We start from the raw sequence: 461,373 nt of genomic DNA, 5'->3' as shown, positions 1-461,373 counted from the left end.
CATCTTCACTTTCATAGGAAAGAATGGGCAGTATAGGCCCAAAGATTTCACCTTGCATTAATTTACTATCTAATTGGGGATCATTCACTAAGGTGGGCGATATATAATTATCTTCCGGATCGGTTTCGCCCCCAAAGAGGATGTCCTCTCCTATAAGCATATCCTTCAAATTATTGAAATGGCTATTACTCACTGTTCGCGCATAATCTGTTGACTTTTTTATATCTTCTCCGTACGATACTTTGATCATTTTAATTAAAGTGGCTGTAAAATCTTCTTTTTTTGATTTATGGACTAAAATATAATCAGGAGCAATACACGTTTGTCCAGCGTTTAAAAATTTGCCCCAACATATTCTTTTTGCTGCAAGGTCTAATGAACTGCTCTCATCTACAATGCAAGGATTTTTTCCTCCTAGTTCTAATGTGACCGGAGTCAGATGTTTGGCTGCGCTTTCATAAACAATTTGTCCTACCCTTGTGCTTCCCGTAAAAAATATATAATCCCATCTCTCTTTCAAGAGTTCTTGTGATTCCTTAACGCCCCCTTCAATTACCGCCACATGTTCTATGGGGAATACAGCGTCTAGGATACTCTTAATTATTTTCGAGGTGTTCGGAGTTGCTTCAGAAGGCTTAACCACCACGGTATTTCCTGCAGCAACCGCTGCTACCAGAGGTAAAAGGGCCAGTTGGAATGGATAATTCCAAGGTGCAATGATCAGGATGGTGCCGAAAGGCTCTTTATATATTTTGTCAGTAGAAGGGAAATTCAGCCATGAAGAGGAGACACTTTTCGGTCGTGCCCAGGAAGATAGTTTTTTTAATACCAAATTTAATTCCGCTAACACAAACTGTGTTTCGGTAGCCAAAGTCTCAAAATGAGGTTTCTTAAAATCGGCATAAATAGCATCGCAAATGGCATCCTCACGAGCAATGATTTCCTTTCGGAGCTTTTCTAATGCCTTTTTTCTAAACGCTAGGTCTTTGGTTTCTTGTGTCAAAAAAAAATTGCGCTGTCCTTGGATGGTTTCAGAAATGGTCGTGTTCATATCAAAAAGTAATAAAAATATAGGGCTTTATTTCGAGTAGAAGGAAATAGCAGTACAAGCTAATCAAAAAATTCAATTTGAAGGAATTCAGAAATTACCTTTTACAAGTTTTTATGCTTTCTACCCTATTATTGAGCCTTAATTGAATACATTAAGAGATGTTTGCGTATTAATATAATTGTTGGATATGATACAAGTTGGGTGTTCAAAATACTGGCTATCAATAGTATAGATGCTTTATACCGTTATTGAATTTGAACCGTGGAGCTTTGTAAAAATTTGGTGGTATATGAAACATTTATCTTTGAATAGTAGAAGATTTATCTGAAAAATTAAGAATAGCAATAAAAAATTTAATGGAGCTCAACAAATACAGTAAGAACGTAACTCAAGATCCTACCCAACCAGCTGCCCAGGCCATGCTACACGCTATTGGTCTTACCGATGATGACCTAAAAAAACCACTTATAGGAATTGGAAGCACCGGCTATGAAGGCAATCCTTGTAACATGCATTTAAATGATTTATCCAAACATGTTAAAGAGGGTGTAAATGCTGGAGGTGCTGTTGGTTTAATATTCAACACTATTGGAGTAAGTGATGGTATTTCCATGGGAACCTATGGTATGCGTTATTCATTGCCTTCAAGGGATATTATTGCAGATTCTATGGAAACAGTAGTTCAGGCCATGAATTATGATGGTTTGGTAACTGTTGTGGGTTGTGATAAAAATATGCCTGGAGCCTTAATGGCCATGATAAGGCTAGATAGACCATCTATATTAGTCTATGGGGGCACCATAGCTTCAGGCTGTCTTAATGGCAAGAAGTTAGACGTGGTTTCTGCATTTGAAGCATGGGGGGAGAAGGTGGCAGGAACCATGAATGAAGAAGATTATAAAAGCGTTATCCATAATGCCTGCCCTGGAGCAGGAGCTTGTGGGGGTATGTATACTGCAAATACCATGGCCTCGGCCATTGAAGCTTTGGGCATGGCCATGCCCTACAACTCATCCAATCCAGCTACAGGAACTGAAAAGAAAGATGATTGTATCAATTCAGGGAAGGCGTTACAGAATTTATTGGAAAAGGACATCAAGCCTAGTGATATTATAACCAGAAAATCTTTTGAAAATGCCATTCGTTTGGTAACCGTACTAGGTGGATCAACTAATGCTGTACTACACTTTTTAGCTATCGCCAAGGCTGCAGATATCGTTTTTATGTTGGATGATTTTCAAAAAATTAGTGATACTACCCCATTTTTGGCTGATTTGAAGCCAAGTGGCAAGTATTTGATGGAAGATGTTCACCGCGTAGGTGGAATTCCTGCGGTAATGAAATTTATGCTAGAAAACGGAATGCTTCATGGCGATTGCTTAACGGTTACTGGAAAAACTATAGCAGAAAATCTAGCCGAAGTACCAAGCTTATCTGAAGGACAAGACGTTATAAGACCATTGGATAATCCCATAAAACCAACTGGACATATTAGGATATTATACGGTAACCTTGCGGAAGAGGGGTCCGTTGCCAAAATAACAGGAAAGGAAGGGTTGTATTTTTCCGGACCTGCTAAGGTATACGATGGTGAATTTTTGGCCAATGATGGAATTAGGAACGGTGAGGTAAGTAAAGGTGAAGTGGTAGTAATACGTTACGAAGGCCCAAAAGGTGGACCTGGTATGCCAGAGATGTTAAAACCAACAGCAGCGATTATGGGAGTTGGTCTTGGAAAGGATGTGGCATTGATCACAGATGGAAGATTTTCTGGAGGGACCCATGGATTTGTTGTGGGGCACGTTTCACCGGAAGCTCAAGACGGAGGAACAATAGGACTTTTAAAAGATGGTGATATCATTACCATTGATGCAGAAAAGAACAGTATTAGCGTAGATCTATCGGATGATGAAATTAAAGCTAGAAAGGCAAAATGGAAACAACCATCCTTAAAAGTAAGTAAAGGTAGTTTGTATAAATACGCAAAAACGGTTTCTTCTGCCTCCCAAGGTTGTGTTACCGATGAATTTTAAACTAGTGTTTAATTAAAATTTCCCTTAACACTTCAGTAGAAAAGAGGGATGGGTATAAGCCTATGGAAACAGTAAAAGAGAAAAAGATGCCGGCACAGAAGAAGGCTACCATTAAGATAAGCGGAGCTGAGGCCATAATTCATTGTTTGCTGGCGGAAGGTGTGGATTTGATTTATGGTTATCCAGGTGGGGCCATAATGCCCGTGTACGATGAATTATATAAGTTTCAAGATAAATTGACTCATATACTTACACGCCACGAGCAGGGGGCAACCCATGCCGCACAAGGATATGCAAGAGTATCTGGAAAAGTTGGGGTGGCTATAGCAACATCAGGTCCTGGAGCCACAAATTTAGTGACTGGTTTGGCAGATGCACAGATAGATTCTACTCCCATGGTTTGTATTACAGGTCAGGTAGCCCGACATTTATTGGGATCCGATGCTTTTCAGGAAACCGACATAATTGGGATTTCTACCCCAGTGACCAAATGGAATTATCAAGTGACCGAGGCTTCTGAAATCCCAGAAATATTAGCAAAAGCTTTTTATATCGCAAAATCGGGGCGTCCAGGGCCAGTGCTCATAGATATTACAAAAAATGCCCAGTTCGAGGAATTTGATTTCAGTTATGAACCTTGTAAAGCAGTAAGGAGCTACAATCCTTTTCCAAAACCAGATATGAAGGCTATAGAAGCTGCCTCTAAATTGATCAATGAAGCTAAAAAGCCTTATATCATATTTGGCCAAGGCGTCATTTTAGGCGAAGCGGAGGAGCAATTAAAGGCATTGGTTGAAAAATCAGGTATTCCTGCAGCATGGACCATTTTAGGACTTTCTGCAATGGATACAGACCATCCACTAAACGTGGGAATGGTAGGAATGCATGGTAATTATGGCCCCAATGTGTTGACAAATGAATGTGATTTGCTAATAGCCATTGGAATGCGTTTTGATGATAGGGTCACGGGAAATTTAGAGACCTATGCAAAACAGGCCAAAGTTATTCACTTTGAGATTGATCCATCGGAAATAAATAAGAATGTAAAGGCAGATGTAGGGGTATTGGGCAATGCAAGAGATAGTCTAGTGCTTTTACTGCCCTTGATCAAGAAAAACACACATGAATCTTGGCATCAGGAATTCAAGAAACTGTATCAAATAGAATTTGATACAGTTATCAATAAAGATATCCATCCCACAAAGACTGGGTTAACCATGGGTGAAGTTATTGAACAGATCAATATTGCTTCTAAACATAAGGCGGTTATTGTATCTGATGTGGGACAGCACCAAATGATTGCGTGTAGATACGCAAAATTCAATCAATCAAAGAGTAATATTACTTCCGGAGGACTTGGTACAATGGGATTTGCATTACCAGCTGCAATAGGTGCCAAAATGGGCGCTATGGATAGAGAAGTGGTTGCAATAATCGGGGATGGAGGATATCAAATGACAATTCAGGAATTGGGTACCATATTTCAGAACAAGACCCCTGTTAAAATAGTGGTTTTGAACAATGAACATTTGGGTATGGTACGCCAATGGCAGGAGTTGTTTTTTGAAAAGAGATATGCATCTACCGTAATGACCAACCCAGATTTTGTAAAGATTGCAGAGGGATACGATATCAAGGCAAAAAGAGTAACAGAACGCAAAGATCTTGCCGCTGTTGTTGCAGAAATGATAGCATCAAAAGACGCCTTTTTTTTAGAGGTAAAAGTGGAACAGGAGGATAATGTATTTCCTATGATTCCAACAGGAGCCTCGGTTTCAGATATCAGACTGAAATAGAGCAGGGGATCAATTAAATTAAAGTAGGTAGTTTATTTGAAGGATTAAGAAATAGCATATGGAAAAAGAATGGTTCACCATATCAGTATATTCAGAAAACAATGTTGGTTTATTGAATAGAATATCTGGAATATTTTTGAAGAGACATATTAATATAGAAAGTTTAAACGTTTCAAAATCAGAAATTGAAGGTATTTCAAAATTTACAATTGTGGTTTATACAACTCAGGAGTGGGTTCGTAAAATTGTAGGGCAGATTGAAAAGCAGATCGAAGTAATTAAGGCCTTTTATCACACCGATGAGGAAACCATATATCAAGAATCCGCCCTATTCAAAATTGCCTCACGGTTATTGTTCGATGAACGACATATACAAAATATCATTAAAGACAATAATGCTCAGATTGTAACCGTTTCTAGGGACTTTTTTGTCTTGGCAAAATCTGGCAGACGAGCAGAGGTAGACGAAATGTACAGTCAGTTAAAGCCTCATGGTATTATGCAGTTCGTGCGCTCTGGAAGAATTGCGGTGTCCAAAGCAGAAATGCAAATCTCTGCCCTGTTGGAGGAATTTCAAACAATAAATAAATAATCAATAAATATATATCCCCTATTTACAAAGGGATTAAAACGAATTTAGAAAATGGCAAATTATTTTAATACACTTTCTTTAAGAGATCAACTGACTCAATTGGGTAAATGTAGGTTCATGCAATCTGCAGAATTCTCTGAAGGTGTATCCGCATTAAAGGGTAAGAAGATTGTAATTGTAGGTTGTGGGGCCCAAGGGCTTAACCAAGGTTTGAACATGAGGGACTCTGGTTTGGCTATTTCCTACACGCTAAGGGCTGCAGCTATTAAAGAACAACGCCAATCCTATAAAAATGCGAAAGAAAATGGATTTAATGTTGGGACCTATGAAGAATTGGTTCCTACTGCCGATGTTGTGGTAAACCTTACTCCAGATAAACAACATACCAGTGTGGTATCTTCAATAATGCCCTTAATGAAAAAGGGGGCTACCTTATCTTATTCCCATGGTTTTAATATTGTAGAGGAAGGGATGCAGATTCGTGAGGATCTCACCGTTATCATGGTAGCACCTAAGTGCCCAGGATCTGAAGTTCGTGAAGAATACAAAAGAGGTTTTGGGGTGCCAACCCTTATTGCCGTGCACCCTAACAATGATCCAGAAGGAAAAGGATTGGTTCAAGCCAAGGCATATGCAGTATCAACTGGTGGACATAAGGCAGGAGTTTTAGAGTCTTCATTTGTTGCTGAGGTAAAATCCGACTTAATGGGGGAACAAACCATTTTATGTGGGTTGTTGCAAACTGGATCTATTCTTTGCTTTGACAAAATGGTAGAGAAAGGGATAGATAAGGGCTATGCATCTAAATTGATTCAATACGGTTGGGAAACAGTAACTGAGGGTTTAAAATACGGGGGAATCACCAATATGATGGACCGTTTGTCTAACCCTGCAAAAATAAAAGCCTTTGAACTTTCAGAGGAGTTAAAAGATATTATGCGTCCCTTGTTCAACAAGCACATGGATGATATTATGAGCGGACATTTTTCCAAAACCATGATGGAGGATTGGGCTAATGATGATAAAAATTTACACGCTTGGAGGGCTGCCACAGGAGAAACGGCATTTGAAAAGACCCCGGCTGGATCTGATAAAATTTCTGAACAGGATTTTTATGACCACGGTGTATTAATGATAGCTATGGTAAGGGCTGGGGTTGAATTAGCATTTGAGTCAATGACAGCTTCCGGAATCATTGCAGAATCTGCTTATTATGAATCCTTACATGAGACTCCTTTAATTGCCAATACCATTGCTAGAAAGAAGTTGTTTGAAATGAACAGAGTAATTTCAGATACTGCAGAGTACGGTTGCTATCTGTTCGATCATGCCTGTAAGCCTTTGTTGAAAGACTTTATGAAAAAAGTAGATACTGATGTTATAGGTAAAAATTATGGCGAAGGTAAGGGTAATGGAGTGGACAATGCAAAATTGATTGTAGTGAACAAGACTTTAAGAAACCACCCTGTTGAAGTAATAGGAAATCACTTGCGTGCTTCTATGACGGCGATGAAACGAATTGTATAGGTTGAGTTGAATTAGTTTATACGCCGTTTCGCAGTGGTGCACTTAATACATGTATTAAGAAAGCCCGACTGCGATTCATTTAAACCATATCCCTAGGCTATGGCAAACTTAAAAATATAGTAAACCCGTTTCCTATATTTTCTCAAAATTTTAGATATAAAAAAGACTTCCAAAACATTAAAGCAATTTGTGGCTGAAATATTAGGACAGGTTTACGACATGACCCATTTTGAATACTCTGAAAAATCGAGCAAAGAGAATACTACCGCTATCGTGGGGATTCAATTGAAAAGTCCTAAAGACTTGGAACCACTTATTTCAAGAATAAAGGGAAAAAACTTTTTTGGGGAGTATCTCAATGACAAATCAGATCTATTTCAATACCTAATATAGACACTGAATAAATATATATAATCAAATGAGATAACTTCAATCGATTTCGTAGTAGTTTAGGGAAAAGTATTGGATTGTATTCTAAAATTTAAAGATGTATTTTATTAACTTCGTTAGCCTGAAATATCCACTTTCAATCTAGATTTCCTTAAAAATTTAACAATTATGAGTAAAAAGTCCAGTATACCTGCAGAATTTGAAATTACAAATGTACTACATCACAATACCTATTTGATAGATGGGGAACTAAGGAAATGGGAAGGAAATTCTACTGAAGTTTTTTCCACGATATCATCCACTGAAATCTATAAACCAACTTTATTGGGAAGTATACCCGATATGGATGAAGAGGCTGCCCTTAATGCATTAGGAGGTGCTTTAAAAGCATATGATCAAGGACGAGGGGCTTGGCCAACCATGAGAATCGGCGAACGAATTGAATGCATGGAAAAATTCGTCAAAAAAATGGAGGCCAAAAGAAATGAGGTTGTGAAATTGTTGATGTGGGAAATTGGAAAATCGCTTCCAGATTCAGAAAAGGAATTTGATCGTACCGTGGATTATATTTATGATACTATTGAGGATTACAAGCAATTAGATAGGGATGCTGCAAAATTTAAAAAACAGGATGGTGTATATGCCCATATCAGAAGGGGACCATTGGGCGTAGTTCTTTGTTTAGGGCCTTACAATTATCCACTAAATGAGACCTTCGCTTTGTTGATCCCCGCCATTATCATGGGCAACACTACAATTTTTAAACCAGCTAAACATGGCGTATTGCTCATCACACCTTTATTGGAGGCCTTTAGATCCAGTTTTCCTAAGGGAGTGGTTAATATTATTTTTGGGCGAGGAAGAACGGTAGCAAGTCCCATTATGAAAACAGGAAAAGTAGATGTGCTTGCCTTGATTGGGAATAGTAAATCTGCTAATGCGCTCCAAGAACAACATCCAAAAAGTAACAGATTGAGATTGGTATTGGGACTTGAAGCAAAAAACCCAGCTATAATACTTCCTGATGCCGATATGGACCTTACCCTAGATGAATGTATCGCTGGGACACTATCGTTCAATGGACAGCGTTGTACAGCGTTAAAAGTGGTATATGTTCATGAGGATATAAGAGAAGAATTCAACAAACGTTTTGCCGAAAAGGTAGATGAATTAAAATTTGGAAATCCTTGGGAAAAAGGAGTTAAACTCACACCATTACCAGAGTCTGAAAAACCCGCCTATATACAAGAGTTGATAGATGATGCGCTTTCTAAAGGCGCAAAAATATTGAATAAAAAAGGAGGTCAGCATTCCGATAATTTTATTTGGCCAGCCGTGTTGTATCCGGTAACCAAGGACATGAGGGTTTATCAAGAAGAACAGTTTGGACCAGTTATTCCTATACTTTCCTTTAAAGACATCGAAGAACCTTTAGATGATATGGCTGCCTCTAATTATGGACAGCAGGTAAGTTTGTTTGGAAAAGATGTTTATGCTTTGGCTCCATTGATAGACACCTTGGTAAATTTGGTATGTAGGGTTAATTTAAACAGTTCATGTCAGCGTGGACCAGATGTCTACCCCTTTACAGGACGAAAGGATTCTGCCCAATCAACGTTGAGTGTACATGATGCTTTACGTTCCTTTTCTATACGAACTTTTGTTGCCAGTAAAGACAATGCATTGAACAATGAGATTCTTGAAAAGTTACTAGATTCTAAGCTTTCCAATTTTATAAGTACAGATTATATCCTTTAGTGATTAAAATAGACAATACACTAAAGGTCTATTGAAACATAGAGATAGCAATATGGAAATTGAAACCCTTGTAACCGATATTTCGGTCATAAGGGTTTTTTAATGAAGTACTTTAAAAAGTAAGGTCATTGGATTTTCATCGTCCAAGTAGTTTCATGTTCTTTTGATTTCCTACCTGTATGTTTTATTAACAATCTTTTTTTGTTGCTTCAAGGCAATGAGGATCAAACCCCAAATGTCATTTTAATTTCCAAGGGATACTCATTATTTCTTAACTATTCGAGACTTTTTCATCAATTTCATGAGATATAGCAAGGGTATTAAGTGACATATATAGGGTAAAAATGAATAGGAGAATAGATAAGGACGATTGTAATTTTGTAATGCAGAAAGAGTAGTGTTTTTTTGAAAATTGGATAAAAGAAATACGCTTGATTTTTAACCAGAGAAATAAAATATATGAATATAAAAACATCTAATAAAAAAGCCTTGATCGCCTTGGCAATTGGAGGTTTCGGCATAGGGATGACAGAGTTTGTCATCATAGGCATCTTACCCGATGTGGCAAATGCCCTTAGTATTACTATTCCACAAGCAGGTCATTTTATTGCGGCTTATGCTTTGGGCGTTGTGGTAGGCGCTCCCTTATTTACTAGTATTGGAGGAAAATGGCCTGCACATAAGGTATTATTAGTCTTAATGCTTTGGTTTACAGTATTTAACACGTTATCTGCATTTTCCGATAGTTATTCTATATTGCTGGTTTCTAGATTCTTATCCGGATTACCGCACGGGGCATTTTTTGGGATAGGTGCGGTTGTTGCGGGAAAGCTGGCCAAGCCAGGCAAAACAGCTTCTGCAATTGCAACGATGTTTGCTGGTCTGACCATCGCAAATGTCATAGGTGTTCCCATTGGGACATATTTTGGTCACCATTTTGATTGGAGTGTTTCCTTTTTGTTAGTAGGATTGGTTGGTATTTTGGCTATGTTGAGTGTATATTTTTGGATGCCAACGCTGTCCAAATCCTCCACTAGAGGATTTAAAAAGGATATAAAAGTCTTCAAACGTACGGAACTATGGATACTTATACTCCTTACTACTATTGGAACAGGAGGGTTTTTTGCATGGTACAGTTATATTGCACCCTTGATCACCAAAGTATCAGGTTACCCTGAGAGTATGGTAGGTTATGCCATGATCATTGCCGGTTTGGGGATGGTTGTAGGGAATTTTCTTGGAGCTAAATTAACAGAAAAACTAGCGCCTATGAAGGCTATTATTGTCAGTTTGTCTTTAATGGTATTAGTACTTATAGTGAATACTTTTGTTGCACAGAATCCTATCGCAATATTGGTGCTGACATTCTTTATAGGGATTATAGCTTTCAGTGTGGCCACGCCTTTGCAAATGGCTATTATAAAAGCGTCCAAAGGTTCTGAGATGTTGGGCTCGTCCATGAATCAAAGTGCCTTTAATATGGGAAATGCTTCGGGAGCTTATTTGGCAGGACTACCCATAGCTATGGGGTACGGTTTTACGTCTGCTAGTTTTGTAGGTGCTGGTTTGGCAGGATCGGGAATTATAATAGCCGTGGCTATTGTGTGGAGTAAAAGAGAACAACTAATTAAAGAAGAGAAACGTAAAATTGCCTTTAATAATTGAGGATATTATCCAAAATTTAAGTCAAATTAAAACCCTCGTGTCCTAATGTTTAGGTACGAGGATTTTTTTATTTATTAAGCTTGGGATTAGGTTGCACTATAGCCTTACTCGCTTATTCGTAAAGTCTACACGTTTTTAGCTAACCAATTCCCAACCTCACTAGTTTTGAAAGATTTCCCGCCATCTGCCAAATCTTCGGTTACATACCCTAGTTCCAAAGATTTGTTAACTGCATCACGAATGGCCTTAGCCTCTTCTGTGAGGTTGAAATCCTCGAACATCATAGCTGCCGATAATACTGTGGCCAAGGGATTGGCAATATCTTTCCCAGCCGCCTGTGGATAAGATCCGTGGATTGGTTCGTATAATTTTGTTTTGGTCCCAACGGAAGCCGAAGGCATTAAGCCCATAGAGCCTGAAATAACAGAGGCCTCATCGGTAAGAATGTCGCCAAAAAGATTTTCGGTAATCAAAACATCATAGGAGTTTGGCCATTGTACCAGGCGCATGGCTACGGCATCCACAAATTCATAGGATACGGTAACCTCTGGATAGTCCTTTTCCATCGCTTGGACGGTTTCCCTCCATAAACGTGAAGTTTCTAACACATTGGCCTTATCCACACAGCATAATTTTTTGGTACGCGTCATAGCCAATTCAAATCCTTTTTTGGCAAGGCGTTGCACCTCATGCCTTTTATAAGTACAGGTATCAAATGCAGTGTCGCCATTGTCCAATCTACCCCTTTCACCGAAATAGATACCACTGGTTAATTCCCTCAAGAAGATTAGATCAGTGCCTTCAATGCGTTCCCGTTTTAAGGGTGATTTATCAATTAGGGAAGGAAAGGTAAAAGTTGGCCTTACATTGGCAAATAAGCCCAATTTTTGTCGCATTTTAAGCAAACCTTGTTCTGGACGTACCTTTGCGGAAGGGTCGTTATCGAACCGTGGATGTCCTATGGCTCCAAAAAGAACTGCATCCGCAGCCAAACAGATCTCATGGGTTTCATCTGGATAGGGTTCGCCAACGGCATCAATAGCTGCTGCACCGGTAAGAGCAGGCGTCCAAATAATCTCATGGTTATACTTGTCGGCTATGGCATTACATACTTTTACGGCCTGGTCTATTACTTCTGGTCCAATTCCATCTCCTGCTAAAAGAGCGATATTTAATTTCATTTGATTGTATTTATAGTTTTTATTGCGCTAATAGGTGCCATTAGGCATTATATAATATTCAACATTTTTTCTGTGGCTTTTATAGCCGATACGGTTTGGTCGGAATCCAATCCTCTCGTGGTAAATTCTTTGTTGTTGTGTTCCCAGGTGATGAGGGTTTCACAAAGGGCATCGGAATTACTTCCCGGCGGAATTCTGACCGCATAATCTACCAAATTAGGCAGGCTAATTTTTTTTGTGCGATATACCTTTCTCAAGGCATTCATAAAAGCATCGAACTGCCCGTCTCCCTGGGCGTGTTCTTCAAAAGACTCTCCATTAATTTCTACAGCCAAGGACGTAGAAGGTTGTAGTCCTTTGGAATGGGTAAGGACATACGATTTTACAAATACTTTTTGCTGTAGTGATCCACTATCTAAAACATCGGAAATAATATATGGGAGATCCTCCTTGGTTACCCTTTCCTTTTTGTCACCTAATTCTATGATGCGTTGGGTCACTTTTTTTAGTTCCTCATCGTTCAAGGTCAACCCCAATTCTTGCAAATTCTTTTGGATATTGGCTTTCCCAGAGGTTTTACCCAGAGCATATTTGCGCTTTCTTCCAAAGCGTTCCGGGAGCAAATCATTGAAATACAGGTTTTTTTTACTATCCCCATCGGCATGGATTCCAGCAGTTTGTGTAAATACATTGTCTCCAACTATAGGTTTATTGGCAGGGATTCCAAAACCTGTAAAGGCAGACACCAATTTACTTACTTTAAAGAGGGATGGCTCTTTAATTGCTATTTCTATCTCTGGTAAAAAATCGTTAATCACGGCGACAACACTTGCCATTGGTGCATTTCCTGCTCGTTCACCCATACCGTTGACCGTAAGGTGTAATCCGTGGCACCCTGCCTTAATTGCTTCCATGACATTGGCAACACTTAAGTCATAATCGTTATGGCCATGAAAATCAAAATGTAGTTTTGGATATTTTTTAACAATCTGTTCTATGAAACTATAGGTTTCATAATGGGTCAATACCCCCAAGGTATCGGGAAGCATTATTCGTTTTACAGGTTGGGTGGATAAAAATTCCAGATATTGGAAAACATATTCCGGAGAATTCCTCATACCATTGCTCCAGTCCTCAAGATAAACGTTGGTTTCAATGCCTAGTTTTTTAGCTTTGGTTATAGTTTCAGATATTTCGGAAAAATGCTGCTCAGGTGATTTCTTGAGTTGATGAGTCAAATGGTTTAAAGAGCCTTTGGTTAATAGATTCTGCACTTTTGCGCCAGCAGATTCCATCCATTTTAAAGAGACCCCATGATCAACAAACGTCAGTACTTCAACCCGGTCCAAATAGCCTTTTTCAAGCGCCCAAAAGGTGATCTGCTGAACCGATTGTAGTTCTCCTTCAGACACCCTGGCTGAGGCCACTTCTATCCGATCTACTTGCAGTTCTTCCAATAAGAGTTTGGCCAAAGTAAGCTTTTCAGATACCGAAAATGAAACTCCGGAAGTCTGTTCCCCATCTCTTAAGGTGGTATCCATTATTTCAACCTTTCTCTTTTTCATCTAATGAGTGCTCAGCTATTTTAGTAAAGACCCAATCAAAAAAATAGTATTCTTCTTGATTGGGCCTGTGTTTTGTTGTTTTTAGTATGGATTTACAACGGAAGGTCCTGTGAAAATTCAGTAATCTCTTCTTTCATATTCAGGAGATAATCTATATCATCAAAGCCGTGCAGCATATTATCTTTCTTGTAGACATTAATATCAAAAGATTCCTTTTCATCAGTAGCAAGGATGGTTATAGACTGCTCTTTTAAATTGATTTCCAATTCGGATTTAGGATCTGCCTCTATAGAAATATATATTTTTTCTAAAAATTCAGCACTGACCTGTACGGGAAGAACTCCTACGTTCAAACAATTGTTCCTGAAAATATCAGCAAAAAAACTAGACACTACACAACGGAATCCATAATCATAGACGGACCATGCTGCATGTTCCCTTGAAGAACCAGAACCAAAGTTTTTGCCACCAACCAGAATTTTTCCACTGTATTTGGATTGATTAAGTACAAAATCTTCCTTAGGCGAACCATCTGTATTGTACCTCCAATCCCTAAAAAGATTTTCGCCAAAGCCCACGCGTTCCGTAGCCTTTAAAAATCGAGCAGGTATTATTTGATCGGTATCCACATTTTCTATAGGAAGGGGAACTGCACTACTTTTTAGTATTTCGAATTTATCGTATGCCATCTTTTATTCTTTTTTATTGACCGATTTGGTTCTAATTTTTTGTAAGAGTTAGACCGCTTCTACTTTTTCCATCAAAATTCGAGGATCTGTCACCTTACCAGTTACAGCGGCAGCAGCAGCGACCAAAGGACTAGCCAACAATGTTCTTGAGCCTGGACCTTGCCTTCCTTCAAAATTTCTATTTGAGGTACTTACGGCGTATTTACCTGCAGGAACTTTATCGTCATTCATAGCCAAGCAAGCAGAACATCCTGGTTCACGAAGTTCAAAGCCGGCTTCGGTTAGGATATCCAATATGCCCTCCTCTTTAATGGCCGATTCCACCATATGGGATCCAGGAACCAACCAAGCGGTGACATTCGGTGCTTTTTTCCTGCCTTTAACTATGGAGGCGAATGCCCTAAAATCTTCAATCCTTCCATTGGTGCAACTTCCTAAGAAAACAAAATCTATAGGCTTTCCAATCATGGAATCGCCCTCTCCAAAGGCCATATATTGTAAGGACTTTTTATAGGTGGCTACCCCTCCTTCAACAGCTTCGGCATTTGGAATATCATGGGAAATACCCATGCCCATTCCTGGGTTGGTACCATAGGTGATCATTGGTTCAATTTCGGAACCATTAAAAGTCGCCTCTTTATCAAAAGTCGCCTCCTCATCCGTTTTCAGCGTTTTCCAATATGCCATGGCTTTCTCCCATGCTGCACCTTCGGGGGTAAATTCGCGTCCCTTTACATAGTCAAAGGTTTTTTCATCTGGAGCGATCATTCCACCTCGGGCGCCCATTTCTATACTTAGGTTACAGACAGTCATCCGACCCTCCATACTCATATTTTTAAAAACATCCCCTGCGTATTCTACAAAGTAACCGGTAGCACCAGAAGTACTTAATTGGGAAATGATATAAAGTGCCACATCTTTTGGCGTCACACCAAAGTTCAAATCTCCTTTTACATTGATTCGCATGCTTTTGGGCTTGGTCTGCATAATGCATTGGGTCGCCAAAACCATTTCTACTTCCGAAGTTCCGATTCCAAATGCAATGGCACCAAAAGCGCCATGGGTAGAGGTGTGTGAATCTCCACAAACGATAGTCGCGCCAGGTTGGGTGATTCCGTATTCCGGACCAACAACGTGAACAATACCGTTTTTCGCATGCCCCAAGCCCCAATAGCTAATCCCGTATTCCTTGGAATTCTCTTCCAAAGCCCTTAGCTGATTGGCAGATAAGGGGTCCGCAACAGGCAAGTGTTGATTAATGGTTGGGGTATTATGGTCTGCGGTGGCAAAGGTGCGTTCTGGATGTTTTACCCCGATGCCCCTGCTTTTTAAGCCTAAAAAAGCAACTGGACTAGTAACTTCATGAATCATATGACGGTCTATGAACAATACATCTGGACCGTTTTCAATTTTACGTACTACATGGGAATCCCATACTTTGTCAAATAATGTCTTTTTCATTTTCTAAACTAAATTTTCAACTCTTCATTGGAAAAATTAGACATTAGAACTATACATAAATCCTTATGCCTTCCAAGAGAATTCAAATTTAACATATTGAGTTAACACTACCCCAATCACCCTTGGTTAGAAATACGATGTTCAACATCAAATTTTGTGCTTTTTTGGTTTATTTAAATTTCAAATGGACTAGTCAGATATTAGCCTATGCAGGTAAAAAAGGGAAGTATAGAGGCTTTTTAAACGCAGTTTACATCGGTGGCAGGAGTACCCGCTTTAACTAATATAATTCCAAATATTCTTGTATTTTATTAATTGGGCATAGGTATATCGTATGACATGATTTCCCTCTTTTTGTAGGGATGGATCCTCTTTTAATAATTGTAATACTTGGTGTCTAGCGGCCTTTAAAATATCATTGTCTTTTATGATGTCAGCAATCTTTAAATTGAGCACACCACTCTGTTGGGTGCCCATTAAATCTCCCGGACCCCTAAGTTTAAGATCCACCTCCGCTATTTCAAATCCATCATTGGTACTCACCATGGTATCTAATCTGGTTTTCGCTTCGGAGGATAATTTATGGCTTGTCATTAGAATACAAAAACTTTGATCAGCACCACGGCCAACCCTTCCTCTCAATTGATGTAATTGGGATAAACCAAAGCGCTCTGCACTTTCAATGATCATTACGGAGGCATTTGGGACATTTACGCCCACCTCAATAACCGTGGTGGCTACCATGATTTGGGTTTTTCCGGAGACAAAGCGTTCCATCTCATAGTCCTTATCTGCAGGCTTCAGTTGGCCATGAAGAATAGAAATTTGGTAGTTGGGTAGGGGAAAGTCTCTAGAAATACTAGCATGACCATCCATTAAATCTTTATAATCTAGTGCTTCAGATTCTTGAATTAAGGGATAAACGATATAGATCTGTCTTCCTTTTTTTATTTCATCCCTTATGAAGGCAAGAACTTTTAATCTATTGGAATCGTACCTGTGTACGGTTTTTATGGGTTTCCTACCTGGCGGAAGTTCATCTATGACCGAAATATCCAGATCGCCATAAAGGCTCATCGCCAAGGTGCGGGGGATGGGTGTGGCAGTCATCACCAAAATATGTGGGGGCATTTCGTTTTTATGCCATAATTTAGATCGTTGAGCCACTCCAAATCGATGTTGCTCATCAATAATGGCAAGCCCTAAATTCTTAAACTGTACCTTATCTTCTAATAATGCATGGGTACCTATCAGAATATGAAGTTCCCCGTTTTCCAATCGTTCATGGATTACACGTCGGGCCGATTTTTTCACAGAACCAGTCAAAAGGGCGACCTCTATACCTACACCGTTCAATAGTTCTTTAATTCCATTAAAATGCTGGTTAGCCAAAATTTCCGTAGGTGCCATTAAACACGCTTGAAATCCGTTATCTATAGCCAATAACATGGTCATTAGGGCTACAATGGTCTTACCTGATCCAACATCACCTTGTAAAAGCCTATTCATTTGGGCATTACTACCCAAATCGGTTCTAATTTCTTTGATCACCCTTTTTTGGGCATTGGTAAGCTCAAAAGGGAGATGGTTATTGTAAAAATCATTGAAAATGATGCCAACCTTATCAAAATTGTAGCCTTTTATCTTTTGTTTCCGCAATAGTTTTTTGGAAATCAATTGTAGTTGCACATAGAAAAGCTCCTCGAATTTTAACCTAAATTGCGCCTTGGCCAACAGTTCCGTACTCTTGGGGAAGTGAATATTGAACATAGCCTTACTTTTAGAAATCAAATGCAATTCCTTAAGTAAGGGCTCGGATAAAGTTTCCTTAAAATGTCCTTTTGTTTCTAGGAACAGTTGCTGTATCAGCTTATTGATCACTTTATTGGTGATGCCTTTGTTGCTAAGTTTCTCAGTAGAAGGGTATATGGGCTGCATGGCAATCTGGATTCCATTTTCATGGTCAGATTGAAGTTCCATTTCTGGATGTGGCATGGAAAATGTGCCATTGTAAAAATTGGTCCTACCAAAGATTACATAAGGGATGTTCAGCTTTATATTTTCCCTAATCCATTTTTGCCCTCTAAACCACACGAGCTCCATTTGTCCGGTTTCATCTGTAAAGGTCGCAACCAAGCGTTTTCCTTTTTTTTGTTCCACAGATTTTATATGTATAATTTTCCCCAATACCTGTACATCAGCACTATTGCGTTGTAATTGGTTTATTTTGTAATATTGGGTTTTATCTATATATCTATTTGGGAAAAGATTGATAAGATCCTGATAGGTATGTATTCCCAACTCCGATTGGAGTGTTTCGGCCCTATTGGGGCCTACTCCTTTCAGGTAAACGATAGGCGTTTGAAGGGAATTAGAATTCATGCGTCTAAAATAGTGGTTACTCCATAGACCTGCAACAAACCAAATTCCTTATTTTGGTACAGGTTTTGATAATGAGCCTTTTATGCTGAAAGTTTTAGTAAGTTTCTTTCTTTGCCTTTTCCAAATCTCCTTCGCCCAGCGCCAAGATAGGGTAGATTTCACTCATGCCAATGTTTCTATAAACATAGACCCGTATTCACAGGAAATAATGGGATCAGTGATCTATACTTTTGAAACCCTTGAAAAGGTGTCTTCCTTTTTTTTGGACGCCAAAGCAATGGAATTTTCAAAGGTACTCCTCAATAATAAAAAAGTGAATTATGAAAATGATGGAAACAAAATTATTCTTTTCAAAAAGCTAAACAATAACACGGTCCATACGTTGATGTTAACCTATACCGTGAAACCTTCTCAGGCGGTATATTTTATAGGTTGGGACAGAAAAGAATATAATCCTCAAATTTGGACCCAAGGCCAAGGGAAATACACTAGTAATTGGCTCCCCAGTTTTGATGATATGACCGAGAAGATCGAGTTTGATCTTGAGCTGACTTTTGATAAAAAATATGAGGTCATTGCCAATGGCATCCTTAAAAACACTGAAGTATCAGGAGAGCTAAAAACGTGGTATTATGATATGGTATCGCCAATGAGCAGTTATTTAGTGGCTTTTGCTATCGGCAACTACCATCAAAAAGAAGAAAGTTCAAACTCAGGAATTCCTTTGAAAATATATTATTACCCATCGGATAGTCTCAATGTTGAGCCTACCTACCGGTATTCTAGACAAATATTTGATTTTTTAGAAACAGAAATAGGAGTTCCCTATCCTTGGCAGAATTACAAACAGATTCCAGTGAGAGATTTTCTCTATGCGGGAATGGAAAATACCGGTACAACTATTTTTTCCGACGCTTATGTGATTGATTCTACAGCTTTTATTGATAAAAATTATGTAAATATCAATGCCCATGAATTGGCACACCAGTGGTTTGGCAATTTGGTAACAGAACAGGATGCCTCCCATCATTGGCTTCAGGAAGGGTTTGCCACCTATTATACCTATCTATCTGAAAAAGAAATGTTTGGTTATGATACTTTCTATTGGAAATTATATGAAACGGCCCAGCAATTAAAAGAATTGTCCAGTGAGGGTCAGGGTGAAGCCTTGACCAACCCTAAAGCTTCTAGCCTTACCTTCTATGAAAAAGGAGCTTGGGCGTTGTTTATGTTGAATGAGCATATGGGCGAGAAAGCCTATAAAAAGGGGATTTCTGAATACATCCAAAAATATCAATTTCAAGAGGTGACCCTTCCAAAATTTATAGAGATTATGGAAGTTACGAGTGATTTAGATTTGAGTGAGTTTGAAACGCTCTGGCTTAAGAATTCAGAATTTCCTTTTGATAGGGCTATGGAAAGTCTAAAAAAGCATTCCTCTTCAATAGCAGCTTTTTTTGAACTACAACGGGAATTAATGACCACCAAAGGCACTAATGAAACCATTATTCAAAGATTTTGGAATGAAACCCAATCAGATTTTTTCAAAATGGCTATCGTTAAAAAGTATAATACGTCTCTTTCAGAGCCTTATATGCTCAAAATTTTTAAAGAAAGTAGTGTTAAAGTGAGACAAGCTTTAGCCATCAGCTCCTCCAAGATACCCAAGGGTTTAAAATTAGAATTTGAATCCCTTTTGGATGATGCAAGCTATGTAACCAAAGAGAATGCCCTATATAAACTTTGGGTCTATTTTCCAGAGGATAGGGAAACGTATCTGAATAAAACAAAGGATTGTTTTGGTCTTCCCAATAAAAATGTTCGATTGTTGTGGCTCACTTTGGCGTTGATCACTAAAGATTATCAGCCAGAAAATAACGCGGTTTTATATGCAGAATTAAGTGGATACACCGCACCTAGTTATCCAATGGAAGTGCGTCAAGGTGCTTTTCAATACCTTTCGGACACAGTGGGATTGTCCGATCAAAATTTGTTGGATTTGATTAAAGCCTGTTTGCATCACTCTTGGCAATTTAAAAAGTTTTCAAGGGACTTGTTAGACCAGTTACTGAAGCGGGAAGAGTACAAAAAACGTATCAATGGTCTCAAAGGAAAACTAAACATAGAAGAATTGCGTTATATTAACAGTAAAATAACCTAATATGAGGGCAATGGTAATTTCAGGCGGTGGAAGTAAGGGAGCTTTTGCCGGTGGTGTGGCCCAATACCTGATGGAAGAACAAAAGCATAATTACGATCTTTTTTTGGGTACATCCACTGGAAGTTTATTGATTTCTCATCTGGCCCTAAAAAAGATTGAAAAGATAAGGGAGGTATATACCAATGTAAATCAAGATAACATTTTTAGTAATTGCCCCTTTGTCGTTAAAAAGAAATACGGCATTGAAACTATAGGAATTGATCATATTAATGTTTTAAAGAATTTTTTTAAGGGTAGTAAAACATTTGGTGAAAGTCATAGTCTTTTAAAGTTGATCAAAAATACATTAACAGTTCAAGAGTTTGAAGTGCTACAGAGTGGTTCAAAAGATATTGTTATTACGGTATCCAATCTTTCACTAAATCAAGTAGAATATAAGTCTATTATGGATTTCACCTATGATGAATTTTGTGAGTGGATTTGGATTTCTTGTAATTATACGCCATTTATGACCTTGGTAAAAAAGAATGGGTGTGAGTATGCAGATGGAGGTCTTGGAAGTATGGTTCCAATAGAAGAGGCTATTAAAAAAGGCGCTACCGTTGTAGATGCAATTATATTACAGACCGAAATTACCCATTTAAACCGTATGCCCTCAAAAAATGTATTTTCTTTATTAACGAGTATGTTCGCATTTATGCTGGACCGTATAGAGCATCAGAACATCCGTATAGGCAAATATGTAGCGAAACACAACGATGCTATTATCAATTTTTATTTCACTCCTACAGTTTTAACTACTAATTCTCTCATTTTTGATAAAGATAAAATGACGGCATGGTGGGAAAGTGGGTACAATTTTGCCAAACACAAGAATTTGGAACTTAATCAGATAGAACCCAAATGAGAGCATTGGTCATAAGCGGTGGCGGAAGTAAGGGTGCCTTTGCAGGAGGTGTGGCCCAATACCTTATGGAAGTAGAAAAACGGAAGTACGATATTTTTGTTGGCACTTCTACAGGGGGACTATTAATTCCTCATTTGGCTACTGATAATTTGGGCAAATTACACGATATATATACCAACGTTAATTCTCTATCCATTTTTAGTCTTAACCCTTTTATTGTCCGTAAAAAAGGAGATAGGAAATACGTGTCGATTAACTTTTTTACCACCTTTCTTCAGTTTTTAAAGGGGAAAAGAACCTTTGGGGAAAGCAAGGCATTGAGACGGACTATAAAAAGGAATTTCAATTTTGACGAATATCAACATATTCTAAAGACGCATAAAGATGTTGTGGTCACTGTATCGAATCTGTCTAAAAATAGAGTGGAATATAAATCTATAAGGGACTTTTCTTATGAGGAATTCTGTGAGTGGATTTGGATTTCTTGTAATTATATCCCTTTTATGTCCCTTGCCACAAAAGATGGTTTTGAATATGGTGATGGCGGATTGGGTTGTGTTGTACCTATACAGGAGGCTATCCGCAGAGGCGCCAAAGTTGTGGATGCTGTAATTTTGGAATCAGAAAATATGGATAGAAACAAAGTTCTTGGTAAAAATCCATTTTCTTTAATGCTGAGTATTTATGGATTTGTTTTGGACCAAATAGAGTTTCATGATATTTCTGAAGGTATTCTAGCTGCTAAGCACAATGGGGTGGAGTTAAACCTGTATTATACACCAACTAAGCTCACCGAAAATTCTTTGGTTTTTAATAAAAAACTAATGAAACAATGGTGGCTTCAGGGCTTTGAATATGCTCAAAATAAGGCGTATGATTCTAATAGAGATAAATAACCCCTACCAGAGCTCGCCAATTTCCTTTTTCACGTAGGATAGGGCAGTAGCTGATGGAGATTGCTTATCCATGGTTTCGTTAAGGATGTCCTCTCTTAGTTTGTCTGAAGTGTCTGATTGACTCATCGCTGCGCTTCTAATAGCTTTTATGGTTGCGTTCTTGGATGCTTTAATAACATTCCAACACTCATCGGAAAGATATATTTGTTGGGACAGATTGTGCTCAAATTCATTTTCAATGTTCTTGATCAAAAGATTTTCATAATCCATTTTGTTCGTAGATAGGGGCTTAACCCTAACCACAAGGCTTGTAATGGAAATACGTTCCAAAAATAAAGCCATTCGCTCATAGGCCTGTAGGCGAATTGGCAAGGTGTTTTTCTGGGATTCCTTGTGCAACAAATATCTTCTGCGTCCTTCTTCATTTTTAGTATGCAATCTAAAAAAATAAAAAGCTACGGCTCCTGTAACGACTGCGGGTAATAAATAGGCAAACATTTGATAAATTTGGTCTCCTGTCATAGTTGATTTTTTTGGCCCGAAAAATCGGAATACTTTTAGTTTCAGTTAAAGAACGGCGTATTATTTAAATTAGTATGTCCATACCTCTTTTTGAAAAACATAAGCATCTGTAATATTTTGGTCTTTTCTTACAGCAATAATAGTAAAGTCTATGGTCTATTTTGTGATTCAGATGCCTATTTAATTATTATTTTATTTAGTAAAAAGAAGAACATTACTTTAATGAAGCACGCTTTTATTTTTGCTTCATATCACTACGCACCATCAAATAAAAGGAATCAAAATAAGGGTGGATTTTGACAAAAAGAGTCTCTGCTGAACTAATTTTACCTATAGCACGTATTCTTTCTGGTACAATTTGATGTGTAGTGGTGAATACATCAACTAGTGCTCCTGCCCGTTGTGTGGCTAAATCCAAACGCGCACCTAAGTTGGTATTGCCTTCCACCGAGATAAACATAGATCTGTGAGCCTTAAGAACGGCAGCCAATTTTTTAATCATGGGAGTAGCGTCTATGGTAAGCTTGGTGTTAGAGACATTAGGTCCAAATAAAAGCACCTTGTCCAATAGTAAGGTTACAGCCCCGTTTTCCACAGTAATAGCGGCCTCTTCGCCTAAAGCCTTTTTTAAATCTGTCAAAAGAAGCAGTGCGGTGGAATCGTTCGCTTTTAGTGTTTCGTTAATGGTCATTAATTTTTCCTCTTTTTCCCTGAGACTTTCCAGTGCACGACCTATATTTTCAGTTTTCTGGGTAGAGGCCTCCATAAATGTACTCATGTTATTTAATAATTGAGCATTGGTAAGCTTAAGGTCCTCCATTTGCGTCTCGAAAGATTCAGCCCGTGCTAGACTTATATTTTCCTTTGTTCTTGATTCTGAAAGTGCCGACTGGGTAGTTGATAAGGTTTCTTGCAGACTTTCAATTTCTGCTCGAAGCTCCTTTTTGTTTTGTGCGGTAAGGGAATATGTTGTGGATAAAAAAATTAATAAGGCGATGTAGATTTTATTCATTTAGATAATTAATTTAAAAATAGGCGCTACAAAAGTAACGCCTATTTCCAATATTATAAATTTTATTTTGTAGCTGCATTAAGATAATCCAAACTCATTTGAGTAAGGGTCTTAACTCCTAAAAGCATTCCACTGTCATCTATTCTAAAGTCTGGTGTGTGGTGCGGAAAGGACTCAGTTGTGCCTGGTGTCATCCCGCCTAAAAAAAAGTAAAATCCAGGTACTTTTTCTTGGAAAAAGGAGAAATCTTCTGCTCCTGTGATCGCTTTTTGCGTAAGCACCTTCTCTGTACCGGCAACACGTTGCATGGTTGGTAACATTTGAACTACCAATTCAGGGTCATTATAAGTGATTGCTGTGCCGCTATCAATGGTAATCGTTGCTTCACCCTTAAATGCTTTGGCAATTGCGGGCACCATTTCTTTCATACGATCATTGATGATTTTTTGCATATCATAATCTAGGGTGCGGATAGTACCAATCATTTCTGCACTTTCCGGAATGATATTGAATCGCACTCCACTAGTGATCTTTCCCACAGTGATGACAGCAGCTTCATTGGTTAGGTTTACCTCTCTACTTATGATGGTTTGTAGACCATCGATAATTTTTGCACTGATCAATATAGGATCTACGCCAGACCATGGCTGCGAACCATGACTTTGTTTACCCTTTACATCAATAACAAAACGTTGGGATGCTGCCATAGTCCCACCAGATTTATAGCGGATAGTTCCTACCGGTGTTTGTGAATTAATATGTAATCCAAAAATAGCATCTACTTTAGGGTTTTCCAAAACCCCTTCTTTGATCATCAAGGCAGCGCCACCTTCTTCACCCTCTGGTGATCCCTCTTCTGCTGGTTGAAAAATAAACTTTACCGTACCTTTAATCTGATCTTTATTTTTGGAAAGTATTTCTGCCACCCCCATTAATATGGCGGTATGTGTGTCATGTCCGCAGGCATGCATAACACCTACTTTTTCTCCATCGTACTCCGTAATGACATTGGATTTAAAAGGTAAATCATTTCGTTCAGAAACTGGTAATGCATCAATATCTGCACGCAGAGCTACTACTTTTCCTGGAGAGTTTCCTCTTAAAATTCCCACAACTCCAGTATGGGCAACTCCAGTTTGCACTTCAATACCCAAAGATTTTAAATGTTTTGCTATTTTTTCTGCAGTTTTAAACTCACGATTTCCTAATTCTGGATGTTGATGGAAATCCCTTCTCCATTCGATTACCTTGTTTTCAACGGACTTGAACTGGGCGTCCAAATTAGGCCCTTGTGCGGAAGCAACTGCCCCAAGCAGGATAAGCCCTAAAAATGCTTTGTTTTTCATATGGTTATATTTATAATTTTAGAATTGTATAGCCTTCTCCGTTGAGCTGTATCAAGGCCGTCATAGCAGAAAGTGAAATTTGAACCTCAGGAATCAGTTCGGTTTTATCGAATCCTCTTGAAACAATAGATTGCCCACAAATAATGACCTGTACACCTTCATCCAATAGGGACTTTACCAATTTTGAATTTGGATTTTCTATTTGATATCTTTTTTGGTAAGCGCTATCATTTATAAGGTCTTTGGTCGCTTTGTTGTGAATTACTAGAGCCACTTTTAATTGATGGGGGGGAACCCCGGATTGAGCATGCATATTTAAAAATCTTGCAACCGTTTCTATGGCCAGATTAAGTTCGCCTAGGTCTTCAGGGCTAGAAGTTACTTCAAAGACTACTTTGAATTCCTTGTTAATATCTATCTTAACATCTGGATTTTCTACCCGAAAGACTTTGCCAAACTCCTCAATAATTGGTCCAGTGTTTTTAGTTTGGGCGAAGGTGTTGTGTGATATGAAAAGCATTATAAATAATGCTGAAACCAATATTTTTTTCATGGGAGGATCTTCAAAGCCTAAATATATTTAAAAATCAGAAAACACCTTGTTAATGTTCATAATAATTAAAGGATGATTTTAGGATAAAGTTATTTATGGTTAATTTCACAATTCCTTAGGATTTAAACCAAAACACATTGGAAAAATATTTAAAAGTTCTGAATGAGGCTCAAAAAGCGCCAGTTCTGCACAAGGATGGTGCATTAATGGTAATTGCTGGTGCCGGTTCTGGAAAAACAAGGGTATTAACATACCGTATCGCTTATTTAATGGATCAAGGAGTTGATGCCTTCAATATTTTAGCCTTGACTTTTACAAATAAAGCGGCACGCGAAATGAAAAAACGAATTGCTAAAATTGTAGGGAGTTCCGAGGCTAAAAATCTATGGATGGGAACGTTTCATTCCGTTTTTGCAAAGCTCTTGCGTTTTGAAGCTGATAAATTGGGATATCCAAGTAATTTTACGATATATGATACGCAAGATTCCCAACGACTAATCGCCTCCATTATTAAGGAAATGGGATTGGATAAAGATATATATAAATACAAACAAGTACAGAATAGGATATCTTCTTATAAGAATAGTCTGATTACCGTTAAGGCTTATTTCAACAATCCTGATTTGGTAGAGGCTGATGCCATGGCGAAACGTCCACGAACAGGGGAAATATATAAAAACTATGTTGATCGTTGCTTTAAGGCGGGGGCAATGGATTTTGATGACCTGTTGTTGAAGACAAATGAATTGCTTACCAGATTTCCCGAGGTCTTAATGAAGTATCAAAATAGGTTTAAATATATTTTGGTAGATGAGTACCAGGATACGAACCATTCTCAATACTTAATAGTAAAGGCTCTTTCGGATAGATTCCAGAATATTTGCGTGGTAGGGGACGATGCCCAGAGTATCTATTCTTTCCGAGGTGCTAATATTGACAACATCCTGAACTTTCAAAAAGATTATGAAAATGTGGCGATGTATCGGTTAGAGCAGAATTACCGCTCCACAAGGAATATCGTAAATGCAGCCAATTCTATCATTGCAAAAAACACCAAACAACTCGAAAAAGTTGTTTGGACGGCCAATGATGATGGATCCATGATAAAATTGCACCGAAGCACCACCGATGCGGAGGAAGGAAGGTTTGTTGCAGAATCCATCTTTGAACACCGCATGCAAGAACAGTTGCTAAATGGCAGCTTTGCCGTACTTTACAGGACTAATTCCCAATCTCGTTCCATAGAGGACGGGTTACGAAAACGTGATATTCCTTACAGGATTTATGGAGGACTTTCATTTTATCAACGTAAGGAGATTAAAGACGTGCTTTCTTATTTGAGGTTGGTTTTAAACCCAAAGGACGAAGAAGCTCTGAAACGGATCATTAATTTCCCAGCTAGGGGAATAGGCCAGAGCACCATGGATAAGTTATTAGTGGCCGCCAACCACTACGGTCGTTCTATTTTTGAGGTCATGGAAAACCTGGATAAAATTGATCTTAAGATCAATTCAGGAACCAGACGCAAATTGGAGGATTTTGTTATGATGATCAAGAGTTTTCAAATCACCAACGAGACTTACGATGCTTTTGCGATTGCCGAACACGTAAGCAAAAAGACTGGACTGCTGTTGGAGTTTAAAAAGGATGGTACACCAGAGGGTATTGCCAAAATGGAAAACATTGAGGAACTGCTTAACGGAATGAAGGATTTCGTGGAAGGTCAAAAAGAAATCGCCGACGCCATGGGAAACCTAGGGGAATTTATGGAAGATGTTGCTCTGGCAACAGATTTAGATAAGGACACCGCAGATGAAGATAGGGTAGCGCTGATGACCGTACATATGGCAAAAGGTTTGGAGTTTCCGTATGTTTATATTGTTGGAATGGAAGAGGACCTTTTTCCATCGGCCATGAGTATGAACACCAGAAGTGAACTAGAGGAAGAGAGGCGTTTGTTCTACGTAGCATTAACAAGAGCTGAGAAACAGGCCTACCTGACCTATACGCAAAGTAGATATCGGTGGGGAAAACTAGTAGACGCTGAACCTAGTAGGTTTTTGGAGGAGATAGATGAACAATATGTGGAGAACCTAACTCCCGTGGATAACTATCGGTATAAATCCTTTATCAATGCTGATATTTTTGGGGATGTGGACAAGAGCAAACTAAGACAGGTAAAACCACAATCTAGTACGCCCCCAACAAGTTATACGCCGAACGAGAACCAACTTAGGAAGTTGCGAAAACTAAAGCCAGAATTGGCCACACCCGTTGGCAACACCAATGAAGTAGATCCCAATTTGGCAGAAGGATCCTTGGTGAACCATTCTCGTTTTGGAAGGGGAACCGTTCTAAAAATAGAAGGCATGGGCAATGATAAAAAGGCAGAAATAAAATTTGATAAGGGAGATGTTAAGAAGCTTTTGCTCCGTTTTGCAAAATTGGAGATCCTGTCATAACATGAGAATATAGTACGATGGCAGAATTTATAAAAATTTATCCAGAAAATCCCAACCCCAAGGAAATCAAAAAAGTTGTTGATGTCCTTAGAAAAGGAGGCTTGGTCATTTACCCAACGGATACGGTTTATGGATTGGGTTGTGACATAACCAATACTAGGGCCCTAGAAAAAATAGCCAGAATCAAGGGCATTAAATTAGATAAAGCCAACTTCTCTTTTATTTGTGCCGACCTTAGTAACTTATCGGATTATGTGCGTCAAATAGACACGGCCACTTTTAAAATCTTAAAAAGGGCACTACCTGGGCCTTATACCTTTATCCTTCCGGGCAATAACAACCTTCCAAAGGAGTTTAAAAAGAAGAAGACTGTAGGAATCAGGGTGCCAGACAATTCCATAGCCAAAGCTTTGGTCGTGGAACTTGGCAATCCTATTGTATCTACTTCTATCCGTGATGAAGACGAGCTGTTAGAATATACTACAGATCCTGAATTGATTTTAGAAAAATGGGATAACTTGGTAGATATAGTTATTGATGGTGGTTATGGGGATAACGTAGCCTCTACTATTGTAGACTTGTCTGAAGGTGAACCTGTAGTAATAAGAGAAGGAAAGGGAAGCTTGGACATTCTATAAACTTCAAAATCAAGCTCATTTTATTTGATGATTTTAAGACATAAAGAAAAGCCGCAACTGTAAGTTGCGGCTTTTCTAATATGCATTAAATTAATTCTTAGTTGATCTTAGGATCTTTCATCCCTTCTTCGATCATACTATAGAATTGGTCAATTTTAGGAAGAACTACAATTCTTGTTCTTCTGTTTTTAGCCTTATCTGTAGAAGATACAGGAACATACTCACTTCTACCTGCTGCAGTCATACGTGCTGGATTAACACCAAAATCTTTTTGTAAGATACGAACAACAGCTGTTGCTCTCTTAACACTTAGATCCCAGTTGTCCAATAAAACTCCACCGCTGTAAGGCACTGTATCTGTGTGACCTTCAACCATAAATTCGAAATCTGGTTTGTTGTTCACTACTTTAGCAACTTTACCCAAAACTTCTTTAGCTCTAGAAGTTATGTTATAGCTACCACTGCTAAACAATAATTTATCAGAAATAGAAACAAAAACAACACCTTTTTCAACACTAATCTCAATATCCTCATCATCCAAGTTGCCAAGAACACCTTTTAAACTTTGTACTAGAGACAAGTTTACAGAATCTCTTCTTGTGATAGCGTCATTCAATTTTCTAATGGTAAGGTCTTTTTCTTTAAGACTTTCCAAAGATTTTTCTAAGTTATCGGCACCTTTGCTCGTTAATGTAGTAAGGTTACCCATGTTGTTAATTAAATCTTGGTTGTTTGCTTTAAGGAAAGCATTTTGGTCTTCCAACGTTTTCATCCTTGAAGTCGCAGAAGCTTTTTCCTCTAAACATCCATTTAATTTAACCGTAGCAGAGTTCAAAAGATCTTGAGTTTCTTTCTGCTTTGACTCTAAATCGGAGTACTTCTTTTGTGATACACATGAAGATAACAATAATGCTACCCCTAAAAATCCTACTAGTATTTTTCTCATAATTTTTACTTTATTTTTTTGTTTCGTTTTATTAATATTTTGTTCTCTTGAATTAGGTCAAAATTATATAAAAACCTAGCGCTTGGGTAGGGCATTTAGTTAATTTTTTACTAAAGTGTTAAATTTTCTTACTTGATATACGAAATGCGACCATACAATAGATCTCGTAGCGTAGTATTTATTAATAAAATTATTTTTTTCCCGCTTTTTATACATTTTACCAAATTGTCTATAAAAACTTAGATGTGCCCTTAAAATGGCCCAACAATGTTGAAATTTCAATTGAAAGATAAAACGAAAACCAGCTATACCGTCTAATAGTAGTCGAAAGAAGATAATTGGGATGGCCTTTTTTCTTGGCAAATTTTTGGTAATGGAGAATAAGGAATTTCTAAAATTTAAATAGGTCTTTTTAGGGTTCATATTACTCAAAGTAGATCCTCCCAAATGAAAAACATGGGACGTGCCCACATAATATACCTTATATCCTTTATTTTTTGCTCTCCAACAAAGGTCAACTTCCTCCTGATGAGCAAAATAATCCTCATCAAACCCACCTAATTCATGAAAAACCTTATTTTTTATGAACATACAGGCGCCTGTAGCCCAGAATATCTCCTTGATGTCATCATATTGATGTGTGTCTCTTTCCAATGCCTGAAAGATACGTCCCCTACAGAAAGGATATCCCAGTTGGTCTATAAAACCCCCAGCAGCTCCAGCATATTCAAAATAGTCCTTATTATTTAAGTCCAAAATTTTTGGCTGAATGATTGCAGCTTCGGGGAATTCTTCAAAGGTCTTTAGAATAGGTTCTAGCCAGTTTTGGGAAACTTCCACATCCGAATTAAGTAAACAAAGAATTTCAGAATCTATGAATTTTAAGGCATCATTATAACCCTTTGCGTAACCTCCGTTAGTATGGTTTTGGATTATTCTTATTTCTGGATAGTGTTCTTTGATAAAGGCAATGGAATTGTCTGTAGAGGCATTATCTGCTACATAAATATCCGCTCCTGCAGAAAATTGTGTAATAGAGGGGAGGAATTGATCCAATAAGGATTCTCCGTTCCAGTTAAGTATGACAATTGCTATTCTTGACATTCATGTCCATGCCGATCCTTTTGCGGCACCTTATTTATTTAAGTTATATGACAATCCAACAGATTGCCCACCAATTACTGGTACTTTCCAAAGCTCACAAATTAACGGCTAAAATCAGGAATATGCTGTAAAAAAGTATATTTTTCTTTTTCTAAGTCCATTTTGCAATAATAGTGGTCCTGTCCATTGGTAACCATCAAGTAATTGGCTTTCAACTCCATGTTATAGCGCGCAATTTGATCAAATGTTAGTTGTGAAATCTTTATTTCTGGCGCTTTACATTCTACTAAAATTTCAATGGAAGCATCAGAATTATAAACTACCACGTCGTATCTCTTAATCATATTGTTCAGTTTCACTTGCTTTTCTACGTTTATGAGACTTTTCGGGTAATTTTTGTCGGAGATAAGATGGTGCACCACATGTTGTCTTACCCATTCCTCGGGCTGTAATACCACAAATTTTTTGCGGATAACATCAAATATCTGAACTTTATTTTCGCTATTTTTGAAGCGAAAGTTGTATGCTGGAAAGTTCAGTGGTTGCATAGGGCAAATTTGATGAATTTTTTTGGATGAAGGAAGTAAAACAGATAGTCTCGGATATTAAAAGCGGAAATATAAAATCCATTTATTTTTTAATGGGGGAGGAGCCCTATTATATAGATAAGATAGCCGAGTATATTGAAAAAAACGTACTTACTGAGGAAGAAAGGGGGTTTAACCAAATGGTGCTGTATGGAAAAGAGGTAACTATAGAAGAGATTGTTGGTAATGCAAAACGATATCCTATGATGTCGGACAAGCAGGTGATCATTGTAAAAGAAGCCCAACACCTATCGCGCTCCATAGAAAGTCTAGTAAGTTATGCAGACAATCCACAGCCTTCTACGGTTTTAGTATTTTGTTACAAATACGGAAAACTAGACAAGCGAAAAAAAATATACAAAAGCATACAAAAAACCGGGGTTTTATTTGAAAGTAAAAAGCTGTATGACAACCAGGTTTCGGAGTGGATAAAAATGGTGCTTCAAGGAAAAGGGTATTCTATATCTCCCAAGGCTGCCATTTTATTAGTGGAATATTTAGGTACCGATTTAAGTAAAATAAACAATGAACTGGAGAAACTACAATTGGTCCTCCCAAAGAATGTTGAAATTACACCGGCAGCCATTGAGGAGCATATAGGGATAAGTAAAGATTTTAATAATTTTGAGCTTAAAAAGGCAATAGGAGAGCGAGATATTCTTAAAGCTACCCGCATTATCCATTATTTTGCGCAAAATCCCAAGGATAATCCATTTGTGGTCACCGTGACTTTATTGCATAATTTTTTCTCCCAATTACTACAATATCATGGGATGTCTGATCATTCTCCAAGAAGTGTAGCGAGTACTTTGGGGATCAACCCTTATTTTGTGCAGGAATATCAAATAGCAGCTAAAAACTACCCCATGAAAAAGGTAAGTCAGGTAATATCCTATTTGAGGGAAATGGATCTTAAGGGAAAAGGGGTTGGTGGTGCCAATCTTTCTCAGGCTGATCTCCTAAAAGAACTCTTAGTTAAAATAATATAATTATTTCCTATCTGCACTATATTTCCCAGGTCCCAATAACATTATTATTGCAAAAAAGCCCAGGTACATAATAGCCAATTCTTTTCTACCCAAAGCATCCGAAATATGAACAATAAAGGTGGCGACGAACATAGCGATTGCAGGTGGTAAGGCAGCCCACCTAGTTTTAAACCCTACGATAATAAGCACGGGGCAAATAAATTCAGCAATAACCGTTAAAAATAGAGAGGGAGCTACACCGAGGCCAATGGGGTCCGCGAACTCAAAATCACCACTCAACAATTTTTGAAATTTTGGATATCCATGAGTAAGCATCATCGCGGACGGCACAATACGCAAAAGCAACAATCCTAAATCTGTGGTAAGGGAACTTTTCATTTTAAATTAAGATTTGAGTTGTATAAAAGTATAGATTTATTTTTAAATGGTACTCCTAACAAAAAATGATTGTTCAGGCAATTGCAATTATAAGAACATTTTATGTTTTGAACACAATTCTATATTCAATTTTTAAGAAGAAAATTTGTCCTCTAAAATAGATTAGATATGCCAAACTAATTTAGTATCAGATAAGCTATCTCAATTTTGGAAAATCAGCGGGATTACTTTCATGCATGATGCTATAGATTTTTTCAAACATATCCTCGGCATTTGGTTTTGAAAAATAATCTCCATCTGTGGCATATGCTGGCCTATGTGCTTTTGATGTTATGGTTTGAGGAGCACTATCTAAAAATTGATAGGCACCTTGTTTTTCTACTATTTCCTGAATTAAATAGGCTGAGCAACCGCCTGGGACATCCTCATCGATTACCAATAATCGACTAGTTTTTTGAACGCTTTTAAGGACATCATGATGAATATCAAAAGGCAACAGACTTTGTGCATCTATTACTTCCACATCAATTCCCACCTCATTTAGCTCATTTGCAACTTGAAGTACAATTCTTAATGTAGAACCATATGAAACTATGGTCATGTCCGAACCTTCTTTAACAGTCTCTACAATGCCAATAGGGGTGCACAGTTCACCGAGATTATTTGGAATAGCTTCTTTTAAGCGGTATCCATTTAAACTCTCTATGATAAGACCAGGCTCATCACTTTTCATTAAGGTATTGTAAAAACCGGCTGCCTTAGTCATATTCCTAGGCACTAGAATGTACATACCCCTTAGTAGATGGATTAATGCGCCCATTTGTGAACCAGAATGCCAAATACCTTCCAATCTGTGTCCACGGGTTCTAACAATAAGTGGTGCTTTTTGTTTGCCAACAGTTCTGTAGTGCAGGGTAGCGAGATCATCGCTAAGCAATTGAAGTCCGTACAACAGATAATCCAAGTATTGAATTTCAGCAATTGGTCTCAACCCTCTCATGGCAAGCCCAATTCCTTGACCAATTATAGTGGCCTCACGAATACCCACATCGGCTACACGAAGTTCACCATATTTTTTTTGAAGGCCTTCTAAACCTTGGTTAACATCTCCAATGGCCCCGCTGTCTTCTCCAAAGATCAAAGCCTCTGGATACGCCTCGAACAACTTATCAAAATTGTCCCTAAGAATAACCCGACCGTCCACTTTTTCAGGTTGGGGACTATAGGTAGGCTTAATTTCTTTTACATTGATAGCATTATTAGGAAGTTCACTATATAGATGTGAACTGTAATTTGTCTGGGTGTTCTGTATGAATTTTTCAATCCATTGTAACAATTCTGTTTTGGGTGTAGAATTTTCCCCAATAAGATATCGCAGGGTCTTTCTAGCCTTTGAGGTTAAATCCTTTTTGGAAGGTTCTTCAATAGCTATAAGATCGTTAATAATTTTGGTGATAAAGGTTTTGTTAGGGCTGCTATGTGCAACGTTTTCCAATAAAGTTAAAAGTACTTTTTTTGTTTTTTTATGAGGAGCCAAAAATTCTTCCCACGCTTCTTTTTTGGCCGTTCGGACCTCTTTTATAGCAGATTTCTCAATGGCTAGCAATTCTTCCTCATTAGTAATATTATTTTCAAGGATCCATTCTCTAAAACGCTTGTTACAGTCATTTTCTGCTTCCCAAGCTAATCGGTCCTCACTTTTGTAACGTTCATGTGATCCAGAAGTTGAGTGACCCTGTGGTTGAGTTAGCTCTTTAACATGAATAAGAACGGGTACGTGTTCTTCTCTGGCTATGTCCGCAGCATTCTCATACGCATGTATTAGTGCTGTATAGTCCCAACCATTGACTTTTAAAATTTCGTATCCTTTGTTATCCTCATCTCTTTGAAAACCTTTAAGAATTTCGGAAATGTTTTCTTTTGTTGTCTGGTGCTTGGCAGGAACCGATATTCCATATTTATCGTCCCAAACACTTATTACCATGGGTACCTGCAAAACGCCCGCAGCATTGATGGTCTCAAAAAAGTGTCCTTCACTAGTACTGGCGTTACCTATAGTACCCCAAGCTACTTCATTCCCGTTTTTAGAAAAATTAGTAGTATCTATTCCTTTAACGTTTCTATAAATTTTTGAAGCTTGAGCCAACCCCAAAAGTCTAGGCATTTGAGCGGCTGTAGGCGATACGTCAGCACTACTATTTTTTTGTGCTGTTAGGTCTTTCCATGTGCCATCGGCATTTAAACTATGGGTTGTAAAATGTCCCCCCATCTGTCTTCCGGCACTCATGGGTTCTTTTTCAATATCTGTAGTGGCATAAAGGCCATGAAAAAATGCCTTAGGGGTTAAGAGATTCAAAGCCATCATGAACGTTTGATCCCTGTAATACCCACTTCTAAAATCACCATCCTCAAAGGAACGGGCCATGGCCAGTTGAGGGAGCTCCTTGCCATCCCCAAAGATTCCAAACTTGGCTTTGCCGGTCAAAACTTCCCTTCTTCCAAGAATACTGCATTCTCTACTAAGTACTGCTATTTGATAATCGTGTAAGATTTGATTCTTAAAATCTTCAAAAGAAATATCATTGCTAGTTTTTGAGTCTACTTTCATTACTGGGTTATGATTTTGCACAAAAATATCAAAATAGAGTGATTTTTGCAATTTAGGAGACAGCTTATTTATTAATAAGTTATTAAATATTCCGTAATTGTAAATTATAAAATTATGAATAATGCAATAAATAGAAAAAATAATGAGAATTTGCTAACAAATTAAAACCATTTTCTATTGAAAAGTCCTAGAAGGGTCTTAGGACTCAAGGTTACAATAAACCTAATTTTCTCTTCATAATTGGGTTGTGAGACCTCCCAACCATTATTGGAATACAAGGGGAAGTAAAGCTCAAAATAATCTGTAACCAAGTTTAGGCGAACTCCTGAGTCATAAACGAAGCGTTCTTTAAAACCTTTGCTCTTTAAGAAGCCAACGTCTCCATAAAGCTCTATCCAGCGCCAAAGATTAACACTTGCATTGGTCGTTGCCATCCAATCGTTGGAAAAAGGAATTTCCAATTTCGATTTAAATCCTCCTTCTGCTATTACGATCTGCTGACTGTAGATGCCAGTATCCTCTGAACGACCTAAATAACTATAATCAAATAGGTAATCTGTTGGTCTGTCCAATGCGAAACTAAAAAAGTCTGAATTGGTTTGGTTCCTTAAAAATTTTCCTGCAAAGAATCTTACGTTTAATTGACGGTTGTTTTCAAATAGCTTTCTGTATTCTAAGTTAAAAGCGACTTTTGAAAAATTGATGGAGTGTTGCGCATCAAAAAACCATGATACATAATCTATAACCCCATTGTTGGAATTGACATATCGGGCATTTATAACGCTGTAATCTGGATCTGTGGTCAGATTTTGATTTTCATCTACTACCCTAAAAACATTCACATATCTAAAGGTTAAATATTCTCTTTTATTGGAGATGAGATTATCGGGTCTCCATCCAAAACTGATAGAAGGAGTTATGGTGGTGTATCTAGAATTTTCTGCAAAGTGGAACGAAGAGCCGCCTATTGAATAATTGGCCACAAACATATTTTGGCCCTGATAGTATTTTCTATAGTTAAATTTTCCATATCCCACTAAAGCTTGTTCCTTTAGGGCATAGGAAGGTGCAAAATCAAAAATAAATGGTCGTTCTAAAAGGGTTTTATTGTGAATACGCATTCCAGGGGTAATGCCATCGTAAATATTAAAACCTAATACAGGTACATAGAATATCTGATTGTAATATGGATCTTCAGTATCCTTAAAAAATTGAAATTTTAATTTTTTATTACTAGAAAAAAAACCGTTCAAGGATTTCCAATTATCTCTTTGGTTGAACTCTGGAATTTTTTGGTCATAGTTAAGCACTAAGCGATCTTCGCCTTGTCTTGGAATGGTAAATGTTTTTTTTTCTGAAATATCTGAGAACCAATATTTGGAGACAACAGAATCCTTTCTAATTCCGAAAAGGGAAATAGGCACATTGGTTCCCCCTTTATTTTTTAAAGTAATAGCTAGGGAATCATCAGTTTTAAAAACGTTGCTAATGTTATAATCTATTCTTTTATTAGAGGATACATACTCTTTATTAAACCATTTAATATCCATAGTAGTAGAACCTTCCAAAATGGCAACAAAATCATCCTGTTGAACTGGTTTTAGCTTGTAATTCTCATAAAATTCTGAAATACTTTTGGCTACGTTTTCTTCCCCAATGTATTCTGATAAATATGCAAGTCCCAAGCCAGCCTTGTATCTATTGGCAATTTTTTGATTAAATTTTATTAGAGAATCGTTTGCAGTTACTAATGATTGGTCCAAGTTTTTTCTTGCGGTGAGCATATGCAGGAAAGAATATTGCTCATTAAAGTCCATTTGTGCAAGGTGAAAACTTCTCAATCCCCAAATAGTGGACAATTTTCCTAATAATTTTTGGTCTTCATAGTACTCATCCACGTATTTTATCATAAGATAATTGACCAAGGCATCGTAGACCCATCTGTCTTTTCTAATATCAAAAAAAAGTGTTTCCTTTAAAAAGCTGTTAAGAGCCGTTTTAAGAAATTCCATTTCAAATTGGAACTGATCTTCGTAAGGTCTAACAAAGGAGGGTAACTGATTTAGTCCATATAGTGGATTCTTTTGATTATCAATATTACTTACTAATAGATGCCCATGAGGATATCCTCCCAAATTGTCCGTAATAAATTGGGCGACTTTGTTAATGGATATGCCTTTGGATATTGGATCATATTTGGGGATTTCCAAATCTGTAAGGACGGTAAGGGTAGGGGTAACGTGTTTGGTAAATGTCCTTTCAGGGTTTATAATGATTTCAGCACTTTTACTATTAATACCCTCTAGGAACGATTGTTTTAAAAAAGAGGTGTTGTTAGTCCTGACTTCAGTAAAATTGCTTGCCAAAAACAAACCCTTGGGATACTTGAATGTTATTTTGGTGTTTGTTATCCCGGTGTAAAGATCTTCCAAATTCTTGTTGGAGTACAAAGACCATTTCCCATTGGAATAAACGGCAGGGGTTAAGTACCAGTCCTTTAAATAGTATTTGTTTTTGTTGTCATATCCAAAAGGGGTAAACTTATTCGGCGGAAGTTTTACTCTATAGGTAATGAATATTTTGATTGATTCCCTTGGTGCCAGTGGTGCGTTAAGCGAAATTTTAATAATATCCCTTTGGCGACTCCGCTCCCAAGTTAGACCACTATAGCGGTCATCTACCACACTTAAGATATTAGTGGATCCCCTTTCGTGGGATTTGGCCAAGTGAAGCCCTTTCTTAAATTCTTCAGCAAATCTTTGTGCTAGAGCCGTATTTTTATTGGAGTAGGCTTGTGGCCAGTCATTAAAGAATAATTCTGGTAAAGAGTCATTAGAATCATTTACATAAACAAACTGCTGTTGTATATAAATATCTTTTTTTGCTCCATCCAAAGTTGCAGTCAGCGTATTCAGGTGTTGGCCGTTAATGCTACCCATACCAAGGACAATGGCAATAGCGCATAAATAAATAACATTAAAATGTATAGGCTTGGGGAACATATCCTTTTAGAAGTTGGGGCTTAAGGTTCTTCCTCTATAGAAAGAATCAATTATTTCAACTACCTGCTCCTCAGTATCCACTAGTTGTATCAGGTCCATATCATTTATACTGATATTGCCTTTCTCTAGCATAATGTTTTTAATCCAGACAAATAGACCTTCCCAAAAATCTGTTCCTACTAATATAATTGGAAATTTTTCAATTTTATTGGTCTGTATGAGGGTAATCGCTTCAAAAAGTTCATCTAAGGTTCCAAAACCTCCTGGCATCACTACAAAGCCCTGTGAATATTTCACAAACATCACTTTCCGAACAAAGAAATAGTCAAAATCGAGACTTTTATCGGCATCAATATAAGGATTGTTATGTTGCTCAAATGGCAAATCTATATTGAGACCTACAGAGGTTCCTCCGGCCAAATGAGCTCCTCTATTTCCTGCTTCCATAATTCCTGGTCCTCCTCCGGTAATAATACCATAGCCAGCTTCAGAAATACGTTTAGCTATACTTGTTGCCAACTCATAATATGGATCACCTTCTTTTGTTCTAGCGGAACCAAAAATAGAAACACAAGGTCCAATGGCACTCATTTTTTCAAAACCGCTAACAAACTCCCCCATAATCTTGAAAATAGCCCAAGAATCATTGGTCTTTATCTCATTCCATCCTTTATGGTGTTGTTCTTTTCTCATGTACTCGTATTTAAAGCTTTTGATATAAAATTAAGCCATCAATTACCAATTCCTACAAGAATATAGCAGTTTTCTGTACTACAAACCTAATTCTTTTCTTAGAAATTTTGAGGTGTAACTCTTTTTATCTTTTGCTATTTCTTCAGGGGTACCTTTGGCAACCAGCTTACCACCACCGCGGCCTCCTTCATAACCAATATCAATAACATGGTCTACCATTTTAATGACATCCATGTTATGTTCTATGACCAAAATGGTATTTCCTTTGTCTACCAATTTGTTTAGTACGTCCATCAACACTCTAATATCTTCAAAGTGTAATCCGGTAGTGGGCTCGTCTAAAATATAGAAGGTATTTCCAGTATCTCTTTTAGATAGTTCTGTAGCCAGCTTTATACGTTGAGCTTCCCCTCCAGATAGCGTGGTAGACTGTTGCCCCAAAGAAATATATCCCAAGCCTACATCTTGAATAGTCTTTACCTTCCTTTGGATTTTTGGTATATTTTCAAAAAAGTCAACCGCTTCATTAATGGTCATTTCCAAAACATCTGCTATGGATTTACCTTTGTACCTTATTTCTAGAGTTTCCCTGTTAAAGCGTTTTCCAATGCAGGTCTCACATTCCACATAAACATCCGGCAGAAAATTCATTTCAATCACCCGTAATCCTCCACCTTGACATGTTTCACAGCGACCTCCTTTTACATTGAAACTAAAACGTCCTAATTTATAGCCCCTTATGGCCGCTTCCTGTGTTTTTGCAAAAAGCGATCTTATTTCACTGAAGACTCCAGTATAGGTAGCAGGATTAGATCTTGGTGTTCTCCCTATAGGGGATTGGTTAATATCTATGACCTTATCTATGTGTTCCAGACCTTTTATCTTTTTGTAGGGCATAGGTTTTTTAACACCATTAAAATAGTAGGCATTCATTATAGGATAGAGGGTTTCATTGATCAAAGTAGATTTTCCGCTTCCCGAAACTCCGGTAACCCCAATCATTTTACCTAAAGGAAATTCTACGGTAACGTTTTTTAAATTGTTGCCCGTACAACCAGATAGCACAATACTTTTTCCATTACCTTCTCTGCGGTGTTCGGGAACGGCTATTTTCTTAACCCCAGTAATGTAATCTGCTGTTAAGGTATGTTCATTTTTTAAATCCTCTGGCTTTCCTTGGGATATGATTTCTCCACCGTATTTGCCAGCTTTTGGACCAATATCAATAACATGGTCAGCCCTTTCAATCATGTCTCTATCGTGTTCTACCACAATGACTGAGTTGCCTAAATCGCGTAAAGCCTCCAAAGATTTAATTAATCGTTCGTTGTCTCTTTGATGCAGGCCTATGCTAGGTTCATCCAATATATAAAGAACACCGACTAGTTGGGACCCTATTTGTGTGGCCAATCTGATCCTTTGTGCTTCCCCTCCGGAAAGGGATTTAGAACTTCTGTTCAGGGATAGGTAATCCAAGCCTACATCTAAAAGAAATTGAAGTCTTGTTTTAATCTCTTTTATAATTTCTTCAGCGATGATCCTTTGGTTTCCATCCAATTTTTTTTCCAGACCATCAAAAAAGGCAGCAAGCTCCACTATGTCTAATTCTGAAAGCTCTGCAATGTTCTTTTCTTCAATTTTAAAATAGAGCGACTCAATTCTTAAACGCGATCCATTGCAGGTAGGACAATTTATTTTGTCCATGTATTCCTTAGCCCACCTTTTTATGGATGTAGATTCGGCTTCCTCAAATTGGTTCTTTAGAAAGTTAGAAATACCTTCATAATCTATCTTATAATGTCTTTTGACTCCCAATATTTTGGAGTCGACCTCAAAACTTTCTGCACCTCCGTGCAAGATGATATCCAAGGCTTCCTTTGGAATAGTATTAATAGGGTCTGTAAGTTCAAACTCATAGCGTTGGGCAATAGTTTCAATTTGCTTAAATGCCCATGATTTTTTGTATTCTCCCAAAGGGGCAATTCCTCCTCCTTTAATGGAAAGCTTTGGATTTGGAATAATTTTCTTGTCGTTTACTTCATGAACATTGCCCAAACCATTGCAGTAGGAGCACATACCTTTTGGCGAATTGAAGGAAAAAGTATTTGGTTCTGGTGATGGGTAAGAAATGCCTGTAGTAGGACACATAAGATCCCTACTGAAATAGCGGGGAACTATGGTGCCTTCCTCTAAGATCATCAATACATTTTCACCACTGTACATAGCGGTGTTGATAGTTTCAGAAAGTCTCTTATCCAAATCGGCCGACTGATTTACGTTTAATCGGTCTATCACAATCTCAATATCGTGGGTCTTATAGCGATCTACCTTCATCCCCTTTACAATATCCTTTATTTCGCCATCGACCCTGACTTTGATAAAGCCTTGTTTTGCAACCTGTTCAAAAAGCTCTCTATAATGACCTTTACGAGATTTTACAATGGGGGCTAAAACATTAATTTTTTTATCATTATAATCTTCCTTAATCAGCCCTTTGATCTGTTCATCGCTATAGCTTACCATTTTTTCGCCTGTGTTATAACTATAGGCATCACCTGCCCTAGCAAATAAAAGACGTAAGAAATCGTAGACCTCGGTAATGGTCCCTACAGTTGATCTTGGGGATTTTGAAGTAGTTTTCTGTTCTATGGCAATAACAGGGGATAGACCATCTATTTTATCTACATCAGGACGTTCTAACCCACCAAGAAATTGACGGGCATATGCAGAAAAAGTTTCTATATATCTGCGCTGTCCTTCAGCATAGATAGTATCAAAGGCAAGGGATGATTTTCCACTCCCTGAGAGTCCTGTAATTACTACTAGTTTTTCTCTAGGAATGGTTACATCAATGTTTTTAAGGTTATGGACCCTAGCGCCCTTAACCTCAATATTTTCCTCGTATTTTGTCATTTTCTATAGCAAAGTTGCAAAGTTACGATTTTGGTACCTAATAACGAAGTAGGGTCTATTTTGATTTTTGTTAATTAAAACCTTAGAATTAAATTAGCTGAGCCAATTTTAAAACTTATAAAATGCCGCTTTTAGGAATTGGATCAAGAATACAACATAGGGAATTTGGAAAATGAGTAGTGACCAATGTCACCTCCAAACACTATTGGGTCACATTTATCGATAACGGTTTGGAAACTATAGCTTTGGATGCCGAATTTGATATAATCGAATTGGTGGAAAAGGAGGTAGATACTATTAGTTTTTCTGAAGTAGAACAATCCCTCATTTCTATTTTAAGGAGGTGGAGTGATGCCAATCAGATTACCCCATTGCAGACAAGTGGAAGGGTGGAAGTTTGGTTTTGAAGCCTGTAGATGCCAATCTATCCGAAAAGGAAATACCGTTGGACACTTTCTTTCATTAAATTGTTATGGTAAGGGATAGAATGTGGGTGTTGGAGCAAAAAATAAATACCAGCACCAATTTAGAAGATAAAGAAAAGGTAGACTTACAACAGTACATTACTAGAGTCTACGGAAGTTTAACCACCTTTAATGTATTATTCCATAATAAAAGTGACCATTTTATTGAGGATAAATCCAAATAAACCTTTGAAAATCCCTTTTGAATGGATACTATATAATTCCTAAAATTAATTAGATAGGTGTTCTGACTACACGGCTGTCCTTTCACTGAAAAACGAACGATACTCCTTATTGAACAAAGTAGAAGAGTGTTTAGGCAGTATATGTGATTGAATCTCAATGTTTTTAAGATAGCTATTGCTGATATCTGAAACCCCACGGCCATCATTTTTTAATAAATTGGAGTAAAAGTCAGAGTTTTTGTAATATTCACCTAGGTCCAAGGATATGAGTTCAACCTTATAGCCTTCATAATAGATTCCATATCCTCTTTTGCTATCATAAACCATCCAGTGCTGGTCTCTATACTTGGATTTAAAATACTTTGAAATTAAAGGGAGTACATCATAATCTGGAGCAATAACTGCAAAGTAAACGGCATCTTTAGATGGATACATATTCACAAATGATTCCATATGTCTTTTTTCACTCCCTACCAATTTTGCCAATTGTTTTATCTTAGACAGATCCTCACCTTCAATGGACCAGGGACTTCCGATTGTTGGGAAAAATAATTGTTTGATATATCTAAATAAAAGAAATTCAATGCCTTTTGATTCACTTTGATAAGCAAAATAAATAGTTTTAATAGTCTCATGGCTCTTTTTTTCGATGCCGTCCCAAACCCTTTTTGCCAAGGCTATCTCAGTGGTTATTGTTTCTGTATCCGAAAAAAGTTCTCTTTGTTTCCCGTTGTTCTTTTGTATGTCTAAAACGATCCACTTTTCATTAAAAACCTTAAAAACTGTAGTTAGGAAACCGTTAAAACTTCCGTCGTAAATTAAAATTTTAGCATTTTCCATTAGAATTGGATTTAAATTGGGTGTTCACTTTTTTATAGAGAAGAAGATTACGTCAATCTCCTTCTTGTAATCATTCCAAAAATATGGAATTATTCCTAATTATGGAAATATTCCATAAATATTTTGGATATAATCCAAAAAGCGTATATTTGAGAATGGAAAATGATATAGCAATTGAGGTAAAGAGGTTCACAGATGTGAGAAGGGATTTGGGATATACCCAATCCGAATTCGCAAAACTTATCGGAATTTCCAATACAACAGCGGATATTGAGCGGGGGAGGACTAAATTGTCCGGGAAAGTTGTAGCCGAATTATTAAGGCAGTTCAAAATAAATCCTCTTTGGCTTTTCGGTGAAAGCATTAATAAGTATTTAGCAACCTCCAATGTAAGTGTCATTCCTAAAGTAGTGACCGTTGATGCTAATGAGAACGAAAATATGGTTCTGGTAAATGCAAAAGCGGCGGCAGGGTATCCTCAAAATATCCAAGATACCAGCTGGTATAGGCAATTACCAGCTTTTGATATACCCCTTCCAGAATTTAGAAATGCTACGTATAGGGGTTTTCAGGTAGAAGGAGACAGTATGTTACCCAATTTGCGACCAGGTGAGTGGGTGTTAGCAAAGGCTGTAGAGAGCATTCAAGATGTTAGTCCCAATAAAATGTATGTGGTTGTCCTTCACGATGCGGTGTTGGTAAAGAAATTGGAGAAGTCCCCTAATGGTCAAAATATGTCTTTAATTTCCCTGAATGAGACCTATCCTCCTTACGAAGTGGATGTTCAGCAAATACAGGAATTATGGCAAGTAAACAGTAAAATAACCTTCGGTTTGGATGCCACTACAGAAACGGGACTTTTGAGACAGCTACAAGAATCTATGGAAGAATTAAAAAGCCAATTACGTGCAGTTAAAAATTAAATCCCATTCACATTCAGTTTAAAACATTCAGAATAAGCAATAATATGGGGGAGTCGTTTTATTTATATTCTTACTAGAAGTTTCTTGAAAAAAATCCTTTTCTGAAAAATTAATCGTTGGATACATTGCCTTTGGATTTTTGGATAATTTCCTTTAAACGGGCCGCACGTTGTTCATTTTCCTCCCTAAGCTTATTTTTCTTTCGATTCATAAGTTTGGAATGTAGGGCCTTGTTTTTGGTATTTTTTTCTGTTCCTTTCTTTGCCATATATTTAATTGTATGCCTTAACCTCGCCCAAAGAAAGGGTGAAGGGTCCTATTTTGTGGCCGGTAGGCAAATAGGTGCCACTATCCATTTTTTGCCATCCTTCCCAAGTAGCTTTTAGCCCTCCAAAGGGAATTATAGAGACCCACATCTGGTAGCTCTCAGGAAATCCGCTCTGATTTAGTTTCCAAAGATAAGAATCACCCGGAGTATCTCCACCAGTTGTATAGGTGACCAATAAACCTTTTGAACCATCTTCCAATTGAACTATGTTTCTTTTAGTTCCTTTATCGAACAATTTAAAGGGTGCAACGAGCCAAAAAGAATCATTATTGAAATATTTGATAGCCTTATTAATAATTTTTTCTTTTTCACTCCCCTTAATCACAAGGTTGTTCTTAAAAACCTCACTTTGACCAGTATTCTTCAAGTCCAGGTTTACCAAAAAGTTATCCCATTTAACATTTACAATATGCTTTTGTTTGTCCCAAAAATAGGTGTTATTGCCATTTTGAAAAGACCATTCGATGAATTGTGATTTTTTAAATGAATTGTAATGTAGGGCCGTTTGTATTTTTTGGGCCATTGCATCTGCTTCTGGGCCAGAATCCTTAAGAGGTTCAGGTAATGGCTTATCGTAAATAAAAAAGAGAATAACAATAAGTATCATTAGAGTTGATAGAAGCAAAAGGGCTATTTTTAAAACTTTTTTGAGCATTTTATTGAATTATTTGAGCACTCTAAAATTTCGTGCTTGACGATTAAAATAAATGTCTATCCTAATTATACTTGCAATACTGCTATTGGTGAGTTACATTTTTTGCCTCTTTTTCCAAATGATCTAAATATAAAATACCGTTCAAATGGTCTACCTCATGCTGTACAATAACCGCCGTAAATGCCTCAACCATTTCAATAGCATGTGTATTATCCATTTTATCGTATTCGAATAATACTGCATAGGCTCTTGTTTTAGTCGTATCTCGTCTATTGGGAATAGAAAGGCAGCCTTCCAAACAATCTTGCATCATTTTAGAGTATTTGGTGATTTTAGGATTTAAGTACACTTCAAATGGAAGGTTTTCCTTATCAAAACGTTGTACCCATATGATGTTTTTTAAAATTCCCACTTGTGGCGCTGCTATACCTGCTCCCAAAGACATACTATCCCTAACGGTACTATAAAGTCTATCTACAAATCTTTGCAGTATAGGATCTTTAGGATCAACTTTCAGAGATTCGCTTTTGGTTCTAAGAAGAATGGAATCCTGCTCATTATTTATTTTAAAGACTCTCATCGGTTCATCTGCTTCCCCAGACATTATCATTTCTATTTGTTCCGCAGTAAAGTCGCTTTTATATGACTCGGAAACTATCTGTTTTGTATTAGAGCAACTGGCTATTAAACCAATGACTAGAAAAAGAAGAATATATTTTTTAAACATCACAATATAAATTATAGTATTAATTAATAGCCTACTGCAGTATCGTCCCCGCGTTTATCAGCACCGCCTTCTAATCTTCCGTCAGGCAATACCCTAATTGCATCTACCTTGCCTATTATAGGATTGCGTTCTTCATTAATGATATACCCTTTGGTTCTTAAAGCTGCTTTTAGTTCTGATGAGAAACCTTCTGGTTCAAATACAACGACATCTGGAAGCCATTGATGATGGAATCGAGGAGCATTAACGGCATCTTGCATGCTCATATTGAATTCATAGACATTAAGAATGGTTTGTGCTACTGCGGTTATAATGGTAGATCCACCAGGTGTACCTACTACCATGTAAAGGTTACCCTCTTTTTCCACAATGCTCGGTGTCATGCTGCTCAACATTCTTTTGCCAGGAGCGATACTATTAGCTTCGGCACCAATGAGTCCGAACATATTGGGAACTCCAATTTTAGAACTGAAATCGTCCATCTCATTGTTCAAGAAAAAGCCAAGCTTATCGCAATACAATTTTGAACCGTAAGCGCCATTAAGTGTAGTGGTGACAGAAATAGCATTTCCCTCACTATCTACAATGGAATAATGTGTTGTTTCATCACTTTCAACAATTTGTACCTTACCTCTTTCTATATCTGACGATTTGGTAGCTTTGTCAAAAGAAAAGTTTTCCATTCGTTCTTTTAAGTATTTTTGGCTTAACAGCACATCCAATGGAATATCCACAAAATCAGGATCCCCCAAGAAATAATTTCTATCAGCGTAAGCCCGTCTAGAGGCCTCGGTAAACAATTGAATTGTTTTTAGAGAATTATGGCCTAATTGGGCGACATCGTAAGGCTCCATCATTTTAAAGATCTGGTTCATCGTAACCCCACCGCTACTTGGTGGGCTCATAGAGATGATTTTAATATCCTTGTATTTAAATACGATGGGTTGCCTCCATTGTGCCTCATATCCGGCTAGATCTTCTTCCGTTACATATCCTCCTTTAGCCTGAATAAATTCGGCCAAGGCTTTGGCAGTTTCCCCTTTGTAAAATCCGTCTCGTCCTTCTTTGGCAATTTTCTTTAAGGTCTTGGCCAATACTGGGTATTTTACTGTATCCCCAGCTTTGTAAACTGCGGCAAACAAAGTGCTATCAGAATTTACATCAATAATTATTTTGCGGTAATCTTCTAATCGTTCTTCTTGTTTTTTGGTGACTACAACACCTTTTTCAGCAAGGGCTATGACAGGAGCTAAAACCTCTTCTAAGGTCAAGGACCCAAATTTCCTATGTACTTCAATTACGCCCGCAACTGTACCTGGTACGCCTACGGCCGTTGCCCCAAGTGTACTTTTATTTGGAATAACATTTTCTAATGAATCTAAATACATATCCTTATGAGCAGACAAAGGTGCTTTTTCTCTGTAATCCAAAGAGCCAACATCACCATTACTTTTACGGTATACCATAAAGCCACCTCCACCAATATTCCCTGCATAAGGATAGGTTACGGCTAAGGCTAGTTCAGTGGCTACCATAGCGTCAAAGGCATTACCTCCCTTTTTTAAAATCCCAGAACCTATAGCAGACGCTTCTTTACGGGCAGAAACCACCATGGCTTTTTCTGTAACTAGTCCAGTTGGAGTGGTCGGTTGATTGGTTTTGCATTGTATAAAAAGAATTATGGTTAATAGAAAAATTATTTTTCGCATATGGAGATGTATTTTTGTTTGGAATAGGTAATTAGTTCATCAAAAAAAATGGAAAATTCCTTTTCAAAGTCAACGTAATGAGTTTCGAGATCCAAGATAGCAAAATTCATCTTGCTCTTGTTTTTTGTTCTGCGGTTCATTCCACTCAATACCCTAGAGATTCCGTCCAAATTGGAGTAGTTATAGATCCAATTATCAGAGATCATGTAAGGCATCATATGTTTAATCCCATCCGGTAAAATGGTGTAATTTTCTTCCAACAGATCATAAAATTGTTCTACAAAAACATCCAAAGGGGTATCGGAATACTGTTCCCAATTTTTAGCCAAAAAATGATCATAAAAAATATCCACGATAACACCGCTGTAATGACTGTAGTTTTTATGTAATCGTTTGGTGCTCTTTCTAACGGTAGGATGTGCGTCCGTAAACGTGTCTATGGCTCGGTGGAGCATAATGCCTTTTTGGACATTTATAGGCAAGTGCTTGTGTTTATTTCCCCGAATACTGTCGGCTATAAAATTTCCTAAGGTGATTTCATCATTTCCAAAGGAGAGATAAATATGTGCTAAAAAATTCATGAAACGAATTCTGATGTCATAAGGTCGAATTTACAAATAACCATTATAGGAATAAACTGTAGAGGTGTATATTTGTCAAAACTTTTTTAGCATACATGACACTAATCAAATCAATATCAGGAATACGAGGTACCATTGGCGGAAAACCAGGTACAAATTTAACCCCAATAGATGCAGTAAAATTTGCGGCAGCCTATGGAATATGGCTAAAACAATACTCCAAAAAAGAAAAGCTTACGGTTGTTATTGGACGGGATGCCCGAATTTCAGGCGAAATGATACAAAATATAGTAGTATCTACTTTGATTGGATTAGGCATTGATATTATCGATCTAAATTTATCAACTACCCCAACGGTTGAGATTGCTGTTCCTATGGAAAAGGCCGATGGTGGAATTATCCTAACGGCCAGCCATAATCCTAAAGAATGGAACGCCCTTAAATTATTGAATGAAAAAGGAGAATTTTTGGATGCCGCCCAAGGAGCAAAGATTTTGGAGATTGCGGAACAGGAGAATTTTGATTTTGCCGAGGTAGACGATTTGGGTATCATTACAAGAAATGATGCTTATATAGATATTCATATAGATGAAGTGCTGGACTTGCCATTAGTAGATAAGGAAGTCATAAAAGCTGCCAAGTTCAAAGTTGTGGTGGATGGGGTAAACTCAACAGGGGGCATTGCCATTCCTCAATTATTGAAAGAATTAGGAGTTGAAGTTGTGAAGTTATACTGCGAACCTACAGGTCATTTCCCTCATAATCCAGAGCCGTTAAAGGAGCATTTGGGCGACATTTGCGCTTTGGTAGTTAAAGAAAAGGCTGATTTTGGAATTGTGGTAGATCCTGACGTGGACAGACTGGCCTTTATAAGTAATGACGGTGAAATGTTCGGGGAAGAGTATACCTTGGTAGCCTGTGCGGACTACGTTTTGGGTAAAACTAAAGGGAATACGGTTTCCAATCTTTCCTCATCAAGAGCATTAAGGGATATTACCGAAAAGCACGGAGGTACTTATGAAGCTGCGGCTGTTGGTGAAGTAAACGTTGTCACAAAAATGAAAGCAAATAACGCCATCATTGGTGGTGAAGGTAATGGTGGTATTATTTATCCTGAAAGTCATTACGGTCGAGATTCTTTGGTAGGTACGGCCTTGTTTTTAATGCTAATGGCTGAACGAGGTGGTACTGTTAAGGAATTAAGGGATAGCTATCCGAGCTATTTTATGAGTAAGAAGAAAATAGAGCTGACCCCAGAACTAGATGTTGATGCGCTTTTGGTGGGCATGGAGAATAAATACAAGGACGAACAAGTAACCAATATTGATGGGGTGAAGATCGATTTTCCTGAAAACTGGGTACATTTGAGAAAATCAAATACGGAGCCGATCATTAGGATTTATACCGAAGCAAAAAGTCAGGCTGAAGCAGATGGATTGGCAGATCGCATCATCTCCGAGATAAAAGAGATCGCAGGAATTTAAAGTAGTTCTTGAAAATAGCGTACTATGGCTTGGAAATGAATTGAAGCAATTCATTATTTCCTAGCTATTTTTTATTGAATCTCATTTGGGGCCTTATTATGGTGTTTCCACCTTCTGTGGGTCCACAAGTAGTGTTCTGGCCTTTCTCTTATTTGTTTTTCGGTTTCCCTTAAAAAGGTCTCTGTTATTTCGTTTTTTTCTGTTTGTTTACCTGCATTTGTAATTGGAATAAACTCTGCTTGATAGTACCCTCTCTTTACTTTAGACACTTTAAGAAAGACTACGGCCAAATCCAATTTCCTAGCCATTACCTCTGCCCCGTTGAAAATTGGGACTTTTACCCCCATAAATTCACTCCAGTACTGTGCCTTGGCAACCATAGGTGATTGATCGCTGACCATACCAAAGATACCTGTTATCCCAAGCTGTTCATTTCTAACCACCGTTTTTACAGTCTCATTTTGGGTGATGGGTGTGGTGTTCCATCTAGACCGTATATTTTTGATCAGTTGGTCAAAATATTTATTACCTATTTTTTGGTATACGGCATACCCTTTAGATTCTACGTAGTTATTCATACTTACGTTCCATTCCCAGTTAGCGTAATGGGAACATAACACAAGAATACTTTTTTTCTTTTCCAATTCTTGAAGCACTTCAATATTGAGAACGTTGTATCTTTTTTTGACCTCGTCCTTAGAGAGCCCCATGGTTTTCACCATTTCTAAAAACATATCACACATATGGTGATAAAAATCTTTTCTGATGGTGACCAATTCAGTCTTCGACTTTTCTGGAAAGACTAATTTTAAGTTTGCGTAGACCACTTCTTTACGATATCCTACTACATGATAAACCAAAAAGAAAATTAGGTCTGAAATAAAGTAAAACAACCTGAAAGGTAGTATGGAGATAAGCCATAAAAAGGGATAGGCCAAGATAAAAACTAGTAGCTGCATGCAAAAAAAGTATGCACAAATATAGCTATATTTGAATCCAAATCAAGGTATCCTATGAATATGCATATTGCCACCATTGTTATTATTGCCATCAATGTACTAGTCTCCCTAAAAGGTTTTAATGATATTAACTTTTTTGAACGTTACAAGTTCAATATTTCTGGCATAAAAGCTGGACAAAAAGACCGAATGTTAACTTCAGGTTTTCTACATGTAGATTTCTCTCATTTATTCTTTAATATGTTTACCCTTTATTTTTTCGCTAATGTGGTTATTTCCTGGTTGGGAGCACCTATATTTCTTCTCATTTATGCGGTAAGTTTGGGCGCAGGGAGTCTTTTGGCGCAATTTTTTCATAAAAACGAACCTATGTACAGTGCTGTAGGAGCCAGTGGAGCGGTTACAGGAATATTATATGCAGCCATATTATTGCAACCGGAAATGCAATTGGGGATCATGTTTATTCCCATCCCATTGCCCGCCTATGTAATAGGAATAGCTTATTTATTGTATTCTATTTATGGTATGAAAAATAGATTGGGTAATATAGGGCATACTGCTCATTTTGGTGGTGCTATTGGTGGTTACGCAATGACCTTAGTATTTATGCCAAGCCTTTTGGTTTCAGAAACCCTAATGGTACTGCTTTTGGCGCTGCCTATTGTTATTCTTTTTGCCCTAGCAAAGATGGGTAAAATTTAAAATATTTCAATTAAAAGTGACTTTTGCTAAAATAAAAAAGCCCGAAACATATACGTTTTGGGCTTTTTTAATATAAGTCTATTCAAGATTACTGCAACAATTCAGCAATTCTCTGCTCCAACGCAGGTCCTCGTAGATTTTTTGCAATGATAACTCCATTCTCATCTAATATGAAGGTAGCAGGAATAGCATCAACATTGTATAATTTAGCAATTTCATCAAAGTATTGAACGTTAGAAACGTGGTTCCAGGCAAGTCCATCGTCTGCAATGGCCTTTTTCCAATCCTCTGCTTTTCTGTCCAAGGAAACCCCTATAATGTTCAAGCCCTTTTCGTGATATTGGTTGTACACCTTAACCACATTAGGGTTTTCTGCTCTACAAGGCTTGCACCATGCAGCCCAAAAGTCTACAATAGTAACTTTTCCCATGGCATCGTTTAATGCCAATAGCTCCCCACTTGGTGTAGGTGCTGAGAAATTGGGCGCTTTGCTGCCAATAGATGTGCTCTTACTCTTGTTCAGTTTTTCTTCGATGTTTTTCCCTGGCTTGGTCTTTTTCATTTCTGGAGACAGGCTATCGTACAACGTTTTAACTTCCTCTTCCGTCATGGATTTTGTGTTCAATACCTTATCGATGATTAATACTGAAATCAAAGAGCTTGGGTTTTTCTTCACATAATCCAATTCAAAGTTTTTTGCCTCTTCCTGAAGTTCAAAGTATTCGTCCCTAAGGGAAACCATGGTAGGCTCATCATTATTGGCACTCGCTTTTCGCATATCCTCATTAATGGACATTTCTCTGCTAGACAAAGCTTTTGATCCTTTTATAAAGTCACTGAAAAACTCGTTTTGTGGGGTTCCTGTAATTTGTGCATTAGTTAAACTATCTTTTTGAAATGTAAGTTCTATCTCACCTTTTTCAACGATGAAAGGGATGTTCCCTCTTAGCTGATCTACATAGATATAATGTATTTCGGGTAAGCCAGCGGGTCCAGAGAAGTTAAATTTTCCGTTTTCAATGATGGTAGTATCCACATCCACCAGCTGATTTTCGGCATTTGCCACTTTAAGATAAACCTTGGTACCGTTTTCTAATTTCCCATTTACGGTACCATCAAGACTAAAACCGTCTGGCTTATTATTACAAGCAATTACAGCTGTTAAAGCGCAAACGGATACTAATATTTTCTTCATTATTTTTTATTTAGACGGTCAAAGGTAATTATATTCTTGAGTATAAAAAAAGCCCTTAACATTACGTAAGCGTTAAGGACTTTTTGATTGATATATGCATATCCTTAAAATTGGTACCGAATACCAAGGGCAATATCAAAATCGAAATTATCAGAAAACTCATCATATCCTGCAACGCCAATTTCTGGTCTAAAATCTAAAGAGAGCAATAATGGTATATTAAAATCGTACTCGATACCAATATTACCAGCTGCAAAAATGAAGAGACCATCATTGTAATCCCTGTCCTCATTTCTAACAAAATCTACACTTCCCAATCCACCACCTACACCGTAGTACCAGTTAAAATCTCCCTCAATAGGCCTAACCCATTGGTGAACAACAGCCAATTTAAAAGCGTCATAGTTCCTACTGTCTCTCCATCCAAGATCAAATTCCAATCTTGTACTTGAGGTTAAAGCGGTTTGGTAGGATATTTCCGCCCCAAAACCATCACTATCGCCTAAACGTAGTCCAAGTGCATTGTCTGATATTTGCTGTGCACTTAACGAAAAGGTGGCAAAGCAAAGTAGAAGTGTTAGTACTTTAATAATTTTCATAAGATTTGATTTAAGATTATTTAGAGTTCAAAATTAGAGCAATATTAACATGGCTAAGTTAATAAAAACTTAATTTAGCGCTAAAATTTTACCGAAGTGGATAATAATTTGCTCTTAAAACTAAAAAGCACTTTAGAGGGGGAAATGCAATGGGACACACTAACAACTGCGCTTTATTCTACGGATGCCTCAGTATACAGGAAAATACCCCTGGCCGTTATATTTCCAAAGACTGTAGAGGATATTAGAAAGGTCATCCATTTTGCCGATCAGCACAGGATTGGAATTATTCCAAGAACTGCAGGAACATCTTTAGCTGGACAATGTGTTGGTGATGGAATAGTGGTAGACGTATCCAAAAATTTCACAAATATTCTACATTTAGACGAAGCGAAAAGACAAGTCACTGTTGAACCAGGGGTAATTAGAGACGAATTGAACCTTTTCCTAGCGCCTTACGGCTTGTTCTTCGGTCCCAATACTTCCACTTCCAATAGGTGTATGATAGGAGGTATGGTAGGCAATAACTCCTCAGGGACAACATCCATACAACAAGGAGTCACTAGAGACAAGGTGGTTTCTATGAAGACTATTTTGGCAGATGGCTCCAATGCCGAATTCAGTGCTATCTCTAGAGAGAATTTTACCAAGAAAATGACATTAGACAGTTTGGAGGGTTCCGTTTATAGTAATCTATTTAGAGAGCTAAGCGATAGTGCTATACAAAAAGAAATATTGGAAGAGTTCCCAAAACCTTCAATTCATAGAAGAAATACTGGATATGCCGTTGATGAAATCCTAAAAAGTAATGTATTTACCGATGCAGATGAAGATATCAATCTATGTAAACTTTTAAGTGGTAGTGAAGGTACTTTGGCATTTACCACAGAAATAACTTTGGAATTGGATGTTTTGCCACCAAAAATAGCTGCTATGGTAATAACACATTATCGCACCTTGGAGGATTGTTTAAAGGACGTGGTTCCGGTTATGGGACACAATCTTCATTCCTGTGAAATGATGGATAAAGTAATTCTGGACTGCACCAAAAGTAATAGGGCACAATTGGCTAATAGATTCTTCATTGAAGGTGATCCTGCTGGGGTTTTGATGCTAGAACTTCGATCTGATACTGAGGAAGATTTGGACGCACAAGTTTCCAAGTTATTGGCCACAATTGAACTGTCTGGTTTGAGTTATTCCAATGCAATTCTTAGAGGAGGGGATACCAACAAAGCCGCAGAATTAAGAAAGGCAGGATTAGGGCTTTTGGGTAACATGGTCGGCGACCGTAAAGCGGTGGCTTGTATAGAGGATACGGCTGTGGCTTTGGAGGATTTGAAGAACTTCATAGGAGAATTTTCCCAAATTATGAAGGGGTATAAACAGAATGCTGTTTATTATGCACATGCAGGAGCCGGAGAACTACATTTAAGACCTATTCTAAACCTTAAGAAATCTGAAGACGTGTCATTGTTCAGGGCTATCACCACGGATGTGGCCAAGCTGACTAAAAAATATAAAGGTTCCTTTAGTGGAGAACATGGAGATGGTATTGTGAGGGCAGAATTTATTCCAATAATGATTGGTATGAATAACTATCAATTATTAAAACGTATAAAATCCTACTTCGATCCCAAAGGGATATTTAATCCTGGAAAAATTGTAGATGCTTATCCCATGGACGAGTCATTGCGCTATGAAATAGACAGGAAAGAACCTGAGATTAAAACCTTGCTCGATTTTTCTGATAGTGAGGGTATACTAAAGGCAGTAGAAAAATGTAACGGTAGCGGTGATTGCAGGAAGACCCACCATGTTGCAGGGGCCATGTGTCCTAGTTACCATGCCACTAAAAATGAAAAAGACACCACTAGGGGTCGCGCCAATGCTTTAAGAGAGTTTCTCACCAATCCCGGTGCGTCTAATCATTTTGATAGTGAAGAGCTTAAAGAGGTTTTTGACCTATGTCTCAGTTGCAAGGCGTGCTCTAGTGAATGCCCAAGTAACGTGGATATAGCCACCTTAAAAACAGAATTTTTATATCAATATCAAGAAACAAACGGATATCCATTAAGGGGCAAATTGTTTGCCTACAATACCCAGTTGAACAAATTGGGGAGTAAGATGGCCGGGTTGACCAACGCTGTATATGAATCTAAAATTTTGAGTTCATTTATTAAGAAAACAGCAGGAGTAGCCAAAGAAAGAAGTTTACCAAAAGTTTCAAGTTTTGATTTTAATAAATACTTGCAACATATTAAAAAAGAGATTTCTCCATCAAAATCTAAAGTAGTTCTGTATATCGATGAATTTACGAACTATTTAGATACGGAATTAGGGAGTGATGCTATTGAAGTGCTAATTTTATTGGGGTATGACGTAGAATTGTTTTTTGGGGAAAGTGGTCGTACATATATTTCCAAAGGATTCTTAAAACAAGCAAAAAAATTAGCTTTGGCCAATATTGAAAATTTGAAGGTTTTTGCTGACAGAGGTGTTCCAGTTTTAGGTTTGGAGCCTTCCGCTATTCTTACTTTTAGGGATGAATACAAGAGGTTTGGGGGCGATAAAAAAACCGTGGACGCCATAGGCGCAAATTCCTTTCTTATAGAGGAATTTCTAGCTATGGAAATTCAGAAAGGGGTGCTAACATCTGCTCAGTTTACCAAGGAGTCAAGGACCGTTAAAATCCATAACCATTGCCATCAAAAGGCACTGTCTAACCAAAAGGTAACCTTTGATATCTTAAATCTTCCGGAGAATTATACGGTGTCCATCATTAGTTCTGGCTGCTGTGGTATGGCAGGATCCTTTGGTTATGAAAAGGAACACTATGCAGTTAGTATGCAGATCGGGGAATTAAAACTCTTTCCAGCAGTAAGGAAGTCTAATGAGGATGTGATCATTGCTGCCAATGGTACCAGTTGTAGGCACCAGATTTATGATGGCACCAAGAGGACAGCATTACATCCCATAACTATATTAAAAGGCGCGTTGGTAAACTAAATTACTTTTTATGCCGATGGTGGATTGGTTTTTTGTATTGCAGAGGATATTAATTCTTGAAGGTTCATTTTTTTTATGTCTTCATCTGCAAAAAATGGTGATAATTTATCATGCTTGTAATGATAGATTTTCCATCTTTTAAAGTTGTATTCCAAAGCCGTTAAATTTTCCACCCAATCTCCTGAATTTAGATAAATACAGTTTCCTTTTTTGTTTTCAAAATATGTTTTTTTCGGTTGATGTATATGTCCGCACACTACGTAGTCAAATTCATTATCTATAGCTAGTTCTGCAGCGGTTTTTTCAAAGTCGCTTATAAATTTTATGGCTCCTTTTACATTGTTTTTAATCTTTTTAGAAAGGGAGAATTTTTCCTTCTTCATCTTGGTATTTACCCAATTGATCCCATTGTTCAAGAGAATAAGTAAACTATAGCCATAGCCTCCCAATTTAGCAAGCCATTTGGCCTTTTGAATGGAAACATCAAAAACATCACCATGAAAAAACCAAGCCTTTTTTCCGTCGAGTTCCAATGCCAATTTATTGACAATATGAATGTTTCCCAAAGTGGTTTCTGCAAATTTCCGTAGCATCTCGTCATGGTTTCCAGTAATGTAATATACTTCCACACCATTGGCCGCCATGCCTAAGATCTTTTTCAATACCTTTAAGTGAGAGGTTGGAAAATACCGTTTGCTAAATTGCCAAATATCGATAATATCCCCGTTCAAAATTAAAATCTTTGGTTGGATGCTGTTTAAATAAGCTATAAGTTCATCTGCATGACTACCATAGGTTCCAAGATGAACATCAGATATTACAGAAACTTCTATTTTTCTTTTTTTCACTAGTTGAAATTTTACACAAAAAAAACCTTTTAGTATAAACTTAAAATTACCAAGAGGTCAACAATTGTTATGCCTAACGTTAAGTTTAGTTTAATTCGTGTTAATTGAGGCAATTATGGAGATTAAGGTCCTACTTCATTTTTGTATTTCTGATTTAAGATTTACCTTTGAGAGAAACATAGGCACATGGCAGGCAACACATTCGGAACCCTTTTTAAAGTAATGACCTTTGGTGAATCGCACGGCGTTGCCATTGGTGGCGTTTTGGATGGATGTCCAGCAGGAATCAATTTGGACTTAGAGGCTATACAGTCTGATTTGGATAGGCGTAAACCTGGACAGTCTGCTATCGTTACCCAACGGAAGGAACCAGATTCCGTGGAATTTTATTCTGGAATATTCGAAGGAAAAACAACGGGTACACCTATAGGTTTTGCCATTCATAATACCAATCAAAAATCCCATGACTATTCCCACATTAAGGATTCATATAGGCCCTCCCATGCAGATTATGTTTACGACCAAAAATATGGATTTAGGGACTATAGAGGTGGTGGCAGGAGCTCTGCAAGGGAAACTGCCAGTAGGGTAGTAGCTGGTGCCATAGCGAAACAATTTCTTAAAGACATTAAAATAAACGCCTATGTTTCCCAAGTTGGGAACCTTTCTCTGACTACTAGTTATAAGGATTTAGATTTTTCACTTATTGAGTCCAATGCTGTACGCTGTCCCGATCCTGAAATGGCTTTGAAAATGGAAAACTACATCAAGGAAATTAGAAAGGAAGGGGATACGATAGGAGGCATTATAACCTGTGTGGTACAAAATGTACCTATTGGTTTGGGGGAACCGGCCTTTGATAAGCTCCATGCCGAACTAGGCAAGGCAATGCTCTCCATAAATGCTGTAAAAGGATTTGAATATGGAAGTGGTTTTGAAGGTGTAAAAATGAAGGGTAGTGCTCATAATGATCAATTCAATCCAGATGGAACTACCAAAACAAATCATAGTGGAGGTGTTCAGGGCGGAATTAGCAATGGCATGGATATTTATTTCAATATTGCCTTTAAGCCAGTGGCAACGGTGATCCAAGGCTATGAGACCATTGATAAGGAAGGTAACATGGTAGCCACCCAAGGCAAAGGTCGTCATGACCCCTGTGTTGTTCCAAGGGCCGTACCTATAGTGGAGGCCATGACCGCTTTGGTTTTGGCAGATTACACTTTATTAAACAGGACCATCAAATTATAATTTTCCTTTTTTTCGGCTTTTAGGAACAAAATAGTATCTTACTCCCCTAAGTTTAAAATTTATGAGGAAGCTGGAATTGCATTGGCGAATTCTTATTGGAATGTTTTTAGGGGTAGTATTTGCCTTTTTAATGGTTAAATTAGAATGGGGACCAAAATTTGTTTCGGATTGGATAAAGCCATTCGGTAATATATTTATCAACTCCTTAAAATTAATTGCAGTTCCGCTAATCTTAGGCTCCCTAATTAAAGGGGTCTCCGATTTAAAGGATATTTCCAAATTATCAAAAATGGGGGGTAGGACCATAGGAATTTATGTCCTAACCACTGTAATGGCAGTTACCATTGGACTTGGGGTTGTGAACATAATTAAACCAGGTTCTTCCATATCCGAAGAAACAAGAAATGAACTTGTTGAAAATTATAAAGGTGATGCAGATACTAAAATAGCGGAGGCAGCTAAGCAAAGAGATGCCGGACCATTAAAGGCGCTGGAAGATTTGGTGCCCGAGAATATTTTCCAAGCGGCCAGTGACAATGGCAATATGCTCCAGGTGATATTTTTTGCCATCCTGTTCGGGGTAGGACTTATCCTAATACCAGAAGAACAAGCATCCCCAGTAAAGAAATTTTTTGATGGTTTCAATGAAGTGATTCTCAAGTTGATCGATTTGATTATGCTGGCTGCACCATTTGGGGTATTTGCCCTTTTGGCTGCTTTAGTGGTAGAGTCTCCAAGTTTGGATTTATTCAAGGCGTTGGGTTGGTATGCTTTGTCCGTTTTGATTGGCTTGACTTTAATGATATGTGTCTATTTATTAATTGTTTGGATCGTTACTAAAACAACACCAGCATTCTTTTTAAAAGCTATCTCGCCTGCCCAATTATTGGCATTTTCAACAAGTTCTAGTGCTGCAACGCTTCCTGTTACTATGGAGCGCGTAGAAGAGCATTTGGGGGTAGAGGAAGAAGTCACCAGCTTTGTCTTGCCTATAGGAGCAACCATTAATATGGATGGTACTAGTCTGTATCAAGCAGTGGCAGCTGTTTTTATAGCTCAGGCCTTTGGTATGGATCTTAGTTTATCTGCCCAATTGGGAATTATTGTTACGGCAACTTTGGCATCTATTGGGAGTGCTGCTGTGCCAGGTGCTGGAATGGTAATGTTGGTGATTGTACTAGCACAAGCTGGTATTCCTGAAGCCGGTCTTGCTCTAATTTTTGCTGTAGATCGTCCCTTAGATATGTGCAGGACTGTAGTTAATGTAACCGGAGATGCAACCGTTTCCATGGTAGTAGCTAAATCTGTGGGTAAATTGGGAGAGCCTAAGGTGAAGGATTGGGATGATAATTACAAGAAGGGAAAGAAAATAATTTAGATTTTAGTAGATCTTTGGATGTATAGTTTTAGGGCCTAATTAGGGCCCTAAAATATTTTCATATGCCTTTGTAATTTCAATCGTTAGTTCTAATACATTAGCGCGTTCTTATTTGAAATTATGAAAAAAGTTGCTTTGCATTGGCAAATCCTAATCGGAATGTTGATAGGGTTGCTATTTGGATTTTTAATGCTACAAGTATCCGGAGGCAAGTGGTTTGTCGAAAACTGGATCAACCCACTTGGAGTGATATTTATTAATTTATTGAAGCTTATTGCGGTCCCTTTAATTTTGGCATCCTTAATAAAAGGGATTTCAGACTTAAAGGATATTTCCAAATTCAGGAATATTGGACTACGAACTATGGTCATTTTTATTTTGACCACTGTTATGGCAATAACTATTGGTTTGGTTTTGGTGAATATTTTTAAACCTGGAAATGGTATCTCTAGTGAAACCATTGAAAGGCTTACCTCTACCTATGCGAACAATAGTGGTCTCCAAGCGAAAATAGAAGAGGCGTCTTTACAGAAAGAAACTGGGCCCTTACAGTTTTTGGTAGATATGGTTCCTGATAATATTTTTTCGGCCATGAGTAATAATAAACTCATGCTTCAGGTGATATTTTTTACGGTTTTTTTAGGGATCTCCTTGCTTTTAATAGGGGAAGAACGGGCTAAACCTTTAAAAAGTCTTTTTGATTCCCTAAATGATGCCGTTTTAAAAATGGTGGATCTAATTATGCTTACAGCTCCAATCGCTGTTTTTGCTCTGTTGGCCAATGTGGTGGTCAGCTCCGGCGATCCAGATCTTTTATATGCCCTATTAAAATACGCTGGCGTGGTAGTTTTGGGCCTTATGATTATGATTGTTTTTTATTGCGTAGTAATATTACTAACAACTAGGATCAATCCCCTCTGGTTTCTAAAAAAAATGAGTCCGGCTCAACTTTTGGCATTTTCAACCAGCAGCAGCGCTGCTGTATTGCCAGTGAACATGAAGATAGTAGAAGAGGAAATTGGTGTGGATAAAGAAGTATCTAGCTTTGTGCTTCCCGTAGGAGCAACGGTCAATATGGACGGCACCAGCTTATATCAAGGAGTTGCGGCGGTTTTTATCTCTCAAGCCCTTGGATTTCATTTAGAACTTACAGATCAGCTTATGATTGTGCTAACGGCTTTGCTAGCTTCTATTGGTTCCGCAGCTGTACCTGGAGCTGGAATGGTGATGTTGGTTATTGTTTTGGAATCCATAGGTTTTCCTTCCGATAAATTGGCTATTGGTTTAGCGCTTATATTTGCTGTAGATCGACCCTTAGATATGTGTAGAACGGTAATCAACGTTACTGGAGATGCCATGGTAAGTATAATTGTAGCCAAATCTGTTGGTAAGATCGATTTCAAGAAAGCAAAAAGGATATACGTCTAGCCCATTGGTCCTCAAATGACTAAATTGCGACCAAATTTGTTGATGTAAATGTAGCTTATGAAGAATAGTGCCTTGGTAGATATTGAACATATGTATGCCGATTTATTTGAGATAGATATCAATTTAGACCGTTTGGTAAAAAAGATAGAACTGCTCAGTTATCTAAATCCTTTGAATATTGAAAAGGAGAAACAGCGTTTTTTTGCCTCTAAATATACCGAAGATCCTCTTTTTAAGTATTCTAAGATAAAGTTTGATCCCTACAAGCTGCATCGGTTGTTCTATTCCCAACGTTTGGAGCGTATTGAAGATGAAGAGATCAGGGAGATGTACCAAGAAATAATCTATTACTATTCCAATATGATCCAATGTATAGAGACCATTGGTGAAGGTAAGAAGTTCTACTATAATTCTTTGAGGGTATTTGGCACCCCTACGGAGAAAGATGTTCAGAATGCTAGATATATCCTTCATTTTGAAGATGAACCTATTCCCATTGAAATGGAAAAGGTGTACTCGGCAGAGGAGGCAAAGACATATTTTGAGAAGTTTGTAGAGCAATATGACTTTCCTTTAAATATAAGATTATCTACTAGTCTTGCCGCTGATGCCATGGTGAGCAATAGCACTCAGTCCTTGGTCATCAAAAAAAATGCTAAATTTTCTAAGAATAAATTATTGACCTTGGCTAATCACGAAATTGGGGTTCATTTGGTCACCACCTTCAATGGAATGGATCAGCCCCTTAAGATTTTTTCTAACGGATTTCCCAAAAATGTGGAAACGCAAGAAGGACTTGCCGTCTTCAGTGAATACATGAGTGGGGCCTTAACTTTAAAAAGACTTAAAGAATTGTCTTACAGGGTATTGGCATCTGATAGTTTAATAAAAGGTTCTAGCTTTTCAGATACCTTTGATATGATTCATAACCAATATAAATTAAATAAGAACGATGCTTTTACCATTACCATGCGGGCACACAGGGGAGGTGGATTTACCAAGGACCGTTTGTATTTAAGTGGCCTACGTAAAATATATAAGCGTTATAAAAAGGGAGTTACAATGGATCCCTTATTGACAGGCAAGGTGAACATGGAATACGAACAAGGAATTCAGCATCTGTTCGATCAGGGACTTGCCCAAAACATCACTCATAAAAATGTTGCTTTTTTGGAGAATAGAAATACCAATAAAACACTGGATTTTATTCTGAATAATTTAAAATAGAATCTGCTAATCTTCAGACTTAAAACTTCTTATTCTAAAAATTTAGCTTTTAGTTCAGGGGTGGGAATCATACAAGCCTCTTTTTTTCCAAACCAATTATACCTATTTTTTGCAATAAGGTCATAAATGAAATTGCTAATAGATTCAGGAATCCATTCTAAAATCTGTAATAGTTTCCAAGCACCACCAAAATCCTGACCAATCTTTAAAGCGGCAGCTGATTTGGTGTAATATGCTACACCTGGCTCTATGAGTATGATACTATCTATTATTGCGTTATCTATATTACGTTCTTGAAGAAATTTCCTTCCAATATTACTTTGGAGCGGGGCATATCTAAAGTTGTCACTTTTATCCTGTTTTATAATAAATTGAATGGCTCCATTGCAGAGATTACAAACCCCATCAAAAAGAATAATTTTTTTAGTTTCTTCCATAGGTTATCTTTTTGCCTCCACTAATTCCAGCTGTTCTACACTTACATTGGTAGTAAAAACCCCATAATTGACCACAGCCTTATTTTTTTCAAGGCTATGGATACTGCCAACGGCCTTCCCATCTTGTAAACGAACTCGGTCACCAATATTGAATATAGGTCTTGGTTTGTTTTTTTCTTTTACAACAGCCTTAATTTTTTCTTTCTTTTTCTCTTCCCTTACCTGAACAATTTTTTGCTCAAGTTCTTGAGCCACTTCAACCTTCTTCTCTTTTTCCTTTTTAACCTCCTTTACGCTCTTCTTTTTACGCTTGCTATTTTCAGTTTCCACTATACGTAACAACTCTGAGACCAAGGGCCTTTTCTTTTTATCCTGAAAATATTTCCCTGCGGCATCATTGAGTTTGTTTCCCAAATAAATCATCCTTTGGTTGTGATCATAAAGCTCCTGATAATTTTCTAACTTGGTTTTTATCTTGGAATTAAGGTCCTCCAAACGTTTAGCTTCTTCTCTTGCTTTTGATTCCTCTTCCTTTAATTGGCTGCCCGTTTTTTCCATTTTGCTTCTTTCTTTTTGAAGTTTAGCAATGGTGGCATCAAAACGAACCTTTCCACGTTCTATTTTCTTCTTAGACCTGTTGATTAAGCTGTAAGGAATGCCATTTTTTTGTGCCACCTCAAAGGTGAAGGAACTTCCCGCCTGCCCCAAAACTAATTGGTAGGTAGGCTCTAGAGTACTGGAATCGAACAACATGTTGGCATTGGTCATTTCTGGGAGTTCGTTGGCCAACATTTTAAGGTTGGAATAATGGGTGGTAATTACCCCATAGGCTCCGCGTTCGTAAAATACTTCTAAGAAGGTTTCAGCAAGTGCTCCGCCCAATTCTGGATCACTTCCTGTTCCAAATTCGTCAATTAAAAATAGAGTGCTTTCGTTACATTTTCTCAAGAAGCTGTTCATGTTTTTAAGACGGTAACTATAAGTACTCAAATGATTCTCAATGGATTGATTATCCCCAATATCTGTCAATATTTTATCGAATAGACATATGGTACTCCGCTCGTGAACCGGAATGAGCATTCCGCTTTGTACCATTAGCTGAAGTAAGCCAATAGTTTTTAAGGTGATGCTTTTCCCCCCGGCATTGGGTCCCGAGATTACAATAATCCTATTTTCAGGATAAAGTGAAATGGTTTGTGGATACGTCTTCTCGTTCTTTCGCTTATTGCTCAAATACAATAACGGATGAAAGGCATCCCTTAGGTACATTTTTTTATCTGTACTAATTTCAGGCATTACAGCATTCATTTCCATGGCATATTTAGCCTTGGAAGCCGTAATGTCCATATCGGTTAAATACTCTTGGTAAATGCGTAGTAAGGGAGCATAAGTTCTGATATGATCCGTTAAATATTTTAAGATTTTTTTTATTTCCTCAGTTTCATCAAATTCTAGATTGTTAAGTTCCCTACTATATTTTAAAGTAGCCTCTGGTTCTATGTAAACAATACTTCCAGTTTTTGAGGAGCCCATTACTGCCCCTTTCACCTTCTTACGGTACATGGCTTTTACGGCGAGAACCCTTCGATTTTCTACAACGGATTCCCGTATTTCATCTAAAAATTCAGAGGCATTATACGTATTTAAGGCAGAACCGAAACTTTGATTTATTTTTCCTTTGACAAAATTAATTTCTTGTCTAATGGTCCTTAGATCATCTGAGGCATTGTCCTTTATTTCTCCAAAACGGTCAATGACCATGTCGATTTGGGTAGGTATTTCCGAATTTAGCTCAATAGTGTCTGAAGCCCCATACAATAATGGATAGTAATCTTTAAATTTTTTAAAGAATTTTAGATGGGTAGTAACTGTAATGCAGATATTCCCAATTTTTCGGAAACCAGTGATTTCAAGACTAGTATTCTCAATTTTCAAGAGTTTCAATTCTTGGTGTATAGCATCGAAACCGTGGTTGGGAACCCTATTGTCATTTGTATAAGAAGACAAATATTCGGAGGTCTGTCCCAAACTATTTAAAATACTTTCCTTGCTATTTAAAGGAACAACCGTCAAAATTTTTTCCTTACCTAACTCTGTATTGCAGCGTAAAGATAGCTGGTCTAAAACGGTAAAAAATTCTAAATCTTGTAGTGTTTTTTGTTGAATGTTGTCCATAGCAATGTAAAGCCCTAAATTTGGCTCTACAAAAGTAGGCCTTTTTTATATGAACATCAATATACATCCTAGTTGGAGAGAACAGCTTTACGAAGAGTTTAACAAGTCCTATTTTTCTGATTTACTTTTATTTATAGGTCAAGAATATGAAAGCTTCATATGTTATCCCAAGAGTCAAGATATTTTTGCTGCTTTTGATCTTTGCCCCTTTCAAGAAACCAAAGTGGTCATCATAGGACAGGACCCTTATCATGGACCAAATCAGGCCCATGGATTATGTTTTTCAGTTCCAGAAGGTACAAGCCACCCACCCTCATTATCGAATATATTCAAAGAAATGGAATCGGATTTAGGGAAGCCTTACCCAATCAGCGGCAACCTAGACACCTGGGCAAAACAAGGTGTACTTCTGTTAAATGCCACATTAACAGTTCGTGCTAATCACGCTGGAAGCCATCAAAAAAAAGGGTGGGAAACCTTTACGGATAGAGTTATTCAAAAAATATCTGAAGAACGGGAAGGTCTCGTTTTTTTACTTTGGGGCGGGTTTGCCAAAAAAAAGATAAAACTAATAGACAGCACAAAGCACACTGTGCTTGTGTCGGGCCATCCATCGCCATTGAGCGCAAATAGGGGATATTGGTTTGGCAACTCGCATTTTAGTAAGTGTAATGAACTTCTTGTTAGCACAAAAAAAGAGCGTATTGCATGGTGATTTATCGAATATTCAAAAAAATACTTTTCCATTCTTCGGTAATTAGTTATCTTAGAGAGTATCTTCTTACAAGATTTTCGTGACTCAATTTTCAATTAAATCAGTTTTACTTGTTGATGATGATCCTGCTGCGACTTTCATTAATAAAGTTTTTATACGCAACTTGCCGTTAGAGGTAGATGTTTATTCTGCCTCTGATGGAAAGGACGCACTAGATCTATTGGATGAGATGAGTATTAGTCTGAATGGACAACAATCCTTCGTCCCATGCTTGTTGATATTGGATATAAAAATGCCTGTTATGGACGGATGGGAATTCTTGGACGCATATACGCATCGCTATTCCAAAGAAATCAAAAATAATATCACTATCGTAGTGACAACTATGAGTGAGGATGAACGCGATATCATAAAGGCCAGTGACAATCCTATGATCAAGGAATTTGTACAAAAGCCACTCTCAGATGAAAAACTATTAGAAATAGTAGAGAAGCACTTCATGGAAAAACAAAACTAGTATGTTGGTTGAAAGGCTATTTTGCTAAGTGCAGAATAACCTCTTTTGGCACTTGATTTTTAATTAACCCTAATGCCATTAATTGCGCTTGCACTCCTGATAGGGTTTTATCATCCAATTGAGACTGACTCCATTCTGTAATGGCTAGCCACTCTTTTATGTCCTCTAATTGTTGCTCATACGAATTAGATAGATTCCTATCTATACTAGGTATGTTTTTGAATTCTTCTGTATACAGGTTTATTACCTCTAGGATATGTCCCAAAGTACTTTTTTGTGTAGTTATAAAATGGTCTGTTGCTGCAATCACAAAACAAGGCCAAGGGGTTGGGCAATCGCCCAATCTTCTAAAGGTTTCATTGTCGACCAAGGGTTTCGTGGTAAAGTGTTCCCACATGAAATAATCTGCAGTTCCATCGGTCAAGGAGGTTACCGCTCCTTCTAGGTTGTTAATGACTTCAAAATCTAAAGTTTTGGTATTCCATTGGTTATTTTTGGCGTTTACATAGGCCATTAGATGACTACCGCTGCCATATCTGCTAATGGCCACCTTGGTATTTTCCAAATCTTCAATTTTTGTGTACTTGCTTTTTGCTCCAACGTGAATACCCCAAAGCAAGGGTGATTCTATATATATTTGTATAATTTTTACGGGATTACCTTCTACAATACTCTTTACAATACCTTCTGTAAGAATAATAGCAAGATCTGTTTCACCATCCTGCAGCATTTGGCACATTTTACCAGTCCCCTCTGGGATATTGGACCATTGAAGGTCTATTCCTCTTTCCTCAAAAGCACCCTCTTCTATGGCCATTTGCCATGGAAAATTAAAATGTTCGGGAACACCAATGATTTTAACTTGCTTCATCTATTTCGTAATCTTTTCTAGGGTATGCTGTATTAGCTTTTCTGTAGATGCTTTAGGGTCCTTGGAAAATTGTCCTGTGCTTCTATTTGCCAAAATACAATTCATGGAAACTGCACGATGCCCCAAAAGTTTTGCCAATCCATAAATTCCGGAGGTTTCCATTTCCAAATTGGTTATTTTAAGGTCGTTATATCTAAATGCTGCCAGTTTACCATTTAAATCATTGTCCTGAGTTTCTAATCGCAGCTTCCTACCCTGTGGGCCATAAAAACCTACATTGGTCGCTGTAAAACCTAAAAGTATGTTATTAGACATCAGCTTAGAACCTAGAGTTTTATCATAGGAAACTACATAGGGGGTAGATTTATGGTTATACCAACCAGTATGTGCCATAAAAGCCTCTTGTATCTCCGGGTGCTGCACATGGAGACTATTGTAAAACTGCAATAAGCTATCGAAGCCAATAGCATATTCGCTCATTAAAAAAGAATCAATAGGAATATCGGCATGGATGGCCCCTGAGGTGCCAATTCTAATTATGTCCAACGTGGTCAGCTTTGATTTTATTTTTCTGGTAGAAAAATCGATATTTACCAGTGCATCCAATTCATTTAGGACAATATCTATGTTATCTGTGCCAATCCCTGTAGATAGGACGGTAATCCGTTTTCCATTTAGGGTACCAGTATGGGTATGAAATTCCCGCTTACCTTTTTTGATTTCGATATGGTCAAAATATTTAGACACCTCAGGAACCCGATCGGGATCACCAACGGTAATGACGGTTTGGGCAATATCTTCTGGTAATAAGTTAAGGTGATAAATGCTATTGTCAGTATTTAAGATAAATTCAGATGGACTAAGTTGCATGCTATAATTTTAGAATTCTGTCTGTAGAAGAATTATATAAGAAGCTATATTTTAAGGCGCCACCGAGGTATTCATCATTTTCTTGAATTGTGGAATAATAACTTGTTTTTCCTTTCATGATACCCAATCCGCTAGTAGAGAGTTTAACAGGAGAAACCGTTGAAAATAAAGGTTTTAATTTTGTGATAATCCTTTCGTATTGAGTATCGCCAAACCCATAAACACTTTGGTTTTTTAAAATAAGAGACAACAATTCTTTTTTTGAATCAGGATGTTGTTCCAAAGCCACTTTCAACACTTGATTTTCCACTTCATTGAGTCCATTCCGTATACTCGGAAAGCGCTTTAGATGAGCGGCGATGGCGCTGGATAGATTATCGAATTGATAGTTTTTATAATCTTTTATGTTTTCTAAGCGAATTGGATTATTGCTACAATACAATTGCCAAATATAATCCGCGTATTCTATATCGTCCTGTGAAAGTATTTTTCGTGAACTATAAATACTCAGAAGTTCTTTGTTATCTAAATCGGAGAGACTTTTAGGCAATTCACCTTCTTTAATATTACCAGAGGAGACTAAAGAAATTTCTGCATGTCTTCTGTAGGTTTTCAACCAACTGATGACCGCTAACATATTTATTTGGCAAAATAGGTCATAATCAAACCACAAAATAATTTGGTCTTGTTGTTTGTGATTACAAAGGGACCTATATTCCTTTAGCGTTTGCTCTATAAATCTAGACTTTGATACTTTGTACGTCTTGTTCAAGAATTCAAACCGAGCTTTCCAAAAAGATTCGCTACCTACAGCTGTTAAGGTTTGCCCTTCACATAACATCTCCCTCCAAGTGATCATTTCACCCTTTAAATTGACCGAATTTAACCTTTTCGTAAGCAAATCGCCATTTGTTATGTGCAATTGAGAAGTCATTGGAAGTTTTTTTTTAGGTTTTACTTGTTCATACGGTAATCTATTAAAGGTAGCATTTAAAATAAAAACCTAAAAGCTAATTAACAGAATTTAACCTCCAACACGTTTCACTTTGAACCCTTTTTCCTTTAAGATAATCATGATTTTATCGCGATAATCACCTTGGATAATGATGGAATCATTTTTAAAACTACCGCCTACACTTAACCTTGTTTTTAATTCCTTAGCCAATATTTTAAAATCTTCGTCAGCCCCAGTGTATCCCTCAATGATAGTGATAGGCTTTCCTTTTCGTTTTTCATACTTACAAATCATTGGCGCCTCCTGCACCCAAATTCCATCCTCATTGGTAGTTGTTTCTTCTTCTGAAGAGGGGGCATGATCTGGAAATAAATTCTTTAGTTGGTCTTTTAAGTCCATCTTTGGTAGTATTATGTACGCTTTAAAACCTCCCTTGAATAGGGAGGTTTTGAGTTTTCTATTTTTTAATCAAGCCTAGGTCAATCAATCTTTCATGCAGAAAGTCGCCAGCAGTAATATCATCATATAGTTTGGGGTTCTCAGCACCCACGCAATTATCCAAACAGTTGAGTGGCATATCACTTACGGGATGCATAAAGTAAGGAATAGAATATCTAGAAGTACCCCAAAGTTCTCTAGGCGGGTTTACCACTTGGTGGATAGTAGATTTAAGTTTATTGTTGGTTAGTCTCGATAGCATGTCTCCAACATTAATCATAAGTTCATTGGGCTGTGCTATGGCGTCTACCCATTCTCCTTGATGATTTTTCACCTGAAGTCCTTTTCCTTGTGCTCCCATTAAAAGGGTGATCAAATTAATGTCTCCATGGGCCGCTGCCCTAATAGCATTCTTTGGCTCTGAAGTTATAGGAGGGTAGTGGATAGGTCTTAGAATAGAGTTCCCGTTTTTGATATAATCATCAAAATAGGTTTCTTCCAACCCTAGATGCAAGGCTAAGGCCCTTAGGACATATTTTGCCGTTTTTTCTAGCATCCTAAAGGTCTCCTGTCCAATCACATTAAAATTAGGCAGTTCTTTTACGATTACATTATCTGGATATTCCGCTTCCAATTTTGGATTGTCCTCCACATATTGACCAAAATGCCAGAACTCCTTTAAATCCCCTTCTTTTTTACCTTTGGCATGCTCCTTTCCAAAGGAGGTATACCCCCTTTGTCCACCAATTCCTATAATTTCATAAGAGTCTTTTACCTCTTGGGGTAAATTGAAATAGTTGCGAACTTCACTATAAAGATCTTTTACGAGCTCATCGGACAAAAAGTGACCACTCAAAGCAACGAAACCGATATCTTCAAAAGCGCTTCCTATCTCTTTAATAAATTTTTTATTTCTACTCTTATCTTCAGATAAAAAATCTTGAAGATTTACACTGGGAATTTCGCTCATGATCAAAAATTAAATTAGCATATCAAATTTAGTAAATTAATTAAGGTTATAGAATAAGAAAACATTCAATTTTGTTCCATCCTTTCGTTACATTTAACCCAATATTAGCCGGTAACGTTATATAATTATGAAATATCTACCTAATAACATAAGCAAGAACACCCAATTAAAACTTTACGAAAGGATGATGAAACCTCGGATGATCGAGGAAAAAATGCTGATCCTCTTAAGACAGGGAAAGGTTTCTAAATGGTTTAGCGGCATCGGACAAGAAGCAATTTCAGTAGGGGTAACATCTGCATTAAAGGAAGAAGAGTATATTTTGCCAATGCACCGTAATCTTGGGGTATTTACTTCCCGAAATATTCCTTTATATCGTTTGTTCACCCAATGGCAGGGTAAGAGTAGTGGTTTTACTAAAGGGAGAGATCGCAGTTTTCATTTTGGCACCCAAGAATTCAAGATCGTAGGAATGATTTCCCATTTGGGCCCTCAATTGGGTGTTGCAGACGGGATAGCCATGGCCAATACCTTAAAAAAAGAAAAATTAGTAACTGCTGTTTTTACAGGGGAAGGGGCTACCAGTGAAGGGGATTTTCACGAAGCGCTCAATATAGCCTCGGTGTGGAACCTTCCTGTGTTATTTTGTATAGAAAACAATGGATATGGTCTTTCTACGCCTACCAATGAGCAATATAAATGTGAGAACCTAGCGGACAAGGGCTTAGGCTATGGCATGGAATCTCACATTATTGATGGCAACAATGTATTAGAGGTGTATGAGCAAGTGGATGCCCTTTGTCAAAGTATGCGAATCAACCCTAGACCAGTGCTTTTGGAGTTTAAGACTTTTAGGATGAGGGGACATGAGGAGGCTAGTGGAACCAAGTATGTTCCTCAGGAGTTGATGGACGAATGGGCTAAAAAAGACCCGATTTCTAATTATGAAAAGTTTTTGGTTTCTGAAGGAGTTTTAAATGATGGTTCTATCGCCCAAATAAAAGAAAAGATCCAGTTAGAAATCGACGAACATCTTCAGAAGGCTTATGATGAAGAGGAGATTACACTAGATCCTACCATGGAGTTAAGTGATGTATACAAAAAGTTTGAATATCAAGAAGTTAAGCCAAACGAAAAGGTATCTAATATTCGACTTATAGATGCTATTTCGCAAGGGTTACGACAGTCCATGGAGCGCCACGACAATTTGGTGCTGATGGGCCAAGATATAGCCGATTATGGTGGGGTATTTAAGATTACTGAAGGATTTGTAGAGGTTTTTGGTAAAGAGAGGGTGAGAAATACCCCAATTTGCGAATCCGCCATTGTTTCCGCGGCCATGGGGCTATCTATCAATAAAATGAAGGTAATGGTAGAAATGCAGTTTGCAGATTTTGTTAGTTCTGGTTTTAACCCCATAGTAAATTATTTAGCAAAATCGCATTACAGATGGGGGGAGCATGCAGATGTGGTGGTTCGCATGCCCTGTGGGGCAGGAGTAGGAGCAGGACCGTTCCATTCGCAGACCAATGAGGCTTGGTTTACCAAGACACCTGGATTAAAAGTAGTCTACCCTGCTTTTCCTTATGATGCCAAGGGTTTGCTTGCAACCGCCATAAATGACCCCAATCCCGTACTTTTCTTTGAACACAAGGCTTTATATAGAAGCATGTACCAAGACGTGCCAGAGGATTATTACACCTTACCCATGGGTAAGGCTAGTATATTAAGAAATGGAAGTGATGTTACTGTAGTTACTTATGGGGCTGGAGTTCATTGGGCCTTGGAAATTTTGGATAGTCAACCAGAAATTAATGCCGAATTGTTAGATTTAAGAACCTTACAACCGTTGGATTTGGAAGCCATTTACGCTTCTGTAAAGAAAACGGGGAAACTTATCATCTTACAAGAGGACAGTCTTTTTGGGGGAGTGGCCAGTGACATATCGGCTTTGGTGATGGAAAATTGTTTTGAATATCTAGATGCACCAGTGAAGAGAGTAGCAAGTTTGGATACCCCTATCCCATTTGCTAAAAAATTGGAACAAAACTATCTTCCAAAAGAACGCTTTTTCGTTGCGCTCAAGGAGTTAATTGAATACTAGTATTTGTAATACAATTAGATGTTTTTTGTATTAATATTGTACGTTGAAATTGCGGACTTGTTCAAGGTTTTTAACATTCCAATAGTAATGAAACCTTTTTGAAGGTTTTCAACGTATATAAGTTAAATTAAATTTTAAATGATGAACAAAAAACTTGTTTTATTATTAGCTGTTACAGCATTAATCATGACATCCTGTTCTGTAACCAAAGAGGTCCGGGGTCAAAGAAATTTATTGAGTGGGACATGGTCCTTGAGCAATATCTCTTATGAGAACAACACGGGAACCTTCTCTTCCTTGCTTTTTAATGATGCCAAGGATATTTGCTTTAAGGGAAGTGAGTGGTTCTTTAGGGATAATAATAGCACAGGGCGCTATACTATTCCTAGTGGAAGCCTTTGTTCTGGTGGCGATCGTTATATTAAATGGTCCGTTGTAACTAGAGAAGGACTTTCCAATCAATTACAGTTTAAGGCAATTAATGCTAAAAACAAAGATGTTAGTGGTGGTTTTGGCTACCGTTTAGATATCGTCAATTTAACCCCCCAGGCTATGACATTAAAATCTGACGTTTCAGTAAATGGTTCGCCTGTGACCGTAGTTTATCAATTCACTAAAAAGTAAAATCGATTAAAATGAAAAATATAGTTTCAAAAAGTATCATGTTTGCAATGGCAATGACCATTATTGTTAGTTGTAGTACGGTTAAAAATGCCAACAAAACTCAAAAAGGCGCTGTAATCGGTGCCGCCGGTGGTGCAGCTATTGGAGGTGTTATCGGAAATAATGTAGGAAATGGAAATACTGCCTTAGGCGCTATTATTGGTGCTGTTGTTGGTGGTGCAGCTGGAGGATATATTGGAAATAGAATGGACAAGCAAGCGGAGCGAATAGAAACCGAGATTCCAGGAGCAGAAGTATCAAGGGTAGGTGAAGGGATCAATGTAACCTTTAATGAAGATGCTGGTGTGTATTTTGATACCAATAAATCTGCAGTACAGGGTGCATCTGCTGAGACCTTGAATAGGCTGGCAGGTGTATTAAAGGAATATCCTGACACCAATATTTTGGTAGAAGGTCATACAGACAGTGCAGGTAGTGCTGAGTACAATATGAGCCTATCTCAACAACGTGCGCAATCTGTAGCCAATTATCTAGCCTCTCAAGGTGTTGCTAGAGGTAGACTTACAGCTAAATGGTACGGTGAAAACCAACCAAAATCGGATAATTCAACCGCTGAAGGTAAAGCTAAGAACCGCAGGGTAGAAATGGTGATAGTGGCAAACGAACAATTAAAGCAAGAAGCTATCAATAAGACAAAAGGATAAAAATTCAAATGCTTTTATTTTTATTAAATCCCGTCATTTTAGACGGGATTTTTTATTTATAATAATTATCTTCCATCAATGGTAGAATACGATGTTATCATCATTGGGGGAGGCTTGGCAGGATTAACGGCAGCCTTGCATCTCAGAAAAAATGAACATAGCGTTTTAGTGCTGGAAAAACAGCAATACCCTAATCATAAGGTCTGCGGGGAATACGTGTCCAATGAAGTAGTACCCTATTTGGAATATTTAGGCATTTCTTTTTCCGAATTCCAAGTAGCACATATAGATACCTTGCAATTTTCATTGGTCAATGGGAGGGCCATCACTACAAAACTTCCACTAGGGGGAACAGGAATAAGTAGGTATGCCTTTGATGATCTTTTATACCGAAAGGCAATATCCCAAGGTATTGATTTCGTTTTTGAAAGTGTAGATAAGGTATCTTTTGAGAATGATAATTTTTGGGTGATGACCAATAGGGAGAATCGCTTTACCTCCCCAATCGTTCTGGGTGCGTATGGAAAGCGAGGCAACCTAGATATGAGCTTAAAGCGCAATTTTGTGCAACATAAATCTACATGGTTGGGTGTTAAGGCACATTATGAATTTCCAGATTTTCCTGATAATTTAGTGGCATTGCATAATTTTAGGGGAGGCTATGCCGGACTCTCCAAAACAGAAACTGGAGCTGTTAATTTTTGTTATCTTACCACCTATGAAAGTTTTAAAAAAGAAAAGGATATCGATAGTTTTAATGCAAATGTGGTCTCTAAAAACCCTTTTCTAGCACAATTTTTAGAGAAAGGGGAGCCTTTGTTCAAAACCCCATTGACTATCGCACAGATATCATTTGATAAAAAAAATGTCATTGAAAACCATATGTTGATGTGCGGCGATTCGGCCGGACTCATTCACCCACTTTGTGGTAACGGAATGGCCATGGCCATACATAGTGCTAAGTTGGTATCCGAACTGGTATCCAACTATTTTAAGGAAAAAACCTCTGGCAGAAAACAATTGGAAGAAGCGTATCAAGCTACATGGAACAATACCTTTCAACATCGATTGTGGATGGGAAGAAAGCTACAATCTTTACTATTAAATCCCAATGTATCCCAATGGGCATTGAGTACTGTTGGCAATTCTCAATGGATATTAAACAAGTTGATAAAAAGTACACATGGTAAACCGATTGACTTATGATCAACACCAAATTTAGAAATACGGATCCAGAGATGATGGATGACCCTAATGTCTCTCAAGCAGTCCTAATGGAAGTTTTGGAAGACATATCCCGAGTAAACAAATTGTTAAATGGCAATAGGATTACAGTAAGGGCTATATGCCAATTGATTAAGGAAACCACCCAGGAAAAATATACCATAGTGGATATGGGCTGTGGAGACGGACAAATATTGAGAGAGATAGCCGATTTCTATCGCAAAAAAGACATTCAGGTTCATTTGATAGGCATCGATTTGAGTGAAAAGGGAATTCAAATTGCTAAAGAACGCTCAAAAGAATATCCCGAAATACAGTTTCTAAGACAGGATATCCTAAAAATTAAGGCTGAAGCACTTCAATGTGATATTTTGCTTTGTACTCTGACCATGCATCATTTTAGCAATACCGAAATTCCTATATTCCTAGACCAATTTGTAAAATTGGCAAAAATAGGAGTTGTGATCAATGATTTGCAAAGAAGTAGACTGGCATTTTACCTTTTTAAATTGTTTAGTATTATTTTTATAAAAACCGATATTGGAAGATCAGACGGACTGACCTCTATAAAAAGCGGATTCAAGAAAGATGAATTACTTGGCTTTTCAATAGCAATTCCAAGTGTATACCATTCGGTACAATATAGATGGGCCTTTAGATATTTATGGCTCATAAGAACTAATAGACCCCCAATAAGAAAATGAATGAAGTAAGAATAACAACGGTTAGTAAGCAATTACCAGAATATAGTAGAGAAACCAAAGATATTTTACCACTTGTAGAGTTTTGGTTGGGTAGCCAAGAGGAGCGGTATAGACGAAAGGTGCTCAAGATATTTGAGGGAGCTGCAGTGGATAAACGGTATAGTATTATGGCGCCTGAAGAAGTCTTTACTGCAAGTTCCTTTGAAGATAAAAATGCCATTTATGCGAGGGAAGTGAAAAAACTGGGCTCAGGGGTCCTTCAAAAGGCTTTGATTGCAGTTGATTGGCGAACCGATAGTATTGATTTTCTCATTACGGTAAGTTGTACGGGCATTATGATTCCTTCTTTGGATGCGTATATCATTAACGATCTTGGACTGCGGCAAGATGTAATAAGGCTCCCCGTAACAGAGATGGGCTGCGCTGCCGGTGTATCTGGATTAATTTATGCATATAATTTTTTACGTTCCAATCCTGGAAAACGGGCTGCTTTAGTAGCAGTGGAGAGTCCAACTGCCACCTTTCAATTAAATGACTATTCTATGGCTAATATGGTCAGTGCAGCGATTTTTGGAGATGGGGCAGCCTGTGTGCTCTTGTCTTCGGAAGAGAACTCCACAGGGCCTAGGGTCATGGGAGGGGAGATGTATCATTTCAAAGATGCAACCCATATGATGGGGTTTGATCTTACAAATCACGGACTTAAAATGATATTGGATCCTGCGGTACCTGAAACCATAGCGTCTCATTTTTCAGAGATAGTACATCCATTTTTGGCACGCCATAACTCATCGATTGAAAAGGTAGACCACTTAATCTTTCATCCTGGGGGAAAAAAAATAGTACAAACTGTAGAAGACCTCTTTGGAGCTATGGGTAAAAATATAGATGACACTAGGGAAGTATTGCGATTGTATGGTAATATGAGTAGTGCCACAGTATTATATGTTCTGGAGCGCTTTTTGGAAAAGGAAATTGCTGAAGGAGAACAAGGTTTGATTCTGAGTTTCGGACCAGGATTTTCCGCCCAACGGGTATTGTTAGAATGGTAATATTTAGCACCGTATTTATATAAATATGGCGCTTTTATGTAGAAATGAAATAGACGGATAATAGGATTATGGACAAGAACGGGATGACAATAGAGGAGTGGGCCTTGATATTAGGGGGCAGTAGTGGCTTGGGCTTGGCTACTGCCAAAAAGCTTGCAAAGCACGGATTTAATATTTTAGTTGTGCATAGGGATAGAAGAATTGACTCCCAGGTAATTGAAAAAGAATTTAAAAGTATTACTTCAACTAAAATTAGGTTCAAATCATACCATATTGATGCCACCAATCCAGACCGAAGAATGGCAACTATAAGGGAAATCTATGAGGAATTAGGGCAAAATGGTCGTATAAAAGTTCTTGTGCATAGTATAGCAAAGGGCAATTTAAAACCTATGCAGTCGGATGATGGAAATACGTTAAACAACCAAGATTTTCACCTGACGTTAGATGCCATGGCCATTAGTTTGTATGATTGGACAAAAGCCTTAGTAGCAGCAAAGTTATTTTCGGAAGACGCTAGGATTATTTCTTTCACCAGCGAGGGGAATTCCAAAGCTTGGGAGAACTATGCGGCAGTTTCGGCAGCTAAGGCGGCATTAGAAGCGATCACTCGTAATATGGCGTTAGAATTCGCTCCAATGGGGATAAAGGCTAATTGTGTACAAGCGGGAATGACCTTAACGAACTCCTTCAGCATGATTCCAGGGAGCGAAAAGTTAAAGGAAAACGCGCTACAACGCAACCCTAGTGGTCGTATGACCACACCAGATGATGTTGCCAATGTTGCTTATCTTTTAACTACAGATGAGGCTAAATGGATTACAGGCACGGTGTTGAAGGTAGATGGAGGTGAGAGTTTGCGTTAATAGCTGCGTTTTATTTTATAAGCATAAAGCAAAAGGACCTAAAAATATGAAATGGGATTTAAAAACATAGTAGATCAATTACCTTATGGTTCAGAATTCCGCTTCGTGGATCAATTGCAGCATGTTGATGATGATGGGGTACAAGGGGATTTTACGTTTAAGGAAAGTCTTTATTTTTACAAAGGCCATTTTAAGGAACAGCCAGTAACTCCCGGAGTACTATTGACAGAGTGTTGTGCACAGATAGGATTGGTTTGTTTAGGGATACATTTGCTTAGTGAAAGTAATACTTCAATATTAAAAATAGGATTAACAAGTACCGAAATGGAGTTTTTACTGCCTGTTTTTCCTAATGAAAAAGTAATAGTGACCTCTAAAAAGATTTATTTTAGATTCAATAAACTAAAATGTGAAGTGCGTATGCACAATAGTAAAAACGAACTTGTCTGCAAGGGAGTTATTGCTGGAATGATAAAAATGGAAGGTGCATGAAAAATAGGGTAGTGGTGACCGGAATGGGGGTGTGTGCTCCCAACGGATTGGGATTGCAGGAATTTACCAAATCGTTACAAGAAGGCAAAAGCGGCATACGCTTTCATCAAGAACTTGAAGATTTAAAATTTTCATGTCAAATAGCTGGAAAGCCAAATATTAGCCAATATCATATAAACAAATACTTTAGTCCTTTGCAACAAAGGGGTTTAAATGCAAGTGGCATTGTTTACGGGGTTATAGCAGGCATGGATGCTTGGAAACATGCAGGGCTTGCGATAGCTTCCAAAGAAACTCCAGATTGGGATAGTGGTATTATTTTTGGTACTGGAATTTTAGGGGTAGATAAGTTTAGGGAGTCCATTCACCTCATAGATGAGGGTAATACCCGCAGACTAGGAAGCACTTCCGTGATGCAAACTATGGCTAGTGGTATAAGTGCTTATTTAGGGGGTATTTTAGGCTGCGGTAACCAGGTTACCACCAATTCCTCTGCCTGTACTACAGGGACAGAGGGCATTTTAATGGCCTATGAGCGTATTTTGGCAGGGAAGGCTAAAAGAATACTAACAGGAAGCTGCAGTGATAGTGGGCCTTATGTATGGGGCGGATTTGATGCGATGCGCATATTGCCCAGTGCGTATAACCAAGCTCCAGAGAATGCAAGCAGGCCCATGAGTGCCTCTGCAGCTGGATTTGTACCGGGCAGTGGGGCAGGGGCCTTGGTATTGGAATCCTTGGAAAGTGCCTTGGAGCGTGGCGCCCATATTTATGGAGAAGTGTTAGGCGGCGCAGTGAATAGCGGCGGACAAAGAGGCGAGGGCACCATGACGGCCCCAAATAGTGAAGCGGTACAACGCTGCATAGTAGCTGCAGTGCATAATGCCAAAATACAGAAAGGGGAGATCGATGTCATCAATGGACATCTAACGGCTACGGGAAAGGATGCCGTGGAAATCCAAAATTGGAGTGCTGCCTTGGGGTGTTCAGGAACGCAATTTCCTTATGTGAATTCTTTCAAAGGATTAATGGGCCACTGTTTGGCGGCGGCTGGCAGTTTGGAATGTGTTGCAGCCTTATTGCAATTTAAGAAAGGACAGGTTTTTGGAAATATCAATTGTGAAGATATACATCCCCAGATCTTGGAAGTGGTGGATGCCACCAAAATACCTAGGGCTACCATGGCACATCGCCCAGAAATTATAGCAAAGGCCAGTTTTGGTTTTGGGGATGTAAATGCTTGTGTTATTTTTAAGGCCTACAAAAACGAATAAGAACTATCAATTAAAAAAATATATGGAAGAGCGTTACGAGCAGTTAAAAGGAATCATTAAAATTTACCTGCCAGAAGATGTTACTGTTGAGGATATCACCCCGGAAAGTCATTTTATCAATGAGTTGAATATCAACTCGGCCAATTTGGTGGATATTGTATTGGATGTGGAAGATGCCTTTAACATAATAATGGAAAATGAGGATATGGACCAAATGAAAACGGTAAAAGACGCCTTGGTCATCATTGACACCAAGCTCAAAGCCTCCTAGATCATAAGATAAAGAGGGAAGAGCCAGCTTCTCTCTTTTAACTAGGCTTCTTTTTCTGAAAGCATCATAGATGCAGCCACTCCACCAATGAGGGCTATGGCAATTACACTTAATGATAGCCATTCAGGGAATTCTACATGGTGTGATAAAAGCATTTTTATACCCACAAAGGCTAGAATTACCACTAAGCTAAAGTTGATATACCTGAATTTTTGTAGCATTCTGGAAATTAAAAAGTACATAGATCTAAGACCCAGAATAGCCAATATGTTGGAGCTGAAGACAATAAAGGGATTTGTCGTTATTGCCAGGATGGCAGGAATACTATCTAAAGCGAAAAGTATATCCGTAAGCTCAATAACAACAAGTGCTACAAAAAGTGGCGTTGCGGCTCTAACTCCCATTTTTTTGATAAAAAAGTCATGACCATTCATTTTGGTAGAGATAGGGAATATCTTTTTTATCTGTTTGAAAATAAAAGAATTACGGGGGTCAAAATCTTCATTATCAGACTTTAGCATCTTAAACGCGGTGTACAATAAGAATACCCCAAAAACATAAATAATCCAATCAAACCTCGTGATTAGTGCCACCCCAAAGACAATCATAAATGCTCTAAAAACAATGGCTCCCAAAATTCCCCAGAACAAAACTCTATGCTGGTACAATGGAGGAATACTAAAAGATGAAAATATAACGGCAATTACGAACACATTGTCTACACTTAGGGAAAGTTCAATTAAATAACCAGTAATATATTTAATGACTGCTTTGTTTGGAGTAAGATTAGTTGGATTCGCAATATAGTTGGCGTCAAATAGCCAGTAGATAACTCCGCTAAATGCCAAGGCTACCGTTACCCAAATGGCGGTCCATATGGCGGCTTCCTTAGTTTTGATCACGTGTTCGTCTTTATGGAAAACACCAAGATCTAACGCAAGGAACACTAATATTAAAGCGATAAAAGCGATCCAAACAAACATAGCTATTTTTTAAGACCACAAAGCTAATCAACATTTGATATTATGGAACAAAAAAAAACAAATAAAATGGCTTATAAAAAATAGGGTTTTAGTGGAACCTATGCATGAAGAAAGTTCTGCAAAAGAATTAGCAATGCATCAATAAAACAAGCATTTTAGTTTTGTAAAATTAAAAATGGGTCTGCGGAAAACCGCAGACCCATTTTTAATAATTTTTTTGTTTTCTTTAGAAATATAAGGGATTAAGCCCTTAGTTTATGGGGTAAAGGCATTGATAGCCTTACAGCAATTAATGTGATTTAATTTTGTCTTTTCGCTTTTTTAATTGTCTTTCTAGATCATCCACCGTTTTGGCAATGGAAGCTTCGAAACTACCGTTGCTCGACTCAGCAAAAAGACGTGGTCCTGGTGAACTCAAACGTATGGCGCAGATCATTCCAGTATCAGGAGTCGTAGTATTCTCCGTTTTAAAGAAAACATCGGCACGAATTATGAAATCATATTTGTCAAATAACTTGTCTACTTTTTTAGCAGCAAATATTTCTAAACGTTCGCTAGCTTTTACACCATCATACTCAAAGTTTATATTCATAATAATTATAATTTTTGTTTAAGGTAAAGAGGGAATATAAAGAAAACAAATATTCTAATTAAGGTAGACATAAATTTCAGCTTGTCAAAACGGTTAAGGCGTAATTTGTGATAATTATATGATTTAGCAGAAAATAAAATGTTTCGTAGTATCAATCACGAATTCTACAAATTAGGTCAGTATCAAGGTTTAAAGTGACTTTAATTTAAGAAATGTGGCAGGCGAGTGGATTATTAGTACAATCAATCCGATTTTTATGGTAATACCCATTCTCATATATTCTATTTTACATAATATAAATTATAGAACAAATATGTCTATAGCGTAAAATGGTGTATAGCTGTGCTGTTTTATATAATTGTAGATATAGCAACACGCAAGTGTTCTATATCGTCAACAATTATGTCAAAGCCGTTTTCCTGGAAAGTTTGTTCGTATTCGTAAGCTTTAATTCTATTATGTGAATTATGTAAAAGGAAACCAACACACTATGCTTAAATAATTGTTCCCCATTTTGTTAGCTTTATTTGCATTATGTAAAATATCCCTGACATTTAATAATTTAAGAGAATTATGAGCAGGGTTATGAAACTAATAATCGGTTTGATTTGCCGTTATGTCAAATTACCTTTGCTCCCGAAGCGTCGGAACACGACTGCTCTTTTAACACAAATGCCTAGCATTCATGAGCTGCTTTAAATAGCACTAAAAATCAGCGAATAATTTACCACCGCTTGACATAGCTTATCCTTAGCTTGTCGAAGGGCCATATAAAAGATAGCCTTTTTGATTCATTCTAAATTCTTAAATTCGAGGGAAAACTAGGGTTGATGGTAAATTTTCTATGCTATCTTCTAGGTTTAATAATACAATCTAAAATCAAGTAATTTACAGAGATTGTAGTGTCTTTGATGTAACTCTTCTACAACATCTAACATAGTATCATCTTCTTTAAATAAGTTAAAGAATGCTTTATCAAGATTTGAGCTACTTATTCCATTAAATTCATTACCATAGCCAGAAACACCTTTTGCGCCAGTAATATCCAAAAAATATTGTGCTTCTTCTTCGTCTAAATCTAGGATTTTTGCATTTGAAAAATGTAAGATTTTGCCTTTTAACCTTCCTTCAAAAATTTCTGCAATTTCTTGCAAACTGTAGTAGTAGTCATTTAAACAAATACTATTTGCTTCACCTTTTATAACCAAATAGATGATTTCATAGTCTTTAAAATGATGATCATCCAAGACCAATGCATTTAAGCTAGCTTCTAGACCTTCAATGGTGTCGCATGTTTTATAAATACTAGCCACTCCATATTCCATTGCCAATTGTTCCAGATTTTCTTGTGCTTCGGTAACCTTGTCCGTTTCTATATCCTGAACCGCTTCTAAACAGTAAATGAATTTTTCTGAATCTATAAAGTGTTCTTGGGGTAATTGCTGTCTTTTCTCTAACAAGTTTCTGAAATTATGTAAAATACATGAACCACAAAATTAAGGTAACTATTTTATTCTTTTCAACCTTTAGACCTCTAAATTCCTCGTTAATGGTTATTTCTTTTATCACGTATGTAAAAGAAATCTTGCTTCTAAAAGCAATCATGCACTGGCTAATTTCACCAAAGTGATCTGTTAGCGCGCCATATAAGAGGTAAGTGCAGCGTCTCCTGTTTGGTAATACACCTGTCCGGTAATATCGTCCACTGCATATAAGGGCTCACGGTCCTTACCAAGGTTAATTTCACCCGCTACTTTACCCGTAGTTTTGCTGACTTTTAACAATACAATGTCTTTTTCTTGTTTTGACATAATGAACATAAAATCCCTACCTTGTTTAGTGGCTTTGAGTCGGGCATTCGCCTTTCTAAAGGCGGCACCTGCATAACTTGAGGCAGTATTGCCCAATTCTCCATATGCGTTGCCTATTTGAGAAACCAGTTCTCCCGTAACTTCGTCTTTTTGACGCACATCATTTTCGGCTGCGGCCATGGCACCTGAAACATAGTATGAGGTGGCACCAATATACGCGGCCCTTATGGACGAGGCATATAGCAAAGCACGTTTCCAACCTGCTTCCTTGGGTGCAGCATAATATTCCTGATAGACCAGAGATCCATCAAAATTAAATTTGGCAACATTCTGATCGGAGTGTATAAAAATACCATCCTCCAAAATTTCTAGATTCGATGGGGATTCCTTTCCCTCAAATCGAAGTTCTTCTTGTGAAAAATCACTGACTTGTCCGTCAGACTTATCCACAACTTTTAAAAGTCCGGAACTGTAATCAAAAGCATAGATTTTACCTTGATGCTCAGCGGTAAGTCTAGGGTTGGTTTGAATACTTTTATCCCACTTCAGCGTACCCGTATGATGGTCCAAAATGTTCATCGATTCGGTCGTAATATATAGGATTGAATTTGCCAGTGGCACAATCCCAACGACCGTACCATCTACTTTAACAGGTTTTTCAAAGGTAATGGCCCCAACGGTTGGGTCTAAATAATTGAGAAAATCTTTATTGGCCGTTCGCGATACCAGCAAAATACCATCACCGGAATCCAAATAATCATACACTCCGCCTTTGATAGCGATACCACGGCCCTTTTTCCCCCAAAGTCCTTCACGGGTCTTATAGTCAAATAGGTTTATTTTTGTTCGGTTACCATCATCGGGTAACACAAGCATTCCTTTATCTAAAAAATGAACCTGGCTGAGTGCTCCATTTACTTCTAATTCTTCGCTCCATACCAAACTACCGTCATTTATATTATACGCATTATAATGATTGGTATAGTTAATAGTTGTATTACCAGAGGATGTGGTCATTCCGCCTTGCCTCTCTTGTTGTGACGCCAAATAGAAGACATCACTGCCTTCGGGCTGGTAATAATGTAGCTGTATATCCATATCTTTAGATACATGCTCCGCGGCCTGTTTCAATAAGGCCCCAAATTTCCCCATTTTATCTATTTGCGCTGCTTCCTTGGAGTTCGTTTTCTTCCAAATTACATCTCCGGTATCTGTATTGAGTTTGTAGTTGTTGAACAAGGTTACGATAAGAAGTTCTTGATTATCAAGTTCATTGGCAGCAACGATACGGCCAAATTCTTCATTCATTGACCATGACAAACTAGCATCTGACATTTTTACGGAAACCATGAGGGGTTCTCCATTGTAATCCGTTCCGGAAACAAGAATCGCATCTGAGTTATACAATAAATGATAGCTAGTAACTTTCTGAAGTCCGGCATTTTCAGAATTAAAGACTTCGTTGCCGCTAAACTGATCGATGAGATGTAAGCTATTGCTTGTTGTTACCGAAAAAAACGGGCTATTAGGAAGTTCTTCAAAAGCAGCTCTCTCAAGATTGCCAAAGGCCCTTTTTCCCCAACTAATATCACCTGTTTCGGTATTTATACCAACCAATTCTTCTCTTGAACTAACGATAAGGTTGCCAAGTGAAGTAACTTCTTGCCATAAAATTTTAGTAGGCACCTCTTTGTTCCATTTAATCTCTACCTGTGAAAAGGATAGTAATGGAAACACTATCAGTAATAAAAAAAGTGGTTTTATCTGGCTCATATTCTGGTTTTTAGTCTTCTTAGAACGCAGTACCTCCCTATTTAGTACAATCTATTCAGTATTATTTGAACCAAGATTCCAATCCTAGTAGACCTAAATGCCCATACCATCGGAAAACGTAGTTGTACTTAAGATCTCAGTGATACCGAAATTAACTTGGATCCCTATCAAGTAATTGATGCCATTATTTTAAACCAAGGATACGCTTAAAAGTTCGTAGCTCGCAGGTATAAAACTTTTTAAAGATTTCCAGGATGTTCTTTTTGTTAGCTGTTTTATGCATGGTTGTAAAGGTTTTGCTAATCTTATTAGTCTACAATTCCTGAACATTGTCACACAAAACACAAATTAAATGAGTAGCAACACCAAAATATAGTGCTGTTCTGCGCTTTAGACAGGACCTGGGAGCATCGTTTTGAGCACTAATTATAGTTACTACCATTACAACCAGGAACTGCAAGACGTAGAACGCTGCCACTGTTTAAATTTTGTCATTCTAAAAAAAACGTACCTTACCCATTATTATGCATGCATCCTAACGTACCTAAAATCTAAAGAAGAAATGACCCCGTATAAACATATTTTTGAACCCTTGAATTTAGGATTTACAACCCTAAAAAACCGAATTATCATGGGTTCTATGCATACCGGATTGGAAGAGGAAAAAAATGGCTTGAAAAAAATAGCCACCTATTATGCAGAACGTGCCAAAGGCGGCGTTGGTTTGATTGTTTCTGGCGGGATTGCACCTAATGTGCAAGGCTGGACAGGACCTTTTTCTGCACGCATGAGTACCAAAAAACACGCAAAATACCATAAGGTAATTACAGATGCAGTGCATGCAGCAGGTGGTAAAATATGTATGCAAATCTTACACGCAGGACGTTACGGATATCATCCGTTTGCGGTGGCACCTTCTGCCCTAAAATCACCTATTAGTCCCTTTAAACCTTTTAAACTAAAGAAAGCCGGCATTGAACGTACCATTCGTGATTTTGTAAACGCTGCTAAACTATCAAAATTGGCAGGCTATGATGGTGTAGAGATTATGGGTTCTGAAGGGTATTTAATCAATCAATTTATTGCAGAACGAACAAATAAGCGTGCCGATGCTTATGGGGGAAGCTACGAAAATAGAATGCGTTTACCCATCGCATTGGTAAAGCAAACGCGTGAAGCGGTAGGAACTGATTTTATCATCATCTATCGTTTATCTATGTTGGATTTAGTGGAAAAAGGCAGCTCTTGGGAAGAAGTGGTAGCCTTAGGCAAAGCCATTGAAAAAGCGGGTGCTACGATTATAAATACCGGAATTGGGTGGCATGAAGCCCGTATACCCACCATTTCAACCTCAGTACCAAGGGCTGCATTTACTTGGGTTACCCAAAAAATGAAAGAAGAACTTTCGATCCCCTTAATTACTTCAAATAGAATAAATATGCCCGAAACAGCTGAAACTATTTTGGCAGAAGGTCATGCAGACCTGATTTCGATGGCACGCCCATTTTTAGCGGATCCGGAATGGGTACATAAAGCGGAAGTGAACAAAGCGGATGAAATTAATACCTGTATTGGTTGTAATCAAGCGTGTTTAGACCATGTTTTTGAACGAAAAGTAGCCAGTTGTTTGGTAAACCCAAGAGCGTGCCACGAAACGGAACTAAATTATCTTCCGACCAAAAAAAAGAAAAAAATCGCAGTGGTTGGCGCTGGTCCTGCAGGTTTAGCTGCGTCAACCGTTGCCGCACAACGCGGACATGACGTGACCCTTTTTGATGCTGATGCAGCAATAGGAGGGCAATTCAACATGGCAAAGCAAATTCCAGGGAAAGAAGAATTTCACGAAACCATTCGTTATTTTAATAAGCAAATAGAAATACACCGTGTAACTCTAAAATTAAATACGCAGGTAACTGTTGAAGATTTAAAAAATGGCCATTTTGATGAAGTTATCCTAGCTACAGGAATCAAACCAAGAATCCCAAAAATTGAAGGTATTGATCATCCTAAAGTTTTAAGCTATATTGATGTTTTAAAGTTAAAAAAGCCGGTTGGTAAACGTGTTGCCGTTATTGGTGCCGGAGGCATTGGTTTTGATGTATGTGAATATTTAGCACATGAAGGTAAAAGCACTTCATTAGATATTGACGCTTGGTTAAAAGAATGGGGTATTGATAAGACAATGGAGGCTAGAAGCGGAACAGAAGGTGTAACCGCAGAAGTTCACCCATCACCAAGAGAAATTTTCATGTTCAAGCGTAGCAAGGGTAAATTTGGAGGTAATTTAGGTAAAACTACGGGTTGGATTCATCGTTCTACCTTGAAAAAGAAAAAAGTACAGTTCATCAACGAGGTGCAGTACACCAAAATTGATGATGAGGGCTTGCATTATGTTCAAAATAAAGCTCAAAAAGTGTTGACTGTAGATACGATTGTCATTTGCTCAGGTCAAGTACCATTGGCAGAATTATTGGAGCCATTAGAAGCCATAGGTATAAAAGCACATGTAGTTGGAGGTGCAGCTGTCGCTGCTGAATTGGATGCAAAACGCGCCATAAACCAAGCCTGTAGATTAGCGGCCATAATTTAACGATCACAAATTAAATGTAATTATTGACCGCATAAATTACAATGCACAACTACTCTACCCTGCCCTGCTTCATTCTTTTATTAAAAGAATGTTTCTTCATTGTAGTCTGTTGTTTTTCATTAACCCCCCAAAGGAGCTAGGTGTCATCAGCTTTTTAGAAGCAAAAATTGAGTAGGTTTAGTGAACCCCCAGTGTTCTATACCTTTTTATTATTATGTTCTTGAATATCGGTAAGTAACAAATACATTATTATTTAAAATTGAAGGGAGGCACCAACATTTATCATACCCCTATAGCCAAAACCCAATTCTGCATAGGCCGCTAATTTTTTGCCCACCCGAAAGCCGAGTGCATTTACTTGAAAACTAAGATTGGTGTCATATTCATCACTCGTAAAATAGGCCAACCCTACTCCAGAATACATTTGAAAGCTAGGCTTTGAAACATAACGGTAATCGGTTTCTAGGGCAAAGGTGATATTCGTAAATTCACGTTCTTTGTCCTCGGCGCCAAAAAAAACTAAAACATCATTTGTGTTTCCTGTAAGCTCTTCATAACTAATAGCTGCACCAACCATAAAACGGTCATTAACCGCATATTTGTAATTTACACTAGCAATACCTTTACTCTCAACATCCTCAAAAACCATAGAGACATATTCATATAAGCTAAAAGCGCCATAACCTATACCAATTTGGCTTGTACCCTTGGTTTGGCCCTGTGCAAAATTCACAAAGAATGTGGTAAAAAGAAACCCTAAAACAATAATTTTTAAATTTTTCATAATGTATTTACGTGTTAAATATAGAGATTTATTTGTGATTGGATGGGTTTTAAAAAAGAGCCCTACCTTCTACGTTAGGGCTCTTAAGAATTACTATGAAAACTGTGCCTCCGAAAATTGACATACCAATTTAAAGGATAATTAATTGATTTGCTAACCCTTACCTCACCTAGTATAGCAATTAATTTACCACGAAGGGTCCTTCATATTCGTTGCTTTCTTCATTTTGAATCATCATTCTATCACCCGTTTCATTAAAATATAAATAGGATATACTATTTTCTGAAAAAGTTATCTTAACAGCGGCACCTACTCTGTCAAAATCCGTAGGAAATTTATCATTAAAAAATTCATCTATCGTAAATTTTCCATTCCAATTACTTTGATAGCTTAAACCATTGTATGGTAGGAGAGCACTTCTATATACGGATCCTGCGTTTCCATTTAATGAGAAATAAAATTGATGATTTCTATTATCAAGAAGACCAGCATCTCTCACCGCTACATGTGCTGTTGCAGCACCAATACCATCAGCTGAAAATGGGAATTCGGTTGTGGAATTCTCCGAATAGAAATCATTTGTCTGCTGTTCATTATCATCTCTTCGGCTATAATAATTGACATTTGAGCTATTAAGCCATCCCTCCTGAGCAAGATCTCCAGCCCACGAGCTACTAACAGATTTCATGCTAATGAATTTTAAACCTTTTTCCTTATCAAAAAATCGAATTTCATTTGCACGATATAATATGGCTGCACCTACTGGACCAAAAGAGGCGGGCAATCTAAATGGACCATCAGTAATGTCATAAATTTCAGCACCTTTCTTACCTAACCCAGCATCATATAATGCGTATTTATCACCTGTAATGTTATAGAGAATAAACTTTTCACCTGATACTTTTGTCGCTGCACCTATACCATTACCAGGTCCAGGACCAAAAATATCAACAAGCTCTTTGTAAACTGTAAGAGCCAAAAAACCTTTTACACTACAGGTGACAATATCGTACTCAGTAGCTAATTTTGTACCTACAATTTCATCTGGGCGTTCTACACTGCGTACTACATATGATACAGGCAAACCTGCTGTTATTAAAGTGCTTGCTCCAAGGTTAGCTGCTATTTCTTCAATTGATGTATCACCCAACAGTTTAAATGCACTTTTTGCTTCCCCACCATAGGCAATAACCTTAATTTTAACTTCTTTAAGTGATTTAAATGTTGCAACATCTATTTCCACTGCACCATCAACTGCAGGACTACTGTATGTTGCCTTTAAACTTGCCTGCATTTCTTCACGGCTTGAGGTGGATTCTATCAACATATAAAAAATACGCCCGTAAGTAACTGATGATATAAAAGTAGCTGGATTATCTGGTTGTACGTATTTAGCCAAATTTTCTGGGGTTACGTTTGCTCCAAAAATTTTATCATTGCTGGTGGGCAGGTCAAAACTCATGGTGTAATATGATTGGGATAGTTTAACCAAAGTTCGGTTATACTTTTTATCTGTACTAAAAGACATATTTCCTTCTACTTCTGTAGTAAACGTTTCCACTTTAATACCCATTTCCAAAGCCATTTGGCTTTCAGATTCAATTTGAATAATATCTATTTGAAAATCAGCTGGTACTACCCCAGTTCCTCTATCTATAATTCCATTTACAGCATCTTGAATAGAGCTTTTACTTACATTATCTACTGTAAAAGAAGAGCCTTCTTGTCCAGTATTAAGATTAGTAGAGATGGTTCCACCAGCTCTTTCCACTACAATGGGTTTTGGGGTAGCAGCTGATAAGGTTTTGCCTTGCAAAAGACTTCCTGGATAAATGACGTCTGCGCTGGTATTAAATAAGGGGAATTCTCCATTTCCATCTAATACGCTAACTGTTTTAGTAGTGCAACTAAATCGCTCAGTCCCACTAACTCCTTCATCATCTCTGTTCGCAGTAGTGGACTCTCCAACATCTTTTGTTGTTCTGGATTCAGGGAAAGACTCAAAGACATAACCACTTTTAAGTATTTCATCAAATGTAAGCTCCCCACTGTCTGCAATAGAGGAATCATCCTTACCGCAGGCCGTAAAAAAAAGAAGGACCAATAAGACTCCAAAAATTAAAACGGGCCTCACTTCCCAATTGGGTGTACATTTGTTACGTAAATTCGTTAACGTTTTCATATTTTTTTGGTTGAATTAATATTCTTGCTTGTTACTTTTAGTAACTGGTGCAAGGTATTTAACAACCGGCCATGCCAAAATACGTAGCATTACACAATTTTGCGTAGGGGTACGTAGAGGAAGACAAAAGACCTATAGATTGGAAAGAAACTCTTTGTATTCTTTGGTCCAAATGACTAGGGCATCTGTTTCTGGAGAAAGATCTAGCTTGGCAATAATGTTAGCACGGTGTTTTTCTACCGTTCTGCTGGAGATACTTAATAGCTCCCCTATCTCTTTTGAAGAGTTGCCCTGTGCTACCAAACGTACAATGGTCCGCTCTGATGGGGAAAGTAGTTTTATTTTCTGTAACTCTGGGGTAATTTCATTATCTATAACCTCATTAAAAACCGCACTAAAATAAGGCACCCCTTTACTTACACTCTGTATACACTGATGCAGCTCCATAAAAGGCTCGTCTTTTATCATATAGCCAGATATATTTAATAGTTTGGCCTTATGGATAAACCCTTTTTCCTTATGGGAGGTCAGGATAATAAATTTGGTATCGATTTGCTTTTCAATGCATTTTTTAATGACTTCAAAGCCTTCTAACATGGGCATCTCTACATCTAAAAGTGCTATGGTGGGGTTAAAAGCTATAATCTTCTCTAAAGCTTGGGCGCCATTTTCTGCTGTGGCTACTATAGTATAATTATACTCATTTAACTCATCAACCAGACCCTTTAATAACATGGGGTGGTCATCTGCAACTACAATCGTTATGTTTTCATTCATTTATACAGGAATTTTAACGAATAGGGTTGTTCCCTCTTCTTTTTCACTCTCTATGGACAAGCTGCCTTTTAGAATGCGTATCCGCTCTGCCATAGTTTTTAAACCAAGACTATTTTGTATGGTGGCTTTATCCGTCTGAAAACCTTGCCCATTATCTTTAATTAAAACTTCAATGGCCTTTTTATGTCTTACAATAGTAACCATTAATGTTTTGGCTAAGGAATGCTTAAGTACATTGTTTACCGATTCTTGAATAAACCGATAAAAATTAAGGGTTTCCGATTCATTAAAATCAGCATTGATATCCTCTATTTCTACTGAGAAAAACATATCTGTTTCTCCGTCTAAATCAAACAATAGCTGCTCAATACTAGCGGTAAGTCCCAACAGGTTTAGCGTTGCTGGGTATAGACCCCTAGATATACTCCTTACTTCTTCCAAAGCGGTATAGGCTAGTGCTGATAATTCTGGTTGATCTAAATTTTGGGCCTTCTTCTTAATAAAAGTCAGCTGCTGCCCCACACTGTCATGAAGGTCTTTGGATACCCGTGTTCGCTCGTTTTCTTGCGCTAAAATTAAGGTTTGAGAAAAAGATTCTTGAAGCTTTTGCTCTTTTTTTGCTAAGTTTCGTGATCTAAATACTAAAATAAAACCAAAAACTGAGAGTAGCCCTGCTCCTCCAAATAAAAGTCCATAGCTTTTCATCTTGTTCTGGTTGTCCAATAGGGCAATATCTTTTTTTTGTGTCTCTATTTGAAAATTGCGTTTTTCGGTTTTGTATTGTATCTGCAACTCATTGATCCGAGTTGCCTTTTGTACATTGAATATGCTATCGTTTAACCTATTATATATTTGAAAATTATCATAGGAACTTTTATACTCTTGAAGTGCATAATCACATTTAGATATTAAGTAATACCCCCAACTTTCTTGGTTTACGCTTTCGTCCTTAGCATATCTTACCGCTTCTAAGGCATACTCTTTTGCCTGGGCAAACTGGTTCATCTTTATAAACGTTTCAGCAATGTCATTACAGGTATGGGCGGTACTCCTATTTATATTGATTTCTTTTTTAAGTGCCAGGGCTTTAAAAAGATAGTCTAAAGATTCTTCAAAATCACCTTGAGCTCTTAGGGTAGATCCTATATTGCCCAATAAGATGGATTTATTATCAAGGATATTTAGCTTATCCACATCATTAGGCGCAAATTTTTCTACTAGAAGCAGGCCCGATTTGAAATAGGTCAGTGCTTCTTCATAATTTTCTCTCTTTTGGCTTAAAGCACCTAAATTTAAATACGTAAGTATTAAACCTTTGTCATCATTAATGCTCTCCTGAAGTTGTAACGCATTTTTGAAATTTAATTCTGCATTCTTGTAATCTCCGGTAACTAGATAAATAGCTCCTATTTGAGTAGAAACTCTTATAATTTCCTTTTCCTTCTTAAGGGTTTCATTAAGTCTTAAAGACTCAAATGAATAAAATAACCCTTTTTCAAAATCTGAGATTCTGTTATAACTCTTTCCTATTTTATAGTAGCACTTGGCAACATCAGCTTTTTTGTCAAGGTTTTGAAAACTGACCAATGCGGTATTAAAAAAGGTTAAAGCTTGGGTGATATCTTTTGTTTGAAGAAAATAGTCCCCCACATGGTAAGCTCCCAGAGCAGTTAAAGGTTCATTGTTTATTTCTATAGCTTTTTGAAGTCCAGAATTTAAATTTTCATAAGCATTTTCTAACTCCTTATTTTTTAGGAGAGTAGTTCCTATGGCATAATAGGCTTTTATGATTATGGTCTCATTAGCTGTGGCAAGCTGAACAATTTGCTCTGAACTATCCACTTTTTGATGGTTTTGTCCTCTTAAAAATGAAAAGAGGAGACAGCATACTACTAATAAGATATGTTTCAATGTGGTATGGTTATTTTAAAAGATATGCTTTAATATCAAAGCCGTTTTACTGGAATATTGAAAATATGTAGAAACTATAATTTAATTATAAAGGATAATTGATAGTCCACTTTTTTAATCCCCTTCTCATGTAGTTACCATCTCTTTTTTACCTAATAAACGTAGCATCTTGGTATGATCTATTATCGCACGGGCCATACTCTTTTTCACATGATAGGACATGCCAAAATCTTGAGCAGTATCTGCAACAATTTTAGTTAATTTTTTATAATGTATATGACATACATCTGGGAGTACATGATGTTCCACTTGGTAATTTAAACCACCTAACAGCCAAAATAACAACTTACTGTTTGGTGAAAAATTACTAGTGGTAGCAAATTGGTGCGCATACCAATCGTTTTTCATCATGCCTTTGGAATTTGGGAGTGGAAAGTCATTGACTGGCATAATATGCGCTATTTGAAAAACAATACTCACCAAAATCCCTGTAACAAAATGCATGCATAAAAATGCCAATAGAATTAACCACCAAGATTGGGATATCATTAGCATTGGTAATACAAGGGCATAGGAATAATAGAACAATTTCCAAGCAGTCATACCTACAAGCGCAGTTTTATATTCATTTTTTTTAGCTAAAAAGCCCATATCCCTATAGCGTTTTAGACGCACAAAATCCTTTGTCGTTATCCAAGATATGGTAGATATACTATAAAAAAACCAGATGTATATATGTTGATACTGGTGCACCCAATAGTGTTTGGCATGAGGTGAAAAACGCAAGAAAAAGGGGGCGTTAAGATCATCATCTGCCTCGTCAATATTCGTATAGGTGTGATGCAGTATATTATGCTGTATTTTCCAAACCGTGGCATTGGCTCCAATAAGATTAAAGGAATAGCCCAACAGCGTATTAATTCTTTTGTTTTTAGAATACGATCCGTGAATGGCATCGTGCATAACCCCCATTCCAATTCCGGCCATTCCAAAGCCACTTATAAGATAAAGTAAAAAAAGGAGCCAAACAGTTGTGACTGTTCCTGTAGCCAACACTATTAAGGGTACAAAAAATAAGGAAAGCATTATTATGGTCTTAACATACATGTTTGCATTGCCATTTCTACTCTCGTTATTGTTTTTAAAATAAAGATTTACTCGGCGCCTCAACGTTTTTGAGAAGTCGGAATTTACTGATCTTGAGAATTTTGGATTATCGATATATTTACATATTTAAATTAATAGACCACAAATATTTCATGTAATGCCCAACTATAAGCCTAATATTCAGTGTGCTGAAACCTCTGGATGAATACAACTTTTGAGAATGTACAAGGACTTTAATAAAATGGAGAAAATGAAGGATTGAGCATAAAGTTATAAAAATAGTCAACCTAAATAACCATCGTGCGTAAGGTAGTCTAAATAAACCGTGGTTTAAGAAACCTTTTGTTAAAGAATGGGTCTTTAAAATGTAATTACCGTCTTACCAATGGACTTTCCTGATTCCTGCATGTGATGCGCCTTTTTAAGATTTTCCACCGTGAAGCCTTCTAATGTAGTCGTTAAGGTTGGTTGAAGTGTACCTGCATCCAATAGATCCGCTATTTCATTTAGGATTTGATGTTGTTTCTCTATGTCCTCTGTGGTGTACATGGAACGGGTGTACATTAATTCCCAAGAAAAAGTAACACTTTTGTTTTTAAGTAAATTTAAGTTTAATGGGGCACTGCTCCCCGTAATGGAAACTATATGTCCCTGTGGTTTTATGATTTCTGTTGCGATTTTCCAATACCCTTCCAGATCCACAAAATCCAGAATATAATTTACTTGGCTGTGCCCTATCTTTTCCAATTCTTCTTTTAAGTGGTAGTGATTCACCACAAAATCTGCTCCTAACTTCATACACCATTTGCTGGAGTCTTCACGGGAACCCGTGGCAATTACGGTAAGATTCCCCAATTTTTTGGCTAACTGTATGGCAATAGAACCTACCCCGCCTGCCCCGGCAAGGATCAAAACAGATTTTCCCTTGTCTTTTTTCGGGTCAATCCTGATACGGTCAAAAAGCGCTTCATAGGCGGTTAAACTGGTTAATGGCATGGCAGCAGCTTCGGCAATGCTCATTGTTTTTGGTTTACGCCCTACTATACGTTCATCAATAATCTGGTATTCTGCATTGCAACCGCTTCTAGTGATATCACCGGCATAATAAACTTCATCACCAACTTTAAATTTAGAGGCCTCCTCTCCTACTGCTTCCACAATGCCAACAGCATCCCATCCAATGATTTTTGGAGTTTCCAATACCATATCCTTTGCCGCATTTTGTCTAATCTTATAATCAACAGGGTTCACGGATATTGCTGCTATTTTTACCAATAAATCATAACCCGAAGGAGTTGGTTTTTCAGTTTCAAACTCAATAAAGCTATCCTTTTCCGTGATGGGTAATGATTGTTTAAATCCTATTGCTTTCATAAAATATAAATTTCTTTAGCTTCCCATAAGACCTATTTGTGCTTTAAATATGGGTGCTTGTTTCATCAAATTTAAAAATAATGGGGAGAATGAACTCTTAACCTAAAACGAAAATTGATTCAATTACGAAGTCACTTTTTTAAAGGCCTCTTTAACTATGGCAATATCATTAAAGCCCCTAAATCCGCTGAATCCAATAGACAGTAAAGTACCATCGGCCAGTGTCAATGGCTGCCCCCCTACCCATCCAATAAGGTCAGGAAGTTCTATTGGGGCATCTTCGGGATCCATCCCTCCACCGAATACTATTTTTTCATAGTCACCGGTACTATGGCCTGTAATCCAAACTTGGCTTGCTTTTGTCCATGCCACTTTATAAAATTGTCGCTGCCTTATTTTGTCGGTACCAAAGAGCTTGCCGTAAATGGCACCCTCCTCAGTAATGATACACATAGCCACATTGCCCTCTGAAATATTCCAATCTTCAGGGCTGTTTTTATAGTTTGGGATTTGAACTTCTATTTCTTTAAAAACTGCTTGTATTATAAGATTGAGCTTACCTTGTTCCATTTTGAAATTATTTGAGGTGTTTGGTGTCAATAATTATTAAATGTATGAAATAGAAAGTAATACTCGTTCTGAAACGATATAATGTCTCATATATCTCTTGGATATAAAGGTTCCTTCTTCTTTGTACGTTATGGCGCCCCATGTATCATCAATAAGAAGCTGGCCTCCAACGTTAAGCATTTCTAGTTGTTCTGTGCCGCCATCAGGTGAAGGATATACCTTAATAGTAAATTCCAATTCATGATCATCTGGAAGACAGGTTATGGCAAATGGTCTCCTTTCATTTCTAAGTACGTCCTTGTCTATGGATATTTCTGTTGCTTGTTCTGGTGTAAACGTATAGTCCTTTGGCTGGTCCGTAGCAAGATATAATTCGTTGAGGGTGATGTGTTCTATTTTTTTCAATCATAAGTTTTTTGGTCAGTATTCTTCTGGATCAGTGTAAACAGATTTAGGTTAGCAATCACCATGTGCATTATAGCACCTATTTATGTAAATATAAATAAGGGTAATAGTGAGAATTACGCCTTATATGGGCATAACATTAATTATCTTTGTAAGCGAAATTCCTATGATTCAAAAATTTGGAACAGATTAAAGCATATTTAGATCAAGTAGCTGCCATTTCTAATCAAGATTGGGACTTTTTCACCTCAAAATTACAGCGTCGTAGTATACCGAAGAAGGATATTTTCTTAAAAGTTAATGAAATAGAAAATCACATTTCCTTTATAGAATCCGGTGTGGTGCGCTTATATATACCAAAGGAAAACCCCGAAAAGGAAATTACCTTTGGCTTTAGTTTTAAAGATCAGTTTGTTAGTGCCTATGATTCTTTCTTAACACAGACGCCTTCTGCTTATCAATTACAAGCATTAACAGATACTACTCTTTTGAGCATTACTTATGACGATTTACAATTGGTGTATAAAACAACCCAAATAGGAAATCTTATAGGAAGATTAACAGCAGAACGTCTCTTTTTAATAAAATCTAAACGCGAACAGAACTTATTAAATCTTACTGCAGAAGAACGTTACATTAACCTATTTAAAGAACGTCCAGAACTCTTAAAAGTAATTCCCTTAAAATACATCAGTTCCTATATTGGTGTTACTTCTCAAGCTTTAAGTAGGATTAGAAAACGTTTGTAATACCCGTTTAATTGATTTAGGTTCATTGTTTCTCTTATAACATCAAATTATCTTTGTAAAAAAAAGTTATGTTGATTGTTATTTTTGTTGCAGTGCTTTGGTATGGAGGCTTGTTTTTTCAATCTTTCTTTTTACATCGCTATGCGGCCCACCAGGTATTTACCATGTCAAAAACGATGGAACGTATTACGTTTGTTTTGACTTGGATTTTTCAAGGCCCAAGCTACCTAAGTGCCTATGGTTATGGTATTATGCATCGGATGCACCATGCCTACACAGATACTGAAAAGGATCCTCATTCTCCATCTCATGATGCTAATTTATTTGCGATGATGTGGAAAACCAAAACAATCTATCAAGATATTAATACACAACGTATAGAGATTGATCAACGTTTTACCAAAAATGTTCCTCAATGGAAGGGATTTGACCTCTTTGCGAGTTCTAGATTTTCTCGTTTGCTTTGGATTGCCGCTTACATATTATTCTTTGTATTTTTTGTGACATCTTGGTGGCAATGGTTATTATTACCTGTAACGTTTTTAATGGCTCCTATACATGGAGTAATCATTAACTGGTTTGGTCATATTTATGGCTATGCTAATTATACCATGAAAAACACAAGTAAAAATCTTTTTCGTTTTGATTTTTTAATGATGGGCGAAGGGTATCACAATAATCATCATAAACATGCAAGTAGCGCTAATTTTGGTGTAAAATGGTATGAGATTGATATTACTTATTTGATTATAAAATTATTGGATGCAACTGGTTTTATCCGGTTAAAACCAATCGCAATTAAATAATAATTCAACGCTATTTTTTTTGGGATGCTAACCCATACATATGGTTGGAAGATTATTTTAATGTTTAAAGGGCATTCACAAAATACATCTGCATCATCCCTCTGTTTTTAACTTGGATTTCACCTCTGGGTTCACAAACAAACTATATTTGTTGTAATGTGCTTGTATGCCCCTGGATGCCTGGAATACAACAATTACTGTTTCGATCAACAAAGTCCAAGCAACGATATTGTTGATGCTATTTTTCTTTCTTTTCGTATATGGATAGAACCTTATGAGATAGCCTACTGTCATGATGTAAATACCATCCGAAATCGAGAATTTAAGTGGTTTTATCCATACGTTTACACCCATTACTATTCTCTCATCTATAAAGAGCCCTGCCAAGCATCCGATGGCCAAGAATAAATGGATCAAAACAATGGTATAAAGAATAGGACTTTCTTCTTTTACAGTTTTGATAACCTTAGCTAAGTGATTCATGATTGCCTTTGTTTAATTCCCTTGATGATCATAAAGAGCAGAAAGCCCAATGGACCAAATATAAATGTTCCAATGAGACAAGGAAGCAATAGTAATTGGTGAATTCCTAATTTTTTATTTTCATCTAACATCCACATGCCTACCAGTAAATCAAAAGCCAGATAGTGCACCCACCCAGCCAGCACGGCATTTTCTTCCGTAAATAAGGCCATAATAGCAGAAAGACTTCCAAAATCCATCCCCCCTCCTATTTGCATCGCTTGAAAAATATAAATAGCATAGACTAGTGCCAGTGCCAAGGGAATTATCTTAAAATCAATTAAAAAACGAGTCACTTTCCATTTGGGCAGTACAATCATCAGGAGCTACATAGGCAAAACTGATGTGTTTACCACAGAAAAAACTTCGGGTGGAGTCATTACGCTAGGTTTAATAGGTTGGAACGATACAAGGTATTAAATTTCCCTTAAAACGTAAACAATATTTTGAAAGTAGTAAAAGATAAGTCGATACAATACACCATTTTAAAGGTATTTGCACGGCAAGGACACCTTAATTGCACGGTTTAGCACATATGGAACAAAAAAAGCAATCAATACCTCCAAGATTAAGTACTTATTCCTATTTATAAAGTAGGATAGGGATGTCTAGCCTACGTACCATTTCTTTTATGGCGGTGCTTGTGAATTAGTGTTATTTGGAATGCAAAATAGTTGTGTATCGGTACGCACAATATAGGAGGTTATCGCCTCTATCCCTTTAATTTCGCCTTGAGGAAAGATGCAGGATTTAGTATTTTTTTTGAGAAGCAGCATTGGTTTCTAATGAAGACATTTTACTTCGAATACCAAAATACCTTACAGAGCGAGTTGATTCGTTTAAGTGATTAATAATTTGAAAATCACTTTTTTCTATAGCTTCACCAAAAAATCCAAGAGATAAATCAGAAAAGTAATGTACTTCCCGATTACTGCTACATATTAAAACACTAGTATCACAATTGTCTATCACAAATTGGGTTACTTTATCCCCTATAAAATCTAAAAATTTAGATTTTCGTTTTCCGAGAATTATAAGATTCGGTTGTATTTCTTTCACTTTATCTAAAATGCAATTTTGGATATTTCCCAAATCCATAGTGAAGCTAAAAGCAACTCCTTCCTCCTCTTCTATGGTTGACGTTATCCTTTTGCCTTAGCAAGTGTTTCTTTATGATTTTCTCGTAAATTCCCATTGAGGGTAAGTGGATTTTGTTCTTGAGCAAAAGGTTTTACAGTTTCAACATAGTAGGTATGTATGTTACTATTGGTTACTTTCACCAACTTCGCGGCATTTCGTAACGCGATTATAGACGCTTTTGAAAAATCAGTCAAAACTAAAATAGTGTTGCTTGGGATAGTATTATTCATATCTAAACTCTATTAAGTATTAAACACCTAAAAAAATAGGAGCTCTATCCATGAGGTCCTTTATAGACTTAATGCTTATTGAAAGCTTAAAATAATATAATTCTTATTTATATTTAAAAATTTAACGATAGCTTAAAAAATTTGTCTCAATTTAAAAGAGTAACCTCTAAAATGAAATACAAAATTAATTTTTGGTCTTTTACTACAGTGGCTAAAATGTGAGTTAATTTGGTGCAACGTGAAGGTTAAAGGAAGGCAAAATGGGCATTATTTTTTTATAACAACTTATCATCCCTCTTTAAAAAAGAATTAGTTCTCTATTTTGGTTAATTTTATATTTTTAAAGTCCCATTAATTGTTTAAATTGTTGATAAAAGGGTTTTATGTATGTTCTAGCTTCAATTCTAATTGAATTCTTATTGATTGCTACCTTCATTCTTGTATTATTCAATCTTAGGGACAAAATAGGTTTAGCTCCAGTATACATACTTATTGGAAGTTTACAATATTTTCAAGTTAACCTAGAGAATCTGGTCAGTTTTAAATTTTTAGGCGAATATCCAGTGTATCCTGGATCTATTGTTTTGTTCAGTGCTGTTTTATTCTCAGTTCTATTAATATATATCAAGGAGGGGGTACTGAGTGCTAGAACGCTTATATTAGGTATACTCATCTCTAATCTGTTCTTATCCGGACTATTTGAAATAACTTCTACCCAAGATTACTTTGTTAGAAAATTTTATGGAGCAGACGTTAGTGGTAATTCGGTTTTTAGCATAGACTACAAATTTTTTAGTGTTGGGTCTATCATATTATTTATAGACTTTTTTCTTCTGGTTATTGTTTATCAGTTTTTAATAACTAAAATAAAAAAGCCATTTTTCTTCCTAACGCTCTTCTTATCGCTTTGGTCAGTTTTAATTTTCGATGCCCTGGTTTTTAATACTACCCTATTTTTTGGAACGACCTATTTTAAATACTCTTTAATTGGACATATTTTTGGAAAAACCCTTTCCGCACTTTTATATTCCAGCGTACTTTATATTTATTTAACCTATGTTGATAAGGGGGTAAAAACCACTTCTTTTATAACCGATCAAAAGCGGGATATTTTTTCCATACTATTTTACAAGAAAAAATATATGAGTCTTAAAATTGAAAAAGAAAATGTTGAGGAAAAATTAATTTCAGAGAAAAAGGAGGTAGATGAAGCACTATTAGAAAGTGAGGCCTTTAATAAAGGTATTCTCTCATCGCTAAGCGCTCATATTGCAGTAATAGATAGTACCGGAAAAATTTTAGCAGTAAATAAAGCGTGGAATGACTTTTCCTTAAACAATGGGGAACTTAATCTAGAGCGTACCTCTGTAGACAGTAATTATATAGAAGTATGCGAGAAGGCATTGGCCATGGGAGATACATTGTCTGAAAAAGTTTTAGAAGGTATACGGTCCGTTCTCAACAAATCAGCACCTAATTTTATTGTAGAATATCCATTTCATGCGCCAACAGGAAAATGTTGGTTTTCGTTGAATATAGTACCTTTTGGAACAACGTCGAATAAGTTAGTTATTTCACACACTAATGTGACTCAACTTATAGCTGTAGAAGAAAAACTAGAACGTTCCAATGAAAAATTAAAAGAAGCACAGCGAACCGCAAAAATTGGCAGCTGGGAAATAAATCCTAGTACAAAGGAAGTAGATTTCTCAGATGAGATGTACAACATTCTTGAAATAGACAAAGAAACTAAAGAAGATTTATATGGGCTTTACAGATCTAAATGTATGCCCGAAGATGATGAGAGATTTGAGGAGTTGACTACTAATGCCATAAAAAATGGAAAGGGGTATTCCATTGGTTATTACATTAAGTCCAGAGATAACAACTTAAAATATATTCATGAAATTGTAGAAATAGTAAAAGACGCAAGTGGAAAGACTATAAAATTAAAGGGTACTTTACAAGATGAGACCAAAAATAAACTGATTAATGACCAACTTTCACAAAAAAATGAAGAGCTCTTAAAAGCAAATAAAGAGTTAGACCGTTTTGTGTATAGTGCTTCCCATGATTTGAGGGCCCCATTGACTTCCTTAAGAGGATTGATTCAAATTGTAGAGATGACTCAGAAACCGGAACATGAAGAATTTAAAGAGCCGCTGTCTTTAATGTCTACCACCATAGATAAAATGGACGTATTTATTAGAAGTATTTTTGATTATTCAATGAATGCAAGAGCAAAAATAACTGTTGAAAAAATTGATTTTGAGGAGGTATTAGGGTCTATCTGGGAAAGCTTGAAGTATATGAATATTAAGTATACTCCAAAAGTTAAAATAGACATTAAACAAAAAGTAGATTTTTTTTCAGATAAGAAGCGACTTGAGATTATCTTGCAAAACCTAGTATCCAATGCCATTAAATATTACGATACAAACAAAACAGAGAATTTTGTACATATTACCGTTACGGCAGATGCTAAGGCGGCCAAGATTATCATAGAAGACAACGGTATTGGTATTGGTAGAGAACATATTGATAAAATATTTGAAATGTTTTATCGAGCAACAAAAGAATCTACTGGCTCGGGTATGGGAATGTATATTGTTAAGGAAACTTTAGATAGATTACAAGGTTCTATAAAGATTGAATCTGAATTAAGTAAAGGATCCAAATTTATCCTTTCTATTCCCAACGCTATTTAACATCTGTTTAGCTATGGCTGTCAATGAAATATTACTAATTGATGATAATTATATTGATAATTTTATCAATAAAATAATAGTTGCAAAAGAAAATATAACAAAGAACGTTACTGTAATGCTTTTTTCTCTAGAGGCCTTGGATTACCTAAAAAACAAAAGGAGAGGAGTTCCTGAACTCATCTTCTTGGATATTAAAATGGCAGAAATGGATGGTTTTGAATTTTTAGATGAATTTGAAAAATTATTGGACGAGCAAAAGAAAAGTGCAATATTTTAATGCTTAGTTCTTCCCATAATATGCAAGATATTGAGACGGCTAAAAAAAATCCACATGTACTAGAATATCTTATTAAGCCATTGGATTCTTCAAAATTAAATGCTATTCTAAAGTTATTGATCTAATACTAACTAGATTGTCCTTATTTAACGCTAAGAAGTGGCTCCGCGTTACCCCTATACTGTATTGAAAACCGTTGGGAACTGTTCACGGTAATGTTACTGGATAAGTTTGGAGATATGGTAATAAACACTCGGAAAGATTCGGTTTTATTATTAATGTTAAAGTTTATTTTTTTGCTTTGTGTCTTTTCATCGTCTGTTACTTCATAGTTTTTAGGAATACCCTTAAATTGAATTGCATTGGTATTAATAGAATACCCGGCACCCATTTGACGTTCTCCGTAATAAGGTAAATAGGCAGCTATAGTATCGACTTCAACTTTTAAAAAATTTGAATTTCCAATGAGGCTGATTTGGCTTCCTGTACTTCCTACCGGTAAAAGTCCGGCATTGGAAAGGGTGTTCATGCTATTGGTCATTAAGGGCATTGCCCAATCTGAATCAATCTGGAATGATTTAGATGCAACCAACTCTTCCAGCTGTTTTATTTGCACCTTGGAAGTAACCGTTTTTGAGGAAGTACAACAATTGATTAAAAGTCCACCTATCAATATAACTAAATACCTAAAATTCAATTTCACAATATCCCTTATTTATTCTGGGTATGTGAATTTATGGACTTTTGTGATAGGTACGTTTTAAAGTTTTTATAAAATTTACGAATACCTCTAAGATGGGATTAAAAACTTCTAACAAGCTTCATAAACGCTGATACGCGATTGTAATCTAGTTCATTTTCCCAATATCCTTCTTTTTTGAAATGGGAGCCAATAATTATTCCATTGCACAAGGACCAATAATCAGCAATATTGTCCTTTGTTATTCCAGAGCCTATTAGGACGGGTATAGCCATATCTTTTAAGGTTTTTAACTCCTCAATCGATGCAGAAATCCCAGTATGGCTACCCGTGACAATAACCCCATCACTCAGAAAAAATTGGGCTGCCTTGGCAGTGTCCAATAGGCTGACATCTTCAGTAATGGCATGGGAACTATGTTTTTTTTTAATATCCGTAAATATAGCAACATCTTCTGCTCCTATTTTCTTTCTGTAGCGCAGTAGTTTTGCGGCTTGGGCTTCAATAATACCCTCATCAGCGACATGGGCAAAAACAAAGCCTTCTACACGAATAAAATCAAGTCCGGCTGCTTTAGCGGCTGCAAGGGCCTCCATATTTGCCCCAGCTAATATTTGTATGCCCACGTGTACGTTGGTCCTTTGTTTTATAAGATGCCCAATTAAGGTCATAAGGGTACTTATTTCATGACCAACGCTACCATTTAGGTAAGGAACATCGTGCATATTTTCTAACATGATGGCATTTATTCCTGCTCTTTTATAGATATCTGCCTCCAATAAAGCAGCATTTATAATTTCTGAAGAATTCAAGGTATTTTTTGGAGTACCTGGTAAGGCCTTAAGATGAACCATGCCTATAACCGGCTTTATTCCGCTAAAAACTGAGGTAAATTTTTTCATGAAATTCATCTTGTTTCCTTAAAATTACGTAAATTTAAGAAGGTATTTATCTAATAATCAGAAAGATGTCAAACATTCCAAAAGTAACGGTGATTGGTGCTTCCAATGTTGATTTAATAGGACTTACCACCGAAAAATTGATTTTCGAGGATTCCAATATTGGGATGATTGACACAATTCTCGGTGGAGTTGGTCGGAATATGGCTGAAAATTTAAAACATTTAGGATTTGATGTAGACTTTTTAAGTGTTTTTGCAGACGATGAGTTTTCCAAAACCCTAAAAAAATCGTGTAGGGATTTCGGCATTGCCATAGATCATAGTCTTACAGTTAAAAGAAGTAGAACTTCACTATATGTAGCTATAATGGATCATTATCATGATTTGGCATTGGCCTTATCGGCTATGGATATTTACGATGATATTCCCCAAAGTTTTATTTTGGATAATCTAGATGTAATAGCTGGAAATGAATATTGTGTTTTGGAAACCAACCTACCCGTTTCTATTTTGGAATTAGTGACCGAAAAACTTCCCAATACTAAATTTGCCTTGGAGGCAGTATCAGCAAAAAAAGCCCTTAAAGCATTAACTGTTATTGATAGGCTGCACATTTTAAAATGTAATGCCAAAGAGGCAGAATTGTTAAGCAACATTGCCGTTAAATATGAAAGTGATTATGAAAAGATGATTGAATATTTCTTAGGGTTGGGCGTAAAAAAAGTATTTATCACCCTAGGTAAGGATGGTGTGGCCTACGGAGACGAAAATGAAATCTTTATCAATAAAAATAACATCCTTATCCCAGTCAATACCAACGGTGCGGGTGATGCTTTCATGGCCGGACTCATTTATGGAGAAACAAAGGGACTAAGTTTATATGATATGGTAAACTTTGCCACTGGTTGTGCCCAAATCACTATTCAGCATAAAAATGCCGTTCATCCTGATATCTGCGAACAAATGGTTTTAAAGACCATGCAATGATTGCAACCTTACTTGACATTGATTCCGAAGTTAAAAAAGCTATATCCAAAAGATTGCCCATAGTGGCATTGGAATCTACCATCATCTCTCACGAAATGCCCTATCCTCAAAAATATAGAGACCGCTTTACATATTGAACAAATCTTACGTGATAAGGGTGTTGTTCCAGCGACCACTGCCCTATTGAATGGCAAGATCAAAGTAGGGTTGACAAAAAAAGAACTTGTTTATCTTGCCAAATCGGGTCCTAAAATAATAAAAGCAAGCCGTAGAGATCTACCCTATTTATTGTCCAAAAATATAGATGGAGCAACCACCGTAGCAGCTACCATGATAGCTGCTCATTTGGCTGGCATTAAAATTATGGCCACTGGAGGTGTTGGTGGGGTGCACCGAGGGGCTTAGGAAAGTTTTGACATCTCCGCGGATCTGCAAGAGTTGGCTCAAACCAACGTAGCAGTGGTCTGTGCAGGGATTAAATCTGTTCTTGATATTGGTTTAACTTTGGAATACTTAGAAACGTTTGGGGTACCCATTATTGGATATAAGACCTTTGAGTTGCCTGCCTTCTATTGCCAAAAGAGTGGGTTTAGCGTTAATTATAAGATGGACTCTGCTAAGGAGATTGCTAAAATGTTAAAAATAAAGTGGTGCCTTTTCTTGAATGGAGGTGTAATTGTAGCCAACCCTATTCCAAAGGATAAGGAACTGCCATTAGAGGTAATGCAGCAAGCCATTGAAGAGGCACTTTTGGAAGAGCAAAAGCTAGGAATAAAGGGAAAGGAAAGCACTCCTTTCTTTTAGGGAAGGTAAGGGAATTAACTGATGGCTCTAGCTTAAATGCAAATATTGAGTTGGTCTATAACAATGTTAGGTTAGCGGCGGATATTGCTAAAGAATAAAACCAGCTAGACTAAAAATTTAGAGAAAAATAGGCTGAAAAATGTATAAAAATGCATCTTTGAAAAAAATTTCATAACAGCACTATATTGGTCTTCCATGATTAAAACAAATCACCAACATTTTAAGATCTACAAGCCCTTTGGAATGCTCAGTCAGATGGGCTCAAATGACTCCAAAGAGGTTAGAAATAAGCGATTTTTAGGAGATCTTTATAATTTCCCTGACGGAATTATGCCCGTTGGTCGATTAGATGAAAAGTCGGAAGGGCTGCTGCTAATGACAACCGATGGAAAACTGAGTGATACCATTAACCGTTCTGGGGTAGAAAAAGAATATTATGCCCAGCTAGATGGGGAGATTACCAAAGCAGCAACAGATCATTTAAAAACAGGAATAGAAATAGGTTTTGGTGGTAAACGCTATATCACTAAACCTTGTGAAGTACAAAAAATTGATACTCCTTCCTTACTTTCTGAAGCAGATCCGAGTTTGCGGATAGGAAGGCATAGACCCACCTCTTGGATTAGTATTGTTTTAATTGAAGGAAAGTTTAGACAAGTACGTAAAATGACTGCAGCTGTTGGTTTTCCTACCTTGAGATTGGTGCGTATTAGAATTGGTGGAATAACGTTGAAAGATCTTGCCCCTTTAGAGGTTAAAGAAATAAGGGTGTCTTCCCAAGACGACATTAGTGATGTTTAAATGTACATAATTGGCAAGTTTAAATTTAAAGAAGGCCGTATAATTAAGGATATTCAATTTTTAAAATTTCGAAAATTCTATTTCCCGACTCTAATTTTAAGATGGCCTGGTCCCCTACTTTTTTATGGTTCAGGATTTTTGCCAATGGAGAGGTAAATGCGATTTTACCTTTGGCAATATCCGCTTCATCGACTCCAACGATCTGGAGATTTTGTGTTTTTACAGTACCATCTATTTTCAATTGGATTTTAGCTCCAAATCGTATACTATTTCTCTCTTGGCTGCTAGAGTCAATTTGTCTGGCACTATGTATTCTGTCATTCAATAATTGGAGTTTCCCATTAATTACCAACAGTGCAATTCTTCTTTCATTGGCATATGAAATGTCTACATTACTGCGTTCTTGCAATAGTGATTCTCTTTCATCCATTAATTGCCTTAATCCCAATGAGGTAACGTAATTAATTTCTCCTACTGACAAGTGTGCCCTTGGGGAAATAATAGGGATCTCTTCTTGGTCATCTTCCTTTACAAAGGCTCTACTCATATATTTAGTTTAATGCTATCTTAATAAGATACCAAAAAATAAGTAGGATTCCAAGTCTACTTCCTATTCAAGGTCCTCACTAAGTCCTATGATAGGGCTAAGATCCAATTTCCTAAACTCTACTTCGGATCCTTCGGCTTGCACGGCAATCTGCCCGCTATTAGCCGTAGCATTATATCCATAATTTGCCAATGTACCATTCACCCAAACTTTGATCTCATTTTTAAAACATTCGATCACCATGGTATTCCATTCCCCTAATAGTTTTTCCTGGCCATTGCTCAAATTTTCAATACGCCTATTGGTACCCTCTGTAATACCCCATGATTCCTTGGGACCTCTTCGTTCAACCATATTATCGGCCGTAATATCTTCCACAATAACCCAGAAATCCCCTGCGTTTTCATGTTCCATTTGCACCTCAATGGATTTTGGGAACATTTTATAAAGGGCCCTTGGTGTGGAAGCGTGCACCAATATTCCGCAATTTCCAGGTTCTCCTGTAAAGCGGTATTCAATATCCAATCTATAATTAGTATAGTCGGCATCTGTGATCAGATGACCTCTTGGTGTTCCGAGGCTTACCAGATTACCTTCTCGTAGGATAAAGGGTGTTACAGTGCTGGTATCCGTATCCATTTCTGGGGCATCTACATGCCAGCCATCCAAGTCTTGTCCGTTGAAAAGAGGTATAATTGTTTGTGTATTACAGGCAGCTATTACAAGCATTGTGGAATAAAGAAAGAATAGTTTTTTTATGGATTTGATCATAAAAGTCGCGTTAAATAGTAATTTTTCTTTTTCGTGCCGTAATCTGCCAAGTGTCTATCTTATTCCCATTTTCTATGACCGAAACCTCGTCATATAGGTTGATGGTGGGACAAATATGATAAGGTATCCCATAGAAAACATCTCCAACCACTATTTCATCCCAATTCTTAACTTTAAGTACTCCATGTTCCTCACTTTGTGATAACAGTTCATAATCACAAAGATTAAGAAACTTCACGCGATTATGAATAGGATTCTCCGCCGATACCGCCTTATGTCCAAGATCTAGGGTTATGATTCCTTTTTTAGGCTTGGAAATAACACGAGTTATCAAAAGGGCAGCATATTTAAATTTTTGCTCCACCAATTTATCATCGTAACCCCAATCCCAAAGTAGACAGGTTCCTGGGCTACAAACACGGGCATCTTCTAACAAGTGTGAAGTAAAGGAAGGCGTGCCACCACAAATGAGTTGGAAGTTGGGATTGTCCTTTTTCAATTCATCATACAGTACGTTTATCTTTTTAAGTCCTTGTTCTACCTCCATTTTTCGTTCTTGAAAATCACTATTCCTCAAATGGCCATCATAAACATGTAATCCTTTGAAATGTAATGATTTAAGAATTTTTATTTCTAAAATTAGTTCATCTAACCCTGTTCCCGTTTCTATCCCGGAGCGATCCATGCCATTATTGATATCGATGAATATATTGCATTGCAGATTAGCATTTAAGGCTATCTTATTTAGCTGATTGGCAGAAGCGACATTATCAATTAGGGTTGAGAATTCGATATTCGGATATTGTTGCATTAACGTAATAAATCTCCCGATTTTGGGTCCTACCAATTGATGCGCCAATAAAAGTGTCGTAGCCCCTTCTTGTGAAGCCATTTCGGCTTCCGCTATTGTTGAGGCTTTAAACTTTGTAATACCAGCAGATATCATTTCGGCAATGACCTTTGGCATTTTGTTGGTTTTAACATGGGGCATTAGCCTGAAGACATCGTTGTCTACCATAGTCTTCATCTTTTGTATGTTGAATAGCAACCGGTCTTTATATAAGGCGATGGACGGGGAATCCATTTCTGAAACATTGTTGATAAGGTACCAGTTGGATGCTAAATTACCTTGGGTCATAGATTCTTTATTTATTAAATTAAGACACTTTATATCTCCTATTGAATTTCTTAATTAAGATATAAAGGATTATTCCTCCAAGCAAACATCCTAGGGTAAAATGCCATTGAAAACCCTGGCTAGCTAAAATTGGAAAAAACACCAAACAAAGTACTTCAAAAGGGGTCACCCCTATATACCCCAAGGCAAAGACTGGCAATGTTTCAGATTTTGCTTCGGGATCTACCATCCGTAACAAGGCAATCCCAATGGCTGTTACCCCCAAAGACATACCCCATAAAAAAATAGATTTTTCGAACCAATAAGTGCTGAATAGTTTTGGACCCATAAAGCGAAACAAAAAAATGGCTAAGACGATGCCTAAAATAAATATTAGGAGCAAAGGACCTGCAAACTTAACCACCACCGCAGTTTTTATGGAGGCGATCCCGAAGATGACAATGAGGTCTGCAAATAGCCCACAAATTCTACTCATCAGCTTTGGATCAAAATATTGCATCAACCTTAATTTGGATAACAAAGCCTTTAGCAGTAACCCAACGATAAAAGCAAAGGAAAAGGAAGCAATGGTATAGCCGCTTAAAAAAGGCTTGGTACTATTAGTAAGGAAAATCCCGGTAAATCCTACAAAAACAACAAGCATAAGATGCATAAGCAATGGATCTATGGCTATGTTGGAGAATGTAGCCATGCCAATGGACTTCTGATCCTTTAGGGCTATCAATCCGGTTTTATAACTGTTGGGTAACTCATTAAAATTTTTAATAAAAGAGGTATGTTTCTTTTTTATTCCCCATTGTACCATTATTACCCCTCCCATGGTAGCAGAAAATATGCCCACTGTAGCACTTGTCATAGCCAAAGATTGTGCCTCTTCCCATTGCAAATTAGAGGCAAACGATTCCCCAATGGCTGCTGCGGTGCCATGGCCTCCAAAAAAACCAGTAGCCAATATCGCTCCAAAACTGCTATGTATTTCTGGGTAAAGCCAACTTAAAAAAGTAAGCCCAAACAATAGCCCTATCCCCCATTGCAGCAAAAGGATAATGATGGAGGCTCCCCCAATTTGTAACGTATTTCTTTTAAACTCTCTTGATTTATCCTTTTTAATGTCGAAAGTAAACGGTAAAGAGCCAAAAAGAAAAGCAATCATAATACCGGGATAAGATCCTATTTCATCTGAAAACGATACTATTTCTAACCCATTGCTTCCTAAAAGCAACCCCAATAAGCCCGTAATGATGCTCACTGGAATAAATAACTTTTGTAAAATTGTGATTCTATTTCTAAGAATAAAACCAATTAATAGAAGGATGGAAATCAATCCCAGATCTTGAATAAAACTTGAAGGCATGAATATATTTTAAATTGTATTAAACACCTTACATAGAGGAGTATACGATAAGTTAATTAAAGTATTTTATTAATTATTTTTTATTTATGGGCAGTCTAATTTGTGAAGGATATTTTTCAGAATGATGCACCATATTGTGTGCAACAACACCCTTGGATTCATCATAATTAGTACCTCCAGTATTTAAATTGCGGGCAAACCTTGGAAAATTACTACTAGACACCTCAATACGGATTCTATGACCTTTCTTAAAGTAATTACTGGTAGACATCGGTGTTAGATCTACCTTGTATATCTTTCCTTTCTGCATAAATACTTCCTTATCATAACCTTCCCTGTATCGTACTCTTTGAATGGTCTCATCAAGGTTATAGGCAGTTCCGTCTGGATAAACATCCAATAGTTTAATGGTAAAATCGGTATCCTTGGCATCAGAGGAAACATATAAGGTAGATTCTATAAAGCCGGAGACTTCAACCCCTTCTGTAAGGATATCTGTCGTATATACAAGAATATCGTTTCTAGTTTCCATTTGTTGTTGGTCAAAGGCTCCACCCTGTACTGCATTTCCCGTACAACACACATTGCCTCCGTAGGATTTAACGGGGTTCATAGGGTCATATATAAAGGAATCCGCCTTGTCTTGTTTTGGTTTGTTAGTGGTTAGCTTGCCATCGCCAAATAAACTATTGGCATCTCCATTGCTATTTAGATAGAATGTTTCAAGATTTGTACTAACAGGTGGCCACTCATTTGCCGATTGCCATGTATTACTTCCCATTGTATAGTACTGAACCCTTGGTGTGTTTTCTTTAAAATTATTTTGTTCCCCTTTTAGCCAAAAATCAAACCAGGCATAAATTTGTTGCTCATAATTTAAACGGGCATCTCCAACGCTGCGTTCGCCTACAATTGTATTCTCTGTGGCCCTAGTATAACCACAATGTAAAGTTGGCGCAATGACTAAGTATTGGTTGTCCCTTATTTCTTGGTCTTTGGCATTTTTACGTACATGATTAAAAAGGGCCAAGTTGGGGCTTATAGAAACGTCATACCAAGAGGCGAACCAAAAACTAGGTACTCCAAAATCCATGTTATCATGATAGAGTCCTCCTGTATACCAATCTTCATGGTTAGGGGTTCTGCGCACCATTTTATCGAACACCTCTTTTTTACCATTCATGTTTTTTAATATATCTTGGATAGGAAGGTGTTTTAGTGCTTCGGCCATGTCCACAGTTGGGTTTTCTGGTGCCAAATCATAAAATCTAGAAATGCGAATTAAATCTTCTTGGGTGGCACCAGCAGGAATTCTTGGTTTAAATTTATCGTGCTCTACCCCATAAAGCCATGAAAAAAATAATAGCTGTTCAGCTCCTCCCCTATACCAATTTCCTTGTTCATGATAGTCCCCAATACGTCCTACGCCGGCACCGTATGCCTGAGGAACCATTGCGGCATGTGAAGGGTGGTCCAAGGCCGCAACGGCCATTTGCCATTCTGCAGTAGAGGAACAACCTAAAGTTCCAATTTTCCCGTTGGACCACGGCTGATCCTTCATCCAAGAAAAGGCATCATATCCATCGGTCAATGGCACTCCTAAAATATCCCATTCTCCTTCAGAGAAATAGCGACCACGTTCATTCTGTACCACGTATGCATATCCTCGTTTTACTGCCTCATAAGCATTTTCTGCAGTTCTAGTCTTTTCCTCACCATCTACCCATGAATTGAAATTGTAAGGGGTACGTGAAAAGATAATTGGAACGGATGCAGTAGTTTTAGGTCTATAGATATCGGTTGCTAAACGTATACCATCTCGCATGGGCATCATTACTTTTTGATCTATAATGGCTATTTCACCCAATTTCTCAAAAATGTCATTTTGAGCTTGAAGATTGTAATTAAAAAAACAAAGTAGAATGAAAAATAAAGCAAAAGTGGATCTAGTATTCATGGTCTATTTTTAGTTTAGCAGTTATTGAGCTGTAAGTTATAAAAAATTGATTATGGAAACTACCTATTATTTGGGGTATTGGTTGTGTTACGTTTTCCTTTCATCCTTTATTTGTTGGAATAATTCTCTGAAGAGTCCTCTTGCTATCAGTAACTTCATGATCTCATTGGTACCAGCATAAATTCTTGCCACCCTATTATCGGCATACATTCTGGCAATGGGATAATCCCACATGTATCCATATCCCCCAAATAACTGTAGACATTCATCCACTACGACACTACACATTTCCGTGGCCGAATATTTGGCCATGGAAGCGCTCTCTGCCGTTAATTCATGCGTAGGCACCATTTGTATACAGCGATCTATAAAGGCCTGATGAACTTGAAGTTTAGTAGCACACTCTGCCAATTTAAATTGGGTGTTTTGAAATTCAGCGATAGGTTGGTTAAATGCTGTCCTTGTGGACGTATAATTAATGGTATCCATTAATGCTCCTTCAGCAGTACCAATGGCCGTGATCGCAACTGTTAAACGCTCCCTGGCTAACTCTTGCATCATAATTTTGAAACCTTCACCCTCTCTTCCGAGTAGATTTTCCTTAGGTACCTTTACGTTATCGAAAAATAATTCACAGGTATCTTGGGCTTTCATCCCTATTTTCTTGAAGGGAACTCCTTTTTCAAAACCATCCCACGAACTTTCCATGATCAAGAGGGAAACTCCTTCATCTTCTGTCCCTGTCCGGGTCTTAACGGCTACAACGGCCATATCGGAAAGAAACCCATTGGTGATAAATGTTTTTTGACCATTAACCACATAATGATCTCCTTTATCTTCCGCAGTGGTCCTAATAGCCTTTAGGTCGCTACCACAATTAGGTTCGGTCATGCCAATGGCGGTGATTATTTTTCCACTTGCCATCAAAGGCAGGTATTTCAATTTTTGGGCTTCGGTTCCATGATTTAAAAGATAGGGAGCTATAATGTCTGAATGCAAGGAGAATCCAGGACCGCTAATACCCTTTTTGGCCAATTCCTCAATCAAAAGAGCGCCAAAGCTAAAATCCAATCCGCTCCCACCATATAGGGTAGGCATATCAATGCATAGAAGACCTAAGGAACCGGCACGTTCCCAAATAGTGCGACTAACCATACCATCCTTTTCCCATTGATCGTTTTGTTCCAGTATCTCATTGGAGATAAAATTTTGAATCATATCGCGCATCATATGGTGTTCTTCCGATGCATATATTTTTCGATCCAACAATACATTTGATAACATAGGCCTTGCTGCTTAGGTAGGTGAATACCTAAATGTATCAAAATATTCTATGTGATGGAGATAATGTGAGCTGATTTTAAATCCAAATTCCTTTTCATTTTCTTGAAATTCAAAAAAAGCAATAAGAAAATAGATTTACCAATCTATTGGTCTATAATCCTTTAAAAATTTTCCGCACCAATGTTTTCCAGTATTGATACCATCAAATAAGGGATCTAAAACCCTAGCGGCACCGTCTACAATATCCAATGGGGGTTGAAAATCATCCACCTCTTGTTTCTTTTTTGCTAATTCGGCCGGATCTTCATCTGTTACCCAACCTGTATCCACAGCGTTCATAAAGATACCATCTTTGGCCAAGGTACCCGAGGAGGTATGGGTAAGCATATTTAAGGCGGCTTTTGCCATATTGGTATGTGGGTGACGGTCCTCCTTGAAAAACCGGTGGAACTTGCCCTCCATGGCAGAAACATTGATAATATGCTTCTGTCCCGTTGGATTCTTTTTCATGAGTTCAGAAAGTCGATTACATAGAACAAAGGGTGCAACGGAATTTACCAGTTGTACTTCTAACATTTCCGTAGTCTCAATTTGTCCAAGTCTTAATCTCCAACTATTGGTCTTTCGCAGATCTACTTGTTGAAGATCGGCATCCAACTCCCCTTCTGGGAAAACCTCTTGTGGTACTAACGTATTATCAAAGCTATACGGTATTTGGGAAAGTTTTGCAGATGCCCTAAGGCCTATTCCTGGCTCTGGCCCATGCCAAGTTACAGGCATATTTTGGTTGGAAGAAGCCGAGGTAGTTAATGCTTTTAATTCCTGTAAACAACTTTGATGATCCTGCAGAAGTTCCTGGGCAAAGGGAGGCAGAGAACTAATAGAAAGTCCTTCATTCTGCATAAGGTGTTGGTAAAAACCGGCAGGACGCCTTACCGTTTGTGCGGCATTATTAATAAGGATGTCTAAACGGTCATACTGTTGGTTAATAAAATTACAGAAGATCTCTACACTTGGAATATGTCTCAGATCCAGACCATGTATTTTAAGGCGGTGTCCCCACACCATAAAATCATCTTCTTTAGAATATCGAAGGGCGGCGTCCACAGGGAACCTTGTTGTGGCTATTACAGTTGCCCCACCCCTTAAAAGCATAAGTGTAATATGGTATCCTATTTTTAGTCGCGATCCTGTAATGACAGCTACCTGCCCTCTTACATCTGCTGTTTGAAAGCGTTTTGTATAGTTTAGATCTCCACAATTGGTGCACATCGTGTCATAAAAGTGATGTAATTTAGTAAACTCCGTTTTGCATACATAGCAGTTTCTAGGGGTTTCCAATTCTAGTGCTTCCTTTTTAGAAATATGTGCTATGGGCAACAATTTAGGAGCTATAAAAATAGCAGCTTCCCTGGCATGTCTTATTCCAGTCTCCTTGCGGGATTTCCTGTCTCTGGCCTCCAGCTTTCGTTTGATAGCTTTTTTACCATCTTTCTTACGTCTAGAAAATTCGTCCCTATTGGGCCTAGAGAGCTGGCCCGCTACCTTGATCAATGCTATACGCTGTTCCTTATCAATATCAAAGATGCGATCAGTATCAGAAACCAATAAGTCCATAATAGAAATACATCTGGAAATATCCTCTTTGCTCAAGGTGCTTTGATCGGTTTTTTGGTGTGCTCCCATAAATTAAAAGTTAGTATTGGGTTAAAAAGCCCCAAAAAATATGCAAATGTAATTGTAAATTAACGGAAGTGTCCCCCTTTTTTATCAAACGCCTCTATTAGAACTATAGTAGCTACTAATGCCTTCTGTTCTGCTATTTCCGAAGGTTCCATTATCTAATATTTATAGTACAATATGTTAAATATTGCTAAAAATAGTACTATTTATAACATAGTACTGTAACAAACTTCTTTCTTGTGCGTCTACTTGGTATATAATTATTTTAAACAATTAAAAATGAATATCATGGAAACTACAAACAAGCATTACGTTCAAGTAACAGAAAGAATCTCTAACACCAAGATTTGGAACAGTAAAAGGAGATATCACTAAAAATAGATAATACCCATTCAATCAATATAGCAACACAAAAAACAAACAACATGGAAACTACAAACAAGCATTACGTTCAAGTAACGGAAAGAATCTCTAACACCAAAATTTGGAATAGTAAAAGGAGATATCACTAATACATAGTAAAGAATAATTCAATCAATATAGCAACACAAAAAATAAACAACATGGAAATTATAAGCAAATATCAGTTAAGACCAACAACAGAATCTTCTAGAATGAACATTTGGAACGCCAAAAGGAGATTCAGATAACCGCAAGGCAACTTAAAACTAATATTATGAAACCATTCATCAATCAATCACGGATAGAAGATAAAAAGAGTAGCATATTTGCAAGCTTTAGAAATACTAAGAAAATTAGATGGTCAACTTTTCAGATCAATAGAAATCAAATATTGGGAATTTAAAATAATTCAAGTCTTCCTAACCAAAAAAAGTAGTGTACATATAATCCACTACTTTTTTTATATCCCATTATTTTATTTGTGAAATAATCAATTTCAATAGGCTTCTAAAAACTGCCTAAGTTGAACAGATTTATGTTGTTTTATCAGCCTTGGTGTCAATTTGAACCATCAAACTATGGAAATAAGTAAATACGGGCTATTTTTGGAATAAGTTACTATGGTATAAAAGTAGGTTAGGATTCAACTTACTTCTATTGTAATAAAACTGTATATTGGTCTAACGTGATACAAAGCTTATTCTGGGAATGAAATATTTGTTTCTTCTTTACTGTTTTTGTCTTTTGGGAACTTATTCCCAAGGTCAAAATATGGACCAAGAATGGACACGTTCCATAAATGACCCTATTCAGCTAATGGAGCAGTTCATTGAAAAGAAATCAAAACAATGGAAAGGCGAAACCATGAATTCCATTTTCACTTCCTATGGTGAAGAAGGTTTAAATGATGCCGAGTATATCTTTTTACAGTCACCTGGTCTTGGTACGGATTTCTTTCAAATTGGAACGGCCGATGTGGGTAATTTTATTTCAAAAGATCGCTATTTGGCAGTCTTAAGAGACGCTTTGAGTTCGGAAGAAAAAGCAAGTGTTAAATTGGCGAGAGCAACGATATCGGAAGGTCTTAAAGAATATGAAAGGGCTTTTGAACTAGCTCAAAAAATTATAAAAAAGGATTCAATCAGTTATCAAGATGCCATTGAATTTTTGGATAATAGGTTTGGATATGCTAAACTGGAACATGCCAAAACCATAATGGATAAAAGTACTGCCTCTACCAAATCGGTTGGTAATAGTGGTGACATGAAAAAGGCCCAGGCTAAGATTGAAGAATTGGATCGGACTTATTTTGACAAGATTCCTTTGGTAACGGCCCTCATACAATTAGATGAATTTTATGATATCCTACGGGAGACAGGTACAGGTTTAGCGGTTTATGCTCCCTATAATAATTTTAAAAAAAACTTGGATTATTTGAATCAATTGCGCATAGATGAGCGCAGAAGATGGAAGTCATCGATTAGTGTCACCTACCCTGTCAAAAATTCCGTCTTGACCGTCCAAATTCCAATAGATATAACATGGGAAACAGCAAATATTGATGGTAGTAAATCCATTCGTTTCTTTTTGGTCAAGGATGATATGATGGTGCAAGAGCTTGGTATATTTAAAAATAATGGAAGTGTAAGCGGGATACAATTAGAAAAGAATATAGAACCTGGCGAAAATTTTAAAATTATGGCCATAGAGCTATTCCCTTCTGATAAGTTCAAAATTGCAAAGTTTGTGACGCCTTCCTTTTCTATAAAGAATGAAACCAAGAACAAAGTAGTTGAAACTGCCAAACGTACTGATTTTGACGGGCGGAAGATTACATATGTCCAGGAACTGATAGTTAAAAGCAAGAATATTACCATAGAATTATGGGATAATAAGGAGCAAGATGGGGATATAGTGTCCGTGTATCTCAATGGGGAGTCCATAATTGCAAAATACTCTTTAACGAAGGACAAAAAACAATTTCAAGTAGTATTGAATGTGTCCAAATCCAATGATTTGTTTTTATATGCCCATAATTTAGGGACCATTCCCCCCAATACTGTTTCCATAGAAATTTCTGATGGTACCTCTGCGGAAAAAATTATTTTGAATTCAGATCTTTCAAGTTCAGAAGCGGTACTTATAAAAGTTAAATAACTATTACTAATAGTAACAATTAAGTTGTTTTATTATTTTCAATTTATATTGGCAAAGGATCAGTTTCGATCAGATTTTAAGGCCCACTAATTGGCTTCCCTTTCATGAAAATGTTTACTTTGCAGTTCCCTAAAAATTCCATTAAGTGAAAGTTTGTATTGCAGAAAAACCTAGTGTTGCCCGAGAAATTGCCGCTATTCTTGGTGCAAACACAAAACACGACGGATATTTTGAAGGCAATGGATATGCCGTAACCTTTACATTTGGTCACCTATGCACCCTTTTCGAACCAAATGATTACAAAGCTTATTGGAAAAGTTGGGACCTGAACAACCTTCCCATGCTTCCTGAAAAATTCCAGACCAAGGTGGTGGAAAATTCGGGTATTCAAAAACAGTTTAAGATTGTAAAAAAATTATTTGAGCAGGCAGAGGTGGTTATAAACTGTGGGGATGCGGGTCAAGAAGGAGAACTGATACAGCGTTGGGTCATGCATCAGGCAAATTATAAGGGAGAAGTTAAGCGCTTATGGATTTCATCTTTGACTACAGAAGCTATAAAAGAAGGTTTTAATAATTTAAAACCCTCTCAAAACTATGACAATCTATATTATGCAGGTTTCTCAAGGGCTATTGGGGACTGGCTATTAGGGATGAATGCTACCCGTTTGTATACCTTAAAACATGGTGGTTATAAGCAAATGCTCTCAGTGGGCCGCGTACAAACTCCAACCTTGGCCATGGTGGTCAATCGGTTTAAAGAAATTGAGGATTTCAAGCCCCTACCCTATTGGGAGTTACAAACCTTGTACAAGGATACCCTTTTTAGCTATGAAGAAGGTCGCTTTCTTAAGATGAAGGATGGGGAAATCATGGCACAAAAGGTAAAGGAGAAAGATTTGGAAATTGTCTCTATAAACAAGAAAAAAGGCTTTGAATACGCTCCAAAGCTTTTTGATCTAACAGGGTTACAGGTTTATTGCAATACTAAATTTGGATTTACCGCTGATGAAACCTTAAAGATGGTACAGAAATTATATGAACAGAAAGTAGTTACCTACCCAAGGGTAGACACTACTTTTTTACCTAACGATGTTTATCCCAAAGTGCCAGGGATACTTCAAAAATTGACAAATTATTCAAAACTTACCCAATCCATCCTCGGTAAAAAAATACGCAAGTCTTCGAAGGTTTTTAATGATAATAAGGTTACAGATCATCACGCCATAATTCCAACTGGGGTTCAAATTAAACTTCAATATAACCAGCAGCAAGTTTATGATACCATAGTAAGAAGATTTATTGCCGTTTTTCATGAAGATTGCCAAGTAGCAAATACCACGGTTATTGGACAAGTGGATACCATTAACTTTAAAACAACAGGAAAAGAAATTTTATCCAAAGGGTGGAAAGTAGTGTTCGAAAATGCAGATGTTAAAAGCAAAGAAGCTGGGGTATTGCCAACTTTTGTTAAAGGGGAAAAAGGGCCACATGAACCTTCTTTTTTGGAAAAACAAACCAAACCTTCCAAGCAGTTTACGGAAGCAACCTTATTGAGAGCTATGGAAACGGCAGGAAAACAGGTGGACGATGATGAAATGAGAGAGTTAATGAAAGAAAATGGGATAGGACGGCCATCTACCCGCGCCAACATTATTGAGACCCTATTTCGGCGTAAATACATTAAACGGAATAAAAAACAAGTTCTTCCAACACCTACTGGTATTCAGCTGATCGATACCATACAGAACGACCTTCTCAAATCAGCAGAACTTACTGGTCAGTGGGAAAAGCAACTAAAGGATATAGAAAAGGGCACCTTTAGTGCAGCCACATTTATTGCTAATATGAAAAAAATGGTAGATGAGTTGGTCTATGAAGTTAGAAGTGAGACCACCCGTGCTAATATTTCCCATACCATTGTCACCATACCTGAAAAAGCTGCTGAAAGTGAAATTAAAAAACCGGGAATTACAGCTGAATCCTGCCCCAAATGTAAACACGGTACTTTATTAAAGGGAAAGGCCGCCTACGGATGCAATGCGTATAAGGAAGGGTGCAACTTTGTTTTGCCTTTCACCTTTAAAGGTAAAAAGATATCGGAAAAGCAATGGCTTCGTTTACTTGCTAAAGGCTATACTGTCAACTTGAAAGGTTTTAAAAATGAAGATCCTAATTCAGACAGATCTATAGAAGGCCTAGTGCGATTTAATGAGTTGTTTCAATTGGTACTAGAAACTAAAAAGAAGGAGCAAAAGATAGTGGACACACTTAACTGTCCAAAATGTAAAAATGGCACTGTAGTCAAAGGAAAAACTGCTTACGGTTGCACTGAATATAAAAATGGTTGTGATTTTAGGTTCGGTTTTGGGGATATTAAATCCAAGGCAGCAGATCGGCCTTTAACCAAAGAGCTTGTTGTTTCCATTTTGATGGAAGGCTATTCTTAACCTCACCCAACAACATATAAGGTATTTAACAGTAACTGATTTTTAACCTTATTAAAATAAAATTACCAGCTTCCACCACCACCACCGCCAAAACCACCCCCGGAGGAACCTCCTCCAGAAGAACCACTGCTTTGGGGAGAGCTCACCATAGTAGACTGGGTTACAACCATAGATTTGGAGAAGGATTTTGAAAAACTATGCATCGTATAGGCACTAGAAGAAGTTGTTGAATACCAAGAGGGAGGGGGTATATGAAGCGCATCAAATTTTTTAGCCCATTTATCAAATAAGCCAAAGGCTAGAGCATATGCCATAGTGTTTTCAAAATAGTTGGAATCTTCTTTAAGTAACATTTTTAGTTTGTTCTCTTCTGCAACCTTAATAAATTGACGAAATCCCTTTAATTCAGACAGGACTTGATTTCCTATATCATTTTTCTTAATCATATACCCATTGAGGATCATCAAAATAATACAGGTAAGAACTATGGCTACTGCCGCCAAAGGTCCCCAAACAAATAATGCAATCGTAGTAAGAAATATGGCCATAGCTACCAAGCCAAAATATAATAGGGTCTGTACTTTTTTAGACTCCACCACATAGTACGGAAGTGCTGATTCCTTCAGTTTACTTCTAGCACTGCTCATTGTAGTATAGAAGGTATCTTTAAGACTGCTCACTACTATTTCTGAGGTATCCAATACATCCCCATTCCCAAAAAGGCCATTAAAAATTTCTTTTTCATAGGAAGGTGAATTTTCTGGCAGTAGTCCAATTCTAATTAGTTTGGTATCCTTACCACTAAACCAGCCTTTTTTAGGAATCTCTTCCATTTTTATCAGTCCTTTTGCCCCCCATGAGGGGATCAAGGAAATTAGATCAGAATTGTCATCCCTATCATTGATTAGGAAGCCAACCATGGCCGGATCCATTTGTTTTGGAGGATAGTAGCTTGTGGAAGTAATTACCTTATCATCCTTACCAAATTTTCGCCACAAAGCATAAAAGCCAATAACTAAAAGCCCTACAAGAAATGACCACCCATATTGATTCCAAAATGGCCATAATGGTTTTTCTTCGGCTACAGAATTTGGTGGCAAATTAATCATAACCGTCACACTTTGAACAGCGTGGGACATAAAATTGTCATTACTAGTTCCAGAGAAGCCTGCATTGGAATAATACAGCTTAAAATCTTGAGTGGTAGTAGACGTACCTTTATCACCGGCATACACAAAGCAATTTTCTTGATTTAGCGTAATATTTTCAGGGACATGAATCCGGAAACTTATTTGCTCAAAATCAGCTTGCCAACCATCTGGTTTAATGTTCCAATAAAATCGTATTTGATTTTCTTCAAATAAAAAAGCATTGTGTACCCGATATGCAATTTCGTAATGTTGTGGACCTATAAGAGTGACGTCCTTGTCCCCTATTTTTATATCCATGTTGTCCTGCAGCTTTTGTACAAAATCAAAAGGAACATCAAATTTATAATTAGGGACGTTAACATGGCTGATCCTTATTTTACGATCCTCTTTCTTCCCTTCGAAATTGAGTAGGTCATATTGGGTTTGAATTGTTCTATAGATTCCGTGTTTTGGAATTTCAAAGTTGAGGTCGTAATTTTCCTTCACATCAAAATAACCATCCGTATTAATGGTGATATCTACAGTATAATTGGTGACCATAAAATCTTGGGCTTTCCCGATGGAAAAAACTAATAAGATCATAAAAAGGACAATACACTTTTTCATTAAGAAAAATCTATTTTTACATTTTCCCTAGTTTTCTCCTCAGTTTCGAAGTAATCGAAATGCTGATATTTGGCCATCCCGGCTATCAGTACACCAGGGATGCTTTCCCCATAGGTATTATTTTCCCTCACCGATCCGTTGTAATAACGACGGCTTCTTTCGAGGTTTTCTTCAATTAGGTTCAACTTGTCTTGAAGGTCCAAATAATTTACATTGGCCTTAAGTTCTGGATAGGCTTCCCCTAATGCAAAAATACTGCGCAAGCTTTGCTGTAATTGATTCTCAGCCTTAATTTGAGCATTTATATCTCCTGAAGGAACGGCCATTGCAGCGTTACGGGCAATAATCACGGCCTCTAGTGTAGATTTTTCATGTTTGGCATATCCCTTAACCGTTTCCACTAAATTGGGAATTAGATCGTATCGCCTTTTTAGGGCTACATCTATATTGCTCCAAGCATCTTTTACCAAATTCCTGTTTTTTGCAAATTTATTAAAAACACTTATGAATAAGACGGCAATTAAGACTATGATTCCCAAGAGGATAAGAATGGTGGACATGGCTATTTGTATTACGGTTTATAGCTTCTAATTTACCTAAATTTTTGTGGATTAATTAGAAAACTTTATTTTATATCAACTACCGTTAATGTAACCTAAATGCCAGAGATGTTTAGATTCTTTACTTAAATTGAACCAACAACTATAACTCCGAGAGTATTATTTATTTAGATTCGACTAGTTTTTGCAGCTTTTCTGTTGTACTAGTAATAATTCCGGCACCTTCAGGCTGGTTGGTAAAGTTTACGACAATAGTGTAATTTGGTTTGGGCATATGTATCCAAACCGTTCCCCAAAAACCACGATGCATATAGCCAGAAATACCCACGACCCCTTCTTTACTAAGACCCATTCGGTAATCTTCTGATTCTGCCCCATTAGGCAAGGAGCCTGGATTCTTTAACATAGTGTTTAGCGTTTCAGGATTTTTAAATACCTCCCCATTAAAAAGTGCATCAAAAAAGATAGCCATATCACTAGTCGTAGAAGAAATACCTCCACCCCCATAAAGGTTTATTGAATTATCCAAAAATGTAGCATCATAATCACCAATATAACGGTGCACTGGTGGTAAAAGTCCAGCTGGCGCATCTTCTTCGCCTTCCATCCAAGTAGATTTTAGTCCTAATCTATCATAATCCAATAATTCGCGAAGCGCTAGCGCCAAGGAATGGCCAGTTGCCTTTTCTATAATTTTACTCAATAGGATATATCCAGTATCACTATACCCATATACTTCCCTAGGTTTTCCCAAGGGTTCCCCTTCAACCATGGCAAATTTTAGCTATTGGGTACGCGTCCATTTTTTTGCTGGATTTTTTATTATACTATCTACATAGGCTGAACTACCTTCGGCATAGTCAAAAAGCCCACTTCTATGCTGCAAGCAATGCTCTATGGTGATGGTATTGGGATCATAATCACCGGCTTTAAGTAGCTGTATATGTTCATCTGATAAGTAAAGGGCAATAGAATCTTATAACTTTAATTTTTGTTCTTCTTGTAGCCGCATTATAGCCGTTGCCACAAAAGTTTTAGTGACGCTGGCAATTCTAAAAGGTTGCTCAGCTGACAGTTTATGGGTCTTTTTCTTACTGTCATAACCAGAAGCACCGGTCCAAGTAATATTTAATTTTGGGGCTAAAACCGTCATGGAAACGCCCGATAATTGGTTCCTTTTTTTCTTCACTGCCTTATCCAAAATGGACTGAAAGGCAGCCGTGTTATTTGGTGGAGTTGTATTACATCCCCAAAGGGTTATGAGAATAATAACAATGAGTATCTGATGTTTCATGGTAAACCTTTGGACAGCCCTCAAGGGTAAATTAATTATGTCTAAAAGCTTAGTGCTTATTAAGATTGCGTGTTATCTCAATTCTTGGCCAATTTACGTAAGGCAACCCATTGTTTCAACATTTCTCTAGAATCACATGCAGGATATCCAAGTACGGTCTTACCTGCTGCAACATCGCCCATAACGCCAGAACCGGCACCAACTATAGCCCCTGATTCAATAACAGTATGGTCCTTAATAGAAGCACTACCGCCAATCATCACTCCATCTCCAAGGGTAACTGAACCAGCTAGACCACTGTGACCCGCCATGATACAAAAACGGCCCATCACCGAGTTGTGACCAATTTGAACTAAATTGTCTATTTTACAACCATCACCAATTATAGTAGAGCTAAATTTACCACGATCTACACAAGAGTTAGATCCAATTTCCACAAGGTTTCCTATAACTACATTACCTATTTGAGGAATTTTCACTAATCCCCTTCCATCATCACTAGGGCGATAGCCAAAGCCGTCCGCTCCTATACTTACGTTGGTATGGAAAATACATTGGGCACCTATTATAGTACGCTCGCGTATCACTGTTCCTGACCAAATTACGGTCTGAGGACCAACGGTGGTGTCATCAAATATAGAAACGTTCGGATAAAGGATAACTCCATCTGCCAAAACAACATTTTTACCGACATAACTGTTTGCACCAATTTTTACGCCCTTGCCTAAAGTGGCTGATTCATGGATAACCGCGGTAGGGTGTATTTCTATATCAAATTGTGGAGGACCGGGATCAAACTCCTCCAATAATTTAGCCATAGCCAAATCGGCATTTTTAACCTTGATAAAGGCCCTACCCTCACCAGGCGCTATGCGTATATTTTCATTTACAATGGCAGCAGTGGCTTTTGAGGAATCCCACAAGCGTTCATATTTAATACTACCTATAAAGGTCATTTGGTGGGGTTTTGCATTTTTTAATTGTTCCAACCCATCTATCTTTTGGGTGGTGTTCCCTATCAATTCCCCATTTAAAATGGCATTGATTTCTTGTATGGAATATGATTTCATTAGCGTGGTTTAAGTTCTGTTTTAACTGAATGGTTTAAATATAGGCTTATTTTCATTTCCAAACCAAGCATGCTACAATTTTGATTATTCGTTAGATTCCCAAATGATAAGTGATATACCGGAATTACAATATGATGAATAATCGAGATTATTAGTATTAGATTTCTAAAAGTTGTATTGGCGAATTATTGCTTAAAAGTTTCGGTCAATAAGGATTTTAGTTCTCCCCATGATTTTTCATCAGCTTCTTTTTGGTAGGCCAAGGGAAGATTAAATTTCTTTCCTAAAGAATCTGCTTCCTTACTAGTAAAAGCATGTTTTGCATTGGGGTAGGATATATATTTGTAATTGGCATTAATACTGTTCAAGGCAGCCTTGTAGGCAGTTACAGATTCAGGCGATACAAAAGGATCTGCAGCACCATTACATACCAATACCCTAGCCTTTAATCTTTCATTCGGCATTACTCGAAGTAGTACACCGCTGTGAAAAGCCGCCACGGCATCTAGGCCTTCTCCTAAATCTGCCATTGTTAATACAACACTTCCTCCAAAACAATACCCTATGGCCGCAATTTTATCGGCATGTACATGTGGATCGGCCTTTAAAACGGTCATTGCGGCATCAAACCTTGCTTTGGCAACATCTATATTTTTCATGACCATGCCAGAGAACTTCTTAGCATCTTCAGGGTGTTGTGCCTGTTTTCCTTCACCATACATATCTACGGCAAGAGCCACATAACCCAATTCTGCGAGCATATCTGCTCGTTCACGTGTATAATCATTGTGTCCCCACCATTCGTGGACCACAATTACCCCTGGTCTTTTCCCCTTTTTATTTTCATCATAGGCGATATAGCCCTTCATTTCTGTTTCGCCGGTGGAATAACTTACCTCATTTCCTACTACATTGGCCTGCAAAATTTCTTCCTTCGCTTCCATGGAATCTGAAGCACTTTTTTTAGGTTCCGATTTACAATTTATTAGGGTGATTGTGCCCAATAGGACCAAGACAATTATTTTTAAGTTTTTGAACATGACTTTGAATTTATGAGGTGCATTGTTTAAAAAACTAATTAAAGTAAGGAACAATTTTATAAGGATTTAAGTGATGTCTGACTCCAAATTTTACCTGTGAACAATCTATTATAGCAGTGTTACTCTTACCTTCTTTTTCTTAAGTTTGGTGTTGTTCAATTTCTTGATTAAATCTTCCGCTAGGGTCACAGGAACAGCCACAAATGTGCAGTCATTCTTGAGTTCTATCATTCCTAGTTGATCTTTATTGATATTTCCTTGTTTGAAAAATAATCCAGCAATATCTCCTTTAGAAATTTTATCTTTCCTACCTCCGGAAATAAAAAGGGTTTGCCAATACGGAACTTTTTTAGGAGCCTTTTTAGAGATATCTACTACTGGGGCATTGGTAATAAAATCCGGTAAATGTTCATCTACCCATTTAATTACATAGGCAGTTCCTTTAGAATTTACTCTAGCAGTTCTTCCATTTCTATGGATGAATTCTTCATTCTTGTACGGAAATTCGTAATGGACAATAAACTTCATTTCAGGAATGTCTATTCCCCTTGCGGCCAAATCTGTTGCTACAATCACTTGATTGGTGCCATTTCTGAACTTAATTAGGGAACGCTCCCTATCCTTTTGCTCCATGTCTCCATGAAAACATCCATGACTGATATTGTTTCGCTCTAAAAAAGCACTTAACTTTTCCACGCTCTCCCTTAGGTTACAAAAAATAATTCCTGGCTGGTTCCCGATATGGTTCAGAAGGTCTAAAACTGCCTTTTGTTTGTTTTGAGAGGCTGAAACGACTATTTTGATGGCCAATTTTAAATTCTCTTCTTTTAAATAGTCGAGAATAACAGGCTTGTCTAATCGGACAAAAGAAGGTACTTTGACACCATGTGTTGCAGAGGTAAGGATTCGTCTATTAATACTGGGAAGCGTTCCTATGATGTATTTCATCTCCTCTTCAAAACCAACCTGCAGGGATTTATCAAATTCGTCTAATACTAGGGTTTTAATGTTTTTGGTAGAGAAGCGTTCGTTATCAAAATGATCCGCAATCCTGCCAGGGGTTCCAATAAGTATCGCTGGAGTGTGTTTTAATTCTAATTTATCCTTCGTCATGGCTCTTCCTCCATATACTGCATTCACCTTATATCCAGATCCCATTTCACGAATTACCTGTTCTATTTGAATGGCTAATTCACGAGATGGAACTAAAATCAACGCCTGTATTTCTTCTGTTTCAGGATCTAATTGATTTATTAAAGGCAACAAAAAAGCCAATGTCTTTCCTGTGCCTGTGGGTGAAAGTATTATGGTATTGGGATTAGATTCGATGGTCGCGATTGCCTCTACTTGCATTGGATTCAACTGATGAATGTTCAGTTTTTCCAAAATATCTTGTTGCTCTTTTATAGTATTTGCCATGATGTGTTTTTAGTAATGTGAGAAACCTATTCTTTTAGGAATCGGTTTCTGTACCATTCTATTTCTTTTTTCGTTTTGGTTTTTCAGATTCAATTTGGGTAGGATTAGCATGCTGTCCTAAATGATGGGCCAAAAGCTTATCTATGAGTTCCTCTTTGGTCAAATGATGGAAGATAGTATGTATTTTGCTTTTAAAGTCAGGGGAAACAGTATGATTAGGTTTGGATTTAAATATCCTCTTTGCCCATATAAGTGCATTGTTTTCCTCAATACTTTGAGCATCTGCTTTTTTGAAGGGTTTAAAAGAGATTCCTAACACCTCTTCGAATTCCTTTAGATCTTCTGCCTCCTCTTTTTGTAAAATGGTTAGGGAAAGTCCTTCTGCCCCTGCTCTTGCAGTACGACCACTTCTATGCACATATGTGTCATAAACATCTGGCAAATGGTAATTGATCACATATGATATTTCCTTAACGTCGATTCCTCTCGCAGCCAAATCTGTGGCGACTAAAATATGGATATGACCCTCCCTAAACTGACCCATAATGCGGTCACGGATAGGTTGGGAAAGACTTCCATGTAGCGCCCCAGAAGAGAATTTATTTATGGCCAGATTTTTTGCCAACTTATTTACAGCTGCCTTTGTTTTACAAAAAATGATTCCTCTCTCTCCTTCTTTGGAGTTTAGAAAGTGCATGAGCACCTCCAGTTTTTCAATAGGTTCCACGATCACATACCTATGGTCTATACCTTGGTGTCCAACGGTTTCCATGTCGGAACTGACTTGTACCACATGTTTGGACATATAGTTTTGTATCAATTGCTTTATGGTGCCAGGCATAGTGGCTGTAAATAAGAATGTTCTTCTTTTCTTGGGTAGTTCCGCTACGATTTCTTCCAACCCTTCTTTAAGGGAGGTGACCATCTCGTCAGCTTCATCAAGGACTAAATAGGTTGCTTTTGTGATGTCAATGGCCTTGCGTTTTATCAAATCAATTAATCTACCTGGCGTGGCAACAACGATATGGGTATCCTTGGTCAATCGTTCTATTTGAGGCTTAATAGGGATTCCTCCGCATATGAATGCAATAGAAATGGAAGGCAAGTTGGAAGCGAAAGAAACCAGATTGTTATATATCTGTTGTCCCAATTCCCTTGTTGGCGCAAGAATTACAGCTTGTATATTGGTATTATCCATATCTATTAATTGCAACAAAGGCAAACCAAAAGCAGCAGTCTTTCCTGTCCCAGTTTTTGCTAACCCTACAAAATCATCTTTTTGCTGCAATAAAACGGGTATTGTTTTTTGCTGAATATCTGTGGGAATGGTTATTTCTAATTCGGCCAAACTTTTTTGGAGTTGGCTATTGATTCCTAAATCGGAAAATTGTTTTGACATCAAAAGTAATTTGTACAAAGATAGGCACTCTTTTGCAGCAGATGACAAAGAAGTAGTCTTTAGGAACCTTTTGGATGGTTGTAGGTAGTTTAGGCTATTTGATTAATTAAAAAAAACCTCGGTTACTTTAAAGTAACCGAGGTTTTAAAATCTTTTATAATTGAAATCTAGTTGGTAATGGTAAATATTCCAGTCATCGGGCCATGAAATTCACAATTATAATATAATGTATTCGGCGCATCTGTGGGTACCGTAAACGTAACCACTGTAGTTACCGATCCATTATTCGTAACACCAACATTATAGGCATTACCACTTCCGGTTCCTTGTACACTTTTAATATAGAAAGGATGTCCAGGAGTATTCATGGTAAATGTATAGGTATCACCTCTTTTTAAGGTAATATTAGGGTTGCTTGAATTTGTTAAACCTTGTCCATTAAAAACATAAGCACTAGAACCTGAGTTTGTAACATCATAATTTTTTGTAGATGTGCCTCCTCCAACATTGGCTCCAATATTGCCCTGAGCAACAATTGTAGCAAGGCCGGTGGCGGTGTCGTCCAAGTGAACGTTGATATAGGCATCAATGGTCAAGAATTCTTCATAAGTTACCAAAGCACCACCCACAAAAGAAGCAACTTGAGTCTGGCTAATTCCTGTGGTACCATTTACAGGTGTTAGGCCTACTATTATATTCCCTCCTGTTGCGGCATCATTCTCATGGATATGAGCAGGATGCATTCCTCCATCGGGAGTTCCAACCAATTCTAATGTCACCAAAGTAGTTTCATTTAAACGTTCTTCAAATGTTGCCATACCACTAATGCCTGCCACATCTTTGGTCGCTAATTCGTATGATACTTTTCTTCCAGTCAGTTCATTTTGTCCTATGTCGCCTTGAGCTACTATAGTTCCTAAAGCCTCTGCACTTAAGTGCACATTAATATATCCGTTGAACTCTAATATTTCTGCATATCCAAATACAGTACCATTATCTAATTGTGCTAAGTTTGAGCTGCTCAAACCTGTATTTCCATCAACACTTTTAAATGTGTATGCTATAGCTCCACTCTGAACTGCTGTATTTAAATGAATATGGGCCGGATGTGCGCCGTCTGCTGGGGTATTGTTAATATTCAATACGGCCAAGGCTTCACCATTGACTCTTTCATAAAAAGTTGCCTTTCCGTCTATTCCGGGTGCAGCTTTTTCATTTAGGGTATATTCCTTAGATACTCCTGTCAGTTCATTCTGACCTATATCGCCTTGAGCTACCAAGGTTTCTAGATCATCAGCACTTAAGTGTACATTAATATACCCGTCAAAATCTAAGAGTGCGTCGTAAGTAATAGGTGTATTGTCATTTAAAGCCGTAATAGTAACACTACTTTTTCCTGTACTTCCGTCTACCGTGCCTAAGGTTAAGGCAATGTCTCCACCTTCTGCTGCGGTATTAAAATGGATATGCGCGGGGTGCATTCCCCCTGCTGGGGTATTTCGTAATTCTAATTCAATGGTTATGGAATTGTCCGTGTTTTCAATAAATTTTGCCGTCCCGGATATGTCAGGGTTGGCGACAGAGCCTAATGCATACGTTTTTGATACTCCAGTAGACATTGGTCCGTCTGGTTCTGGATTAATCATGGAATTGTCATCATTGCTGCATCCTACTGTCATCAAAAGAATAGCAGCAAGCATGACTTTTGTAAATGTTTTAAATTGTTTCATAGCAATTTTTTGTTTAATAAAAATTAATAAAGTTTAAACACGCCAAACTTAGATATTTTTCTCTTAAACGTTTGAGATCATGTCTTAAAAGTTTGTTAATCTGTTGATAATTTATTGCTTGGAGATCAGAATTTATCCGCTACGTCACTATAAATGCTTATGAAATCAAATAGTTGGGCAAAAATAAAAAAACCACCTAAATTTAGGTGGTTTTTTTATTTTTGCCCAACTATTAATTGGGAGTATTGTCTTTTATTTTAAGATGCTATGTCCACAAGAACTAGGTCAAATGTAAGATCTTGTCCTGCCAATGGATGATTAGCATCTATAATGATATGATCATCTCCAACCTCTGTAACACGTAATTGATTTTCAGATCCATCAGGATTTTTTGCCATTAATCCCATTCCTACCTCTGGTTTGATATCGGCGGGTAAATCTGCCTTACTAACCTTATGGAACATCTCTTCTTTTATTTCACCATAAGCTTCTTCTTTGGGGATGATTACAGTTTTCTTTTCATTAGGTTCCATATCTATAAGGCCTTTTTCAAAACCAGGAATTATACTTCCTTGTCCCAATGTAACTTTAATAGGCTCCCTTTCCAAAGAACTGTCAAAAATTTGACCGTCGCTCAGTTTCCCTGTGTAATGTACTTGTACTGTGTCATTCTCTTTTACTCTGCTCATAAATCTATTGTCTCTAATTGTCAATCATTTAAAACACTGCAAACCTATGGGTTCTTTATTGCATAGACGAATCATAGCCCATAAATCCCCAGTATTTTACAAAATCTTAACATAATAGCGAAGATGATGGAAGGAGAACGTAAATTATATGCTTTAGGCTACTGATATATATTGAAATACCTGATATTCAGGAAGAGAAGGTAATTGATTTAGCTTCAATATGTCTCACTTTGATCAAGTACGAAATGCCATATTGCTTGCATTAACTCGAATCTGATTACAATAATTTAAAGGATTTGTTGCAGTCCAAAAGATCTTTAGTGGTTTTCCAAAATTTCTGAGAACTAGGGTTTGGTCCATCAATGGTTGATTCATTTTTCGAAAATGAATCAACCAATAGTTCTATATAATGAAGCTGATCATTCTGCCCTTGGACGTTTTTAAAGGCCATACTCCAATTCTTAAATTCACGATTTTCTATTAACCCGTGTGATAAAAGTTCCACCTTGGTGTGTCGTTTATCTAATGAAATTTTATCGAAGAGATGCAATACTTTTACCTGGTTACCTTCTAAATATTGAATAAATTCACCTTCGTAATAAAGAAGGCATCCTGATATATTATTGGCACTATTATATAGACGCGCCTTTTCCAATAAAATCTGAATTTCGCTAAGACTTATATTCGATATGGCTTTGGATTTATAAACGAGACAAAACATGGTTGATTTATTTTAAGCCGTTATCTTACTTATAAATATACTTTTTATTACCATCAGATATAGAACAAACCTAAAATAGTTATCATTAGTAAATGTTGATAATTGGCTTATTAGATGAAGTTTTATATGTTAGTACACAATGTATTCAGGCTTCAATCCCGACCGTGGCACCTTATTTTGGACAGTACTTAAAGCCATTAAATAGGCTTAAATTGATCCCGCCTCCTTATCAGGGGTTAAATTGGGGATCAGCATTTTTTATTCAAGAGCTTATTTCCTCCTAAAAAGTAGTCTAGACTCTTTTCTGGTACTTAGAAATCATTGGTTATAAAGTCAGAAGAATCACATGAAAAACAATCTAAATTGTTAGCTAAATAGTTGCCCAAGTTTGTCTGACCGTAAGAAGGATATGATAGCATTCATATACTTACCTGCAAACGCTGTTAGTTTGGCCATATACGTGAGAATAGTCTCCAACCCTCTTAATACTTGTACGAAGAAGATATACCAATTTAGCATCTATCCAATCCCCGATTCCATATGTTTTATCTTTGGTATATTTTGCGAATAAATTTCACCAAATTCTGCAGGGGTATCTAACATGTGTGTACCTGTAATTTTTTTAGTAGCAAAATTCATATGACAACTGGCACATAACCTACCTACAAGTTTTTGACCGCGTTTAACAGATTAAGGCGTAACAGTTACGCTATATTCGGGCAATTCGGTTTTATAAGAGGGTATTCCCTTAGTAAAAAAACAATACATTTTTTTAAAAATTTTAAACGCCAAGAAGCATAAAAAAAGGTGTTTGAAGCAAAAAAATGACATATAATCATAAAAAAAAGGGAAGCATTTACGCTTCCCTTTTTTTTATGATTATATGAAGTACGCCTTAAATGTTTAAGCTTGAGTTTAAAACGATATCTGCTTTTAATAATTTTGATATAGGGCAAACTTCTTTTGCTTTTTGGGCAACTTCTTTAAATTTATCTGCTGTAATTCCTGGAACTTTACCGGTTAGATCCAAAGTTATGGAAGTAACACTTCCGTCCTCAAAGTGAACAGTGGCTTCCACATCCAAAGAATCTGGTGTAAACCCGGCCTCTCCCAACAAAAAACTAAGTTGCATAGCAAAACAGCCAGCATGTGCCGCTCCAACCAATTCCTCTGGATTGGTGCCTTTGCCATCCTCGAATCTTGTTTTAAAAGAATATTGGGTTTTGTCCAATACCCCACTTGCAGTTGTTAAATTTCCTTTTCCGTCTTTTCCAGTACCCATCCATTGGGCATTTGCTTTTCTATTGAATTTCATCTTTTTTAAAATTTAAAATTAAACATTGTAACTCCTTATGCTTCTTGGGCTTCTTCGATGGTTTTGTAATGTAAATATCCTTCTGCTCCACCTGTGTAGAATGTATCTTGGTCCCAATCTGCCAATGAATGATTCCTTTTGAAACGTTCTACTAAATCAGGATTAGAGATATATGGTTTACCAAAAGCTACCAAATCTGCATCTCCACGTTCAATAACAGCATTTCCCTTTTCTTGGTCAAAACCGTTGTTGATCATTAAAGTCCCGTGATATAAAGGTCGGTAATGTTTTGCAATTTCACTAATCGCATAGGGTATGTTTGAAACATCAGAGAAAGGTTCTGATAAATGAACATATGCTAAATTATAATCATTTAATTTTTTAATGATGTAGTCAAATGTTGGTATTGTTTCTTCGTCCATTGTTGAACCAAAAGACCCATGTAATGATGGATTAAACCTTGCTCCTATTTTATTTTCTGGAAGCTCTTGTTTCACCGCATCTAAAACATCAAAAAAGAAACGGGCTCTATTTTCAATAGATCCACCGTACTCATCCGTTCTGTGGTTAGAGGTGGCATTAAAAAATTGATGGAACAAATACCCATTTGAAGAGTGAATTTCTACACCATCAAATCCTGCTTTTACTGCATTGGCAGCTGCTTTCCTAAAATCGGCAACAGTTGTTTTTATATCCTCTACGGTCATTGCCCTTGGGGTAACGGTATCTTTAAAACCTTCAGGTGTAAATGATTTTTCATTAGGATTAATAGCTGATGGTGCTAAAGGTAATTTGCCTTCATGAAAATCTGGGTGAGACATGCGTCCCACATGCCATAACTGTATATATATTTTTCCACCCTTATCATGGACAGCCTTTGTCACTTTTGTCCAACCTTCAACATGTGCATCTGTATATATTCCTGGAGTGTTAATGTAACCTACAGCATCTTTGGATACTTGAGATCCTTCTGTAATGATTAAACCAGCAGAAGCCCTTTCAGCATAATATGGTGCGTGCAGCTCTCCAGTAGGTTTGTTCTCATCATTAAGAGCCCTACCTCTAGTCATAGGAGCCATTATTACCCTATTTTTTAATTCTAATCCGTTTTTGCTATATGCTTGTAATAATGCTTGATCCTTATTCATTTCTTACTTTAATTTTTTCATTAATAATTCTGCCACTTTTTCTGAAGAAGCTGGATTTTGACCAGTAATCAACAATCCATCTTCAAGGGCATATGGCTGCCAATCTCCTACTTTGGAATAGTTCCCTCCTTTTTCTTTCATCATATCTTCTATTAGAAAAGGAACTACATCCGTTAATTGTACCGCATCTTCTTCTCCGTTTGTAAAACCTGTTACGTTTTTACCTTTTATAAGCGGGTTGCCATCTTCATCACTAATATTTTTTAAAATGGCAGGAGCATGACAGACAAATGCAATTGGTTTTTTATGGCTAAGGAAAGATTCAATTAAACCCTTTGAAGTTTCGCTTTCAACTAAATCCCATAATAGTCCGTGCCCACCTGGATAAAAGACAGCATCATAATCTTTTTGATCTATGGTTTCTAACTTATGGGTTTTTGCTAATATTTTCTTGGTTGCTTCGTCCTCACCGAACCTTTTGGTGGCTTCAGTAGCCGCATCTTCGGTATCACTATTAGGATCTATGGGCGGTTGTCCTCCTTTTGGAGATGCCAAGGTTACATTATGTCCCGCCTCTGTTAATGCGTAATACGGCGCTGCGAATTCCTCTACCCAAAATCCAGTCTTATGTCCAGTTGATCCCATTGCGTCGTTACTGGTCAATACAAATAATATATTTTTCATTTTATAAAAGTTTAAAAGTTAATAAATGATCGAAATCATAAGAAATCGAACTATTTAGAGGAAAGGATGTTGATTTTTTCAATTACTGGCGGCTCGGCAAGCAGGCGTTCTGCATTGGCCATTAAAGCTTTGGCTATATCTCCATTGAGATGCGCTTCGCGCCCTTCTTCAGTCTCGAAGGTATCGAATATGCCAAAGGTGATTTCATTGACTTGAAAACTATACCAGGTAATGGTTTTGTCTTCCTTTCTTGCCAATTCAACTGCATTTGTAATGAAAGAAGCTACTTCTTTCGCTGTTTCTGGTTTGGCTATAAGTGTTGCTTTTAATCCTAAAGTTTTCATGGTGTCAATTTAAGTTAGGTACAAAACTATGATTTGTATATCCCAGTCTACTTGACCTATGTTAAGAAATTACTGAGATATGACCATTTGTCGCCTAATTCTACTTAAACTTTCTGCCGATACTCCCAAATAATTAGCGATGTCGTAATTGGCGACGCGCTGTTCGATATTGGGATAGGTCTTACAGAATTCTAGATATCGTTCTTTAGTAGCCTTTTGTAGTGTGGATAAAATGCGGCCTCTCAAGGATATAAAAGCACCGGTTACTAAAATTCTAAAATAACGTTCGAATTTAGGAATGGTTCCAAATAAAAGCTGAAGATCATCATAAGTTATGGCCAACAAGGTTGAATCTTCTATGGCCTCCACATGCAATTTAGATGGAACATGGTTGTAAAAGGCATCAAAATCTCCGATCCACCAATTTTCAATAGCAAATTGAATAATATGCTTATCACCATTGTCGTCTAAGTAGTAGCCTTTTAAACAACCTTTTAGCACAAAATATTCATTTTTGATATAAGAACCCGGTTCCACTAGTCTTTTCCGTTTAGGAACTTCCACTACCGATAAGAACGATCCAAATGTCTCTAGTTCTTCCTCGGTAAGGGAAATGTATTTTAGCACATGAGCTTTGATAGCATCATTCATAAGCACTTTTAATTACGTCCTCTAAAAGTATCATTTTTGGAAGCAAAAAGCAACAAAGCACATTATAACGTAAAAATTACAATGCGCTTATTATGGTTATTTAATGATTTTAAAAGATTTATGGTTTTATATTCTGATTCACCCTAAATAAATTACTAGAATCATATTTCCTTTTGATCCTTACCAAGCGATCATAATTATCCTTGTAGCTGGCCTTAATGCGATCCTGTCCTTCATCCATCATAAAATTGGAATAAGCTCCACCAGAGGAATACGGATGAAGTGCTTCCCAGTAATCCTTGCACCAATTGGTAATTTTTTCAGCATTTTTTGGATTTGGATCCACACCAACAATAACACCAGCATATTTTGCATCCCTGTAAGCCCATGGCGTATCTTTTTTGCCAACTCTACTGGCAGCACCACTTATGGGATATAGGTGCATTTGAGATAAGGGTGTTGGTATTTTTGAACCATATTCTAAATGGCCAGCCCTCACTTCTGGTCCTAATTTATTAAAAAAGTCAGCTCTCCAATACCATTGTAGACCTGGAGGCATCATACCGTCAAACAAGGTCTGTATGGAAGGATAAGGCATTTCTCCCACATGTTGAAATATTGGATTTTTTGCCAATACAGGCTTGAATAGTTCATCAAAGTTTTTAGGATGCCCTGTATAACACCAAACAATCCCACAAAATTGTTTGTTGTGAAGGGCTTCTGGAAATGGTGGTCCTGGGATAATCATGGTTGCTATAAAACCATTGAGATCTTCTGGTGCTTTATGGATAAATTCGTCATACCAAGCCATGATTTCCTCTGTTTTTTCTATGGGCCAAAGCGTTGGTCCTCCAATGACAGTTTTAACCATATGGGCCTGGAATTTAAAAGAGGTCACAATCCCAAAGTTCCCACCTCCGCCTCTAATGGCCCAAAACAGGTCTTCGTGCTCTTTTGGGGATACGGTAACGAACGATCCATTCGCCAATACCATATCAGCTTCCAAGAGATTATCTATAGTAAGTCCAAATTTCCGAGATAGATAACCCACTCCCCCCCCAAGGGTCAGGCCTCCTACTCCAGTTGTTGAAATGATACCTGCAGGTACGGCTAATCCGAATGGATGGGTGGCGTGATCTACTTCCCCCCAGAGATTTCCGCCACCAACCCGAACAGTATTATCAGTAGTATTTACCCGTATTGATTTTAAGCCCGATAGGTCTATGACTAGTCCGTCATTGCAAAGTCCTAGACCACCACCATTATGGCCGCCTCCACGGATGGCCAGTAAAAGTTTATTTTCCCTCGCAAAATTCACCGAATAGATAACGTCAGCCACATCCACGCACTTCACAATCATGGCAGGATACTTATCTATCATGGCATTATATACTTCTCGTGTTTCATTGTAATTTTCATCTGATGGGAACACAATCCCCCCCCTTAATTGGGTTTTAAATTCTTCAATTTTAGACGGTAATATGTCTTCTACTGTATGTGCCATTGCGTTTGTTTTTTATATGGTTTGTATTTTATCATGACTTTAAATGTCACGTATCCTTCTAAAAATCGTTATTGTTTTACTACCATTGGAAAGGCATCCAAGGGCTCCTCAAAGGCAATAAAAATAACACAAGGACCTTCATCACCACATCTTCCAACATGTGGTTTAGTTGCCGGTCCAAAGGCATAAGAACCTGTGTTGATTATTTGTTCCTCCTCACCATCGTAGGTAACATACAATTTACCAGAAACCAAGATCATCCGCTCGGCAGAATTATGCCAATGTTTAGGTATGGCTGAATTGGCTTGCACCTTAAAAAAAATATCCAAATTATTTTTAGCTGGATCGCCGTGCAACACAGCTATGCCGCAACCTTCGGGCATAAATGGAGGACAAGGTCCCCATTGTAGGCTGTCGTCTGAGTGGGATTTGACCAAAGCCATTTCAGTAGCCATTTCATTGGATTGTTGCCCAATACTACTAGCGCTGTAGAGCAATAATACAAGCAACCATAAAGCTGCTACATTTGAAGATAAGCGTTTGTTTTTCATGATTTAAATTTTTAAAATAGTTTACAATTGAAGGCTGAAAGTAGTTTTGGGATGCGCGTACTCATTTGACTATAAATAGGTCAACAAGGATCGACTCAATTTTTAATTTAAATCCAAGTAACACCCAATTGATAAGGGCTTCGGGGATACCTAGCATATAAAGATAAGAAGGTCAAAGCCAGTTGAATACCACTTTTGATTCAATTTAGCACAAAATTGAACCAAATACAGGAATTGTTTATAGAAGGTAGATTAGGATGTTTGTTTTTGAAGGTATTTAGAAGGAAGAATACCAAAATTTTCGTGGAAGCATTTTGAAAAATAAGCAGGACTATTGAAGCCGGCTTCAAAAGCAACTTCAGAAATGCTACTCTTTTTGCTTTTTAATAATTGTAGGGACTTTTGAAGACGAAAGCTTTTTAAAAAGAGGTTGGGAGATTGATTGGTGATTTTAATCAGTTTACGATAAAATTGCGATTTGCTTAAGCCCAATTCAGTGCAGAAGGCAGCCACATGTAAATCAGTTCTTTGAGATGATTGATCCAAGTAATCTATCAAATGGTTTAAAAGTTTTTCTTCCGCACTGTTTACAGTCCTTATTTTTGATAGATCTATGGTATGATTTGGATTTTCCTGTTCATACAATAATTTAACTTCGGCCGATACTACAATGTTTCCTTTTACGAAATCGGACATGCGTTGTGCGGATTTTATGGTAGCTTCAAAAAATCCATCGGCTTCTGCAACGGGCACACCTGCGTCTATTCCAATGGTAATGCCCACGTTGGTCTTAGAAAACGCTATGGCATTTGATTGAATATGCATGGCGCATTCGATTGCTTTTGAAACAGATTGAAAGGAGACTAAGAATGACTTGGAATTCTTGCGCACAACACTACCAACATTATCGGTTACCGCCTTGGTGATGGTATTGTAAAGCTTTTGGAAAGGAATGTTCTTTGAGTCTTTGATACCATCCTTTAGGGATAAAGGCTTTAGCCCAATGATCATAATGGTCCTAAATGCAGGGTTCTTTATGCAATGTAACAGTTCGTTTGCCGCCTTTTCGGGGTCTGCGATGCGACCCAAAAATGATTCTACGATGATATTGTCCACTTCTATTATTTTATGCGGAATTTCACCATGGGCATGATTATGCATTTTTTCAATGGCCTCTTTATTAGGCGCGTCAATCAAACAAAATGCCATTTTTCTATGTTCATCAAACCAATAGGTTAATCCCTTGCAGCCAAAGAGGTGTTCTATTTTTATATCCTCAATATGTAATTTCGCCACATGCTCCGCAGTCACAGTTTCCGAAACGTCATGGCGATCCATATAGATGGGCATAATCCTTATTTTATATACAATGTAGTGATTTTTATGGAGTTATAATAAATTTTTATTCCTAAGAATAGGCTCATTAAGTTTATTTTTTCTTGCTTATAGTTCGGAAAGTATTAAATGGGTGGTTGGTTCCCCAAATTGCAATAAGCGGTCAATAAACAGTTGTAGGTGCAATTGATCTTCCAAAAGGACCTGCATACAAATATTAAATCCGCCTGTGATCCGATAACCTTCTTGAATTTCTGGAAACTGATCCAATTGGTCAACAAATAGCTTCAATTTTCCACTATAAAGTTTAAAAAGAATTAAAACCTCAAGGCTGTAACCCAATTTCTTTGGGTTTATTTTTAAACCATATCCCAAGATAACCTCCGTCTCTTCTAACTTTTGTATCCGTTCCCGAATAGAAGATGGAGAGAGCCCTATTTGTTTTCCAATATCTACAAATGACGCCCTAGAATTTTTATTTAGGATTTCGATGATTTTGTGATCTAATTGATCTACCATTTAAAAAAGTGTTATAAATATAAAAATACATTTTATTTGCGGAAAATTGCTTTTATATCCATTTAAAGTATTGCTCGAAGATTTTAAATTGGATTACTTTTACGGTATGGATACGATGTTATTGCTCCTTATCTTAGGTACTTTTTTAGGATTTTTTATACAGACTGTTATAGGGTTTGCCGGTGCCCTTGTTGCCTTGCCCATTCTTCTACTTGCTATGCCGTTGCCAGATGCTATTTCCTATATTTCCATTTTTTATTTCATTTCAACTCCAATTTTTGTGTACCGGGAGTGGAAAAATATAGATAAGGACATTCTTAAAAAACTGGCTTTATCTTCTGTTATTGGTGTAATAATTGGCATAGTCATTTTATCCTATGGCCAACCAATGATCCTTAAAAAGGCGCTGGGTATCTTTATTATTTTATTTGTATTGAATAGTTTAAGGGATCAAAAAGAGACAAAAAGGAATTCTAAAATGGAATATACTTTTGGGTTTTTAGGAGGTTTTTTTTCCGGCGTTTTCTCAACCGGTGGCCCCTTATATGTCATGGTTGTTAAGAATGCGTCTCCAGATGTTAAAACATTTAGAGCTACCATGTTTGGGATTTTGGGATTGGTGACCATAGTAAGGTTACCAGCTTTGGCCATTGGAGGAATTCTAACAATACATCAGTTGTATAATTCCCTATTTGTCCTTCCCTTCTTTATTATGGCCCTGGTTCTTGGAAAAAAAGCGTATTTAAAAATGGATGAGCAACTCTTGAAAAAGATCATCTTAGGATTGCTATTCGTTTCAGGAGTAATGCTCCTGGTTTAAATAAAAACTTAGATCTTTTCAGGGTTTACTTGTTCGGCTTTGGACTTCTTCCCCATTAACCTAGAAATATAGAAGCTACTGATTACGATACACCCTCCACCAAGTAGGGTATTCCAAGTCAATTTCTCATCCAATATAAAATATCCCAATAAGATAGCGCTAACAACCTCAAGGTACATCAAAGATGTTGCGGTAGCCGCGGTTAAATGTTTTAAGCCAAAAAAGAATAGTTTAAAAACCACAATCCCTATAAGGAACCCGTATAAAACACCTGTTCCCAAATGCTCAATTTTAGCTTCTGGCAGGGTAACTATAAAGGGAAGAAACACAAATGCGCCAACTATATTTTGAAAGAAAATAAGTTGATCCTTAGTATAATTTTGTGTTTCGGACTTAAATATCACCACTGTAATGGCATAGCCAATGGAAGCACCTATAGCGGCCATCATCCCAATAAAATCATCGGATTCAAAGCTAAAAGGTTTTCCTAAGTAAGTGATTACTATACCTACAAATGCCAGTAATAAGAAAAGGGTTTGACTCCTTTTCATTTTCACCTTAAAGTGGATCGTTTCTATAGCTGCTACAAATAAGGGATAGGTATAAAATAAAACCACAGCATTTCCTATGGAAGTATAAATAAAGGCTATTAAATATAAATACATTCTGGCAGCATTTATGGTAGAGGCTATCAACACTTTTTTAGTATTCCCTTTAAAATGCAGCATGCCTCCCTTACTTAAAACAGGTAGTATAAATAACACAGGAATTATTGCTCGAAACCACGCAATAGAGCCGGTGGTCATGCTGGTCACATATTTTATCAAAAGACCATTAGTGCCGGCTATAAGAGCACAAATAACAACGGCATAAATTGCTTTTTTATTCATAATAATTTTTGGGAAATAGATTCTTGAGAAAAAGGATGATCATGAAAGTGAATGGGTTGGCCTTCCAAGGTTTTAAAATAGCATGTAGCTCAACATATATGCCCTTCAACTTCCTTTATTAATATGTTTAAATATCTCCTTTGCAGCCATCTCCCCTGTTGTCATGGCGGCATTCAAGGATCCATACAAGTTATGGTCTCCCGCAAGAAAAATAGTAGGAGAAATTTGGGTTTGTTCCGGCGTAATGGAATATTTTAAATTAGTAAGTTGAGGGAGGGCGTTTTTAATGTGATACCTTTTAAGAAAGGCAACTTCGGTGATGCCGCAATATGTTTCTAGGTCACTTATAATTTTTTTCAACAATTCGGTTTCACTTAAATGATGTTGTTTAACTACCGTTACGGATAGCAGTTCTCTTTCCCCTCTGTTTTCCATTTCGAGGCTTGTGTGGTAAAATAGATTATTGATAAGGGCAGCCTTGTCAGCTATCAATCCAATTAAAGGGGGCCCTATGATTCTTTTGGGAGTGGTAAAATAGAAGGCGTCACAGCCTTTCCACATTACAGATTCCTTTTTAAAATCAGGTATCAAATCGGAAACTTCAGCAGCTATGATGGTATATTGACTTTGTAATTCCTGGCCATCGGCTAAAATAAGTTTGCCCTCCAATACCTTTCGTACAGGAGTATTAAAATGGATCTTACTCCTTTTTAGCCTAGCTACCAGTTGATCTGTTATTGCACCAATACCCGATTTGGGCAATACAGCCAATCCTTCTCCAAACATTTTATACACAAATTGGAACATTCGACTAGAGGTTTCCAAATTTGGTTCTAAAAATATACCACTAAAAAAAGGTTTAAAAAAGGAGAAAATGATGTCATTACTAAAACCTTTTTCCTTTAGATAGGTCAACGTACTGGTCTCTCTAGAAGAAAATACCTGTTCTATGGACATTCTCTTTAATTCCAGATTTAGTTTAAGGATTTTGAACTTATCGGAAAAATTACCGATGTTCGAAATCAATGTGGGAAATAAAAGAGAAAGATTCCTTAAGGGATCACCCAAAGTTTTTTTCTTCCCATCTTTAAAAATCACAGCTCCTGGTAGAAATTTTTGAAGTGATAGTGATTCTAAGTCCAAGTATTTTCTAGCCATTGGGTATGCGTCCAACAGTACTTGAAATCCATGGTCTAATTGGTATCCGTCATAATTATCTGTTTTAATACGACCCCCTGCTCTATCAGTGCCCTCATAAATAGTAACCGTATAGCCTTCTTTTTCCAAAACCAAGGCTGCTATAAGACCGCTTATTCCTGCTCCAACAATATTGATTTTATATCCTTTTGCTACCATTTCAATTTTTGGTAAAAATAAAGAATTGGTAATGAAATAACAGGTTCTTATTTCTCGGAATTTGATTTCAATTGGTTATAAAATTTGGATATGACTCTAATAACTTATCTTTGAATTAGATTTTAATAATACGCTTAAGCATTTTTTAGCCTATGGATGAACTTGCCATTTTAACCCTTTTTTCGTCCTTTTCTTTTCTGTTTTTTGGTTTTGGCTGTTTTTTTTCTCCTAGAATGACACTAGAATTCATACGTTATGGACTAAACAAACAAGAACGATGGCTTACAGGCGTGTTACAGCTTATGGGAAGCGTGGGCTTGCTTTTTGGATTTTTTTTTAATCCATTACTTTGTTTAATTTCATCTACAGGGCTATTTTTATTGATGCTTTTGGGATTAAGGGTTCGGATCAAGATCAGGGATAGTGTACTGCAATCCGCACCGGCTTTAATCTACGCTTTAATTAATTTATACCTGGCTATACATTATACTGCAATCATCTTATTATAAAGAAGATTACCTAACCCATAAAATAATAAGAAGAATTGTTACCCTACAAACGCAATAATTAAGCACATTGATAAAAAGAGAAATGCTGGAAAAGATTTAATCAAGGGATCATTTATCTTAAAATGCATTAGTACAGATCCGGACAGTAGTATGGCAAGACCTAATGAAGCAGGTTGTTTTAATTCAGGAAACCAAATGGCAGCCAACAAAGCAATTGCTAGTGTAACCTTTAAAGCACCAATAACATAACACATCCAAACTGGCAACCCATACACCTGAAACTCTTCTAAAATGGTAGTAGCGTTTCCTCCGCGCCATTTTGTAGGTTTTTCTTTTTGCAGGATCCACACATTTAATATGCTAAGGCCAACAACTATTTGTAGTATAAAAATAAAGTAGTTCATAATAGGTATTTAATATTGTTTCAAATAGAAATCAATCTAAATTTCGTAAAAAAAATTCAGAAAGCACTTTTTTAATGGTAATCTTATAATAGAATTAAGAAATAACCATCCATTTTTATTCAGATTCACGAGCCCATGATACGTGGAGAAATGAAACTTATAACTTCTAATGATATCGTACTAGGAATAAATTATGTTTTATTATTGACTTTAACCTGGTGAATTAATGATCATTAGGTATCATCCAAGATACGACCCATTCTCCCTGAAAATCTGGAAAAAATAAGAATCTTCTTCTTAGAATTAATGAAATAGACTCCAGTTAGTAGAATCACAGCCGCTAAAATGGATTGAATGGTAATCTGTTCTTCTAAAAAGTACCAACCCAAAAGCATCGCGATAATAGGATTTACATATGCTGATGTAGCCACTTTTTCTGTAGAAACCACTTTTAATAAATAGTTGAAAGATGTAAAAGCAGCAATACTTCCAAACAAAATAAGGCCTAGAATAGACGCCTGTACCTTAAAACTCCATTCTAAAGGAGAGATCCAAGTTTCACCCACTGCAAAACTAGATATGGCCAACATGATTCCACCAAAAAGCATTTGATATCCTGTATTGATAAAATAGTTGGGCGGTAAATCGGCCTGAGCTACAAAAAGACTACCAACACTCCAACTCACAATACATGCAAAGATCATTATAATACCTAAGGTACTGCCCTCTTGAGTAGTCAATTGTTGTTGACTTACCAACAAATATATCCCTATAAAACCTAGGATGATCCCCACAAAGGACATAGTCCTGATTTTTTTACCTTGAAAGAATCGCATTAGGAGTAAAATGATTAAGGGTTGTGTGGAAGCTTCAAGAGCAGCAAAACCACTATCCACATATTTTAATGCCCATACCACTACCCCATTGCCGAAGGTTAAGAATAAAAATCCGGAAATAATACAATTTTTTAATTGTGGTTTTGTGATGGTTAAGGGCAGTCCTAACAATTTAGCAATACTAAAAATGAGTGTTCCAGCGGTAATAAAACGGATAGCAGCCAACATTAAAGGCGGAAGTTCAGAAACAGCAATCTTATTTAATAGATAAGTGCTACCCCAAAAAACATATATAGAAAAGAAAGCTAGGACAATTATGATAGCAGTGCTAGGTCTCGCTTTAAAAATGTTCTTGATCATTATAGTATTCCTTCTGTATTTGGCCGTCCAATATTAAGAATGCAAATATCCTCTAAATAAAAGAATTAGTGCGGTAGTCTTAATTAATTCTTTAAAAAATAAAAAAGGCAGCAATGTCAATTGCTGCCTTTTTTATAAATGTAATTTACTATTATTCTTGGGCTATAAGTTCAAAATCTTTGGTAGTTTTATTGGCGGCAACTATAGGAATATCTTCCGCAGTCTGCATAACATAACCTTCAAGTTCAATAACAACAGTATACGTTCCAGCTTCTAGCCCCATTAGGGTGTACATTCCTGTTGCATCTGAAAACGTAGTAGTAATCAAAGCATCCTCTGCGAAAATGGAAACTTGGGCTCCTTCTAGAGGGGTTACTTCTTCGCCATTAAGCGTCGTTATATTTCCGGACAATGTTCCTGCCGTGGAAAGATTGGAAGCTTTAATAACTGGCTTAAAATTAAAACCGGTTATTCCCCCCGCATCTTTTCTATTTCCTTTTGCCACGAAAGAGCTACTCACATCGAAATCCAACAAGAGGTCGGCTGTTAAACCTCCATCCACAATCAAGTTGGGTGCAACAAATACTTTAATCCCGGACTGTTCACCACTAGGTACTTTTAAATCGTAAACAGTACCGTCTGCTAGTACAATATTTATTCCTTTAACAAAGATCCTAAATAAATCATAAGATCCTGTGGGAACCTCTGTATCTACCAAAGTTGTGGTGATTCCATTGGTAAGGTCCAAAAGATTTACCTGTATTTCTTCCTCCATTAATAAAATATAAGGACTATTTTCTTCGTCCATGCCTTCACTTTTAGATCTGGCCTCAATTTTAAAAACGGTTACATTGGCCTCTGCAACTAAGTCGTGGGGGAAAGGGGCATCTGTAAGTTGAATGGACAATCTGCCAAATTCTTTGTTTTTGTCGTTGTCTGAGCTACATCCTGATAATGCCAAGGACAGACTCAAAACTAAAAGGGAAATAACTTTAATTTTCATTATTTTTTATTTTAGATTGGGTTCTATTAATTTCTTTTCAACACTTTATATACGGTAGTAATTGGTACAAAGATTATATAAGAATCCCTTAATACGTGATTTTGTGGATATTTTCGATGAACTACCTATTTCTGCCTAAATCTTTCGAGGTTTGGCTTCCTTCTTGGCTTTTAACTTTTTCTTTTATACTCTATAAAACATACCGTGGGTAAACCAATGCATGATATATTATAACGCGATTTGAAATAAACTAACCACTGCATTCTGATAGTGTGCTGGAAGAAATTTCGTGTTCTCTAATTTGGAAAGACCTAAAAACTGAAATCCACATTTTTTATAATGTGAGATCAATCCAAAGTTCTCTCCTACAGTATCCATCCGTATATAATCCAGTGTATTCTTTTTGGCATAGGCCTTCGCCCAAATGACAATATGTTCCACCAATTGCTGACCCCTAAAATCGGGATTAATGGCTATTCTATGGATATACATAGCCTTATCATTATCTTTTTCTCCCCAAATCTCAGGATCTTTAAAAGTAACAGCCCATACACAGGCTATATGTTCACCAATGATTAATTTCCATTGTCTCATTTCTGCAATTTCTTTGGAAACCAATTCTAACGAGAATTCGGGCCATGGGGTACAGTTTTTCGTTTCTTGGAATGAAGTAGCAAGCCTATATAGCTTAAAGATTTCTGGTATGTCGGCTTCGTTACTATTGGTTATCTGCACTATAAAGTAAGATTAGAAATGGGACAATTATTTAATACCTGTAAATATAGGCCAAATCATTTTTGACATTGGCAAATAACATAGTCCCCTGTTCGTGACAACAAGGGATCTTATGGGACATTCATTTTTTCTAATTAATCACGAAGTGAAAAAGTAACTCTCATATCATTAGGGTAGATAAACGTAGCTGCATCATCACAGCACCATTACCCCAATCAATGGATACCACCAATCCATTTTTGTTGATTTCCAAAACACCTTCTGTTAAGAATTCACACCCAAGGTTTCCGACTAATGCGTTCTTAACCTCTAGGCGATAGCTAGTATTACCTTCATTGACGGTCCATTTCCCAGTGATATTAAACGTTATTTCTTCCAATGTGGCCCAAAAGGTGGTTAACACACTTTTGGTACCTATTACCTCTAAAACAAGGTCAGTGGCTTTCGTAATTATTAAATCACTCCTCACATTGTAGGCTATGGAATTTTGATCGGTACCCATTCCCATTGTAAAACTTCTTGTGCCATTAAAGGTAATGTCCCCTATCAAAAAATCATCATAAGTAACTGTAAAATAGGCATTTTCACCTTGGCCTGTATAAATAATAGTCAAGTTTCCGCTTACGTTCTGGTACTTACGAATGTTACAATTGTTAAAGGTCATAGTAAAGCCATTAGTATAATAAACAGCCACGTAACAATCGTTAGCTCCTTTTTCTGGCTTACCTGACCCTGAATTGTTTATGTACGCAGCAGCAACGATATCATCTGTTATTCCAGATAGGTCATCGGCTTCTAAGACTGTTTTTAATTCCGTTTGAGATAATTCTTGGTCTGAAGGTGTATTGTCATCTTTACTAAAGAATACCCAAGACATAAGGTTATACCTATAAGCAGAAATACTCCGCTTTTTAACATATTTGATTTCATAATTAACTTGATTTATAAGTAGTTAACGATGATCATCCTTGATTAGTGTTGCTTAAAGTAACAAAACGACTAATTGCACTTTTTTCTAAAATCCCGTTTGCTAATCAACAAAATGAAAATTTGGGATTTGTACTAAAAGAAGACGATATTATTTACGCTTATTGCGTTTGTTGTAGTTCTTATCACCCCTAGTTTTAGGTTTCTTGTATTTTTCGGCTATAATTCTTTTATAAGACCCCCCTTGATTGGTTTTCTTATTCTTTTCACTTTTTTCATGGAAGCCAGAACCTGCATCCTCTGATCGCTCATCTGGATTGTTAGCTTCTATAATTTTTGGTCGTTCTTCCGGAGTCAATTCCTCCGATATAGCAACCTTTTCTGGCATGTCCATAATAGGAATACTGTAGTCCATAAGTTCCTCGATGGCTTCTTTATAAGGAGCCTCATTTTCCGTATAAAAAAGAATTGATTTTCCCAGCTCCTCTGCCCTACCCGTTCTTCCGATACGGTGCATATAGTTTTCTGGATAATTGGGGGTATCAAAATTGATAACATGAGAAATTTTGTCCAGGTCCAAGCCACGAGCCATTATATCGGTAGCTACCAATATTCTATTTTTGCCCGCGTCAAACTGATTAATAGATCGCAAGCGATAGTTTTGAGTTTTGTTGGAATGAATCACAGCGGATTCTTCTGCATACCGTTCTTCCAGACACTCAAATACTTTGTCGGCACTTCTTTTGTTAGATACAAAGATAAGTACCTTATGAAATTCTTGTTTTTCTCTTAAAAGATGATTCAATAAGTTTATTTTAGTATAAAAATTTGGAACAGCGTATACCTGTTGCGAAATATTATCCAAAGGAGTTCCACTTACCGCTATGGATATTTTGGTAGGGATAACAAAAAAGTCATTTATTAAAGCCTCCACATCATCCGTCATGGTTGCGGAAAACATTATATTTTGTCTTTTTTCAGGTAACAGTTCAAAAATATTTATTAATTGAAACCTAAATCCAAGATCTAGCATTACATCTACTTCATCTATAACCAATTTTTTAACCTCTTTCAACTGTAGGGCCCTACTTAGGACTAAATCGTACAATCGTCCGGGAGTAGCCACTACTATATCCGCGCCTTGGGCAACAGATTGAACCTGGGTGTTCATGTTAACGCCTCCATAGACACCGACAACCCTTACGGTGAGATATTTTGCAAAGCTTTTAATTTGTTCCACTACCTGTACCACCAATTCTCGTGTTGGGACCATCACTAAGATTCTAGGATTGGTCTGTTTGGAAAATTTCAGGTCTTGTAATAGGGGTAACGTATAGGCAAATGTCTTCCCAGTTCCTGTTTGGGCAATACCTACCATATCTTTTCCCGACAGAATAACAGAAAATGCCCCTTCTTGAATAGGGGTTGGAACATCAAACCCTAAATCTTCAATCGCGTAATGAAGTTGCTTGGATATGTTGAAATTTTCGAAGGTACTCATGGGTAAAAATTTATGCAAAGGTATGGTATTCTATCACATTCTATTTTTCTAAGGATTGGAATTAGTTTTATTTTGCAGAACAAATATTAAAATAAACCTTTGACCCATTCTAACAACCTAATTCCCACTTTAAAAAAACACTTCGGATTTGATAGTTTTCGAAACCAGCAGGAAGAAATTATCAATGCTGTTTTGGACCAAAAAGATTGTTTGGTGATTATGCCTACAGGTGGAGGGAAATCTATATGTTTTCAACTGCCGGCGTTGATGTTCAAGGGTATTACATTGGTGATTTCACCCCTTATTGCCCTAATGAAAGATCAGGTAGATGGGTTGCGGGCTAATGGTATAGAGGCCGACTATTTTAATAGTAGTCAGACAGCAGATGAGCAGCAGCATATACTGGAAAAAGTAGCTACAGCTAAGCTTAAATTACTTTATGTTGCACCTGAAAGTCTAGGTGCCTTGGAAAATATCTTAAATGAAAAGTATATCAGCTGTGTAGCCATAGACGAGGCACACTGTATCTCTTCTTGGGGGCATGATTTCCGTCCCTCATATCAACAATTGTCCTTTTTAAAAAAGGCATTAACTAATACTCCTATTATCGCCCTTACAGCAACGGCAGATAAGGCAACGAGGCAAGATATAATGGAGCAGTTACAAATACCAAATGCCAAACAATTTATCACCTCTTTTGACCGTAAAAATATTAGACTAGAAGTACGCCCTGCTAACGATAGGGTGAACCAGATTATAGATTTTATAGCGCAACGACCAAATCAATCAGGCATTATTTATTGTTTGAGCCGTAAATCTACAGAGCAGTTAAAGGAAAGATTACAAAGTAAGGGGATAGACGCCCAAGCGTATCATGCTGGGTTAAATTTTCAGGAGCGCACTAAAGTGCAAGAAGATTTTATATTTGATAAAACCCAAGTGGTCTGCGCTACAGTGGCTTTTGGAATGGGAATAGATAAGTCTAATGTGCGTTGGGTAATTCATTACAACATGCCTAAAAACTTAGAGGGATACTATCAAGAGATTGGCCGCGCAGGAAGGGATGGTACCAAGGCAAAAGCACTATTGTTTCACAGCTATGCAGATGTATTACAATTGCGACGTTTTATTGATGGCGCTTCAAATGAGCAATTACAGATTGCCAAATTAGAACGGATGAAGCAATTTTCTGAAGCCACAAGTTGTAGACGAAAAATACTTCTCAGTTATTTTGGAGAACTTTTGGCTACGAACTGCGGGAATTGTGACGTTTGTAAAAACCCACCACAATTTTTCAATGGGACAGTTATTGCTCAAAAGGCCTTATCTGTGATTACAAGATTAAGACAAGGGGAATCTATGGGGGTGATTATTGATGTGCTCAGGGGAGCAAAAAATGCAACTACCCTAGAAAAGCAGTATTACCAACTTCCTTCTTATGGTATTGGAAATGATATTTCATGGAAAGACTGGCAGCATTATATCATTCAATTGATAGATCAAGGGTATTGCGAGATAGCGTTTCATAAACACAACGCCCTGCAACTTACTCATTTTTCCAAGGAAGTACTTTTTAATGGACAGGAAGTGCAAATGACTAAACCTGTAGATAGGAGCGAAAAACTAGAAGAAAAACAAGAAAAAACCAAAAAGTCTAAAAAAACAAATACATTATTTGAAAGATTACGATTACTTCGCTTAAAAATCTCCTTGGAGGAAAATATACCTGCCTATTTAATATTTAGTGATGCTACCTTAAAGGAAATAGAGGCCGAAAGGCCTATGAGCGAAACTGAATTTTTGCGGATTAGTGGTGTGGGCGAACGTAAGATGGACGTTTACGGGTATGAGTTTATTGCTGAAGTCAAGACTTTTATGACGGAGAAAAAAAAGAAACGCAAGTCGTCCGACACTGTTAAGCTAACCTATGAAATGTATAAGCAGGGAATGTCCATAGAAGCTATTGCAGAAGCACGTGATATAAAAGCACCTACAGTATTTTCTCATTTGTCCAAACTTTACAGTGAAGGTAAGGATATAGATATGTGTCAATTTGTTACCAAAGCGGAAGTCAGTTTGGTAAAAAAAGCGAAAAAGGAATTGAATTCCCCTGAAGGCCTAAAGCCTTATTTTGAATATTTTAAAGAGGAACTGGAATATTCTAAAATACGTTTGGCATTAACCATTCTCGAAAAGGAAAATAGATAAACCTCAAAATAACAATTGGGTAACGGAATATTTAGTTGATAAATGTCATTTCATTTGAGTCCACAGAGTCTTAACTTTTAATTTTGAACCACTTTGAGTACTTAAAACGCCAAAAATGAATGGAAATTCCAAATATAATATACCCATAGAAATACTAATTCCACTGATAGGAATGCTGTTGTTTTTGGTGTTTTATTTCAAGGCGGCTATGATCTATCCAGGAGGTTCTCAATTTTTCCCATCCGAAGAAGGTTTTAGCTTCCAAAATAATTATTTATGCGATTTACTTGATAGTAACACAAGGAGTGGAGCACCAAATCCTTCAAAGTCATTGGCGCGTTTTGCGCTATTTCTATTATGTAGTTGTTTAACGGTGTTATGGTATTACATACCAAAGCTTTTTAAAAAAAAAGGTGTCCCTATATTAATCGTTAGAGTCGCAGGAATTTCAGCTTTGGGTACCACCTTATTTTTATCTACTGCCGCTCACGATCTTGTAATCTATATTTCCGGATTTATTGGCTTATTAGCTATGGTCATTACTGTAATGGAGCTTTTTAAAGCTGGATATCAAGAGCTTTTTGCTTTGGGAGTTTTTTGTTTGATTATTTTTCTTTTGAATTTTTATATCTACGAATCAGGTACCCTCATAATGATACTTCCTGCAATTCAAAAAATTACATTTGTAAGCTTTATTGGTTGGTTTGTGCTTTTGGATGTTTCTATTTATAGAAAAATGCGTACCCCTAAAAAGAGGATTAATAAGGACACGTAATTATACCAAATGTCTTTAAATTTGAGCAAAGTAACTATGAGCAACATAAACGTTAAAAGTACAGGGCCTATTGCTTTTTTAATGGTCTTAAAAGCCCCTCTTGGGCGACCGAAGCAATAAGTTTTCCATCCCTTGAATATATATTCCCTCTAGAAAATCCCCTTGCATTACCAGAACTCGGAGAGTCCATAGAAAAAAGAATCCAATCGTCAAAATCGAATTCCCTAAAGAACCACATGGAATGGTCCAAACTGGCCATTTGCAAATTGCCGTAATGTGCCTTACTTGCATTAGGTAAAACAGCAGTTAGAAGAATATTATAATCAGAGATATAAGTAAGTATTTGCTGTTTTATAGGTAATTCCAATCCATTAGCACTCCCTTTTAATTTAAACCATATATCGTTATAAGGAGGAAGGTCCTTTCTATCCATTGGATTAGCTATAACATTAGGTTTGAAATCTATGGGACGTTCAATCTCCAAAAATTCTCGTCTATTTTTAGGCATTAAGTTTCCGTATTGTTCCAAGAGGTCTTCCCAACTTAATAATTTTTCTGGTGGTTTTATGTCGGTTTTCATGGGTATTTGATGCTCGTATCCCGCTTCTATCTTATGGAATGAGGCTGAAAGGATAAAAATTATTTTATCCTTTTGTAATGCGGTCACCCTTCTTGTAGAAAAACTGCCCCCATCCCTAATGATACTAACCTCATACCTAATGGGCAACTCCAAATTCCCAGCTTCCAAAAAGTAAGAATGCAGGGAATGCAAAATGCGATTGTTGGCAATAGTTCTGTAAGCTGCATTTAGGGCCTGAGCTAATACCTGTCCACCAAAAACATTAGGGCTGCCAATAGTTTTGCTCTCCCCTTCAAATTGATTTGGACCAATTTCTGTTAGTTCTAATATATGAAGTAATTCCTTTGCTGAGTTCATGCAATATTTTCTTATAAGGGCTCAAAGATAAAAAGAATTGAAGGTTACTAGAATTTAACATCAACAAAATATTTTCAAGAGATTTATAGTTGCCCAATAAATCAACAATTCTTAATATTCTGAAAAAGGACTACTTTTTAATTTCCAATTGTTTCATGATGTCTCCCATCATTTCTACCTGTACCTGCTGAATATTTAATAATTCCTGCTGTTGGTGAATGATAAGGTGATCCAACTTTTCATGCAACATTCTAATCTCTAGTTCGGCCTTCAGGTTCACCATATAATCCTGTTTGGAACGATCACGATCCTTTTCCTCCTGTCTATTCTGACTCATCATAATTACAGGTGCCTGCAGAGCTGCTAAACATGATAGGATAAGATTCAAAAGGATAAAGGGATAGGGATCAAAACCTTTTTCTGCTAAAAACAGGATATTGATTACTATCCATGTTAAAATAAAAACCCCAAAAATGATAATGAATCTCCAGCTTCCACCGAAGGAGGCTATTTTATCAGCCAATCGCTGTCCGAAGGTAAAGGTTACACCTTCAGCTTCAACGTCCATTTTGGTTGTTACAGTTTCGTGGTTTTGAATGGTTTTAAGCACATCTTCCTCCAATTCAGACAATTCACCAACTTCTTTGAGAAGGTATTGCGCTAAATATTTTTCTCTATAAAGGTTTAATTCTGAAATTGAGATAAGACTGTTAAGAGTAAATTTTTCATGATCCTTGTGAATGAGATCAAATATAGATTTTCGTATGGTTTTGGCATGGACTTTTTCACTTTCCTGAAATTCACTCTTGGATATAGAACTGATAAAGGTTGTCATTATTTTAATTTTAGTTCAAAATAAAATTAGTGATTAATTCCATGATAAAAGATGGGTAGAATTAATAAATGTTTACACCACTTTCAAGGGTTTGTAATATTTTTTTCTCAACCAAAATGCAACCCTAACCAATAAAATTAATGCAGGAACTTCAACCAAAGGACCAATTACCCCAGCAAAAGCCTGACCAGAATTAATTCCAAAGACTCCAATGGCCACGGCTATGGCCAATTCAAAATTATTACCTGCGGCCGTAAATGAAATAGCAGCATTCTTATCATAAGTCGCACCCATGGCCTTGCTAAAGAAAAATCCAATAATAAACATTATGGTAAAATAAAAAAGTAAGGGAATGGCTATAACAATCACATCCATTGGGATCTTTACAATCAATTGTCCTTTCAAGGAGAACATGACTACTATGGTAAATAATAGGGCAATCAAAGTCATTGGTGATATAAAAGGAATGAAGGTGTTGGTATACCACTCCTCCCCTTTTAAACGAACCAGTATTAATCTACTCATTATACCTGCCAGAAATGGAATTCCCAGGTATATGGCCACACTTTCCGCAATATCACTAATATAGATGTCTACAACTGCTCCCTCAAAGCCAAAATAAGGAGGTAAAATGGTAATGAACAGCCAGGCATAAAAACTATATGCAAATACTTGAAATATACTATTCAGTGCCACTAGTCCAGCTCCATATTCGCTGCTACCCTCGGCAAGATCGTTCCAAACCAATACCATAGCAATACAACGGGCCAGACCAATTAAGATTAACCCTACCATATATTCTGGATAATCTTGGAGAAAAGTAATGGCAAGGATAAACATTAATATTGGTCCTATGATCCAGTTTAAAATAAGGGATATGGAAAGTATTTTTACATCTTTAAATACTTTTGGCAATAGGGAATAATTAACCTTTGCCAATGGAGGGTACATCATTACAATGAGTCCAATGGCAATAGGGAGATTGGTGGAGCCACTACCAAATGAGTCGATTAAGTTAGGGATTGAAGGGAAAAAGAAGCCAAATGACACCCCTACCCCCATTGCCAGAAATATCCATAAGGTGAGATAACTATCTAGGAAGCTCAGTTTTTTTTTGGTTTGGGTCATGATTAAGAGTTTATTTGGGCAAAAACATAGGTTAATTCAGTTGCGATCTGTAAGCTTCGTTCGCTGTATTTTTGAACTTGTTGGGATGTGCCATCAAAAGCTTTTGGATCCTCATAGGTAATTGGGATACGCTGATCCGCTCCTGATATAAAAGGGCAACCGGCATCTGCCTGGGAACAGGTCATGATAGCAGCAAAGTCTGACTTTGGGTTAAATTCTGAGTCGTAGGTCTTCGAAAACCCAATGATTGGATGTTCATTTGGTCCATATTTGATATTAAAAACTGGATTTGGTTCTTTAGATAGGGAAAAAACTTCAAATCCATGATCCTTTAGTGTGGCCGCAACCATAGGAAACAAGGCGATAGCCTCGGTGCCTCCAGAATAGCAAAAGACCCGATCTATGCCATAATAAAATGCAGCAGTTTGAGCCCATACCTGAGACAAATGACTACGTCTAGAGTTATGGGTGCAAATAAAATTTAAATAGATTGGCTCCTTGTTTTTTACTTTAATTTGAATGTATTGGATTATAGGTTGCAGAACATCCAATCGCTCCTTTGGAATTGATTTCAACTCTAAGGATTGGATGGTTTCCTGTAGTTTCGGGAAAATACTTTCTTTATTCATGTATTGAAATACAATATTAAAAATTGAAAAATTGATTAACAGCAGCTTGTATTTGCCTTGGATTCTTGGGTGAGGAAGTTGGTAAGAAGAAAAGACATTTCCTTCCAAACCGTTTGATCTATACAATAGCAAACGCTAGTACCTTCTACACTACCCTTAATAAGGCCAAGGTTTTTTAATTCCTTTAAATGTTGGGAAATAGTAGGCTGAGCCAATCCGATTTCACTAACAAGATCTCCACAAATACAAGTATCCGATTTAAAAAGGTGTTGTAGAATAGCGACTCTAGCAGGATGTCCTATTGCCTTTGCCAGTAGTGCAATTTTGTTCTGTTCGTCCGTGAATATTTCTGTTTTGGTAAGTCCCACTTCTTTATATTTATACATTGCAATATTACAATTAAATAAGATAATAGTGAGAAGGACTTACATTAACTTATCGTAAAAAAAATACTTAATCACTATATTTTAGAAATTCATTCGCTGAATCCGCACAGAATTTAATATGGCCAATAAGGCCACACCAACATCAGCAATAACAGCTGCCCACATAGTTGCCAATCCTACAGTACCCAAAATCAAAACTAAGATCTTAACCCCCAAAGCCAAGGAAATGTTTTGCCAAATAATTTTTTTGGCAGCTACACCTATAGCTATCGCTGTGGCTACCTTAGAAGGTTGATCGGTCTGTATGACAATATCAGCTGTTTCCACTGCTGCATCGCTTCCTAAACCTCCCATGGCTATGCCTACATCTGCAAGGGTAATAACCGGAGCGTCATTGATACCATCACCAACAAAGGCCACTATTCTTCCCTCTTTTTTTAATTTATCTACTTCTAATATCTTTTCTTCCGGTAATAAGCCTCCAATAGCTTTTTGAATCCCCAATTCTTTGGCAATTGTATCTACTACCTCTTGCTTGTCTCCAGAGAGGATTATTGTTTCCTTAATTTTTAAACTGCTAAGGCGCTTTACAGCTTCCAAGGCATCATCCTTTAGCGCATCTGCAACTGCGATGTAACCTGCATAAATATGGTTTATAGCGATTAGAATTAAGGTTTGTCCCTTGGAATGTAAATCAGAATTATAGGCAATATTGTACTTATCTAGTAACTTGCTATTTCCGGCAAGAACGTTGTATTCCCCTACTTTTCCAACTAGGCCATGACCAGAAATTTCTTCTACGTTTGTTGTTTTTAAAGTTGAGTTTTTGATGTTGGTATAGGATACAATGGCCTTGGCTATGGGATGGGTGGAGTTTGCCTCCAAGAGGGCAATCAGTTCCAGTAATAATTCCTTCTCTACACCATCGGCATGCACTTCTTGAACTTCAAAAATTCCTTTGGTTAATGTCCCAGTTTTGTCCATAACAACAGTATCTACTTTGGTCATTAAGTCCAAAAAATTAGAACCCTTAAAAAGTATTCCATTTCTTGATCCCGCACCGATTCCTCCAAAATACCCCAAGGGGATAGAGATGACCAAGGCGCATGGACAAGAAATTACCAAAAAGATAAGCGCCCTTTGAAACCATGTTTGAAAAACATAATCTGAACCCAAAAAGAAAAATGGTAACACTACAACAGCAATGGCCATCCAGAAAACGATAGGGGTATAAACTTTCGCTAATCTATTAATCAACAGTTGGGTTTTTGCTTTTCTGCCGGCCGCATCCTGAACCATTTTGAAAATCTTTGACAATTTGGTATCCTCAAAATCCCTGTTAACCTTTATTTTAACAGGTTTTTCGAGGCTGACGGAACCAGCATAAACCACTTCTGCTTTTTGTTTGTATTCAGGGGTAGACTCCCCAGTAAGAGCAGCAGTATTGAAATTGGCCTCTAGTGATACTAATTCTCCATCCAGGGGAACGTTCTGCCCTGGTTTCACCAAAATGACCTGCCCTATTTTTACCTTTTTTGGATGCATGGTAATTGTAGTATCATTTTCAAGTACCGTTGCTTCTTCTTCCTGTATTTTAAGAAGGGACTCAATAGATTTTTTTGCATTTTTAACCGCTAGATCTTGGAACAACTCTCCCACAACATAAAACAACATAACCGCCACCCCTTCAGCATAGGAACCTATTATAAAGGCTCCAATAGTTGCGACGGACATCAAGACAAATTCATTGTAGATTTTGCCTTTAGCAATTAATTTGGCAGACTTTAATAATACGGGGGCTCCTATAATGATATATGTTATACCTAACCATATAAAGGCTATTATTGGAGAAAAAAAAGACAGCTCAAAAAAACTGAAGGCCAGTCCTAGAATTAAAAGTACCAGAGATACAACCGGAATTCCATAGGTATTATTCAGGATATTTATGGATTGGTTTTGTTCTGTAGCATGTTCCGAGCTATCTACACATTGTTCACAGGACTTACTCATGGAGTATTTTTTTTACAAAAATAACCCGAAACCAAGTGCAACGGAATTGCATTTATTAAGTACAGTCAGGACAAATTCCCTTTACAACCAGGTTGATTTCTTCAGAAATAAAGTTATTAGGTAGATCTAAGGTGGGTATTTTATGTTTCGGCAAACAAAAGGTTTCATTGCATTGGTTGCAATGAAAGTGTACATGAAGATCATTGCCAATCTCACAATTGCAGCCGTCAGCACAACGTGCATATTTTGCAACACCTGTGCCGTCATCAATTTTATGAGCTATGCCATTTTCAACAAAAGTAATTAGGGTGCGGTATAGTGTAGTCCGATCAGATTTATCAAATTTACCTTCTAGATCACTAAGACTGATGGCCAAGTTTTTTTCGGATAGAAATCGCAGCACCAATAAGCGCATTGCTGTAGTCCTTACGTTATTTTGCTCTAATTTTTGATCCAAGCCTTCCATCCCTTAAAATTACAGAATAGATCTGAGAATATAGATTATGATACCCCAATTTTACCATAAAAGGTTAAAATGGACCTATCTTTATACCTCACAAAATATTTTTTGTTTTGCATCCAAAGAACATCCATAATTCGCCATACGATTTTGAGGCCTTAGTAAAGGCTTCTCCAGCCCTATTACCCTATGTGCATAAAAATAAATATGCTAATTTAACTATCGACTTTTCTGTAAATGAAGCAGTAATAGCCTTAAATAATGCACTTTTAGTACTGCATTACAGGGTAGATAATTGGAAAATTCCTGCTAATTATCTTTGTCCACCAATTCCAGGTAGGGCAGATTATATCCATTATATATCAGATTTATTGGATGTAGATAATTGTAAGGGAAATATAGTGGGCCTAGATATTGGGGTTGGGGCTAATTGTATCTATCCCATTCTAGGCGCCCAGATCTATGATTGGACAATGGTAGGTGCAGATATTGATATAGCAGCAGTTGAAGCGGCCCTAATCAATGTTTCCTTAACATCTGCTTTGGCACAAAAAATAGAGATACGTCAACAGAACAATAATGCCCATATTTTTAAAGGAATCATAAAAGAAGGAGAATATTATAATTTCACCATGTGCAATCCGCCCTTTCATTCCTCCAAGGAAGAAGCAGAAAAAGGAACATTGCGAAAATTGAATAACCTATCTGGCACTAAAAAACTTTCACTCAATTTTGGTGGCCAAGCCAATGAATTATGGTGCAATGGGGGTGAATCCTTATTCATCAAAAGAATGATCAAGGACAGTGTGGGATTTAAGGATCAAGTAGGATGGTTCACCACCCTTGTTTCTAATAAAGAACACCTTTCAAAGATCTACAAACTATTGCAAAAGCTAAACGCACAGCACACTACGGTACTCATGGGACAGGGTAATAAACAAAGTAGATTTTTGGCCTGGAATTTCAGACCATAATCAGTTACTAAAAAAAGGTGGACTTTAAAAAAGAGCTACTCTTCTGGTGGTCTGCCGTGAATTTCTTCAAAAACCGCATCAAAATTATCTCTTAGGTAGGCTCTTAATTTTTTGCGATAGTCATCATTTAACCAATCTACAAAATTAAAAGTACTACGGCTGATACATTTGGTATAACGTTGAATTCTATAGTCGATATCATCTCCCAACATTTTTGCCAAAGAATAAGAATCGTAAACATCCTCACTGTTTTCAACACAAATTTTGGCGTGATGCTCAATGGACCGTTCCAAAACTACCTTTGAAGATTCCCCTTTATTAATAGAGTCGATATAGGTTTGCTTAATATCAAAATAAACATCTTTTGATTTAGCGAATTCAGCACGCAACTCCTCTGGCATTTCATACCTGAAATTACTTTCGAGATCTTCATCGTTCAGAAGGTTGTCCAAGTAATAATTAGGCGAGTGGAATATTTTTTGCCAGTCCAAATCGGCTCCCCAAGGGCCAAAGCGGTGGAAATTGTTTCCCAGGTCAATAACAGTAAAGGTAGATTTGTTTCTCAAAATACGGGATCCACGACCAATCATCTGATAATAAAGAGCTAACGATTTTGTAGCTCTGTTTAGAATGATGGTATCTACGGTAGGCTCATCGAATCCAGTGGTCAAAATACTCACCGATGTTAATATGGCATCGGGGGTTTCCTTGAACCATTTTAGAATTTGCTTTCTTTCTTTTTTGGTGGCAGTATTGTCTAAATGCATAATAGGATACCCTGCTCTTCTAAAGGTATCATATACGAACAAAGAAGTATTGATACCATTATTGAAAATCAATGTTTTCTTTCCTTTAGAACGTTCTTCATAGGCTTGCATCAACTTCCCCAGCATATCCGTTCCGGTATACAAATCATCAGATGATTTAACGGTATAATCCCCATTGGAGCCAATTTCCAAGGAGGTTAGTCCTACATTATAAGAATAGGTTTCTGCCCTTGCCAAAAATTCATTTTCTATAAGTGCCTCTATGGTTTCCCCTACAATCAAGTCGTTGTAGTTGTCTTTCATTGGAAGCTTTGTATTGGAACTTAAAGGCGTAGCGGTCACCCCTAAAATAAAGGAATTTTCAAAAAATTTAAACAACTTGGTAAAAGAATTATAGTGTGCCTCATCAATAATGACTAAACCAACATCAGATATGTCCAATTTATCATCATTCAACCTATTGTTTAACGTCTCCACCATGGCCACAAAACAGCTATAATCATCCTGATCGTCTAAATTGGCCTTACTGTCCACTACTTTATTTTTAACCCCAAACTCGGTTAACATATTGGAGGTTTGCTTGCAAAGCTCCACCCTATGTGTCAAAACTGCCACTTTTTTGTTGTGGTGTTTAAGATACTGACGTACCATTTCCGAGAAAATCACTGTTTTACCTCCACCGGTGGGTAGTTGGTACAGCAAATGATAATCATCTGGTGCTTCCTCAAAACATTTAAAAATTTTATCTATGGCTCCCTTCTGGTAGCTATATAGATCTTTGCCTGATTTTCTATCTTCTGTTTCGGAGGTTTTTACTGTGGACATGTATATGCTTTAGAGCATGTAAAAGTACGGCCTTTATAGGCTCTATGTCAAATGTTAAGTCCTAAATTATCTTAAAGTTTTTAGAAAAGGCGATTGAACCTCCAATATGAAGTGCACAACGAGAATACTTTTGGAGAGTTACGTATTAAATAAAGAGTTCATGTAACAGATTCAGCATTATTGTATAGTGCTCCTTTGCACTAAACCAAAGTCTGAGCTATTGATAGGATGTTACTTCCTATAATATCTGCTTCTTCTGCTAAGGGATATGGAAATTTACCTGGCCTGGATACAAATCCCGTCATCAATCCAGCTCTTTGCGCTCCAAGAATGTCCCATCCGTGTGCAGCTACCATCATAGTGTAAATTGGTGAAGCTTTCATTTCCTTTAAAACGTGAGCATAGGTCGTGGGATGTGGTTTAAACTGTTTTACACTTTCTACACTAAATAGTTCATCAAAAAAATGGTCTATCTCTGCATATTTTAATTGGGCTTTTACAACCTCCATGTTGCCATTAGTCAAGGCTACCATTTTTATTCCGCTATTTTTAAGAAGATTAAGACCTTGCAGTACATCGGGATGAGGTGGTAATTTTTTTATCAAACTGAGAATATCTTTTATTTTACTTTCAGAAATTTGTTTGTCAAATTTTTCTGCTGTCATTTTAAGAGTTGCTGCTCCAATTTTTCCAAAATCTTGATACTTTCCGCTTATAGATTCCACCAAAGAGTAGTGTAAGAGAGAAGAGAACCAACTATCAAAAGCAAGTTCATTACCCAAAGCATTATTAATAGCCACTTTCATAGGTTTTAAATCCAATAGGGTTTCATTTACATCAAAGATGAGTAACCTTGGTTTGGAGTGTATTGGCATGGTTTTTTTGGATTTCCGTTTGTTGTATGAAAGTATAAATAAACAAATGCACTTCAATGCCCTATAAAGTTATTTATAGGAAATTTAACGCATAACGAAAAATCGATAATATATCTATTTGATGTTAGAGGCGATCTAAATGGTAAGTTTTAGCACAATACTTAAAAGGTATAGAAGTACTGTGCTAAAAAATATAAAAATGTTGTTTAATACTAGATTTTTTTGACGCGAACGGCATTCATCCCTTTAAGTCCCTTTTCTAATTCAAAAGTAACTTTATCGTTCTCTAAAACTTCGTCTATGAGTCCACTGATATGGACAAAATATTTTTCTTGGGAGACACTGTCTATGATGAATCCAAAACCTTTGGAAGTATCAAAGTAAGATACCTTACCAGTTTTGTCCGCAACTTCTTCTTCTTCGTAATCCTCTTTCCTTGGAATTCCAATTACGATACTTTCCGCATCAACTTTGACCTTTTTAGATGGATCTGGTGGGGTATCTGTAAGATGTCCATTTTCATCCACGTAAGCAATCATATTCTCAAAGTCTCCTCCTTTTGAGTTTGCCTTACGTACTTCTTTCTTCTTCATTTTTTCCTCACGTTTTTTCAAACGCTTTTTCTCTTTTTCTTTTTTATTAAAGGTTTCCTGTGCTCTCGCCATTCGCTTTTACTATTAATTTATACTGTTAATGATTTAATTTTAACTTTAATATACAACTTTTCATGAGAAAATACTAAAAGAAGGCATGGAAAATAACAATTTTTGAGATTGATATACCGAATACCCAGTTCAGTGGTTTTAATCGAAGAAATGCAGCTAATTTTTCTTATTGTACATAGAAATGAGTACAAAGATAACACTACATTTTGATATTATAAAACTCTTTGGACAATTGGTTCGGATATCTCGAGGATTTCGTTAAAAAAATCTTAATTTTTTCGTATAATTTTATTCCATGAACAAAGCCTACTCTTCCAATTCATTTTTGTCCAAATCATCCTTCAGGTCTAATTTTCGGAAGGTAGGTGAAAAAAATCCAAATCCGAGAACTGTCAACAAGGTCATGGTGCCTCCAAAGACAACAGCGGTAACCGTTCCCATTAATTTGGCGGTTAGGCCGCTCTCAAAAGCTCCCAACTCATTTGAAGAGCCAACGAACATTGAATTTACAGATGATACACGCCCTCGCATATGGTCCGGTGTTTTTAATTGCAGAATGGTTTGTCTGATAATCATGGAAATCCCGTCAGTAACACCACTAAAGAAAAGGGCTAGGACGGATACCCAAAAAGTTTGAGACAGTCCAAAAATGATGATAGATATACCAAATCCAAAGATAGCAACCAATAATTTCATTCCTGCCCTTTTATGTAACGGGAAATAGGCCGAAGCGAACATAATTATAAAAGCACCCACCGCAGGCGCCGCACGGAGAACGCCAAATCCCTCTGACCCTACTTTTAATATGTCCTGTGCATAAATAGGCAATAGCGCTATAGCCCCTCCAAAGAGTACCGCAATCATATCTAACGTAATAGCTCCAAAAATAGCCTTGGTCTTCAAAACATAAGTAACCCCTTCCTTTAAACTGGTCATAACCGATTCTCCTATTTTCGGATTCAAAATTGGTTTTTGAGGTATTTGATACAGAAAGAGTAACGCAAGGGCAGAAAAGACCACTATAAGACACATAGACCAATGAACCCCAATCCAAGTTATAGAAAAACCAGCTAAAGCAGGCCCTAAAACTGAGGCCATTTGCCAAACCGAACTACTCCAAGTAGCGGCATTCGGGTATATTTTTTTAGGAACCACTAAGGAAAAGAGAGAGAAAACGGTAGGCCCCATAAACGCTCTTACAAATCCGCCTAAGAATACCAAAAAATAAATGGAATATAGGATAAGGTTGGTGGACCAATCTCCCACTATTCTTGGCCAGGTCAATAAAAACAGCCCAAAACTTATCACAGAAAATCCAAGGAGACACTTTATCAGTAGATTCCTTTTTTCGGACTGATCTACTATATGTCCCGCAAATAAAGCCATACCCACTGCAGGAATCACTTCCATCAATCCAATAATTCCCAAGGATAATGGATTTTTCGTAATACTGTATACTTCCCATTCTATGACCACAAATTGCATGGACCACGCAAAAACCATCGCAAAACGCACCAATAAAAAAATATTAAATTCCTTAAAACGCAAGGCTGCATATGGGTCCTTTTTATTCATTAATAAGTCTTCAATATTTAGTTGTTAAATACTTTGTTATACGTTATTTGTCCTTTAATATTTGGTTTTCAAAATCCACTATACAACCCGTTACATCCTCTATTTGAGCGTGTAAAAATAAACATTAAATAGTCTAATTCTTCATTACGCCCGTATCTAATATTAGAACATTAAATATTTATCATGAAAAAAATTTCAATTAGTTTATTAACGGTAGTACTACTTGCTTCTTGTGTTTCTAAAAAGAAATATGTTCAATTGGAGCAGGAATATGGACAAACAAAAAGTCAGTTGACCAAAACTGCTGTAGAAAAGGAAGAACTTGAAGCTAAATTTGCTAAAATTGAAACAAGGGTAGCAGATTACAACTCCAAGATCAATGAATTGGCAGAGGAAAATGATGCTAAATTCGTAACTGTTGATGGAGTAGCAGTAATTTCCAATGATGTTAAAAAACAAATACGTAAGACATTGAAAAATGTTGCACCGGGAAAATTAAGTGAAGCCAAGACCCTTAAAGATTCCATGAATTTGGCCTTGTCCTACAACCTTCAAAAATCGTTAGATACCAGTTCCTTAAATGAGGATGAGGATATCGCCATCGATATTGATGAAACTTTGGTTATGATCTCAATTTCGGACAAATTATTGTTTAATACAGCTAGTTATAATATAAGTAACAAAGCAAATGATATTTTGCAAAAATTGGCTAACATCATCAATTCTGAACCTAGCATTGAGGTAATGGTAGAAGGACATACCGATGCCAGAACCATCAACACACCTAAATTGGCCGATAACTGGGATTTAAGTGTTATGCGTGCAACCTCAGTAGTAAGAAAACTGCAAAACGATTACAATGTAGCTCCTGAAAAGTTAATTGCTTCGGGAAGAAGTAGCTATCAGCCATTGGTCTCTAATGATACCAAAGACGATAGGGCTAAAAATAGAAGAACACGTATCGTGATCTTACCAAACATAGATAAGTTCTTTTCCTTAATGGCCTCTAAAGAGTAGGTTAGCATTGAACATATAACACATTAAAAGGCCATCGTTACTGATGGCCTTTTTTTTGTTTTAAATTGGAAATTGGACTGCCTTATTCCATTTCATTTAATAGTTGCCTAAATCCTAATGCAACTCCATTGGTCCATCCAAAACCATCCTGCAGATCGTACTCGCCACCTCCAGATAAAAGGGAAACATCTTCTACATTGTATTTTTCCATCATCTTGCCGGTATTGGCATATACTTTTTCATTCAGTCTCAACCATCGGACCATAATTTCCTTTGCTTCTTTATCAAAACCGTAATTCAATAACCCGTTTACAGCGATCCATTGCAATGGTGCCCATCCATTAGGGGCGTCCCATTGTTGACCACTATTTTCTAAAGTGGTCAATAGCCCACCATCCTTCAAGAAATCTTTCATTAAATGTTCTTTTACTTCTAGCGCCTGCTCTTGAGTTGCGAGGTTGAAAAACAGTGGAAAAGTACCAGCCAATGTCATTTGATTTCTAACCATTGCCTGAGGCATATTCAAATCCATAAAAAAAGAGGTTTCTTTGCTCCAAAATAATTCCTGTATGGCTTTGCTTCTCTGTTCTGCCTTCCTTTTATAGGTTTGTTCCGTTTCCGATCCTCCCTTTAACTGGTAACCTCGTGCCAATTGGGTTTCCATGAAATATAATAGACAGTTTAAATCTATGGGAGCAATAGTGGTTGTAGTAATGGTGCCAAAATCACCAGGTGTACCGTACCACCTTGTACTAAAGTCCCAACCAGATTCTGCCCCTGCTCTTAAATTTACATATAAATTCTTTTTTTCGATTTCCGTAGTAAATTGAGCTGCCAAATGAACATCTTCCTTATACGATTCTTGTCTAGGAGTATCCCTATTGTCCCAATATCTATTCAATACTGTTCCATTGGTTGTTTTTACTACATGCTTTATAAATTCTCCTACTTCCAAATCGGACTCGCCATCCATCCAAAAATTATATTCTTTTTCAATATACGGGAGATACTCCAAAAATTTCTGATCCTCCCCTTTCGTCAAAGAAGTGACCATTAAGGTATAAAACGGAGGCTGTGACCTAGAGAGGTAATAATTTCTAGTTCCATTTGGAATAAAGCCTAAAGTATCAATAAGGTGGCTGAAATTATCCACCATGTTTGTGGCCAAAGCATCTTTTTTATCGATAAGGAGACCCTCAATGGTAAAATAACTGTCCCAATAATAAATTTCTCGGAATCGCCCTCCTGGAACCACATATTCCTTGGGAAGTGGTATTCTTGAAGAATGTATCATAGCCTTATCAGGGCTTCTTGTGAGCATTCCCCAAATATTGCTTATATGTTGGTACATATTTTTAGTAGTATCCGTTTCAAAACGTGTATTACTAGTAAATTGATCAGAGAAATGAGAATTTACAAAAGTGTTTAACTCAAAATCTGGTCTATTTTTTTCTTGCCCATAAAGTGTAATCAATTCTTGGTAAGAACGGTCAGGGACCAAGTCCACAAAAGTTTTTGAATCCTTGAAAATGCTATTTAGTTGTACATCCTTGAATAATTGGCTTTCATAAAAATCAACTTTGGTTTCTTTTGGTGCCTCAGTTTTACAGGAAAAGGAAAGAAATAGGATGAGTATATAACCCCACTTTAAAATCTTCATAGGTTTAGTTTTACTCAAAAATAGTGTATTTTATTGCAAGAGAAGACTAACAAAAAAGTCCAAGAAGTTCTCCTTGGACGTAATCATTATCGTTAAACGGCAGATACCTTTTATTTCTAAGCTTAAGTACTCTTATTTATTACATTCGGTATTATCACAAAACTCATAGATTAAATTTGCTACAAGACCTGTCCAACCTGTTTGGTGGCAAGCCCCTACCCCACGGCCATTGTCTCCATGAAAATATTCGTAGAACAAAACAAGATCTTCAAATTTAGGATGTTGATAATACGATTTGTGTAGGGCATTTACCGGACGATTACCGTTTTTATCTTTTTGAAAGATAGACACCAATCTTTTGCCCAATTCTTCTGCTAACTCCTTCAAATTTTTATTCTTATTACTTCCTGTTGGGTATTCCATCTGCATATCTCCTCCATAAAAAGTATGATATTCCAGCAAGGATTCAATGAACATATAATTAATGGGAAACCATATAGGACCTCTCCAATTGCTATTACCACCAAAAAGAGAAACTGTGGATTCTGCTGGTTCGTAGTCTATGGAGTATGGTACACCGTCTATGGTTAGGGTATAGGTATTTTGTTCATGTATTTTGGACAATGCACGTATGCCATAATCGCTTAAGAATTCTTTTTCATCCAAGAGAGCCTTCATTAGTACTTTTAATCGGTCCTGAGATACTAATGACAGTAGTACACCATTTTTGGTACTACTTTGGATAACACGATATTTAGACTTGTACATGCGATAATTTCTGAACCACTCTAAACTTCTCTTAAAAGTAGGAAGTTTGTCCAAAGTATCTTCAGGGATCACTAACACTGCTGCAAGAGATAGCAGTCCTACGATAGATCTAATTTTAACGGGGACATGTTCCCCTGTAGGCTTTACTAGTCGGTCGTAAAAGAATCCTTCATTCTCATCCCAGTTACCAACCGTATCATTGTTTAAGTTGTTCAAAGCCTCAGCGATAAAAACAAAATGGCCCAAATACTTCGTGGCCATATCCTCAAAGGATTTATCCTCCAGAGATATCTCCAAAGAGATTTCTAACATGTTCAGGCAATACAATGCCATCCATGCGGTACCATCTACCTGCTCCAAATATCCCCCACCAGGAATGCCGTGACTTCTATCAAAGACCCCAATATTATCAAGACCTAAAAACCCCCCTTGAAAAACGTTATGTTCATTTTTATCCTGTTGATTGACCCACCATGTAAAGTTTAGGGCTAGTTTATTGAATATGCGTTTCAGAAAATCTATATCCCCTTTTCCTGTTTTCTTTTTGTCTATCTGATAAACCTGAAAGGCGGCCCAAGCTTGCACGGGGGGATTGACATCACTAAAATTCCATTCGTATGCAGGTATTTGCCCATTTGGTGCCATATACCATTCTTTGTTTAGAAGCATTAACTGGCCTTTTGCAAATTCAGCATCTAAATGTGCTAATGGCACACAATGGAAGGCGAGATCCCAAGCAGCGAACCATGGATATTCCCAGGCATCTGGCATGGAAAGAATATCATGCGTCCTCATAGTTTTCCATGTACTGTTGCGCCCGCTCCATCTTGATTTTGGTGGCTCCCCAGTTAACTTATCGCCACTTAACCATTGTTCTACATCATAATTATAGTATTGTTTGGTCCAGAGCATGCCAGCAAAGGCTTGTCGTTGAATATTTCCTAGGTCTTTATCATCCGTTTTTTTTAGTTCTCCATAGAACTCATCTGCTTGAGTGATCTTCTCTTCAAAATTGGTTTCAAATGATGCATCGAAGGGATTGGACTCTATTTTCTTTTTGGACAGTCGCAATCGTATGGTAACTTCACTTTTGCCTTTAATGTCTAGTTTATAATAAGGGGAAAATTTTGTACCCTCTTTTTTGCTTTCCGGTATTTTAAAATTATTACTGACCACAGCATCGTGGAAGAGGTCTTTTTTAAAAGGGTGGTCGTTCGGCTTATTATAAATTTTGGCATCATTAGTCTCATTTTCTGTGAATAAGAGCCTATCCGGTTTTTCAAAATAAAAATAGTAATCTCCAATATAAGGATGTGTAATATCTACAGAACCATATGTTTTACCCTGTTCGTTAGCTTTAATCAGAGGTTTTTGTGGCATTGGGTAGAAACTCCAATAATTCCTAATCCATAAGGTAGGTAGTACAGATATAGGCGCTTTTTTAACGCTCCTATTAGCAATTGTTATTTTGATTAGGATATCATCAGGGTCTGCCTTTGAGTATTCGGTGAATACATCAAAATATTCGTTTTTATCAAAAATTCCTGTATCCAGTAATTCATATTCCAATTCTTTCTTTCCTCTCATTTGATTCGTGGCTACCAAATCTTTGTAAGGAAAAGCTTTCTGAGGATATTTATATAGATGCTTCATGTAGGAATGTGTGGGGGTATTATCCAAATAGTAATATAGTTCCTTTACATCCTCCCCATGGTTTCCTTCTGGTCCTGTTAGTCCAAATAAACGTTCTTTTAATATATTATCTTTCCCATTCCATAGTGCCACTCCAAAGCATAGATTACAATAGCGATCTGAAATACCAGCAATCCCGTCCTCTCCCCATCTATACACCCTTAATCTAGAATGGTCATGCGGAAAATAATTCCATGCATCTCCATGCATACTATAATCTTCCCTAACGGTACCCCATTGACGCTCACTTAAATATGGACCCCATTGCAACCAATCTTTTTCGCCGCTATAGTTTTCTTTGAGTCTTTTTTCCTCTTCTTTAATCATAAAATAATCTACTTTTCGGAAGCGGAAAATACTTCTTTATCCCATAATTTCATCGTAAATCTAAATTTTTTATACAATATGAGCTGCTTTCCTGAATATTATGCAGATATGATAGGATAAACCATACAAATTGAGAAAATGGAACTTAGATTTTTACTTCTTTCATTTAAAAACACTAATCCAATTCTAACTCCTTTAATAACGCTTCTGCCGAATTTGTTGTTTTTTTATAACATGCATATCCCCATCTCGCGAAAAGAGCAATAAACACACCCATTATGACCACATACCAAAGCGGAAAGGTACCTTGTTGAAAGATGTCTTTACCTTTCATTAATTTGGAGAATACGGGCAAACAGGTCATCATAAATATAAAGGAAAGGTATATCCCCAAGCGTTGAATCATCAAAACCTTATTTTTTGCCTTGGAATAAGATATCAAAGTATCTTTAATATTTTTCTCTGTTATATTGATTTTTTGAATGTTTTTTAATGATCTAAGGGTTACTATAGGGAGACCTATTAAAAAAGCTATGGATAATACGCCACACACTTGTAAATACCATATATCCAATGTATTAAAATAGAATAACATATAAAGTGCAGCTATAAAGCAAATTATTGCTCCGAAGGTTTCTGCAATGGAAATAGTCCTAAATTTCCGTGTATATCTATCCTGTGTCATGTCTAATATGATTTTATCGGTTAATTTCTTTTGATGTTTCAGTTGGTCACTCATTTCGGACCAGACTGCCTGTATTTCTTCTAAGTCCATGTTATTGTTTTTTTAGAATTTGTGATTTTAATTTTTGTTTAATCCGAGAAATCCGCGTGGCAACATTGGTTGGTGTTAGTCCTGTAATTAGCGAAATTTCAACATATTGTTTTCCCTCCAATAGTAAAAGCATTATACCTTTTTCCAAATCATTTAAATTTTGGATCTGAGCATATACCAATTTCAAACGCTCCTCAAATTGGGGGTCATCATTTTCTGTTTGCTCAAGAATAACCTGATCTATACCAACTTCATGCGGTTTTCTTTTTCTTTTTTTCAATCTAGTTAATGCCGTATTCAATGCTATGCGATACATCCATGTACTAATCTTGGCCTCGTTTCTAAAGGAATCGAACGATTTCCATAACTGGTAAACAATATCTTGATAAAGGTCTTTTTGGTCATCACGGTGATCGGTATATAAAGTGGTTATCTTAAAAATGATTCCTTCATTTTTTTTGATCAACGTGGTAAATTGTTCTTCCTTATGCATTCTGGCACTGCGCTTTCCTTATTAGTATCAAACTTTGTATAATTATCACACTAAACTCTAAAAATTATTTGATGCTTTTGTTTAAGGTGAACAAAACATAGAGAAATTTAAGCATAAAAAAAGGGAGCTTTCTAGCTCCCTTTTTTAAAAGGGTAAAGTTTCTTGTAAATATTGTTTGTTTTGGCTAATTTGATAAGTGAAGCTTACTGGATTATTATCTAAAAAGAACCCATTTAATATATTATTCCTTAATCCATAGGGAATAAATTGGTATCAAGACCAGGAATAAGTCGCAATGCATTTTTATAATATACTTTTTTCAAGACATTATCTGGCAGGCCAATTCCGTACATAGCCCAAAAGGCATGATACTTCTTGTAATAAGGGAAGTATTCATCATTGGTTTCTAGGACCCTAAAGTAGGTAGGAAACTCTTCCGGTTTCCAACTGTCTTTCCCAAAAAGAATCCTATCCTGATATTTTATGAAAAATTTGTGGGCGTTTTGGGGTTGCCGTCCTAATTCTGCAATAACCGCTGAGATACCAACATTCATATTAGGCATTTCATCCATCAGTTCACTCAATTTTTGTAAATCATTGGCATACCAGCCCATATGAGCAGCTATAAAATTAGTCTTAGGATGTTTTTTAAAAATATGATGCTGTTCTCCAATTATTTGTTCCCATGGCGCCGGATCAGTATCAGTTCGCTTTCTACGGGGGTGTGTCTTAAGTTCTAACCATCGTTCATTGTCCGCGTCAAAATCATCCCAAAAAGGTTCTGGGTCCGCGGCATGGATCAGTACTGGAATACCTAATTCTCCACATTTAGCCCATATAGGGTCTAAACGTGCATCATCTATAGCCAATCTTTTACCTTCTGAGTCCTTATTGCGAAGGCCAAGACTCTTAAAAACCTTCAAGCCTCTAGCGCCATTTTTTACGTCTTCTTCTAATTGATCTGCGGCCTTTTTACTCCATTCCTCATCTTTGGCTCCTTCAAAATCTATATTGGCAAAGACAACAAACCTATTGGGGTAGTTTTTCTTTATGTTCGTGATAGATCCAAGTAGTTTTTCTCCTGAACCACCACTTAGATTTACCATGATACCTTCATTAAGTGTATCCATGGCCGCAATTAATTCCGAAAGGTCTTGGTCTGGCATACGATATTGATGGCTATGGACATCTATAAAAGGAAATTTCGCTTTTTTAACCTCATTTTCAGGAACTATAAGAGTGGATGTAGGATTATAGGTTTCAAAATCCATCACTTGGGCCTGAAGGGCAAATAAGCTGAAGCTTACTAAGCTTAAGGAAGTCAATATTCTTTTTTTATTCATCATAAAAATGTTCATAGGCTTTAATTTTCTTCTGGTAGTTCTTTTAAAAGGGTATTATAATCTTTAGGGGTATCTATATCCGTTTCCTTACCTTCGGGATCAAGGCTAATGGTTAAATGCTTATTTTTCCCAATTAGCTCTTTGGCTCCAAAATCTTGATTAAGATCTTGTAGTTCTAAAAAATATTTTTGAGCAAATATAGCGGGTACGCCTTCCCTACTCCCATAATTTGTGGTAACCAGGCCATTGGATTTTTTAATAAACGTATCTATCATTTTATTAATATACCGAGTGTCTATTAAAGGTTGGTCTGCTAAAAGAATTAAAACTCCCGTGGCCCCACACTTATTCTTTTGGATGTAGTTGACCCCACAGCTGATAGAGGTGCCAAGTCCATGCTCCCATACTGCATTATCTACAAATATGACGTCATTATCACTAATTTTAGAGCGTATTTCAGATGCGTGTGCTCCCAAGACTACAATAATATCAGAGCCTTCGGAATTTTTGGCCTGTTCTATTGTATTTTCCAGAAGTGTTGCGTGTTTCCAATGCAAAAGCTGCTTAATGCTACCCATACGGGATCCCGCGCCACCTGCAAGGATTATCACAACAATTTTTGATTCTAAATTATCCATCAGCTATGTATCCCCCCGGTTTTGTCCTTGAGCATCATAGGTTTCTTATTTCTTGTTACCGAAAGTATTTCTGCCATAATGGCAATAGCAATTTCCTGTGGCGTCTCTGCACCAATATTAAGTCCGGCGGGACCGTGTATTTTATCAAAAAACGTATGGGCCACTTCTGGACAATGTTCCAAAAGATCGCTTAACAAGCGTTCCCTTCTTTTGGAAGGGCCTAGTAGACCAAGATAAATAGGGTTAGTATCCTTTAATTTAAGGAGATATTTTAAATCTTTTGCATAACTATGGGTCATTACTAAGAGTGCTGTTTGTTCATCAATGACTTTTAAATCTATTTCATCAGGATCTTGATTAAAAAATGCATGTGCTCCCGGAAAATCAAAAATATTTTTTTCCTCCATAGGTGTTCCAATTATAGTGACTTCCCACCCAGCAGTGGAAGCCATTGCGCATAATTGGAAAGCATCGTGCTCAGCACCAACAACCATTAGTTGAAAACATGGATTCATTTTTTGTTGAAAAACATGCAGGTCAGATTTTTGAGCAAATGCTAGATCAAAATCGTGTTGCACAGGATATTGGTTTCCTTTGCCAAAATCAACCACCGTGCCCAAGCCTTTAAAATCCTCTTCGCTTTTTTTATAGAATGAATGTAATTTGAAGCTGCTCCTTTTTTTAAGGCAGTTTTCAAAAGCCTTTAAAAAGGGTTCATTGGGATTGAACGGTTCAATAAGTATGTACAGAACTCCTTCGCAACCTAGTCTATAACGACCGTCATAGGTCATCATTTTAGGGATATTACTTTCAAAAACACTTTTGGCCTGTAGAACAACTTCCTTTTCAACACAGCCTCCGCTTACGGCACCAACCTTTTTGCCATTTTCCAAAAGAAGCATGCTTACCCCTGGTCTACGATAGGAAGAACCATCTAAATCTACTACGGTAGCTAATACGGCCTTAATACCGCTATCTTTTGCCTTCTGATACTCGTATATTATTTTTTTAAATTCGTGTGTCATAATTAGACTATTCTTCTTGTGGGTGAAAATGGGACAATTTCCCCAACATTATAAGAAACTTCTTTAGGATCTAATCGTATAAACCCATCTGATTGTGCCAAACTGGTTAAATCTCCAGAACCGTTTTCTCTAATGAGATGAGCTATAAGTTGGCCGTTTTCTGATTTTATTTTTACTCTCAAAAATAGGGTTAAAGTACCAGTAGCAAGAATGGCCTCAGCTAAAATTACATTAATTTTTGAGATTGGTAAATTTAGTGAGCTTTTTAACCAATCTCTAAAATAGAGATGATAATTTGCAAAGGTTGAGACTGGGTTTCCAGGGAATGAAAAAATGACGGTACAAGTTTCCTTTTGTATTCCAAACCAAAAGGGCTTACCGGGGCGTTGCAGAACCCTATGGAATATTTTTTCTACACCCAATTCTTCTAATACATCTGGGATATAGTCAAATTTACCTTTAGAAACACCGCCGCTTAATAGCAGTACATCATTATCAAATAAGGCTTTTTTTATTTCATTTTTAATTTCTTCCTTTTTGTCATTTATATGTAGCTGTGAAGGGACGATTTGTTCTTGTGCCAAAGCAGCGTAAAGAGAATGGATATTAGACTTTCTAATTTGGTGTGGCAAAGGACTTTGATGAACATCCACAAGTTCATTACCGGTGCTAATTATGGTTATTTTAGGTAGTTTCTTGACCAAAACCCTTGCTTTTCCCACAGCAGCTAAAACCCCTATTTCAGAAGCAGTAATTAAACTGTCTTTTTTAACGACTATAGTTCCTTTTTGTTCGTCACTCCCTTGCAAATGGATGTCCTGTCCTTTTTTTGGTTCACTATTCAATACCGCATACCCATTATTAATGGTTATATGTTCATACATTATGACGGTATCTGCATTTTCAGGAACAACTGCTCCAGTCATTATTTCCACACAATTATGTTCTTGGCCAAGGTTAATTTTTGGAGATCCCGCTGCAACAATAGCTTCAATCTTGAACTTTTTTATTCCATTTTTTACTGCTGTATAATTTATGGCTATGCCGTCTTTGGTAGCCCTGTCAAATGGAGGGAAATCCCTATCTGCTTTAATATTATCCACCAGTACCCTACCCACCGCTTGAAGTAAGTCCACTTTCTCTGAACCATAATCCTGCTTGAAGGTCATTACTTTTTGGTATGCTTCTTGAAAAGTGATCATTTTTTAAATAGAAATTTGAAGTCCGTTAACTAGTAAAACCCTTACACCCACCATAAAGACCAAAGTGGCTGTAGTTAATTTAATACCTTTCCCTGTTAATTTACTTAAACTAATTCGTATTCCCAATTGTCCGCCAATAAGGACGGAAAAAAGTAAAGCAAGTCCTTCTAGCAAAGGCATTTGAAAAGTTCCATTGGAAATGAGTCCCGCTAAGCCAGATATAGAATTTACTAAAATAAAAAAACTAGCCAAGGCCGCTATTTTTATGGATTTTTCCCATCTCATATGATTAAGGACAGGAGCTAAAAAAATACCGCCTCCTATTCCTACCATTCCTGAAAGTAATCCTATAGAGCCTCCAAGAAGATACGTCAAATATGGAGGGTACTTCTTTTCAATTTCTTCCTGAGTAGGAAGTTTAATTGTCTGTATAACTAAAGCTAGGGCAGAAATGATCAATGCAGCACCGAGTATAATAAAAAATACATTTTCTTTCAATTTAAAGGAGGCACCTAGAAAAGCCAAGGGGATACTCGCCACAATAAAAGAAATGAATTTTTTGAAATCCATGTACCCCTTTTTGTAGTATAAAAAACAACTCCCACTGACCACCACAAGATTACATAGCAAGGCCGTAGTACGAATATCAAAAAAACTAGAAAAAACGAGCGTCAGAATCGCTAGATAACTAGAGCCACCTCCAAATCCGACAGAGGAATATAAAAGAGCGATCGAAAAAAAACCTAAACAGAGTAAAATTAATTCTTCGGGATCTAAGAACATACAGCGACATATGTATTTATGCCCCCGCGAACGGAGTATAGTGCTATTTCAGAAAACTGATTTTTTAATTGTTCCAAAGCTACAGCGCTGCGCTTACCCGATTGGCATATTAAATATATAGGTTGTTTTAAATCAATATCATGATAGCGATTTTCTAACTCATTCAAGGGAATATGTACGGAATTAGGAATTTTATACGCCTCAAATTCTTCTAGGGTTCTTACGTCAATAATCTGAACGGAACCTTGTGAGTTTATTAATTGCTTTAGCTCGTCAACCGTTATTTCTGAAAATGGAGAAGCAGATACAATACCGTAGGAATTGTTTAAGGCAAATATGTTCAAATTCTCTTCTTGGAGGTTAAAAGTAATTTTCTGCATAGATTGGTCCAAAGCGTTATACAACAACAATTTACCTTTTAAAACCTCCCCTATTCCTGTAATCATTTTTATGGTTTCTAGGGCTTGTAGATTTCCAACTATTCCGGGGAGAACGCCCAAAACACCGTTGATATTACAGTTAGGTATTTCATCTATTGATGGCATATTCGGAAAAAGACATCTATAGGTTGGTCCTCCTTTAAAATTAAATATGCTCACCTGACCTTCAAACCCTTGTAGTCCCCCATAAACAAAAGGCTTCTTTAGTATAACACAGGCATCATTTATAAGATATCTGGTTGGAAAATTATCTGACGCATCTATTACGATGTCATAGTCCTTTATGATTTCCAAAGCATTGGAAGCCATCAAAAAGGTGTCGTAGCCCCTTAGTCTCGTTGCTGAATTTTGTGCTTTTAGTTTTTTAAACGCTACATCTAATTTGGACTTTCCAATATCTTTTTCTGTGTATAAAACTTGGCGGTGTAGATTAGAAATAGAAACTACATCACGTTCCACAACACCTAAGGTTCCCACACCCATAGCGTTTAAATACTGTAATACTGGGACTCCTAAACCGCCAGCTCCAATAACGAGAACACGTGACTTCATAAGTTTAATTTGGGCTTGTGGCCCAAACTCCTTTAGAGCGGTTTGCCGTATATATCTATTGGAATCCAAAATTAGGTTAGTTTTAAAATGGCCTCGTTGTACTCTTCCTTGGAATTGGCATTCAAAAGAATTTGTTCTTGTTCAGGAACTACTAATTGTACATCTGAATGTATAAGAAATTTTCTTGGACAGGTGCTTGTTCCATTAATAAGATGTGAAATAGAGAGTTTCAAACCTTCAACTTCCCAAATAGCACATAAGGGCTCTGGCAACCTACTTTCTCCCCCAGCAAAAGCTGTGGCAATCTTACCTGTATTTCTTTCTTCTATCAATTGTTGAATCCCTTTTATATCCATAAGGGGCAGGTCGCAGGCCAAAACAAGCCAGGCCACGTTGGGATACTTCTTGTGCGCACTTAAAATCCCGTTATAAGGTCCTCTAAATTCATTATTGTCCAATATAAAATTAATACCGCCGGGTAGTTCATTCACCTGTTCAGATCGGATACTGAGAAATGTTTTATCACAGATTTTTTCCAATAATTGGTACAAATGTTCTCTTTGCGGAAGCTCATGATAAACAATTGCACCTTTATCAGTACCCATTCTTGTACTTTTTCCTCCCGAAAGAACTAAGCCATATATTGTGCCCTGAGACATATTAGAAGATCATTAATTTATTATTCAGTGGTCTTAACCCTATTTTTTTTAAACTATCCGCCTATAGAAGTCATGGAACTATCAAAAACAGAGGAGTGATTTTTTTGCGCTTCGAAACCTGTCTTGGCCCTACTACCAATTGCTTTTGAAATGTGAAGTTTAATGTTTTCTTCTGTATTTTCATTTCTCATCACATCCCTAAGGTTCATACTTGGTTTCCCATAAAGGCAAGTAATAACGTCTCCGGTTGCAGAAATACGCAGTCTATTGCAAGTACCACAAAATGTTCTGCTAAAGGAAGGAATAAGTCCAAATGTTCCTTTGTGCCCCCGTATTTTATAATTGATAGAGGTTGAAGTACTTGGAGATTCTAGCTTTTCAATATTGGTGTAGGCATCTGCAATATGCTTAAATATATTTTTATAATCCCATTTAATGGTATTGAAAGTCTTGGAGCCTCCATTGAAAGGCATTTCCTCTAAAAAGCGTACAGAAACATCATACTGTTTCATTGCTTCTAAAATAGGTATCATTTCTTGAGTGTTTTGACCATCCAATACAATAAAATTGATACGTACTTTAAATCCTTCCGTAATAAGTCGCATCAAATTATGATAAACTGTTTCATACTCATTTCTTCGGGTAATAACATCAAAGGTTTCTTTATGGATGGCATCCATGCTCACATTGATATTGGTAATGCCTAATTCTTTGAGTTCATCAATGTAAGGGCCTATTAAGGTTGCATTTGTAGTAATGGAAATATCTTTAAGTCCATCTAAGGCTGCCATTTGACGCAGAAGCACCATCAAATCTTTTCGAACAAAGGGTTCTCCTCCCGTAATCCTTATTTTATCAATACCCTGTTCCACCATTATCTTACTTAAGGAATAGAGTTCATCAAGGGTAAAAAGGTTATCGTTTTTAGCGAAGTTGATACCTTCTGCAGGCATACAATAATTACAGCGAAGATTACAACGGTCTGTAACCGCCAATCGCAGGTAGTTTATCTTTCTATTATGGTTGTCAATCAGCATCTATCTTCATTTAAAGCGTTCTTAACATCATCTTGTAACAAAGATAGGTTATCCACCACTAACGGGGGGGATCAGCGCTATCTCATCGTGGGTATTTACCACTGTTTCATTCTCTGCAAAGGCATTGTTTACTGCCACTGCCAAAGAAGATAGAGTATTGAGTTTTGGATATCGTTCACCAAGATAGTTCTTTAATTCTCCTACAGTGTGGATTTTTGATTCCAGTTCATTAAAAGTATCTAACTTTAATGAAGAACTACCAACAATATCTTTAGTAATACCAAACAATAATATGGTCATATTTATCCTATAATTTCCTTTTCGGGCATTTTTAATAAATCAGGATTTTTCATAAACGGCTGCTCGGTTAACCTATTACCCGTGGCTGCTTTAAAGGCGTTGGCAATAGCGGCTCCAGCAGGAGGCAAAGCGGGTTCTCCAAGCCCAGTTGGAGATAGATTATTTTGAATAAAATAGGTTTCAATGGCAGGTATTTCCTTCATTCTAATAAGACGATACCTATCAAAATTATTGGCGAGTGGCTTCCCTTCCTCAAAACCAAAATCACCATACATAGCGTGACCTATTCCGTCTATAATTCCTCCTTCCACTTGGTTCAAAGCTCCCAAAGGATTAACAACAATACCACAATCAACTACACAGGTTACTTTTTTAACCACGGGCATGCCATTTTCAATCTGTACATCTGCAACTTCTGCCACATGGGTGTTATGACAATAATAGGCCGCAAAACCTTGAAAAGTTCCTGCTTCTTTTTTACCCCACCCTGATTTGTCTACAACTACATGTATAACCTCCTCCATACGTTCCGGAGAATATTGAATGCGATCATCCGTGGTTCCTTTTACTTTTTGCAATAAATCTAGTCGCATTTGCACTCGATCTACTTCCATGGCTTCTGCCAACTCATCAAAGAAGCTTTGCTCTGCAAAGGCCAAGAAATTAGTGTAAGGAGCCCTCCAAGCTCCAGTGGTAATGTTACTTTGGTAATTAGCAACATCTACTTGGTAGTTTTCAATAGCGCCAGCGGGGAAAAAATTAGGAATTAACCCATACATATTGCTATTAATGGACGCCTCTTTCAAATGATATCCTGTGATTTCTCCATCCTTTATTGCCGCCTTGATCCTGTACTTAATGGCCGGACGGTAAATACCATCCATCATATCGTCTTCTCTAGAAAATACTAGCTTTACCGGCTTTTTGGCTAGATTTGATATTTCGGCAGCTTCCAAAACAAAGTCTCCGTACAATCTTCGTCCGAAACCTCCACCCATACGGGTCATTTCTAAATGTATCTGCTTCACGTCCCTATTTAATAATTCGGCTACGTCATTTGCTGTGCGCTCAGGGGTCTGTATGGGCCCAACCAAATGTATTTTATCTTCGGTTACATCTGCAAAAAAATTCATTGGCTCCATGCAGTTGTGAGGAAGAAAAGGTGAGTGGTAGGTGCGTTCTACAATTTTATCTGCAGCGGCAAAAGCTTTTTTAATATCTCCATCCTTTCTTAAGGTTTCTACCTTGGAACCATTAAGTAGATCTGTCAATATTTTATCATGTTCCGCAGTACTTTCCAATTTGGTGTCTTCTGTCCAAACTGCTTTCAATGCATTTTTTCCTTTCATGGCCGACCAGGTATCGGTAGCCAGGACTGCTATTTTATTACCAAATTTTACAACATCTACAACTCCAGAAATTTTTCTGGTCTCGGAATCATCGAAAGATTCTAATTTTTGACCAAAAGCAGGCGGCCTTAAAGAAGATGCATATACCATGCCCTCTTTCTTATAGTCCAGTCCAAATAAAGATTGTCCTGTTATAATTTTATCAATATCAACATTCTTAACATCCGATTTAATGATAGTGAAATCTTTTGGATCTTTTAAACTAACATTCTCAGGCACCTCCAATTGAGCCGCCTCTTTCACAACATCACCATACCCCAAAGTTTCCCCTTTTTCATTGGTGATTACCCCTTCTTTTGTAGTACATTCGGAAGGATCTACCCCCCACTTAGCTGCAGCGGCATTCACTAGCATCTGACGTGCAGTTGCCCCTGTTTGCCGTAAAGGTTCCCATCCGAAACGAATAGATTGGCTCCCTCCTGCCACTTGTCTTGTGTAATTATTGGTATCTAAAATGCCCTGTTTTACGTATACGTTATCCCATGCAACATCCAACTCCTCTGCAATAAGCATAGGCATGGAGGTTTTAACTCCTTGACCAATTTCTGGATTTGGGGAGAATATGGTTACCGCGCCATTGTCGGCTATTTTTATAAAAGCATTAAAGTCATTAAAGTCTAATTGCGATATATCTACAGGTGGTTTCGCTTTTGGAGAACAGGCTGTAAACAAATTGAAACCTATAAGGAGTCCTCCGCTTGCCAAAGAAGAAGTTCTAATAAAGCCTCTTCTGCTAAAGGTCATTTTTGTTGATGTTGACATGATTTTAATTTTTTTAACTCCGGTTGATGGTACTCGGAATGAGACATTAAGTGTAAAATAGCTGGTCCACGGACCATTTTTTGTTATCCCATATTATTAGCAGCGGTTTCTACAGCTTTGTGAATACGGGTATAGGCTGCACACCTACAAATATTTCCATGCATAGCATTTTTAATATCTTCCGACGTTGGATTGGAATTTCTTTCTAGAAAAGCGGAAGCCGTCATGATTTGTCCTGCTTGGCAATAGCCACATTGAGGAACATCTACCTCTTTCCAAGCCTTTTGAACAGGGTGGGATGCATCAGCGGATAAACCTTCAATAGTGGTAATTGATTTACCCTCTACCTGTGAAACTGTTAAGGAGCAGCTTCTTACAGCATAACCATCCAAATGAATGGTGCAAGCGCCACATTGACCTATTCCACATCCAAATTTGGTTCCTACCAAATCCATATGGTCCCTTAAAACCCAAAGTATTGGAGTATCCTCACTAACATCTACTGTTTGGGTTTCCCCGTTCACTTTAATTTGATAGGCAGGCATAATATCTGTTTTTAATTAAGTCCATTTTCATAAAGTCCTCAAGTTAAAAAAAAATATAAATGACACCCTCGTTTTTAACACTTTCTTAAAAGTAATTTGATGAACTTTGATGCAGAAAATGCATTGTATATTTCTTAACATTTATTTTTATAAACATGTATAATTTTATTTGCTTTTGAACGTTCTTCTTGGTGAACCTATATAAATTAGAAAATGAAAATATCAATTAAAATAATTACCTTTTTTAGCATTCTTGTTTTAGCCATTTCGTGCGGTAATGCCGAAGATGATATAAATTTCAATACAAATAACAATGGGGAATTGGGAGAAGGTAAGCCAGTAGACGACTGCCTTAACCTTGGCGAAAATCAACTAATACTATCAATACAAGATCAATATACTACCCTTCCGGGAAAAATCTCTATATTTTTTAAGGTCTCTGACAAGGATGGCGCACCGGTATCTGGATTAACAGCAGATAAGTTTACAGTTTATGAACAAGGAAGAAATGACGCTTGTTTCAATACCATTTCTACCTCAGAGTCTTTTGCTAGAATTTCACCTAATACTCAGATTTTCAAGAACAATACTATCTTGGTGTTAGATTTGAGTAATAGTGTTTTGAGCAGTAGTTTAACGGAATTGAAATCGGCTTCTACAAGTTTCATAAACAATGTAATGCCAGATCCTGCCATAGAATCTGTTAAAATGGCAATCTATTGGTTTGATGGGGAAAACGTACTACACGGGTTGAATCCGTTGACGCCTTCCAAGCAAGAATTATTGAATGCTATTGACGGTATTACACAAGACATAAGTAAAGATCCTTCTACTGATTTATACGGGGCCGTTATAAAAGCGACTGATATTGCTACAGACCTATTAAACAAGAGCACTCAAAATAATAATATTGGAGCTGCTTCTGTAGTCATCTTTACCGATGGTACGGATCAAGCATCTAGATTTACGGAAGCTGCAGCCTTAAAAAAGGTAAGGGAAGCAAATCTAAATATATCATTCTATACTATAGGATTGGGGGCTGAAATTGATACTGAGGTATTAAAAAAAATAGGTAAGACGTTTAGTGTTTTTGCTGGTAATAAAGCAGAATTGGAAAATACGTTTAATGATATTTCCGAAAGGGTTTCTGAAAGAGCTAATAGTTTTTACCTTTTTGAATATTGTACTCCTAAGAGAGACGGTAGTGGTGAAAATAATCTAGCTATTCAAGTGAAAAATGGAAGTAAGCAAGGTGCTGTTCAGACTAAATTCAACGCCAAAGGTTTTACTGGCGGTTGTGAATAGAATTAATTCATTTAAATTTTAACAAAAAGGGAGCATCTATCAGATGCTCCCTTTTTGTTTTTCATGATTTTAGTGGCATCGGTAGGGTTTTTGGGGCTTTAATTGTTTTAATACTACAAGAGCTATAACGATAACCAACATCCCAAAAATAATTTTCGCTAACTAAAACATGAATATGATGGATGCTATCAACGAAATTATTCAAGAAAGTCCAATAAGAAAATGGTCTCTAGGCTACAAAAGCGCCATACTTCTGCTGTTTTTTTGTATTGTCATTACGCTTTTCTGTATGTTAATTCTCCTACTAAAATACGGTCCTTACACGACCATCCAATACGGCTATTAGTTTATTTCCTTAAAATAAGAGCATTTTTAAAATTGCTTTTATCACCGTTTAATCGGATAAGGAAGCCATTGACGACTGCAAATTGAATTTCATTGTCCTTTTCCAATACAAAGGTGGGGTTCATTCCAGCACGAAGATTAAGTACAGGTGCCTTAAAGTCTTTACTTACAATTTGGATAGGAAGATTGGTATCCTTCTTGCCCGATGGTAAACTCTCCAATCTCACATAGGTATATCCTTGTTTTAAATATTTAAAAACCTCGGATTCTTTTAAGGATTCTATGGATTTAAATAGTTCAGGATGTACTTTTCCACTTTTAACTGTATATCCAACAGCATCTAAGGTTTCATACCCATAAAACGTAGAAAGATCTCCTTGGTCGGCTACCGTGCTATTATAGTAGAAGTTAGAATGGTCTGCATTATCTACTTCCGAGCGATGTATACCCAAATCTAATTTATACTCTTGGCCCAAAAGGGTATAAGTGAGTCCCTCTATCTTAAGATCGAACAACATTCTATCATTTTCTGGGATTTTCTCGTAATCCTCTAATGGAATGTTTTTATAATTCCCTTTTGCTATGGTGTAAACTGCAGATAAAATGGAAACATAATTCAGTTTTCGGATTTCCTGCTTTTCAGGATCACCTGGATACCCTCCGGATTCTATTAGGATAGCACTGGTTCCCCATTTTTGGATATTGTCTCCAAACGCTCTAGGTTCAAAATCATCATTGTATCTACCTACTTGTCCTGGAGCATATTTTTGGATAATACTATTCATGAAAACAATCACTTTCATGGCATTTCCTCTTACTTCATTGATATCTTTTTCATAGTTATACGCAGGTGCCAAATAAGATATTGTTGCAGGTTTTTCTGTACGTTCTGCATTGTAATACGTGCTTTGGTCATGGAGGTTGAAACCAAAATCGGCATCTAGAGAATCTCGCACCATTTTTAGGGTTCTTCCTTCTGGCGATTGTAACATTAGTGCGTCTCTATTGATATCTATTCCTAACCTGTTTCGCCTAGTATAGGCCTCTGCCCCGTCAGGATTTAGCATAGGTAAGAAGTGTAAGGTTATGTTGGATAGGATGGCTTCCTTTTCAGCAATGAAGGTGTCCCCATTTAAAAAGTTAATAATATCAAAGATAGCTTGGGTAGCTGTAGGTTCATCCCCATGCATTTGAGACCAAAGAAATACACTGGTAGGACCAGTTCCAATACTGATCAACGTCAAGTCCCTTCCTTCAATGGATTCTCCTACCACTTTTACTGTATATTTTGGGTCCGACATTAACCGATTGATTAGCGGCTGAAGTGCTTTGTGTTTTATCCTCCTCTTATTGAGGGAAGGTTCCTTGAATTGATCATAACTTTCGTATAAAGCAGCCGTAATATCATTTTCTTGGGCCGAACTATCTGCAGCAATTAGGAAAAGACATAGAAATAGTACCAATTTTATTTTCATGCTAGTTTGTATTTTGAGGTGTGGATTTAAAACTTAATTTTTTCGCGGCCTTTTTTACTCTTTTTAAAAAGCGATTACCAGGATCTGTTTTTTCTGTTTTGTAGGAGTCATCCCTTTCCAACCAATAAGGATGACCAACAAAATTGGTATATTCATAGTGCCCAATAAGATATTCTATATCGTATTTGGATTTTAAATATTTTACGAGCCAAATATTTGATTTTCGTTGTGCCCTAGTTAACTTTTTATCGTCTAGTCCACCAACATTTTCGATACCAATAGCAATATGGTTTAAACCAATCACATGTCTGGCCATTAGGGTTTCTGGCATTAATCTATATATGGAGCCATTTTTGTCCACTAAAAAATGAGAAGATACATTAAGACTACTAGCTATCTGTATTTGTTCTCTCCAGCTTGGCAATTTGGATTTGTAAAACACATCAAAAGATCCCGCGAAGGTAGGAATAGCGGTCCAATGCAGGACAATCATTTTAGGGCTTATCTTCGCAGAGTCGGATACTAATCCGTAGCGATCGGACATGTATTCCCTTGTTAAAGCTATTCGTTCTTCATCAAAAATAACAGGCTTATCAACGATAATCCTTGAAACGGAGCAAGAAAGTAAGTTGATAAGAACTATAATAGATATTACATATTTCAATTTTAAGGGATATTTGAATTGAACCCTAAAAGTACAACTTAGGGAGTTTGGTCAACAATAAGAATACTATCTTTTTTAATAACGTAATAAAGCATTATCTTTTTTCTGCCCCAATCAAAGGCTTTGGCCCTATCTATACCCATATAAATATCGATCTTTTTGCGCCACCGAGTATGCATTTTGTCTTTTATCAAATATATTTGGGAAGAGGTATCTATTCGTACCATTGTATTGTACTTTAGGCCTAACCGAATCAAATCCCTAGATACTGCAATACATTTCATGCCGGGTTGTAAAGTGTCACCCCAAGCAGATATATTGGAATGGACTGCAGTGGTCTGTGATGGCAATGAATTATATGCGGTGGCGGTCACCCTTACAGAATCCCAAGTCAATACCTCGGCATAGACCTTTTTTTTAGGAGAACAAGAAGCAAAATTCAAGGTTAGGACTATGGTAATAGATGCTAATGCATAAAAAAATGTTTTATGTGTAGTCTTTTGCATATGGTAAGTTCAATTAGGTAAGGAAACAAAACTTAAGTCATTTCCCATCATGGGAAATAATCTATTATTACAGGCTTTTTTAGCGATCTCATTTTTTTCGGTACTTGAGGATACAAAGTTCCAGTAAATATGTCGTTCTTCCGGCAATGGTAATCCTCCAAATAGCAGAAGATGAGCATTTGCATTTAATACAGTCTTGTAGGTATTCTCTATCTTAAACACCAAAATATTTCCTTTACCAACCACATCACCACAAGTATTAATACTTCCTTCAACAATACAGATTCCAATTTCTCCCTTCAAATGATCCTTGGTATTAAGCTCAAACTCTAATGTGTTCTTTATTTCAATCATGAACAATGGGGAGTGTGCAGGTACTGGCGAGGTTCTTCCATATCCTTCACCAGCTATCAATTTAAATTTAGCGCTCCCTTCTTCCCATTGTGGTAGCAAGGCTGCTTCAATGTGATGGAATTCAGGGGAACAATCTTCCTTAATTTTTGGTAAGGCAATCCATATCTGATATCCATGGAACTTAAATGTTTGCCCATGTCTAAGGTCTTTGGGTGTCCTTTCTGTATGGGACACCCCTTTGCCAGCGACCATTAAATTTACTGAACCTGGGGTGATACGTTGTTGGGTGCCTATACTATCCTCATGGATAATTCCCCCTTCTAACATATAGGTTACTGTAGAAAGGCCTATATGTGGATGCTGATCAACATCCATATATTTCGTAGGCCCCAGCTCAGTAAGATCCATGTGGTCTATAAAAACAAAGGGGCCTATCATTCTTTTTTTTCGGAAGAGAATTAATCTACCCACCAGAAAATCACCAATATCCCTACTTCTTTCAGCTATAATTAAACCAAGATTGGACATATTAAAAAAACATTTACTTATCCTAAAGTAACAATAATTATCAAGTAAAGATTTAATTTTAAAATTCCATAATTATATGTTCCATGAAAATTTTCAAAAGAATTGTCATTGCCATTATTATTGTTATAGCCATTGCCCTGGCCTTTAATTATTCAAAACTGAACATTATTTCTGGCTATGCCGCAAAAAATATGGCTTCAAGTGTTTTTATAGCTGATAGAACCCCTGCTTCAATAGATAAAAATGATAATAACATTCCTACAATTAAACTGGCAAGTACAGAAGTGGATTATATACATAAAACCGCTTCCTCCTCGGTTTTTGGATTCATGGAAAGAAAAGTAATATATCGTCAAGGTTTGGGTAGTGTTCTTGTAAATGACTCTTATGATTACAGCAAAAAATATTTGCGTCCAAGACGACAAATCTCAGGGAATAACCTTCCCTTTCCTTACGGTGACAATGGAAAAAAGGATACTGTCTTTGGGAATGTGGATTATCAAAAATTACAAAAGGCCATCAATAAGGCCTTTTCAGATCCCGAAATAAAAAAAACCAGAACTGTCTTGGTTGCCTACAAAAATGAAATCATTGCTGAGCAATATGCCGATGGCTTTACGCATAAGACCCCAATATTGGGCTGGTCCATGACAAAAAGTATCTTGGCAACTCTTTATGGAGTTTTGGAGCACCAAGGAAAATTAGAACTTAACGACTTCGCTCCCGTAGCTGAATGGGGAAAAGATGAACGTAAAAATATTACGCTCAACCACCTGTTGCGTATGCAAAGTGGATTAGTTTGGGCAGAGGACTACACTAAAATATCGGATGTGACAAAAATGTTGTTCATGGAGTCAGATATGACCCAATCCCAACGACTAAAAAAGGCCATTGCTAAACCTAAAGAGATCTGGAATTACTCTTCTGGAACATCAAATCTTTTATCGGGACTATTGCACCATTATGTTACGAAAAATCAGGAATATCTAGATTTTCCCTATCAGTCTTTAATAGACAAAATAGGTATGCATTCTATGGTAATTGAAACCGATATGGAGAACAATTTTGTAGGGTCGTCCTATGCTTGGGCGAACACTAGGGATTGGGCAAAATTTGGTCTGTTGTACCTCAATAATGGTCAATGGCAAGGAGAACAACTTTTTTCTAAAGATTGGGTAACGTACATAACCACTCCCACGGTTGAGTCTGATGGTACTTACGGAGCACATTTTTGGTTAAACGCAGAAGGAAAGTATCCAGATGTTCCCAGAGATTTATACTCTGCAAATGGATACGAAGGCCAATATGTTTTCATAATACCTTCCAAGGAATTGGTGATAGTAAGGACGGGATTAGCTGAGGACCCTATATTTGACATAAATGAATTTATATCGGAGGTAATAGCAACGATTAAGTAGAATTGGGCAAGACCTTCAGAGTAGTTGTGTATCCTTAATTTTAGAGCTATGACCTTTTAACTTCTCATATCATTTTTTATACGAGCCAGCCTATAATTTGTTTGCGGACATTGAGCCAAAATAAATAAGAAGCTGGGGAGGTTTTATCGGCACTTTCAGATAATTGAAACAAGTTTCTTTCAAAGGTTAGAAGGTCCTTTCCTAGTATACCTTCTTCTCCCAAGTCATGGAATGCCATAGACCAATCGCCGAAGTGCCTTTTAGGAATATGTCCTTCCCACAATAGATTTACATCGTAATGTCTATCATCTTTTTCTATATTTTGAAAAAGTTGATGTATGTTTTTGGAATTTCCTTCAATTATTTGAACGAAAATATCATTGTGAAACACCAAACAACCGGTTATATGAGATTTTTGGTTGTAAGTACGTGATATTTTCAAAATGTCAACTATTTTGATGTTATCGGTATTCTTTTTTGCTTTGGAGCAATAGACTAGTTCTAACATCTGTGGGTTGTTTGTAAAATAAACTTGTTTAACTTATAAATATAAACTCGTTACTTTTAGGGAACCATATATTTAAAGTACGAAATTTTGAAAAGATTATAGAAGATAAATTCATTTAAGTACTAAAATAAAGAACATTGTGTTATTTAAACTAGGCATATCATATTTTAAAAACTGATTATTTTTTACCCTTTCCCTTAAATTTTTAGAATTAATAACAATGAATAGCGCAAATGCAGCTATGAAAACTGTTAAATAATAAAGGACATAACTTAAAAAGTGGTTTCCACCACAAGGAGGTGCCACTTCGCAACAAAAGTTCCCTAAGCGACTAAAAGGAAACTACTTTAGTCCTGTAAATAAGTAATAAAATTTTTATTTTCATATAGTGTTCTCGTAAAAAGGGCTTCGTCTTAAAAGGTGAAGCCTTTTTTTATACCTATACCCCTTGGGAGCTTAATCTACTTTGAAACCTTCTATTATGGGAGTTGCCTTTGTCTCGTCAGATTCTAAAACAAACAGCCTAACGCCACCATACAAGCCTCCACCAAAACCTGAAACACGAGCAGATTCATTTTGGTTTTTAACTAGAGTACCTATTCCATTTTCCTCTAATAATCCTTTTAAAAGGATCACATCTACTTCACTTCCCGTATACACATTTATATACTTGTCTTTTGTTTCCATAGAATTCTAATTATTCAGCGGTAATAGTTTCCGCATTGTACATAAAAGAGTCTCGCATTTTCTCCATTCGATTGTCAAATTTTTCGCCAAATATAATGTATTGGCATTTTTCTATACTTTCCGGAATGCGAATCACATCAGAGTAATCACTTGCCTTCACCAAAAACGCTGCATCTTCTACCATGAACAATTTTAATTGTCCTAAATGTATTCCATTGAGATAAAAAATACGACTTAATCTTTTTGGTGTGGCAATAACAATGTCAGTTCCTAAATAAATTTCTTCTCTCTGCAATTCTATATTATGCTCTTCATAGGCACAGTAAACCCTTAAGTCGGTTCCATACGTATATTCTTTAAATTTTTCAGCAAGCTCCAATGCTGATTGTTTGTCTTTTACATAAATCAATGCCCTTGGGGAATCTTCAAAAGCCACTGCTCCAAGTTTTTGAATCGTAGCTATGATCATGGCCGTTGTTTTCCCATCTCCTTGAGGAGCTATAGCAAACAGACTGCTACCTCCCTTTATTTTTGAAATCACCTCCTTTTGAAAAGCTGTCGGGGCTGTAATTCCAATACGCGCAATGTTTTCTTTTAAGATGGGGTGTATTTTTTTGAATGACATAAATATTGGGTCCTTATTAATTTGTATTTCTAATTGGATAGAGCTATTGAATAATTACAAATATCACTATTACGGCCACCTACCACAAAATAGAACTGATTCACAACAATAATTTCGTGCGAGCACCAAATGTATATACTTTAGTAGTATATAAAAACAGAATAAGAATTTTCATTTTCATATAGTGTTCTCGTAAAAGGGCTTTGTCTTCTCAGATAGGGTCCTTTTTTAATTACAGGACAGGGCTATCTATAACATCTGTTAGGGAATCCATTTGTTCTTCCCAAAGTCAGGCTTTCGCTTTTCAAGAAATGCATTTCTTCCCTCTTTCGCCTCTTCTGTCATATAGGCTAATCTAGTAGCCTCTCCAGCAAATACTTGCTGACCAACCATACCATCATCGGTTAGGTTCATAGCAAATTTCAACATTTTTATAGAAGTAGGTGACTTTGCTAAGATTTCCTGTGCCCATTCAAAAGCGGTATCTTCCAATTCTTCATGAGGGATGACTGCATTTACCATTCCCATTTCATAAGCCGCCTGAGCTGTGTAATTCCTTCCCAGAAAGAATATTTCCCTAGCCCTTTTCTGACCCACCATTTTGGCCAAATAAGCAGATCCATAGCCTCCGTCAAAACTAGTAACATCGGCATCTGTCTGTTTAAAAATAGCGTGTTCCTTGCTCGCAAGTGTAAGATCACAGACCACATGAAGACTGTGTCCTCCACCAACAGCCCACCCTGGTACGACAGCAATAACTGCTTTTGGCATAAAACGGATCAATCGCTGTACCTCCAAGATGTTCAAACGATGCATGCCGTCTTCGCCAACATAACCTTGATGCCCCCTAGCCTTTTGGTCTCCCCCACTGCAAAAGGAATACACTCCATCTTTGGTAGATGGTCCTTCACCGGATAACAATACTACGCCAATAGAAGTGTCTTCCTGGGCATCGTAAAAAGCCTCATAGAGTTCCTTCGTAGTTTTAGGTCTAAAGGCATTTCGTACGTTTGGACGATTAAAAGCGATACGGGCTACCCCATCGCATTTTTTATATGTTATATCTTCAAATTCCTTGACTACTTTCCAATTGATCTTACTCATAATTCAATAGTATAAAAAAAATTCAAAATACAAAAATAACGCTTCTACCCTCGATAAAAGATCAATAGGCCTACTGATTTTTAGCTTCTATCCATTTGGCCATGTATTTAGTACTAGCCATAGTGTGATGCATCAACATTGCGCCAGTAAAATTGGATATTCTATGATCCTTTAAGTTGTTAATAGTTTCATTTATACGCTGCAATAGAAATCCTTCCAGTATGGTTTTGTCATATAGTTTATTGATAATTGCCACTCCTTGGTCTTGGCATTTTGTCCAAATCTCCTTTTTGGTATATAAGACTACCGCGTTTTTAGCTATGATAGCTGCATCATTTGAGATCATACCGCTCCATTGAAGATTGGCATGCATACCTTCGGCACCTATTTCTGTAGTAACGTTAGGAGTCCCAGACAACATGGCATCCACAAGTTTTCCTTTTATACCCGCGCCAAATCGCAATGGCGCCAAACTCACCCTAGCTACTCCTAACACTTCAGTAGCGCTTTCGGCCCTGCCCATTACAAAAAAACCCTCTTTTGGTTGGTGTAATCGTAATATGCTTTCTGGTAAATAACCTCCATAAATATGTAGATTAACAGTCTGTAATTGCGCCCGAATCAATGGCCAGATTTCCTTTTTTAACCAATGGATAGCATCTATATTTGGAGCATGTTTTCCATTGCCAATACTAATAAAATTCTTTCTATCCTCAAATGACCGCCAATTCATTTTATTAGTTTCCCTTATGGGATCTAACATGAACGGTAGAAATACTAATATTTTTTTATCAATTTTGATTTCGTTAAGCAAAAGTTCCATTTCATAGCTCGAAATGATCAATGAAAGATCACATCTGTATATACTACCAATTTCCCTTTTGGTGATATCGGCTTGTTTCCAATCGGTAATCGAAGCAGTTTTTTTATTCTTTTCGGCTTCCATCCGAACTGATCTTAGGGAATGCAAGTCTTCCGTGTCCAGAATCCTTAGGGCATTAGGTGAATTTTTGGCGACACGCCATCCAAATTGTTCTTCTGTTAAGAAACGATCGAAAAGGACAATATCTGGTTTTAATTCTTGAATGAACTGATTAAATCCAGAGTCGTTTAAACGTATACTTTTTTTCTGGACGCCTAAGGTTTCCAGTTGCATAGAAAAATCTGATTCTTGTGCGGTAGATGCAAAAGTAATCTGATAGTTATTGCTTTTAAAAAAAAGCAACAACTGAAGCATTCTAGACCCCGCTGCAGTTGAAGAAGGTTCGGGCCAAACAAAACCAATGATCAATATTTTTTTTGGTACCAAAATAGCCGTCATGGGTTACATTTTGGAAGCAAATTTCTTGGAAATCCTAGATCGGAGCTTCCGCTCGTAATCTTCCTCCAACCACTCTTTGTAATTTTTGGTGTTGTTCATAATGCAATAGGAATACAATCGCACTCTATAGGCTATTTCTTCCTTTAGTTGTTTCGCCAAAACACGGGCATCAAAAATATCCTCGCTATTTTCTACACAAATTTGAGCATGTTGTTCTATGCTATTTTCCAATACAGTTTTAGATTTTAGCCCTAGGGCAAAGACTTTCTTATATTCTTCTTTTACATTAAAGTCCAAGATCGCAGATTTGGAGAATTTATCCTTTAATTCTTGTGGCATTTCATAGACAAAATCGCGCTCAATTTCTTCATCATTTCTAATGTTCTCCAAGAAAAAATCGGGAAAATGAAAGATTTCCTTCCAATCCATTGGGGCATCCCACATGCCAAACCTTGCTATATTATTGCCTAGATCAATTACAGTAAATTCGTCTTTATTCGGTAACACCCTTGATCCCCTGCCTATCATTTGAAAATATAGGGTCAGGGATTTGGTGGCCCTGTTAAGAATAATTGTTTCCACAGTAGGCTCATCAAAACCGGTAGTTAAAATACTCACAGAAGTCAAAATTGCGTCAGGAGTATTAGAAAACCATGTTAAGATTTCCTTCCGTTCAGTAGCCGTATTCTTATTGTCCAGATGCCGTATTGGATATCCTGCTTTTTTAAAGGTCTCATATACATATTTTGATGTATTGATACCATTATTGAAGATTAAAGTCTTAGTGCCCTTGGCAATCGCTTCATAAGATCCCAAAAGTTTCCCCTGCATGCTTAAATTTCCATAAAGCTCATCGGAAGATTTAACAGTATAGTCTCCATGGATTCCCAGTTTAAGTGTTTTGAGACTCACGTCCATGTTAAACATGTTGGCACGTGCCAAAAACTTTTTATTTATCAAATTGCTGATCGACTCTCCCATGATCAGTTTTTGGTAATTATCCTTCATTGGAAGCTTAATGTTGGAGCTTAACGGAGTGGCTGTTACCCCAAGAATAGTAGAGTTTTTAAAGTATTTAAACAGTTTTCTGAATGAATTATAATGCGCTTCATCAATAATTACAAGACCAATATTTTTTATCTCAACTTTTTCTTCTTGAAGTCGATTATTCAAGGTTTCCACCATTGCCACAAAGCACATAAACTCATCTTGGTCTATAAGCTCCTTGACATCGCTATTGATAATTTTGTTTTTTACTCCAAAACCTTTGAGCATTTTAGACGTTTGTGAACTTAGCTCAATACGGTGGGTTAACACCACAACTTTTTTTTGTGTTTCTTTAATGTATCTTTTGGCAATTTCCGAAAAAACAACAGTTTTTCCTCCCCCAGTGGGTAATTGATACAATAAATTAGAACCCTTTGGGGATTCTTCCAAATGCTTAAAAATAGTATTCAGATCCTCTAATTGATAATCATAGAGGGTCTTTTCTGCTTGTGCTTTTTTAATCTCCAATAGGATGCGTCTGTTTTTTGTGTTCTAAATTTTGATATTGAGGGAATCTTTCAAAATTAGCAGTTTTTTGCCCTTTAATGAAATTTATATCCCGGAAATATGAAAATTTAATATCCTTTGGAAACCGAAACCTCATTTATCATTGGCTGCCCTTTGGTCAATCTACTGTAATTTTCTAAAATTTGAGGTACAATTGAACTTGGAGATGAAACACTGGCAATATGGGGGGTGATCTGTATTTTAGGATGTCCCCAAAATGGGTGGTCTTTAGGAAGTGGTTCTTCTGTAAAGACGTCAAGACTAGCACCAGACAAATGCCCACTATTGACCAAATCGAGTAGATCCTTCTCTACCAGATGACCACCTCTAGCAACGTTTATGACAAAGGCACCCTTTGGTAGTTTACTTAAAAATTCCTTGTTCAATATATTCTTGGTTTCCTTGGTCAATGGCAGTAAACATATTAAAATAGATGTGCTAGCTAAAAACTGGGGAAGTTCCTTTTCGCCTACAAAGGTTTGTATAGCTTCCTTTTTGGAGTTGGCCCAGCCTTGAACCTGGAAACCCATATTTTGTAGATCCATGGCAAGAGTACTTCCCAATTCACCAAGTCCTAAAACACCAATAGTAACATCTTTCTTTCGCAAGTATTTCATTCTGGTCCAACGCTGCTGTAATTCTTGTTGCCCGTAAAATGGTAAGTTTTTTAAATAGGAAAATATGCATGCAATAACAAATTCAGACATATCATTGGCCAACATTGGATCTACCACCCTAGTAATCATTATATTTTTCGAGACATCCGAATCGGCCAAAATAAAATCTACACCAGCCCCCATAGATGCCACACATTTTAAATTGGGATACGCTTTTAAGGAACCTTTCGGGTGCTGCCAAACCAACGCCATGGTAATGGTCTCCTTAGGATGTTCTTCGCCAAAATCATAAATTAAAATGTCTTGGGATTTTTTTTCCAGCAGTGCTTTCCATTGGGAAGCTTTGCCGTCCTGCCTAATAATGACTATGGCCATATGTTAATCTATTATATCCAAAGCCCTTGAAAATTCTTCTTCGTTGGGCCACTGTTGATTTTGGGTGGTATTAAATATTCTTACAATCCGGATTTTAAAATCTGGCAGTATCTCATTTAGTGCTATATACTGTACAGCCTCCGAAAAAGAATTGAGCATACTTTTATAAAAGGCCTCTGGAACATTTTTATCAGCGGAATAGGCCTGTGCAATTTCTACATTATAAAGCATAACATCGGCCACCAATTGCGGTTCAACACCCAATTTTGTAAAGTGTTTCAAAAACTTTTGAGCTACTGATCTTCTGGCCTTAGGACGTTTGCGCTTTACAGGAAAATATTCGTTAGATATTTTTACCTTTGCATCTTGCACCAACTTATCTTCTTTGGGATTGAAAACAAAATCATAATATTCCTTAACTACAGGAAATCTTTCATAAAGATCTATTAGCTGCTCTGCCAATTCCTCTTGCTTTAATTCTGAAAGATATTTTTTTAATGCCCTTTTACTCATTTTGAAATTATACCCATAATTATTCCTTCAAAAGTACAGTTTGATTAAATAATTCGAACATATTTTAGCGTATTTCCGTAAAAACCTTAAATTTTTCATAAAAAGAGGGGTTAAATACCGATGTTTTTTGGATTATCGCTAAAAAAAGAGTATAATATAAACTTGTAAACTTTCTAAAACAAAATCCATATATGAGGCAACTAAAGATCATCAAGCAGGTAACTAACAGAGAATCAAAATCATTGGATAAGTACTTGCAAGATATCAGCAAAATAGGCATGATTACTGCAAATGAAGAAGTGGAGCTGGCACAAAAGATAAGAGAGGGTGATCAAGTGGCCTTAAATAAGTTGACTACAGCGAATTTAAGATTTGTTGTTTCTGTAGCTAAGCAGTATCAAAACCAAGGATTAAAATTACCGGATTTGATCAATGAGGGAAATGTAGGACTGGTAAAGGCAGCTAAACGTTTTGATGAGACTAGGGGATTTAAGTTTATATCTTATGCTGTTTGGTGGATCAGACAATCTATTCTTCAGGCTTTGGCAGAACAGTCAAGAATTGTGAGGCTACCATTGAATAAGATTGGTTCCATTAATAAGATTAAAAAAGCATTTTCCTATTTAGAACAATCACATGAGCGTCCGCCTTCTGCCGAGGAAATAGCCAAAGAATTAGATCTTTCCGTGAGTGAGGTTAAGCAATCTATGAAAAACTCCGGTCGGCACGTAAGCATGGATGCCCCTTTGATAGAAGGAGAGAATTCCAACCTGTACGATGTATTACGATCGGGAGAATCACCTAACCCAGATAAGCAACTATTGCTTCAATCTCTAAATATCGAAATTGTTAGGGCATTGGAAACATTGTCACAAAGAGAAGCCGATGTGGTAAAACTATATTACGGGATTGGGGATCAACACTCCATGACCTTGGCTGAGATAGGGCTGACTTTTGATTTGACAAGGGAAAGAGTTAGACAAATAAGAGAAAAGGCTATTAGAAAGCTAAGACACAATTCTAGAAGTAAGATCTTAAAAACCTATTTGGGATAATTGTTGTCACATAATATTTTACAAAAAAAGGAGCACCTTATTGGGTGCTCCTTTTTTTAGTGGTTCATATTCTCCACTAAGAATAATTTATTTTATTGATATTGAAATTGACTAAGATTTCATTTAAATCTTGCATAAAACTTAAGTAAGCTGCGTTGTCTTGATTTAGGTTTGCCATAATTTGGGATTTTAGGTATGATGTTATTTGACTATAAATAGTCTAACTCCACCAATTCGTTTAAACTTAAAATTTCATTTAAATCTTTAAGGAAGATTAAGTATTCCTCTCCGTAGGTGTCGTATAACATAATTAATTTCGGGTTTTTAATTAATTTAAACTTGGGACTTTAAAACTATTTAATAAATTTATTTATTTACTACCGACGAAAAAATTTTTTGTGGTGAAGATGCTTTTTTTTGTTGTAAACATACTAATGTGCATTGGTAGTCTATTTTTTAACCACTATCCATCTGCATAAATTTATTTTTAGTTGAGATGCTAGCTTCATAAGAAGTGAATTGGGTTTGGTAATCATAGGTTTACGCTTACTATGGTCATTAGAAGTCATAGTATCTCTCACCTTCACAGCATCCAATTTAAATTGAATATTCAGTATGTCAGAAGAAGGGGATTCTTTTATTTTTAGTGTTTCAAGTAAATCAGTTAGACTTAAAGGCATTTTACTTTTTATGCTATGGAAATCTTTAATAGGTTGTATAGCCATTTTCTGTTCAAGGCACTTAGTTCCAAAAAAATGAATGGATTCTTCTGTATTCGTTTGCCCAATTTTATTATTATTATCTAGAACAACGTTAGAACCTTTTAAATTTAATTTTTCAGCTAATTGGATTTTGGTTCGTTTAACTTTTTTCTTGAGGATCACATTATTGGAGGTATCTATTGTATCAAGAAAGATCATTTCTTTACTATCACCTATTTCCGCAATTTGCTCCAATAAAATTAATTTGGTATTAAAGTCTGCAATTTCAAAAAGAGGCTTAAAGATACACCGCTTCCTTATTTTATCTATTTCCAGTACAGCTCCCTCTTCTTCAGAAAACCAATAGTTTTCAACAGTTATCCCATTTAATATTTTTAGTGCTTTCTCGCGAATGCCTAAATTATCTTCGTTAACTATGATTTGCTTTAAAATGGGAATCTCTCTTTCATCACCTGCTTCAAATATGGTGTCTAATAAGATATTCTTGTCACAATCGTCCTTTATAGAAAAAATATCCTCATAGAACGCATCGGTAGCAGTAGACCTACCCTTTTCTAAACGTAAACCATTAAAATCTGGTTTTGCCCTTACTTCAAGCTCTTCTTTTTTCAATTCTATAAAATGCTCTATATCTGATGTGTCATTTATAAACTTTTCCAAAGATTCAAAATCCAATGAATAAAGTATTTCATCTGATATTACTTCTAAATTTTTTAGATCATCCATTCTTAAGGTAAAGGACTCTTTTGACAGTTTATTCCTTTTATTTTTTTTCATGAATTATGAATCTTAAGTTAAGTCCTTATTTTAATTTTTTCAGTTCTATTTCAATTGCATTTACAACTACTGGGTACTCTTCCAAAAAACAATTGTACAAAAATTCTAGGTATTTTAAATCCTTATCTGTGTTGCAGGTTTTGTGAATTTGATCAACTATAGAATGTAAACTGAAGGTTTGCATCATGGCTAAACCCGATTTTATTTTATGCGCTGCAAATTGAATATTTTTAAAATCTTTCAGCTTTAAATAGTGTTTCACCTTACCAATGAATTCGAATGCATTTTGTTTGTAAAGAGAGATAAGCTCTTCCAACAGGTCCAATTCACCCATACATTCCTCTAATATTATTTTGAGGTCTATTTTTGGTGTTTCATCATTTATAATTTCTCTAGAAGGGTCTCCAATCCTAGAGGCAATCATATCATTCATCTTCATCTCTGCTCTATTAGAAGTTAGTTTCATCAATAATTCATCTGGACTATAAGGTTTTAGAATATAATCATTGATACCATTATCCCTGCATTGTTCCTTATCCTTGATAGAAAAGTCGGCCGTTAAAGCAATGATTGGAATTTGACTCACATAGGTATTTCTGCTGCTTCTTATTTTCCTGGTTACTTCGAACCCATTCATTATAGGCATCCTCAGATCCATGAAAACCAAATCTATATTGTTGTTTTCCAATATGTTTAGACCATATTTGGCATCATCTGTAACGTGTACCAAACAACCCCAACTTTTTAGCCTTTGTTCTATAAGTTTTTGGTTCAGAAGATTATCCTCAAAAACAAGGATCTGCATACCCTTTACTTGGTCCTTCCTATTCGTGTTGGTTACTTTTTTCTCTTGCTCAGTTTCATTTAACATCTCGACTCCAATAACAAAAGGAAGCTCAAAATTAAAGGTAGTACCTTCTCCTAACTTACTAGAAACATTTATATTACCATTAAGGTTTTTAATTATTTGTTTGACTATGTTGAGGCCTAAGCCAGAACAGCCATACTTCTTAAAAGTATCATTTTCCGCTTGTCTAAAAACATCAAAAATATGCTCAATATTATTTTCGGAAATTCCTATGCCTGTATCTATAATATTGAAATCCAACACAATATCCTTATTGTTTTGCTTTTTGGCATGAATTTTAAGGTGGATATCTCCCTTATTAACAAACTTTATGGCATTGCCAATGAGATTTAGGAGGATTTGAGACAGTTTGGAGGGATCTCCCACCAACATTTCTGGAATTTTGGTGTCCATATCCACTTCCAGCTTCACATCTTTATCCATGATTAGGATATTACAGAGATACATAACATCCCTAACTAAACTGTAAAAATTAAAATTCACAGCTTCAAAATGCTCTAGACCAGCTGAAAGTTTGGAATATTCCAATAATTCATTGATAATGTCCATGAGATTGTAGGAAGCTGATTGTATTGCAGAGACCTGCTGCTTTTGTTCCACTGAAAGCTCACTTTCCTTCAATAAATCAGTAAATCCTATAATTCCGTTTAGGGGTGTTCTTATTTCATGACTTGCCATGGCAACTAAATGCTCTCCCGTGCTTTTTAGATGATGGGTAGATGCTTTAATGGAAGTGTCTTTTTTAGGAAGTAAGCCCATTTCTGTTCCCTGAACTCTGTACGTGCCAGAAGCATGAGCAGAAACAGTGCCGATAAGCTTTTCTTCAAGGCTACTTTTTAATGAATTAAATGATTTTTTCAATTGGGTAGCCTCTTCAGAAGTCAATTTTTCAAAAGAAAGATTACTCAGTTTAGATTCTAAGTCGGATAAGTGGTATGCTACGTTTTTTGATTTCAATGAGTAATGGATTTGGTTTTTTTGCTTTATTAAGCGAATTCAAAATTCAAGTGCCACAAATAGTGTTAAGTTTGGTCAATTAAATATCACCTTTCTCTATAGTTTAGCCAATTAAATGTTATCTACACTTCCTTTTGTGTTGTCAAATTGCGTTATTTGTATGTATAAAACCAATTATCATGAAGCAATTTATCGTATTTATATGCATTTTAACCGTAATTTCTTGTAAAGAAGAGAAAAAAGAAATTACAGAAAGTCTTTTGGAAAAAGCCCATAGAATTCACGAAAAGGTAATAACCATAGATACCCACAATGATATAAATGTTGATAATTTTACTGATAGCATTAATTACTCACAAAATTTAGATACCCAGGTAAATCTCCCAAAAATGACGGAAGGCGGCCTAGATGTCTCTTGGTTAATCGTCTATACGGGACAGGATTCGCTAAATGCGCAAGGATACAAAAAGGCATCAGAAAACGCAATGTCAAAATTTGAAGCAATTCATAGACTCTGTGAAGTCATAGCGCCTGATGAAATTGAATTGGCTTTGACCTCCAACGATGTACGTCGCATTTCCAAGTCTGGAAAAAAAGTAGCCATGATAGGAGTAGAAAATGCCTATCCCCTTGGAGAGGATCTTTCCAATTTTGAAAAATTCCATCGTCTAGGAGCAAGATATATTTCCCTATCTCACAATGGACATAGTCAATTTTGTGATTCTAATACAGGAGAAAAAGATAGTATATGGCTATATAACGGTTTAAGTGAGTTAGGAAAAAAGGCTGTTATTGAGATGAATAGGTTAGGAATTATGATAGATGTATCCCATCCATCAAAATCTTCTATGGAGCAAATGGTGGCACTTTCCAAAGCCCCAATTATTGCTTCACACTCATCGGCAAGGGCATTGTGTGATCACAGTCGTAATTTGGACGATGAGCAATTATTACTATTGAAAAAAAATGGGGGTGTTGTACAGACCGTAGCTTTTAGTTCCTATCTGAACACAGATAAACATGAGGCTAGAGCGACATATCTGAAAGAGCTCTATTCAAAGATAGCTGATTCTTTAGGTATTGATTGGTACGAAAGATCTCAATTGGCTGATTTATCAGATGTTCAAAGGTCGGTTTTCATGGCCAGTTATCCTAAAGTTTTAAAACTGGCCAAACTACAGGCCGCGGAAGATAAAAATGCCCCAGAAGCTATAAATGTGGCTGATTTTGCAAATCATATTGATTATTTGGTGAAATTAATAGGCGTTGATCACGTAGGGATTAGCTCCGATTTTGATGGTGGTGGAGGTATTGAAGGATGGGACGATGCTTCAGAAACCTTTAATGTGACCTTAGAATTGATAAAAAGAGGGTATACGGAAGAAGAAATTGCAAAATTATGGGGAGGAAACCTTTTAAGGGTGCTCGATGAAGTACAGGCCATAGCAAAAAACTGGGCTGAAAATTAATTTTCGGCCGCTAGTCTATCTTTTACATACTCTATTTTGGTTTTCCCATGAGATGAAGGCTTGCCATCTGCTCCTAGATTCACCATGATAATATTGTCTACTGTTACTATTGTTTCACGTGTCATCTTATTGCGGACTTCACAATTTAAAGTCAATGACGATTTTCCAAATTTAACCACTTCAATCCCTATTTCAATAATATCTCCTTTTTCTGCCGTGCTCATAAAATTAATTTCCGACATATATTTGGTAACCACTTTTTTACTTTCGAGCTGAATAATACTGTATAAAGCAGCCTCTTCATCAATCCAAGCAAGTAATCTGCCTCCAAATAGGGTTTCATTTGCATTTAAATCTTCGGGCTTCACCCATTTTCTAGTATGAAATCTCATAATTCGCTATTTAACTTCAAAATTAGTCGACTTTCTAATTAAAAAATAACATGGAATTGGATTGTAGGGCAGAAATATGAATTTAGAATATTAATGACCTTAAAACAAATTATTGACAAAATAGTATTGCCGAAATTATCATTTTATATATACCGTTTTTTTATTAATAAACTCCATGATCCCATGCGAGGATAGTTCTCGACCATAGCCAGATATCTTAGTTCCACCAAATGGAAGTCTTGGATCGCTTTTCACCAGTTCGTTTACAAAAACCGCTCCATCATCAAATTGTGGCACCAAACGTTTTGCCTTTTGTATGTCTTTTGTAAATATTGAGACGCCAAGACCAAAAATGGAAGAATTTACTAGGGAAACAGCCTCTTCTTCATTATCAAAAATGGTTATGCCAATAGCAGGTCCAAATGTTTCTTCTTTAAAAACGGGCATTTCCTTAGTAACCTGAGTTAAAACTGTAGGTTCAAAAAATGTCCCTCGTCGTTTACCTCCCAAGACTAATTTTGCTCCCATGGCTATGGATGTATTGATCTGATCCTCCAATTCCTTGGCCAAATCTTCTTTCGCCATTACTCCAATATAGGTATCCTTGTCCATAGGGTCCCCAGATTTTAACTGAGAGACTTGGGTTTTGAATTTATTGGTAAATTCCTCGGCTATCTCTTTTTGCAGAAGTAGTCTTTTACCAGCAATGCAGCTTTGACCTGTATTTTGGAATCTTGCATTGACACATGTTTGTACTGCCATTTCAAGATCAGCATCATTAAATACAACTAGGGCATTGCTCCCCCCAAGTTCCAATACAGATTTTTTTATGCTCTTTCCAGCTATGGAAGCTACTGAAGAGCCGGCCGGTTTACTTCCTGTTAAGGTAACCGCTTTTATATGATCATTTTTAATAATCCCCTCAATCTTATCACTACCAATTATCAAATTTTGAAAACACCCCTCTGGAAAACCTGCCCTATTAAATACCTGCTGTATCAATTCCCCAGATTTCATCGTGTTGGAGGCGTGTTTTAGTACTCCAATATTACCCGCCATTAGAGCAGGTGCAGCAAACCTGAATACCTGCCAAAAGGGATAATTCCAAGGCATAACGGCCAATAACACTCCTATAGGCTCCAAACTAACGTAGCTTTCTTCGGCATCGGTGTCAATAATTTCGTCTTTTAATTGAGAAGCTGCATGTTCAGCATAATATTCACATACCCAAGCGCATTTTTCTACTTCTGAGATAGCCTGACTAATAGGTTTACCCATTTCTTTGGTTATCACTTCTGCATATTCTTGTTTATGTTTCTTTAATTCTTCCGCAGCCTTATACATGAATTTGGCTCTATCCTGAAAATTGGTTTTACGCCATTTTATAAACGTCTCTGCCGCCAGATTGAGTTTATCTTCAATCTCAGTTATATTAAGTTCTTTGAACTGATATTCTTCTCTTTGATTGTAAGGATTTATTGATTTTTTCATGGTATCGCTACATTTTCGATTAAAGTTAAAAATATCGAAGGTTAGGCTTGAATACTTATGACGATTTTAACTACAATACTTCTAGATGTTAAAAAAAATTAAGATATTTTTGAATATAGCTGTAACAATACATGTAAAAAGCTACTAATCATATACTATAAATCTAATGGAAATGAAGACATTAAAAACCAGTGTAGCTGCCTTACTTTTTTCTTTTTTGGTGCCCATTCAAGCCCAAACGGCAGATGAAATACTAGCCAATTATTTTGAAAATATTGGAGGATTGGAAAAAATGAAAAGTATTAAAGGTGTAAAGATGACTGCTAAGGTAAGTCAGGGAGGTATGGAAATACCTTTAGAAATTTTACAATTAAACGATGGACGACAAATGACCGTAATTAATTTTCAAGGTAAGGAGATTAAACAGGGGGTATTTGATGGCAGCACCTTATGGAGTCATAACTTTATGACGATGAAGGCAGAAAAAAGTGATGCAGAAGCTACCGCTAATTTTAAATTGAATGCCAATGATTTCCCAGATTCATTCATCGATTACAAGGAAAAAGGATATACTGTTGAATTAATGGGTAAAGAAACCATAGACGGAGCAGAAACATTTAAAATTAAGTTGGTTAAAGAACCAATCACGGTTGATGGTATACAAGAAGAAGATGTTTCCTTCTACTTCTTTGATACTGAAAATTTTGTACCCATAGCCGTACAATCAGAAGTTAAATCAGGTCCAGATAAAGGAATGACATCAGAAGTTACCATGAGTGACTACCAAGAAGTTGACGGTTTGTATTTTCCATTTTCCATGACCCAAGGAGTTAAAGGACAACCTGGAAGTCCCTTAACAATAAAGAGTATTGTACTTAATCCCTCAATAGAGGATGGAGCTTTCACGTTTCCAGATGACATGCAAGGAGAAAAATAATCAAACAAAAAAGAAAAGGCTCTTTATTTTTAAAAGGGTCTTTTTTATTAAAAACTGATTTGAAATGAAAAAATCGTTAGTAAAACTTTTAGTTGGGGCAATGATCATCCCTTTTATCGGATTTGCCCAAGAATCACAAACTAATAATGGTAAAGAAATTTTTGGTGATATAACAGCAAGACATATTGGACCTGCCCTTATGAGCGGTCGTATAAATGACATAGAAGTGCACCCATCCAATAGTCGAATTATCTATGCAGGTACGGCAGGTGGCGGAGTTTGGAAATCCAATGATGCAGGAATGACATTCAATCCGATTTTTGACGAATATTGTCAGTCTATAGGTGCTGTTACCTTGGATCCTAATGACCCTGACAACACTATTTATGTAGGAACTGGGGAGACATGGACAAGGAATAGTGTTTCTATAGGAGACGGCCTATATAAGTCGATTGATGGGGGGACTAATTGGAATAAAATTGGATTTAAAGCATCTGAGCGTATTGCCAGTATTATTGTTAACCCAGAAAATTCCAATGAAATTTATGTAGGCGTTTTGGGTGCCTTATGGGGAGACAGTGAAGAAAGAGGGGTTTATAAATCTAAAGATGCTGGAGAAACATGGGAGAAGCTTCTATACATAAATGGCAAGACCGGATGTGCAGATTTAACTATGGACCCATCTAATCCCAATATTCTTTATGCCTCCATGTGGGAGTTTAGAAGAACAGGATGGTCTTTTGAATCTGGAGGTAGTAATAGTGCCCTTTACAAATCAGTTGACGGAGGAGCCAATTGGAAAAAAATTCACAATGGTTTTCCTGAGGGTAATTTGGGCCGATTAGGAATTGCGGTAGCACCATCAAAACCAAATATCCTTTACACTGTAATAGAGGCAGAAAAAGACGAAAAGAAAGGCTTGTATAGAAGTGATGATGCAGGAGAATCATGGAAACAACTAAACAATGATTTTGGAATTACAGTTAGGCCTTTTTATTTTTCTAGAATTATTGTAGATCCAAAAGATGAAAATGTAGTGGTAAAAGGAGGACTTACTGGTTCTATTTCAAGGGATGGGGGCAAAACCTTCAAAAACCTTGGTAATATGCATAGTGATATCCACGATTTCGCCTTTGGCATAAAAGATTCTGATATCCTTTATGTTGGTACCGATGGAGGTGTATATCGCTCTTGGAATGGTGGTAATACCATGGAAATTGTTGAGAATCTGCCGCTTTCACAATTTTATCATGTGAGTGTGGATAATGAAGAACCTTACAATGTTTACGGAGGATTACAGGACAATGGTTCTTGGTTTGGGCCATCTAGTTCTCCCGGAGGCGTAGAGGCTAGGGATTGGAATTCTGTAGGTGCTGGGGACGGATTTAGAGTTTTGAAACATCCTTCAAAAAAGATCATCTATTCCGAAATGCAAGGAGCAGAGAACGTATGGCGATATGATGTGGAAAGAAACCTAACCAAGACGATACAGCCACTTCCAACAAAGAATACTCTAAAGTTGCGCTTTAACTGGAATGCTCCAATGGCTATTAGTGAGCATCAACCGGACCGTTTTTACATGGGCAGTCAATACTTACATAAGTCTGAGGATATGGGAGATACATGGCAGATCATCTCCCCTGACCTAACGACAAATGACCCGAAAAAGCAAAATCAGGAAGATTCGGGTGGACTTTCTAAAGATAATTCTGGTGCGGAAAATCATACTACTATTTTTACAATTGCTGAATCCCCTATGGATGAAAATATCATTTGGGTGGGTACAGATGATGGTAATGTCCAAGTGACCCAAGACGGTGGAAAAACATGGACCAATACAGTAAATAATATTATTGGATTACCCAAAAATACATGGTGTTACCACATAGAGGCAAGTACTTTTGAAAAAGGGACGGCTTATGCTGTTTTTGAAGGACATACAAGCGGTGATATGAAGCCCTATACGTATAGAACAACAGATTTCGGTAAATCGTGGACCAGCATTATTACACCAGATATTGAAGGTTTGGTCAGAAACATACAAGAAGATTATGTGAATCCAAATCTATTGTTTTTAGGTACTGAGTTTGGGCTTTATATAACCATGGACGGCGGAACAAATTGGTATAAGTTCACAAACAATATGCCCTCGGTAGCAGTTCATTTTATTGACCTTCACAAAAAAACAAATGATCTTGTACTAGGAACACATGGTAGAGGTATTATTATTATAGATGATATTTCTCCCTTAAGGGATTTAAATCCCGTGGTCATGAATAAAAACGTGCATTTTTTCGTGAATAACCCAACCGTAATTGATGAACAAGGAGGATTTTCTGGCGCATTTGGAAATGAGACCCAATTTGTGGGTCAGAACAAGACCAAAGACGTACAGATTAAGTATTACCTAAATAAGAGACATACCTTTGGAAAAATGGCGATGGAAATACAGGACATGGAAGGCAATAAAATTATGGAACTTGGACCTAGTAAATCGAAAGGAATTAACATAGTTAATTGGGGATATACCCGTAACGTCCCTAGAGTGGCCAAAGGCAAAACCTTTAGTTTTGGGGGGTTTACAGCACCAAAAGTTCCTGCTGGCACGTATAAAGTTGTCATGAATAAAGGCAAGGACACCTTTGAACATACTTTTGAGCTTGTTTATGACAATAAGTCACCCCTTTCACCAAGTGATCGGAAGCTTAAAAATGAAACGACCATGAAACTGTATAATATGACTCAAGAATTAGCATATTTAGTTTACGAGGTAGACGCACTGTTGGAACAAACTCAAACGAATGACAATTCCAAGTTGTCCTCTAAATTGAATGATTTAAAGAAAACCTTGGTTGTTACCACAGGGGATAATTATGTTGGTTCCGCTGAATTACAGCTTAGGGAAAAGATGACCGACCTGTACAGCAAGTTGGCTACTAACTACGATAAACCTACAAAATCTGAATTGGACAACCTAAATGTTATTTCGGAACGGTTCAGCTCGGCTAAAACGGACTTTGACAAACTGAAAAAAAATGCAAAGGATTATCAGAGTTTGCAGCTAAAGAGCTTTCAGGATTTTATAGATAGCAAATAATCAAGACTAAAATATAATTAAAAGCCATTGACTAAAAGGTCAATGGCTTTTTTGTTCATAACCCAGTTAAAAACTAATTGGTATAGGTAAATTAGGATTAATGTTAATGGCTACCTTTAAAAAAATCCGTGAGATGAATACTAGATCCACTAATCTCTTGAGCCTTCGTCCAGAGATTCCTTCTGCCAGAATTACAGATGATATGAGTAAAGATGAGCGTTTTCAAAACCAAACCCTCCGCCCTATCATCAAATTACAGAACCTTTTGATTATTTCTGTTTTCAAAAATTATATTGGAAAACATAAGAACAGATTCTATGAACTTACCCTTCAAAAGCGCATCGAATATATTGAAAATGCTGTTCAAAAGGATATTAAATTTAGAAATTCCTTAAAGGGTTTAATTATTGGTCAGTTTACCGTTGAGGAATACGAAACCTATATACAAAACTCTTCGGCCTTGAATAAAAGGATGATGAATATGGTTATAGAGCGTCTAAAAGATCAAATACAGCTACTAGAACTGGCTGCATTAGTCCAATAAAGTTTCTCCATTTAAATTGGTGGTGAGGATATCGCTCATTAAATCAAAGTAAGGCCTAATAGCCTTAAAGGATTCAGTAAGGGTATCCTCAAAATCAGGAGAAAACACCTCTTTGTCTGAGAAGTTTTTCATGACAGTGAATTGCTTTTTACGTATCAAGTCAATATTGGGGTCTTCTTTATCAAATCCTTTTGGTGCTGTTTTTAGTTCTTCTCCTTGCAGGTTTCCCCATACTTTTTTAAATGAAGGATTATTAAGTATTTCTCTTATTTCCGAAGAATCAAGTTCAAACTCTTTTCTTATCCTCAAGAGATCATCTTTATTTGGTTCCCAAAAGCCTGCTGCAATAAAGCTTTCGCCTGGTTTCAATCGGATATAATACCCTCCCCTCAATGTGCTGCCCATTCTGGAAAAGGAACCTGCAAAATGTACTTTATAGGGTGTTTTGTCCTTAGAAAATCGTACATCGCGATAGATACGGAATATTTTTAATTTTTCTAGTTCATCATACTCACGCATTGATTGTAACACACTGATATAGAATTTTTTAACCTTGGCTTCCAAGGTTTTGAATTGTGTTTTATGGTCTGTAAACCACTCTTTATTATTATTCTTTTCCAATTCTTTTAAAAAATCGAAAATATCTTTCGTAATCAATGGATTCTGCATACGACCAAAAGGCTTTCAAATTATACTTTAAAGTTACACATTTTCGAAGCTTTCGTTTGAAATATTGGTTAATTTTGAACTAACTAGAATGCAACATGGATAAACAATCAATTATAAAGAAAATCATTCAGCATAAGAAACAACCAAATTTGAGATATCGGTTGAAGCAGAATGTAGAGAATTTTACAGATCGACTTTTTTTTATGCTTTTCGACATAGAGACTCCAGTGGAAGAAAATTTAGACATTTTAGAAACTGAATTTGATCAATTAGTAAGCTTAGCATGTTGGGAGGTAGACACCCCCTGCAAAAAAGTTTGGAACAACTACATGGCCAAAATTCCTGATATTTTAGAAAAACTCAATTTAGATGCAGAGGCTATTGTGAACTGCGATCCGGCATCCCTATCCATAGAAGAGGTGTATATGGCGTATCCTGGTTTTTATGCTATAGCTATTTATCGTTTAGCGCATGAATTATATGAAGAAGGATTTCCTTTAGTGCCACGTTTAATGACAGAATATGCACACAGACAAACAGGAGTAGATATCAATCCTGGTGCCCAAATTGGGGATTCATTTTTTATTGACCATGCCACTGGAGTTGTAATAGGGGAAACCGCCATTATAAAAAACAATGTGAAAATTTATCAAGGTGTAACCTTGGGGGGATTATATGTCGCCAAAAACCTTCAGAATACCAAAAGACACCCTACCATAGAAAACAATGTGACCATTTATGCCAATGCAACTATTTTAGGAGGAAAAACGGTTATAGGTGAAAATAGTATTATAGGCGGTAATGCGTGGATCACGTCATCTATTGCTGCTAATTCAACAGTATATCATACTCCAGAGATAAAAATAAAAACTATTTCCAATGGAGTATAGCATATTAGATCTAATCGGAAATACTCCCCTTGTAGAATCAAGGGTATTAAATCAAAACCCTAATGTCCGATTGTTATTTAAAATGGAGGGACATAATCCAGGGGGCAGCGTCAAGGACAGGGCTGCATTAAATATGATTCAAAGTGGTCTTGAAAGAGGCGAAATTGACAAAACCTCTAAATTAATTGAAGCAACAAGTGGAAATACCGGCATAGCGTTGGCTATGATTGCTGGTATATATGGTTTGGATATAGAATTGGTAATGCCGGAAAACTCTACTAAGGAAAGGGTACAGACCATGAGAGCCTATGGGGCAAAAGTGACCTTAACCCCTGCTGATATTGGAATAGAAGGTGCTCGTGACTATGCCGAGGATAAGGTAGCTAATCAAGGATATATTATGTTGAACCAATTTGGTAATGACGATAATTGGAAGGCACATTACAAAAGTACAGGTCCAGAAATTTGGCGAGATACGGAAGGGAAAGTCACACATTTTGTTTCCTCAATGGGAACCACGGGAACAATTATGGGGACTTCTACCTTTTTAAAGGAAAAGAATCCTAATATACAGATTGTTGGGGTGCAACCTGCGGACGATGCTAGGATACCTGGAATACGAAAATGGCCAGAAGAATATTTACCTAGAATTTTTGATAAAAGTAAGGTAGATCAGATTATTGAGGTTACCGAAGAATCTGCCATTGTAATGGCCAAAAGGTTAGCCAAAGAAGAAGGGATATTCTCCGGGATGAGCAGTGGTGGGGCAACTGTGGCTGCATTGGAGTTGGCCAAAACTTTAGACAAAGGCGTCATAGTTTCTATTATATGTGATAGGGGCGACCGTTATTTGTCCTCAGACTTATTCGAATAAGAAAAGAGCGCCTTTAAGCGCCCTTTTCTTATTTCCTGAATAACCCACTTATTAAGGTCAGTAGGAAAACCAACATAATGATGAAGAAAAGTATTTTAGCGATTCCTTCAGCAGCACCTGCCAATCCTCCAAATCCGAGAATTGCCGTAATACCTGACATTACTAAAAATATAAAGGCCCGGTGCCACTTCATTAATTCTTAAATTAGTCTATTTCATAGATGTATAATCTTCAATAAATAGTTCTATTTCATTTCCTTTATCATCGGTAATTACATATGCTTCTTTATTGCTTTTAAGTTTATTCTTGTAAATGCTTTCGCTCTTTACAATCTCTAACTTATTTCCATTATCTATAGCTACCATGATTTCATCGTCATTGGTAACTAGCATAAAATCCGACTTTATATCTGCCCTATAACTAAATTTTATAATCTCGTCATAGGCATTATCTGAATCGCTATCAATTTTCACCGTTTTCATAACATTCTTTTTCTGGAATATACGATCTTGATTTACCTTGGACTTGTCCTCTGGCTCCATTAGAACATCTCTGGAAATAACTGTATTAATTTTTACAGAATTTTTTATCAACTCTCCATTTTCATAAACCTCATAGGTTTTCTCTACAGTTTCTGAGGTCATTTCACTATTTTCTTGGGCGAATATTGTAGTTGCCGAGAAAATTAATAATGTGCTTAGTATTATCTTTATAGATTTCATATGTTTTGTTTTAATATTCGTAATTCTATTATCAATTTTAGCACTTTGCTCATATTTTGTGCTAATAATTACTTTTAATGTTGAATCTGTTATTAGTCTCAAAGACTAGCTTACAGAAGCGTTCCTTAGCTTATCAGTTTTTTCCTTATTCCAAGCGTCCAACATCCAACTTGTTTTTTCAAGATTTCTAATATAGGCTCCAATCAGGTCAATGGTTCCTTCATCTCCAATAGAATCAGCTTTATTTACCACCTTTGTCATCTGTTTTAATAATAAACTATGTGATTCTAAAATTTCTACTACCATTTCCTTATCGGTCAGAGAATTCATGCTTTCTTTAATTGCGGACGCTTTTAAATATTCACTGTAATTACTCATTGGATGATACCTTAACGTTAAAATACGTTCTGCGATATCATCTACCTTTACTCTTGCATCAGTATATAACTCCTCAAACTTCTCGTGAAGATCAAAGAAGTTATTCCCTAAAATGTTCCAATGAAAGTTTCTCAGTTTTTGATAGTACATATGGTAGTCTGCCAATAATGTATTGAGTTCTACAACGACAGGCAATAATTTTTCTTCATTAATATTTAAATAATTCATATTCGATATATGTTTTTTAGGATTAAAAAAAGTGATGTTACTTTTGGACAGGTAGTCTTTGATTTGCCAATAGAATATTAGCGTATTAGGCGAATGCTTTTATAAGATATTTATTATGTCCAACTATCCTAATATACGTGGTATAGCTATATTTGTCAAGGTGTTTAACGGCCTTTAACGGTATTTGGGAAGTATTAACAAAATGGTTTGTTAAAGCCAGCGTTTCTTTTTAAATAAAATTAACATGGTAATAAAAAGAGTTAACATAACTCCTAAGACAACAAAATAGCCATATTTCCACTCTAGTTCCGGCATAAAGGAAAAGTTCATCCCATAGATTCCAACTATAAATGTCAAAGGAATAAATATAGATGCCATAATGGTAAGCACTTTCATCACCTCGTTCATTTTATTGCTAACATTACTCATGTACATCTCTAATAAACTCATGGACATTTCTCTATAAATCTGAAGGCTTTCATTGATTTCGAGGCAGTGATCCATTAAATCCTTTAAGAACAATTTGGTGTCCTTTGTGACCAAGGGGTTTTCGGATTCTATAAGTCTGTTGATCAATTCCTTTACTGGAAATATCCTTCTACGTACTCTTAAAACCTCTTTTTTGAGATCTTGGATTTTTCGTGCAGTATATGGAGTCGGATTATCATATACTTCTTCCTCTAATTGCTCTATTTTCGAATTGATATTCTCCAAAACAACAAAATAATTATCTATAATGGCATCTAAAAGGGTAAAAAGTAAATAGTCTGCTCCCCTACTCCTAATACGACCCGATTTTGTATGGATACGATCTCTTAATCCATTGAAAACGTCTTCTTTAAGTTCCTGAAAGACAAGTACAGCTTTATCCATTAGTACAAAGGCAACATGCTCACTTACCAGTTCATTATTGGCATCCAGATAAATCATTTTTAGAACGCAAAAAATATAGTTTTCATATTCATCAATTTTTGGTCTTTGACTGGTATTCACCGCATCCTCAATAGTCAATGGATTCAACTCAAAAGTCCTGCCAAGATTTTCTATATAGGCCTCATCACTTAATCCAACTACATTAATCCAAGAAGTTGAGGGCGAGTTCTTAAAATCAAGAATTTTTTCAACCACGTCCGTTTGGTAAACTTGATATGAATTTTCATCAAATTCTATGATACTTACATCGCTTTTTTGTCCTTCTCTAAATCCTAAATAGGTTACCGTACCTGGTGCCTTCCCTATTTTTTTGTTAGCTCTAGGTTGTTTCTTGTGGGTAGTTTTATAGTTGGATTTCTTTTTTGACATACGATGTATTTTATGATTTAAAGATAGGAATATGTGGGCAAAAAAATTAGTGAAAATCCAATCTATTCAACAATAATCCAGAACCTGGAGCAACATAGGACAATAGGAATTCAGTTTCTGGCTTAAGGGTTCTTTTTATATCATTAAGGCTTAACTCACCTTTCCCCAGTGAAATTAAAGCTCCCATGACCATACGTACTTGATAGCGCATAAAGCCTTCTGATACAATGTGAAGCGCATAGCTTTTTTCAGGAAAAAAATTGGCCTTTAATATGGTGTTCTCTTGAATTTCACAGCTTTTAATACTGCGATTATAATTAGTATTGTCCTGATGTCTTGTGGTGTAATTTCGGAAATCATGATCTCCAACAAACAGGTGTGCTGCTTTGGTCATCAGTTCCAAATCTAAATCATCCTGTATGTTAGCAATGAAGGGAGCGCTAAAAGGATGATTTTTTTGGCCAAATGAAAATAAATAGACGTACTCCTTTTCTTTGCTATTTTGAATGATGTTGAAGTCCTTAACAACATTTGAAATGGATATTATTCTTATATCTGGAGGTAAGTTCTTATTGAATAAATCCTTAAATTCCATTAAGTCGTCCAAAGGTAGGTCTTCCAAAAAAAGTTCAAAAGCAGCTTGTAGGGCAGATACCTTTGCATCGGTGCGACCGGCTCCCAATATTTTAAATTTTCGTTCAGGCAATATGAACTTTAAAGTTTTCAAGAGCATGCTTTCAATGGTCTTTTGACCGGGCTGTTTCTGCCACCCGCTGTATCGGAATCCCAAGAATTGTAATTCAATTAGATAATAGTTGCGTTCCTTTTGCATGGGTCGGTTTTAAGCTTTAAAGGTAGGGTTAAGATGAAACCTAAATCGCAAAATTAATAATTTGATATTAGACTTATTTTTCCTTGATTTCACGATTAGTATTTCATCACCCTTTTTTTTAGGTTTCACAACTATAACAGTACTTCACTTGGAAGACTGTGCAACATTACACAACACTTTTTTGCGTATTGTCAACAATGCTTGCACTTCATCGAAATGTTTGAAATAAATGAAAACATATTGCGTTTTGCTTTTGAAACAGGGGTACCCCAAGCGCCCTTAAACCTACTTTAATGAATATACTACTACGCATCTTTCCTTGGAAAATGATTAAGGTATTATCCATTGTGATATTGATGACACTTATCGTTCTTAATTTTTATGGTCTTTATACTAATAAGTTCTACTTTTTTAAATTTGACAATTACATATTTCCAATCTTGACCTTGGCGCATTTTGTATATCTCTATGTAACGTGGTTTAAAGTAAGAGAAAATGAATATCCTGATCCCCAAATGAGAAATTTGGAGTATATGTTATACATTATTATGTTCGTATATGTGTTTCAAATTTTTGATACCCTTTACATCTTATCTAGTTATTCGGACTACGATGAATCTATAATTCCAGTAACTTTCCTTCCTGTAGGATCTTTGATTGTTACCTTGTATATTTTGTTGATTTTTTTGACGCTAATTTCCTTTAAGTACCGTAAAGTATTGGTAGGAGAGTATAAATTTATGGATATGAATGATAATATTGATTCTTGGCAATAAGATGATTTCTATTAGATAAAAAAAGCCCTCTCATAATGAAAGGGCTTTTGGGTTTTTATAGACCGTTAATAAAGCTGCCGTAAAGATCTTTAAATTGATACCCCTCGGTAAACCGATGTTTGCTTAATTTCTTGTGGGCCACCAAACCCCAAAGCAATAGTTCTTTTAAAAAGTAACTGTCTTCTTTTAAGGCATCTGGTTGATATTCCTTTATCAATTGATTTAGCGGTGGTACACTATCCAACTCCTTTTTATACTCTTTATCTGTGGCATCATCCAATATTTCGAAGCCTTCCCCGTCAAAAAACCAAGAGATTAGTTCATCGTAAGGCCCAGCGGCCTCCTTTCGTTCCAATTTATCAATTTTAGGGAAATACATAGGGAACAATGTTTTAATGGCATCCTCCACTAAAATAGAAGCTACACCCCCAGCTCCTTCCTGTTCACCTTCATATACCAATTCTATTTTTCCTGTAATGGAAGGAATGATACCCATAAAGTCGTTTAAACGGATACTAGTGTTGTCTTCACCATTTTTCAAGGCACGACGTTCTGCAGTACTCAACAAGTTCTCAAAAGCCGTAATACTCATTCTGGCACTCACCCCACTCTTAGCATCTACATATTCACTTTCACGTGCTTCAAAACTTATTTGTTCCAAAAGATCTTTGGCCATGTCTGGAACAAAAACAACATTAGTTTGCCTTTCGTCTAACTTGGCTTCCTGTTCCGTAATTTTCCGAGCTGTTTTTATATCCTCAGGGTAATGTGTTAATATTTGTGATCCAATCCTATCTTTTAAAGGGGTTACTATACTCCCCCTATTGGTATAATCTTCTGGATTGGCTGTAAATACAAATTGTAGGTCCAAGGGTAGGCGCAATTTAAAACCTCTTATCTGAATATCCCCTTCTTGTAATATGTTGAAAAGGGAAACTTGAATCCTAGCTTGTAGGTCTGGTAATTCATTGATCACAAAAATACAGCGGTTCGCCCTTGGAATCATCCCAAAATGGATCACCCTGTCATCTGCATAGGACAATTTTAGGTTTGCCGCCTTTATGGGATCTACATCTCCAATTAAATCTGCTACAGTTACATCAGGGGTGGCCAATTTTTCATAAAAACGCTCTTCTCTAGGCAACCAAGAAATAGGTGTTTTATCTCCTTTATCTTTTATGAGCTCCATAGCATACCGGGACATAGGCTTTAGGGGATCGTCATTGATCTCTGATCCTTCAACGACGGGTATAAATTCATCCAGAAGATTCACCATTAATCTCGCCAATCTAGTTTTGGCTTGTCCCCTAAGTCCCAAAAGGTTAATATTATGTCTAGAAAGAATGGCTCTTTCCAATTCTGGAATCACAGAATTTTCATACCCCCAAACCCCAGTAAAGGTTTGTTCCTTATTCTTAATTTTATGTATTAGGTTATCCCTAAGTTCATCTTTAATTTTTTTTGTTTGGTATCCCGTATTTTTGAGATCACCCAGTGTCTTTATTTCTTTATAGTTCAATTTCATATATTTTTTTAAATACTACTTGGTAATAAGTAATGGTTATTATCCCTTTAATCTTTTTCTTCTGTTCTGTTCATAATCTTCAAAAATCATTTCTCCTAGACCTTTTAATCCTGTAAAGAAGGCCTTCCCATTATTAGCTTCTGCAAAATGTCGCACAAACTGGGTTAAATAAGGATCTTGGGCAATCATGAAGGTGGTGATTGGAATGTGTAATTTTCTAGCCTGCCTGGCCATATTATAACATTTCTCCACGATATAATCATCCAAGCCAACGCTATTCTTATAGTAGGTGCCGTCTGGCATTCTCAGACAACTAGGTTTGCCATCGGTGATCATAAAAATCTGTTTATTGGTATTCCTCCTTCTTCTAAGTATGTCCATGGCCAACTGTAATCCAGCAACAGTATTGGTATGGTACGGTCCCACTTTCAAATACGGGAGATCTTTTATGGGAATTGGCCAAGCATCATTACCAAACACTAAAATTTCCAAGGTATCCTTGGGATAACGTGTGGTAATAAGTTCAGCCAAGGCCATTGCTACCTTTTTTGCAGGCGTAATGCGATCTTCCCCATAAAGGATCATACTGTGGGAAATATCAATCATAAGTACAGTACTCATCTGAGCTTTGTATTGAGTATCCTCTACTACAAGATCATCTTCGCTTAGGGCAAAGCTGTCCATCCCATGGTTAATTTGGGCATTTTTTAAACTTTCGGTCATGGAAATATGTTCCAATCCATCCCCATAGCGATATTCCCGGAATTCCCCTGTATGCTCGTCTCCCCTTCCAGATTTGCCAGTTTTGTGGTTTCCTGAGCCACTGCGTTTTAGTTTTCCGAAAATTTGGTCTAAAGCGGCTTGTCTAATAACACGCTCCATTTTAGCAGTAATGGATAAATCCCCATTGCCTTCCCCTGTTCCTTCTCCTCCACCGTCTTCGAATTCTTCTCTTAAAAATCCTTTTGCTTTTAGATCTTCAATAAAGTCTTCAATGGTGTAATTTTCATCTGTAAGTTCGTATTCCTTATCGAGCTCCCGTAACCAATCTAACGCTTCATCCACATCTCCTGAAGTATGTGTAATCAACTCTTTGAATATCTCAAAAAGCTTCTCGAATGGAGTTTGGTCCGGTGACTTGTAATTAGAAAAACGAAATCCTTTTCTTTTGTTCATAGCCATGCTATAAAATTAATACATTTGGAAGAGACCCATTATTTTTTAAAGAAAACTTAACGCTTTACCCTACTTTAGCATCGTATGAATCCCGAAAACCTTTCAAAATTTGTAACCTTTTTTAAAACACCGCCCTTGTGGTATGGAAATTATGACGGACTAGAGCAATTTGACTTCCCAGAAATTGATTTACAGGATTTAAAGATTGATTCAATTCCAGAAAATATAAGATTAGGTCATCAAATGGAACGTGTTTTCCTTCAACTTGTCGAACATTCGCCTCGCTACAGGGTACTCGCCTATAATATCCCGATAAGAAAAGATAAAATTAGTTTGGGTGAAATTGATTTTATTTTGAAGGACTTAGAAGAAAATAAGATGTTGCATGTAGAGCTTACGTATAAGTTTTACATCTTAGACCCTACTGTTGCCAATCCAATACATCAATTGATAGGGCCCAACAAAAGGGATACTTTTTATGACAAAAAAGAAAAAATAAAACACCAGCAAATTCCTTTGCTCCATTCACAAGAAGGAAGCACGGTATTGAGGGATATGAATATTGATCATGAAAGTCTTGATCATAAGGTTTGTTTTAAGGCGCAGGTTTTTCTTCCTTTAGGATTACAAAATCCCAGCTTTTTACCCTTAAATAATAGTTGTTTTGCTGGATACTGGATGTCCCAAGAAACTTTTTCAACCTTTAGGAGAAATTTTTCCTTGTTTTATATTCCCTATAAAAAGCAATGGCCGGAAAGTCCGACATCTGATCTACATTGGAACTCCTATCAAGATTTTAAGATAGATTTAGATTCCCGATTGGCAAATAAAAATTCCCCCATGGTTTGGCTAAAAAAATTCAATGGGGAATTGCTAAAAGTTTTTGTTGTGTGGTGGTTATGATTTCTTCTGCCTAGTTTTTAAAACCTCCACGATATCATTTAATTTAAATCCTTTTGCCTGCAATAATATGAGGTAATGGAACAGCAGATCGGCACTCTCGTCCAAGAAAAGTCCATCGTTATTATCTTTAGCCTCAATAACCACTTCAACAGCTTCTTCACCAACTTTTTGGGCTACCTTATTAATGCCTTTTTGAAAAAGTGAAGAAACATAACTAGGCTTTGCTCCTTCTTCAATGGGAGCCTTACCTTCCGCTTGGTTTTTTCTATTTTGGATGATTTCTTCCAAACCGGAAATAAACCCAAAGTCTTGCACATTTTCTTGGCCCCAACAAGTATCAGTACCCTTATGGCAGGTAGGGCCAATGGGATCTACCGAGATCAGCAAGGTGTCTTGGTCACAGTCCAATTGAATATTGATCAGTTTTAAGAAATTACCACTCTCTTCCCCTTTGGTCCATAATCTATTTTTAGTTCTACTAAAGAAGGTAACAGTTTTGGTATCCAATGTTTTTTGGTACGCCTCTTCGTTCATGTAGCCAAGCATTAAAACATTCTTGGTATTCGCATCCTGTATGATGGCGGGTACTAATCTATCTGAATTTTTTGTAAAATCTATTTTCATACAATTTTTTTTATAATATACTAATAACAAATAGTATACTTAATCTTATCTCTACCTTTACTTAATATTAAATAGGCTACTTAAAGACGCACAGGAATATTATTTTTTCTCAATTCTTCCTTTAAATTCTTTATTTCTATTTCCTTAAAATGAAAAACACTTGCGGCCAATGCAGCATCTGCCTTACCTTCTATAAAGGTATCTGTAAAATGCTGAATATTGCCTGCTCCTCCCGATGCAATAATTGGAATATTCAATTCGGTGGACAATTTGGCCAAGGCTTGATTAGCAAACCCATTTTTGGTTCCATCATGGTTCATAGAGGTAAATAATATTTCTCCGGCGCCTCTTTGCTCCACTTCTTTTGCCCATTCAAAAAGATTCAATGTAGTAGGTACTTTTCCTCCTACTAAATGAACAATCCACTCTCCATCTATTTCTTTTGCATCTATGGCAACCACGATGCATTGAGATCCAAATTTAGCAACCAATTCGTTGATCAATCCAGGATTTTTTACCGCAGAGGAGTTAATGGAAACCTTATCTGCCCCGTTATGCAATAAAATATCAACGTCCTCAATGGAAGATATTCCCCCGCCAACGGTAAAGGGAATATTTACTTTTTCAGCCACCCTGAGCACTAGATCGGCTAGGGTTCTTCTTCTTTCTTCTGTAGCAGAAATATCAAGGAAAACCAATTCGTCTGCTCCGGTCCTTGCATAAATCTCAGCGAGTTCCACAGGATCGCCAGCATCACGTAAATCGACAAAGTTTATGCCTTTTACGGTGCGTCCATTTTTAATATCCAAACAAGGAATAATGCGTTTTGTTAACATTCTAATATCGTTTTACATGAAAGAATACTCTTCCACTTTGAGCTTTACTATTGCTTTAGTTATATTTTAAGACAAAGTCTTCCAATTGTTTCATTGAGATACGGCCTTCATATATTGCCTTTCCTATAATAGTGCCTTCACAGCCCATTTCTGCCAATTTGGGCAGTTCATCAAAAGTGGAAATTCCCCCACTGGCAATAAGCTTCAGTTTTGGCCCTGCTTCCCTTAATATTTTGCTATAAAGATCAAACGATGGACCTTCCAACATACCGTCCTTACTGATGTCTGTGCAAATTACACAGGAAATACCCTCTTTCTGATAGGATTGGATAAAAGGTATTAACTCCTCATTGGAATCTTCCAACCAACCAGAAACAGCTACCTTTTCATTTTTGGCATCTGCACCTAGAATTATTTTATCGGCACCATATTTTTGTATCCAATTGATAAAGGTGTCCCTGTCTTTAACAGCAATACTACCTCCAGTAATTTGTTTGGCACCGCTGTTGAACGCAATCTGCAGGTCCTCATCGGTTTTAAGACCCCCACCAAAATCTATCTTTAATGACGTATTTGCAGCAATCTGCTCCAAAACCTTATGGTTCACGATGTGTTTAGATTTTGCACCATCCAAATCAACCAAGTGCAGATATTCAATACCATGGGCCTCGAATTCCTTAGCAACCTCTAGAGGGTGTTCATTGTATATTTTTTTAGTATTGTAATCTCCTTTTGAAAGGCGGACACACTTACCATCTATGATATCTATTGCAGGTATTATTCTCATTTTACTGATTTATTAAAGAACTACGTTGTCCTTGGTCATCCAAAGTGTAGAGTTTCCTATTTTTTCAAATCCAAAACGCTCGTAAAGCGAGTGGGCATCTTTAGTTTTCAGAGCAAAGGTCTTTATCTCAATTAAAGCATCACTATTCATCACATGTGATATTAATTTATATCCCAATCCTTTACCTTGAGAGTCTTTAAATATAAGTACGTCCATCACATAGGCAAATACTACAAAATCTGTCACTACCCTAGCAAAGCCCAATTGTTCGTTTGTTTCGGAATACAAACCAAAACAGAACGAATTGTCAATTGTTTTCTGTACATCTTCAAGGGATCTTTTCATTCCCCAATAAGAATCTTCACTGATATATCGGTGAATTTTAGTGATGTCCAACTGTTCTTTATTGGTAGATACGTACGTTTCCATTTTTTAAATAACTTCTAGAAAATTTTTGAGGATAACTTCACCAATCGTGCTGCTTTTTTCTGGGTGAAATTGAGTCCCGTAAAAATTATTCTTCCGCAAAGCTGCACTATATCGTACATCATATTCGGATACAGCAATGGTTTCAGAACAAATAGGGGCATAATAACTATGTACCAAGTAAATATGCTCCTTTTCGGATATATCTTTAAATAAAGATGTTTTTAAATCGGATATCTGGTTCCACCCTATTTGTGGCACTTTTACCTTGTTTGAAAATTTCTTTACATCCACATCAAAAATCCCCAAACCTTGGGTATTTCCTTCTTCCGAAGAATGACACATAAGCTGCATGCCCAAACATATTCCCAATACCGGTTGTTTTAGATCTGGGATTATAGTATCCAGTTTACTATCGCGTAGCTTTTTCATAGCACTACTTGCTTCTCCCACTCCAGGGAAGATGACTTTATCCGCAGCTTTTATTTCGGCTACATTATCACTTAAAACGGCTTCATAGCCCAAGCGTTTTATTGCAAATTTGATACTCTGAATATTTCCAGCACCGTAGTTGATGATAACTATTTTCATTTTTTATGTGTATGATTTAGGAGCTATATTGAATCACTAAATTATTTAACCGATTCCATATACCCTTTAATCAATTATTTTAATATTACAGCACCCCCTTGGTGCTAGGCAAAACCATTTTTTCCACGTCCCGCTTCACCGCCATTTTGATGGCCTTCGCGAAGGCTTTAAAAATAGCCTCAATTTTATGGTGTTCATTAGTGCCTTCTGCTTTGATGTTCAAATTAGCTTTCGCTCCATCAGTAAAAGATTTAAAAAAATGAAAGAACATTTCAGTAGGCATTTTCCCTATCATTTCACGTCTAAATTCTGTTTCCCATACCAACCAGTTACGGCCACCAAAATCTATTGCCACCTGTGCCAAACAATCATCCATTGGTAAACAGAACCCATATCTTTCTATTCCCAGTTTATTACCCAAGGCCTTATGGAATACCTCTCCTAAGGCTATTGCTGTATCTTCAATGGTGTGGTGCTCATCTACCTCCAAATCACCATTTACATTAATATCAAGGTCCATTTGACCGTGTCGTGCCAATTGATCTAACATATGGTCAAAAAAGTCGATTCCGGTTTTGATATTACTTTTCCCAGTACCGTCCAGATTCAATTTGATGAATATATCGGTTTCATTGGTCTTACGGTTAATTTCGAAAACCCTATCCTTCAATTTTAAGAACTCATATATTTTTTCCCAGTCGTTATTTTCCAAGGCTATCACATCATTAAGTTCTTCATGCTTTACAGTGATTTCCCCAGGACCTAAATTGGTATTGTCGTTGATATAAATTCCTTTGGCTCCAAGGTTCTTTGCCAATTCTATATCAGTTAATCTATCCCCTATCACAAAGGAGTTCGCTAAATCATAATCGGCAGAAAAATATTCCGTCAACAAACCGGTCCCAGGCTTTCTGGTTGGTGCATTTTCATGTGGGAAGGTTCTATCCAAGAATACCTTATCAAAGACTACCCCTTCATTCTCGAAAGCCTTAAGGATAAAATTGTGCACTGGCCAAAAAGTATCCTCAGGAAAAACATCTGTACCCAAGCCGTCCTGATTGGTAATCATAACCAATTCATAATCCAACTCTTTCGCAATTTTACCCAAAAAAGTAAATACTTTGGGATAAAAGATCATTTTGTCAAAGGCATCAATTTGCTCGTCAATCGTTTCCTTGATGATAGTGCCATCCCTATCTATAAATAATACTTTTTTCATAAATTCACAGCCAATGTCCTTCAAAATTAAGGATTGGACTTCTTTATTATTGGTTATCTATTTTCTTTAATAGTTTTATCAATTTCTTATTTTCCTTAGCAGTTCCTACAGTAAACCTTAAAGTGTTCTCGCAGAGGGGCTGGGTAGTCCTGTTCCGAACCACAATACCTGCCTTTAATAGTTGATGGTATCTTTTGGTAGCGTCATCTACTTTAGTTAAGATAAAATTAGCATCCGATGGATATATTTTTTCAACAAAATCAATACTTCCCAAAACATTATAGAGCGCATCTCTTTCTTTTAAAATGGCTAAAACTTCTTTGTTTACCCTTTCTAAATCCTCGATTCTTTCAAGAGCTCGCTGCTGAGTAAGTTCATTAATGTTATATGGTGGTTTAATTTTATTAAGGATTGCTATTATTTCTTCTGAAGCAAAACAGATTCCTAGTCTAATCCCCGCCAAACCATATGCTTTTGAAAGTGTCTGGGTAACTATCAAATTTGGGTAATTTGACAACTCAGTTATCCAGCTGACATCGCTGGAGAAGTCTATGTAAGCTTCGTCTATGACTACCAATCCGTGAAATCTATTCAATAATTCACGGATAATGGCACTTGATATGCCATTACCTGTGGGATTGTTTGGTGAACATATAAATAAGAGTTTGCTATGTTCATCTTTTACTTTAAAGATTTCTGCGATATTGGGCTGAAAATCTTCGGTTAACAATACTTCCCTATTTTCAATATTGTTGATATAAGAAAGCACTTTGTACATGCCATAGGTTGGTGGTAGGGATATGACATTATCCTCTTTTGGTTCACAAAATGCCCTAAAAATTAGATCGAGCACCTCGTCACTGCCATTTCCCAATAGAATTTGAGATGAAGATACTCCCTTATTAGCCGCTAGGACTGCTTTTAATGAACGTTGTTGTGGGTCAGGATATCGATTGACCCCATTTTCAAACGGATTTTCATTAGCATCTAAAAACACCATTTGGGAGCCATCAGACACATATTCATCCCTTGCAGAAGAATATGGACTTAGTCCTTTTACATTCTCCCTTACCAAGTTGTTTATATTTATTTCAATTTTCATAGTCTACGTCACAAGGACAAATTTCCAGAATCTTTGCGCTTCGCACTAGATCCAAATATTTTAATTGTTAATCAAACTTTGTAACCTGAGGGTAACTGCATTTTTATGTGCCTGTAACCCTTCTGCTTCTGCCATTACCTCTATGGTCCTTCCAATTGCCTGGATACCCTTATCTGAAATTTTTTGGAAAGTCATACTTTTCATAAAGCTATCTAAATTCACCCCGCTGTATTGTTTAGCATACCCATTAGTAGGTAAGGTATGATTAGTACCTGAGGCATAATCCCCTGCACTTTCTGGCGTATAATTACCTATAAATACTGAACCTGCATTTAAGGTATTATCCAAAAAGAATGCCTCATTTTTAACACAAAGAATGTAATGCTCAGGACCATACTCGTTAATAAGGTCAATAGCAGTCTGTTCATTCTCTACAAAGATCAATTTACTATTGGCAATGGCCTTTACTGCTATTTCCTTTCTAGGAAGAACTCCAATTTGGATTCCCACCTCTTTTTCTACTTCTTCTATCAGTTTTTTGGAAGTAGAGACCAAAATTACTTGACTATCCACACCGTGTTCAGCCTGACTCAATAGATCAGAAGCTACAAATGCCGCATCAGCAGTATCGTCGGCCATCACTAATAGCTCGCTGGGTCCGGCAGGCATATCTATGGCTACGCCATATTTGGTGGCTATTTGTTTTGCAACTGTCACATATTGGTTTCCAGGTCCAAAGATTTTATACACTTTTGGAATGGACTCCGTTCCAAAGGTCATCCCTGCAATAGCTTGGATACCCCCAACTTTGAAAATCTGGGTCACACCACATAGATTGGCAGTATACAATATGGCTGGATTAATTTTTCCTTCCTTATTGGGAGGGGAACATAAGACTACGTCTTTACAACCGGCAATGGCAGCAGGAACTGCTAACATTAAAATGGTCGAAAACAAAGGTGCTGTTCCTCCAGGAATGTAAAGTCCCACTTTTTGAATTGGACGTTTTTCTTGCCAACATTGAACCCCTTTTGTAGTTTCTACATCCACTTTTGGAGTTTGTTGCGCCTTATGGAAAACCTCAATATTACTTTTTGCCTGTAGAATAGCTTGTTTAAGTTCCTCAGAAACTAAAGCAATACCTTCCTTAACTTCTGCTTCCGTAACCTTGATATTTTTCAGGAAAACTCCATCAAACTGTTTGGTATACTTGGTTATCAAGGCATCACCATCTGCTTTCACTTCTTTGAAGATTTGATTGACAATCCCTTCTATGTCGGCAACTTCTTGTGTTGGCCTTTTTAAAATAGCTTCCCATTCTTTTCTTTCGGGATTATATATTTTGTTCATTACAGGACCATTTTTTCAATTGGACAAACTAAAATACCTTCTGCTCCAGCCTCTTTTAATTCCTCGATTACTTCCCAGAACTTATCTTTATTGATAACCGTATGCACTGAACTCCACCCTTCTTCTGCCAATGGCAATACTGTTGGACTCCTCATTCCTGGTAAAAGAGCAATAATATCCTTCAATTTTTCATTTGGAGCGTTTAATAGTACATATTTAGATTGCCTTGCTCTAAGAACCGATTGAATCCTAAAACGCAGTTTTTCCAAGAGTATCTTTCCTTCTTCAGAAATTTGCGGAGAGACCACCAAAACAGCTTCACTATGAAGCATCACCTCTACTTCTTTTAAATTGTTTTTGAAAAGAGTGCTGCCACTGGAAACAATGTCACAAATAGCATCTGCCAGTCCAATATTGGGCGCAATTTCAACTGAGCCATTGATAATATGCAACTCCGCTTTAACTCCTTTTTCCTTTAAATAATTTTCTACCGTATTTGGATAAGATGTGGCAATCCTTTTCCCTTCAAAATCCTTTATGGAATTATATTTTACAGATTTTGGTATTGCCAAGGAAACCTTGCATTTAGAAAAACCTAGTTTTTCGGCTACTATAAGGTCCTGCCCTTTCTCTATCAAAACATTTTCACCTATAATAGCTATGTCCACTACGCCATCCCTTAGATACTGGGGTATATCGCCATTTCTAAGATAAAAGGCTTCCAAGGGGAAATTTCTTGAAGAGGCCTTTAGTTGATCTTTTCCATTATCAATGGATATACCACAATCCTTTAAGATTTGTAGGGAATCTTCATTTAGCCGTCCACTTTTTTGAATAGCAATTCTAATTTTTTTCATGTGCTTAATTTTTGTTTTTGGCCTGAACAAATAAACAGGATGTTAAAAACAAAACCCGTTTGATTGCTCAAACGGGTTAGAATATATTTTGTTACAACAATACATTTCTAGCTCGCCTGATTGCAAGTAAAGAAATGATGATGCTGTACGCTATACTTTTTCATAATGATACAAAAATAATACTAATTTTTATTCTTGAAAAATTTATGTCTCACAATTTGTTTCAAATATGTTAAAATACTATTGATTCCCTAAAATGACAGGTAATCCACCATCTCCAGAACCAATAACGATTACTTTGCTATTTGGTGATTGGGATAGTTTTAAGGTAGCTTCTATACCTTTGTCCTGAAGGATTTTATCGGTTAGGGATGCACTTAAAATTCTGTTTGCATCTGCTTTACCTTGGGCCTCTATAATTACTTTTTCCGCTTCCTTTTCAGCGGTCACCAGTCTAAATTCATATTCCAAAGATTCCTGTTCTTGCTTTAACTTACGCTCAATAGCTTCTTTAATAGTTGCTGGCAAAGTTACATCTCGCACCAAAATCTCATTTAATTGAATGTACTGTCCATCTACGATTTTTCTGGTCTCCTCAAAAATTTCCTGTTGTATGGCATCCCTTTTACTGGAATATAATTGCTCAGGGGTATAACGACCTACAACACTTCTTGCTGCTGATCGTATGGATGGCAATAGAACGCGTTGAACGTATTCTTCACCTTTTTCTTGGTGCAGTTTCCCCAAAAACTCTCTTTTAGGTTCAAACCATGCAGAAGCATCCAATTTAATATTCAATCCATTAGAAGAAAGTACGTTCATCTTTTCAAATACTTCTTGTTGTCGTACTTCATAGATGAATACCTTGTTCCAAGGGGCTACAATATGAAAACCTTCACCCAGGGCGGGTTCGTCAGTAACGACACCTCCTCCAAAAGTTTCGTATAAAACGCCGGCCTTACCTGATCCAATGGTAACAGCAGATTTAGTTATTAAAATAACCAGTAAAATAATAGTAATAATCGCAGGTATTGCAATCTTAGGTAATTTGTCCATTTTCTATATTTAATTTAACTTAATCCTTTAAATTTACGCAAAAACCATTCCGCTGTCAAAATGGCTACAATTATAGCCAATAAGATTCTAAAATCAATTAAAGATACGACATTTTGGCTGCTTACTTGGGTAGGAAGATAACGTTTGTCAGTAATCAGCCTAGATAGTAAACTATCTACCTCTATTGGATAAAAAAGACTCCCACCAGTATTTTGCGCCAATCTTCCCATTTTTTTATAATTGCTGGATAAGAATTGTTTTTCAATATCAAAATCTAGAATCTTGAACCCACCTGTTTTTGAAATGGTTTCATCTTTAACATTTACCTTAAACTCATAGGAGTCACTGATGAAATTTTCTAAGTCTACCTCGTAATAACCATTTTTCAATAAGAAAGGTATTTCCTGTATAAAGTTATCTGAAAGCCGTTTGATTGTTATGGACAAAGAAGCATTGGTGTCAAAAATATAGGTCTTATCAAAGAAAGAAGCTTTAATTTTAGCTTCACCCGCACCAGAGAAAATTACATTATAATCGACGGTTAGGCGTTCCTTCGATTTATTGGTTGCCAAATACAACACAAGCTTGGCAATTAATTCATCAAAATTATTGAATCCATTGTCATTTCTAAAACTTTGCATTCTCCATTTCCATATATTTTCACCAAATAAGACTGCCTCTTTTCTAGAATCATTAGTTAAGACCGTCAAAAGTGGTTGTCTAACGTCTACGCCCTTGATGCGTTGATTTATTAATGTTTCGTTGGGTTTTATAATAAGAATTTCGCCGAGATCACTTTCAAGAGGAGGAAAATTAGATACAGAAAATTCAGCATTATTGAAAATGGTGAAATTGGAATTTAATATCGGGAAAATTTCTTCAACTTGATTATAGGAATTCTTTTCGAAACTATTTTGAACTGAATTCAAAAAACGCCAATCTGTTTTTGTTCCTGTTATAGTGAAAACCTGTGCCCTTTTAACTTCTATAAAGTCATAAATAGGCTTAAAAGAAGGTACGGGTTGATATAAAATAAACAGATCAATATCTTCTAATTTATCAACGTTTGTGTTCGGGTTTAATATATCTACACTGCGTTGTTCATTACTTTCAATTGCTTTTTTTAGCGCCCCTATGTCTGGATGAAGCATATCTGAAATGATAGCTACATTGGTTTTTTCATCGATTACCTCTAAGGCTACTTCCCGTACATTATTGGAAACATTTTTTTCATTTTCCAATGGACTTACAGTTATTTTTATCTCCTTGACTCCAACCGTTTTTGCCTCAAGTAGTGTACTCAGTCTTCTAGAATTATTCGTTTTTGAAAAGGTCATAGTCTCTGTTGCAACTACCTTTCCTTCTATCATAATCCGAACAACGGTATTTACACTGCCTTCACCTTCATAAGCAACATATGTTTCCAAGGGGAATTTATTCTTAAGAAAAGCATATGTATTGACATTGACCTGAGAAATTCTAATATCATCATATGTCGCCGTATCCCCTACAACAAGTGGATATACCGTAACTTTTTTTGGAGAACCGTAAAATTCATAATCCTCCCCAACAGTCTGGTTTCCGTCACTTATCATAATGACCGCTGTGTTGGAGGCATCAAATAAGGTGTTAAGGGATTTTAATGCATCTGAAATATTGGTGCTCTTTTTTGTGAAATTTAAGCTATCCAAAGTTTCTATGCCATTACCAAAGCTAAAGGTTTGAAGGTTAAATAGGTCTAAAACACTCTTATTGCCCGTTATTTTTCTTAAGAGAGAATCTACATTGGTATTTGTATTAGCTTTTTTTATAGAGGTAGAATTATCTACCAATACCACCAAATTAGACTTCTCTATCTCGTATTCTGTTTTTGCTAATTTCGGATTTATCAACACTAAGAGAAGACCAAAAATGGCTAAAAAACGTAAAAGGGAGAGGAAAATTCTTAGTTTCCTACTCCCTTTGTTCTTGTAAAAATACTGGACATATACTATAGGGAATGCGAGCAAAGCTGCGAGCAAAATATATAGTACTGAAGATGTTTGCATATCGTTTTTTAATTCATTCTAAAGCCAGAAGTTAGAACCTCATTGTATTATATTTTGTTTTAACACAAAAGGTACACTACCTATGATATTAACTTCTTTGTCTACGTGAGCATTCCCCCATCAACATTTAGAACTTGTCCGGTTACATAAGCTGATAAGTCAGAGGCAAAGAACAAGCAGGCATTTGCAACATCATCAGGAGATCCACCACGTTTAAGTGGAATCCCATCTCTCCATCCCTGAACTACCTTAGCATCTAATTTATCGGTCATTTCCGTTTCAATAAATCCAGGAGCAATAGCATTACAACGAATGTTTCTGGAACCGAGTTCTAAAGCTACCGATTTTGTAAATCCTATCATTCCTGCTTTTGAAGCGGCATAATTGGTCTGGCCAGCATTCCCTTTAACACCTACAACACTGCTCATATTGATGATAGATCCTTTGCGTTGTTTCAACATAGTACGTTGTACCGCCTTGGTCATATTGAAAACTGATTTTAAATTGATTTCTATTACAGTGTCAAAATCATCTTCGGACATACGCATCAGCAAATTATCCTTGGTAATGCCCGCATTATTTATTAAGACGTCTATGGAATCAAAATCTTGCAATATTTTGGCAACCAATTGTTCCGAGTCCTCATAACTGGCAGCATTACTCTTGTAGGCCTTGGCCTTAACACCTTTGGCCATTAATTCTTTTTCCAATTCAAGGGCAGGAGCCTCACTAGAACTATAGGTAAAGGCTACATTGGCACCATGATCTGCAAAAACCTTGGCAATTCCCATACCTATGCCCCTACTGGCACCTGTAATAATAACATTTTTTCCTTCGAGAAGTTTCATGTGATTTCATTGTTTACTTAAGTTGATATTCAAATATAGGCTATGTTTCAGATAAGGCGAAAAAAATCCCTATTTCTCCCGAATTTAATTCAGAACAATAGGGATTTTTTTGAGATTCATTACCTGAATCCTATACATTTTTAGGACAACTATGACCCTAATACTTCTTTTACTTTAAGACCAATTTCCGCAGGGGAATCTACCACGTGAATTCCACACTCCCTCATTATGCGCTTTTTGGCTTGGGCAGTATCATCACTACCACCAACAATAGCACCTGCATGGCCCATTGTTCTTCCCGCAGGAGCTGTTTCACCTGCAATGAATCCAATAATTGGTTTTTTACTTCCACTGGCTTTGTACCAATGGGCAGCATCAGCTTCCAATTGACCACCAATCTCTCCTATCATGACCACACATTCAGTTTCTGGATCGTTGATTAATAATTCAACGGCTTCTTTAGTGGTGGTACCAATGATTGGATCACCACCAATTCCAATGGCTGTAGTTATCCCCAATCCTTGACGCACTACTTGGTCAGCAGCTTCGTATGTTAATGTTCCTGATTTTGATACTATTCCAATAGTTCCTTTTTTAAATACAAAACCTGGCATAATACCTACTTTTGCCTCGCCTGGAGTAATTACGCCAGGACAGTTAGGACCTATCAGTCTGCAATCTTTACCTTTTATGTAGTCGTAAGCCTTCACCATATCAGCTATAGGAATCCCTTCAGTAATGGTAATAATAACTTTAATTCCCGCTTCGGCAGCTTCCATAATGGCGTCTGCAGCAAATGCAGGTGGAACAAAAATAATAGTCGTATCCGCTCCTACTTTCTCTACTGCTTCCGCAACAGTATTAAAAACAGGTCTTCCCAAATGCTCTAGTCCCCCTTTTCCTGGAGTTACACCTCCGACTACATTGGTTCCGTATTCTATCATCTGTTCGGCGTGAAATGTACCTTCACTACCCGTAAAACCTTGTACAATAATTTTCGAGTCCTTATTAACTAAAACGCTCATTCTATATTTGGTTTATTTTTTGGTTTACAAAAATATGTCTTAAAAAACGATTTCTAAAGTATTACCCTGCTTATTTGTCCTTCAATTTATCTAATATGGAAGGGATTTGCTTTACATATGCTAACTGCTTTAATTTCTCCCTTGCTTCCTCAGCTGGACTGCCAAAATAATTTTTACCACCTTCCAAGGATTTAGATACACCACTCTGTGCCATAACGACTGCTTTTTGTCCGATAGTGATACCACTTATTATACCTACTTGTCCCCAAAGGATGACTTCGTCCTCAATAACTACACAGCCAGCAATGCCTGTTTGTGAAGCTATAAGACATTTTTCTCCTATTACGGTATCATGGCCTACATGTACTTGATTATCTAATTTTGAACCTTTTTTAATAGTGGTATCCCCCGTTACTCCTTTATCTATAGTACACAAAGCCCCTATATCTACATAATCTTCCACCACTACCCTTCCACCAGACAACAATTTATCATATCCGGTAGAACGATTTTTGTAATAAAAAGCATCTCCCCCCAAGACAGTACCAGAATGAATGGTAACATGGTTGCCTATGACACAATTATCATATATGGAGACGTTAGAATGAATGGTACAATGTTCTCCAATCACCACATTATTCCCGATAAAAGCATTGGGCTGTACAGTTGTATGTGCTCCAATTTTAGCAGTTGGAGAAATGGTATTTAACGATTTTTCGAAAGGCCTAAAAAAGCTTGTCAAGGTGTTGAAATCACGGAAAGGATCGTCAGAAATTAAAAGCGCCTTTCCGTCTGGGCAATCTACTTCCTTATTGATAAGCACAATGGTTGCCTTAGAGTTTAAGGCCTTGTCATAGTATTTGGGGTGGTCAACAAAAACAATATCCCCATGTTCCACAACATGAATTTCATTCATTCCCAACACAGGGAAATCTTCTGCCCCAACATAACGGGTATTTATTATTGCCGCAACTTGCTTTAAAGAATAAGGGATGGGAAATTTCATAAAAAGAAATTAGAAAAGGTGTTTAACAAATCACAGAGTACCCTCCAACAGTTAAACACCTTAATATGATTGATTAACTAGACTATTCTTTTACACGCTCCATATAAGCGCCTTTCTCTGTGTCCACTTTAATTTTATCTCCTTCATTAATAAATAACGGAACATTCACACTAGCTCCAGTCTCTACCTTTGCAGGTTTAGTAGCATTAGTAGCTGTATTTCCTTTTACTCCTGGTTCTGTGTAGGTAACTTCCAAAATAACACTAGCTGGCATATCAACGGACAAGGGCATACTATCCTCTGTATTAAACAAAATGGTTACCAATTCTCCTTCTTTTAATAATCCTGGAGCGTCAAGAGAACTTTCTTGAAGTGTAATTTGGTTGTAATCATCGGTGTTCATAAAATGATAGGTTTCCCCTTCCGCATAAAGAAATTGGTATGTTCGGGTCTCTACACGAACATCTTCAATTTTATGTCCGGACGAAAAAGTATTATCTATTACTTTCCCAGTGGTGACACTTTTTAATTTAGTACGCACAAAAGCAGGACCTTTGCCTGGTTTAACGTGTAAAAATTCAATAATTTTAAAAATATCGTGGTTATACCTGATGCATAATCCTTTTCTAATATCTGATGTAGATGCCATATATATTAATTTGTACTAAAATATCCTTTCATAATCCCTCTTTGGGAATCTCTTATAAACTGTAAAATCTCATCCCTTTCAGGTGTTGCTTCCATCTCTGCCTCAATAATCTGCACGGCCTGGGAATTATTATAATTTTTCTGATAGAGTATTCTGTAAATATTTTGGATTTCACTAATCTTATCAGATTCGAAACCTCTGCGCCTTAGTCCTACTGAATTGATTCCTACGTAGGATAATGGTTCCCTTGCTGCTTTTACATAAGGAGGTACATCCTTCCTAACCAAAGAGCCTCCTGTTACAAAAGCGTGATGTCCTATGGATACAAATTGATGTACAGCAACCAAACCTGCCAAAATTACATTATCTCCAATAGTAACATGTCCGGCCAGGGTAGAATTATTAGAGAAGATACAATTATCGCCTATAAAACAATCATGGGCCACATGACAGTATGCCATAATTAGGCAATTCTTTCCAATTTTGGTCTTCATTCTATCAGAAGTACCCTTGTTAATAGTAGCACACTCCCGTATAGTAGTATTATCACCTATTTCTACGGTAGTTTCCTCTCCTTTATATTTTAAGTCTTGAGGGGTTGCAGATATAACTGCACCAGGAAAAATATTGCAATTCTTTCCTATTCTTGCACCTTCCATTATGGTCACATTGGACCCTATCCAAGTTCCCTCACCAATAATAACGTTATTATGAATAGTTGTAAAGGGCTCCACCACCACATTTTTGGCGATTTTTGCCCCTGGATGTATATATGCCAGTGGTTGGTTCATGTTATTTCTTTTTTGCTATTTGTGCCATCATTTCTGCCTCGCAAACTAATTTTCCATTGGCATAGGCATAGGCTTGCATATGGCAAATACCCCTGCGTATTGGTGTGATTAGGCTACAATGAAATATGAGGGTATCCCCTGGCAATACTTTTTGTTTGAATTTTACATTATCTATTTTCATGAAGAAAGTCAGATAATTTTCCGGATCGGGAACGGTACTCAACACTAAAATCCCTCCTGTTTGCGCCATGGCTTCTACCTGCAAAACTCCTGGCATTACTGGGGCATCGGGAAAATGACCTATAAAAAACGGCTCATTCATTGTTACGTTTTTCATTCCTACCACGTGACTATCGGAGAGTTCCAGAATTCTATCGATCAACAAAAATGGAGGTCTATGTGGCAACATGGCCATGATTTGATGGATATCCATCAACGGTGGCAGGTTGAGATCATAGGTAGGCACGCTGTTCCTTTTCTCCAACTTTATCATCTTGGACAATTTTTGTGCAAATTGAGTATTTACAAAATGTCCGGGTTTGTTTGCGATGACCTTCCCTCTTATCCTAATACCTGTTAAGGCAAGATCTCCAATAACATCCAGTAATTTATGTCTTGCTGCCTCATTTGGTTGGTGTAATGTTAGGTTGTCCAAGATGCCATTGGGCTTTACAGAAAGTTTTTCTTTTTTAAAAGCTTTCTGGAGTTTCAACATGGTAGATTCAGAAATTTCCTTGTCTACGTAAACTATGGCGTTGTTTAAATCTCCTCCCTTGATCAACCCGTGCTCCAACAACATCTCCAATTCATGTAAAAAACTAAAGGTACGTGCAGGTGCTATTTCTTTTTTAAAATCTGACAGGCGTTCTAAGGTAGCATTTTGGGTCCCTAAAACTTTGGTTCCAAAATCGACCATAGTAGTCACTTGGTATTCATCTGAAGGGATAATGGTAATTTCGCTACCCGTAGCCTCATCTTTATACGATATGACCTCTTTTACAATGTATTCTTTTCTGATGGCCTTTTGTTCTACTATACCGGCCTTTTCCAACGCTTCTATAAAATATTTAGAAGAGCCATCCATAATAGGCGGTTCGGAAGAATTTAATTCTATAAGGACATTGTCAATTTCTAAACCTACCAATGCAGCTAGAACATGCTCAGAGGTTTGAATCTTGACCCCGTTTTTCTCCAAATTGGTACCACGCTGAGTATTCACTACGTAATTTGCGTCGGCCTCAATAATGGGTTCCCCTTCCAAATCAATTCTTTTGAATGCATATCCATGATTTTCTGGAGCCGGCACAAATTTCATTGTAACATTTTCTCCGGTATGCAATCCAACACCGGAAAGTGTAATCTCCTTCTCTATAGTCCTTTGTTTTGAAGTACTTTTACTCACTGGTCTTATTTTTTTCTAGTTCTTCTAATCTATTGACAAGCTTAGGTAAATTTTTAAAATGCACATAGGATTTATTGAAATCTCCATAATGAAGAGATGGAGATCCTTGTAAAACCTCCCCATCCTTAATATTTCTACCTATTCCTGATTGGGCTTGTATTTTTACCCTATCCCCAATCACAATATGGCCAACTATGCCCACTTGTCCTCCTATCAAACAATTCTTACCTATTTTTGTGGATCCAGCAATACCTGTTTGCGCAGCTATTACTGTGTGTTCCCCTATTTCTACATTGTGTGCTATTTGGATTTGGTTATCCAATTTAACGCCTTTCCGCAGTATGGTTGAGCCTAAAGTAGCCCTATCTATGGTAGTACCCGCACCAACATCTACATTATCTTCCAAGATCACGTTACCCGTTTGTGGTATTTTGTTAAATTCTCCATTGCCGTTTGGAGCAAATCCAAAACCATCGGCCCCTATCACTACTCCACTATGTATGACGCAATTGTTTCCAATCTGGGTATCCGAGTAAATTTTAGCCCCTGAAAAAAGGATTACATTGTTCCCGATGGATACATTATCTCCAATATAAACGTTTGGGTAAATTTTCACATTATCCCCTATTTTCACATTATCTCCCAAATAAGAGAAAGCACCAAGGTAAAATCCAGTTCCATAGGTTGAAGAATCAGAAAGAAAGACAGGACTTTCAATTCCTGTCTTTGTATTCTTTGCCTTATTATAATATTCTAACAACCTTGAGAAAGACTCATAGGCATCGTCTACCTTTATTAGGGTGGTCTTCAAGAAATGTTCTGGTTTAAAGGTCCTGTTGACTATTGTGATAGAAGCCTCAGTGGTATATATGTATGGAGTATACTTGGGATTTGCCAAAAAAGTTAGTGAACCACTCTCACCTTCCTCTATTTTGCACAGCTTATGAACAGTGACTTCGGAGTTACCGTCAACCTCACCTTCCAATATACCCGCAATCTGGCTAGCCGTAAATTTCATGTGGACAAAAGTAAGAAAAATAGTTAAACGTCAACTTTGGGATAACAGATATAATATTTAGTTACCGTTTTAGATAGTGCTTTCAAATTTAAATGGTCAGATGCTTTGGCTACGTCTGTTATCCTTCCATTTCTTCTAACGATATTAATGTTCTGTTTGTCTTGATCATAAGCCTTATTCTCAATTTCGCCACTAAAAATAAAATAAGCAGTTTCCTCATCGGTTAGGTTATAGGAACTTTTAAATGTATCGAATTGCTTTTGCAACTTTTCACCTTCTATGGGTTTGTTTTTCATTTTAATAGTCAACAATTTTCTATTGATGATCATGTAGCATAATTTAGATAGCACAAAATCGGGATGGTCTACCCATAACTTTAGAGCTGATAAAATGTCCACATCATCCAATTTGGCAAATATTTCTAAAGTGTCATCATCAAAATTTTCCTCATTAATTTTATGTTGAATAAAAAACAATAATGGCTTACTACACGCAATATCCTCCCCTTTATCCAGTAATTCCTTGGCCCTTTTAAGAACGCTGATAAGCAACTTTTCTGCTACCAATCCGGTCTTGTGTAGGTATACCTGCCAATACATAAAGCGTCTTGCCATTAAGAATTTTTCAACAGAGTAGATTCCCTTTTCCTCTACTACCAATTCCCCATCTACTACATTGAGCATAGTGATCATTCGCTCTGAGCTAACATTGCCTTCTGCGACCCCCGTATAAAAACTATCTCTTTTTAGATAATCCATCCGGTCCATATCTAGTTGACTAGATACCAATTGATTTAAGAATTTTTTGGGATAGGCTTTATTGAAGATCTGAATGGCCATAGTTAAACTTCCGTTAAACTTCTTATTCAGTTTTTCCATAAAAAAGAGGGATATCCGCTCGTGGTTTACCCCTTCTACTATACTATGTTCCATGGCATGGGAAAACGGGCCATGCCCAATATCGTGCAGCAGTATGGCACACAACAAGCCCTCTTCTTCCAGTTGCGTTATCTCAACCTTCTTAAAACGAAGCACTTGGATGGCTTTTTGCATCAAATGCATACACCCCAAAGCATGGTGAAATCTGGTATGGGTTGCCCCTGGATAGACCAAATAGGATAGACCCATTTGCGAAATTCTTCGTAACCGTTGAAAATAAGGTTCGGCAATAAGGTCAAAAATTAGCGTATTGGGTATACTAATAAATCCGTAAATTGGATCATTAAAAATTTTAAGTTTGTTTGATTTAATCAAAATGACGAATCTTTAAGGCAGTAAATATAAGCACTAAATGAACAAGATTACAATCCTATGGGTAGATGATGAAATTGATCTGCTTAAACCACATATTATATTCCTAGAAAGTAAAAATTACGAAGTTATTACCTGTTTAAGTGGACAAGAAGCCTTGGAAGAACTAACCAAGAGCAAGGTAGACATTGTCTTTTTGGATGAAAATATGCCTGGAATTTCGGGCTTAGAAACACTAAACGAAATAAAGGTCATTAATGCCTCCTTACCCGTTGTGATGATTACAAAAAGTGAAGAGGAGTTTATCATGGAGGAAGCAATAGGGTCTAAAATAGCGGACTACCTTATAAAACCTGTAAATCCTAACCAAATACTCTTGTCCCTTAAAAAGAACCTAGACCATTCCAGGCTGGTTTCTGAAAAGACTACAGCTAATTATCAGCAGGAGTTTAGGAAAATATCTATGGATCTTTCTATGGTAAATTCCTATGAAGAATGGGCTGAACTTTATAAGAAACTCATCTATTGGGAACTTCGTTTAGAGGAAATTGAGGATTCTGGAATGTTTGAAATATTAGAATCCCAAAAGACCGAGGCCAATGCACAGTTCTGCAAGTTTATGGAAAAAAACTATGAAGACTGGTACCAAGGTGGAGATGCTCCAGTAATGTCGCACACCTTATTTAAGGAATTGGTTAAGCCTGAGTTAAAAGACAGCAAAACCTTATTGGTAGTCATAGATAACTTAAGATATGACCAATGGTTAGCCTTTGAAGACACCTTGAACACCTTTTACAAAAAGAAAAAAGACATTCCCTATTACAGCATTTTACCCACAGCAACCCAGTATGCAAGAAATGCAATATTTTCTGGTCTAACCCCTTTGGATATGGAAAAGAAGTATCCCGACTGGTGGAAAAACGATACGGAAGAAGGGGGTAAAAATTTGTATGAAGCCGAATTTTTAGGAACACAATTAAAGCGATTAGGACTAGACCTAAAATGGGATTACCATAAAATCAGTAGCCTGAAACAAGGAAGATACTTGTCTCAAAATTTTAAAACACATAAGAATAATGACTTAACGGTTATTGTATATAATTTTGTGGATATGCTTTCCCATTCAAGAACCGAAATGGAAGTTATTAAGGAATTAGCATCCAATGACAAAGCCTACCGATCCCTTGCCCTTAGCTGGTTCAAAAACTCTCCCCTACTAGAAATCATACAGCAAGCGCAGAATATGGGACTGAAATTAATAATTACCACAGATCATGGAACCATAAATGTAAAGCAACCCTCCAAGGTAATTGGCGATAAGGAAACAAGCCTTAATTTGCGTTATAAAACCGGAAGAAGCCTTACTTATGATCAAAAGGATGTTTTGGAGATAAAAAATCCTAAAGATGTTCATCTACCCAGTATTAATGTAAGTAGTTCATTTATTTTCGCCAAGAATGATTTATTTTTTGCCTATCCCAACAACTACAACCATTATGTTAGTTATTTCAGGAATACCTATCAACATGGTGGTGTTTCTTTGGAAGAGGTTATTATTCCATTTATAGTTCTAGAGCCTAGATAGGTTAATTAGATCAATTTAAAATGAAGTATTCGGAGAAAGAGCTGCCCTTAGTGGCGAAAAAAATTGTGGAATTGGCCAAATCCAAAGTGATTTGCTTTCATGGAGTTATGGGTGCGGGTAAAACTACCCTTATAAAAGCCTTGGTAAAAGAATTAGGAGGGGCTGGCAATACCAACAGTCCAACGTTTGGTATTGTTAATGAATATTATACTACAACCAATGAATTATTGGGATATCATTTTGATTTTTACAGATTAAACCATGAGCATGAGGCATTGGACTTCGGGGTGGAAGAATATCTATATTCGGGTGCTTGGGTCTTTATAGAGTGGTCAGATAAGATTTTCTCTTATATCCCGGAGGACTGTTCTAATATATATATAGAAATTATTGATACTAAAATTAGAAACCTTACCATCGATTAATATATTTCTTGAATATTTATTCTTCAAAAATCGTTTTAGAAGAAAGAAGAATAGATTGAGCAAAAAATAATTTTGAGTACTTGTAGTAAGAAATCCTTATAATTTACGAATATAATCTTTAGCTAATATATTTTTTGAATAGTGAAAATTTTGTTAATAAATAAACCATTTATACAGAATAAACCACCAAAAATGAAGATAAAGTCCTACAAATAAGAAAATTAACTTTATTTAACCTGCATTTTTATATTATACCACTCATTATTTAGCTATCTTTGTTAGTATATTCGATATAAACGTAGAATTAATTCTGCAAACAACAACACAATCATGTTAAAGACAATAGATAGACTAACACAGTTCGTCAAATACGCGGGTTTAAGTGCTCGACAATTTGATTTGTCCATAGGGGCCGGGAACGGTTATACTTTAAGGATGAAAAAAAATCATGCTTCCATTGGAAGTGATGTTATTGAAACGATCTTAAGAACATACCCTCAATTAAATTTAGTTTGGCTAATGACAGGTGAAGGTGAAATGATCAAAAAAGGAGCTGAATCCAAAACGTTGGAATTCGATCAGTTACCTGCCACCAAGCAACAGGAGATTGAAAAAATCATAGAACAAAAAATTAGAGAACGCCAAGAAAAGGAGTTGCAAAAACTTCTTTTGGATGTGACTCAAGAAATTGAAAAAACAAAAAGCAAAGAATAGCCCCCCTATTCTGCTTTTTTATAATTCAATTCAGCTATTAAGGCTTCTCTAATTTTTATTAGGGAAGCCCTATTTTTTTCCAAACTTTCAGGACTGTTGTCAGCTTTAATTAAATCGAACTCCTTCCTCTTGTTATTCAAGTTACTATTGACTTGGCTCAGCTCTTCTAAAATAAGATTTATTTCGTTAAGAATATCTTCATATATGTCGTGTAGCTTATGTCTATATTGGATCTGAAAGGACAGAAACAATATCAGTCCAATAATAAAAAGAATTGCAGGAGCTGCCTTTACCAATTCAAATTGATCTACAACATTGGAATCATCCTTGAACATCTCCCAAATTTGATATGTAAATAGAGTTATAGGCACCATAATAGCGTATCGCCACCAATTCTTGCTACTAATGAACCATATCATTAATGGGAGCAATGCGAAAATCTTATAAAAAATATACCAAAAAAAGATATGAAGATCTTTGAAGCCATGATCATGGATATAAAACCATCCGTAAGAAAAGGATTTTGGCCCTTCTGGTATTAATCTAGATAAAATATACAAAATAGGGATGGAGGCTAATATTATAGTACTAATTAGTTCAAAAATTCTTCTTTTGTTCCTTCCCCCATTGGGCTGTAGATTAATGAAGCTACTTTCTTCATCTAGAACGTGTCGGGTTTGATAGAGTTTTTTTAAATATTGTTCTTTGGATAATGCCCCCTTTATTGATTCTAGATTTGAGGTCCATTCACTAAGTTTATAATACAACTTCTTTGAATTCATATTTAAAACCAAGTCTGGTTCTAGATCTAATAATAGGTAATTTCTTTTTAACTGCTTTGTTAGCCTAAATTTATCTATAAGAATCAATCCCCCTAAAACCATGAGGGATAATAAGAATTTGAACACCATGTTTTCTAAAAGAGTGGTAAGGTTGTCAATATTAATAAAACGTGCGCAAAATTCATATATAAAAATAAACAAGGGAAATAAGATGTAATTCCGCCATAAATGAATGGACGTGAAGAACCAAATAGATAACAGAGTAATGGGAGTTACACATGACAACAATACCCAGACAAACAAATCATTTGAAAAATAGTAATGCTGTAATTTGTAATTAAAAAAGGTAAAATAATTTTCTGTTTTACTAAAAAATAGGTGGATATAAAGTGAAATGGAAACTAGAATGATTATCAATGGGATAATTACATCGCGTAGCCATCTTGTATCCCATAACCCATTTTTTCTCTTAAAAGTTTCAATCATATTAAAATAATGTAATCATCTGCCTGAAAGGTGATTAAACTGCCAGAGGTGAAAGAATATACTCTAAGCGTGTAAGTTTTTTTTTAGTGTATTTTCCTATAAAAAAGCTTTATTTAATTATAACTAATATAAGGACTTATTTTGGAGTACTTTCAATTCCATTGAAAGAGTTTCCCTTAGTGCTACCAGCTTTTGCTCATATGCCTTTTTATCCAAATACTGTTTTTCTGCAAACAATTGCTTTAGACGACTAGCAAAGGGTTCATTTAAAATAGAAGATTGGTGCTTTTCTATAATCTTCAAAATTTCTAGTTCTATTTGTTTATCTGCCTTCTTAATTTTTGTTTGATAGTTAACTACAGTAAACAAAAAGAATAACAACAATACTAAAGGAACCACAAATGGAAAAGAATAATACAGCTCATGTTCATCAAAGGTGTAGGAAAAACTTGGATTAAAAATGGAGAATAATTGAAAAGCCACAATAATTAGATTCATGAGTACTCCATATCTCCAAATCTGTTTACATGTTAAAAACCAGATTAGTAGATAAATTAAACTGAACATTTTAATACATAAGAAATAGACGAAAGTTTGAAAGGTTGGAAATCCAGAATTATAAGAGAATCCCAGAAATTGAAATTATACAAAATCAGTAGGAACCAACTTGTATGAATAGTATAAATAGGCATTAGCAAAAGAATTATTACTACTCCAATCTTTGTTGCTTTTGGTAATGGAGCTTCCGTTTTAGAAACAAAATTAAATTCTGAACCAAATTGACGCTTAGCTTCTAAATCTTTAAGATCATCTAATAATGGTTTTCTCTTTACGGTATGTGTTTGCCTATTAAAGGTATCTCTAGTGTTCTCTTTAACAGCAAGGATGTTCCTGTGTTCTTGGATTGCTCTTACCAACACAAGGATATCAGTGGTAACAACCCCTGTGGAATTTTGTACACGAAAAAAAAACAGCTTCGATAAAGAAAAAAAAAACAAGTAGATATAGCGAACCAAAAAGTAAGGTTAAAAGGGATAAGATGATAAATCCCAAGTGTACTCCCCCAAGAATGGATACTGTTTGATAAATAATCAATAGTATCCCTGGAATGAAACAATACCGCCAAAACCTAGATTCGGAGATAAACCAGAACCCTAATAAAAGTAGCACATATAGTTTCCCTAGCACATAATATGCCTGCAATGCAGTTATCTCAAAATGATACGTAAGAATTGTGAATGAAGTAGATTAGGGTATCCACAGATATACATATAGCAATAACGGCAATATAGCTATACATACTGTAAGCAGAAGTTGATGACTGTATTTTAGGCTCAAGAAATTCAATAAAAATTTCAAACATTAAGTATTCGTAATTCTAAAATCATTTAACAACGATATTTATTGAGTAAAAAGGCGTTCCAATTTAGATCGCGGAGTATAAAGTTAAGAGTGCGCATGGCTCAAGACTCAAGGCTCAAATTTATAATCATTTTGTTTTACCTCCTATCGGTTAATTCAAAATATTATTGTAATTTTTCTGTTAAATGACACTAAAATCGATGAAAGTATTTTTTTTATCGATAAAATGTATTATTTTGTCGTTATAATGCAAAGTAGTTGTAATTTTTTTCCTACATTTGTATTGAAGATGAAATTTTACTAACTAAAAACTTTTTACGATGAACACAAAAAAGATTCTTTTCGCTGTTGTGGCCGCTGCTACATTGTTGGTTGCTTCCTGTACTTCAAGTACAGCAAGTGACGATTCTTTGTACGAGCAAGGTGTTGACAAAACAAAAATCAACAAAGGAAATAGCAACGGATAATATATTCGTTACAATTTTTTTTAAATTTTCAAAAAGGGTAATCATAAATTACCCTTTTTTGCGTTATATAAGTATATGTCCTACAATTTTGCTCTAATGAATGAAGAAATACCTCCAAAAAATAAAAAAGCCAAAAAGAAATTGCTCATAGATTCCTTTATGGTATTCTTTATAATAATGGCACCTTTTATCTTCAAGGCACATGAATATTTACCAGAGACTTTGACTATTAATATATTGGGTTATACCATAGGTGATAATGGATTTGGAAGTGTGAACATGTATGGATGGTTTATGGTTCAAAAAATCATTCCTTTATACTTATTAATCATTTGGTTTTTTACGTGTAAGGATTGGTGGTACCATATCATATTGATACCAATAATGATGTATGCCTTTCAGATTTTTGAAACAGTGTATTCCGAGGATGTATATGTGGATACGGAAAATGTATTGTGGTTGCTTCCTGTTTGTATGATAATTATACCTATTGTGTATTTTATTAGGATTAAATTGTATGACAAGCACGTACACGGTATAGATTTGGACGCCATGGATGCGGAATTAAAGATGCTACAAGAAAAGGAACGTTTACGAATGGAGAAAGAAGAACTTAAAAGAAAAATAATGTAAATTTGAGGATGATGTGTTTTTAGCACCTTCAATTACAACCTATGAACCAACCTTCTTCACCTTTTAGTAAGCAACAACTACTTCCACAAGAAGAAACTTTAGAAGTTTTACGACAAAAAGGAGAGCTCTACATAGGGATTCCTAAAGAAAATCAATTCCAAGAAAAGCGTATTTGTCTAACCCCAGATGCTGTAAATGCCATTACTGCCCACGGGCATAGGGTACTCATAGAATCTGGAGCTGGTGAAGGGGCTAATTATTCAGATATTGAATATACCAATGCGGGAGGAGAAATTACTAGGGACACCAAAAAAGTCTTCTCTTGTCCCCTAATCCTTAAAGTAGAACCTCCCACTTTTTCAGAAATTCAATTATTAAATCCGCAAGCGACCATTATTTCCGCATTGCAGATAAAAACCCAATCCAAAAAATATTTTGAGGAATTGGCCAAGAGACGCGTAACGGCTATTGCATTTGAGTATATCCTAGATGATGAAGGCAAATACCCAGCGGTAAGATCCTTAAGTGAAATTGCAGGAATTTCTTCTGTTCTAGTTGCGTCTGAAATTATGGCTGCCACCAATAAAGGTAACGGACTCATGTTTGGGAATATCAGTGGAGTTCCTCCTGTTGAGGTGGTTATTATTGGTGCCGGTACTGTTGGGGAATTTGCTGCCAGATCTGCTATTGGCTTGGGAGCCAATGTAAAAGTGTTTGATAATTCCATTACCAAGCTTAGAAATATACAAACTCATTTAAGACAAACAGTGTATACGTCTACCATACAACCCAAAAATCTATTAAAGGCTTTAAAGCGCTGTGATGTAGCCATTGGTGCCACCAGAGGAAAGGACAGATCACCTGTAGTGGTAACTAGTACTATGGTAGAGCACATGAAAAAAGGAGCCGTCATCATAGATGTGAGCATTGACACAGGAGGGTGTTTTGAAACAAGTGAAATTACCACCCATGACAAGCCTACAAGAGAAAAATTTGGAGTGATTCATTATGGGGTACCTAATATCCCTTCTAGGTATCCAAAAACATCTTCAATTTCCATCAGCAACATTTTTACACCTTATCTTTTAAAAATAGGAGAAGATGGTGGACTCGAAAATTCCTTGAGATTTGATAAAGGATTAAGAAATGGTCTATATTTGTATCACGGTATTTTAACCAACAAATCGGTTGGGGAATGGTATGACCTTTCTTATAGCGATATCAATTTTCTTATCTTTTAGTGTATGGCATTTATAAAACGGCTCGGCTTCTTTTTAGTCGGTCTTTCTATTGGAATCGTTTTTCTAACGTTCTTTTTTAAGAAAAAAACAGAGGAAACAGGAACGGAATTCTGTTATTTTCCTAACTGTAGGGTATTAAAGGATCTAAGGTCCAAACCCATTTTTTATTCGGAAGACATCAATGCACTTTTAGCTTCCAACAAGTTAGATACCTTGGATATCAATACCTTTTTTAGGAACGGTGATATCGATTTTGGGAAAAGTAATGCCAAGACAGTGCCTTGTAGAACTTATGTTATTGAGGGCTCCATAAAACAGAAAAAGGCAATTTTAGAAGTTAAAAATTGCCCTTCAAAAGTGATCGTGGAACGGGTTACGGACCTCTAACCTATCAACTATTCCTTTTGAATTTATATTTTTCTACGCGTACGCTCTTTTTTTAATAAAGTAATTTCCCTTGTTGTCTGACCTGAAACCGATGTATTTTCCTCTGCCCTTCTAATTAAGTATGGCATTACGTCCCTTACTGGACCAAATGGCAAGTACTTGGCTACATTGTAACCGTGTGCGGCCATATTGAAGGAGATATTATCACTCATTCCGTATAATTGTCCAAACCAAATATTGGGATCATTTTTAGCAATGTTCCTTTTCTCCATGAGGTCCATTAACTTATAGCAGCTCAATTCATTATGAGTACCTGAGAAAAGAGCAATTATGTCTAGGTGCTCTAAAATATAGGATATTGCTTCATCAAAGTTCTCATCGGTAGCCTTTTTGGATGGACAAATAGGTGTAAGATAACCTTTCTTCTCCGCCCGATCATTCTCCTTTTCCATATAAGCCCCACGAACCACCTTAAAACCTATTTTAAAGTTCCCTAATTGGGCCTTTTTATGTAATTCTTTAAGATAAGCTATTCTATCCCAGCGATACATTTGCAGGGTATTAAAGACAATGGGCTTTTCTTTATTGTATTTTTCCATCATATTCTCCACCAAACTATCAGCAGCATCCTGCATCCAACTTTCTTCTCCATCTATAAGTAAGGCTACATCCATTTCATAGGCCTTCTTGCATACTTTGTCAAATCTGTTGATTATCCGATGCCATTCTTGGTTTTCATCTTCAGTAAGGGTTTTGCCTTCCCCAATTTTTTGGTAGATCGCAAAACGGCCAAAAGCAGTAGGTTTAAATACAGCGTATGGTATAGCTTCTTTTTCCTTGACGAAATTGAGGATCTCCATAATTTTCTCGTAGGCAGAATCAAATTGATTTTCTACATCTTTTCCCTCAACGGAATAATCCAATACCGAAGAAACCCCTTTTTGGTACATTTTTTCAATAAGGGGCATACAATCTTTTCCATCGACACCGCCGCAAAAATGATCAAAAACAGTAGCTCTAATTAATCCTTCTACTGGTAAATGAGCCTTAATGGCAAAATTGGTAACCGCTGAACCAATTCTTACCAAAGGTTCGTTAGATATCATCTTAAATAAAAAATAAGCTCTTTCTAGTTCAGAGTCCGTTTTTAGTGCAAAAGCCGTTGCAGTATTTTCAAAAATTTGATCCATTATTGTCAATTTCATAACTGGTCAAATATAAGTACAGAATATTTATCTTATCAATAAAAATAGCCTTTATTTTGTCTTTTTTAATCCGTTTACCATGAATTCAATAGCGAGCGATTCTTACGTTGTACATTTTAAAGAAAAAGCCTATAACGCTTTAAACGAGCACCTAAAAGATGCCAATTATTCCAAAATTTTCATCTTAGTAGACGAAAATACCCATGATCTTTGCCTACCCCTATTTATGGCCGAAATAAACGGGGATTATTCTTATGAAATTATAGAAATAGAAGCTGGGGAAATCCATAAGAATTTGGAGACCTGTGCACAGGTATGGGAAGCCATGTCCGAATTGGATGCAGACCGCAAAAGTCTTATGATCAATGTAGGAGGTGGGGTTGTCACAGATATGGGCGGATTTATAGCTTCTTGCTTTAAAAGAGGCATACCCTTCATCAATGTACCCACTACCCTATTAGCAATGGTTGATGCTTCTGTAGGAGGTAAAACTGGGATTGATTTAGGAGCTTTAAAAAACCAGATTGGCGTCATCAACCAACCACAAATGGTCTTGGTAATTTCCGATTTTCTGAATACGCTTGAAGAAAGGCAATTGCAAAGTGGTTTTGCTGAAATGTTGAAACATGGACTTATCAAAGACAAAAAATATTGGACAGAGCTTCAGATGCTTTCTAATTTTGAGTTAATGGATGATTTCATCTATCATTCCATTCTTATAAAAAATGAAGTTGTACTTCAAGATCCCACAGAACAAAATTTAAGAAAAATATTAAATTTTGGTCATACTCTTGGACATGCCATAGAATCCTATTTTCTAGAGAGCGCAACTCATGAAACACTATTACATGGGGAGGCAATAGCCATAGGAATGATCATGGAAGCTTTTTTATCCAAAGAACTGACAGGACTATCAGTAAAGGAGTTGGAAGATATTAGGACTACATTTCTTAAGAGATACAAAAAAATAGTTTTCACGGAAGAAGATATACAAGCCATCTTGGGCTTATTGAAGTTTGATAAAAAGAATTCGCATGGCAATATCAATTTTGTGCTCTTGAGATCCATTGGAAACCCAGAGATCGACATAAAAATACCTAACAATTTGTATATCAAGGCTTTTGATTACTACAAGGTTTAAGGCGTACACCTACTAAAAAAGGCAGTTTTACAACTCTAGGGGTTGCGTAAGAAATAAATAGCATAGCTTAGGATTAGAAATCACCCTAAAAAACAAACTATGATACGCAGGCTAGTAGACTACAAGAAATTGGATCATCAAGTGGCCAACCTTCTCATTGAAAAATATCCACATGGCTACGGAGATAGTGATATTATCTCTTTTAAAAACATGCATGGTGAAATCGTGGAGGCTGTAGAAGTAAAAACAGAAGACACCCTCTATCTTGTCAAGATAAGTAAATGTTTAGCACTATTTATCGCTGAATTTGACGATAAGATGGAAAAGGAACTAGAGATAAAACCCGTGAAACCAGAAATTATTGGAGGGCAAGAAGAGGAAATTGAGTATGAGTTTGAGGATACTCTTGAAGAAGATTATGAAGAATAATTATAATTCTTCACTAACAGCTTTTTTGTTAGGACCAACTTTTTCCTCGCGATAGGTAGCATATTGAAAGGTGAATTCTGCCCCAAAAAACATGATGATACAGGTGTAATACACCCATAATAAGATTAGAACAACTGATGAAGACCCTCCATAAACTGAGGTTGGATCACTTTTAGTAAAGTAAAATCCCAAAAGGTACTCTCCTATTAAAAAGAGAATAGTGGTAAGTCCGGCTCCCCAAAAAGTAGTTTTCCAACGAATATCAATATCTGGCAACCACTTAAATATGGCACCGAATAGTCCTGTAATAAAACAAAATGAAAACAGGAAGCTTATTATATCGGCAAAAATGGCCGCAAGATTAGGCGCTATTTGTCCTACATATTCGCTTAATACGTTTAATATTATGGACAAAATCAAAGAGACTAGGAATAAAAACCCCAGAACTAATATCATTCCAAACGAAATCAACCTTTCCCGCAAGGTCTTAAGGAATCCATCTTTTTTTGATTTCACCCGCCATATGGCATTCATGGTCCTTTTCAATTGAACAAAAACGCCAGTTGCACCAAAAAGTAACATTACAACTCCAAGCATAATGCTAAAGGTACTACTCTGGTTCAGGGAGGCATTCGCAATCATTCCTTCTATGGCCTCAGAAACTCCTTCCCCTATTAACCCACCTAATTTCTTTACTATCCTTCCCTTGACGGCATCAACACCAAAAAAATATCCAGATATGGATACCACGATCATTAATAAAGAAGGAAGTGAAAATAAAGTATAGTAGGCGATAATGGCACTTTTGCCAAATGGATCGTTATTGTTCCATGAAATAAATGTTTTTTTTATTAAGGTAAAAAAAATCTTAAACCTTTCTATTATCATACATATCGATTCTCTAGGATGGACAGATGATGTTTCTGATGTCCTGAAATAATGAGGCCAGCTGCACCAACACTCATTTTAGCACTACTCGCCATTCCTATTCTTTTTAAAGCTTCTTCCTCAAAGGTTTCAAATAAAGCAATAGTAGACTGTCTTAAGGCCAAATATTCCTTTATAATACTTTCCTTAGTACGATCATTGGCATTAGAAGCTAGAACATATTCGTCTTGATCAAACCCAGGTAAGGGTGTTTTGTCATTTCTATAAAAACGAAGTGCTCTATATTGAAAGATTCGTTCCGTATCTATCAAATGTACCAATACCTCCAAAATAGTCCATTTCCCAACTCCATAGGCATAGGTTAATTTAGCTTCTGGGATGTTTTTTATTTGAAGTACAAATTGGTCCATTCCCGTTTTCAATGCGTCCATTAATTCTATATCGCCCAATGCCTCAATATAAGGTTTATAATAAGCATTGTAATCAGTTGTACTTAAATCTGTTGTTCTCATAACATAAAAATAAAAACCCCAATCAAAGGTAATGATTGGGATGTTATATAAGATATAAATTTGGTTATAGCTCGTTGAAAATGGTGTGCATCAAACGCTTCTTATCATTAATACTCTCTTCCAATGAAATCATGGTTTCAGTTCTGCTAATACCATCAATATCATCAATTTTAAAAATGATATTTTTAGCATGATTAGTGTCTTTGGCCCTTATTTTACAGAAAATATTGAATTTTCCAGTTGTTATGTGTGCCACAGTTACAAATGGAATTTGGTTTAAACGTTCCAAGACAAATTTTGTTTGATGTGTTTTTTCCAAAAATATTCCTACATAGGCAATAAACGCGTACCCTAATTTGACATAATCCAATGTCAATGATGAACCTTTTATGATACCTGCCTCTTCCATTTTCTTCACTCTAACATGCACGGTACCTGCTGAGATTAACAACTTTTTTGCGATATCTGTAAATGGAGTTCTGGTATTGTCTATAAGCATGTCCAGAATCTGATGATCTATTTCGTCTAATTTAACTTTACTCATGGTCAATATTTTAGGCAAAAATAGAAAATAAAGGAATTAAATGTAAAAAATAATACTTTTTTTTAGGAAAATCATAATGAATTGTAGATTTCAAACGATTTCATTCAATATTTATCGAATACAATTCATAAGAATTTTATTGGATTTAACACTTTTAGCGTCTTTTTCATCCAGACAATTGTATGTTTTATGGCCGAAATATTGATTAAGGTTCCCGGTTTTGTCCAAAACCGGAATAAAAGTTATGGTGCCTAAATCTAAAACCTCTTTATAAAGGATTCCCAGATCTGAATTTTTGGGAAGTGTAGGGCGTAATTGGTCCGCATTCTTTATTAAAACATCGAAGTAAAGTTTGCTATTTTCAGGAATTTCAAAATAGTTACTTTGAACGTAGCGATGAATCTCTTCTTTAGCAATGGTCTCCACCCCTTTTAAAATCGCATAGAAGATGTACATCCTAGTTTGTTCCCTTTGGTAATCATCCAGAAAATGTCCTGCTTCGAAAAGCACGGTGGGGGTATCTAACATTTGAAATGAATCTCCCACGCAATTATGATTAAAGCTATCATCATATCTACCTACTTGCCCAGGTATTAATTGCTGGATAAGACTGTTCATAGCAACAATCAACTGTATGCTAATTCCCCTTGTTTTGGAAATATTCCTTTCTTTATCATAGGCTGGCGACAAAAATGAAATGGTTGCAGGCTTTTTGTTTATTCCTACGTTAAATATGGTCCTTTGATCATGAAGGTTAAAGCAAAAGTCGGGCTTAAACGCATCATAAACAGCTCTTAAAACCTTGCTTTCCGGCTGTGAAAGGTCATATGCATCTCTATTTAAATCGATCTCATTAGCGTTTACACGGGTGTAAGCGAAAGCCCCATCAGGGTTTAGAATGGGGATAATCTTTAAGGTACATTCCCTAAGGATTGTTTTTGCCAGCTCCGAAGAATCTTTTAGATAATTGAAAAGATCTAAAATAGATTTGGTGGTCGTAGTCTCATTTCCATGCATCTGGGACCACATTAATATTTTTTTTGGCCCTGTCCCTAAAGTGACCAATTTAATTTTCTCTTGAAGCACAGATAGACCTATTTCTTCTATTTTCAACTCTGTTGAAGGTAGGCCAAGTACTTTATCAATATGCACATTGGTCACATATCTTCCTGTTATGGCCTTCTCCTTTATGGTTGAATAATCTAAACTATATGGATGCATACATTTTTTATTAATTTATTGTTTACAAAACTAACATCAAATAAAATTACATATGTATACATCTAAAATATACAAATGTATACATTAATGCCTCGCAATAGGATGGGGTATTATTTTTGTAACCTACTATTACAACTCTTATAAGAAATTTACATAGCACATATGTAAAATATTGTATTTCAAGGATTTAATATACTTTAACTAAAGAGTTAATGTACTATTTATTAGTGTTTTTTATTATTAACTCTCTTGCTGTTATCTCATAAATGATTACTTTTGTGTAAAATATGTTACAATGTTAAATCAAGATGTGTTTCTCAAAAGACTTGAAACGATTATCGAATATTATGATCTTTCAGCCTCTGCGTTAGCAGATAAGATTGGAGTGCAGCGCTCCAGTATTTCACATTTGTTAACTGGCAGAAACAAACCGAGTTTAGAATTTGTTTTAAAAGTTGTTCATGCTTTCCCCGAGGTCGATCTTTATTGGTTGCTTCAGGGGGATGGTATTTTTCCTTTAAATACGGATGAGAAGAACGCAACCCAATTCTCTGCTCCTAAAAAAGAAAAAGAGATTACTCCTCCTTCAATTTTAACAAATGTTAGTCATAAGGTTGCTTCAAAAAAAACAATACAAAAAATCGTCTTTTTTTATGCTGATGGGAGCTTTGAATCTTATTTCGAGAGAAAAGAGTAGTGTTATTTATTTAATGTCTTCCATTTAAAAGTTGCTGAAATAATAAATGGTAGATACCTGCAATTTTCTTTTCTTTGTGGGTATGATTAAAAAATCTTATTACATTATTTTATGCGTATTCTTATTCGCTTCTTGTTACCAACCAGAACGCAACTGTAAGTTGTTTAAAGAGGGGAAATTTGAATTTACGACTACAGTGGACGGGGAAGAAATTACTACCACCTTTGTCCGTAATAAAGGTATCGAAATAGATTATTTTCAAGGTAAGAGCGACACCTCTTCTGTAAGATGGATAAATGACTGTGAATACATTACCAAAAAAATAAATCCTAACAATATGGCAGAGGAAAAATCGGTTCATATGAAGATCCTTTCCACAACAGACGACACCTACACTTTTGAATACAATTTTGTTGGGGACAAAAAGAAATCTAGGGGAACTGCTACGAAAAGTAAGTGAGCCCTGTTTGCAATTTTCACTGCCCCATTTGATTAAATTCGGAAATATGTGATCTTAACACCTAGAGGCTAATCTATTTCATAATGTTAATCCCTTTGAAGGTTGCTTTTTTCAATATTCCTATACTATTTAAATAAAGTTGATCAGTAAAGCGAAGCTGTAGCGCAGTAAGAGCAAATTAGACTAATCTTCAACACAAAAAAAGCCCTTGGATAACCAAGGGCTTTTTTTGTTTGCGTGGCGCTCTGTAAACTAATTTGGTCTACTGTAAACTAATTCAGGGTTAACATCTTTATGTTGTTTAAAAAGTCGTTGCTGCTGCTTTACAGTTAAGGTGCTTCCGTCATGGCTCCAACCTGGAGGGCCAAAGATATACATCAGCGCATGAGAAAGTTTCTTAGACTTCTTTACGTCTTTATAAATATCATTGAACTCATGGGTAAGAATAACAATTGGATTATGAGAGTCTGGTGCATGGATAACACCATATTTTACATCTACATCATCATCTAATTCTTTCCACGTGCCAAATAGCTTGTCAAATATATTGAGAAATCCTCCATGGTTTTTGTCCAAATATTCTACATTTTGAGCATGGTGAACTTGGTGCATGGTATGCGTATTAAAAATTTTCTCTAAAAAGCCCATTTTTGGTATATAGACAGAATGAAGCTGAAATTGCCATAGTGCCTCAATACCTAGACAAACCACTACCATTTCTGGAGGAAAGCCCAATGCTGGCATCCACATATAAAACAATGGCTTATATAAAATAGTAAACCAACCGTTTCTCACGGCCGTACCCAAATTAAAATTATCAGAAGAATGGTGTACTATATGGGCAGCCCATAGAATACGTATTTCATGATTAGCCCTGTGAAACCAATAATATGTAAAATCATCTGCTAACTGACAAAGTAGCCAAATATACCACGCATAACCAAAAGATTGATATCCCAGAATATTTGTCCTAATCCCACCGGTTCCAATAGGATTGAAAAGCTCATAAGTGAACTCAAAAATTACAATTGCAGATACAACTTTTATTAGTGGGGCTATTATAGCAGAACCTATGCCCATAAATCCACTGGCGGCGAAATCTTTCCATTTGTAAAGATCCTCGTCACCGTGCGTTTTGCTATAGGTTAATTCTAATAAAATAAATGCGATAAAACAGGGTACTCCGTAGACTAACGGATTGGTAAAATCCATAAAAACAACTTTTTTGTAAATATAACAATAAACTCCCGCTATTCCTTAAAATTTTAACATCAACATAGTGAATTAGCTTAAAAAAAAAGGAACCTCTATTTTTCTCTTATACTTCTTAATAATTTATTTTGCTCCTTCATTAATTTTTCCAAATTGGCTAGCAACTCTATGTTTTTTGGTGTGGCCACTTCTTGATTTATGGGATCTTCTGATTTAGATTTAAAACGATTTATAAACTTAATAACCACGAATATGGTGAAGGCCACTACCATAAAGTCTATAAAAACTTCTATTAGTTCCCCATAGGCTATAGCTACTTCCTTTAGGTTGCCCTGTTGTCCTCTAAGCACTAATTTTCTATCCGAATAATTCACATCGTCGGTCAGCAATTCTAAAGGAGGCATAATTACTTTTTTTACAATAGCATTTACAACCTCGTTAAAAGCGGTCCCAATAATAATCCCTACCGCCATATCGATCATGTTTCCTTTGATCGCAAAATCTTTGAACTCTTTAAAAAAACCCCTCATTATATTCCTTAAAACAAAAGTGTTTGGCCCTCATCTTCTGGTTTAGACCCCTTAGGCTTTAAAGGATTTGAAGAGGTATCATTTGAAGAGTCCAAGGACTCTTCATCTACTACTTCCATGTCCTCTGGTTTTTGCTCCTGGGGCTCTTCAAATGGCAATGGTTCCATAGCATTAACACTCTTTACCTTTTCGGATGTTAAAACATTCCCTAAAGCTTTTATTCCTTTAACTGATATAAAATCCTCTAAATCAATTATTTGATTAGGCTTAGTGTCCTTGCCTCTAGGTTTAGAGAATTCTACTTCTACGACGGGTCTCCAATCTGTGGAGATAAGCTCTAAGACGGACTTTGGATGTTCAGAAATGAATAATTCCTCCTTACCCTCATTTTCTATAACGAAGCGTTTTATAAAATATTTTTCTTTTTCACCCTCGTAATATACTGCAGATAATGGCTTGCCTGGATTCCATTTTTCTAACAATATCATATCTTCATCAAAATGGATGGAAAGGTCAGGTATCAAGGTTTTGGCGAATCCTTTTTGGGTTACAACTAGAAGCAAATCATCGCCCTTAAATTCTCCGAGGAGGTCACCCCTTCCGTCAACATTTAGCCTTCTAACCACATCATCGAACCAAATTTTTCTAGGCTTCAAAGTTGACACCCCTTTTTCTTTTAGTTCAACTCGTTTAATGGGGTATTTTGTTACCACATTACCTTTGGAAGCCCTCCCTTTTATAAGAACATCTGCAAAATCAATATCCCACTTTAATTTTTTGATACTTCCCGCCTGACGCAATAGCACCGTAATAACTTCTGCTTCCCCATTAGGATTTTCGGAAAAATAAGTAATTTCTGAATTGGCCTTACCATTGGTCAAGTCGTAAGGCTTATCCCTTGTGATACTGGTTACGTTAAAACGCTTAATATAGCTAGGTCCCCCTTTACCGTCCTTATAGATCATGTTGTAAATGGTGCGCTTATCCTTTTTCTTGAAGACCGCTACATGAATGATATTTTTTCCAATAAATGTCTTAGCATCCACTTTGGTGATTATCATTTGGCCGTCCCTTGTAAAACAGATAATATCATCAATATCACTACAATCAGTCACGTATTCATCTCTTTTTAATGAAGTACCAACAAATCCTTCCTCTTTATTAACAAAGAGTTTGGTGTTTCGTATGACCACTTTAGTAGCTTCTATATCATCAAAAATTCGGATCTCTGATTTGCGTTCTCTTCCTTTCCCGTATTTTTCTTTTAAACTCTTGAAATAATCAATTGCATATTCTATTAAATGTTCAAGATGTTGTTTTACTTGGGCAATTTTCTCTTCCAGTCCTTCTATCAACTGCTGGGCCTTTTCCAAATCGAACTTAGAAATCCTTTTTATCCGAATCTCAGTTAGTCGCACAATGTCCTCCTGGGTGACAGGTCTTTTGAGATGACTAACATGGGGTTGTAATCCCTTGTCAATCGCCTGTATCACACCTTCCCACGTTTCTTCTTCCTCAATGTCGCGGTAAATTCTTTTTTCAATAAAAATACGCTCCAGGGAAGTAAAGTGCCATTGTTCTTCAAGTTCTGATAGCTGTATTTCTAATTCAGCTTTTAAAAGTTGTACTGTATTATCAGTAGATCTTTTTAGCATTTCTACTACCCCTATAAAAAGAGGCTTGTTATCTTCAATAATACATCCTAGGGGTGAAATTGAAGATTCACATGCTGTGAAAGCATAAAGAGCATCTATGGTCTTATCTGGCGATAGGCCACTTGGCAAATGGATCAAGATTTCTACATCTGCAGCAGTATTATCCTCAATTTTTTTGATTTTTATTTTACCCTTTTCATTAGCTTTAAGTATCGAATCTATTAAAGTAGAAGTATTAGTTCCGTAAGGTATTTCATTAATAACCAGTGTATTTCTGTCTAATTGTGATATTTTAGCCCTTACCCGAATTTTACCCCCTCTTAGTCCTTCGTTATAATTGGTAATATCTATAATCCCTGCTGTAGGAAAGTCTGGAAACAGCGTAAAACGTTGTCCTTTTAAATGCTTAACGGAAGCGTCTATTAATTCAATAAAATTATGGGGTAGCACTTTCGTTGAAAGTCCAACTGCTATTCCCTCCGCTCCAGAGGCCAGTAGAAGTGGAAATTTAACCGGGAGATTTACGGGTTCCTTGCGTCTGCCATCATAGGATTGTTGCCATTCGGTAATTTTTGGACTAAAAACAACTTCCAATCCAAATTTTGAGAGTCGAGCCTCAATGTATCTCGATGCTGCAGCTCCGTCTCCGGTTAAAATATTTCCCCAGTTTCCTTGAGTATCTATGAGTAAATCTTTTTGTCCGATCTGCACCATGGCATCGGCGATACTTGCGTCACCATGTGGATGGTACTGCATAGTATGCCCAACAACATTAGCCACTTTATTATATCTTCCGTCATCAAGCTCCTTTAAGGCGTGCATTATTCTTCTTTGCACCGGTTTAAAACCGTCTTCGATGGCAGGTACTGCACGTTCTAAAATAACATAGGAAGCGTAATCTAAAAACCAGTCTTTGTACATCCCTGTAACCTTGGTTAAGGAGTCCTGAGAGGCATCTAGGTTTTCATTAATTCCTTCATTTACTTCTTCATTCTCTTCCATTCAGAAAGAATCGTATTAATTTGGTTTATATTTAGTTGTCTCGAACAAGATCAAGTTCAACTTTAAGATTTTCGATAATAAATTTCTGGCGATCAGGTGTGTTTTTACCCATATAGAACTCCAATAAATTTTCAATAGACATAGCTTTATCTAACATCACTGGTTCCAAACGAATGTCATCTCCTATGAAGTGCTGGAATTCATCTGGAGAGATTTCCCCCAAACCTTTAAACCTAGTGATCTCTGGTTTTCCTGTTAGTTTTTCTATCGCATTTCTGCGCTCCTCCTCACTGTAGCAATAAATTGTTTCTTTCTTATTTCGCACCCTAAACAATGGAGTTTGTAATATATAAAGATGGTTCTCCTTGATGAGCTCAGGGAAAAATTGAAGGAAAAAAGTAATCAATAATAAACGGATATGCATCCCATCAACATCCGCATCAGTAGCTATAACCACATTGTTATATCTGAGATCCTCCATGGATTCTTCAATATTCAAGGCAGCCTGTAATAGGTTAAACTCTTCGTTCTCGTATACTATTTTCTTAGACATACCGTAGGAATTTAAGGGTTTTCCCCTTAGGCTAAATACTGCTTGGGTAGTAACGTTTCTAGATTTGGTGATAGAACCAGAGGCAGAATCTCCCTCTGTGATAAACAAGGTGCTCTCCAAACGTTTTTCATTTTTCATATCGCCAAGATGCACTCTACAATCCCTTAGTTTCTTATTGTGTAAACTCGCTTTTTTGGCCCGATCCTTGGCTAATTTTCGAATTCCAGATAATTCCTTTCTCTCCCGTTCCGCCTGCATAATCTTTCGTTGCAGTTTTTCTGCAGTATCAGGATTTTTGTGCAGGTAATTGTCCAGCTGTTTGCCTACAAAATCATTGATATAGGTCCTAACTGTAGGAAAACCGCCCCCCATATCGGTAGAACCCAACTTTGTTTTAGTCTGGCTTTCAAATATAGGTTCCGTCACTTTAATGGCAATGGCCGAAATTATGGACTTTCGTATATCGGAGGCCTCATAATTCTTACCATAAAAGTCACGAATGGTCCTAGCTAATGCTTCCCTAAATGCAGATTGATGGGTTCCTCCTTGTGTAGTATGTTGCCCATTCACAAAGGAATGGTATTCTTCACTATATTGTGTTTTGCTATGCGTTATAGCAATTTCAATATCTTCTCCTTTTAAATGAATGATGGGATAAAGCATATCATCCTTAGGATTGTTATCTTCCAATAAATCCCTTAATCCGTTTTCGGAATGGAATTTTTCACCATTAAAAACAATGGTTAGACCTGGATTTAAATAGACATAGTATTTAAGCATGCGTTCTACATACTCATTCCTATATTTATATTTTTTAAAAATGACTTCGTCTGGAATAAAGGATACTTTGGTTCCCTTTCGCTTAGATGTTTCCACAGGGCCATCTTCGGAGACCAGATTGCCTTGATGAAATTCCGCAGTTTTTAATAGGTTTTCTCTTGAAGATTCTACTTTAAAAAATGTAGATAGTGCATTGACTGCTTTTGTTCCAACACCATTTAAGCCTACAGACTTTTTAAAAGCCTTACTATCATACTTACCTCCAGTATTCATTTTGGAAACTACATCCACAACTTTGCCTAGAGGAATACCTCTTCCGTAATCTCGGACGCTGACCAAATTGTCTTTGATGCTGATATCTATGGTTTTCCCAGCTCCCATTACAAACTCATCAATACAATTGTCTAAAACTTCCTTGAGAAGAATATAAATTCCGTCATCTGCTGATGATCCGTCACCCAATTTTCCAATATACATTCCAGGCCGCATGCGAATATGTTCCTTCCAATCCAATGAACGTATATTATCTTCGGTATATTGGGTGTTTTCCATTAATTAAGTAGTTTAAGGCGCGTTGCTAAGATAGGGAGTGTTCTAAAAAGATAAAAACACTACTTGTTAAAGTAATTAACAATAGCTGGTATGCTTTTGTTGATATAGATTGTGTTCCAAGAAATTTTGACTTTTTTAATATTGGTAATAAAAAATCAGAACTACCTGAGGTACCTAAATTATAATATAAGTAAAATAAAAATACCTCTAAGTAGAAAGGATGTCTTACTAAACACCTACCTGGCTTGAGGTATCACATTTTATTTAGGAAAGAACAAGATGGATTAAATCCTTAAAAGTAAAACTACACATTAAAACGAAAGTGCATTACATCACCATCCTTAACGATGTATTCCTTCCCCTCTACTTTCATTTTGCCAGCTTCTTTTACTTTGGCCTCACTTCCCAAGGCAACAAAATCATTATAAGCAATCACCTCGGCGCGTATAAATCCTTTTTCAAAATCGGTATGAATTACTCCGGCCGCCTGAGGCGCTGTTGCCCCAACCGGAATGGTCCATGCCCTTACTTCTTTTACACCTGCGGTAAAATAAGTCTCCAGGTTCAATAATCTATACGCACCACGTATCAATTTGGCAGACCCAGGTTCTGTAAGTCCAAGGTCTTCCAAAAACATTTGACGCTCTTCGTAAGTTTCTAATTCAGTGATATCAGCCTCAGTACCCACGGCAAGGAAGATTACTTCTGCTTCCTCATCTTTAACCGCCTCCTTTACCTTATCCACATAACTATTACCAGTAGTAGCAGACTCCTCGTCCACATTACAAACGTACATTACGGGTTTATCAGTGATAAATTGCAACGGCTTAACAAATTCATTTCTGTCATCTTTACTAAATTCTATAGCACGGATGGAAACACCAGCTTCAAGCCCTTGTTTTATTTTCAAAAGGACAGCTTCTTCCTTTTGAGCTTCTTTATTTCCAGTTTTGGCTGCACGTTTTACTTTTTCAAGCTTTTTGTCTACAGTTTCAAGGTCCTTTAATTGTAATTCCATATCAATGGTTTCCTTATCCCTGATAGGGTTAACCGATCCATCAACATGAACAATATTATCATTATCAAAACATCTTAGTACATGAAGAATGGCATCAGTTTCGCGAATATTACCAAGGAATTGATTGCCAAGCCCCTCACCTTTACTTGCACCTTTTACCAAACCTGCTATATCTACAATTTCAACTGTAGCGGGCAAAACCCTTTCTGGATTTACCAATGACTCCAATTTTTCTAACCTCGCATCAGGAACATTAACTACTCCTATATTAGGTTCTATGGTACAAAAAGGAAAATTTGCACTTTGTGCTTTGGCATTGGATAAACAATTGAAAAGTGTTGATTTACCAACATTTGGCAATCCTACGATACCTGCTTTCATTCTTTCGTTATTTAAGGGTGCAAATATAGTTCTTAAAAGGAACTTTTTAATCATGATTTAATGAAACAATATTGTGCCCTTAATAATTTGAGTATAGTAGGGTTAAAATAATTTGTTAATCATTCCAATGCAGGGAATTAGAAGTAATGAGCAACACACAAGAATTATCTTAATAAGATATTTGCAAAAATCAAAGTCTCAAATTTGGACATTAATAATTATCCTTTATAGATTTTAGCATACGGTAAAAAAACTATCTAAACGTAATCTTTTTCATAAAAAAATGTTAATTCATATAATTTTTAGTATTTTCGACAACATATTAACTCAAAAAAATAAAAGATGAGATTTACATATGCTATTTCAGCATTTCTATTATTCAGCTTCACGGTGGCTTTTTCGCAGAATTCTGTAAGCGGAACAGTAAAAGACGATGCGGGTTTGCCTCTAGCAGGAGTAAACATTGTTGAAAAAGGTACTAATAATGGAACATCAACCAATTTTGATGGAAACTATGAAATATCAGTAGCCGGCAACGCTACTTTGGTATTCAGTTATGTAGGGTTTGCCACGACTGAAATAAAGGTAGGCGGCCAATCTACAATCAATGTGGTCCTTGCAGAAGGAATGCAATTAGAAGAATTTATTGTGGTTGGTTCACGTACGGCACCTAGAAGTAATGCGGACACGCCATTACCTGTAGATGTTATAGGTGCTAAAGAATTGACTTCCACTGGACAAATGACTTTTGATAAGGCATTACAGTACAGAATTCCATCTTTTAACACGGTACAAACCCCGGTAAACGATGCGACCTCTTTATTGGATCCTTATGAAATAAGGAATATGGGACCAAGTAGAACATTGATCCTGATCAATGGAAAAAGAAAGAATCTTAGTGCCTTATTATACACCCAAACCTCTCCAGGACGTGGTGAAACAGGTGCTGATATCTCAGCTATACCTACAGACGCTATCAAAAGAGTCGAAATCCTTAGAGATGGTGCTTCTGCCCAATATGGATCTGATGCCATAGCCGGCGTAATGAACATTATATTAAAAGACAGTCCAAATGAAGGCTCCGTTACTGTGAGAACAGGTATTACCTCTGAAGGTGATGGCGAAATGTTTGGAGTTGCCTTAAATAATGGAAGTACTATTGGCGAAGACAAAGGTTTTGTAAACTATACTATTGACCTTTCAAAGGTAAACTTAGCGAATAGACCAGGTACAGTAAATGCAGCTGGTGAAGCTGCAGATTTTGGTGCTGATATAGCAGATGTACAAGAGTTTTTAGGTAGAAGGCCAGATGCAGGAAATATCAATGGTTCTCCAGAGACTGCTGCTGCTAAGTTTTCCGTGAATCTTGGTTATGACCTTAGTGAAAACACAGAACTTTATGCTAATGCAGCGTACGTTTACAAATCAGTAAACAGTTTTGCCAACTATAGAACTCCATATTGGAGGACTGCTGATCCTTATGAAGATGGTGGTTTTCCGTATTTAGCAGATTTTTTTCCTGGTGATAATCCAAATAATCCAAATGGGTATGACGGTTATGTACCAACCTTTGAAGGTTTATTAAGCGATTATAATGCAACTATTGGTTTTAAATCAACTATTAACGATTGGAATGTTGATGCAAGTTTTACTACTGGTGGCAACTTACAAACTTATAAAGTGAATCAAACCCATAACCGAAATGTCGTTTACTCTCCTTCAGTATTCATAGATGCTAATGGAAATGGCTCTTTAGATGATGGTGAAATTACTGAAGGTTCAGAATTGTACCGAGCAAATAGTCAGCAATCTTTTGATCCAGGTGGAACAAAATTTTCGCACAATGTAGGTAACATTGATATATCAAGACTACTATCTGATAAAGTTAGTATTGGTGTGGGTGCTGAGTTTAGAACTGAAACCTTTGAAGTTATTGAAGGTGAACTAGCTTCTTACGATGGTGGTGGTGCCGATTCATTTGCAGGAGCTTCTCCTCAAAACTCAGGTAAATTTAACAGATACAACATTGGTGGGTATTTCAGCTTAGATTATGACGTCACAGATGCTTTTTTACTTAGTGGTACCGTTAGGACAGAAAACTATTCTGATTTTGGTAATGCTTTTGTCTACAAATTTAGTTCTCGTTATAAAGTAAATGATGCTTTTACCTTAAGAGGTTCAATTTCTTCTGGGTTCAGAGCTCCTACCCTACACCAAATTTATACTCAAAAAGCGCAGTATAGCTTTATTCCTGGTCAAGGTATCCAGGTAGGTGGTTTAATTAATAATGTTTCTACCCAGGCTAAATTATTGGGTATTCCTCAATTGGATGCTGAAACATCTCAAAATTTCACAATTGGTTTTGGTGGTAAAATTGCGAGTCAATTTAGGTATACCCTGGATTATTATAACATCGCAGTTAAAGACCGGATTGTATTAGGTGCTGAAATAAGTGCTACTGGTGATGCTACAAATCCTTTGGATATTCTTTTAGCTTCTAATAACTTAAGTGATGTAAGCTTCTTTTCAAATGCAATTGACACCAAAACATCTGGTATCGATGTAGTATTAAGTTATGATAATATTATGTTAGGTGAAGGTTTACTTGATTTAAACTTATCTGGAAACTATACTATTCAAAACGAACGTGATGGAGCAGTTAAAGACATTCCTTTAGTTGCCAATGCAGGACAGTCTGTTGTTAATGAAACGCAAGAAGCCTTATTCTTTACTTCTAGACCGGTAACAAAATGGATCTTAGGGGCAAATTACGATATCAACAAGTTTGGTTTCTCCTTAAACAATACTTATTTCGGTAAGACTACGTTTCAGCAACAAGGATTGGATAATAATCTATTTACGGAGTTTACTCCAAAAATTGTAACCGATTTGGGGATTAATTATAGCGCAACTGACAAACTAACAATTGCACTTAATATCAACAACATATTGGATGTATTACCTGAGTGGAGTTTTAAATCTAAGAATGCTGCTGGAGATGCACTTTTGGCAGATGCTGCTCAAGTACAAAATCAGTCTAATCTGATTACGTTTAACCAACGTTACTCTCAGATGACCTATGATGGATACCATTTCAGTCAATTAGGTACCATGTTAAATTTTTCTGTGAATTATAAATTTTAAAACTCAAACATATATTCATATCAAAAAGCTACCTATTTTTAGGTAGCTTTTTTTATTGGTACTATGAGCAAATTATACGGACCAGAATTATCTAAGGTATTTGATGAAATTTATCAAGGCTTTATTGATTACGATGCAGAACAAGACTTTTATGCCAAACTCTGCCATGATAAAAAAGTTGATTCTGTTTTAGAACTAGGATGTGGTACCGGAAATTTAGCCCCCAAACTAAGCAGTGAATTTAAAGAATATATAGGACTGGATTATAGTGATCATATGCTCTATATAGCACGGCAGAAATTTCCAAGTGGTAATTTTATTCAAGGAGATATGCGAAACTTTCACTTACCCAAAAAATTTGACGCCGCTTTAATCACCGGTAGATCAACAAGCTATCTGCTAACAAAGGAAGATCTTTTGAATACTTTTGTGAGTATTTTTGAAGTTTTAAATGCAAAAGGGACTTTAATTTTTGATTGTATCTACGCTACTAGTTTCATCCCCTACATATTAGATAATCCAACCGTAATACATAAATCTAAGGTCAATAATATTGAGTACAGTAGGACTTCTAAATGGTATTCCAAAAAAACAGACTTATCATTAATTCACTGGGATTCATCTTACTACCAACAGCAAGGTATTAACCAGGAGTTTTTAGGCAAAGACACCGTTATATTCAAAGTATTTACCAAAACTGAAATAATATCAGCACTAAATAGCGCAGGATATGAAGTTATGAAGACATTGGACAAACCTTCATATGCTTTTGATACTTTTGTAGTTGTGGCCGAAAAATCGAAATAAAAAACCCAAACATGTGATTGGGTTTTTTTTATCAATTCTATATTTTATTTTTATTCTGGGTGCATAAAACGTTGCTTACCCAATAGCTCCTCTTCCGTTTCAACATGGCTATCATCTGGCACACAACAATCTACTGGACATACAGCGGCGCATTGTGGTTCTTCGTGGAAGCCCATGCATTCCGTGCACTTATCAGGAGAGATATAATATATTTCATCACTTATTGGCTCTTGAACTTCATCGGCGTCCACTTCTGAGCCGTTTGGTAATACCACCTTACCGGATAAAGAAGTACCATCACTATATCTCCAGTCATCTGCCCCTTCGTAAATTGCGGTATTTGGGCATTCTGGTTCGCATGCCCCACAATTTATACATTCATCAGTTATTATAATTGCCATAAATTTCTTTTTCTATTGCTTACTTTTGTACAAAGGTAAAACCTATTAAAACACTAAACAAATATAATGACTGAGCTTGAACTTAGATTAGAAGCATTTGTTAAACTTGGTGATTTATTCCGAAAATTTTGTAAAATTTCAAAGAATAATGAACATCTTAAAGAAAATATTAATGAATGGTTTCGGGAGTTTGATGAGACCATTGTGTTGGCTGGACATAAAAATGGATGGTTTATAAGAGAAAACATCCTTTTTTGTCTTGAAAAATGGGGTGCCCTTTTGACTAGGGACAATCTTGTTAATTGGCTATCAGACTATACTATTCTTCAAAATAAACCTAAGACTGTCGCTTTAATAATGGCTGGTAATATCCCATTAGTAGGTTTTCATGATTTTTTGGTTACCATGTTAACAGGAAATAGCGCTTTGATAAAACTATCCTCTAATGACAATGTCCTTTTACCTTTCGTAATAAAATATATCATCTTCACTGCCCCCGCCCTTAAAAATAAAATCACTGTTACTGAGGGAAAAATGGTCAACTTTGATGTGGTTGTGGCTACTGGAAGTGATAACACAACTAGGTATTTTGAGTACTATTTTGGGAATAAACCAAATATAATTAGAAGAAACAGGAATTCTTTGGCCGTTTTAACGGGAAATGAAACCGTTGAAGATTTAAATGCTTTGGGAGATGATATTTTTAGATACTATGGGCTTGGTTGTAGAAGTGTCTCTAAATTATACGTTCCCAAGGACTATAATTTCAATATTTTTTTTGAATCAATCTATACTTTCAATCCCATAATAAACCAAGTAAAATACGCCAACAATTATGATTACAACAAGGCTGTTTATTTAATGAGTGAATACAAGTTACTCGATAACGGCTTTTTAATGCTTAAGGAAGACGAAAGCTATTCCTCTCCTATTGCAACAGTGTTTTACGAAGTTTATGATTCATTGAAAGATTTAGAATTAAAACTTGAGGCAGAAAAAGAAAAAATACAATGTGTTGTTAGTAAGGGGGTTATAGATGGAGAAATTTCATTTGGACAAACTCAAAATCCAAGCCTATCAGACTATGCCGATGGAGTTGATACTGTTGAATTTCTGATAAAGGCATAAAATTACTAGATTATACTCACTATTTTTATCATAATTAAAGAATTTTACCATTAAAACATTTCATCACACATGAAGAAACATAATTTTAGCGCAGGACCATGCGTCCTTCCTCAAGAAGTAATACTTAAATCAGCTGAGGCGATACAAGATTTTAACAACTCGGGACTTTCTCTAATAGAAATATCTCATCGAAGTAAAGATTTTGTAGCTGTAATGGATAGGGCACGAGCCTTGGCATTGGAATTATTAGGTTTGGAGAACAAAGGGTATAAGGCACTCTTTTTACATGGAGGTGCTAGTCTTCAGTTTTTAATGACTGCCTATAACCTTTTGGAGACCAAAGCAGGATATTTAAATACGGGAACATGGAGTGATAACGCCATTAAGGAAGCTAAACTATTTGGCGAAGTGCTAGAAGTAGGTTCTTCTAAATCTGAAGGCTACAACCATATACCAAAAATGTATGGTGTTCCCAATGATTTAGATTACTTACACCTAACCTCCAATAATACTATTTACGGGACGCAAATAAAAAACTTCCCGAAGGTGAATGTCCCGCTTGTATGTGATATGAGTTCCGATATTTTCTCAAGACAGCTCGACTTTTCTAAATTTGATTTGATATATGCAGGTGCTCAAAAAAATATGGGTCCAGCTGGGACTACCTTGGTAGTTGTTAAGGAATCGGTCTTAGGAAATGTAAGTCGTAAAATTCCTTCCATGATGGATTATCAGGCACATATTTTGAAAGAAAGTATGTTCAACACCCCGGCTGTATTTCCTGTTTATGTATCCATGTTAACCTTAGAATGGTTGAAAAATTCAGGAGGAATCCCGGCTATAGAAGAAGTGAACAATAAAAAGGCACAATTATTATATTCAGAAATAGATCTTAATCCATTATTCAATGGATATTCTATAAAAGAGGATAGGTCTACTATGAACGCCACGTTTAACCTTACGGAAAGTAAGTTACAAGCTACTTTTGATGCCATGTGGAAAGAAGCAGGTATCAATGGCCTAAGCGGACATAGGTCTATTGGAGGTTACCGAGCTTCTATGTACAATGCCCTCTCATTAGAGAGCGTAGGTATATTGGTAGATGTTATGAGCGAATTGGAAAGAAAAGCATAATTGTACTAATTTTAAATATGATTATTCAAAAGAGATGAGCATGAAAATATTGGTGAACGACAGAATATCACAAATTGGAATAAATGCTTTGGAGAATGCAGGCTTCGAAGTAAATACTACCAAGGTTGCACAAGAACAACTAATACATTATATCAACAAAAATGGTATAGATATTCTTTTGGTAAGAAGTGCCACTCAAGTAGGTAAGGATGTGTTAGCGAATTGTCCATCCTTAAAAATAGTAGGTAGGGCCGGCGTTGGATTGGACAATATTGATGTTACTTACGCAAAACAAAAAGGAATTAAGGTTTTAAATACTCCGGATGCATCCTCAGCTTCGGTAGCGGAACTTGTTTTCGCCCACTTGTTCAGTGGTGTGCGCTTTGTTCATGATTCTAATAGAAGCATGCCATTAGAAGGTGATAGTAAGTTCAATATGCTTAAAAAAGCATATTCCAAGGGAGTAGAACTAAAGGGAAAGACCCTTGGAATTGTTGGATTTGGAAAAATAGGTCAAGCTACTGCAAAAATTGCTTTAGGTATTGGGATGCATGTAATATACCATGACCATCATAGGGAAGAAACAACCGTAAAGGTTTCTTTTTTCGATGGGCAATCTATATCCTTTAATTTGAAGAACAATTCTATGGAGCAACTACTGAAATCTGCAGATTTCATTTCCATGCACGTTCCTGCACAAAAACATTATGCCATTGGCAAGAATGAATTTGAATTAATGAAAGACGGAGTAGGTATAATCAATACTGCACGAGGAGGAGTAATAGATGAAGTGGCTCTGGTTGATGCCTTGGAAAATGGTAAAGTCCTTTTTGCAGGATTAGATGTTTATGAATCAGAACCAAGTCCAGAGATAAGGATTCTTATGCATCCTCAGATCTCCCTTACCCCTCATATTGGAGGTAGTACCTTAGAGGCTCAAGAAAGAGTTGGAATGGAATTAGCCAATCTGATCATTGACCAAACGAAATAGTATTGATAAAACCAAGATCAATGATTTGAAATTCATTTGCGTATATTAGAAGTGTAACAAACATAACTTAAAAAATATGTCAGGACTATTGGAATTATTGGACAGCCAAACAGGCAAACAATTAATTGGTGGAATAGCCGGGCAAACTGGCCACTCTGAGGAAAAAACTGCCAATGTACTAAGTATGGCTATGCCGCTATTAATGGGTGCTATGAAGAAAAATGCTTCTACTCCCCAAGGAGCAGAAAGGTTAATGAATGCCATAAACTCTAAACATAATGGAAGTATTTTAGATAATCTGGGGGCATGTTCAACGGAGGTGTTGATCAATCTGTAGTGAACGATGGGGCAGGAATACTTGGACATCTCTTGGGAAATAAACAATCACTAGTTGAAAATACCTTAGGTCAAAAATCAGGTTTAGAAGCGAGCTCAGTCGCTAAATATTAAAAATAGTAGCTCCCATAATAATGGGCTTTTTAGGTAAACAAAAATCCCAAAACAACCTAAATGACGCAAATGGTCTAAGCAGCCTTTTAGGTAGTATGTTGGGAGGGCAACCACAACACAACCAGAATCTAATCACCAGTTTACTTGATTCTGATGGCGACGGAAGCGTTCTTGATGATGTTGCAGATATAGTCTTAGGTAATACAAAGAAAAAAGGAGGCTTGGGAGGTATACTCGGTGGGCTCTTTGGAAAATAACGGAGAATATTTTAACAAAATCACTTGATCTCTCAGGTGGTTTTTTTGTACCTTAATTTGAAAAAATTGTGGTTATGAACATTAAAGCTTTATTTAAAATTTTAATATTACTTCTTTTGATGGCACTTGGAATTGGCAGTTGCACCAGTAATAAAAAGGCAGTTGAGGTAACCTCACAGGAAAAAAAAGCCTTTGAACAGAAAGAAGGAGATACCATTACCATTGCCAATGACAGCTTGGAATACGATATTATAATTATTGAACCTGGTTACAACGTATGGTTGCAATCTATCGCAAAACCAAGACAATATTATTCTCAATCATTTTTAGAGAATAGAAATAATATTTATGTGAGGGAATGGAATGCAAGGGTGATGCAACCACAACGATATAGCCCAAACCTTTATGAACTCCAAATTAATTATGATTTCAATATTAATTATGGCTATGAGGTAAACTATCAGCTATATAATTATTTTATCTATTTTCAACGCAAATACAATCAACGTCTTGGACCTTTTGTTCCTAGAATTTAAAAGCTTTATCTTTGCCCGAGAATTTAAAAAGGTTATGAAGAAACTGAAAGAACGTTGGGAGATAGATACCAACTTCGAAGTCGTTATCATTTTAATAGTCTTTGCAATTACGGGTTCTAGTTCTGTTAAAATAGCAAGACCTTTATTGGAACTAATAGGATTTTCCCGAGCTATTTTTCCTGAAGACGGCATCTACACTTTCCTTTATTGGACTACACGAATTCTTATTATATTTCCAATTTATCAATTTTTACTTGTATTATTTGGTTGGTTATTCGGCCAATTCAAATTTTTCTGGAAATTTGAAAAGAAAATGCTTGGCAGATTAGGTCTAGGTTTCCTTTTTAAATAAAATTATAGTTTAATTAACATCTCATCTACATAGTATTTATTTAGTTTGTATCGTGGGAATCAGATTTAAAAATAGTTTATTAATTAGCGTAGCCTTTTTTTTGATAGCTGTAATTGAGGCTCCCTCGGTAATAAAGTTATGGCATTCATTATATAGCCATACGGAAATTACATGTGATCAAGAAGGGAAGACACATTTTCATAGCGCAGAAATTGATTGTGATTTTCATAAATTTAATATTACACTTCACTATTTCCTTCCTCAGATTCATTTTGAAGCGAATTTAGTTCGTTCTTTCAGAGAAGACCATTTTGATTATTATTCCTCTGTAAGCCTATTTCAAAGTCATCAATATACCTTAAGGGGGCCGCCTGCTAGTGCATAATTATCTTTAAAATAACATTCATCTATTTAAAACTAAAATATGCACAATTTTTTTTTGGTACTACTTGTTGTGATTTTTTTTTCGTCACAAAGCAGTTTTGCTCAAAATTCTATTTCTGGAACCATTACCGGTAATGAAGACCAGACTCCTTTAGAGCAAGTCGAAATATATTTCCCTCAACTAGAAAAAGGAACCTTGACAAATGAAAAAGGAATTTATTCCCTTAGTAATATTCCTGTGGGCCCATATAAAATTGTAATTACGTATTTAGGATTTCAAACGTTCTCCAAAACCCTCGATATAAAACAAGGTGAAAACGTTTTGGATGTAAGTTTAAAGCTCAGTGCTATAGAAATGGAGGAGGTTATTGTTTCTACACCATTTCACAAATTGCAAAGTGAAAATGTAGTAAGAGTAGAATATGCCAATGTAGCACTACTTAGAAAAAAAGGAGCCATGACTTTAGCTGATGGGATTACCAATATTGCCGGAGTAGAAAGTGTATCTACAGGTATCGGCATTGGAAAACCTGTGATTAGAGGATTGAGTTCCAACAGGGTTTTGGTCTACACCCAAGGCGTAAGATTGGAAAATCAACAATTTGGTGATGAGCATGGACTAGGCGTAAATGATGCTGGAATTGAAAGCATTGAGGTTATCAAGGGTCCGGCTTCCCTACTCTATGGATCGGATGCAATGGGCGGCGTGTTGTATTTAAATCCTGAAAAATTTGCGCCTTCAAGTTCTACCGAAGGGGATATAAATCTAAATTATTATTCCAATACGGAAGGATACAATATGAATGCTGGATTTAAAACATCTGCTGAAAACCTTAAATTTATACTTAGAGGAGGAACAACCTCTCATGTAGATTACAAAACAGGGGATGGAGATAGGGTTACCAATTCAAGGTTTAAAGAAAATGATTTAAAAACGGGCCTTGCCTATCAAACAACTAAATTTAACACCGAATTAAGGTATAATTATAATGCTACGGAAATTGGGATACCGGAAGAAATAGGGGAACAAACGAAAGAGCGTACCCCAGAATTGCCTTTTCAAAAGATAACCAATCAAATCCTAAGTTCTAAATCAAATCTATTTTTTGATAGGTCTAGCTTAGAATTTACCTTAGGTTATATTTTAAATGATAGAAAAGAATTTGAAGATGATCCTTCAAATGCCGCTTTGGATATGAACTTATCCACTTTTAATTACAACATCCACTATAACCTTCCAAAGGTTGGAAAAGTAGAAACCATTTTTGGTTTACAAGGTATGCATCAAAATAATACCAATTTTGGGGAAGAAATTTTAATACCTAATGCCCTTACCAATGATATTGGAGCTCTTGCCACGTCCCACATACACTTCAATGATAATAACGATATTCAATTAGGTCTGAGGTATGATCATAGGTCTATTAACAGTGAGGCTACAGGAATACTAGGTGAACAGGATTATATAGACCAATTAAATAGAAATTTTAGCAGTTTTAATGCTGCGGCAGGATACAAATTAAATTTTGCTAAATCATTTATAGGACGATTAAATTTAGCTACTGGTTTTAGGGCACCTAATTTAGCAGAGCTCACATCCAATGGAGTTCATGAAGGGACAAATAGGTATGAAATAGGTAACCCCGATTTGAAAAACGAACAAAATTTACAAACCGATATCTCCTTGGAATTTAAAAATGAGCATATAGAATTTTATGCAAATGGGTTTTTAAATGATGTGAACAACTATGTGTTTTTAGAACCTACTGGAACTTTTCAGGAAGATAATGCCGTTTTTAACTACGAACAACAAGATGCCCAATTATATGGTGGTGAATTTGGGTTCCATTTACACCCACATCCCCTGGATTGGCTGCATTTAGAAAGTAGTTATCAAACCGTAATCGGGAAATTAGATGGTGGAGATTATTTGCCTCTGATACCGGCAAATAGTCTTACGAATACTATTAGAGTTGAGCAATCTAGTGCTATTGACTGGCTTAATAGCGGTTACGCCTTTGTTACGTTAAGGTCGGTTTTTAACCAGAATAAAGTGAATGCCTTTGAAACATTTACCGATGGCTACAATATTTTAAATATTGGAATTGGAGGTAGCATGATCTTATTTAAACAAGATGTAGAAATACGTATCAGTGGAAATAACATATTGGATAAAAGCTATGTTTCTCATCTGTCCCGTTTAAAACCTGATGGAATAAATGACATTGGCAGAAATATAAGTTTGGGACTTAGCCTACCATTATAATTAATAGTAAGAAATAAGTACATAAAAGGAAGTATTGTGAAATGTCCCCTTTTATGTACTTATTTCTTATTAGAAGTACCGAAACCGTAGGCGTTCTGCCCTATAAAACCCTTGGGGAACTCATCATCCCCTTTAAATCCTAGCTCAATATCTCCACTGTCTTCAGGAATATAATTTGTTTTAAAAATGTAATCCCATAAACTAAGACTTATACCAAAATTTACACCATAAGTACCTTTGGGTAAAGTGTATGCATGATGGTAAAGGTGCATTACAGGGTTATTAAGAAGATATTTAAGCGGGCCCCAAGTTATTTTAATATTAGAATGATTAAAGTGACCAATGGTAATGGCAAGAAAATGTACGATGTACGCTTGTTCTGGTTCAAATCCTCCTAATATCATAACTCCAAAAGTCTTTAGAGGCTTATACAACACATTTTCCATCCAATGATATCTAAGATGTGCAGCAAAACCCATCTCCTTTACAGAATGATGGACTTTATGGAATTTCCACAAAAAGGAATATTTATGAAGTAGGATGTGCGTAAACCACTGCACAAAATCCAAAATAACAAAGAACACTAGCAATTGGAAAACCATTGAAAGACTGCCAAGGTCAACAATCGCTAAGCTTTTGGATGTTAATCCAACGTCCTTAAAGAAAACTTCTAGTAATTTGTAAAAACCGCTGATCACCATAGCGAAAATGAAAAAGTTGAAGAACATGTAAAAACCGTCCATCCAAAAATCCTTTCTGAAAATAGATTGTTCCTTACGCCAAGGGAACAATATTTCCAAAGCCCATACGAGTAGAGAGATAGCTATAAGTCCCCAGAAGTAATTGTTATACCAAGGTACTTCAAATAGTATGGACCTACCCGTCCAATGTAGGGTACCCAAAAAAGAATCTATAAAAGCTACTATATATTTTTCCAAAGTAAATCGTGTTTTAACACTAGTCTATTAAGTAGTAAAATAAATGCACTCCTTACACAATGCTCATTTCTAATTTAAGGGGTACCATTCTATATCCTTTAAACCTTCCCTTCTCCCCTTTTCTATTGGGCCATAATTTTTTGCCAAATAATCTACAATTACATCTTCATTTTCTCCTAAGTTCCATAAGTTTTGTGTTTTCTGCATCCATCGTATCGTGGCTATCCATTCTTCTTTACTCATTCTGTTTTGCGTCACTAATTTTGCAGAATGACAGCTCGTGCAATTGGTGATTACTTCCCGCATCCCAGTGTCTTCAATAAATCCAGTTCTCTTATGAATTCCATTTTCTGTTTTTTCGGTATCCTCTTCAACAACAACGTATTCAGCTTCAGTATTGGAGAAATTTGATAAAGTATCTTCCGCCAAATAAATGATAGCAGAGCTTACGACCACAATCAATAAAAACCCACCGATGAGAAGCTTATAACGCGATTGGGTGTTTTTTATATTTTTACTTGACTTAGCCATATAACTATACTACTTTGACCGCAATTCTATGACAGGCATTATTTAAATACCCTTTAGGATTCCACCCCGGAACCAGCATGGGTTGTGCAGTTCCACTGCTATCTATCGCTTTAGCCCATACCTCATAATACCCTTTTTTAGGTAATTGAATATTGGCTCTAAAATGTTGCCATGCAAGTCGGTTTAACGGACCTTCAAGGGAACAGGCTTTCCATGTGGCACCAAAATCTATGGAGTACATTACTTTGGATACTTCTAATTCTCCCGCCCAAGCATGGCCTCTTATATTTAATGAAGTTCCTAACTCCAGTAAAGCACCAGTTTTTGGATAGGTTATCAAAGATTTTACCGGCATAGATTCTATAATAGCCATCTCAGAGTCTTTAACAACTTCTCCTGGCGCAACAGGGTTTTTGGGTACACGGTAAGAGGAGCCCATCATTTTTTCACCGTCATGTTCTTTGTTTATTATGCTGATTCTATCAATCCATTTTCCTGAGACCGACGCGGGCCAACCACCTGCCACCAAACGCAAGGGATAGCCATGGACAAGTGGAATAGCCTTTCCATTCATTTCAAAGGCCAATAGCGTTTCATCCATTAATGCTTTGTACATAGGCATCCCTCTGGAAATTGATTCTTTACTAGGGTCGCGGGTCAAATGAAGATCTTGAGCATGATATCCAATGTAAATCGCATCTTGTTTTATACCTACATCCTCCAAAATATCTTTTAGCCTGATCCCTGTCCAATTGGCACAAGAAACAGCACCTATTGTCCATTGATTACCTTTAGCAGGAGGATCAAATTCATTACGCCCGTTTCCACCGCATTCTAGCGTAAGTTGATAGGTATGTATTTTAAATTTTTTTTTGAGTTCCGTTAAGGTGTATGTCTTTTTTTGTTTTGTAGATTCTCCATCGAAAGTGAGTGCCCAATTTTGGATGTCTATATTTTCCGGAATTAATCCATTATTTCTAACGAACATGGCTTTGTTTGGCGTTATCCTATCGTCTAATAGGTGTGCCCTGGCCTCTATATTCCATGGCTTGTCATTTAAGATCACCATTTCCTTATCCTTATTGAACATTTTATAAGGATCAATATCTTGTAGCGCTATGGGTTTGTACTCCAATGGCATAGTAGATCCAAAAACTATTTCAGTTCCTATGATCCCAGACATGGCACCCAGAGCCACCTTACCTACAAAATTTCTTCTCTTCATAATTTGACTATTGGTATTCTAATTAGAATATGAAATAAAAATAATGAATTCCTTCAGAATAAAACTTAACGATAACCTAGAGGAGTTTATTGGTGTCAATTCTTTTGAAGCACCAAGGTGGTCATACTCCTTACATCATGAACATTTGTTGTTTTTATAGGTTCCAAAAAAGTAAGACTCAATCTTTCCATTAAATTTTCCAAGAGTTCTCTTGTCATCAAAAACCGTTGAGTACCATCGGGTATAGAATACATGCCTTTTCCTTCAGAGATGACCAAATCCTCTATTCCTATATTGGAAGTCATTCGGATAAAAATACTACCATGAACTTTTATAACCCTTAGCATTTCGCCAAACATGCTATAAAAATGTTGTTCATTCTTTGCAAAATGCAAGACCGCATTACAGATGATATGATTGAACATTTCATTAGCATAAGGAAGCTTATCTATTTCTGAAACAATATATTGATCCTTTAAACCAGGGTAAATTTGTTTTACTAGTCTAATTTGGTACAAATCTTTATCCACTGCCCAGATATTAAATTGATTGTTGTAAAACCAATACATATTTCTACCTGTTCCACAGCCCGCATCTAATATTTTATCTCGCTGATTATACCTTCCCTTAACAATCTGGTCTAAAAGATAAATATCTAAGTTGCCTAATACATTCTTTAAATCTTCGTTTGTCATTAATCAATTCCTAATTCCATAAAGGCACCACACAAAAAAGACCCAATCTTAGTTGACTAAGGGATGGGTCTTTAAAATTAAGATTTTTATAGGCTAAACCAATATTACTTTTCCTTTTCTCGATGTTTTTACAACATAGGTATAAAACCACATTAATGTAAAGGAGGGAATAAAATCCAACCCAGGCACCAGTTCTTCCACAAAGGTGATTACTCCGGCCAGTTGTCCAATTCTACCTTTGTACATTCTAGTCATTAACCATCCCGAAATAGGCGCCCAAATAATATCTGAGAACTCTCCTATTCCAGGAATTAAAAAAGAAACCATTCCCGTGGCATCGAATACTAGGCCAAGAAAAAGGTTTCTTATTTTATGAGTTTCAACAATAGACATATTTACAATTAATAATTGCTGACAATATTAATAAATAAAAATGCCAAAAAACTTAAGAAAGCTTACTACTTATTAATTTAAGAAATTCGTTCCTAGTCTCTTGTTTTTCAAATTGCCCCCTAAATCCAGAAGTAGTGGTTACTGAATTTTGTTTTTGAACCCCTCTCATCATCATACACATATGCGAAGCTTCTATGACTACAGCTACCCCCTTGGGTTTCAAGGTTCTATTAATACACTCCAAGATGTCATGTGTTAAACGTTCTTGCACTTGTAATCTTCTAGCAAAAACATCTACTATTCGTGGAATTTTGCTCAATCCAACAATATGTCCGTTGGGGATGTAGGCAATATGTGCCTTGCCAAAAAACGGCAACATATGATGTTCACACAAAGAATATAATTCAATATCCTTTATGATTACCATATCATCATAGTCTTCCTTAAACATCGCTCCTAAAAGAATTTCCTCGGCATCTTGCTTATACCCTTGGGTTAAGAACAACATAGCTTTAGCCGCTCTTTCTGGGGTTTTTATCAATCCCTCACGGGTAACATCCTCCCCAATTTCCTCTATGATTCTGGAATATCCATCTTCAACTTCTGAAGTAATTTCCACATTGTACTCCTCTAGATTTGTGTATGGTGACATATTGTTATGATATATTTATAGTAATTTATTATCGTAATATTTTTCTAACTTTTTAATTTTTGGATCAATAATGAATTGACAATATCCTTGGCTCCTATGATCATTATAATAGTTTAAATGCTCTTCCTCTGCAAGATAAAATGGCTTGTTTTCAGTAACTATTGTTGCTATTGGACTCCCATAAACATTATCTTGATTTAGTTCCACTATAAACTGATCTGCTATTTCCTTTTGATTTTCGCTCTGATAAAAAATATCACTTCTATATTGGGTGCCTACATCATTCCCTTGCTGATTTAATGTAGTTGGGTCATGGGTAGCAAAAAAAACTTCCAATAATGTCTTATAATCAATTTCTTTAGGGTCAAAAGTTATCTTTATCGCCTCAGCATGTCCGGTCCTTCCTGTACAAATCTCCCTGTAGGCAGGGTTTTTTATAGAACCTCCCGTATAACCAGGTATAACTTCTTTAACACCACGTAAACGTTGAAATACCGCTTCGGTGCACCAAAAACACCCTCCGGCAAGTATAGCTATTTCCAAATTAGATTCATTCATTTAAAAATTGTTTATCAATTCTATATAAACGTTGAACAAATTTATTCATTTATTTATTCATATCCCTTATATAAATGATAAATCGTTCTTAATTTTATCCAATGTACATTTTTACCAAGTAAACTTAAAATAGTCGTTATAAAACATCATAACTATCCTAGTCATTATGAAGACCCTAATAAAAACTAAGTTCCATGGTAAGGGTAATTTTGTAGTGTTGGGCATTATGATTACTTTCAACCCGTAAAAAAAACTAATGATACAGGCTTCTAATATTAGAAAATATTATGGCGAACTCCAAGTCTTAAAAGGAGTTGACTTGCATATTAAAAAGGGTGAAATCGTTTCTATAGTTGGGGCCTCTGGAGCTGGTAAAACAACATTATTACAAATTTTAGGAACACTAGATAACCAGACAAATAAAAATGATAGTGAATTATTTATCAATCAGATCAATGTTACATCTCTGAATGATAAGGCCATGGCTAGATTTAGAAATGAACATATTGGTTTTATTTTTCAGTTCCATCAGCTTCTTCCAGAATTTACAGCCTTAGAGAATGTATGCATACCTGCATTCATAAAAAAAACACCAAAAGATGAAGCTGAAAAACGGGCCAAGGAACTTTTAGATTTTTTAGGCCTTTCTCATAGGTATCATCATAAGCCCAATGAATTGTCTGGTGGGGAACAACAAAGAGTAGCCGTAGCTAGAGCCTTAGTGAACAATCCTTCCATTATTTTTGCAGATGAACCCAGCGGTAATTTAGACTCTGAAAGCGCAGATAATCTTCATCAACTTTTTTTTAAATTGAGACAGCAATTTGGACAGACCTTTGTAATTGTTACCCACAATGAAGAATTGGCGGAAATGGCCGATAGAAAATTGGTGATGGTAGACGGACTAATCACCACATAGGAATGCTTAAAAATGTTTGGAAGTATGTTAAATCTCCCACATACAGGGAATATAAGGAGGGCAGTTTAACCTACAAAAAGACCATTTTTTTTTCTTTATTAAAATGGAATCTTTTTTTGGGACTTTCAATTGTATTTTTCAATAGTACCTTAGTTAAACTTTTTGGCTTAGAAATGGGTAATCATGCAGTATCAGAACTATTTTCAAAGTATTCTGTTTGGTCTATTTTCTTTTTAGCATGTGTTCTTGCACCCTTTCTAGAAGAGCTTTTATTTAGGGGTCCCTTATTGTTTTTCAAGAAGAGCCCCTACTTTAAATATGCCTACTACCTCTCCGTTCTTTTATTTGGAATTGTCCATGTTTTTAATTTTGAAGGAGGACGACAAATTTATTATTTAACCCCATTGTTGATTGCACCACAACTTATTGCAGGTTTTTTTCTTGGATATATCCGAGTTAAATTTGGGCTTAAATGGTCTATTTTATTGCATGCTGCGTTTAATACTGTTCTCATTGGACCAATGCTATTGATGAAATTTTTTAATCTCCCGTTGGAATGAAAAAAACCGAATTAAAAGAATTTTTAGATGCCAAAGTCATACAATATAATCATCCAGATTTTTTAGAAAGTGATCCGATTCAAATTCCTCATCTTTTTACCCTAAAAGAAGATATAGAGATAAGTGCTTTTCTAACGGCAACCATTGCTTGGGGAAACCGAAAAAGCATTATCACTAATGCACATAAGTTAATGGAGTTGATGGACCATTCCCCTTTTGACTTTGTTATTAATCATCAAGAAAATGATGCGGAGAAGCTCCAAAATTTTGTTCACAGAACTTTTAATGGTGAAGATCTAGCTTATTTTATAAAAAGCTTAAAACATCTCTATAAAAAACATCAGGGATTAGAAGGGGTATTTACCTCCCACCACCACAAGAAATCCATACAACCTACCATCTCTCAATTCAAAGAAATATTTTTTGAAATACCCCACCCCAAGCGCACCACAAAACATATTTCCGACCCTTTGAAGGGTTCCGCTGCCAAACGGATCAACATGTATTTGAGATGGATGGTTAGGGATAATGCCACTGGGGTAGATTTTGGCTTATGGAAAAATATTTCTACGGCAATACTCTCCTGTCCCCTAGATGTGCATTCTGGGAACGTTGCCAGAAAATTAGGGCTATTAAAACGTAAGCAAAACGATGCAAAGGCCTTGGCCGAACTCGATAAAAACTTGCGTAAACTAGACCCTAAAGATCCAGTAAAATATGATTTTGCCTTATTTGGATTAGGAGTTTTTGAGAAATTTTAACCTCCACAATATTCTAGTTATTGATAAAGAATTGTAATTGTTTTGCTTCTGTACATGAATTTTACAATAGTTTTAACACTTCTCAATCTCATTGACAAAGTCAATTCAGTAATTAATAATTAAATTACCTTTATATAATAATCACTAAAACTATGTTCAAAAAAACTACCCTTTCCATTTTTCTTATTGCTTGTTCCTTTCTTCTTTCTAAAGCACAGGATAGAAGTTTACCTATAGATACCACAGTTGTAACCCAACATAGTGTCACAGCAAATGGAGCTACCTTCAGTTACACCGCTAAAACGGGTACGCAGCCCGTTTGGGACGAAATGGGAAAACCTATAGCGGCACTTCATTATACCTATTACACTAGAAACAATATAAAAGATAGGGAGGAAAGGCCGTTAGTTATTTCCTTTAATGGCGGACCAGGTTCTGGTTCTGTTTGGATGCATTTAGCTTATACAGGACCACGAATACTTAAAATTGACGATGAAGGTTTTCCTGTGCAGCCCTATGGTGTTAAAGAAAATCCTTATTCCATTTTAGATGTTGCAGATATCGTATATGTAAATCCTGCCAATACCGGATATTCCAGAACTATACCTGTAAGTGGTAAGGAAGTTGATAGATCTAAATTTTTTGGAATCAATGCGGATATAAAATATTTGGCTGAGTGGCTGAACACATTTGTAACACGCAATAATAGATGGCGCTCCCCTAAATACATCATCGGAGAAAGCTATGGTGGCACAAGGATTGCAGGTTTGGCATTGGAACTACAAAATAGACAATGGATGTATTTGAATGGGGTAATAATGGTTTCCCCAGCAGATTATAAGGTGATCCGAGTTGGTGGACCAGTATCGGACGCTTTAAATTTACCTTATTTTACAGCAGCGGCTTGGTACCAGAAAGCATTAGATCCGGCCCTTCAACAAAAAGATCTTTTAGAAATTTTACCAGAATCGGAAAACTATACCTTGAACACCTTAATTCCAGCTTTGGCCAAAGGTGGATTTATATCTGATGCCGAAAGAATGGAGGTTGCAAAAAAAATGTCCTATTACTCTGGGCTAACCGAAAAAGAGATCTTGGAGCATAATTTGGTGGTTCCAACAAGTTATTTTTGGAAAGCTCTTTTGAGGGATAAAAGCGGTTATACCATTGGCAGATTAGATTCTCGATATTTAGGTATGGACAAACAATTAGCCGGTGATTCTCCTGACTATAATTCCGAGCTAACATCTTGGTTGCATTCTTTTACCCCGGCAATTAATTATTATTTGCAAGAAGAATTAAATTTCAAAACAGATATAAAATATAATATGTTCGGTCCTGTTAATCCTTGGGATGATAGTGATGACGATACAAGGGATAACTTGAGACAGGCCATGGCGCAAAATCCTTATTTAAAGGTGATGTTCCAATCTGGGTATTACGATGGTGCAACTACTTACTTTAATGCTAAATACACTATGTGGCAGATAGATCCAAGTGGTCGTATGAAAGATCGCTTTAGTTTTAATGGATATAGAAGTGGACATATGATGTATTTGAGAAGGGAAGATTTGCAAAAAGCAAATAACGATATACGGGAGTTTATTAAAAATTCCAGTGCAACAGGTAAATCTGCAAAATATTAACTATTTAAGAATGTGGCAGCTATTGACTTTAGGCTGCCATATTTTGTTTTTTTGAAATAGCTCTTTTCAATTTTATACTGGAATGTTAAAATGTACCTACAATTTTGAGATCAAGAGAGACCATATTGTTATGAAAATTAATGGATCCTATCTTTTTCAGGACTTTATTAGAATGCCCGAAATCATATTAGACTCCTGCCAATCTAATAAAATTTACAGGATGCTATTAGATGGCGGAGAATTAGAGGACACAGATGCACCTACTATTGATCGTTTTTTTATTGGCGAAAAAATTGCAGAAATTTTACGTTCCAAAGTAAAGTTAGCGGTAGTTTGGCCGCCTTATCATATGGACAAACTTACAGAGAGTGTAGCAATAAATAGAGCAGCCTACATGCGCATGTTCGTAGAACCAAAAGAGGCAAAAAAGTGGTTGTTGGATAAAGGCGCCGAAGAGCCTGGAGAACTGTTCAAACAATAAATAAGCTTAATGGTTAATTACCGTTACCTTGATTCCTTTTTCTTCCAATTTTTCAATTAAGGATGGAGAAATTCCCCTGTCGGTAATGATTTCATCTATTTGATCCAGATCACAAATTTTGGCAAAACTCTTTTTTCCGAATTTTGAAGAATCCACTAATAGTATAATTTTTTCTGCTGCCGATAACATCCTCTTGTTGAGCTGTGCCTCCTCCAAGTGAGTGGTGCTTAATCCGTATTCCAAATCTATCCCATCTACACTTAAAAATAATTTACTACAAGATATATTCTCCAGAATATGAGCAGCGTAATTTCCCACTACAGAGGACGAGCTGTGCCTCACATAACCTCCTAATTGTAATACTTCCACTTCTCTAAACTTTATAAGTTCTAAGGTCACATTTAAAGACGAAGTGATTACGGTTAATTTTCCTTTGGGCCTAATACACCTTGCTAATGCCTGAACAGTAGTGCCTGAAGCAATCATGATAGAATCGTTTTCCAGAATGAGTCGCGATGCAGCTTCCCCTATTTCATTTTTTTGCGATACGGATATCTTTTCTTTCACATTAACGGGTCTATCATTTATATAAGGGTTTTCCAATGAGGCTCCCCCGTGGGTTCTAAATAATAATCCTTTTTCTTCCAATATTTTTAAATCCTTTCTGATTGTCACTGCTGAAACATTCAAACTCTGGCAGAGATCTAACACTTCCACGTACTTCACCTCTTGCAATCTTTCTAAAATATCCTGATGTCTTTTCATAAAACAAATATGACTTTCCGTAATATACAAAAATGATAAAATATGTAATAAAATGAAACATTTAGTCAATAAAAAAACAGAATAAACGATAAAAATAAAAATAATTTTTTCGTTTTATTTCGTTTTTGTTTCATATTGCTTTTTAAGTTCCAATAATTCTTGTTATTATTGATATGAATTAAAAGTAAATCGCGTGAATATTTTTCAAAGAGAAATCATCCTTAAAGGTTTAAAAAGAAACGAAGACTGGGATGTAATCATAATTGGTGGTGGAGCCACTGGTCTAGGTATAGCATTAGACAGCATTAGTAGGGGCTACAAAACAGTTCTGTTGGAACAAGTAGATTTTGCCAAAGGAACATCTAGTAGAAGTACAAAATTAGTTCATGGGGGTGTGCGCTATTTGGCACAAGGAGATATTGGGTTGGTAAGGGAGGCATTATATGAAAGGGGTTTAATGCTTAAAAACGCTGCTCATTTAGTTACGAATCAATCCTTTATTATTCCGAACTACAGATGGTGGGGTGGCATCTTTTATACCACTGGCCTCAAAATTTACGATCTATTAGCAGGAAAACTAAGTTTAGGGAAATCATTTCATATTAATAAGAAAGAAACCCATAGAAGATTAAAAACATTAAGTACCGAACATTTAAAAGGTGGCGTAGTATATCAAGACGGACAATTTGATGATTCTAGACTAGCTATCAATATTGCCCAGACAGCAATTGAAAAAGGAGCTACCCTTCTCAATCATTTTGAAGTACAAAAACTGACTAAAGATGATATTGGAAAAGTAAACGGTGTAATTGCCATTGACAAAGAGACAGGCATAACGTATACTCTAAATGGCAAAGCCGTAATAAATGCTACAGGAGTGTTTACAGATGAAATCCTAAAAATGGATAATGAACATGCCAAAAATATGGTACGTCCTAGTCAAGGAATACACTTGGTTTTGGACAAATCCTTTTTACCTGGAGATGACGCCATTATGATTCCAAAAACGGACGATGGGAGAGTATTGTTCTTAGTTCCTTGGCATAATAAGGTTGTAGTTGGAACTACGGACACTGTTTTGGACAGTCATAGCTTAGAACCGATAGCGCTGGAAGAGGAAATCAACTTTATTCTTACCACTGCTAATCGGTATTTGACTAAAAAAGTAGAAAAAAAAGATGTTTTAAGTATGTATGCGGGACTAAGACCTTTAGCCGCCCCACAAGATAAGTCTGAAAAAACAAAGGAAATATCTAGAAGTCATAAAATCATTGTATCTAATTCAGGGCTTGTTACCATAACTGGCGGTAAATGGACCACCTATCGAAGAATGGCACAGGACACCATAAACAAGGTAATTGCCATTGGTAAATTAAATAAGGAAAGCTGCAAGACTGCTTCTCTTTCCATACATGGATCTACTGAAATTGTAGACAGAAACGATCACTTGTATATTTACGGTACGGATTATCAAGAAATAAAAAAGTTAATAGAAGAAGACCAAGAACTCGGTGAGAAATTACATCCAAAATTAGATTATTTAAAGGCAGAAGTGGTTTGGGCTGTCAGAAATGAAATGGCGCGTACCATAGAAGATGTTCTGGCTAGACGTGTCAGGGTATTATTTCTTGATGCTAGGGCAGCTGTTGAAATGGCTCCAGTAGTAGCTGATATTTTAGCAAAGGAACTTGACAAAACAATAGAATGGAAAACATCACAAATTTCAGCATTTAAATCATTAGCAAAAAACTATATCATACAAAGTCAACCAACAACATAAAATATTAACCATTAGATTTTGATTAATTCTTTTTATATTCAATATATGGACCAATATATTCTTGCCCTTGATCAGGGAACCACTAGCTCTAGAGCTGTTATTTTTAACAAAAAAGGGAACATAGTTTCTGCTGCTCAAAAGGAGTTTACTCAATATTTTCCAAAACCTGGTTGGGTAGAACATGATCCAATGGAAATTTGGTCAACTCAAGCTGGCATAGCTGCAGAGGCTTTGGTTAAAAAGGGATTGAACGGTAATAATATTGCTGCTATTGGGATTACAAATCAAAGGGAAACCGTAGTTGTTTGGGACAAAAAGACTGGTGTACCAGTTTATAACGCCATTGTTTGGCAAGATAAGAGAACGGCCGAATACTGCGATGAATTAAAAGAAAAAGGCAAATCTGATCTTATTAGAAAAAAAACGGGTTTGGTCATCGACTCCTATTTTTCTGCAACTAAGGTAAAATGGATCTTAGATCATGTAGATGGCGCACGTAAAAGGGCCGAAGATGGAGATTTGATTATGGGGACCATTGATACTTGGTTGATATGGAAGATGACCTTGGGAGAAAAGCATATTACAGATGTTACCAATGCCTCCAGAACCCTTATTTTTAATATTAATACTATGACATGGGATGAGGAATTGTTGTCACTTTTCGAGATCCCAAAGAGTATGCTTCCGGAAGTTAAACAGTCCAGTGAACTTTATGGACATACCTCTGGAACAATAATTGCCGGTAAAATTCCTATAGCAGGAATTGCTGGTGATCAACAAGCCGCGTTGTTTGGGCAGATGTGTACCAAACCCGGAATGGTTAAAAACACCTACGGCACCGGTTGTTTTATGCTTATGAATATTGGCGAAAAACCAATAGTTTCAAATAATAATTTATTAACTACCGTTGCTTGGAAAATAAATGGAAAAACTACCTACGCATTTGAGGGAAGTGTCTTTATTGCCGGTGCAGTAGTGCAATGGCTAAGGGATGGATTAAAAATTATAAAGACGTCCTCTGATGTTGAAAAACTAGCAGGCTCTGTCAGCGATACTGAGGGGGTCTATTTTGTGCCTGCCTTTGCTGGTTTAGGAGCTCCCTATTGGAACCAAAAAGCCCAAGGAACTATATTTGGTATAACTAGGGGTACTACTGATGCCCACATTGCTAGAGCGGCTATTGAATCTATAGCTTATCAAACTATGGATATATTAAAGGCAATGGAAGCAGATGCAAAACTGACCATTAAGGAGTTAAGGGTAGATGGTGGTGCAACGGTGAATGATATCTTAATGCAATTTCAGTCCGATGTTTTAAATACTACTACAGTAAGACCAAAAGTGATAGAAACCACGGTAATGGGAGCTGCTTACTTGGCTGGATTAGCTGTTGGATATTGGGATAATCTGGAGGAAATACAGGAAATATGGCAGACTGATGTGCACTTCACCCCTACCATGGAACGCGAAGAAATTGAAAAAGGTATCAAAGGATGGTACAAAGCGATATCCGCTCTTCAATTTTGGGCTCAATAATTATATCAACCAAACCATTTAAACTATGACACCTTTTATAGCAGAAATTATTGGCACAGGACTTCTCATTTTATTAGGTGGAGGTGTTGTCGCGAATGTTGTATTACATAAAACCTTGGGTAATAATAGTGGCTGGATAGTGATAACCACGGGCTGGGCCCTTGCGGTTTACATTGGGGTTGTTGTGTCCGCACCCTATAGCGGAGCCCATTTAAACCCTGCAGTTAGCATTGGCTTAGCTGTAGCAGGAAAATTTGCTTGGGAGTCTGTCCCATTGTATATTCTTGCCCAATTTATTGGTGCAATGGTTGGTTCCTTGATGGTATGGACCGTTTATCGCAAACATTTTAATGTTACGGACAGCGGGGATGCGAAAAAAGCAGTCTTTTGTACATCGCCAGCCATAAAACATTACCCAACGAATCTCATTAGTGAGATTGTAGGCACATTTGTTTTGATAATCACCATTTTGTATTTCACGGATGCTTCAATAACCGAATCAAATATCGCTGTAGGCCTAGGATCTGTAGGGGCAATTCCTGTGGCATTTCTAGTTTGGGCGATAGGACTTTCTTTAGGCGGAACTACCGGTTATGCTATTAATCCTGCTAGGGACTTAGGCCCTAGAATTGTTCATGCGGTTTTACCTATCAAGAATAAGAATAGTAATGATTGGGGGTATGCTTGGGTCCCTGTTTTAGGCCCCATAATCGGAGCAATAGTAGCGGCAGGACTATTTCTACTTTTATCTCCAACTTAAAAATTATCATCACAATTTTTAGCGCGATTTCATAATAAAAAAATGAATGGACCATATTCTATAAAAGGTTGTTAATACAGCTTGATTAATAGTTTCTATTTGATACTTTTACCGGAGATATGACGTTTCAAAAAGAAGTTTTTTTTCCAGAAATAGCGCATTGGCTATACAATTATTTTATTTCTATTGGTTTTTCAGAAACCGCGTCGAAGTATTTCAATATGTTGTCGCTTTTCATCGGGATGCTACTAATCATAAGTATCGTCGACTTTATTATAAGAAAAATTCTTATCAAAGCCTTTACTGCGTTCGCTAAAAAGACGACTACAACTTTTGATGATTTTATGGTAACCAATAAGGTACCGCTTAATGTAGCCCATATTGTTCCTCTGCTCCTTGCGAAGGAATTCATGCCAACAGTACTAGTAGATTTTAAATATGTAGACAGTTTAGCTGAGAAGGTGCTTCATGTATTTAGCATTATTTTGACCCTATGGATCGTTCGAAGTTTATTGAATACATTAAAAAGTTACTTTAAGACCTTACCCCACCTCAAAGATAAGCCCATAGATAGTTATATTCAGGTATTTATGATCTTTGCTTGGGTAATTGGTTTAACATCTGCTCTGGCTATAGTAACCGGATTTCCATTTATTAAATTTATAACCACTCTAGGAGCGGCTTCTGCCGTGGTCATTCTAATATTTAAGGATACAATTTTAGGTTTCGTTGCTAGCATACAAGTTTCCATTAACGACATGGTGCGTATTGGAGATTGGATCACTTTTGAAAAATATGGTGCAGATGGTGATGTAACAGAAATTAATTTGGCCACCGTAAAAGTCCGAAATTTTGATAACACCACCACCACTATCCCTACCTATGCCTTAATTTCCGATTCTTTCAAGAACTGGAGGAGCATGGTAAATTCTGACGGAAGAAGAATTAAAAGGGCGCTAATCATCAAACAAAAAAGCATCAAATATCTCACTAAGGAAGATATTGAAAGATTAAAGGGGATTGAGCTTATTGCAGCTTATTTGGAAAAAAGGGAGAATGATATTGAAACCTATAATAAAGCAAATAATATCAATAAAGAATTAGCCATTAATGGAAGGAATTTAACCAACATTGGGGTCTTTAGAAAATATGTGGAGAGCTATGTTGCCAGCCACTCTGCTATCAACAAAAACATGATGCTCATGGCAAGGCACCTTCCTCCTACCGCTCAAGGAATCCCTTTGGAGGTATATGCCTTTAGCAGCGATAGAAGATGGGAGAATTATGAATACATCATGGCGGATATTTTTGACCACTTACTAGCAGCTGTTCCCTATTTTGAGTTAGAGCTTTTTGAACTCCCGGATAATTCTGTTCACAATACGCATTTGTCATCTTTGCATTAGTGATTAATAATCTTATATTCTTGTTAAAGCCCTTCATTTTAATGGGTGTGTCTTTTATATTTACATAAAAAATTGCACCTTCCGCATTAGTTTTTAAAATACCATATAGGGTAATATTAAAGGTTAACTATTCGGTGGGTCCTATTATATTTCAATAATGGAAAAAATAGAAAGAATTGAAAAGGAAATCGCTGGATTAAGAGAACAATTGGCCAACCATCATTTGTACTCCAAATTATCAAAAGTTGAAGATATTAAAGTTTTTATGAAACATCATGTTTATGCTGTTTGGGATTTTATGTCGCTGCTTAAGGCCTTGCAAATAAATTTAACTTGTACTAGTGTCCCTTGGACTCCAAGACCAAACGCAACATTGGCTAGGTTTATCAATGAAATTGTTCATGGAGAGGAAAGTGATATAAACGAACTAGGAGAGCCAAAAAGTCATTTTGACATGTACTTGGATGCCATGGACCAAATTAATGCTAACACTTCTCAAATTAGACATTTCATTGAATTGATTAATGAAAATAAAGAGGTTTCAGAAGCTTGTGACGAAGTTAAACTGGAAATTGTCGTAAGGCAATTTGTTGAATTCACATTTAGTATCATCGCTACAGGCAAGCCGCACTTAATAGCTTCTGCCTTTACGTTTGGCAGGGAAGATTTAATTCCTGACATGTTTATTGAAATTATAAAAAATGAAGAAAAAGGAGACACCTCCAAATCCTATAGTAAACTTCATTATTACTTTATAAGGCATATAGAAATCGATGGTCACGAGCATGGCCCTTTATCCCTAAAAATGATATCAGAACTATGTGGAGAAGATAAAACTAAGTGGGATGAAACCTTAAAGGTTGCCAAAAAGTCTTTGGAACATAGGATAAAATTATGGAATTTTATAACTAGTCAAATTGAATCTCAAAAACTCCAATTGCAAAATTAATACGTTCTATCTTGTGGGGGCAGAAAATTTAGGGTTATGTACTATAAAAATTAGAAAATGAAGGATTTTAGGACAACGAATATTTTATTATTAGTAATTGTAGTGCCTTTGGTTTTTTATTTGCTAAAAATATTGTCATTTATATTTATACCCCTAGTGTCCTCCATGTTCATAGCATTACTTTTCCTTCCATTACTGAGAGGCATGAACAAAAAAAGAATCCCTAAACCTCTAAGCATTGTGGTCATTGTATTGATTATTGCCGGGGTATTTAAACTTGGAGGAGAATTGATACAGCTTACTAGTAATGAAATCCTATCAACCGAAGAATCATTTTTAGTACAGGCAGAGGCTAAATTAAATATCCTTATTGTTGATCTGGAAGAATCAATAGGTATGCAATTAGTTGAAGGTGAAGATATTTACGGCCAATTTTTAAATAAGGAAAGCATTGCAAATAATTTTGTGCCAACGCTCAATTTTATAGGAAGCACCCTTACGATGCTTTTGATGACTGTTTTTTTTGCTGTATTATGGCTTTCAGAATCCATAAACGTTCAAAAGCTTTTAAACTCTACGATTATAAAACAAAAGCATGCATCGGTCAAGACATTCATGAAAATTGAAAATGACTTGATTAAATTTATTAAGGTCAAGTTTTTAGTAAGTTTATTCACAGGCATAGGGACGGGATTAGCCTGCTATTTTTTTGATGTAAATTTTCCAATATTTTGGGGGCTATTTGCATTTCTTATAAATTTTGTACAAATGATAGGATCTTTTGTAACGGTTATATTGTTGAGCATATTTGCTTTTGTAGGTATAGATTCAGGGAACGTGCTCCTTTTCTTTATCCTTTCTATTACAGGAGTACAGGTTTTATTTGGTTCTATTTTAGAGCCAATTTTCATGGGTAAATCATTTTCAATCAATATAATAACAATCTTGGTAATGCTCATGCTTTGGGGATATATATGGGGAGTTCCTGGTTTAATTTTGGCAATTCCCATTACTGTTTTTATTAAAATCATATTAGAACAATTCCCTGGGACTAAAATAATTGCTAAGATTATTTCTGGCGATGAAATAAAGGTAGATTTGGGACTTAATCCTATTAGAAAGGTTTCTTAATCTAATCTATTTATGTACCATGTTGCCCTAAAAAAATTAGTCTAAAATGTGGTTGCTAAAATTGACTTTAACCTCTCTATTCCTTATTATATTTATGACAGGATCATTGTTTGCTCAGGATTGGGCCAATTTAAATAAATACGCGGAAGCTAACACAACTTTACAGAAAGAGGTCATTAAGGAGGACCGCATTATATTTATGGGAAACTCCATAACAGAAGGATGGAGTGATCACAATCCACAATTTTTTGAGAATAATGCTTACATTAATAGAGGTATTGGTGGACAAACTTCCCCTCAAATGTTACTAAGGTTTAGACAAGATGTCTTGGACCTAAAGCCAAAAGTAGTAGTTATCTTGGCTGGCATCAATGATATTGCTGGAAATACAGGACTTTCTACCCAAAAAATGATTGAGGACAATATATATTCCATGGCAGAATTGGCAAATGCACATGGCATCAAGGTGGTATTGTCTTCCGTTTTACCTGCATACGATTTTCCTTGGGCTCCAGGATTAGAGCCATCACTGAAGGTTATTGCATTAAATAAATCTATTAAAGAATATGCGGAAACCAAAGGCCACGTTTATTTGGATTATTTCTCCGATATGGTAGACTCTAAAAATGGCCTCCAAGCGATGTACACCTATGATGGGATTCATCCCAATACCCTGGGCTACAAAGTTATGGACCCTTTAGCTAAGGCGGCTATTCTAAAAGCATTGAAATAGAAAAACTATTGTCATTCTATGCACTCAAGTACTATCTGCAGGAGCATATTATCCTACTAAAAATCTGACCGCTAAAGAATTAATACTAGTGGTAAGGAATGCAAAGGATTTTTTTTCAAATGATAATTTATCAATACCTTTAAAACTCTAATTAGTTGTAATTGAAATGAAAGAAATTGAAAATATTGAGCTTAAATATTTAAGCATAGATGATTACCAAGAGCTAAAAAACGCCATGATTGCCTCCTATACGAATTTTCCTAATTCCTACTGGAGAGAACATCAAATAGATACCCTGATCAAAAAATTTCCAGAAGGGCAAGTTGTATTAAAAATTAATAATATGATTGTTGGCTGTGCCTTATCCATCATTGTGGATTATAGCAAGTTTGATGATCAACATACCTATCAAGAAATTACGGGAGATTATATGTTTTCTACCCATAGTGCTGACGGAGATATTCTTTACGGCATTGATGTTTTTATAAAACCAGAATTTAGGGGAATGCGCTTGGGAAGAAGACTCTATGATTACCGAAAGGAATTATGCGAAAGGCTTAATTTAAAAGGCGTAGCCTTTGGCGGAAGAATCCCAAATTATCATAAATATGCTGAAAAAATATCTCCAAAAGAATATATAGCTAAGGTTAAAAGAAAAGAAATCAATGATCCTGTCCTCAATTTTCAAATGGCCAATGATTTCCATCCTGAAAAATTATTGAAAGGTTATCAAGAAGGGGATGAAGCTTCTGGTGAATATGCCATGTTGTTGAAATGGGACAACATTTACTATACAAAACCTCAGAAGAAAGCAGAAACCACAAAAACATTGATAAGACTTGGCCTTATACAATGGCAAATGCGACCATATAAAAATTTGGAAGAGCTAATGCAACAGGTAGAGTACTTTGTAGATGCCGTATCTGGATACAGATCAGATTTTGCGCTTTTTCCAGAGTTTTTCAATGCTCCATTGATGGCAGAAAACAACCATTTATCGGAACCTGCCGCTATTAGGGAATTGGCCAAACACACAGAAGCTATTGTAGAACAATTCACCAAATTAGCCATAAGCTATAATATAAATATCATCTCTGGGAGTATGCCAGAAATAGTAGATGGCCGACTTTACAACGTGGGGTATTTGTGCAAGCGCGATGGTACAAAGGAGCGTTATGAAAAATTACATGTTACCCCTGATGAAGCTAAAATTTGGGGCCTTCAAGGCGGGAACCAATTAAAAACATTTGACACAGATTGTGGTAAAATAGGTATATTAATCTGCTATGATTCAGAATTTCCTGAATTAAGCAGAATATTGGCCGATGATGGTATGGATATTTTGTTTGTTCCTTACCTAACCGACACCCAAAATGGATTTTCTAGGGTTCGTAATTGTTCACAAGCAAGAGCCATAGAAAATGAATGCTATGTAGCTATTGCCGGAAGCGTAGGTAACCTTCCCAAGGTACATAATATGGACATCCAATATGCACAATCCATGGTGTTTACACCATGTGACTTTTCCTTTCCTGCAAACGGTATTAAAGCTGAGGCTACCCCAAACACAGAAATGATATTAATTGTAGACGTAGATGTGGAATTGCTTCGAGAACTAAATCAATTTGGAGCTGTAAAGAACTTGAGGGATAGAAGAAAAGACCTTTTTGAACTAAGAAAGCGCTAAAAAAATATTGATAATTGGTAGTAGTCCAAATCATTGTAAGGAAGAAATTCAATCAGTGATTTGGACTATTTTTTTTTAGAATTCAATCGGACCCTACAATTTCAAGCGATGAAAATTCAAGCTAATCCTACTTAAATTTAATACCTTGTACCTCATGCAAGAGCTATTGGTTAGTATTTTGATTCCCTTTAAAAACACCTCGGAATTCTTGCCTGCTTGTATAGATTCTATTCTGGCGCAAACAAATACGAATTGGGAGATTATTGCTATTGATGATCAATGTACAGATGTTAGTTTGTCCATTATGAAACAATATGAAACAAAAGATTCTAGAATACATGTTTTCAAAAATGAAGGATCGGGCATTATAGAGGCATTAAAAATGGCGTATTCGCTTTGTAAGGGCAACTATATAACCAGAATGGATTCTGATGATATAATGGCTGAAAATAAGATCGATTCTATGTTAGAAGGATTGATATCTCATGGCCTAGGCCATTTAGCCATAGGAAAAGTAAAATATTTTTGTGAGGGAGAGATTCGCGATGGCTATTATAAATATGAAAAGTGGTTGAACAGACTTACCCATACTGGTGCTAATTTCACAGAGATTTATAAGGAATGCCCTATCCCCTCTCCCTGTTGGATGCTACATAGGTCGGACCTAGAAAAATGCAACTCCTTTCAGCCCAAGCGCTATCCAGAAGATTATGATTTGGCTTTTAGATTCTATGAACAGGGACTAAAATGTATTCCTAGTAATGAAGTCCTACACTTTTGGAGAGACTATGATTATAGGGCTTCAAGAACAAGTGAACACTATGCCCAAAATTATTTTTTGGAAATTAAACTTCGCTATTTTTTAAAATTAAACTATCAGCAATTTAGACCTTTAGTAGTTTGGGGAGCAGGGAAAAAAGGAAAGAACCTAGCTCAAAACTTATTAAACAAGAGGGTAAATTTCTATTGGATCTGCAACAATCCAAATAAAATTGGAAAGGAAATTTATGGAAAGGAGCTACAACATTTCAGCACTTTAAAAGAGTATAAGCAACCACAAGTCATCATCACTGTAGCTAATCATGAGGCCCAGAGTTTTATCCGAGACTACCTTAAGGAATTGCAAATGAACACACTAAAAGACTACTTTTTCTTTTGTTGAATTGTAAATTAATTTTAACGCCATCCCAACATTTTAGAACAACTAGAAAAATCTTGAAACTATATGAAATTCCTTTGTGATAATGAGAAATTAAAGCTCCATTGGATTCAAAGGAGTGGGTGTTTTTATTTATATTTGGAAAACTAAATTTAGGAATGCAGTTTAAACATCCGGAACTACTTTGGGCTTTATTACTACTACTGATTCCCATTATTGTGCATCTTTTTCAACTGAGAAGGTTTAAAAAGACACCTTTTACCAATGTACAGCTTTTACAAAAGGTTTTAACCCAGTCTAAAAAAAGCAGTAATCTTAAAAAATGGCTGCTTTTGGCTAGTAGGATACTCCTGTTCACTTCTTTGATCCTTGCCTTTACACAACCCTTCTTTTCAGAAAAAATAGCACTTCAAGAAAAGGAAACCGTTATTTATTTGGATAATTCCTTCAGCCTTCAGGCTAAAAATGACAATGAAACCCTTTTAAATACAGGGGTTCAGCAATTAATAAAGTCTTTACCAAAAGATCAGTCCTTTACACTTTTTACCAATGATAGAGTCTTTAGAAATACTAAACTAAAAGATATTCAGAACGAACTTATAGGCCTTACCCATTCTACCAACCAGCTCATTTTAAAGGATATATATCTCAAAGGAAGCACCTATTTTGATGCCTCCAAACCTACCCTTAAAAATTTGGTGGTCATATCTGATTTTCAAGAAGGGATGGCTTTAAAGTTGGCTGATACTTCTAATTATTACAAGAGTCATCTAATTCAATTAACATCTGGCGATTTAGAAAATGTATCCTTGGATTCTATCTACGTTTCTTCCAATTCTGCGGACAATATAGAACTAGAAGCCCTCCTATCCACTAACTCGGACCTAGAAAACATCCCTGTCTCCTTATTTAATTCTGGAAAATTATTTGCCAAGACCTCTGCCCAATTTGTTAATAAAAAGGCCACTGTTTCATTTACCATCCCCTATAATTCGGAAATAAATGGAACCTTGGAAATTACAGATTCAGGGCTCAGCTATGATGATGTGCTTTATTTTAATATAGCGCCTAAAGAAAAGATTAGTGTATTAGGCATCAATGAGGCTGATGATAATTTCTTGATCCGAATTTTTACGGAAGATGAATTTTTATATTCCAATACGCCAACGAAGGAGTTGGATTATAGCGCCATAGACAAGCAAAATTTAATTATTTTGAATGAACTAGACGAAATACCTAACTCTTTGACCTCCGTTTTACGCAAATTCAAAGATAATGGTGGTAGTTTATTGATTATTCCTTCAAAAAATATAGTTTCAAATTCTTATAACACCCTAATAAATGGTTTTTTTAAAACTGGATTGTCTCAGAAAATAATTGGAGAACACAATATCGTGAGCATCAATTTTTCGCACCCACTTTATCAAAATGTTTTTGACAAAAAAGTAGTGAATTTTCAATATCCCAAAGTATCAGAATATTATAACGTTAAAACCGAAGCACCCCAATTACTTGTTTATGAAAATGGGGCTCCATTTTTAATTGGTTTAAACGGGTTCTATTTTTTTACAGCACCATTATCCCAAGATGTTTCTAATTTTAAAAACTCCCCTTTAATTGTCCCTACTTTATATACCATGGGAATCAATAGCCTTAAAATGGCCAATCTGTATGAAATAGTGGGACGAGACAGAACTATAGACCTATCTATCAGTTTAGGTAAAGATCAGATTATAAAGCTATCGCAGAACAGAAATGAAGTTATCCCTGAACAGAAAGCCTATAACAATAAAACAAGTTTAAATTTTGGCAGTGTACCAACTAAAGATGGCCTTTACTCCATTAATGAAAAAGAGAGGACTTTTAAAAATATTAGTTTTAATTATCCAAGGAGCGAAAGTGAGCTCCGATTTATGGAAATAGACAACTTACCCGCCTCTTCTAGGTCAGACTCCATAAATTCCTTGTTCCAATCACTTGAAAAAGAGAATGGCATAACCGAGCTTTGGAAATGGTTTATTATTTTTGCATTACTATTTGTATTGGTCGAGGTTCTTATCCAAAAAATTTTTAAATGAACATACTTTTAAAATCCGTTAAAATATTCGATATAAATAACAAGGACCTTCATTTAAAACATCGTGATATCCTTATAAAAAATGGCATCATTGAAAAAATTGCCGTTAAAATAGAGACGCCTTCTAAGACAAAGGTTATAGAACAATCTAATTTGCATGTTTCCGTTGGTTGGTTCGATAGCAGTGTTAGTTTTGGAGAACCAGGCTATGAGGAGCGAGAAACTATTTCAAACGGATTGCAAACTGCTGCCAAAAGTGGTTTTACCGATATTGTACTTAATCCTACCTCCCACCCTATTCCTGACTCTAGTTCTGATATAGTTTTTCTAAAGAATGCTGCCAAAGGACATGCCACAAATATGTATCCGTTAGGATGTTTAACCGTCAGAGGAGAAGGCCGAGATCTAGCCGAACTTTATGATATGAAAAGTGCAGGAGCGATTGGATATTATGATTTTAAACATGCGGTAGAAAATTCTAACTTGTTGAAAATTGCTTTGCAATATGCACAGAATTTCAATGGTCTGGTCATGTCCTTTCCAATGGATCTTAAAATTGCGGGGAAAGGTCTGGTAAACGAAGGAGAAGTGTCCACTCGGCTAGGATTAAAGGGTATTCCGTCCTTAGCAGAAGAATTACAAATAGCTAGGGACCTGTTTATTTTAGAATATACAGGGGGTAAATTACATATACCTACTATCTCCACTTCTAGATCCGTTAAACTTATTGCAGAAGCAAAAAAGAAAGGACTAGATGTAAGCTGTAGTGTAGCAATCCATAATTTGTTTTTTACAGATGAACGTTTGGTAGAATTTGACACCCATTATAAAACTATGCCACCTTTAAGGACCTATAATGACGTAAAAGCATTGTTAAAAGGACTAAAAGACGGCACAATAGATATGGTTACTTCTGATCATATACCTATGGACATTGAACAAAAAAGAGTAGAATTTGATAATGCCGAGAGCGGCAGCATTGGTCTGGAGAGTGCATTTGGTGGACTAAATATCCTTTTTGATTTTGATTTAACCATTGCCCTTTTGACCAAAGGAAGAGAGCGTTTTGGTCTAAAAACACCTATTATAAAAGAAGGGGAAATAGCCACATTAACGCTTTTTGACCCAGACCTGGAATATACTTTTGATGTTAGGAACATTTTATCCACCTCCAAAAATAGCATGTTCTTAAGCACCAAGTTAAAAGGTAAGGCAGTAGGTATTATCTCAAATGGACAAATTATTTAATAAATATTTAATGGAAAACACTGAAAAAGGGAGGGCCACAGCTATAATAGCCTATTTCACAATGGTAGGAGCATTAATTGCTATTACCATGAACATGGAGCCTAAAAATGATTTTGCACGTTTCCACATACGTCAGGCCTTTGGATTGCATTTATTTTTTCTTGGATTTGCGCTATTTTTAAGTCAATGGTTCAATGCTTATGCCTGGTATGGACTATATATCTCTTATTTGATTTTATGGGGTTACGGGTTTATTGGAGCTATTTCTAGTAAAAAACAAATTGTTCCCCTAGTCGGAGAATTCTTTCAAAAATGGTTCACATTCATTCAATAACATGACAACAGCACCTTTATCCCTTCATCATATTATAAGACCTTCATCTTTAAAAACAGGTAAAGCTCCAGTAATGTTCATGTTGCATGGATATGGGAGCAATGAAGAAGATCTGTTTTCCTTTGCCAATGAATTACCAGAGGAACTCTGTATTATATCTGTAAGAGCTCCTTTTCCCCTTCCACCGCACGGAAACGCATGGTATGCCATAAATTTTGATGCCCAAAATGGAAAATGGAGTGATGAAGAACAAGCTATTGTTGCGAGGGAAAAAATTGTGGAATTTATAGACGAGGCCTGTGCAACCTACCATTTGAACGACCACAGAATTACCTTGCTTGGCTTTAGTCAAGGAACTATTCTTAGTTATGCCGTAGCATTATCCTATCCTGAAAAGATAAAGAATGTTGTAGCTCTTAGTGGTTATATCAACGAAAATTTACTGACCACAGATTTTAAAAATAAGGACCATAAAAGCCTTAAAATATATGCTTCTCATGGAAAGGCAGATCAAGTAATTCCTCCAGAATGGGCACAGAAAGCACCACAAATCTTAGAAACCCTCGGTGTGGAGCACAAATATGAAGAGTTCCCAGTAGGACACGGAGTTGCACCACAAAACTTCTATTCCTTTAAAAAATGGCTCGAAGATAAAATTTAATTAATGCGCGTGTACAGCAGATGATCCAATAAGGTAAAATCTGCACTTAGATCATCCTTAAGTTCATACTTCAATAAAACTTCACCCCAATACTGACCATCAGAAAAATCAGCAATAATCCATTTATGGTTTAAGGTTTTAATTTTATTGATTTTAAAATCTCCTTCCATTCCTTCGTACGGAACTAGAGGATTATCCCCTTTTTGTTCATTAGTTTCCAACAATTTATCCTCTATATAACGTGTTGGTTGCTCTAATTTCAAATGGTCATAATATGCTAAGGCATCGTCATTATTATCCAATGTAAAATACTGCACATCTAAGACTTTTATGTTGAGTTTCTGTATAGAATCTTGCATTTGTGTAATGTCCTTTTCAAGATTCTCTATCTTTCCATTTTTATCTTTGACCATATTGTTGGCGCTAACAAATTGGTAAAGGGCTATTAAAGAAGCAAAGATGAATAGGTATGAAAATATTTTACTCTTCATGAATAGATAAGGTTCTTAAAGGTTTAGTATTAAATTATCATAGGCCAAATGTACATTTTTTGGAAGCTTTTTCTCCACCTCTTCATGAAAACCTAACATATGGCTGATATGTGTAAAGTAGGCTCTATCTGGCTTTACCTTGTCCACAAATGCCAACGCTTCCTCTAAATTTAGATGGGAATGGTGAGGCTCTTCTCGTAAGGCGTTTATAACCAACACCTTTGCCCCTTTTATTTTTTCTACTTCTTCATTAGATATAGTTTTTACATCTGTTAAATAGACAAAGTCAAAAATTCGATATCCAAATACCTGTAATCGGTTATGGTATGCCTCAACCGGAATAGCATTGGTATTTCCAATCTTAAAAGGGTAATTGTTTTCTACAATGTTAACTTCCACTGCCGGAGCTCCCGGGTACCTATTTTCTCCTGCAAAAATATAATCAAATCTAGTTTGTAAAGAGTTTGCAACGCGTTGATGGGCATAAACTGGAATATCCCCTTGCCTAAAAAAAAAAGGTCGGATATCGTCTATACCTGCGGTATGATCGGCATGTTCGTGGGTAAATAAAATCCCGTCTATTTTACTGACTTTATGAGTCAACATCTGCTGCCTAAAATCAGGTCCACAGTCAATAACGTAATTAAAATTGTCCCAAGACACCATAACCGATACTCTAAGTCTTTTATCCTTGGGATTTTCACTTAAGCAAACAGGGTGCGAGCTCCCAATTACAGGTATTCCTTGTGAAGTTCCAGTGCCTAAAAAAGTAATTTTCAACGTATCTCCTATTTATTCCAAATTTATAACATATTTATCAAATAGATACCCCAATCTTTTTAACTTTGTGGCACGTAAAACAACAAGAATGGCTTCTGTCCTAAATAAAGACATCGCATTTGAAAATATCCCCTCCATTAAGGCTAAAACCTTGAGGATAAATTTAAACCCAGATATATACGGTACGTTTGCCGAGATTGGTGCAGGCCAAGAAACTGCAAGGCACTTCTTTAGGGCTGGTGGATCTTCTGGAACCATTGCAAAAGCCATGAGCGCGTACGATAAGGATTTTAGTGACGCCATTTATGGTATTGAACCTGATGGCCGTTATGTGACACAATCTAGGTTAAAGAGAATGTTGGAATATGAAATACAACTAACCGAAGAGCGTATTAGTCGTCAGAAACATCCAGACCGACTCTTTTTTTCCTATGCCAACACTGTTGCCACAATCGATTTTGCTAAGAAATTTAAAGGCCATGGGTGGGTTGGAATACGTTTTCAATTAGATCCCAATCAAAAGGAATGGGATGAGATAGTTTTGCACATTCGTTTTAGGCAGAATGAAGCTAGACTACAACAAGAAACATTGGGCATTTTAGGGGTGAATCTGATTTACGGAGCATTTTATAAGTATGATCAACCCAAAAAATTATTGAGATATCTTTATGATCATATAGATAAGGACACCATTGAAATTGATATGATCAATTTCTCAGGACCCAACTTTAAACACGTAGATAACCGTTTAATGAGCCTTCAGCTCATTAAGAACGATATGACCGATGCGGTAATGTTTGGTCCTGATGGTAATAACTTGTTACCTGCTGCCATCCTGTATAAGAAAAATATTTTGGCCTTAAGGGGAAGTTTTAGACCTGTAACCAAAGTGAATTTGGATATGTTCCAAAAGTCCTACGATATTTTTGTTCGGGAACAAACAGTAGACATTAATAATACCATCGTTATTTTTGAAATAACCCTTTCCAACCTAAAAGCCTCAGGCGAAATAGACGAACAGGATTTTATGGACCGGGCAGAATTGCTATGTTCCCTAGGTCATACAGTAATGATCTCCAAATTCCGAGAGTATTACAAGCTGGTAGAATATTTCAACAATTACACTAAGTCTAGAATTGGTCTTACCATGGGGGTAAATAACTTAGTGGAAGTTTTTGATGAGAAATACTACAGGCATTTAAGTGGAGGTATTTTGGAGGCATTTGGCAAACTTTTCTTTAAAGATCTCAAGGTGTACCTATATCCTATGAAAGATGAAGAAACTGGGCAAATTATGACCAGTAATAATGTTAAGGTACATCCTAGAATGAAAGAGCTGTACAAATTCTTTAAGTACAATGGTAAAGTAATGGATATCATCGATTACGACCCAGAAATACTACATATCTTCTCTAGGGATGTTTTGAAAAAAATAATTAACAAGGAAGATGGCTGGGAAGCTGAACTTCCAGAAGGAATAGCTGAAATCATCAAAGAGAAGGATTTATTTACTAAAAAATTGGTAAAAACAGAGGCGAGTAAATAAAATTGACCTTATAAAATAAAAGCACCCTAATGAGCATTAGGGTGCTTTTATTTTATATATATAACTATTCCAATATTTGGGCAGCATGATCTTTGGTCTTTACTTTGTCTATGACCTTGGTCAAGATGCCCTTTTCATTTATGATAAAGGTTTTTCTGTGGATACCATCATATTCTTTACCCATGAATTTTTTTGGTCCCCAAACCCCAAACGTATTGATAACCGTATGATCCTCATCTGCCAAAAGTGGAAAAGGAAATTCATATTTATTCTTAAAGTTCTGTTGTTTGGTTTGTGTGTCTTCACTAACCCCGAGAAGTTCATAACCCTGTTTTTGGAGTTCTGAATAATTGTCCCTAAGGTTACATGCTTCTGCAGTACAACCAGGCGTATTGGCCCTTGGGTAGAAAAATACAATTAGTTTTTTACCAGCATAGTCGGTTAAAGATATTGAATTACCATCTTGATCTTGGGAGGTAAATGCAGGTACTTTCTCACCTTCTTTCAGTGTGTTCATAGTTTTTTTAATTAAATTCGTGTTTCATATTTCTTTTGTAAAATTAAACAAAAATGACGAAAGCCGAAAAGGTTGACTTCACTATCAGTACGCTTCAGGATTTATATCCAACCATTCCAGTTCCCTTGGAGCATAAAGATCCTTATACCCTATTAATTGCTGTACTGATGTCCGCACAAAGCACGGATGTCCGTGTCAACCAAATTACTCCCTTATTGTTTGCCCAGGCAGATAATCCATATGATATGGTAAAGTTAAGTGTAGAAGAAATTAGGGATATTATCCGACCCGTTGGGCTATCCCCAATGAAATCAAAAGGAATACATGGTTTGTCTAAAATATTGATTGAAAAATACAATGGTGAAGTTCCAAAGGATATCGCATTGTTAGAAGAATTTCCGGCCGTAGGCCATAAAACTGCCAGTGTAGTGGTAGCTCAGGCATTCGGGATACCAGCTTTTCCTGTAGACACCCATATCCATAGATTAATGTATCGTTGGGGTTTTACAAATGGAAAAAATGTGGTACAGACAGAAAAGGATGCTAAAAGACTGTTTCCCAAAGAATTGTGGAACGATCTGCATCTTCAAATCATATGGTATGGTCGTGAATATTCCCCTGCTAGGGGATGGAACTTGGAGAAAGATGTCATTACCAAATCCATTGGCAGAAAAACAATATTGAATTCTTACTACTCAAAACAAACAAAGACCTATAAATAGGTCTTTGTTTAAATTTTTGTTTCGGAACTAGTTGATGTTAATTCAAATTGTTTTCGAACTGCATATTTTTATATTCCAGAATCTGTAAAGACCTAGAATAATTCATCAAAAACTGAATAGTTTCTGGACATGCTTTAGCTAATTTGCACGTGTTTCGTTTTGTAGAGTAAATTCTTTCCATATGTTATAGCTTTGTTATGTTAAGATAACGCCACTTAAATGGAAATATTGCACAATACGACCTACTGCATATTAATTCGTTAAAACGATATTATGTTTGTTTATGATTTTTCTCATGTTGATCAAAGCGTATCTCATTCTTCCTAGAGCAGTGTTAATGCTTACTCCTGTGTTTTCAGATATCTCCTTAAAACTCATGTCCTTGTAGATACGCATTAGAAGTACTTCTTTTTGATCGTCTGGAAGTTCTTCGATAAGGCTTCGTAAATCACTATCTATTTGGTCTTTTATAAGTTGCTTTTCAGCATTTAACTTGTCATCACCTATTACAGAGAAAATATTAAAATCATCACTCCCTTCGAACATAGGCATCCTTTTGTTCTTTCTAAAGTGATCTATAATAAGATTATGCGATATGCGCATTACCCAAGGTAAAAATTTACCCTCTTCACTATAGGATCCTTTTTTTAAGGTTTTGATCACTTTGATAAAGGTATCTTGAAAGATATCCTCTGTTACATCCCTGTCCAATACTTTTGAGTAAATGAAGCTGGTGATTCTTTGGTTGTGTCTGTTGATTAAGGTTTCTAAAGCCTTTTCATTTCCGGCAATATAATCTCTTACTAATACTGAGTCATCAATCTGTAGTTCCATACAAATTACTTTTTTTTAGTTAAAATTAGGAACCTCCCCTTTAGGAAAGGTCTTCTAGTTATTTAGGTAAATTCTAAAAAGTAATTTTTCTGTATAGGCCTATATAGTTATTAATTACAAATCAAATATATAAAAAAGAAGATCTTATAAAAAAACATTGTTGTGACTTGCCCAATTAGTGATGTTAAAGTAAGGATTGTAGTTATTAAAAAGGACATATCGTATCTTTGCAGCCTTAAATAAGCATATGTCCACAATATTAGATGTTAATCCTAAGCACAATATTATAATAAAGGGTGCCAAATTGCACAATTTAAAAAATATTGACGTTGTAATTCCACGAAATAAACTTGTGGTCATAACCGGGCTGTCGGGTTCCGGGAAATCAAGCTTGGCTTTTGATACCCTTTATGCTGAAGGCCAACGTCGCTATGTGGAATCCCTTTCTTCATATGCCAGGCAATTTTTAGGCAAATTAGACAAGCCAAAGGTAGACTATATAAAAGGAATAGCACCTGCTATTGCTATTGAACAAAAAGTTAATTCCACAAACCCAAGATCAACAGTAGGGACCACCACGGAAATCTATGATTATCTTAAACTACTCTTTGCCCGTATTGGAAAAACCATTTCCCCTATTTCTGGACTTGAAGTAAAGAAACATACGGTTGCCAATGTAGTGGATTATATAAAAAATTATGAGGAGGGCAAAAAGTTATTACTACTTGCTCCCATTCAGATTAAATCGGACAGAGATCCTATTAAATCGTTACAGCTATTTTCCAAACAAGGTTACGCTAGGATTAAATATAAAGGAGAAGTAATTCGAATCGATGATAGCATTACTGAAATGGATCGGGAATTTGATCTTGTTATAGATCGTATCATCACCAAAGATGATGAGGACTTTTACAATAGATTGGCAAATGCTATTGATACCGCCTTTTTTGAAGGGAATGGCAATTGTGTAATTGAGGAGTTAGATAGTGGTGAACAAATTCATTTTAGCAATAAATTTGAATTGGACGGGATGCAATTTCTAGAACCCAACGTGCACCTTTTTAGTTTTAATAATCCATATGGAGCCTGCTCAAAATGTGAGGGTTATGGAGATGTTATTGGAATAGACGAGGATTTGGTAATACCAAACACCTCATTATCTGTTTATGAAAATACTGTTTTTCCCTGGAGAGGAGAAAGCATGGGTTGGTATAGAGATCAGTTAGTGAATGCGGCATATAAGTTTGATTTCCCCATCCACAAGCCTTGGTTCCAATTAAGTGAGACACAAAAACAATTGGTTTGGAACGGTAATTCACACTTTATAGGTATTGATAAGTTTTTCCAAACCTTAGAAGAAAAGAGTTATAAAATTCAAAATAGGGTTATGCTATCCCGATATAGGGGTAAAACCAAATGTAATGTATGCAAAGGAAACAGATTACGAAAAGAGACCGATTATGTGAAAGTTTCCGATAAATCTATTTCTGAACTCGTTCAATTGCCAATTATTAAACTTATCCAGTTTTTTAATGAGTTTTCCTTGAGTAAACATGACGAACAAATAGCATCCCGCCTTTTGGTGGAAATAAAGAGCAGACTGGGATTCCTGAATAAGGTGGGTTTAACCTACCTGACGCTCAACAGAAAATCCAACAGCCTATCCGGAGGAGAAAGCCAACGTATCAATTTAGCTACTTCCTTAGGTAGCAGTCTAGTGGGTTCTATGTATATCCTTGATGAACCAAGTATAGGTTTGCACCCAAAGGATACAGAAAACCTAATTGACGTTTTAAAATCGTTACGGGATCTCGGCAATACGGTTATTGTGGTAGAACATGATGAGGATATCATGAAGGCCGCAGATGAAGTCATAGATATTGGTCCAGAAGCCGGCACGCATGGTGGACATGTGGTGGCACATGGTACGATGCAGGATATTTTGAACTCTACATCTCTAACGGCAAAATACCTAAATGGAACCATGTCTATAGAAGTCCCTAAGCAAAGAAGACAATTTGAAAATCACATACATATTAGTGGTGCTAGGGAACATAACCTAAAAAATATTGACGTAACCTTCCCTTTAAATGTACTTACCGTTATTACTGGTGTATCAGGTAGTGGAAAAAGTACTTTGGTTAAAAACTTACTATATCCTATAATTTTAAAAGAGGTCGGGGGCTATGGCCAAAAAGCCGGACAGTATACTGAGGTAGCAGGGAACTATTCCTCTATAAAACATGTTGAGTTTGTAGACCAGAATCCAATAGGACGGTCTTCAAGATCCAACCCTGTTACCTATATAAAGGCCTATGACGATATCCGTAACTTATATGCTAACCAAAAACTTAGCAAATTAAGAGGATACCAAGCCAAACACTTTTCTTTTAATGTGGATGGCGGTCGCTGTGAAAAATGTAAAGGAGAAGGAGAGATCACCGTAGAAATGCAATTTATGGCCGATGTACATCTAGAATGCGATGCCTGTAATGGTAAAAGGTTTAAAAAGGAAATTCTAGAAGTAAAATTTGAAGATATCAATATTGATGATCTACTAAACATGACTATTGATGATGCTATTGATTTTTTTGAAAAACACAATCAATCTAAAATTCAAGGCAAATTAAAACCTTTGCAAGACGTGGGCTTAGGCTATGTAACTTTAGGCCAATCATCTTCTACCCTATCTGGAGGAGAGGCACAAAGAATTAAGCTCGCTTCGTTTTTGGTAAAAGGTAGTACTAAGGAAAAAGCACTCTTTATTTTTGATGAACCTACAACTGGACTACATTTCCACGATATAAAAAAACTATTAAAATCCTTTGATGCTTTAATATCCAAAGGCCACTCCATTGTGGTTATTGAACATAATATAGATTTGATCAAATGTGCCGACTATATCATTGACCTAGGTCCAGAAGGTGGAGATAATGGAGGGCAATTAATGGCTCAGGGAACGCCAGAAGAAGTCGCAAAAAATGAAAAATCATTTACCGCAAAATATTTAAAGGACAAATTATAGTGCTAATTATATTTTTAATATATTGATTATCAATTATTTATAATTATTAGATATTTTTTGGCACGCTCTTTGAATTAAGGTTATCGAATGTAAATAGTTACATTCTGAACTTTAAAACCTTATATCATGAGAAACTTAATACTCCTTTTTACAGCGTTGATTTTTGGTGCTTCCAGCGCCATGGCTGTTACGGTAGAAGATAAGGTTGCAACACGCAATGCTTATAATTACAACAACTCCTTCATTTTTGTTGAAGATGGCATTACGTTTTCAGTATATCCAGACGGAGAATTCGATTTTTATTTAGAGGATAGAGCTGTAGTAAACGCCAATGTTAACTTTAGAAACGTTAATATAACGTATAACTCTGGATACGATTATAATCCATATGTACAATATGACGATTATGGTGCAGTACTACAGGTAGAGAACATTCCAATATATTATGATTATTACGGTCGGGTTACCCAAGTAGGCAACGTAGATATCTCTTATAATAGAGGAAGGGTAAATAGATTGGGTGGCCTATATGTATACTATAACAGAAATGGGATATACAGTCACCATACTGGGTTCATTAACGTGTATAACAGAAACTATTTGTACAGACCTTTTCACAATTATTTTGCAAGACCAGCAGTGGGATTGTGTTTAGTATACAACAGACCTTATAGAAGGTATTACGAACCAGTTCGCTACACCTATTATAGACCTTATCAAAACAACAATAGAAGGTATTATGCCAAATTTGGTAATGAGCATAGATACAAAAAAGATAATTACAGGAAATCTGATATCTATAGAAATGATAACCGTGTTGTGGCTAGAGAGAATAATTCTAGAAGAGATAATAACTATAGGACTTCGGGTAATGTAATCAAGAGAAGCGAAAGTAGAAGTGTAGACTATACAAGAAATGGAAAGTCTAACAGAAATGATAGATCGAACTATGATGCTAAAAGAAGCGTTGATAGAAATGACAAGTCTACTAGATCGGATAGGTCCAACTATGATTCTAAAAGAAGTACTGATAGAAATGTTAGCGAAAGTAGATCATCAAAGCCTGCTGTAACTAGAACGGAATCAAAAAAAGAAGTTACTAGATCACCAAGGAGTACGACAAATACTAGGTCCAGTACTTCTTATAAAAAACCACAAGGAAGAAATTCTGAGAGAACGGTAACGACAAGAACACAAAAATCGGTTTCTTCTAAGTCCGATGGTTCTAGAAATTCAAAAGTATCTTCCAGAACTTCTACTCCTAGTCGCGTAGGAAAAGATGCTACTGGGAATAAAAGAAGTACCGCTTCCACTTCTAGTTCTAGAGGAAGAAGTTCTAGGGATTTTTAAAATATAGTTTTTAGGTTGGTTAGTTGTTTAACCCCGCATCAATTTTATTGATGTGGGGTTTTTACATTTAGGAATTACCTGCGAATTATTTAATCCAGCCCGTTATCCTTTCTCTTCAAGTATTTCGAAAGCAACCCAAACACATCCTCTGATATTCTAAAACGATAAAGGACCCCAATATAGAATACGGAAATTAATAAACCTTTTAAAAGGATATTCACAATAGGGTGAAAAGCAAACTGCAGAGCGGAAAATAAGGCGATAACAACTATTAAAAGCGCCAAAACTTTCAAAGTTTCCATCGTAAAAGGCTGTATCCCAAATTTTATCTTAACATAGACCAGTTTTATAGTATTGTATATAAAAATAGCTGTAAATGTAGCAAATGCAGCACCATTGATTCCATATTTTGGAATCAACCATAGATTGAATAAAATGGTAAGCATGGCCAACAGCACGCCCATAACCAATAAGGCCCTATAGTAATCCGAGTTGTATAAAATAGCATTATTATTTCCCATCAATGCGTCGTATACTTTAGCCAAACCAATTAAAAGAACCACCACAAAGCCTCCTCTGTAGGCTTCCGGCACTAAATAATAAAGGTCATTAAGGTTTAATATGATAAGCACGAACAATAAACCCGAAACTATAAACAAGGTCAGGGAACTCTTTTCATAAAGCCTCTTCATGCCCAACGTATCCTTATTGTTCAATAATTCTGCAGTCAGAGGATAGGCTATTTGATGCATAGATCTCGCTGGCACAGCTATGACCGTTGCTATAAATATGGCCACACTGTAATAGGCCACGTTCTCAATTTGTATAAACTGATTAATCATAAATCGATCTACTTCTAATAAAATAACAGAAGCAGAACCTCCTAGAATAATGAGGGCGCTATAATTAATGATGCTCGGCGTTCTTTTTGGAAATGAAAAATTGAGTTTGGGCATTCTTAATCGGTACGCATAAATATTCATTATAATGGTTCGCAACAAATAGACCGCAACCATAGCCTTTAAAAATAGATCAATTGATATTAGGTCACCATAAACCAAGATCAATAAAATAGTAACTCCAATCCTGGCAAAAACCTCTTTCATAAAATTACCAAAAACCGACTTCATCCTTATTCTTGCCCAAGAATAGAAAACTTCAAAATAGGCCATGGCGAACCCTATAAAAAATATATACCATACATAACTTTTCACAATCGGGTTTTCTTTTGATAAAAAATCGCCAATCATGGTATACCCAAAATAAGTGATAGCCGTGGCAGGTATTATTAAAAACAGGGGTAAAATTAACATTAAGGTGAGGAAACCATCAGCACTTTTTTTATCCTCAAAAGCACTGTAATATTTCACCAAGGTATTAGGAACCCCAAATGCCAACAATGGCATTAAAATAGCCGATGTGGATAAAATAACCCCTACCAATCCATAATATTCATCGGTGAGAAACCGGGTATAAAGAAAGAGAGTATTTATAGCGCCAATACCAAAACCAACATAGGTTACAAGGGTGTTTTTAAATGATTGCTTAAAGATTATTCCCATAAGATCAACTTTGCTAATTTCCCAGTAAGTTCCCTTCTACTGTATTGATCGGTATGTCCACTTTTTACATGAAGTTCTCCCTTTTGGTATTCATGGAACCATTTCAATAGTTGTGCCTTGATTCCTACACAATCCGTATATGTAAATGCACTCCCTGTATTGGTTTCTAAAATCATTTGTGCCACTTCCCATCCTTTGGGACCAACTCCCAAAATTGGTCGTTCTGCATTCATATATTCAAAGAATTTTCCTGGTATAATTCCCTTTGTTTCTTCGCTATCTATTTCTACCAATACTAATACTTGTGAACTTTGCTGCCTTTCAATTGCCTTTTCATGTGACACGTAGCCTTCTAGGCGGATATAGTCTTCCAAGCCGTGACCTTGGATAGATTCTAGTACGTCTTTACTAACTACTCCTATAAGCTCCAACACCAATACTTTCTTAAAATCTAAATTTTCCTCAGTAAGTTGCTTTAATGCCTGCCACAATACTTTTGGGTTTCTGCCGGACAATAGTGACCCAATATGTGCTATTGTAAACGTATCGTCTAATTTATGCGCAGAATCCTTAGCATAATCAAATCCGTTTGTAATAACATTTACAGGCTTGTTTGTGATATTGGAAAATTCTCGTTTAGTTGTTTTACTAGTCACAATTATGGAATCTGCCTTATTCAACACCTCTGATTCTAATTGAAGATGTTTTTTTTGCGCGATTTTGGATAATTTTAGCTTTTTATGATAGCCAATAGAGGACCATGGATCTCTAAAATCAGCAATCCAATGTAAATTAATCTTTGCCTTAAGCTTCAATCCAATAAGATGCACACTATGTGGAGGCCCTGTCGTAATTATTGTTTGAATCTTTTCTTTCTCTATTATCTGCTGTAAATATTTTACAGATGGTTTTACCCAAAATTTTCTAGCATCTGGGATAAATAGGTTGCCGCGGATCCATAACAAGATTTTTTCCAAAAATGACTGATCTCTGGTCTTGATTATTCCAGAACTGATTCTTTTTGTTTTCTTTTTTGAAAAAATACTAGCCAATTGATAGGGCTCAAAAATTTGATGTTTGTAAATCTTGACCCCCTCAGGAATCTCCATTTCAAAAGAACTATCTTTTATTGGGTATTCAGGATTCTCAGGAGCATATACCACTGGCTCAACATCAAAGTCCCTTAAATATTTTACAAATTTTAACCACCGCTGTACACCGGGTCCTCCAGCCGGAGGCCAATAATAAGTGATAATGAGAACCTTTTTCATTAAGAATCTTCCTTTTTACGCAAATTCCATAACGAAAAACCGATACCACCAAGAACAAAAAGACCTAAAAGCACAGAGCTGGCCAAAGTAATGGTTCCCCCAGTTTCAATCACCTTTGGTTCAAATTTAAATTCTATTTTATGATTTCCGGCGGGTACTTTCATTGACCTTAGGATATAATTTACTTTAAAATGGGGAGTTTTGATTCCATCCACATAAGCATTCCATCCATCGGCATAATACATCTCTGAAAAAACGGCCAAGGCATCTTGGACATTTATTGACCTATAGGTCAAATGATTCGGACTATAGTCTAAAAGTTTAATAGTCGCCGTGGAATCTTTTTGAAAGGAGAGAGATGTAATATTTGGAAAGTCATTCGTATTTATGACCACCTCGTTGATGACATCCAAGCTGTCCAATGCTTGAATTTCCTGATTGGCATTTTTTACGGGAATTAAGGTCTTTACAAACCATGCATTGCCACTGGCATATGGATTTAATGCGGGGTAATCCCTACCATCTTCGTCTTGCTGAACTACGTATTTAACGTTGAGCATGTTCAAAACGCGCATGTTGTTCTTATATACATGAAAATCGAACAATTCCTGTAATGCTGCTGGTTTTGCAGCATGATATCCTCCGATAGACTGATGAAAATAAGAAGTTCTTGCACCATTTAAACCTTCAGACGGGTCATATACTCTAAAAATACTAGGATCTTTAGCTATCTCCTTATCCATAGCAGTTTCTTGAAACGGCTCTTCCATTTGTCTTGCCCTAACAAAATCGCTTTCGTTTACATATCTAAGGTCAATTCCCACAAGGTCAAATACTAGTAGTAAGCCCAAAGCAAGAGCCAATAAATTTTCTTTGATTCGTTCTTTGATATAAAGCCAAAGTGCTACTGCAGCCAATAGGACATATATTAGGGATCGGATTAGATCACTAATATAAACAGACTCCCTATCCAACTGTATCATGGTCATGATTTCTTCTCCGAAATATTTTTTATAGGTATCATCGCTTTGCCCAACAAAATTGAACGTACCCTTTAATAGGAACAGTAAGACTACAAAACCTAAAAAAATTAAAACCGAAACCTTAAGTGCATTCAGTTTTTTAGTCTTCTCCAAAGTAGGTTTAAATAATTCTACTAAAGCCAATACTGCCAGAATTGGCGCACATAATTCCAATATCACCTGTATCGAAGATACGGCCCTGAACTTATCATATAAGGGGAAGAAGTCGATCATGAAGTCGGTCAATAATCCAAAATTCTTACCCCACGAAAGCAAAAGCGCCATAATGGTTCCCCCTACTAGCCACCATTTCGCCTTGCCCTGAACCAAGAAAATTCCTAAAATAAAAAGGAAGAAAACGATAGCGCCAATATAAGCCGGAGCGGCCACAATAGGTTGGTCTCCCCAGTATAGTGGTAAGCCACTAGTAAATTCCAAAGCCTTTGTCCTGGATAATCCTTGGTTTGTCAAATAAGTGTAGGCATTGGATTCTGTCCCCAAATCTTCACTATTAGATCCCCCAAACAATCTAGGAACAAATAAATTCATGGATTCTGCAATACCATAACTGTATTGGGTGATATACTCCTTATCCAACCCACTCGTATTTATCTTTGGAGAACCATCAGGATTAATGGTCAATTCTGTTTGCCCCCTAGTGCTCCAATCGGCATACTCCTTGGTTGCCATTAGACTAGTAGCATTTACCAGTATCCCTAAAAAAACAGCACCTATTAAAATGCCTATTGAAAAAAAGAAGTTCTTGAAGGTTTTCTTTATAATCGCATCAATAAGATAAGCAGTTCCAACAACTACAACCAATAACATAAAATAATAGGTCATCTGATAGTGATTGGCGCTTACCTCTAGTGCCATGGCCAAGGCTGTAAGAATGAAGCCCCAAATGTATTTTTGTCTGAATGTCAATACAATTCCTGCAAGTATAATAGGAAGGTATCCAATGGCGTGCGCTTTAGCATTGTGACCAACTCCCAATATGATGATCAAATAGGTGGAAAATCCAAATGCCAATGCTCCTAAGGCTGCCAATCTATAATCTACCTTCATGCAACATAGGAGAATATAAAAGCCTATAAAATACAAAAATAAATAATCAGCCGGCCTAGGTAGAAATCGGATGAGACTATCCAATTGCTTCACATAGTTATGCGGATAGTGGGCCCCTAATTGATACGTTGGCATTCCTCCAAAAGCACTGTTGGTCCAATAAGGTTCTTCTCCATAATTGTTCCTAAAATCGGCTTGTTCTTTAGCCATTCCAGTATACTGGGCAATATCCGATTGAAAAATTTTCTTTCCTTGTAAAACTGGATGGAAATATGCCAACGAGGCAATAATAAAAAGAACAAGAATAAAAAAATGTATAAATAGCGCTTTAATGCCGATTTTCATGGTTGGTGGTTGTGGTATTAATTAGTCAATTTCTTCAAAATCTATGTATTCTCCAACTTTTTTAGAAGATGAAGAGGTTGTGCCCTTATTTTTCTCAATGATTACTTCTCCCGCTTTCTCTTCTTTAGCTGAAGCTTGATTGGGAAAACCACCAAACTTTTCTTTGAAATGCTGCTCGGTTTTTTTTGCAGCGTATCGCAATATTTTCGGACCAAACCATTTAGCCAATATTTTGAGAAAAAAATATACTAACAGAATGATTAATACTGTTTTTAACAAACCCATATTATTTCAAAAATTTATATCAAAAATACAATTATAGCGTTGTATACATAGTGTAAAAGTCATAAAATAATAATAAAAACATGCCTTTAAGTAACCCCTTTACAATGAAATATCCTCAAATAGTATTCCTGTCATTTCTATTCTTATTACCCATATCGATGAATTCCCAATATACGGATGTCATAAATTCCAATAGACCAGGACAATCAGTTAGTGCCTATGCCGTTGGCAAAAATGTGCTACAAGCTGAAATTGGGTCTACCATGCAAAAAGATGAGCACGTAAAGTTGTTCACCGAATCTGACTTTTTAGGAATAGATATCGCCTTGCGCTATGGTCTGTTTTTTGAGTCATTGGAAATTTACTACGAAGGTTCTTATGTTAAGGAAGACATTTTTTATACCCAACAAGATCTAGACCTTACTAGAAAGGATTTCACGAGAAATAGATTGGGTCTAAAGTATTTGCTTTACGATCCTTTTAAAAATCCTGAAAGCAATAAACCTAACCTATATAGTTGGAAAGCCAATCATGGCTTTAAACTTAAAAGTTTAATTCCCGCAATTTCCATATATGCTGGCGCCAATTTTGTTCTGGGGGAAAACCCTTATTATTCTGGAGATCCAATAGTTTCTCCCCGTGTGATGTTGACCACCCAAAGTCGGTTATCCTCTAGGTTTGTTCTTATTTCAAATATTGCCTATGATAGGATTGGAACAGATTTTCCAGAAATGAGTTATATCGTTTCTGTTTCACATGCATTGGGCAATCCTAAATGGAGTGTCTTTCTTGAGCACCAAGGTATTAAAAGTGATCGCTATGCCGATGCAATAGTAAGAACAGGTGTAGCATACTTATTCAATAAAAATTTTCAAGCGGATATTAATATAGCCACCAACTTTAAAAATACCCCTTCCAAACAATTTGGAACGGTCGGTTTCTCTTATCGCTTGGATATGCACCGAGATGCATTGATGCCCATTGAAGACCAAAATGATGGAGAAAATGGAAGTATCAGTTCAAGCAGTATGAAAAAATCAAAGAAGAAGAAAAAGAAAAATAAAAATAATGATGAAACTGACTTCTGAATAAACAAAGTTGATAGAGAAAGGCATATCATCAATTAACACCGAATATTGGAGAGGTATTTTATTCTATTGATTAATATTACTAATATTGATGATAGAAAACATATAAGATGATCACGATAAAAGAAGCTATCTCTAAATCCGATTTAAAGAAGTTTGTCACCTTTCCTTTTTTACTATATAAAAATTCCCCTTATTGGGTCCCCCCAATTATCAATGATGAATTGGCATCTTTTGATAAATCTAAGAATCCCGTTTTTCAGGATGCAGAAGCATGGTTCCTTTTGGCCTACAAAGGAGATCAAATTGTTGGACGAGTTGCAGGAATAATCAATAAGATAGAAATCAACCAACAAAAAGTGAATAAAATGCGCTTTGGATGGTTCGATTTTATTGACGATTTTGAGGTTTCGGGTGCTTTATTAGACAAAGTGGCTGAAATAGGGAAGCAACATCAATTGGAATATATGGAAGGCCCTGTAGGGTTCTCTAATATGGATAAAGTAGGGGTATTAACAGAAGGTTTTAACCACATAGGCACAATGATTACCTGGTACAATCATCCTTATTACGTAAACCATTTTGAGCATTTTGGATTTGTAAAGGAAAAAGAATATGCAGAAAATAAATTCCCTTTTATTAATGCAAACCCTAAATTTTTTGAGAAGGCAAATGAATTGGTCAAGCGGAGATATGGGGTAAAAGCCATTAATTTCACAAAGACTAAGGAAGTAATGCCCATGGCGGACAAGATGTTTGATCTATTTAATGAAAGCTATGCTAAACTTTCCTCCTTTGTTCCAATCACAGCTATTCAAAAAGAATATTTCAAAAAGAAATACATCAGTTTCATCAATCCAGAGTATATCAAATTTGTTGTTGATAAGGATGACAACCTTATAGCTTTTAGTATTGTTATGCCTTCTTTCTCTGAGGCATTACAAAAAGCTAAGGGAAAATTGTTCCCTTTTGGTCTTTATCATTTACTTAAGGCAAAAAAGAATAGTAAAGATGTTACTTTTTATCTTATTGGAGTGCATCCCGAATATCAAAATAAAGGGGTTACAGCCGTCATTTTTAGTGAATACCATAAGACGTTTTCGAAAAAAGGTATTGAATACTGCTATAGAACGCCAGAGTTAGAAGACAATGTGGCCATACGCCAACTTTGGAAACACTTTGACCCACAAATTTACAAGCGACGAAAAACTTTTAGGAAGAACCTTAAATAGGAACTACTACAAATAAAAAATCCCATATTAAATAATATGGGATTTTTTTATATCTCAAGCTTTCGGTTATTCGCCCATTGCTGCTGCAACTGCAGCTGATAGCCTTTTATAGGTGCCATTCTCCAATCTCGCGCGAATCTCAGAAAAGGCTTCTAAAGTCTCATTTATATCTTCTATTGTATGTGTTGCCGTTGGGATCATTCTCAATAAGATTAATCCTTTTGGAATGACAGGATATACAACTATAGAACAGAAAATGCTATAGTTTTCCCTTAGATCCTTTACCAAGGCCATGGCTTCAGGGATACTACCGTTTAAATAAACGGGGGTCACACAACTGGTTGTGGTCCCTATATCAAAACCTCTTTCTTTAAGACCATTTTGAAGTGCATTCACGTTTTCCCAAAGCTTAGCTTTAAGCTCCGGCATAGTACGTAACATATCCAAACGTTTCAACGCTCCCTTCACATAGATCATTGGCAAAGATTTTGCGAACATCTGTGAACGAAGATTGTATTTTAAGTAATCGATGATCTCTTTATCTGCAGCCAAGAATGCTCCTATACCAGCCATTGATTTAGCAAAAGTAGCGAAATAGACATCTATCCCATCCTGTATTCCTTGCTCCTCACCTGCACCTGCGCCAGTAGCACCCAAAGTTCCGAATCCGTGGGCATCATCCACTAAAAATCTGAAATTATATTTTTTCTTAAGGGCAACAATTTCTTTAAGTTTCCCTTGTTCCCCGCGCATGCCAAATACACCTTCAGAGATAACTAAAATACCTCCCCCGGTCTGTTCTGCCATTTTTGTAGCACGATCCAAGTTCTTCTCAAGACTTTCAATGTCATTATGCATAAACGTAAATCGTTTACCCATGTGCAGCCTCACCCCATCTATAATACAAGCATGCGCATCCACATCGTATACAATGATATCGTCTTTAGAAACCAAAGCGTCAATAGTTGACAAAATGCCCTGATATCCGAAATTTAGTAAATAAGCAGATTGCTTGTTCACAAAAGCAGCTAATTCTTGCTCCAATTGCTCATGAAAATCTGTATGACCACTCATCATTCTTGCACCCATAGGAAAAGCTGCACCATATTCCGCTGCTGTTTCACCATCTACCTTTTTTACTTCAGGCCTGTTTGCAAGACCTAAGTAATCATTGATACTCCAAGTAATCACTTCTTTACCTTGAAATTTCATTCTATTGGAAATAGGTCCTTCTAATTTTGGAAAGACAAAATATCCCTCTGCTTGGGAAGCCCACTTTCCTAGTGGTCCCTTATTCTCTATTATTCTATCAAATAAGTCTCTCATTTAGACTGCTTAGTTTAGATAGCAAAAGTATTGATTTTTAATAAGGATTCATAAATTATTTTCAGGTATAAATAAAAAAAAGCAATGACAACTCAAGTCATTGCTTTTTTTATAACCATAAAATGCTACTTATTTTATGTATTGGATTTCTTGAGGCTCGGATTCATGTTTACTATCAAAGAATCCTTGATCCTCCATCCATTGGTCACTATAAATTTTGCTCATATACCTAGAACCATGATCAGGAAATATGACTACAACATTACTATCCTTTCCAAATTCCCCTTTTTCGTCCAACTGCTTTACTGCTTGCATTACGGCTCCGCTGGTATACCCTACAAACATCCCTTCTGTCCTTGATACCTCCCTAGCAGTATGTGCACTTTCCTCGTCAGTTACCTTGATGAATTCGTCTATAATATCAAAATTAGTTGCTGAAGGAATTAAATTTTTACCCAAACCTTCAATTCTGTATGGGTATATTTCATTGGAATCAAATTCTTTGGTCTCGTGGTATTTTTTCAAAACAGAACCAAAGGCGTCAACTCCTATTATTCTAATAGTTGGATTTTTTTCTTTTAAATATTTTGCTGTACCTGATATTGTTCCACCAGTTCCACTGCACGCCACTAAATGTGTAATATTCCCATTGGTCTGATTCCAAATCTCAGGACCCGTACTGCGATAGTGGGCCTCAGCGTTTAAATCATTAAAATATTGATTTAAGTAAATGGAACCCTTTACCTCGCTATGAAGTCGCTTTGCCACTTCATAGTAAGATCTTGGATCGTCTGCACTTACATGGGCAGGACACACATATACCTTTGCACCCATAGAGCGTAACATATCTATTTTATCTTTTGACGACTTGGAGCTAACAGCCAAAATGCATTCATAGCCTTTAATAATACTTACCATAGCAATACTAAAGCCAGTATTGCCTGATGTTGTTTCAATAATGGTACTGTCCTTTGTCAGGATACCCTTTCTTTCAGCTTCTTCAATGATATAGGCTGCAATTCTGTCCTTTGAAGAATGTCCGGGATTAAAGGCCTCTACCTTTGCGTAGAAGTTACCTGTAAGCCCTGATGCAATTTTGTTGAGTTTAACTAGAGGGGTGTTTCCTATGAGTTCTAGGACGTTATTGTAAGCGTTTATCTTATGTTCCATATAGGTCGTCTAAGGGAATCTATTAGTCTAAAAGTTACAAGATTAACAAAATTCCAATTACAAAATTAATTATTTTTTTTAGATTAACCCATTTTGCCCTCTAAATCTAGCAAAAAGGTATATTCTTTGGCTACCTCTTTAAGGGACTCAAACCTACCTGAAGCCCCACCATGTCCGGCATCCATATTAATATCGAATAATAAAATATTAGTATCAGTTTTATGTGTTCTAAGCTTGGCCACCCACTTGGCAGGTTCCCAATATTGCACTTGGGAATCATGTAACCCTGTAATTACATACATATTAGGGTAATCATGGGTGGTAACATTATCATATGGGGAATACGATTTGATGTACTCATAATATTCCTTTTCATTAGGGTTACCCCATTCATCATACTCTCCCGTAGTTAAGGGTATGGATTCATCTAACATCGTAGTAACCACATCCACAAAGGGTACTGCTGCAATAACACCGTTATATAGTTCTGGTGCCATATTTACTATAGCTCCCATAAGCAAACCTCCTGCTGATCCACCTTCAGCATAGAGATGTTTACTACTCGTGTATTTATTGTCTATTAAAAATTTAGAAGCATCTATAAAATCTGTAAATGTATTTTTTTTCTTCAATAATTTTCCGTCTTCATACCATTTCCTACCTAAATACTCCCCACCCCTAGCGTGCACAATGGTATAAATGAATCCCCTATCTAAAAGGCTTAATCTTACCGTCGAAAAATAAGGATCTAAAGTATATCCATAGGAAGCGTAAGCGTATTGTAACAAAGGGCTAGTGCCATCTAATTTGGTGTCCTTATGGTATACCATAGAAATAGGAATTTTAACCCCATCTTGGGCTTTGGCCCATACTCTTTTGGACCTGTAATTATCCTTATTGAATTTACCTCCAAGTACTTCTTGTTCCTTTTTTATCACTTTCTCCTTTGTTCTCATATTAAAGTCAATGATAGAACTAGGAGTGGTAAGTGCATTATACCCGTATCTTAAAACTTCCGTATCAAAATCTGGATTGGTACTTACATATGCGGTGTAGGTTTCATTATCAAATGGCAGATAGTAGCTTTCGCTATTGTCCCATCTAATAATCTTTAATTTATTAAGTCCGTTTTCACGTTCCGATAATACATAGTAGTCCTTAAAAATATCTACATCTTCCAGTAGTACACGATCCCTGTGGGGAATAAATTCTTTCCAATTTTTTGATAACGTATTCTCCTCGTCCACCTTCATCAACTTGAAATTGGTGGCCCCATCTTTATTGGTCATTACGTAAAAATAGGTGCCATAATGTGCTATGGAATACTCCAGCCCTCTTTGCCTTGGTGAAAATATTTTAAATTCAGCGGACGGGTTGTCAGCCTCCAGAAACTGATATTCTGAAGTTAGTGTGCTTGAGGAACCAATGATGATGTATTTCTTAGATTTTGATTTATAAACATAGGTATTGAAAGTTTCGTCATCTTCATGAAAGACCAAAACGTCATTTTGTGCGGAAGTTCCGAGCACATGTCTATAAATTTTATCTGAACGAAGGGTGACCGGATCTTTCTTGGCATAAAAAAAAGTTTTGTTGTCGTTAGCCCAAACAGCGCCACCTGTTGTATTTTCAATCTTATCTGGATATACATCCCCAGTTGTTAAATTTTTAACCTTTAGGAGATACTGTCTTCTTGAAACGGTGTCCACACCAAACACAGCTAGGTTATTATCGGTGCTAATGGCCAACCCACCCAAACTAAAATAATCATTCCCTTCTGCCAAAAGGTTACAGTCGAACATAATTTCTTCGGGGGCATCCTCTTTTCCTTTACGTCTTGAATATATAGGATAATCCCTGGCCGTTTCATATCTGGTAAAATACCAGTATCCATTTTGCTTATACGGAACCGACGAATCATCTTCTTTTATGCGTGATTTCATTTCCTCAAAAAGAGTAGCTTGAAATTTCTTTGTATGCGCGGTTTGCTCTTGGTAATAGGCATTTTCCTGTTCCAAGTAGGTAATCACCTCAGGGTTCTCCCTATCGTTCAACCAATAATAGTTATCTATCCTAATGTCATCATGTTTTACCAGTTTCGCTGGTATTTTTTTTGCTATAGGTGCTTTTATATCTATCATTTGTTTTCTATTATTTTCACAATAAGCTGCAAAGCTAATACTTAATAAAAAAACTAATTCCTTTTTTACCAAGAGTCTCATAAAAATCATGTTTGTCCGAACAGTTTAGTAATTTTGAATACTAATAAAAAAAAAAGAAAATATGTTTGGAGATTTAATGGGAATGATGGGGAAATTAAAAGAAACCCAGGAAAAAGTAAAGGCTACTAAAGAGAGGTTAAACCACGTCTCAGTGGAAGAGAAATCATCGGATAACCTTTTAAAAGTAACCATTACCGCCAACAGAAAAATTAAGGCCATCCAGATTGACGAAAGCTTACTGGCAGATAAGGAACAATTAGAAGACTACCTTATTCTTACATTGAACAAGGCCATAGAAAGGGCCACCGAAGTAAATGAGGCAGAACTTGCAGCTGTTGCGAAAGAAGGCATGCCCAATATCCCTGGAATGGATGCTTTTCTTAAATAGGTATGACGATTTGCTAATCAGTAAACATTACTGAATTTTATTATTTTTTATCTATAATGCAAATTCTTATGTGAGCCAAAAATACTCAGCTTTGTTGGGCAAATGACATTGGCTAAGCAATTATGACAGCACTTAGTAAATTGTAAAAAGGAACATATCTGTCTACTTCGCAAGTAAAGATTGGTACTATCATCGATACACTATACCAAAGCAAATATTTTTTGAGCCTTCAGAGTTTATTATTCTTTCTAGGAGTTAGAACTTTTTTTTAGAGATACCTCATGAACTACTAATTTATCATAAAAACACTAGGAACCTTAATAGAAGATTATTCTCCATGTTGCCAAAAAAAGAATACCTGCTTTTTGTATCCTATTAAAGCCTTATTCTGAAGCACTTAATAAACTTTCTGGCTATAACATTAATAGCAACACTTCTTCTTTTAGGGCCTTGATGAAAGAATATAAATTATAGACTTCAGAGAGTTTATCTGTTTTTTGAGTACTATTTTATTTCAAGTTATTTGGTTTTAAATAAAAGAAGACTGCTCAAAGTTTACTATTTTTAGGGAAAAGCCAAATTCTATATGATAGAGATTAAAAAACACAATAAAGACACCTATCGATTTAGAGTGAATACTGCCACTGGGAATACAATTTTAGAAAGTGTAGATTTTCCAAATATAAAGGATATTAGAAAATCTGTAACAGAATTACAAGAGTCCATCAATGAAAGCAACGTTTTTGAACGAAAGACGGATAATAGTGGCAAATTTATATTCCAATTAAAAAACAAGGAAGGCCAACTAATCGGCAATAGTCAGTTATATAGTTCCGAAGCCGGAATGGAAAATGGTATCAAAAATTTAAAAACCTATTTCGATACCATCTCCAATATGCCAGAGTTATAAATTATTTAGAATCTTCAGAAACTCAGTATGTTGATCATCGGAATAATCCAAATGGGTTACGATGCGCAATTTTCCTTGTCCCATCCCTATTAAATGTGCATTTCTATCCTTTAGCTTTTGTACAAACGTTTCAGCACTCATGATGGCTTCATCAATCTCAAAAATTATTATATTGGTTTCAATGGGCTCCACCTTTTTTATAAACCTCAATTGGTTGAGCAATAGACCAATTTCATCTGCTTTTTTGTGGTCTTCTGATAAACGCTCCAACTGATGATCTAGTGCGTAAATACCTGCGGCAGCTAAGAATCCGGCTTGTCTCATTCCGCCGCCCAAAACTTTTCGTACGCGAATTGCCTTATGAATAAGCGCTGCATCACCTACCAAAACAGAGCCAACAGGACATCCCAACCCCTTACTGAGGCAAACACTAATGGTATCGAATAGTTGCCCATATTGTTTAGGATTTTCATTTTTTGCAACTAAAGCATTCCATAATCTAGCACCATCCAAATGGTAGGCAAGACTATGGGTATCACAAACTTTTCTAATCTTCTGCAATTCTTCAAAATCCCAACAAGCACCTCCACCTTTATTGGTGGTATTCTCAACACAAACCAAAGAAGTTGATGGACTATGATAAAAATCTGGAGGATTAATGGAGGCCTCCACTTGGGCGGCCGTCATCATACCCCTATGACCATCTACCAACTTGCAAGACACACCACTGTTAAAGCTAATGCCTCCACCTTCATAATTATAAACATGGGCATATTTATCACAAATCAACTGCTCTGCTGGCTGTGTATGTAACTTAATGGCCGCTTGGTTGGTCATAGTGCCACTTGGAAAATAAAGGGCAGCTTCCATTCCAAACATGGCCGCAATCTTTTCTTCCAAGGCGTTTACAGACGGATCTGCTTTAAATACATCATCTCCTACTTTTGCGGACATCATTGCGTCCAACATTCCCGGTGTAGGTTTTGTAACCGTGTCACTTATCAAATTTATTTCCAAAATATAACTGTAATTTTAATTTGTGTATTCTAAACAATCCATACCTATAGGCGAACCATCAGGGATAGTAGGACTAGGGATTACTTTAAACTGTTCTGGATGATTATAGAAATTATCGATCCTGCGAACCATTTCCTTGCGAATAGCATCTTTTGATTTAGATACCAATTCTGATTTGATATCCATTAATGTATTACTTGCTATGGCATTCACCTGTGGGTGCACCTTATCGTGTGCAGCTAAATTCATAATATGGAACAATACTCTAAAATTGATAGATTGTTGTACTTCATTTTCATAAGTATCCTTTGGGCTATAATATAGGGTTCCCTTCAATAAGGCATCCAATACCTCTTTAAGCCCCAAATTAGATGGATCTAAACTTTTCTGTTGAATAAGTCTAGAGGCACGTTCGGGATGTAATAATAGTCCTAAAGTCATATCTGATGCAGTCTCTGGTGCCGATATAGCATCAAAGGAGACCCCTGTTTTCCCTTTAAAGGATTCCCTAGTCCTACTATAGCCAATAGCCCTTGGAGGAAATAAAGACAATTTATCCCTAGGAATTGCGATAACTTGGGCATCTAACGTTTTAATAATTTCCTTCAGCGCAATTTCTTGTAGCTTCCGATCTACCGTTTTTACCGTTAATTGCCCATCTCCCTTAATTGCATAATTATAATCCAACCCACCTATAACTTTCGATACAGCTTCTGTTTGATATCTATGGAAGAAATACAAGGGTACAAAAACATCCTCTAGAACAGAATTAGGTTCGTACTCTCTAATATTATCTATTGAAAAATTGGAAATAGCCACTTTTCTAACTTCTAACATATCCATAAGTTCACCGCTTGCTGTTTTCCCGTTGTCCCACAAATGCCCTAATACATGGGCACCGCCTTCTGGTCTTGCATCAGAGTCAGAAATGTAGCGCAAGCCATTATTTTGTGCTGCTGACAAAATAGCATTTAAAGCCTTTCTTTCATCAGTAACGTCTGGTAATTGGGTATAGGAATAGGCTACGGTAACCTTATCCCACAATCCTATCCCATTAGCATAGGCATTGGAAAAATCTATTTTCCCATTTTTGACAGAAAACTGGGGGTGTGGATAATCCATTACTGAAGCTCTTTCATTGGTACTCGCTGCAAAATTATGTGCAAAACCAATGGTGTGTCCAATTTCATGGGCTGATAGTTGCCTAATTCTAGCCAAGGACAAATCCAAAAGTTCTTGATAATTATCGTCACGTTCTGCAAAAGGCTTGTTCATCAAGGCTTGGGCAATTAAGAAATCTTGCCTAATACGCAAACTTCCTAAACTAACATGCCCTTTCATAATTTCACCTGTTCTAGGATCTGTTATGCTACTTCCATAACTCCATCCTCTTGTAGACCTATGTACCCACTGTATTACATTATAACGCACATCCAAAGGATCTGCATCATCCGGCAACATTTTTAATTGAAATGCGTCTTTAAATCCAATGGCCTCAAAAGCTTGGTTCCACCATCTTCCGCCATCCAATAAAGCAGATCTGACCGGCTCGGGTGTACCATTATCTAAATAATAGATGATAGGTTCCACAGCCTCACTCATAGCCGCTGAAGGATCCTTTTTCACCAATCTATGTCGAGTAACGAATTGTTTTAGAATAGGTTCTTGAACTGGAGTAGCATAATCATAATATGAAAAAGGATAGGAACCACTTCTTGGATCAAATTCCCTTTTTCTATACCCATCGTCTGGTAATTCTATAAATGAATGATGCTGGGAAACCGTCACTATTTTTGTATTTGGGGCCACTCCATCTAAAAGCTTCGCTTTTTCCTCTGCTACTCCAGTAAATGTTAAAATAATATCCATTTCAACATTTTTTGGAAACGCTTTGGTTCGCTCCAAATCTATGGCGCTTTTAGTTTTGTCCAAACTATAATTCCCTTGCTTTTTCTCTTTTAAAGTTAAAGCCACTCCATGAACATCCTGCATTAAAAAATCGGACATATCAATAATAAAACGACCCTCTTTTTCCTCTTCAATTTTAAACCCAAACAAAATGGATTTAGCAAATGCTTGTTCAATGGATTTTTTCTCTAAAGCATTTTCTGTTATTGCTCTATATTTTAGATTGGGCTGCACCAAAAGTAGCTTGTTCCCTGCCCTTTTAAAGTAAACAACTTGCTCATTTCCCAATTGACCTCGGTCCAAGCCCAAATCATTACTCCCTATTCCACTGCTAAGGGAATAGACATAAAGGAATTCTTTGTTCAAAACCGGCACTTCCATGAATACCTTATCATTTCCTTGATCATAGTAAAAGGTAAAAAGTCCTGTAAACTTCTTGAAGTTTTTGCTTTTTTCGGAAAATTGTGCAGATAAAATGGTTGTTGCCATAAGAAAGGCAACAAAAAACTTAAATAGGTATTTCATATGATAAAATTTGAAATTCTAAATTTATGTAAAATGGTTCAAACATTATGACCTCATGGTATTTTTATATTGATATCTCGTAATTAATAAAATTATCACCTTCTTTTTAACTATAAAATAATTCTCAGGGTATTCCTATATATTTTTTTATTCAATTGACTAAAATGGAGTATATTAAATAAAATTTTGGCATATGAGCTCGAATATTAAACCCATTTTCTCTTCTTATATTAACAATCCTGAACTCTTCGATGAGGTTTTTGATGTCCAGGGTGCTACCAAAAATGTATATAAAACACTGTTTGATCTTTATGGAGACCACTCTATTTTGGATTATGTACAATTGAACAATAAGGCCAAGGCATCTTTCTTTAACCAAGGTATTACATTTCAGGTTTACGGAGATCATGACACCAAAGAGAAAATTTTTCCTTTTGACCTTTTTCCAAGAATTATAGATCCGGATGAATGGGATATAATTGAACGAGGTGCAATTCAAAGAAGCAAAGCTTTAAATTTATTTTTATGGGATATCTACCATGATAAAAAAATCATCAAAGACGGTATTGTCCCTTTAGATCTTATTAGTTCTTCTGCTAATTACCTGCACCAAATGATTGGGGTAGATCCTCCTGGAGGTGTTTACAATCATATATCTGGCACCGATATTATAAAACATTCCGATGGGCAATATTACGTCTTGGAAGACAATATTAGGTGCCCCTCTGGCGTAAGCTATGTGATTTGTAATCGCACGGCCCTCAAAAGAGCACTTTTTGGGGTATTTAATCACTACAAGGCACATACTGTTACCAATTATGCCGAAAACCTCCTTGATATACTAGAGAGTGTGAAACCTAAAGGAGTAGATGTTCCCAACTGCGTGGTGATTACACCTGGCATGTATAATTCAGCCTTTTATGAACATTCCTATCTAGCTAAAGCCATGGGTGTGGAATTGGTAGAAGGTAGGGATCTATTTGTAGAAAATGATTTTGTTTATATGAAGACCATTCGTGGACCCATCAAAGTAGATGTAATCTACAGAAGGGTAGATGACCAATTTTTAGATCCGCTAGAATTTAGACCTGATTCATCTCTAGGGGTCCCAGGACTTTTCGCAGCTTATATAAAAGGTAATGTTTGTTTGGCAAATGCTCCTGGAACCGGGGTCGCAGATGACAAAGCCGTATACACCTATATGCCACAGATCATTAAATATTATTTAGATGAAGAACCCATATTAAATAATGTACATACGTATCATTGTAGTAGACCTGATGAACTAAAATATGTATTGGAACACATCCATGAACTAGTAGTAAAGCCAGTAGATGAAGCTGGTGGCTATGGAATATCCATTGGTAATAGACTTACCAGAGAGGAAATAAAAGTAGTACAGGAACAAATTAAGGAGCATCCAAGAAAATATATCGCGCAACCCATTATGTCTCTTTCTGTTCATCCTACCTATATTGATGATAATGAGTCTTTTGAACAGCGACATGTAGATCTCAGGACATTTACATTATTAGGCAACAAAAAAGAATTTGTGCTTAAAGGCGGGTTATCAAGAGTTGCCCTTAAGAAAGGAAATCTAATTGTAAATTCTTCACAAGGGGGGGGGTCTAAAGATACTTGGGTATTAAAAAAATAAAAGAACTATATGTTAGCAAGAGTTGCCAATAATCTTTTCTGGATGGGACGTTATATTGAACGCGCTGAACATTTGGCCAGATATTTAAATGTAAATTATTTCTCCTCCTTGGACGCACCAAATGAGTTTTCTCAATCCAGACAATTTGTTCTGCGCTCTATGATGTTCTTCGTAGGTGAGCCGATTCATGATAGATCAGTGGTGTTGAATGAAGAAGAGGTTCTTTACAATATTGGGCTAAACTCAGATATGCCCTACTCCATTATAAATAACGTAAAGTACGCTAGAGAAAATGCAAATAGTGCCCGAGATTTAATTTCCACGGAATTATATGAAGCGATAAATAAATTCTACCATTTTGTTGTCAATTATTGCAAGGATGATTTCAAAAAAAAGGGACTGTACGACTTCACAATGAACATTGCGGAGATGACTGCTATCTTAAGGGGTAAGATAAGGGGAACCCTTTTACACGACGAGGTATATGCTATTATTATGTTAGGTATTAACCTAGAAAGAGCTACACAAGTAATTAGAATAATTAATTCAAAGTATAATGATGCCGTTGAATCCAAAGGAAATTTCGGAGACAAAATTAGTAATAGCTTCGAATGGATAACATTATTAAAATGTGTTGAATCCTACGATATGATGAGGCGATTCTACAAAAAGACGCCGAACAGTATTTGCACTTTGGAATTTTTAATTTTAAATCCAGACTGTCCTCGATCCGTAATCAACAGCATCAATCAGGTGTATAAACATATCAAGGTGCTTGACGAATCAAAAAATCCTGAAAAAAATTCGACTGCTTTTTTAATCAGCAGGATAAAAGGAGAGTATGAGTTTAAAATTGCAGAAGAAATAGAAGAGGATATTCAAAGTTTTATTGAAAATATACTTAATAGCTTAGTCCAAATAAGCAAAAAAATAGAAAATGAATTTTTCACCTATTAATTAATAAAGCATTGACTTACTTTTATGGCTACAATTCGACCAAATGTCCTTTGAATATACTGTTACCTATAAGGCAGAAAACAATTATGAGAACTTCGTAGATGATGCCACTTGGCAATTCTTAATTGTTCCAGAAACCAATGATACCCAGAAATTAATAAGGGTTGATTTTGAGAACTCCCTTAATGCCAAATTTGAATATTCTATTAACGGATTAGGTTTCCAAACCATTAGGGTATCTCCAAAACAAAATTTTAAACATATCGACTTCAAGGGTTCTTTTAAATTAATAAAGAAAAATCTAAATCCTTTTGAACAAATTCCTGTTTTCAATATAGTAGAAAATTACAAAGAATTAGAAACCTTAGGCTTTCGGGTAGATTTTGAACCTTATTTGCGGAATACCAGCTACACCTCTCTTCCAAAGTCATCCGGTTCTATATTTAAATTTGATCCTAAAGAGAGCATCTTTGAAAATTTACAACAACTAAATCATTGGGTGTACTTATATATTCATTTCAAAACGGGAGTTACCACTGTAGATACCAAATTGGAGGAGGTCTTAAAAAATAAGGTAGGTGTCTGTCAAGATTTCACCCATCTTTTCTGCGCCCTAGCCAGAGATAATAGTATTCCTACACGTTATGTTTCCGGCTATCTAAACCAAGGAATTGGTTTTTCCGGAGATTCTCAGATGCATGCTTGGGCGGAATGTTACATTCCGGAAGCTGGTTGGATAGGTTTTGATCCAACTAACAATCTGTTAGTCAGTGACAACCATATTAAAGTTGCCCATGGCAAAGATTATAACGATTGTTCTCCATTAAAAGGTATTGTTTATGCACTAGGCAAAAATGACACTGTGCATTCTGTTGAGGTGCAGTCTCAACAATAAATAACCTTTCCTTTTTCCGGCAAAATCAAAAAAAAGAAGCCTATTTTTGGGTAAAATTATAGCATATGATAACTACAGACCATTATAAGAGTCTCATTGATCGCCTTGGTGCGTTAAGGAGCTATCTTTGACATAAATGCAAAGCTTGTCGAAATAGAAAACGAAGAAGAAAAAACACTTGAGCCTAATTTTTGGGACAATCCGCAAAAAGCCCAAGCCCATATGAAATTGATACAATCCAAAAAACAATGGGTTGAAGATTTTAATGAGGCAAAATCACTTTTAACCGACTTAGAAGTTCTTATAGAGTTTCAAAAAGAAGGAGCAATTCCTGAAGAAGAGGTTCAGACGCATCACGACATGATTGTAGATGCTATGGAAAATCTCGAATTTAAGAATATGCTTTCGGATGAAGGTGATGACCTTAGTGCTGTCATACAAATTACTGCTGGTGCAGGTGGTACAGAAAGTTGTGATTGGGCCGCTATGTTAATGCGAATGTATTTAATGTGGTGTGAAAAAAACAGGTACAAGGTTAAAGAAGTCAATTATCAAGAAGGGGATGTTGCCGGAATAAAGACGGTCACCCTAGAAATAGAGGGAGACTTTGCCTTTGGATGGTTAAAAGGTGAAAATGGAGTACATAGATTGGTCCGTATTTCCCCTTTTGACAGTAACGCCAAAAGACATACTTCATTTGCTTCGGTGTATGTTTATCCACTTGCCGATGATAGCATAGTAATAGGTATCAATCCGGCTGACATTTCTTGGGCCTTTGCGAGATCAGGAGGTGCAGGGGGACAAAATGTTAATAAGGTGGAGACCAAAGCTATTCTAACCCATCATCCTACTGGAATTGTTGTCCATAACTCCGAAACCAGATCCCAATTGGAAAATAGGGAAAATGCTATGCGCTTACTGAAATCTCAATTGTATGAAATTGAATTACGTAAAAGACAAGCCGCTCGTAATGAAATTGAAGCATCCAAAATGAAAATAGAATGGGGCTCACAGATTCGAAATTACGTAATGCACCCATATAAACTGGTAAAAGACGTACGTACGGGAGAAGAAACTGGTAATGTGGATGCAGTAATGGATGGTCAGATCAACCAATTTTTAAAGGCCTTCCTGATGATGATGGGGCAGAAAGAAGAATCTAAATAACCTAAAAATAGGTCGTAAGGAAATCAAAATCAATGAGACCATTCTGAAACAGAATCAGTAAAGTTGAACGGTAATAAATTAAAAAATGATCAAAATTTATCATAATCCCAGATGCAAAAAGTCTAGGGAAGCCTTGGAACTATTAAAAGATTCTGGCAAAGAGTATGAAGTAATAAAATATTTGGAGGATATCCCTACTAAAGAAGAACTTAGGGAAGTCTTAAATTGCCTATCTCTAAATGCAGAACATTTAGTCCGTAAAAACGAACCTATTTGGAAAGAAAAATTTAAGGGAAAATTACTTTCAGAAGAGGATATAATTAATGCTATGATTTCTTACCCAAAACTCATAGAAAGACCCATTGTAATACAAGGTGCTAAAGCAATTATTGGGCGACCTCCAGAAAAGGTAAACGAACTATTCTAATCATTCCTTTTTTTTGTTTAACATTTTTTTATTATTGTTTAACAAAATTTAACGTCAATTTTTAATTAAGCCATTTTTGTTGAATGTTATTTAACATACATTTAACCAAGGAGGCCTAAACCTTCCTGTATTTTTGGGCTCTAACCTAACAATAAAGATATGGAAACCAAAAAAAATTACATTTTTACAGTCCTTATTTTGCTTTTTTCAACCTCGATAATTCAGGCTCAATATGGCAATGGGTATGGAAACAACGGATTTGGAAGAAGACAAAGCAATATTCCACAGGCTCAACAAACACCTGAGAAAGCAGAACCATTGACCGCCGAAGAAATTGTAGAATCCCAAATGCCTGCTATTTCAGAGGCTTTGAAATTAAATGAATTTGAAAAGGCCGTGGTTAGCACCACGCTCGTAAAATACATGAAACAAAGAATAGAAATTCAAATTCTACAATTGGAGGCTAATAAAATGAAAGAAGCCTACGAAAAAATAAATCTAAACCAAGATGCAGAATTGAAGGCAGGTCTTCCAGAGGAAAAATTTGAAGCTTTTTTAAGTCTTAAGGAAGATGGAATTAAAAAAACAAAACGAAAAAAGAAAAAGAAAAACTAAAATTGAGATATTAAATACACTATGAAAAAACTAATACCATTATTCCTTATACTATGTTCTTTCTTTATATACGGCCAAAGGCCACAAGGCACTTCTGAGCTTGTTAAAATCACCGGAACTGTTTTAGATAAAGAATATAATGAACCTATGGAATATGCCACACTCATATTACAAAGCGTAAATAATCCCGATAAGGTCACGGGGGGAATTACAGATATAAACGGCAAGTTTAGTGTAGAAGCGGAGCCGGGTATGTATAATATACGTTTAGAATATATATCCTACACTACCTTTCGCTTGGATAACCAAAATATAACTTCGTCCAGAGATCTTGGTACTGTAATGTTAGGAATCAATGTTGAACAATTAGAAGCAGTAGAAGTTGTGGGTGAGAAAACCACCGTTGAAGTTAGGCTTGATAAGAAAATTTATAATATAGGAAAGGATATTACCACTAGTGGTGCCACTGTTAGCGACGCACTAAACAATGTTCCATCTGTAAGTGTAGATGTGGAAGGGGCTATAAGTCTCAGAGGAAATGAAAATGTTCGTATTCTAATCAATGGTCGCCCTTCTGCCTTGGCAGGCTTTGGTTCAACAGATGCCTTACGTCAACTTCCCGCAGATGCAATTGATAGAGTAGAAGTAATTACTAGCCCATCTGCACGATATGATGCAGAAGGTACCGCCGGTATCCTGAACATCATCCTTAAAAAGGAAAAAACATTAGGCTTCAATGGATCTATCAATACAAACATTGGGTACCCAGCTGCTAGCCAAATTAGTTCCAATCTCAACCTACGTACCGATAAATTCAACATTTTTAATACATTAGGTCTAAGTTATAGACGACCACCCGGTGGCGGATTTTCTGATAATACCTACAGACAAAGGGAAAATGATACTATTGCTCCTAAATTTAATCGAATAATAGAAGACCGTAATATCCTAAGGGAAGACCTTGGATTTAATATGAATATTGGGATAGAATATTTTATCACGGATAGGTCTTCCCTTACGGCTAGTTATTTTGCCCGTATTTCAGATGAAAGCGATGTTACGGAAAATGATAGTAGACGTTTTGAAGGTACGACTATAACAAGTAGAACTTTTAGGAGTGAAGACGAAAGTCAAAAGGACAAAAGCAACCAGGTAGCTCTAAATTACATCAACAGATTGGATGATGATGGTCAAAAATTAACTGCAGATCTCCAATACTCTTTTGATACAGAAGATATTTTCACGGTGATACAGGAGAACAACACCTTTCCAAATAATGATTTACTTGCTTTAGAAAATGTCAATGAAAAAGAAAATCAAAAGGAATTCCTTTTCCAAACTGATTATGTCTTACCCATGGGTGATGCCCAATTTGAAGTAGGATATCGCGGTAATTTCGAAGAAACTATTAGTGATTATCAATTGGATCTATTGAATTTAGATACAAATGTGTTTGAAAGAAATGAATTGACCAATGTCTTTACCTACAACGAAAATGTAAATGCACTGTATACCCAATATGGCGATAAATTTGGGAAATTTTCTTTCCTAGCGGGACTAAGATTAGAAAACACCCAATTAAAAGGACAAGTAGACACTAGGCTTGATCCACAAGAATTACGGGAATTGCTCGGGCCTGATATTGACGTAAATTTTAATAAGAATTACCTAGGCTTATTTCCGACTCTAAACTTAATTTTCGAAATTGCAGAGCGAGAAAATATCACCTTGGGATATAATCGTAGGATCAATAGGCCTAGAGGATGGTATATTAATCCTTTTCCATCCAGATCTAGTAGAACCAATATCTTTCAAGGAAATCCAGACTTGGACCCAGCCTATGCCAATGCCTTTGACCTAGGATATTTAAAAAGATGGGATAAATTAACCTTAACATCATCCATTTATTACCAAAAGGAGACCAATTCCTTTGAAAGGGTTCAGGTACAAAGATCAAATGATTTGACAGAAGATGGAGTTGGTATCATTCGAACTATTCCCATTAACTTGTCCACCAATGAACGAATTGGTGCGGAAGCAGGGGCTCTCTACAACCCAAACAAATGGCTCCGCTTGAATGGGAGTTTTAATTTCTTTCAATTTGCTACAGAAGGCTCTTTTGAAGGAGAATCATATGGTGCTACAAATACCAGTTGGTTTGCTAGATTTAGCTCCAAGGTCAACCTCCCGGCCAAAATTGAATGGCAAACCAATGCCTTTTATTCAGGTCCCAGTGAGAATGCCCAGACAAAAAATGAAGGTATATTTTCGTTGAATTTGGCCATTAGTAAAGATATCATGGGAGACCAAGGTACATTAGCTTTTAATGTAAGTGATCTATTAAACTCCAGAAAAAGAATATCTTTTACAGAGACTCCTAACTTCACATCCGATAGTGAGTTTCAGTGGAGACAAAGGCAGTTTAATCTTTCGTTTGTCTATCGCTTCAACCAGCCTAAAGGGAAGCAAAATGGCAGACGCAATGGTGGGCCAGAGGATGAAGAAAGAGATTTCGGAGGGGGAGCCTAATAATTTACATGCAGTACAATAAAAAAAGGAAGCCAAATGGCTTCCTTTTTTTATGAATAATTTCAGAACAGGACTACTTTGAAATTGAAGTACTGAAGAAACCAAATATATCATTTGAATAAATAGAACCTAAATGAGCCTAGATTTTTTAATGAATATTCTTACCCCTATAAAAATGGGAACCAATGCAGTGATACCAATAAAAATATGGAACCCAAGGTGCTCCAAAGCATTAATTTTGGCGAATTTATATAAACAAAAAAAAAGCCAAGAGGCTTCTTTTTTTATTCGTCGCGTTTCGCCTTTTTCGCATCGCGTTTTTCTTTCAAGAATTCCAACAATGAACCACCCAACCAATAAGGTATAACAAAGGTCAATAGAAATATCATTAACCAAAATCCAATGGTAAGTATCGTTAAAAATGCTAAGAAACCTAAGTACTGGTCGAATTCAAACATGAGTGATAAATTTTAACGTTTACAAAGATACTTTGAAATAGATGAATACTACAAATCAAATTCAAAAAAAATGGAAATAAATTGGCAAAGCAGTACCTTTGTTGGAAACAAAACCACTTTAAAATGAGCTTTAGAATTGAAAAAGACACCATGGGAGAGGTTAAGGTCCCATCTCATAAATATTGGGGCGCACAAACCGAGCGTTCCCGAAATAATTTTAAAATAGGTCCGTCGGCTTCCATGCCCTTGGATATCGTTTATGGCTTTGCATATCTTAAGAAAGCCGCAGCCTATACCAATCACGATCTAGGCGTACTTTCAAAAGAAAAAAGAGATATGATCTCTGCCGTATGTGATGAAATATTGGAAGGAAAGCATAATGATCAATTTCCATTAGTGATTTGGCAGACTGGATCTGGAACCCAGAGTAATATGAACGTTAACGAAGTTGTTGCCAATAGGGCTCATGAAATGGCTGGCAATAAAATTGGTGAAGGAGAAAAAACGATACAGGCCAATGACGACGTGAACAAATCTCAATCTTCCAATGACACCTTTCCCACAGGGATGCATATTGCAGCCTATAAGAAAATTGCTGAAGTTACTATTCCAGGTGTTATTCAACTAAGAGATACTTTTCATAAAAAAGCACAAGAATTTAAAAATGTAGTAAAAATTGGCCGTACTCATTTAATGGATGCCACTCCCCTCACCTTAGGTCAAGAATTTTCTGGATATGTTTCCCAATTGGATCATGGCCTGAAAGCCTTAAAAAATACCCTGCCACATTTGAGTGAATTGGCATTGGGTGGTACCGCTGTAGGTACGGGACTAAACACTCCCGATGGCTATGACGTCTTGGTAGCACAATATATTGCCAAATTTACAGGTTTACCCTTTATTACTGCTGAAAACAAATTTGAAGCGCTTGCCGCTCATGATGCCATTGTGGAAAGCCATGGGGCTTTAAAACAATTGTCTGTAGCCTTAAATAAAATAGCTAATGATGTTAGAATGATGGCCTCAGGACCACGTTCTGGGATTGGGGAAATCATAATCCCTGCCAATGAGCCTGGTAGTTCTATTATGCCTGGCAAGGTGAACCCTACCCAATGTGAAGCGCTTACCATGGTCTGTGCACAAGTAATGGGCAACGATGTTGCTATTACTGTAGGAGGCACACAAGGTCACTACGAGCTAAATGTTTTTAAACCTATGATGGCTGCAAACATTCTTCAATCTGCAGAGTTACTTGGTCATGCTTGTATTAGTTTCGATGAAAATTGTGCAACTGGGATAGAGCCAAATCATGCGGTAATTAAACAACTATTGAATAATTCGTTAATGTTAGTCACTGCATTGAATACCAAAATTGGGTATTACAAAGCTGCTGAAATAGCTAATACGGCACATAAAAATGGAACAACATTAAAAGAAGAAGCCATAAACCTGGGTTATGTCACAGCTGAGGATTATGATGATTGGGTAAAGCCAGAGGACATGGTTGGATCCATGAAATAGATTTAAAAAATGAAGTATAAAAAAAGGGGCAATCATTTTGATTGCCCCTTTTTTATTATTGATAGTGTTTACTATTTTAAAGTGAACTTAGAAGTTCCCAATAATTTTAATTTACCGTCATAAACGTTTACCATGTAATTTCCTTTTTGGAAATCACCTGTTGGCTTGCTGATGTAATCACAAACATCCAAAGACTTGTTCTCATAGTAGAAATTAGTTTCTTTGCTATAGGTTACGGAAGCACCGCTATCAGTAGTTTTAGAAAAACTTTCGCCTAATACATTCCCTTGTGGATCTAATACCTCTATATAAAATTCTCTATCACCTGCCTGAGCAATTACATTGTTAGCCACCGTGAAACAGATTTTGAATTTATCAGTTCCTCTAGCTCTTTGAGTAGAAACCATTTTACCACTAGATCTCTCTTTAACCGCATCTACAGAAAATTGTGAAAGGTTAAGTGCAGAACCTTTTTCTACAGCAGATGCCAATTGGGTATTTTGTACTACTAAAGAATCATTAAAAACAGTTTGTTTTTCCAACTCTACAAATGTGCTATCTCTCTGCATAGCCAATCTACTGTTAGATCTAGTAAGAGAATCAACTTGTTTCATCAATTGCTCTCTTTCTTTCTTTAAGACAGTAACCTGATTTCTGAATCTGTACAAAGAAGAAATATCACCTTTCATTGTTTTAACAGAATCAATGTATTTAGCAATCTTATCCCTAGCGATAACCAATTCTTCGTTGGTTTCATTACTTTCCATAATAGCCTTTGCGTACTCAGACTCCAAACTTTCTAAATCCTCAACCACCGATTGTTTTTCTTGTAACATTATTTTAGTGGTCTCTTGCTTGTCCTTGTATAGACTTACGGTATAGATAATTGTCCCCAATAAAATGATACCTAGCAATCCTGCGATTACTTTTAAACTGTTATTGTTTTTAGTCTCAGTCATAATTAAATTATTAAATATTCTTTAGATGATTTTACTTTATGTAAAAAGTTGATTGTTTGTATAGGACTATATACGTCACAATTGTTCTTTTAGATTTTTTTGTGGAAAAAAATTTTTATTACACACAATAAATGAATCTTAACCTTAATTTTATGCGATCATTTTATATGTAATATTTATATGTCCCTAGAAATAATACCATTTGAGCCCAAATATGCACAATCCTTTAAAGAGCTTAATATAGCCTGGTTAGAGAAATACTTTCATGTAGAACCACATGATGCCGAGCTTCTAGAAAACTGCGAAAAGACAATCATAAAAAAAGGGGGCTATATCTTCTATGCAAAGTACCAAGATTCCATAGTTGGATGTTTTTCATTTATAAAAATTAATGAAAAGATATACGAACTGGGTAAAATGGCTGTAGATCCGGAATATCAAGGATTAAAAATTGGTCAGGGTTTAATGGATTATGCCATTGCTTATGCCAAATTACAAGGTTGGGACAAAATACTCTTGTACTCCAATACAAAACTAGAAAACGCCCTATATATCTACAAAAAATATGGGTTTAAGGAAATAGATCTTGAAACCAATACTCCCTATAAAAGAAGCAATATCAAAATGGAATTGCTACTAGATTGATTAAACTTATAAGACTAAAGTTTTAATTGATTTAAATCTTGAAGTTACCATCAAAATCTAAGATATCTTTAGCATAAAAATATTCAATTTATGAGATCAATAGTATTAGTGTTTTCTATTTTTTCTTCCCTTCTAGTGAGTAGTAAGGAAACCCCTAAAGAAAAGTCAAATGAAAATATGGCCGTAGAATCAACTCCTGTAGTAAAAGTGGAGAACGAGATTAAAATTATCCCAATTGAACATGCAAGCACCATCTTGGAATGGGGTGACCTAACTATTTATGTAGATCCAATTGGAGGAGCTGTAGCCTATGAAGGTCAAAAGCAGCCCGACTTAATTCTAATTACCGATATACACGGTGATCATTTTGATCTAGAAACGCTGCAGGGACTTAATACTGAAAAGGCAAAAATAATTGTGCCTCAGGCGGTAGCTGATAAAATGCCGGCAGAATTTGCAACTCAATTGGATATTTTAAACAATGGAGATTCAAAAGAACGATATGGTATTACAGTAGAGGCTATACCTATGTACAACCTAAGAAAGGAAGCCCTACAAATGCATACCAAAGGAAGGGGTAACGGATATGTCCTCAACATGGGTGGTAAGCGAATTTATTTTTCAGGTGATACGGAGGATATTCCGGAAATGAGAGCCTTGGAAAATATTGATATTGCCTTTGTCTGTATGAATCTTCCTTACACCATGACAGAAGAAAGTGCTGCCGATGCCATATTAGAATTTAAACCAACGCAAGTTTACCCATACCACTATAGAGGAAATCCTAATGTAAGTGATGTATCAAAATTCAAAGCTTTGGTAGAAAAAGGAAATTCTGAAATCAAGGTAATCCAGTTAGATTGGTATCCAAAAGAAACATATTAAGTATATCCTATAAAAAAATCCCGTTCTTCAACGGGATTTTTTTTGTCTTCTACTGAATACATTCTTAGCGAATCAGCTTCTTATACTTGATACGTTTTGGCATTAGGTCTCCGCCTAAACGTTTCTTCTTGTTTTCTTCATAATCAGAGAATGATCCTTCAAAGAAATACACCTGAGAATCCCCTTCAAAGGCAAGGATATGAGTACAGATCCTATCCAAAAACCATCTATCGTGGGAAATGACCACTGCACAACCTGCAAAATTCTCCAATCCTTCCTCTAAGGCTCGTAAGGTATTTACATCCAAATCATTTGTAGGCTCATCTAGTAATAGAACGTTACCCTCTTCCTTTAACGTCATGGCTAAATGCAATCTGTTGCGTTCCCCCCCAGAGAGCATATCTACCTTTTTATTCTGTTCACTACCAGAAAAGTTAAATCTGCTCAGGTACGCTCTAGAGTTTACCTGCCTGCCTCCCATCATAATTAACTCTTGCTCATCACTGAAGTTCTGCCAAATTGTTTTCTCTGGGTTAATATTGGAATGTTTCTGATCTACGTAAGCAATCTTTGCTGTATCACCAACCACAAATTCACCACTATCAGGGGCTTCTTCTCCCATGATCATCTTAAAAATAGTGGTTTTACCAGCACCGTTTGGCCCAATAACACCAACAATTCCTGCTTGTGGTAATTTAAAGTTCAAGTCTTCATACAGCAATTTATCGCCATAAGCTTTACTAACTCCAATGGCCTCTATTACATTTGTTCCCAATCTAGGACCATTTGGAATATAAATTTCTAAGTTTTCATCCAATTGTTTTTGATCCTGACTTAGTAATTTATCATAGTTCTTTAAACGAGCTTTTTGCTTGGTCTGTCTTCCTTTTGCTCCTTGACGTACCCACTCCAACTCTCTCTCTAATGTTTTTTGTCTTTTAGAAGCCACTTTGCTCTCGTCGGCCATGCGTTTGGATTTTTGCTCCAACCAAGAGGAATAATTTCCCTTCCAAGGAATACCTTCTCCCCTATCCAATTCTAAAATCCATCCTGCTACATTATCAAGAAAATATCTATCATGTGTTACTGCAATAACAGTTCCCTTGTATTGCGCCAAATGATGCTCCAACCAATGTACAGACTCTGCATCCAAATGGTTGGTAGGTTCATCCAATAATAATATTTCTGGCTCCTGTAATAATAACCTGCAAAGTGCCACTCGCCTTCTTTCCCCTCCAGAAAGAACCCCAATCTTTTTATCAGGTTCAGGAGTTCGCAGAGCATCCATGGCTATTTCTAATTTGGTATCCAATTCCCAAGCGTCGGAGGCATCTATCTTATCCTGAAGTTCTGCCTGTTTATCCATAAGCTTTTGCATCTTATCTGCATCCTCATAAACCTCAGGAAGACCAAACATATCGTTGATCTTATTGTATTCATCCAAAATGGCAACAGTATCGGCTACACCCTCCTTGACAATTTCTAAAACCGTTTTAGATTCATCCAATTGAGGTTCTTGCTCCAAATAACCTACTTTATACCCTGGGGAGAAGACTACATCTCCTTGAAAGTTTTTATCAACCCCGGCGATAATCTTCAATAAGGTAGACTTACCAGACCCGTTAAGACCTAATATTCCAATCTTAGCCCCGTAGAAAAAACTCAAATAGATATTTTTTAATACAGGTGTATTGGCTGTCTTATAGGTTTTAGTAACCCCAGACATGGAAAAAATGACTTTTTTATCGTCAGACATAAAATTTTAATATTAAAATTGATGATTTGGATATGTTATACTCTACCCTTTAAGGCATTAAATACCCAAGCAATGGCAAAAAAACCTATGCCTACTGCTGCAAAACCCCATCCTGCAGTATCATTATATCTAAAAGCTCCAAGCGCTATTAATGAAAGTCCAACAATGACCATAATAAAAGTGGCCCATGCAAGCACGGTATTCTTGTTCATTCCCATATTTAATTAAATTTTTTGCTACCGACAAATATCGTAAATTTTAAAAGATTTAATAAATGAAAACAAAAAACTTTAAGATTCAAATGGGAAAGTAATACCAGTCTGCTTTCTTACCTGGTCCAATATTTCCATTAAATCCAAACTGTTTTGATGTGACCAAAGGCTACTTTGCAATTTTCCCGATGCTAAACAGGAATTTACTTCTTCAATTTCATAGCTATACCCCTTCCCTACGGTAGGTTCCAATATATCCTCCTTTTCTCCATTGCTTTCAATGGTAAAACCATTGGTCTCATGCCACCTTGGGTGTATATAAACGGATCCTTTGGTGCCCGTAATCTTGGCCTTCATTTCTGAATTACTTGTTAAGCCAGAATAAAGCATGGCTTGGGCCTTCTCATACTCAAAAATGATAGAGGTCTGGATTTCCGCACCAGTCTTATGAAATTTTGAAGATGCGAATATTTTTGATGGTTTCCCAAGCAGCAAATAGGCCAAAAAAATAGGATATATCCCAATATCCAAAAGGGAGCCACCAGCAAGGGCCGGATTCAACAATCGACCTTCTTCTTCCCTATCCAGAGCATAAAAAGCAAAATCAGCCTGAAGGTAACTTATGACTCCTATTTTTTTAAGATCAACCAATTCCTTTATTTTTCTGATGGATGGATTAAACCTGCTCCAAAGAGCCTCCATTAAAAATACCTTGTTCCTTTGGGCAGCCGCAATCATTTTCGTCACTTCACCCGTATTTACCCCCATTGGCTTTTCACACAGAACGTGCTTCCCATGTTCCATGGCTGCAATAGCCAAGGCTGAATGCTGTGTGTGGGGAGTGGCAATATAAATGACATCTACCTCCGTTGAATTGAAAAGTTCTTCATAGCTACCATAGGCATATTTAGCATCATATTCTTTGGCGAAATCAGATGCCCTATCCAAATTTCTTGAGGCTACCGCTACTAATTCAGAGGTCTGCGTTAATCGTAAATCCTTGGCAAAACTATGTGCTATCCGGCCAGGACCTAGGATGCCCCATCTTATTTTGTTTTCCATTTTCAACTTAAGTTTTGTCAAAGTTAATGAATATAACTCCTTATCTTTATGGCTCAAAAGAAACTAATTGCAGAAATGGATATAACCTTCAACAAGAACGAAGACCATAATAAATTACTACTCTCATCCTTAAAGCAACGCTTGGCCAAAGTACATTTAGGCGGCGGAAAAAGCAGAATTGAAAAACAGCACGCACAAGGTAAAATGACCGCTAGGGAGCGGATTGATTATCTATTAGACACCAAGGAGAAGTCTATCGAAATAGCCGCTTTTGCCGGTGAAGGAATGTATGAAGAGCACGGTGGATGCCCCTCAGGTGGCGTTGTAATCAAAATAGGATATATAGAAGGCAAACAGTGCATTGTTGTCGCTAACGATGCTACAGTTAAGGCTGGTGCTTGGTTTCCAATTACAGGAAAGAAGAACCTAAGGGCCCAGGAAATTGCTATTGAAAACAGATTGCCCATTATTTATTTGGTTGATAGTGCCGGAGTATATCTTCCAATGCAGGACGAAATATTTCCAGATAAAGAACATTTTGGACGTATTTTTAGAAATAATGCTGTGATGAGCAGTATGGGTATAACACAAATTGCTGCAGTTATGGGCAGTTGTGTTGCTGGAGGGGCCTATTTACCTATAATGAGTGATGAAGCCCTCATAGTCGATAAAACAGGTAGTATATTCTTAGCAGGAAGTTACCTCGTAAAAGCAGCCATTGGAGAAAGTATAGACAATGAAAGTTTGGGAGGAGCTACCACCCATTGTGAGATAAGTGGAGTGACGGATTATAAGGCTAAGGACGACAAAGATGCACTAGATACCATAAAGAATATAGTTAGTAAAATTGGTGATTTTGACAAAGCCGGATATAACAGAACAGCCCCTAAAAGGCCTAAAGAAAATCCAGAAGATATCTATGGTATCTTACCAGCTTCCCGCACCGATCAATATGACATGCTTGAAATTATTAAGCGACTTGTTGACAATTCTGATTTTGAGCAGTATAAAGAAGGATACGGAAAGACTATATTGACGGGATATACACGGATTGATGGCTGGGCCGTTGGTATTGTTGCCAATCAGAGGAAAGTAGTAAAGACCACCAAAGGAGAAATGCAATTTGGAGGGGTTATTTATTCGGATTCTGCAGATAAAGCAACTCGCTTCATTGCCAATTGTAACCAGAAAAAGATACCCTTAGTTTTTTTACAGGATGTAACTGGGTTTATGGTAGGCAGTAAAAGTGAACACGGAGGAATAATCAAGGATGGCGCAAAAATGGTCAATGCCGTTAGTAACTCAATAGTACCTAAGTTTACTATAGTGATAGGTAATAGTTATGGAGCCGGTAATTACGCCATGTGCGGAAAAGCATTTGACCCCAGATTTATTGTAGCCTGGCCAAGTGCCGAATTGGCCGTTATGAGTGGAAATTCTGCCGCAAAGGTTCTGTTACAAATAGAAAAGGCTTCCTTGAAAAAGAAAGGAGAAACCATCACTGAAAAGAAAGAAGCAGAGCTTTTTAATAAAATAAAGGACCGCTATGATGACCAAGTATCACCCTATTATGCGGCAGCAAGGATATGGACCGATGCCGTTATAGATCCGCTAGAAACCAGAAATTGGATTTCCTTAGGAATTGAGGCTGCCAATCACGCTCCAATTGAAAAGAAATTTAATTTAGGGCTCTTGCAGGTTTAATTTTTTTATATCGCTTATTTTCAGTAATTTAATAAGAGTAATTTTAATCTTTTCAATTATGGGAACTATTAAAACACTCAACAAATGGGCAAATAAACACACGTATTACCCTCTTGATATTTTGCGTATTGCTTTAGGACTTTTCCTGTTTATTAAAGGCCTATATTTTATTGGGAACACCCAAATAATTCTGGAACTCGTTTCCCCTTTAAAAGGATTCGCAGGAAGCATGTTGGCTGTTCATTATGTTGCACCGGCACATCTTGTTGGGGGTTTACTCATTATCTTCGGATTGTATACCCGTTGGGCCATTCTAACCCAATTACCAATTATAATAGGAGCGGTACTCATTAATTTTATTGGAGAAATGAACACTTCCAATTTAATATTAGCCAGTGCTGTATTATTAGTGTGTAGTTTCTTTCTGTTTTACGGATCAGGGAAACATTCTACGGACTATTACCTTAAAATGGAATCTTGACACTACAATTAGAACCACAACAACCTTTTCTTTTCACACTACAGCGTGTTTAATAGAAAAGTTCCAAATACCCTGGCTCTATAATGTAATAAAAAGTGCAATTCTTTATAAGAACTATTTTGTTTATGAAATACTAATAAATTGTATCGCTTACGATATGATTTTCACAACTAAAACTCCTTTAATCTTTTAAACTTTATAATGTTCTTTAGGGATAGTTTTTTAGTAAAATAGTACTCTTCGAAAAATAATTTAACATGGGATGGTTATAAGTGTGGAAGTTCTAATTAAGGAATTTGAACGAGTATTCTATTTACATTCTTAAAATCCATTCTAAAGAATTCAACCCTGTCCTTTTGATTTTCAGAACCAAAGGCTGTACTTACCGTTATTTTTAAATAGGTGGCCAAGCCCGATTTATTGCCTAAATAGTTTGCATTTATTTGCCATGTACCGTCATTACCATAGATAAAGAAATCCTTACTAGTATATCCTTTATAAAGAAGGCTTTCATTTGATTCGCCATCCATAGCATTTGACCAGCTGCTTACATTTTTATCAGGAGAGATAAATTGAAAATTTAATTCAGCGGCATCATCATTCCATTCCAATAAAATCCTCGTTTTTATATTGTCTTGATTTATGAAATTAGTCAAAGGACTTTTTATTTGATCTTCAGTGACCTCAAGTAAGGCTTTTACTTCTGAGTTAATTACATTTTGTAGTGCTTCCGGTTGTTTAGAAAAATACCCTTCTTTTAACAAATTAAAATACCTAGCATATAAATTTTTACCTATTTTCTCTTGTTTATTTTTAATATAGGCATTAGCTAAATCTCTATAGGATTCTGCGAGATTTGATCTTAATAGCAATATTTGTTTGTACAATGCAACGGAATGTTCGTATTTTTTATTTTTATCTAAAACAAAAGCTAACGCCTTTAGATAGTTTATATCGTTTTTAAAGCGGTTTAGATTTTCATTTAGTAATTTTTCCGTAAAAGGTTCATTGGTCCAGAATTCAAGAAAGTAGTTACTGGCGTCAATATTAAAATTAGGGTTTGAGCCGTATTTTGGTTCGTAAGAATTATAGATGCCTTGTGCTTCCGTCACGTTTTGGGAACTATAAAGTTCTTGTAAAAAATTTGGCCAATTAAGACGTGCCTCCTCTTCAGATATCACGTTCTCGTTCATCTCTTGGTTGTACGTTTTTACTTTAATTGTTGAACCAGAAGCTAGAGGTGAAGCATGAGCAGCTTTAGTATTAATGATAATAACCCCACCGGCACCCACGGTACCGTATTTGGCCACAGCGGCAAGTCCAGAAATAACAGCGATACGTTTAACCTGTGAAATGTCTAGAAAATCAGGAAATCCTTGTACAATAAGTCCATCAATTTCATAGGCAGCAGGAATTGGGCGATTGGCACCCCCTTGTCTCAAATAAATTTCAGTTGATCCATCGGTATTATCATTAGACCTCATAGTTAGACCAGAAATCTTTCCCCTCAACAAATTACCCAGAGTGGTTGCCCCACTGGTAAAATCTGACTCATCCAGCATCTTCATGGAAATTCCAGAAGTTCGTTTGTCAAAAATACCAAAAGACGTTTTTATAATGCCATTATCCTCATTGTACTGATCATACAACTCTTTTTGGGTCCTTTTCTGCCTTGCCGCACTTGTAACCGTAACCTCTTCCAGTTCAACTACTTTTTCTTCCAAAGATACGTTGATGGCAAAAGTGGTTTCCAATACTTTTCTAACCTCCTTTGCTAAGGATGAAAAGCTAAATTCCAATTCATCGTTAACCCTGGCTTTTAAATTATATCTGCCCCTTTCATCCGTAGTGGTAACCTCTCCAGAATTTAGATTTTGAATTTGAGCTTTTATTAACGGCTCCCCCTCCTTAAAAACAAAACCACCGACTTCTTCTCTATTTTTACCTAAGGTCTGTAGCAATTGTTCGGTAGAATAATCAGTAACTAAAATTGAATCAGACAATTCACCATCTTCCTCTTCTTCCAATTGTGTTGTACTCACAAAAAAGGTTAATGCGTCTTTGGAATATTTTTTCCACTCTCCTTGGCTAGTATATCTTCTGTAGGAAACGCCAGGAGTATCATCCCCTGCTAATATGAGGCCAATTTGGTTCCCATATACTTTCAACAGTTCAATTCCTATACTAAAATCATCTTCTACAACTATATCATAAGGAGCAAGGTCAATGCCTACTTTACCCATTTTAGTTTTTAAAGTATATATTATATTCTTATTGGTTATCTTTTTTTTAGGATATTTGGTAGTCCCATCATACACATTAATTCGTATCAAAAGACTATCAGAGATGTTCTCTAAAACATAAAAGTAAAACGCATTTAGTTTCCTTTTTTTCTTGTTGACATTGATTTTAGTGACCAATTCTCCACCCAAAGCACCTTCGCCTTCCCAAGAACCATTTTTTAATTGCCCTACATAAGAATAACCTACCATTTTTTCGCTACTGCTTCTATTCTTCCTTTTAATACTGGTTAAAACTACTTCATTAAGATTTATAATTTCAGGTTCAATTTTAAACTCAACAGGGTTATCAAATAGATGCTGCATTTCAACAAAAGGAAGTTTAAACTCTTTATACGCCAAAGAAGAAATCTTTAGCGTATCCAATGAGGACAATTTGGATGAATCAAAAGAAAAGTTGAACGTTCCATTTTCTTCTGAAACCGTTCCAAGCTGCCTATCAATAAAACCAATATTTACATACGGCAATGGAAGATCTGTATCTGCATCTAAAACCACACCATTAAAAACCGTTTGTGAAAACAGGCCTTTTGGCGAAAAAAAGAAAAAAAAACAAGTGCCTGTAATTAGGATTCTTTTCAAAATAAAATTAAAATCCCTGCCCATAAAACTGGTTTTTCATCAGTGGTTTAGAACTATCTATTTATAAAAGAACAAGTCCTATTGTTTATTATACATCTAATTCCCTTGGTGCTCCTTAATTCTTGGGATCAGCAACAATTCAGTTTGCCTTCCATTGACATATCTAAAGCCGTTCTCTCCATAAAAACCTGCTTCTTCTAACATAATTCGGATATCTCTTTTCCATTCAGGTATAGTAATTGTGGTATTCAATTCTATAGCATAAACCGTATTTGGATTTAATGGATACTTCTCACCATCATCTTTCATGACCCCTTCTTGTGAATCCCACATTCCTATAGTAGTTCCTGCCGAATGCCCGTATAAACCCAAGGGATGTGTGTATATAGAAGGTCTTAAACCTGCGGCTTTAGCTTCGGAAAGTGACTTTGCCAAAATCTCATTCCCCGTTCTGCCAGCTACCATGTTATTAGTTAAGAAATCCTGTACCCTGTTCCCATCCTTTAAACCATTAACTAAAAAAGCTGGGGCTGCCTTTTCTTCAGGCTTTAAGACGTAGGCCAGTTCCTGACAATCTGTATTCAAACGCAAATAGGTAATCCCAAAATCGCAATGCAACAAATCCCCAGGAAGTATTACTGCATCATCTGGTCTTCCAGAGAATGAATATAGGTGAGACACCAATTCCTCACTAGATCTTTGAATATCCACTGTTGGGTGAAACCAAGTCTCTAACCCTAAATCTGTTACTTTTTGTCTCATCCACCATTCAACTTCGGTAGTGGTAGTAACACCTGGGGTAATTATCTTTTCAGAAAATGCCTCTGCAATTATATCATGGGTTATGTCTACTAATTGATTGTAGATCACCATTTCTCTCTCTGTTCTTGTTTCTATCCACCCTACGGCCAATTTTTCTGCAGAAGATACTTTTGATTTGTATTTTTGTGGAAGATATCCCATGAATTCATCATAATCGGTCTTGTCTAGACCATCGGCAATATTATGATCCTTGGAATAATTAAGTCCTATCCTCGATGGATTACGTTCTTCAATTAATTGCATCAGTCTTTTCCATTGATCAGGCTCTTTTTCCTTATCCCAAGCAGATATAATGCTCTCTCCAACGTTATAACGAGCTACGGCAAGTTTTTCAATGCTGTTCTTAGCCTTGTTCCTATAAAACAAAAGAATAGTCCTTCTTCTTGCGTTCAACCAAGTTGCAGGTAACATGGTTTTTATAACCGGATCTTCATTGTATTCCCTAGAAATAACAATCCACATGTCAATCCCAGTTTTATCCATTAGGGAAGGTAACAATACATTGAAACGCTCTTCCATTATTTCATCAACAGCCTTGGCCCTTTCCACCTCTGGCAATATCTGTTGAGCCTTGGAAGAAATAGTAAATACAAAACATAGGGATAAAAGTATTGCTCTCATGTGGTTGGTTAGTTTTTGAATTAATGTAAATATACTAATACTGAATTATAGGGAGAATAGTTTAATAGTCCTTTTTCTGTCCAGTTTACCGTTCCCTGTTTCTGCGAATTTCTCTACGGTCACCAATTCTTTTGGAATCTCAAAATTCTCAAGTGTTCCCTTGCTTTTTAAATCTTCTAATAATGACTGATCAATGCCGCTCCCCTCAACAAAGAGTACTAATTTTTCTCCTAGCATCTCATCTGGCATAGCAGCAACGAAAAATCTAGAGGTTATGAATAAGGCTAATTTAGCTTCGATTTTCTCAGGTATTAGTTTAATCCCTCCCGAATTGATAATGTTGTCATATCTGCCCAACCATTTAAATTCTTTTTCATTCCTGATATCAACCAAATCATTAGTAACAATGGTTTCCTTTGCAAGCATAGGTGCATCAATTACCAAGCACCCCCTCTTGTCGGTATGTATTGCAATATCTGGAAGTACCACAAAATTTTGCTCTGTATTATTTTGATTTTGGCTTATCTTTTTTATCGCAATGTGGCTTACAGTTTCTGTCATGCCATAGGTTTCGAAAATTTCATTATCCAATAATTGGATTTTATCTTTCAACTTTTCTGAAATAGGGGCTCCACCAACAATCACTGTGTTTATTTGATCGATTTGGTTCAATGAATTTTCCAATTGCATAGGAACCATTGCTCCAAACTTAAAGGTTTTATTAACGCCTGAAAGCGGAAAGGAAGCGGGTGCGACATAGTCCAATCGCAATCCCAAAACGATAGCCCTAACGAGCATCATTTTACCTGCAATATAGGATGCTGGTAAACAATGGAGTACAGTATCCCCGGCTTCCAATCCAAAAAAATTGGCAGTCGCTAAAGACGAATTTACCATATGTTCTTTTTTAAGGTGTATGGTTTTAGGCTCGCCTGTTGATCCTGATGTTTTAACTGGTATAGTTGGTTTATCGCTTAGCCAGTCCAATAAAAAATCTCCAAATGGTATTTCGAATGCTTCTCCCTCCTTTATCAAACAATAGCCAATTTCCTTCAATTCCTCAGCATTACAGGAAATACCATTGATTTTAAAATTTGGATGTACTTCATTATAATAAGTAGTCATTGTTTCCATTTTTTAATTGATTGATTCTTCTGCCTGTATGTTGCCCGATAATCTTTCTCTCCAATTTTTCCATCCATATTTTTTTGAAAAAATATAAAGGAGTGCAGGGTATATTACCAAAACTGGGATAAAAATATTCCAGCTTATTTGGGGTTCCGAAATATCCCTATAAATAGATTCAACCTGAAAAGCGCTCCAATCGGAGGTTACTAAGAGTAGTGTCGTTAAATTGTTGGCCGCGTGGAAACCCAATGCCAGCTCCAACCCTTCATCCATTAATGTCATTATACCTAAAAAGAGTCCGGTTCCTATATAATACACCATAAGTCCATAGCCCAGCTTTTCAACTTCTGGGTTTCCCAAATGCAAAAGTCCGAAGATAAGGGAGGTGATGACCAAAGGCACCCATCTATTCTTAGCTAGAATACCAATCCCTTGCATTAAATACCCCCTCATCAGATACTCTTCGCAGCTCGTCTGTATAGGAATCAATAGTACTCCAATGACCAAAAGGTATAAAAAAGGTTCCAGTTTAAAATTAAATACATAATCTTCAGGGGAAAATACCAAATCTGCACCTACCATAATAATTGATATGATGGCCCATAGTAAAAAGGCAAAGCCAACCCTGTTCCAATCCACCCTCTTTCTTGAAGTCGTTAAATCAACAATTTTTTGTTTGTGGACCAGTTTTACAGTCAAAAACGTAGCCAACAACCCAAAAGCGAATGACAGTAACATCAGAAACAAAAACAGATTGGATCCCAATAAAGCCGCCATACCAGAAATATCTGTTGGCATAACCTGGCCTTTCGACTTAGTGATGAGGGTTCCCATTAATGGGAGCATACCAACAACTTGCCAGCCAATAAATATGCTCATAATACCTACTACATATCGCCAACCTTCGTGAAAGCCTTTGTAGGCCTGTTCTATATACATATCTGTTCAATTTTAGTTTTATCCCATACACGGTCTTTTTGGTAATAAATCTTACCGTTTTCAACCGTTAATGGGGAATCTATATTATTGGTATACAAACTTCCCGTTCCTAATCCCTGAGGTAAATTATTTTGCAAAGTTGCTGTCCATTGGGCAATTGCATTTAAGCCAATATTACTCTCCAAAGCACTGGTCACCCACCACCCAATATCATATTTTTCTGCAGTCCTGATCCACTCCATACTGCCTTTAAACCCACCCACTAAACTAGGTTTTAATATGATAAAATGCGGACGAATAGTTTTTAATAAAGTATCTTTTTCCGTAACATTAGTTACCCCTATTAACTCTTCATCCAAAGCGATAGGCAAAGGAGTATTTGCGCATAATGACTTCATTTCTGAAACAATTCCCTGTTTTATAGGCTGTTCAATAGAATGCAGATCATATTGGGACAGTATATTTAATTTCTCCATTGCCTCCTCTACTTTGAAAGCTCCGTTTGCGTCTACCCGCAATTCTATTTCATCCTTATTGTATTTTTTACGAATAGAAGATAGCAATGCCATTTCACTCTTAAAATCGATAGCACCAATTTTCATTTTGATACAGCTAAAACCATCTGCTAATTTTTGTTGGATCTGTTCGTGCATATAGCTCTCATCCCCCATCCAAACCAGCCCATTAATGTCTATTGGAATAGATTCAGTGGTAAAAGGGGATGGGAACAGCTCAAATGGCTCTTTGGATTCAAAGGAAATAAATGCTTGTTCCACTCCAAATTGAATACTGGGAAAATCCATTAATGCATACCAAAGTTTTGTTCTTCCTAAATGAATATTGTCACAAGTCCATTTCAATTTTTGTTCATATTCGGGAACATCGTCTATGCTTAATCCCCTGAGTATTCCACACTCACCTATTCCATATCCTTGCTCACCTTTTAAGATAAGAAACCATGTTTCTTTTTGGTTTAGTACTCCTCGTGATGTTCCACTAGGCCTTTTAAAATTGAGTATGAATTTTTTGTAGCTTGCTCTTATCATAAGAGCTCAAATTTAACTATATTTTGAATCATTAAAACAAAGAAATGAAAAGGATTGGGGATAAAATAATTTGGATTACCGGAGCTTCGTCAGGGATTGGAGAAGCCCTTTCTTATCAGCTATCTAAATTGGGATGTAAACTGGTAATTTCCGCTAGGAACCAAGAACAATTACTAAAGGTTAAAAATAAATGTAATTATCCCGAGCGGATTCATATTCTACCGCTTGATCTGGCAGATTATAAAAATATGGAAGAAAAGGTTCAACAAGCCATTTCCGATGTAGGGCGAATAGATATGCTGATCAACAATGCCGGAATAAGTCAACGTTCCTTGATCATGGATACTGACATAGACGTTTACAAAAAACTTATGGATATCAATTATTTGGGAACAGTGGCCTTGACCAAGGCTATCTTACCGCATTTTATAGCACAAGGGAATGGTCATTTCGTTACCGTGACTAGTTTAATGGGGAAATTTGGCTCTCCCTACCGCTCTGGTTATTGTGGAGCCAAACACGCACTTCATGGTTTTTTTGATGTATTAAGGATGGAACATGAAAAAGACGGCATACAGGTTACCCTAATATGCCCAGGCTTTGTGAATACCAAAGTTGCCATAAATGCCTTGACCGGTAATGGAAAAAGCCAACTAAGCAATGATTTAGCCACTGAAAAAGGTTTGGACCCAGTTATATTTGCAAAAAAAATGATCCATGCGATAACTAACCAAAAATTTGAGGCCAACATAGGTAGATGGGAGGTAGCAGGTGTATATCTCAAGCGTTTTATCCCCAAATTATTACATACGGTTGTTTTAAAAAGTAAGGTGAGATAATTAAAGGGTGATGCCCTCCCCTATTTCGAATAAGTATAATTTTTTGCCCGAATTTTTGAATTTGGTAATAGCCATACTATGGTCTATTTCAATATATCCAAAAGTGTCGTAATGATATCCTAATACCGTATCACAAGCAAGAAAATCGGCTGCCAAGACAGCATCATCCACCCCCATAGTGAAATTGTCTCCAATAGGCAATACAGCCAAATCCAATTTTGCATTCAGTGGTATCAACTTCATATCCATGGTAAGTGCTGTATCCCCTGCAACGTATATAGTTTTTCCTGCAGAAGTAATTACAAACCCTCCGGGTTGCCCCCCATAAGATCCATCAGGAAAGGAGGAGGTATGGATGGCATTAACGTATTTTAAGGAACCGAAATCGAACGTCCAATTTCCCCCATGATTCATAGGGTGTGCTTTAAAGCCTTTTTTTTGATAGTGAACGGCAATTTCATAGTTGCTCACTATAGTAGCGCCAGAAGTCTCAGCAATAGCTTCTACATCCAAAATGTGGTCCTGATGTGCGTGAGTAACTAAAATATAATCTGGTTTTAGGTTCTGAATCTTAATTTTATCCTTTGCCTTTTCGTTACCCGTTATAAATGGATCTATCAATAGGATTTTACCACCAGTCTCTATAAGAAGCGCTGCATGTCCTAAAAAAGTGATTTTCATGATTTCGATTTTTGGTTCAAATTTATTTAAATTTGAACCAAAAACGAACACCATCGGCAGTTTTATCTATATTTAAGGTAGATTGTAATTGGTTTACCAATCGATTCATTAATCGAATTCCCATAGAAGAACTAGTTCGCTCTTCGGTATCCTCTGGTAATCCAATACCATTGTCTGTGTATTCAAAATATCCTTGATCCCCATTTTTACGAAGATGTATGTAAATCTTACCATTTTCATCATCGGTGGGAAATGCATATTTAAATGAATTAGAAACCAATTCATTTAATATCAAGCCAAAAGGAATAGCCCTATCAATATCCAGCTCAGTACCTTCGGCATCTATGGTAATATTAATATTATGCCCTCCTTTTTTATAAACCGATTGAATGCTGTTGATTAAACTTTCAATATAACCTTGCATTTCTATAACTGATAAGTCGTCATTCTGATATAGCTTTTGATGAATTAAAGCCATAGCCTTCACCCTACTCTTACCTTCTTCCAAGGCCTCTATTGCTGCCTTACTCCTAGTGTTTTTAGTTTGAAGGCTCAATAAACTGGAGACCATTTGAAGGTTGTTCTTTACCCTATGGTGTATCTCTTTAAGAAGTGAATCTTTTTCTACCAAAGAAGCTTCAATAATATACTTCTGTTCGGCAATTAAACGTTGGGTCTTTATGCTTCTTAAATAAGCATAAACTAATCCAGCAAATCCCAATAAGGTGAAAATTAAAGAAATAAAAACAAGATTGATGCGTTCTTCCTTGGCTTGCAAATCTAAACGAGATTTCTCCAATGCCAATTTCTGCTCTTGCATTTGGTTCCTGCTGTTTTCTAAATCCTGACTCGTTAATGCTGCTAATTGTTGGGTGCGCAATGCAGATTCATATACATTTATGGAATCATTGATTCTAACATTTTTCTTTAAATAAAAAGAGACATTTTTATAGTCTTGTATTTTATCATAATAGGCAGCCAAGGCCCTATTTTTCTTCAATAGATTCTCTATTTTCCTAGGCTCTAAATCTGCTTTTAAATAATTTCTGGCCTTCTCATAATTACCCAACTGTAGGTGGCATTCTGCAAGTTCTAACGTGTTCTCTACCACGTCAGAAGAAAATTTTCCTTTATTGAATTCCTTAATGGTAATAATACTTCCCTCTAGCCAAGGTATGGCCTCTTTATATTGCCTTAATTGTGCATAACACCTGCCAATATTTCCTTCTATGATCCCTTTGAGATAATTAGCCTCCACTATTTCCTTTTCCGTTCTGGTATTGGTAATATCATTCAGGAATATATCTATATGCCCTTTTGCTTCCTTAAATTTTGATAATGCCACAGAAGAAGAATTATCTAAACGCAAATAATTACCTATGTTGTTGTTGTACTTAGCAAGCGAATAGTGATCATCTTCGCTTATGGTTTTCATAACTTCCATGATATAGTCCTGCATAGCCTTGCGTGGAAGGCCTAAATTGGCATATATGTCATAGGTGGCTACATTCTTGCTAAGCCCAATTGCCTTCTTTTCCTTTCGGATTTCCAATTGTTTATCGTACATATGAAGTCGGGCATAATTGTAGTCCATGAGATCCAACAGAATCCTTTTAGTATTAAGGTCTAAAGAACTCTTCTGCTTGTAAAGCTCGTTGGCAATGGCCACACTTTTATCATAATCTCCCAGATCGTGATAAATTTGAGACTGCATTATCTTGAATTTTCTGATACTGATAGAATCATTATCCTCCTGCGCCTCTACCAGATCTAATTGAACCGCATCCAACCAATCGTATGCGGAGTTTTCGTTATATCTGTTTGGAACTTCAAAAAAGAAGGTGAATTTATCCGAGGCGCCTTCTTTAATCTTAAACGTTCTTAATGTACTGTCTTCCTTTGTGATCGATTGTGCTTGTAGCAATCCATTACTAAGGTGGAAAGTGAAAAAAAATATAAATATTTTGATAAGCAACCTAACCATAATATGCTTGAGAATATAATTATACTAATTATTTTCAAAGGTAACATCCCTTTGAAAATTGTGATGTAAGTCGTTTGAAAAAGATAAACGATCTATGCTTCAAAAATAAGGTTATAAAATATCAACAGTGAAATTATATTGACAATAGATTTCACCATGTTATCTTATTACCCCTACTTTAATCTCTATGTCTTAAAAACTTAACCAATCAATAAATATTTCCATATTCAAGACCAATTTTTATAAAGTTTCCTATTATCTACCTTTTAAACAAAAAAAAATAAAAAGGCCGTACATAAGATGCACAGCCTTTTAGGAACACTATATATGAAAATGATAAGATTTGGGTCTCTTTCAATTACAGTTCAAATATATTCTGTTCCTTGGAATCTGCCATATTATTGTTGTAAAAGCATCTAGAACTGTTGTGAATAAGTACTTTTTTTTTAAGGAAGTATTTAATCGAAGAAATTGGACTTTTTTTAATCAAAAAATAGAATTAAAAAATGTGTCATAATAAAAAAACCATTCTAAGCATTAGCTTAGAATGGTTTTTTTATTAAATAAGTACCCCCTTTAAGAATTCATTGCGGAAATTATAAATTCCTTAAACTCTTTGGAGATTGGGATAAGTGTGTTATTAATCATAATATCCTTAGAATTGATAGCATCAATGTGATCTACGTTAACGATGTATGACTTATGCGCTCTATAAAATTTGTTCTGAGGTAATTTTTCCAGATAATCCTTTAAAGGTGATCTCACCAAAAACTTCTTGTCTGCGGTATTCACTTCCAAATAAACATTATCAGCTTTGATAAAATGAATATCTCCAAATTGTATTCTGTAATACAAATGTTGCTTTTTGACAAAGATTGAGTCTTTAAGTACGGAATTTGACATTACTTTTTCCTCACCATCATCGGTGTTTCCGTTATCCCCCTTTTCGGCATAATTGAAGCTAGAAAGCGCTATCTCAATAGACGTGTAAAGATCCTGTTGTTCAAAAGGTTTCACCAAATATCCATTTGGTTTTACCGTTTTGGCATTCTCAACAGTGGCCCTATCAGAGTTAGAGGTTACGAAAATAAAAGGAATATTATAATGATCTCTTATATGCTTTCCTAGATCAATTCCGGTTTTATCGGAAGCTAAAATAATATCGATTAAAACTAGATCTACTTGATTGTTTTTAAGTACTTCTACCGCCTGTTCATAGACAATGACATTATCTACAATCTCGTATCCAATCTCCTCTAACATGGACTGCATGTCATCTGCAATGATAACGTTATCCTCTACGATAAGAATCTTAATTGGTTGTTCCAAATTGAGTGTGATTTGATAGTTAACTTATCAAATTTACGAAAAAATATTAAAAGAAAAATAAAACAATACTGACAATAAAAATGTACTTAGAGCTAACCTTTTTAGTTCGGGGTCCAATAATCTTGGCTGCTCTGTAATGTATACTTTTCTAATGTGTATACTTATGGGTACAAACCCTAAAAGAGGTATAAGACTTATCCAATTAAGATAGTTCATGAAAATAAAGCCACCCATACTAAGCAAGGCCAATGACAATAAAACGTAGTGGTATTTCTTTCCATTTTCAAAGCCCATTTTTACAACCAATGTGTTTTTTCCAACCTTTTTATCGGACAAGGAGTCTCGTAAATTATTTAGATTAAGCACACCAACACTTAATAAACCAATTGTAACTGCCGGTAACAAAGAAACAGTGGTAATAAATTTCGCATACAGGAACAAACATCCTAATACTCCTATAAGTCCAAAAAAGAGAAAAACATATACATCACCCAAACCTCTATATCCATAAGCCGAAGTACCCACTGTATATGTAATGGCTGCCCAAATACTTGCTGCCCCTAGACCCAAAAATAAAATGATATACCCTATATTTTGAATTCCAAAGGCCAAAAAAACCAATAATAGAACTAAAATTATATTAATGACAATGCTCAATATTATACCAAGCTTAAGCTCTTCCTTTGTCAATATACCGCTTTGAAGTGCTCTTTTCGGGCCAACTCTGTCTTCGTTATCTGTTCCTTTAACCCCATCGCCATAATCATTAGCAAAATTAGAAGTTACTTGAAACCCAACGGTGGTAAGTAATGCAAGAACGAAAATTGAATAATTGAAATAACCATAAAAACCAGCCAAACCGGTCCCTACTATTATACCCGATAAAGAAAGTGGAAGTGTTCGTAATCTCGCAGCATTGAGCCACGCCTTAATTTTAGACAAAATTAATAAGGTTCTTCTATTTTAATTCGTTTCCCATCTTGATAAGAAGCTACAAAAGCATCAGAAAACCCCATTTTTACCAATTGGTATCTAAATGATCTAGCTTCGGCAAGAGATTCGAAATTACCTAAGGAGTAAGAATAAAATGGATTTGTTTTCACCAACATGGTATTGGCCAAAGCTTCTGAGGTAAGTGTTAAATTATTATCTACGAAAGACTTTATCTGCACTGAGTAGATTGTTTCCTTTTCCAAAAAACTTTTAGCTAAATAAAACTCTTTTACTTGACTTAGTTCCTCGTTTTTTCTCTTAAGATTATCCAATCTGTGCTTTATGGCATCTAAACTATCGATGGACACTAAAATGTTATTTCTATTTTCAAAAGAACTAGAACTACTAACGCCTGCCGTAAAAGAAGTAATAGCTAAGGCTCCTATGAGAAAAAGCCCCATAACACCCGCAAGTACGTTACGTTGTGTTTTATTTCTTTTAATTTCTTTGTTCTTGTATTTTATTTGATCTAGGAGACGCTCATTTATAATTTGCGCCTTATCAATATCCTTGTGCAATTCCAATAAATCGCTTTCCTCAATAAATGGCATATTTTTTTTATATTTTCAGGGGTACGTAATTATAAAATTAATCAAAATCAACCTATGAAGTGACCAATTAATGCAAAAATATAAGATTTCGGTTAAATTAAAAATAAATGGGCCTAATTCTTATCAAGTAAAGCACTCATTTTCATGATATTAATGGCCAAAAGTAGAAGGTTAACTTTTAAATAAGATATATTCCATCCTCTTTAATATCTATTTTACGCTCTCTATATAAAGTTCCAATACCCTTTTTAAAGTTCTTTTTACTTAATTCAAAGGCATATTTAATGTCCTCTGGATGTGATTTATCATGGAAAGGCAAAAACCCTCCGGCCTTGGTTAGATGCTCATAGATCAGATTTGCAGCAGGTTCTACACTTTTATAGCCTATCGGCTTAAGGGAAACGTCTATTTTATTGTCCTCTCGAATGGCCTTAATATACCCCTTCATTTTGTCTCCTACAGACAATTTTTTGAATATCTCACTGAGGTATACCAGCCCTTTATGCTTGTTGTTTATGATGACTTCCCAACCCAAATCTGTTAGTCGGGTTACGATCAAGTCTACTTCTTCCCAATTACTTACTGTGAGTTCCTCATTGTCTATGAATTTATCGAGCTTGTTAGTGGCCACCAAACGTTGTGTTTTGTCATCCAAATAACAAAAAACGATATAGGATTGTCCAGGCTGCATTTTTGTTCGTTGTTCACTAAAAGGCACCAAAAGATGCTTTTCTAAGCCCCAGTCCATAAATGCGCCAATGTTATTGACCTCTGCAACGCGTAACAAATTAAAGGTGTTTCTAATAATGTAGGGCTTAATATTAGTAGTCACAGGTCGCTCTTCGTGATCTAAATAGCAAAACACGGTGAGCTCATCCCCTATTTCATAAATCTCAGGGACATACTTATTGGGCAATAAAACCTCTGTTCCTTCTCCATCCCCTAAAAAAAGACCTACGCTGGTATCCCTTAAAATTTCCAGTGTGTTGTAATTACCTAACTCTATCATAAAACAGCATCTACTTCCTGCAAAAATACATTTAAAAAAACTGCTATAAAAAAAAAAGCCGTTCCTTAAAAAGAACGGCTTTAAAATTTTATGAAACAACTTCTATTTGTAAACTGATTCCTTTTTGAAATGTTTGGCCAATAAGTAATACACTACAGCCCTATATTTATTTCTTTCCGAAGAACCATATTGTTCCATTACACTTTTAATGCCTTCCATCAATTTTGGGCTATCGCTCAATCCCAATTTTTTGATCAGAAAGTTATTTTTTACTGTTTCCAATTCTTTTTCATCAGAACCAGAAACTGTCGATGCATCCCTATTGTAAATTGAAGGACCACATCCAATGGTCACCTTGGTCAAAAAATCCATATCTGGGGTTACCCCTATTTTGGTTTTCAAATCAGAAGCATACTTTTCTATCAGCTCGTCTCTTTTACTCATAATGATACATGTTGGTTTAGTTAATTAATAATTCTTTCCTAAGATATAAAATCAAAATAACTAAGCAAAATTTTATTATTCAATACTCGTGGTGTTTTAATTTCCAATAGCTTGGGGTTGTGAGACTTCTCAAAAAAAGTATGCAATGCCAAATCCAATTCCTTCTCATTTTCTACCTTCTGGTATTCCATCTGATACATATGGCATAAATGTGAAGCTTCTAAATGGTGTACTGTTTCAAAATAAGTTTCAAAATTCTCTGTATCCTCTTGCCCTGGAAGTATTCTAAAAATGCCTCCCCCTTCATTGTTCAAGACTATAATTCTAAAATCTGAACGCATGTAATTGTTCCAAAGGGCATTGCTGTCATAGAAAAAACTTAAATCCCCAGTTATAAAAAGGGTAGGTTCTTTTTTAACAATAGAAGCACCTATGGCTGTGGATGTACTTCCGTCTATGCCACTAGTACCCCTATTGCAGAATACCCTCAAACTTGGATCTAGATCAAAAAGCTGAGCATATCTAATGGTAGAACTATTGGCCAATTGCAATTGATACCTCTGGGGAATATTCTTAAAAATATGATGAAAAGCCAACATATCACTAAAAGCAATTTGATCCATATATGCTTGCCGCTTTATTTGATAACCTCTTTTTATATGGTCCCAATAGCTAAAATAATCACTAGCTTGTGCGACAATGCCTTTATTGAATGCTTCAAAAAAATGGTTTGGTTCCACCTTAAAATGGTGCGAAAGACAGTAAAAGGTATTGTTTGCCTTTTTTTGGTCTATATGCCAATGGTTTATGGGGCTAAATTTCCTTAAAAATGCCTTTATTTTTTTAGACACAATTAACCCCCCGAAAGTCAATAAAATTTCAGGTCTCAATTTTTGAAAAAGTCCTTCTTTATCCTTTGACTTTTCAATGGGAGCTATTATACTGTCTATACTGCCAAAAAAATTAGGATGATGAATGTTAGATGTAGTCTCCGTAAAAACAATCACCGAAGGATCATTAGCAATGGAGTCCAACAATTGTTGAACCTTTTCGTCTGGATAATGAACTCCCACTAAAATCATTTTTCTTTTGGACGCATTCCATAATTTAATATAAGAATCCAAATCCTCCACCACCTGTAATTCTTTTTCATTTCTAGTAGCGGTGGTTGAGGATATTATGGGCATATCTACAACTCCGTATAGGGGTTCTTCAAAGGGAATATTGATATGGACGGGCGTTTTATTATTAAAAGCAGCTTCCAAGGATTTTACCAACTGATCATCGTTGTGTTTTTGAATCGATGCTTGTTTTACTCTATCGGTATCTGATAATTCTAAAGGGTTTGTATTTTTAATATCCAGTTTTAGATTAGCTGAATAGCCGATATGGTTGTCAAATACATTTTCTTGTCTTATGGTCTGTCCATCTCCAATATCAATTTTCTGGGGAGGTCTGTCGGCAGTAATAACCACCAAAGGGATATCGCTATAATACGCTTCCGCTATCGCTGGATAATAATTTAATAGGGCACTCCCGGAAGAACAAAGCAACGCTACAGGTTTTTGTAACTGTTGAGCAATACCTAATGCAAAAAATGCCGCGCAACGTTCATCTACAATACTGAAACATTTGAAAGATGGATCTTCAGAAAAGCCTATAGTCAAAGGGGAATTTCGTGAGCCTGGAGAGATTACTATATTGTCTATACCATTTGCTTTGCAATGGCGAATTACAGTCTGTGCTGAGGGTATGCTTGAGTATTTCATGAACAACAAAAATACAACGGAAGTAGTTCTTAACCCAATACTTAAAAGGTATTACTATCTATTTTGGATTACTTTTAACATCGTGGCACTTTTGTTAACTGTTTCTCCCCATTCTTGCTCTGGAATAGAATCTGTGGTAATGCCACCTCCAACATAAATAGTTGCATTATGACCTACTATTTGCATACAACGCAAATTCACAAAAAGGTCCGTTTTAGTATGAATAGATCTATAAGCCTTATTCTCTATATTCCTATTACTGGACGCTCTTTCAATTTCTTCCTTAAAATTAAGCTCCCCGAGATATCCCGTGTAAAATTCCCTATTGTAATTTTCATTAGCCGTAATAAAATCATATGCCTCACTTTTTGGAAGTCCGCCTACCGCGGGAGTAGGATGTAGTAGTTTAACTAGTTTTTTAATGTCTAAAACCTTCAACCTCCCAGTTATTTTGGTCCGCAAATGCATTAAACTACCTGCTCGGAGAGATTCTGTCTCTGATATATACAAATTAGTCACTAAACTCTTTAAAGCATTGGTGATATAATTGGTGACCATGGATTGCTCCTCTCGTTCTTTCTTTTTCCAATCAGGATCGGGATCTCCAGTATATGGTTGTGTCCCTGCCAAGGACATAGTCTGTATCTGCTTATTTTGAATATTAACTAACACCTCGGGAGTGGCTCCCAACCAAAGTCCTACTTTTGGGTGGTACCACATATAACAAAATGCTTCCGTATAGGTATTCAGTAATTTCAAAAACAATTGAAGAGGTGCACCTTGGAATGTTGCTGACATTAGCCTAGAAAGAACAACTTTTTTAAACCTCCCTTTCTTGATTTCATCAATTGCCTTTGCTACCAATTGAATATGAAAATTCTTTTCATCTATATCCGTTGAAGGGTAATCTATTTGGGATTTATTGTTTAGAGAGATAGAATGTTCGCTTGGTTCAAATTGGGACTGAACCAATTCATCTATAGGAATGAGAATTACTTCGCCTTTTTCGTTAAAAGGAGCAAAAACAAAACCAGTTTCCTTAAAATCAATACAATAGTGAATTTTGGAATCAGATTGAAAAATTCCCTTCACCATTTTTTGGCTTGGTTTTCTATAAACAACCAAAGGTTTTTCTTGAAGAAGCTGTTCTTCAATACGCTGTAAAAGTTGTTGAAACATATTACTTTTTCGGCAATGCTAAAGTGGTTAATTTACATAGTGATATTAAGTTATCGTCCTTATCAGTAATCTTAATATCCCATACTTGAGTGGTACGTCCTTTGTGCATGATAGTAGCCTTGGCGAACACATCTCCTTCTTTAATGCTTTTTACATGGTTTGCAGATATTTCAATTCCCCGAATAAAAAAATCCTGTGCATTTAAAAATATATAAGATGCGGCACTTCCAACACTCTCTGCCAAAGCCACCATTGCCCCACCATGCAATACACCGTCTGGTTGGTATACTTTTGAGGTTACAGGCATTTTACCTACCAAGAAATTTTCTCCCACATCTACATATTCAATTTCTAATGTTTCCATCAATGTATTTTTTGAGTTCTCATTGCAGATACGCAGTATTTTTTCCTTGTATTCGTTCATAATAAAGTTTTTGTGAAATTAAGGATTCTATTATGTATATGATCATTCTTATTCATTTTAAATGTTCTAAAGACACCATAAAAAGTGATTATAATTGTAAATTTAAATCATGACATCTAAAGAAAAAAAAGTAACCTACACCATTGCAAACTCTTATAGCACTTTAAACGAGCTTACGGAAAACACCAAAAGAGTTTGGATAGTATTTCATGGAATTGGCCACTTAAGCACTTATTTTCTACGTTATTTTAATGAGTTGCCGTCTGAGGAAAATTATATCGTAGCCCCTCAGGCTCAATCCAAATATTATCTTAATAATTCCTATACACATGTTGGGGCGTGTTGGTTAACAAAAAACAATACAAAGGAGGGCATTGACAATGTTCTTCATTATATAGATACCGTATATAAAAACGAAGAAATTCCTGAGCATTGTGAATTAATAGTTCTCGGTTTCTCTCAAGGAGTCTCTATAGCTGCGAGATGGGTGGCAAAAAGAAAAATAAATTGTAAGCATTTAGTGCTCTATGCAGGAAGCCTGCCACAGGAACTAACCCAATCCGATTTTTCCCATCTAGAAACGAATAGGTCAAAAGTCACGTATGTACTAGGTGATCAGGATCCATATTTGAGCGCCGAAAGAATATCACTAGAAACTATCAAAATTGAAAATGTCTTTCAAGGAAAGGCTAATAAACTATATTTTAAAGGTGGACATGATGTGAAAAAAGAAATCATCAATGCTCTTTAAACAGTCTTATCCATTTAAATTTTATATCACCTGCACAGTAGTAATCACTTTTATAATTGAACTTTTATATAATTGCTTTTTCATATTAAATTATCATCAACTAATAAGGTTTGGGTTTTTTAATTTATGTTCACCTTAAACCATGACCTATAACCTATAACCTATAGGTTGTTTATTTTCTATAAATAATTGATTCACAAATGATTAATTTGATAATTACTCAGCAGATCCTATTATTTTAAAAACTTTATTCGATTATTTTTTTGTAAATTGTGGCTCATAATTCGTGTCAGAAGATATAGAATTTATTCCTCCCACATAATTACTAAACCCAGTTATAAGCAATTTTTACTCAAGGGAATACATTGAATTTTCCTTTGTAATTTAAGTTTTAAACGGCAGAAATAATGAATATAGGATTAGAAAAATATCGCCATTATTATGAAACCTTAATAGAGAGTAGACTCTTTAATGATGTCGCGCACAATTCCCTCACCCAATTATTAGAAATTTCAACCGCTCAAAATTGGCCTAAAAAAACCTGTATCCTAGATACTAGTCACACCCAATACACATTTCATATTCTGATTTCAGGTAAAATAAAGGTGTATCACTTTGATTCTTTTAATGATCGCTTGCTTACCTTATTCCTATTAAAAGATAACGACGTCTTTGATATATTCTCCTTAATGGACTGTGGCATACATAAAGTGTATTATGAAGTTTTGGAAAATTCAGAAGTTTTAAATATTCCTGTTTCCAAAGTGAAAGAATGGATGAAAGAAAACCCCCTAGTATATAAGTCATTTTTAGCCTACACCGCTGAAAAGATAAATATTTTAGAAAGGTATATCATCAATGTTGCGCTAGAAGACATTCCAACACGTTTGGCTCGTTTATTATATAATAATATGGACAAATCTTCTATATATTTCGAAACTATACTCGGGCTTTCGCACACAGAAATTGGCGCATTAATTGGAACAACTAGAGCAGTAGTAAACCGTCACATTCAAAATTTTAAAGAGGAAGGAATATTGGAGGTCACGAGAAAAAAAATTACCATAACGAATAAAAAGCTTCTAGAAAAAAAATTAATGGTCAAAAAAGTATAACTCTATTGATTCTACCTTTTTTACCAATTTTTCATAGTGATTTACAACATAAATCCTGTTTTGCTACTTAGGTAGCATTAGTAATTGAAAGTTGGGTGTACTTTGGCTGTAGTGAATGGCTAACTATTCTTTTACTCGAAGCCCATTCCCCCCTCTTCAGGTTATAACAATACTTAGCCAAGCTACATTGGCCAATTAGTTTTGTTTATTAACCTTTAAATATATATCATCATGAAAAATGTTTTAACCGGTTTATTATTTCTGGGTCTTACCAGCCTATCCTACGCACAAGACAAGCCTGCTAACGACGTCAAGAATGCTGACGTAGAAGAAGTGAAATTAACTGGAGTTACAGTTAAAAACATGAACTCTAACTATTTGAATAAGGTCCAAGACCCTTCAACTCCGGAGAGAGTGGTACAATTGGAAAATACAGCCGCTAGATATGATCTTACCATGTCTGATATCTACGATGGCAACCATGAGGCCTATGAAGTTATCTTCGAGCAGACCAATGGACGAATTATTGCCACTTACGACAAAGATGGCCAAATCCTAACCTCTTTTGAAAAGTTTACAAATTTAACGCTTCCTGCTCCTGTAAGGAATAGTCTTTACAAAGAATATCCCGGATGGACAGTCTTCAAAGATGCATACTTGGTTTCTTATTATGAAGGCACCGATGACATTAGAAAAATATATCGGGTACAGCTTAGGAAAGAAAACCAAAAATTAAACCTGAAGTGTGATGTGGATGGCAATATATTATAGATGATGAGATGAAACTATTTCATCATTTTTTTAGACCTTTAATACTATGATGGGCGGACCAATTGTCCGCCTATTCATTTTATAAATTATCTGAGAAATAAATTAAAAAAAACGTAATTAAATTGTTAAAATAATTAGAAAAGCTACTAAAGTAGCTTAGCAAAATACATACTTAGATGTATATTAGTAATAGTAAAAGGCTAGTGATTGTTCTAAAATAAATCCACTGCCCCCCGAACATTAGGATAATACAATAATTAGTCAAGTTCTATTGACAATTTAGTTTTCATTATTAATCTTTAAAGAAAAATCATCATGAAAAATGTATTATTCGGTCTACTTTATTTAGGTCTAACCAGCCTAATCTATTCACAAGAGATTCCTACCATTATCGATTTCAAAGAAGTAAAATTAATAGGAGTTACTGTTACACCGCTAAATACTACCTATTTAAGAAAAGTTCAGGATAAAGAAACTCCAGCGATGGTCAAAAAGCTGGAAAATACTGCCGCTAGATTTGATGTGACAGAAGCAAGTATCTATGATGGGCACCATGAAGGGTATGAGGTCATCTTTAAACAAACAAGTGGAAGTATCATAGCAACATATGATAAAAACGGTAAAATCGTATCTTCTTTTGAAAGATTTACCAATCTAAACCTTCCCCCAACCATTAGAAATAATATTGCCAAAAAGTATCCCAATTGGATTGTATTTAAAGATGCCTATTTGGTTTCCTATTATGTAGATTCAAAACATGTCAAGAAAGTTTATAAAATACAGATACGAAAGGAAAATGAAAGGAAAAATTTAAGATGCACCGTTGATGGGGTAATCCTTTAAAAGGCAAAATCCAATAGATTTTCCTATCAAATATAAAGGGCTAGCGCCCTTTTTTTGCTCAATAAAGGCGTGCCAAAATAAATAAGTTCTGCTTATAAAAGCATTATGATAATTGATAAAAGCCATTAACCCTGTTTTGAGCTTGTTTAAAAAACATTAACACACTTCAAAATACCTGAGTTCACCACAATTTGTCCTGTGTTGACCACATATTTTTTCATTTTTGAAATATTATTTCCTTCTTGCAGGATTAGACATAGAAGAATAACCCCAACATTATGAACAGATCATTTCTATTATTAATTTCATTTCTTTTTTTGAATACTCCAATATTTGCAAATTGTGGTGAAGCCTACTCCACGGCAACCTATGCCTTAAGTCACACTAAAAAATCATTGGAATCCAATAATTTTGACCATCAGAGGTACTACGCGGACAGAGCCATTGACGCATTGGAGAAAACAAAAGGATTAGCTGAAAATTGTGGTTGCGAAAATTCTATGGACTTTATACTTAATGGGCTCGTAGATTTAAAAAAATCTGCTGATCCAGAAGATTGGGATAAAGGAAGGTATTTTGCAAAAAAAGCTTATGAGGAATTACAATCCTTAATAAATGCTTTTGATGTTTGTACCAGTTCAACCCCTAGTGTAGCCTATAATATGGGAGATATCGCTATAGCAGATACTTCATCCAATGCAATCCAAATAGAAAAAAATGGCTTAAAAGAACAGCAACAACAATTAGAACAGCAACAACAACAGTTATTGGAGCAACAACGAATGTTACAAGGAAAAATAGAAAAGCAAAAACTTTTAGGTCTTGAAATGCAGCGTGCAAGAGAACTGGAATATGAAGAGCAACTGAAACTTAAAAGAATGGTGGAGATTTCGCTTATGGAATATGGAACCAAATTCAAAGATATCATAACTGTTTTTAACTGTTCCAACAAAGAAGCCTACATAAATTGGAATGTAACGCGAGATGAATCAGTATTGAGGAGTGAGACATTGGAAACTACAAGAAAATTCTATATAGATCAAGCTTTAACGTTGCAAAAACAAGCGGTAGAAGTCCTTACTAAATGTATTAAGCAATAAAAGAAAGGTACAGCGAAAAAACAAAAAGGGCTGTGCAGTTGCACAGCCCTTTTTGTTAAACTATTAAATTTTACCTAGGATCATTTTGGACTAAAATATTGAATCTTTCTTGTAATATAGGTGTTATCTGGGGTTACTATTTGCTTAACCCAGTTACCGCTTGCGGTATTATCAAATTGATAAATATACTTTTTTAAGGATATACCCTGACCTATTTTTGTTCGTAATTCTAGCAACATGCCGGCTTCGGTATAGGTATACGTTTTTGTTTCCTTTAGTAATAATTTATTCGCTTTTTTGTCATAGACGAAATTGGTCTCTATTATAAGCTTGTCTTTTGCATTAAAGATTTCTTCCTTGGCTGTGTTGGGTTCTCCGTCCAAAAAATCTGTAACTAGCTTAACTTTCCTTTTGGTATTTGTTTTAGATTTTGTTTCCGTTATCCTTATTGTTTTCAGCAATACTGTATTTAAAAAATAAGAAGAGGTTAGCTCTCCTTCAACGTTTATATGCTTTACCAACGTTTCATCTATACCATCATTATTGATTCTTATTATCTTCACTAATTGATCATCCTTATCATAAAAATATTCATACTGATCCAGAAATTCCTTATTGTAGGAAATTATTTTTTCTGTTATTTTTTTATTTTCGGTGGTATCTATGGAATAAATATTTGCTATGGAAGTATTTCTATCGAAAACACCATCCCTATAATTTTCAAATCGTTTTTCTTTTAGTTGTCCATTGGTATATTTATAGAGGGTAATATCGTAATCATCATAGTTATAACGGGTAATAGATTGGGTAAGTAGACCATCTTGATTAAATTGATACTCCTCTTTTCCATAATCAGTTACTACCAAACAGGATTTCACCGGTCCTTTAAGGTCGAAATCTGTATACTTAAAAATAGTAATCTCTTGGGAACATAAGGAATAGGCATTCAACAGCATTGTAAACCCAATTAATACCCCCAAAAAGATTGATTTGTAATTTTGTGACATAGGTCAAAATTAGTCGATATTATACCAAAATAAAAAGAAAAGAAGATCAAATAAAAAAGGGGCGAATTGCTTCGCCCCTTTTCTTTTAAAAGTGAATTGATTTTAAAATCAACATACCTATTTGTATTATTTATTTTACTTCTTCGAAGTCAACATCTTCTACATTATCGCCTTCTTTGGCTTCTGCATCTGCACTTGCTTCACCATTAGGTGAAGTGCCTTCTTGTTGTCCTTCTGCTTGTGCCTTGTACATTTCTTCAGAGGCTACTTTCCATGCTTCATTTATTTTATCCAAAGCTGGAGTGATCATGGCTAAATCCTTGGCTTCGTGCGCCTTTTTCAATTCTTCTAAAGCATCTTCAATTGGTTTCTTTTTATCATCAGATAATTTTTCACCAAATTCTTTCAATTGCTTTTCAGTTTGGAAGATCATTCCATCTGCTTCATTCAACTTATCAGCAGTTTCCTTAGCTTTTTTGTCTGATTCAGCATTGGCTTCCGCTTCAGCTTTCATCTTCTTGATTTCTTCTTCAGTCAAGCCAGAAGAAGCCTCGATCCGGATATCTTGCGATTTGTTAGTAGCTTTATCTGTAGCCGATACTTTAATGATACCATTGGCATCTATATCAAAAGTAACTTCAATCTGAGGTGTTCCTCTTTGTGCTGGTGGAATACCGTCCAAATGGAATCTTCCGATTGTTTTATTGTCCGTTGCCATTGGTCTTTCTCCCTGTAGTACATGAATTTCTACAGAAGGCTGATTATCTGCCGCTGTTGAGAAAACCTGTGACTTTTTGGTAGGAATAGTTGTGTTAGACTCAATCAACTTGGTCAATACACCTCCCATAGTCTCTATACCCAAAGACAATGGTGTTACATCCAATAAAAGTACATCTTTAACATCTCCTGTTAATACACCACCTTGAATTGCGGCTCCTACGGCAACAACTTCGTCAGGATTAACACCTTTCGATGGTTTTTTTCCGAAGAACTTTTCCACAGCTTCCTGAACAGCGGGTATTCTTGTAGAACCACCCACCAAGATAATTTCATCGATATCGCTTTTAGATAAACCAGCCGCTTTTAGGGCGTTTTCGCAAGGGGCTATAGTTCTTTTTACTAAATCATCTATCAATTGCTCGAATTTAGCTCTAGACATCGTACGAACCAAATGCTTTGGTCCAGAAGCAGTAGCTGTCACATACGGTAAGTTTATTTCTGTTTGGGCAGAAGAAGATAATTCTATCTTAGCTTTCTCTGCAGCCTCACGTAAACGTTGTAAAGCCATAGCGTCTTTACGCAAATCTATTCCTTCTTCTTTATTGAATTCGTCTGCCAACCAATCAATAATTTTTTGGTCAACATCATCACCTCCAAGGTGTGTATCACCATCTGTTGAAAGTACCTCGAATACGCCATCTCCCAATTCTAATACAGAAACATCATGTGTACCACCACCGAAGTCGAATACAACAATTTTCTGCTCTTTATCTTTTTTATCCAAACCATAAGCTAAAGATGCAGCTGTTGGCTCATTGATAATACGTTCTACCGTAAGACCAGCAATCTCACCAGCTTCCTTCGTTGCCTGTCTTTGAGCATCGTTAAAGTAAGCAGGAACAGTAATTACCGCTCTTGTTACTGTCTGCCCCAAGTAGTCTTCTGCTGTTTTCTTCATTTTCTGAAGAATCATAGCGGATAATTCTTGTGGAGAATACAAACGTCCATCAATATCAACTCTTGGTGTATCGTTATCTCCCTTAACCACTTTATAAGGTACTCTTCCTGCCTCCTTACTGGATTCAGAATATTTATTCCCCATAAATCTCTTAATAGAGTAAATGGTTTTAGTTGGGTTTGTAATCGCCTGACGTTTTGCAGGGTCACCTACCTTAATTTCTCCGCCTTCTACGAAAGCAATAACGGATGGGGTTGTTCTTTTTCCTTCTGCATTTGGGATAACTACAGGCTCGTTACCTTCCATTACGGAAACGCAAGAGTTGGTGGTTCCCAAATCGATTCCAATAATCTTACTCATGTTTATGTTTTTATTGTGTTGAAAATTCCTTTTTATTTCATAGCTAGAGGACAATGATTATGCCATGAAAAAAAATATGACAAGGTGTCAGATTACGGTAAAGCAGAGTGACATCAAAGGCCTTTAATTGTACTTTGCACGTGCACTTTTGAATATATGGCATATATAGCGCGCTGAACACGGGGCATTAACCCCATTAAGAACAATAATCGTATTTTACTGATTCAACCTAACTTATATAAGTCTATGAAGCTTTAATTGTAATTAACCAATTTCTCATTCATTTTTGTCTTAGAGAAACATATATTTGTTGTCAACTTAATCGATTGCGTAAATGGAATGTATTAGCACCTTCGACATGCTTAAAATAGGTATTGGTCCGTCTAGCTCCCACACTCTTGGGCCTTGGCGGGCGGCAGAAAGATGGATAAAAGAATTGAAAGAGGATGGCTTTTTTGACCACATTGCTTCCATCAAGGTTCATATCTACGGTTCTTTGTCGTTAACAGGAAAAGGACATGCAACAGATTTAGCCATTATGCTGGGCTTAACGGGTGCCGACCCAGAGTATATTCCCATTGAAGATATAGGTGGTATTGTTGAGGAAATAAAATCTACTGGGATTTTGAACCTTAATAGCGAAAAGGAAATTTCTTTTGACGCAAAGCAGGATATTGTTTTTGAAAAGCAATTTTTACCTTTCCATGCCAATGGTATGTTATTTTCAGCCACATTAAGCTCAGGGGAAAAAATTGAAGAAACCTACTATTCCATTGGTGGAGGATTTGTAGTTAAAGAAGAACGAGAAAATGCCAAACAAAATTTAAAGGTATTTAAAACCTTTCCTTTTCCGGTAATCAAGGGAACAGAGCTTCTAGCCTTTTGTAAACAGGAAAAGAAGTCCATTTCAGAATTGGTTTTGGAAAATGAAAGGTCGTTACGAACAGATGCTGAAATAGATAGGGAATTACAGCGCATTTGGGATACCATGCTAGAATGCATGTACATAGGGTGCCATACCGAAGGACATTTACCCGGTGGCTTAAATGTGAGACGCCGTGCCTTTGACATTTGCCAAAGCTTAAAAGGAGAAATATCATATTCTACTCCTCAAGAATGGTTAGAAACTATCCGGCAGACCGAAGTTAAATTTAGACAAATTTTAAAATGGGTAAGCTGTTTTGCCTTGAGCGTAAATGAAGTAAATGCCTCCCTAGGCAGAGTAGTAACCGCACCTACCAATGGAAGTGCAGGAGTAATACCAGCCGTATTAATGTACTATTTGGTCATTGAAAACCACAATGCCACCTTTGAACATGTAAAAAAGTTTTTAATGATTGCTGGGGAAATAGGTAGTATTTTCAAAAAAGGGGCTACCATTTCCGCTGCTATGGGTGGCTGTCAGGCAGAAATAGGTGTTTCTTCAGCTATGGCTGCTGGAGCGCTCACAGAATTAATGGGAGGTACTCCCGAACAAGCATTGATGGCTGCAGAAATTGCAATGGAACATCATTTAGGTCTTACTTGTGATCCCATTGGAGGTTTGGTTCAAATTCCCTGTATTGAACGAAATTCTATGGGAGCCATTAAAGCAATAAATGCCGCTGAATTGGCAATGGACTCTAACCCTGAAAATGCAAAGGTTCCTTTGGATAAGGTGGTGAACACCATGTGGGAAACGGCCAAGGATATGAGCTCCAAATACAAGGAGACCTCTGAAGGTGGCTTGGCTGTGGGTGTTTATTTAAGTGATTGTTGATTTTTATTTACAATCTGACTTTCGTCTTGTGTCTATAAGATAAATGATCTTCCAGGTATTTGACGTCTTTAACAATTGAAAGGAATTTACCCCGCAATGGCTAAAGGCATCATTTAACCAAAATTCGTATGGTGTCCAGGCATTGGCCATGGCGCCATCAATTTGAATGTTAAAAGATAAAAGTTTTTCGTTAAACATTGTGGTTGCTGGTATACTTACTATGTGCTTCAAAAAATCACTATAATTTTCAGAACGAACAAAGGTACTATCTTGTTTAGTAGCAATCGTTTGAATGATCACTTGATCCGAAACCACACTTTTTAATACTAAAGAATCTTGTTCATGAAACCCTTTAAAGAATGTTTCAATGGTTTGCTTTACAGCAATCTCTTCCAAAGATTGGGCTTTAATACTTAAAACAAATAAACAAAAGCAGAAACAGATTACTATTCTCATTTTTTGATTTTTAAAGCCCTATTTGTAAAATACGGTAATTTTTTTTAAGTCGAAACTAAGAATCCTTTAAAGTTTTAAACAAAACTCCTTACTTTTATGAACTTAAACCAAAATTCATGTCAGTAGCCAAAAAAGAATACAAAAGGGTAACCGTAAAATCCTTGATAGAAATGAAAAGGAATGGTGAACGAATATCCATGTTGACTTCCTATGATTTTTCTATGGCGAAAATTGTTGATGATGCCAATGTGGATGTCATTTTGGTTGGGGACTCAGCTAGTAATGTGATGGCCGGTCATGAAACTACCCTACCTATAACTCTAGATCAAATGATCTATCACGCCTCTTCCGTCATTCGTGCTGTAAAAAGGGCGCTTGTTGTTGTTGACATTCCATTTGGAAGCTATCAGAGTGATCCTAAGGAAGCCTTGCGCTCTGCCATTAGAATAATGAAGGAAAGCGGAGCACATGCCGTGAAGGTTGAGGGAGGAATGGAAATAAAGGAGTCTGTGAAAAGAATTCTCAATGCCGGTATTCCCGTAATGGGACATTTAGGTCTTACGCCACAGTCCATCTACAAGTTTGGAACCTATACCGTCAGGGCTAAAGAAGAAGAGGAAGCCCAAAAACTTTTAGATGATGCCAAATTGTTAGAGAAATTAGGATGTTTTGCCATTGTCCTAGAAAAAATACCTGCAGAATTGGCCAAGAAAGTCGCCGAGAGCATTCATATTCCAGTGATAGGCATAGGCGCAGGAAATGGAGTGGATGGACAAGTATTGGTGGTCCATGATCTTTTGGGAATAACTCAGGAATTTAATCCCCGATTTTTAAGACGTTATATGAATTTATACGAAGAAATGGGAAATGCCATTTCTAGATATGTAGTGGACGTGAAAAGCAGGGATTTTCCTAACGAAGACGAACAGTATTAATTGATTTTGGAAGATAAAATAATTTCTACACCAAAAAACCTTCAAGTCCTATACGAGGACAATCATCTTATAGCCATTAATAAAAGGCCAGGAGATATTGTTCAAGGTGATAAAACAGGTGATGCCCCATTAAGTGAGGTGGTCAAGGAATACATTAAAGAAAAATACAACAAGCCTGGAAATGTATATTTAGGGGTTGCCCATAGACTAGATAGGCCAACGTCGGGGATTGTAGTTTTTGCAAAATCATCAAAAGCCTTACCGCGACTTAATAAATTATTTGCTGAAAAGGATGCCAAGAAAACCTATTGGGCGGTTGTAAAGAACGCTCCAGAAAACACCTCCGCCACCCTTACTCATTGGTTAAAAAGGAATACCAAACAGAACAAATCATACGCACATAAAAATGAGGTGCCAGATAGCAAAAAAGCTATTTTGGACTATACCTTGGTAAAAAAATTAGACAATTATTTTTTGTTGGAAATTGATTTAAAAACGGGTAGGCACCATCAGATACGCGCACAATTAAATGCGCTGGGATGTCCAATCAAAGGAGATCTAAAATATGGTTTTGATCGCAGCAATAAAGATGGCAGTATCCATTTGCACGCTAGGAGCCTATCATTTATTCATCCCGTAAAAAAGGAAATGCTCAAGTTAGTTGCCCCTCCCCCTGATGAATCCATTTGGAATGCTTGCCTTTAATGGTTTTATCTATAGGTCCTAACACTTTCTATGACCACGGAACCCAAGATTAATACCCCGCCGAAAATGGTCATTATAGAAGGTATTTCTGCCAAAAAAATTGCTCCAATTATAATTCCATAAACAGGTTGTACACTACTTATAATGCTAGCGGTTGTTATGGAGAAATATTTAAAACTATTCAAAAATAAGGTATGTCCAATGGCAGTAGTTACCAAGGCAAGTGTTAATAGTCCCTTCCATTGATTTGAAACCCCATCGGTTTCAAAAAAGAAAAATGCAGGAAATAACAACCCTCCTACAATTACCATTTGATAACACATAAGTGCAGATCCATTATAATTTTTTACCCTAGCCTTTAGCACTAGGTTTCTCAAGGCATAAAAAAGGGCAGATAAAACCCCTACTCCAACGGCAAGTGCATAGGAATTTCCCATTTCAAACTTAGGAACTAAAAAATAAATTCCAGCCAAAACCATTATGCCCAATAAAAGGTGAATTTTTAAAAATTTAGTTTTTAATAAGATAGGCTCTAATAGGGAAGTAATTACTGGGTAGGTAAAAAGGGACAGCATCCCAATAGCAACATTAGACAATTTTAAGGCATAGAAATAAGTAAGCCAATGTAACCCCATAAATATCCCACTCATTAAAATGGGGAGCCAATCTTTTTTTTTGATGTCTAGGGATATACCTTTCCATTTACAAAAAAAATATAAAATAAAAAACGCCAAAATAGCTCTAGACGCAATAGTAATTGGCACAGGTAATTGTATAAACCTGCCTAAAGCCCCAGAGGTGCTCACAAAGAGCATCGCTAAATTAATTTCGAGCAAGTGGGCGATGTGTGGATTCTTTGAACTCAAATTCACTTATCTAGTTACAGCCAAGGCCTTTTCTCTAATTATTTGGGCCACAGGTCTATTTTCCAAATGGCTTTGTAACCAAGAAAGAATATCTAAATACAAAAATGCCCTTTTCTCAAATGGATGGTCCTCATATTTCCTAAGCTCATTATAAAGTTTTTGGAATTCATCTTTTAGCTCGTGTGGATAGATATTACCCAAGTTTCTTAAGAATTTGATCATTTCTTTTTGTACCGCATGTAGATCATTCATCTTTAATAAAAACTTATAGGTACTCTTTAATTGTACTTCAAGATGATAATCCATTCCCGCCTCATAATGGGCTACAAGACTAAGAACTCTCGCGAAGCACATAAGATCTTCACGCATTTTAAGGTTTTTGTTATTAATTATTTTTTTAAGGTATTGAATACAGGTCTTATTATCACCAATACTAAAATATAAACAGGCAATCTTATAGTAAAAGACCATGGCATGGTGCTCATCTATTCGCTCTTTATGTTTATTGATGCCATATTCAATTATTTTCACCAAATACAATCCTTTTTCAAAGGTTCCCTCCATAAAATGAAGGTTCAACTTATTGGAATTAATATAAAGAAAGGCCAGAGAAGAAATATTATCGTTTTTCGGAAACTCTTCACGATTAACCATAGCCTCCAATTTTTCCAAGGTTTCCTTAAATTGTGAACTGTATTTTACATAGAACAAAGATTCTAGAAGATAGTGATTGCCTTTTAAAAAGAAAACAGGGTTCAAATGGATCATCTCTCTATTTTCATAAAATAGATCTACCCATTTGCTAGAATATTTATAGCAGGAAAGAAAATCCTGTATCAAAAAACTATACCATAAATACGCTTTGTAAAGCCAAAGTTTTTCCCTAAATCCGAGGTCCTCCATGTGGTACTCAGGCAAATGTTCATCAAAATACTTTTTTACCTTCTTTATTTCTTCATCACTTTTAACGTATCCAACTTTTAACATCATCCCGTACAATTGTAAAGATAAGTTAGACAGCTTACTAGTGATTACATTTAGCTCAGAAAGCCTTTTGGCCTGCATAGACAATTCGTCCGCCCTATCAGGTATGCTTCGTGTAATATATTGTGTTTCAATAATTTTTTCTAGCTCCACAATTTCATAGGCAATATTCTTCTCTTCGTTCTCTATTGCAGTACTTTTGGCCTTATCGAGAATTTTTAAGCTTTGTTTATATAATCCTTTTTGATACAAAATAGTTGCAAAATCAAGTTGTTCACGAATCTGGACCCGTATATTTTGATTGACTGGATTTAATCGTAAACTAACCAATATTTGCTTATAGAGATGTGCCTTAAGATTAGATAACTGGGTTTTTTTAACAATTCCACTATGTAATATTGCCTTTTCATCATAATCCTTCATCTTATCCAGTAGATTGAATAAGGCTAAAAACTTGGCATCAGTATTAACCCCCAATCTGCCCACGTAAAGCTTAAATTGACGCTTTTCTGACTTGGAAAGTGATTTTACCAACACGAACAAAGCATCTTTATGTGCAGTTGTCATCGTAATAATTATTATTTAATTAACTGTAAATCAGAGTTTTATGTATATCGAAAAGTAACTTAACGTTGTAAATGATTTTTTAGGCTCTAACCAATTGGTTAAGGTAGCCATATATTCGTACGGCTTACCTAAAATTACACAAATATAATGAGTAAAGATAAAATACAAATATTTGATACGACACTAAGAGATGGAGAACAAGTTCCGGGATGTAAATTGGATACAAAACAAAAACTTGTTATAGCTGAGCGTTTGGATGAATTAGGTGTAGACGTTATTGAAGCAGGCTTTCCAATTTCTAGCCCTGGAGATTTTAATTCTGTAAGTGAAATTTCAAAATTAGTACAAAATGCTACTGTTTGTGGACTAACAAGAGCAGTAAAAAAAGATATTGAAGTAGCCGCTGAGGCGCTTAAATACGCGAAAAAACCAAGAATCCATACAGGAATCGGTACCTCAGATTTCCATATCAAATACAAGTTTAATTCAAACAGGGAGGCTATAATTGAACGGGCTGTAGATGCCGTGAAATATGCAAAAACATTTGTTGAGGACATAGAATTTTACGCAGAAGATGCAGGAAGAACTGATAATGACTTTTTAGCAAGAATTTGCGAGGAAGTTATAAAAGCCGGAGCTACCGTTCTAAATATTCCAGATACAACAGGATATTGCCTTCCCGAAGAATATGGAGCAAAAATTAAGTATCTTAGGGATAATGTTACTGGCATCCATAAAGCCATATTATCCTGTCACTGTCATAATGACCTCGGATTGGCAACAGCGAACTCCATTGCTGGAGTAATCAATGGTGCAAGACAAATTGAATGTACCATTAACGGTGTTGGTGAAAGAGCTGGTAATACTTCTTTGGAAGAAGTGGTTATGATATTAAGACAGCATCCTTACTTGAACTTGGATACAAATATCAATAGTAAATTATTATATGACACGAGTTTAATGGTTTCTCAAAAAATGGGAATGCCCGTACAACCCAACAAAGCAATAGTTGGTTCCAATGCGTTTGCGCATAGTTCTGGTATTCATCAAGATGGCGTTATAAAAAATAGGGAGACTTATGAAATAATGAACCCAGAAGATGTAGGAGTCACTGAATCTTCTATAGTACTTACCGCTAGAAGTGGTAGAGCAGCATTGGCCTATCGATCAAAAAAGGTTGGTTATGAACTTACAAAAGTTCAATTAGATGTCATCTATGAGGATTTTCTAAAATACGCAGATATCAAAAAAGAAATTATGGATGAAGATATTCATGAAATTATCCAATCCAGTTCAATTAATATAGAAAAGGTAGCTTAATGAACCTAAATATAACACTATTACCAGGGGATGGTATTGGTCCTGAAGTATTGGCACAAGCAGTAAAATGTCTTAGAGCTGTAGAAGAAACTTTTAACCACAATTTTTCGTACATCGAAGCCTCCATTGGGGCTGTGGCAATGGATCAGACAGGAAGTCCCTTACCGGAGGAAACATTGGAGATTTGCAAGGCTTCAGATGCCATTCTTTTTGGAACCATTGGGACCTTAAAATATGATGACAATCCATATGCAAAAGTAAGACCCGAGCAGGGTCTATTGCAACTGCGTAAGGAGTTGAATCTTTTTTCTAGTATAAGACCCGTGAAAATATTTCCCACCCTTTTAGAAAAATCTCCTCTAAAAAAGGAAATTATTTTAGGGACAGATTTTGTAATCTACAGGGAGCTTACTGGAGGAATCTATTTCGGCGAAAAAAAATTAAGTGCTGATGGCACGGTAGCTTCAGACCTTTGTGAATATTCAGAAAAAGAAATAAGCAGAATAACACATTTAGCGTTCAAGGCTGCAAAAAATAGAATGCAAAAACTAACTGTAGTCGATAAGGCCAATGTCTTGGAGACCTCTAGACTATGGCGCAGGGTGGTTTCTAAAATAGGAGAAAGTTATCCTGAGGTTGCTTTGGAATTTCTTTTGGCCGATAACGCAGCTATGCAAATTATGTTAAATCCAAAACAGTTCGATGTCATACTAACCGACAACCTTTTTGGGGATATTCTTTCCGATCAGAGCAGCGCCATATGCGGTTCTAAAGGACTATTGCCCTCGGCTTCGATAGGAAACGATTACGCTATGTTTGAACCATTCCACGGCTCGTTTACACAAGCAAAGGGGAAAAACATAGCAAACCCCATTGCCTCAATATTATCAGCAGTAATGCTATTGAATCATTTTGGCTTAAATGAGGAAGCACAGGCTATTATTGTTGCAGTTGATAAGGCCTTAAGAAAAAACATATCCACCAAGGATATCAATCCTTCCAGTACTTATGGTACTAGTCAGGTAGGTGATTTTATATCCCAAAATATAATTGATTCAGAAGATGACTTCAATTTCAACTATGAAAATATTGGGCTTGGAAAGTCGACTATCATATAAATAAAGTATCTAATTCCAAAATAACAAAAAGCCTTTTCAGTTTTGAAAAGGCTTTTTGTTATTCTTTTAAAAGTCCTCCAATAAATACCCGAAAATCGGCATCAAATTGATCATATTTTTCTCCCGTTGCAGGGCCATTGAAACCTGTACTGATCTTTCTAACCGCTCCTGTTTTATCTAAAAAGATAGTCGTAGGATATGAAAGAATATGGTTTAGCATTGGAAGTTTTTCCTGAGCCAAATCCTTGTCTGATGAACCGTATTGTGCCAGAAGTACGGGGTAAGATATTCCTATACGCTCCTTTAACCTATTAATTGCCTTAAAAGCAGCTTCTTCCGTTTTTGCGTATTCAAAAGATAATGCCACTATTTCCAAGTCCTCATTTCTTTGTTCCTTTAAAAAATTCACCAAATATTTGGTTTCGTCCAAACAATTAGGGCACCAAGTCCCCATAATTTGAACAATGACCACCTTATCCTTAAACAATTCATCTTCTAATGAAACCATGTTTCCTTTGGAATCTGCAAAGGAGAAAGAAAGTTTTTCATATCCTTCCTTAATAAATGTCAAAGAATCCTCATCTGGCAATTCATATGTTGCATTCCTTTTTGCGACGAACGGTTCTTTAAAATGGTTCCCAGAATAGAAGGTGCCATTTAATGTGCTATCTGTAACCTTAGCCATAAATAAAAAAACGTGGGCCCCATCAAAAGTTGATAATTTAAGAGAGTCCCCATCCATAACCCCCTCCAAAAAACGATAATCACCCGTGGTGGTCCTAAATGTACCTACTACCCTATCCTCTCCTGTTTGAGTGAACACACCTTTACCCATATAACTATCGGTAGTATTTGGACTAAATTCCGATTCCCAAACACCACTTACATTTAGTTCAGGAGACACTTTTACGTCAAATCGCTTCTCAATACCATAGGTTGCCTTAAAGGAGACACTACGATCCATACTTTCTTGTATAAAATCTCCAATAATCTCAGACTCTGAAAATACCCCATAGATATAGCCTTCGAAAGCAGGCATTTTTATCATGATAGAATCATTATTAGTAGTAATTTCATCTATAAATAAAACTTCTTCAGCATTAAACGATTCCATAATATAATCACCTTGGGCTGACTTACTTATTTTGAAATTAAAAGGAAGCGTTTGATTGTCCATCAATTTTATTTCACCCAACCAAATACCCTCTTTTAGAGAAGGAGATTCCAAATTTTTACAGGAGGTAATAATTAAAAATAATGCGATTAATAATGCGATTTTTTTCATAAGTATAAGCTATCGTTTCAATGTCGAAATTCAGCAAATATACTTACAATAAAAAATAAAAGCATTTCACTTGAATACCTGTTGAATGTCTTCTGGCATTGTTTTATCTTTGGGCACTTAAATATACTGTCTGCAATGGATTTTTGAATGATGGAAATTCCAGGAAGGCAATAATCAAAAGAACATAGATAAAGTTATTCAAGAACTGATATTAGAATCCTTTTTTAATAAAGTGAATAGGAAAATGGCGGTTCAATTGAATAACTTATAAAATAAAGTATCAATGAAAATATCTTACAACTGGTTAAAACAGTTCATTAAAATTGATTGGGATTCCCAAAAGACAGGAGAACTTTTAACCGATTTAGGATTGGAAGTAGAAGGCATAACTGCATTTGAATCGGTCAAAGGTGGTCTTAATGGCATTGTAGTTGGGGAGGTTTTGACCTGTATAAAACATCCCAACGCAGACAAGTTAAAATTGACCACTGTGGACATAGGAACTGGAACACCTCTACAAATTATTTGTGGTGCACCCAATGTTGCTGAGGGTCAAAAAGTCCCTGTAGCTACTATTGGAACCACGCTATATACCAAAGAAGGTGAGGCCTGGACTATTAAAAAAGGGAAAATTAGAGGAGAGGAAAGCCTAGGTATGATCTGTGCCGAAGATGAGATTGGGTTGGGCAAAGGCCACGATGGTATTATGGTTTTAGACAAAAGTCTAGTTCCCGGAACTCTTTGTTCCAAGGTATTTAAAATAGAACGTGATGAGGTATTCGAGATTGGACTTACTCCAAATCGCGCTGATGCCATGAGTCATTTTGGGGTAGCAAGAGATCTCAAGGCTGGACTACAGCAAATAAATATTCAAAAAGAATTGATAACCCCTTCCATAAGTAATTTCATTGTAGAAAATAGGTCCCTTAAGATAGATGTTGCTGTGGAGCAAAGTGAACTTGCACCGAGATATTGTGGATTAACCATAAGCAACCTAATAGTACAACCTTCTCCTGATTGGCTAAAAAACAGGCTTAAAGCTATCGGAATTACCCCAAAAAATAACGTAGTGGATGCAACCAACTATGTTTTGCACGAATTGGGTCAGCCCTTACATGCCTTTGATGCAGCAAAAATAAAAGGACATAAAATAATAGTAAAGACACTACCAAAAGGATCTAAGTTCACCACTTTGGATGGAATAGAAAGAGAGCTGCACGAAGAAGACTTAATGATCTGTGATGCTGATAAGCCATTGTGTATCGCGGGTGTTTTTGGAGGAGAAAACTCAGGAGTAACAGAACATACTACTTCCATCTTCTTGGAAAGTGCTTATTTCAATCCTGTTTCAGTAAGAAAAACGGCAAAAAGACATGCTTTAAATACAGACGCCTCTTTTAGGTTTGAGAGGGGTGTAGACATCAACAATGTGGAATACAGCCTAATGCGCGCCGCCTTGTTGATCAAGGAAATCGCTGGAGGTGATATTACTTCTGATGTGGCCGATTTCTATCCCAAAAAGAAAGACGATTATCAGGTGTTTTTAACCTATGATAAAATTAATAAGCTTATCGGACAGGAAATTCCAGAAGACACCATAAAGTCTATTATGGCATCCTTGGACATTAAAGTAAAAAATGTATCAGAATCAGGAATGGGACTTGCAATACCATTCTACAGAGTGGATGTGCAGAGAGAAGTCGATGTTATAGAAGAAATATTACGTGTATTTGGTTATAACAACATCAATTCAAAGGAGAAATTGACAGCTTCAATAGCTTCTACCTCTAAGTTTGAAGACTACAAACTACAGAACTTAATTGGAGATCAATTATCTTCCCAAGGTTTCTATGAAATATTGGCCAATAGCCTAACCACACCAGACTATATTGCTTTATCTTCTGATACCATAGAAGGGGAAGCGGTGAAGATCATGAACCCACTCAGTACGGACCTATCTATAATGAGGCAATCTATGTTATTTCCAGGATTGGAAGCCATCTCCTATAACAGTAATAGAAAAAAACAACACATCAAATTTTTTGAATTTGGTAAGACTTACCATCAAAAGCCAACGGAAAGAATAGAAAACAAACACCTGAGTTTGCTGATAACTGGTAATAAGACAGATGGCAGCTGGAGTCTACCCACGCAGCAAACAGACTTTTATTTTTTGAAAGCCTTGGTGGAAAACATTCTACTTCGTCTAGGTATATCAGATACTAGTTCCTTACCAACACAAAGTGACGTGTTTTCAGAAGGCCTTACATTAAACGTACAAGAAAATAAACTTGTAGATTTTGGTGTTGTAAAAAAGTCTATAACCAAATATTTCGATATAAAGCAAGAGGTCCTTTATGCTGATTTTGAATGGTCTGCTATTTTAAACTTAGTATCTAGAAAAAGTATTGTATTTAAGGATATTCCAAAATATCCAGAAGTGAAAAGGGACTTCGCCCTATTATTAGACAATGGGGTAACATTTAAGGAAGTACACGACATAGCCTTTGAAACGGAAAAAAAACTACTCAAAAACATAAATCTGTTTGATGTCTATACCGGAAAGAACCTACCTGAAGGTAAAAAGTCGTACGCTGTTTCCTTCACTATACAGGATACCAAAAACACTCTTACAGATAAGCAGATAGACAAAATAATGTCCAAGCTTCAAACCAGTTATGAAAAACTTTTAGGAGCTGAATTGAGATAATTAAAAAAGGCTGAAATTACTTCCAGCCTTTTTTAAAATGGTCTTTTATCTATTACATTTTCGAAGAAGGAAGCTATACAGTATCAATCACATGGATTACACCATTAGATTGGTTTACATCTGCAATAGTTACTTTAGCCATTGACCCTTTGGTATCAGAAATAAAAACATCTTTCCCTTTTTTAGTGGCATAGATCTTTTGTCCGTTAACCGTCATAAAGGTAGCCTTACCTTTCCCATTTTAATAGATTTCAAAATGTCCTTGGCGCTCAATTTACCAGCTATTACGTGGTACGTTAATACACCTTGAAGGGCAGTTTTGTTCTCCATCATCAACAAATTGTCTACTGTTCCCATTGGTAATTTATCAAATGCAGCATTTACAGGTGCAAAAACGGTGAATGGCCCTTTTGATTGCAAGGTCGTAACAATGTCTGCAGCTTTAACAGCTGCTACCAAAGTGGTATGATCCATTGAATTTGTCGCATTCTCAATAATATTTTTCGTTTGGAACATTTCAGCCCTACCGACCATTTTTGTTTGTTGTGCCATTGCTGGTATAGCAATCATAACCATTAAAATACCAAATACAGAATTTTTAATTTTTGAAATTTTTATACTACTTATTTTTAAGTTCAACAGCACTTACGGAAATAAGATCGATAAGGTTTTAAAAAATAGGTAGATAATTAGAAAATTAAAAAAGGAAATAGTGATAGGACGCTAAACCTACCCATTTATAGAAGATTATATTTTTGGGGTAAAATTACGCTGTCTATTACATGAATTACACCGTTACATTGACTTGCATCTGCGGTAGTTATGCGAGCAGTATTTCCGAAACTATCGGTAAGGACTATTTCAATCCCACTCATAGTAGCAGTGATCTTATTACCCTGCACCGTTGTTAAGGTAGTTGAACCCTTTCCTCTAGACATGGCTTGTAGTAATTTAGCAGCCGTAAAGTTGCCTGCAACTATGTGGTACGTTAAAAGAGACCTTAGCTTATTTTTATTTTCTGGCATCAGCAATACTGAAATCTCAGAAGAGGTAAATTTATCAAAAGCCAGATCGGAAGGGGCAAAAACAGTAAAAGGACCATCCTTGTCCAAAATGTCTGCCATGTCCGTTGCCTTCATTGCTGCCAATAGCACCTTATGATTACCAGAATCTTCAGTGTTTTGTACAATGGATTTGTTGGGATCCATAGAAAAAAGGCCATATTTCAAATTCTTAGTACTGTTTTGAGCAAAAGAGGAAAAACAACATAGCCATAAAATAAAAATAGTAGCAGTAAATTTCATATTTAGTGTTCAGTTAACTACTTCTTTTATCGATAAAGTGCGTTAAAAGATCGACAATATACAATTATTCCCCATCCCATTTCCGTTACTAGATTAAGCTTATCTTATTTAACACTATTTTAACATTTAATTTAAGATAGTTGTGATGTATTCAAAAACTCTAATTCCCTAACTTTGATAAAGTTGCTAAAAAAAAAGAAAATGATAAAGAAAACCAATATCGAAGAAAAACTTCTTAGAGTAAGGGAGAGGAAAGCTGACCCTCAGAAAATAATTAAAGAGGTATATGAAATTTTAAATGATTCAACAAATTCCGATATTAGAATTGAAAAGAATCTTGGTGGCAGAAAAGGCACTATTGAAAACGCGTTCGATTTTGATCTATTGGAAACGAAAAACATCTATCACATAGATCAAATAAAGCAAATATGTATAGACTATAGGTTACGTTTTTTAGATTCTAAATATTTCAAAGGGGATATACCCTCTGAAGCCATATCTAAAATTAAGAATTTAGAAAAGAATCATGATCTTGAACTCAAAGGATTTAAAATAGTGGCCCCCTCAAAATTATTCAAGCTAAAGGACAAGGACGATCCATTATTATTTGCTCCCATCGGAAATGACTATTATTATTTAGTCCACAAGTGGGGTAATGATCTTCACCCTTTGCGAAGAATATTTGCTTGGCCCTTTAAAAGTATTGTAAACCTAGCAATTGTAGTGTTATTAGGTAGTTACCTTTTAACCTTACTTGTCCCATCAGGCCTATTTTCTAAAAACAATACAAGTACTGAATTTTGGATAATATTCTTCTTTATGTTCAAATGTTCTGCTTCAGTGATTTTATTTTACGGATTCGCCTTAGGTAAAAATTTTAATCCTGGAATTTGGAACAGCAAATATTTTAATACCTGATACCGTACTAAAATCCATACACTATAAAAGCCCCTAAGATTAGGGGCTTTTATTATGTTGTGTTGAGCGTACTATACTTCAAAAAGGAAGCTAAATAGTAACAGCGTACATTTTATCTCTTTGTTCTTTAATGGACTTGTCTGACATATATTCATCAAATGATAAATACCTATCAATAATTCCATTTGGAGTCAATTCCACAATTCTATTAGCCACAGTTTCTGCAAACTCGTGATCATGTGTGGTCAATAAAACTGTACCTTTGAAATTCTTCAACGAATTATTAAATGCGGTAATACTCTCTAGATCTAAGTGATTCGTAGGCTCATCCAACATGAGAACGTTAGCTCTTATCATCATCATCCTACTCAACATACATCTTACTTTTTCACCTCCAGATAAAACAGTGCATTTTTTCAAAGCTTCTTCCCCACTGAAGAGCATTTTACCAAGAAAACCTCTAATATAGACTTCTTCTCTTTCTTCCTCAGTTTTTACATACTGGCGTAACCAATCCACGAGATTAATATTGTCTGTAAAGAATTCTGAATTATCTGCAGGAAGGTAAGACTGATTGGTAGTAACACCCCATTGAAATGTTCCACTATCTGCTTTTTTATTGTTGTATAAAATTTGATAAAAAGCGCTTGTTGCTCTGGAATCCCTTGAAATTACTGCGACTTTGTCACCTTTGGCCAAATTAAGGTTAGCATCTTTAAAAAGAATATCACCATCGTCAGAAGTAGCTCCTAATTTCTCAATGTTTAAAATTTGATCTCCAGCTTCTCGCTCGCGATCAAAAATGATGGCTGGATACCTCCTACTTGAAGGTTTTATGTCATCAATCTTCAACTTAGCGAGCATTTTTTTCCTAGAAGTCGCTTGCTTACTTTTAGCTACGTTAGCACTAAAACGCATAATGAATTCCTGAAGCTCCTTTGCTTTTTCTTCTGCTTTTTTATTCTGTTGGGATCTTTGTCTTGCTGCAAGTTGACTACTCTCATACCAGAATGTGTAATTACCAGAATAAAGATTTAATTTTCCAAAATCTATATCGGCAATACTTGTACAAACAGCATCCAAAAAGTGACGGTCATGAGAAACCACAATTACAGTGTTTTCATAATCTGCCAAGAAATTTTCCAACCAACTTATTGTTTCGTAATCCAGGTCGTTGGTAGGCTCATCCATAATCAATACATCCGGATTGCCAAACAAGGCTTGAGCCAATAAAACCCTGACTTTTAGTTTAGAATCCATGTCGGCCATAAGTGTGTAATGAAGATCTTCTTTAATTCCCAAATTGGATAACAAGGCAGCGGCATCACTTTCCGCGTTCCATCCGTTCATCTCTTCAAACTGCACTTGTAGCTCCCCTATTCTATCTGCGTTCTTATCATCATAATCTGCATACAGCGCATCCATTTCCTTTTTAATGGTAGCCAGTGGCTTATTTCCCATTACTACTGTCTCCAAAACCGGAAGGGCATCAAAAGCGTTATGCTCCTGCTCCAAGATGGACATCCTTTTCCCAGGTTCTAGATGTACACGACCTGATGTTGGATCAATTTGACCAGAAAGTATTCTAAGGAACGTTGATTTCCCTGCACCATTTGCGCCAATGACACCATAACAGTTTCCTTGGGTGAAACTTACATTTACATCATCAAAAAGCACTCTTTTCCCAAATTGCACCGATAAATTGGATACAGATAGCATATTCCCTATTTTTAAATTCGTGCAAAAATAGTGAAAATAAAAGAGGTATTCCAAGAACTTACACTTCCTTATTCCCTTTAAAAGTCTAAGGTTTAATTTTTAACTTGCAATTAACAACATATGCCCGAGCTCTTTAGTAGATTTGGTGGGATTAAGGATTCTATGCCTATATGGGAAAAATTACTTATTATTTATTTGCATTAATAATGGTTGGTTGTCAAGTAGACAAAAAAAGCGCTCAGTCGGCATTCTTTTCCGGCGAGATCGTTAACCCAACCAATGAATACATTGTACTTTATAAAGATGAAGTTATTATAGACTCTGCAAAGTTGGATGAAAATAATAGGTTTTCCTTGAAATTGGATTCTTTACATGAAGGACTGTACCATTTTGACCATCATCCCGAGTTACAGTATATCTATTTGGAAAAAGGCGATAGCCTAACGATACGCCTAAATACTTCTGATTTTGACGAATCTTTGGTTTTTTCGGGAACAGGTGAAGGAATCAACAACTTCCTCTTGGAAATGTTTCTTACATATGAAGAGGAAGAACCTCTAATCAATAATTTTTATGAGTTGGAACCAGAGGCCTTCAGTAAAAAAATAGATTCTTTAAGACAATCCAAATTTCAATTATTAAAAGAGTTAGAGAAAGATTTACCCTTGTCAGAAAAAGCATTGGAAATAGCAAAAGCCAATATCGACTATACCTATTACTCCTACTTTGAAAAATATCCCTTTAAACACAGAAGAAAACTAGGAGAAAAATCCATTCACGAACTCTCCAGTAATTTTTATGGATATAGAAAGAGTATTGATTATAACAATACCAACCTCACTTATTTTAGGCCCTACTACAACTATATGACATATATTATAGGGAATATGTCCTATATGAATTGTGCAGATGAATGTAAATCTGGTGAAGGAAAGATAAAGAGCCAGTTACATTATAACCAACACAAGCTAAAACTCATAGACAGCCTAGTAAAAGAGAATAGCTTACGTGATAACCTGTTTAGAAATGTGGCTATGGACTATTTGCTAAAAGTGCATGATAACGAAGAAAACAATAATTCTTTTATTGATGATTTTCACAAAAGATCAGGTAATAACAAGCATATTGAAGAAATAAATGACCTCTACAGTGGCATACAGAATATACAGCCTGGTAATAAAATTCCAGATTTAGAACTGTGGAACACTAAGGGCGATAAGGTGTCACTTAGAGCAATGACTGAAGGCAAGGATATAGTGCTATATTTTTGGACTGGAACTCAAAAAAGGCAATTTGAAAATATCAACAAAAGGGTTCAAGAGCTCCAAGCAAAGAACAAGAATGTTAACTATATTGGGATTAATTATAAGACTGAGCAGGCACAATGGACTGGGATTCTAGAAAATTATGGGGTTCAGGAAAACTTACAGTTTAGATCTAATAATTTTGAGCAACTTACAAAGGCCCTAATTATATATCCTTTAAACAAGTGTATCACCATGAAGGATGGTATCATTATAAATGCTTTTGATAACTTATATTCCCTAAATTAGATCATATCACCTAAAATAAAAAAGCCCTGTAGTTACATCTACAGGGCTTTTTTATATCAATTATTTATATGCTAGTTACCTTTCTTATAATCTTCCAAGAATTTGGCAAGACCTATATCCGTTAATGGGTGTTTTAAAAGTCCTTCAATCACAGACAGTGGTCCAGTCATAACGTCCGCACCCAATTTGGCACAATCTATAATGTGCATTGTATGTCTAACCGAAGCTGCCAATATTTCTGTATCAAATCCATAATTATCATAAATCAGTCTAATCTCTGAAATTAGGTTTAAACCATCTGTTGAAATATCGTCCAAACGTCCTATAAAAGGCGACACGTAAGATGCACCTGCTTTGGCAGCCAATAAAGCTTGACCTGCAGAAAATACCAATGTACAGTTTGTACGGATTCCTTTATCAGAAAAATATTTTATGGCTTTTATACCATCTTTAATCATAGGTACTTTCACTACAATTTGTTCGTGCAATTCCGCCAATTCCTCACCTTCAATGATCATTTGATCGTATGTGGTGGCAATAACTTCTGCTGAAACATCGCCTTCTACGATATTACAAATATCAACATAGTGCTTTAATATATTATCTCTCCCTGTTATGCCTTCTTTGGCCATGAGAGAAGGGTTTGTTGTAACCCCATCCAAAACTCCTAGTTCCTGGGCTTCTTTGATTTGTTGCAGATTCGCTGTGTCTATGAAAAATTTCATTTTCTGAATTGGTTTTAAAGGTTAGTAATAAGGGAACAAGATAGTTGATAACAGCTTCCTTATCATATGAATACAAAATTACAATTTATAATGGTTTAGAAGCAATTTCTCGTACTGTTTATCAGGTAAAATTTTCTTTAGGAATAGAGAGAATTTTTGCATAAAAGCCCCAACTTTATAATGTACTCTTGGATGTTTTGATTGCATAATGGCATACACGGCCTCTGCAACGCAAATTGGATCCTTCCCTTCATCTACGTGATCATTTATTATTTTTAAGGTCTTACCATAAGAATCCTTGTATGGAGAATTGGAGCCAATAGGTGCATGATAACGTCCAGAAGCGATATTGGTCGCGAAATCTCCTGGAGCCAAATTAGTGATTTGCACCCCAAAATCTTTGGTTTCCATACGCATGGCTTCCGTAACCAATTCCAAAGCTCCCTTTGTAGCCGAATAAATACCTCTATATGGGAGTCCCATATAACCAGCAATGGAGGTTATGTTAATGATAAGTCCTGAATTTTGCTGACGCATTTGAGGTAATACAGCTTTCATCATATGGATAGGGCCATGAAAGTTAGTATTGAATGCTTTCTGTATTTCTTCATCTGGAGTTTCTTCAATGGGACCAGTGATGCCAATGCCCGCATTATTTATCAAAACATCCAACCTTCCTTCCTTTTCAAGAAGATGATCAATAGCTTTTTTGATTGATTCTGGGTTACTTACATTTAACTCCAACAAACTAAAAAAATTGAAATCAGGATAATTGTCCAAGTTCCTGGTGGTTCCAAATACCTTGTACCCCTTAGATGATAAAAATATCCCTATAGATTTTCCTATGCCGGAAGAACCTCCCGTAATCAAAACTACCTTACTTTCCATATCCCCATAAATTGGATACAAAATAACGAATAAAAAAAGAGATAGAAAGATTAATAGATAATTGGAACTGCAGTAATGTGTTCCTATAAACGAAAGTATTGGGTATAAAAAAAGGCAAGCTACCTACATCGCACTGCTACAACCGCATACCCTTGCTGCGTTCCCACCCTGGGGGATTCTACAGGAGCTAGTCGTGTAGGACTTGCCAATTGCAAATATACAATCTTTTAATTTTTTCACAATCATTTTACAATCTTAATTTAATTAAATACCTTGCCTTGGTAACCTGATATTCTCCTCCCTTTTATAGATGATTGGCTTAGAGAATGTTGGGCATAAATCACAATGTAGAATAGCATAGTAATAGAACCATTTATTATGCAAATGAATACAAAACAATTATGATCCTGCCTAAAAACAAATTAACTATCACTACTTAAAACTATAAAATGAAAGGCTTCAAATTAATAGCTTTAGGAATGTCTACCCTTTTATTCCTTTCTTGCGGAGGAGGCAGCTCTGCGACCTCAAAACTATTCAACATTCAATTAGAAGGAAATAAGGTGGAATTTCAGCAAAATCAAACAGTCAGTGTTGATCTAAGAAACCCCAAGCAGAAGTCCATCAAATCAATATCTTACAGCATAGACGGTCGTGAATTGTCTCCAAATGATGGCAAAATCACCTTAAATATACCCACCCTAGGAAATAAGATACTTATGGCCAAGGTTTCGTATGATGAAGAAACGGTGGAGATTTCAAAAAATATTAAAATCCTTGCAGCCAATTCTCCAGAAATCTATACTTATGAAATTTTAAATGAATATCCTCATGATATTGAAGCGTATACTCAAGGTTTGGAGTTTCATAATGACACCTTATACGAAAGTACGGGGAGAAGGGGACAATCTTCCTTGCGAAAGGTTGATTATAAGTCGGGTAAGATCTTAAAACAAATAGATCTTGACAAAACTTTTTTTGGTGAAGGAATCACTATTCTAAATAACAAAATCTATCAATTGACATGGCAAAGTGGTATAGGCTTTATTTATAGTCTTGGTGATTTTGAGAAAATAGACACCTTTAATTACGACCAAAGTAAGGAAGGTTGGGGACTATGCAACAATGGGCAGAAATTGCTCAAGAGCGATGGAACAGAGAAAATTTGGAATTTAAATCCAGAATCCTTGAAAGAGGAAGGTTATATAGAAACTGTGACCAATACATCTATTTTTAATAAAACCAATGAATTGGAGTATGTTAACGGTAAAATTTATGCTAACGTATATCTTAAGGAAAGCATGATGATCATTGATGCCCAAAGCGGTGCCATTGAGGGTGTGGTAAATTTGGGGGGGTTAAAGGAAAAAGTAAAACAACATAGTGATTTAGATGTTTTAAATGGAGTTGCTTATCACTCTGGGAGAAAAACATTTTTTGTAACGGGTAAAAACTGGGACAAACTATTTGAGGTTAATATTATTAAAAAGTAATGATGACTCCCTTTGAATCTGAAATAGTCGTACAACAAGGAGATTTGGATGATTTATATCATGTAAACAATGTGCGCTATGTGCAGTGGATACAAGATATATCCAAAGAGCATTGGCAAAAAAAGGCTCCAGAAACTTTAAAAAAAGAAGTCATCTGGGTCGTATTAAATCACAATATTACCTACAAGAGTGCCGCTAAATTAGACGATCATATTATAATTAGAACGCATATAGCCAAAACCAAGGGGGCTATTTCTACGCGGATTGTTGAAATGTTCCATGCCATCACTAAACAACCTATAGTTTACGCTAAAACAGAATGGTGCATGCTTAATGCCATTACCTTTAAACCAATGAGGATTTCAGAAGACATCCAAAATATATTTGTGTAAATTATCTTGCCAATAGCCATGTGTAAAATAAAAGAAATACGTTTTGTGCTGCTATTAGTTTTTCTTTCAATTCTTTGGAGCTCTTGCCGAAAAGATTTTGATTATTCCCCTAGCACAGGCAATCTAGAATTTTCCAAAGACACCGTATATTTGGATACTATATTCTCCAATATATCTAGCAGTACATACAGCCTCAAGGTCTTTAATAGAAGTAATAATGATTTAACTATTCCCAGTATTGCGCTAATGAAAGGGGGTAACAGTAGTTACAGACTAAATGTTGACGGTGTTGCGGGTAAGGCTTTTATAAATGTGGCGCTTTTAGCTAAGGATAGTCTTTACATTTTTATAGAAAACACGGTGGACATTTTAAATACTTCGCAAAATGAATATTTAAGCACCGATGCCATTTTATTTGATTCTGGGCCCAATTTGCAAAAGGTTCAATTAGTTAGTCTAATCAAAGACGCCATCTTTCTATATCCAGATAAATTTGACAATGGCACAAAAGAATCATTTTTACTTCCTATGGAAAACAGATCCAGTTCTCAAATTGAAGGTTTTTTTATACCAGAGAAACAACTGCGCTTCATCAATGAAAAGCCATATGTAATTTATGGATATGCACTTGTAGGAGCAGATAAAACCTTAATAATGGAGGCAGGGACTAGAGTATATTTCCACAAAGACTCTGGTATAATTATAGGAAAGGATGCCGAATTAATTATAAATGGAAACCTTAGTGAAGATGGTATATTATTGGAAAATGAGGTGATCTTGGAAGGGAACAGATTGGAACCCATTTTCACGGATATCCCGGGACAATGGGGAACCTTATGGCTTACCTCGGAAAGTAAGGGTGCGGAAATAAACTATCTAACAATTAAAAATGCTACCACTGGATTATTGGTTGAAGGAAACGACACTGGCAACACACCTACCCTAACCATAAAAAATTCACAGATCTACAATAGTTCCAATTCCAATTTATGGGCCAGAAATGGAACCATACTTGGAGAAAATTTAGTTTTAGGAAATTCAGGCAAATCCTCCTTGAAATGCGATCTTGGTGGATCCTATATTTTTACCCATTGTACACTAGCCAACTATTTTAGTAGCGGATTTAGATTGGGCGTGGCGCTTCAATTATCCAATTATCAACTCATGGAGACAGGAGAAATTATAACAAAAGACTTAAAGAAAGCCTCTTTTGAAAACTGTATTATAACAGGAAGTACTTCAAATGAGTTGTCGCTAATAGCTGAACCTAATTCTCTTTTTACTATTTATTTTAATCACTCCCTTGTAACCTCCAATCCCAACGCTGCTGATCAAGAAAATCCGAATTACAATTTTAATAATGGTGTTATTTACAACAATATCATTTTAAATCAAAGTTCAGATTTTAAAAATACTTCTAAAAATGATTATAGAATAGGAGTTAACTCTTCGGGAATAGGTAAAGCAGATATTAACAAGGCACTCCTTGTTCCAATTGATATTTTAGGTTTCGACAGAACTAATAGCCCAGATACCGGGGCATATCAATTTATTGAAGAAAATTAGAACGGCTCCCTACACGTCATTCGTCTAAAAAGAAGGATTTTTCTTTCAGAGACAGTTCATATACAATATATTAGACAGGAAAACCATAGATATTCTATGGTTAGAATACAACCACCCCTCGGTAACAAATAGTACTTTGTACCCAAATATATTGTCAATGGAGTACACATATATTATTATAGATTCCGATGCAAGCTCCAATCTTCAATTACAACATCATTTGGAAGAGTATGGAGAGTTTACTTGTAATGCCATAGCACAAAACAGTGCGGATGGGTTAAACTCCATTTTAAAATCTAATCCCAGTATTGTATTTATCAATTTAAATGAAAAGGCTTCCGAATATTTTCATATGGTTTTGGAATTGCACCAATATGTAAAGGAATTACCTATTTTAATAGGTATATCTCGAGGAAAGCAATACGCTTACGAAGCTATTAAAAATAATTTTTTTGATTATTGGCTCATGCCATACAGTGAATTCGATATTAGAAAATCACTGTTGAAATTAAAAAAACTAATGCCAAAGGAACAGGCTTCCCAAACAATCTGTTTAAAATCATACAAGGATTACAGATATGTGGATACCGATGAGATCTTATATTTAAAAGCGGACAATAATGCTACGGATTTTATATTAAAGGACGGCAGCACTATCAGTGCCTTTAAAACATTGAAGACGTTTGAAGAAACTCTTCCAAAAAACTTTATTAGAATACACCAAAGCTATATTCTTAATACTAATTATGTGTCTAGAATCAACTACGGCAAATCTATCTGTTCTTTAAAGCAGGATAACCATCAATTGCCATTTTCCAAATCCTACAAGGAAAATATAGATGATTTAAAAAAGTTGCTCACTAAGAGCACCTTTCGCACCTTAAATTAACGAATACTCTCAGAACTAATACGGTTACTCTCAAAACTAGGCATTTCACTAAAGTGCCGTTCTTCTGCTTTTTAAAACTGCAGGCTACATATAACTTAGCAGTATAGAAATAATTAATCAACCCCTAAAACTATATTTAAGATGAAAAAAGTATTCGGAATTTTAGCAATAGTCGTATTATCAACTGGTTTATTTTCATGTGAAAAAGATACTTCCATGGATGAAACTCAAGCATTATATGAAACCTTAGATATGAATGCAACTGATGGTTCTGTGGTGAAAACGGACACAAGAGATTAAAATAATAGTATACAAATGAAAAAGCTTTAAATAATCATATTTAAAGCTTTTTTTTTATCTTGTAGGTTGGTAATTTTTAATAACACCCCAATCAAAACTACATTTAAAAAAGTCTGCATTTTAACGGTCTTCCTCATCTTAGGCGCTTGTAATCAAGCTGGTAAAAAGAGTTTAGACACCCAAAATACCTATCAAAGAGATAGTGTCTTGATATGGGTTGAACTGAGCAGAAATAAAGGGTTGCCAAATGATCCTAGACATGAATTATTAAGTAAGGCTCTTAACTATACATCACTAATTAATACAGATTCATTAAAATCCAAGTACTATTCCAAAATATCATTGGCCTTTTTAGAGCTCCAGGATTCATTGCTTTTCAGAAAAACCAATACCTTGGCTTTACAAGCTTCCATTGATGGCAAGGATTCTACTACTTTAGCAGAAACCCATTGGGATTTGGGTTCTTTTTTTAGAGAAAATACTATAAAAGACAGTGCTTACTATCATTTTGCAGCCGCAAAAAAAATTTATGCTTCTCTAAACAATCAATTTCTAGCTGGTAGACTATTTTACAATATGGCGGCAGTACAAGGAGATGTTAGGGATTATACTGGGAGCGAGATCAATACCTTCAAGGCCATTGAACTGCTAAAACCACTAGATAAATTTGATCAACTGTATAAATGCTACAACAATTTAGGAGTTGTATACAGCTCTTTGGGGGAATATGACAAGGCCTTGGAATATTTCAAATCAGCTTTGGATTACCTAACTAAATTTGATGATGAAAATGCTAAATTTATTACCTTAAATAATATTGGCGATACATATTTGAATCAACAAAACCACTTAGTCGCTAGCACATATTTTCAAAGAGTTATAGGTGCTGAATATTTTAAAGAACTAGATCCCAAAACGTTCAGCACGGCCCTAAGTAATTATGCTAGGACCAGATTACATCTAAAAGACACCTTTGGTGTTTCTGATACCTTTTTAGAGTCATTGGAAATACAGGATAGTATTAATAATATTGTGGGCTTGTCACTTACCAATTATTACCTGGCCGAATATGCTCTCGATAAAAAAGACACTTCTTCTGCCATTGCGTATGCCAGAAAATCTAAAACCTTGGCAAAAAAAAGCAGCAACAACAAAAGGGTATTGGAAAGTTTGGTGCTGATCAGCAAATTGGACACCAAAAATGCCTCACAATATGTTCAGGAATATATTCGACTTAATGATAGCCTTCAAAAAGAAGAACGGCAAATCAGAAATAAATTTGCTAGAATTGAGTTCGAGACAGACCAATTCATAGAACAAAACCAATTACTCTCAAGGCAGAAGCAACTTTGGCTTGGAGTTGCGGTAGGACTCTTTTTTCTAGCTATTGCCATCGTTAGTATTATTTCTTTGCGCATAAAAAACCAAAAATTGAAATTTAACCAGCAACAGCAAGAAAGTAACTTGGAAATATTCAACCTAATGTTATCCCAAAAAGAAAAATTTTTAGAAGGCAAACATGAGGAACAGAAAAGAGTTTCTGAAGAACTACATGACGGCATATTAGGCCAAATGCTTGGCATACGTTTGATATTGAGTGGCTTAAATAATAAGAGTGGAGAAACAAGCGCCAAAGAGAGAGCGGAATATCTTAAAAAACTCCAGGATGTGGAAGAAGAAGTGAGAACCATTTCACATGAACTTAACGAAGCTTCTTATCAAAAAATTCATAACTTTATTTACTCTGTGCAAGACCTTTTAAAATCTATAGAGCGTAGTTCTAAAGTGCATTGCAATTTAGAATATGAGAACGACATGGAGTGGGATCGACTAAAAAGTGAGATAAAAATCAACATTTATAGAATAATTCAGGAAGGTATACAAAACTGTGTAAAACATGCTTCGGCAAGGAATATTGAAGTTACCTTAGGCGTAAATGAAGAGGTTATTTTAGTAATGGTCTCAGATGATGGGATTGGATATCATGTTAAAAAAGAAAAAAAAGGGATTGGATTAAAAAATATTACCTCCAGAGTACAAAAAATGAATGGTACCGTGGATATAAACAGTAAAATTGGAAAAGGAACGACTCTTAGTATCCATATACCTTATAAAACTAATGTAGTGCCCATTAATTCAAATCAGATTTTAACAAATAAAGAAATTTAGAACAACTAAGTACTAATGAAAACACTACGGATTTTAGCGGTAGATGATCACGAAATGACCATGATTGGATATAAATTCATACTGGAGGAAATTCAGTTTGAAGATTTTAAAATTCAGGTAGATACTGCTAAAACATACGATCTAGGAAAACAAAAAATAGTCGATTCTGCAAAATCGTTTGCGTATGACATTATTATGCTCGATATTCAATTGGGGCCTGCTAATGAGAGTCAACCGCATACTGGAGAAGATTTGGGTATTCTGGCCCGAAAAGTGGTACCCAATTCCAAAATTGTTTTCCTATCCTCTTTTAGTGATAATTATCGTATCAATAGTATTTTAAAGTCCGTTGACCCAGAGGGGTACATGGTAAAAACCGAGATAGACGAGAATGCCCTTTATGACATGGTACACACGGTCATGAAAGAACCTCCTTATTACACAAAAAAGGCTTTAATAGCCATCAGGACCAAAATGACGAATGACATCCCCTTGGACGACAATGACAAGAAAATATTATATCATCTTTCCATAGGTACCAAAACTAAAGATATGATCGACTATATCTCCTTATCCCTGCCCGGAATAGAAAATAGAAAGCGCCAATTGAAAACTATTTTTGGTGTGGAAAAACAAAATGACCAAGCGCTGATAACAGAAGCTAGGAATAGAGGGTTTATTTAAAATAGCAATAAAATCCTATAATAAATGATCATTTCACTTACAAGACCTTCCCTTTGACACTAAAACCATAATTTTTCTAAGGTTTTTATATAGTATACACTCAATTTTAAAATTTAACTTCGTGTATATACTTAACCAATTCTCAAGATTATTATGCCTTTAAACACAAATAGTGTCAAAAACAATCTAAATTCTCGAATCGATAACAATTATCAAGTTGTTGGAATAGAATCCTTTGAAAAAGATTTGGCTAAATATTTTTTCTCTGAAGTTGCCATTAAGGCCTATAGCTCCACGTATGAAAAAACCTGTTTAAATATAGAATTTCAAAATAACTTGACCTTAAGTGAGGTTTTGTGTTTTTTAAACACACATACATGGCAAGATAAAAAGGATAAAACCATTTTAAAAAATATCAACCCATTTTTAAAAACATTGCAATCCATAAAAGACAAAAACTCCTTTTCGATTGATATTGAAGAAGTCTCTATTTTACTAAAGGACACCTCTATTGTAATCAAAAAGATATATGCACAGAGTATACCTAACCAATTGGAGAATATATTGAAGGAAATTACGGAAAGTCATTTTAGGTTAACCAGAAATTTTAATGAAGTTCCTTTTGAAATTTTCATACCTGTTTTTGAAGAAGATCCATTAGAAAAAAATGACGCCTTGGAAAATATTAGAATAGGAAGTAATAATTCAGCAAATGACTATTTCGGATATTGGGGATTGTATTACGATTCTGAAGCAGAAGCCGTCATATATGATTTAGAAAATAAATCAATGGTTTATGGCGATCTTTTTATGTTAAATCATTAAAGGTCATAATGAGCACCAAAAGATAGGGCTGTTGGTGCTCATAAGACCATATTTACTAAGCGTTAAACAACGCTCTTCCACTCATCATTTTATTGACTTCATCACGAACCCCTTCTATTAAAGCTTCGTTCTCCTTATTTGTCAATACCTTATCTATAAAATCTACAATTGTAGCCATATCTGCCTCTTTCAAGCCTCTTGTGGTAATAGCCGCCGTACCAAAACGAATCCCTGAAGTAATAAACGGAGATTTATCATCAAACGGAACCATGTTTTTATTTGCAGTAATGTCAGCTTTAACCAATACATTTTCTGCCTCTTTACCAGTGATGTCCTTATTTCGCAAGTCTATCAACATCATATGGTTATCCGTACCACCAGAAATTATTTTATAATCTTTGGCTATAAAGGCAGCGGCCATGGCGGCAGCATTCTTCTTAACCTGAAGCATATAATGTAAAAAATCATCTGTCAATGCCTCTCCGAATGCAATTGCCTTTGCTGCAATGATATGCTCTAAAGGTCCACCTTGATTACCTGGAAATACAGCTAAGTCTAAAAGAGCGGACATTTTTCGAAGACTTCCATTTTTTAAAGTTATTCCGAAAGGATTATCAAAATCTTTACCCATTAAAATAAGTCCTCCTCGCGGTCCTCTCAAGGTTTTATGGGTGGTAGTTGTCACAACATGACAATGTGGAAGTGGATCATTTAAAATTCCTTTAGCAATAAGACCTGATGGGTGAGAAATATCTCCCAATAAGAGAGCCCCGACGCTATCTGCAATTTCTCTAAACCGTTTAAAATCCATATCCCTGGAATAAGCAGAAGCACCGGCAATGATCATCTTGGGCTTTTCCCTAGTAGCAATTTCTTGGATCTTATCATAGTTTAAAACACCGGTCTCCTCCTCTACCCCATAGAACACTGGGGTATATAATCGACCAGAGAAATTTACTGGAGAACCGTGTGTCAAATGACCTCCATGGGAAAGATCAAAACCTAATATTTTATCTCCTGGTTGCAAACATGCATGATATACAGAGGCATTCGCTTGAGACCCAGAATGGGGTTGCACATTAGCATACGCCGCTCCGAAAAGTTCTTTAGCCCTGTCTATTGCAATCTGTTCTACTTCATCAACTATTTCACAACCTCCATAATATCTTTTTCCTGGATAGCCTTCAGCATATTTGTTAGTTAAAACGGAACCAGCGGCCTCCATTACTTGGGGACTAGTAAAATTTTCAGAGGCTATTAACTCAATACCTTCTAATTGGCGTTCCTTTTCGGCCTCTATTAATTCAAAAATTTGATTATCTCTATGCATAATAAAAATATTCTTCTAAATAAGCGGTAAAAATACGAATTGCAGTCCTTACATTGGAAGAAAATAATATATTTGATAAGAATTTTATCAAATACAAATTAACAATTATAACATGCCCATAAAAAGTAACGACCCTGCTAAAAAAAGTTGGTTACCGGTAAGAGACAATTCTGATTTTCCCATACAGAATATCCCATTTGGGGTTTTTTTAACGCGGGATGATATTATCACCATAGGTACCAGAATTGGAGACCACGCCATAGACCTAGGTGCTTTGCACCAAATGGGTTACTTTAAAGATATTCCTTTAACAGATGATATTTTTCTGCAAGATACCTTGAACGATTTTATCTCTGATGGAAAGAAGACTTGGAGACTAGTACGAAATAGAATTAGTGAAATATTTGACGCCAATAACTCAGAGCTGAAAAATAATGAAGAGCACAAAAAAATAGTCCTTTTCACCATGGACGAAATAGAAATGCAACTTCCAGTCCAGATTGGTGACTATACAGATTTTTATTCTAGTAAAGAACACGCTACAAATGTTGGAAAAATGTTCAGAGACCCTGAAAATGCATTGCTTCCAAACTGGCTGCATATTCCTGTGGGATATCACGGAAGAAGTTCTTCTATAGTACCATCAGGCACACCTATTCACCGGCCTATGGGACAAACCTTACCCGCAGGGTCTGACGAGCCCATTTATGGTCCTTCTAAATTGGTAGATTTTGAACTGGAGATGGCTTTTATTACTACAGACGCCAATATTCTTGGAGAGACAATTCCCGTGAACGAAGCTGAAAATTATATTTTTGGGATGGTTCTCTTTAACGATTGGAGCGCTAGGGACATTCAAAAATGGGAATACGTACCATTAGGTCCATTTTTAGCCAAAAACTTTGCCTCTTCAATTTCACCCTGGATTGTTACTATGGATGCTTTAGAGCCATTTAGAGTAGAAAGTCCAAAACAAGAACCACAACCACTACCCTACCTACAGCAGGTTGGAAAAAAAGGTTTTGATATTAATTTAGAAGTTGATATTACTCCCGAAAAAGGAGAACCAACAACAGTTACAAAATCTAATTTTAAATATATGTATTGGACCATGTCCCAACAGTTGGCACATCACACGGTGAATGGCTGCAAGGTAAACAGTGGTGATATGATGGGTAGTGGTACTATTTCAGGACCAACGCAAGATTCTTACGGATCAATGCTAGAACTGACTTGGAGAGGAGAAAAACCCTTAAAATTAAAAGATGGGACTGAACGCAAGTTTATACAAGATTTGGATACGGTAACTATTCGAGGATTTTGCGAGAAAAGTGGAGTGCGTATAGGCTTTGGAGAAGTCGCTTCTAAATTACTTCCGGTTTTCCAATCCAAGAAAAAATAACAAAACATTTTATCTTCAAAAGCCCTTTAAATAGGGCTTTTTTTTTGTTTGTATACGATATTGCAACTAGTTACGTTTTGTAATCATATAGTTTTTTGGCACGGCTATTGAATTATATAATACAAACGTAAAACAACCATTATGAAAAAACTACTACTACTAAGCTCTCTGGCACTGCTGTTTATAGCTTGCGCAGGCATAAAAAAAACACAGGAGGCACTAAACATTGGCAATTATGGCAATGCCATAAATAGTTCTTTAAGTAATCTTGCCGAAAACAAGGATAAAAAAAGTAACCAGCCATACATTCTCCTATTGGAGGAAGCTTATAAAAAAAATACGGAAAGGGAATTACAGGAAATTTCTTTTTTACAAAAGGAAAATAATCCCGCTAATTTTGAAAGGATTTTCGATTCCTACACCCAGCTAAAAAATATACAAGAAAGGATCAGACCTATATTACCACTCTATATAAGGGATGAAAATAGGAATGCCAAATTTAGCTTTACTAATTACGATGAAAAAATAATAAGCGTAAAACAAGATTTATCGGACTATCTTTATGACAATGCCAGTTACTTCCTAAGCAATGCAAGCAGTAAAGCTGATTACAGAAAAGCATATGAAGACTTCGCCTATCTAGACAAGCTAAGTCCAGGGTATTCCGATTCCAAAGAAAAGCAAGAGGAAGCCTATGCTAAAGGCCGAGATTTCGTAAAAGTAAGTATGATAAACGATTCTGATCAAATTATTCCATCGAGATTAGAAGAAGACCTTTTAAATTTTAACACCTATGGTGTAAACAATCTTTGGACAGAATACCATGCACAGCCAAGAAAAAATATCAACTATGATTATGAAATGCAGGTGGCTTTCAGGAGTATAGTAATTTCACCTGAAAAGGTTAGCGAAAAGCAAATCAGTAAGGAAAGACAAATCAAGGATGGCTATCGCTATGCAGAAGATGCAAATGGTAAAATTCTAAAAGACAGTCTAGGAAATGAAATAAAAATAGACAACTTTAAAACCGTACGTTGCGACTTTCACCAATTCACCCAATTTAAGGCCGCACAAGTGGTAGGAAATGTTAGTTTTAAAGATCTAAGAACCAAACAAACAATTAATACCTATCCATTGGCTAGTGAGTTTATTTTCCAGCACATTTATGCCAATTATCAAGGGGATAAAAGAGCGCTAGAAACTGATCTATTAAATTTAATTAATGTGGTATCGGTACCTTTCCCATCTAATGAGCAAATGGTATATGATGCAGGGGAAGATGTAAAAGGAAAACTTAAAAATATCCTGCAAAACCAAAGATTCAATTAAACCAAATGTATACAAATAGATAAACAGCCCATTAGTGGGCTGTTTCTGTTTTATAGATATTTTTCTAAAGATATTTCATTAATGGACCCATGGGAATCATGGGCAACCACTGAACCATTTCTTATTACCAATAATTGTGGAGATTGGTGCATTACTTTAAATTTTTCTGCCACCCCGTTAGACACTTCTCTAAAGGAGAGCAGATCTAGATAATATAAGTCTATTTGATTTTCCGAATAATTGTAAGAGCTTTTGAACATATTCATCACCATCCTGCTAATACCACAGGTAGTAGAATGTTTAAAGATAACCTGTACCCTATTTGCCGACTTTGTTTCAATCTCCTCTAATTGGGATAAAGAAACCAAAGCAATCCAAGGCAAGTCACTTTCCACTTTTTTATCGATTGAATTTTTATTCCCAAAAATATTATTTAATAATCCCATTCCGTAATTTTAGTTATAAGTCGGATGTGCTTTAAAAACTTACACCTGACTAATTGTCGCTTTTTTTCTAAGGTTTACTGCTATTTTGTCTGTACTGTGCTATTGGTAGGGTTGTTGACAATATAAAATTCAAAAGTAAACAATAACATTATAAAATATAAAGCATATGAACTTAAATAATTTAACCACAAAATCACAAGAAGCCATACAGCAAGCGCAAGAGTTGGCTCAAGGTTATGGGCACCAACAAATAGAAAATGAGCATATTTTCAAGGCCATTGCTGCTGTTGATGAAAATGTACTGCCTTTTATCCTAAAAAAACTAAATGTCAATATTGGATTGGTCAACCAGATATTGGAAAAAGATCTAGAAAGTTTTCCGAAAGTGTCTGGCGGAGACCTTATGCTTTCTCGTGAAGCAGCTAAAACCCTTACTGAAGCTAGCGTTATTGCAAAGAAGATGGAAGATGAATTCGTTTCTATAGAACATCTATTATTGGCAATTTTTAAATCAAAAAGTAAGATCGCCCAAATTTTAAAAGACCAAGGCGGAACAGAAAAACATCTAATTGCAGCAATTGAAGAATTAAGAAAAGGCGGCAAAGTTACTTCTCAAAGTGCAGAAGAAACATATAACTCCCTTAATAAATATGCAAAGAACCTGAATGAACTAGTTGATAGCGGAAAATTGGATCCCGTTATAGGTCGTGATGAGGAGATTAGAAGAATTCTACAAATTCTTTCTAGAAGGACCAAGAACAACCCAATTCTAGTTGGAGAACCTGGAGTGGGTAAAACAGCCATCGCTGAAGGTTTGGCACATAGAATTGTACAAGGAGATGTTCCTGAGAATTTAAAGGATAAAATTATTTTCTCTTTGGACATGGGTGCGTTGATTGCTGGGGCCAAATACAAAGGGGAATTTGAGGAACGTTTAAAAGCAGTTATCAAGGAAGTTACTTCCTCCGATGGCAACATTGTGCTATTCATAGATGAAATCCATACCCTAGTAGGGGCTGGTGGCGGTCAGGGCGCTATGGACGCAGCCAATATTTTGAAACCAGCTTTAGCAAGAGGGGAATTACGGGCCATTGGCGCGACTACCTTGGATGAGTATCAAAAATATTTTGAAAAGGATAAGGCTCTAGAAAGGAGATTTCAAAAAGTAATGGTGGATGAACCAGATACAGAAAGTGCCATATCTATACTACGTGGAATAAAAGATAAATATGAGGCCCATCATAAGGTGCGCATAAAAGATGATGCTGTCATTGCCGCTGTTGAACTATCCCAACGTTACATTACCAATAGGTTTCTGCCCGACAAGGCCATTGACCTTATGGACGAGGCTGCTTCCAAACTCAGAATGGAAATTAATTCAAAACCTGAAGAATTGGATGTCTTGGATAGGAAGATTATGCAATTAGAAATTGAAATTGAGGCCATAAAAAGAGAAGATGACCATGCAAAATTAAAGTCGCTCAATAGTGATTTAGCAAACTTTAAAGAAGATCGCCATGAAATATTTGCCCAGTGGGAAGGTGAAAAAACGGTTGTAGACAATATCCAAAAAACTAAACAGGAAATAGAAAACTTCAAAGTGGAGGCAGAACGCGCAGAACGCAATGGCGATTATGGCAAAGTAGCGGAATTGCGCTATGGAAAAATAAAAGAGGCTAATGAGAAGTTAGAAACTCTTCACATAGAATTAGAAAAACAGCAAGAAGGCGGTACTTTGATTAAAGAAGAGGTCACCAAGGAAGATATTGCGGAAATTGTGGCAAAGTGGACCGGGATCCCCGTGAACAAAATGCTACAAAGTGAACGTGAAAAACTCCTGAAATTGGAAGATGTGTTACATGAAAGGGTGGTAGGTCAAGATGAAGCTATAGAAGCAGTATCAGATGCTATTAGGAGAAGTAGGGCGGGATTACAAGACACTAAAAAACCTATTGGTTCCTTCCTATTCCTAGGGACTACAGGTGTTGGTAAAACAGAACTTGCAAAAACCTTGGCTACCTATCTCTTCGATGACGAAAATGCGATGACCAGAATTGATATGAGTGAATATCAAGAAAGGCATTCAGTAAGTAGATTAGTGGGAGCACCTCCTGGATATGTTGGATATGATGAAGGCGGACAATTAACGGAAGCGGTGAGGCGCAGACCATATTCTGTAGTATTATTGGATGAGATTGAAAAAGCACATCCCGACACCTTTAATATCCTCTTGCAGGTTTTAGATGAAGGAAGATTAACAGATAACAAAGGACGTGTGGCCGATTTTAAAAATACCATCATCATCATGACCAGTAATATGGGCAGCCACATTATTCAGGAAAAGTTTGATTCCAATAAGGATATTTATAGTGCAACTGAAGCAGCAAGGGTAGAAGTATTAGAATTACTGCGCAAAACAATTCGTCCTGAATTCCTAAATAGAATTGACGATATCATTATGTTTACACCTTTGAATATGGATGATATTACGGAGATTGTAAGGCTGCAGTTAGAAGGTCTTAAAAAGATGGTTGCAAAACAATACATTACCATCGATGCCACTGAAGATGCCATTGATTATCTCGCCAATAGAGGTTACGACCCCCAATACGGTGCCAGACCTATAAAGAGAACTATACAAAAAGAGGTCCTTAACAGGCTTTCTAAGGAACTGCTAAGTGGCACTATAAAGGCTGATAGTATTATTCTCATAGATGCCTTTGATGATGAGTTGGTCTTTAGGAACCAAAATGAATTGGTAAAGTAATACGCAATAAAATAGTAAAACCAAAGGCATCCTTAAAAGGATGCCTTTTTTTATTGAACTACATATACCATACAGTATATATATTTTTTATCTTTGTGTAAAATTGCCTAAAAATGTCCACCAAAGCAGAAAGAACCACAGAATATATTATTGAAACTGTAGCTCCTATTTTTAACAAACATGGGTATGTTGGAACAAGCATGAGCCATTTAACAGATGCAACTGGCCTAACTAAGGGCGCACTTTATGGCAATTTTGAAAATAAAGAGGCATTGGCCCTATCCGCCTTTGAATATAATAGCAAAAGATTATTGGCCGCTATAGATGAAGCACTTAATAGCGATGGTAATTCCTTGCAAAAATTATATAAACTAACTGGCCTATATCGTCATTATAATGATTTCACCTTTAATTTAGGGGGTTGTCCAATTTTAAACGTAGGGGTGGATACACAATTTAACAATCACTTATTGGCAGCGGCGGTAAAAGAAACTATAAAAACAATTGAAGGCAAAATTGCCTTGGTCATTGAGAATGGGGTCAAGAATAATGAGATTAGTATTCCCGTTACGCCGTTGCAATTTGCCAAGCAATTATATACTATGATCCAAGGGGCTGTAGCAATGACTACAATTACAAGGGATAAAAAATATTTACTGAATACCATTGCCTACCTAGAGCAATTGATGAACAAGGAAATTAAAAAATAAACTCACTCACTAATTACTCTAAAAATCCAGGTTGCATCTGCATACCTGCCATAAAACTTACTATCCCTAGCCTTTTCTGCTGCATTTAAAGAACTATAGCTATCAAGATAAACATAATTAAATTTGTTCAGAGACCTGTAAAAAGATTTTGGTTCTATTCCTTTTTTTCGTAGAGTCTCCATAAAATTGTCGAAATATTTTTTAGTACCATATACATTGGCAATTAAATAGTAACCAGGTTGCAATCCTTTCAACTGCTCTACTTCCTCATATTTACCTTTAGTAATGGTCTTACTCTCTAAAGGTGGTTTTGCTTTTACGATCTCCTCTTTTTCTGCCTTAACCGTTTTAATGGAATCCAATTTTGCCTTGGGGGTTGTTTCCTGTTTTTGCACTTCTATGACTTTATCGTCATTTTTTATTGTTACCTTTTCTTGTTCATCCTTCAACTCTTGTGAGATTATGATTTCCTGTGGCAACAATTCAGTCTCTTTCTTATTTCCAAATCTGATTGCTGTGATTAATTCAAAAGTGGGATCCATTTCCTTGACTCCTTGATCCAATCCAAACTCCATCAAGACCCCTATTGAGAGGGATTCAAAAAATATCCCTCCTACTCCAGCAGAAGCTCCATAAAAATTATTGTACCCCCCTTGTACCCAAAATTTCTGACTAGAAAGCAAAGCATTTAACCCTAATTGTGTTTCCATTTGAGGAATGCTTTTTAAGTAAAACATTGGTCTTAAATAGGTTTCTTCTTTTATTCCAATTAGTTGTATTGGAAAATTATATGCCATAGCCCCGAGGAATACTTTTTTCTTATTATTACTATCATTACTATTGGAACTAAAATTAATGTCAACAAAATTTTCAGATGTAAAAGAAAGGCTGAATCTATTTAGCAACAACCTTATACCTGGTGCCAATTGCATAATAAAATCGTTGGTATCACTATTTGGGATATTAACACCATCTGTTGAAAAAAATCTATCGTCTGCTATCTCCCTTTGGAAACCTAGAACATTAACCCCTATTGCAAGTTTTGCATTTTCACTTAAATCAAAGGCATGAACATAATTTAAAATACCTCCCGTCTGTAAATAAACACCAGAATTGTGTTGCATAAATCCAGCTCCTATTACAGAATTGTCATTTACGCTGTTCGTGTAATTTAAAAGGGTTGTAGTAGGATCTGTATCTATAGATTGCCATTGCCACCTTGTCCATAAGGCTATAGATTGAAGCCAGTTTGTATCCAAAGCAAAAGTCGGATCCATTAAACTAGCATTGAACATGGTTAGGTTATGTTGTCTAAAATCTGCAGGCAACTCCACATCTTGGGCATTGACCCCAAGAAGAAAAATAAAATTTAGCAGAATTAGACGAAGTTTCCCCATTATCAAAAAAAACAAGATTCTAAGTGGAGGACATACTAATTTACGTTAATTTTAGTTAGATATATTGATAAAAGCAATAATACGTATGATCATTATGAAAATTGAAAGGCTCTTAGTTTTAGTTCTTTGTTTCAGCTTCTTTACGAGTTGTAAAGAGGAAAAAGTTATTCAACCCCCAATGGATTCCTTGGTTACCACCTTTTATTTAATCAGACATGCTGAAAAAGAAAGAATCAATCCTGAGGATACAGATCCTGATTTAAACCAAGAAGGACTAGGTCGATCCATACGTTGGGCCGAAGTATTTGATTTAGTTCCTTTGGATGCTATATATTCCACGGACTACGAAAGGACCACTATGACCGCTGCACCTACCTCTGTTAAAAAAGAACTTACTTTACAATACTATGATCCAAAAGATGTTGATGTAGCTCAGTTCATCGCAGACAACTTAGGAAAAAACGTATTAATAGTTGGTCACAGCAATACGACTCCTGAGTTTGTGAACAACTTGATAGGAATTCAAAAGTATGACGATATTGATGACTATGACAATAGCAACCTATTCATCGTCCAAATTGTAAATGGAAAAGCTACTGATATTAGACTTAAAATCAATTAATTCTATTTCTGAACCGAAATGTTCTTTAATTCAATTTTAGATAAAAGTTCTAAATCTCCCAATTCGAACTTAGCATCTATGTTTTCTATCGTACTAGTGCTATCTTTAGGTTGGTAATTTTCGTAATCCACAAAACGTATACCTTTAATGTATCTTTCGTTATAGGCTTTTCTAAAACGCACTCCGCCTCCATCTACATGAAAATCATACGCCAAATAATCGGTCTTAAATGATTCTTTATTGATCCAATAAAAATATGTGTCCTCAAAATCTTCTCCTCCCCCTTTTTGATCAAAGGTCACTTTTATTTTATAGTACTCTTTTCCCTTTAAATTTACCTCCTTCAATAGCGTCTTATTTACGGCAGGATCATTTAATCCGTAAGGCAATTTCACAAAATAATGCACGGAGTTAACAGAGTTGTCATAATTATTTGCAACGGTATCCTGTAACACCTCTAAGGTACCATCTACATATCGCTCAAATTTTGACTTGGACTTTATGTCTTCCACTTTCTTCCCTTCCAAATCAAAAACACGCTTCAAAACGGCATTATTACCAATTCCTTCGGAAATGTAGTGTTTGTCTCTAAAATCAAAGGATAATTTGCAGTCCACAAATAAGTCTCCTCCACTTATCCCTATGGCTTTATCTACAATTTGTTGGGCTGTAAAACTTTCATTTTTCTTCTCTTTACAAGAGAGGAGACCACAAAATACAAATAGGATAAACATTTTTTTCATAGGTATAAATTTAAGAAAAATAATACGATTCAATTTTCATAGCAAAGGTTCATAAAATAATTCTAAATGCTAGAAATGGTTTATTCTTTTATTGTCGTTACTTTTGTAAGTGATATGCAGAAAAACATAAATATAAAAAATAAAAAAGCCAAATTCGAATATGAGATTTTGGACACTTACGTTGCAGGCATTGTCCTTTCAGGTACCGAGATAAAATCTATACGTCTTGGTAAAGCTTCCATATCCGAAAGTTTCTGCGAGTTTAATAATCTCTCCGAACTATTTGTTATCAACATGCAAGTAGATGAATATTCCCATGGAAGCCACTATAATCATAAACCAAAAGCTGAGAGAAAACTTCTACTCCAAAGAAGAGAGCTTAAAAAGCTAGAAAAAGAGGTCAATACATCCGGACTAACCATTGTACCTTTAAATCTTTTTGTAAATGATAACGGTTTAGCTAAAATAAAGATTGCATTGGCCAAGGGTAAAAAATTATATGACAAAAGGGAGTCTATGAAAGAAAAAGATACAAAAAGAAATCTGGATAGGATTAAGAAAAGTTTTAATAACTAGAACACATTCTTGGTTACCATTAAAATTATTTTAATTTTTATCTTCCAAAAGGGGTACAAACCTAAACGATCCATATTCTTTTTTTTCAAATTCTAATTCTGATTTTCTAATGTAAAGAGTCATGATCTGATCGTTGGTACCTACAGGAATTACCAACCTACCTCCTATTTTTAATTGAGCCATAAGGGGTTTAGGCACATATGGAGCCCCAGCCGTAACTACAATACCATCAAATGGAGCCTCTTCGGGCAACCCTTTGTAGCCATCGCCAAATATCATCTTCTTTGGTCGATATCCCATTTTCTTAAAAAATATATTGGTCTTTTTAAAAAGTTCTAGTTGCCTTTCTATAGTGTAAACTTTAGTTTTTAAATGCAACAAAGTGGCTGTTTGATATCCACTCCCTGTACCTATCTCGAGGATTTTATGATCAGGCTGGGCTTCTAAAAGTTCGGTTTGAAAAGCAACGGTATAAGGTTGGGATATAGTTTGATCTGCACCTATAGGAAAAGCTTTATCCTGATAGGCATGATCTTCAAAACTACTATCTAAAAATAAATGTCTGGGTATCGTGCGTATAGCATCCAATACTTTGTGGTCTGCTATTCCTTTGTCGACCAATATTTCGGCCAATTTATTGCGCATTCCACGGTGCTTAAGGGTGTCTTTCAAAAGTTTGGTTTTGGATGACGAAGTTAAAAAAAAGGAAGGCTATTCCTATTGACAGATTTAAAAAGTTATTCAATTCTTTAAAAGTCTTGAATGAAAAGTTGATTTTTAAAACAACCATAGAAATCACTTATTTATAAAGTAAAATACTCATGTGTTATATAACGTATTCCTAAAAACTACACGCTAATTTTCATGGAAGAATCGTTTCATATCCTTATTTTTGACAAAAACGAAATTTATGCTCAAGGTTGGAGTCCTGGGAGCAGGACATTTAGGAAAAATTCATTTGCGCCTATTGAATGAATCCCCAAAATATAAACTGGTCGGTTTTTATGACCCAGATGACATCAATGGCAAAAAAGTGGCCAACGAGTTCGGATACACTTATTTTGATAATATCAATAAACTAATTGATGCTGTAGATGTAGTTGATATTGTCACTCCCACCCTATCCCATTTTGATTGCGCTAAAAAGGCTATGGAAAAAGGAAGGCATGTTTTTATAGAAAAGCCCATTACCAATACCTCTGAGGAAGCAGAAGAGTTATTGATCCTAGAAAAAAAGTATAATGTAAAAGGACAAGTGGGGCATGTAGAGCGTTTTAATCCGGCTTTTTCGGCAGTTAAGGATAAAATAAAAAATCCAATGTTCATTGAGACCCATAGACTAGCCGAATTCAATCCAAGAGGAACCGATGTTCCTGTAGTTCTAGATCTTATGATCCATGATATTGATGCTATCCTCAGCGTTGTAAATTCTAAAGTAAAGCAAATTAATGCCAGTGGAGTTTCCGTTATAAGCAACTCTCCGGATATTGCCAATGCCAGGATAGAATTTGAAAATGGCTGCGTCGCCAACCTGACCGCAAGCAGAATTTCATTAAAAAACATGCGAAAATCTAGATTTTTTCAGCGGGATTCCTATATTTCCGTGGACTTTCTAGAGAAAAAAGTAGAGGTGGTAAAAATGAAAGATGCACCAGAAATACCTGGAGATTTTGATATGGTTTTACAAAATGCAGAAGGTGAGAAGAAACAGATTTATTTTGAAAACCCTACTATTTCTGCGAATAATGCCATTTTGGATGAACTGGAGACCTTTGCAGATGCCATAAATAATAATACTACTCCTGTTGTATCTCTTTATCAAGGGACACAGGCGTTAAAGGTAGCCCTTCAGGTAATAGCCTCCTTTGAAAAGAAGTAGGCTAACCAACCATGAATGGATTAACCAACGAAAGTGGCTAACCGTACAACTAATAATGATTAAAAAACATTAAAATCAAAGCATGAAAAATATTGCAGTTATAGGTGCTGGAACCATGGGTAATGGCATAGCACACGTTTTTGCCCAAAATGGTTACAAGGTAAATCTTATAGATATTTCACAGGCATCCTTGGATAAGGGAATGGCGGTTATAGAGAAAAACCTAGACCGAATGGTTTTTAAAGAGACCATTACAGAAATTGACAAATTGAATACTCTTAAAAACATAAAAACCCATACTGGACTTAAGGAAGGGGTTGAAAATATGGATTTAGTAGTGGAGGCAGCTACCGAGAATGTAGAGATTAAATTGAATATATTTAGGGAACTAGATCAGATTTGTAATCCAGAAACTATTTTGGCCACAAATACATCCTCTATTTCCATAACCCAGATAGGAGCTGTTACCAATAGGGACGATAAGGTTATTGGAATGCATTTTATGAACCCCGTACCCATTATGAAATTGGTAGAAATCATCCGAGGCTATAACACCTCTAATGAAGTGACCAAGAACATCATGGAATTATCTAAAAAGCTGGGTAAAACGCCAACAGAGGTAAACGATTATCCAGGATTTGTAGCCAATAGGATCTTAATGCCCATGATCAATGAGGCTATTGAAACTCTTTACAACGGCGTGGCTGGCGTTACTGAAATAGACACCGTGATGAAATTGGGAATGGCGCATCCAATGGGACCATTACAATTAGCAGATTTTATAGGTCTAGATGTTTGTCTTTCTATTCTTAATGTCATGTATGACGGCTTTAAAAATCCTAAATATGCACCATGTCCTCTTTTGATCAATATGGTGATGGCAAAAAAATTAGGGATCAAATCCGGAGAAGGGTTTTATGATTATTCGGAATCTAAGAAAGCGGAAAAAGTATCCGCTCAATTTATTTAATAAGACCAATGGCCATCATCAAGGCTTTCAAGGCCATTAGACCAGCAAGGGATAAAGCACCTTTTTTAGCATCCCGTTCTTATGAGGATTATACCGTCAAGGAACTAAATTCCATACTTACATATAATCCGTTTTCGTTTTTGCATATTATTAACCCAGGGTTTAAATTTGATAAAAAAGTATCGGGGGGAGAACGTTTAAGGCTTATACGTAATAGGTATTTGGAGTTTTTGGAGGATGAAATTCTTATACGGGATACCCAACCATCCTTTTATCTTTATAAAATAGAAAAAGAAGATTTTAGCTGTTGCGGTCTGTTTTGTGGCACTAGTGTTGAGGATTATAAGAATAATGTGATTAAAAAACACGAAGATACCATTAAACATAGGGAGAATCTTTTTGCAGTATACCTAAAGAATGTAGGCTTTAATGCGGAACCAGTTTTATTGACTTATCCTGATAATACCAACATTGAGAAAATTATAGACGAAGTAAAGAAAAGAGAGCCTGAATATCGATTTTCAACAACAGATAAAGCTATTCATTCGCTTTGGACCATTACAAAAGAAACTGATATTTCAAAATTACAGGAAGAATTCAATAAGATAGACTCCCTTTATATTGCTGATGGCCACCATAGAAGTGCTTCCTCCATGATCTTTGCCGATAAGAGCAAAAAATGTAATCAAGTGCACACAGGAGAGGAACCTTATAACTATTTTATGAGTTATCTTATCCCCGAATCGGAGATTAAGATATTTGAGTTCAATAGAATGATAAAAGACCTAAATGGACTTACCAAAGAAGAATTCCTAGTTGCCCTTGATACCTATTTTAAGATTGAAAAGAAAGGGAAGGCCCTATACAAACCCTTAGAAAAGCATCAATTTAGCATGTATTTAGATGGTGATTTTTTCGCCTTGCAATTGAGAAAGCAAATTTTCAAGTTCAGCGATGCTTTGAGTAAATTGGACACTCAAATTCTATATAAAACCATTTTAGAACCAATTTTGGGAATCTCTGATCTTAGGAAGAATAAAAGAATCAAATATGGTTTTGGCAAGAATAACATCTTTAATATGAAAGATGAAATAGATAAGAGAAATTTTGCGGTAGGCTTTGGAATGGTTCCTGTATCCATAGATGAACTAAAGAATATTGCTGATGCTGGATTGGTAATGCCCCCAAAAAGCACCTATATTGAACCTAAAATAAGAAGTGGGCTTACTATCTATGAACTTTAGAGTTGCGTAACTAAAACGTATAAAATTAGAATAAAGAAATCCTAAGAATGGCTATAAAAGAAAACATAGAAGAAATACTAAACTCCATCCCTAAATCTGTAACTTTAGTTGCAGTATCAAAAACAAAGCCTGAAAAAGATCTTCAACAAGCCTATGATGGCGGACAACGGGTGTTTGGTGAAAACAAGATCCAAGAGATGACCCAAAAATGGGAGAATCTTCCAAAAGATATACAATGGCACATGATTGGACATGTACAAACCAACAAGGTGAAATACATGGCAGAATATGTTTCCTTGGTTCATGGCGTGGACAGCCTAAAGCTACTGAAGGAAATTAATAAGCAGGCAAAAAAAAACAGTCGTATTATAGATTGTCTTTTACAAGTACATATTGCTGAAGAAGATACTAAATTTGGACTGGACGAAACAGAGCTAAATGATTTGTTAAATTCAGAAACCTTTGGAAAATTACAAAATATTAAGGTTGTAGGATTGATGGGTATGGCTACTTTCACAGAAGATAAAAATCAAATACGCAGAGAATTTAAACACCTTAAAACTCAATTTAATAGATCAAAGGAAACGTTGCCGAATATTGATACTTTGTCCATGGGAATGAGTGGAGACTATCAAATAGCCATTGAAGAAGGCAGTACTATGATCCGAATTGGAAGCAGTATTTTTGGGGAAAGAAACTAAAATTATGGTTTTAAAGAAACAGTGAACCTCAAGGGTAGAAAAAAATGTATGTAATACTCGATATAGAAACAACTGGAGGCAAATACAATGAAGAGGGAATCACCGAGATTGCCATCCATCGATTTGATGGACATGAAGTTGTTGACCAATTTATAAGCCTTATCAATCCAGAAAAGGAAATACAACCGTTTGTGGTAAACCTTACGGGCATCAACAATAAGATGTTAACGACTGCGCCCAAATTTTATGAGGTAGCTAAACGAATTGTTGAAATTACTTCAGATGCAGTAATAGTGGCGCATAACGCCCAGTTCGATTATCGTATCCTCCGAACCGAATTCCGAAGATTGGGATTTAATTTCGAGCGTAAAACATTGTGTACGGTAGACTTGTCAAAAAAATTGATTCCTGATCAAGATTCATACAGTTTGGGAAAGTTAGTCCGTTCCTTAGGCATTCCCGTTAGTGACAGGCACAGGGCCAATGGAGATGCCTTGGCCACCTTAAAATTATTTAAACTTTTATTGTCCAAAGACAATGATAAGTCTATTGTTAAGGAGATCACCAAAGCGGCATCCTTGGGGGAACTTTCTCCAACCCAATTGGATATAGTAGAACAACTTCCCTCTGTTAGAGGTGTTTATTACATGCATAACAAGGATGGTGAAATTATCTTATTAGGCAATTCAGGCAATATTAAAAAACGAGTAAACCAGCATTTTACAAATGACGGTTCCAAGGCCAGAAAAATACAAAAAGAAACAAAAACAATAACCTTTGAGCGTACGGGAAGCGAATTAATGGCTCTTTTAAAGGAAAATGAAGAGCTGCAAAGAAACAAGCCTAAATACAATACCTATTCCAACAGAAAACTTTTTTCTTACGGGATTTATAAGCGTAAAAATCCCAATGGTTATTTCTCTCTTAGCACTGAGAAAATTAATCAAGGTCCAGATCTCGCTGCCACCTTTAATAGTATTCATGCTGCCCAAAATTTCCTTTACAAAATCACTGAAGAGTTTCAATTATGCGATAAGTTAAATGGCATTTCTCAGGCAAAGGCAAGCTGCTCCAAATATTCTTCTGGTATTTGCTTAGGTGCATGTATCCAAAAAGAGGAAACCGAACCTTACAATGAAAGGGTTAACTTAGCCTTGGAAACCTACTCTATTACCAATAAGAATATGATTCTAATTGACAAAGGCAGAGTATTAGGAGAAAAAAGTGGAATCCTTATAAAAAACGGTGTTTTTAAAGGCTTGGGGTTTTTTGATTTAAATTATCAAATCAATAAAATCCAGATTTTGGAGACCATAATCACCCCAATGGAAGATAATGCCAATACCACCTTTTTAATAGAATCACATCTTAGAAAAGGAAAAATCGCTAAAATTGTTACCTTATAAGCATAACCTTAAATTAGTACACTTTTATTATTTTTACTAAAAAGCAATCTTTTGAGTAACCAACCCATCCTTTCCAAAAACTGGAAGAAAAAGATACACGAAGTAATTTACGGGACTCATACTCCGGCAGGTAAACTGTTCGATATCATCTTATTGATTGTTATCGTTTACAGTATTGTAATAGTAATGTTAGAAAGTGTCCCCTGGGTAGATAAAAACTATCATACCTTTTTAAATATATCTGAATGGACGATCACCATTCTTTTTACATTAGAATACATTTTAAGGGTAATTAGTATACGAAAACCAAAAACCTATATTTTTAGTTTTTTCGGTGCCGTTGATCTATTATCCACACTACCAAAATATCTATCCCTATTGTTCATTGGATCCCAATACCTTACTGCATTTAGGATCTTGCGGCTCTTAAGGATTTTCAGAATCCTTAAACTCGCCCGTTTCGTAGGAGCATCCAATAATCTAGCCAGAGCATTGAATGCTAGTAAGACTAAAATATTAGTTTTTGTATTTTTCATTATTATAGTTTCTATATTGTTGGGTACGGTCATGTACATTATAGAAGGACCCGAACATGGCTTTAATAGCATCCCACATAGTGTATACTGGACCATTGTAACTTTGACAACTGTTGGTTACGGAGATATTTCACCTGAAACCCCTTTAGGACAGTTACTTGCCAGCCTTATTATGATCATTGGGTATGGTATAATAGCCGTCCCCACAGGTATCGTATCTGCCGAATATACTAGTGAAATGAACAAAAAAGATACAACTGATAGAGGTCGGTCCTGTTCCACTTGTAGCACTGAGGTGTTGAGAAACGATGCTAAATTCTGTAGAATTTGCGGCAGCAAATTAAACGATGCTTAATGGACGACAAATGGCTTATATCCATAGTAGGGCCAACTGGAATAGGCAAAACAGCATTGGCCATTCAACTAGCCCAACAATTTAAAACAGAAATTATCTCTGCAGATTCCAGACAGTTTTTTAAGGAAATGTCAATAGGCACAGCTGTCCCTTCAAAAGTGGAACTAGAAACGATAAAGCACCATTTCATTCAAAACATTAGCATACATGATGAATATTCGGTGGGAGATTTTGAAAGAGATGCTATTGCCTTACTACATACATTATTTAAAGAAAAGGATATTGTGATTATGGTTGGTGGTAGTGGACTTTACATAGATGCAATTACAAAAGGACTAGACAAGTTTCCAGAAATTAACCCAAGCATAAGGACACACTTAAACAAGGTTATACAAGATCAAGGTATTTCCGTTTTACAAGAACAACTTGCTGATTTGGACCCTGTTTACTTCAATAAAGTGGATACGGAAAATCCGCACCGACTAATACGAGCACTTGAAATATGCCTAGGAACCGGAAAACCCTTTACTTCTTTTTTAAACCAGAGCAAGGAACAGAGGAATTTTAAGACCATCAGTATAGGTATAGCTGCAGAACGTACTATCATTTATGATCGTATCAACCAACGGGTGGATAAAATGATAGACGCTGGTTTGGTTGATGAAGTTATATCCCTTGAATCCTACAAATCTTTAAACGCTCTTCAAACAGTAGGCTATAGAGAACTTTTTAAATATTTAGAAGGAGATTGGACCCTGGATTTTGCCATTTCAGAAATAAAAAAGAATTCTAGAAGATTCGCGAAAAGACAACTAACATGGTTTAAAAAAAATGAACAAACCATTTGGGTAGATTACCAAGCCGTTATCCAAACGGTAGTAGAAAAAGTCAAACAAAAAATCTAAACATAAATCGTGACACAAGTTTATAATCATATTCTTTTTGTAATGGGGGTTTCAGGTTCAGGTAAATCCACTATAGGGAAACTATTGGCAGAAGCCCTAGATTATCCTTTTTTTGATGGCGATGACTTTCATCCGGATGTCAATATTGAAAAAATGTCCGCTGGTAAACCTTTAAATGATGAAGATCGTTATGACTGGTTAGTAGCCTTAAATATACTGGCAAAAAATAATCTAGTCAAAGGAGCCGTTATTGCATGTTCGGCCTTAAAGGAGAGTTATAGAGATCTGCTCCAAGCAGGAATTAGCAAAGGCGTTTATTACATCTATTTGAAAGGTTCCTTTCAAGAAGTCCTTGAAAGACTGCAGCAAAGAAAGGGTCACTATATGCCCCTAGAACTATTACAGTCCCAATTTGATGTCTTATCACCACCAAAAAATGCTATTGTGGTAAAAATTAACCAGCAACCTGAAAAAATGGTCCATACGATACTAACCGCACTTGACACGTAGATGCAAAACTAGATTTCAAATAGAAAAACCCACTAAAAAATGGTAGAAACCCAATTGATATTATCAGTTATCCTAGGTATAGCAGTACTCTTATTTTTAATTTTAAAATTAAAAATTAATGCTTTTATTGCCTTGCTAATTGGTAGTGTACTGGTGGGTATTTCAGCTGGTTTGGATGCCGAGCAAATTATTAAAACTGTTCAGGAAGGAATGGGAAACACCTTAGGGTTTGTCGCAACAGTAGTGGGACTTGGCGCGATGTTTGGTGCAATTTTGGAATATTCAGGAGGTGCTAAGACCATTGCCAACTTTATGATTTCCAAATTTGGTGTTAAAAAAGCACCATTGGCTATGGTCATTTCTGGTTTTGTTATAGCGATTCCCGTATTCTTTGATGTGGCCTTCATTATTTTAGTGCCCATGATTTACGCATTACAAAGAAAAACAGGCAAATCCTTGTTATTATATGCTATTCCACTGCTTGCAGGTTTAGCCATTACCCATGCCTTTATACCTCCTACCCCAGGGCCTATTGCTGTGGCGAATATCATTGGGGCAGAATTAGGTTGGGTAATTTTAATTGGATTCATTGTGGGCATCCCTACAGCGCTTGCAAGCGGACTACTATATGGAAAGTATATCGCAAAAAAGATTCATGTAGAGGCCCCTAAAGAAATTGAAAAAGGAGAACAAACAGGTCTACCCAATATTGGAATTACCTTAGGAATCATTAGTGTTCCTATTTTTTTAATCTTATTGAATACCGTTTTGAACAGTGATTTAGTTGCACTTGAAAACAAGACGATAAAAAATGGTATCACGTTATTGGGTCATCCTTTTACTGCCCTTATTATAGCAAATATACTTGCATGGTATTTCTTCGGGATAAAAAGAGGTTATAGCAAGGATAAATTATTTAAGATTACGACTAAGTCACTAGAACCTGCAGGTACTATAATCCTTTTAACAGGGGCCGGAGGTGTCTTCAAACAAGTCCTTACAAATACAGGGGCAGGGGAATTATTAGCGACATCTTTAAGTGAGGCTGGTATACCCTTATTGACTTTTGCCTTTATGAGTGCGGCCATTGTAAGAATTCTACAAGGGTCGTCTACAGTAGCTATGATAACTGCCGCTGGACTAGTTTCACCTTTAATGATTAATACTGCCCTGAGTGGTCCTCAATTAGGCTGCATGGTCATCGCTATAGCATCTGGAGCAAGTATTTTCTCCCATGTTAATGATAGTGGATTTTGGTTGGTAGGTCAATATTTGGGCATCACTGAAAAAGAAACATTTAGATCTTGGACCGTTATGACCACCATTCTTGCTTTTACAGGATTCATAAGCGTTGCTATAATCAGCCAATTCCTGTAAAAGAAAAAACCGCCCAAAATTCTGAACGGTTTTTTAAATATATGTAATATTAGGATCTATTCTTCAGTCTTTATTACTAACCTGAAACCTTCACCGTGAATGTTCAATATTTCAACATTCTCATCTTTCTTAAGATATTTTCTCAGTTTTGCAATATATACGTCCATACTTCTGGATGTAAAATAGTTATCATCCCTCCAGATTTTAGTGAGTGCCAATTCTCTTGGCATTAGATCGTTTTCATGTAAGGCCAACAAACGCAACAATTCATTTTCTTTTGGTGAAAGCTTTGTAGCTTCTTCCTCCTTATATTTTAGAAACCTGAGTTTAGAGTTTAATTGGAACCCACCTATGGTAAATTCAAATTTCTTACTGTCCGCAAGTCCATTGGATGCTTTTCTTTGCAAAATGGCCTTAAGTTTCATAAGCAATACTTCAGAATCGAAGGGTTTGTTAAGATAATCATCGGCGCCTGCCTTGTACCCTTTAAGAACATCTTCTTTCATGGTTTTTGCAGTAAGGAAAACAATGGGCACATGCTCGTTCTTTTCCCTAATTTCTTTCGCTAAGGTAAACCCATCTTTATAAGGCATCATGACATCCAGAATACAAACATCAAAATTATCCTTTTTAAATTTTTCAAAACCTTCCATTCCATTTTTTGCCAAGACAACATCGAAGTCGTTCATGGTTAAATAATCTTTAAGTACAATCCCAAAATTTGGATCATCCTCAACCAAAAGTATTTTCTTATTTACTGTCTCCATATCTATTTTTTAAATTAAAGGTAGTTTTATATAGAAAGTGCTTCCTTTACCTCTTTCACTTTCTGCATATACCTCACCTTGATGATCTTCAACTATTCTTTTAACATAGGCTAACCCAAGACCGTGGCCTTTTACGTTGTGTATATCGCCCGTATGTTCCCTATAAAATTTTTCAAATACCTTTTTTAGCACCACTTTGCTCATTCCTGAACCTTGGTCCTGAATCTTTATCACTATATAATTCTTTGCCAATTCCGTAAACACATCAATTTTTGGTGCATCTGGTGAATATTTAATGGCATTATCCAAAATATTTACAATAACATTGGTAAAGTGCATGTCATTTGCCAAGATATCAGACCTTTCCGCATTCAAATGGGTTTTTATATAACCACCCCTATCACCTACGATCAGCTCTACATGGGTAATTGCATCCTCGATAATTTCATGGGCATCGTTTCTGTCCTTGCTAATATCCAACTGATTTTTTTCCAGTTTTGAAATTCTTAGTACATTCTCTACCTGGGCATGCATCCTTTTATTCTCATCCCTTATCATCTGAAGATAGCGCAAAACCTTTTCCTTATCATCTATTATTTTGGGATTTTTGATAGCCTCAACGGCCAAATTAATAGTAGCAATAGGGGTCTTGAACTCATGCGTCATATTATTAATAAAATCTGTCTTGATCTCAGAGATCTGTTTTTGTTTTATTAATTGATATATAGCACTTGAATATGCCACTACTATAACCAAGGTAAACACTAAGGATAAGATCGCCATTCCAAGAATTGAACTGATCAAGAACTTTTTCTTTTTAGGAAATGAAATCAAAAGTGAAAAATCTGTCGCGCCTTCACTATCACCAAATATGGGTGCCTCATACAAGGTGCTCCCTACAAACTTGAATTTCCTTGACCTAACTTTAGTTGGAAGCCCTTTACTGTACACACCATATTCATAATCTATGTCTATTCCTCGGTTGTGAAGCTCCCTCTCTAAAATCAATTCTATTTCTTGTTTGGACACCCTTTTATGTATGGGAACAGTTTTAGCATATTCCCTAAAAACATCATCAAATTGGGCCTTCTCAATTGAGGAAAGACCTCCAATTTTCTCCAAAGTTTGAACAGGGCTTAATTTAAATCCTTTACCATCTAGACCATAATCTTCCCTGAATATTGTTTTTGTGCGTTTACTCGTGAAATTTTTTAGAGTTGTACTATCTGTACCTATGTCATTGTCAAAGAACGTTGATGCAACATTATAATCCTCTTCTAAAATTCCATGAGAGTAAAAGAGTACTTCATTGGAATTTACATCCCTATCTACAAAAAAGAAATTCCTAAAATGTGAATCCTTGGGCTTACCTAGACTGTCTTTAAGGTTCACATACCGGTCCGAGTAGTCCTTTACCTCCCTATCCTCTATCTTCTCTGTCGCTTTGGTTAAAACCTCAGAAACCGCATTTGAAAACTGCTCCTCTTTATCATCTACTGATTTCTTTATCCAATATCCTTGAACAAAAATAATGCCCACAAGGGAAAGACTCATCAGGATAACAAGCAGTACGAATAACTTCTTGTTCATTGGCGTAAAATTAGAAATTTAACATTTAGTGGATTGTACGTTTAACCTAACCTTAACAAAAATGTTAAAATTTATTCCATAAGCCCTATCCCTTAAGAAATATTTGGTGAATCTCTTGTACTTTTCCCTTAGTTTCCTCCAGGTCGATATTTTTGATAGTATACGTGGCAAGTGCCATCTTATCAGCTTCATCCCATTGGTTGTCCATTCTGGACAATACTTGTTTTTCAGAAACGTTATCCCTCGCCAACACCCGTTTTAGTCTAGTTTCTTTAGGGGCTGTTACCAAAACAATAGCGTCATATCTATCTTGAATACCATTTTCAAAAATAATAGCAGCTTCCTGTATGACATATGGATAATCTTGTTTTTTGACCCAAGACTCAAAATGTTCTCTAACTGCTGGATGAACAATGGCATTTAAATGATTTAATAGCCCTTTGTCCAAAAAAACTTTTTTAGATATTAAATCTCTGTTCAAAACACCTTCAACATATGCATTATTTCCAAAAAGTTCAACAATGGCTTTTTTTATTTGATTGGAATTGGTCATAAGCAGTTTAGCCTCGGCATCTGAATTATATACAGGGACTCCCAATGTTGCAAACATTTCTGCAACAGTCGATTTTCCACTGCCAATTCCCCCCGTCAATCCAATTAATTTCATTGCTTATTTAAAATATATTCTACTTCCTTTTCTAAAAGCTTACAGTCAAAAAGTCCTTCTGGCTTGTTTTTCAAGTTCAAAGTAATCATTGTAGATCTTGTCTCTTTTACCGTATTAAAATCAGCTACTACCCTGAAATCAGCTACTTTTATTTTTTTTAAACTTTCAACTTTTCCCTTACAAAGAACAGAAATCTTATTGGGAAATGTTTTGATCTCCATATCCCCATCAAGGTTTATCACTTCTACTGGTACTTCTATTATCTTTTCTGAAAATCGAGCTACTTTACCGGTAATCTTAACCTTTGAAGAAGAATACTTAGTATTTACTAATTTATTTGATTTTACAATCGATAATTTCTTAGAAAAATCATCTGTGACCTCTTTTAAAATTGCATTTCTTGTGTGCACATTTCTAATAGTATCTATTTCATATTTAGGTCCTGAAAGTGTTACTTCTGTAGGTTCCATTTTTAGAGAACCATCTACCATATAATTTTGCGCATAATCTATTTTCAATCTGGAGACTACAGGCACCGTCTTTGAATATAGACGATAAAGAGCGAAGTACAAGGTATCCCGATTATCAACATCTATCAAGGAAATAGATGATGGTAATTGGCCTTCTATTTGCTTAACACAAGCTTCTTGTGGTAAGTAAAATTTTGCCCCCCTTTTTTTAATATAAGACAAATCCAACTGAACCACCTTTGGAGTGAATTTAAAGCGTAAGAACTGGAAACCACTACATTTCAGTTTTACTTCGAGCTGATCTTTGGAGGAACCTTTAAAAAGTAAACTGTCTGGAACATTTATGTATTCCAATTTAAACGATGATGTGCTCGTGTACTGTTCCGTTAAGTTACTTACAAACCAAGCCAATCCAGAACACAATAAGAAGAGTGAAAAGATTTTTATCTTTCGTTTTTGTAGTCCGTTATTCGTTTTTTTTATCACCCTTTAATTTATTTTAAAAAATAGATTTGGAAAAATTTCTTGAGGTTTCTTTTGGGATGCATTTAATTTTAATGTGGCCTCTAGGAAACCCTTTCCGTATCCATAAAATTGAATGGACACTGCCACCAAAGAAAGTATAGCTATTTCTATGTCTTTATTTTTCAATAAGGAATCAATAAAAAGAACACAAAAATAAAGGATATAAACAAAAAGCATTATTGAACTTCCCATTATAGCAAACACTACAGACACTAATAGTCCCAAACAAAAAAGCGTAGGAAACCAATAGGTTATTTTGGCTGTACCTAGATGCCATTTATTCAATATTGGCCTTACCATCCCAAATTTATTAACTTGGATGTAGAATTTATGCCAATCTATGCGCCTTTTATGAAATACATAGGCTTCAGGGATAAGCTTAGTATTGAAACCCTGTTCCCATAGACGTATGATAAGATCTGGATCTTCTCCTGGGTGTATGTTCCCATAACCGCCCGTGGCATCAAAAGCTTTTTTGGAAATACCCATATTAAAACTTCTTGGCTGAAATTTATCAATAGCCTTTTTAGAACCCCTAATCCCGCCTGTTGTTAATACAGAGGTCATAGCGTAGTTAATGGCCTTCTGCACTTTCGAGAATGATTCATGAGCGGCATCAGGACCGCCATAACAGTCTACATATTCAGCCATTAAAGAGGTATGGACCATGTCCAAATATTCTGGTGTCAGAATACAATCTGAATCTAAAACTATAAAATAATTTCCTTTGGCTCTCCGCATTCCATAATTCCTAGAATCTCCAGGACCGGTATTTGCCTTTTGAAGATACGTTATAGGAAGTTGGGACTCAAATGAAATTATCACCTCTTCTGAACTAATAGTAGAGCCATCCTCTACAATTACAATCTCGTAAGGGCCACTATACGTTTGTAACAGTATACTTTCTAACAGCTCCCTAATTTCATTTGGTCTGTTATAAACGGGAACGATAAAGGAAAAGAACAAATCCATATCTTTATTTTATAAACATAAAAAGCCATCCTTTTAAACGGGATGGCCTTATATATATGTATGCAATATTACTTAGTAAATTCCTCAATAACTTCTTGACTTACACCTGTATTTGAAAAGCCACCATCATGAAATAAATTTTGCATGGTCACTTTCTTGGTCAAATCAGAAAATAAAGAGACGGTGTAATCTGCACAGTCTTGAGCAGTTGCATTCCCTAACGGTGACATTTTTTCAGCATAGTTGATAAAACCATCGAACCCTTTAACGCCTTGTCCTGCTGTTGTAGGTGTTGGTGATTGCGAAATGGTATTTACCCTTACTTTCTTTTCTTTTCCAAAGAAATAACCAAAACTACGTGCCACTGACTCCAAATAAGCCTTATTGTCTGCCATATCATTATAATCTGGGAAGGTTCTTTGAGCTGCCATATAGGTCAAAGCTACAATACTACCCCACTCGTTCATAGCATCGGCCTTATACAAGGTTTGCATTACTTTATGAAAGGATAGCGCTGAAACGTCCCAACCTTTTGCTGTAAAATCATATTTTTCATCTGTATAAGCCCGTCCCTTTCTAACATTGACAGACATTCCGATGGAATGCAAAACGAAATCAATTTTTCCTCCAAGAATTTCAACAGATTTTTCAACTAAATTCTGTAAATCCTCTTCACTAGTAGCATCTGCAGGAACAATTTCAGAACCGGTTTTTTTGGCAAGTTCGTTGATTTGTCCCATTCTCATCGCAATGGGTGCATTGGTTAAAACGAACGTACCACCTTCAGCGTGAACTCTCTCAGCTGTTTTCCAAGCTATTGAATTTTCATCCAAAGCTCCAAAAATAATTCCTTTTTTACCTTTTAATAAGTTATATGACATGTGTAAACAGTTTTCTTAGGTTGTTATTTGTTTCAAAGATATTTAAAATAAGTTAATTCAATAGCTCTCTTGCATGTGCAATCGCAGAATCGGACATAGCTTTTCCTCCAAGCATCTCTGCTAATTCCGCTACCCGCTCCTCTTGGTCTAATTTTTTCATATTAGTATGGGTTTCCAAATTATCTTCTTCTTTGTACACCTTAAAATGATGATCGCCTTTGGAAGCCACCTGGGGTAAATGTGTAATGGAAAAGATTTGCATCCCTTGGCTCATTTCTTTCATTATGTCTCCCATTCTTGAAGAAATTTCACCGGAAACCCCTGTGTCAATTTCATCGAACATCATGGTAGGCAATTGCTCGTATTTTGCTAATATAGATTTAATTGTCAGCATAATCCGTGACAACTCCCCTCCTGATGCCACTTTTTTCAAAGGACCAAAATCTGTTCCTTTATTTGCCGAAAAGAGAAATACTAACGTATCCTTCCCTTTTTTTCCAAAGGTTGTGGCGGGATGTATCTCTATTTTAAAGGTTGCGCTAGGCATTCCCAAAGAAACCAGCATTTCCTCCAACTGCTTTTTAAGTAAAGGCACAACCTTTTCCCTACGCTTTCTGAGGGTTACGGCTATAGCTTCTAGTTCCTTATCCTGATTAGATAATTGGGCTTGTTTTGATTTAATGGCAGCTCCAACATTTTCGGTTGCGTCCACCTTTTGAGCCAAATCCTCTTTTATCTCTATCAAATCAGATATATCTTGGGCACTATGTTTTTTCAATAGATCGTACAATAATTGAAGCTTTCCATTGATCTCTTCCAATAATTGGGGATTAGCCTCAACATTGTCAAAAAAGTTCTGCAGTTCCGCAGAGATGTCGTCCATTTCTATAAAAACCGACTGAATACGTTCATTAGTAGCTATAAACTGTGTGCCGAAGCCAGATAACTTATTGGATATCTGCTTTAATTCTGTAAGAATGGTAACTATTCCTATCTGTTCGTCATTTAGTAATTGGTTCCCTTTTGATAAATATTCCGTTATGGTCTCAACATTGCTCAATTGTTCATACTGTTCTTCCAATTCTTCTTGGATGCCAATCTTGAGTGTAGCCGATTCTAATTCCTTTAAAAGAAAGCTATTGTATTCATGCTCCTTGGTGCTATTTTCCTGAAAATCGAGTAACTTTTTTAATTCCTTTACAGTTTCTAGATAGTGAGAACGCTTTATTCCAAAGTCAGTCAAAATATTGCCATTATCCGCAAGTGCATCAATAACCTTCAATTGAAAATCATCCTCGGTCATCTGCATCGTTTGGTGCTGAGAATGTACGTCTATCAAACAATCGCCCAAGTAGGACAAGATATCCAAGGTTACTGGGGTATCATTGACAAAGGCTCTAGATTTTCCACTAGGTAATATTTCCCTTCTCAAGATAGTTTTAGAATCGTAATCTAGTTCCTTTTCTTTAAAAAATGGCGCTAGATGGTATTTTCCTATTTCAAATTCTGCCTCTACTATACATTTGGAATCCTTATTCTTTAAGGAGGACAGATCTGCTCTTTTGCCCAAAACTAAAGACAGGCCACCTAATAAGATCGACTTACCTGCGCCTGTTTCTCCGGTAATGATAGTTAAGCCATTGGTAAACGAAACGTTTAAATGGTCTATTAATGCGTAATTTTTAATTGAGATGTTTGTAAGCAAGATTGAATCGATTATTGCCGTAAAGATAATTGATATTCCACTGGAAAAAAATGGAGGTCAATATTTTATTTCATTCCATGTATTGGAATAAAAAGGAGCAATCCTCGCTAGGGTCTCTCTGAGCTGAACAATATCCATTTTTGGACCATCAGAAAAGATATCCCTAATCTCTTCAGATTTGGCATCAAAAAATGTTTGGATTAAAAAAGCATTTGGACGTCGCTTCACCATGGTCTCCATTAAACGCATAGTTCCTGCAATAACTTGTTTCCCAGTACTGTTATTATCTGCCAAGATATCAAGTCCTTTCCTATGATAATTATACATTGCTATACGATATTCCCTAAACGTATTGGATAATAGGTTATCTACCAATTCAAAGCGAGTTCTATCGCTAGAAGATTGACTCCAACCCGTAAAACTACTTCCTTGGGCTTGTGTAACTATATTTTGGGCCTTCCTATAAAATTCATTTCCTCCCTCTAAAGCAAACGTATCGGCATCCAGACCTAGCATTACATATACATAATAAGCCACTACGCCCACCAAATTGGAATCAAATACATTTTCATTGTATACCAAAGGCTGAAATTCTATATATTCAAAATTGAATTGGTTGTCCTTGTAATTAAATACTGGACTTTCATAGGATGTATTAAATACAGGTCTTGAAGATTGCAGCTGTATACTCGCCTTAAACCTGTTGGATTCGAACTCGGAAACGGTAATAAAAATCCTTGTATTTACTCGCTCTCGTTCCTTATAAACCTTATTGGTCCATTTGCTTTTATTGACAAAATCGTTCAAAGAACGCTCCAAAGTTTTAAATATCTGTTGATTAGTTTGACCTACTTGATCTGAATTTATGGTAACCGTACAATTAATTTCTTGGGCATACAAAGAAATGGAACATAGTGTACAACAAATAGCAAGCAAGAGCCTATACATGGAGTCTATTAATTATTTCATTCATTATGTCCAAAGCTACCTCGGCCTTGGTCTTTAACCCAAACGTTTTAATACCTAAATTCTTATCTATAAATGAAATTTTATTGGTGGTTTTTCCAAAACCGGCACCAGTATCGTTCAAAGAGTTCAATACGATGGCATCCAAGTGCTTTTTAGTCAATTTACCCTTTGCATTTTGGAGCTCATTTTCTGTTTCAAGGGCAAAGCCAACCAGATATTGATTTTTCTTTTGCTCCCCCAGAGACAACAAAATATCTCTGTTTTTGACCAGTTCCAAGGTAAGACTGTCCTCTTTTTTCTTAATCTTTTGAGCTACGGCCTTTTTGGGCCTATAATCAGAAACCGCCGCGGCACAAATAACAATATCCATTAGCCCATAATGGGCATGTACCGCATCATACATTTGATCAGCAGTAACAACTCGGACAAGGCTGATTTTGTCGTTTTGGACATTTAACGCTGACGGTCCAGAAATTAAAATAACCTCAGCACCTTTGAGGGCAGCGGCATTGGCCAATTCAAATCCCATCAATCCTGAAGAGTGGTTGCCTATAAACCTAACAGGATCTATTGCCTCATAGGTTGGGCCAGCGGTGATCAAAACTTTTTTTCCTTTCAATGGCAAACCACTAGCTATATATTCTTTCAAAAAAGCAAGAATATCTTCCGGTTCTGCCATACGGCCTTCACCATGCAGTCCACTAGCCAACTCACCAGCGGTAGCCGGAATCATGATATTGCCATAGGTTTGCAACTTCTCAAAAGAAGCTACAGATGAAGGGTGTTTGTACATGTCCAAATCCATCGCAGGAGCAAACAAAACTGGACATTTTGCCGATAAATATGTGGCTAGAAGCAAGTTGTCACATGTACCGTTTGCCATTTTCGACAAGGTATTAGCAGTGGCAGGGGCAACAAGCATCAAATCTGCCCAGAGACCTAGCTCTACGTGATTGTTCCAAGCGATGCCTCCTCCGTCATCCTGAACAAAAGAGGACAGCACAGGATTCTTAGATAAAGTAGCAAGTGTTAATGGAGAAACAAAAGAGCTAGCGCTATCCGTTAAAATGACTTTAACGTTGGCGCCAGCTTTTATTAATAAACGAACAAGAAATGTTGTCTTATACGCGGCTATACCTCCGGTGATTCCTAGAAGGATATTTTTACCGCCTAACATGACTTAAACGTCCTTTTCTGTGTTCCTGTAGTAAATTTTATCTTCCAACCATTCCACAACCGCTAAAGCATGAGGCTTTGGAAGTTTCTCGTAGAATTTGGATACTTCTATTTGCTCCTTATTTTCAAAAACTTCATCCAAGCTATCGCTGTAAGTAGCAAACTCTTCTAATTTTTCCAACAACTCCTTTTTAATTTCAGAGTTGATCTGAATCGCTCTTTTGGAAACGATGGAAATAGCTTCATAAATATTGCCTGTGTTAGCGTCAAACTCATTTTTATTAATGGTAACCGTAGAAACGGGAGCCTTAGAGTTTTTCAAATCGTTCATGTTCATGGTGAAAGTATTTTTATTTGGAAAAATTTTCTAATTCTTTATTTATTGTTCGCAACATATCATCCGCCTTCTTCAGGTACTTTGACTCAGGATAATACTTCTTTAAATTATTGTAGGCAACTTTGGCTTCTTGTAATCTATCTGACTTTTTCGAATCAAAACTGTTCATCGCAAAATTGGTAGAAGCATTTAATTTGTAAAATAAAGCATCTTCCCTGTAAATGGAACCAGGAAAATCTGACAAAAAGTTTTCAGCACCACTAATTGCAGGTGTCAGAAAACTAAAATCAAAAGCACTTATCTTATTATATTGGGCCACAATTTCTATAGCTTTCTTTTCTTTTTTAGTGGTCAGTTCCTTAGCCATAATATTGGCTCTCTCAAAAAATGTTGATTCTGGATAGGTATTGATGAAATTTTGAAGTTTAACCAATGCTTTATCCGTATCCGTTTGATCCAATGAATATTTAGGAGAAAGTTCGTAATAACTTTGTGCTCCAAGAAAGGCCGCCTCTTGTAATTTTTCGCTTTTAGGATACGATTTAATAAATCGCTCAAACTGATACCCTGCTAAATTAAAATCACCAATTTTAAAATAAGAATCTGCAAAAAAGAACATAACCCGTTCTCCCTGAGGTTTTCCAACATATTTTGGTGCAATCTGTTCCAGTAATCTGTTTGCTTTGTTATACTCTCCTTCATTGTATAACTTTTCGGCCAGTTCGTATTTTGCCGAAGTGTCCTCATTCTTAAGCACCTTCTGGTACTCACTACAAGAGCTAAATAAAATTATAAATCCTAAAAGGAATAAAAACTGCTTCATTTTTAAAAACATTCTGCAAAATTAACGATTCTAAACGGATATAAAAAACATTTTTTCACAGGCTAAAATAGTTCTAAGACCTACTTTATTGCATTATTTAGCGAAGTTTTAACGTTGCAAAGATTACTCAGGGGAATTACTAGATACCAAAGAGCTATTACACATTAACTTTTAAAAAAGACTTTAAGAATGTGTCAATTTTTCCTTTGAGTTCAGAAGTAGCTTCTATTAAGGGCAAACGCACTACGGCAGTAGAAAGTTTTAAGGATTCAAAGATGGCTTTAATCCCTGCTGGATTACCCTCCATAAAGATAAGCGACATAGCATCCATCATTTCGTAATGAAGGCTATAAGCTTCTTTTACCCGGCCATCCATTCCAAGTCTTATCATTTTAGAATATTCAGCAGGTATCCCTTGGCCCAATACAGATATTACACCAGCCCCACCCGAAAGCACTGATGGTAAGGCTGTTATATCATCACCAGAAATAACCTGAAACCCTTTTGGACTTTCTTTTATGATCTGCATAATCTGGGAAATATCTCCACAAGCTTCCTTAATGGCCACGATATTTTCAAATTCATGGGCCAACCTCAAGGTTGTTGCCGGCAACATATTACTACCCGTTCTCCCAGGAACATTATACAATATAATGGGCTTAGGTGAGGCTTGGGATAGTGCTTTAAAATGTTCGTATATTCCTTCTTGTGTGGGTTTATTATAATATGGTGAAACAGATAGAATAGCTTCAAAATCACTTAAATCTGATTGTTGAAGTTCTTCTACCAATGCAACGGTATTATTCCCACCAACACCGAGGACCAATGGTAACCTTCCTGCATTTGCAGAAACAATCGTATGGATCACAAGTTGCTTTTCAGATTTACTCAAGGTAACTGATTCTCCTGTTGTACCCAGTACCACTAAATAATCAATACCACCAGCAATACAAAATTTAACTATTCTTTCCAATGCTTCCGTATCCACAGAAAAATCTTTTCTAAACGGGGTGACCAATGCTACTCCCGTTCCCTGCAACTGTTCCATCATTTAATTTCGTTAAGAATAAATAAATACTTCTTGAGTTCTTTTTTAAAAATAGTAAAGTCCTTTATGGAAGTATTCAATATTAAATCATTTAAATCTTTATCAACTTCTCCAAAACCAACATTCAATCTCGCCTTGGTATGTAATGTCATTAATTGTAACAATAATTTATCTTCAGTATAATAATTAATTAGCAAATCAAATTCCTTACTCAAAAACTCCTGTGCATATCCATTTTGGATCTCGCCGCCCCATCCCAAATCCCTATCTGAAAACATAGGTGTGGCGTATGGAGAATTTTTATTGTATTCTTCCTTGTAACCAATTACTTGAATTGCGTTAGGTTGTAGGGATAGTTCATTTATTAAATCATTAAATACTTTTACATTATCAAACTGATCCAAATTAACAATACAACCAATAGTTCTAACTCCTTTTTTTCTATCTATCCGCTGCCTTGTCTTGCCTAATTCCCTTTTGAGAAATTTTTGTCCAGACTTATGTTTAAATTTATTAATTATAGCCCCTAAAAACATGTATTTTTACATTTGTACAAATGTAAATAATATCCAAATAAAACTCATACGAAGATACGTAGTATAATGAATTTAAAAATACAACATTTTGTTATAATTATAACAATTGGGGTCTTCATGTCCTGCCAACAGCACCCGCCTACTCTATTTAAGATTGAGAGTAAGCAAATTCCCATCACTAACCGTATTAAAGCCGTAGATTCTATTGATCAGTTTGTAAAGCCTTATAGAAATCGTATAGACGAAGTGTTAGACAGTACCCTTGCATATGCAACAGCCACCTTTAGTTCAAAAGATGGTCCCCTAAATACGAGTGCCGGCAATTTCATGGCAGACATCGTAATTTCTGAAGCTGGGCCCATCTTTAAAAAAAGAACCAACAACGAAATAGATTTTGCAATTTTAAACCGGGGGGGTATCCGAGCGGAGGTTTCCAAAGGGAATGTAACTGCAAGGAACATGTACCAGGTAATGCCTTTTGAAAACACAATTGTTGTTGTTCAACTTTCCGCCAAATCTGTAAGGGAACTTATTGCTTTTTTAATACAAGCGCATCAGCCTCATCCAATGTCTGGGATTCAGATTAAGCTAGATAGCAAAGGAAGTTTATATTCGGTTAATATAAAAGGCAAACCCTTTGATGAAGACCGTTCTTACTTCATTGCCACATCCAATTATTTAGCCAATGGGGGTGATAATATGAATTTTTTCAAAAATAATATTGGCATTACAGAAACGGATTACTTATTGAGAAATGCTATGATAGATTACATAAGTAAAATGGACACTATCATCCCCTTGGTAGATGACAGATTTGTTCAAGCAAAGTAATATGGAAAGAAGAAAATTTTTGACCCGTACCGCTGCTACCTCTGCTTTTGTTGGCTTAGGAGGTTTAAGCTTAACATCCTGTGAAAGCCTAGCCTTAAAACATATCACCATCTTACACACAAACGATGTGCACAGTCATATTGACCCGTTTCCAACAAATCATTCTGAATATCCGAACCTCGGAGGGCTAGCACGACGGGCCACATTGGTAGAACAGATAAGAAATGAGAATCCCAATACACTTCTACTAGACGCAGGGGATATATTCCAAGGCACCCCCTATTTTAATTTTTATGGTGGTGAGTTAGAATTTAAATTAATGAGCATGCTCAAATACGATGCTGCCACCATTGGTAACCACGATTTTGATAATGGTATTGAAGGGTTATACGCACAACTTCCCAATGCCAAATTCCAGTTCCTCTCTGCTAATTATGATTTTACAAATACCATAATGGATGGCCAAGTAAAACCCTATACAACGTACTTATTGAATGGTGTAAAGGTTGGCGTTTTCGGATTGGGAATCGCTTTGGAAGGTCTGGTCACGAAAAGACTTTATAAAGAAACTGTTTATTTGGAGCCTATAGAAATAGCCCAGAGCATAAGTAATACCTTAAAAAAGGAAGAACAATGCGATCTGGTCATCTGTCTATCACACCTAGGGTATTCCTATAACGACCTAGAGCGTCCAGATGATCTAAAACTGGCCGCGGGTACTGAAAATATAGAATTGATCATTGGTGGGCACACCCATACCTTTTTGGAAAAACCTACCATTGCCAAGAATAGAAAGGGAAAGCAGGTTTTGGTAAATCAAGTAGGGTGTTATGGTCTCAACTTAGGCAGGATTGATTTTTATTTCGATTCTGAGAAAAACTTAACTGTCAATGGAGTATCAATTAAGGTTTAGATAACAATGGAAGTCAGAATTGTTAATGAAACACCCAAAACACTTATTTGCAATAGGTTAACTATGTCCCTTTCGAAGGATAGGACTGTTGAGCTATGGCAAAACTTTATGCCATTTAGAAAGGCAATAAATTGCAAAACAACCACAGACTTGATTTCTTTACAGAATTATAGGGCCCCTTTTCTTTATCAAGAATTTAAGGCAAACACTTTATTTGAAAAGTGGGCCGATTTTGAAGTATTAAAAGTCATCGACATCCCAAAAATATGGAAATATATCATCTGTCTGCAGGGTTATATGCCGTTTTTATTCATAAAGGAAGTGCTTCTACTTTTCACAGTACCTTGGCGCATATTTATAATGATTGGTTGCCAAACTCATCTTAATATACTTGATAATAGACCCCATTTTGAGGTTTTGGGAGAAAGGTATAAAACAATGATCCATTTTCCGAGGAAGAAGTGTGGATACCCATCTAGGATAAATAAGGTGTATTTTTATGTACCTAAAAAATGCGCAACCAATTCTTTTTGCTCTTCGTCCAAGGATACTTCAGGATATAACTTATTTGCTGCTATATACCAATACTCAGCATTGAACCTGTACCCTTCTTTCCTGTGCAAGTAGCCATGAATCTAACTTCCATCCTGGGAAGATATCTCTTGGGCAATAGTATGGGATGCTTCCCAATTTCCTTTTACGTCCCACCACATCGACTTTAATCCTGCAGGCCAATCATGACAAGGTTCGCTTGCTTTTAATGAGAAGTAAAAAACATCTAAATTTTCAGGTATTGGCATAGGTACTTCTTTTATAACAGCATTTCCAAGAAATCATCTTCAGAAATAATTGGAATATTTAAGCCTTCCGCCTTAATTCGTTTACTAGGGCCTATTTTATCCCCTGCTACCAAATAAGAGGTTTTAGAGGAAATGGAGGATCCTAATTTACCACCATTGTCCTCAATTAGTTTTTTAAGCTCGTCCCTGCTGACCTTCTCAAAGACCCCAGATACAACAAAGGTAAATCCCTTCAGCCGCTCTGTCTGATTTTTCAATTTATCGGCCGAAAGTTCAAACTGCACTCCATAGTCCTTTAGCCTTTCTATAATTTCGAAATTCTTTTCATTTTGAAAAAACTCTATAACACTGACAGCTATGACCTGCCCTATTTCATCAACCGCCACCAATTCATCATACGAAGCAGACATAAGGCCATCTATATTTTTATAAGCTTTGGCCAATTTCTTGGCCACCGTTTCCCCAACGAATCTTATCCCCAAAGCAAAGAGCACACGTTCAAAGGGTATTTCTATAGATTTGGTAACCCCTTTTACCAGATTCTCGGCAGACTTCTCTGCCATTCGCTCCAAGGGCATAATCTGTTCCTTGGTCAGGACATACAGATCTGCATAATTTTCAATCAACCCTTCCTTAAATAACAGTTCCACTGTCTCACCACCTAGCCCCTCTATATCCATGGCCTTACGTGAAATATAATGCTGGATACGCCCAGTTATTTGTGGAGGACAACCGTAATAGTTAGTGCAATAGTGCTTGGCATCCCCTTCGGAACGTTCCAATATGGTATGGCATTCTGGACAATGGTCAATATAGACCGTGGGTTCGGAATCCGATGGTCTTTTCTTAAAATCGACCCCAACGATCTTTGGAATAATTTCACCGCCTTTTTCTACAAAAACAGTATCCCCCTTTCGGATATCCAACTTGGCTATCTGATCAGCATTGTGTAAAGAGGCTCTTTTTACGGTTGTTCCTGCAAGTAATACTGGGCTTAAATTAGCTACCGGAGTAATGGCCCCTGTTCTACCTACTTGATATGTTATCTCATTCAATAGAGTAGAAGCCTGTTCCGCCTTAAACTTATAGGCCATGGCCCATCTTGGTGACTTGGCCGTATAGCCCAGCTCTTCTTGGTATTGAAGACTATTCACTTTTACCACCACCCCATCGGTTTCATAAGGTAGTTCGTGACGATGAACATCCCAATAATCCACAAAAGCCATTACTTCGCTGGTAGACTTGCAAACCTTTGCAACGGTTGGTACTTTAAAGCCCCAAGACCTAGTTTTCTCTAACACCTCAAATTGTGTAGAATCCTTTAGATCTGAACCAATAATACTATACAACAAACACTCCAATGGCCTTTGCGCAACAAGAGCACTATCCTGTAATTTTAGACTTCCAGAGGCCGTATTCCTAGGATTCATATATGGTTCTTCCCCATTTTCTATCCGCTCTTGGTTCATTTTGGCAAAGCCCTCAAATGGCAATACGATTTCTCCACGGATATCAAACTTTTCAGGATAATCCCCTTTTAAACGCAGAGGAACAGATTTTATAGTTTTTATGTTGGTGGTAACATCATCTCCTTGAAAGCCATCCCCTCTGGTAACCGCGCGAACCAATTGTCCCTTTTCATAAGTCAGGCTAATAGAGGCGCCATCATATTTTAACTCACAGGTAAATTCCACAGGGACGTCGCCTAAATTTTTCTGTATACGCTTCTCCCAATCTTCCAAATCTTCCATGGAATAGGAATTTTCCAAAGAATACATGCGATGCTCATGGGCCACTGTTTCAAAATACTTGGTAATACCTCCTCCTACACGCAAGGTTGGTGACGTTGGATCGTGAAACTCTGGATGCTGAACCTCCAATTCCCGCAACTCCTTCAACATAATATCGAACTCGTAATCGGAAATTGTTGGATTGTCCAACACGTAATAGTTATGGTTGTATTCCCTCAATTGTAATCGTAGGGCCTCAATTTTATCTTTAATACTCATTCTACTATTTATTTTTACACCCTTCCATTCTTATCATATGTCCTTATCTTTGGGTCTTGGGTTGTAATGCGATCAGAGAAGTTTTCCTTTTAGCATTCTATCATTTCCAAACATATCCTTACGTAGCTGCAGGTCAGAAAATCCAATCTTTTTGATAAGTTGGATGGTTTCATTTCCTAGGTACTGATTGATCTCAAAGTAAAGATTGCCGCCTTCATTTAAATGTATAACAGCAAATTCTGAAATTTTCTTATAAAATAAAAGAGGATTTTCATTGGAAACAAATAGGGCATGCGCTGGTTCGTGATCAGTAACATTAGCGTTCATCACTTTTTTCTCAAGCTCTCGTACATAAGGCGGATTGGAAACTATAACATCAAACCGAATCTCTAACTTCTCGAGTTGAAGGATGTCTGCTTTTATAAATTCTACAGATACCTGATTTTTGATAGCATTTTCTTTCGCAACAGCAATAGATGCGGCAGAAATATCCAAGGCGAACACTTTTGCATTTGGTAAATTTTTTGCCAGGGCAATGGCAATACATCCACTTCCTGTGCCTATATCCAAGATCTTCAATTCACCTTGCTTCTTCTCCTGCTCTAAAATCCAACGAACCAATTCTTCAGTCTCTGGTCTTGGAATTAAAACATTCTCATCAACCTTAAACTCCATATCCATGAAATGAGCAACTCCAAGAATATATTGTATGGGTTTTTGCAATTTCAACTGGCTCAATCCATCAAACAAGGGTTGTTCCTCTTCCTTAGACACTATAGTATTTGGTTCCAGGGCCAACACAAATCGTTGTAAGCTTAAATAATGCTCAATCATAAGGTAAAAGAAACTATCCACTTCTCCCTTTGGATAAACACCATCGAGTTCTGCATGGAAAATGTGCTTTATCTCTTTTAATAGCATCTTCTTCTATAGTTCTAACAACATCCAAACTGGACAAGAATAATGCCCCGTATCACCCATTGGTGCGTCTATATATTGAAAACCAGTTTTTTTATAGAGCTTTTGTGCATCCTCCATAAACGGCATAGTTTCCAGATAACATTTCTCAAAACCAAATTCACGTGCCTGGATAAGACAGGTATTCATCATTTGGGCTCCCAACGCTCTTCCCCTAGCCTCTTCTGTAAAATACATCTTCTGCAATTCACAAACATTACCATCATAATTCTCCAACTGGGCAACTCCAGCACAACCTATGATCTTGTTATTTTCTTCAACCACAAAATAACTTGCTTTGGGAACATTATAATTCTCATACATGTGGTCTAAAGCTTTATCCGCATATGCCGTACCTACCTTAGGCACTCCCAAATCTATCAATACCTGTCTGATAACAGATGCAACTTGCTTATTGTCTTGGGGTTGGATTTCCCTAATTATCGCTGTACTCATTTTTCTAAAGGGGTAACTTTTAAAATTCTATTTTTGTGGGGTGAAGATACATGAAAAATATATTTTGCGATGTATCCAAGTGGCTAAAAATGGACTTGGATCTACCTTTCCCAATCCTATGGTGGGCAGTGTTATAGTCTATGAAAACGAGGTTATTGGAGAAGGCTTTACAAGCCCTTATGGTGGTCCACATGCCGAAGTAAATGCCATTAACTCGGTTAATAACAAAACATTACTATCAAAAGCCACGCTTTATGTTACCCTAGAACCTTGCTCTCACTATGGAAAAACGCCCCCTTGTGCTGATCTTATTATTGAACATAAAATACCCAAAGTGGTCATTGGCCTGTTAGACCCACATGAGAAGGTGGCAGGCAATGGTATCAAAAAATTGAAAGATGCAGGATGCGAGGTACTATTCTCTATTCTAGAAAAGGAATGTAAAGAACACCATAAGCGCTTTTTGACCTTCCAAGAACAAAAAAGACCCTTTATCATCTTAAAATGGGCTGAAACTCAAGATGGTTTTATAGCCCCAGAGGAATCCTTACGAGATGCAGACCCTACTCCGTATTGGATCACGAATATACATTCTAGGCAGTTGGTTCATAAGTGGCGAAGCGAAGAACAGGCTATTTTAGTGGGAACAAATACCATCCTTAAAGACAACCCCAAATTAAATGTAAGGTTATGGACTGGGAAATCACCCACGAAGGTTATAATTGATAGAAATCTAAAGGTGGGCCTCGATTTCCATGTGATGGACGGAAGCGTAAAAACCATCGTTATTACGCAGATAGAACATAGTAAAAAATATGTACCTGGAGTAAATTATGAAGTGATCGATTTTTCTAAAAATGTAGCACTGCAAATTTGTGAGGTGCTATACAAGCATAACATATTGAGCGTCATTGTCGAAGGAGGTTCCAAAACAATCCAAATATTCCTTGATGCCAACCTTTGGGATGAGGCAAGGATTTTTAAGGGGACTACCCATTTCACCAAAGGCCTGAAGGCACCCATTTTAAATAAAACTCCTGTTGATAAACGAACAATTACGAAAGACACCTTAACCTTCTTCAGCAATGTTTAAAAATATTATTTTTGATTTTGGCGATATTTTTATCAATCTGGACAAGCAAGCGCCACTAATTGCGATGGAAAAATGGGGGTTAAAAGATGTTCAACCTTCATTTACCAATTTACTATTTTCTTATGAAAAAGGGCTCCTGGACTCCGAAACCTTTCTTTCTAAAATGAGCAAGTACTTCCCAACAGCAACTATCCAACAAATCAAAACGGGATGGAATTCCATCATCTTAGACTTTCCAGAATATAGGCTGGAGTTTATAGAAAAAATGGCTGAAGAAAAGGAATATAACTTAATCCTTTTGAGTAATACCAATGCCCTTCATATAGAAAAGGTGATTGAAAATATGGGAGAAGCTCGTTTTGAAAGATTCAAGAAATGTTTCGACCAATTCTACCTATCCCACGAAATTAATCTAAGAAAACCGGATACCGAAATCTATCAATTTGTATTAGACTCCACTAATTTGAAAGCATCGGAAACCTTTTTTGTAGATGACACTCAGGAAAATACGTTAGCTTCGGAAAAATCAGGTATCACAAGTTGGAATTTACAGGTAGGAAAAGAGGATATTGTTGAATTAATATCAAAAATGTAGTATGCTAGATCTTGCGTTGTGCGTCCTTTTTTCAAGTTCACTCTTTGTCATATTTAAGTTATTCTCAAAGTACAAAATACAAACCATATACGCCATTATTACTAATTATGGGGTGGCTTGTTTGTTTTCAACGCTATTTTATGAAGATAATATCGCAATGACCGATATACCGAAGAAACCTTGGTTTTTGGGTACTTTGGCCCTTGGCGTTTTATTTATCATTGTGTTTAACGTTATGGCTAAAACATCCCAAAAGATTGGCGTTTCCGTTGCTTCTGTAGCAGCCAAAATGTCTTTGGTTATCCCTGTTCTTGTTGGTGTTCTTCTTTATAAAGAAGTTTTAGGTCCTATTAAAATTCTAGGGATCATATTGGCATTGGCCGCTGTATATTTTGCATCTATAAAAAACAGGACGATCACTGTGAAGTTAGATACACTTGTTTTGCCTCTCCTTGTTTTTATGGGCTCTGGATTGGTAGATACCTCTATCAAATATTTACAAGTTACCTATATGGAGAAAGGTGATTTTCCTATGTTTTCCACAACAGTATTTGGTGCTGCAGGAATTACCGGGTTGATTTTTATATTAATAAAATCCTATCAAGTACCCTTAAAGATTAATCTAAGAAATGTTATTGCCGGCCTGGTATTGGGTATTTTTAATTATTTTAGTATCTATTTCTTATTAAGGGCATTGCAGAATGACTTTATCAACAGCTCCTCTATTTTTACTATTAACAATGTTGCCATAGTACTCCTCTCAACAATTTTCGGGATTTTGTTTTTCAAGGAAACGTTGAGTAAAAAGAACTGGTTTGGCATAGGATTAGCAGTCATAAGTATTATTTTAGTTGCCACTACGTAATGGAAGAAAGTAATCAAGATACATATAAGACCATATTAAGGCCTTCGGAGGAAATCTTTTTTAAGGAAAAGAAAAGTAAGTTCTTCGGTTATGCATACCCCATTTCCGACGAAGATGAGGCAAAACCTTTGATAGAGGCACTTCGAAAGAAACACCACACTGCCAATCATGTCTGTTATGCTTGGCAATTAGGTGTTGAGGAACCTCACTACAGGGCAAATGATGATGGAGAGCCCAACAATTCGGCTGGAATGCCCATTTATGGCCAAATTCAATCTTTCGGGGTCACTAACATACTAGTGGCTGTTACAAGAATTTTTGGAGGCACCAAACTTGGAGTAGGTGGATTAATCTCTGCCTACAAAACAGGGGCTAAAATGGCACTAGAAGCCTCACAGATTGTAGAAAATACATTACAACAACGCTTTGTCCTCAAATTCGATTATGAACAAATGGATCAGGTAATGCGCACCCTAAAACAGCAACAAATAGAAATACTTTCCCAAACCATGGAACTGTCCTGTACCTTTATAATATCAGTTAGAAAACAGGAAGCTGAACAAACCTTAGAGTTATTTACTGCCATGCACCCTCCAATTGGTGTCAAAAAAAAGGAGTAACAGGCATCAAATTTTTATCTTTTCCAAGATAGCTTCAGGACATTTCATTGGTCTTTTTGTAACCTTATTGATAAATGCCAAAACAGTATGTGCCTCAACCAAAATTTCATCCGCTTCATTATAAATTTTGTAATCAAATTCTATCTTCACTGAAGGTCTCTTTTTCAGAATGGTAACTACTGTTATAAGGTCATCATAAACCGCTGATTTTTTAAAATTTAACTGTAGCGAAATTACTGGCAACATTACTCCGTCTTCTTCCATCTTTTTGTAAGAAAATCCGAGCGACCTTAACCACTCAACCCTTCCCATCTCGAGATATTGCGCATAATTTCCGTGATAGACCACTCCCATTTGATCTGTTTCACCATATCTTACTCGAAAAGAAATTTGATTTATATTCATATATTTTGATGTAATAACGATATATTTATTTGATTATAAAATTTCCATTAGCAACATGCGAAAAAAAAAGGTAGTAATCAATACTATTTGATTTTTTTTTTAGGATTTTTGTTCACATATTTGTGAAGCTCAAGTACACCAGTCAATACTGGTAAATCGAATGAAAATTTAGCCTAAACACTAACCACAAAAGACGAGACTTTAAAATGAATGTTACTGCTAATTCCGTATGGAACAATTGTTTGGCTTTTATAAAGGACAACATCCAACCGCAGGCATTCAAAACTTGGTTTGAACCTATCAAACCGGTAAAACTATCCAACAACGCTTTAAGTATACAAGTACCGAGTAAATTTTTTTACGAATGGTTGGAGGAACACTATGTAAAACTATTAAAGGTAGCCCTCACCAAGGAAATTGGAGAAAGTGCAAAGTTAGTTTATGTGATTAAAATGGAGAACACCTATGGTAACAGAGAGCCCTTTACGGAAAAAATACCTAGTTCTAACAGATCAACAGTAGCCCCTCAAGAATTGGACGTGGCCATAAAGTCGAAAAACCCTGAACTAAAGAATCCTTTTATTATTCCTGGAATCAGAAATATCAAAATAGAATCTCAATTAAATCCCAATTATAATTTTGATAATTTCTTAGAAGGTGATTCTAATAGATTAGCAAGGTCAGCCGGGATGGCTGTTGCCAACAAACCGGGAGGAACATCCTTTAATCCGCTATTAGTTTTTGGTGGTGTCGGTTTGGGAAAAACACATTTGGCCCATGCCATTGGTGTTGAAATAAAAGACAAATATCCTGAAAGGACGGTACTTTACATATCAGCTGAAAAATTCACACAACAGTACATAGAATCTGTCAAGAAAAACACAAGAAATGATTTTATACATTTCTATCAATTGATTGATGTTTTGATTATTGATGATGTACAGTTTTTATCCGGTAAATCTGGTACGCAGGACGTATTTTTTCACATTTTCAACCATTTGCATCAGAATGGCAAGCAGGTAATCCTAACGTCAGATAAGGCGCCTGTGGACATGCAGGACATTGAACAACGTCTTCTATCGCGTTTTAAATGGGGTCTTTCTGCAGAACTGCAAAGTCCTGATTATGAAACACGGATCTCCATCTTAAAAAATAAACTTTATAGAGATGGGGTAGAAATGGAAGATGATATTGTAGAATATGTAGCCAAGCATATAAAAAGCAATATTAGAGAGTTAGAAGGCGCCATCATCTCACTTATAGCACAATCATCTTTTAACAAAAAAGAGGTTACTATAGAATTGGCCCAGTTGGTAGTAGAAAAGTTTGTTAAGAACACCAAACGTGAGGTATCCATAGATTACATTCAGAAAGTGGTATCTGATTATTTTGAAATGGATGTTGCGACCCTTCAGTCCAAAACAAGAAAGCGCCACATCGTTCAAGCAAGACAATTGGCGATGTTTTTTGCCAAAAAGTTTACCAAGGCCTCTTTGGCCAGCATAGGTTCCCAAATTGGGAAAAGGGACCATGCAACCGTGCTACATGCATGCAAAACCGTTGACAATCTTGCGGAAACTGACAAGCAGTTTAAAAAGTATATTGAAGATTTAACAAAAAAATTCTCTTAGCCATACACTATGAAAACGAAAGTTTTAATGGTATGCCTCGGAAACATCTGCAGGTCTCCATTGGCCGAAGGCATTCTAAAAAGTAAAGTAGACCAAAATGAAGTTGTAGTGGAATCAGCGGGCACTGCTGGATTTCATATTGGAAAAAAGCCTGATACCAGATCTATTGCAGTGGCCCATAAGCATGGCTTAAATATTAATGACCAACGCTCTAGGAAATTTTCACGTGAAGACTTTAGTGATTTTAATTTCATTTATGCTATGGACCGAAGTAATTATAGAGATATTATCTCCTTAGCAAAAAATGAAAATGATATTAAAAAGGTGAAATTACTTCTGGATGAAATCAACATAGATATCAAGGAAGTACCAGATCCATATTACGATGCCGAAGCAGGATTTGAAAAGGTCTACAAATTAATTGATAAGGCTTGTGATGCAATTGCATTTCAATTACAACATAAATAAAAAGCACACATGGATAGTCCAAAGGATATTGTTAAAGGTAAACTGTATTTAATACCCACTACCCTAGGTGACAATGAGCCCCTAGAGGTTTTACCAATTTCCATAAAAAGAGCCATTGAAGAAATAGACTATTACATTGTTGAGAATGAAAAAACAGCAAGACATTTCATAAAGAAGATTTATTCCAAAAAATCCCAGCCTGACCTTCATTTAGAATTACTGAATAAGTTTACGGAACCCGAAGCAATTCCTACTTTTTTGGAACCTTGCCTTCTTGGCCAAAATGTTGGTATAATTTCCGAAGCCGGTTGTCCAGGCATTGCCGATCCCGGTGCAGAAGTTGTGCGGTTCGCTCATCAAAAAGGAATTCAAGTTGTTCCACTAGTTGGGCCATCCTCTATCCTTCTAGCCCTTATGGCTAGCGGCATGAACGGTCAAAGTTTTGCATTTAATGGCTACTTGCCTATTGATGGATCAGAAAGAAAGAGTGCCCTTAAACGTATGGAAAAACTTTCTAGGGAATTGAACCAATCCCAGATATTTATTGAAACTCCTTATAGAAATGATAAGTTGATGGCCGATGTATTGAAAACTCTTTCTAATAGTTGTATGGTGTGCGTTGCTTGTGACATTACCCTCTCAACGGAATACATTGCAACAAAGAGCGTTCTTGAATGGCAAAATGTACCACTGGACCTGCACAAAAGACCAACCATCTTTATCATTCAAGCATAAAAAAACCTTAGCATTTATACTAAGGTTCTTTTTCATTTTCGAGATTAAATTTAAATTTTAGGATTCCGCACTGGAGAAATAAATGATATATCGTACCCTGAAAATTTTCTCATATAATTGGCGATACTTGTTCCAAATTCATCACTTACATTATGTTCTCCTAAAGAGCGCAAGAACTTTTTTACATTCCCGGCACCAGCCAAATGCGCTGCAGCCAAGATTCCTGACTCTGTCACCTTCACACCTCCAATTTGTTTGCCATTAAAACGTTTGATATCTCTTCTTAAGATCCATTTGTTCCTGGCAATGTTGGTATGAAATGCCCTTTCCTGTAACATGGGGTCATTGATAAAACGAGTGGCATTGTAGACACCCATCAACTGCAACGTACCAATTCCGAATTGGTATTTCCCTAAGTACCCTAAGGCATTAATGGTGAAATAATCCCCTTGTGATTCCTTAAAAGCCAAAGCTTCCTTGAATCCGATATACGAACTCCCCAAAAAGGGAGGAGCCACCATAACAGGGTTGAAAATAGTTTTGTTTTTGGGAAACAAAACTGCAGTAGGTTCATTTACTTTAAGCGTAAAGGGTACTTCCATTATTTTATTAGAAGCAGAATTAAACCCAAAACTCATTAAAATAAAAATCATGATTAGCGGACAAAAGACGTTTATCCATCTTCTCATAGTTTTGATTTCTTAAGACTTATTCCCTTGAATAAGAGATGCTTAAATTTCTAGCAGCAAATATACACCCTATTTTCTCTTAACAAACCAAAGATTGTATTAAAAGTTCTATTTTTTAGCTAAATTGTCTTAAAATCAGGATAATAGGTTTACCTATTTATCTTTTGGGCGTTGATCCAGCGTACATATTGTTCTTTATTTTTGTTGTGCTGGGCCAGGTTTTTGGCAAATTTATGATACCCGAAATTCTCCACATTAGCTACAAAATAGTAATAGTCATGTTGCTCAGGACTCAAGACAGCATCTATTGCTGAAATATCAGGCATGGCAATGGGCCCTGGTGGCAAACCACCATATTTATAAGTATTAAAGGGAGAGTCTAGAGTTAGATCCTTGTAAAGAACTCTTTTATATATCGTATTAAAATCACCGCTATTTAACTTTAAAGCATAGATAACCGTTGGATCTGCCTGCAACAGCATGCCTACCTTTAGCCTATTAAGATAAACGCCGGCAACCCTAGGCCTTTCGTCTACCTTTGCAGTTTCCTTGTGTACAATAGATGCCAAGGTTATAACTTCATTGGGTTTCATTCCCAACGTTTCAGCCTTCTGCATTCTCTCAGTATTCCAAAACCTATCGTATTCCTTTAGCATCCTATCCCTAAAACTTTCAGATGATGAATTCCAGAAAAATTCATAACTATTTGGAATATACATAGCCAATTTTGTCTCATTGGAAAAACCCTTGACTTTTAAAAAGTCGAAATCATTAAAGCTTTCCAATAAGGTTAGACTGTCTGGTTCCAATTGAGCAGCTATCCTTCCGGCCAAGTGGGCCAAGGTTTCTTGATTGTTAAATGACACCCTAATTGGAATATTTTTACTTCGAAGGGAATTCACCATATCATTGTTGTTCATTCCTTTTTTGATAAGATACTTTCCTCCTCGTATATTGGAAGCATATCCCTTTCGTTTCGCAACCTTTTCAAAGGTGGACATGTCCTTTACTAAAGGAGTCAACATTTCCTTAACGTTGTTAAAATCATCGCCTGTTCTAATAAATATATAAGCCTCTTGATTGTTGAATTTGGTGTTAGGAGAGAAAACAGCATTATAAACCATATAAGCAAAGGCGCCACCAGCAACTAGACCTATTATGAGAATGGCCAGTAAAATTTTCTTTATATACATTACTTATTTATCTTTTGAAATAAAATTTCATCCTTATATTTCTTATTCTGAAAAATCCAATCCTTCTTTTCCCCTACTATACGATAATCTAATTTTTTAAATAAATGAATACTCGCCTCATTATCCTCTAAGACATTTGCATATAATTGTCGTAAATGTAATCCATCAAAGGCATAGTTTTCTAACAACTGCAAAGCTTCAAGTCCAAGACCTTTATTTCTATCCTTTTCTTCTAAAATTACAATACCGATACCGGCACGATGATGATGGGGATCAAAATCAAATAAATCTATCAACCCAACTACATTATCATCAGAATTGCATATACATAATCGCAATTGTTTGGCCTCGTATATATCCTTGTGGGCATTATCCAAATAGAGCTGTAAAATGTGTTTGGAGTAAGGCGTAGTGGTACCGCTAATTTCCCAAATTTGCGTGTTGTTTTCCAACTCATACAAGAAATTCAAATCCTCTGGCTCCAGAGCCCTTAAATAGCCATGTATTCCCTTTAAACTCAACATATGATCTCACCTTTAAAAACTTGTTTTGCCGGGCCTATCAAATGGATATTATGATACCCAATCTCTCCCCTCTCAAAATGAACATTTAGAGACCCTCCTGGAGTCTTTATCTCCACCTTATTTCCGGAGACATTACCAATCTTATGCATGGCCAAAGCTACTGCTGTAACACCAGTTCCGCAGGATAATGTTTCATCTTCAACTCCTCTTTCATAAGTTCTCACATTAAAAATATCATGGCCCTCCGCGGTAACAAAGTTTATATTGCTCCCTCTTTCTCCATAAAGTCCATATCGTATTTTCGCCCCCTCTTTAGGCACATCTATTATCTGAAAATCCTTTACCAACTGCACGTGGTGTGGAGAGCCTGTGTCCAAAAATAAAAAACCCTCTCTTTCTTGTACCTCGGTTACATCCTGCATCTGAAGACTAACTACTTCACCATCTATTGTAGCGTGGTGAGGGCCATCTATGGCGATAAAAGTAGCCTCATCTGTTATAATTCCTAAATATTTGGCAAAGGCTACCAAACACCTGCCTCCATTTCCGCACATGGTACTTGTCTTTCCGTCCGAATTATAATAAACCATCTTAAAATTGGTCAGTTCATCATTTTCTAACAGAATAAGTCCGTCTGCACCTATACCAAATTTTCGATCACAAAATCTAGCCACCAACTGGGTGTCGCTTTTAGGAAAAACAGTATCCCTATTATCAATTATGATAAAGTCGTTGCCTGTTCCTTGATATTTATAAAATATAAGATTCATGTCTAATTTTCTACTGCAAATATAAAGATTTATTAAGGTTATTTTAGCAGTTAAAAAGACGTTAAACCTAAATAATGAGTACATAAATGAATTAGTTTTGCTTCTATAGAAATTTTAAAATATTTAATTATTATGAAAAAAATCATCACTTTGTTATTGGTTTCCATTTTTGGAGGTGCAATTACCTTAACAAGCTATAAGGTATTCATAGAAAAGCCAAATTATGTGGTTGTTAGTGAGAATACTGGTAATGGTTATTTCAACACAAGTTATTTACCAACCTCTGCTAAGGGCGCTGGGATTAATGAAATAGATTTCACCGTTGCTGCTCAAAATACGGTCAATTCTGTTGTACACGTTAAAAATGTATCCATCAGCAGTGGACCCACCACTATTGCGGAGTTCCTCTACGGTTCTGGTGGGAGTCAAAGGCCTCAAGTTGGCACAGGTTCAGGAGTTATCATTTCTTCTGACGGTTATATAGTAACAAATAACCATGTGATAGCAAACGCCTCTCAACTCCAGGTGACCCTAAATAATAATAAAACGTATACAGCAGAATTAGTAGGTACAGACTCTAATTCGGATATTGCCCTGCTTAAAATAGATGCAAATGATAAGCTTCCCTATTTGGCATTCGGTGATTCTGATAATGCTAAAATTGGAGAATGGGTGCTAGCTGTTGGTAATCCTTTCAACCTAACATCTACGGTTACAGCGGGTATTGTAAGTGCTAAGGCACGGGATCTTGGGGGTATGACCAATCAATCCTTTATCCAAACTGATGCGGCGGTAAATCCTGGCAACAGCGGCGGTGCATTGGTGAACACCAATGGGGACCTAATAGGAATCAATACTGCAATAACTTCACAAACGGGTTCCTATGTTGGATATTCCTTTGCAGTACCCAGCAACATAGCAAAAAAAGTTGTGGAGGATATTATGGAGTACGGAAACGTTCAGAAAGGTATCCTTGGCATCAATTCAATACGAACCTCTACCCCTTACGCTCTTAACAAAGGTATTAATGATGTAGATGGTGTATATATAGCAGGCGTAGAAGAAGATTCTGGTGCTTTTGATGCCAAGCTGCAAGAAGGGGACGTCCTTAAAAAAGTTGATGATATTGTAGTTCACAAATTTCCTGATCTAGTGGGCTATATATCTACAAAGAGACCTGGAGATAAAATTCAAGTGACCATAGACAGAGAAGGTGAAATGATGGAGGTTCCAGTCATTTTAAAAGAAAGGCAAACCTTGGTGATCCCAGAATTGGGCCTAGAAGTTAAAAATCTCAACAAAGAGGATCAAAAGAAATTCAAGACTAAAAAGGGGGTTAAAATTATTGGTGTTCCTGAAACTTATAGAGGGTATGATCTTGAGGGTAAAGTTTTACTAGCTGTTGAGAACAATGAGATTGATGATATTTCAGATGCTAAAAATCTATTTAGCAATATTTCCAAATATAGTAATACTAGTATTACGATAATCAACGAAAAAGGCGAGCGGGTACGCCGAATTTTTCAATAGACCAACTATCAATAAAAAAAAGCGCTCTTAAAAAAGCGCTTTTTTTTATTGAACAAATGTTTAACGAAATCGATTGAAATTTATATTTTTGCCAAAATTTAACAGTTTCAAACCAATTTAATGAGTCCCAACAAATACGAGAAAGAATTAGCATTCCAAGCCGACAGGAGAAAAGCAACCACCGAATTTATTAAAATCACTAGTGACCTATGGTACGATAGCTCCATTGAGGTAGTACTTTTTAAAAACCAGATTATAGATAAGAATGTTAGCGACATCATTAATTTACATGAATACGCTGTACAGTTTGTACAAAAACCAATTTCTATTTTCGACTCTGTTGAGATCCTAAGAGCCATTTATGACTTGAATTTACCTCCTTCTAAACTAGATATAGGGAAACTGACTTTTGAGTATCATTCCGATGAAAACAACTACAATAATGTAAAGGCTTTTGTTGTGGATAAATTAAAAGATGCTAGCAGCAGTAAAGAAATAAAACCAAAGGATGTAGTGCTCTACGGTTTTGGTAGAATTGGAAGACTTGTAGCCAGAGAATTGATGGCTAAAACCGGCAAAGGGAGTCAACTTAGACTCCGCGCCATCGTCACCAGAGGAACGGTAAACGCTGAAATTCTTGAGAAAAGGGCTAATTTATTACGAACAGATTCTGTTCATGGTCAATTTAGGGGGACCGTAGATGTTGATGTTGCAAATGAGGCGCTATTGATCAACGGTACCACTGTTCATATCATTAGCGCAGATAAGCCAGAAGATATAGACTACACAAAATACGGCATTTATGGAGCTTTGGTTATTGATAACACGGGGGCTTTTAGAGATAAAGAAGCACTCACTAGACATTTAACTTCTAAAGGTGCCTCTAAAGTTTTATTAACTGCACCTTGCAAAGAAATCCCAAATATCGTTCACGGTGTAAACCATAATGAATACGACCCAGATACTACAAAAATATATTCCGCGGCTTCTTGTACTACTAATGCCATCACCCCTATTTTAAAGGTAATAGAAGATTCTTTAGGTATTAAAAAAGGACATTTAGAAACCATTCATGCCTATACAAACGACCAGAATTTGGTAGATAACATGCACAGTAAGTACAGACGTGGAAGAGCTGCTGCATTAAATATGGTCATCACAGAGACAGGCGCAGGCGTTGCTGTTGCTAAAGCTTTACCTAGTTTAAAAGGAAAGCTTACCTCCAATGCTATTCGCGTTCCGGTTCCCAATGGCTCCCTTGCCATTCTAAATTTGGAAATAAAAAATAAGACAACAAAAGAGGATCTAAACAATATCGTAAAGAAATACTCTCTGGAAGGTGCTCTAGTAGAGCAAATTAAATATTCCTTAAGTAACGAATTAGTTTCTACTGACATTATTGGAACCAATGCCCCTTCCGTTTATGATAGTACGGCTACAATAGTCTCTGCTGACGGTAAAAATATAGTCCTGTATATTTGGTATGACAATGAATATGGGTATTCCCATCAAGTTATTCGTTTGGCAAAATATATCTCCAAAGTAAGAAGGTATACCTACTATTAATAGTAGGTATTATCCTTATAAATAAGTTCTGGTTAATTTCTAATAGGACTACAATCATCAAAATTCGATTTTTGTAGTCCGATTTTATATTTTGTCCGTATATAATAAGGTATTGTTTAATATGTTTTAATATTTAACAATATTAATTTACTTTAGTCCAGACGTACTCATTAATAACAAGAAGCATATAATAAATGAAAATTCACAAAGTCCTATTTATTGCATTTGCCCTATTGTCGTTTAATCTACAATTTGCACAGGAAACACAAGAGGAACAGGTTCAAGAGGAAGAAAGTCAATCTTTAGATAGCGGACCAATAAGCAGTCAATTTGAATATCTTACTTCAAAATCTGGAAACTACAACGCTAATGGGATTAGATATGAAGTAGTTAAATTGACTTTTATAGAAAAGTTGAGACAAAATGTATTGGATAGCCTAAACGTTTATACTAAAAAGGCTGCTGAACTAAATGCTACGATTACAGAAAGTGAAGTAACCATAAATTCCCTTAATAAAAAGCTGGATGAAACTTCTAATAATCTAATAAAGGTTAATAAAGAAAAGGACAGTATTTCCTTTTTGGGTATTATGATTGCTAAAGGTACTTACGCCTTCATGTTATGGACCATAATTACTGGCTTATTATTGTTGTTGATATTTTTCATATACAAATTTAGACAAAGCAATATTTTGACCCAAGAGGCCAAAACCGGACTTTCAGATCTAGAACTTGAATATGAAGATCATAGAAGAAGATCTTTGGAGCGGGAACAGAAAATTAGTAGACAACTACAAGACGAACTTAACAAGCACAAGAAAACAAAATAAAAAAAGCTCCTAACGGAGCTTTTTTTATTTTGTTGAATTAATCCGTATGCTGTAAGCGATTTCTCTTGATTCTATTCCTTTCCGTGTTATAAACAAAGACCATAAAATGTATCTTTACACCATCTTTTAAAGAAACATCCTAATGCGTATTGATATTATCACGGTTTTACCAGAGCTAATGACAAGTCCGTTCGAAGCTTCAATAATGAAAAGAGCCATAGAAAAGAATTTAGTGGAGGTTCATTTTCACAACCTTAGAGATTATACGGAATTAAGCTATAACCAAGTAGATGATTACCAATTTGGTGGAGGTGCGGGAATGGTGCTGATGATAGAGCCCATAGACAAATGTATCACCAAGCTCAAAGCCGAAAGAAACTATGACGAGATTATATACATGACCCCTGACGGGGGGACCTTGAACCAGAGAATGGCAAACCGCATTTCCTTGAAAGAAAATATAATTATTCTTTGCGGACATTATAAAGGAGTGGACCAAAGAGTTAGAGACACCTTAATCACAAGGGAAATCTCTATTGGCGATTACGTCCTCTCGGGCGGAGAATTAGGAGCCGCAGTTCTTTGCGACACCATTATCCGACTAATTCCTGGAGTATTAAACAATGAGACTTCTGCCTTGACCGATAGTTTTCAAGATAACCTCCTAGCACCACCTGTTTATACGCGTCCTTCAGATTATAAGGGCTTAAAAGTACCCGAAATTTTACTTAGTGGTAACTTTCCTAAAATCGAAAAATGGCGAGAAGATGAAGCAATGAAGCGCACAGAAAAACTTAGACCCGATCTTTTAGAGTAAATAAATGATATAGATTTCAAAAAAGAATAAAAATAAGTTGTAAATTATAATTAATAAAGTAATTTTGCATTCTGTTAAAATTAACCTCTGGCGATATCCGTGGATGTTGATTTTAAAAAACTATAAAAATAAAAACAAGATGGAATCATTAATTAAATTTGTTCAAGACGAATTTGTTCCTAAGAAGGACTTTCCAAAATTCTCAGCAGGAGACACAATCACTGTGTACTATGAGATTAAGGAAGGTGAAAAGACCCGTACCCAATTCTTTAAAGGGGTTGTTATACAAAGAAAAGGATCCGGAACCACAGAAACATTTACTATCCGTAAAATGTCTGGTACTGTAGGTGTAGAGCGTATCTTTCCAGTAAATATGCCTGCTTTGCAAAAAGTAGAAGTTAACAAAAAAGGTAAAGTACGTAGAGCTCGTATTTACTACTTTAGAGGCCTTACAGGTAAGAAAGCAAGAATTAAAGAGGTTAGAATGTAACTTTTTTACCCTTCATATATTAAAAAATCCACCTTCTTGGTGGATTTTTTGTTTTCAACAATTGTTCATAGCCTATGTTCATAGAGTTTTGATAGTTAATTACTTATAAAAATACTTCAGACTAAAATATTATACGTATATTACATAATGATTTAAGGAAAAATCTTTTTAAGAGGACTCCAAATCATTATAAAGTTTGCGTTCTTTATATTATTGTTTTGCTTCTAAAGATAAAAATACAGCAATGTACATTCATTTTAAGAAGTTTCTTATTACCAATGGCACATGCAATCGGTACTGAAGATAACTATAATGTGTATACGGATTCAATATAAAGTGGATCAAAAAGACATTAATATGTTAAAACAATGAGAAGAAACAAGAAGTAGTTACTTGGTTTTATACTTAAGAACTCAATATGTTTCAAACGTTGAAATAGTGGATCAAAGGCAATCAATGGTTGCCGTTCTGTAAGAATTACAGAACACACAGTTTGAAAGCTATTTCTAAAAAGCCATGTCAATGTACTCGTACAATGATATGGCTTTTGTTATTTTAAACAATTAGCTGACTTTTATAATAAGGCCTATTCATTACTTATTTTCACTACTTAAAAGAAGCTATCTAACAAAAAAAAACATCGTCTCCCTTACTTTAAATCCTTCATTGTGAAATTATCTACAGTGGACAGTTTTAAATAACATTATTGCTAAAGAATTAGCAAAAAGATTAAATATTTACAAGGTTTTAGGCAATGTGAAAATCGTATATTTGCACCGCTAAAACATTTAAATTTATGAGATGCCAAAAATAATATACACTAAAACTGATGAAGGCCCTGCGCTGGCTACTGAATCATTTCTACCCATTGTTAAAGCATTTACCAAAACTTCCGGAATAACCATTGATACGAAAGACATATCATTGGCTGGAAGAATAATAGCTACATTCCCAGATTTTTTGAATATAAATCAAAGAATTTCAGATGATTTGGCCGAATTGGGTGCATTGGCGAAAACACCAGAAGCCAATATCATAAAGTTACCAAACATCTCTGCTTCCATACCACAGCTTAAAGAAGCTATTAAAGAACTTCAATCAAAAGGGTACGCCGTTCCCAGCTATCCGGACGAGCCCAAGAACGATGAAGAAAAAGAGAGTAAGTCTAGATATGACAAAATTAAGGGAAGTGCAGTTAACCCTGTATTAAGAGAAGGAAACTCAGATAGAAGAGCTCCAAAAGCAATAAAAAATTACGCCAAAAAAAACCCACATTCCATGGGTGTTTGGAGTGCAGATTCTAAATCTCACGTATCTACAATGGATTATGGTGATTTTAAATCCAATGAGAAATCATTAACCATAGGCGAGGCAATCACAATTAAGGTTGAATTGGTTAAAGCTGATGGATCTGCCACAATTTTAAAGGATAAAATTTCCTTGTTGTCAGGTGAAATTATCGATGCTACAATAATGAATAAAAAGGCATTATTGAATTTCTTAAAAGAGCAGGTAATCGATGCCAAGAAAAAGGGCGTTTTGTTTTCCCTACACATGAAGGCTACCATGATGAAGGTTTCCGATCCTATTATTTTTGGACATGCTGTAGAGGTCTTTTTTGAATCGGTTTTTGCTAAGCATTCAGAGACCTTCAAGAAAATTGGGGTGAATGCCAATGATGGACTAGAAAACCTATTAAGTAAATTGTCAGAGCTTCCAAAGGCCCAAAGAATGGAAATTGAGACAGATATTGAAGCTGCCATTACAAACGGTCCAGACTTGGCTATGGTAAATTCTGAAAAGGGTATTACCAACCTACATGTGCCTAGTGATATTATTGTAGATGCGTCTATGCCCGCCATGATTCGCAATTCAGGTAAAATGTGGAATGCCCAAGGGAAAGCCCAAGATACCAAGGCTATTATCCCTGATAGTTGTTATGCTGGTGTTTTTGAAACGACTATTCAATTCTGTAAAGAGAACGGCGCCTTTGATCCAAGAACAATGGGAACTGTTCCTAATGTTGGTCTTATGGCTCAAAAAGCAGAAGAGTACGGTTCGCATGATAAAACTTTTGAGATAGAGGCTAACGGCACCGTAAACGTTGTTGACGCTAATTCTGGAAATATCCTCATACAGCACAAAGTGGAAGCAGGTGATATCTGGAGAATGTGCCTAGTAAAAGATGCTCCTATCCAAGATTGGATAAAACTAGCCGTTTCTAGAACTAAGGCTACAGGAACTCCTGCTGTATTTTGGTTGGACGAAAATAGGGCTCATGATATTGAGCTCATCAAAAAGGTGAATGCATATCTACCCAGTTATGATACTTCTGGACTAGATATTCGCATACTATCGCCTAACAAGGCAACGTTATTCACCTTAAAAAGATTAAAAGCGGGAGAAGATACCATCTCTATTACTGGGAACGTATTAAGAGATTACCTAACAGATCTATTTCCAATATTAGAGGTAGGTACTAGTGCTAAGATGCTTTCCATAGTTCCTTTAATGAATGGTGGGGGACTGTTTGAAACAGGTGCTGGTGGTTCTGCTCCTAAACATGTAGAGCAGTTTCTGGAAGAAGGCCACCTCAGATGGGATTCACTAGGTGAATTCTTGGCGCTTGGCGTTTCTTTGGAACACTATGCTGAAAAGAACAACAATGAAAAAGCTTTTGTTTTGGCAGATGCTTTAGACATTGCTACAGAAAAATTCTTGGACAATAATAGATCTCCATCAAGAAAAGTTGGCGAATTGGACAACAGGGGAAGTCATTTCTACTTGACTCTATACTGGGCTCAAGCCTTAGCCAACCAGAATAAAGACCAAGAACTTAAAGTTATTTTCACAAAGGTGGCTAAGGAATTGGAAGAAAATGAATCGAAAATTGTTTCTGAGCTAAATGCGGCACAAGGAACACCAAATGACATTGGTGGTTATTATATGCCAAATGTGACGCTTATGGCAAAAGAAATGAGGCCAAGCGCTACTTTCAATGCTATTTTGAATCAGATATAAATATTTCCTTCTTATAAATTAAGGCCCAACAGGTTATGTTGGGCCTTTTTATTTTAAATAACTGTTAACATTTTTCAGACCCTAATTATTCTATTTACTTTTAACAAAAAATTGTTTTAATGCAGCACAAGTTATGGTCCGTCATTTTTGGTTTTCTTTTATTTTCCCTATGTTCATTTTCTCAACAGAAATACACACTCAGTGGAACTATTAGTGAATTGAGTAGCAATGAAACGTTAATTGGGGTAACAGTAGCTATACCGGAATTAAAAACAGGTGTGATAAGCAACGAATATGGATTTTTCTCCATCACTTTACCCTATGGAACATATGAAATACAAATAAGTGCTATAGGTTTTAAAGAAGTTGTTCAAACCATCTCCTTAACCGAAAATCTTAAAATCAATTTTCAATTAAATGAAGAGGCCGAAGAATTAGACGAGGTAATTCTTGTTGAGGATGTTGAAAAAATGAATATCCGAAAACCCCAAATGAGCGTCAATACCTTAAGTGCAGGAACTATAAAAAAGATTCCAGTAGTTTTGGGCGAGGCAGATGTTATAAAATCTATTCTGCTACTTCCAGGAGTTACCAGTGCTGGCGAAGGCGCTTCTGGATTTAATGTGAGAGGCGGGGCCGCAGATCAGAACCTAATTCTCTTGGATGAAGCCATAATCTTCAATTCATCACACCTATTTGGCTTTTTTTCCGTTTTTAATCCAGATGCAATCAAAGATATAAAGTTGTTCAAAGGAGGTATCCCGGCTAAATACGGCGGAAGACTATCTTCTGTATTAGATATCTATCAAAAAGATGGTAATAGTAAGGAGCTAAAGATTAGCGGTGGTATAGGTGCTGTTTCCAGTAGACTACTGGTAGAAGGTCCTTTGGAAAAAGACAGAAGTGCCTTTCTTGTTGGTGGTAGGGCCTCTTATGCTCATTTACTTCTACCATTGTTTGATAATGACAACAAGGCCTATTTCTATGATCTAAATACAAAACTCAACTATAAAATAGACGACAGCAACAATATTTACCTTTCTGGATATTTTGGAAGGGATGTCTTCAGTATCTCAGAACGGTTTGTGAACGTTTACGGCAATTCTGTTTTTAACTTGCGTTGGAATCATTTATTTTCTGATCGTCTCTTTTCAAATCTATCCTTGATTTATTCGGATTATTTCTACGGATTAGAATTAGATTTTGTAGGCTTCAAATGGAATTCAGGGATACGAAACTTCAATATTAAATACGATTTTAAACAATACATATCCAATACATTTCAATTAAACTATGGCATAAACAATATATACTACAACTTTAATCCTGGGGAGATTGAACCAAACAGGGAAGATTCGGGTATTATAGCCGAGCAATTGACACAAAAATACGCCAATGAATTTGCAGCTTATATTGATGCAGAACATCAAGTTTCAGACCAACTAACCTTACAATATGGATTGCGATGGAGCAATTTTATGAGGCTTGGACAGGATGAGCTAAATACGTATCAGGATAATAATCCAGTGGTATTCAATGATGAATTTCAAATTTATGAAAAAGCTAGACCTATAGGTAATGAAAGCAGCAAGCGAACAGAACGTTTGGCAACCTTTAACACTTTAGAACCAAGATTGGCATTGGCTTTAGCACTAAATGACCAAAGTTCAATTAAGGCGAGTTACAATCACATGGCCCAATATTTAAGCCTATTGTCCAATACAAGCTCCCCTACTCCACTTGATGTATGGACCCCAAGTGGACCTTATGTGAAACCACAAATTTTGGATCAATATGCCTTGGGATATTTCAAGAATTTTAAGGATAATGAATACTCCCTTGCTGCCGAAATTTTTTATAAGGACATTGATAATAGGATTGATTATATAGACGGTGCAGATTTAATCGCTAACAACGCAATAGAACAGGTTATACTCAACGGACAGGCTAGAGCATACGGCTTGGAGTTCTCTTTAAATAAAAATGAGGGAGCCTTACAAGGTTGGGTTGCCTATACCCTTTCCAAATCTGAACAACGCACACCTGGACGAACTGCATTTGAACCTGGAATTAATATGGGGAATTGGTATGCTACTGGATATGACAAAAGACATGACATATCCATAAATGCCTCCTATGAATTGAATTCTAAATGGAGCTTTAATAGTAATTTTATTTTTCAAACCGGGCAACCTACAAACTACCCAATTGGCCAGTATGAATTTAAAGGCTTAGTAATACCTGTTTATGGTGGTCGCAATGAACAGCGTTTACCCGCTTATCATAGATGGGATATTGCAGCTACCCTTACCCCACGTAAGAATAAAAATAGAAACTTGCAGGGAGAATGGGTTTTTAGTATCTATAATATTTATAACAGACGAAATGCGGCCTCCATAAATTTTGAGCAGAACCAGGATACAGGAAGTAACGAAGCAATACGTACCGCTATTTTTGGATTGGTACCTTCAGTAACCTATAATTTTAAATTTTAATATGGGAACAAAACGGTTTTATATAATACTCCTTATGATGGCTTTTTTAAGTTGTGAAGATGTCATACAGGTCGATTTGCCAACATCGGAACCAAGATTGATCATAGATGCCAATTTCAGTGTATTTTTTAATGAAACCCCTATGACTACGGAGGGGTCTGTTATCCTAAAATTATCCGCTCCCTTTTTTCAGGAAAAATTGTCGCCCGCAAACAATGCAACAGTTTTCATAACCAATTTAGATGATGGTAGTATTTATGGATTCGAAGAAAATGGGAATACCGGAATATATGAGCCAGCCCAACCCTTTGACCTTCCAAATTTTAATGATCAATATGAGTTAACCATACTTTACGAATCTAAGACCTATAAAGGAAGTGTACGCCTTATCCCGTCTGTTCCCATAGACGAAATTAGTCAGGGAGACGGCACTTTATTTACAGGTGACGAAACAGAGGTCTTGGTAAAATTTACAGACGTTGGTAGTAGGGATGATTATTATTTATTTGATTTAGATTTTGATTTATATCTACCTACTGAAGATCGCTTTTATCAAGGAGAACAATTTGTGTTTTCTTATTTTTATGAAGATCTTGAACCCGGCAATGAAGTAATTATTACTCTCAACGGCGTAGATAAGCAATTTTACAACTACATGAGTATTTTACTGGACCAAAGTGGTCAAAACGGAGGTGGCCCATTTGAATCTGCACCGTCCACCATTAGGGGTAACATGGTCAATACCACAAACCCTGACGGTTATCCTTTAGGGTATTTTTCAATGTCTGAAGCCAATAGACTCTCTTTGGTTATTGAATAAGGAATTTGATTACCCCAAAAAATATTGAATTCCAAGTACCAATACCAATCCGGTTATACCTTGGAACAAAGTGGCAACAGTCTGACTTTTAAGAGCAGTTTTTACATCCATGTTTGAGAACTGGGACACCACCCAAAAATAACTGTCGTTTACATGGGAGACGGTCATAGCACCAGCCCCAATTGCAAGCACGGTACATGCCTTGGAAATAGGCGTTTCCAATCCCAAAGATGGAAGCAAAGGGGCCATAATTGCAGCTGCGGTAATGATGGCTACCGTTGAACTTCCTTGGGCCGTTTTTAATACGGCAGCTATAAAAAAAGCGATTAATATGCCACCAAAAAGCATGTCCGCTTTTATTGGTATGTAGTTAGCTATATCCATTGCTCGCAACACACTACCAAAAGCACCACCCGCCCCCGTAATCAAGACGATAAGACCGGCTTCCTTTAATGCGCTTACCACCCAGTCATAACGAATTTTTAAACTAGCCTTCCTACCCATATTAAAAGCAAACACAACACCTATGAGCAGTGCTATAGTGGGGTTACCTAGAAAACTGATTGTGTTTATAAAACTGTTAGGTTTCAATTGAAATCCAGGATATTCCAAAATCGATTTTAAAGCAATAAAGAGAATGGGAATCATTAGCGGTAAAAATGCCGACAATGTACTTACCGTATATTCAGCTTCTTTTTCACTTTTGGAGTTATTATCAACGTCATCTTTTTCTTCTAATCCAGAAACAAGTTTTCTTCCTATATAATTAGCCCAAAGAAAACCAACTAGAGATACAGGAATGGCAACAGAAAGACCTAATAACATTACCAATCCCAAATCTGCCCCTAGTACTGCAGCTGCTGCCAAGGGTCCTGGTGTGGGCGGAACAAAAACATGGGAAGCATATAGACCCGTTGCCAATGCCACGGCAAACACAACTAGGGATATGCCCGTCTTTTTGCTTAAAGCTTTGTTCAATGAGGATAGAATGATAAAACCTGAATCACAGAAAACAGGGATAGAAACCACAAACCCAGTGATGTTCATTGCTAAAGGAGAGCGTTTAAGTCCCACTATTTTTAGAATGGTATTCGCCATGACCTTGGTTCCATTAGTTTTTTCCAAGAATATTCCAATAACCGTCCCGAACGCAATGATAAGTCCAATACTGGACAGGGTCTTTCCAAAACCTTCGGCAATCGTCTCCAAAATCACTTCGCACTTCATCCCGAGCATACCACCCGCCATCAAAGCGGCGATGATTAATGAAAATAGAGGATGTGTTTTTAGTTTTATAGTGGCAAAAATGATAAAAATTATCACCAATAAAAGAACGATAAAAACATTCATAGGCACTTTGGTTTTAGATTGACTTTTGGTTCTCGAAATAATTAAAAATAGTTTTTTCTATTAATTTAGACGCGTTATCCATACTATATTGCAAAGGTTTAGTGGTATCTAAAACTTCCAATACTGCCATTAAGCCTTTCTTTTTTAATTCTATAGGATCAATAGCTAACTTTCCACACACTGCAATTACTGGAATGCTATATTGTAAACCAATATCCATGACACCTTTTATCAATTTTCCGTGAAGTGTTTGTTCATCTATCTTTCCTTCGCCGGTAATGATATAATCAATGGATGTTTCTTTTAACAACTGTGGAATTCCTGCCAATTTAAAAAGAAATTCTATTCCACTGATAAATTCAGCGTTGAAAAAGGTTTTCAATCCATAGGCCGTACCTCCCGCTGCCCCTGTCCCAGGAAGCAATGCATGGTCTACCCCCATTGTATTTTGTACTGTGTAGGCCAAATTTCTCAAACCTTCGTCCAACGATTCAATCTGACCACTATCGGCTCCCTTTTGTTTGGCATAGACATATGCAGCTCCTTCCTTTCCAAATAAAGGATTGGTCACATCATTGACTGCCGTAAAGGATATCCCTTTCCAAAATGAATCATCCATTTTTGATATTTTGGAAATAAGACTCAAATTCTTTCCTTTTGGGGCCAGTAGGTTGTCCTTGTCATCCATAAACCGATATCCCAAAGCATGCGCTATCCCCGTTCCACCATCATTTGTTGCACTGCCACCTAAACCTATAATAATGTTCTTAGCACCTCTCGTAATAGCATCTTTGATCTGAATTCCTGTTCCAATGGTTGATGTTTCCATAACATTTAGATCAGCATTGGAAAGCAGTTCAATTCCCGAAGCTTTTGCCAGTTCCACATAAGCCGTACTATTTGATTCATTGTATAAATAATATGCCCTGCTAGGTCTGCCCAAGGGATCAATGGTATCTCCCTCTACCCTTTCCAAGGATATATAGTTTTGTATGGCATCCAAAAAGCCATCACCGCCATCAGAGGCCATTACTTTGAAAACCTTTGTTTCCGGCATAGATTTGAGTATGCCTTTGGACAACGCCTTTATGACACCCTCCGCGGTTACAGAACCTTTAAACTTATCTGGAATCAGTAAAATTTTCATGACTTTATTTATTCAAGATATTATAAGGAAACAATGTAAAATCAGAATTCATTAATAGTTATAATATACTTAAATATACATATTATTACTAAATTCGTAGGGTCACTAAATCTTGCCTTAATGCACACGAATAAGGATCTACTATTAAAAGGGGTTAAATATTTAGGTTTTACAGTAACTCTTATGTTTGCTGCTCCCTTTGCTATCTATCAAGCTTTTAAAAATCAAGAGCATCCGCTATACATTCCCGTACTTATTACAGGGTTACTATTGGCCATTGGGGCGATTGCATTGGGTTTTTATGCGATTAAGACCATTATGGACAGTTTGTTCAATAAGAAGAAGGAATAATGTAATTGATTCACACTTCTTCTTTGATATTGATGATTAAGCTTATTTATCTAACAAATCCTTAAATATGGTTTTAAAATTTATTTGCTATAAATAAAACATAAATTTCCTATTTATAGCAAAGCGAATATCATGTATTAAACAAACTAATTTTTACTACAAAAATGATTAATTTCGCTGCTTAAAAAACTAAAAAAAATGACTCTATTTGTCGATATGGACGAGGTGTTTGCAGATACCTACAATGCTCACCTATCCCGTTATAATACAGAATTTAATGAGAATCTTACAGAATTGGACTGTATAGGCAAAGAAGTTTGGCAGTGTGTCCCAAAAGTGCGACAACGCAGTATTCATGAACATGCTAGAACTGATGGTTTTTTTACTGCACTTGAACCCATCAAAGACAGCAAGGAAGTCTTAAAGGAACTTTCGTTAAAATACAATGTTTTTGTGGCTTCTGCGGCGATGCAATTTCCAAATTCCCTTCGAGAAAAAAGTGATTGGTTGGATAAGCACTATCCATTTATCCACTGGAAAAATCGTATTCTTTGCGGTAGTAAACACATTTTGTTTGGTGATATCCTAATTGACGATCGAAGTTACAATCTAGAAAATTTCAATGGTCGTAAAATTTTGTTCACTTCCCCCCATAACATTCACACTCAGGGGTATGAGCGAGCTAATAATTGGTTGGAAATAGCTGATAAATTACTATAGTATTCTGTATTTAAAAGGTCTTATTTTGGGCTCCTCATTTTTGTTGGATCTTTTTTAATCATGAATATTAGATTTACACACA

425 protein-coding genes, 1 other RNA gene and 4 pseudogenes (1 of these 430 only partly in view) are annotated in these 461,373 nt (G+C 36.3%); 177 read left to right on the top strand and 253 right to left on the bottom strand.

The window, feature by feature from the left end:
• A protein-coding gene (locus ABXZ36_RS08770; protein ID WP_354615134.1) for an aldehyde dehydrogenase crosses the window boundary here: on the bottom strand, positions 1-1,051 show its 5' portion. Its footprint begins 329 nt before the window's first position; the window shows 1,051 of its 1,380 coding nt (coding positions 1-1,051); the start codon lies at positions 1,049-1,051; the stop codon falls past the left edge of the window.
• Between the two features lie 356 nt (positions 1,052-1,407).
• Between ABXZ36_RS08770 and ilvD the strand changes: the two genes are divergently transcribed.
• The 7 genes from ilvD to ABXZ36_RS08735 all read left to right on the top strand — a co-directional run bounded on the left by ilvD (position 1,408) and on the right by ABXZ36_RS08735 (position 10,812).
• A complete protein-coding gene (gene ilvD, locus ABXZ36_RS08765; protein WP_354615133.1) occupies positions 1,408-3,084 on the top strand; it encodes a dihydroxy-acid dehydratase in 1,677 nt (558 codons plus the stop codon).
• 62 nt (positions 3,085-3,146) lie between these two features.
• Positions 3,147-4,880 carry a biosynthetic-type acetolactate synthase large subunit gene (gene ilvB / locus ABXZ36_RS08760; protein ID WP_354615132.1) on the top strand — a complete coding sequence of 578 codons (1,734 nt, stop codon included), beginning with the start codon at positions 3,147-3,149 and terminating at the stop codon, positions 4,878-4,880.
• 58 nt (positions 4,881-4,938) lie between these two features.
• Positions 4,939-5,472: an acetolactate synthase small subunit gene (gene ilvN, locus ABXZ36_RS08755; protein ID WP_354615131.1), complete on the top strand. Its 534-nt coding sequence runs from the start codon at positions 4,939-4,941 to the stop codon at positions 5,470-5,472.
• Between the two features lie 51 nt (positions 5,473-5,523).
• On the top strand, positions 5,524-6,999 hold the full coding sequence (gene ilvC / locus ABXZ36_RS08750) for a ketol-acid reductoisomerase (RefSeq protein ID WP_354615130.1): 1,476 nt from the start codon (positions 5,524-5,526) through the stop codon (positions 6,997-6,999).
• A gap of 147 nt (positions 7,000-7,146) precedes the next feature.
• Complete coding sequence (locus tag ABXZ36_RS08745) at positions 7,147-7,392, top strand: hypothetical protein (RefSeq protein ID WP_435602319.1); 246 nt, start codon at positions 7,147-7,149, stop codon at positions 7,390-7,392.
• A 165-nt stretch (positions 7,393-7,557) separates the two neighbouring features.
• Positions 7,558-9,147: an NADP-dependent glyceraldehyde-3-phosphate dehydrogenase gene (locus ABXZ36_RS08740; protein ID WP_354615129.1), complete on the top strand. Its 1,590-nt coding sequence runs from the start codon at positions 7,558-7,560 to the stop codon at positions 9,145-9,147.
• 459 nt (positions 9,148-9,606) lie between these two features.
• The gene (locus ABXZ36_RS08735; RefSeq protein ID WP_354615128.1) at positions 9,607-10,812 is read left to right on the top strand and encodes an MFS transporter; all 1,206 of its coding nucleotides are present in this window, start codon (positions 9,607-9,609) and stop codon (positions 10,810-10,812) included.
• A 125-nt stretch (positions 10,813-10,937) separates the two neighbouring features.
• On the opposite strand, the gene leuB (ABXZ36_RS08730) is transcribed toward ABXZ36_RS08735, so the two are convergent.
• The 5 genes from leuB (ABXZ36_RS08730) to recG form a co-directional block, all read right to left on the bottom strand.
• Positions 10,938-11,993, bottom strand: coding sequence for a 3-isopropylmalate dehydrogenase (gene leuB / locus ABXZ36_RS08730; RefSeq protein ID WP_354615127.1), 1,056 nt, complete (start codon positions 11,991-11,993; stop codon positions 10,938-10,940).
• 47 nt (positions 11,994-12,040) lie between these two features.
• Positions 12,041-13,558 (bottom strand): hydroxymethylglutaryl-CoA lyase-like TIM-barrel protein, encoded by a 1,518-nt coding sequence (locus ABXZ36_RS08725; protein ID WP_354615126.1) that lies wholly within the window; start codon positions 13,556-13,558, stop codon positions 12,041-12,043.
• A gap of 92 nt (positions 13,559-13,650) precedes the next feature.
• Entirely contained in the window at positions 13,651-14,247 is a 597-nt protein-coding gene (gene leuD / locus ABXZ36_RS08720; RefSeq protein ID WP_354615125.1) for a 3-isopropylmalate dehydratase small subunit, read from the bottom strand.
• A gap of 48 nt (positions 14,248-14,295) precedes the next feature.
• Positions 14,296-15,708, bottom strand: a complete 1,413-nt coding sequence (gene leuC, locus ABXZ36_RS08715) for a 3-isopropylmalate dehydratase large subunit (RefSeq protein ID WP_354615124.1) — start codon at positions 15,706-15,708, stop codon at positions 14,296-14,298.
• A 276-nt stretch (positions 15,709-15,984) separates the two neighbouring features.
• A complete protein-coding gene (gene recG, locus ABXZ36_RS08710; protein ID WP_354615123.1) occupies positions 15,985-18,090 on the bottom strand; it encodes an ATP-dependent DNA helicase RecG in 2,106 nt (701 codons plus the stop codon).
• 82 nt (positions 18,091-18,172) lie between these two features.
• On the opposite strand from recG, the gene ABXZ36_RS08705 reads away from it, so the two are divergent.
• Genes ABXZ36_RS08705 through ABXZ36_RS08695 form a run of 3 tightly spaced genes read left to right on the top strand, consistent with a single transcriptional unit; the run spans position 18,173 to position 22,054 of the window.
• The gene (locus tag ABXZ36_RS08705; protein WP_354615122.1) at positions 18,173-20,251 is read left to right on the top strand and encodes a M1 family metallopeptidase; all 2,079 of its coding nucleotides are present in this window, start codon (positions 18,173-18,175) and stop codon (positions 20,249-20,251) included.
• 1 nt (position 20,252) lies between these two features.
• Complete coding sequence (locus ABXZ36_RS08700; protein WP_354615121.1) at positions 20,253-21,158, top strand: patatin-like phospholipase family protein; 906 nt, start codon at positions 20,253-20,255, stop codon at positions 21,156-21,158.
• A complete protein-coding gene (locus ABXZ36_RS08695) occupies positions 21,155-22,054 on the top strand; it encodes a patatin-like phospholipase family protein (protein WP_354615120.1) in 900 nt (299 codons plus the stop codon). The genes ABXZ36_RS08700 and ABXZ36_RS08695 overlap by 4 nt, the downstream gene beginning before the upstream one ends.
• Before the next feature lie 3 nt (positions 22,055-22,057).
• Here ABXZ36_RS08695 and ABXZ36_RS08690 read toward each other — a convergent pair whose 3' ends face one another.
• From ABXZ36_RS08690 to ABXZ36_RS08675, 4 genes are all read right to left on the bottom strand, one after another.
• On the bottom strand, positions 22,058-22,576 hold the full coding sequence (locus tag ABXZ36_RS08690) for a DUF7935 family protein (protein WP_354615119.1): 519 nt from the start codon (positions 22,574-22,576) through the stop codon (positions 22,058-22,060).
• Between the two features lie 235 nt (positions 22,577-22,811).
• The gene (locus tag ABXZ36_RS08685) at positions 22,812-23,588 is read right to left on the bottom strand and encodes a hypothetical protein (RefSeq protein WP_354615118.1); all 777 of its coding nucleotides are present in this window, start codon (positions 23,586-23,588) and stop codon (positions 22,812-22,814) included.
• 62 nt (positions 23,589-23,650) lie between these two features.
• Positions 23,651-24,934, bottom strand: a complete 1,284-nt coding sequence (locus tag ABXZ36_RS08680; RefSeq protein ID WP_354615117.1) for an amidohydrolase — start codon at positions 24,932-24,934, stop codon at positions 23,651-23,653.
• 10 nt (positions 24,935-24,944) lie between these two features.
• Complete coding sequence (locus ABXZ36_RS08675) at positions 24,945-25,487, bottom strand: DsrE family protein (protein WP_354615116.1); 543 nt, start codon at positions 25,485-25,487, stop codon at positions 24,945-24,947.
• Between the two features lie 137 nt (positions 25,488-25,624).
• Between ABXZ36_RS08675 and ABXZ36_RS08670 the strand changes: the two genes are divergently transcribed.
• Positions 25,625-27,949, top strand: a complete 2,325-nt coding sequence (locus tag ABXZ36_RS08670; protein ID WP_354615115.1) for an ATP-dependent helicase — start codon at positions 25,625-25,627, stop codon at positions 27,947-27,949.
• A 17-nt stretch (positions 27,950-27,966) separates the two neighbouring features.
• The gene (locus ABXZ36_RS08665; protein WP_354615114.1) at positions 27,967-28,587 is read left to right on the top strand and encodes an L-threonylcarbamoyladenylate synthase; all 621 of its coding nucleotides are present in this window, start codon (positions 27,967-27,969) and stop codon (positions 28,585-28,587) included.
• A 97-nt stretch (positions 28,588-28,684) separates the two neighbouring features.
• On the opposite strand, the gene ABXZ36_RS08660 is transcribed toward ABXZ36_RS08665, so the two are convergent.
• The 3 genes from ABXZ36_RS08660 to ABXZ36_RS08650 all read right to left on the bottom strand — a co-directional run bounded on the left by ABXZ36_RS08660 (position 28,685) and on the right by ABXZ36_RS08650 (position 31,185).
• The gene (locus ABXZ36_RS08660) at positions 28,685-29,533 is read right to left on the bottom strand and encodes an OmpA family protein (protein WP_354615113.1); all 849 of its coding nucleotides are present in this window, start codon (positions 29,531-29,533) and stop codon (positions 28,685-28,687) included.
• Positions 29,534-29,632: 99 nt separating this feature from the next.
• Positions 29,633-30,637: a glycosyltransferase gene (locus ABXZ36_RS08655; RefSeq protein ID WP_354615112.1), complete on the bottom strand. Its 1,005-nt coding sequence runs from the start codon at positions 30,635-30,637 to the stop codon at positions 29,633-29,635.
• Between the two features lie 101 nt (positions 30,638-30,738).
• Positions 30,739-31,185, bottom strand: a complete 447-nt coding sequence (locus tag ABXZ36_RS08650) for a type I restriction enzyme HsdR N-terminal domain-containing protein (protein WP_354615111.1) — start codon at positions 31,183-31,185, stop codon at positions 30,739-30,741.
• A 26-nt stretch (positions 31,186-31,211) separates the two neighbouring features.
• Between ABXZ36_RS08650 and holA the strand changes: the two genes are divergently transcribed.
• On the top strand, positions 31,212-32,213 hold the full coding sequence (gene holA, locus ABXZ36_RS08645) for a DNA polymerase III subunit delta (RefSeq protein ID WP_354615110.1): 1,002 nt from the start codon (positions 31,212-31,214) through the stop codon (positions 32,211-32,213).
• Here holA and ABXZ36_RS08640 read toward each other — a convergent pair whose 3' ends face one another.
• The 5 genes from ABXZ36_RS08640 to uvrA (ABXZ36_RS08620) form a co-directional block, all read right to left on the bottom strand.
• Complete coding sequence (locus ABXZ36_RS08640; RefSeq protein WP_354615109.1) at positions 32,214-32,591, bottom strand: DoxX family protein; 378 nt, start codon at positions 32,589-32,591, stop codon at positions 32,214-32,216.
• Positions 32,592-32,787: 196 nt separating this feature from the next.
• Positions 32,788-35,199 carry an alpha-ketoacid dehydrogenase subunit alpha/beta gene (locus ABXZ36_RS08635; protein ID WP_354615108.1) on the bottom strand — a complete coding sequence of 804 codons (2,412 nt, stop codon included), beginning with the start codon at positions 35,197-35,199 and terminating at the stop codon, positions 32,788-32,790.
• Positions 35,200-35,360: 161 nt separating this feature from the next.
• Entirely contained in the window at positions 35,361-38,201 is a 2,841-nt protein-coding gene (locus ABXZ36_RS08630) for a gluzincin family metallopeptidase (protein WP_354615107.1), read from the bottom strand.
• 6 nt (positions 38,202-38,207) lie between these two features.
• On the bottom strand, positions 38,208-38,894 hold the full coding sequence (locus ABXZ36_RS08625; RefSeq protein ID WP_354615106.1) for an LOG family protein: 687 nt from the start codon (positions 38,892-38,894) through the stop codon (positions 38,208-38,210).
• Between the two features lie 78 nt (positions 38,895-38,972).
• A complete protein-coding gene (uvrA, locus tag ABXZ36_RS08620) occupies positions 38,973-41,807 on the bottom strand; it encodes an excinuclease ABC subunit UvrA (RefSeq protein ID WP_354615105.1) in 2,835 nt (944 codons plus the stop codon).
• A gap of 179 nt (positions 41,808-41,986) precedes the next feature.
• Between uvrA (ABXZ36_RS08620) and ABXZ36_RS08615 the strand changes: the two are divergent.
• Positions 41,987-42,456 (top strand): annotated as a pseudogene (locus ABXZ36_RS08615) (DUF8685 domain-containing protein).
• Between the two features lie 66 nt (positions 42,457-42,522).
• On the opposite strand, the gene ABXZ36_RS08610 reads toward ABXZ36_RS08615, so the two are convergent.
• A complete protein-coding gene (locus ABXZ36_RS08610; protein WP_354615104.1) occupies positions 42,523-43,296 on the bottom strand; it encodes a TIGR03915 family putative DNA repair protein in 774 nt (257 codons plus the stop codon).
• A 155-nt stretch (positions 43,297-43,451) separates the two neighbouring features.
• Here ABXZ36_RS08610 and ABXZ36_RS08605 point away from each other — a divergent pair, with 155 nt between their 5' ends.
• Positions 43,452-44,219, top strand: a complete 768-nt coding sequence (locus ABXZ36_RS08605) for an XRE family transcriptional regulator (protein WP_354615226.1) — start codon at positions 43,452-43,454, stop codon at positions 44,217-44,219.
• 109 nt (positions 44,220-44,328) lie between these two features.
• Here the strand turns inward: ABXZ36_RS08605 and ABXZ36_RS08600 are convergent, their stop codons facing one another.
• From ABXZ36_RS08600 to ABXZ36_RS08580, 5 genes are all read right to left on the bottom strand, one after another.
• Complete coding sequence (locus ABXZ36_RS08600; RefSeq protein ID WP_354615103.1) at positions 44,329-44,487, bottom strand: hypothetical protein; 159 nt, start codon at positions 44,485-44,487, stop codon at positions 44,329-44,331.
• 4 nt (positions 44,488-44,491) lie between these two features.
• Entirely contained in the window at positions 44,492-45,202 is a 711-nt protein-coding gene (locus ABXZ36_RS08595) for a hypothetical protein (protein WP_354615102.1), read from the bottom strand.
• Positions 45,203-45,284: 82 nt separating this feature from the next.
• A complete protein-coding gene (locus ABXZ36_RS08590; RefSeq protein WP_354615101.1) occupies positions 45,285-45,806 on the bottom strand; it encodes a peptide deformylase in 522 nt (173 codons plus the stop codon).
• A gap of 146 nt (positions 45,807-45,952) precedes the next feature.
• Positions 45,953-47,638: a gamma-glutamyltransferase gene (gene ggt / locus ABXZ36_RS08585; RefSeq protein WP_354615100.1), complete on the bottom strand. Its 1,686-nt coding sequence runs from the start codon at positions 47,636-47,638 to the stop codon at positions 45,953-45,955.
• A complete protein-coding gene (locus ABXZ36_RS08580) occupies positions 47,626-48,219 on the bottom strand; it encodes an acyl carrier protein phosphodiesterase (RefSeq protein WP_354615099.1) in 594 nt (197 codons plus the stop codon). Before ABXZ36_RS08580 ends, ggt begins: the two co-directional genes overlap by 13 nt.
• A gap of 95 nt (positions 48,220-48,314) precedes the next feature.
• Here ABXZ36_RS08580 and glmM point away from each other — a divergent pair, with 95 nt between their 5' ends.
• The gene (gene glmM / locus ABXZ36_RS08575) at positions 48,315-49,703 is read left to right on the top strand and encodes a phosphoglucosamine mutase (protein WP_354615098.1); all 1,389 of its coding nucleotides are present in this window, start codon (positions 48,315-48,317) and stop codon (positions 49,701-49,703) included.
• Positions 49,704-49,774: 71 nt separating this feature from the next.
• Here glmM and ABXZ36_RS08570 read toward each other — a convergent pair whose 3' ends face one another.
• Positions 49,775-50,662: a lysophospholipid acyltransferase family protein gene (locus tag ABXZ36_RS08570; RefSeq protein ID WP_354615097.1), complete on the bottom strand. Its 888-nt coding sequence runs from the start codon at positions 50,660-50,662 to the stop codon at positions 49,775-49,777.
• Positions 50,663-50,716: 54 nt separating this feature from the next.
• Between ABXZ36_RS08570 and ABXZ36_RS08565 the strand changes: the two genes are divergently transcribed.
• Positions 50,717-51,364 carry a rhomboid family intramembrane serine protease gene (locus ABXZ36_RS08565; protein ID WP_354615096.1) on the top strand — a complete coding sequence of 216 codons (648 nt, stop codon included), beginning with the start codon at positions 50,717-50,719 and terminating at the stop codon, positions 51,362-51,364.
• Between the two features lie 88 nt (positions 51,365-51,452).
• On the opposite strand, the gene ABXZ36_RS08560 is transcribed toward ABXZ36_RS08565, so the two are convergent.
• Positions 51,453-52,559, bottom strand: a complete 1,107-nt coding sequence (locus ABXZ36_RS08560) for a DUF4369 domain-containing protein (protein WP_354615095.1) — start codon at positions 52,557-52,559, stop codon at positions 51,453-51,455.
• A gap of 104 nt (positions 52,560-52,663) precedes the next feature.
• Positions 52,664-53,158: a hypothetical protein gene (locus ABXZ36_RS08555; protein ID WP_354615094.1), complete on the bottom strand. Its 495-nt coding sequence runs from the start codon at positions 53,156-53,158 to the stop codon at positions 52,664-52,666.
• Positions 53,159-53,254: 96 nt separating this feature from the next.
• Here ABXZ36_RS08555 and ABXZ36_RS08550 point away from each other — a divergent pair, with 96 nt between their 5' ends.
• Positions 53,255-56,167, top strand: a complete 2,913-nt coding sequence (locus ABXZ36_RS08550; protein WP_354615093.1) for an FAD-binding and (Fe-S)-binding domain-containing protein — start codon at positions 53,255-53,257, stop codon at positions 56,165-56,167.
• A gap of 8 nt (positions 56,168-56,175) precedes the next feature.
• On the opposite strand, the gene ABXZ36_RS08545 is transcribed toward ABXZ36_RS08550, so the two are convergent.
• Positions 56,176-57,015 carry a UDP-2,3-diacylglucosamine diphosphatase gene (locus tag ABXZ36_RS08545; RefSeq protein ID WP_354615092.1) on the bottom strand — a complete coding sequence of 280 codons (840 nt, stop codon included), beginning with the start codon at positions 57,013-57,015 and terminating at the stop codon, positions 56,176-56,178.
• A 186-nt stretch (positions 57,016-57,201) separates the two neighbouring features.
• On the opposite strand from ABXZ36_RS08545, the gene aroC reads away from it, so the two are divergent.
• The 4 genes from aroC to ABXZ36_RS08525 all read left to right on the top strand — a co-directional run bounded on the left by aroC (position 57,202) and on the right by ABXZ36_RS08525 (position 62,299).
• Positions 57,202-58,266: a chorismate synthase gene (gene aroC / locus ABXZ36_RS08540; RefSeq protein ID WP_354615091.1), complete on the top strand. Its 1,065-nt coding sequence runs from the start codon at positions 57,202-57,204 to the stop codon at positions 58,264-58,266.
• A gap of 61 nt (positions 58,267-58,327) precedes the next feature.
• Positions 58,328-59,644, top strand: a complete 1,317-nt coding sequence (locus ABXZ36_RS08535) for a dicarboxylate/amino acid:cation symporter (protein WP_354615090.1) — start codon at positions 58,328-58,330, stop codon at positions 59,642-59,644.
• A gap of 120 nt (positions 59,645-59,764) precedes the next feature.
• Positions 59,765-61,072, top strand: coding sequence for a dicarboxylate/amino acid:cation symporter (locus ABXZ36_RS08530; protein WP_354615089.1), 1,308 nt, complete (start codon positions 59,765-59,767; stop codon positions 61,070-61,072).
• 57 nt (positions 61,073-61,129) lie between these two features.
• Positions 61,130-62,299: a peptidase MATCAP family protein gene (locus tag ABXZ36_RS08525; protein WP_354615088.1), complete on the top strand. Its 1,170-nt coding sequence runs from the start codon at positions 61,130-61,132 to the stop codon at positions 62,297-62,299.
• A gap of 29 nt (positions 62,300-62,328) precedes the next feature.
• Here ABXZ36_RS08525 and ABXZ36_RS08520 read toward each other — a convergent pair whose 3' ends face one another.
• The gene (locus tag ABXZ36_RS08520; protein WP_354615087.1) at positions 62,329-62,736 is read right to left on the bottom strand and encodes a thiol-disulfide oxidoreductase DCC family protein; all 408 of its coding nucleotides are present in this window, start codon (positions 62,734-62,736) and stop codon (positions 62,329-62,331) included.
• A gap of 3 nt (positions 62,737-62,739) precedes the next feature.
• The gene (locus ABXZ36_RS08515) at positions 62,740-64,911 is read right to left on the bottom strand and encodes an endonuclease MutS2 (protein WP_354615086.1); all 2,172 of its coding nucleotides are present in this window, start codon (positions 64,909-64,911) and stop codon (positions 62,740-62,742) included.
• Between the two features lie 49 nt (positions 64,912-64,960).
• On the opposite strand from ABXZ36_RS08515, the gene ung reads away from it, so the two are divergent.
• Both ung and ABXZ36_RS08505 read left to right on the top strand, forming a co-directional pair.
• Positions 64,961-65,626 carry a uracil-DNA glycosylase gene (gene ung, locus ABXZ36_RS08510; protein WP_354615085.1) on the top strand — a complete coding sequence of 222 codons (666 nt, stop codon included), beginning with the start codon at positions 64,961-64,963 and terminating at the stop codon, positions 65,624-65,626.
• 79 nt (positions 65,627-65,705) lie between these two features.
• A complete protein-coding gene (locus ABXZ36_RS08505) occupies positions 65,706-66,143 on the top strand; it encodes a response regulator (RefSeq protein WP_354615084.1) in 438 nt (145 codons plus the stop codon).
• A 16-nt stretch (positions 66,144-66,159) separates the two neighbouring features.
• On the opposite strand, the gene ABXZ36_RS08500 is transcribed toward ABXZ36_RS08505, so the two are convergent.
• The 5 genes from ABXZ36_RS08500 to ABXZ36_RS08480 all read right to left on the bottom strand — a co-directional run bounded on the left by ABXZ36_RS08500 (position 66,160) and on the right by ABXZ36_RS08480 (position 70,247).
• Positions 66,160-67,014 carry a substrate-binding domain-containing protein gene (locus ABXZ36_RS08500; protein ID WP_354615083.1) on the bottom strand — a complete coding sequence of 285 codons (855 nt, stop codon included), beginning with the start codon at positions 67,012-67,014 and terminating at the stop codon, positions 66,160-66,162.
• The gene (locus tag ABXZ36_RS08495; protein ID WP_354615082.1) at positions 67,015-67,884 is read right to left on the bottom strand and encodes a nucleoside phosphorylase; all 870 of its coding nucleotides are present in this window, start codon (positions 67,882-67,884) and stop codon (positions 67,015-67,017) included.
• Position 67,885: 1 nt separating this feature from the next.
• On the bottom strand, positions 67,886-68,818 hold the full coding sequence (locus ABXZ36_RS08490; protein ID WP_354615081.1) for a DUF1835 domain-containing protein: 933 nt from the start codon (positions 68,816-68,818) through the stop codon (positions 67,886-67,888).
• A gap of 90 nt (positions 68,819-68,908) precedes the next feature.
• Complete coding sequence (locus ABXZ36_RS08485) at positions 68,909-69,238, bottom strand: translation initiation factor (RefSeq protein WP_354615080.1); 330 nt, start codon at positions 69,236-69,238, stop codon at positions 68,909-68,911.
• Positions 69,239-69,296: 58 nt separating this feature from the next.
• Positions 69,297-70,247: an isopenicillin N synthase family dioxygenase gene (locus ABXZ36_RS08480; RefSeq protein WP_354615079.1), complete on the bottom strand. Its 951-nt coding sequence runs from the start codon at positions 70,245-70,247 to the stop codon at positions 69,297-69,299.
• Between the two features lie 127 nt (positions 70,248-70,374).
• Here ABXZ36_RS08480 and ABXZ36_RS08475 point away from each other — a divergent pair, with 127 nt between their 5' ends.
• The 10 genes from ABXZ36_RS08475 (at position 70,375) to ABXZ36_RS08430 (ending at position 79,562) form a co-directional block, all read left to right on the top strand.
• Complete coding sequence (locus ABXZ36_RS08475; protein WP_354615078.1) at positions 70,375-72,351, top strand: alpha-ketoacid dehydrogenase subunit alpha/beta; 1,977 nt, start codon at positions 70,375-70,377, stop codon at positions 72,349-72,351.
• Positions 72,352-72,489: 138 nt separating this feature from the next.
• Positions 72,490-72,975: a lipocalin-like domain-containing protein gene (locus tag ABXZ36_RS08470; protein WP_354615077.1), complete on the top strand. Its 486-nt coding sequence runs from the start codon at positions 72,490-72,492 to the stop codon at positions 72,973-72,975.
• 11 nt (positions 72,976-72,986) lie between these two features.
• On the top strand, positions 72,987-73,679 hold the full coding sequence (locus tag ABXZ36_RS08465) for a YiaD family glycine zipper/OmpA-like lipoprotein (protein ID WP_354615076.1): 693 nt from the start codon (positions 72,987-72,989) through the stop codon (positions 73,677-73,679).
• 78 nt (positions 73,680-73,757) lie between these two features.
• A complete protein-coding gene (locus ABXZ36_RS08460) occupies positions 73,758-74,885 on the top strand; it encodes an NAD(P)/FAD-dependent oxidoreductase (RefSeq protein ID WP_354615075.1) in 1,128 nt (375 codons plus the stop codon).
• The gene (locus tag ABXZ36_RS08455; RefSeq protein WP_354615074.1) at positions 74,882-75,607 is read left to right on the top strand and encodes a methyltransferase domain-containing protein; all 726 of its coding nucleotides are present in this window, start codon (positions 74,882-74,884) and stop codon (positions 75,605-75,607) included. The genes ABXZ36_RS08460 and ABXZ36_RS08455 overlap by 4 nt, the downstream gene beginning before the upstream one ends.
• Complete coding sequence (locus ABXZ36_RS08450) at positions 75,604-76,659, top strand: type III polyketide synthase (RefSeq protein ID WP_354615073.1); 1,056 nt, start codon at positions 75,604-75,606, stop codon at positions 76,657-76,659. The genes ABXZ36_RS08455 and ABXZ36_RS08450 overlap by 4 nt, the downstream gene beginning before the upstream one ends.
• 68 nt (positions 76,660-76,727) lie before the next feature.
• Complete coding sequence (locus ABXZ36_RS08445) at positions 76,728-77,525, top strand: enoyl-ACP reductase FabI (protein WP_354615072.1); 798 nt, start codon at positions 76,728-76,730, stop codon at positions 77,523-77,525.
• 51 nt (positions 77,526-77,576) lie between these two features.
• Entirely contained in the window at positions 77,577-78,017 is a 441-nt protein-coding gene (locus tag ABXZ36_RS08440; RefSeq protein ID WP_354615071.1) for a 3-hydroxyacyl-ACP dehydratase FabZ family protein, read from the top strand.
• Positions 78,014-79,291 carry a beta-ketoacyl-[acyl-carrier-protein] synthase family protein gene (locus ABXZ36_RS08435; RefSeq protein WP_354615070.1) on the top strand — a complete coding sequence of 426 codons (1,278 nt, stop codon included), beginning with the start codon at positions 78,014-78,016 and terminating at the stop codon, positions 79,289-79,291. Before ABXZ36_RS08440 ends, ABXZ36_RS08435 begins: the two co-directional genes overlap by 4 nt.
• Before the next feature lie 22 nt (positions 79,292-79,313).
• Positions 79,314-79,562: a phosphopantetheine-binding protein gene (locus ABXZ36_RS08430; protein ID WP_354615069.1), complete on the top strand. Its 249-nt coding sequence runs from the start codon at positions 79,314-79,316 to the stop codon at positions 79,560-79,562.
• Between the two features lie 41 nt (positions 79,563-79,603).
• Here the strand turns inward: ABXZ36_RS08430 and ABXZ36_RS08425 are convergent, their stop codons facing one another.
• From ABXZ36_RS08425 to ABXZ36_RS08410, 4 genes are all read right to left on the bottom strand, one after another.
• Positions 79,604-80,545 (bottom strand): TerC family protein, encoded by a 942-nt coding sequence (locus ABXZ36_RS08425; RefSeq protein WP_354615068.1) that lies wholly within the window; start codon positions 80,543-80,545, stop codon positions 79,604-79,606.
• 289 nt (positions 80,546-80,834) lie between these two features.
• Entirely contained in the window at positions 80,835-81,137 is a 303-nt protein-coding gene (hpf, locus tag ABXZ36_RS08420; RefSeq protein ID WP_354615067.1) for a ribosome hibernation-promoting factor, HPF/YfiA family, read from the bottom strand.
• Between the two features lie 860 nt (positions 81,138-81,997).
• Complete coding sequence (locus ABXZ36_RS08415) at positions 81,998-82,597, bottom strand: DUF6642 family protein (RefSeq protein ID WP_354615066.1); 600 nt, start codon at positions 82,595-82,597, stop codon at positions 81,998-82,000.
• A gap of 174 nt (positions 82,598-82,771) precedes the next feature.
• Complete coding sequence (locus ABXZ36_RS08410) at positions 82,772-84,721, bottom strand: hypothetical protein (RefSeq protein ID WP_354615065.1); 1,950 nt, start codon at positions 84,719-84,721, stop codon at positions 82,772-82,774.
• Between the two features lie 562 nt (positions 84,722-85,283).
• On the opposite strand from ABXZ36_RS08410, the gene ABXZ36_RS08405 reads away from it, so the two are divergent.
• Positions 85,284-87,311: an oxidoreductase gene (locus ABXZ36_RS08405; RefSeq protein WP_354615064.1), complete on the top strand. Its 2,028-nt coding sequence runs from the start codon at positions 85,284-85,286 to the stop codon at positions 87,309-87,311.
• Between the two features lie 253 nt (positions 87,312-87,564).
• Here ABXZ36_RS08405 and ABXZ36_RS08400 read toward each other — a convergent pair whose 3' ends face one another.
• From ABXZ36_RS08400 to ABXZ36_RS08365, 8 genes are all read right to left on the bottom strand, one after another.
• Positions 87,565-88,095 carry a hypothetical protein gene (locus ABXZ36_RS08400; protein WP_354615063.1) on the bottom strand — a complete coding sequence of 177 codons (531 nt, stop codon included), beginning with the start codon at positions 88,093-88,095 and terminating at the stop codon, positions 87,565-87,567.
• A gap of 181 nt (positions 88,096-88,276) precedes the next feature.
• Positions 88,277-90,277 carry a thiol-activated cytolysin family protein gene (locus ABXZ36_RS08395; protein ID WP_354615062.1) on the bottom strand — a complete coding sequence of 667 codons (2,001 nt, stop codon included), beginning with the start codon at positions 90,275-90,277 and terminating at the stop codon, positions 88,277-88,279.
• Between the two features lie 132 nt (positions 90,278-90,409).
• The gene (locus ABXZ36_RS08390; RefSeq protein WP_354615061.1) at positions 90,410-91,054 is read right to left on the bottom strand and encodes a response regulator; all 645 of its coding nucleotides are present in this window, start codon (positions 91,052-91,054) and stop codon (positions 90,410-90,412) included.
• On the bottom strand, positions 91,055-92,965 hold the full coding sequence (locus ABXZ36_RS08385) for a tetratricopeptide repeat-containing sensor histidine kinase (RefSeq protein WP_354615060.1): 1,911 nt from the start codon (positions 92,963-92,965) through the stop codon (positions 91,055-91,057). It lies immediately after the preceding gene.
• 126 nt (positions 92,966-93,091) lie between these two features.
• Complete coding sequence (locus ABXZ36_RS08380; protein ID WP_354615059.1) at positions 93,092-94,051, bottom strand: fatty acid desaturase family protein; 960 nt, start codon at positions 94,049-94,051, stop codon at positions 93,092-93,094.
• 381 nt (positions 94,052-94,432) lie between these two features.
• Positions 94,433-95,446, bottom strand: coding sequence for a zinc-binding alcohol dehydrogenase family protein (locus tag ABXZ36_RS08375; RefSeq protein ID WP_354615058.1), 1,014 nt, complete (start codon positions 95,444-95,446; stop codon positions 94,433-94,435).
• Positions 95,447-95,569: 123 nt separating this feature from the next.
• Positions 95,570-96,016 (bottom strand): hypothetical protein, encoded by a 447-nt coding sequence (locus ABXZ36_RS08370; RefSeq protein ID WP_354615057.1) that lies wholly within the window; start codon positions 96,014-96,016, stop codon positions 95,570-95,572.
• A 36-nt stretch (positions 96,017-96,052) separates the two neighbouring features.
• Positions 96,053-96,421, bottom strand: coding sequence for a ferredoxin reductase domain-containing protein (locus ABXZ36_RS08365; RefSeq protein ID WP_354615056.1), 369 nt, complete (start codon positions 96,419-96,421; stop codon positions 96,053-96,055).
• Between the two features lie 179 nt (positions 96,422-96,600).
• Here ABXZ36_RS08365 and ABXZ36_RS08360 point away from each other — a divergent pair, with 179 nt between their 5' ends.
• Complete coding sequence (locus ABXZ36_RS08360; RefSeq protein WP_354615055.1) at positions 96,601-97,170, top strand: Crp/Fnr family transcriptional regulator; 570 nt, start codon at positions 96,601-96,603, stop codon at positions 97,168-97,170.
• Between the two features lie 68 nt (positions 97,171-97,238).
• A complete protein-coding gene (locus ABXZ36_RS08355; RefSeq protein ID WP_354615054.1) occupies positions 97,239-97,976 on the top strand; it encodes an acyl-CoA desaturase in 738 nt (245 codons plus the stop codon).
• A gap of 93 nt (positions 97,977-98,069) precedes the next feature.
• On the opposite strand, the gene ABXZ36_RS08350 is transcribed toward ABXZ36_RS08355, so the two are convergent.
• From ABXZ36_RS08350 to ABXZ36_RS08335, 4 genes are all read right to left on the bottom strand, one after another.
• Positions 98,070-98,459 (bottom strand): hypothetical protein, encoded by a 390-nt coding sequence (locus tag ABXZ36_RS08350; protein WP_354615053.1) that lies wholly within the window; start codon positions 98,457-98,459, stop codon positions 98,070-98,072.
• A complete protein-coding gene (locus ABXZ36_RS08345) occupies positions 98,456-98,818 on the bottom strand; it encodes an ABA4-like family protein (protein WP_354615052.1) in 363 nt (120 codons plus the stop codon). The genes ABXZ36_RS08350 and ABXZ36_RS08345 overlap by 4 nt, the downstream gene beginning before the upstream one ends.
• 430 nt (positions 98,819-99,248) lie before the next feature.
• Complete coding sequence (locus tag ABXZ36_RS08340; protein ID WP_354615225.1) at positions 99,249-99,632, bottom strand: universal stress protein; 384 nt, start codon at positions 99,630-99,632, stop codon at positions 99,249-99,251.
• An 8-nt stretch (positions 99,633-99,640) separates the two neighbouring features.
• Positions 99,641-99,868: a hypothetical protein gene (locus ABXZ36_RS08335; RefSeq protein WP_354615051.1), complete on the bottom strand. Its 228-nt coding sequence runs from the start codon at positions 99,866-99,868 to the stop codon at positions 99,641-99,643.
• 383 nt (positions 99,869-100,251) lie between these two features.
• Here ABXZ36_RS08335 and ABXZ36_RS08330 point away from each other — a divergent pair, with 383 nt between their 5' ends.
• On the top strand, positions 100,252-102,576 hold the full coding sequence (locus tag ABXZ36_RS08330; protein ID WP_354615050.1) for a PAS domain-containing sensor histidine kinase: 2,325 nt from the start codon (positions 100,252-100,254) through the stop codon (positions 102,574-102,576).
• Positions 102,577-102,589: 13 nt separating this feature from the next.
• On the top strand, positions 102,590-102,853 hold the full coding sequence (locus tag ABXZ36_RS08325; protein WP_354615049.1) for a response regulator: 264 nt from the start codon (positions 102,590-102,592) through the stop codon (positions 102,851-102,853).
• A 142-nt stretch (positions 102,854-102,995) separates the two neighbouring features.
• Here ABXZ36_RS08325 and ABXZ36_RS08320 read toward each other — a convergent pair whose 3' ends face one another.
• Positions 102,996-103,556: a DUF4251 domain-containing protein gene (locus ABXZ36_RS08320; protein ID WP_354615048.1), complete on the bottom strand. Its 561-nt coding sequence runs from the start codon at positions 103,554-103,556 to the stop codon at positions 102,996-102,998.
• 98 nt (positions 103,557-103,654) lie between these two features.
• Complete coding sequence (locus tag ABXZ36_RS08315) at positions 103,655-104,455, bottom strand: BtpA/SgcQ family protein (RefSeq protein WP_354615047.1); 801 nt, start codon at positions 104,453-104,455, stop codon at positions 103,655-103,657.
• 65 nt (positions 104,456-104,520) lie between these two features.
• Here ABXZ36_RS08315 and ABXZ36_RS08310 point away from each other — a divergent pair, with 65 nt between their 5' ends.
• The 4 genes and pseudogenes from ABXZ36_RS08310 (at position 104,521) to ABXZ36_RS08295 (ending at position 107,046) form a co-directional block, all read left to right on the top strand.
• Complete coding sequence (locus ABXZ36_RS08310; RefSeq protein WP_354615046.1) at positions 104,521-105,441, top strand: PfkB family carbohydrate kinase; 921 nt, start codon at positions 104,521-104,523, stop codon at positions 105,439-105,441.
• Positions 105,438-105,578: a pseudouridine-5'-phosphate glycosidase gene (locus tag ABXZ36_RS08305; protein WP_354615045.1), complete on the top strand. Its 141-nt coding sequence runs from the start codon at positions 105,438-105,440 to the stop codon at positions 105,576-105,578. Before ABXZ36_RS08310 ends, ABXZ36_RS08305 begins: the two co-directional genes overlap by 4 nt.
• Positions 105,544-106,343 (top strand): annotated as a pseudogene (locus ABXZ36_RS08300) (pseudouridine-5'-phosphate glycosidase). The gene ABXZ36_RS08305 and the pseudogene ABXZ36_RS08300 overlap by 35 nt, the downstream one beginning before the upstream one ends.
• Positions 106,344-106,440: 97 nt before the next feature.
• A complete protein-coding gene (locus ABXZ36_RS08295) occupies positions 106,441-107,046 on the top strand; it encodes a pseudouridine synthase (protein ID WP_354615044.1) in 606 nt (201 codons plus the stop codon).
• Positions 107,047-107,089: 43 nt separating this feature from the next.
• Here ABXZ36_RS08295 and ABXZ36_RS08290 read toward each other — a convergent pair whose 3' ends face one another.
• The 7 genes from ABXZ36_RS08290 to ABXZ36_RS08260 all read right to left on the bottom strand — a co-directional run bounded on the left by ABXZ36_RS08290 (position 107,090) and on the right by ABXZ36_RS08260 (position 115,783).
• Positions 107,090-107,593, bottom strand: a complete 504-nt coding sequence (locus ABXZ36_RS08290; protein WP_354615043.1) for a GreA/GreB family elongation factor — start codon at positions 107,591-107,593, stop codon at positions 107,090-107,092.
• Positions 107,594-107,656: 63 nt separating this feature from the next.
• A complete protein-coding gene (locus ABXZ36_RS08285) occupies positions 107,657-108,364 on the bottom strand; it encodes a 3-keto-disaccharide hydrolase (RefSeq protein WP_354615042.1) in 708 nt (235 codons plus the stop codon).
• Positions 108,365-108,374: 10 nt separating this feature from the next.
• Positions 108,375-109,502, bottom strand: a complete 1,128-nt coding sequence (locus tag ABXZ36_RS08280; RefSeq protein WP_354615041.1) for a D-TA family PLP-dependent enzyme — start codon at positions 109,500-109,502, stop codon at positions 108,375-108,377.
• A gap of 19 nt (positions 109,503-109,521) precedes the next feature.
• On the bottom strand, positions 109,522-110,856 hold the full coding sequence (locus tag ABXZ36_RS08275) for a sodium/glutamate symporter (RefSeq protein ID WP_354615040.1): 1,335 nt from the start codon (positions 110,854-110,856) through the stop codon (positions 109,522-109,524).
• Positions 110,857-110,929: 73 nt separating this feature from the next.
• Positions 110,930-112,813 carry a CocE/NonD family hydrolase gene (locus tag ABXZ36_RS08270; RefSeq protein WP_354615039.1) on the bottom strand — a complete coding sequence of 628 codons (1,884 nt, stop codon included), beginning with the start codon at positions 112,811-112,813 and terminating at the stop codon, positions 110,930-110,932.
• Between the two features lie 87 nt (positions 112,814-112,900).
• Entirely contained in the window at positions 112,901-114,097 is a 1,197-nt protein-coding gene (locus tag ABXZ36_RS08265) for an acyl-CoA dehydrogenase family protein (RefSeq protein ID WP_354615038.1), read from the bottom strand.
• Between the two features lie 135 nt (positions 114,098-114,232).
• On the bottom strand, positions 114,233-115,783 hold the full coding sequence (locus tag ABXZ36_RS08260) for an SDR family NAD(P)-dependent oxidoreductase (protein WP_354615037.1): 1,551 nt from the start codon (positions 115,781-115,783) through the stop codon (positions 114,233-114,235).
• Between the two features lie 1,107 nt (positions 115,784-116,890).
• Between ABXZ36_RS08260 and ABXZ36_RS08255 the strand changes: the two genes are divergently transcribed.
• Both ABXZ36_RS08255 and ABXZ36_RS08250 read left to right on the top strand, forming a co-directional pair.
• Positions 116,891-118,339 (top strand): hypothetical protein, encoded by a 1,449-nt coding sequence (locus ABXZ36_RS08255; RefSeq protein ID WP_354615036.1) that lies wholly within the window; start codon positions 116,891-116,893, stop codon positions 118,337-118,339.
• A gap of 145 nt (positions 118,340-118,484) precedes the next feature.
• Positions 118,485-120,788, top strand: a complete 2,304-nt coding sequence (locus ABXZ36_RS08250) for a type IA DNA topoisomerase (RefSeq protein ID WP_354615035.1) — start codon at positions 118,485-118,487, stop codon at positions 120,786-120,788.
• Between the two features lie 62 nt (positions 120,789-120,850).
• On the opposite strand, the gene ABXZ36_RS08245 is transcribed toward ABXZ36_RS08250, so the two are convergent.
• The 20 genes from ABXZ36_RS08245 to ABXZ36_RS08150 all read right to left on the bottom strand — a co-directional run bounded on the left by ABXZ36_RS08245 (position 120,851) and on the right by ABXZ36_RS08150 (position 140,518).
• Positions 120,851-122,545, bottom strand: a complete 1,695-nt coding sequence (locus tag ABXZ36_RS08245; RefSeq protein WP_354615034.1) for a DUF2207 domain-containing protein — start codon at positions 122,543-122,545, stop codon at positions 120,851-120,853.
• Positions 122,545-123,105, bottom strand: coding sequence for a LemA family protein (locus ABXZ36_RS08240; protein ID WP_354615033.1), 561 nt, complete (start codon positions 123,103-123,105; stop codon positions 122,545-122,547). The genes ABXZ36_RS08245 and ABXZ36_RS08240 overlap by 1 nt, the downstream gene beginning before the upstream one ends.
• A 163-nt stretch (positions 123,106-123,268) precedes the next feature.
• Positions 123,269-123,877 (bottom strand): serine hydrolase domain-containing protein, encoded by a 609-nt coding sequence (locus tag ABXZ36_RS08235; RefSeq protein ID WP_354615032.1) that lies wholly within the window; start codon positions 123,875-123,877, stop codon positions 123,269-123,271.
• 204 nt (positions 123,878-124,081) lie between these two features.
• Positions 124,082-124,399 carry a serine hydrolase gene (locus ABXZ36_RS08230; RefSeq protein ID WP_354615031.1) on the bottom strand — a complete coding sequence of 106 codons (318 nt, stop codon included), beginning with the start codon at positions 124,397-124,399 and terminating at the stop codon, positions 124,082-124,084.
• 77 nt (positions 124,400-124,476) lie between these two features.
• Positions 124,477-125,469: a UDP-3-O-(3-hydroxymyristoyl)glucosamine N-acyltransferase gene (gene lpxD, locus ABXZ36_RS08225; RefSeq protein ID WP_354615030.1), complete on the bottom strand. Its 993-nt coding sequence runs from the start codon at positions 125,467-125,469 to the stop codon at positions 124,477-124,479.
• 185 nt (positions 125,470-125,654) lie between these two features.
• The gene (locus ABXZ36_RS08220) at positions 125,655-126,509 is read right to left on the bottom strand and encodes a dienelactone hydrolase family protein (RefSeq protein WP_354615029.1); all 855 of its coding nucleotides are present in this window, start codon (positions 126,507-126,509) and stop codon (positions 125,655-125,657) included.
• A 108-nt stretch (positions 126,510-126,617) separates the two neighbouring features.
• A complete protein-coding gene (locus tag ABXZ36_RS08215) occupies positions 126,618-127,928 on the bottom strand; it encodes a DEAD/DEAH box helicase (RefSeq protein WP_354615028.1) in 1,311 nt (436 codons plus the stop codon).
• A 58-nt stretch (positions 127,929-127,986) separates the two neighbouring features.
• Positions 127,987-129,327 (bottom strand): DEAD/DEAH box helicase, encoded by a 1,341-nt coding sequence (locus ABXZ36_RS08210; protein WP_354615027.1) that lies wholly within the window; start codon positions 129,325-129,327, stop codon positions 127,987-127,989.
• Positions 129,328-129,494: 167 nt separating this feature from the next.
• Positions 129,495-131,057 (bottom strand): CHRD domain-containing protein, encoded by a 1,563-nt coding sequence (locus ABXZ36_RS08205; RefSeq protein ID WP_354615026.1) that lies wholly within the window; start codon positions 131,055-131,057, stop codon positions 129,495-129,497.
• A 257-nt stretch (positions 131,058-131,314) separates the two neighbouring features.
• Entirely contained in the window at positions 131,315-131,746 is a 432-nt protein-coding gene (locus ABXZ36_RS08200; protein WP_354615025.1) for an FKBP-type peptidyl-prolyl cis-trans isomerase, read from the bottom strand.
• Between the two features lie 277 nt (positions 131,747-132,023).
• Positions 132,024-132,467, bottom strand: a complete 444-nt coding sequence (locus tag ABXZ36_RS08195) for a BLUF domain-containing protein (RefSeq protein WP_354615024.1) — start codon at positions 132,465-132,467, stop codon at positions 132,024-132,026.
• Between the two features lie 895 nt (positions 132,468-133,362).
• Positions 133,363-133,782, bottom strand: coding sequence for an OsmC family protein (locus ABXZ36_RS08190; protein WP_354615023.1), 420 nt, complete (start codon positions 133,780-133,782; stop codon positions 133,363-133,365).
• 35 nt (positions 133,783-133,817) lie between these two features.
• A complete protein-coding gene (locus tag ABXZ36_RS08185; protein ID WP_354615022.1) occupies positions 133,818-134,930 on the bottom strand; it encodes an alkene reductase in 1,113 nt (370 codons plus the stop codon).
• A 3-nt stretch (positions 134,931-134,933) separates the two neighbouring features.
• Complete coding sequence (locus ABXZ36_RS08180) at positions 134,934-135,614, bottom strand: type 1 glutamine amidotransferase domain-containing protein (protein ID WP_354615021.1); 681 nt, start codon at positions 135,612-135,614, stop codon at positions 134,934-134,936.
• A gap of 50 nt (positions 135,615-135,664) precedes the next feature.
• Entirely contained in the window at positions 135,665-135,958 is a 294-nt protein-coding gene (locus ABXZ36_RS08175) for a putative quinol monooxygenase (protein WP_354615020.1), read from the bottom strand.
• 69 nt (positions 135,959-136,027) lie between these two features.
• Positions 136,028-136,609: a Crp/Fnr family transcriptional regulator gene (locus ABXZ36_RS08170; protein ID WP_354615019.1), complete on the bottom strand. Its 582-nt coding sequence runs from the start codon at positions 136,607-136,609 to the stop codon at positions 136,028-136,030.
• Positions 136,610-136,727: 118 nt separating this feature from the next.
• Positions 136,728-138,113 (bottom strand): FAD-binding oxidoreductase, encoded by a 1,386-nt coding sequence (locus ABXZ36_RS08165; protein ID WP_354615018.1) that lies wholly within the window; start codon positions 138,111-138,113, stop codon positions 136,728-136,730.
• A gap of 68 nt (positions 138,114-138,181) precedes the next feature.
• Complete coding sequence (locus ABXZ36_RS08160) at positions 138,182-138,664, bottom strand: cupin domain-containing protein (protein WP_354615017.1); 483 nt, start codon at positions 138,662-138,664, stop codon at positions 138,182-138,184.
• Between the two features lie 252 nt (positions 138,665-138,916).
• Positions 138,917-140,014 (bottom strand): nickel-binding protein, encoded by a 1,098-nt coding sequence (locus ABXZ36_RS08155; protein WP_354615016.1) that lies wholly within the window; start codon positions 140,012-140,014, stop codon positions 138,917-138,919.
• Positions 140,015-140,107: 93 nt separating this feature from the next.
• Positions 140,108-140,518 carry an Lrp/AsnC family transcriptional regulator gene (locus ABXZ36_RS08150; protein ID WP_354615015.1) on the bottom strand — a complete coding sequence of 137 codons (411 nt, stop codon included), beginning with the start codon at positions 140,516-140,518 and terminating at the stop codon, positions 140,108-140,110.
• Positions 140,519-140,588: 70 nt separating this feature from the next.
• Between ABXZ36_RS08150 and ABXZ36_RS08145 the strand changes: the two genes are divergently transcribed.
• Positions 140,589-141,338, top strand: a complete 750-nt coding sequence (locus ABXZ36_RS08145; RefSeq protein WP_354615014.1) for a sulfite exporter TauE/SafE family protein — start codon at positions 140,589-140,591, stop codon at positions 141,336-141,338.
• A gap of 8 nt (positions 141,339-141,346) precedes the next feature.
• Here the strand turns inward: ABXZ36_RS08145 and ABXZ36_RS08140 are convergent, their stop codons facing one another.
• Entirely contained in the window at positions 141,347-142,228 is an 882-nt protein-coding gene (locus tag ABXZ36_RS08140) for a DMT family transporter (protein WP_354615013.1), read from the bottom strand.
• A 105-nt stretch (positions 142,229-142,333) separates the two neighbouring features.
• The gene (locus ABXZ36_RS08135; protein WP_354615012.1) at positions 142,334-143,584 is read right to left on the bottom strand and encodes an NAD(P)/FAD-dependent oxidoreductase; all 1,251 of its coding nucleotides are present in this window, start codon (positions 143,582-143,584) and stop codon (positions 142,334-142,336) included.
• Positions 143,585-143,736: 152 nt separating this feature from the next.
• Here ABXZ36_RS08135 and ABXZ36_RS08130 point away from each other — a divergent pair, with 152 nt between their 5' ends.
• Positions 143,737-144,093, top strand: coding sequence for a DoxX family protein (locus tag ABXZ36_RS08130; protein WP_354615011.1), 357 nt, complete (start codon positions 143,737-143,739; stop codon positions 144,091-144,093).
• A 38-nt stretch (positions 144,094-144,131) separates the two neighbouring features.
• Here ABXZ36_RS08130 and ABXZ36_RS08125 read toward each other — a convergent pair whose 3' ends face one another.
• From ABXZ36_RS08125 to ABXZ36_RS08100, 6 genes are all read right to left on the bottom strand, one after another.
• Positions 144,132-144,497, bottom strand: a complete 366-nt coding sequence (locus ABXZ36_RS08125; protein WP_354615010.1) for a DoxX family protein — start codon at positions 144,495-144,497, stop codon at positions 144,132-144,134.
• A 233-nt stretch (positions 144,498-144,730) separates the two neighbouring features.
• Entirely contained in the window at positions 144,731-145,693 is a 963-nt protein-coding gene (locus ABXZ36_RS08120) for an EamA family transporter (RefSeq protein WP_354615009.1), read from the bottom strand.
• 151 nt (positions 145,694-145,844) lie between these two features.
• Entirely contained in the window at positions 145,845-146,696 is an 852-nt protein-coding gene (locus ABXZ36_RS08115) for a DUF4382 domain-containing protein (protein WP_354615008.1), read from the bottom strand.
• Between the two features lie 228 nt (positions 146,697-146,924).
• Positions 146,925-147,431 carry a GNAT family N-acetyltransferase gene (locus ABXZ36_RS08110; RefSeq protein ID WP_354615007.1) on the bottom strand — a complete coding sequence of 169 codons (507 nt, stop codon included), beginning with the start codon at positions 147,429-147,431 and terminating at the stop codon, positions 146,925-146,927.
• 160 nt (positions 147,432-147,591) lie between these two features.
• Positions 147,592-148,308 carry a hypothetical protein gene (locus ABXZ36_RS08105; protein WP_354615006.1) on the bottom strand — a complete coding sequence of 239 codons (717 nt, stop codon included), beginning with the start codon at positions 148,306-148,308 and terminating at the stop codon, positions 147,592-147,594.
• A 201-nt stretch (positions 148,309-148,509) separates the two neighbouring features.
• Positions 148,510-149,859 carry a DEAD/DEAH box helicase gene (locus ABXZ36_RS08100; protein ID WP_354615005.1) on the bottom strand — a complete coding sequence of 450 codons (1,350 nt, stop codon included), beginning with the start codon at positions 149,857-149,859 and terminating at the stop codon, positions 148,510-148,512.
• Between the two features lie 99 nt (positions 149,860-149,958).
• Between ABXZ36_RS08100 and recQ the strand changes: the two genes are divergently transcribed.
• Both recQ and ABXZ36_RS08090 read left to right on the top strand, forming a co-directional pair.
• Entirely contained in the window at positions 149,959-152,067 is a 2,109-nt protein-coding gene (gene recQ, locus ABXZ36_RS08095) for a DNA helicase RecQ (RefSeq protein WP_354615004.1), read from the top strand.
• Between the two features lie 115 nt (positions 152,068-152,182).
• Positions 152,183-152,842 carry a hypothetical protein gene (locus tag ABXZ36_RS08090; RefSeq protein WP_354615003.1) on the top strand — a complete coding sequence of 220 codons (660 nt, stop codon included), beginning with the start codon at positions 152,183-152,185 and terminating at the stop codon, positions 152,840-152,842.
• Positions 152,843-152,909: 67 nt separating this feature from the next.
• Here ABXZ36_RS08090 and ABXZ36_RS08085 read toward each other — a convergent pair whose 3' ends face one another.
• The 7 genes from ABXZ36_RS08085 to ABXZ36_RS08055 all read right to left on the bottom strand — a co-directional run bounded on the left by ABXZ36_RS08085 (position 152,910) and on the right by ABXZ36_RS08055 (position 159,233).
• Positions 152,910-153,779: an acyl-CoA thioesterase gene (locus tag ABXZ36_RS08085; RefSeq protein WP_354615002.1), complete on the bottom strand. Its 870-nt coding sequence runs from the start codon at positions 153,777-153,779 to the stop codon at positions 152,910-152,912.
• Positions 153,780-153,909: 130 nt separating this feature from the next.
• The gene (locus ABXZ36_RS08080; protein ID WP_354615001.1) at positions 153,910-154,614 is read right to left on the bottom strand and encodes a DUF1003 domain-containing protein; all 705 of its coding nucleotides are present in this window, start codon (positions 154,612-154,614) and stop codon (positions 153,910-153,912) included.
• 72 nt (positions 154,615-154,686) lie between these two features.
• Positions 154,687-155,742, bottom strand: coding sequence for an ACR3 family arsenite efflux transporter (arsB, locus tag ABXZ36_RS08075; RefSeq protein ID WP_354615000.1), 1,056 nt, complete (start codon positions 155,740-155,742; stop codon positions 154,687-154,689).
• 2 nt (positions 155,743-155,744) lie between these two features.
• Positions 155,745-156,371, bottom strand: a complete 627-nt coding sequence (locus ABXZ36_RS08070) for an arsenate-mycothiol transferase ArsC (protein WP_354614999.1) — start codon at positions 156,369-156,371, stop codon at positions 155,745-155,747.
• A 35-nt stretch (positions 156,372-156,406) separates the two neighbouring features.
• Entirely contained in the window at positions 156,407-156,739 is a 333-nt protein-coding gene (locus ABXZ36_RS08065) for an ArsR/SmtB family transcription factor (RefSeq protein ID WP_354615224.1), read from the bottom strand.
• A 99-nt stretch (positions 156,740-156,838) separates the two neighbouring features.
• Positions 156,839-158,767 carry a heavy metal translocating P-type ATPase gene (locus tag ABXZ36_RS08060; protein WP_354614998.1) on the bottom strand — a complete coding sequence of 643 codons (1,929 nt, stop codon included), beginning with the start codon at positions 158,765-158,767 and terminating at the stop codon, positions 156,839-156,841.
• 55 nt (positions 158,768-158,822) lie between these two features.
• A complete protein-coding gene (locus tag ABXZ36_RS08055) occupies positions 158,823-159,233 on the bottom strand; it encodes a Fur family transcriptional regulator (RefSeq protein WP_354614997.1) in 411 nt (136 codons plus the stop codon).
• 107 nt (positions 159,234-159,340) lie between these two features.
• Between ABXZ36_RS08055 and rlmF the strand changes: the two genes are divergently transcribed.
• The gene (gene rlmF / locus ABXZ36_RS08050; RefSeq protein WP_354614996.1) at positions 159,341-160,201 is read left to right on the top strand and encodes a 23S rRNA (adenine(1618)-N(6))-methyltransferase RlmF; all 861 of its coding nucleotides are present in this window, start codon (positions 159,341-159,343) and stop codon (positions 160,199-160,201) included.
• 35 nt (positions 160,202-160,236) lie between these two features.
• On the opposite strand, the gene ABXZ36_RS08045 is transcribed toward rlmF, so the two are convergent.
• The 4 genes from ABXZ36_RS08045 to ABXZ36_RS08030 form a co-directional block, all read right to left on the bottom strand.
• A complete protein-coding gene (locus ABXZ36_RS08045; RefSeq protein ID WP_354614995.1) occupies positions 160,237-161,793 on the bottom strand; it encodes a DEAD/DEAH box helicase in 1,557 nt (518 codons plus the stop codon).
• Positions 161,794-161,993: 200 nt separating this feature from the next.
• Complete coding sequence (locus tag ABXZ36_RS08040; protein ID WP_354614994.1) at positions 161,994-162,668, bottom strand: haloacid dehalogenase type II; 675 nt, start codon at positions 162,666-162,668, stop codon at positions 161,994-161,996.
• A gap of 212 nt (positions 162,669-162,880) precedes the next feature.
• Positions 162,881-163,333 carry a cold-shock protein gene (locus tag ABXZ36_RS08035; protein WP_354614993.1) on the bottom strand — a complete coding sequence of 151 codons (453 nt, stop codon included), beginning with the start codon at positions 163,331-163,333 and terminating at the stop codon, positions 162,881-162,883.
• A 306-nt stretch (positions 163,334-163,639) separates the two neighbouring features.
• Positions 163,640-164,908, bottom strand: coding sequence for an MFS transporter (locus ABXZ36_RS08030; RefSeq protein WP_354614992.1), 1,269 nt, complete (start codon positions 164,906-164,908; stop codon positions 163,640-163,642).
• A gap of 183 nt (positions 164,909-165,091) precedes the next feature.
• Here ABXZ36_RS08030 and ABXZ36_RS08025 point away from each other — a divergent pair, with 183 nt between their 5' ends.
• On the top strand, positions 165,092-165,925 hold the full coding sequence (locus ABXZ36_RS08025) for an OmpA/MotB family protein (protein WP_354614991.1): 834 nt from the start codon (positions 165,092-165,094) through the stop codon (positions 165,923-165,925).
• 82 nt (positions 165,926-166,007) lie between these two features.
• On the opposite strand, the gene treF is transcribed toward ABXZ36_RS08025, so the two are convergent.
• The 15 genes from treF to ABXZ36_RS07950 form a co-directional block, all read right to left on the bottom strand.
• Complete coding sequence (gene treF / locus ABXZ36_RS08020) at positions 166,008-167,585, bottom strand: alpha,alpha-trehalase TreF (RefSeq protein ID WP_354614990.1); 1,578 nt, start codon at positions 167,583-167,585, stop codon at positions 166,008-166,010.
• Between the two features lie 132 nt (positions 167,586-167,717).
• Positions 167,718-170,372 (bottom strand): MGH1-like glycoside hydrolase domain-containing protein, encoded by a 2,655-nt coding sequence (locus ABXZ36_RS08015; protein ID WP_354614989.1) that lies wholly within the window; start codon positions 170,370-170,372, stop codon positions 167,718-167,720.
• Between the two features lie 175 nt (positions 170,373-170,547).
• Positions 170,548-171,147, bottom strand: a complete 600-nt coding sequence (locus tag ABXZ36_RS08010) for a hypothetical protein (RefSeq protein WP_354614988.1) — start codon at positions 171,145-171,147, stop codon at positions 170,548-170,550.
• Between the two features lies 1 nt (position 171,148).
• Positions 171,149-171,640, bottom strand: coding sequence for an RNA polymerase sigma factor (locus ABXZ36_RS08005; RefSeq protein ID WP_354614987.1), 492 nt, complete (start codon positions 171,638-171,640; stop codon positions 171,149-171,151).
• 248 nt (positions 171,641-171,888) lie between these two features.
• On the bottom strand, positions 171,889-172,986 hold the full coding sequence (locus tag ABXZ36_RS08000; protein ID WP_354614986.1) for an amidohydrolase family protein: 1,098 nt from the start codon (positions 172,984-172,986) through the stop codon (positions 171,889-171,891).
• Between the two features lie 17 nt (positions 172,987-173,003).
• The gene (locus ABXZ36_RS07995; protein WP_354614985.1) at positions 173,004-173,621 is read right to left on the bottom strand and encodes a nucleotidyltransferase family protein; all 618 of its coding nucleotides are present in this window, start codon (positions 173,619-173,621) and stop codon (positions 173,004-173,006) included.
• Positions 173,621-174,646 (bottom strand): XdhC family protein, encoded by a 1,026-nt coding sequence (locus tag ABXZ36_RS07990; protein WP_354614984.1) that lies wholly within the window; start codon positions 174,644-174,646, stop codon positions 173,621-173,623. The genes ABXZ36_RS07995 and ABXZ36_RS07990 overlap by 1 nt, the downstream gene beginning before the upstream one ends.
• Before the next feature lie 2 nt (positions 174,647-174,648).
• Positions 174,649-175,848: a molybdopterin molybdotransferase MoeA gene (locus tag ABXZ36_RS07985; protein WP_354614983.1), complete on the bottom strand. Its 1,200-nt coding sequence runs from the start codon at positions 175,846-175,848 to the stop codon at positions 174,649-174,651.
• A gap of 3 nt (positions 175,849-175,851) precedes the next feature.
• Positions 175,852-176,631: a sulfite exporter TauE/SafE family protein gene (locus ABXZ36_RS07980; RefSeq protein WP_354614982.1), complete on the bottom strand. Its 780-nt coding sequence runs from the start codon at positions 176,629-176,631 to the stop codon at positions 175,852-175,854.
• Positions 176,622-177,692: a ThiF family adenylyltransferase gene (locus ABXZ36_RS07975; protein ID WP_354614981.1), complete on the bottom strand. Its 1,071-nt coding sequence runs from the start codon at positions 177,690-177,692 to the stop codon at positions 176,622-176,624. The genes ABXZ36_RS07980 and ABXZ36_RS07975 overlap by 10 nt, the downstream gene beginning before the upstream one ends.
• 2 nt (positions 177,693-177,694) lie before the next feature.
• Positions 177,695-178,282 (bottom strand): NTP transferase domain-containing protein, encoded by a 588-nt coding sequence (locus ABXZ36_RS07970; protein ID WP_354614980.1) that lies wholly within the window; start codon positions 178,280-178,282, stop codon positions 177,695-177,697.
• Positions 178,283-178,335: 53 nt separating this feature from the next.
• Positions 178,336-179,319 (bottom strand): GTP 3',8-cyclase MoaA, encoded by a 984-nt coding sequence (moaA, locus tag ABXZ36_RS07965; RefSeq protein WP_354614979.1) that lies wholly within the window; start codon positions 179,317-179,319, stop codon positions 178,336-178,338.
• A gap of 48 nt (positions 179,320-179,367) precedes the next feature.
• Positions 179,368-179,619, bottom strand: coding sequence for a MoaD/ThiS family protein (locus tag ABXZ36_RS07960; protein WP_354614978.1), 252 nt, complete (start codon positions 179,617-179,619; stop codon positions 179,368-179,370).
• A gap of 2 nt (positions 179,620-179,621) precedes the next feature.
• Entirely contained in the window at positions 179,622-181,790 is a 2,169-nt protein-coding gene (locus ABXZ36_RS07955; protein ID WP_354614977.1) for a xanthine dehydrogenase family protein molybdopterin-binding subunit, read from the bottom strand.
• Positions 181,791-181,873: 83 nt separating this feature from the next.
• Positions 181,874-182,335, bottom strand: a complete 462-nt coding sequence (locus tag ABXZ36_RS07950; protein WP_354614976.1) for a (2Fe-2S)-binding protein — start codon at positions 182,333-182,335, stop codon at positions 181,874-181,876.
• Positions 182,336-182,548: 213 nt separating this feature from the next.
• On the opposite strand from ABXZ36_RS07950, the gene ABXZ36_RS07945 reads away from it, so the two are divergent.
• Positions 182,549-183,640, top strand: a complete 1,092-nt coding sequence (locus ABXZ36_RS07945) for a vWA domain-containing protein (RefSeq protein ID WP_354614975.1) — start codon at positions 182,549-182,551, stop codon at positions 183,638-183,640.
• A 347-nt stretch (positions 183,641-183,987) separates the two neighbouring features.
• Here the strand turns inward: ABXZ36_RS07945 and ABXZ36_RS07940 are convergent, their stop codons facing one another.
• From ABXZ36_RS07940 to ABXZ36_RS07925, 4 genes are read right to left on the bottom strand one after another with little or no spacing between them, the layout of a single operon-like run.
• On the bottom strand, positions 183,988-185,460 hold the full coding sequence (locus tag ABXZ36_RS07940; RefSeq protein ID WP_354614974.1) for a M14 family zinc carboxypeptidase: 1,473 nt from the start codon (positions 185,458-185,460) through the stop codon (positions 183,988-183,990).
• Between the two features lies 1 nt (position 185,461).
• On the bottom strand, positions 185,462-186,124 hold the full coding sequence (locus ABXZ36_RS07935; protein ID WP_354614973.1) for a peptidoglycan recognition protein family protein: 663 nt from the start codon (positions 186,122-186,124) through the stop codon (positions 185,462-185,464).
• A gap of 38 nt (positions 186,125-186,162) precedes the next feature.
• Entirely contained in the window at positions 186,163-186,630 is a 468-nt protein-coding gene (locus ABXZ36_RS07930) for a 3D domain-containing protein (RefSeq protein ID WP_354614972.1), read from the bottom strand.
• A 9-nt stretch (positions 186,631-186,639) separates the two neighbouring features.
• Entirely contained in the window at positions 186,640-187,512 is an 873-nt protein-coding gene (locus ABXZ36_RS07925; RefSeq protein WP_354614971.1) for a pirin family protein, read from the bottom strand.
• A gap of 83 nt (positions 187,513-187,595) precedes the next feature.
• On the opposite strand from ABXZ36_RS07925, the gene ABXZ36_RS07920 reads away from it, so the two are divergent.
• Positions 187,596-188,930 carry a serine hydrolase domain-containing protein gene (locus tag ABXZ36_RS07920; RefSeq protein WP_354614970.1) on the top strand — a complete coding sequence of 445 codons (1,335 nt, stop codon included), beginning with the start codon at positions 187,596-187,598 and terminating at the stop codon, positions 188,928-188,930.
• 76 nt (positions 188,931-189,006) lie between these two features.
• Here ABXZ36_RS07920 and ABXZ36_RS07915 read toward each other — a convergent pair whose 3' ends face one another.
• From ABXZ36_RS07915 to ABXZ36_RS07880, 8 genes are all read right to left on the bottom strand, one after another.
• Complete coding sequence (locus ABXZ36_RS07915) at positions 189,007-189,438, bottom strand: BLUF domain-containing protein (protein ID WP_354614969.1); 432 nt, start codon at positions 189,436-189,438, stop codon at positions 189,007-189,009.
• A gap of 456 nt (positions 189,439-189,894) precedes the next feature.
• Positions 189,895-190,125, bottom strand: a complete 231-nt coding sequence (locus tag ABXZ36_RS07910; RefSeq protein WP_354614968.1) for a putative signal transducing protein — start codon at positions 190,123-190,125, stop codon at positions 189,895-189,897.
• Positions 190,126-190,135: 10 nt separating this feature from the next.
• A complete protein-coding gene (locus ABXZ36_RS07905; protein ID WP_354614967.1) occupies positions 190,136-190,750 on the bottom strand; it encodes a DEAD/DEAH box helicase in 615 nt (204 codons plus the stop codon).
• A gap of 261 nt (positions 190,751-191,011) precedes the next feature.
• Positions 191,012-191,854 (bottom strand): 1,4-dihydroxy-2-naphthoyl-CoA synthase, encoded by an 843-nt coding sequence (locus ABXZ36_RS07900; RefSeq protein WP_354614966.1) that lies wholly within the window; start codon positions 191,852-191,854, stop codon positions 191,012-191,014.
• A gap of 70 nt (positions 191,855-191,924) precedes the next feature.
• Positions 191,925-193,175, bottom strand: coding sequence for a glycosyltransferase (locus ABXZ36_RS07895; protein ID WP_354614965.1), 1,251 nt, complete (start codon positions 193,173-193,175; stop codon positions 191,925-191,927).
• Between the two features lie 3 nt (positions 193,176-193,178).
• Complete coding sequence (locus tag ABXZ36_RS07890) at positions 193,179-194,690, bottom strand: DEAD/DEAH box helicase (RefSeq protein WP_354614964.1); 1,512 nt, start codon at positions 194,688-194,690, stop codon at positions 193,179-193,181.
• A gap of 107 nt (positions 194,691-194,797) precedes the next feature.
• Positions 194,798-195,721 carry a 2-hydroxyacid dehydrogenase gene (locus ABXZ36_RS07885; RefSeq protein WP_354614963.1) on the bottom strand — a complete coding sequence of 308 codons (924 nt, stop codon included), beginning with the start codon at positions 195,719-195,721 and terminating at the stop codon, positions 194,798-194,800.
• A 3-nt stretch (positions 195,722-195,724) separates the two neighbouring features.
• Positions 195,725-196,234 carry a DUF6155 family protein gene (locus ABXZ36_RS07880; protein ID WP_354614962.1) on the bottom strand — a complete coding sequence of 170 codons (510 nt, stop codon included), beginning with the start codon at positions 196,232-196,234 and terminating at the stop codon, positions 195,725-195,727.
• A 191-nt stretch (positions 196,235-196,425) separates the two neighbouring features.
• Here ABXZ36_RS07880 and ABXZ36_RS07875 point away from each other — a divergent pair, with 191 nt between their 5' ends.
• Positions 196,426-197,289 carry a sigma-70 family RNA polymerase sigma factor gene (locus ABXZ36_RS07875; RefSeq protein ID WP_354614961.1) on the top strand — a complete coding sequence of 288 codons (864 nt, stop codon included), beginning with the start codon at positions 196,426-196,428 and terminating at the stop codon, positions 197,287-197,289.
• A gap of 449 nt (positions 197,290-197,738) precedes the next feature.
• Here the strand turns inward: ABXZ36_RS07875 and ABXZ36_RS07870 are convergent, their stop codons facing one another.
• Together ABXZ36_RS07870 and ABXZ36_RS07865 are read right to left on the bottom strand one after the other, a co-directional pair.
• Positions 197,739-198,788: a hypothetical protein gene (locus tag ABXZ36_RS07870; protein WP_354614960.1), complete on the bottom strand. Its 1,050-nt coding sequence runs from the start codon at positions 198,786-198,788 to the stop codon at positions 197,739-197,741.
• A 25-nt stretch (positions 198,789-198,813) separates the two neighbouring features.
• A complete protein-coding gene (locus ABXZ36_RS07865) occupies positions 198,814-200,613 on the bottom strand; it encodes an ATP-binding protein (RefSeq protein ID WP_354614959.1) in 1,800 nt (599 codons plus the stop codon).
• Positions 200,614-200,792: 179 nt separating this feature from the next.
• Between ABXZ36_RS07865 and ABXZ36_RS07860 the strand changes: the two genes are divergently transcribed.
• Positions 200,793-202,082: a dipeptidase gene (locus ABXZ36_RS07860; RefSeq protein ID WP_354614958.1), complete on the top strand. Its 1,290-nt coding sequence runs from the start codon at positions 200,793-200,795 to the stop codon at positions 202,080-202,082.
• Here the strand turns inward: ABXZ36_RS07860 and ABXZ36_RS07855 are convergent.
• Both ABXZ36_RS07855 and ABXZ36_RS07850 read right to left on the bottom strand, forming a co-directional pair.
• A complete protein-coding gene (locus ABXZ36_RS07855) occupies positions 202,079-202,474 on the bottom strand; it encodes an acyl-CoA thioesterase (RefSeq protein ID WP_354614957.1) in 396 nt (131 codons plus the stop codon). The genes ABXZ36_RS07860 and ABXZ36_RS07855 overlap by 4 nt on opposite strands.
• 138 nt (positions 202,475-202,612) lie before the next feature.
• Positions 202,613-203,965 carry an NAD-dependent succinate-semialdehyde dehydrogenase gene (locus tag ABXZ36_RS07850; protein ID WP_354614956.1) on the bottom strand — a complete coding sequence of 451 codons (1,353 nt, stop codon included), beginning with the start codon at positions 203,963-203,965 and terminating at the stop codon, positions 202,613-202,615.
• Positions 203,966-204,137: 172 nt separating this feature from the next.
• Between ABXZ36_RS07850 and ABXZ36_RS07845 the strand changes: the two genes are divergently transcribed.
• The 3 genes from ABXZ36_RS07845 (at position 204,138) to ABXZ36_RS07835 (ending at position 208,543) form a co-directional block, all read left to right on the top strand.
• Positions 204,138-204,902: an outer membrane lipoprotein-sorting protein gene (locus ABXZ36_RS07845; protein ID WP_354614955.1), complete on the top strand. Its 765-nt coding sequence runs from the start codon at positions 204,138-204,140 to the stop codon at positions 204,900-204,902.
• A gap of 64 nt (positions 204,903-204,966) precedes the next feature.
• Positions 204,967-207,999 carry a WD40/YVTN/BNR-like repeat-containing protein gene (locus ABXZ36_RS07840; RefSeq protein ID WP_354614954.1) on the top strand — a complete coding sequence of 1,011 codons (3,033 nt, stop codon included), beginning with the start codon at positions 204,967-204,969 and terminating at the stop codon, positions 207,997-207,999.
• A 133-nt stretch (positions 208,000-208,132) separates the two neighbouring features.
• A complete protein-coding gene (locus tag ABXZ36_RS07835) occupies positions 208,133-208,543 on the top strand; it encodes a glyoxalase (protein ID WP_354614953.1) in 411 nt (136 codons plus the stop codon).
• Here the strand turns inward: ABXZ36_RS07835 and ABXZ36_RS07830 are convergent.
• Entirely contained in the window at positions 208,532-209,212 is a 681-nt protein-coding gene (locus tag ABXZ36_RS07830) for a DUF2461 domain-containing protein (RefSeq protein WP_354614952.1), read from the bottom strand. The genes ABXZ36_RS07835 and ABXZ36_RS07830 overlap by 12 nt on opposite strands.
• A gap of 95 nt (positions 209,213-209,307) precedes the next feature.
• Between ABXZ36_RS07830 and epsC the strand changes: the two genes are divergently transcribed.
• Together epsC and cysM are read left to right on the top strand one after the other, a co-directional pair.
• Positions 209,308-210,102: a serine O-acetyltransferase EpsC gene (gene epsC, locus ABXZ36_RS07825; protein WP_354614951.1), complete on the top strand. Its 795-nt coding sequence runs from the start codon at positions 209,308-209,310 to the stop codon at positions 210,100-210,102.
• Entirely contained in the window at positions 210,092-210,976 is an 885-nt protein-coding gene (gene cysM / locus ABXZ36_RS07820) for a cysteine synthase CysM (protein WP_354614950.1), read from the top strand. Before epsC ends, cysM begins: the two co-directional genes overlap by 11 nt.
• A 28-nt stretch (positions 210,977-211,004) precedes the next feature.
• On the opposite strand, the gene ABXZ36_RS07815 is transcribed toward cysM, so the two are convergent.
• The 5 genes from ABXZ36_RS07815 to truA all read right to left on the bottom strand — a co-directional run bounded on the left by ABXZ36_RS07815 (position 211,005) and on the right by truA (position 214,438).
• Complete coding sequence (locus ABXZ36_RS07815) at positions 211,005-211,136, bottom strand: DUF1328 domain-containing protein (RefSeq protein WP_354614949.1); 132 nt, start codon at positions 211,134-211,136, stop codon at positions 211,005-211,007.
• Positions 211,137-211,185: 49 nt separating this feature from the next.
• Positions 211,186-211,698: a hypothetical protein gene (locus tag ABXZ36_RS07810; RefSeq protein ID WP_354614948.1), complete on the bottom strand. Its 513-nt coding sequence runs from the start codon at positions 211,696-211,698 to the stop codon at positions 211,186-211,188.
• Positions 211,699-211,803: 105 nt separating this feature from the next.
• Positions 211,804-212,304: a Dps family protein gene (locus tag ABXZ36_RS07805; protein ID WP_354614947.1), complete on the bottom strand. Its 501-nt coding sequence runs from the start codon at positions 212,302-212,304 to the stop codon at positions 211,804-211,806.
• Between the two features lie 210 nt (positions 212,305-212,514).
• On the bottom strand, positions 212,515-213,606 hold the full coding sequence (corA, locus tag ABXZ36_RS07800) for a magnesium/cobalt transporter CorA (RefSeq protein ID WP_354614946.1): 1,092 nt from the start codon (positions 213,604-213,606) through the stop codon (positions 212,515-212,517).
• A 46-nt stretch (positions 213,607-213,652) separates the two neighbouring features.
• Positions 213,653-214,438 carry a tRNA pseudouridine(38-40) synthase TruA gene (gene truA / locus ABXZ36_RS07795; protein ID WP_354614945.1) on the bottom strand — a complete coding sequence of 262 codons (786 nt, stop codon included), beginning with the start codon at positions 214,436-214,438 and terminating at the stop codon, positions 213,653-213,655.
• A 293-nt stretch (positions 214,439-214,731) separates the two neighbouring features.
• On the opposite strand from truA, the gene ABXZ36_RS07790 reads away from it, so the two are divergent.
• Positions 214,732-215,214: a hypothetical protein gene (locus ABXZ36_RS07790; RefSeq protein ID WP_354614944.1), complete on the top strand. Its 483-nt coding sequence runs from the start codon at positions 214,732-214,734 to the stop codon at positions 215,212-215,214.
• A gap of 55 nt (positions 215,215-215,269) precedes the next feature.
• On the opposite strand, the gene ABXZ36_RS07785 is transcribed toward ABXZ36_RS07790, so the two are convergent.
• Both ABXZ36_RS07785 and ABXZ36_RS07780 read right to left on the bottom strand, forming a co-directional pair.
• Positions 215,270-216,739: a magnesium chelatase gene (locus tag ABXZ36_RS07785; protein ID WP_354614943.1), complete on the bottom strand. Its 1,470-nt coding sequence runs from the start codon at positions 216,737-216,739 to the stop codon at positions 215,270-215,272.
• 39 nt (positions 216,740-216,778) lie between these two features.
• Positions 216,779-217,921, bottom strand: a complete 1,143-nt coding sequence (locus tag ABXZ36_RS07780) for a vWA domain-containing protein (RefSeq protein ID WP_354614942.1) — start codon at positions 217,919-217,921, stop codon at positions 216,779-216,781.
• Positions 217,922-217,999: 78 nt separating this feature from the next.
• Between ABXZ36_RS07780 and ABXZ36_RS07775 the strand changes: the two genes are divergently transcribed.
• Positions 218,000-218,818: a DUF1853 family protein gene (locus tag ABXZ36_RS07775; protein ID WP_354614941.1), complete on the top strand. Its 819-nt coding sequence runs from the start codon at positions 218,000-218,002 to the stop codon at positions 218,816-218,818.
• Here the strand turns inward: ABXZ36_RS07775 and hisIE are convergent.
• The 19 genes from hisIE to ABXZ36_RS07680 form a co-directional block, all read right to left on the bottom strand.
• The gene (hisIE, locus tag ABXZ36_RS07770) at positions 218,813-219,442 is read right to left on the bottom strand and encodes a bifunctional phosphoribosyl-AMP cyclohydrolase/phosphoribosyl-ATP diphosphatase HisIE (RefSeq protein ID WP_354614940.1); all 630 of its coding nucleotides are present in this window, start codon (positions 219,440-219,442) and stop codon (positions 218,813-218,815) included. The two genes, ABXZ36_RS07775 and hisIE, sit on opposite strands and share 6 nt — an antisense overlap.
• A gap of 80 nt (positions 219,443-219,522) precedes the next feature.
• Positions 219,523-220,278 carry an imidazole glycerol phosphate synthase subunit HisF gene (gene hisF / locus ABXZ36_RS07765; RefSeq protein WP_354614939.1) on the bottom strand — a complete coding sequence of 252 codons (756 nt, stop codon included), beginning with the start codon at positions 220,276-220,278 and terminating at the stop codon, positions 219,523-219,525.
• Between the two features lie 55 nt (positions 220,279-220,333).
• Positions 220,334-221,065: a 1-(5-phosphoribosyl)-5-[(5-phosphoribosylamino)methylideneamino]imidazole-4-carboxamide isomerase gene (hisA, locus tag ABXZ36_RS07760; RefSeq protein WP_354614938.1), complete on the bottom strand. Its 732-nt coding sequence runs from the start codon at positions 221,063-221,065 to the stop codon at positions 220,334-220,336.
• A gap of 12 nt (positions 221,066-221,077) precedes the next feature.
• Entirely contained in the window at positions 221,078-221,494 is a 417-nt protein-coding gene (locus ABXZ36_RS07755; RefSeq protein WP_354614937.1) for a GNAT family N-acetyltransferase, read from the bottom strand.
• A 3-nt stretch (positions 221,495-221,497) separates the two neighbouring features.
• Positions 221,498-222,082 (bottom strand): imidazole glycerol phosphate synthase subunit HisH, encoded by a 585-nt coding sequence (gene hisH / locus ABXZ36_RS07750; protein ID WP_354614936.1) that lies wholly within the window; start codon positions 222,080-222,082, stop codon positions 221,498-221,500.
• Between the two features lie 85 nt (positions 222,083-222,167).
• A complete protein-coding gene (gene hisB, locus ABXZ36_RS07745) occupies positions 222,168-223,301 on the bottom strand; it encodes a bifunctional histidinol-phosphatase/imidazoleglycerol-phosphate dehydratase HisB (RefSeq protein ID WP_354614935.1) in 1,134 nt (377 codons plus the stop codon).
• A gap of 46 nt (positions 223,302-223,347) precedes the next feature.
• On the bottom strand, positions 223,348-224,403 hold the full coding sequence (hisC, locus tag ABXZ36_RS07740; RefSeq protein WP_354614934.1) for a histidinol-phosphate transaminase: 1,056 nt from the start codon (positions 224,401-224,403) through the stop codon (positions 223,348-223,350).
• Positions 224,404-224,463: 60 nt separating this feature from the next.
• Positions 224,464-225,753 carry a histidinol dehydrogenase gene (gene hisD / locus ABXZ36_RS07735; RefSeq protein ID WP_354614933.1) on the bottom strand — a complete coding sequence of 430 codons (1,290 nt, stop codon included), beginning with the start codon at positions 225,751-225,753 and terminating at the stop codon, positions 224,464-224,466.
• Positions 225,753-226,610 (bottom strand): ATP phosphoribosyltransferase, encoded by an 858-nt coding sequence (gene hisG, locus ABXZ36_RS07730; RefSeq protein WP_354614932.1) that lies wholly within the window; start codon positions 226,608-226,610, stop codon positions 225,753-225,755. Before hisG ends, hisD begins: the two co-directional genes overlap by 1 nt.
• A gap of 240 nt (positions 226,611-226,850) precedes the next feature.
• Entirely contained in the window at positions 226,851-227,666 is an 816-nt protein-coding gene (locus ABXZ36_RS07725) for a prohibitin family protein (RefSeq protein WP_354614931.1), read from the bottom strand.
• A gap of 14 nt (positions 227,667-227,680) precedes the next feature.
• The gene (locus tag ABXZ36_RS07720) at positions 227,681-229,714 is read right to left on the bottom strand and encodes a VWA domain-containing protein (protein WP_354614930.1); all 2,034 of its coding nucleotides are present in this window, start codon (positions 229,712-229,714) and stop codon (positions 227,681-227,683) included.
• 101 nt (positions 229,715-229,815) lie between these two features.
• Positions 229,816-230,562, bottom strand: coding sequence for a 3-oxoacyl-[acyl-carrier-protein] reductase (fabG, locus tag ABXZ36_RS07715; RefSeq protein ID WP_354614929.1), 747 nt, complete (start codon positions 230,560-230,562; stop codon positions 229,816-229,818).
• 149 nt (positions 230,563-230,711) lie between these two features.
• Positions 230,712-231,587, bottom strand: coding sequence for a succinate--CoA ligase subunit alpha (gene sucD / locus ABXZ36_RS07710; RefSeq protein WP_354614928.1), 876 nt, complete (start codon positions 231,585-231,587; stop codon positions 230,712-230,714).
• A 70-nt stretch (positions 231,588-231,657) separates the two neighbouring features.
• A complete protein-coding gene (locus ABXZ36_RS07705) occupies positions 231,658-232,593 on the bottom strand; it encodes a UDP-3-O-(3-hydroxymyristoyl)glucosamine N-acyltransferase (protein WP_354614927.1) in 936 nt (311 codons plus the stop codon).
• An 82-nt stretch (positions 232,594-232,675) separates the two neighbouring features.
• Positions 232,676-233,242 (bottom strand): elongation factor P, encoded by a 567-nt coding sequence (efp, locus tag ABXZ36_RS07700; RefSeq protein WP_354614926.1) that lies wholly within the window; start codon positions 233,240-233,242, stop codon positions 232,676-232,678.
• Between the two features lie 5 nt (positions 233,243-233,247).
• Positions 233,248-234,033: an acyl-ACP--UDP-N-acetylglucosamine O-acyltransferase gene (gene lpxA / locus ABXZ36_RS07695; RefSeq protein ID WP_354614925.1), complete on the bottom strand. Its 786-nt coding sequence runs from the start codon at positions 234,031-234,033 to the stop codon at positions 233,248-233,250.
• A 1-nt stretch (position 234,034) separates the two neighbouring features.
• A complete protein-coding gene (locus ABXZ36_RS07690) occupies positions 234,035-235,435 on the bottom strand; it encodes a bifunctional UDP-3-O-[3-hydroxymyristoyl] N-acetylglucosamine deacetylase/3-hydroxyacyl-ACP dehydratase (RefSeq protein ID WP_354614924.1) in 1,401 nt (466 codons plus the stop codon).
• Entirely contained in the window at positions 235,428-236,453 is a 1,026-nt protein-coding gene (gene lpxD, locus ABXZ36_RS07685) for a UDP-3-O-(3-hydroxymyristoyl)glucosamine N-acyltransferase (protein WP_354614923.1), read from the bottom strand. The genes ABXZ36_RS07690 and lpxD (ABXZ36_RS07685) overlap by 8 nt, the downstream gene beginning before the upstream one ends.
• Before the next feature lie 23 nt (positions 236,454-236,476).
• Positions 236,477-237,706, bottom strand: coding sequence for an HD domain-containing protein (locus ABXZ36_RS07680; RefSeq protein ID WP_354614922.1), 1,230 nt, complete (start codon positions 237,704-237,706; stop codon positions 236,477-236,479).
• 37 nt (positions 237,707-237,743) lie between these two features.
• On the opposite strand from ABXZ36_RS07680, the gene porX reads away from it, so the two are divergent.
• From porX to ABXZ36_RS07665, 3 genes are all read left to right on the top strand, one after another.
• Positions 237,744-239,288, top strand: coding sequence for a T9SS response regulator signal transducer PorX (gene porX, locus ABXZ36_RS07675; protein ID WP_354614921.1), 1,545 nt, complete (start codon positions 237,744-237,746; stop codon positions 239,286-239,288).
• A gap of 20 nt (positions 239,289-239,308) precedes the next feature.
• Entirely contained in the window at positions 239,309-239,713 is a 405-nt protein-coding gene (tsaE, locus tag ABXZ36_RS07670) for a tRNA (adenosine(37)-N6)-threonylcarbamoyltransferase complex ATPase subunit type 1 TsaE (RefSeq protein ID WP_354614920.1), read from the top strand.
• Positions 239,714-240,043: 330 nt separating this feature from the next.
• The gene (locus ABXZ36_RS07665) at positions 240,044-240,427 is read left to right on the top strand and encodes a hypothetical protein (RefSeq protein WP_354614919.1); all 384 of its coding nucleotides are present in this window, start codon (positions 240,044-240,046) and stop codon (positions 240,425-240,427) included.
• A 5-nt stretch (positions 240,428-240,432) separates the two neighbouring features.
• On the opposite strand, the gene ABXZ36_RS07660 is transcribed toward ABXZ36_RS07665, so the two are convergent.
• Complete coding sequence (locus tag ABXZ36_RS07660) at positions 240,433-241,209, bottom strand: hypothetical protein (protein WP_354614918.1); 777 nt, start codon at positions 241,207-241,209, stop codon at positions 240,433-240,435.
• Between the two features lie 609 nt (positions 241,210-241,818).
• Positions 241,819-242,193: a hypothetical protein gene (locus tag ABXZ36_RS07655; protein WP_354614917.1), complete on the bottom strand. Its 375-nt coding sequence runs from the start codon at positions 242,191-242,193 to the stop codon at positions 241,819-241,821.
• Between the two features lie 1,184 nt (positions 242,194-243,377).
• Between ABXZ36_RS07655 and ABXZ36_RS07650 the strand changes: the two genes are divergently transcribed.
• The 4 genes from ABXZ36_RS07650 to ABXZ36_RS07635 all read left to right on the top strand — a co-directional run bounded on the left by ABXZ36_RS07650 (position 243,378) and on the right by ABXZ36_RS07635 (position 245,785).
• Positions 243,378-243,524, top strand: coding sequence for a hypothetical protein (locus ABXZ36_RS07650; RefSeq protein ID WP_354614916.1), 147 nt, complete (start codon positions 243,378-243,380; stop codon positions 243,522-243,524).
• A 96-nt stretch (positions 243,525-243,620) separates the two neighbouring features.
• Complete coding sequence (locus ABXZ36_RS07645; RefSeq protein WP_354614915.1) at positions 243,621-244,157, top strand: hypothetical protein; 537 nt, start codon at positions 243,621-243,623, stop codon at positions 244,155-244,157.
• A 41-nt stretch (positions 244,158-244,198) separates the two neighbouring features.
• Positions 244,199-245,398: an alanine dehydrogenase gene (locus ABXZ36_RS07640; protein WP_354614914.1), complete on the top strand. Its 1,200-nt coding sequence runs from the start codon at positions 244,199-244,201 to the stop codon at positions 245,396-245,398.
• Positions 245,399-245,401: 3 nt separating this feature from the next.
• Positions 245,402-245,785, top strand: coding sequence for a DUF4258 domain-containing protein (locus ABXZ36_RS07635; protein WP_354614913.1), 384 nt, complete (start codon positions 245,402-245,404; stop codon positions 245,783-245,785).
• 23 nt (positions 245,786-245,808) lie between these two features.
• Here ABXZ36_RS07635 and ABXZ36_RS07630 read toward each other — a convergent pair whose 3' ends face one another.
• The gene (locus ABXZ36_RS07630; RefSeq protein WP_354615223.1) at positions 245,809-246,975 is read right to left on the bottom strand and encodes a proline dehydrogenase family protein; all 1,167 of its coding nucleotides are present in this window, start codon (positions 246,973-246,975) and stop codon (positions 245,809-245,811) included.
• A 94-nt stretch (positions 246,976-247,069) separates the two neighbouring features.
• Between ABXZ36_RS07630 and aroB the strand changes: the two genes are divergently transcribed.
• The gene (gene aroB / locus ABXZ36_RS07625) at positions 247,070-248,131 is read left to right on the top strand and encodes a 3-dehydroquinate synthase (protein WP_354614912.1); all 1,062 of its coding nucleotides are present in this window, start codon (positions 247,070-247,072) and stop codon (positions 248,129-248,131) included.
• Between the two features lie 99 nt (positions 248,132-248,230).
• The gene (locus ABXZ36_RS07620; RefSeq protein ID WP_354614911.1) at positions 248,231-248,560 is read left to right on the top strand and encodes a hypothetical protein; all 330 of its coding nucleotides are present in this window, start codon (positions 248,231-248,233) and stop codon (positions 248,558-248,560) included.
• Here ABXZ36_RS07620 and ABXZ36_RS07615 read toward each other — a convergent pair whose 3' ends face one another.
• From ABXZ36_RS07615 to ABXZ36_RS07600, 4 genes are all read right to left on the bottom strand, one after another.
• Entirely contained in the window at positions 248,561-249,448 is an 888-nt protein-coding gene (locus tag ABXZ36_RS07615; RefSeq protein ID WP_354614910.1) for a YihY/virulence factor BrkB family protein, read from the bottom strand.
• Positions 249,445-249,960: a DinB family protein gene (locus tag ABXZ36_RS07610; protein WP_354614909.1), complete on the bottom strand. Its 516-nt coding sequence runs from the start codon at positions 249,958-249,960 to the stop codon at positions 249,445-249,447. Before ABXZ36_RS07610 ends, ABXZ36_RS07615 begins: the two co-directional genes overlap by 4 nt.
• Positions 249,961-250,024: 64 nt before the next feature.
• Complete coding sequence (locus ABXZ36_RS07605; protein WP_337299782.1) at positions 250,025-250,504, bottom strand: Lrp/AsnC family transcriptional regulator; 480 nt, start codon at positions 250,502-250,504, stop codon at positions 250,025-250,027.
• A gap of 111 nt (positions 250,505-250,615) precedes the next feature.
• Positions 250,616-251,725, bottom strand: coding sequence for a M14 family metallopeptidase (locus ABXZ36_RS07600; RefSeq protein ID WP_354614908.1), 1,110 nt, complete (start codon positions 251,723-251,725; stop codon positions 250,616-250,618).
• A 295-nt stretch (positions 251,726-252,020) separates the two neighbouring features.
• On the opposite strand from ABXZ36_RS07600, the gene ABXZ36_RS07595 reads away from it, so the two are divergent.
• Positions 252,021-252,422, top strand: a complete 402-nt coding sequence (locus tag ABXZ36_RS07595) for a helix-turn-helix transcriptional regulator (RefSeq protein ID WP_354614907.1) — start codon at positions 252,021-252,023, stop codon at positions 252,420-252,422.
• A 46-nt stretch (positions 252,423-252,468) separates the two neighbouring features.
• The gene (locus ABXZ36_RS07590; RefSeq protein ID WP_354614906.1) at positions 252,469-252,882 is read left to right on the top strand and encodes a DNA topoisomerase IV; all 414 of its coding nucleotides are present in this window, start codon (positions 252,469-252,471) and stop codon (positions 252,880-252,882) included.
• Between the two features lie 252 nt (positions 252,883-253,134).
• On the opposite strand, the gene ABXZ36_RS07585 is transcribed toward ABXZ36_RS07590, so the two are convergent.
• From ABXZ36_RS07585 to ychF, 5 genes are all read right to left on the bottom strand, one after another.
• Positions 253,135-254,094 carry a sterol desaturase family protein gene (locus ABXZ36_RS07585; protein WP_354614905.1) on the bottom strand — a complete coding sequence of 320 codons (960 nt, stop codon included), beginning with the start codon at positions 254,092-254,094 and terminating at the stop codon, positions 253,135-253,137.
• A 95-nt stretch (positions 254,095-254,189) separates the two neighbouring features.
• Entirely contained in the window at positions 254,190-254,624 is a 435-nt protein-coding gene (gene mscL, locus ABXZ36_RS07580) for a large-conductance mechanosensitive channel protein MscL (RefSeq protein ID WP_354614904.1), read from the bottom strand.
• 8 nt (positions 254,625-254,632) lie between these two features.
• Entirely contained in the window at positions 254,633-257,281 is a 2,649-nt protein-coding gene (locus ABXZ36_RS07575) for a DNA gyrase/topoisomerase IV subunit A (RefSeq protein WP_354614903.1), read from the bottom strand.
• A 31-nt stretch (positions 257,282-257,312) separates the two neighbouring features.
• Positions 257,313-259,166: a DNA topoisomerase IV subunit B gene (locus ABXZ36_RS07570; protein WP_354614902.1), complete on the bottom strand. Its 1,854-nt coding sequence runs from the start codon at positions 259,164-259,166 to the stop codon at positions 257,313-257,315.
• A 304-nt stretch (positions 259,167-259,470) separates the two neighbouring features.
• Positions 259,471-260,565 carry a redox-regulated ATPase YchF gene (gene ychF, locus ABXZ36_RS07565; protein WP_354614901.1) on the bottom strand — a complete coding sequence of 365 codons (1,095 nt, stop codon included), beginning with the start codon at positions 260,563-260,565 and terminating at the stop codon, positions 259,471-259,473.
• Between the two features lie 342 nt (positions 260,566-260,907).
• Here ychF and ABXZ36_RS07560 point away from each other — a divergent pair, with 342 nt between their 5' ends.
• Both ABXZ36_RS07560 and ABXZ36_RS07555 read left to right on the top strand, forming a co-directional pair.
• A complete protein-coding gene (locus tag ABXZ36_RS07560) occupies positions 260,908-263,709 on the top strand; it encodes a TonB-dependent receptor (protein ID WP_354614900.1) in 2,802 nt (933 codons plus the stop codon).
• 63 nt (positions 263,710-263,772) lie between these two features.
• Positions 263,773-264,516 (top strand): class I SAM-dependent DNA methyltransferase, encoded by a 744-nt coding sequence (locus ABXZ36_RS07555; RefSeq protein ID WP_354614899.1) that lies wholly within the window; start codon positions 263,773-263,775, stop codon positions 264,514-264,516.
• Positions 264,517-264,566: 50 nt separating this feature from the next.
• On the opposite strand, the gene ABXZ36_RS07550 is transcribed toward ABXZ36_RS07555, so the two are convergent.
• Positions 264,567-264,917 (bottom strand): 4Fe-4S dicluster domain-containing protein, encoded by a 351-nt coding sequence (locus ABXZ36_RS07550; RefSeq protein ID WP_354614898.1) that lies wholly within the window; start codon positions 264,915-264,917, stop codon positions 264,567-264,569.
• Between the two features lie 66 nt (positions 264,918-264,983).
• Here ABXZ36_RS07550 and ABXZ36_RS07545 point away from each other — a divergent pair, with 66 nt between their 5' ends.
• From ABXZ36_RS07545 to ABXZ36_RS07515, 7 genes and pseudogenes are all read left to right on the top strand, one after another.
• A complete protein-coding gene (locus ABXZ36_RS07545; RefSeq protein WP_354614897.1) occupies positions 264,984-266,045 on the top strand; it encodes an acyl-CoA reductase in 1,062 nt (353 codons plus the stop codon).
• A gap of 69 nt (positions 266,046-266,114) precedes the next feature.
• Positions 266,115-267,179, top strand: coding sequence for a 3-phosphoserine/phosphohydroxythreonine transaminase (serC, locus tag ABXZ36_RS07540; protein ID WP_354614896.1), 1,065 nt, complete (start codon positions 266,115-266,117; stop codon positions 267,177-267,179).
• Between the two features lie 40 nt (positions 267,180-267,219).
• A complete protein-coding gene (locus tag ABXZ36_RS07535) occupies positions 267,220-268,170 on the top strand; it encodes a D-2-hydroxyacid dehydrogenase (RefSeq protein WP_354615222.1) in 951 nt (316 codons plus the stop codon).
• A gap of 76 nt (positions 268,171-268,246) precedes the next feature.
• Positions 268,247-268,877 (top strand): annotated as a pseudogene (locus tag ABXZ36_RS07530) (DUF937 domain-containing protein).
• Between the two features lie 74 nt (positions 268,878-268,951).
• Entirely contained in the window at positions 268,952-269,413 is a 462-nt protein-coding gene (locus tag ABXZ36_RS07525; protein WP_354614895.1) for a DUF6146 family protein, read from the top strand.
• A gap of 34 nt (positions 269,414-269,447) precedes the next feature.
• Positions 269,448-269,765, top strand: a complete 318-nt coding sequence (locus ABXZ36_RS07520) for a DUF6787 family protein (RefSeq protein WP_354614894.1) — start codon at positions 269,448-269,450, stop codon at positions 269,763-269,765.
• Positions 269,766-270,189: 424 nt separating this feature from the next.
• Positions 270,190-272,415, top strand: coding sequence for a TonB-dependent receptor (locus tag ABXZ36_RS07515; protein ID WP_354614893.1), 2,226 nt, complete (start codon positions 270,190-270,192; stop codon positions 272,413-272,415).
• Positions 272,416-272,474: 59 nt separating this feature from the next.
• Here the strand turns inward: ABXZ36_RS07515 and ABXZ36_RS07510 are convergent, their stop codons facing one another.
• The 7 genes from ABXZ36_RS07510 to msrA all read right to left on the bottom strand — a co-directional run bounded on the left by ABXZ36_RS07510 (position 272,475) and on the right by msrA (position 277,407).
• Positions 272,475-273,353: a sterol desaturase family protein gene (locus tag ABXZ36_RS07510; RefSeq protein ID WP_354614892.1), complete on the bottom strand. Its 879-nt coding sequence runs from the start codon at positions 273,351-273,353 to the stop codon at positions 272,475-272,477.
• A 69-nt stretch (positions 273,354-273,422) separates the two neighbouring features.
• Positions 273,423-273,884: a monoheme cytochrome C gene (locus tag ABXZ36_RS07505; RefSeq protein ID WP_354614891.1), complete on the bottom strand. Its 462-nt coding sequence runs from the start codon at positions 273,882-273,884 to the stop codon at positions 273,423-273,425.
• A 4-nt stretch (positions 273,885-273,888) separates the two neighbouring features.
• A complete protein-coding gene (locus ABXZ36_RS07500) occupies positions 273,889-275,109 on the bottom strand; it encodes a sulfite oxidase (protein ID WP_354614890.1) in 1,221 nt (406 codons plus the stop codon).
• A gap of 95 nt (positions 275,110-275,204) precedes the next feature.
• A complete protein-coding gene (locus tag ABXZ36_RS07495) occupies positions 275,205-275,804 on the bottom strand; it encodes a class I SAM-dependent methyltransferase (RefSeq protein WP_354614889.1) in 600 nt (199 codons plus the stop codon).
• Between the two features lie 93 nt (positions 275,805-275,897).
• Positions 275,898-276,197: a hypothetical protein gene (locus tag ABXZ36_RS07490; protein WP_354614888.1), complete on the bottom strand. Its 300-nt coding sequence runs from the start codon at positions 276,195-276,197 to the stop codon at positions 275,898-275,900.
• A gap of 52 nt (positions 276,198-276,249) precedes the next feature.
• A complete protein-coding gene (gene folE / locus ABXZ36_RS07485; protein ID WP_354614887.1) occupies positions 276,250-276,849 on the bottom strand; it encodes a GTP cyclohydrolase I FolE in 600 nt (199 codons plus the stop codon).
• Between the two features lie 15 nt (positions 276,850-276,864).
• Positions 276,865-277,407 (bottom strand): peptide-methionine (S)-S-oxide reductase MsrA, encoded by a 543-nt coding sequence (gene msrA / locus ABXZ36_RS07480; protein ID WP_354614886.1) that lies wholly within the window; start codon positions 277,405-277,407, stop codon positions 276,865-276,867.
• Between the two features lie 256 nt (positions 277,408-277,663).
• On the opposite strand from msrA, the gene ABXZ36_RS07475 reads away from it, so the two are divergent.
• From ABXZ36_RS07475 to ABXZ36_RS07455, 5 genes are all read left to right on the top strand, one after another.
• Positions 277,664-278,326, top strand: a complete 663-nt coding sequence (locus ABXZ36_RS07475) for an ABC transporter ATP-binding protein (protein ID WP_354614885.1) — start codon at positions 277,664-277,666, stop codon at positions 278,324-278,326.
• Positions 278,327-278,328: 2 nt separating this feature from the next.
• Positions 278,329-278,886, top strand: coding sequence for a CPBP family intramembrane glutamic endopeptidase (locus ABXZ36_RS07470; protein ID WP_354614884.1), 558 nt, complete (start codon positions 278,329-278,331; stop codon positions 278,884-278,886).
• The gene (locus ABXZ36_RS07465) at positions 278,883-279,647 is read left to right on the top strand and encodes a TIGR02757 family protein (RefSeq protein WP_354614883.1); all 765 of its coding nucleotides are present in this window, start codon (positions 278,883-278,885) and stop codon (positions 279,645-279,647) included. Before ABXZ36_RS07470 ends, ABXZ36_RS07465 begins: the two co-directional genes overlap by 4 nt.
• Positions 279,648-279,799: 152 nt before the next feature.
• On the top strand, positions 279,800-281,293 hold the full coding sequence (locus ABXZ36_RS07460; RefSeq protein ID WP_354614882.1) for a S10 family peptidase: 1,494 nt from the start codon (positions 279,800-279,802) through the stop codon (positions 281,291-281,293).
• A gap of 82 nt (positions 281,294-281,375) precedes the next feature.
• Entirely contained in the window at positions 281,376-281,774 is a 399-nt protein-coding gene (locus ABXZ36_RS07455) for a hypothetical protein (RefSeq protein ID WP_354614881.1), read from the top strand.
• Positions 281,775-281,780: 6 nt separating this feature from the next.
• On the opposite strand, the gene ABXZ36_RS07450 is transcribed toward ABXZ36_RS07455, so the two are convergent.
• The gene (locus tag ABXZ36_RS07450) at positions 281,781-282,539 is read right to left on the bottom strand and encodes a DeoR/GlpR family DNA-binding transcription regulator (RefSeq protein ID WP_354614880.1); all 759 of its coding nucleotides are present in this window, start codon (positions 282,537-282,539) and stop codon (positions 281,781-281,783) included.
• 193 nt (positions 282,540-282,732) lie between these two features.
• Here ABXZ36_RS07450 and ABXZ36_RS07445 point away from each other — a divergent pair, with 193 nt between their 5' ends.
• The 13 genes from ABXZ36_RS07445 to ABXZ36_RS07385 all read left to right on the top strand — a co-directional run bounded on the left by ABXZ36_RS07445 (position 282,733) and on the right by ABXZ36_RS07385 (position 298,000).
• Entirely contained in the window at positions 282,733-284,319 is a 1,587-nt protein-coding gene (locus ABXZ36_RS07445) for a glycerol-3-phosphate dehydrogenase/oxidase (protein ID WP_354614879.1), read from the top strand.
• Positions 284,320-284,364: 45 nt separating this feature from the next.
• On the top strand, positions 284,365-285,855 hold the full coding sequence (glpK, locus tag ABXZ36_RS07440) for a glycerol kinase GlpK (protein WP_354614878.1): 1,491 nt from the start codon (positions 284,365-284,367) through the stop codon (positions 285,853-285,855).
• 25 nt (positions 285,856-285,880) lie between these two features.
• Positions 285,881-286,615, top strand: a complete 735-nt coding sequence (locus ABXZ36_RS07435) for an MIP/aquaporin family protein (RefSeq protein ID WP_354614877.1) — start codon at positions 285,881-285,883, stop codon at positions 286,613-286,615.
• Positions 286,616-286,734: 119 nt separating this feature from the next.
• Positions 286,735-288,021, top strand: a complete 1,287-nt coding sequence (locus ABXZ36_RS07430) for a mechanosensitive ion channel family protein (protein ID WP_354614876.1) — start codon at positions 286,735-286,737, stop codon at positions 288,019-288,021.
• A 157-nt stretch (positions 288,022-288,178) separates the two neighbouring features.
• Positions 288,179-288,970: a DUF3050 domain-containing protein gene (locus ABXZ36_RS07425; protein WP_354614875.1), complete on the top strand. Its 792-nt coding sequence runs from the start codon at positions 288,179-288,181 to the stop codon at positions 288,968-288,970.
• Positions 288,971-289,027: 57 nt separating this feature from the next.
• The gene (locus ABXZ36_RS07420; protein ID WP_354614874.1) at positions 289,028-290,101 is read left to right on the top strand and encodes an AI-2E family transporter; all 1,074 of its coding nucleotides are present in this window, start codon (positions 289,028-289,030) and stop codon (positions 290,099-290,101) included.
• Between the two features lie 46 nt (positions 290,102-290,147).
• Positions 290,148-290,834, top strand: coding sequence for an SGNH/GDSL hydrolase family protein (locus ABXZ36_RS07415; protein ID WP_354614873.1), 687 nt, complete (start codon positions 290,148-290,150; stop codon positions 290,832-290,834).
• Between the two features lie 166 nt (positions 290,835-291,000).
• Positions 291,001-292,521 (top strand): bifunctional GNAT family N-acetyltransferase/carbon-nitrogen hydrolase family protein, encoded by a 1,521-nt coding sequence (locus tag ABXZ36_RS07410; RefSeq protein WP_354614872.1) that lies wholly within the window; start codon positions 291,001-291,003, stop codon positions 292,519-292,521.
• A 154-nt stretch (positions 292,522-292,675) separates the two neighbouring features.
• The gene (locus tag ABXZ36_RS07405) at positions 292,676-293,683 is read left to right on the top strand and encodes a glycosyltransferase (protein ID WP_354614871.1); all 1,008 of its coding nucleotides are present in this window, start codon (positions 292,676-292,678) and stop codon (positions 293,681-293,683) included.
• A gap of 155 nt (positions 293,684-293,838) precedes the next feature.
• Positions 293,839-295,758 (top strand): BatA domain-containing protein, encoded by a 1,920-nt coding sequence (locus tag ABXZ36_RS07400; RefSeq protein WP_354614870.1) that lies wholly within the window; start codon positions 293,839-293,841, stop codon positions 295,756-295,758.
• Positions 295,755-297,005 carry a dihydroorotase gene (locus ABXZ36_RS07395; RefSeq protein WP_354614869.1) on the top strand — a complete coding sequence of 417 codons (1,251 nt, stop codon included), beginning with the start codon at positions 295,755-295,757 and terminating at the stop codon, positions 297,003-297,005. Before ABXZ36_RS07400 ends, ABXZ36_RS07395 begins: the two co-directional genes overlap by 4 nt.
• Before the next feature lie 10 nt (positions 297,006-297,015).
• Positions 297,016-297,339, top strand: a complete 324-nt coding sequence (locus tag ABXZ36_RS07390) for a hypothetical protein (RefSeq protein ID WP_354614868.1) — start codon at positions 297,016-297,018, stop codon at positions 297,337-297,339.
• Between the two features lies 1 nt (position 297,340).
• Positions 297,341-298,000, top strand: a complete 660-nt coding sequence (locus tag ABXZ36_RS07385; RefSeq protein WP_354614867.1) for an alpha/beta hydrolase — start codon at positions 297,341-297,343, stop codon at positions 297,998-298,000.
• Here ABXZ36_RS07385 and ABXZ36_RS07380 read toward each other — a convergent pair.
• Positions 297,997-298,491: a hydrolase gene (locus tag ABXZ36_RS07380; RefSeq protein ID WP_354614866.1), complete on the bottom strand. Its 495-nt coding sequence runs from the start codon at positions 298,489-298,491 to the stop codon at positions 297,997-297,999. The two genes, ABXZ36_RS07385 and ABXZ36_RS07380, sit on opposite strands and share 4 nt — an antisense overlap.
• Before the next feature lie 15 nt (positions 298,492-298,506).
• Positions 298,507-299,271: an MBL fold metallo-hydrolase gene (locus ABXZ36_RS07375; RefSeq protein WP_354614865.1), complete on the bottom strand. Its 765-nt coding sequence runs from the start codon at positions 299,269-299,271 to the stop codon at positions 298,507-298,509.
• Between the two features lie 88 nt (positions 299,272-299,359).
• On the opposite strand from ABXZ36_RS07375, the gene ABXZ36_RS07370 reads away from it, so the two are divergent.
• Positions 299,360-300,817, top strand: coding sequence for a TonB-dependent receptor (locus ABXZ36_RS07370; RefSeq protein ID WP_354614864.1), 1,458 nt, complete (start codon positions 299,360-299,362; stop codon positions 300,815-300,817).
• A gap of 64 nt (positions 300,818-300,881) precedes the next feature.
• Here ABXZ36_RS07370 and bcp read toward each other — a convergent pair whose 3' ends face one another.
• Positions 300,882-301,334: a thioredoxin-dependent thiol peroxidase gene (gene bcp, locus ABXZ36_RS07365; protein ID WP_354614863.1), complete on the bottom strand. Its 453-nt coding sequence runs from the start codon at positions 301,332-301,334 to the stop codon at positions 300,882-300,884.
• 53 nt (positions 301,335-301,387) lie between these two features.
• Here bcp and ABXZ36_RS07360 point away from each other — a divergent pair, with 53 nt between their 5' ends.
• A complete protein-coding gene (locus ABXZ36_RS07360; RefSeq protein WP_354614862.1) occupies positions 301,388-302,056 on the top strand; it encodes an endonuclease III domain-containing protein in 669 nt (222 codons plus the stop codon).
• Positions 302,057-302,308: 252 nt separating this feature from the next.
• Here ABXZ36_RS07360 and ABXZ36_RS07355 read toward each other — a convergent pair whose 3' ends face one another.
• A complete protein-coding gene (locus tag ABXZ36_RS07355; RefSeq protein ID WP_354614861.1) occupies positions 302,309-302,890 on the bottom strand; it encodes an RNA polymerase sigma factor in 582 nt (193 codons plus the stop codon).
• 247 nt (positions 302,891-303,137) lie between these two features.
• On the opposite strand from ABXZ36_RS07355, the gene uvrA (ABXZ36_RS07350) reads away from it, so the two are divergent.
• On the top strand, positions 303,138-305,915 hold the full coding sequence (gene uvrA, locus ABXZ36_RS07350; protein ID WP_354614860.1) for an excinuclease ABC subunit UvrA: 2,778 nt from the start codon (positions 303,138-303,140) through the stop codon (positions 305,913-305,915).
• Between the two features lie 126 nt (positions 305,916-306,041).
• Entirely contained in the window at positions 306,042-307,265 is a 1,224-nt protein-coding gene (locus ABXZ36_RS07345; RefSeq protein ID WP_354614859.1) for a hypothetical protein, read from the top strand.
• A gap of 89 nt (positions 307,266-307,354) precedes the next feature.
• On the opposite strand, the gene ABXZ36_RS07340 is transcribed toward ABXZ36_RS07345, so the two are convergent.
• From ABXZ36_RS07340 to ABXZ36_RS07325, 4 genes are read right to left on the bottom strand one after another with little or no spacing between them, the layout of a single operon-like run.
• Complete coding sequence (locus ABXZ36_RS07340) at positions 307,355-308,827, bottom strand: oligosaccharide flippase family protein (RefSeq protein WP_354614858.1); 1,473 nt, start codon at positions 308,825-308,827, stop codon at positions 307,355-307,357.
• Entirely contained in the window at positions 308,818-310,098 is a 1,281-nt protein-coding gene (locus ABXZ36_RS07335; RefSeq protein WP_354614857.1) for a glycosyltransferase family 4 protein, read from the bottom strand. The genes ABXZ36_RS07340 and ABXZ36_RS07335 overlap by 10 nt, the downstream gene beginning before the upstream one ends.
• The gene (locus ABXZ36_RS07330) at positions 310,098-312,533 is read right to left on the bottom strand and encodes a YfhO family protein (RefSeq protein WP_354614856.1); all 2,436 of its coding nucleotides are present in this window, start codon (positions 312,531-312,533) and stop codon (positions 310,098-310,100) included. Before ABXZ36_RS07330 ends, ABXZ36_RS07335 begins: the two co-directional genes overlap by 1 nt.
• A gap of 21 nt (positions 312,534-312,554) precedes the next feature.
• A complete protein-coding gene (locus tag ABXZ36_RS07325; protein ID WP_354614855.1) occupies positions 312,555-312,818 on the bottom strand; it encodes a DUF4834 family protein in 264 nt (87 codons plus the stop codon).
• Positions 312,819-312,922: 104 nt separating this feature from the next.
• Between ABXZ36_RS07325 and ABXZ36_RS07320 the strand changes: the two genes are divergently transcribed.
• Together ABXZ36_RS07320 and ABXZ36_RS07315 are read left to right on the top strand one after the other, a co-directional pair.
• Positions 312,923-313,906, top strand: coding sequence for a transporter (locus ABXZ36_RS07320; protein WP_354614854.1), 984 nt, complete (start codon positions 312,923-312,925; stop codon positions 313,904-313,906).
• 110 nt (positions 313,907-314,016) lie between these two features.
• On the top strand, positions 314,017-315,138 hold the full coding sequence (locus ABXZ36_RS07315; RefSeq protein ID WP_354614853.1) for a GTP cyclohydrolase: 1,122 nt from the start codon (positions 314,017-314,019) through the stop codon (positions 315,136-315,138).
• Between the two features lie 66 nt (positions 315,139-315,204).
• On the opposite strand, the gene capB is transcribed toward ABXZ36_RS07315, so the two are convergent.
• From capB to ABXZ36_RS07300, 3 genes are all read right to left on the bottom strand, one after another.
• Positions 315,205-316,464 carry a cysteate-C-fatty acyltransferase gene (gene capB / locus ABXZ36_RS07310; protein ID WP_354614852.1) on the bottom strand — a complete coding sequence of 420 codons (1,260 nt, stop codon included), beginning with the start codon at positions 316,462-316,464 and terminating at the stop codon, positions 315,205-315,207.
• A gap of 129 nt (positions 316,465-316,593) precedes the next feature.
• Entirely contained in the window at positions 316,594-317,634 is a 1,041-nt protein-coding gene (gene capA / locus ABXZ36_RS07305) for a cysteate synthase (RefSeq protein ID WP_354614851.1), read from the bottom strand.
• An 83-nt stretch (positions 317,635-317,717) separates the two neighbouring features.
• Positions 317,718-319,856, bottom strand: coding sequence for a S9 family peptidase (locus ABXZ36_RS07300; RefSeq protein WP_354614850.1), 2,139 nt, complete (start codon positions 319,854-319,856; stop codon positions 317,718-317,720).
• Between the two features lie 61 nt (positions 319,857-319,917).
• Between ABXZ36_RS07300 and ABXZ36_RS07295 the strand changes: the two genes are divergently transcribed.
• Together ABXZ36_RS07295 and ABXZ36_RS07290 are read left to right on the top strand one after the other, a co-directional pair.
• Positions 319,918-320,244, top strand: a complete 327-nt coding sequence (locus ABXZ36_RS07295; RefSeq protein WP_354614849.1) for a YbaB/EbfC family nucleoid-associated protein — start codon at positions 319,918-319,920, stop codon at positions 320,242-320,244.
• Positions 320,245-320,830: 586 nt separating this feature from the next.
• On the top strand, positions 320,831-321,154 hold the full coding sequence (locus ABXZ36_RS07290; protein WP_354614848.1) for a YegP family protein: 324 nt from the start codon (positions 320,831-320,833) through the stop codon (positions 321,152-321,154).
• On the opposite strand, the gene ABXZ36_RS07285 is transcribed toward ABXZ36_RS07290, so the two are convergent.
• Both ABXZ36_RS07285 and ABXZ36_RS07280 read right to left on the bottom strand, forming a co-directional pair.
• Positions 321,149-322,171, bottom strand: coding sequence for a threonine aldolase family protein (locus ABXZ36_RS07285; RefSeq protein ID WP_354614847.1), 1,023 nt, complete (start codon positions 322,169-322,171; stop codon positions 321,149-321,151). The genes ABXZ36_RS07290 and ABXZ36_RS07285 overlap by 6 nt on opposite strands.
• 15 nt (positions 322,172-322,186) lie before the next feature.
• The gene (locus ABXZ36_RS07280) at positions 322,187-324,604 is read right to left on the bottom strand and encodes a zinc-dependent metalloprotease (RefSeq protein WP_354614846.1); all 2,418 of its coding nucleotides are present in this window, start codon (positions 324,602-324,604) and stop codon (positions 322,187-322,189) included.
• Between the two features lie 193 nt (positions 324,605-324,797).
• On the opposite strand from ABXZ36_RS07280, the gene ABXZ36_RS07275 reads away from it, so the two are divergent.
• From ABXZ36_RS07275 to ABXZ36_RS07245, 7 genes are all read left to right on the top strand, one after another.
• Complete coding sequence (locus ABXZ36_RS07275) at positions 324,798-326,261, top strand: circularly permuted type 2 ATP-grasp protein (protein ID WP_354614845.1); 1,464 nt, start codon at positions 324,798-324,800, stop codon at positions 326,259-326,261.
• Between the two features lie 9 nt (positions 326,262-326,270).
• Positions 326,271-327,218 carry an alpha-E domain-containing protein gene (locus ABXZ36_RS07270; protein WP_354614844.1) on the top strand — a complete coding sequence of 316 codons (948 nt, stop codon included), beginning with the start codon at positions 326,271-326,273 and terminating at the stop codon, positions 327,216-327,218.
• A 43-nt stretch (positions 327,219-327,261) separates the two neighbouring features.
• Entirely contained in the window at positions 327,262-328,113 is an 852-nt protein-coding gene (locus ABXZ36_RS07265) for a transglutaminase-like domain-containing protein (RefSeq protein WP_354614843.1), read from the top strand.
• Between the two features lie 65 nt (positions 328,114-328,178).
• Positions 328,179-329,280, top strand: a protein-coding gene (gene prfB / locus ABXZ36_RS07260; protein WP_354614842.1) for a peptide chain release factor 2 whose coding sequence is annotated in 2 segments (ribosomal slippage) — positions 328,179-328,241 and positions 328,243-329,280 — 1,101 coding nt in all. Because the reading frame shifts where the segments join, the coding sequence is not laid out codon by codon here.
• Positions 329,281-329,365: 85 nt separating this feature from the next.
• The gene (arsC, locus tag ABXZ36_RS07255) at positions 329,366-329,707 is read left to right on the top strand and encodes an arsenate reductase (glutaredoxin) (RefSeq protein WP_354614841.1); all 342 of its coding nucleotides are present in this window, start codon (positions 329,366-329,368) and stop codon (positions 329,705-329,707) included.
• 159 nt (positions 329,708-329,866) lie between these two features.
• A complete protein-coding gene (locus tag ABXZ36_RS07250) occupies positions 329,867-330,322 on the top strand; it encodes a hypothetical protein (RefSeq protein WP_354614840.1) in 456 nt (151 codons plus the stop codon).
• A 21-nt stretch (positions 330,323-330,343) separates the two neighbouring features.
• Positions 330,344-332,851, top strand: coding sequence for a TonB-dependent receptor (locus ABXZ36_RS07245; RefSeq protein ID WP_354614839.1), 2,508 nt, complete (start codon positions 330,344-330,346; stop codon positions 332,849-332,851).
• 284 nt (positions 332,852-333,135) lie between these two features.
• Here the strand turns inward: ABXZ36_RS07245 and ABXZ36_RS07240 are convergent, their stop codons facing one another.
• On the bottom strand, positions 333,136-333,309 hold the full coding sequence (locus tag ABXZ36_RS07240) for a hypothetical protein (RefSeq protein ID WP_354614838.1): 174 nt from the start codon (positions 333,307-333,309) through the stop codon (positions 333,136-333,138).
• A gap of 123 nt (positions 333,310-333,432) precedes the next feature.
• Between ABXZ36_RS07240 and fumC the strand changes: the two genes are divergently transcribed.
• Positions 333,433-334,830 (top strand): class II fumarate hydratase, encoded by a 1,398-nt coding sequence (gene fumC / locus ABXZ36_RS07235; RefSeq protein WP_354614837.1) that lies wholly within the window; start codon positions 333,433-333,435, stop codon positions 334,828-334,830.
• Positions 334,831-334,901: 71 nt separating this feature from the next.
• On the opposite strand, the gene ABXZ36_RS07230 is transcribed toward fumC, so the two are convergent.
• On the bottom strand, positions 334,902-335,789 hold the full coding sequence (locus ABXZ36_RS07230) for a DUF8428 domain-containing protein (RefSeq protein ID WP_354614836.1): 888 nt from the start codon (positions 335,787-335,789) through the stop codon (positions 334,902-334,904).
• Between the two features lie 180 nt (positions 335,790-335,969).
• Between ABXZ36_RS07230 and ABXZ36_RS07225 the strand changes: the two genes are divergently transcribed.
• Entirely contained in the window at positions 335,970-336,434 is a 465-nt protein-coding gene (locus ABXZ36_RS07225) for a GNAT family N-acetyltransferase (RefSeq protein WP_354614835.1), read from the top strand.
• Positions 336,435-336,524: 90 nt separating this feature from the next.
• Positions 336,525-337,319 carry an MBL fold metallo-hydrolase gene (locus ABXZ36_RS07220; RefSeq protein WP_354614834.1) on the top strand — a complete coding sequence of 265 codons (795 nt, stop codon included), beginning with the start codon at positions 336,525-336,527 and terminating at the stop codon, positions 337,317-337,319.
• A gap of 64 nt (positions 337,320-337,383) precedes the next feature.
• Here the strand turns inward: ABXZ36_RS07220 and ettA are convergent, their stop codons facing one another.
• From ettA to ABXZ36_RS07205, 3 genes are all read right to left on the bottom strand, one after another.
• Entirely contained in the window at positions 337,384-339,075 is a 1,692-nt protein-coding gene (gene ettA, locus ABXZ36_RS07215) for an energy-dependent translational throttle protein EttA (protein ID WP_354614833.1), read from the bottom strand.
• Positions 339,076-339,110: 35 nt separating this feature from the next.
• Positions 339,111-339,293, bottom strand: a complete 183-nt coding sequence (locus ABXZ36_RS07210; RefSeq protein ID WP_354614832.1) for a CAL67264 family membrane protein — start codon at positions 339,291-339,293, stop codon at positions 339,111-339,113.
• Positions 339,294-339,365: 72 nt separating this feature from the next.
• A complete protein-coding gene (locus ABXZ36_RS07205) occupies positions 339,366-340,349 on the bottom strand; it encodes a Gfo/Idh/MocA family protein (protein ID WP_354614831.1) in 984 nt (327 codons plus the stop codon).
• Between the two features lie 75 nt (positions 340,350-340,424).
• Here ABXZ36_RS07205 and ABXZ36_RS07200 point away from each other — a divergent pair, with 75 nt between their 5' ends.
• Together ABXZ36_RS07200 and ABXZ36_RS07195 are read left to right on the top strand one after the other, a co-directional pair.
• Positions 340,425-342,053 (top strand): acyl-CoA carboxylase subunit beta, encoded by a 1,629-nt coding sequence (locus ABXZ36_RS07200; RefSeq protein ID WP_354615221.1) that lies wholly within the window; start codon positions 340,425-340,427, stop codon positions 342,051-342,053.
• A gap of 58 nt (positions 342,054-342,111) precedes the next feature.
• Positions 342,112-342,534, top strand: a complete 423-nt coding sequence (locus tag ABXZ36_RS07195; RefSeq protein WP_354614830.1) for a DoxX family protein — start codon at positions 342,112-342,114, stop codon at positions 342,532-342,534.
• Between the two features lie 287 nt (positions 342,535-342,821).
• On the opposite strand, the gene ABXZ36_RS07190 is transcribed toward ABXZ36_RS07195, so the two are convergent.
• The 5 genes from ABXZ36_RS07190 to ABXZ36_RS07170 all read right to left on the bottom strand — a co-directional run bounded on the left by ABXZ36_RS07190 (position 342,822) and on the right by ABXZ36_RS07170 (position 349,969).
• On the bottom strand, positions 342,822-345,440 hold the full coding sequence (locus tag ABXZ36_RS07190) for a carboxypeptidase-like regulatory domain-containing protein (RefSeq protein WP_354614829.1): 2,619 nt from the start codon (positions 345,438-345,440) through the stop codon (positions 342,822-342,824).
• 72 nt (positions 345,441-345,512) lie between these two features.
• Complete coding sequence (locus ABXZ36_RS07185) at positions 345,513-346,859, bottom strand: M24 family metallopeptidase (RefSeq protein ID WP_354614828.1); 1,347 nt, start codon at positions 346,857-346,859, stop codon at positions 345,513-345,515.
• A 45-nt stretch (positions 346,860-346,904) separates the two neighbouring features.
• Positions 346,905-347,993, bottom strand: a complete 1,089-nt coding sequence (locus ABXZ36_RS07180; RefSeq protein ID WP_354614827.1) for an AMP-binding protein — start codon at positions 347,991-347,993, stop codon at positions 346,905-346,907.
• 3 nt (positions 347,994-347,996) lie between these two features.
• Positions 347,997-348,926 (bottom strand): CPBP family intramembrane glutamic endopeptidase, encoded by a 930-nt coding sequence (locus tag ABXZ36_RS07175; protein WP_354614826.1) that lies wholly within the window; start codon positions 348,924-348,926, stop codon positions 347,997-347,999.
• Positions 348,917-349,969, bottom strand: a complete 1,053-nt coding sequence (locus ABXZ36_RS07170) for an o-succinylbenzoate synthase (RefSeq protein ID WP_354615220.1) — start codon at positions 349,967-349,969, stop codon at positions 348,917-348,919. Before ABXZ36_RS07170 ends, ABXZ36_RS07175 begins: the two co-directional genes overlap by 10 nt.
• A gap of 47 nt (positions 349,970-350,016) precedes the next feature.
• On the opposite strand from ABXZ36_RS07170, the gene ABXZ36_RS07165 reads away from it, so the two are divergent.
• Positions 350,017-350,811 (top strand): SDR family oxidoreductase, encoded by a 795-nt coding sequence (locus ABXZ36_RS07165; RefSeq protein WP_354614825.1) that lies wholly within the window; start codon positions 350,017-350,019, stop codon positions 350,809-350,811.
• Here the strand turns inward: ABXZ36_RS07165 and ABXZ36_RS07160 are convergent, their stop codons facing one another.
• The 10 genes from ABXZ36_RS07160 to ABXZ36_RS07115 form a co-directional block, all read right to left on the bottom strand.
• Entirely contained in the window at positions 350,812-351,492 is a 681-nt protein-coding gene (locus tag ABXZ36_RS07160; RefSeq protein WP_354614824.1) for a metal-dependent hydrolase, read from the bottom strand.
• 22 nt (positions 351,493-351,514) lie between these two features.
• Positions 351,515-353,416: a sensor histidine kinase gene (locus ABXZ36_RS07155; protein ID WP_354614823.1), complete on the bottom strand. Its 1,902-nt coding sequence runs from the start codon at positions 353,414-353,416 to the stop codon at positions 351,515-351,517.
• Positions 353,417-354,052: 636 nt separating this feature from the next.
• Positions 354,053-354,805, bottom strand: coding sequence for a LytR/AlgR family response regulator transcription factor (locus tag ABXZ36_RS07150; RefSeq protein ID WP_354614822.1), 753 nt, complete (start codon positions 354,803-354,805; stop codon positions 354,053-354,055).
• 33 nt (positions 354,806-354,838) lie between these two features.
• The gene (gene menA, locus ABXZ36_RS07145) at positions 354,839-355,747 is read right to left on the bottom strand and encodes a 1,4-dihydroxy-2-naphthoate octaprenyltransferase (protein WP_354614821.1); all 909 of its coding nucleotides are present in this window, start codon (positions 355,745-355,747) and stop codon (positions 354,839-354,841) included.
• 2 nt (positions 355,748-355,749) lie between these two features.
• A complete protein-coding gene (locus ABXZ36_RS07140; protein WP_354614820.1) occupies positions 355,750-356,349 on the bottom strand; it encodes an SPOR domain-containing protein in 600 nt (199 codons plus the stop codon).
• A 178-nt stretch (positions 356,350-356,527) separates the two neighbouring features.
• On the bottom strand, positions 356,528-357,358 hold the full coding sequence (locus tag ABXZ36_RS07135) for a CvfB family protein (protein WP_354614819.1): 831 nt from the start codon (positions 357,356-357,358) through the stop codon (positions 356,528-356,530).
• A gap of 102 nt (positions 357,359-357,460) precedes the next feature.
• Entirely contained in the window at positions 357,461-357,802 is a 342-nt protein-coding gene (locus ABXZ36_RS07130) for a DUF2853 family protein (protein WP_354614818.1), read from the bottom strand.
• Between the two features lie 38 nt (positions 357,803-357,840).
• On the bottom strand, positions 357,841-359,571 hold the full coding sequence (gene menD / locus ABXZ36_RS07125) for a 2-succinyl-5-enolpyruvyl-6-hydroxy-3-cyclohexene-1-carboxylic-acid synthase (protein ID WP_354614817.1): 1,731 nt from the start codon (positions 359,569-359,571) through the stop codon (positions 357,841-357,843).
• Between the two features lie 54 nt (positions 359,572-359,625).
• Entirely contained in the window at positions 359,626-360,750 is a 1,125-nt protein-coding gene (locus tag ABXZ36_RS07120) for a chorismate-binding protein (protein WP_354614816.1), read from the bottom strand.
• A gap of 1 nt (position 360,751) precedes the next feature.
• Positions 360,752-361,174 carry a PaaI family thioesterase gene (locus ABXZ36_RS07115; protein WP_354614815.1) on the bottom strand — a complete coding sequence of 141 codons (423 nt, stop codon included), beginning with the start codon at positions 361,172-361,174 and terminating at the stop codon, positions 360,752-360,754.
• 109 nt (positions 361,175-361,283) lie between these two features.
• Between ABXZ36_RS07115 and ABXZ36_RS07110 the strand changes: the two genes are divergently transcribed.
• The 5 genes from ABXZ36_RS07110 (at position 361,284) to ABXZ36_RS07090 (ending at position 365,754) form a co-directional block, all read left to right on the top strand.
• The gene (locus tag ABXZ36_RS07110; RefSeq protein ID WP_354614814.1) at positions 361,284-361,925 is read left to right on the top strand and encodes an alpha/beta hydrolase; all 642 of its coding nucleotides are present in this window, start codon (positions 361,284-361,286) and stop codon (positions 361,923-361,925) included.
• Positions 361,926-362,332: 407 nt separating this feature from the next.
• Positions 362,333-363,040, top strand: a complete 708-nt coding sequence (locus ABXZ36_RS07105; RefSeq protein ID WP_354614813.1) for a Crp/Fnr family transcriptional regulator — start codon at positions 362,333-362,335, stop codon at positions 363,038-363,040.
• A 231-nt stretch (positions 363,041-363,271) separates the two neighbouring features.
• On the top strand, positions 363,272-363,811 hold the full coding sequence (locus ABXZ36_RS07100; RefSeq protein ID WP_354614812.1) for a hypothetical protein: 540 nt from the start codon (positions 363,272-363,274) through the stop codon (positions 363,809-363,811).
• 315 nt (positions 363,812-364,126) lie between these two features.
• Positions 364,127-364,654 (top strand): hypothetical protein, encoded by a 528-nt coding sequence (locus ABXZ36_RS07095; protein ID WP_354614811.1) that lies wholly within the window; start codon positions 364,127-364,129, stop codon positions 364,652-364,654.
• Between the two features lie 278 nt (positions 364,655-364,932).
• Positions 364,933-365,754 (top strand): hypothetical protein, encoded by an 822-nt coding sequence (locus ABXZ36_RS07090; RefSeq protein WP_354614810.1) that lies wholly within the window; start codon positions 364,933-364,935, stop codon positions 365,752-365,754.
• An 80-nt stretch (positions 365,755-365,834) separates the two neighbouring features.
• Here ABXZ36_RS07090 and ABXZ36_RS07085 read toward each other — a convergent pair whose 3' ends face one another.
• Together ABXZ36_RS07085 and dnaK are read right to left on the bottom strand one after the other, a co-directional pair.
• Complete coding sequence (locus tag ABXZ36_RS07085; protein ID WP_354614809.1) at positions 365,835-366,761, bottom strand: hypothetical protein; 927 nt, start codon at positions 366,759-366,761, stop codon at positions 365,835-365,837.
• Between the two features lie 130 nt (positions 366,762-366,891).
• Complete coding sequence (gene dnaK / locus ABXZ36_RS07080) at positions 366,892-368,799, bottom strand: molecular chaperone DnaK (protein ID WP_354614808.1); 1,908 nt, start codon at positions 368,797-368,799, stop codon at positions 366,892-366,894.
• A 334-nt stretch (positions 368,800-369,133) separates the two neighbouring features.
• Between dnaK and ABXZ36_RS07075 the strand changes: the two genes are divergently transcribed.
• Positions 369,134-370,558: an L-serine ammonia-lyase gene (locus ABXZ36_RS07075; RefSeq protein ID WP_354614807.1), complete on the top strand. Its 1,425-nt coding sequence runs from the start codon at positions 369,134-369,136 to the stop codon at positions 370,556-370,558.
• A 3-nt stretch (positions 370,559-370,561) separates the two neighbouring features.
• On the opposite strand, the gene ABXZ36_RS07070 is transcribed toward ABXZ36_RS07075, so the two are convergent.
• Positions 370,562-371,014 (bottom strand): nuclear transport factor 2 family protein, encoded by a 453-nt coding sequence (locus ABXZ36_RS07070; protein WP_354614806.1) that lies wholly within the window; start codon positions 371,012-371,014, stop codon positions 370,562-370,564.
• 116 nt (positions 371,015-371,130) lie between these two features.
• Here ABXZ36_RS07070 and panB point away from each other — a divergent pair, with 116 nt between their 5' ends.
• Positions 371,131-371,949: a 3-methyl-2-oxobutanoate hydroxymethyltransferase gene (panB, locus tag ABXZ36_RS07065; RefSeq protein ID WP_354614805.1), complete on the top strand. Its 819-nt coding sequence runs from the start codon at positions 371,131-371,133 to the stop codon at positions 371,947-371,949.
• A 6-nt stretch (positions 371,950-371,955) separates the two neighbouring features.
• Positions 371,956-372,654, top strand: coding sequence for an RluA family pseudouridine synthase (locus tag ABXZ36_RS07060; protein ID WP_354614804.1), 699 nt, complete (start codon positions 371,956-371,958; stop codon positions 372,652-372,654).
• Between the two features lie 5 nt (positions 372,655-372,659).
• Here the strand turns inward: ABXZ36_RS07060 and ABXZ36_RS07055 are convergent, their stop codons facing one another.
• Together ABXZ36_RS07055 and ABXZ36_RS07050 are read right to left on the bottom strand one after the other, a co-directional pair.
• Complete coding sequence (locus ABXZ36_RS07055) at positions 372,660-373,520, bottom strand: DMT family transporter (RefSeq protein WP_435602212.1); 861 nt, start codon at positions 373,518-373,520, stop codon at positions 372,660-372,662.
• 6 nt (positions 373,521-373,526) lie between these two features.
• A complete protein-coding gene (locus ABXZ36_RS07050; RefSeq protein ID WP_354614802.1) occupies positions 373,527-375,071 on the bottom strand; it encodes a hypothetical protein in 1,545 nt (514 codons plus the stop codon).
• Positions 375,072-375,218: 147 nt separating this feature from the next.
• Here ABXZ36_RS07050 and ABXZ36_RS07045 point away from each other — a divergent pair, with 147 nt between their 5' ends.
• Positions 375,219-376,391 (top strand): 2-isopropylmalate synthase, encoded by a 1,173-nt coding sequence (locus ABXZ36_RS07045; RefSeq protein ID WP_354614801.1) that lies wholly within the window; start codon positions 375,219-375,221, stop codon positions 376,389-376,391.
• Entirely contained in the window at positions 376,391-377,509 is a 1,119-nt protein-coding gene (gene leuB, locus ABXZ36_RS07040; protein WP_354614800.1) for a 3-isopropylmalate dehydrogenase, read from the top strand. Before ABXZ36_RS07045 ends, leuB (ABXZ36_RS07040) begins: the two co-directional genes overlap by 1 nt.
• A 58-nt stretch (positions 377,510-377,567) precedes the next feature.
• Here leuB (ABXZ36_RS07040) and ABXZ36_RS07035 read toward each other — a convergent pair whose 3' ends face one another.
• On the bottom strand, positions 377,568-378,794 hold the full coding sequence (locus tag ABXZ36_RS07035) for a TlpA disulfide reductase family protein (RefSeq protein WP_354614799.1): 1,227 nt from the start codon (positions 378,792-378,794) through the stop codon (positions 377,568-377,570).
• A gap of 283 nt (positions 378,795-379,077) precedes the next feature.
• On the opposite strand from ABXZ36_RS07035, the gene pheT reads away from it, so the two are divergent.
• Complete coding sequence (gene pheT, locus ABXZ36_RS07030) at positions 379,078-381,504, top strand: phenylalanine--tRNA ligase subunit beta (RefSeq protein ID WP_354614798.1); 2,427 nt, start codon at positions 379,078-379,080, stop codon at positions 381,502-381,504.
• Positions 381,505-381,577: 73 nt separating this feature from the next.
• Here the strand turns inward: pheT and ABXZ36_RS07025 are convergent.
• Together ABXZ36_RS07025 and ABXZ36_RS07020 are read right to left on the bottom strand one after the other, a co-directional pair.
• Positions 381,578-382,080: pseudogene (locus ABXZ36_RS07025) on the bottom strand (fasciclin domain-containing protein).
• Positions 382,081-382,241: 161 nt separating this feature from the next.
• Positions 382,242-382,808, bottom strand: coding sequence for a fasciclin domain-containing protein (locus tag ABXZ36_RS07020; RefSeq protein ID WP_354614797.1), 567 nt, complete (start codon positions 382,806-382,808; stop codon positions 382,242-382,244).
• Positions 382,809-383,009: 201 nt separating this feature from the next.
• Between ABXZ36_RS07020 and ABXZ36_RS07015 the strand changes: the two genes are divergently transcribed.
• Positions 383,010-383,726 (top strand): hypothetical protein, encoded by a 717-nt coding sequence (locus ABXZ36_RS07015; protein WP_354614796.1) that lies wholly within the window; start codon positions 383,010-383,012, stop codon positions 383,724-383,726.
• Between the two features lie 90 nt (positions 383,727-383,816).
• Here the strand turns inward: ABXZ36_RS07015 and ABXZ36_RS07010 are convergent, their stop codons facing one another.
• The gene (locus ABXZ36_RS07010) at positions 383,817-385,445 is read right to left on the bottom strand and encodes an ABC-F family ATP-binding cassette domain-containing protein (RefSeq protein WP_354614795.1); all 1,629 of its coding nucleotides are present in this window, start codon (positions 385,443-385,445) and stop codon (positions 383,817-383,819) included.
• A 170-nt stretch (positions 385,446-385,615) separates the two neighbouring features.
• Between ABXZ36_RS07010 and ABXZ36_RS07005 the strand changes: the two genes are divergently transcribed.
• Positions 385,616-386,998 carry a TlpA family protein disulfide reductase gene (locus ABXZ36_RS07005; RefSeq protein ID WP_354614794.1) on the top strand — a complete coding sequence of 461 codons (1,383 nt, stop codon included), beginning with the start codon at positions 385,616-385,618 and terminating at the stop codon, positions 386,996-386,998.
• Between the two features lie 71 nt (positions 386,999-387,069).
• Here the strand turns inward: ABXZ36_RS07005 and fsa are convergent, their stop codons facing one another.
• The 3 genes from fsa to ffs form a co-directional block, all read right to left on the bottom strand.
• The gene (fsa, locus tag ABXZ36_RS07000; RefSeq protein WP_354614793.1) at positions 387,070-387,723 is read right to left on the bottom strand and encodes a fructose-6-phosphate aldolase; all 654 of its coding nucleotides are present in this window, start codon (positions 387,721-387,723) and stop codon (positions 387,070-387,072) included.
• Positions 387,724-387,801: 78 nt separating this feature from the next.
• The gene (locus ABXZ36_RS06995; protein WP_354614792.1) at positions 387,802-388,611 is read right to left on the bottom strand and encodes an SDR family oxidoreductase; all 810 of its coding nucleotides are present in this window, start codon (positions 388,609-388,611) and stop codon (positions 387,802-387,804) included.
• 109 nt (positions 388,612-388,720) lie between these two features.
• An RNA gene (gene ffs / locus ABXZ36_RS06990) (signal recognition particle sRNA small type) lies at positions 388,721-388,819 on the bottom strand.
• Positions 388,820-389,060: 241 nt separating this feature from the next.
• Between ffs and ABXZ36_RS06985 the strand changes: the two genes are divergently transcribed.
• The 8 genes from ABXZ36_RS06985 to ABXZ36_RS06950 all read left to right on the top strand — a co-directional run bounded on the left by ABXZ36_RS06985 (position 389,061) and on the right by ABXZ36_RS06950 (position 396,929).
• The gene (locus ABXZ36_RS06985; protein WP_354614791.1) at positions 389,061-390,104 is read left to right on the top strand and encodes a glutaminyl-peptide cyclotransferase; all 1,044 of its coding nucleotides are present in this window, start codon (positions 389,061-389,063) and stop codon (positions 390,102-390,104) included.
• A complete protein-coding gene (locus tag ABXZ36_RS06980) occupies positions 390,104-390,496 on the top strand; it encodes an acyl-CoA thioesterase (protein WP_354614790.1) in 393 nt (130 codons plus the stop codon). Before ABXZ36_RS06985 ends, ABXZ36_RS06980 begins: the two co-directional genes overlap by 1 nt.
• Before the next feature lie 18 nt (positions 390,497-390,514).
• Complete coding sequence (locus ABXZ36_RS06975) at positions 390,515-392,062, top strand: hypothetical protein (RefSeq protein ID WP_354614789.1); 1,548 nt, start codon at positions 390,515-390,517, stop codon at positions 392,060-392,062.
• A gap of 157 nt (positions 392,063-392,219) precedes the next feature.
• Entirely contained in the window at positions 392,220-392,951 is a 732-nt protein-coding gene (locus ABXZ36_RS06970; protein WP_354614788.1) for a LytR/AlgR family response regulator transcription factor, read from the top strand.
• A 141-nt stretch (positions 392,952-393,092) separates the two neighbouring features.
• Complete coding sequence (locus ABXZ36_RS06965) at positions 393,093-393,251, top strand: hypothetical protein (RefSeq protein WP_354614787.1); 159 nt, start codon at positions 393,093-393,095, stop codon at positions 393,249-393,251.
• A 66-nt stretch (positions 393,252-393,317) separates the two neighbouring features.
• A complete protein-coding gene (locus tag ABXZ36_RS06960; protein ID WP_354614786.1) occupies positions 393,318-395,420 on the top strand; it encodes a tetratricopeptide repeat-containing sensor histidine kinase in 2,103 nt (700 codons plus the stop codon).
• Between the two features lie 15 nt (positions 395,421-395,435).
• Positions 395,436-396,104: a response regulator gene (locus ABXZ36_RS06955; RefSeq protein ID WP_354614785.1), complete on the top strand. Its 669-nt coding sequence runs from the start codon at positions 395,436-395,438 to the stop codon at positions 396,102-396,104.
• Between the two features lie 153 nt (positions 396,105-396,257).
• A complete protein-coding gene (locus ABXZ36_RS06950; protein ID WP_354614784.1) occupies positions 396,258-396,929 on the top strand; it encodes a hypothetical protein in 672 nt (223 codons plus the stop codon).
• A 55-nt stretch (positions 396,930-396,984) separates the two neighbouring features.
• Here ABXZ36_RS06950 and glyA read toward each other — a convergent pair whose 3' ends face one another.
• On the bottom strand, positions 396,985-398,259 hold the full coding sequence (gene glyA, locus ABXZ36_RS06945) for a serine hydroxymethyltransferase (RefSeq protein ID WP_354614783.1): 1,275 nt from the start codon (positions 398,257-398,259) through the stop codon (positions 396,985-396,987).
• Positions 398,260-398,371: 112 nt separating this feature from the next.
• Between glyA and fahA the strand changes: the two genes are divergently transcribed.
• Both fahA and ABXZ36_RS06935 read left to right on the top strand, forming a co-directional pair.
• Complete coding sequence (fahA, locus tag ABXZ36_RS06940) at positions 398,372-399,661, top strand: fumarylacetoacetase (protein WP_354614782.1); 1,290 nt, start codon at positions 398,372-398,374, stop codon at positions 399,659-399,661.
• Between the two features lie 141 nt (positions 399,662-399,802).
• A complete protein-coding gene (locus ABXZ36_RS06935) occupies positions 399,803-400,990 on the top strand; it encodes a hypothetical protein (RefSeq protein ID WP_354614781.1) in 1,188 nt (395 codons plus the stop codon).
• Between the two features lie 50 nt (positions 400,991-401,040).
• On the opposite strand, the gene ytxJ is transcribed toward ABXZ36_RS06935, so the two are convergent.
• Positions 401,041-401,436 carry a bacillithiol system redox-active protein YtxJ gene (ytxJ, locus tag ABXZ36_RS06930; protein ID WP_354614780.1) on the bottom strand — a complete coding sequence of 132 codons (396 nt, stop codon included), beginning with the start codon at positions 401,434-401,436 and terminating at the stop codon, positions 401,041-401,043.
• A 166-nt stretch (positions 401,437-401,602) separates the two neighbouring features.
• On the opposite strand from ytxJ, the gene clpB reads away from it, so the two are divergent.
• Positions 401,603-404,203, top strand: a complete 2,601-nt coding sequence (gene clpB / locus ABXZ36_RS06925) for an ATP-dependent chaperone ClpB (protein ID WP_354614779.1) — start codon at positions 401,603-401,605, stop codon at positions 404,201-404,203.
• Positions 404,204-404,316: 113 nt separating this feature from the next.
• Complete coding sequence (locus ABXZ36_RS06920) at positions 404,317-404,913, top strand: TetR/AcrR family transcriptional regulator (protein ID WP_354614778.1); 597 nt, start codon at positions 404,317-404,319, stop codon at positions 404,911-404,913.
• A 2-nt stretch (positions 404,914-404,915) separates the two neighbouring features.
• On the opposite strand, the gene ABXZ36_RS06915 is transcribed toward ABXZ36_RS06920, so the two are convergent.
• Positions 404,916-406,310, bottom strand: coding sequence for a PorP/SprF family type IX secretion system membrane protein (locus ABXZ36_RS06915; RefSeq protein WP_354614777.1), 1,395 nt, complete (start codon positions 406,308-406,310; stop codon positions 404,916-404,918).
• Positions 406,311-406,404: 94 nt separating this feature from the next.
• On the opposite strand from ABXZ36_RS06915, the gene ABXZ36_RS06910 reads away from it, so the two are divergent.
• Positions 406,405-406,932, top strand: coding sequence for a SixA phosphatase family protein (locus ABXZ36_RS06910; RefSeq protein ID WP_354614776.1), 528 nt, complete (start codon positions 406,405-406,407; stop codon positions 406,930-406,932).
• A 2-nt stretch (positions 406,933-406,934) separates the two neighbouring features.
• Here ABXZ36_RS06910 and ABXZ36_RS06905 read toward each other — a convergent pair whose 3' ends face one another.
• Positions 406,935-407,675 (bottom strand): DUF6503 family protein, encoded by a 741-nt coding sequence (locus ABXZ36_RS06905; RefSeq protein ID WP_354614775.1) that lies wholly within the window; start codon positions 407,673-407,675, stop codon positions 406,935-406,937.
• Positions 407,676-407,789: 114 nt separating this feature from the next.
• Between ABXZ36_RS06905 and smpB the strand changes: the two genes are divergently transcribed.
• A complete protein-coding gene (gene smpB, locus ABXZ36_RS06900; protein WP_354615219.1) occupies positions 407,790-408,251 on the top strand; it encodes an SsrA-binding protein SmpB in 462 nt (153 codons plus the stop codon).
• Positions 408,252-408,281: 30 nt separating this feature from the next.
• Here the strand turns inward: smpB and ABXZ36_RS06895 are convergent, their stop codons facing one another.
• Positions 408,282-408,923: a protein-L-isoaspartate(D-aspartate) O-methyltransferase gene (locus ABXZ36_RS06895; RefSeq protein WP_354614774.1), complete on the bottom strand. Its 642-nt coding sequence runs from the start codon at positions 408,921-408,923 to the stop codon at positions 408,282-408,284.
• Between the two features lie 238 nt (positions 408,924-409,161).
• Here ABXZ36_RS06895 and ABXZ36_RS06890 point away from each other — a divergent pair, with 238 nt between their 5' ends.
• From ABXZ36_RS06890 to ABXZ36_RS06850, 9 genes are all read left to right on the top strand, one after another.
• Entirely contained in the window at positions 409,162-410,130 is a 969-nt protein-coding gene (locus ABXZ36_RS06890; protein ID WP_354614773.1) for a Gfo/Idh/MocA family protein, read from the top strand.
• An 82-nt stretch (positions 410,131-410,212) separates the two neighbouring features.
• Positions 410,213-411,100, top strand: coding sequence for a 3-hydroxyacyl-CoA dehydrogenase family protein (locus ABXZ36_RS06885; protein WP_354614772.1), 888 nt, complete (start codon positions 410,213-410,215; stop codon positions 411,098-411,100).
• 8 nt (positions 411,101-411,108) lie between these two features.
• Positions 411,109-412,344 carry a DUF1015 domain-containing protein gene (locus tag ABXZ36_RS06880; RefSeq protein WP_354614771.1) on the top strand — a complete coding sequence of 412 codons (1,236 nt, stop codon included), beginning with the start codon at positions 411,109-411,111 and terminating at the stop codon, positions 412,342-412,344.
• Between the two features lie 47 nt (positions 412,345-412,391).
• Complete coding sequence (locus ABXZ36_RS06875; protein ID WP_354614770.1) at positions 412,392-413,045, top strand: YggS family pyridoxal phosphate-dependent enzyme; 654 nt, start codon at positions 412,392-412,394, stop codon at positions 413,043-413,045.
• 44 nt (positions 413,046-413,089) lie between these two features.
• Complete coding sequence (locus tag ABXZ36_RS06870) at positions 413,090-414,451, top strand: exonuclease domain-containing protein (protein ID WP_354614769.1); 1,362 nt, start codon at positions 413,090-413,092, stop codon at positions 414,449-414,451.
• A gap of 51 nt (positions 414,452-414,502) precedes the next feature.
• On the top strand, positions 414,503-415,342 hold the full coding sequence (locus ABXZ36_RS06865) for an ion transporter (protein WP_354614768.1): 840 nt from the start codon (positions 414,503-414,505) through the stop codon (positions 415,340-415,342).
• Complete coding sequence (miaA, locus tag ABXZ36_RS06860; RefSeq protein ID WP_354614767.1) at positions 415,342-416,247, top strand: tRNA (adenosine(37)-N6)-dimethylallyltransferase MiaA; 906 nt, start codon at positions 415,342-415,344, stop codon at positions 416,245-416,247. Before ABXZ36_RS06865 ends, miaA begins: the two co-directional genes overlap by 1 nt.
• Before the next feature lie 9 nt (positions 416,248-416,256).
• Positions 416,257-416,757, top strand: a complete 501-nt coding sequence (locus ABXZ36_RS06855) for a gluconokinase (protein ID WP_354614766.1) — start codon at positions 416,257-416,259, stop codon at positions 416,755-416,757.
• A gap of 39 nt (positions 416,758-416,796) precedes the next feature.
• Positions 416,797-418,134 carry a GntP family permease gene (locus ABXZ36_RS06850; RefSeq protein WP_354614765.1) on the top strand — a complete coding sequence of 446 codons (1,338 nt, stop codon included), beginning with the start codon at positions 416,797-416,799 and terminating at the stop codon, positions 418,132-418,134.
• Between the two features lie 56 nt (positions 418,135-418,190).
• Here the strand turns inward: ABXZ36_RS06850 and ABXZ36_RS06845 are convergent, their stop codons facing one another.
• From ABXZ36_RS06845 to ABXZ36_RS06785, 13 genes are all read right to left on the bottom strand, one after another.
• The gene (locus ABXZ36_RS06845; protein WP_354614764.1) at positions 418,191-418,901 is read right to left on the bottom strand and encodes a response regulator transcription factor; all 711 of its coding nucleotides are present in this window, start codon (positions 418,899-418,901) and stop codon (positions 418,191-418,193) included.
• A 9-nt stretch (positions 418,902-418,910) separates the two neighbouring features.
• Positions 418,911-420,491 carry a sensor histidine kinase gene (locus ABXZ36_RS06840; protein ID WP_354614763.1) on the bottom strand — a complete coding sequence of 527 codons (1,581 nt, stop codon included), beginning with the start codon at positions 420,489-420,491 and terminating at the stop codon, positions 418,911-418,913.
• An 85-nt stretch (positions 420,492-420,576) separates the two neighbouring features.
• Complete coding sequence (coaE, locus tag ABXZ36_RS06835) at positions 420,577-421,158, bottom strand: dephospho-CoA kinase (RefSeq protein ID WP_354614762.1); 582 nt, start codon at positions 421,156-421,158, stop codon at positions 420,577-420,579.
• On the bottom strand, positions 421,155-422,114 hold the full coding sequence (locus ABXZ36_RS06830; protein ID WP_354614761.1) for a CdaR family protein: 960 nt from the start codon (positions 422,112-422,114) through the stop codon (positions 421,155-421,157). The genes coaE and ABXZ36_RS06830 overlap by 4 nt, the downstream gene beginning before the upstream one ends.
• Positions 422,115-422,117: 3 nt before the next feature.
• Entirely contained in the window at positions 422,118-423,125 is a 1,008-nt protein-coding gene (locus ABXZ36_RS06825) for a glycosyltransferase family 2 protein (RefSeq protein ID WP_354614760.1), read from the bottom strand.
• 68 nt (positions 423,126-423,193) lie between these two features.
• Positions 423,194-424,006 (bottom strand): enoyl-ACP reductase FabI, encoded by an 813-nt coding sequence (locus tag ABXZ36_RS06820; protein WP_354614759.1) that lies wholly within the window; start codon positions 424,004-424,006, stop codon positions 423,194-423,196.
• Between the two features lie 52 nt (positions 424,007-424,058).
• Positions 424,059-425,711: a DNA repair protein RecN gene (gene recN, locus ABXZ36_RS06815; RefSeq protein WP_354614758.1), complete on the bottom strand. Its 1,653-nt coding sequence runs from the start codon at positions 425,709-425,711 to the stop codon at positions 424,059-424,061.
• Between the two features lie 57 nt (positions 425,712-425,768).
• A complete protein-coding gene (gene porD, locus ABXZ36_RS06810; protein WP_354614757.1) occupies positions 425,769-426,659 on the bottom strand; it encodes a type IX secretion system protein PorD in 891 nt (296 codons plus the stop codon).
• Positions 426,652-427,857 (bottom strand): bifunctional phosphopantothenoylcysteine decarboxylase/phosphopantothenate--cysteine ligase CoaBC, encoded by a 1,206-nt coding sequence (gene coaBC, locus ABXZ36_RS06805; protein WP_354614756.1) that lies wholly within the window; start codon positions 427,855-427,857, stop codon positions 426,652-426,654. Before coaBC ends, porD begins: the two co-directional genes overlap by 8 nt.
• 3 nt (positions 427,858-427,860) lie before the next feature.
• Positions 427,861-428,193, bottom strand: coding sequence for a DNA-directed RNA polymerase subunit omega (locus tag ABXZ36_RS06800; RefSeq protein ID WP_354614755.1), 333 nt, complete (start codon positions 428,191-428,193; stop codon positions 427,861-427,863).
• 13 nt (positions 428,194-428,206) lie between these two features.
• The gene (locus ABXZ36_RS06795) at positions 428,207-429,016 is read right to left on the bottom strand and encodes an outer membrane protein assembly factor BamD (protein ID WP_354614754.1); all 810 of its coding nucleotides are present in this window, start codon (positions 429,014-429,016) and stop codon (positions 428,207-428,209) included.
• Between the two features lie 157 nt (positions 429,017-429,173).
• Entirely contained in the window at positions 429,174-430,064 is an 891-nt protein-coding gene (gene dapA, locus ABXZ36_RS06790) for a 4-hydroxy-tetrahydrodipicolinate synthase (protein ID WP_354615218.1), read from the bottom strand.
• On the bottom strand, positions 430,064-430,600 hold the full coding sequence (locus ABXZ36_RS06785; protein ID WP_354614753.1) for a DUF6913 domain-containing protein: 537 nt from the start codon (positions 430,598-430,600) through the stop codon (positions 430,064-430,066). Before ABXZ36_RS06785 ends, dapA begins: the two co-directional genes overlap by 1 nt.
• Positions 430,601-430,717: 117 nt before the next feature.
• On the opposite strand from ABXZ36_RS06785, the gene ABXZ36_RS06780 reads away from it, so the two are divergent.
• The 3 genes from ABXZ36_RS06780 to ABXZ36_RS06770 all read left to right on the top strand — a co-directional run bounded on the left by ABXZ36_RS06780 (position 430,718) and on the right by ABXZ36_RS06770 (position 432,730).
• On the top strand, positions 430,718-431,431 hold the full coding sequence (locus ABXZ36_RS06780; RefSeq protein WP_354614752.1) for a 5'-nucleotidase C-terminal domain-containing protein: 714 nt from the start codon (positions 430,718-430,720) through the stop codon (positions 431,429-431,431).
• A 1-nt stretch (position 431,432) separates the two neighbouring features.
• On the top strand, positions 431,433-432,344 hold the full coding sequence (locus ABXZ36_RS06775) for a metallophosphatase (protein WP_354614751.1): 912 nt from the start codon (positions 431,433-431,435) through the stop codon (positions 432,342-432,344).
• A gap of 266 nt (positions 432,345-432,610) precedes the next feature.
• Positions 432,611-432,730, top strand: coding sequence for a GyrI-like domain-containing protein (locus ABXZ36_RS06770; RefSeq protein ID WP_354614750.1), 120 nt, complete (start codon positions 432,611-432,613; stop codon positions 432,728-432,730).
• A gap of 111 nt (positions 432,731-432,841) precedes the next feature.
• Here ABXZ36_RS06770 and ABXZ36_RS06765 read toward each other — a convergent pair whose 3' ends face one another.
• From ABXZ36_RS06765 to ABXZ36_RS06745, 5 genes are all read right to left on the bottom strand, one after another.
• On the bottom strand, positions 432,842-432,967 hold the full coding sequence (locus ABXZ36_RS06765; protein ID WP_354614749.1) for a hypothetical protein: 126 nt from the start codon (positions 432,965-432,967) through the stop codon (positions 432,842-432,844).
• Positions 432,968-432,979: 12 nt separating this feature from the next.
• Positions 432,980-433,144 carry a hypothetical protein gene (locus ABXZ36_RS06760; protein WP_354614748.1) on the bottom strand — a complete coding sequence of 55 codons (165 nt, stop codon included), beginning with the start codon at positions 433,142-433,144 and terminating at the stop codon, positions 432,980-432,982.
• An 11-nt stretch (positions 433,145-433,155) separates the two neighbouring features.
• Complete coding sequence (gene ligA / locus ABXZ36_RS06755) at positions 433,156-435,153, bottom strand: NAD-dependent DNA ligase LigA (RefSeq protein WP_354614747.1); 1,998 nt, start codon at positions 435,151-435,153, stop codon at positions 433,156-433,158.
• A gap of 72 nt (positions 435,154-435,225) precedes the next feature.
• A complete protein-coding gene (prmC, locus tag ABXZ36_RS06750) occupies positions 435,226-436,074 on the bottom strand; it encodes a peptide chain release factor N(5)-glutamine methyltransferase (RefSeq protein WP_354614746.1) in 849 nt (282 codons plus the stop codon).
• Between the two features lie 6 nt (positions 436,075-436,080).
• Positions 436,081-436,566, bottom strand: coding sequence for a GNAT family N-acetyltransferase (locus ABXZ36_RS06745; RefSeq protein ID WP_354614745.1), 486 nt, complete (start codon positions 436,564-436,566; stop codon positions 436,081-436,083).
• A 40-nt stretch (positions 436,567-436,606) separates the two neighbouring features.
• Here ABXZ36_RS06745 and ribD point away from each other — a divergent pair, with 40 nt between their 5' ends.
• Genes ribD through ABXZ36_RS06725 form a run of 4 tightly spaced genes read left to right on the top strand, consistent with a single transcriptional unit; the run spans position 436,607 to position 439,739 of the window.
• The gene (ribD, locus tag ABXZ36_RS06740) at positions 436,607-437,659 is read left to right on the top strand and encodes a bifunctional diaminohydroxyphosphoribosylaminopyrimidine deaminase/5-amino-6-(5-phosphoribosylamino)uracil reductase RibD (RefSeq protein ID WP_354614744.1); all 1,053 of its coding nucleotides are present in this window, start codon (positions 436,607-436,609) and stop codon (positions 437,657-437,659) included.
• Complete coding sequence (locus ABXZ36_RS06735; protein WP_354614743.1) at positions 437,652-438,254, top strand: HAD-IA family hydrolase; 603 nt, start codon at positions 437,652-437,654, stop codon at positions 438,252-438,254. Before ribD ends, ABXZ36_RS06735 begins: the two co-directional genes overlap by 8 nt.
• 1 nt (position 438,255) lies before the next feature.
• Positions 438,256-439,119 carry an EamA family transporter gene (locus ABXZ36_RS06730; protein WP_354614742.1) on the top strand — a complete coding sequence of 288 codons (864 nt, stop codon included), beginning with the start codon at positions 438,256-438,258 and terminating at the stop codon, positions 439,117-439,119.
• Positions 439,119-439,739: an IMPACT family protein gene (locus tag ABXZ36_RS06725; protein ID WP_354614741.1), complete on the top strand. Its 621-nt coding sequence runs from the start codon at positions 439,119-439,121 to the stop codon at positions 439,737-439,739. Before ABXZ36_RS06730 ends, ABXZ36_RS06725 begins: the two co-directional genes overlap by 1 nt.
• 6 nt (positions 439,740-439,745) lie before the next feature.
• Here ABXZ36_RS06725 and ABXZ36_RS06720 read toward each other — a convergent pair whose 3' ends face one another.
• Positions 439,746-440,144: an acyl-CoA thioesterase gene (locus tag ABXZ36_RS06720; RefSeq protein ID WP_354614740.1), complete on the bottom strand. Its 399-nt coding sequence runs from the start codon at positions 440,142-440,144 to the stop codon at positions 439,746-439,748.
• A 206-nt stretch (positions 440,145-440,350) separates the two neighbouring features.
• Between ABXZ36_RS06720 and dnaA the strand changes: the two genes are divergently transcribed.
• Genes dnaA through ABXZ36_RS06705 form a run of 3 tightly spaced genes read left to right on the top strand, consistent with a single transcriptional unit; the run spans position 440,351 to position 442,978 of the window.
• The gene (gene dnaA / locus ABXZ36_RS06715; RefSeq protein ID WP_354614739.1) at positions 440,351-441,775 is read left to right on the top strand and encodes a chromosomal replication initiator protein DnaA; all 1,425 of its coding nucleotides are present in this window, start codon (positions 440,351-440,353) and stop codon (positions 441,773-441,775) included.
• Between the two features lie 9 nt (positions 441,776-441,784).
• Complete coding sequence (locus tag ABXZ36_RS06710) at positions 441,785-442,243, top strand: low molecular weight protein-tyrosine-phosphatase (protein ID WP_354614738.1); 459 nt, start codon at positions 441,785-441,787, stop codon at positions 442,241-442,243.
• Between the two features lie 9 nt (positions 442,244-442,252).
• Positions 442,253-442,978, top strand: coding sequence for an SAM-dependent methyltransferase (locus ABXZ36_RS06705; RefSeq protein ID WP_354614737.1), 726 nt, complete (start codon positions 442,253-442,255; stop codon positions 442,976-442,978).
• Between the two features lie 50 nt (positions 442,979-443,028).
• Here the strand turns inward: ABXZ36_RS06705 and ABXZ36_RS06700 are convergent, their stop codons facing one another.
• The 4 genes from ABXZ36_RS06700 to dapF form a co-directional block, all read right to left on the bottom strand.
• Positions 443,029-443,667, bottom strand: a complete 639-nt coding sequence (locus ABXZ36_RS06700; protein WP_354614736.1) for a hypothetical protein — start codon at positions 443,665-443,667, stop codon at positions 443,029-443,031.
• A 149-nt stretch (positions 443,668-443,816) separates the two neighbouring features.
• Positions 443,817-444,860 (bottom strand): endolytic transglycosylase MltG, encoded by a 1,044-nt coding sequence (gene mltG, locus ABXZ36_RS06695; protein WP_354614735.1) that lies wholly within the window; start codon positions 444,858-444,860, stop codon positions 443,817-443,819.
• Positions 444,860-445,384: a GNAT family N-acetyltransferase gene (locus tag ABXZ36_RS06690; protein ID WP_354614734.1), complete on the bottom strand. Its 525-nt coding sequence runs from the start codon at positions 445,382-445,384 to the stop codon at positions 444,860-444,862. Before ABXZ36_RS06690 ends, mltG begins: the two co-directional genes overlap by 1 nt.
• The gene (dapF, locus tag ABXZ36_RS06685; protein ID WP_354614733.1) at positions 445,378-446,154 is read right to left on the bottom strand and encodes a diaminopimelate epimerase; all 777 of its coding nucleotides are present in this window, start codon (positions 446,152-446,154) and stop codon (positions 445,378-445,380) included. Before dapF ends, ABXZ36_RS06690 begins: the two co-directional genes overlap by 7 nt.
• Positions 446,155-446,286: 132 nt before the next feature.
• On the opposite strand from dapF, the gene ABXZ36_RS06680 reads away from it, so the two are divergent.
• The 8 genes from ABXZ36_RS06680 to ABXZ36_RS06645 all read left to right on the top strand — a co-directional run bounded on the left by ABXZ36_RS06680 (position 446,287) and on the right by ABXZ36_RS06645 (position 457,723).
• Complete coding sequence (locus ABXZ36_RS06680) at positions 446,287-447,684, top strand: S1C family serine protease (protein WP_354614732.1); 1,398 nt, start codon at positions 446,287-446,289, stop codon at positions 447,682-447,684.
• 120 nt (positions 447,685-447,804) lie between these two features.
• A complete protein-coding gene (locus ABXZ36_RS06675) occupies positions 447,805-449,250 on the top strand; it encodes a glyceraldehyde-3-phosphate dehydrogenase (RefSeq protein WP_354614731.1) in 1,446 nt (481 codons plus the stop codon).
• 194 nt (positions 449,251-449,444) lie between these two features.
• On the top strand, positions 449,445-450,080 hold the full coding sequence (locus ABXZ36_RS06670; protein WP_354614730.1) for a tRNA (guanine-N1)-methyltransferase: 636 nt from the start codon (positions 449,445-449,447) through the stop codon (positions 450,078-450,080).
• A gap of 142 nt (positions 450,081-450,222) precedes the next feature.
• On the top strand, positions 450,223-450,897 hold the full coding sequence (trmD, locus tag ABXZ36_RS06665; RefSeq protein WP_354614729.1) for a tRNA (guanosine(37)-N1)-methyltransferase TrmD: 675 nt from the start codon (positions 450,223-450,225) through the stop codon (positions 450,895-450,897).
• A 139-nt stretch (positions 450,898-451,036) separates the two neighbouring features.
• Positions 451,037-451,387, top strand: coding sequence for a 50S ribosomal protein L19 (gene rplS / locus ABXZ36_RS06660; protein WP_062058907.1), 351 nt, complete (start codon positions 451,037-451,039; stop codon positions 451,385-451,387).
• Between the two features lie 801 nt (positions 451,388-452,188).
• Positions 452,189-454,408, top strand: a complete 2,220-nt coding sequence (locus ABXZ36_RS06655; protein WP_354614728.1) for an NADP-dependent isocitrate dehydrogenase — start codon at positions 452,189-452,191, stop codon at positions 454,406-454,408.
• A gap of 119 nt (positions 454,409-454,527) precedes the next feature.
• Positions 454,528-456,903: a TonB-dependent receptor gene (locus ABXZ36_RS06650; RefSeq protein WP_354614727.1), complete on the top strand. Its 2,376-nt coding sequence runs from the start codon at positions 454,528-454,530 to the stop codon at positions 456,901-456,903.
• Between the two features lie 34 nt (positions 456,904-456,937).
• A complete protein-coding gene (locus tag ABXZ36_RS06645; RefSeq protein WP_354614726.1) occupies positions 456,938-457,723 on the top strand; it encodes a DUF4249 family protein in 786 nt (261 codons plus the stop codon).
• Between the two features lie 9 nt (positions 457,724-457,732).
• Here ABXZ36_RS06645 and ABXZ36_RS06640 read toward each other — a convergent pair whose 3' ends face one another.
• Both ABXZ36_RS06640 and ABXZ36_RS06635 read right to left on the bottom strand, forming a co-directional pair.
• Positions 457,733-459,073 (bottom strand): GntP family permease, encoded by a 1,341-nt coding sequence (locus ABXZ36_RS06640; protein ID WP_354614725.1) that lies wholly within the window; start codon positions 459,071-459,073, stop codon positions 457,733-457,735.
• A gap of 13 nt (positions 459,074-459,086) precedes the next feature.
• Positions 459,087-460,220, bottom strand: coding sequence for a glycerate kinase (locus ABXZ36_RS06635; protein ID WP_354614724.1), 1,134 nt, complete (start codon positions 460,218-460,220; stop codon positions 459,087-459,089).
• 120 nt (positions 460,221-460,340) lie between these two features.
• On the opposite strand from ABXZ36_RS06635, the gene ABXZ36_RS06630 reads away from it, so the two are divergent.
• Together ABXZ36_RS06630 and ABXZ36_RS06625 are read left to right on the top strand one after the other, a co-directional pair.
• Positions 460,341-460,571: a DUF6095 family protein gene (locus ABXZ36_RS06630; RefSeq protein WP_354614723.1), complete on the top strand. Its 231-nt coding sequence runs from the start codon at positions 460,341-460,343 to the stop codon at positions 460,569-460,571.
• A 198-nt stretch (positions 460,572-460,769) separates the two neighbouring features.
• Positions 460,770-461,291 carry a 5' nucleotidase, NT5C type gene (locus ABXZ36_RS06625; protein WP_354614722.1) on the top strand — a complete coding sequence of 174 codons (522 nt, stop codon included), beginning with the start codon at positions 460,770-460,772 and terminating at the stop codon, positions 461,289-461,291.
• The last annotated feature ends 82 nt before the right edge of the window (positions 461,292-461,373 follow it).

The sequence above is a fragment of the Sediminicola arcticus genome, from assembly GCF_040566695.1.
GTDB classification, from domain to species: Bacteria; Bacteroidota; Bacteroidia; order Flavobacteriales; family Flavobacteriaceae; genus Sediminicola; species Sediminicola arcticus.
Note: the sequence above shows the minus strand (reverse complement) of the source record. Positions and strands in the feature narration are given on the sequence as shown.

Coding starts and splice junctions, on each gene's coding strand:
- rplS (WP_062058907.1), top strand. CDS start 451,037: ATGGAATCATTAATTAAATTTGTTCAAGACGAATTTGTTCCTAAGAAG.
- ABXZ36_RS07930 (WP_354614972.1), bottom strand. CDS start 186,630: ATGCAAAAGACTACACATAAAACATTTTTTTATGCATTAGCATCTATT.
- ABXZ36_RS08400 (WP_354615063.1), bottom strand. CDS start 88,095: ATGAAAAATTTAAAAATTATTGTTTTAGGGTTTCTTTTTACCACATTC.
- hisF (WP_354614939.1), bottom strand. CDS start 220,278: ATGTTAACAAAACGCATTATTCCTTGTTTGGATATTAAAAATGGACGC.
- ABXZ36_RS07090 (WP_354614810.1), top strand. CDS start 364,933: ATGAACAGATCATTTCTATTATTAATTTCATTTCTTTTTTTGAATACT.
- ABXZ36_RS08680 (WP_354615117.1), bottom strand. CDS start 24,934: ATGAAAAACAAAGCATTTTTAGGGCTTATCCTGCTTGGGGCAGTTGCT.
- ABXZ36_RS07045 (WP_354614801.1), top strand. CDS start 375,219: ATGAGTAAAGATAAAATACAAATATTTGATACGACACTAAGAGATGGA.
- dapF (WP_354614733.1), bottom strand. CDS start 446,154: ATGAATCTTATATTTTATAAATATCAAGGAACAGGCAACGACTTTATC.
- ABXZ36_RS08465 (WP_354615076.1), top strand. CDS start 72,987: ATGAAAAATATAGTTTCAAAAAGTATCATGTTTGCAATGGCAATGACC.
- ABXZ36_RS08210 (WP_354615027.1), bottom strand. CDS start 129,327: ATGTCAAAACAATTTTCCGATTTAGGAATCAATAGCCAACTCCAAAAA.
- ABXZ36_RS06730 (WP_354614742.1), top strand. CDS start 438,256: ATGCTAGATCTTGCGTTGTGCGTCCTTTTTTCAAGTTCACTCTTTGTC.
- trmD (WP_354614729.1), top strand. CDS start 450,223: ATGCGTATTGATATTATCACGGTTTTACCAGAGCTAATGACAAGTCCG.
- hpf (WP_354615067.1), bottom strand. CDS start 81,137: ATGAATATAAACTTTGAGTATGATGGTGTAAAAGCTAGCGAACGTTTA.
- ABXZ36_RS07195 (WP_354614830.1), top strand. CDS start 342,112: ATGGGAACTATTAAAACACTCAACAAATGGGCAAATAAACACACGTAT.
- ABXZ36_RS08310 (WP_354615046.1), top strand. CDS start 104,521: ATGTCAAACATTCCAAAAGTAACGGTGATTGGTGCTTCCAATGTTGAT.
- ABXZ36_RS07985 (WP_354614983.1), bottom strand. CDS start 175,848: ATGATCACTTTTCAAGAAGCATACCAAAAAGTAATGACCTTCAAGCAG.
- ABXZ36_RS08185 (WP_354615022.1), bottom strand. CDS start 134,930: ATGAATAAGGATCAAGCATTATTACAAGCATATAGCAAAAACGGATTA.
- msrA (WP_354614886.1), bottom strand. CDS start 277,407: ATGAATGAATCTAATTTGGAAATAGCTATACTTGCCGGAGGGTGTTTT.
- ABXZ36_RS07340 (WP_354614858.1), bottom strand. CDS start 308,827: ATGGGAATAATCTTTAAGCAATCATTTAAAAACACCCTTGTAACCTAT.
- ABXZ36_RS07720 (WP_354614930.1), bottom strand. CDS start 229,714: ATGCAAACATCTTCAGTACTATATATTTTGCTCGCAGCTTTGCTCGCA.
- ABXZ36_RS07550 (WP_354614898.1), bottom strand. CDS start 264,917: ATGGCAATTATAATAACTGATGAATGTATAAATTGTGGGGCATGCGAA.
- ABXZ36_RS08160 (WP_354615017.1), bottom strand. CDS start 138,664: ATGAAAAACAAACGCTTATCTTCAAATGTAGCAGCTTTATGGTTGCTT.
- efp (WP_354614926.1), bottom strand. CDS start 233,242: ATGGCATCTACATCAGATATTAGAAAAGGATTATGCATCAGGTATAAC.
- ABXZ36_RS08070 (WP_354614999.1), bottom strand. CDS start 156,371: ATGAATAAAGAAAGTATTTTCCCGAAACTACAGGAAACCATCCAATCC.
- ABXZ36_RS06885 (WP_354614772.1), top strand. CDS start 410,213: ATGAAAAATATTGCAGTTATAGGTGCTGGAACCATGGGTAATGGCATA.
- ABXZ36_RS07330 (WP_354614856.1), bottom strand. CDS start 312,533: ATGAAAATCGGCATTAAAGCGCTATTTATACATTTTTTTATTCTTGTT.
- ABXZ36_RS08700 (WP_354615121.1), top strand. CDS start 20,253: ATGAGGGCAATGGTAATTTCAGGCGGTGGAAGTAAGGGAGCTTTTGCC.
- glpK (WP_354614878.1), top strand. CDS start 284,365: ATGGACCAATATATTCTTGCCCTTGATCAGGGAACCACTAGCTCTAGA.
- hisG (WP_354614932.1), bottom strand. CDS start 226,610: ATGAAAAAAATTAGAATTGCTATTCAAAAAAGTGGACGGCTAAATGAA.
- ABXZ36_RS07430 (WP_354614876.1), top strand. CDS start 286,735: ATGACGTTTCAAAAAGAAGTTTTTTTTCCAGAAATAGCGCATTGGCTA.
- ABXZ36_RS08570 (WP_354615097.1), bottom strand. CDS start 50,662: ATGCAGCTACTAGTTTTTATCTTGGCCTATCCCTTTTTATGGCTTATC.
- uvrA (WP_354615105.1), bottom strand. CDS start 41,807: ATGACAAAATACGAGGAAAATATTGAGGTTAAGGGCGCTAGGGTCCAT.
- ABXZ36_RS08405 (WP_354615064.1), top strand. CDS start 85,284: ATGACCCCGTATAAACATATTTTTGAACCCTTGAATTTAGGATTTACA.
- ABXZ36_RS06655 (WP_354614728.1), top strand. CDS start 452,189: ATGCCAAAAATAATATACACTAAAACTGATGAAGGCCCTGCGCTGGCT.
- leuB (WP_354615127.1), bottom strand. CDS start 11,993: ATGAAATTAAATATCGCTCTTTTAGCAGGAGATGGAATTGGACCAGAA.
- coaBC (WP_354614756.1), bottom strand. CDS start 427,857: ATGTTAGGCGGTAAAAATATCCTTCTAGGAATCACCGGAGGTATAGCC.
- ABXZ36_RS06840 (WP_354614763.1), bottom strand. CDS start 420,491: ATGAACAAGAAGTTATTCGTACTGCTTGTTATCCTGATGAGTCTTTCC.
- ABXZ36_RS08695 (WP_354615120.1), top strand. CDS start 21,155: ATGAGAGCATTGGTCATAAGCGGTGGCGGAAGTAAGGGTGCCTTTGCA.
- bcp (WP_354614863.1), bottom strand. CDS start 301,334: ATGAACACACTGAAAGAAGGTGAGAAAGTACCTGCATTTACCTCCCAA.
- ABXZ36_RS06645 (WP_354614726.1), top strand. CDS start 456,938: ATGATGGCTTTTTTAAGTTGTGAAGATGTCATACAGGTCGATTTGCCA.
- prmC (WP_354614746.1), bottom strand. CDS start 436,074: ATGCTATTAAAAGAGATAAAGCACATTTTCCATGCAGAACTCGATGGT.
- ABXZ36_RS07360 (WP_354614862.1), top strand. CDS start 301,388: ATGACGAAAGCCGAAAAGGTTGACTTCACTATCAGTACGCTTCAGGAT.
- ABXZ36_RS06650 (WP_354614727.1), top strand. CDS start 454,528: ATGCAGCACAAGTTATGGTCCGTCATTTTTGGTTTTCTTTTATTTTCC.
- ABXZ36_RS06915 (WP_354614777.1), bottom strand. CDS start 406,310: ATGGGGAAACTTCGTCTAATTCTGCTAAATTTTATTTTTCTTCTTGGG.
- ABXZ36_RS08255 (WP_354615036.1), top strand. CDS start 116,891: ATGAAATATTTGTTTCTTCTTTACTGTTTTTGTCTTTTGGGAACTTAT.
- arsB (WP_354615000.1), bottom strand. CDS start 155,742: ATGACCCAAACCAAAAAAAAACTGAGCTTCCTAGATAGTTATCTCACC.
- truA (WP_354614945.1), bottom strand. CDS start 214,438: ATGCAAAAGGAACGCAACTATTATCTAATTGAATTACAATTCTTGGGA.
- ABXZ36_RS08380 (WP_354615059.1), bottom strand. CDS start 94,051: ATGCTTTCCTTATTTTTTGTACCCTTAATAGTGTTGGCTACAGGAACA.
- ABXZ36_RS08345 (WP_354615052.1), bottom strand. CDS start 98,818: ATGATTGTACTGCCCAAATGGAAAGTGACTCGTTTTTTAATTGATTTT.
- ABXZ36_RS07590 (WP_354614906.1), top strand. CDS start 252,469: ATGGTAGATACCTGCAATTTTCTTTTCTTTGTGGGTATGATTAAAAAA.
- ABXZ36_RS06770 (WP_354614750.1), top strand. CDS start 432,611: ATGGAAATATATCATCTGTCTGCAGGGTTATATGCCGTTTTTATTCAT.
- ABXZ36_RS06980 (WP_354614790.1), top strand. CDS start 390,104: ATGATGACTCCCTTTGAATCTGAAATAGTCGTACAACAAGGAGATTTG.
- ABXZ36_RS07585 (WP_354614905.1), bottom strand. CDS start 254,094: ATGGATTTTACCAATCCGTTAGTCTACGGAGTACCCTGTTTTATCGCA.
- ABXZ36_RS08665 (WP_354615114.1), top strand. CDS start 27,967: ATGGCAGAATTTATAAAAATTTATCCAGAAAATCCCAACCCCAAGGAA.
- ABXZ36_RS07815 (WP_354614949.1), bottom strand. CDS start 211,136: ATGTCAGGTATTACGGCAATTCTCGGATTTGGAGGATTGGCAGGTGCT.
- porX (WP_354614921.1), top strand. CDS start 237,744: ATGAACAAGATTACAATCCTATGGGTAGATGATGAAATTGATCTGCTT.
- ABXZ36_RS07615 (WP_354614910.1), bottom strand. CDS start 249,448: ATGATAATAGAAAGGTTTAAGATTTTTTTTACCTTAATAAAAAAAACA.
- fsa (WP_354614793.1), bottom strand. CDS start 387,723: ATGAAATTTTTCATAGACACAGCGAATCTGCAACAAATCAAAGAAGCC.
- ABXZ36_RS07355 (WP_354614861.1), bottom strand. CDS start 302,890: ATGGAACTACAGATTGATGACTCAGTATTAGTAAGAGATTATATTGCC.
- ABXZ36_RS07835 (WP_354614953.1), top strand. CDS start 208,133: ATGAATACTAGATCCACTAATCTCTTGAGCCTTCGTCCAGAGATTCCT.
- ABXZ36_RS08410 (WP_354615065.1), bottom strand. CDS start 84,721: ATGAGCCAGATAAAACCACTTTTTTTATTACTGATAGTGTTTCCATTA.
- ABXZ36_RS08180 (WP_354615021.1), bottom strand. CDS start 135,614: ATGAAAAATATATTATTTGTATTGACCAGTAACGACGCAATGGGATCA.
- ABXZ36_RS07405 (WP_354614871.1), top strand. CDS start 292,676: ATGCAAGAGCTATTGGTTAGTATTTTGATTCCCTTTAAAAACACCTCG.
- ABXZ36_RS07620 (WP_354614911.1), top strand. CDS start 248,231: ATGATACGCAGGCTAGTAGACTACAAGAAATTGGATCATCAAGTGGCC.
- ABXZ36_RS07085 (WP_354614809.1), bottom strand. CDS start 366,761: ATGTCACAAAATTACAAATCAATCTTTTTGGGGGTATTAATTGGGTTT.
- ABXZ36_RS07335 (WP_354614857.1), bottom strand. CDS start 310,098: ATGAAAAAGGTTCTCATTATCACTTATTATTGGCCTCCGGCTGGAGGA.
- ABXZ36_RS08010 (WP_354614988.1), bottom strand. CDS start 171,147: ATGGACTTAGAAGAAATACAGGCAGTCTGGTCCGAAATGAGTGACCAA.
- ABXZ36_RS08280 (WP_354615041.1), bottom strand. CDS start 109,502: ATGACCCAAGGTAATTTAGCATCCAACTGGTACCTTATCAACAATGTT.
- ABXZ36_RS08085 (WP_354615002.1), bottom strand. CDS start 153,779: ATGAACTCAGCAAAGGAATTACTTCATATATTAGAACTAACAGAAATT.
- ABXZ36_RS08325 (WP_354615049.1), top strand. CDS start 102,590: ATGGCTGTCAATGAAATATTACTAATTGATGATAATTATATTGATAAT.
- ABXZ36_RS06970 (WP_354614788.1), top strand. CDS start 392,220: ATGGAGTACACATATATTATTATAGATTCCGATGCAAGCTCCAATCTT.
- ABXZ36_RS06975 (WP_354614789.1), top strand. CDS start 390,515: ATGTGTAAAATAAAAGAAATACGTTTTGTGCTGCTATTAGTTTTTCTT.
- ABXZ36_RS06800 (WP_354614755.1), bottom strand. CDS start 428,193: ATGAACATGAACGATTTGAAAAACTCTAAGGCTCCCGTTTCTACGGTT.
- ABXZ36_RS08350 (WP_354615053.1), bottom strand. CDS start 98,459: ATGAATCACTTAGCTAAGGTTATCAAAACTGTAAAAGAAGAAAGTCCT.
- ABXZ36_RS08290 (WP_354615043.1), bottom strand. CDS start 107,593: ATGAGTAGAGCCTTTGTAAAGGAAGATGACCAAGAAGAGATCCCTATT.
- ychF (WP_354614901.1), bottom strand. CDS start 260,565: ATGAAAGCAGGTATCGTAGGATTGCCAAATGTTGGTAAATCAACACTT.
- ABXZ36_RS06870 (WP_354614769.1), top strand. CDS start 413,090: ATGTATGTAATACTCGATATAGAAACAACTGGAGGCAAATACAATGAA.
- ABXZ36_RS06680 (WP_354614732.1), top strand. CDS start 446,287: ATGAAAAAAATCATCACTTTGTTATTGGTTTCCATTTTTGGAGGTGCA.
- ABXZ36_RS06935 (WP_354614781.1), top strand. CDS start 399,803: ATGAAAAAACTACTACTACTAAGCTCTCTGGCACTGCTGTTTATAGCT.
- ABXZ36_RS07265 (WP_354614843.1), top strand. CDS start 327,262: ATGTCCTTTGAATATACTGTTACCTATAAGGCAGAAAACAATTATGAG.
- ABXZ36_RS07500 (WP_354614890.1), bottom strand. CDS start 275,109: ATGAAGAGAAGAAATTTTGTAGGTAAGGTGGCTCTGGGTGCCATGTCT.
- ABXZ36_RS08040 (WP_354614994.1), bottom strand. CDS start 162,668: ATGCCAATACACTCCAAACCAAGGTTACTCATCTTTGATGTAAATGAA.
- smpB (WP_354615219.1), top strand. CDS start 407,790: ATGCAGAAAAACATAAATATAAAAAATAAAAAAGCCAAATTCGAATAT.
- ABXZ36_RS08165 (WP_354615018.1), bottom strand. CDS start 138,113: ATGGCACATACAGTAGAAGACATATTACCGTCTAAAATTGAAGAATTT.
- mscL (WP_354614904.1), bottom strand. CDS start 254,624: ATGAGGGGTTTTTTTAAAGAGTTCAAAGATTTTGCGATCAAAGGAAAC.
- fumC (WP_354614837.1), top strand. CDS start 333,433: ATGAGCTTTAGAATTGAAAAAGACACCATGGGAGAGGTTAAGGTCCCA.
- ABXZ36_RS08175 (WP_354615020.1), bottom strand. CDS start 135,958: ATGAAAACTTTAGGATTAAAAGCAACACTTATAGCCAAACCAGAAACA.
- pheT (WP_354614798.1), top strand. CDS start 379,078: ATGAAAATATCTTACAACTGGTTAAAACAGTTCATTAAAATTGATTGG.
- ABXZ36_RS07220 (WP_354614834.1), top strand. CDS start 336,525: ATGAGATCAATAGTATTAGTGTTTTCTATTTTTTCTTCCCTTCTAGTG.
- glmM (WP_354615098.1), top strand. CDS start 48,315: ATGACACTAATCAAATCAATATCAGGAATACGAGGTACCATTGGCGGA.
- ABXZ36_RS08100 (WP_354615005.1), bottom strand. CDS start 149,859: ATGAGTACCTTCGAAAATTTCAACATATCCAAGCAACTTCATTACGCG.
- hisH (WP_354614936.1), bottom strand. CDS start 222,082: ATGAAAATAGTTATCATCAACTACGGTGCTGGAAATATTCAGAGTATC.
- ABXZ36_RS07190 (WP_354614829.1), bottom strand. CDS start 345,440: ATGGGCAGGGATTTTAATTTTATTTTGAAAAGAATCCTAATTACAGGC.
- ABXZ36_RS08045 (WP_354614995.1), bottom strand. CDS start 161,793: ATGTCCACAGTAAAAACCTCCGAAACAGAAGATAGAAAATCAGGCAAA.
- glyA (WP_354614783.1), bottom strand. CDS start 398,259: ATGCATAGAGATAATCAAATTTTTGAATTAATAGAGGCCGAAAAGGAA.
- ABXZ36_RS08590 (WP_354615101.1), bottom strand. CDS start 45,806: ATGTCTGGGGAAGCAGATGAACCGATGAGAGTCTTTAAAATAAATAAT.
- ABXZ36_RS08375 (WP_354615058.1), bottom strand. CDS start 95,446: ATGAAAGCAATAGGATTTAAACAATCATTACCCATCACGGAAAAGGAT.
- ABXZ36_RS08260 (WP_354615037.1), bottom strand. CDS start 115,783: ATGGGAGCACACCAAAAAACCGATCAAAGCACCTTGAGCAAAGAGGAT.
- capA (WP_354614851.1), bottom strand. CDS start 317,634: ATGGAACATAAGATAAACGCTTACAATAACGTCCTAGAACTCATAGGA.
- ABXZ36_RS07280 (WP_354614846.1), bottom strand. CDS start 324,604: ATGAAATACCTATTTAAGTTTTTTGTTGCCTTTCTTATGGCAACAACC.
- aroB (WP_354614912.1), top strand. CDS start 247,070: ATGAATTCAATAGCGAGCGATTCTTACGTTGTACATTTTAAAGAAAAA.
- ABXZ36_RS06725 (WP_354614741.1), top strand. CDS start 439,119: ATGGAAGAAAGTAATCAAGATACATATAAGACCATATTAAGGCCTTCG.
- dnaK (WP_354614808.1), bottom strand. CDS start 368,799: ATGAGTAAGATTATTGGAATCGATTTGGGAACCACCAACTCTTGCGTT.
- ABXZ36_RS08125 (WP_354615010.1), bottom strand. CDS start 144,497: ATGAACTACTTTATTTTTATACTACAAATAGTTGTTGGCCTTAGCATA.
- ABXZ36_RS07180 (WP_354614827.1), bottom strand. CDS start 347,993: ATGGAAACAATGACTACTTATTATAATGAAGTACATCCAAATTTTAAA.
- ABXZ36_RS08270 (WP_354615039.1), bottom strand. CDS start 112,813: ATGAATACTAGATCCACTTTTGCTTTATTTTTCATTCTACTTTGTTTT.
- ABXZ36_RS08205 (WP_354615026.1), bottom strand. CDS start 131,057: ATGAAACAATTTAAAACATTTACAAAAGTCATGCTTGCTGCTATTCTT.
- ettA (WP_354614833.1), bottom strand. CDS start 339,075: ATGTCTGACGATAAAAAAGTCATTTTTTCCATGTCTGGGGTTACTAAA.
- ABXZ36_RS07240 (WP_354614838.1), bottom strand. CDS start 333,309: ATGTTTGAATTCGACCAGTACTTAGGTTTCTTAGCATTTTTAACGATA.
- ABXZ36_RS06795 (WP_354614754.1), bottom strand. CDS start 429,016: ATGAAGCAGTTTTTATTCCTTTTAGGATTTATAATTTTATTTAGCTCT.
- uvrA (WP_354614860.1), top strand. CDS start 303,138: ATGTCCACAATATTAGATGTTAATCCTAAGCACAATATTATAATAAAG.
- porD (WP_354614757.1), bottom strand. CDS start 426,659: ATGTATAGGCTCTTGCTTGCTATTTGTTGTACACTATGTTCCATTTCT.
- ABXZ36_RS07075 (WP_354614807.1), top strand. CDS start 369,134: ATGGAATGTATTAGCACCTTCGACATGCTTAAAATAGGTATTGGTCCG.
- ilvC (WP_354615130.1), top strand. CDS start 5,524: ATGGCAAATTATTTTAATACACTTTCTTTAAGAGATCAACTGACTCAA.
- ABXZ36_RS08690 (WP_354615119.1), bottom strand. CDS start 22,576: ATGACAGGAGACCAAATTTATCAAATGTTTGCCTATTTATTACCCGCA.
- ABXZ36_RS08235 (WP_354615032.1), bottom strand. CDS start 123,877: ATGGTTGAAGGGGAACCCTTGGGAAAACCTAGGGAAGTATATGGGTAT.
- ABXZ36_RS06760 (WP_354614748.1), bottom strand. CDS start 433,144: ATGCCAATACCTGAAAATTTAGATGTTTTTTACTTCTCATTAAAAGCA.
- ABXZ36_RS07370 (WP_354614864.1), top strand. CDS start 299,360: ATGGCTTCTGTCCTAAATAAAGACATCGCATTTGAAAATATCCCCTCC.
- ABXZ36_RS07960 (WP_354614978.1), bottom strand. CDS start 179,619: ATGACCATATTATTGTTTGGTATTACTAAAGATATTGTTGGTAGTTCT.
- recG (WP_354615123.1), bottom strand. CDS start 18,090: ATGAATTCTAATTCCCTTCAAACGCCTATCGTTTACCTGAAAGGAGTA.
- ABXZ36_RS07840 (WP_354614954.1), top strand. CDS start 204,967: ATGAAAAAATCGTTAGTAAAACTTTTAGTTGGGGCAATGATCATCCCT.
- ABXZ36_RS08055 (WP_354614997.1), bottom strand. CDS start 159,233: ATGGAAGGCTTGGATCAAAAATTAGAGCAAAATAACGTAAGGACTACA.
- ABXZ36_RS07830 (WP_354614952.1), bottom strand. CDS start 209,212: ATGCAGAATCCATTGATTACGAAAGATATTTTCGATTTTTTAAAAGAA.
- ABXZ36_RS07870 (WP_354614960.1), bottom strand. CDS start 198,788: ATGAAAAAAAATAAAAGGAATAAACTGTCAAAAGAGTCCTTTACCTTA.
- ABXZ36_RS06785 (WP_354614753.1), bottom strand. CDS start 430,600: ATGTTTTTAGGGGCTATAATTAATAAATTTAAACATAAGTCTGGACAA.
- ABXZ36_RS08600 (WP_354615103.1), bottom strand. CDS start 44,487: ATGGCAAAGAAAGGAACAGAAAAAAATACCAAAAACAAGGCCCTACAT.
- ABXZ36_RS08675 (WP_354615116.1), bottom strand. CDS start 25,487: ATGAAAAAAATATTGGTTTCAGCATTATTTATAATGCTTTTCATATCA.
- ABXZ36_RS07655 (WP_354614917.1), bottom strand. CDS start 242,193: ATGAATCTAATTATTGTGGCTTTTCAATTATTCTCCATTTTTAATCCA.
- moaA (WP_354614979.1), bottom strand. CDS start 179,319: ATGCTGATTGACAACCATAATAGAAAGATAAACTACCTGCGATTGGCG.
- ABXZ36_RS08595 (WP_354615102.1), bottom strand. CDS start 45,202: ATGCTCAAAAAAGTTTTAAAAATAGCCCTTTTGCTTCTATCAACTCTA.
- ABXZ36_RS08425 (WP_354615068.1), bottom strand. CDS start 80,545: ATGTTTGTTTGGATCGCTTTTATCGCTTTAATATTAGTGTTCCTTGCG.
- ABXZ36_RS06910 (WP_354614776.1), top strand. CDS start 406,405: ATGAAAATTGAAAGGCTCTTAGTTTTAGTTCTTTGTTTCAGCTTCTTT.
- ABXZ36_RS08640 (WP_354615109.1), bottom strand. CDS start 32,591: ATGAAAAGTTCCCTTACCACAGATTTAGGATTGTTGCTTTTGCGTATT.
- ABXZ36_RS07250 (WP_354614840.1), top strand. CDS start 329,867: ATGGAAACCAAAAAAAATTACATTTTTACAGTCCTTATTTTGCTTTTT.
- ABXZ36_RS07535 (WP_354615222.1), top strand. CDS start 267,220: ATGAAAATATTGGTGAACGACAGAATATCACAAATTGGAATAAATGCT.
- ABXZ36_RS08470 (WP_354615077.1), top strand. CDS start 72,490: ATGATGAACAAAAAACTTGTTTTATTATTAGCTGTTACAGCATTAATC.
- ABXZ36_RS07070 (WP_354614806.1), bottom strand. CDS start 371,014: ATGAGAATAGTAATCTGTTTCTGCTTTTGTTTATTTGTTTTAAGTATT.
- ABXZ36_RS07390 (WP_354614868.1), top strand. CDS start 297,016: ATGGAAAACACTGAAAAAGGGAGGGCCACAGCTATAATAGCCTATTTC.
- ABXZ36_RS07295 (WP_354614849.1), top strand. CDS start 319,918: ATGTTTGGAGATTTAATGGGAATGATGGGGAAATTAAAAGAAACCCAG.
- coaE (WP_354614762.1), bottom strand. CDS start 421,158: ATGAAATTAATTGGATTGACGGGGGGAATTGGCAGTGGAAAATCGACT.
- ABXZ36_RS07555 (WP_354614899.1), top strand. CDS start 263,773: ATGAGCAAATTATACGGACCAGAATTATCTAAGGTATTTGATGAAATT.
- ABXZ36_RS06675 (WP_354614731.1), top strand. CDS start 447,805: ATGAGTCCCAACAAATACGAGAAAGAATTAGCATTCCAAGCCGACAGG.
- ABXZ36_RS07790 (WP_354614944.1), top strand. CDS start 214,732: ATGAATATACTACTACGCATCTTTCCTTGGAAAATGATTAAGGTATTA.
- tsaE (WP_354614920.1), top strand. CDS start 239,309: ATGAAGTATTCGGAGAAAGAGCTGCCCTTAGTGGCGAAAAAAATTGTG.
- ABXZ36_RS07645 (WP_354614915.1), top strand. CDS start 243,621: ATGAATGAAGAAATACCTCCAAAAAATAAAAAAGCCAAAAAGAAATTG.
- arsC (WP_354614841.1), top strand. CDS start 329,366: ATGATCAAAATTTATCATAATCCCAGATGCAAAAAGTCTAGGGAAGCC.
- ABXZ36_RS07010 (WP_354614795.1), bottom strand. CDS start 385,445: ATGCTATCTGTATCCAATTTATCGGTGCAATTTGGGAAAAGAGTGCTT.
- ABXZ36_RS07925 (WP_354614971.1), bottom strand. CDS start 187,512: ATGTCCAATCTTGGTTTAATTATAGCTGAAAGAAGTAGGGATATTGGT.
- hisIE (WP_354614940.1), bottom strand. CDS start 219,442: ATGAAAATAGATTTTACAAAAAATTCAGATAGATTAGTACCCGCCATC.
- ABXZ36_RS08450 (WP_354615073.1), top strand. CDS start 75,604: ATGAATGAAGTAAGAATAACAACGGTTAGTAAGCAATTACCAGAATAT.
- hisC (WP_354614934.1), bottom strand. CDS start 224,403: ATGAAAATTGAAATAAATATAAACAACTTGGTAAGGGAGAATGTAAAA.
- ABXZ36_RS07705 (WP_354614927.1), bottom strand. CDS start 232,593: ATGAAATTTCCCATCCCTTATTCTTTAAAGCAAGTTGCGGCAATAATA.
- hisA (WP_354614938.1), bottom strand. CDS start 221,065: ATGAGAATAATACCTGCAATAGATATCATAGATGGTAAGTGTGTCCGC.
- ABXZ36_RS07600 (WP_354614908.1), bottom strand. CDS start 251,725: ATGCATCCATATAGTTTAGATTATTCAACCATAAAGGAGAAGGCCATA.
- ABXZ36_RS07140 (WP_354614820.1), bottom strand. CDS start 356,349: ATGCCATTTATTGAGGAAAGCGATTTATTGGAATTGCACAAGGATATT.
- leuB (WP_354614800.1), top strand. CDS start 376,391: ATGAACCTAAATATAACACTATTACCAGGGGATGGTATTGGTCCTGAA.
- ABXZ36_RS07035 (WP_354614799.1), bottom strand. CDS start 378,794: ATGAAAAAAATCGCATTATTAATCGCATTATTTTTAATTATTACCTCC.
- ABXZ36_RS08485 (WP_354615080.1), bottom strand. CDS start 69,238: ATGGACTTAAAAGACCAACTAAAGAATTTATTTCCAGATCATGCCCCC.
- fabG (WP_354614929.1), bottom strand. CDS start 230,562: ATGAAACTTCTCGAAGGAAAAAATGTTATTATTACAGGTGCCAGTAGG.
- ABXZ36_RS06710 (WP_354614738.1), top strand. CDS start 441,785: ATGAAAACGAAAGTTTTAATGGTATGCCTCGGAAACATCTGCAGGTCT.
- ABXZ36_RS08335 (WP_354615051.1), bottom strand. CDS start 99,868: ATGAATAATACTATCCCAAGCAACACTATTTTAGTTTTGACTGATTTT.
- ABXZ36_RS07515 (WP_354614893.1), top strand. CDS start 270,190: ATGCACAATTTTTTTTTGGTACTACTTGTTGTGATTTTTTTTTCGTCA.
- aroC (WP_354615091.1), top strand. CDS start 57,202: ATGGCAGGCAACACATTCGGAACCCTTTTTAAAGTAATGACCTTTGGT.
- ABXZ36_RS07560 (WP_354614900.1), top strand. CDS start 260,908: ATGAGATTTACATATGCTATTTCAGCATTTCTATTATTCAGCTTCACG.
- ABXZ36_RS08370 (WP_354615057.1), bottom strand. CDS start 96,016: ATGGAACAAGGTAAGCTCAATCTTATAATACAAGCAGTTTTTAAAGAA.
- ABXZ36_RS07575 (WP_354614903.1), bottom strand. CDS start 257,281: ATGGAAGAGAATGAAGAAGTAAATGAAGGAATTAATGAAAACCTAGAT.
- ABXZ36_RS08330 (WP_354615050.1), top strand. CDS start 100,252: ATGTATGTTCTAGCTTCAATTCTAATTGAATTCTTATTGATTGCTACC.
- hisB (WP_354614935.1), bottom strand. CDS start 223,301: ATGAAAAAAGTATTATTTATAGATAGGGATGGCACTATCATCAAGGAA.
- ABXZ36_RS08140 (WP_354615013.1), bottom strand. CDS start 142,228: ATGAATAAAAAAGCAATTTATGCCGTTGTTATTTGTGCTCTTATAGCC.
- ABXZ36_RS08740 (WP_354615129.1), top strand. CDS start 7,558: ATGAGTAAAAAGTCCAGTATACCTGCAGAATTTGAAATTACAAATGTA.
- ABXZ36_RS07910 (WP_354614968.1), bottom strand. CDS start 190,125: ATGGAAACAAAAGACAAGTATATAAATGTGTATACGGGAAGTGAAGTA.
- ABXZ36_RS07845 (WP_354614955.1), top strand. CDS start 204,138: ATGAAGACATTAAAAACCAGTGTAGCTGCCTTACTTTTTTCTTTTTTG.
- dapA (WP_354615218.1), bottom strand. CDS start 430,064: ATGGAACAGTTGCAGGGAACGGGAGTAGCATTGGTCACCCCGTTTAGA.
- folE (WP_354614887.1), bottom strand. CDS start 276,849: ATGTCACCATACACAAATCTAGAGGAGTACAATGTGGAAATTACTTCA.
- capB (WP_354614852.1), bottom strand. CDS start 316,464: ATGAGAGACTTATTTGATAGAATAATAGAGAATAAGGGACCACTAGGA.
- ABXZ36_RS07230 (WP_354614836.1), bottom strand. CDS start 335,789: ATGACTGAGACTAAAAACAATAACAGTTTAAAAGTAATCGCAGGATTG.
- leuD (WP_354615125.1), bottom strand. CDS start 14,247: ATGGCATACGATAAATTCGAAATACTAAAAAGTAGTGCAGTTCCCCTT.
- ABXZ36_RS08430 (WP_354615069.1), top strand. CDS start 79,314: ATGGAAGAGCGTTACGAGCAGTTAAAAGGAATCATTAAAATTTACCTG.
- ABXZ36_RS07395 (WP_354614869.1), top strand. CDS start 295,755: ATGAACATACTTTTAAAATCCGTTAAAATATTCGATATAAATAACAAG.
- ABXZ36_RS08105 (WP_354615006.1), bottom strand. CDS start 148,308: ATGTCTTGGGTATTCTTTAGTAAAGATGACAATACACCTTCAGACCAA.
- ABXZ36_RS08135 (WP_354615012.1), bottom strand. CDS start 143,584: ATGGTAGCAAAAGGATATAAAATCAATATTGTTGGAGCAGGAATAAGC.
- ABXZ36_RS07505 (WP_354614891.1), bottom strand. CDS start 273,884: ATGGCTAAGTCAAGTAAAAATATAAAAAACACCCAATCGCGTTATAAG.
- ABXZ36_RS08630 (WP_354615107.1), bottom strand. CDS start 38,201: ATGTTCCCCAAGCCTATACATTTTAATGTTATTTATTTATGCGCTATT.
- ABXZ36_RS07885 (WP_354614963.1), bottom strand. CDS start 195,721: ATGGCCATAGTCATTATTAGGCAGGACGGCAAAGCTTCCCAATGGAAA.
- ABXZ36_RS07570 (WP_354614902.1), bottom strand. CDS start 259,166: ATGGAAAACACCCAATATACCGAAGATAATATACGTTCATTGGATTGG.
- ABXZ36_RS07450 (WP_354614880.1), bottom strand. CDS start 282,539: ATGAAAAGACATCAGGATATTTTAGAAAGATTGCAAGAGGTGAAGTAC.
- ABXZ36_RS07135 (WP_354614819.1), bottom strand. CDS start 357,358: ATGATAGAGTTAGGTAATTACAACACACTGGAAATTTTAAGGGATACC.
- serC (WP_354614896.1), top strand. CDS start 266,115: ATGAAGAAACATAATTTTAGCGCAGGACCATGCGTCCTTCCTCAAGAA.
- ABXZ36_RS08305 (WP_354615045.1), top strand. CDS start 105,438: ATGATTGCAACCTTACTTGACATTGATTCCGAAGTTAAAAAAGCTATA.
- ABXZ36_RS07400 (WP_354614870.1), top strand. CDS start 293,839: ATGCAGTTTAAACATCCGGAACTACTTTGGGCTTTATTACTACTACTG.
- ABXZ36_RS07225 (WP_354614835.1), top strand. CDS start 335,970: ATGTCCCTAGAAATAATACCATTTGAGCCCAAATATGCACAATCCTTT.
- ABXZ36_RS07660 (WP_354614918.1), bottom strand. CDS start 241,209: ATGAATTCAAAGAAGTTGTATTATAAACTTAGTGAATGGACCTCAAAT.
- ABXZ36_RS07100 (WP_354614812.1), top strand. CDS start 363,272: ATGAAAAATGTTTTAACCGGTTTATTATTTCTGGGTCTTACCAGCCTA.
- ABXZ36_RS08150 (WP_354615015.1), bottom strand. CDS start 140,518: ATGGTAGATCAATTAGATCACAAAATCATCGAAATCCTAAATAAAAAT.
- ABXZ36_RS07755 (WP_354614937.1), bottom strand. CDS start 221,494: ATGGAAACGTACGTATCTACCAATAAAGAACAGTTGGACATCACTAAA.
- ABXZ36_RS06950 (WP_354614784.1), top strand. CDS start 396,258: ATGCCTTTAAACACAAATAGTGTCAAAAACAATCTAAATTCTCGAATC.
- ABXZ36_RS08535 (WP_354615090.1), top strand. CDS start 58,328: ATGAGGAAGCTGGAATTGCATTGGCGAATTCTTATTGGAATGTTTTTA.
- ABXZ36_RS07640 (WP_354614914.1), top strand. CDS start 244,199: ATGAACCAACCTTCTTCACCTTTTAGTAAGCAACAACTACTTCCACAA.
- corA (WP_354614946.1), bottom strand. CDS start 213,606: ATGTCAAAAAAGAAATCCAACTATAAAACTACCCACAAGAAACAACCT.
- holA (WP_354615110.1), top strand. CDS start 31,212: ATGAAGGAAGTAAAACAGATAGTCTCGGATATTAAAAGCGGAAATATA.
- ABXZ36_RS08090 (WP_354615003.1), top strand. CDS start 152,183: ATGAATGGAAATTCCAAATATAATATACCCATAGAAATACTAATTCCA.
- ABXZ36_RS07455 (WP_354614881.1), top strand. CDS start 281,376: ATGTTAAAATGTACCTACAATTTTGAGATCAAGAGAGACCATATTGTT.
- ABXZ36_RS08230 (WP_354615031.1), bottom strand. CDS start 124,399: ATGAAACATCAGATACTCATTGTTATTATTCTCATAACCCTTTGGGGA.
- ABXZ36_RS07860 (WP_354614958.1), top strand. CDS start 200,793: ATGAAGCAATTTATCGTATTTATATGCATTTTAACCGTAATTTCTTGT.
- ABXZ36_RS07940 (WP_354614974.1), bottom strand. CDS start 185,460: ATGAAAATAAAATTGGTACTATTTCTATGTCTTTTCCTAATTGCTGCA.
- ABXZ36_RS06985 (WP_354614791.1), top strand. CDS start 389,061: ATGAAAGGCTTCAAATTAATAGCTTTAGGAATGTCTACCCTTTTATTC.
- ABXZ36_RS07325 (WP_354614855.1), bottom strand. CDS start 312,818: ATGGGTTTGTTAAAAACAGTATTAATCATTCTGTTAGTATATTTTTTT.
- ABXZ36_RS07160 (WP_354614824.1), bottom strand. CDS start 351,492: ATGAAAATCACTTTTTTAGGACATGCAGCGCTTCTTATAGAGACTGGT.
- ABXZ36_RS07460 (WP_354614882.1), top strand. CDS start 279,800: ATGTTCAAAAAAACTACCCTTTCCATTTTTCTTATTGCTTGTTCCTTT.
- ABXZ36_RS08005 (WP_354614987.1), bottom strand. CDS start 171,640: ATGCATAAGGAAGAACAATTTACCACGTTGATCAAAAAAAATGAAGGA.
- ABXZ36_RS07920 (WP_354614970.1), top strand. CDS start 187,596: ATGAAAATTTTCAAAAGAATTGTCATTGCCATTATTATTGTTATAGCC.
- ABXZ36_RS08015 (WP_354614989.1), bottom strand. CDS start 170,372: ATGATTAAAGAAGAGGAAAAAAGACTCAAAGAAAACTATAGCGGCGAA.
- ABXZ36_RS07650 (WP_354614916.1), top strand. CDS start 243,378: ATGAACACAAAAAAGATTCTTTTCGCTGTTGTGGCCGCTGCTACATTG.
- ABXZ36_RS08130 (WP_354615011.1), top strand. CDS start 143,737: ATGGATGAACTTGCCATTTTAACCCTTTTTTCGTCCTTTTCTTTTCTG.
- ABXZ36_RS06875 (WP_354614770.1), top strand. CDS start 412,392: ATGGCTATAAAAGAAAACATAGAAGAAATACTAAACTCCATCCCTAAA.
- ABXZ36_RS06965 (WP_354614787.1), top strand. CDS start 393,093: ATGAAAAAAGTATTCGGAATTTTAGCAATAGTCGTATTATCAACTGGT.
- ABXZ36_RS07630 (WP_354615223.1), bottom strand. CDS start 246,975: ATGGATCAAATTTTTGAAAATACTGCAACGGCTTTTGCACTAAAAACG.
- ABXZ36_RS06630 (WP_354614723.1), top strand. CDS start 460,341: ATGCACACGAATAAGGATCTACTATTAAAAGGGGTTAAATATTTAGGT.
- ABXZ36_RS08660 (WP_354615113.1), bottom strand. CDS start 29,533: ATGAGAAAAATACTAGTAGGATTTTTAGGGGTAGCATTATTGTTATCT.
- lpxD (WP_354615030.1), bottom strand. CDS start 125,469: ATGAAATCATATTCCATACAAGAAATCAATGCCATTTTAAATGGGGAA.
- ABXZ36_RS08735 (WP_354615128.1), top strand. CDS start 9,607: ATGAATATAAAAACATCTAATAAAAAAGCCTTGATCGCCTTGGCAATT.
- ABXZ36_RS08500 (WP_354615083.1), bottom strand. CDS start 67,014: ATGAAGCAAGTTAAAATCATTGGTGTTCCCGAACATTTTAATTTTCCA.
- ABXZ36_RS08565 (WP_354615096.1), top strand. CDS start 50,717: ATGAATATGCATATTGCCACCATTGTTATTATTGCCATCAATGTACTA.
- ABXZ36_RS08490 (WP_354615081.1), bottom strand. CDS start 68,818: ATGACTTCTCAATTGCACATAACAAATGGCGATTTGCTTACGAAAAGG.
- ABXZ36_RS08705 (WP_354615122.1), top strand. CDS start 18,173: ATGCTGAAAGTTTTAGTAAGTTTCTTTCTTTGCCTTTTCCAAATCTCC.
- ABXZ36_RS07320 (WP_354614854.1), top strand. CDS start 312,923: ATGAAATATCCTCAAATAGTATTCCTGTCATTTCTATTCTTATTACCC.
- ABXZ36_RS07610 (WP_354614909.1), bottom strand. CDS start 249,960: ATGAGAACAACAGATTTAAGTACAACTGATTACAATGCTTATTATAAA.
- ABXZ36_RS06890 (WP_354614773.1), top strand. CDS start 409,162: ATGCTCAAGGTTGGAGTCCTGGGAGCAGGACATTTAGGAAAAATTCAT.
- ABXZ36_RS07270 (WP_354614844.1), top strand. CDS start 326,271: ATGTTAGCAAGAGTTGCCAATAATCTTTTCTGGATGGGACGTTATATT.
- ABXZ36_RS07105 (WP_354614813.1), top strand. CDS start 362,333: ATGAATATAGGATTAGAAAAATATCGCCATTATTATGAAACCTTAATA.
- ABXZ36_RS07290 (WP_354614848.1), top strand. CDS start 320,831: ATGATAGAGATTAAAAAACACAATAAAGACACCTATCGATTTAGAGTG.
- ABXZ36_RS07725 (WP_354614931.1), bottom strand. CDS start 227,666: ATGGACAAATTACCTAAGATTGCAATACCTGCGATTATTACTATTATT.
- ilvD (WP_354615133.1), top strand. CDS start 1,408: ATGGAGCTCAACAAATACAGTAAGAACGTAACTCAAGATCCTACCCAA.
- cysM (WP_354614950.1), top strand. CDS start 210,092: ATGGAGTATAGCATATTAGATCTAATCGGAAATACTCCCCTTGTAGAA.
- ABXZ36_RS06640 (WP_354614725.1), bottom strand. CDS start 459,073: ATGAATGTTTTTATCGTTCTTTTATTGGTGATAATTTTTATCATTTTT.
- ABXZ36_RS08440 (WP_354615071.1), top strand. CDS start 77,577: ATGGGATTTAAAAACATAGTAGATCAATTACCTTATGGTTCAGAATTC.
- ABXZ36_RS06700 (WP_354614736.1), bottom strand. CDS start 443,667: ATGAGAAGATGGATAAACGTCTTTTGTCCGCTAATCATGATTTTTATT.
- ABXZ36_RS07905 (WP_354614967.1), bottom strand. CDS start 190,750: ATGTCATTCAAAAAAATACACCCCATCTTAAAAGAAAACATTGCGCGT.
- ABXZ36_RS06625 (WP_354614722.1), top strand. CDS start 460,770: ATGACTCTATTTGTCGATATGGACGAGGTGTTTGCAGATACCTACAAT.
- ABXZ36_RS06690 (WP_354614734.1), bottom strand. CDS start 445,384: ATGTTGAGTTTAAAGGGAATACATGGCTATTTAAGGGCTCTGGAGCCA.
- ABXZ36_RS07595 (WP_354614907.1), top strand. CDS start 252,021: ATGTTAAATCAAGATGTGTTTCTCAAAAGACTTGAAACGATTATCGAA.
- ABXZ36_RS06880 (WP_354614771.1), top strand. CDS start 411,109: ATGGCCATCATCAAGGCTTTCAAGGCCATTAGACCAGCAAGGGATAAA.
- ABXZ36_RS07095 (WP_354614811.1), top strand. CDS start 364,127: ATGAAAAATGTATTATTCGGTCTACTTTATTTAGGTCTAACCAGCCTA.
- ABXZ36_RS07990 (WP_354614984.1), bottom strand. CDS start 174,646: ATGACACACGAATTTAAAAAAATAATATACGAGTATCAGAAGGCAAAA.
- ABXZ36_RS07050 (WP_354614802.1), bottom strand. CDS start 375,071: ATGACAACTGCACATAAAGATGCTTTGTTCGTGTTGGTAAAATCACTT.
- hisD (WP_354614933.1), bottom strand. CDS start 225,753: ATGAACAAAATATATAATCCCGAAAGAAAAGAATGGGAAGCTATTTTA.
- ABXZ36_RS07495 (WP_354614889.1), bottom strand. CDS start 275,804: ATGACAAACGAAGATTTAAAGAATGTATTAGGCAACTTAGATATTTAT.
- ABXZ36_RS08240 (WP_354615033.1), bottom strand. CDS start 123,105: ATGTCCACCATTCTTATCCTCTTGGGAATCATAGTCTTAATTGCCGTC.
- ABXZ36_RS08120 (WP_354615009.1), bottom strand. CDS start 145,693: ATGATCAAGAACATTTTTAAAGCGAGACCTAGCACTGCTATCATAATT.
- ABXZ36_RS07470 (WP_354614884.1), top strand. CDS start 278,329: ATGCTTAAAAATGTTTGGAAGTATGTTAAATCTCCCACATACAGGGAA.
- ABXZ36_RS08315 (WP_354615047.1), bottom strand. CDS start 104,455: ATGAAAAAATTTACCTCAGTTTTTAGCGGAATAAAGCCGGTTATAGGC.
- ABXZ36_RS07520 (WP_354614894.1), top strand. CDS start 269,448: ATGAAGAAACTGAAAGAACGTTGGGAGATAGATACCAACTTCGAAGTC.
- ABXZ36_RS06955 (WP_354614785.1), top strand. CDS start 395,436: ATGAAAACACTACGGATTTTAGCGGTAGATGATCACGAAATGACCATG.
- ABXZ36_RS07995 (WP_354614985.1), bottom strand. CDS start 173,621: ATGGATAATTTAGAATCAAAAATTGTTGTGATAATCCTTGCAGGTGGC.
- ABXZ36_RS07945 (WP_354614975.1), top strand. CDS start 182,549: ATGAAAATATCAATTAAAATAATTACCTTTTTTAGCATTCTTGTTTTA.
- ABXZ36_RS07205 (WP_354614831.1), bottom strand. CDS start 340,349: ATGGAAAACAAAATAAGATGGGGCATCCTAGGTCCTGGCCGGATAGCA.
- ilvN (WP_354615131.1), top strand. CDS start 4,939: ATGGAAAAAGAATGGTTCACCATATCAGTATATTCAGAAAACAATGTT.
- ABXZ36_RS07475 (WP_354614885.1), top strand. CDS start 277,664: ATGATACAGGCTTCTAATATTAGAAAATATTATGGCGAACTCCAAGTC.
- ligA (WP_354614747.1), bottom strand. CDS start 435,153: ATGAGTATTAAAGATAAAATTGAGGCCCTACGATTACAATTGAGGGAA.
- ABXZ36_RS08195 (WP_354615024.1), bottom strand. CDS start 132,467: ATGTTTTGTCTCGTTTATAAATCCAAAGCCATATCGAATATAAGTCTT.
- ABXZ36_RS06825 (WP_354614760.1), bottom strand. CDS start 423,125: ATGGATTTGTTCTTTTCCTTTATCGTTCCCGTTTATAACAGACCAAAT.
- ABXZ36_RS08220 (WP_354615029.1), bottom strand. CDS start 126,509: ATGTTCAAAAACTTAAAAATAATTGTCTTGGTCCTATTGGGCACAATC.
- ABXZ36_RS08395 (WP_354615062.1), bottom strand. CDS start 90,277: ATGAAAACGTTAACGAATTTACGTAACAAATGTACACCCAATTGGGAA.
- ABXZ36_RS08635 (WP_354615108.1), bottom strand. CDS start 35,199: ATGAAAGTAGACTCAAAAACTAGCAATGATATTTCTTTTGAAGATTTT.
- ABXZ36_RS06735 (WP_354614743.1), top strand. CDS start 437,652: ATGTTTAAAAATATTATTTTTGATTTTGGCGATATTTTTATCAATCTG.
- ABXZ36_RS07665 (WP_354614919.1), top strand. CDS start 240,044: ATGTTAAAGACAATAGATAGACTAACACAGTTCGTCAAATACGCGGGT.
- ABXZ36_RS07120 (WP_354614816.1), bottom strand. CDS start 360,750: ATGTTTCAACAACTTTTACAGCGTATTGAAGAACAGCTTCTTCAAGAA.
- ABXZ36_RS07420 (WP_354614874.1), top strand. CDS start 289,028: ATGAAGGATTTTAGGACAACGAATATTTTATTATTAGTAATTGTAGTG.
- ABXZ36_RS07425 (WP_354614875.1), top strand. CDS start 288,179: ATGGAAAAAATAGAAAGAATTGAAAAGGAAATCGCTGGATTAAGAGAA.
- ABXZ36_RS07915 (WP_354614969.1), bottom strand. CDS start 189,438: ATGTTAGAACTAGTCTATTGCTCCAAAGCAAAAAAGAATACCGATAAC.
- ABXZ36_RS06905 (WP_354614775.1), bottom strand. CDS start 407,675: ATGAAAAAAATGTTTATCCTATTTGTATTTTGTGGTCTCCTCTCTTGT.
- ABXZ36_RS06995 (WP_354614792.1), bottom strand. CDS start 388,611: ATGGAAAGTAAGGTAGTTTTGATTACGGGAGGTTCTTCCGGCATAGGA.
- ABXZ36_RS06850 (WP_354614765.1), top strand. CDS start 416,797: ATGGTAGAAACCCAATTGATATTATCAGTTATCCTAGGTATAGCAGTA.
- miaA (WP_354614767.1), top strand. CDS start 415,342: ATGGACGACAAATGGCTTATATCCATAGTAGGGCCAACTGGAATAGGC.
- ABXZ36_RS08170 (WP_354615019.1), bottom strand. CDS start 136,609: ATGAATGATGCTATCAAAGCTCATGTGCTAAAATACATTTCCCTTACC.
- ABXZ36_RS08580 (WP_354615099.1), bottom strand. CDS start 48,219: ATGAATTTTTTAGCACATATTTATCTCTCCTTTGGAAATGATGAAATC.
- ABXZ36_RS08025 (WP_354614991.1), top strand. CDS start 165,092: ATGAAAAAAATTTCAATTAGTTTATTAACGGTAGTACTACTTGCTTCT.
- ABXZ36_RS07955 (WP_354614977.1), bottom strand. CDS start 181,790: ATGTCAACATCAACAAAAATGACCTTTAGCAGAAGAGGCTTTATTAGA.
- ABXZ36_RS06635 (WP_354614724.1), bottom strand. CDS start 460,220: ATGAAAATTTTACTGATTCCAGATAAGTTTAAAGGTTCTGTAACCGCG.
- ABXZ36_RS07175 (WP_354614826.1), bottom strand. CDS start 348,926: ATGTATATAGAACAGGCCTACAAAGGCTTTCACGAAGGTTGGCGATAT.
- ABXZ36_RS07020 (WP_354614797.1), bottom strand. CDS start 382,808: ATGAAATTTACTGCTACTATTTTTATTTTATGGCTATGTTGTTTTTCC.
- ABXZ36_RS08525 (WP_354615088.1), top strand. CDS start 61,130: ATGAAGAATAGTGCCTTGGTAGATATTGAACATATGTATGCCGATTTA.
- ABXZ36_RS07435 (WP_354614877.1), top strand. CDS start 285,881: ATGACACCTTTTATAGCAGAAATTATTGGCACAGGACTTCTCATTTTA.
- ABXZ36_RS07345 (WP_354614859.1), top strand. CDS start 306,042: ATGAGAAACTTAATACTCCTTTTTACAGCGTTGATTTTTGGTGCTTCC.
- ABXZ36_RS08155 (WP_354615016.1), bottom strand. CDS start 140,014: ATGCCCATCTATATGGATCGCCATGACGTTTCGGAAACTGTGACTGCG.
- ABXZ36_RS06670 (WP_354614730.1), top strand. CDS start 449,445: ATGAAAATTCACAAAGTCCTATTTATTGCATTTGCCCTATTGTCGTTT.
- ABXZ36_RS07130 (WP_354614818.1), bottom strand. CDS start 357,802: ATGAGTAAAAGAGACGAGCTGATAGAAAAGTATGCTTCTGATTTGAAA.
- ABXZ36_RS08035 (WP_354614993.1), bottom strand. CDS start 163,333: ATGGCGAGAGCACAGGAAACCTTTAATAAAAAAGAAAAAGAGAAAAAG.
- ABXZ36_RS07545 (WP_354614897.1), top strand. CDS start 264,984: ATGACTGAGCTTGAACTTAGATTAGAAGCATTTGTTAAACTTGGTGAT.
- ABXZ36_RS06845 (WP_354614764.1), bottom strand. CDS start 418,901: ATGGAGACAGTAAATAAGAAAATACTTTTGGTTGAGGATGATCCAAAT.
- ABXZ36_RS07275 (WP_354614845.1), top strand. CDS start 324,798: ATGAGCTCGAATATTAAACCCATTTTCTCTTCTTATATTAACAATCCT.
- ABXZ36_RS08475 (WP_354615078.1), top strand. CDS start 70,375: ATGAAATATCTACCTAATAACATAAGCAAGAACACCCAATTAAAACTT.
- ABXZ36_RS07900 (WP_354614966.1), bottom strand. CDS start 191,854: ATGAGTAAGATCAATTGGAAAGTAGTCAAGGAATTTGAAGATATAACA.
- ABXZ36_RS08200 (WP_354615025.1), bottom strand. CDS start 131,746: ATGAGCAGAGTAAAAGAGAATGACACAGTACAAGTACATTACACAGGG.
- ABXZ36_RS07245 (WP_354614839.1), top strand. CDS start 330,344: ATGAAAAAACTAATACCATTATTCCTTATACTATGTTCTTTCTTTATA.
- ABXZ36_RS08495 (WP_354615082.1), bottom strand. CDS start 67,884: ATGCAACTTAGTCCATCTGAATTTATCTTAAATACTGACAATAGCATT.
- ABXZ36_RS08480 (WP_354615079.1), bottom strand. CDS start 70,247: ATGAGCGAAATTCCCAGTGTAAATCTTCAAGATTTTTTATCTGAAGAT.
- ABXZ36_RS08655 (WP_354615112.1), bottom strand. CDS start 30,637: ATGTCAAGAATAGCAATTGTCATACTTAACTGGAACGGAGAATCCTTA.
- ABXZ36_RS07605 (WP_337299782.1), bottom strand. CDS start 250,504: ATGAGTAAAGTTAAATTAGACGAAATAGATCATCAGATTCTGGACATG.
- ABXZ36_RS07490 (WP_354614888.1), bottom strand. CDS start 276,197: ATGTCTATTGTTGAAACTCATAAAATAAGAAACCTTTTTCTTGGCCTA.
- ABXZ36_RS06780 (WP_354614752.1), top strand. CDS start 430,718: ATGTCCTGCCAACAGCACCCGCCTACTCTATTTAAGATTGAGAGTAAG.
- ABXZ36_RS06775 (WP_354614751.1), top strand. CDS start 431,433: ATGGAAAGAAGAAAATTTTTGACCCGTACCGCTGCTACCTCTGCTTTT.
- ABXZ36_RS08285 (WP_354615042.1), bottom strand. CDS start 108,364: ATGATCAAATCCATAAAAAAACTATTCTTTCTTTATTCCACAATGCTT.
- lpxA (WP_354614925.1), bottom strand. CDS start 234,033: ATGAACCAACCACTGGCATATATACATCCAGGGGCAAAAATCGCCAAA.
- ABXZ36_RS08215 (WP_354615028.1), bottom strand. CDS start 127,928: ATGGCAAATACTATAAAAGAGCAACAAGATATTTTGGAAAAACTGAAC.
- ABXZ36_RS08435 (WP_354615070.1), top strand. CDS start 78,014: ATGAAAAATAGGGTAGTGGTGACCGGAATGGGGGTGTGTGCTCCCAAC.
- ABXZ36_RS06705 (WP_354614737.1), top strand. CDS start 442,253: ATGGATAGTCCAAAGGATATTGTTAAAGGTAAACTGTATTTAATACCC.
- ABXZ36_RS08685 (WP_354615118.1), bottom strand. CDS start 23,588: ATGAATAAAATCTACATCGCCTTATTAATTTTTTTATCCACAACATAT.
- dnaA (WP_354614739.1), top strand. CDS start 440,351: ATGAATGTTACTGCTAATTCCGTATGGAACAATTGTTTGGCTTTTATA.
- ABXZ36_RS07210 (WP_354614832.1), bottom strand. CDS start 339,293: ATGGGAATGAACAAGAATACCGTGCTTGCATGGGCCACTTTTATTATG.
- ABXZ36_RS08060 (WP_354614998.1), bottom strand. CDS start 158,767: ATGAGTAAGTCCTGTGAACAATGTGTAGATAGCTCGGAACATGCTACA.
- ABXZ36_RS08455 (WP_354615074.1), top strand. CDS start 74,882: ATGATCAACACCAAATTTAGAAATACGGATCCAGAGATGATGGATGAC.
- ABXZ36_RS07110 (WP_354614814.1), top strand. CDS start 361,284: ATGACATCTAAAGAAAAAAAAGTAACCTACACCATTGCAAACTCTTAT.
- ABXZ36_RS07780 (WP_354614942.1), bottom strand. CDS start 217,921: ATGGCTATGAACAAAAGAAAAGGATTTCGTTTTTCTAATTACAAGTCA.
- ABXZ36_RS08390 (WP_354615061.1), bottom strand. CDS start 91,054: ATGAATGAAAACATAACGATTGTAGTTGCAGATGACCACCCCATGTTA.
- ABXZ36_RS08245 (WP_354615034.1), bottom strand. CDS start 122,545: ATGAAAAAGTGTATTGTCCTTTTTATGATCTTATTAGTTTTTTCCATC.
- ABXZ36_RS07880 (WP_354614962.1), bottom strand. CDS start 196,234: ATGAGTAAAAGGGCATTAAAAAAATATCTTTCAGAATTAAAGCAAGAG.
- ABXZ36_RS06720 (WP_354614740.1), bottom strand. CDS start 440,144: ATGAATATAAATCAAATTTCTTTTCGAGTAAGATATGGTGAAACAGAT.
- ABXZ36_RS07415 (WP_354614873.1), top strand. CDS start 290,148: ATGTGGTTGCTAAAATTGACTTTAACCTCTCTATTCCTTATTATATTT.
- ABXZ36_RS08460 (WP_354615075.1), top strand. CDS start 73,758: ATGGTAGAATACGATGTTATCATCATTGGGGGAGGCTTGGCAGGATTA.
- ABXZ36_RS08000 (WP_354614986.1), bottom strand. CDS start 172,986: ATGATGAATAAAAAAAGAATATTGACTTCCTTAAGCTTAGTAAGCTTC.
- ABXZ36_RS06920 (WP_354614778.1), top strand. CDS start 404,317: ATGTCCACCAAAGCAGAAAGAACCACAGAATATATTATTGAAACTGTA.
- ABXZ36_RS07465 (WP_354614883.1), top strand. CDS start 278,883: ATGAAAAAAACCGAATTAAAAGAATTTTTAGATGCCAAAGTCATACAA.
- ABXZ36_RS08030 (WP_354614992.1), bottom strand. CDS start 164,908: ATGAATAAAAAGGACCCATATGCAGCCTTGCGTTTTAAGGAATTTAAT.
- ABXZ36_RS06820 (WP_354614759.1), bottom strand. CDS start 424,006: ATGTCATATAACTTATTAAAAGGTAAAAAAGGAATTATTTTTGGAGCT.
- ABXZ36_RS06745 (WP_354614745.1), bottom strand. CDS start 436,566: ATGAGTACAGCGATAATTAGGGAAATCCAACCCCAAGACAATAAGCAA.
- ABXZ36_RS08190 (WP_354615023.1), bottom strand. CDS start 133,782: ATGAAATTCAATAGAAAAGCAAATGCCCAATGGATGGGTACTGGAAAA.
- ABXZ36_RS07775 (WP_354614941.1), top strand. CDS start 218,000: ATGAATCCCGAAAACCTTTCAAAATTTGTAACCTTTTTTAAAACACCG.
- ABXZ36_RS07850 (WP_354614956.1), bottom strand. CDS start 203,965: ATGAAAAAATCAATAAATCCTTACAATCAAAGAGAAGAATATCAGTTC.
- ABXZ36_RS08530 (WP_354615089.1), top strand. CDS start 59,765: ATGAAAAAAGTTGCTTTGCATTGGCAAATCCTAATCGGAATGTTGATA.
- treF (WP_354614990.1), bottom strand. CDS start 167,585: ATGAAGATTTTAAAGTGGGGTTATATACTCATCCTATTTCTTTCCTTT.
- ABXZ36_RS07385 (WP_354614867.1), top strand. CDS start 297,341: ATGACAACAGCACCTTTATCCCTTCATCATATTATAAGACCTTCATCT.
- ABXZ36_RS07855 (WP_354614957.1), bottom strand. CDS start 202,474: ATGAGATTTCATACTAGAAAATGGGTGAAGCCCGAAGATTTAAATGCA.
- ABXZ36_RS08555 (WP_354615094.1), bottom strand. CDS start 53,158: ATGAAAATTATTAAAGTACTAACACTTCTACTTTGCTTTGCCACCTTT.
- ABXZ36_RS07185 (WP_354614828.1), bottom strand. CDS start 346,859: ATGAGAGCAATACTTTTATCCCTATGTTTTGTATTTACTATTTCTTCC.
- ABXZ36_RS08560 (WP_354615095.1), bottom strand. CDS start 52,559: ATGAAGAAAATATTAGTATCCGTTTGCGCTTTAACAGCTGTAATTGCT.
- ABXZ36_RS07315 (WP_354614853.1), top strand. CDS start 314,017: ATGATCACGATAAAAGAAGCTATCTCTAAATCCGATTTAAAGAAGTTT.
- ABXZ36_RS07980 (WP_354614982.1), bottom strand. CDS start 176,631: ATGTTCTTAGATCCCGAAGAATTAATTTTACTCTGTTTAGGTTTTTTT.
- mltG (WP_354614735.1), bottom strand. CDS start 444,860: ATGTATATAAAGAAAATTTTACTGGCCATTCTCATAATAGGTCTAGTT.
- fahA (WP_354614782.1), top strand. CDS start 398,372: ATGCCCATAAAAAGTAACGACCCTGCTAAAAAAAGTTGGTTACCGGTA.
- ABXZ36_RS08725 (WP_354615126.1), bottom strand. CDS start 13,558: ATGAAAAAGAGAAAGGTTGAAATAATGGATACCACCTTAAGAGATGGG.
- ABXZ36_RS07785 (WP_354614943.1), bottom strand. CDS start 216,739: ATGAAATTGAACTATAAAGAAATAAAGACACTGGGTGATCTCAAAAAT.
- menD (WP_354614817.1), bottom strand. CDS start 359,571: ATGAAATACTCAAGCATACCCTCAGCACAGACTGTAATTCGCCATTGC.
- ABXZ36_RS08625 (WP_354615106.1), bottom strand. CDS start 38,894: ATGAGAAAAGAACAACACCATAAAGGATGGAATGAGATAAAGACCAAT.
- ABXZ36_RS07810 (WP_354614948.1), bottom strand. CDS start 211,698: ATGAAATCTATAAAGATAATACTAAGCACATTATTAATTTTCTCGGCA.
- ung (WP_354615085.1), top strand. CDS start 64,961: ATGAACATCAATATACATCCTAGTTGGAGAGAACAGCTTTACGAAGAG.
- lpxD (WP_354614923.1), bottom strand. CDS start 236,453: ATGAAATTTACGGCTAGCCAGATTGCGGGTATATTGGAAGGTGAGGTT.
- sucD (WP_354614928.1), bottom strand. CDS start 231,587: ATGAGCGTTTTAGTTAATAAGGACTCGAAAATTATTGTACAAGGTTTT.
- ABXZ36_RS08605 (WP_354615226.1), top strand. CDS start 43,452: ATGGAAAATGATATAGCAATTGAGGTAAAGAGGTTCACAGATGTGAGA.
- ABXZ36_RS08265 (WP_354615038.1), bottom strand. CDS start 114,097: ATGTTATCAAATGTATTGTTGGATCGAAAAATATATGCATCGGAAGAA.
- ABXZ36_RS07115 (WP_354614815.1), bottom strand. CDS start 361,174: ATGAACGAATACAAGGAAAAAATACTGCGTATCTGCAATGAGAACTCA.
- ABXZ36_RS08080 (WP_354615001.1), bottom strand. CDS start 154,614: ATGACAACCTTTATCAGTTCTATATCCAAGAGTGAATTTCAGGAAAGT.
- ggt (WP_354615100.1), bottom strand. CDS start 47,638: ATGCGAAAAATAATTTTTCTATTAACCATAATTCTTTTTATACAATGC.
- ABXZ36_RS08610 (WP_354615104.1), bottom strand. CDS start 43,296: ATGGAAAATGCTAAAATTTTAATTTACGACGGAAGTTTTAACGGTTTC.
- ABXZ36_RS07970 (WP_354614980.1), bottom strand. CDS start 178,282: ATGTCTCAGGGCACAATATATGGCTTAGTTCTTTCGGGAGGAAAAAGT.
- ABXZ36_RS08520 (WP_354615087.1), bottom strand. CDS start 62,736: ATGGAAGAAACTAAAAAAATTATTCTTTTTGATGGGGTTTGTAATCTC.
- ABXZ36_RS07380 (WP_354614866.1), bottom strand. CDS start 298,491: ATGAAGAGTAAAATATTTTCATACCTATTCATCTTTGCTTCTTTAATA.
- ABXZ36_RS08445 (WP_354615072.1), top strand. CDS start 76,728: ATGGACAAGAACGGGATGACAATAGAGGAGTGGGCCTTGATATTAGGG.
- ABXZ36_RS07875 (WP_354614961.1), top strand. CDS start 196,426: ATGAGGCAACTAAAGATCATCAAGCAGGTAACTAACAGAGAATCAAAA.
- ABXZ36_RS07015 (WP_354614796.1), top strand. CDS start 383,010: ATGATAAAGAAAACCAATATCGAAGAAAAACTTCTTAGAGTAAGGGAG.
- ytxJ (WP_354614780.1), bottom strand. CDS start 401,436: ATGGGATTATTAAATAATATTTTTGGGAATAAAAATTCAATCGATAAA.
- clpB (WP_354614779.1), top strand. CDS start 401,603: ATGAACTTAAATAATTTAACCACAAAATCACAAGAAGCCATACAGCAA.
- ABXZ36_RS07200 (WP_354615221.1), top strand. CDS start 340,425: ATGGATATAACCTTCAACAAGAACGAAGACCATAATAAATTACTACTC.
- leuC (WP_354615124.1), bottom strand. CDS start 15,708: ATGAAAAAGACATTATTTGACAAAGTATGGGATTCCCATGTAGTACGT.
- ABXZ36_RS07410 (WP_354614872.1), top strand. CDS start 291,001: ATGAAAGAAATTGAAAATATTGAGCTTAAATATTTAAGCATAGATGAT.
- ABXZ36_RS07950 (WP_354614976.1), bottom strand. CDS start 182,335: ATGCCTGCCTATCAAATTAAAGTGAACGGGGAAACCCAAACAGTAGAT.
- epsC (WP_354614951.1), top strand. CDS start 209,308: ATGGATAAACAATCAATTATAAAGAAAATCATTCAGCATAAGAAACAA.
- ABXZ36_RS08515 (WP_354615086.1), bottom strand. CDS start 64,911: ATGGACAACATTCAACAAAAAACACTACAAGATTTAGAATTTTTTACC.
- ABXZ36_RS07635 (WP_354614913.1), top strand. CDS start 245,402: ATGGCATTTATAAAACGGCTCGGCTTCTTTTTAGTCGGTCTTTCTATT.
- ABXZ36_RS08355 (WP_354615054.1), top strand. CDS start 97,239: ATGTTGATTGTTATTTTTGTTGCAGTGCTTTGGTATGGAGGCTTGTTT.
- ABXZ36_RS07300 (WP_354614850.1), bottom strand. CDS start 319,856: ATGAGACTCTTGGTAAAAAAGGAATTAGTTTTTTTATTAAGTATTAGC.
- ilvB (WP_354615132.1), top strand. CDS start 3,147: ATGGAAACAGTAAAAGAGAAAAAGATGCCGGCACAGAAGAAGGCTACC.
- ABXZ36_RS08295 (WP_354615044.1), top strand. CDS start 106,441: ATGATTAAAACAAATCACCAACATTTTAAGATCTACAAGCCCTTTGGA.
- ABXZ36_RS07895 (WP_354614965.1), bottom strand. CDS start 193,175: ATGACGGCTATTTTGGTACCAAAAAAAATATTGATCATTGGTTTTGTT.
- ABXZ36_RS07805 (WP_354614947.1), bottom strand. CDS start 212,304: ATGAATTATTTAAATATTAATGAAGAAAAATTATTGCCTGTCGTTGTA.
- ABXZ36_RS08115 (WP_354615008.1), bottom strand. CDS start 146,696: ATGAAAATTAAAGTTATTTCCCTTTTAGTTTTGAGTCTGTCCTTGGCA.
- ABXZ36_RS07165 (WP_354614825.1), top strand. CDS start 350,017: ATGAAAAGGATTGGGGATAAAATAATTTGGATTACCGGAGCTTCGTCA.
- panB (WP_354614805.1), top strand. CDS start 371,131: ATGTCAGTAGCCAAAAAAGAATACAAAAGGGTAACCGTAAAATCCTTG.
- ABXZ36_RS07525 (WP_354614895.1), top strand. CDS start 268,952: ATGAACATTAAAGCTTTATTTAAAATTTTAATATTACTTCTTTTGATG.
- ABXZ36_RS08275 (WP_354615040.1), bottom strand. CDS start 110,856: ATGCCTTCAAGTTTTATTCAAGATCTGGGATTGATTTCCATCCTTCTA.
- ABXZ36_RS07005 (WP_354614794.1), top strand. CDS start 385,616: ATGGGAAAAATTACTTATTATTTATTTGCATTAATAATGGTTGGTTGT.
- ABXZ36_RS08650 (WP_354615111.1), bottom strand. CDS start 31,185: ATGCAACCACTGAACTTTCCAGCATACAACTTTCGCTTCAAAAATAGC.